General features: G+C 64.3%; 342 protein-coding genes, 6 tRNA genes and 3 pseudogenes. 174 read left to right on the top strand and 177 right to left on the bottom strand.

Annotated features, from left to right (window positions below):
- Window positions 1-69: 69 nt before the first annotated feature.
- From ACP7BY_RS10230 to ACP7BY_RS10200, 7 genes are all read left to right on the top strand, one after another.
- Window positions 70-195, top strand: a complete 126-nt coding sequence (locus ACP7BY_RS10230) for a hypothetical protein (protein WP_269430365.1) — start codon at window positions 70-72, stop codon at window positions 193-195.
- 114 nt (window positions 196-309) lie between these two features.
- Entirely contained in the window at window positions 310-603 is a 294-nt protein-coding gene (locus ACP7BY_RS10225; protein ID WP_033967432.1) for a hypothetical protein, read from the top strand.
- 32 nt (window positions 604-635) lie between these two features.
- Window positions 636-917, top strand: a complete 282-nt coding sequence (locus ACP7BY_RS10220) for a hypothetical protein (RefSeq protein WP_033967431.1) — start codon at window positions 636-638, stop codon at window positions 915-917.
- Entirely contained in the window at window positions 907-1521 is a 615-nt protein-coding gene (locus tag ACP7BY_RS10215; RefSeq protein ID WP_137902318.1) for a glycoside hydrolase family 108 protein, read from the top strand. The genes ACP7BY_RS10220 and ACP7BY_RS10215 overlap by 11 nt, the downstream gene beginning before the upstream one ends.
- On the top strand, window positions 1518-2000 hold the full coding sequence (locus tag ACP7BY_RS10210; RefSeq protein ID WP_137902319.1) for a hypothetical protein: 483 nt from the start codon (window positions 1518-1520) through the stop codon (window positions 1998-2000). The genes ACP7BY_RS10215 and ACP7BY_RS10210 overlap by 4 nt, the downstream gene beginning before the upstream one ends.
- Window positions 1930-2163, top strand: a complete 234-nt coding sequence (locus tag ACP7BY_RS10205; protein ID WP_010402983.1) for a hypothetical protein — start codon at window positions 1930-1932, stop codon at window positions 2161-2163. Before ACP7BY_RS10210 ends, ACP7BY_RS10205 begins: the two co-directional genes overlap by 71 nt.
- A 335-nt stretch (window positions 2164-2498) precedes the next feature.
- Window positions 2499-3287: a DNA adenine methylase gene (locus ACP7BY_RS10200; RefSeq protein ID WP_137902320.1), complete on the top strand. Its 789-nt coding sequence runs from the start codon at window positions 2499-2501 to the stop codon at window positions 3285-3287.
- A 166-nt stretch (window positions 3288-3453) separates the two neighbouring features.
- Here the strand turns inward: ACP7BY_RS10200 and ACP7BY_RS10195 are convergent, their stop codons facing one another.
- Both ACP7BY_RS10195 and ACP7BY_RS10190 read right to left on the bottom strand, forming a co-directional pair.
- Window positions 3454-3762: a hypothetical protein gene (locus tag ACP7BY_RS10195; RefSeq protein ID WP_033965704.1), complete on the bottom strand. Its 309-nt coding sequence runs from the start codon at window positions 3760-3762 to the stop codon at window positions 3454-3456.
- Window positions 3759-4145: a hypothetical protein gene (locus ACP7BY_RS10190; protein WP_249340785.1), complete on the bottom strand. Its 387-nt coding sequence runs from the start codon at window positions 4143-4145 to the stop codon at window positions 3759-3761. Before ACP7BY_RS10190 ends, ACP7BY_RS10195 begins: the two co-directional genes overlap by 4 nt.
- Before the next feature lie 62 nt (window positions 4146-4207).
- Here ACP7BY_RS10190 and ACP7BY_RS10185 point away from each other — a divergent pair, with 62 nt between their 5' ends.
- Entirely contained in the window at window positions 4208-5395 is a 1188-nt protein-coding gene (locus ACP7BY_RS10185) for a tyrosine-type recombinase/integrase (RefSeq protein WP_137902321.1), read from the top strand.
- A 249-nt stretch (window positions 5396-5644) separates the two neighbouring features.
- Here the strand turns inward: ACP7BY_RS10185 and ACP7BY_RS10180 are convergent, their stop codons facing one another.
- The 3 genes from ACP7BY_RS10180 to ACP7BY_RS10170 form a co-directional block, all read right to left on the bottom strand.
- Entirely contained in the window at window positions 5645-6406 is a 762-nt protein-coding gene (locus ACP7BY_RS10180; RefSeq protein WP_033967230.1) for a hypothetical protein, read from the bottom strand.
- A 13-nt stretch (window positions 6407-6419) separates the two neighbouring features.
- Window positions 6420-7679 (bottom strand): tyrosine-type recombinase/integrase, encoded by a 1260-nt coding sequence (locus tag ACP7BY_RS10175; RefSeq protein WP_033967228.1) that lies wholly within the window; start codon window positions 7677-7679, stop codon window positions 6420-6422.
- Between the two features lie 159 nt (window positions 7680-7838).
- Window positions 7839-7928, bottom strand: a tRNA-Ser gene (locus ACP7BY_RS10170).
- Between the two features lie 222 nt (window positions 7929-8150).
- On the opposite strand from ACP7BY_RS10170, the gene ACP7BY_RS10165 reads away from it, so the two are divergent.
- From ACP7BY_RS10165 to mazG, 10 genes are all read left to right on the top strand, one after another.
- Window positions 8151-9128: a lytic murein transglycosylase gene (locus ACP7BY_RS10165; RefSeq protein ID WP_249340786.1), complete on the top strand. Its 978-nt coding sequence runs from the start codon at window positions 8151-8153 to the stop codon at window positions 9126-9128.
- A 1-nt stretch (window position 9129) separates the two neighbouring features.
- On the top strand, window positions 9130-9996 hold the full coding sequence (locus ACP7BY_RS10160; RefSeq protein ID WP_137902410.1) for an SPOR domain-containing protein: 867 nt from the start codon (window positions 9130-9132) through the stop codon (window positions 9994-9996).
- An 18-nt stretch (window positions 9997-10014) separates the two neighbouring features.
- Complete coding sequence (locus tag ACP7BY_RS10155; RefSeq protein WP_033967226.1) at window positions 10015-11187, top strand: D-alanyl-D-alanine carboxypeptidase family protein; 1173 nt, start codon at window positions 10015-10017, stop codon at window positions 11185-11187.
- 4 nt (window positions 11188-11191) lie between these two features.
- Window positions 11192-11824, top strand: a complete 633-nt coding sequence (gene tmk / locus ACP7BY_RS10150) for a dTMP kinase (protein WP_137902323.1) — start codon at window positions 11192-11194, stop codon at window positions 11822-11824.
- Window positions 11821-12798: a DNA polymerase gene (locus ACP7BY_RS10145; protein ID WP_033967224.1), complete on the top strand. Its 978-nt coding sequence runs from the start codon at window positions 11821-11823 to the stop codon at window positions 12796-12798. Before tmk ends, ACP7BY_RS10145 begins: the two co-directional genes overlap by 4 nt.
- 50 nt (window positions 12799-12848) lie before the next feature.
- The gene (gene metG / locus ACP7BY_RS10140) at window positions 12849-14387 is read left to right on the top strand and encodes a methionine--tRNA ligase (protein ID WP_126847424.1); all 1539 of its coding nucleotides are present in this window, start codon (window positions 12849-12851) and stop codon (window positions 14385-14387) included.
- A complete protein-coding gene (locus ACP7BY_RS10135; RefSeq protein WP_137902324.1) occupies window positions 14387-15163 on the top strand; it encodes a TatD family hydrolase in 777 nt (258 codons plus the stop codon). Before metG ends, ACP7BY_RS10135 begins: the two co-directional genes overlap by 1 nt.
- Entirely contained in the window at window positions 15160-15924 is a 765-nt protein-coding gene (locus ACP7BY_RS10130; RefSeq protein WP_033967222.1) for an MBL fold metallo-hydrolase, read from the top strand. The genes ACP7BY_RS10135 and ACP7BY_RS10130 overlap by 4 nt, the downstream gene beginning before the upstream one ends.
- Window positions 15921-16124 carry a hypothetical protein gene (locus ACP7BY_RS10125; RefSeq protein ID WP_033967221.1) on the top strand — a complete coding sequence of 68 codons (204 nt, stop codon included), beginning with the start codon at window positions 15921-15923 and terminating at the stop codon, window positions 16122-16124. Before ACP7BY_RS10130 ends, ACP7BY_RS10125 begins: the two co-directional genes overlap by 4 nt.
- Before the next feature lie 91 nt (window positions 16125-16215).
- Complete coding sequence (gene mazG, locus ACP7BY_RS10120; RefSeq protein WP_033967219.1) at window positions 16216-16974, top strand: nucleoside triphosphate pyrophosphohydrolase; 759 nt, start codon at window positions 16216-16218, stop codon at window positions 16972-16974.
- Here the strand turns inward: mazG and ACP7BY_RS10115 are convergent.
- The 8 genes and pseudogenes from ACP7BY_RS10115 to dusB form a co-directional block, all read right to left on the bottom strand.
- Window positions 16952-17611: a GNAT family N-acetyltransferase gene (locus tag ACP7BY_RS10115; RefSeq protein ID WP_033967218.1), complete on the bottom strand. Its 660-nt coding sequence runs from the start codon at window positions 17609-17611 to the stop codon at window positions 16952-16954. The genes mazG and ACP7BY_RS10115 overlap by 23 nt on opposite strands.
- Entirely contained in the window at window positions 17589-18875 is a 1287-nt protein-coding gene (gene hflX, locus ACP7BY_RS10110) for a GTPase HflX (protein ID WP_033967216.1), read from the bottom strand. The genes ACP7BY_RS10115 and hflX overlap by 23 nt, the downstream gene beginning before the upstream one ends.
- A pseudogene (gene hfq / locus ACP7BY_RS10105) lies at window positions 18872-19387 on the bottom strand (RNA chaperone Hfq); the annotation flags it as partial. The pseudogene hfq and the gene hflX, both read right to left, overlap by 4 nt.
- 98 nt (window positions 19388-19485) lie before the next feature.
- Window positions 19486-20859, bottom strand: a complete 1374-nt coding sequence (locus ACP7BY_RS10100; RefSeq protein WP_137902325.1) for a sigma-54-dependent transcriptional regulator — start codon at window positions 20857-20859, stop codon at window positions 19486-19488.
- A 4-nt stretch (window positions 20860-20863) separates the two neighbouring features.
- The gene (locus ACP7BY_RS10095; RefSeq protein ID WP_249340787.1) at window positions 20864-23083 is read right to left on the bottom strand and encodes a sensor histidine kinase; all 2220 of its coding nucleotides are present in this window, start codon (window positions 23081-23083) and stop codon (window positions 20864-20866) included.
- A gap of 95 nt (window positions 23084-23178) precedes the next feature.
- Window positions 23179-24597: a nitrogen regulation protein NR(I) gene (ntrC, locus tag ACP7BY_RS10090; protein ID WP_126847402.1), complete on the bottom strand. Its 1419-nt coding sequence runs from the start codon at window positions 24595-24597 to the stop codon at window positions 23179-23181.
- Window positions 24594-25676 carry a two-component system sensor histidine kinase NtrB gene (locus tag ACP7BY_RS10085; protein WP_052192547.1) on the bottom strand — a complete coding sequence of 361 codons (1083 nt, stop codon included), beginning with the start codon at window positions 25674-25676 and terminating at the stop codon, window positions 24594-24596. Before ACP7BY_RS10085 ends, ntrC begins: the two co-directional genes overlap by 4 nt.
- On the bottom strand, window positions 25652-26656 hold the full coding sequence (gene dusB, locus ACP7BY_RS10080; RefSeq protein ID WP_137902326.1) for a tRNA dihydrouridine synthase DusB: 1005 nt from the start codon (window positions 26654-26656) through the stop codon (window positions 25652-25654). Before dusB ends, ACP7BY_RS10085 begins: the two co-directional genes overlap by 25 nt.
- A 100-nt stretch (window positions 26657-26756) precedes the next feature.
- Here dusB and ACP7BY_RS10075 point away from each other — a divergent pair, with 100 nt between their 5' ends.
- Both ACP7BY_RS10075 and ACP7BY_RS10070 read left to right on the top strand, forming a co-directional pair.
- The gene (locus ACP7BY_RS10075; RefSeq protein WP_033967210.1) at window positions 26757-27908 is read left to right on the top strand and encodes a bifunctional 2-C-methyl-D-erythritol 4-phosphate cytidylyltransferase/2-C-methyl-D-erythritol 2,4-cyclodiphosphate synthase; all 1152 of its coding nucleotides are present in this window, start codon (window positions 26757-26759) and stop codon (window positions 27906-27908) included.
- A gap of 2 nt (window positions 27909-27910) precedes the next feature.
- Entirely contained in the window at window positions 27911-28450 is a 540-nt protein-coding gene (locus ACP7BY_RS10070; protein ID WP_033967209.1) for a CinA family protein, read from the top strand.
- On the opposite strand, the gene ACP7BY_RS10065 is transcribed toward ACP7BY_RS10070, so the two are convergent.
- Window positions 28372-28869 (bottom strand): type II toxin-antitoxin system RatA family toxin, encoded by a 498-nt coding sequence (locus ACP7BY_RS10065; protein ID WP_033967207.1) that lies wholly within the window; start codon window positions 28867-28869, stop codon window positions 28372-28374. The two genes, ACP7BY_RS10070 and ACP7BY_RS10065, sit on opposite strands and share 79 nt — an antisense overlap.
- Window positions 28869-29786: a lipoyl synthase gene (gene lipA / locus ACP7BY_RS10060; protein ID WP_033967205.1), complete on the bottom strand. Its 918-nt coding sequence runs from the start codon at window positions 29784-29786 to the stop codon at window positions 28869-28871. The genes ACP7BY_RS10065 and lipA overlap by 1 nt, the downstream gene beginning before the upstream one ends.
- A 66-nt stretch (window positions 29787-29852) precedes the next feature.
- Here lipA and ACP7BY_RS10055 point away from each other — a divergent pair, with 66 nt between their 5' ends.
- Together ACP7BY_RS10055 and ACP7BY_RS10050 are read left to right on the top strand one after the other, a co-directional pair.
- Complete coding sequence (locus ACP7BY_RS10055; protein ID WP_033967204.1) at window positions 29853-30482, top strand: carbonic anhydrase; 630 nt, start codon at window positions 29853-29855, stop codon at window positions 30480-30482.
- Between the two features lie 89 nt (window positions 30483-30571).
- A complete protein-coding gene (locus ACP7BY_RS10050; RefSeq protein ID WP_052192544.1) occupies window positions 30572-31027 on the top strand; it encodes a hypothetical protein in 456 nt (151 codons plus the stop codon).
- A 17-nt stretch (window positions 31028-31044) separates the two neighbouring features.
- Here the strand turns inward: ACP7BY_RS10050 and ACP7BY_RS10045 are convergent, their stop codons facing one another.
- From ACP7BY_RS10045 to aspS, 3 genes are read right to left on the bottom strand one after another with little or no spacing between them, the layout of a single operon-like run.
- Window positions 31045-31836: a polyphosphate kinase 2 family protein gene (locus ACP7BY_RS10045; protein ID WP_033967202.1), complete on the bottom strand. Its 792-nt coding sequence runs from the start codon at window positions 31834-31836 to the stop codon at window positions 31045-31047.
- Window positions 31833-32876 carry an SMP-30/gluconolactonase/LRE family protein gene (locus ACP7BY_RS10040; protein WP_033967201.1) on the bottom strand — a complete coding sequence of 348 codons (1044 nt, stop codon included), beginning with the start codon at window positions 32874-32876 and terminating at the stop codon, window positions 31833-31835. Before ACP7BY_RS10040 ends, ACP7BY_RS10045 begins: the two co-directional genes overlap by 4 nt.
- 2 nt (window positions 32877-32878) lie before the next feature.
- Window positions 32879-34810 (bottom strand): aspartate--tRNA ligase, encoded by a 1932-nt coding sequence (gene aspS, locus ACP7BY_RS10035; protein ID WP_137902411.1) that lies wholly within the window; start codon window positions 34808-34810, stop codon window positions 32879-32881.
- 174 nt (window positions 34811-34984) lie between these two features.
- Between aspS and rnd the strand changes: the two genes are divergently transcribed.
- From rnd to ACP7BY_RS10005, 6 genes are all read left to right on the top strand, one after another.
- Window positions 34985-36172, top strand: a complete 1188-nt coding sequence (gene rnd / locus ACP7BY_RS10030; RefSeq protein WP_126847386.1) for a ribonuclease D — start codon at window positions 34985-34987, stop codon at window positions 36170-36172.
- A gap of 107 nt (window positions 36173-36279) precedes the next feature.
- Window positions 36280-36567, top strand: a complete 288-nt coding sequence (locus tag ACP7BY_RS10025; RefSeq protein ID WP_033967199.1) for a RebB family R body protein — start codon at window positions 36280-36282, stop codon at window positions 36565-36567.
- 45 nt (window positions 36568-36612) lie between these two features.
- Window positions 36613-36921, top strand: coding sequence for a RebB family R body protein (locus tag ACP7BY_RS10020; protein WP_137902327.1), 309 nt, complete (start codon window positions 36613-36615; stop codon window positions 36919-36921).
- A gap of 13 nt (window positions 36922-36934) precedes the next feature.
- Complete coding sequence (locus tag ACP7BY_RS10015; RefSeq protein ID WP_033967198.1) at window positions 36935-37402, top strand: RebB family R body protein; 468 nt, start codon at window positions 36935-36937, stop codon at window positions 37400-37402.
- The gene (locus tag ACP7BY_RS10010; RefSeq protein WP_033967197.1) at window positions 37399-37698 is read left to right on the top strand and encodes a hypothetical protein; all 300 of its coding nucleotides are present in this window, start codon (window positions 37399-37401) and stop codon (window positions 37696-37698) included. The genes ACP7BY_RS10015 and ACP7BY_RS10010 overlap by 4 nt, the downstream gene beginning before the upstream one ends.
- A gap of 73 nt (window positions 37699-37771) precedes the next feature.
- Window positions 37772-38005 carry a hypothetical protein gene (locus ACP7BY_RS10005; protein ID WP_137902329.1) on the top strand — a complete coding sequence of 78 codons (234 nt, stop codon included), beginning with the start codon at window positions 37772-37774 and terminating at the stop codon, window positions 38003-38005.
- 14 nt (window positions 38006-38019) lie between these two features.
- Here the strand turns inward: ACP7BY_RS10005 and ACP7BY_RS10000 are convergent, their stop codons facing one another.
- From ACP7BY_RS10000 to ACP7BY_RS09985, 4 genes are read right to left on the bottom strand one after another with little or no spacing between them, the layout of a single operon-like run.
- A complete protein-coding gene (locus ACP7BY_RS10000) occupies window positions 38020-39519 on the bottom strand; it encodes a Ppx/GppA family phosphatase (protein WP_126847376.1) in 1500 nt (499 codons plus the stop codon).
- Window positions 39520-39526: 7 nt separating this feature from the next.
- Window positions 39527-41704 carry an RNA degradosome polyphosphate kinase gene (locus tag ACP7BY_RS09995; protein ID WP_033967194.1) on the bottom strand — a complete coding sequence of 726 codons (2178 nt, stop codon included), beginning with the start codon at window positions 41702-41704 and terminating at the stop codon, window positions 39527-39529.
- The gene (locus ACP7BY_RS09990; RefSeq protein ID WP_033967193.1) at window positions 41701-42324 is read right to left on the bottom strand and encodes an HdaA/DnaA family protein; all 624 of its coding nucleotides are present in this window, start codon (window positions 42322-42324) and stop codon (window positions 41701-41703) included. The genes ACP7BY_RS09995 and ACP7BY_RS09990 overlap by 4 nt, the downstream gene beginning before the upstream one ends.
- A 19-nt stretch (window positions 42325-42343) precedes the next feature.
- On the bottom strand, window positions 42344-43606 hold the full coding sequence (locus ACP7BY_RS09985) for a hypothetical protein (RefSeq protein ID WP_033967192.1): 1263 nt from the start codon (window positions 43604-43606) through the stop codon (window positions 42344-42346).
- Window positions 43607-43668: 62 nt separating this feature from the next.
- Between ACP7BY_RS09985 and purM the strand changes: the two genes are divergently transcribed.
- The 4 genes from purM (at window position 43669) to ACP7BY_RS09965 (ending at window position 46486) form a co-directional block, all read left to right on the top strand.
- On the top strand, window positions 43669-44778 hold the full coding sequence (gene purM / locus ACP7BY_RS09980) for a phosphoribosylformylglycinamidine cyclo-ligase (RefSeq protein WP_033967191.1): 1110 nt from the start codon (window positions 43669-43671) through the stop codon (window positions 44776-44778).
- A gap of 165 nt (window positions 44779-44943) precedes the next feature.
- Complete coding sequence (gene purN / locus ACP7BY_RS09975; protein WP_052192546.1) at window positions 44944-45453, top strand: phosphoribosylglycinamide formyltransferase; 510 nt, start codon at window positions 44944-44946, stop codon at window positions 45451-45453.
- Window positions 45450-45827, top strand: a complete 378-nt coding sequence (locus ACP7BY_RS09970) for an MmcQ/YjbR family DNA-binding protein (protein WP_033967188.1) — start codon at window positions 45450-45452, stop codon at window positions 45825-45827. The genes purN and ACP7BY_RS09970 overlap by 4 nt, the downstream gene beginning before the upstream one ends.
- Window positions 45824-46486, top strand: coding sequence for a hypothetical protein (locus tag ACP7BY_RS09965; RefSeq protein WP_052192543.1), 663 nt, complete (start codon window positions 45824-45826; stop codon window positions 46484-46486). The genes ACP7BY_RS09970 and ACP7BY_RS09965 overlap by 4 nt, the downstream gene beginning before the upstream one ends.
- Here ACP7BY_RS09965 and ACP7BY_RS09960 read toward each other — a convergent pair.
- The 4 genes from ACP7BY_RS09960 to ACP7BY_RS09945 form a co-directional block, all read right to left on the bottom strand.
- On the bottom strand, window positions 46464-46994 hold the full coding sequence (locus ACP7BY_RS09960) for a GNAT family N-acetyltransferase (protein ID WP_310066437.1): 531 nt from the start codon (window positions 46992-46994) through the stop codon (window positions 46464-46466). The two genes, ACP7BY_RS09965 and ACP7BY_RS09960, sit on opposite strands and share 23 nt — an antisense overlap.
- Before the next feature lie 20 nt (window positions 46995-47014).
- On the bottom strand, window positions 47015-47437 hold the full coding sequence (gene ndk / locus ACP7BY_RS09955; RefSeq protein WP_033967186.1) for a nucleoside-diphosphate kinase: 423 nt from the start codon (window positions 47435-47437) through the stop codon (window positions 47015-47017).
- A 117-nt stretch (window positions 47438-47554) separates the two neighbouring features.
- Window positions 47555-47995: a DNA polymerase III subunit chi gene (locus tag ACP7BY_RS09950; protein WP_126847362.1), complete on the bottom strand. Its 441-nt coding sequence runs from the start codon at window positions 47993-47995 to the stop codon at window positions 47555-47557.
- A 178-nt stretch (window positions 47996-48173) separates the two neighbouring features.
- Entirely contained in the window at window positions 48174-49649 is a 1476-nt protein-coding gene (locus ACP7BY_RS09945; RefSeq protein ID WP_033963773.1) for a leucyl aminopeptidase, read from the bottom strand.
- A 199-nt stretch (window positions 49650-49848) separates the two neighbouring features.
- Between ACP7BY_RS09945 and ACP7BY_RS09940 the strand changes: the two genes are divergently transcribed.
- The 4 genes from ACP7BY_RS09940 (at window position 49849) to rsmA (ending at window position 55433) form a co-directional block, all read left to right on the top strand.
- Window positions 49849-52086, top strand: a complete 2238-nt coding sequence (locus tag ACP7BY_RS09940) for an LPS-assembly protein LptD (protein WP_137902330.1) — start codon at window positions 49849-49851, stop codon at window positions 52084-52086.
- 92 nt (window positions 52087-52178) lie between these two features.
- Entirely contained in the window at window positions 52179-53582 is a 1404-nt protein-coding gene (locus tag ACP7BY_RS09935; protein WP_033963771.1) for a peptidylprolyl isomerase, read from the top strand.
- Between the two features lie 16 nt (window positions 53583-53598).
- Entirely contained in the window at window positions 53599-54594 is a 996-nt protein-coding gene (gene pdxA, locus ACP7BY_RS09930) for a 4-hydroxythreonine-4-phosphate dehydrogenase PdxA (protein WP_126847353.1), read from the top strand.
- Complete coding sequence (rsmA, locus tag ACP7BY_RS09925; protein ID WP_137902331.1) at window positions 54591-55433, top strand: 16S rRNA (adenine(1518)-N(6)/adenine(1519)-N(6))-dimethyltransferase RsmA; 843 nt, start codon at window positions 54591-54593, stop codon at window positions 55431-55433. The genes pdxA and rsmA overlap by 4 nt, the downstream gene beginning before the upstream one ends.
- Before the next feature lie 22 nt (window positions 55434-55455).
- Here rsmA and ACP7BY_RS09920 read toward each other — a convergent pair whose 3' ends face one another.
- From ACP7BY_RS09920 to guaB, 3 genes are all read right to left on the bottom strand, one after another.
- Window positions 55456-55962, bottom strand: a complete 507-nt coding sequence (locus ACP7BY_RS09920) for a tetratricopeptide repeat protein (protein ID WP_081988865.1) — start codon at window positions 55960-55962, stop codon at window positions 55456-55458.
- 34 nt (window positions 55963-55996) lie between these two features.
- Window positions 55997-57169 (bottom strand): RsmB/NOP family class I SAM-dependent RNA methyltransferase, encoded by a 1173-nt coding sequence (locus ACP7BY_RS09915; protein WP_137902332.1) that lies wholly within the window; start codon window positions 57167-57169, stop codon window positions 55997-55999.
- 123 nt (window positions 57170-57292) lie between these two features.
- Complete coding sequence (gene guaB, locus ACP7BY_RS09910) at window positions 57293-58750, bottom strand: IMP dehydrogenase (RefSeq protein WP_033963199.1); 1458 nt, start codon at window positions 58748-58750, stop codon at window positions 57293-57295.
- Window positions 58751-59100: 350 nt separating this feature from the next.
- Between guaB and ACP7BY_RS09905 the strand changes: the two genes are divergently transcribed.
- Window positions 59101-60084: a zinc-dependent alcohol dehydrogenase family protein gene (locus ACP7BY_RS09905; protein ID WP_033963201.1), complete on the top strand. Its 984-nt coding sequence runs from the start codon at window positions 59101-59103 to the stop codon at window positions 60082-60084.
- Window positions 60085-60110: 26 nt separating this feature from the next.
- Here ACP7BY_RS09905 and ACP7BY_RS09900 read toward each other — a convergent pair.
- A tRNA-Ala gene (locus ACP7BY_RS09900) sits at window positions 60111-60186 on the bottom strand.
- A gap of 127 nt (window positions 60187-60313) precedes the next feature.
- Entirely contained in the window at window positions 60314-60631 is a 318-nt protein-coding gene (locus tag ACP7BY_RS09895) for a TIGR02300 family protein (RefSeq protein ID WP_126847345.1), read from the bottom strand.
- A 108-nt stretch (window positions 60632-60739) separates the two neighbouring features.
- Here ACP7BY_RS09895 and aroA point away from each other — a divergent pair, with 108 nt between their 5' ends.
- Genes aroA through ACP7BY_RS09880 form a run of 3 tightly spaced genes read left to right on the top strand, consistent with a single transcriptional unit; the run spans window position 60740 to window position 62975 of the window.
- The gene (aroA, locus tag ACP7BY_RS09890) at window positions 60740-62089 is read left to right on the top strand and encodes a 3-phosphoshikimate 1-carboxyvinyltransferase (RefSeq protein ID WP_137902333.1); all 1350 of its coding nucleotides are present in this window, start codon (window positions 60740-60742) and stop codon (window positions 62087-62089) included.
- Complete coding sequence (locus ACP7BY_RS09885) at window positions 62086-62334, top strand: CBU_0592 family membrane protein (RefSeq protein ID WP_171010435.1); 249 nt, start codon at window positions 62086-62088, stop codon at window positions 62332-62334. The genes aroA and ACP7BY_RS09885 overlap by 4 nt, the downstream gene beginning before the upstream one ends.
- Entirely contained in the window at window positions 62331-62975 is a 645-nt protein-coding gene (locus ACP7BY_RS09880) for a (d)CMP kinase (protein ID WP_033963202.1), read from the top strand. Before ACP7BY_RS09885 ends, ACP7BY_RS09880 begins: the two co-directional genes overlap by 4 nt.
- Before the next feature lie 10 nt (window positions 62976-62985).
- On the opposite strand, the gene bla is transcribed toward ACP7BY_RS09880, so the two are convergent.
- Window positions 62986-63909: a subclass B3 metallo-beta-lactamase gene (gene bla / locus ACP7BY_RS09875; protein WP_033963203.1), complete on the bottom strand. Its 924-nt coding sequence runs from the start codon at window positions 63907-63909 to the stop codon at window positions 62986-62988.
- Window positions 63910-64205: 296 nt separating this feature from the next.
- Between bla and rpsA the strand changes: the two genes are divergently transcribed.
- The 3 genes from rpsA to ACP7BY_RS09860 all read left to right on the top strand — a co-directional run bounded on the left by rpsA (window position 64206) and on the right by ACP7BY_RS09860 (window position 66501).
- Entirely contained in the window at window positions 64206-65933 is a 1728-nt protein-coding gene (gene rpsA, locus ACP7BY_RS09870) for a 30S ribosomal protein S1 (RefSeq protein ID WP_010402708.1), read from the top strand.
- 158 nt (window positions 65934-66091) lie between these two features.
- Window positions 66092-66370, top strand: coding sequence for an integration host factor subunit beta (locus ACP7BY_RS09865; RefSeq protein ID WP_033963205.1), 279 nt, complete (start codon window positions 66092-66094; stop codon window positions 66368-66370).
- A 45-nt stretch (window positions 66371-66415) separates the two neighbouring features.
- Window positions 66416-66501 (top strand) — tRNA-Leu (locus ACP7BY_RS09860).
- Between the two features lie 144 nt (window positions 66502-66645).
- On the opposite strand, the gene ACP7BY_RS09855 is transcribed toward ACP7BY_RS09860, so the two are convergent.
- From ACP7BY_RS09855 to araD1, 3 genes are all read right to left on the bottom strand, one after another.
- Complete coding sequence (locus tag ACP7BY_RS09855) at window positions 66646-67947, bottom strand: sugar MFS transporter (RefSeq protein WP_405053010.1); 1302 nt, start codon at window positions 67945-67947, stop codon at window positions 66646-66648.
- Between the two features lie 118 nt (window positions 67948-68065).
- A complete protein-coding gene (locus tag ACP7BY_RS09850) occupies window positions 68066-68992 on the bottom strand; it encodes a Gfo/Idh/MocA family protein (protein ID WP_033963206.1) in 927 nt (308 codons plus the stop codon).
- Window positions 68989-69969 carry an AraD1 family protein gene (gene araD1, locus ACP7BY_RS09845; RefSeq protein WP_033963207.1) on the bottom strand — a complete coding sequence of 327 codons (981 nt, stop codon included), beginning with the start codon at window positions 69967-69969 and terminating at the stop codon, window positions 68989-68991. Before araD1 ends, ACP7BY_RS09850 begins: the two co-directional genes overlap by 4 nt.
- Window positions 69970-70086: 117 nt before the next feature.
- Here araD1 and ACP7BY_RS09840 point away from each other — a divergent pair, with 117 nt between their 5' ends.
- On the top strand, window positions 70087-71238 hold the full coding sequence (locus tag ACP7BY_RS09840) for an aldose epimerase family protein (protein ID WP_137902334.1): 1152 nt from the start codon (window positions 70087-70089) through the stop codon (window positions 71236-71238).
- A 40-nt stretch (window positions 71239-71278) separates the two neighbouring features.
- Here the strand turns inward: ACP7BY_RS09840 and ACP7BY_RS09835 are convergent, their stop codons facing one another.
- Window positions 71279-71911, bottom strand: coding sequence for a 2-dehydro-3-deoxy-6-phosphogalactonate aldolase (locus ACP7BY_RS09835; protein WP_033963208.1), 633 nt, complete (start codon window positions 71909-71911; stop codon window positions 71279-71281).
- Window positions 71908-72792 (bottom strand): 2-dehydro-3-deoxygalactonokinase, encoded by an 885-nt coding sequence (locus tag ACP7BY_RS09830; protein WP_052191979.1) that lies wholly within the window; start codon window positions 72790-72792, stop codon window positions 71908-71910. The genes ACP7BY_RS09835 and ACP7BY_RS09830 overlap by 4 nt, the downstream gene beginning before the upstream one ends.
- A gap of 236 nt (window positions 72793-73028) precedes the next feature.
- On the opposite strand from ACP7BY_RS09830, the gene ACP7BY_RS09825 reads away from it, so the two are divergent.
- From ACP7BY_RS09825 to ACP7BY_RS09805, 5 genes are all read left to right on the top strand, one after another.
- Window positions 73029-75314 carry an FdhF/YdeP family oxidoreductase gene (locus ACP7BY_RS09825; protein WP_126847332.1) on the top strand — a complete coding sequence of 762 codons (2286 nt, stop codon included), beginning with the start codon at window positions 73029-73031 and terminating at the stop codon, window positions 75312-75314.
- Between the two features lie 54 nt (window positions 75315-75368).
- Window positions 75369-76178, top strand: coding sequence for a formate/nitrite transporter family protein (locus ACP7BY_RS09820; protein ID WP_033963213.1), 810 nt, complete (start codon window positions 75369-75371; stop codon window positions 76176-76178).
- Window positions 76179-76185: 7 nt separating this feature from the next.
- Window positions 76186-77499 carry a formate dehydrogenase accessory sulfurtransferase FdhD gene (fdhD, locus tag ACP7BY_RS09815; RefSeq protein WP_310066452.1) on the top strand — a complete coding sequence of 438 codons (1314 nt, stop codon included), beginning with the start codon at window positions 76186-76188 and terminating at the stop codon, window positions 77497-77499.
- A 67-nt stretch (window positions 77500-77566) separates the two neighbouring features.
- The gene (locus ACP7BY_RS09810) at window positions 77567-79045 is read left to right on the top strand and encodes an ABC transporter substrate-binding protein (RefSeq protein ID WP_249340788.1); all 1479 of its coding nucleotides are present in this window, start codon (window positions 77567-77569) and stop codon (window positions 79043-79045) included.
- Between the two features lie 27 nt (window positions 79046-79072).
- Complete coding sequence (locus ACP7BY_RS09805) at window positions 79073-79483, top strand: DUF4112 domain-containing protein (protein ID WP_033963280.1); 411 nt, start codon at window positions 79073-79075, stop codon at window positions 79481-79483.
- A 22-nt stretch (window positions 79484-79505) separates the two neighbouring features.
- On the opposite strand, the gene ACP7BY_RS09800 is transcribed toward ACP7BY_RS09805, so the two are convergent.
- The 8 genes from ACP7BY_RS09800 to ACP7BY_RS09765 all read right to left on the bottom strand — a co-directional run bounded on the left by ACP7BY_RS09800 (window position 79506) and on the right by ACP7BY_RS09765 (window position 86489).
- Window positions 79506-80219 (bottom strand): ribonuclease T2 family protein, encoded by a 714-nt coding sequence (locus ACP7BY_RS09800; RefSeq protein WP_126847326.1) that lies wholly within the window; start codon window positions 80217-80219, stop codon window positions 79506-79508.
- 11 nt (window positions 80220-80230) lie between these two features.
- On the bottom strand, window positions 80231-81076 hold the full coding sequence (nadC, locus tag ACP7BY_RS09795) for a carboxylating nicotinate-nucleotide diphosphorylase (protein ID WP_033963221.1): 846 nt from the start codon (window positions 81074-81076) through the stop codon (window positions 80231-80233).
- Window positions 81073-82074, bottom strand: a complete 1002-nt coding sequence (nadA, locus tag ACP7BY_RS09790; RefSeq protein WP_126847324.1) for a quinolinate synthase NadA — start codon at window positions 82072-82074, stop codon at window positions 81073-81075. The genes nadC and nadA overlap by 4 nt, the downstream gene beginning before the upstream one ends.
- A 51-nt stretch (window positions 82075-82125) precedes the next feature.
- The gene (locus tag ACP7BY_RS09785; RefSeq protein ID WP_033963223.1) at window positions 82126-82899 is read right to left on the bottom strand and encodes a hypothetical protein; all 774 of its coding nucleotides are present in this window, start codon (window positions 82897-82899) and stop codon (window positions 82126-82128) included.
- A 74-nt stretch (window positions 82900-82973) separates the two neighbouring features.
- Entirely contained in the window at window positions 82974-83657 is a 684-nt protein-coding gene (locus ACP7BY_RS09780) for a DUF4230 domain-containing protein (RefSeq protein WP_052191980.1), read from the bottom strand.
- Complete coding sequence (locus ACP7BY_RS09775; protein WP_137902413.1) at window positions 83654-84511, bottom strand: MBL fold metallo-hydrolase; 858 nt, start codon at window positions 84509-84511, stop codon at window positions 83654-83656. The genes ACP7BY_RS09780 and ACP7BY_RS09775 overlap by 4 nt, the downstream gene beginning before the upstream one ends.
- 56 nt (window positions 84512-84567) lie before the next feature.
- Window positions 84568-86124: a M56 family metallopeptidase gene (locus tag ACP7BY_RS09770; RefSeq protein WP_137902336.1), complete on the bottom strand. Its 1557-nt coding sequence runs from the start codon at window positions 86122-86124 to the stop codon at window positions 84568-84570.
- On the bottom strand, window positions 86121-86489 hold the full coding sequence (locus ACP7BY_RS09765) for a BlaI/MecI/CopY family transcriptional regulator (RefSeq protein WP_033963229.1): 369 nt from the start codon (window positions 86487-86489) through the stop codon (window positions 86121-86123). Before ACP7BY_RS09765 ends, ACP7BY_RS09770 begins: the two co-directional genes overlap by 4 nt.
- 113 nt (window positions 86490-86602) lie before the next feature.
- Here ACP7BY_RS09765 and ACP7BY_RS09760 point away from each other — a divergent pair, with 113 nt between their 5' ends.
- The 8 genes from ACP7BY_RS09760 to ACP7BY_RS09725 all read left to right on the top strand — a co-directional run bounded on the left by ACP7BY_RS09760 (window position 86603) and on the right by ACP7BY_RS09725 (window position 94007).
- On the top strand, window positions 86603-87517 hold the full coding sequence (locus ACP7BY_RS09760; RefSeq protein WP_126847319.1) for an SMP-30/gluconolactonase/LRE family protein: 915 nt from the start codon (window positions 86603-86605) through the stop codon (window positions 87515-87517).
- Window positions 87518-87541: 24 nt separating this feature from the next.
- Window positions 87542-88234 (top strand): VIT1/CCC1 transporter family protein, encoded by a 693-nt coding sequence (locus ACP7BY_RS09755; protein WP_033963230.1) that lies wholly within the window; start codon window positions 87542-87544, stop codon window positions 88232-88234.
- 83 nt (window positions 88235-88317) lie between these two features.
- Window positions 88318-89019 carry a CoA transferase subunit A gene (locus ACP7BY_RS09750; RefSeq protein WP_033963235.1) on the top strand — a complete coding sequence of 234 codons (702 nt, stop codon included), beginning with the start codon at window positions 88318-88320 and terminating at the stop codon, window positions 89017-89019.
- A gap of 167 nt (window positions 89020-89186) precedes the next feature.
- A complete protein-coding gene (locus tag ACP7BY_RS09745; protein WP_137902414.1) occupies window positions 89187-89999 on the top strand; it encodes an HAD family acid phosphatase in 813 nt (270 codons plus the stop codon).
- On the top strand, window positions 89999-90634 hold the full coding sequence (locus tag ACP7BY_RS09740; protein ID WP_033963239.1) for a CoA transferase subunit B: 636 nt from the start codon (window positions 89999-90001) through the stop codon (window positions 90632-90634). The genes ACP7BY_RS09745 and ACP7BY_RS09740 overlap by 1 nt, the downstream gene beginning before the upstream one ends.
- 98 nt (window positions 90635-90732) lie before the next feature.
- Window positions 90733-92187, top strand: coding sequence for a 3-isopropylmalate dehydratase large subunit (leuC, locus tag ACP7BY_RS09735; protein WP_033963240.1), 1455 nt, complete (start codon window positions 90733-90735; stop codon window positions 92185-92187).
- 226 nt (window positions 92188-92413) lie between these two features.
- Window positions 92414-93043 carry a 3-isopropylmalate dehydratase small subunit gene (gene leuD, locus ACP7BY_RS09730; RefSeq protein WP_137902337.1) on the top strand — a complete coding sequence of 210 codons (630 nt, stop codon included), beginning with the start codon at window positions 92414-92416 and terminating at the stop codon, window positions 93041-93043.
- Window positions 93006-94007, top strand: coding sequence for an NADPH:quinone oxidoreductase family protein (locus ACP7BY_RS09725; RefSeq protein WP_171010436.1), 1002 nt, complete (start codon window positions 93006-93008; stop codon window positions 94005-94007). The genes leuD and ACP7BY_RS09725 overlap by 38 nt, the downstream gene beginning before the upstream one ends.
- Before the next feature lie 416 nt (window positions 94008-94423).
- Here the strand turns inward: ACP7BY_RS09725 and ACP7BY_RS09720 are convergent, their stop codons facing one another.
- Window positions 94424-95869, bottom strand: a complete 1446-nt coding sequence (locus tag ACP7BY_RS09720) for an Nramp family divalent metal transporter (RefSeq protein WP_052191985.1) — start codon at window positions 95867-95869, stop codon at window positions 94424-94426.
- Window positions 95870-96062: 193 nt separating this feature from the next.
- Between ACP7BY_RS09720 and ACP7BY_RS09715 the strand changes: the two genes are divergently transcribed.
- The 4 genes from ACP7BY_RS09715 to ACP7BY_RS09700 all read left to right on the top strand — a co-directional run bounded on the left by ACP7BY_RS09715 (window position 96063) and on the right by ACP7BY_RS09700 (window position 98886).
- Window positions 96063-96386, top strand: a complete 324-nt coding sequence (locus ACP7BY_RS09715) for a DUF1476 domain-containing protein (protein WP_033963241.1) — start codon at window positions 96063-96065, stop codon at window positions 96384-96386.
- A complete protein-coding gene (locus tag ACP7BY_RS09710; RefSeq protein WP_033963242.1) occupies window positions 96386-96625 on the top strand; it encodes a BolA/IbaG family iron-sulfur metabolism protein in 240 nt (79 codons plus the stop codon). Before ACP7BY_RS09715 ends, ACP7BY_RS09710 begins: the two co-directional genes overlap by 1 nt.
- Window positions 96626-96629: 4 nt before the next feature.
- Window positions 96630-96965: a Grx4 family monothiol glutaredoxin gene (gene grxD / locus ACP7BY_RS09705; protein ID WP_010402645.1), complete on the top strand. Its 336-nt coding sequence runs from the start codon at window positions 96630-96632 to the stop codon at window positions 96963-96965.
- 253 nt (window positions 96966-97218) lie between these two features.
- Entirely contained in the window at window positions 97219-98886 is a 1668-nt protein-coding gene (locus tag ACP7BY_RS09700; protein WP_137902338.1) for a thiamine pyrophosphate-binding protein, read from the top strand.
- Window positions 98887-98919: 33 nt separating this feature from the next.
- On the opposite strand, the gene ACP7BY_RS09695 is transcribed toward ACP7BY_RS09700, so the two are convergent.
- Window positions 98920-99090 (bottom strand): CsbD family protein, encoded by a 171-nt coding sequence (locus ACP7BY_RS09695; RefSeq protein ID WP_033963244.1) that lies wholly within the window; start codon window positions 99088-99090, stop codon window positions 98920-98922.
- 160 nt (window positions 99091-99250) lie between these two features.
- On the opposite strand from ACP7BY_RS09695, the gene ACP7BY_RS09690 reads away from it, so the two are divergent.
- Window positions 99251-99748 carry a class I SAM-dependent methyltransferase gene (locus ACP7BY_RS09690; protein ID WP_052191986.1) on the top strand — a complete coding sequence of 166 codons (498 nt, stop codon included), beginning with the start codon at window positions 99251-99253 and terminating at the stop codon, window positions 99746-99748.
- Here the strand turns inward: ACP7BY_RS09690 and ACP7BY_RS09685 are convergent.
- On the bottom strand, window positions 99745-100503 hold the full coding sequence (locus tag ACP7BY_RS09685; RefSeq protein ID WP_249340789.1) for an alpha/beta hydrolase: 759 nt from the start codon (window positions 100501-100503) through the stop codon (window positions 99745-99747). The genes ACP7BY_RS09690 and ACP7BY_RS09685 overlap by 4 nt on opposite strands.
- Window positions 100504-100548: 45 nt before the next feature.
- Complete coding sequence (gene thiS, locus ACP7BY_RS09680; RefSeq protein WP_137902339.1) at window positions 100549-101556, bottom strand: sulfur carrier protein ThiS; 1008 nt, start codon at window positions 101554-101556, stop codon at window positions 100549-100551.
- Between the two features lie 169 nt (window positions 101557-101725).
- Here thiS and aroQ point away from each other — a divergent pair, with 169 nt between their 5' ends.
- The 6 genes from aroQ to bfr all read left to right on the top strand — a co-directional run bounded on the left by aroQ (window position 101726) and on the right by bfr (window position 107304).
- The gene (aroQ, locus tag ACP7BY_RS09675; RefSeq protein WP_033963245.1) at window positions 101726-102160 is read left to right on the top strand and encodes a type II 3-dehydroquinate dehydratase; all 435 of its coding nucleotides are present in this window, start codon (window positions 101726-101728) and stop codon (window positions 102158-102160) included.
- Between the two features lie 35 nt (window positions 102161-102195).
- Window positions 102196-102672, top strand: coding sequence for an acetyl-CoA carboxylase biotin carboxyl carrier protein (gene accB, locus ACP7BY_RS09670; RefSeq protein WP_137902340.1), 477 nt, complete (start codon window positions 102196-102198; stop codon window positions 102670-102672).
- 132 nt (window positions 102673-102804) lie between these two features.
- Window positions 102805-104157 carry an acetyl-CoA carboxylase biotin carboxylase subunit gene (gene accC, locus ACP7BY_RS09665; RefSeq protein ID WP_033963247.1) on the top strand — a complete coding sequence of 451 codons (1353 nt, stop codon included), beginning with the start codon at window positions 102805-102807 and terminating at the stop codon, window positions 104155-104157.
- 135 nt (window positions 104158-104292) lie between these two features.
- Window positions 104293-106533 (top strand): phosphoribosylformylglycinamidine synthase subunit PurL, encoded by a 2241-nt coding sequence (purL, locus tag ACP7BY_RS09660; protein WP_137902341.1) that lies wholly within the window; start codon window positions 104293-104295, stop codon window positions 106531-106533.
- 82 nt (window positions 106534-106615) lie between these two features.
- On the top strand, window positions 106616-106786 hold the full coding sequence (locus ACP7BY_RS09655; RefSeq protein ID WP_081988574.1) for a (2Fe-2S)-binding protein: 171 nt from the start codon (window positions 106616-106618) through the stop codon (window positions 106784-106786).
- 32 nt (window positions 106787-106818) lie between these two features.
- On the top strand, window positions 106819-107304 hold the full coding sequence (gene bfr / locus ACP7BY_RS09650; protein ID WP_010402625.1) for a bacterioferritin: 486 nt from the start codon (window positions 106819-106821) through the stop codon (window positions 107302-107304).
- Window positions 107305-107343: 39 nt separating this feature from the next.
- Here bfr and ACP7BY_RS09645 read toward each other — a convergent pair whose 3' ends face one another.
- The 25 genes from ACP7BY_RS09645 to ACP7BY_RS09525 form a co-directional block, all read right to left on the bottom strand.
- On the bottom strand, window positions 107344-107622 hold the full coding sequence (locus tag ACP7BY_RS09645) for a DUF1467 family protein (RefSeq protein WP_010402623.1): 279 nt from the start codon (window positions 107620-107622) through the stop codon (window positions 107344-107346).
- 5 nt (window positions 107623-107627) lie between these two features.
- The gene (locus ACP7BY_RS09640; protein ID WP_171010453.1) at window positions 107628-109205 is read right to left on the bottom strand and encodes a ribonuclease J; all 1578 of its coding nucleotides are present in this window, start codon (window positions 109203-109205) and stop codon (window positions 107628-107630) included.
- A 201-nt stretch (window positions 109206-109406) separates the two neighbouring features.
- A complete protein-coding gene (locus ACP7BY_RS09635) occupies window positions 109407-110189 on the bottom strand; it encodes a type III pantothenate kinase (RefSeq protein ID WP_033963250.1) in 783 nt (260 codons plus the stop codon).
- Window positions 110190-110203: 14 nt separating this feature from the next.
- Window positions 110204-110914: a biotin--[acetyl-CoA-carboxylase] ligase gene (locus ACP7BY_RS09630; protein WP_033963289.1), complete on the bottom strand. Its 711-nt coding sequence runs from the start codon at window positions 110912-110914 to the stop codon at window positions 110204-110206.
- 8 nt (window positions 110915-110922) lie between these two features.
- Window positions 110923-112362, bottom strand: coding sequence for an NADH-quinone oxidoreductase subunit NuoN (gene nuoN / locus ACP7BY_RS09625; RefSeq protein WP_033963251.1), 1440 nt, complete (start codon window positions 112360-112362; stop codon window positions 110923-110925).
- On the bottom strand, window positions 112359-113888 hold the full coding sequence (locus ACP7BY_RS09620; protein WP_033963253.1) for an NADH-quinone oxidoreductase subunit M: 1530 nt from the start codon (window positions 113886-113888) through the stop codon (window positions 112359-112361). The genes nuoN and ACP7BY_RS09620 overlap by 4 nt, the downstream gene beginning before the upstream one ends.
- Window positions 113885-115969, bottom strand: coding sequence for an NADH-quinone oxidoreductase subunit L (nuoL, locus tag ACP7BY_RS09615; protein ID WP_033963254.1), 2085 nt, complete (start codon window positions 115967-115969; stop codon window positions 113885-113887). The genes ACP7BY_RS09620 and nuoL overlap by 4 nt, the downstream gene beginning before the upstream one ends.
- Window positions 115970-115976: 7 nt before the next feature.
- Window positions 115977-116282, bottom strand: coding sequence for an NADH-quinone oxidoreductase subunit NuoK (nuoK, locus tag ACP7BY_RS09610; RefSeq protein ID WP_010402606.1), 306 nt, complete (start codon window positions 116280-116282; stop codon window positions 115977-115979).
- Window positions 116279-116890, bottom strand: coding sequence for an NADH-quinone oxidoreductase subunit J (locus tag ACP7BY_RS09605; protein WP_033963256.1), 612 nt, complete (start codon window positions 116888-116890; stop codon window positions 116279-116281). Before ACP7BY_RS09605 ends, nuoK begins: the two co-directional genes overlap by 4 nt.
- 33 nt (window positions 116891-116923) lie before the next feature.
- The gene (gene nuoI, locus ACP7BY_RS09600) at window positions 116924-117409 is read right to left on the bottom strand and encodes an NADH-quinone oxidoreductase subunit NuoI (RefSeq protein WP_010402602.1); all 486 of its coding nucleotides are present in this window, start codon (window positions 117407-117409) and stop codon (window positions 116924-116926) included.
- Window positions 117406-118461: an NADH-quinone oxidoreductase subunit NuoH gene (nuoH, locus tag ACP7BY_RS09595; protein ID WP_033963258.1), complete on the bottom strand. Its 1056-nt coding sequence runs from the start codon at window positions 118459-118461 to the stop codon at window positions 117406-117408. The genes nuoI and nuoH overlap by 4 nt, the downstream gene beginning before the upstream one ends.
- Window positions 118458-120458: an NADH-quinone oxidoreductase subunit NuoG gene (gene nuoG, locus ACP7BY_RS09590; protein ID WP_137902343.1), complete on the bottom strand. Its 2001-nt coding sequence runs from the start codon at window positions 120456-120458 to the stop codon at window positions 118458-118460. Before nuoG ends, nuoH begins: the two co-directional genes overlap by 4 nt.
- Window positions 120459-120481: 23 nt before the next feature.
- The gene (locus tag ACP7BY_RS09585; RefSeq protein WP_033963260.1) at window positions 120482-121231 is read right to left on the bottom strand and encodes a hypothetical protein; all 750 of its coding nucleotides are present in this window, start codon (window positions 121229-121231) and stop codon (window positions 120482-120484) included.
- Window positions 121228-122532, bottom strand: a complete 1305-nt coding sequence (gene nuoF, locus ACP7BY_RS09580; RefSeq protein WP_137902344.1) for an NADH-quinone oxidoreductase subunit NuoF — start codon at window positions 122530-122532, stop codon at window positions 121228-121230. The genes ACP7BY_RS09585 and nuoF overlap by 4 nt, the downstream gene beginning before the upstream one ends.
- Window position 122533: 1 nt before the next feature.
- Entirely contained in the window at window positions 122534-122704 is a 171-nt protein-coding gene (locus tag ACP7BY_RS09575; RefSeq protein ID WP_156142946.1) for a hypothetical protein, read from the bottom strand.
- Window positions 122701-123369, bottom strand: coding sequence for a complex I 24 kDa subunit family protein (locus ACP7BY_RS09570; protein WP_033963262.1), 669 nt, complete (start codon window positions 123367-123369; stop codon window positions 122701-122703). Before ACP7BY_RS09570 ends, ACP7BY_RS09575 begins: the two co-directional genes overlap by 4 nt.
- Window positions 123369-123707: a nuclear transport factor 2 family protein gene (locus tag ACP7BY_RS09565; protein ID WP_033963263.1), complete on the bottom strand. Its 339-nt coding sequence runs from the start codon at window positions 123705-123707 to the stop codon at window positions 123369-123371. The genes ACP7BY_RS09570 and ACP7BY_RS09565 overlap by 1 nt, the downstream gene beginning before the upstream one ends.
- A complete protein-coding gene (locus ACP7BY_RS09560; RefSeq protein ID WP_033963265.1) occupies window positions 123704-124939 on the bottom strand; it encodes an NADH-quinone oxidoreductase subunit D in 1236 nt (411 codons plus the stop codon). The genes ACP7BY_RS09565 and ACP7BY_RS09560 overlap by 4 nt, the downstream gene beginning before the upstream one ends.
- Complete coding sequence (locus tag ACP7BY_RS09555) at window positions 124936-125763, bottom strand: NADH-quinone oxidoreductase subunit C (RefSeq protein WP_033963270.1); 828 nt, start codon at window positions 125761-125763, stop codon at window positions 124936-124938. Before ACP7BY_RS09555 ends, ACP7BY_RS09560 begins: the two co-directional genes overlap by 4 nt.
- Window positions 125760-126302 (bottom strand): NuoB/complex I 20 kDa subunit family protein, encoded by a 543-nt coding sequence (locus ACP7BY_RS09550; RefSeq protein ID WP_010402589.1) that lies wholly within the window; start codon window positions 126300-126302, stop codon window positions 125760-125762. Before ACP7BY_RS09550 ends, ACP7BY_RS09555 begins: the two co-directional genes overlap by 4 nt.
- Window positions 126293-126667, bottom strand: coding sequence for an NADH-quinone oxidoreductase subunit A (gene ndhC, locus ACP7BY_RS09545; RefSeq protein ID WP_010402587.1), 375 nt, complete (start codon window positions 126665-126667; stop codon window positions 126293-126295). Before ndhC ends, ACP7BY_RS09550 begins: the two co-directional genes overlap by 10 nt.
- Before the next feature lie 283 nt (window positions 126668-126950).
- Window positions 126951-127763 carry an inositol monophosphatase family protein gene (locus ACP7BY_RS09540; protein WP_033963272.1) on the bottom strand — a complete coding sequence of 271 codons (813 nt, stop codon included), beginning with the start codon at window positions 127761-127763 and terminating at the stop codon, window positions 126951-126953.
- Window positions 127764-127906: 143 nt separating this feature from the next.
- Complete coding sequence (gene efp / locus ACP7BY_RS09535; RefSeq protein ID WP_126847269.1) at window positions 127907-128470, bottom strand: elongation factor P; 564 nt, start codon at window positions 128468-128470, stop codon at window positions 127907-127909.
- A 37-nt stretch (window positions 128471-128507) separates the two neighbouring features.
- Complete coding sequence (locus ACP7BY_RS09530) at window positions 128508-129098, bottom strand: M23 family metallopeptidase (RefSeq protein WP_137902345.1); 591 nt, start codon at window positions 129096-129098, stop codon at window positions 128508-128510.
- Window positions 129099-129101: 3 nt separating this feature from the next.
- Entirely contained in the window at window positions 129102-130118 is a 1017-nt protein-coding gene (locus tag ACP7BY_RS09525) for a L,D-transpeptidase family protein (RefSeq protein WP_033965768.1), read from the bottom strand.
- Window positions 130119-130197: 79 nt separating this feature from the next.
- On the opposite strand from ACP7BY_RS09525, the gene ACP7BY_RS09520 reads away from it, so the two are divergent.
- Window positions 130198-130743 carry a DUF882 domain-containing protein gene (locus tag ACP7BY_RS09520; protein ID WP_033965794.1) on the top strand — a complete coding sequence of 182 codons (546 nt, stop codon included), beginning with the start codon at window positions 130198-130200 and terminating at the stop codon, window positions 130741-130743.
- Between the two features lie 59 nt (window positions 130744-130802).
- The gene (locus ACP7BY_RS09515) at window positions 130803-131882 is read left to right on the top strand and encodes a potassium channel family protein (protein ID WP_033965767.1); all 1080 of its coding nucleotides are present in this window, start codon (window positions 130803-130805) and stop codon (window positions 131880-131882) included.
- Window positions 131883-131889: 7 nt separating this feature from the next.
- Here the strand turns inward: ACP7BY_RS09515 and thiE are convergent, their stop codons facing one another.
- From thiE to ACP7BY_RS09495, 4 genes are read right to left on the bottom strand one after another with little or no spacing between them, the layout of a single operon-like run.
- Entirely contained in the window at window positions 131890-132573 is a 684-nt protein-coding gene (thiE, locus tag ACP7BY_RS09510) for a thiamine phosphate synthase (protein WP_033965765.1), read from the bottom strand.
- Entirely contained in the window at window positions 132563-133051 is a 489-nt protein-coding gene (locus tag ACP7BY_RS09505; protein WP_231565209.1) for a hypothetical protein, read from the bottom strand. Before ACP7BY_RS09505 ends, thiE begins: the two co-directional genes overlap by 11 nt.
- Before the next feature lie 5 nt (window positions 133052-133056).
- Complete coding sequence (locus ACP7BY_RS09500; RefSeq protein ID WP_033965764.1) at window positions 133057-133728, bottom strand: O-methyltransferase; 672 nt, start codon at window positions 133726-133728, stop codon at window positions 133057-133059.
- A gap of 5 nt (window positions 133729-133733) precedes the next feature.
- Window positions 133734-134642 carry a class I fructose-bisphosphate aldolase gene (locus ACP7BY_RS09495; RefSeq protein ID WP_033965763.1) on the bottom strand — a complete coding sequence of 303 codons (909 nt, stop codon included), beginning with the start codon at window positions 134640-134642 and terminating at the stop codon, window positions 133734-133736.
- Window positions 134643-134772: 130 nt separating this feature from the next.
- On the opposite strand from ACP7BY_RS09495, the gene ACP7BY_RS09490 reads away from it, so the two are divergent.
- Complete coding sequence (locus ACP7BY_RS09490; protein WP_033965762.1) at window positions 134773-135288, top strand: TlpA family protein disulfide reductase; 516 nt, start codon at window positions 134773-134775, stop codon at window positions 135286-135288.
- Here the strand turns inward: ACP7BY_RS09490 and ACP7BY_RS09485 are convergent, their stop codons facing one another.
- The 3 genes from ACP7BY_RS09485 to gap are packed head-to-tail and all read right to left on the bottom strand — an operon-like array spanning window position 135289 to window position 137956.
- Window positions 135289-136482, bottom strand: a complete 1194-nt coding sequence (locus ACP7BY_RS09485; RefSeq protein ID WP_171010437.1) for a phosphoglycerate kinase — start codon at window positions 136480-136482, stop codon at window positions 135289-135291. It abuts the gene before it with no gap.
- Window positions 136483-136487: 5 nt separating this feature from the next.
- The gene (locus tag ACP7BY_RS09480; RefSeq protein ID WP_137902346.1) at window positions 136488-136946 is read right to left on the bottom strand and encodes an MOSC domain-containing protein; all 459 of its coding nucleotides are present in this window, start codon (window positions 136944-136946) and stop codon (window positions 136488-136490) included.
- A complete protein-coding gene (gene gap, locus ACP7BY_RS09475) occupies window positions 136946-137956 on the bottom strand; it encodes a type I glyceraldehyde-3-phosphate dehydrogenase (RefSeq protein WP_033965760.1) in 1011 nt (336 codons plus the stop codon). Before gap ends, ACP7BY_RS09480 begins: the two co-directional genes overlap by 1 nt.
- Before the next feature lie 198 nt (window positions 137957-138154).
- On the opposite strand from gap, the gene ACP7BY_RS09470 reads away from it, so the two are divergent.
- The 4 genes from ACP7BY_RS09470 (at window position 138155) to ACP7BY_RS09455 (ending at window position 139631) form a co-directional block, all read left to right on the top strand.
- Window positions 138155-138340 (top strand): hypothetical protein, encoded by a 186-nt coding sequence (locus ACP7BY_RS09470; protein WP_029622315.1) that lies wholly within the window; start codon window positions 138155-138157, stop codon window positions 138338-138340.
- Complete coding sequence (locus ACP7BY_RS09465) at window positions 138340-138627, top strand: cell division protein ZapA (protein WP_033965759.1); 288 nt, start codon at window positions 138340-138342, stop codon at window positions 138625-138627. The genes ACP7BY_RS09470 and ACP7BY_RS09465 overlap by 1 nt, the downstream gene beginning before the upstream one ends.
- A 240-nt stretch (window positions 138628-138867) precedes the next feature.
- On the top strand, window positions 138868-139422 hold the full coding sequence (locus ACP7BY_RS09460) for a 5-formyltetrahydrofolate cyclo-ligase (protein ID WP_033965791.1): 555 nt from the start codon (window positions 138868-138870) through the stop codon (window positions 139420-139422).
- The gene (locus ACP7BY_RS09455) at window positions 139419-139631 is read left to right on the top strand and encodes a DUF2842 domain-containing protein (RefSeq protein WP_033965758.1); all 213 of its coding nucleotides are present in this window, start codon (window positions 139419-139421) and stop codon (window positions 139629-139631) included. Before ACP7BY_RS09460 ends, ACP7BY_RS09455 begins: the two co-directional genes overlap by 4 nt.
- A 23-nt stretch (window positions 139632-139654) precedes the next feature.
- Here the strand turns inward: ACP7BY_RS09455 and ACP7BY_RS09450 are convergent.
- The 3 genes from ACP7BY_RS09450 to ACP7BY_RS09440 all read right to left on the bottom strand — a co-directional run bounded on the left by ACP7BY_RS09450 (window position 139655) and on the right by ACP7BY_RS09440 (window position 141239).
- Window positions 139655-139731, bottom strand: a tRNA-Asp gene (locus ACP7BY_RS09450).
- A 171-nt stretch (window positions 139732-139902) separates the two neighbouring features.
- Window positions 139903-139979 (bottom strand) — tRNA-Asp (locus ACP7BY_RS09445).
- A 45-nt stretch (window positions 139980-140024) separates the two neighbouring features.
- Entirely contained in the window at window positions 140025-141239 is a 1215-nt protein-coding gene (locus ACP7BY_RS09440) for an AI-2E family transporter (RefSeq protein WP_033965757.1), read from the bottom strand.
- 54 nt (window positions 141240-141293) lie between these two features.
- Here ACP7BY_RS09440 and ACP7BY_RS09435 point away from each other — a divergent pair, with 54 nt between their 5' ends.
- Entirely contained in the window at window positions 141294-142760 is a 1467-nt protein-coding gene (locus tag ACP7BY_RS09435) for an FGGY family carbohydrate kinase (RefSeq protein ID WP_137902347.1), read from the top strand.
- Between the two features lie 45 nt (window positions 142761-142805).
- Window positions 142806-143780, top strand: coding sequence for a CPBP family intramembrane glutamic endopeptidase (locus tag ACP7BY_RS09430; protein WP_033965756.1), 975 nt, complete (start codon window positions 142806-142808; stop codon window positions 143778-143780).
- Between the two features lie 4 nt (window positions 143781-143784).
- Here ACP7BY_RS09430 and ACP7BY_RS09425 read toward each other — a convergent pair whose 3' ends face one another.
- Complete coding sequence (locus ACP7BY_RS09425; RefSeq protein WP_137902416.1) at window positions 143785-145485, bottom strand: class I adenylate-forming enzyme family protein; 1701 nt, start codon at window positions 145483-145485, stop codon at window positions 143785-143787.
- Between the two features lie 182 nt (window positions 145486-145667).
- On the opposite strand from ACP7BY_RS09425, the gene ACP7BY_RS09420 reads away from it, so the two are divergent.
- From ACP7BY_RS09420 to ACP7BY_RS09400, 5 genes are all read left to right on the top strand, one after another.
- Window positions 145668-146900, top strand: a complete 1233-nt coding sequence (locus ACP7BY_RS09420; protein ID WP_033965755.1) for a serine hydrolase domain-containing protein — start codon at window positions 145668-145670, stop codon at window positions 146898-146900.
- A gap of 109 nt (window positions 146901-147009) precedes the next feature.
- The gene (locus tag ACP7BY_RS09415; protein ID WP_033965789.1) at window positions 147010-149040 is read left to right on the top strand and encodes a 3-hydroxyacyl-CoA dehydrogenase NAD-binding domain-containing protein; all 2031 of its coding nucleotides are present in this window, start codon (window positions 147010-147012) and stop codon (window positions 149038-149040) included.
- A gap of 54 nt (window positions 149041-149094) precedes the next feature.
- Window positions 149095-150273, top strand: coding sequence for an acyl-CoA dehydrogenase family protein (locus ACP7BY_RS09410; RefSeq protein ID WP_033965753.1), 1179 nt, complete (start codon window positions 149095-149097; stop codon window positions 150271-150273).
- A gap of 119 nt (window positions 150274-150392) precedes the next feature.
- A complete protein-coding gene (locus ACP7BY_RS09405; RefSeq protein ID WP_033965752.1) occupies window positions 150393-151520 on the top strand; it encodes an acyl-CoA dehydrogenase family protein in 1128 nt (375 codons plus the stop codon).
- Window positions 151520-152398, top strand: coding sequence for an acyl-CoA thioesterase (locus tag ACP7BY_RS09400; RefSeq protein WP_033965751.1), 879 nt, complete (start codon window positions 151520-151522; stop codon window positions 152396-152398). The genes ACP7BY_RS09405 and ACP7BY_RS09400 overlap by 1 nt, the downstream gene beginning before the upstream one ends.
- A gap of 106 nt (window positions 152399-152504) precedes the next feature.
- Here the strand turns inward: ACP7BY_RS09400 and ACP7BY_RS09395 are convergent, their stop codons facing one another.
- Genes ACP7BY_RS09395 through ACP7BY_RS09375 form a run of 5 tightly spaced genes read right to left on the bottom strand, consistent with a single transcriptional unit; the run spans window position 152505 to window position 157538 of the window.
- Window positions 152505-153305 carry an SDR family NAD(P)-dependent oxidoreductase gene (locus tag ACP7BY_RS09395; protein WP_033965749.1) on the bottom strand — a complete coding sequence of 267 codons (801 nt, stop codon included), beginning with the start codon at window positions 153303-153305 and terminating at the stop codon, window positions 152505-152507.
- 11 nt (window positions 153306-153316) lie between these two features.
- Window positions 153317-154081 (bottom strand): SDR family oxidoreductase, encoded by a 765-nt coding sequence (locus ACP7BY_RS09390; protein WP_033965748.1) that lies wholly within the window; start codon window positions 154079-154081, stop codon window positions 153317-153319.
- Window positions 154082-154105: 24 nt separating this feature from the next.
- Complete coding sequence (locus ACP7BY_RS09385; protein WP_137902417.1) at window positions 154106-155173, bottom strand: phosphotransferase family protein; 1068 nt, start codon at window positions 155171-155173, stop codon at window positions 154106-154108.
- Window positions 155173-156258, bottom strand: a complete 1086-nt coding sequence (locus ACP7BY_RS09380; protein WP_033965747.1) for a Zn-dependent alcohol dehydrogenase — start codon at window positions 156256-156258, stop codon at window positions 155173-155175. The genes ACP7BY_RS09385 and ACP7BY_RS09380 overlap by 1 nt, the downstream gene beginning before the upstream one ends.
- Window positions 156255-157538: an acyl-CoA dehydrogenase family protein gene (locus ACP7BY_RS09375; protein ID WP_033965746.1), complete on the bottom strand. Its 1284-nt coding sequence runs from the start codon at window positions 157536-157538 to the stop codon at window positions 156255-156257. The genes ACP7BY_RS09380 and ACP7BY_RS09375 overlap by 4 nt, the downstream gene beginning before the upstream one ends.
- A gap of 144 nt (window positions 157539-157682) precedes the next feature.
- Between ACP7BY_RS09375 and ACP7BY_RS09370 the strand changes: the two genes are divergently transcribed.
- From ACP7BY_RS09370 to ACP7BY_RS09360, 3 genes are all read left to right on the top strand, one after another.
- A complete protein-coding gene (locus tag ACP7BY_RS09370) occupies window positions 157683-158927 on the top strand; it encodes a TetR/AcrR family transcriptional regulator (RefSeq protein ID WP_033965745.1) in 1245 nt (414 codons plus the stop codon).
- A gap of 103 nt (window positions 158928-159030) precedes the next feature.
- A complete protein-coding gene (locus ACP7BY_RS09365) occupies window positions 159031-160215 on the top strand; it encodes an acyl-CoA dehydrogenase (RefSeq protein WP_033965744.1) in 1185 nt (394 codons plus the stop codon).
- 20 nt (window positions 160216-160235) lie between these two features.
- Window positions 160236-161354, top strand: coding sequence for a CaiB/BaiF CoA transferase family protein (locus ACP7BY_RS09360; RefSeq protein WP_033965743.1), 1119 nt, complete (start codon window positions 160236-160238; stop codon window positions 161352-161354).
- 2 nt (window positions 161355-161356) lie between these two features.
- Here ACP7BY_RS09360 and ACP7BY_RS09355 read toward each other — a convergent pair whose 3' ends face one another.
- Complete coding sequence (locus ACP7BY_RS09355; protein ID WP_137902348.1) at window positions 161357-162781, bottom strand: sugar MFS transporter; 1425 nt, start codon at window positions 162779-162781, stop codon at window positions 161357-161359.
- 153 nt (window positions 162782-162934) lie between these two features.
- Between ACP7BY_RS09355 and ACP7BY_RS09350 the strand changes: the two genes are divergently transcribed.
- Window positions 162935-163696 carry a class II aldolase/adducin family protein gene (locus tag ACP7BY_RS09350; protein WP_033965741.1) on the top strand — a complete coding sequence of 254 codons (762 nt, stop codon included), beginning with the start codon at window positions 162935-162937 and terminating at the stop codon, window positions 163694-163696.
- A gap of 4 nt (window positions 163697-163700) precedes the next feature.
- On the opposite strand, the gene ACP7BY_RS09345 is transcribed toward ACP7BY_RS09350, so the two are convergent.
- Window positions 163701-164501 carry a DODA-type extradiol aromatic ring-opening family dioxygenase gene (locus ACP7BY_RS09345; RefSeq protein WP_033965740.1) on the bottom strand — a complete coding sequence of 267 codons (801 nt, stop codon included), beginning with the start codon at window positions 164499-164501 and terminating at the stop codon, window positions 163701-163703.
- Window positions 164502-164593: 92 nt separating this feature from the next.
- Between ACP7BY_RS09345 and ACP7BY_RS09340 the strand changes: the two genes are divergently transcribed.
- The 3 genes from ACP7BY_RS09340 to ACP7BY_RS09330 all read left to right on the top strand — a co-directional run bounded on the left by ACP7BY_RS09340 (window position 164594) and on the right by ACP7BY_RS09330 (window position 166950).
- Window positions 164594-165136: a (2Fe-2S)-binding protein gene (locus tag ACP7BY_RS09340; RefSeq protein ID WP_081988767.1), complete on the top strand. Its 543-nt coding sequence runs from the start codon at window positions 164594-164596 to the stop codon at window positions 165134-165136.
- A gap of 107 nt (window positions 165137-165243) precedes the next feature.
- Window positions 165244-166182 carry an RcnB family protein gene (locus ACP7BY_RS09335; RefSeq protein WP_171010438.1) on the top strand — a complete coding sequence of 313 codons (939 nt, stop codon included), beginning with the start codon at window positions 165244-165246 and terminating at the stop codon, window positions 166180-166182.
- Between the two features lie 87 nt (window positions 166183-166269).
- Window positions 166270-166950 carry a prolyl hydroxylase family protein gene (locus ACP7BY_RS09330; protein WP_137902349.1) on the top strand — a complete coding sequence of 227 codons (681 nt, stop codon included), beginning with the start codon at window positions 166270-166272 and terminating at the stop codon, window positions 166948-166950.
- Between the two features lie 9 nt (window positions 166951-166959).
- Here the strand turns inward: ACP7BY_RS09330 and ACP7BY_RS09325 are convergent, their stop codons facing one another.
- Window positions 166960-169245 (bottom strand): penicillin acylase family protein, encoded by a 2286-nt coding sequence (locus ACP7BY_RS09325; RefSeq protein WP_137902350.1) that lies wholly within the window; start codon window positions 169243-169245, stop codon window positions 166960-166962.
- A gap of 103 nt (window positions 169246-169348) precedes the next feature.
- Here ACP7BY_RS09325 and recJ point away from each other — a divergent pair, with 103 nt between their 5' ends.
- The 4 genes from recJ to ACP7BY_RS09305 all read left to right on the top strand — a co-directional run bounded on the left by recJ (window position 169349) and on the right by ACP7BY_RS09305 (window position 175756).
- Window positions 169349-171124 carry a single-stranded-DNA-specific exonuclease RecJ gene (gene recJ / locus ACP7BY_RS09320; protein WP_137902351.1) on the top strand — a complete coding sequence of 592 codons (1776 nt, stop codon included), beginning with the start codon at window positions 169349-169351 and terminating at the stop codon, window positions 171122-171124.
- A gap of 79 nt (window positions 171125-171203) precedes the next feature.
- Window positions 171204-171278: transfer RNA gene (locus tag ACP7BY_RS09315), tRNA-Glu, on the top strand.
- 813 nt (window positions 171279-172091) lie between these two features.
- Entirely contained in the window at window positions 172092-173357 is a 1266-nt protein-coding gene (locus tag ACP7BY_RS09310; protein ID WP_033965737.1) for an MFS transporter, read from the top strand.
- Window positions 173354-175756, top strand: coding sequence for a TIM-barrel domain-containing protein (locus ACP7BY_RS09305; RefSeq protein WP_033965736.1), 2403 nt, complete (start codon window positions 173354-173356; stop codon window positions 175754-175756). The genes ACP7BY_RS09310 and ACP7BY_RS09305 overlap by 4 nt, the downstream gene beginning before the upstream one ends.
- Window positions 175757-175766: 10 nt before the next feature.
- Here ACP7BY_RS09305 and ACP7BY_RS09300 read toward each other — a convergent pair whose 3' ends face one another.
- Window positions 175767-176552, bottom strand: a complete 786-nt coding sequence (locus tag ACP7BY_RS09300; RefSeq protein WP_231565206.1) for a FadR/GntR family transcriptional regulator — start codon at window positions 176550-176552, stop codon at window positions 175767-175769.
- A 180-nt stretch (window positions 176553-176732) separates the two neighbouring features.
- On the opposite strand from ACP7BY_RS09300, the gene ACP7BY_RS09295 reads away from it, so the two are divergent.
- The 6 genes from ACP7BY_RS09295 to ACP7BY_RS09270 all read left to right on the top strand — a co-directional run bounded on the left by ACP7BY_RS09295 (window position 176733) and on the right by ACP7BY_RS09270 (window position 188194).
- Complete coding sequence (locus ACP7BY_RS09295) at window positions 176733-179048, top strand: TonB-dependent receptor (RefSeq protein ID WP_137902352.1); 2316 nt, start codon at window positions 176733-176735, stop codon at window positions 179046-179048.
- A gap of 47 nt (window positions 179049-179095) precedes the next feature.
- Window positions 179096-180412, top strand: a complete 1317-nt coding sequence (locus ACP7BY_RS09290) for an alpha/beta hydrolase family protein (RefSeq protein ID WP_137902353.1) — start codon at window positions 179096-179098, stop codon at window positions 180410-180412.
- Window positions 180409-181644, top strand: coding sequence for a mannonate dehydratase (gene uxuA, locus ACP7BY_RS09285; RefSeq protein ID WP_231565043.1), 1236 nt, complete (start codon window positions 180409-180411; stop codon window positions 181642-181644). Before ACP7BY_RS09290 ends, uxuA begins: the two co-directional genes overlap by 4 nt.
- A 12-nt stretch (window positions 181645-181656) precedes the next feature.
- A complete protein-coding gene (locus tag ACP7BY_RS09280) occupies window positions 181657-183528 on the top strand; it encodes a glycoside hydrolase family 2 protein (protein WP_033964627.1) in 1872 nt (623 codons plus the stop codon).
- 152 nt (window positions 183529-183680) lie between these two features.
- A complete protein-coding gene (locus ACP7BY_RS09275) occupies window positions 183681-185828 on the top strand; it encodes an alpha-glucuronidase family glycosyl hydrolase (protein WP_137902354.1) in 2148 nt (715 codons plus the stop codon).
- Window positions 185829-185860: 32 nt separating this feature from the next.
- Window positions 185861-188194 (top strand): TIM-barrel domain-containing protein, encoded by a 2334-nt coding sequence (locus ACP7BY_RS09270; protein WP_137902355.1) that lies wholly within the window; start codon window positions 185861-185863, stop codon window positions 188192-188194.
- Between the two features lie 46 nt (window positions 188195-188240).
- Here the strand turns inward: ACP7BY_RS09270 and ACP7BY_RS09265 are convergent, their stop codons facing one another.
- Window positions 188241-189188 (bottom strand): metallophosphoesterase, encoded by a 948-nt coding sequence (locus ACP7BY_RS09265; RefSeq protein ID WP_171010439.1) that lies wholly within the window; start codon window positions 189186-189188, stop codon window positions 188241-188243.
- 117 nt (window positions 189189-189305) lie between these two features.
- On the opposite strand from ACP7BY_RS09265, the gene ACP7BY_RS09260 reads away from it, so the two are divergent.
- The 10 genes from ACP7BY_RS09260 (at window position 189306) to ACP7BY_RS09215 (ending at window position 201747) form a co-directional block, all read left to right on the top strand.
- The gene (locus ACP7BY_RS09260; protein ID WP_033964629.1) at window positions 189306-189842 is read left to right on the top strand and encodes an RNA polymerase sigma factor; all 537 of its coding nucleotides are present in this window, start codon (window positions 189306-189308) and stop codon (window positions 189840-189842) included.
- The gene (locus ACP7BY_RS09255) at window positions 189839-190786 is read left to right on the top strand and encodes a FecR family protein (protein WP_137902358.1); all 948 of its coding nucleotides are present in this window, start codon (window positions 189839-189841) and stop codon (window positions 190784-190786) included. The genes ACP7BY_RS09260 and ACP7BY_RS09255 overlap by 4 nt, the downstream gene beginning before the upstream one ends.
- A gap of 90 nt (window positions 190787-190876) precedes the next feature.
- Window positions 190877-193864: a TonB-dependent receptor gene (locus tag ACP7BY_RS09250; RefSeq protein WP_137902359.1), complete on the top strand. Its 2988-nt coding sequence runs from the start codon at window positions 190877-190879 to the stop codon at window positions 193862-193864.
- A 172-nt stretch (window positions 193865-194036) separates the two neighbouring features.
- Window positions 194037-195572: an amidohydrolase gene (locus ACP7BY_RS09245; RefSeq protein ID WP_231565044.1), complete on the top strand. Its 1536-nt coding sequence runs from the start codon at window positions 194037-194039 to the stop codon at window positions 195570-195572.
- A gap of 9 nt (window positions 195573-195581) precedes the next feature.
- Window positions 195582-196076: an amidohydrolase family protein gene (locus tag ACP7BY_RS09240; RefSeq protein WP_231565045.1), complete on the top strand. Its 495-nt coding sequence runs from the start codon at window positions 195582-195584 to the stop codon at window positions 196074-196076.
- A 1-nt stretch (window position 196077) separates the two neighbouring features.
- Window positions 196078-197244 (top strand): serine hydrolase domain-containing protein, encoded by a 1167-nt coding sequence (locus ACP7BY_RS09235; RefSeq protein ID WP_033964630.1) that lies wholly within the window; start codon window positions 196078-196080, stop codon window positions 197242-197244.
- Entirely contained in the window at window positions 197241-198125 is an 885-nt protein-coding gene (locus ACP7BY_RS09230) for a LysR family transcriptional regulator (protein WP_033964632.1), read from the top strand. Before ACP7BY_RS09235 ends, ACP7BY_RS09230 begins: the two co-directional genes overlap by 4 nt.
- Window positions 198126-198207: 82 nt before the next feature.
- Entirely contained in the window at window positions 198208-199215 is a 1008-nt protein-coding gene (gene dgcN, locus ACP7BY_RS09225) for an N-acetyltransferase DgcN (RefSeq protein ID WP_033964637.1), read from the top strand.
- Window positions 199199-200188, top strand: a complete 990-nt coding sequence (dgcA, locus tag ACP7BY_RS09220; RefSeq protein WP_137902360.1) for an N-acetyl-D-Glu racemase DgcA — start codon at window positions 199199-199201, stop codon at window positions 200186-200188. The genes dgcN and dgcA overlap by 17 nt, the downstream gene beginning before the upstream one ends.
- Window positions 200185-201747 (top strand): N-acyl-D-amino-acid deacylase family protein, encoded by a 1563-nt coding sequence (locus ACP7BY_RS09215; protein WP_052192299.1) that lies wholly within the window; start codon window positions 200185-200187, stop codon window positions 201745-201747. The genes dgcA and ACP7BY_RS09215 overlap by 4 nt, the downstream gene beginning before the upstream one ends.
- Window positions 201748-201750: 3 nt before the next feature.
- On the opposite strand, the gene ACP7BY_RS09210 is transcribed toward ACP7BY_RS09215, so the two are convergent.
- Together ACP7BY_RS09210 and ACP7BY_RS09205 are read right to left on the bottom strand one after the other, a co-directional pair.
- Window positions 201751-203688 carry an amidohydrolase family protein gene (locus ACP7BY_RS09210; RefSeq protein WP_052192300.1) on the bottom strand — a complete coding sequence of 646 codons (1938 nt, stop codon included), beginning with the start codon at window positions 203686-203688 and terminating at the stop codon, window positions 201751-201753.
- On the bottom strand, window positions 203685-205661 hold the full coding sequence (locus ACP7BY_RS09205; protein WP_137902361.1) for a S9 family peptidase: 1977 nt from the start codon (window positions 205659-205661) through the stop codon (window positions 203685-203687). The genes ACP7BY_RS09210 and ACP7BY_RS09205 overlap by 4 nt, the downstream gene beginning before the upstream one ends.
- Before the next feature lie 196 nt (window positions 205662-205857).
- Here ACP7BY_RS09205 and dacB point away from each other — a divergent pair, with 196 nt between their 5' ends.
- The 3 genes from dacB to ACP7BY_RS09190 all read left to right on the top strand — a co-directional run bounded on the left by dacB (window position 205858) and on the right by ACP7BY_RS09190 (window position 209131).
- Window positions 205858-207312, top strand: coding sequence for a D-alanyl-D-alanine carboxypeptidase/D-alanyl-D-alanine endopeptidase (dacB, locus tag ACP7BY_RS09200; RefSeq protein WP_033964633.1), 1455 nt, complete (start codon window positions 205858-205860; stop codon window positions 207310-207312).
- Window positions 207313-207322: 10 nt separating this feature from the next.
- Window positions 207323-208147, top strand: coding sequence for a phytanoyl-CoA dioxygenase family protein (locus tag ACP7BY_RS09195; RefSeq protein WP_137902362.1), 825 nt, complete (start codon window positions 207323-207325; stop codon window positions 208145-208147).
- A 141-nt stretch (window positions 208148-208288) separates the two neighbouring features.
- On the top strand, window positions 208289-209131 hold the full coding sequence (locus ACP7BY_RS09190) for a hypothetical protein (protein WP_137902363.1): 843 nt from the start codon (window positions 208289-208291) through the stop codon (window positions 209129-209131).
- Window positions 209132-209222: 91 nt separating this feature from the next.
- Here the strand turns inward: ACP7BY_RS09190 and ACP7BY_RS09185 are convergent, their stop codons facing one another.
- A complete protein-coding gene (locus ACP7BY_RS09185; RefSeq protein WP_137902364.1) occupies window positions 209223-210227 on the bottom strand; it encodes a serine hydrolase domain-containing protein in 1005 nt (334 codons plus the stop codon).
- A complete protein-coding gene (locus ACP7BY_RS09180; RefSeq protein WP_033964496.1) occupies window positions 210224-211747 on the bottom strand; it encodes a permease in 1524 nt (507 codons plus the stop codon). Before ACP7BY_RS09180 ends, ACP7BY_RS09185 begins: the two co-directional genes overlap by 4 nt.
- A 225-nt stretch (window positions 211748-211972) precedes the next feature.
- Between ACP7BY_RS09180 and ACP7BY_RS09175 the strand changes: the two genes are divergently transcribed.
- Complete coding sequence (locus tag ACP7BY_RS09175) at window positions 211973-214873, top strand: TonB-dependent receptor domain-containing protein (protein WP_137902365.1); 2901 nt, start codon at window positions 211973-211975, stop codon at window positions 214871-214873.
- Window positions 214874-215001: 128 nt separating this feature from the next.
- Here ACP7BY_RS09175 and ACP7BY_RS09170 read toward each other — a convergent pair whose 3' ends face one another.
- On the bottom strand, window positions 215002-215274 hold the full coding sequence (locus ACP7BY_RS09170; RefSeq protein WP_033964489.1) for a helix-turn-helix domain-containing protein: 273 nt from the start codon (window positions 215272-215274) through the stop codon (window positions 215002-215004).
- A gap of 319 nt (window positions 215275-215593) precedes the next feature.
- On the opposite strand from ACP7BY_RS09170, the gene ACP7BY_RS09165 reads away from it, so the two are divergent.
- Window positions 215594-216940, top strand: coding sequence for a GntP family permease (locus ACP7BY_RS09165; protein WP_033964488.1), 1347 nt, complete (start codon window positions 215594-215596; stop codon window positions 216938-216940).
- Window positions 216941-216976: 36 nt separating this feature from the next.
- The gene (locus ACP7BY_RS09160; RefSeq protein ID WP_033964495.1) at window positions 216977-217654 is read left to right on the top strand and encodes a FadR/GntR family transcriptional regulator; all 678 of its coding nucleotides are present in this window, start codon (window positions 216977-216979) and stop codon (window positions 217652-217654) included.
- On the opposite strand, the gene ACP7BY_RS09155 is transcribed toward ACP7BY_RS09160, so the two are convergent.
- Window positions 217651-218571: an alpha/beta hydrolase gene (locus ACP7BY_RS09155; protein ID WP_137902366.1), complete on the bottom strand. Its 921-nt coding sequence runs from the start codon at window positions 218569-218571 to the stop codon at window positions 217651-217653. The genes ACP7BY_RS09160 and ACP7BY_RS09155 overlap by 4 nt on opposite strands.
- Window positions 218568-219095, bottom strand: coding sequence for a gluconokinase (locus ACP7BY_RS09150; RefSeq protein WP_231565030.1), 528 nt, complete (start codon window positions 219093-219095; stop codon window positions 218568-218570). Before ACP7BY_RS09150 ends, ACP7BY_RS09155 begins: the two co-directional genes overlap by 4 nt.
- A gap of 245 nt (window positions 219096-219340) precedes the next feature.
- Between ACP7BY_RS09150 and ACP7BY_RS09145 the strand changes: the two genes are divergently transcribed.
- The 3 genes from ACP7BY_RS09145 to ACP7BY_RS09135 all read left to right on the top strand — a co-directional run bounded on the left by ACP7BY_RS09145 (window position 219341) and on the right by ACP7BY_RS09135 (window position 228594).
- The gene (locus tag ACP7BY_RS09145) at window positions 219341-222379 is read left to right on the top strand and encodes a glycosyl hydrolase family 28-related protein (protein WP_137902420.1); all 3039 of its coding nucleotides are present in this window, start codon (window positions 219341-219343) and stop codon (window positions 222377-222379) included.
- Between the two features lie 49 nt (window positions 222380-222428).
- Window positions 222429-225464: a TonB-dependent receptor plug domain-containing protein gene (locus ACP7BY_RS09140; protein WP_405053012.1), complete on the top strand. Its 3036-nt coding sequence runs from the start codon at window positions 222429-222431 to the stop codon at window positions 225462-225464.
- A gap of 82 nt (window positions 225465-225546) precedes the next feature.
- Window positions 225547-228594: a glycosyl hydrolase family 28-related protein gene (locus ACP7BY_RS09135; protein ID WP_033964487.1), complete on the top strand. Its 3048-nt coding sequence runs from the start codon at window positions 225547-225549 to the stop codon at window positions 228592-228594.
- A gap of 75 nt (window positions 228595-228669) precedes the next feature.
- Here the strand turns inward: ACP7BY_RS09135 and ACP7BY_RS09130 are convergent, their stop codons facing one another.
- Window positions 228670-229326, bottom strand: coding sequence for a TetR/AcrR family transcriptional regulator (locus ACP7BY_RS09130; protein ID WP_052192279.1), 657 nt, complete (start codon window positions 229324-229326; stop codon window positions 228670-228672).
- A gap of 101 nt (window positions 229327-229427) precedes the next feature.
- Here ACP7BY_RS09130 and ACP7BY_RS09125 point away from each other — a divergent pair.
- The 3 genes and pseudogenes from ACP7BY_RS09125 (at window position 229428) to ACP7BY_RS09115 (ending at window position 235198) form a co-directional block, all read left to right on the top strand.
- Window positions 229428-230580 (top strand): annotated as a pseudogene (locus ACP7BY_RS09125) (efflux RND transporter periplasmic adaptor subunit).
- Between the two features lie 5 nt (window positions 230581-230585).
- On the top strand, window positions 230586-233762 hold the full coding sequence (locus tag ACP7BY_RS09120) for an efflux RND transporter permease subunit (RefSeq protein ID WP_033964486.1): 3177 nt from the start codon (window positions 230586-230588) through the stop codon (window positions 233760-233762).
- Window positions 233763-233764: 2 nt separating this feature from the next.
- A complete protein-coding gene (locus ACP7BY_RS09115) occupies window positions 233765-235198 on the top strand; it encodes an efflux transporter outer membrane subunit (protein WP_137902367.1) in 1434 nt (477 codons plus the stop codon).
- Between the two features lie 37 nt (window positions 235199-235235).
- On the opposite strand, the gene ACP7BY_RS09110 is transcribed toward ACP7BY_RS09115, so the two are convergent.
- Entirely contained in the window at window positions 235236-236474 is a 1239-nt protein-coding gene (locus ACP7BY_RS09110; protein ID WP_052192278.1) for a carbohydrate porin, read from the bottom strand.
- The gene (gene katG / locus ACP7BY_RS09105) at window positions 236471-238678 is read right to left on the bottom strand and encodes a catalase/peroxidase HPI (RefSeq protein ID WP_033964485.1); all 2208 of its coding nucleotides are present in this window, start codon (window positions 238676-238678) and stop codon (window positions 236471-236473) included. Before katG ends, ACP7BY_RS09110 begins: the two co-directional genes overlap by 4 nt.
- Window positions 238679-238883: 205 nt before the next feature.
- On the opposite strand from katG, the gene budA reads away from it, so the two are divergent.
- The 3 genes from budA (at window position 238884) to ACP7BY_RS09090 (ending at window position 242205) form a co-directional block, all read left to right on the top strand.
- Window positions 238884-239693, top strand: coding sequence for an acetolactate decarboxylase (budA, locus tag ACP7BY_RS09100; protein WP_052192277.1), 810 nt, complete (start codon window positions 238884-238886; stop codon window positions 239691-239693).
- Complete coding sequence (alsS, locus tag ACP7BY_RS09095) at window positions 239690-241363, top strand: acetolactate synthase AlsS (RefSeq protein ID WP_033964484.1); 1674 nt, start codon at window positions 239690-239692, stop codon at window positions 241361-241363. The genes budA and alsS overlap by 4 nt, the downstream gene beginning before the upstream one ends.
- A gap of 179 nt (window positions 241364-241542) precedes the next feature.
- Complete coding sequence (locus ACP7BY_RS09090; protein WP_137902369.1) at window positions 241543-242205, top strand: FABP family protein; 663 nt, start codon at window positions 241543-241545, stop codon at window positions 242203-242205.
- Window positions 242206-242264: 59 nt separating this feature from the next.
- Here the strand turns inward: ACP7BY_RS09090 and ACP7BY_RS09085 are convergent, their stop codons facing one another.
- Window positions 242265-242597, bottom strand: coding sequence for an HdeA/HdeB family chaperone (locus ACP7BY_RS09085; protein WP_081988666.1), 333 nt, complete (start codon window positions 242595-242597; stop codon window positions 242265-242267).
- Window positions 242598-242851: 254 nt separating this feature from the next.
- Here ACP7BY_RS09085 and ACP7BY_RS09080 point away from each other — a divergent pair, with 254 nt between their 5' ends.
- From ACP7BY_RS09080 to ACP7BY_RS09065, 4 genes are all read left to right on the top strand, one after another.
- Complete coding sequence (locus ACP7BY_RS09080) at window positions 242852-245233, top strand: FdhF/YdeP family oxidoreductase (protein WP_426288044.1); 2382 nt, start codon at window positions 242852-242854, stop codon at window positions 245231-245233.
- 556 nt (window positions 245234-245789) lie between these two features.
- Complete coding sequence (locus ACP7BY_RS09075; protein WP_033967433.1) at window positions 245790-247178, top strand: cytochrome ubiquinol oxidase subunit I; 1389 nt, start codon at window positions 245790-245792, stop codon at window positions 247176-247178.
- Window positions 247175-248188 (top strand): cytochrome d ubiquinol oxidase subunit II, encoded by a 1014-nt coding sequence (locus ACP7BY_RS09070; protein WP_033967434.1) that lies wholly within the window; start codon window positions 247175-247177, stop codon window positions 248186-248188. The genes ACP7BY_RS09075 and ACP7BY_RS09070 overlap by 4 nt, the downstream gene beginning before the upstream one ends.
- Before the next feature lie 163 nt (window positions 248189-248351).
- Entirely contained in the window at window positions 248352-248885 is a 534-nt protein-coding gene (locus ACP7BY_RS09065) for a helix-turn-helix domain-containing protein (protein WP_052192572.1), read from the top strand.
- A 127-nt stretch (window positions 248886-249012) separates the two neighbouring features.
- Here the strand turns inward: ACP7BY_RS09065 and ACP7BY_RS09060 are convergent, their stop codons facing one another.
- The 5 genes from ACP7BY_RS09060 to ACP7BY_RS09040 form a co-directional block, all read right to left on the bottom strand.
- Window positions 249013-249453 (bottom strand): hypothetical protein, encoded by a 441-nt coding sequence (locus ACP7BY_RS09060; RefSeq protein WP_212742080.1) that lies wholly within the window; start codon window positions 249451-249453, stop codon window positions 249013-249015.
- 220 nt (window positions 249454-249673) lie between these two features.
- Window positions 249674-251071, bottom strand: a complete 1398-nt coding sequence (locus ACP7BY_RS09055) for an efflux transporter outer membrane subunit (protein ID WP_249340791.1) — start codon at window positions 251069-251071, stop codon at window positions 249674-249676.
- Complete coding sequence (locus tag ACP7BY_RS09050; protein ID WP_033967435.1) at window positions 251068-252192, bottom strand: HlyD family secretion protein; 1125 nt, start codon at window positions 252190-252192, stop codon at window positions 251068-251070. The genes ACP7BY_RS09055 and ACP7BY_RS09050 overlap by 4 nt, the downstream gene beginning before the upstream one ends.
- Complete coding sequence (locus ACP7BY_RS09045) at window positions 252189-253832, bottom strand: MFS transporter (RefSeq protein WP_126848491.1); 1644 nt, start codon at window positions 253830-253832, stop codon at window positions 252189-252191. The genes ACP7BY_RS09050 and ACP7BY_RS09045 overlap by 4 nt, the downstream gene beginning before the upstream one ends.
- 153 nt (window positions 253833-253985) lie before the next feature.
- Window positions 253986-255209 (bottom strand): cupin domain-containing protein, encoded by a 1224-nt coding sequence (locus ACP7BY_RS09040; RefSeq protein ID WP_033967436.1) that lies wholly within the window; start codon window positions 255207-255209, stop codon window positions 253986-253988.
- A gap of 212 nt (window positions 255210-255421) precedes the next feature.
- On the opposite strand from ACP7BY_RS09040, the gene ACP7BY_RS09035 reads away from it, so the two are divergent.
- Entirely contained in the window at window positions 255422-255838 is a 417-nt protein-coding gene (locus tag ACP7BY_RS09035; RefSeq protein WP_137902370.1) for a hypothetical protein, read from the top strand.
- Here ACP7BY_RS09035 and ACP7BY_RS09030 read toward each other — a convergent pair.
- Entirely contained in the window at window positions 255835-256500 is a 666-nt protein-coding gene (locus tag ACP7BY_RS09030) for a YoaK family protein (protein ID WP_171010440.1), read from the bottom strand. The genes ACP7BY_RS09035 and ACP7BY_RS09030 overlap by 4 nt on opposite strands.
- A 163-nt stretch (window positions 256501-256663) precedes the next feature.
- On the opposite strand from ACP7BY_RS09030, the gene ACP7BY_RS09025 reads away from it, so the two are divergent.
- Window positions 256664-257020 (top strand): hypothetical protein, encoded by a 357-nt coding sequence (locus ACP7BY_RS09025; RefSeq protein ID WP_156143109.1) that lies wholly within the window; start codon window positions 256664-256666, stop codon window positions 257018-257020.
- On the opposite strand, the gene ACP7BY_RS09020 is transcribed toward ACP7BY_RS09025, so the two are convergent.
- Entirely contained in the window at window positions 257017-258543 is a 1527-nt protein-coding gene (locus ACP7BY_RS09020) for a sensor histidine kinase (protein ID WP_052192575.1), read from the bottom strand. The two genes, ACP7BY_RS09025 and ACP7BY_RS09020, sit on opposite strands and share 4 nt — an antisense overlap.
- Window positions 258544-258798: 255 nt before the next feature.
- Here ACP7BY_RS09020 and ACP7BY_RS09015 point away from each other — a divergent pair, with 255 nt between their 5' ends.
- On the top strand, window positions 258799-258972 hold the full coding sequence (locus tag ACP7BY_RS09015; RefSeq protein ID WP_156143110.1) for a hypothetical protein: 174 nt from the start codon (window positions 258799-258801) through the stop codon (window positions 258970-258972).
- 5 nt (window positions 258973-258977) lie between these two features.
- On the opposite strand, the gene ACP7BY_RS09010 is transcribed toward ACP7BY_RS09015, so the two are convergent.
- From ACP7BY_RS09010 to ACP7BY_RS08980, 7 genes are all read right to left on the bottom strand, one after another.
- Window positions 258978-259973 (bottom strand): FecR family protein, encoded by a 996-nt coding sequence (locus ACP7BY_RS09010; RefSeq protein ID WP_171010441.1) that lies wholly within the window; start codon window positions 259971-259973, stop codon window positions 258978-258980.
- Window positions 259970-260491, bottom strand: a complete 522-nt coding sequence (locus ACP7BY_RS09005) for an RNA polymerase sigma factor (protein ID WP_171010442.1) — start codon at window positions 260489-260491, stop codon at window positions 259970-259972. Before ACP7BY_RS09005 ends, ACP7BY_RS09010 begins: the two co-directional genes overlap by 4 nt.
- 139 nt (window positions 260492-260630) lie before the next feature.
- Window positions 260631-263699, bottom strand: coding sequence for a TonB-dependent receptor plug domain-containing protein (locus ACP7BY_RS09000; RefSeq protein WP_033967441.1), 3069 nt, complete (start codon window positions 263697-263699; stop codon window positions 260631-260633).
- Between the two features lie 89 nt (window positions 263700-263788).
- Entirely contained in the window at window positions 263789-265060 is a 1272-nt protein-coding gene (locus tag ACP7BY_RS08995) for an MFS transporter (protein WP_171010443.1), read from the bottom strand.
- Between the two features lie 103 nt (window positions 265061-265163).
- Window positions 265164-267434: a molybdopterin cofactor-binding domain-containing protein gene (locus ACP7BY_RS08990; RefSeq protein WP_033967442.1), complete on the bottom strand. Its 2271-nt coding sequence runs from the start codon at window positions 267432-267434 to the stop codon at window positions 265164-265166.
- A complete protein-coding gene (locus tag ACP7BY_RS08985) occupies window positions 267431-267907 on the bottom strand; it encodes a (2Fe-2S)-binding protein (protein WP_033967443.1) in 477 nt (158 codons plus the stop codon). The genes ACP7BY_RS08990 and ACP7BY_RS08985 overlap by 4 nt, the downstream gene beginning before the upstream one ends.
- Complete coding sequence (locus tag ACP7BY_RS08980; RefSeq protein ID WP_249340792.1) at window positions 267904-269208, bottom strand: c-type cytochrome; 1305 nt, start codon at window positions 269206-269208, stop codon at window positions 267904-267906. Before ACP7BY_RS08980 ends, ACP7BY_RS08985 begins: the two co-directional genes overlap by 4 nt.
- A gap of 411 nt (window positions 269209-269619) precedes the next feature.
- On the opposite strand from ACP7BY_RS08980, the gene ACP7BY_RS08975 reads away from it, so the two are divergent.
- From ACP7BY_RS08975 to ACP7BY_RS08955, 5 genes are all read left to right on the top strand, one after another.
- The gene (locus ACP7BY_RS08975; RefSeq protein WP_052192585.1) at window positions 269620-270216 is read left to right on the top strand and encodes a response regulator transcription factor; all 597 of its coding nucleotides are present in this window, start codon (window positions 269620-269622) and stop codon (window positions 270214-270216) included.
- Between the two features lie 83 nt (window positions 270217-270299).
- A complete protein-coding gene (locus ACP7BY_RS08970; protein ID WP_033967444.1) occupies window positions 270300-270674 on the top strand; it encodes a response regulator transcription factor in 375 nt (124 codons plus the stop codon).
- Window positions 270675-270798: 124 nt separating this feature from the next.
- Window positions 270799-272409, top strand: coding sequence for a sensor histidine kinase (locus ACP7BY_RS08965; RefSeq protein ID WP_126848465.1), 1611 nt, complete (start codon window positions 270799-270801; stop codon window positions 272407-272409).
- 270 nt (window positions 272410-272679) lie between these two features.
- Entirely contained in the window at window positions 272680-273342 is a 663-nt protein-coding gene (locus tag ACP7BY_RS08960; protein WP_126848535.1) for a response regulator transcription factor, read from the top strand.
- Window positions 273343-273455: 113 nt separating this feature from the next.
- Window positions 273456-274085, top strand: a complete 630-nt coding sequence (locus ACP7BY_RS08955; protein ID WP_033967447.1) for a response regulator transcription factor — start codon at window positions 273456-273458, stop codon at window positions 274083-274085.
- 56 nt (window positions 274086-274141) lie between these two features.
- Here the strand turns inward: ACP7BY_RS08955 and ACP7BY_RS08950 are convergent, their stop codons facing one another.
- Genes ACP7BY_RS08950 through ACP7BY_RS08935 form a run of 4 tightly spaced genes read right to left on the bottom strand, consistent with a single transcriptional unit; the run spans window position 274142 to window position 278842 of the window.
- Entirely contained in the window at window positions 274142-275683 is a 1542-nt protein-coding gene (locus ACP7BY_RS08950) for a DHA2 family efflux MFS transporter permease subunit (RefSeq protein ID WP_033967448.1), read from the bottom strand.
- Window positions 275680-276936 (bottom strand): efflux RND transporter periplasmic adaptor subunit, encoded by a 1257-nt coding sequence (locus ACP7BY_RS08945; protein ID WP_137902377.1) that lies wholly within the window; start codon window positions 276934-276936, stop codon window positions 275680-275682. The genes ACP7BY_RS08950 and ACP7BY_RS08945 overlap by 4 nt, the downstream gene beginning before the upstream one ends.
- Entirely contained in the window at window positions 276933-278363 is a 1431-nt protein-coding gene (locus tag ACP7BY_RS08940) for an efflux transporter outer membrane subunit (RefSeq protein WP_137902378.1), read from the bottom strand. The genes ACP7BY_RS08945 and ACP7BY_RS08940 overlap by 4 nt, the downstream gene beginning before the upstream one ends.
- Window positions 278360-278842: a MarR family winged helix-turn-helix transcriptional regulator gene (locus ACP7BY_RS08935; RefSeq protein WP_033967449.1), complete on the bottom strand. Its 483-nt coding sequence runs from the start codon at window positions 278840-278842 to the stop codon at window positions 278360-278362. Before ACP7BY_RS08935 ends, ACP7BY_RS08940 begins: the two co-directional genes overlap by 4 nt.
- Before the next feature lie 432 nt (window positions 278843-279274).
- Here ACP7BY_RS08935 and ACP7BY_RS08930 point away from each other — a divergent pair, with 432 nt between their 5' ends.
- The 4 genes from ACP7BY_RS08930 to ACP7BY_RS08915 all read left to right on the top strand — a co-directional run bounded on the left by ACP7BY_RS08930 (window position 279275) and on the right by ACP7BY_RS08915 (window position 283625).
- Entirely contained in the window at window positions 279275-280468 is a 1194-nt protein-coding gene (locus ACP7BY_RS08930; RefSeq protein ID WP_033967450.1) for an MFS transporter, read from the top strand.
- A 227-nt stretch (window positions 280469-280695) separates the two neighbouring features.
- The gene (locus ACP7BY_RS08925; protein WP_052192579.1) at window positions 280696-281604 is read left to right on the top strand and encodes a fatty acid desaturase; all 909 of its coding nucleotides are present in this window, start codon (window positions 280696-280698) and stop codon (window positions 281602-281604) included.
- The gene (locus ACP7BY_RS08920; RefSeq protein WP_052192580.1) at window positions 281601-282410 is read left to right on the top strand and encodes a phosphate/phosphite/phosphonate ABC transporter substrate-binding protein; all 810 of its coding nucleotides are present in this window, start codon (window positions 281601-281603) and stop codon (window positions 282408-282410) included. Before ACP7BY_RS08925 ends, ACP7BY_RS08920 begins: the two co-directional genes overlap by 4 nt.
- Before the next feature lie 15 nt (window positions 282411-282425).
- On the top strand, window positions 282426-283625 hold the full coding sequence (locus tag ACP7BY_RS08915; protein ID WP_137902379.1) for a dipeptidase: 1200 nt from the start codon (window positions 282426-282428) through the stop codon (window positions 283623-283625).
- Between the two features lie 132 nt (window positions 283626-283757).
- On the opposite strand, the gene ACP7BY_RS08910 is transcribed toward ACP7BY_RS08915, so the two are convergent.
- Entirely contained in the window at window positions 283758-284771 is a 1014-nt protein-coding gene (locus tag ACP7BY_RS08910; RefSeq protein WP_033967451.1) for an LLM class flavin-dependent oxidoreductase, read from the bottom strand.
- On the bottom strand, window positions 284771-285679 hold the full coding sequence (locus ACP7BY_RS08905; RefSeq protein WP_033967452.1) for an ATP-grasp domain-containing protein: 909 nt from the start codon (window positions 285677-285679) through the stop codon (window positions 284771-284773). Before ACP7BY_RS08905 ends, ACP7BY_RS08910 begins: the two co-directional genes overlap by 1 nt.
- Here ACP7BY_RS08905 and ACP7BY_RS08900 point away from each other — a divergent pair.
- Window positions 285678-285881 (top strand): hypothetical protein, encoded by a 204-nt coding sequence (locus tag ACP7BY_RS08900; protein WP_126848451.1) that lies wholly within the window; start codon window positions 285678-285680, stop codon window positions 285879-285881. The genes ACP7BY_RS08905 and ACP7BY_RS08900 overlap by 2 nt on opposite strands.
- A 223-nt stretch (window positions 285882-286104) precedes the next feature.
- Complete coding sequence (gene ssuD / locus ACP7BY_RS08895) at window positions 286105-287274, top strand: FMNH2-dependent alkanesulfonate monooxygenase (RefSeq protein ID WP_137902380.1); 1170 nt, start codon at window positions 286105-286107, stop codon at window positions 287272-287274.
- Window positions 287275-287295: 21 nt separating this feature from the next.
- Here ssuD and ACP7BY_RS08890 read toward each other — a convergent pair whose 3' ends face one another.
- The 6 genes from ACP7BY_RS08890 to ACP7BY_RS08865 are packed head-to-tail and all read right to left on the bottom strand — an operon-like array spanning window position 287296 to window position 294496.
- Window positions 287296-288051, bottom strand: a complete 756-nt coding sequence (locus ACP7BY_RS08890) for an ABC transporter ATP-binding protein (RefSeq protein ID WP_033963441.1) — start codon at window positions 288049-288051, stop codon at window positions 287296-287298.
- Between the two features lie 3 nt (window positions 288052-288054).
- Window positions 288055-288840 carry an ABC transporter permease subunit gene (locus ACP7BY_RS08885; RefSeq protein ID WP_052192045.1) on the bottom strand — a complete coding sequence of 262 codons (786 nt, stop codon included), beginning with the start codon at window positions 288838-288840 and terminating at the stop codon, window positions 288055-288057.
- Window positions 288837-289814: an aliphatic sulfonate ABC transporter substrate-binding protein gene (locus tag ACP7BY_RS08880; protein ID WP_052192036.1), complete on the bottom strand. Its 978-nt coding sequence runs from the start codon at window positions 289812-289814 to the stop codon at window positions 288837-288839. Before ACP7BY_RS08880 ends, ACP7BY_RS08885 begins: the two co-directional genes overlap by 4 nt.
- On the bottom strand, window positions 289811-290749 hold the full coding sequence (locus ACP7BY_RS08875) for a TauD/TfdA dioxygenase family protein (RefSeq protein WP_033963439.1): 939 nt from the start codon (window positions 290747-290749) through the stop codon (window positions 289811-289813). The genes ACP7BY_RS08880 and ACP7BY_RS08875 overlap by 4 nt, the downstream gene beginning before the upstream one ends.
- 25 nt (window positions 290750-290774) lie before the next feature.
- Window positions 290775-292097: an LLM class flavin-dependent oxidoreductase gene (locus ACP7BY_RS08870; RefSeq protein ID WP_231564888.1), complete on the bottom strand. Its 1323-nt coding sequence runs from the start codon at window positions 292095-292097 to the stop codon at window positions 290775-290777.
- Between the two features lie 2 nt (window positions 292098-292099).
- Window positions 292100-294496, bottom strand: coding sequence for a TonB-dependent receptor (locus ACP7BY_RS08865; protein ID WP_137902381.1), 2397 nt, complete (start codon window positions 294494-294496; stop codon window positions 292100-292102).
- 35 nt (window positions 294497-294531) lie between these two features.
- On the opposite strand from ACP7BY_RS08865, the gene ACP7BY_RS08860 reads away from it, so the two are divergent.
- The 3 genes from ACP7BY_RS08860 to ACP7BY_RS08850 all read left to right on the top strand — a co-directional run bounded on the left by ACP7BY_RS08860 (window position 294532) and on the right by ACP7BY_RS08850 (window position 296439).
- Window positions 294532-294720, top strand: coding sequence for a hypothetical protein (locus ACP7BY_RS08860; protein WP_033963430.1), 189 nt, complete (start codon window positions 294532-294534; stop codon window positions 294718-294720).
- 208 nt (window positions 294721-294928) lie between these two features.
- Window positions 294929-295873, top strand: coding sequence for a serine O-acetyltransferase EpsC (epsC, locus tag ACP7BY_RS08855; RefSeq protein ID WP_249340794.1), 945 nt, complete (start codon window positions 294929-294931; stop codon window positions 295871-295873).
- Between the two features lie 56 nt (window positions 295874-295929).
- Window positions 295930-296439 (top strand): thioredoxin family protein, encoded by a 510-nt coding sequence (locus ACP7BY_RS08850; protein ID WP_033963487.1) that lies wholly within the window; start codon window positions 295930-295932, stop codon window positions 296437-296439.
- 64 nt (window positions 296440-296503) lie between these two features.
- On the opposite strand, the gene ACP7BY_RS08845 is transcribed toward ACP7BY_RS08850, so the two are convergent.
- From ACP7BY_RS08845 to ACP7BY_RS08750, 20 genes and pseudogenes are all read right to left on the bottom strand, one after another.
- A complete protein-coding gene (locus tag ACP7BY_RS08845) occupies window positions 296504-297763 on the bottom strand; it encodes a dipeptidase (protein ID WP_126848434.1) in 1260 nt (419 codons plus the stop codon).
- A gap of 68 nt (window positions 297764-297831) precedes the next feature.
- The gene (locus ACP7BY_RS08840; protein WP_033963428.1) at window positions 297832-298734 is read right to left on the bottom strand and encodes a hypothetical protein; all 903 of its coding nucleotides are present in this window, start codon (window positions 298732-298734) and stop codon (window positions 297832-297834) included.
- Window positions 298735-298771: 37 nt separating this feature from the next.
- Entirely contained in the window at window positions 298772-299236 is a 465-nt protein-coding gene (locus ACP7BY_RS08835) for a DUF6644 family protein (protein ID WP_137902382.1), read from the bottom strand.
- Between the two features lie 16 nt (window positions 299237-299252).
- Complete coding sequence (locus ACP7BY_RS08830) at window positions 299253-299747, bottom strand: DUF6644 family protein (RefSeq protein ID WP_033963485.1); 495 nt, start codon at window positions 299745-299747, stop codon at window positions 299253-299255.
- A gap of 4 nt (window positions 299748-299751) precedes the next feature.
- Complete coding sequence (locus ACP7BY_RS08825; RefSeq protein ID WP_052192029.1) at window positions 299752-300174, bottom strand: DUF6152 family protein; 423 nt, start codon at window positions 300172-300174, stop codon at window positions 299752-299754.
- A gap of 37 nt (window positions 300175-300211) precedes the next feature.
- The gene (locus ACP7BY_RS08820; RefSeq protein ID WP_137902383.1) at window positions 300212-300853 is read right to left on the bottom strand and encodes a hypothetical protein; all 642 of its coding nucleotides are present in this window, start codon (window positions 300851-300853) and stop codon (window positions 300212-300214) included.
- Between the two features lie 359 nt (window positions 300854-301212).
- Window positions 301213-303675, bottom strand: a complete 2463-nt coding sequence (locus ACP7BY_RS08815) for a TonB-dependent receptor plug domain-containing protein (RefSeq protein ID WP_137902384.1) — start codon at window positions 303673-303675, stop codon at window positions 301213-301215.
- A 570-nt stretch (window positions 303676-304245) separates the two neighbouring features.
- Window positions 304246-304719 carry a c-type cytochrome gene (locus tag ACP7BY_RS08810; protein ID WP_052192027.1) on the bottom strand — a complete coding sequence of 158 codons (474 nt, stop codon included), beginning with the start codon at window positions 304717-304719 and terminating at the stop codon, window positions 304246-304248.
- 73 nt (window positions 304720-304792) lie between these two features.
- Entirely contained in the window at window positions 304793-305476 is a 684-nt protein-coding gene (locus tag ACP7BY_RS08805; protein ID WP_052192024.1) for a cytochrome b/b6 domain-containing protein, read from the bottom strand.
- Window positions 305477-305519: 43 nt separating this feature from the next.
- The gene (locus ACP7BY_RS08800; RefSeq protein WP_033963478.1) at window positions 305520-305900 is read right to left on the bottom strand and encodes a c-type cytochrome; all 381 of its coding nucleotides are present in this window, start codon (window positions 305898-305900) and stop codon (window positions 305520-305522) included.
- Window positions 305901-306026: 126 nt separating this feature from the next.
- Entirely contained in the window at window positions 306027-307385 is a 1359-nt protein-coding gene (locus ACP7BY_RS08795) for a peroxiredoxin family protein (RefSeq protein ID WP_081988588.1), read from the bottom strand.
- Window positions 307386-307417: 32 nt separating this feature from the next.
- Window positions 307418-308797: a peroxiredoxin family protein gene (locus ACP7BY_RS08790; protein WP_033963422.1), complete on the bottom strand. Its 1380-nt coding sequence runs from the start codon at window positions 308795-308797 to the stop codon at window positions 307418-307420.
- A gap of 41 nt (window positions 308798-308838) precedes the next feature.
- On the bottom strand, window positions 308839-310254 hold the full coding sequence (locus tag ACP7BY_RS08785) for a hypothetical protein (RefSeq protein WP_137902385.1): 1416 nt from the start codon (window positions 310252-310254) through the stop codon (window positions 308839-308841).
- A 62-nt stretch (window positions 310255-310316) separates the two neighbouring features.
- Window positions 310317-310901, bottom strand: a complete 585-nt coding sequence (locus ACP7BY_RS08780) for a protein-disulfide reductase DsbD domain-containing protein (protein WP_371425121.1) — start codon at window positions 310899-310901, stop codon at window positions 310317-310319.
- A 436-nt stretch (window positions 310902-311337) separates the two neighbouring features.
- Window positions 311338-313545 (bottom strand): annotated as a pseudogene (locus ACP7BY_RS08775) (glycosyl hydrolase 115 family protein).
- A 481-nt stretch (window positions 313546-314026) separates the two neighbouring features.
- Window positions 314027-314362, bottom strand: coding sequence for a hypothetical protein (locus ACP7BY_RS08770; RefSeq protein ID WP_033963419.1), 336 nt, complete (start codon window positions 314360-314362; stop codon window positions 314027-314029).
- A 67-nt stretch (window positions 314363-314429) separates the two neighbouring features.
- Window positions 314430-315650, bottom strand: coding sequence for an SGNH/GDSL hydrolase family protein (locus ACP7BY_RS08765; RefSeq protein ID WP_033963418.1), 1221 nt, complete (start codon window positions 315648-315650; stop codon window positions 314430-314432).
- A gap of 35 nt (window positions 315651-315685) precedes the next feature.
- On the bottom strand, window positions 315686-316957 hold the full coding sequence (locus ACP7BY_RS08760; protein ID WP_171010445.1) for an MFS transporter: 1272 nt from the start codon (window positions 316955-316957) through the stop codon (window positions 315686-315688).
- Complete coding sequence (manD, locus tag ACP7BY_RS08755; protein WP_033963416.1) at window positions 316954-318165, bottom strand: D-mannonate dehydratase ManD; 1212 nt, start codon at window positions 318163-318165, stop codon at window positions 316954-316956. The genes ACP7BY_RS08760 and manD overlap by 4 nt, the downstream gene beginning before the upstream one ends.
- A gap of 283 nt (window positions 318166-318448) precedes the next feature.
- Window positions 318449-319195 carry a FadR/GntR family transcriptional regulator gene (locus tag ACP7BY_RS08750; protein WP_231564885.1) on the bottom strand — a complete coding sequence of 249 codons (747 nt, stop codon included), beginning with the start codon at window positions 319193-319195 and terminating at the stop codon, window positions 318449-318451.
- Window positions 319196-319417: 222 nt separating this feature from the next.
- Here ACP7BY_RS08750 and ACP7BY_RS08745 point away from each other — a divergent pair, with 222 nt between their 5' ends.
- Window positions 319418-322567, top strand: a complete 3150-nt coding sequence (locus tag ACP7BY_RS08745) for a TonB-dependent receptor (protein WP_033963414.1) — start codon at window positions 319418-319420, stop codon at window positions 322565-322567.
- Between the two features lie 239 nt (window positions 322568-322806).
- On the opposite strand, the gene ACP7BY_RS08740 is transcribed toward ACP7BY_RS08745, so the two are convergent.
- The 5 genes from ACP7BY_RS08740 to ACP7BY_RS08720 are packed head-to-tail and all read right to left on the bottom strand — an operon-like array spanning window position 322807 to window position 328420.
- A complete protein-coding gene (locus tag ACP7BY_RS08740; RefSeq protein ID WP_231564895.1) occupies window positions 322807-324372 on the bottom strand; it encodes a glycoside hydrolase family 27 protein in 1566 nt (521 codons plus the stop codon).
- Between the two features lie 2 nt (window positions 324373-324374).
- Complete coding sequence (locus ACP7BY_RS08735; protein ID WP_033963411.1) at window positions 324375-325787, bottom strand: amino acid permease; 1413 nt, start codon at window positions 325785-325787, stop codon at window positions 324375-324377.
- Window positions 325788-325808: 21 nt separating this feature from the next.
- Window positions 325809-326465: a GntR family transcriptional regulator gene (locus ACP7BY_RS08730; RefSeq protein ID WP_033963409.1), complete on the bottom strand. Its 657-nt coding sequence runs from the start codon at window positions 326463-326465 to the stop codon at window positions 325809-325811.
- Between the two features lie 32 nt (window positions 326466-326497).
- A complete protein-coding gene (locus tag ACP7BY_RS08725; RefSeq protein ID WP_033963408.1) occupies window positions 326498-327496 on the bottom strand; it encodes a 4-hydroxyproline epimerase in 999 nt (332 codons plus the stop codon).
- Window positions 327497-327505: 9 nt separating this feature from the next.
- The gene (locus ACP7BY_RS08720; RefSeq protein WP_033963407.1) at window positions 327506-328420 is read right to left on the bottom strand and encodes a dihydrodipicolinate synthase family protein; all 915 of its coding nucleotides are present in this window, start codon (window positions 328418-328420) and stop codon (window positions 327506-327508) included.
- An 81-nt stretch (window positions 328421-328501) separates the two neighbouring features.
- Between ACP7BY_RS08720 and ACP7BY_RS08715 the strand changes: the two genes are divergently transcribed.
- Window positions 328502-329737: an NAD(P)/FAD-dependent oxidoreductase gene (locus ACP7BY_RS08715; RefSeq protein ID WP_033963472.1), complete on the top strand. Its 1236-nt coding sequence runs from the start codon at window positions 328502-328504 to the stop codon at window positions 329735-329737.
- Window positions 329734-330915, top strand: coding sequence for a M24 family metallopeptidase (locus ACP7BY_RS08710; RefSeq protein WP_033963400.1), 1182 nt, complete (start codon window positions 329734-329736; stop codon window positions 330913-330915). Before ACP7BY_RS08715 ends, ACP7BY_RS08710 begins: the two co-directional genes overlap by 4 nt.
- Window positions 330916-330951: 36 nt before the next feature.
- Here ACP7BY_RS08710 and ACP7BY_RS08705 read toward each other — a convergent pair whose 3' ends face one another.
- From ACP7BY_RS08705 to ACP7BY_RS08685, 5 genes are read right to left on the bottom strand one after another with little or no spacing between them, the layout of a single operon-like run.
- Window positions 330952-333660 carry a DUF5695 domain-containing protein gene (locus ACP7BY_RS08705; protein ID WP_137902387.1) on the bottom strand — a complete coding sequence of 903 codons (2709 nt, stop codon included), beginning with the start codon at window positions 333658-333660 and terminating at the stop codon, window positions 330952-330954.
- The gene (locus ACP7BY_RS08700) at window positions 333657-335204 is read right to left on the bottom strand and encodes a family 43 glycosylhydrolase (protein WP_231564884.1); all 1548 of its coding nucleotides are present in this window, start codon (window positions 335202-335204) and stop codon (window positions 333657-333659) included. The genes ACP7BY_RS08705 and ACP7BY_RS08700 overlap by 4 nt, the downstream gene beginning before the upstream one ends.
- A 2-nt stretch (window positions 335205-335206) precedes the next feature.
- Window positions 335207-336979, bottom strand: coding sequence for a DUF885 domain-containing protein (locus ACP7BY_RS08695; RefSeq protein WP_033963468.1), 1773 nt, complete (start codon window positions 336977-336979; stop codon window positions 335207-335209).
- Window positions 336980-336981: 2 nt separating this feature from the next.
- The gene (locus ACP7BY_RS08690) at window positions 336982-338016 is read right to left on the bottom strand and encodes an Ldh family oxidoreductase (protein WP_033963396.1); all 1035 of its coding nucleotides are present in this window, start codon (window positions 338014-338016) and stop codon (window positions 336982-336984) included.
- The gene (locus tag ACP7BY_RS08685; protein WP_033963466.1) at window positions 338013-340382 is read right to left on the bottom strand and encodes a glycoside hydrolase family 127 protein; all 2370 of its coding nucleotides are present in this window, start codon (window positions 340380-340382) and stop codon (window positions 338013-338015) included. The genes ACP7BY_RS08690 and ACP7BY_RS08685 overlap by 4 nt, the downstream gene beginning before the upstream one ends.
- 234 nt (window positions 340383-340616) lie before the next feature.
- Here ACP7BY_RS08685 and ACP7BY_RS08680 point away from each other — a divergent pair, with 234 nt between their 5' ends.
- Window positions 340617-342941 carry a S9 family peptidase gene (locus tag ACP7BY_RS08680; RefSeq protein WP_137902388.1) on the top strand — a complete coding sequence of 775 codons (2325 nt, stop codon included), beginning with the start codon at window positions 340617-340619 and terminating at the stop codon, window positions 342939-342941.
- A gap of 8 nt (window positions 342942-342949) precedes the next feature.
- Window positions 342950-345688: a DUF5695 domain-containing protein gene (locus ACP7BY_RS08675; RefSeq protein ID WP_137902389.1), complete on the top strand. Its 2739-nt coding sequence runs from the start codon at window positions 342950-342952 to the stop codon at window positions 345686-345688.
- A gap of 208 nt (window positions 345689-345896) precedes the next feature.
- On the opposite strand, the gene ACP7BY_RS08670 is transcribed toward ACP7BY_RS08675, so the two are convergent.
- On the bottom strand, window positions 345897-348815 hold the full coding sequence (locus ACP7BY_RS08670; protein WP_171010446.1) for a TonB-dependent receptor: 2919 nt from the start codon (window positions 348813-348815) through the stop codon (window positions 345897-345899).
- Between the two features lie 141 nt (window positions 348816-348956).
- A complete protein-coding gene (locus tag ACP7BY_RS08665; protein ID WP_249340795.1) occupies window positions 348957-350528 on the bottom strand; it encodes a peptide MFS transporter in 1572 nt (523 codons plus the stop codon).
- Window positions 350529-350801: 273 nt separating this feature from the next.
- Here ACP7BY_RS08665 and ACP7BY_RS08660 point away from each other — a divergent pair, with 273 nt between their 5' ends.
- From ACP7BY_RS08660 to ACP7BY_RS08615, 10 genes are all read left to right on the top strand, one after another.
- On the top strand, window positions 350802-353744 hold the full coding sequence (locus tag ACP7BY_RS08660; RefSeq protein WP_052192016.1) for a TonB-dependent receptor domain-containing protein: 2943 nt from the start codon (window positions 350802-350804) through the stop codon (window positions 353742-353744).
- A 61-nt stretch (window positions 353745-353805) separates the two neighbouring features.
- Entirely contained in the window at window positions 353806-356265 is a 2460-nt protein-coding gene (galA, locus tag ACP7BY_RS08655; protein ID WP_137902391.1) for a beta-galactosidase GalA, read from the top strand.
- 49 nt (window positions 356266-356314) lie between these two features.
- A complete protein-coding gene (locus ACP7BY_RS08650) occupies window positions 356315-358621 on the top strand; it encodes a DPP IV N-terminal domain-containing protein (RefSeq protein ID WP_137902392.1) in 2307 nt (768 codons plus the stop codon).
- A 475-nt stretch (window positions 358622-359096) separates the two neighbouring features.
- Window positions 359097-359483: a response regulator gene (locus tag ACP7BY_RS08645; RefSeq protein WP_033963385.1), complete on the top strand. Its 387-nt coding sequence runs from the start codon at window positions 359097-359099 to the stop codon at window positions 359481-359483.
- A complete protein-coding gene (locus ACP7BY_RS08640) occupies window positions 359480-360574 on the top strand; it encodes a sensor histidine kinase (protein WP_137902394.1) in 1095 nt (364 codons plus the stop codon). Before ACP7BY_RS08645 ends, ACP7BY_RS08640 begins: the two co-directional genes overlap by 4 nt.
- A gap of 210 nt (window positions 360575-360784) precedes the next feature.
- Window positions 360785-361462, top strand: a complete 678-nt coding sequence (locus ACP7BY_RS08635; protein WP_033963384.1) for a response regulator transcription factor — start codon at window positions 360785-360787, stop codon at window positions 361460-361462.
- Window positions 361452-362810: a sensor histidine kinase gene (locus ACP7BY_RS08630; protein WP_137902395.1), complete on the top strand. Its 1359-nt coding sequence runs from the start codon at window positions 361452-361454 to the stop codon at window positions 362808-362810. Before ACP7BY_RS08635 ends, ACP7BY_RS08630 begins: the two co-directional genes overlap by 11 nt.
- Before the next feature lie 81 nt (window positions 362811-362891).
- Window positions 362892-366110 carry an efflux RND transporter permease subunit gene (locus tag ACP7BY_RS08625; RefSeq protein ID WP_137902396.1) on the top strand — a complete coding sequence of 1073 codons (3219 nt, stop codon included), beginning with the start codon at window positions 362892-362894 and terminating at the stop codon, window positions 366108-366110.
- Window positions 366103-367257, top strand: a complete 1155-nt coding sequence (locus ACP7BY_RS08620) for an efflux RND transporter periplasmic adaptor subunit (RefSeq protein WP_033963383.1) — start codon at window positions 366103-366105, stop codon at window positions 367255-367257. Before ACP7BY_RS08625 ends, ACP7BY_RS08620 begins: the two co-directional genes overlap by 8 nt.
- On the top strand, window positions 367250-368686 hold the full coding sequence (locus ACP7BY_RS08615) for an efflux transporter outer membrane subunit (RefSeq protein ID WP_033963382.1): 1437 nt from the start codon (window positions 367250-367252) through the stop codon (window positions 368684-368686). The genes ACP7BY_RS08620 and ACP7BY_RS08615 overlap by 8 nt, the downstream gene beginning before the upstream one ends.
- A 216-nt stretch (window positions 368687-368902) precedes the next feature.
- Here the strand turns inward: ACP7BY_RS08615 and ACP7BY_RS08610 are convergent, their stop codons facing one another.
- Genes ACP7BY_RS08610 through ACP7BY_RS08600 form a run of 3 tightly spaced genes read right to left on the bottom strand, consistent with a single transcriptional unit; the run spans window position 368903 to window position 373498 of the window.
- Window positions 368903-369922, bottom strand: coding sequence for a LacI family DNA-binding transcriptional regulator (locus tag ACP7BY_RS08610; RefSeq protein WP_137902397.1), 1020 nt, complete (start codon window positions 369920-369922; stop codon window positions 368903-368905).
- Between the two features lie 43 nt (window positions 369923-369965).
- A complete protein-coding gene (locus ACP7BY_RS08605) occupies window positions 369966-371078 on the bottom strand; it encodes an esterase-like activity of phytase family protein (RefSeq protein ID WP_126849158.1) in 1113 nt (370 codons plus the stop codon).
- A 26-nt stretch (window positions 371079-371104) separates the two neighbouring features.
- Complete coding sequence (locus ACP7BY_RS08600; protein ID WP_249340796.1) at window positions 371105-373498, bottom strand: TonB-dependent receptor; 2394 nt, start codon at window positions 373496-373498, stop codon at window positions 371105-371107.
- A gap of 602 nt (window positions 373499-374100) precedes the next feature.
- On the opposite strand from ACP7BY_RS08600, the gene ACP7BY_RS08595 reads away from it, so the two are divergent.
- Window positions 374101-374286 carry a MerR family transcriptional regulator gene (locus ACP7BY_RS08595; protein ID WP_081988593.1) on the top strand — a complete coding sequence of 62 codons (186 nt, stop codon included), beginning with the start codon at window positions 374101-374103 and terminating at the stop codon, window positions 374284-374286.
- 176 nt (window positions 374287-374462) lie between these two features.
- On the opposite strand, the gene ACP7BY_RS08590 is transcribed toward ACP7BY_RS08595, so the two are convergent.
- The 4 genes from ACP7BY_RS08590 to ACP7BY_RS08575 are packed head-to-tail and all read right to left on the bottom strand — an operon-like array spanning window position 374463 to window position 377190.
- On the bottom strand, window positions 374463-375233 hold the full coding sequence (locus ACP7BY_RS08590) for an anti-sigma factor family protein (RefSeq protein WP_033963379.1): 771 nt from the start codon (window positions 375231-375233) through the stop codon (window positions 374463-374465).
- Window positions 375230-375859: a sigma-70 family RNA polymerase sigma factor gene (locus ACP7BY_RS08585; protein WP_212742081.1), complete on the bottom strand. Its 630-nt coding sequence runs from the start codon at window positions 375857-375859 to the stop codon at window positions 375230-375232. Before ACP7BY_RS08585 ends, ACP7BY_RS08590 begins: the two co-directional genes overlap by 4 nt.
- Before the next feature lie 33 nt (window positions 375860-375892).
- A complete protein-coding gene (locus ACP7BY_RS08580; RefSeq protein ID WP_033963377.1) occupies window positions 375893-376237 on the bottom strand; it encodes a cupredoxin domain-containing protein in 345 nt (114 codons plus the stop codon).
- Window positions 376238-376254: 17 nt separating this feature from the next.
- Window positions 376255-377190, bottom strand: a complete 936-nt coding sequence (locus ACP7BY_RS08575; RefSeq protein ID WP_033963376.1) for a metallophosphoesterase family protein — start codon at window positions 377188-377190, stop codon at window positions 376255-376257.
- A 597-nt stretch (window positions 377191-377787) separates the two neighbouring features.
- On the opposite strand from ACP7BY_RS08575, the gene ACP7BY_RS08570 reads away from it, so the two are divergent.
- The 10 genes from ACP7BY_RS08570 (at window position 377788) to ACP7BY_RS08525 (ending at window position 384759) form a co-directional block, all read left to right on the top strand.
- Window positions 377788-378333 (top strand): carboxymuconolactone decarboxylase family protein, encoded by a 546-nt coding sequence (locus tag ACP7BY_RS08570; RefSeq protein WP_033963375.1) that lies wholly within the window; start codon window positions 377788-377790, stop codon window positions 378331-378333.
- Window positions 378334-378424: 91 nt separating this feature from the next.
- Window positions 378425-378673 carry a DUF1348 family protein gene (locus tag ACP7BY_RS08565; RefSeq protein WP_033963455.1) on the top strand — a complete coding sequence of 83 codons (249 nt, stop codon included), beginning with the start codon at window positions 378425-378427 and terminating at the stop codon, window positions 378671-378673.
- Window positions 378673-379197 carry an NADPH-dependent FMN reductase gene (locus tag ACP7BY_RS08560; RefSeq protein ID WP_171010447.1) on the top strand — a complete coding sequence of 175 codons (525 nt, stop codon included), beginning with the start codon at window positions 378673-378675 and terminating at the stop codon, window positions 379195-379197. The genes ACP7BY_RS08565 and ACP7BY_RS08560 overlap by 1 nt, the downstream gene beginning before the upstream one ends.
- Window positions 379198-379259: 62 nt before the next feature.
- Window positions 379260-379811, top strand: coding sequence for a cytochrome P460 family protein (locus ACP7BY_RS08555; RefSeq protein ID WP_033963503.1), 552 nt, complete (start codon window positions 379260-379262; stop codon window positions 379809-379811).
- A 334-nt stretch (window positions 379812-380145) separates the two neighbouring features.
- Complete coding sequence (locus tag ACP7BY_RS08550; RefSeq protein ID WP_052192042.1) at window positions 380146-380679, top strand: hypothetical protein; 534 nt, start codon at window positions 380146-380148, stop codon at window positions 380677-380679.
- Complete coding sequence (locus ACP7BY_RS08545; RefSeq protein WP_033963453.1) at window positions 380676-381734, top strand: 3-oxoacyl-ACP synthase III family protein; 1059 nt, start codon at window positions 380676-380678, stop codon at window positions 381732-381734. Before ACP7BY_RS08550 ends, ACP7BY_RS08545 begins: the two co-directional genes overlap by 4 nt.
- Window positions 381721-382455 carry an ABC transporter ATP-binding protein gene (locus tag ACP7BY_RS08540; RefSeq protein WP_137902399.1) on the top strand — a complete coding sequence of 245 codons (735 nt, stop codon included), beginning with the start codon at window positions 381721-381723 and terminating at the stop codon, window positions 382453-382455. The genes ACP7BY_RS08545 and ACP7BY_RS08540 overlap by 14 nt, the downstream gene beginning before the upstream one ends.
- On the top strand, window positions 382452-383555 hold the full coding sequence (locus ACP7BY_RS08535; protein WP_249340797.1) for an ABC transporter permease: 1104 nt from the start codon (window positions 382452-382454) through the stop codon (window positions 383553-383555). Before ACP7BY_RS08540 ends, ACP7BY_RS08535 begins: the two co-directional genes overlap by 4 nt.
- Window positions 383556-383631: 76 nt before the next feature.
- The gene (locus tag ACP7BY_RS08530; protein ID WP_033963451.1) at window positions 383632-384030 is read left to right on the top strand and encodes a thioredoxin family protein; all 399 of its coding nucleotides are present in this window, start codon (window positions 383632-383634) and stop codon (window positions 384028-384030) included.
- A 3-nt stretch (window positions 384031-384033) separates the two neighbouring features.
- A complete protein-coding gene (locus tag ACP7BY_RS08525) occupies window positions 384034-384759 on the top strand; it encodes a cytochrome c biogenesis CcdA family protein (RefSeq protein WP_033963449.1) in 726 nt (241 codons plus the stop codon).
- Between the two features lie 285 nt (window positions 384760-385044).
- Here the strand turns inward: ACP7BY_RS08525 and ACP7BY_RS08520 are convergent, their stop codons facing one another.
- The 4 genes from ACP7BY_RS08520 to ACP7BY_RS08505 form a co-directional block, all read right to left on the bottom strand.
- Window positions 385045-385821, bottom strand: a complete 777-nt coding sequence (locus ACP7BY_RS08520; protein ID WP_033963497.1) for a haloacid dehalogenase type II — start codon at window positions 385819-385821, stop codon at window positions 385045-385047.
- Window positions 385822-385838: 17 nt separating this feature from the next.
- Window positions 385839-386612, bottom strand: coding sequence for an SDR family oxidoreductase (locus ACP7BY_RS08515; protein WP_033963447.1), 774 nt, complete (start codon window positions 386610-386612; stop codon window positions 385839-385841).
- The gene (locus ACP7BY_RS08510) at window positions 386612-387001 is read right to left on the bottom strand and encodes a nuclear transport factor 2 family protein (protein WP_033963446.1); all 390 of its coding nucleotides are present in this window, start codon (window positions 386999-387001) and stop codon (window positions 386612-386614) included. The genes ACP7BY_RS08515 and ACP7BY_RS08510 overlap by 1 nt, the downstream gene beginning before the upstream one ends.
- Before the next feature lie 147 nt (window positions 387002-387148).
- On the bottom strand, window positions 387149-388117 hold the full coding sequence (locus ACP7BY_RS08505; RefSeq protein WP_033963445.1) for an alpha/beta fold hydrolase: 969 nt from the start codon (window positions 388115-388117) through the stop codon (window positions 387149-387151).
- Window positions 388118-388285: 168 nt separating this feature from the next.
- Here ACP7BY_RS08505 and ACP7BY_RS08500 point away from each other — a divergent pair, with 168 nt between their 5' ends.
- Window positions 388286-388843 carry a CGNR zinc finger domain-containing protein gene (locus tag ACP7BY_RS08500; protein ID WP_052192039.1) on the top strand — a complete coding sequence of 186 codons (558 nt, stop codon included), beginning with the start codon at window positions 388286-388288 and terminating at the stop codon, window positions 388841-388843.
- 6 nt (window positions 388844-388849) lie between these two features.
- On the opposite strand, the gene ACP7BY_RS08495 is transcribed toward ACP7BY_RS08500, so the two are convergent.
- Window positions 388850-389746 carry a LysR family transcriptional regulator gene (locus tag ACP7BY_RS08495; RefSeq protein ID WP_033963494.1) on the bottom strand — a complete coding sequence of 299 codons (897 nt, stop codon included), beginning with the start codon at window positions 389744-389746 and terminating at the stop codon, window positions 388850-388852.
- Between the two features lie 163 nt (window positions 389747-389909).
- Between ACP7BY_RS08495 and ACP7BY_RS08490 the strand changes: the two genes are divergently transcribed.
- A complete protein-coding gene (locus tag ACP7BY_RS08490) occupies window positions 389910-390857 on the top strand; it encodes an alpha/beta fold hydrolase (RefSeq protein WP_249340798.1) in 948 nt (315 codons plus the stop codon).
- 111 nt (window positions 390858-390968) lie between these two features.
- On the top strand, window positions 390969-391202 hold the full coding sequence (locus ACP7BY_RS08485) for a hypothetical protein (protein WP_212742083.1): 234 nt from the start codon (window positions 390969-390971) through the stop codon (window positions 391200-391202).
- Between the two features lie 64 nt (window positions 391203-391266).
- Here the strand turns inward: ACP7BY_RS08485 and ACP7BY_RS08480 are convergent.
- The coding region (locus tag ACP7BY_RS08480; RefSeq protein WP_426288010.1) for an IS3 family transposase at window positions 391267-391453 on the bottom strand (187 nt) is incomplete at its 5' end.

The following is a 391453-nucleotide window of genomic DNA, read 5'->3' as shown; positions in this document are numbered from 1 at the left end:
CCCGGTTCATCCGCAGCTATGGGACGATACGACGGTACCGCCGACCGAGCGGTTTGAGATAGTGCCCGCGTGAGCGCACAAGTGCCGCGTGCTCCGACATGGAAAGACTGGTGGGCACCAGCCGCAATCGTGATCACGCTGATCGGCGCGACGATGGCGGGTGGCGGCTACATCGACGAGCTCCAGCTGACGTGAGGGCTCCACCCGGGTAAATCGCTGGCCACTGTATAGCCGGGCATCCGTCAGCCTGCCCACCCCATGGCGGCGATCCACCCGTACTGCCCGCTCACCAATCTTTCGGAGCCAGACATGCACGATATCGATTACACCGGCCCGCAGGGCGGGGCGCTGGCGCTTGCCTTTGGCGCGGGGGCGACGTTTGCCACTGCGGCCCTGATGACGGTCGGCACGTTTATCTGGCGCGTCTTCGGCGATGCGAGGATCAAGCAGCTCGAAAAAGAGCGTGACGAGACCGAGGAAAAGCACCGGCTCGAGATCGCGGGCCTCAACAACCGCATCGTCCAGCTTGAGACAATCCTGCTGACCTATGGACCGCCTCTGCTGCGGCGCGAATTGCAGGCGGCGATGGCCAGCACGCCCTAACCCTCACGCCCCGACCTTCGAAAGGAAATCCGATGACGCTGCTCGCAAAGTGGCGCGCCTGGCTGTGCGCGCGTCTCATCGATGACTGGCATCGTGCCTATACCTTCACCTCGATCCGCCTGGCCGCGATCGGCGCGCTGATCGAGGCGTTCGTGCAGGCCTTTCCCGGCACCGCCACAGAGATTTGGAACGCGATGCCACAGGATCTGCGCGCGCTGCTCCCGTCGTGGGTGACCGGATCGTTCCCGATCCTGCTGCTGGTCGCGATCGCCGTCGCGCGCATCACGCGCAAGGTGCCGACCGATGGCAAATGATGCCGCCTCCCGGCAGCCGGTCGGCAAAGCGAAGTTTGCGGCGGTCATCGTCGCGATGATCTCCGGCGTCATCGCGATCGAGGGCGGCTATGTCGATCACCCGGCCGATCCCGGCGGCGAAACCAATATGGGCATCACGCGACGGACGGCGACGCAGAGCGGCTATACTGGCCCGATGCGCACGCTGCCACGCGCCGTCGCCGAGAGCATCTATTACGATCGCTATCTCGTGCAGCCGGGCTATGCCGCGTTGGTGCCAGTCGACGCGGCCGTCACCGAGGAATTGTTCGATACCACGGTCAATATGGGGCCAGCGCGCCCGTCGACCTGGTTTCAGCAATCGATCAACGCGCTTTGCGGCACGCGGCTGACCGTTGATGGTCGCGTTGGGCCCGGGACGATCGCCGCCTATCGCGCCTGCCAGGTGCGGCGCGGTGCCGGTGCGCTCTGCATCGCCACGCTCGACGCGCTCGATCGCCAGCAGAGCGCCGAATATGTCCGCCTTGTTCGCGCCAATCCGAAGCTGGGCGTGTTCCTCAAAGGCTGGCTTGCGCAGCGCATCGGCAACGTCGATCGCCGCAAATGTCGGGGAGCGCGCGCATGACGATCGTGACGCAAGTCGAGCAACTGGCCGAGGACGCTTTGCCGCAGGTGCGTTCCGCCAACTGGGTTTTCCGCGTAATATTTGGGCTCGCTGTCGCCGCGGCGATCGGCGCGGCGTTCTGGTGGATTGTGATCCGCCCGGGCCAAATGGCGGCGAAGGTTGGCCAGGCCAAGGTCGATGCCTCGCTGGGCCAGGCCACCGGCGACATCGCGACCGCCGCGATCCCACAAATCAACGATGCCGCCCGGCAAAAGGTCGAGGTGGATGTGCAGGTCCAGAAAGGACAGATCGATGTTCGACAAGCACCCGATGCAGGCGTGGCGGTGCATGGCGTCGCTGATGCTCTGCGCCGCAACCTCTGCCTGTATGACGACCTCTACCGTGCTGACCCAGGCTGCCAGCCCGTGCATGAAGATCCTGCTGGCGTCGGGCCTGCTGGATCCGACGCCGGGGGCGCAACTGGCGCTGATCGACGGTAGCGCGGGTGGCGACGGTGCGTTCGGCCTGGCGCAGACTGGCCAGCTGGTGAAGGCCAATATCGACAAGCGCACCGCGAAGGCGATCGGGACGTCGTGCGACGCCCAGTGGTCCGCTGCCCTCAAGGCTGCGCGACCGCGCAAGCGCTTCCTAGGGTTGTTCTGACCGGTCGACGCGTGGCATAGTGGGCCTGCCGCTCTGAGCTTAGCCGTTAGGAGTGGCCCGCGCGCGCGGTTGAACGCAGGCACCGGTTCGCCGGGTGGCCTGCAAAATAAAAGACCCTTCGGGGGAATATGCAGGGCGTGGTTCCCTGTGTTCCTGCGCGGCTAACCACCCGGTTCGGGTCGGTTGGCCGCGCAGCGATCCTCCAAAACTTGCGGCCGACGCCGCTGCACCAATCCTGCTGCCGACACCATCGGCCAGGCCTTCGGCGATCGCCCGATCGTCTACCATCAGCGCGCGTAGCCGACGTGCTTCTTTCCCCAAAGGACGAAGCCTGAATGAATGCGTCAATCGCTGTTCGCCCACCCGCGCCCTATCTTGGAGGCAAGCGCAACCTCGCCAAGCGTCTCACCGCCATCATTGATGCGATCCCGCACAGAACCTATGTTGAACCCTTCGTCGGGATTGGCGGGGTCTTTCTCCGTCGGCCGAAGGCGGCACCGGTCGAGGTGATCAATGACTTGTCGGGTGATGTGGCGAACCTTTTCCGGGTGATCAGGCGTCATTATGAGCCGTTTGTTGCCGAGCTGCGCTGGCTGATCGCCAGCCGCGCTGAGTTTCAGCGGCAAAGCAGCCTGGATCCACGGCTGCTGACCGATATCGAGCGAGCGGTCCGCTTTCTCTACCTCCAGCGCCTGGCGTTCGGCGGCTGCGTCGTCGGCCGCTCCTTCGGCGTCGATCATCGTAGCAGCTCAAGATTTAACCAGGCCAAGCTCCACACCGAGCTCAAACTACTGCGCGATCGCCTCGCACCGGTGACGGTCGAGCAGCTTGATTATGCCGAAGTCATCCGGCGCTACGATAGTGAGGCGACGCTGTTCTTTCTCGATCCTCCCTATGATGGGACAACGGGATACGGGCTCGAGTTCGGCCACGACCATTATCTCGCGATGGCAGATCAGCTTGCCGGTATTCGTGGTCGCTTCGTTCTATCGATCAACGACACGCCCTTCATCCGCGCTACCTTCGCCCGCTTTGCGATCGCCGAAGTCGAGACAAGTTGGTCGGTTTCGACCGCGTCGACCGGTGGTGCGAAACGGATGACCGAATTGATCGTCCAAAACTGAAAACGTGGGTATCGCACGAGCGAGAGTGGGTATTATGCCCATTCTCGCTCTCGAAATCCGCAGATTTCTGTGCCTTTTTTTGACCGGGGCGGAGGGTGCCTCCGCCATTTTATAGGGGTAGCCCGGCGATTCTTTGCCGGCCGGGCGAGGCGGCGAGAAATTCGTATTACCGGGCGTCGGTTTCAGAGCGATTAAGGTACGCCCACGCCGGATCATCGCGCCAACCGATGCGATTGTACCGGTCGAATGCCTCCGCCTCCGTCCCAGGCTTCGGGATGACGGTCTTAGCGGAAACGTCCACATCGTGCTCGGCGAGAAAGTCGGCCTCAATCCATGAGGCGCTCTCCACGCGGCTGAGGCGATGCCAGACTTTCGCGCGGCAGTGGGGGCAGTCCTCTGGCATGTAGGCCGGGCTCTTGTCCGGCATAGACAGGGCCAGGTCGCCACCGCAGCATGGATATTCACCGAAGATCATCTCCGATGCTCATATTCGAAGAAGCGCCAGGCCATGTCGTTCTCGCTCGCCGGGGGCTGAGGCTTGGTCGACATCGCGTCCTCGATGCCGTTGAGCTCGTCCCGGATCGCTTGGATTTTCCGCGTCCACCACGCCTCGATCCAGGTGTGATCGAATAGGGTTGCGCCCTCCCGGTTCGTCCCACCGCGTTCCATCGGGTTTCGGTCAGGCGTCATTACCACGACCTTGATGTCGGCCTTCCCCATTTCTTTCAACTTACGCTCGAGCCGCATCCTTTCGCGCGGGGCGATGACGACAATGACGTCGCCAGCGCGCGCGCGCTGCAGCAACCCTTCAGTTTGGCCGGACCGCCGGCTCGACTGCTCAAACACGATCCGCGCCATCGTCATTGCCGCGCCGAGCCCGTGATCTTCCATCGCAAAACTCCAGTCCCCAGGAGCATCATATGCTGACCAACGCCGTGGTGAAAGCCGCGAAGACGCAGGCGCGCGCCTATAAGATGGCGGACGGGCAGGGGCTGTATCTGCATGTAGCCCCCACCGGCACCAAATCTTTCCGGCTGCGCTATCGCGACCAGGACGGGCGCGAGCAGACGTTGACCTTTGGCGCGATCTCGCTTGCCGAAGCTCGCGCCAGGCGCGACGTGGCGCGCGCGGCGATTGCGCGCGGCGAGGATCCTCGGCCGGACGCGTCCGCCGTCACCAGCTTTGAGGGCGCGGCGCGGGCGTGGCACGCGCATCGCGCGTCGGGCTGGTCGCCGGTGCACGCGGTCGACGTGATCGAAAGCCTCGAGCGCGATGTGTTCGCCGCGATCGGCGCGATCGCGCTGGAATCGATCACGCGGCCGATGGTGCTCGACGTGCTCGAGCGCGTCGAGGCGCGCGGCGCGATCGAGACGGCACGACGGTTGCGGCAGCGCATCGAGGCGGTGTTCGAGTTCGCGCGGGCCAAGGGCTGGACGTCGATCGACAACCCGGCCGACGTCCGCGAAGCGCTCGCGGCCGCGCCAGCAAGCGGCCGCCAGGCCGCGCTGGTCGAGGTTGCCGAGCTGCGCGCGCTCGTCGCCAACGTCGATACGCTCGATGCCGCGCCGATCCTACGACAGGCATCGCGTTTCCTCGCGCTGACCGCAGTGCGCATGGCGGCGCTCCGCGGGATGGAATGGTGCGAAGTCGAGGACCTCGATGGCGACGCGCCGATCTGGCGCGTGCCGGCGGCGCGGATGAAACTCGGTGCGGCAAATAAGCGCGACCCCGCCAATGATCATATCGTGCCGCTTTCCGCGCCCGCCGCTGCAATTTTGCGCGCGATCCGCGCGAGAATGGCGGTGCCGGGCGAACCATCGAGCTTCGTCTTTCCCGGGCGGGCTGGCGCTCAACCAATTGGTGCCGGCGCGATCGGCGAGCTCTATTTCCGCGCGGGCTTCGGTGGCCGCCACGTCCCACATGGCTGGCGCGCCAGTTTCTCCACCGTCATGAACGAGCGGCGGCCGGAATGTCGCGCCGATATCGACCGCACGCTGGGCCACATGCCAAAGGACATGAAAAAGGTGGAGCTCGCCTATAACCGCGCCAAACACATCATCGCGCGGCGCGCGCTGCTCGAGGAATGGGCCGAGATCCTGATCGGATAACCATCGGCCGATATTGAGGATCGCGCCCGTTCTGACCGTGCACAACGCGCCATACCCGAGGGCAGGGTGGCACGCTTCATGCTCTCGCCCCCCGATAGCCAAAAGCCCGACCGCCAAGCTGGGCGATCGGGTTGCCGTCCAGGTCGGACGTCTGCACCGGGGGAAGGGGCGATCAATAGCGCACGCCGAAGGCGTTCCTTTTATTTATCTCCTGAGGTGGTGGACTCTCTGATCACTAGAATCGCGAAGCTACGATAAAGCGGGGGCGGCGCGGCGGGCGTGCATGCCCTCGACGGCACTATTTGCGTAATGCTCGTGGCGCGAGGCGGCTGTGCGGTCGCTTCCGGCCGACTTGGCACGCGCTGTGGCCTGGGCGGCAAGCTCGTGCTCTGTGGGCTGCCTGGGAGGCTGTACGGGCGGCAACACGATGGACGAGACCTTCTCGAGCGCATCGCGCACGCGTTTGGCGACCTCGCCCGGGAGTTTGAGGAAATAGGCGTTGTTGATCTGGGTGTTGCGCGCGCTCCCGAGCTCGCCGCCGACGATCGGCACCATGCGCCGCCATTTCTCGACCAGGTGCAGTCGCTCGAATTTCTTGATCGCGGCGCTCAGCGTCTGCGTGCAGCACTTCGCCATGGCGCAGATCTGCGAATAGGCGAAGTCGAGCCGCCCCGTCAGATAGTCGCGCGCGTCGTGCAGCACTTTCAAGATGACCTTCTCCTTGGGAGACAGCAGCCCCCAGGGCCGGCCCTTGGCCTTATGCTCGTCGGCCCAGGCGAAGATCTGCTGCAGGCGTTCCTCTTTCTCGACGCGTGGGAAGACATTGTGGTGCCGCCAGTTGCGGAGCTCGGCCTCGCCAGCGAGCCGACTGGTCGCAAGCACGGCGCAGCTGCCGCGCCGCTTGCCTTCGAAGCTGAAGCCGACGCCCTTGATCAGGCTGCGAACGGTGTGGCGTTCCGCGCGCGCCTGGTTGGCGGCGGCGAGGCCAGCCGGTTTTGTCGGCGCGCTCACCGCGCACCGCCGATCAGCTGCGTCGCGGACCGTCCAGCAAAGAAGAGGCCGGCGGAAGCTCGCCGACCAGCATCGTCGCCCATTCCTGCGCCAGATCGCGACGGCGGGGCATATAAGCGGCGCGATTGTACGTCGCCTCCACGCCCGACGGAACGTGCGCCAGCATCAGATCGATGATCGCGCGATCGCCAACGCGATTCCGTTCCTCCGCCAGCTCGTTCATGATCGTCGAAAAGGTCGATCGCCAGCCGTGCGGAACATGCACGCCCGAATAGCCCGCGTCGCGATAGGCCTTGCTGATCGTGCTGTCGCTGATCGGCCGCCGCGTGCTGCGGACGCTGTGGAAGATCAGCGGGGCACCGCGCGAGAACGCGATCGCGACCTTCACCGTCTCGACCGCCTCGGGCGACAATGGCACCAGAAATTCGAAGGCTACGTCGCGCTTGCGCTCGACGACCAGCTTCATCTTGGCCGCAGGAATGCGCCAGAGCGGCATTTCCCCGTCGAGATCCTCGAACTCGTGCGGCTCGGCTGCGCGCAAGACGCCGGACCGCACTGCGGTGAGCGCGAGCAATCGCGAAGCGAGCTTGGTCAGCGGATGGCCGGGCTGCGCTTCTGTCGCCGCCAGCACCTTCCGCGCGTCCGCGATCGTCCGCACCGCGGGCGACTTGCCCTTGATCAGTTTCTTCATGGCAGGCGCGAGGCCCGCTGCCGGGTCCGACTCGGCAATCCCGCTCGCGATCGCCAAGACGAACACGTCCGAGATCCGCTGGCGCGCGCGCCGTGCCGTCTCGATTGCACCGCGCGTTTCGATTGCGCGCAGCGCTTCCAGCACCAAGGGCGGGGTGATGTCCGCGATCGGCAGCTTGCCGATCTTCGGGAAGACGTCGCGCTCCATCTGGCTCAGCACGTCGGCCGCGTGTTTCGCCGACCACAGGTGTTTCTGATTCTCGTGCCACTCCCGCGCCAGGGGCGCGAAGGTGATTCCGGCCTTGCTGGCCTGGGCGGCACTCCGCTGGCGCTTGTCGATCGACGGATCCACACCTGTGCGCAGCAGGCGGGCACCTGCCTGTTGCAGTTCGCGCGCCTCGATCAGCGAAATCTCCGGATATGGCCCGAACACCATCCGCTTTTCTTTGCCCGCGAACCGAAACTTCCAACGCCACGAGCGGTAGCCCGAGGGCAGCACGTACAAATAAAGCCCGCGAGCGTCCGCGAGCTTGTATGGCTTCTCCTTGGGCGTCGCGCGGCGACAGGCTAGGTCGGTCAACATGCGGTGCCCCCACAAGCAGCAACCGGTGCCCCAGAAGTGCCCCCGAATCGATTGCGCTGTGCTGTCGCTCAATGATGTCGAATGAGACAACCCGCAAGGCATTTACCGAGGGCGGGCGAGTCGCTTTGGAGCTAAATGAGACAACCCGGCACAAAGCCTTGGCGGAAGAGGTGGGATTCGAACCCACGGAGAGCTTGCACCCTCGCCGGTTTTCAAGACCGGTTCCTTAAACCACTCGGACACTCTTCCCGTCGGTCTGCGACAACGGCCAGCCGACTCTCATAGGCCAACCTTGCAGCGGATGCCCCGCTTAGCGGCGACGGGACGAGATGTGCAAGGTTTGTGGTCGGTATCGGGCCTTTAGGGGTTCATGTGGGCAGGCCGGTGTGCCAAGGTCGGAGGATGCGAGGAACCAGTATTTTTGGGCGTCGAATTGGCATCGCGCTGGCCGTTGTGGGCGCGTGCTTCACCATGATCGGGCAGGCAGCGGCGCAGGATGAAGCGGGGTTTCAGGCCTATCTCCAGACCCTGCGCGCGCAGGCGCTGGCGCGGGGGGTGAGCAGGGCAACGCTTGACGCGGTCCTTCCTACGCTGACGCTCAACCAGCGCGTCATCGATCTGGATCGTGCGCAGCCGGGGGCCAATCCCAATGCCGGGGTTCCCAATTTCGCGCCGTATCAGGCGCAGCACCTCACGACCGCGCTCATCGCCAACGGTCGCAATGCCTATCAGGCCGAACGGTCGCGCCTGCAACGGATCGAGCAGCAGATCGGCGTGCCCGAATCGATCATGGTCGCGATCTGGGGGCATGAGACGAGCTATGGCCGGGTTATGGGCGGGTTCGATCTGCCGCGTGCGCTGGCGACGCTCGCTTATGAGGGGCGGCGGCGCGATCTGTTTGCGGAGGAGTTCATCGCCGCGCTGCAAATGATGGATCGCGGCGTATCGCGCGCGCAACTCGTCGGCAGTTGGGCAGGGGCGACGGGTGGGCCGCAGTTTCTGCCGTCGGTCTATTTGCGCCTCGCGCGCGACGGCGACGGCGACGGCCGGGTCGACATTTGGGCGAGCCGGGCCGACACGCTCGCCTCCATCGGTAATTATTTCGCGAATGCGGGGTGGAGACCGGGCCAACCGTGGGGCCTCGCAGTCTCCGTACCCGCGACGTTCGACCGCAGCCAAGTGACCAATCGCTTGCTGTCGCCGCGCTGTCTAAAAGTGTTCGCGCGCCACAGCGCGTGGAAAACGATGGCCGAATGGCGCAGGCTGGGGCTTGTCCCGCTGACGCGCGACTGGCCGGGCGATTCGGTGCTGGCGACGTTGCTCGAACCCGATGGCCCCGGGCGCACGGCCTACTTGCTGACGGGCAATTACCGGGTGATCCTCGATTATAATTGCTCCAATTTCTATGCCTTGTCGGTCGGCCTGCTGGCCGATGCCGTGGAGCGCTGAGATGGGCGTGCTGGTGGCGCTGGCGCTGGTAAGCGGGGGCGGGCAGGCGATGCCGCCCCCTCAGCACCGCGGCGCACCCAAAATTCACGACGTCTCCTCGCCCCCCGCGATCGCCGCCGCCAGCGATTTGCCGCCGGGCGATGGGCCGCGCGGCACCTCGGGCGAAGTGCGGGACGATAGCGTCGGTTTCGCGGCCGTGTCATCGCTGCCGGTCGATCCGCAGTGGAGCGCGGTGACGATGGCGGTCGCGCATCCGAATGTCCCGCCGGGCACACCGGTCGAGATCACCGCGCTCGATACGGGGCGGACGATCCTGGCGCTGGTGGTCGCGCGCGACACCAGCAGGGCGGTGGTCTCGCTGTCGCCAGCGACCGCGCAGGCATTGGGGGTTGGCGACCGGGCTCCGGTGCGGGTGCGGGCGGTGGTGGCCAGCCCGCAAGATCAGACGGCATTGCGCGCGGGACAGGCGGCATCGGCGCGGCTGGATGCGCCGCCAGCTTTGCTCACGGCGCTGCGTCGCAAAGTGCCGATGCCGCAGGGAACACCGGCGGTGCCGCGTGCGGTCCCCGCCAAAGCGCCGATGCCCAAAGCGCCAGCGCCCAAGCCGCTCGCCAAGCCAAAGCCGGCACCGGTTCCATCGATACCGGTTCCCTCTACGGCTGGCGGATTTGTCGTGCAGGTCGCCGCTTTGTCATCGGCGGAGCGAGCCGCTGCGATGGCGCACGCCCTGGGCGGCCATGTTGTTCCGCTCGGACGCCTTTTTCGCGTGCAATTGGGCCCCTTTGGCGACAAAGCCAGCGCACAGCGCGCGCGTGACGGGGCCGCCCGGCACGGTTATGGTGACGCGCAAATCCTCCACACCGACTAAAAAACGAGACCGGACCTGATGCTTTCCCGCCAAAAACTGATCGCCGCCGCTGCCCTCATCGCCGTCGCCGCGACCTGTCCGGCCGTGGCCGCACCCGAGTTCCAGACGCCGGCACCGGTCGCCTATCTGCAGGACCTGTCCTCCGGCGCGATCCTGTATTCGAAGGATGCCGACCGCCGGATGCCGCCCGCGTCGATGGCCAAGATGATGACGGTCTATGTGGCCTTCCAGATGATCAAGTCGGGCGAATTGAAGCTCGATACCAAATTCCCGGTGCGCCCCGAAACGTGGCGCGCATGGCATTCGCAAGGCTCGACCATGTTCCTGTCCTCGGGCGAGAATGTCAGCGTCGAGGATTTGCTCAAGGGCATCGTCACGCTGTCGGGCAATGATGCCTGCGTCGTGCTGGCGGAAGGGATTTCGGGCACCGAATCGGCCTTTACCGAACGGATGAACCGCGCGGCGGCCAAGCTGGGCCTCAGCAACAGCCATTTCGGCACCGCCAATGGCTGGCCCGACAATGGCGTCACCTATGTGACCGCGCGTGATCTCGCCAAGCTGGCGAGCGCGACGATCCAGGATTATCCCGATCTCTACAAGCGCTTCTATTCGCTGCGCAGCTTCACCTGGGGCAAGACGCTGGGCGGCGAGAAGCCGATCGACCAGGCCAATCGCGATCCATTGCTCGGTCGGGTGAGCGGTGCCGACGGGCTCAAGACCGGGCACACCGATGAAGCCGGTTTCGGCTTTACCGGCTCGGCGCAGCAGAATGGCCGTCGGCTGGTGATGGTGCTGGCGGGGCTGGGCACGTCGGGCCAGCGCGCCGAGGAATCGGTCAAGTTCATGGAATGGGGTTTTCGCGCGTGGCAGGCCAAGCCGATCCTCGCCAAGGGCAAGCAGATCGAAACCGCCGAGGTGCAGCTCGGCACCTCCAACAAGGTTGGGCTCGTCGCGCCGAGCGATCTCTCCGCGACGGTGCCTGCCGGCACGGCGGGCGAAATGCGGCTGACGGTCAGCTATGACGGGCCGATCAAGGCACCGATTAAGGCCGGGCAGCACATCGCCGATCTGGTGGTGGTAACACCGGGGATGCCCGCCGAGCGGCTTCCGCTGGTGGCCGCCAACGACGTGCCGCAGGCGGGCTTTTTCGGGCGGGCCTGGGCCGGGTTGATGAGCCTGTTCGGCGCTTGAGCCGATGACGGGCATCGGGCGTTTTATCTCGCTGGAAGGCGGCGAGGGAGCGGGCAAATCGACCCAGGCGCGCTTGCTCGCCGATGCGCTGGCGATGCGCGGGATCGAAACGCTGGTGACGCGCGAACCCGGGGGCAGCGAGGGGGCCGAGGCGATCCGCGCCTTGCTGATGCAAGGCGACGTCGCGCGGTGGAGCCCGCATAGCGAAGCGTTGCTGTTCGCCGCTGCCCGCGCTGACCACGTCGAAAAGACGATCCGCCCGGCACTGGGGGCCGGACGCTGGGTGATTTGCGACCGGTTCCTCGATAGCAGTCGCGCCTATCAAGGGGTGGCTGGCGGCATTGACGACGCTGCCGTGCTGGCGCTCCATGCCTTCGGTTCACGCGGGCTGCTGCCCGACCGGACGCTCGTGCTGGAACTATCGCCCGAGCTTGGACGAAGACGCGCGGCGGTCCGCGATGGCGCTGCAGCGGATCGGTTCGCGGCGCGCGGCGATACCTTCCACGCCGACGTCGCCGCCGCCTTTCGCCGGTTTGCCAAGCAGGAACCCGAGCGCTTCCGCCTGGTCGGCGCGACCGCAGCGATTGACGATGTCGCAGACGCGGTGTTTGCCGCCGTGGCCGACCTGCTGCCATGACGCTGCCGCTCGGCAACGATGCCGCGCACCAGGCCTTCGCCGCCGCAATGGCGAGCGGAGCCTTGCACCATGCGTGGCTGTTCGCGGGGCCGGAAGGCATTGGCAAGGCGACGTTCGCGCGCGCGGCTGCGTTGCGGTTGCTGGCCGAAGGGGCGGGGGCAGAGCTGCCGCCGGGTTTCGACGTGCCCGAGAACAACCCGCAACGCAAATTGATCGCGGCGGGATCGCACCCCGATTACCGCGTGCTCGCGCGGCAGCCCAAGGAAGGCGACAAGACCGGGCTCGACCTCGCGCGCAGCATCCCGATCGCGCAGGTCCGCGCGCTCGGCCCGATGTTCGCGACGCGCCCCTCCATGTCGAGCAGGCGAGTCGTCATCATCGATGCGGTCGATGATCTGGAACGGCCGGGGGCCTCCAACGCCCTGCTCAAAAATCTCGAAGAGCCGCCCGAGGGCACGATCTTCCTGCTCGTCAGCCACGCGCCGGGGCGTTTGTTGCCGACGATCCGCTCGCGTTGCCGCCAGTTGCGCTTCGATCCGCTGGATGACGGCACCATGACGGCTGTGCTGAACCAACAGCTTCCTGCTGCCGATCCGGCGGAAGTGGCGGCGTTGATCCGCATGGCGCATGGATCGCCGGGCCGCGCCCTTGGCTTTGCCGGGCTGGATCTGGCCGCCATCGATCAAGCGCTGGCGGCAATCGCGCGCGATGGCGACCCGAGCAACGGCCGTCGCGTCCGCCTCGCCAAATCGCTGGCGCTGAAGGCCGCACAGGCGCGCTATGAGGCGTTCCTCGACCGCGCCCCCGCCTTTATCGCGGGCCTGGCCCCGGAACGGCACGGCGAACGGCTGCGCATTGCGCTCGACGGCTATGACGCCGCCCGCACGCTTGCCGCCACCGCGCGCGCGCTGACGCTCGATGCGCAGGCGACCGTCTATGAAATGTCGGGGATCGTCGCACGGCTTGCACGCTGAAAGCGGCGCCAAGGCTTCAATTGCGGCGACCGATGCTCTAGGAGGCCGCCATGGCCGACCCTTATTATATCACCACCGCAATCAGCTATCCCAACGGACGCCCGCATATCGGGCATGCCTATGAGGCGATCGCGACCGACGCGATCGCGCGCTATCAACGCCAATTGGGCCGTGAAGTCCGCTTCCAGACCGGGACCGACGAACATGGCCTGAAAATGGTCCAGGAAGCGCGCAAGCGTGACCTGACCCCGCGCGCGCTGGCTGACGAAATGAGCGGCTATTTCAAGGCAATGGCCGAGAAACTGGAGATTTCGTGCGATCGCTTCATCCGCACCAGCGACGCCGACCATTACCGCGCCAGCCAGGCGATCTGGCAAGCGATGGAAGCCGCGGGCGACCTGTATCTCGACCGCTATGAAGGCTGGTATTCGGTTCGCGACGAAGCCTTTTACGACGAGAAGGAACTGGTCGAAGGCGAGGGCGGTGCCAAATTGTCGCCGCAGGGCACGCCGGTCGAATGGACGGCGGAGGAAACCTGGTTCTTCCGGCTTTCCAAATATCAGCAGCCTTTGCTCGACCTATATGCCGCGCAGCCCGATTTCATTTTGCCCGAGGCGCGCCGCAACGAGATTTTGCGCTTCGTTGAGGGCGGCCTGTCCGATCTCTCGGTATCGCGCACCAGCTTCGACTGGGGCGTTCCGGTGCCGGGCAGCCCGGGCCATGTGATGTATGTGTGGGTCGATGCGCTCACCAATTATCTGACCGGGGTCGGCTATCCCGACGATGTCGAACTGTACGAAACCTTCTGGCCCGCGCATCTGCACGTGATTGGAAAGGATATCGTGCGTTTTCATGCAGTTTACTGGCCAGCTTTCCTGATGAGTGCCAACATTCCGCTGCCGCGTGCGGTGTTCGGCCATGGCTTTTTGCTCAACCGCGGTGAGAAGATGTCCAAGTCGGTCGGCAACGTGACCGATCCGATGGAACTGGCCGATCGCTTCGGTGTCGATGCGCTGCGCTATTTCCTGCTGCGCGAAGTGAGCTTCGGCCAGGATGGGAGTTATTCCGAAGAAGCGATCGTAACCCGTTGTAATGCTGACCTTGCCAACAATCTTGGCAATCTCGCGCAACGCTGCCTGTCGATCATTGCCAAGGCGTGCGGTGGCGTGGTGCCGGCGGCGGGCGAACGCACCGAGGCCGAGGACGCGCTGCTCGCCAGCGTCGCTGCGGCGGAGGCCGGGATGCACGATGCGATGGGCGATCTGGCCTTGCACAACGCGCTCGACGCGATCTGGTCGGCAGCGCGCGATGCCAACCAATATTTCGCCGATCAGGCACCGTGGAGCGTGCGCAAGACCGATCCGGCCCGCGCCGACACCATCCTCTATCATGCAGCGGATGCGGTGCGGCGGATCGCGATTCTGGCGCGCTGGGCGATCCCCAATGGGGCGGACAAATTGCTCGATCTGCTGGGGCAGCACGGCGATGCGCGCCACTTCGAAGCACTCGGCCACCCGCTGGCGCCGGGCCTGACGCTGCCGGCCCCGGTCGGCGTGTTCCCACGGCTCGAAGCGCCGGTCGAAGGCTGATGTTCGCCGACAGCCATTGCCACCTCAATTATAAGGGGTTGGGCGAGCAGCAGGATGAGATCCTGGCGCGCGCGCGGGCGCGCGGCGTGCATGCCATGCTCAACATTGCGACGCGCGAAAGCGAGTGGGATGCGGTGCTGGCCACCGCCGAGCGCGAGCCCGATGTTTGGGCGACGGTTGGCATCCATCCCAATGAAGCCGATGAGCATCCCGATATCGGCACCGCTCGGCTGGTCGAACGCGCGCAGCATCCGCGCGTCGTCGGCATTGGCGAGAGCGGGCTCGATTATTACTATGAACATAGCGACCGCGACCGCCAGCGCGCGAGCTTTCGTGCGCACATTGCCGCCGCGCGCGAAACGCAACTACCGATCGTGGTGCACACGCGCGATGCCGAGGACGATACCGCCGCGATCCTGCGCGAGGAAATGGGGAAGGGGGCCTATCCCGGCGTCATCCATTGCTTCACCGCGAGCGGGGCATTTGCCGATATCGCGCTGGAGCTTGGCTTCTATATCTCGATCTCGGGCATCGTGACCTTCAAGAACGCCAAGGATCTGCAGGACACCGCCGCGCGGCTGCCGCTCGACCGGCTGCTGATCGAAACCGATGCGCCGTTCCTGGCACCGGTGCCGCATCGCGGGAAAACGGGCGAGCCGGCCTTCGTGGCCGATACCGCCGCATTCCTGGCAAAATTGCGCGGCGAGCCGCTGGAAACGCTGGCAGCGGCGACGGCGGAGAACTTTCACGCACTGTTTACCAAGACGCGCGCATGAAGGTGCGGATCCTGGGATCGGGCACCTCGTCCGGCGTGCCGCGGATCGGCAATGACTGGGGCGCGTGCGACCCGACCAATCCGCGCAATCGGCGGATGCGCGCGTCGATCCTGGTCGAGACGCAGACGACGCGCATTCTGGTCGATACCGGACCCGACATGCGCGAACAGTTGCTGGCGGCGGATGTGTCGACGCTGGATGCGGTGATCTGGACGCATGATCATGCCGATCACACGCACGGCATAGATGATCTGCGCCAGGTGTTCCATGCGATGGGGCGGCCGGTGCGCGGGCTGGCGCGGCCCGATCTGATGGACACGTTGAAGCGGCGTTTCGGCTATGTTTTCCACGGTTGGGATGATTATCCGCCGACCGTCGCGATCGAGGCGCTGCCCGACAGTGTCGTCATCGGGGACATTACGGTTGGCGTGGTCGATCAGCCGCACGGGCCGTTCCAATCGGCCGGCTTGCGCTTTGACAGCATCGCGGGATCGATTGGATATGCGACCGATCTCAGTGCGATGACGCCGGATATGGCGAGGCTGTATGAAGGTCTTGACCTGTGGATCGTCGATGCACTGCGCCGCAAGCCGCATCCGTCGCACCCGACGTTGAACATGGCGCTGGGCTGGATCGAGATGCTGAAGCCGCGTCATGCGGTGCTGGCGCATATGGACCAGTCGATGGATTATGCGAGCCTGCTGGCAGAACTGCCACCGGGCATCGAGCCAGCCTATGACGGGCTGGAACTGCAGGTATGACCGACACCAGCATGGATCTGGTCTTTTACGCGCTGGTCCTGATCCTGCCGGTCAGCGCGCTAGCGGCGCGCCGTTTGCCGCTCGGCGATACGATCAGGATGGCGCTGGCCTGGGTGGCGATCTTCGGCGTGCTGTTCGTGCTGGTGGTGCTGTGGCAGGGCGCTTTCGGGGCTGGATCGGTATTGGGAGGCTTGCTCTGATGAAACGGCCTCAATTTAACATAATGTATATTATCGGATTGATGGAGGTCGCCAGCGGGAGCCGGTTCCTCACCCGAAATGGAGCGTGTCGATGATCGAACGGCTGGTCACGATCATGGCGCGGTTGCGCGATCCGGTGTCGGGCTGCGAATGGGATGTCGCGCAGGATTTCGCCAGCATCGCGCCCTATACGATCGAGGAAGCCTATGAAGTCGCCGATGCGATCGCGCGCGGCGACATGGCCGAGCTGAAGGACGAGCTTGGCGACCTGCTGCTCCAGGTCGTTTTCCATGCGCGCATGGCCGAGGAAGCCGGGCATTTCGCGCTGCCCGACATCGTGGCGGCGATCAGCGACAAGATGGAGCGCCGTCACCCGCATATCTTTGGCGATGTCGATGAGGGCGGCCATCATCTGTGGGAACAGATCAAGGCCGCCGAACGCGCCGCCAAGGGCCTGGCCGACGTCCCGCCGGGCGCGCTGGACGGCGTAGCCTTGGGCCTTCCCGCTTTGCTGCGCGCCGAAAAGCTGCAGAATCGTGCGGCGCGCGTGGGGTTCGACTGGCCGGACGCGGAAGGCCCGCGTGCCAAGATCGACGAGGAAATCGCCGAGATCGAAGCGGCCACCACCCCGGCCGAGACCGAGGATGAGGTCGGCGATCTGCTCTTCTCGGTGGTCAATTGGGCGCGCAAATTGGGCGTCGACCCCGAGGCGGCGCTACGCGGTGCCAATGCCAAGTTCGAACGCCGTTTCAAGGCGATGGAAGCGGAAGCTGGAGATGCCTTTCCCGGCCTGCCGCTCGCCGACAAGGAAGCCTTGTGGCAAGCGATCAAGGCACCGCGTCAGGAATGACCGCGGTCGCATAAGGGCAATGCACCGACCAGCCGAGGCTCGTATAAAGCGCGCGGCCTTGCGCGGTTGCGACCAGCACTTCGCGCGACGCGCTTGAGCGGCGCTGCGCTTGCAACAGGCTCATCACCGCCCGGCCCAGGCCGCGCCGCTGATGATCCGGGTTGGTGACGATGCGATCATAGACCAATACGCCCGACGCTTCGGCAGCATAGCCGCTGGCCGCGAGCGCGCCGTCTGCGCCGGTGATCGCGACCCGAACGACACCGTTGATGGTTTCGACCGTCGGGAGATAGCCGTCGGGCAGCCCCGTTTCTGCAAGGGGTGTGGCCCCCGCTGTCATCATCCAGGAAGGCGCACAGATTTGCCAATGTGACGGCAAAAGCGCTCTTAAAACAGCGTCATCCTGGCAAAGCTTCACATAGACTCTTGGCTGAGTGATGCACTGCGCCAGCTCGGCAATCGCGGGTGCCGGATCGGTGAAGACATAGCGGCACCATTCCTGCTCCGACCGCGTGTCCACCCGCCAGCCGCCGTGATCGGCCACTGGCATCGGCAGAGCCCGCGCGATCGAGCGGGCATGGAGCCAGCCTGCGATCAGGTCGCGATCGACGACGTCAGCGCTGGCAGAACCGTTCATAATCACGCTCGGCCATGCGGACTTCATAGATCGCCTGTTCGCCCTCGACCGATTGCTCCAGCACCTCGCCATGCGCGTGAAGCCAGGCCGCGCCGGCACCATCGCCCGCATCGAGCAGGATGGTGTAGCGGCGATGGCTCGACGTCAGCAGCGCGGCGACGGTGTCGAGCAAGGCCGACACCCCTTCCCCACTCAGCGCCGAAATCGCCGCAACATCGTCGCGCCGCGCGGCTTCGCCCAGCAATTCGGCGCGATCGTCGCCATCGAGCATGTCGAGCTTGTTCCACGCCTCGATCCGCGGAACCGAGAGATCCACACCGATATCGCGCAGCACCGCCTCGACATCATCCTTCTGCGCAATCGTATCCGGGTGCGCGATGTCGCGGACGTGGATCAGCAAATCGGCCGACACCACTTCCTCGAGCGTCGCCTTGAAGGCCGCGACGAGCTGGGTCGGGAGTTCGGAGACGAACCCAACGGTGTCCGACAGGATCGCCTTGTCGATGCCCGGCAGCGCGATCTGCCGCAGCGTCGGGTCGAGGGTGGCGAACAGCAGATCCTCCGCCATGACGTCAGCACCGGTCATGCGGTTGAAAAGCGTGGATTTTCCGGCGTTGGTATAGCCGACCAGCGCGATCACCGGCCAGGGCGCGCGCTGGCGCCGGTCGCGGTGCAGCCCGCGCGTGCGACTGACTTGCTCCAATTCCTTCTTCAACCGCGCCATGCGATCGCGGATCAAGCGCCGATCGGCCTCGATCTGCGTTTCACCCGGGCCGCCGAGGAAGCCGAAGCCGCCGCGCTGGCGTTCCAGATGGGTCCAGCTGCGAACGAGCCGCCCCGCCTGATAATCGAGATGCGCGAGTTCGACTTGCAAGCGCCCCTCGGCGGTTGCCGCACGTTCGCCGAAGATTTCGAGGATCAGCCCGGTACGGTCGATCACCTTGGCCGACAGCGCCTTTTCGAGGTTGCGCTGCTGTACCGGCGTCAGGCTGGCGTCGAACACGACCAGTTCGGCTTCCGCCATCCGCACCGTGGCACCCAGCGCTTCGAGTTGCCCCTTGCCGATCAGGGTCGAAGGCTGGAGCGCGCGCACCTTGATCGCAACGCGATCGACCACTTCGACATGGATCGCCATGGCCAGCCCGGCGGTTTCGGCCAGCCGGGCATCGGCATCCCGCGACGAAATACCGGTGTCGGGATACACGACAACGGCCTTGGCACCGCGCGCGACATCGCCGCGGTCCCGTTCAAAACCTGTGGTCAATCGTCGTCCGAACCTGCTGTTTCATCAGCCAAATTAAGGGGATGGGCGGGCTGAATGGTGGAGACCGCATGCTTGTAGACGAGCTGCGCCATGCCATCGCGCTGGAGCAGCATGCAGAACAGGTCGAACGCCGCGATCTGCCCCTGCAACATTACGCCATTCACCAGGAACATGGTGACATTGTCTTCGGACTTGCGCACCGCGTTGAGGAAGATTTCCTGCAGCAGCGGCTGCTTCTTCTGCGCCTCGCCGATCGCGTTGACGATCGCATCGATGTCGACCGTGTTGGCCGGCATGATCGTCGAAATGGCATGCTTATAGATCAGCTGCGACTGCCCATCCCGGCGCAGCAGCACCGAGAAATTGTCGAACCAGGTGACGATGCCCTGCAGCTTGACGCCCTTCACGAGGAACATCGTGATCGGGGTTTTGGTGCGGCGCAGGGCGTTGAGGAACAGGTCTTGCAGAGAGGTGTGCTTGTCGGCCATCGGTCGATCCTTTGTTCTTGGCGGGGGATTCCCGCAGCGCGCCGGTTCCGGCGTCGAGTTAGGTGGTGTACCCGTCCTCTAATCTAGGGATGCACGATCGTTTCGTCCACCGATCCAGTCGATTAATCCTCGCGCACCTCGGTAATGCCGAGCAGCTTCAGCTTCCGGTGCAGTGCCGACCGCTCCATCCCGATGAAATTGGCGGTGCGGGAGATGTTGCCGGAGAAGCGGCGGATCTGCACGCGCAGATATTCCCGCTCAAAGGTCTCGCGCGCTTCGCGGAGCGGCGCACCCATAATCGCGGTCGCCCCGCCGCCCAGTTCGCCCGGATCGCCGAGAATATCGGGGGGTAGCATATCGAGATCGATCTGCCCGATCCGGTCGCCCGGTGCCATGATGATCGTGCGCTCCACAATGTTGCGGAGCTGGCGCACATTGCCGGGCCATTCATAGGATTGCAGCGCCACCATGGCGTCAGGCGCGACGGCTGGCGTGGGAACGCGCCGTTCGGACGCGTAATGCGCCATGAAATGATCGACCAGCGCAGGGATATCCTCGCGCCGCTCCGCCAGCCCCGGAATGGTGACGGGCACGACGTTGAGCCGGTAATAGAGATCTTCGCGGAAGCGGCCTTCGGCAATTTCATGCGTCAAATCGCGTGCGGTGGCAGACACCACGCGCACATCGACCTTGACCACGCGCTGCCCGCCGACGCGGCTGAAACTCTGGTCGGTGAGCACCCGCAGGATGCGGCCTTGCGTTGCCAGCGGCATGTCGGCGATTTCATCGAGGAACAGCGTGCCCCCGTGCGCCTGTTCGAGCAGGCCGGAGCGGACGAGCTGCCCCCCCTCCTCGATGCCGAACAGCTCCTCCTCGACTCGCTCGGGCGTCATCCGCGCCGCACTGACGACGACGAACGGCGCATCGGCGCGCTGGCTCCAGCCGTGCAGCAGCCGAGCAGCCACTTCCTTGCCGACGCCCGCCGCGCCCATGATCAGCACGCGGCTGCCCGTCGCGGCCACGCGCTTCAGCGTTGCGCGCACGCCGTTGATCGCACCGGAATTGCCGGTCAAATCGGTATCGCGGCCCACCACCGCGCGCAGGCTGGCGATCTCGCGGCGCAAGCTCTCGGTCTCGGTCGCGCGTGCCACCATCAGCAGCAGCCGCTCGGCCTCGAACGGTTTTTCGATGAAATCGGCCGCACCACGCCGGATCGCAGCAACGGCGGTATCGAGATTGCCATGCCCCGAAATCATCAGCACCGGGATCGACGGGTCGCGCCGCTTGATCTCATCAAGCAACTCGAGGCCGTCGAGCCGCGAGCCCTGTAGCCACACGTCGAGCAGCACGAGCGACGGCCGCCGCACCGAAATGGCTTCCAGGGCCGAATCGCTGTCGGCCGCGACGCGCGCGCCATAGCCTTCGTCTTCGAGCACACCGGCGACCAGATCGCGAATATCGCGTTCGTCATCAACGACAAGGATGTCCAGGGGCATGGGTTCAGGTCCGGTTCTGCGAGAGTTGCTGGGGTGGCGCTTCGGCGATGCCCCCATCGCCTCCGTCGCCGGTGTCGAGATTGGAGAGCATCGCCGTGTCGAAGCTGACGGTGACGATCGTGCCGCCGCCGGGGCGGTCGGCAAAGGTCATCGTGCCGAAATGCTCCTCCACGATCTTCTTGACGATCGCCAGGCCAAGGCCGGTGCCGCGCGCCCGCGTCGTGACATAGGGCTCGACGATACGGTCGCGCGCGGCGGGCAAGCCGATGCCGGTATCGGCGACGGTGATGGTGGTGCGGCCGTCCCGCTCCTCCAGCGTCATCGTGATGCTCGCCTCGGCTGCGCCCGGATTGGCTTCAACCGCCTCGACCGCATTCTTGACGATGTTGGTGAGAGCCTGGCTAATCTGGCGGCGGTCGCACACCAGCATGATGCTCGGCTCTTCATGCGCCAGGCTGAACACGACGCCGGGGTGCGCGACTTCGTGCAGGAACAGTGTCTGGCGAGCGAGATCGACCAGCGACTCCTCCCGGAACACCGGTTTGGGCATCCGCGCAAAGGAGGAGAATTCATCGACCATGCGTCGCAAGTCGCCGACCTGGCGAATGATCGTATCGGTCAGGCGCGCAAAGGTGGTGTCGTCCGGGTCGATCTGCTTGCCATAGCGCCGCTGGAGCCGTTCCGCGGCGAGCTGGATCGGGGTCAGCGGGTTCTTGATTTCATGCGCGATGCGGCGTGCGACGTCGGACCAGGCGGCACGGCGCTGGTCGAGCAGTTGCCCGGTGATGTCGTCGAAGGTCAGGATCGGCCCTTCGTGTGCCCGCGTGACCTTGACCGCCAGCGTGCGCGCGTCATTACCGGTGCCGATCTCGATGATCGCTTCGCGATCCTGTCCGTCGAGCAGCGCCGCCAATTCGGGCGCGATCAGCTTCAGCGGTTTGCCGACCGGCATATCGTCAGGACCATCCAGCAGCGTGATGGCCGAACGATTGATCAGGCGGACGGTCCCGTCGGGCGCGACCGAGATGACGCCGGCAGTGACCCCCGACATCACCGCCTCGATCAAGGCGCGACGGCTTTCCAGCGCACCGGTCTGCGCTTGCAGGCGCTCGGTCATTTGGTTGAAGGCGCTGGTCAACGTGCCGATCTCGTCGTCGGTTTTGGGCGTCGGCACGCGCGCGGTAAAATCGCCTGTAGAAACCAGATCCGCCGCTGCCACCAGCGCGCCGAGTGGACGCACGATGCGATCGGCAACTTCCAGCGCGATCCATACGGCGATGGCGATGATCAGTAGCGAAATTCCGAGCAACGCAGCGTTGAACTTCAGCTGCAGCGATCGCGAACGCGCGAGAAAGTCGCGATAGCTGGACAGCACTGCCGCGCTGCGCTTCGACTGCGCTTCCATCACGCGGACGTCCGAAATCGCGACGGTCAGCAAATAGACATTGGTCGTCCCCGGGATCGGCACCAGCGTTTTGATGCGGTTGCCGTTCACCGTGGTAATGCTGGGCACCTTCTGTTGGACATCCAGAATGTCTCCACGCGTCACCTCCCGCGCCAGATCGAGCTTGTCCGGGTTCAGGTTGACGATTTCATGAAATTTGCCGTCCGGGGAATATATAAAAAGAAAACCATCCGAAAAGCTTCTGTAAAAAATCTGGTATTTTCCAAAATATTCGGGAAAATCTGGAGATCTTACCTTTTCTGAAAAATTCTCGGAAATATCCTGCGCGGCGGTAACCGTAGCAACCTGCCAACGTTGGAGCATTTGCTGATACGAGGTCGTTGCAACGCCAGTAGCATTTTCGATCATGCTGCGCGCCTGATCGGAATACCAGAATTGCACGCCATATTGAAACAGCAGCGAGGCGAAGATGACCACGAACAGTGTTGGCACCGCCGCAATGATCGAGAAAAGCGCAACCAGCCGTACGTGCAACCGACCACGCCCGCCGATCGGCAAACGCGAGGCACGCCGCATCGCGATGCGGCGCCCGATCAGCACCAGCAATGCAATGCCGGGCAGCAAATTGGCGAGCAACAGTGAAGCCACCAGAGCCGGGCTTAACAGCGCATCCGCGCTACTCCCGCGCGCGATGAACAGATAGCTGGCTGCCGCGATTACAATCGCGATGGCGAGCACCGCCAGCTCCAGAAAGCGCGTGACATGGAACCGGGGCGGCACGCCGCCCCTTAACGGAACCGAAAGCACAGACTCACTCATCGTGACATTCCTACAACGCCCGCGTTGCAAGGAAAACACACAAATGACGCCGCCGATCTCAAGTTCGAACCGGGTGAGCCCGGCTCGTCGCCCGTTCAGGGGGCAATACCGAGCATATCCAAACGTTTGCGCAGCGTGTTGCGATTGATTCCCAAGGCGCGCGCAGCTCGCAATTGGTTCTGGCCGTGACGCGCCAGCAGCGCCTCGATCAGCGGCCGCTCCACTTCGGCGATGATTCGGTCATAAAGCGTTCCATCGTCAAGCGCGGCGGGTTCCTCTATCGCCAGCCGCTCGATCCGAGCGCGAATGGCCGCTTCGATTCCCGCATCGCCAATCATCGGTACCAACGGCAGTGCGCCACCCAACATGGCGCGCATCTCATCGGCATCGATCCGCTCGTCGCGCGCCAGTACGGCAATGCGCCGCATCATATTTTCCAGCTCGCGGACATTGCCCGGCCAGTCATAGGCCTCGATCACGGCGATCGCGTCGGGATCGAGCTGCTTGCGCGGCAAGCCGTCCTCGGCTGCGCGGTCGAGGAAATGGCGCGCGAGCAGCGCGATATCCTGCCGCCGCGCGCGCAAGGCAGGCAGCAGCACCGGCACGACGTTGAGGCGATAGAACAGATCCTCGCGAAACTGGCCGATCGTCACCAACTGCGCGAGATCGCGATTGGTGGCCGCAACGATGCGCACGTCGGCGCGGATCGTGCGGGCACCGCCGACGGTGGTGAACTCGCCCGATTGCAGCACGCGCAACAGCCGCGTTTGCGCCTCCATCGGCATGTCGCCGATTTCGTCGAGGAACAACGTGCCGCCCGCCGCCTGCTCGAACCGCCCGGCCGATCGCGCCTGCGCGCCGGTAAAGGCACCGCGCTCATGGCCAAACAGCTCCGCTTCGATCAGTTCGCGCGGGATCGCGGCCATGTTGAGCGCAATGAAGGGCGAACGGCGGCGCGGCCCCAAATCATGGATCGCGCGCGCAACCAGTTCCTTGCCGGTGCCCGATTCGCCCGAGATCAGCACGGTGAGGTCATTAGAAACGACGCGCGCGATGATGCGATACACGTCCTGCATCGCCGGCGACCGCCCAATCAGCGGCAGCGCGCGATCTTCGGCCTCGATCGGATCGGCCACTGCCCCCGCCCCCCGGGCGAGCGCGCTCTGGACGGTGCGGGACAGCACGTCGAGGTCGAATGGTTTGGGCAGATAATCGAACGCGCCGACTTCGGTCGAGCGCACCGCCGTCGTCAACGTGTTCTGCGCCGACAGCACGATCACCGGCAAGCCCGGATGCGCCTGAACAACGCGCTCGACCAGATCGAGGCCGTTACCGTCCGGTAGGACCACGTCGGTGACCAATACGTCGGGCGCTGTCGCGGCAAGGTGCACTTCGGCCTCGGCGACCGTCGCCACGACGATCACGCGGTGGCCGTCGCGTTTCAGCGCTTGCCCAACCACTGTGCGGATGGCGGCATCGTCATCGACGACGAGGATCCGTCCGGTGCGGGTCATGCACCCCCACGCGGCAGCATGATGCGAAACACGGTCATCGGCGGGGTTCCTTCGCGCGCAAATTGGATGATCCCGCCCATATCGCGCACCAGTTTGTCGACAAGCGCAAGGCCAAGCCCCTGCCCTTCGGGTTTGCCCGAAATGAACGGGTCGAACAGATGTTCGGCAATATCGGCGGGTGGTCCAGGGCCATTGTCGATCACGCAAATTTCGATCGGGAGTGGTCGGCGGGGTTTGCCGGGGGCGGGCGCAATTGCCATGCCGTGGCGATAGGCGGTGGCCAGCGTAATCCGCGCATCGGCCTGGTCGCGCACGGCCTCGCTCGCATTCTTGAGCAAATTGAGCACCACTTGCAGCGTCGCGTCGCGGTCGATCTGGACCGGCGGCAGCGACGGATCGAAGCGTTCCTCGATCACCACATGCCGCCCGAAACCGGCGAGCGCGACGCGCCGGGCATGATCCAGCAGGGGATAGATATTCTCGGGCACAAGCTGCAACGGGCGCGTATCGGTGAAATCCTGCATCCGGTCGATCAGCGCCGCGATCCGGTCGACTTCGGTGGTAATGAGCGTGGTCAGTTCCGCCGCACCCTTGCCCTTGGACAGCAATTGCGCCGCGCCGCGAATGCCCGAGAGCGGGTTTTTGATTTCATGCGCCAGCATCGCTGCCGCGCCAATTGCGGCGCGCGCAGCCGACGCGCGATCGGCATTGTGCCCCATCCGGCGCGAGGTGGCGGCATGATGCAGCGTGATCGTCTGCCAGCCGGGATAATCGGCGATCCGCGACTCGATATAATCGACGCGCACCTTGCCGCCGCGCTTGAGCGCGATCTCGACATCGAACGCCGCGAAACCGTGATTGTCGCGCGGATTTTCGTCCTCCGGTGCCTTCAGGATCGACGCCAATGGCTGTCCCAGCATCGCGCGCTCGGACAGATTGAGCAGCGCTTCGCACTCGGCATTGGCATGGGCAACTCGTGACTCGGGGTCGACCACCAGCACCGCCACCGGCAGCGCGGCAAACAAGTCTGCGAAATCGGGACCGGCGGCCGTGTTCACGCGGCGGCGCGACTGCACCAGGGCGCGTAAAATTCGGCGAGCATCGCCTGAACGACCTTCGGATCGGCGATCTGGTTCACGCGATTGCGGAATTCGGCAGAGCCATGCAGGCCGCGCGTGTACCAACCGATATGCTTGCGCGCCATATTGACGCCGGTCTCGTTCCCGTAATGACTGAGCATCGCTTCGTAATGCTCTGCAATCACGGTATATTGTTCCTCGATTGAGGGATCGGCCACGCGGCGGCCGCTGGCGAACCACTCCATCACCTGGCCCAGCAGCCATGGCCGCCCATAAGAACCGCGCCCGATCATCACGCCGTCCGCGCCCGACTGGTCGAGCGCCGCCTCGGCATCCTCGATCGAGCAGATGTCGCCATTGGCGATCACCGGGATCGTCACCGCATCCTTCACCGAGCGGATGAACGCCCAGTCGGCATTGCCTTTGTACATCTGGTTGCGCGTGCGCCCGTGGACGGTGACGAGCTTTACCCCCAGATCCTGCGCGATCTTCGCCAGTTGCGGCGCGTTGAGGCTGCTGTGATCCCAGCCCATCCGCATTTTCAGCGTGACGGGCACGCTGACCGCCTCGACCACGCCCTTGATGATCGCACCGGCATTGTCGAGATCGCGCATCAGCGCGGAGCCCGCATCGCCATTGGTGACCTTGCGCACCGGACAGCCCATGTTGATGTCGATGATCGCGGCACCGCGATCCTCGCTCAGCTTCGCCGCTTCGCCCATTTCATAGGGCGTGCAGCCGACGAGCTGCATCGATACCGGATCCTCGATCGGATGCCATGCCGCCTTTTGCAGCGACTGGCGCGTTTCGCGAATCGCCGCCTGGCTCGCCACCATCTCGGTGACGTTGAGGCCCGAGCCATAGCGCCGCACCAGCGTACGGAACGGCATGTCGGTCACGCCGGTCATAGGCGCGAGGATCACGGGACTCGCGATCGTCACGGGGCCGACGTTCAGAGGGGCAAGGGTACGCGAAGTCACGGGATGGGATCTGCCTGAAAAACGGGCAGCCTATAGGCGAAAGCCCGTCTTGCAGCAAGGCGGGCTGGCGGGCGGCCACGGCTTGGGCTAGGCGCGCCGCATGACCTCGACCAAGACCGCCGCCATCATCGTCGCCGCCGGTACCGGCGTCCGCTCGGGCAGCGCCGTTCCAAAGCAATATGCCCGCCTGGGCGGCAAGGCGGTGCTGGCATACAGCTATGCCGCCTTGCGCAACCATCCCGCGATCGACCGCGTCATCGTGGTGATCGGGGCGGACCAGGAGGCACTCCTGCACGATGCGATCGGCGGGTCCGAAAATGTCACGGGTGGCGCGACGCGCCGCCTGTCGGTGCTGGCAGGGCTGGAAGCGCTGGCGAACGAGCCCCCTGCCCATGTGCTCATTCATGACGCCGCCCGCCCTTTCCTGAGCGCGGCGGTGATCGACCGGCTGATCGCGGCGCTCGACACGCATGACGGCGCTGTTCCCGCTCTACCGGTGCCAGACACGCTTGCGCGCGGCGAGAGCGAGCTGGGCGAAACCGTTGCCCGCGATGCCTTGCACCGCATCCAGACCCCGCAAGCCTTTCACTTTGCCACAGCCCTCGCCGCGCATCGCGGCTGGACCGGCGACGAACCGACCGACGACGCGCAAATGCTGCGGGCCGTCGGTGGCCGGGTCGCGCTGGTCGAAGGAGACCCCATGCTCGAAAAGATCACACATCCCGCCGATTTCGCCGCCGCCGAGTCGCGCCTTGCCACCACGATGCGCTCTCGCACCGCCACCGGCTTCGACGTCCACCGCTTGGAGGCAGGCGAGGAATTGTGGCTGGGCGGCGTGCTGATCCCGCATGACAAGGGTCTGTCGGGGCATAGCGATGCAGATGTCGCACTCCACGCCATCACAGATGCGCTGCTCGGCACGATCGCGGCGGGTGATATCGGCACGCATTTTCCGCCCAGCGACCCGCAATGGCGCGGTGCCGATTCGGCGCAGTTCCTGCAGCACGCCGCCTCACTGATCGCGGCGCGCGGCGGGATCATCGATTTCATCGACCTGACGTTGATCTGCGAGGCCCCCAAGATCGGCCCGCACCGCGTCGCGATGCGCGACCGCATCGCAGAGCTCTTGCGGCTTGACGCCGATCAGGTCAGCATCAAGGCGACGACGACCGAACGTTTGGGCTTTACCGGACGTGGCGAGGGGATTGCGGCGCAGGCCGCCGCCACCGTCCGGGTTCCAGGGGAGCGATAACGATGGACACCATCCTGCCCGCCGAACTGGTGGAGGCCGCTCGCAAGGTGGTTGCCGCCAATCTCGCCGCCGGCCGCCGCGTGGCGCTCGCCGAAAGCTGCACCGGCGGCCTCGTCGCCGCCGCAATCACCGAAATCGCGGGTTCGTCCGAAATGTTCGAGAGCGGTTTCGTCACCTATTCCAACGACGCCAAGCTGGAGATGCTGGGCGTCAGCGCAGACGTACTCGAAACCTTTGGCGCAGTATCGGTGGCAACCGCGTGGAGCATGGCGCAGGGCGCGCTGGAGGCGAGCGGTGCCGATGTCGCGGTCGCGATCACCGGCGTAGCGGGCCCCGGTGGCGGCACCGAAAAGAAGCCGGTCGGCACGGTCGTGTTCGCGCGTGCGGAGCGCGGTGCCGATCCCGGCCATGTCGTGGCCGATCGCAAGGATTTCGGCGATTTGGGGCGCGGCGGCGTGCGCCTTCAGGCGGCGTTGTGCGCGCTCGAACTGCTGCTGCCATCCGAGGACGATACCGCGCCTGAGGCCGAGGAAGCCCCGTAAAGCACGGCGGCGCGGTCCTCGAACGCGCCGATCATCTTGCGCAGGGCGGTGCCAAACACCTGGCCCGCCAACATTTCGAACACGCGATTCTTGAACGCGAAATCGACCGTGAAATCGACCGCGCAGCCGCTCCCGTCGGGCCGGAACGCCCATTCATTGCGCAGATATTTGAGCGGCCCGTCGAGATATTCGACCTCGATCCGCTCAGGCCGGTGTTTCTCGACCTTCGACGTGAAGGTTTCGCGCAAGCCTTTGAAGCCGACGATCATGTCGGCAACCATCTGCGTTTCGCTGTTCGAGCGCACCCGGATCGCCGATACCCACGGCAGGAACTCGGCATAGCGCGCGACATCGGCGACCAGATCGAACATTTGTTCGGGCGTGTAGGGCAGCCGCCGCGTTTCGGAATGGCGTGGCATCAGCGCTGGGCGAGCTTTGCCTCCCGCGCGGCGCGCAGGCGGGCGAAATCGTCACCGGCATGATAGCTCGACCGCGTCAGCGGCGAACTCGCGACCAGCAGGAACCCCTTGGCGCGCGCGATCGCGGCATAGGCGTCGAACACGGCGGGGGTGACGAAGTCCATCACCTTGGCATGGCGTGGGGTCGGCTGCAGATATTGCCCCATCGTCAGGAAATCGATCTCTGCCGAGCGCATGTCGTCCATCACCTGATGCACTTCGAGCCGTTCCTCGCCCAGACCCAGCATTACGCCGGATTTGGTGAAGATCGAGGGATCGTGACGCTTCACACTCTCCAGCAGGCGCAGCGACGCATAATAACGCGCGCCGGGGCGAATCGTCGGGTAGAGACGCGGCACGGTTTCGAGGTTGTGGTTGTAGACATCCGGACGCGCGGCCACGATCGACTCGACCGCCGCTTGCGTCTTGTTGCGGAAATCGGGGGTCAGGATCTCGATCGTCGTATTGGGCGTGGTGCGGCGCAGCGCCTCGATTACCTTGACGAATTGCGAGGCCCCGCCATCAGGCAGATCGTCACGATCGACCGAGGTGATGACGATATGTTCGAGCCCCAGCTCGGCGGCGGCATCGGCGGTGTGCTGTGGTTCGAGCGGGTCGACCGCACGCGGCATACCGGTCTTCACGTTGCAGAAGGCGCAGGCGCGCGTGCAGGTGTCGCCCAGGATCATCACCGTGGCGTGCTTCTTGGTCCAGCACTCGCCGATATTGGGGCAAGCCGCTTCCTCGCACACAGTGTTGAGGTTCAGGCGGCGCATCATCGCCTTGGTCTCGCCAAAGGCGGTGCCGCCTGGCGCCTTCACGCGGATCCAGTCGGGCTTGCGTTGACGCGGGCGGGCGAGTGGGGACATCTCGTTCATGGCGGAGCAGATAGCGACTGCCGCGCGCCCTTGCCACCCCCCCCTGAGGGCGGATACACGGCCCCCATGACCGATTTTTCAGATCTGATCGGCGGATATCGCCGCTTTCGCGACAGTGAATGGACCCGCCAGCGCGACCGCTGGGCCAAATTGTCCAAGGGTCAAAGCCCCAAGGTGATGGTGATCGCCTGTTCCGACAGCCGAGTCGATCCCGCGCAGGTGTTCGACACATCGCCGGGCGAGATCTTCGTCGTGCGCAACGTCGCCAATCTGGTGCCGCCGTTCGAACTGGATGGACGACGCCACGGCGTTTCGGCCGCGCTCGAATTCGCAGTGACACAATTGGAAGTGTCTGAAGTTGTGGTCATGGGCCACGGCCAATGCGGCGGCGTGCACGCCGCGATGACCCAGGCCTTCGCCGGCAAGGCCCCGGGCGAAGGCGGTTTCATCGATCACTGGGTCGACATGCTCGACGACGCGCGCAATCGGATCGTGGCGGAACACGGTTCCGGGCCCGAGGCGATCCATGAACTGGAACTGGAAACGGTGCGGGTGAGCATCGCCAACCTGCGAACCTTCCCCTGTATTCCCGAGCGCGAGGCCGCAGGCACGCTGAAGCTTCGCGGGGCTTATTTTGCCATAGCCGACGGCGTGTTGCACGTGATGGACGACGACGGCGTCTTCGCGGCCGCGTAACCCTTTCGTTGGGAAAACATATAGGTCGATACGGCGTAGGTGTCGCGGTTGCGGTTGCTCCCGCGGCACCGGTCGGCTAGCCGTTCGGCATGAGACCCAACACGCTTCGGCTGCTGCGCCGCTATCACCATTATCTCGGGCTGTTCTTCGCTCCGATGATCCTGCTGTTCGCGATCAGCGGCGCGCTGCAGACCTTCCGGTTGCAGGAAGCCAAGGGCTATGGCGGCACGCCGCCCAACTGGATCGTGTGGCTCGCCAGCGTGCACAAGGATCAGGGCCCGCCGCGTGAACGCAAGGCGGAGAAGCCCAAGCCCGCACCCGGTGCCGCTGAAGCGCAGAAGCCGCGTGCGGAAGCGAGCGCCGGCGCGGCCAAACGCCCCTCGCCCCTGCCGCTCAAGATCTTCGTCGTTCTGCTGTCGATCGCGCTCAGCCTGTCGACGATTACGGGCATCGTGATCGCGCTCGCCAGCCGCGCGATGCGGCGGATTTCGATCATCTTGCTGGTGCTTGGCACCGTAGTGCCGATCGTCCTGCTCTGGGTCTAGCCGCGCCGCCCTCCGCCTCAGGCGGCGGGCGTCGGTGGCAGCCCCAGTGCGGTGCGCGCGACCTTCTCGATTTCGGGATCGAGCACGGGCGGAGTCATGTCGACCTGCGCTTCGAGCTGCTCGGCAATCGTGGTCAGCGCCGTGATCCGCGCTGCTTTCTTGTCGTTGCCGTCGATGATCGTCCACCGACCCCAGCGCGTATCGGTGCGCTTGAACATGTCGTGCATCGCATCGAGATAGTCGGCGCGCTTGGCCCGGTTGCGATAATCCTCGAGCCCGGTTTTCCAGCGTTTCCAAGGATGGTCGAGCCGGTCTTTTAGGCGCTTGTCCTGCTCATCCTGCGTCACATGGACGAACAGCTTGACGATCGTCGTGCCCGAATCGGCCTGTTGCGCTTCGAACTCGTTGATTTCGTCATAGCCGCGCTTCCATTCGGCTTCGGTCGCGTAGCCCTCGACCCGCTCGACCAGCACGCGCCCGTACCAGCTACGATCGAACACTGCGATGTCGCCCTTGGCGGGAAGTTTCTGCCAGAAGCGCCACAGGAAATGCCGATCGAGCTCGTCCTCGGTCGGTGCCTTGATCGGCCACACCTCGAAATTGCGCGGGTCCCAATTGGCGCAAAGACGCTGGATGATCCCGCCCTTCCCCGCCGCGTCCCAACCCTCAAGCAAAACGATCGCGCGCTTGCGGTGGACGATATGCGCGACCTGGATATGCGCGAGCCGGGTTTGCAGCGCGATCAGATCCGCTTCGTAATCGCCCGCATAGGGCTTGCCCGACTCATAATCGGACAGGGAGATCGTCATAGCGCAGAAACCTTCAACCGCAGGCGCAGGATGCGGTCATTCGCCGTCAGAAACAGCGTGCGACCGTCTTCACCAAACGCACAATTGGGGATCGGCGCGCCGGTGGCGATCAGTCCGAGTGGCTCGGCGTCCGGCGTGAGGATCATCATCCCGCCGGGCACGCTGTTGAAATGCGTACCGTCGCGCGCGATCTTCATGCCATCGGGCAGGCCCGGCGCGGCGTTGGCGAGCATCGGCTTGGCGTCGAGCCAGAGCCTGCGCGACGTCGGCATCCCGCGCGCATCAAGCGCATAGGCCATAATCCGCGGTTCCTGCTCATCGGAAACCGACACGAACAACGTCTTGCCGTCGGGTGACAAAGCAATGCCATTGGGCCGCGTGAGCGTCCCATCGACCAGCACCGCCGCGCCGCCGGGTGCCCAGCGATAAACGCCGTTATGCGGCTGTTCCTTCAGCGGCGATTGGTCGCCCCCGACCAGTCCATAAGGCGGATCGGTGAAATAGATCGCGCCGTCCGCCGCGACGCACAGATCGTTGACGCTGTTGAAGCGCTTGCCCTGATAGCGATCGACCAACACCGTCCGGCGTTTGGTCTTGAGATCGAGCAGCACCACCGCGCGCGATCCACTGCCAGCGATCAGCAGGTTTCCGGCGTGATCGAGCGTCAGGCCATTCGAGCCGCCTTCGCGCACGGTCGCTGGATCGGGCGCGAAAGCATCAGAAGGCGAAAGGAATACCGATGTCCCGGTGCTGCGCGACCAACGCCGCATGATATTTGCCGGAGGGTCGGAAAACAGCAGATAGTTTCCACGCGGCACCCATACCGGCCCTTCGGCCCAGCGGATTCCCGTTGCGATCGTCTCGATCGGCGCATTTGGATCGAGAATGCGGTCGAGCCCCGGTGCCAGCCGCAGAATATGCGGCGTGACTGCGGTGCCGGAAGCGATCTCAGCACCGAGCACCGGTGCCGCCAGCAAGCCGAGCCCCGCGCCGATGACGCCACGGCGGCTCCACTGCGCTGCTGTAGCGCTTCCGGGCATTCTCAACCCTCTTGTGCCCGCGCGGCGTCGCCGGTCACGCGGATGTTGAGTTCCTTCAACTGCTTTGGCGTCGCGAAATTGGGCGCGCCCATCATCAGATCCTCGGCCTTCTGCGTCATCGGGAAGGTGATCACCTCGCGGATGTTGGGTTCATCCGCCAGCAGCATGACGATTCGGTCGACCCCCGGTGCCGAGCCACCATGCGGCGGCGCGCCGAACTTGAAGGCGTTGATCATGCCCGCGAAATTGGTATCGACATCGGCCTGCGTGTACCCGGCAATCTCGAACGCCTTGTACATGATTTCCGGGCGATGGTTCCGGATCGCGCCCGACGACAATTCGATGCCGTTGCAGACGATGTCATATTGGTACGCGAGAATGTCGAGCGGGTCCTTTGTCTCCAGCGCTTCCATCTCGCCCTGCGGCATCGAGAAGGGGTTGTGGCTGAAATCGACCTTCTTCGCATCCTCATCATATTCGAACATCGGGAAATCGACGATCCAGCAGAACTCGAAGCGCTTGTCGTCGATCAAACCGAGCTGCTCCGCAACGCGCGTGCGCGCGAGGCCCGCCAGCTTGGCTGCCTGCGCTTCCTTGCCCGCAGCAAAGAACACGCCATCGCCATCCTGCAGTTCCAAATCTAGGATTAGCTGAACTTTTCGGCCAGGTGTCAGCCACTTCGCAATCGGTCCAGATAGCCCTTCAAAGTCCGCTGGGCTTTCAGCTCTGATGTACGAGCTTACCAATTCTTGCTCGACGACGTTCCGTTCCGGATCCAACTCCATTCGATCTGCGGCGTTGATGCGATCAATGAGCGATATCTGGGAGTCACGTGCGACGCACGTTGCCCAACCTAAGCCACCGAAACCTTCGGATTGAGCCCAGCTATTCATTTCGTCGAAAAACTTGCGAGACCGAGAAGCTGCGCCTGGTGCACGAATTGCTCGAACCACTCCGCCGTCGGCAACAATATCTGCAAATCGGCCAAAGCCTGATCCTGCGAATGCAGACGACACGTCGCTGATCACGATCGGGTTGCGCAGATCGGGCTTGTCATTGCCGTATTTCAGCATCGATTCGCGGTACGGAATGCGCTTGAACGGCAGCGGGGAGACGGTGCGGCCCTTGCCCTGCCAGTTGGCGAATTCCTCGAACACGCCGTGCAGCACCGGCTCGATCGCGGCGAACACGTCGTCCTGCGTGACATAGCTCATCTCGAAATCGAGCTGGTAGAATTCGCCCGGCGAACGATCGGCGCGCGCATCTTCGTCGCGGAAGCACGGTGCGATCTGGAAATAGCGGTCGAAGCCCGCGACCATCAGCAACTGCTTGAACATCTGCGGGGCCTGCGGCAGCGCGTAGAACTTGCCCGGATGCACACGGCTCGGCACCAGATAATCGCGCGCGCCTTCGGGCGACGAGGCGGTCAGGATCGGCGTCTGGAATTCGGTGAAGCCCTGGCCGATCATGCGCTGGCGCAGCGAGGAAATGACGTTGGAGCGCAGCAGCACGTTGGCGTGCAGCCGCTCGCGCCGCAAATCGAGATAGCGATATTTGAGGCGGATTTCCTCGGGATATTCGTTCTCGCCGAACACCGGCATCGGCAATTCCTGCGCCGCCGACTGCACCACGACATCGCGGGCGCGCAGTTCGATCTCGCCCGAGGGGAGCGCCGCGTTCACCGTCTCCGCCGAACGGGCGACCACGTCGCCAGTGATGGTGACCACCGACTCGGGCCGCAATTTGTCGAGCACCGCATGCGTCGGGCTGTCGCTGTCGGTGACGATCTGGGTGATGCCATAATGGTCGCGCAGATCGACGAACAACAGGTTTCCGTGGTCGCGCTTGCGGTGGATCCAGCCGGAAAGCTTGACCGAGGCCCCGACATCGGTGGCGCGAAGCTGGGCGCAGGTATGAGTGCGATAGGCGTGCATAAATCTTCTCATGTTCGTCGCCCCGGCGAAGGCCGGGGCCGCTGTGTATCGAAGCGCAACGCCTGACAACGCAGCGGCCCCGGCCTCCGCCGGGGTGACGGCGAATATAGCCGCTGCGCTTCCCTCCCTCACCCACCTTTGTCAACCCGCCCGGCGCTCGCTATGGGGGGCTGTATGCATATCCATCCGCTCATCACCGACAGTGCCACCCTCGCCAATCTCTGCACCCGATTGGCCGAAGCCGACTTCGTCTGCGTCGATACAGAGTTCATGCGCGAGAACACCTTCTGGCCCGAACTCTGCCTGATCCAGATTGCCGACGTGAACGAAGCCGCCGCGATCGATCCGCTCGCCCCCGGCCTCGACATGACGCCGCTGCTGCAACTGCTGGTCAACAATGAGGATGTGCTGAAGGTCTTCCACGCCGGCGGGCAGGACCTCGAAATCGTCTACAACCTTACCGGTACCACCCCGCACCCGCTGTTCGACACGCAGGTCGCCGCGATGGCGCTGGGGCAAGGCGAGCAGGTCGGCTATTCCAATCTGGTCGACGCCTATCTCGGCATCACTGTCGACAAGGGCGCGCGCTTCACCGACTGGAGCCGTCGTCCGCTCGATGCACGGCAGATCGAATATGCGATTGGCGACGTGACGCATCTCGCCAAGATTTTCCCCAAGATGCTCGAACGGCTTCGCCGCACCGGGCGTGGGGCCTGGCTCGACCAGGAAATGGAGCGCCTCGGCGACCCCAAAAATTACGCCAATGATCCCGAGGAAGCCTGGCGCCGGATCAAGGTGCCAAGCCGCAAGCCCGAAGTGCTCGGCCGCCTGAAGGCGCTGGCACGCTGGCGCGAAATCGAGGCCCGCAGCAAAGATCTGCCGCGCGGCCGCATCGTCAAGGACGAGACGATCGCCGATCTTGCTGGACACGCCCCGCGCAAACAGGCCGATCTCGCCAAGGTGCGCGGTCTTTCCGCGACCTGGGCGCAGAACGATATCGGCGCGCGGCTGATGGCGGCGCTCGAACATGCCCAACCGATGTCCCCCGAGGAACTGCCCTCGCGCGACGACCGCAAGCCCGGCATGGGCAAGGATGGCGCGCTGGTTGCCGATTTGCTCAAGCTGCTGCTCAAGATCCGCTCCAAGGAAATCGACGTGGCGGCGCGCTTGCTTGCGCGCACCGATGATCTCGACGCGTTGGCCGCGGGTCAACGCAGCGGTTTGTCGATCCTGGAGGGCTGGCGCTTCGACCAATTCGGCCGCGATGCGCTCGACCTGGTCGAGGGGCGGCTGGCCTTTGCAGTGGTGAACGGCAAGTTGAAGATGACGCGCACCGAGGACGCCCCGGTCTATCCGCAATAATTTTGACGATCAGCCAGCCCCGTTTCTTTCGTTCCGGGTTTCATTGACCGGTAACGTTCGCCATGCAAAGTTTCGATATCGAAACTTTTTGTAGCGGGAGAACGTTCATGGCCTTTCCGACCTCTGTCAACGATCAAGTCACCGACTCGGTTACACAAGCCAACGTCAAGGTTCTGGGTGAGAGCCCGGCGATTGCGATGGGAAATCTGTATCAGGCCACCGCGCAGGCGCTGGCCAATGCCGCGCACAATGCGACCGCGGCGCAGCAGCAAAGCTACGTAACAGCGCAAGCGGCCACGACGATGGGGGTTGCCACCCTATATTCGATCGATACCGCGAGCACGGGAGCCTCCACGGAAGATATTTTGCAGTCGGGTCGTGTGAGGGGGCTTTAACGCCCCACACATTCGTCTCGAACGACCAAATCCGGAGCACGACCCATGGCTTATCCTACCGCCGTCAACAGCCAGATCACCGATTCTGTTTCGCAAGCTGGCGTGGTCACGCTTGGTTCCGCCCCCGCCGTGGCGTTGGCCTCGCTTTATCAGGCAGTCGCCCAGACGATCGCGATGGCTGCGCACAACGCTACCTTCGCGCAGCAACAGGCCTATATCACAGCCCAGGCCGCCACGGCGCAGGGCGTCGCCCTGATCTACGCCCAGGCCAACACGTTGCACAGTCCCGCCGCGATGGCCCCGGTCGCCGAAAGCCAACCGGCGGCTGGTCCCGTCGCTTCTGGCGTAGCCTGAAAGGCGGACGATAGTGCAAGACCACACCGACCCAAATCCAGCGGCCGAGGCTGCCGCGGAACCGTTCGCTACGGTCAACGCGCAGGTGTTGGACAGCCTAGCGGCAATCCAGGCGCTGACCAAAGGCGCAGCCGACAATCCCGCCGCGGCGATGGTCGAACTGGCGAGCGCCCAGGCCATTGCGCTGGGGCAGCTTCAGGCCGTGATCCGCCAGCAAGCTGATGCGACGATCGCATCCGCGACGACGGCGGCGGCTTGTGCCCAAATCCTGGGCGCACCGCTCCCGCCCGGTCCCGGCGCGCACTCGCCAAACTCGGCAATCGTCGCGGTTTACGAGCAGCAGGCGCGGTTGGCCGTCGATGTCTTGAAGGCGCGCGTTGTGCAAGCCGGTCAGGATGCGGAGGCGGCGACCGCAGCGCTCGCCCGCATCGCGGCGGCAGTGGCGGCTCCCTCGCCCAAGCCAGCAGCGGCTGAGCAATGATGCAGAATGCCGACCCGCAAATCAGGCTGGCGCTTAGTATCGCGGTGCAGGATGCCACCGATGCACTGCGCAATTCCACGATGATTGCCACAGCGGCATCCGCAGCCGGGCTGGCGCGCTTTTTTGCAACCAACGATCGCATCTATCTGGAGGCTGCTAAGGAAGGGCAGCATCTGATTACGAAGGCGATCGAAACGCTGCGGATGGTTGTCGCGATCTCCCAGGACTATGTGCGCGAAGATCACCCCTCGGGTTCAGACGCCGCCGCGCCCAAAGCGAGTACCACTTATGATTGAGCAGGATCCATCGCAACCGCACGCCGGGCAAGGCGACTCGCAGCGACCGGCGCAAGATGCGGTAGAAGGAGGGATGGCCGCCGCCCAGCAACAGCACCAGGCCGCGATGGCCGCAGTGCAAGCTGCAATGGAGGCCGCACAACAACAGCAACACATCGCGACGGGCGCTGTGCAATCGGCGATCGAGGTTGCCATGAAGCAGCAACGGGACGCGATCGCGGCTGCGCAAGCACAGGTTGAGGCCGCCATGACCGCTGCGATGAAAGCAATGACGACCGCTTCATCGGAGCCCAGCACCGACCATTGACGCGACCGCAGGCGCTACCGCGCCAGGATCAGTGCCTTGCGCCCGAGCGCGGTAGCAAGCGCCGAGTGCCGACGTTCCACCGTTTCGCTGTAAAGTGCCAGATCCCCCGACGCGACGCTGAGCGTGAGCGTGTTGCCATCATCGGCGAGCGACGAGCGTTGCAGCGGCCCGGCCAATCCACCGCTCATTCGCTGGCCCAGCCGCATCGCCAGCCCCCACAACACCGCGTGGCGCAAGTCCGCCGGTGTCGCGAGAACGCCCAGCGGCGCGGGCGTTTCGGTGCCGCCGCCAAGGCTGGTGTAGAGCGCCTGCGCCACCAGCGCGCGGCCGCGCGCATCGATTGCGACCCAATTGCCATGCAGCGCGATTTCGACCCCGCGTTCGGCGCGAAATTCCGGGTTGGCACGCCAGCCGACATCGGCAAGCAAACATGCTGCAAGCCGTAGTCGCGCCATGTCCGGCGCATCGCGCGTGAACAGCGGCGCGATCCAGCCATCGAGCAAATCGCCATGTTCGGCAAAGCGGCCATGCCGCCGCCCTTCATCACGCGTTGCGACGATCAGCGGGTCCTGCGCGCGCACGCTTTCGTCGAGCGCGCCGTACAGCAGCCCCTCGCGTAAGCCGAAGGCCGAGACGATCGTCGTCTCGATCTGCAAATGCTTGAGCAACACCACCAGCAAGGCGGTCGCATCGCCCAGCGTCGCGGCGCGCCCCGCCGACAGGCCCGGGATCGCGCGGAGCCAGGCCTTGTTCACATGGCTGATCGTGCGCCCCATCCGCGCGACCGCTTCGGCCGACATCGCATATTCGTGGATGACGGGCAGCGGATAGCTGCCCAGATGCATATCCAGTCGTGCCAGTGCGCGCCACGATCCGCCGACCAGATACAGCGGCAGCCCTGCGCCCTTGCCGGTCCACCCGGCGGCGTCGAGCAAGCGCGCGACCTGGCGCTGGAGAGCGCCCTGCCCTTTGTCCCGCAACGCGCCGAGCCGCAGCACGCCAAGCGGGAAAGAGACGCGCTCGCCCACCTTGCCGCCGCTGATGCGGATCAGCTCGAGGCTGCCGCCGCCAAGGTCGCCGACGATCCCATCGGCCGCGGGGATCGCCGACAAGACACCGTGTCCGGCCGCCGTTGCTTCCTGTTCGCCGGACAGGAGCTCGACCTCGAGCCCGAGATCGCGCGCCGTGTCGAGCAGGACCTTGCCGTTGGTCGCATCGCGCACAGCAGCGGTTGCAACGGTGCGCAGCCGCGTCACCTCCATCTCGCGCGCGACGGCGGCGAAGCGTGCCAGGGCGTCACTGGCAACCGCAAGCCCCGATTCGGCGATCGTCCCGGTCTCGGCTAGGCCGCGACCGAGTCCTGCCATCACCTTTTCGTTGAACAGGATCGCGGGCAAGCGCTCCGGGCCTTGATAGACGACCAGACGGATCGAGTTGGACCCGATGTCGATGATGCCGGTGCGTGGTTCTCCCGTGATTTCGGGTTTCGCCTTGCGGAACAGAAGCGTCGCCATCGGGCGACTAACGCCGGTTTCGCAGCGACAGCTTCGGCACCGACCCGCTTGCGGCGAGCGAGGCACCGCGACCGGACAGCGACGGATTGGTCATGAAATAGCGGTGCAGGTTGAATGGTCGCTCGCCCGGCTGAACGCGCACATAGCTGCCATCGGCCTGCAATTCCCAGCTTTGCTCATTGTCGATCAGATTGGCGACCATCACCTGGTCGAGAATCTGTTTGTGAACAGTCCGATTCTCGATCGGCAGCATATATTCGATCCGCCGGTCGAAATTGCGCTGCATCCAGTCGGCGGAGGAAATGAACAACTTGGCACCGTCATTGGGCAAGGCCTTGCCATTGCCGAACGCCCAGATGCGGCTGTGTTCGAGGAAGCGGCCGATCACCGATTTGACGCGGATATTCTCGGACATGCCGGGGACGCCGGGCTTCAGACAGCAAATTCCGCGTACGATCAGGTCGATCTCGACCCCTGCGTTTGAGGCTTCGTACAATTTCTCGATCACGGCGGGATCGACCACCGAATTCATCTTGGCCCAGATTGCGGCGGGTTTGCCCTCGCGCGCATTGGCGATCTCGGCGTCGATCAGCCGCATCAGGCGCGGACGCAAGTCGCGGGGCGACAAGCTGATCAGCGTCATATTCTCGGGTTCGACATAGCCGGTGATGTAGTTGAACATCTGCGCGGCATCGCGCCCGAGCCGCGGGTCGGCGGTGAAGAAGCTGAGGTCGGTATACACCTTCGCTGTGATCGGGTGATAGTTGCCCGTACCGAAATGGCAGTAGGTGCGGTATTGCCCGTTCTCGCGGCGGACGACCATCGAGACCTTGGCATGGGTCTTCCAGTCGATGAAGCCATAGACGACCTGCACCCCGGCCCGCTCCAACGCCGACGCCCAGAGCAGATTCTGCTCCTCATCGAAGCGCGCCTTCAGCTCGACCACCGCAGTCACCGATTTGCCGGCCTCGGCGGCGGCGATCAGCGCGTTGATGACGGCGGGCTGCTTGCCGGCGCGATAGAGCGTCTGCTTGATCGCGACCACGTCGGGGTCCGCTGCGGCCTGTTTGAGGAAGGCCAGCACCACGTCGAAGGTTTCATACGGGTGGTGGACGACAATGTCCTTGGCGCTGATCGCGGCAAAACAGTCGCCGCCATATTCGCGGATGCGCTCGGGGAAGCGCGGCGAAAAGGGCGTGAATTTCAGGTCCGGACGATCCTCATCGACGATCGCCTCCAAGTCACCGACGCCCAGGAACGCTCCGCTTTCAGTGACGAAGGCATCCGATCCGCCAAGCTCGTCGCGCAGTACCGCGCCCAGCCCCTCGGGCATCCCGCTTTCCAGCTCGAGCCGGATGACCCGGCCGCGACGGCGGCGCTTGATGGCATTGGCGAAATAGCGGACGAGATCCTCCGCCTCTTCCTCGATCTCGATGTCGCTGTCGCGCAGCACGCGGAACTCGGCACCGCCGATGACGCGGTAGCCGGGGAACACCAACGGCGCGAAGCGCTTCACCAGCGATTCGACCGCGACATAGCGGGCCTTCTCCCCCGGCAAGCGGATGAAGCGCGGCATCGGTGCCGGGATCATCACCAGTTCGCGGATCGGCTGCTCGTCCGAAATCCGCACCAGATCGAACATCACCGCCAGCCCCTTATTGGGCATGAACGGAAAGGGATGTGCCGGATCGAGCGCTTGCGGCGTGAGGATCGGGAAGAGCTGTTCGCGAAATTGCGTTTCCAGCCAGTGCAGGTCTTCGGGTGACAGCGCTTCGTCGATCGTGCGCGAACTGAGCACGGCGATGCCGGTCTCGGCCAACTGGCGACGCAGGTCGCGCCACACGTCGCGTTGGCTCGTCACCAGAGCGTCGGCTTCGGCGACGATCGCGGCGAGTTGCTGTCCCGAGGTGAGCCCGTCGCTCGACAAGCGGGCGACATCTTGAAGCTGCTGCCCCTTCAGGCCAGCCACTCGGACCATGAAAAACTCATCGAGGTTCGAGCCCGAAATCGACAAAAACCGCAGCCGTTCCAGCAGCGGGTGCGCCGTATTGCACGCTTCCTCCAGCACACGCCGGTTGAAGGCGAGCCACGACAGCTCGCGATTGAAATACCGGTCGCTGCCCTCGCTCCCCGCAAAGGGGTCGTCGTCGTGGTCCAGGCTCGCAATATGGGCGGGTCGGGTCATGGGTTTTCCATCGATTCGGGTGCGCGACCGGGGATCAACCCCGCTTCCTCCAATGTGGCCCGTGCGAGCGGAATCGACAAGCGTTTGTGGCTTTCCAGCACGACTTGATCGAGCACATCGACCGCGCGTAGCAGCGCAACATGCGTGCGCTCGACCCGGACCACGAGCCATTGAATCAACTCCGGCCGGGCATCGAGCCCGCGCCGCAGGAACTGCCGCTCGAACAGCGCGCGCATCAGGCTCTCGTCCGGATCGCCGATCCGGATCGTCGGGCTTGCGCTCAGCCGCGAGCGTAAATCGGGGAGCTTGATCGACCATTCCGGCGGCGGCGCATCGGCGACGATCACGACCGGGCGGCGATCCTCTTGTGCGCGGTTCCAGGCATGGAAAATCGCCGTCTCGTTCTGCCGTTCGGCATCGTCGATCAAACCGCCACCGGTCTTGGCGGCGAAGATCCGGGCGAGCAGACTCCGGCCTGATTTGCGTGGGCCTGTGACCACCACGGCCATCACCGGCCAGGTGCTCCAGCGCTCGAGCTGCTGCACCGCGCGGGCGTTCGATGGACCAATCAGAAATTCGTCGTCACGCGGATCGGCAGGCCAGTCGAGCGGCAATGCCATTTGGGCCGGAAGCATCCCGTCAACCCGTCGTGTTATCAGCCGGCGGGGCTGCTTGCCCGCCTGCGGATGGCTGCCCCGAGCGCCGGATGCGCAGCGTCGAGCCACTGGCAACCACCGTCCAGCCGCGCGCCTCCAGCGCAGCGCGCAACACAGCGGGATCGGCATCGAAGCCGACTCGCATCACCGACACGCCACCGATGGCAAGGCTGGTGGTGACGGCCGAGCGCACCCCCGGCACCACTTGCAATGCCGATTCGGTCGCGGTGACCGAGCCCGCGCTGGGCGTATCGACTTGAATCGTGATCACACTGCCGCTCGCACCCGGTTGAGTGCCAGCCGCGACGTCGCCGGTACCGACATCGCTTGGCGTATCGGTCGGTGTCGCGGCAACGACCGGCGCAACAAAAGCGAGGCCGGGATCGGTCCCCAGCAGCCCCGCGTGCAGCGCCGCCTGATAGGTATCGTCGATCCGCTTGACCCCGGCGTCGAGCAGCACGGGCAACGCATCGGCCCGGTCGACGCGGAGCGAAAATTGCGTGAGCAACCGGTTATCCGGGCCGTGCCGTGCCTCGAACATGCCGATGATCGGCCCGCCCGGCCATTCCCGACGCAGTGTGACCTTGGGGATGAGCACGTCGTTCGCGCCATATTGATCGAGCACCACGCGCCACCAGCCGCGACCGGGCCGCTCGACCTGCCCCAGCGTCAGCAACAGCGCGTCACCGCCGGTGCCGCTCGGCCGAACATAATCCACCGTGCTGTTGCCGGTGCGATAGCGCCGCCACGCGTCCTGCCACGCCGTCTTTTGCTCGAAGCCCGTGGCGACGCCGCCGCTGATCTCGATCGGAATCGTCAGCATTGGGGCCGATCGTGCCGCCTCGGGCGCAATCCCCAGGATTGCACCGGCCTTCGCACGGCTGAACAGCACGCCGAGCCGTGCGACGTAGCGGTTGGGGCCGATCTGCTCGTCCTCGACGACGATCCCCGACACCATTCCGTCAAGCGCACCGTCGGAGAGTGCCGTGGCGCTTTGGCCCATGCGCTGCGCGAGCATTGCCCAGCCCTTGCGCTGTGCGATCCGCCAGCCGGCATAGCGCGCGGCATCGGCGGTTTTGCCGACAACATCCACGGCGATGCCGCTGACCTCATAGCTGCCCGAGCTGTCGGCAGCCGCCAGCCCCTGATCGGGATCGTCGACTTGCGCGAGCACAAGCCCACCGGTCGCCGCAAGGGCAAGCGCTGCGGCAAATTGCAGGGGGCGGGAAAAGCAGCGGATCGACATGTCGGCGCCCTTTTGGCGAAGGAGGCGTGGAAATCCAAGCAGGATATGGCTAGGCGGGCATCATGAGCGATACGAACCCGGACGCGACGTCCTACACCTATGCCCAAGCGGGCGTCTCGATTGCAGCGGGCAACGCCCTGGTCCGGGCGATTGCGCCGCTCGCCAAGTCGACCCGACGATCGGGCGCGGATGCCGAACTCGGCGGTTTTGGTGGCTTTTTCGATCTCAAGGCGGCGGGTTTCGTCGATCCGTTGCTGGTCGCCGCGAACGATGGCGTCGGCACCAAGCTGAAACTGGCGATCGACCACAATGCGCATGATGGAGTCGGAATCGATCTGGTCGCGATGTGCGCCAACGACCTGATCGTGCAGGGTGCCGAGCCGCTGTTCTTCCTCGATTATTATGCGACGGCCAAGATCGATCCGGCGGTGGCGGAGCGCGTGATCGCTTCGATTGCCGAAGGCTGTCGCCAGGCGGGCTGCGCGCTGATCGGCGGCGAGACTGCGGAAATGCCCGGCATGTATGCCGCGGATGACTATGACCTCGCTGGCTTCTGCGTCGGCGCGGTCGAGCGGGACCGCGTGCTGACCGGGCAGGACATTGCGCCGGGAGACGTGCTGCTGGGTCTTGCCTCGTCGGGCGTGCATTCGAACGGCTTCTCACTGGTCCGTCGCCTCGCTGCCGACAAGGGCTGGAAGCTGGCACGCCCGGCGCTGTTCGATGCCGACGTGCTGCTGATCGACGCGCTGATGGCACCCACGCGCATTTACGTGAAGTCACTGCTGCCCTTGCTGGCCGAGCGCCGGATCAAGGGCCTTGCCCATATCACCGGCGGCGGTTTGCTCGAGAATGTGCCGCGCGTGCTGCCCGCAGGCGTCCACGCGCGGATCGATGCCGATGCCTGGCCGCAGCCACGGCTGATGGCGTTCCTGCAAGCGCAGGGCAATATCGAGCCCGAGGAAATGGCGCGCACCTTCAATTGCGGCATCGGCATGGTCGCCGCCGTCGCGCCCGATCAGGTCGAGGCGGTGACGGCAGCGTTGACTGCGGCGGGCGAAACCGTGTTCACCATCGGCGCGGTCCAAGCGGGCGTGCGCGGTTGCACCGTGACGGGCTCGCTGGAAACCTGGGGCGGTCGTAGCGCCTGGACCGCGACGCACAATCATGGGTGACGCGCGCCTGCTCCCCTCCCGCACGCGGGAGGGGCTGGGGGAGGGCCTGACCTCCAACAGCATCGCATCGCGTGAAGACACGCCCCTCCCCCAACCCATCCCGCAGGCGGGAGGGGAGTCTTGAACCGGAAGGTCGGCATCCTGCTCTCGGGCCGCGGCTCCAACATGATGGCGCTGGTCGAGCACGCACGCAGCTATGACGTCGCTTTGGTCGCCTCGGACAAGCCCGATGCCGCCGGCATCGCCTGGGCGCGCGACCGGGGCCTTGCCACCTTCACCCAATCGCCCAAGGGCATTCCCAAGGCCGACTATGAAGCCGCGATCGACGCTGCGCTCCGCGCCGCCGGGGTCGAGGTGATCGCGCTCGCTGGCTATATGCGCTTGCTGTCCGATGATTTCGTCGCGCGCTGGCGTGGGCGGATCATCAACATCCACCCCTCGCTGCTGCCCAAATATAAGGGCCTCGACACCCATGCCCGCGCGATCGCGGCGGGCGATGCGGTGGCGGGCTGCTCGGTCCATGTCGTCACCGAGGAGCTCGATGGCGGCGAAGTGCTCGGCCAGGCCGAAGTGCCGATCCTCCCCGGCGACACCGCCGACACCCTCGCCGCGCGCGTGCTTGCGGCCGAGCATGGCCTTTACCCCTCGGTTCTGGCAGACTTCGTCACGCGATGAGCCCCGATCCCGACATCCCGCTCGCCAAGGTCCGCGCGCTCGCCCTGGCGCTGCCGGAAACGGTCGAGCGAGCATCGCACGGGTCGCCGGGCTTCCTGATCGAAAAGGGCAAGTTCTTCGCCTATTTCTGGCATAACCATCATGGCGACGGCGAAACCGTGGTGATCGTCAAGACCACTGGCCGCGACGAGCAAGCGATACTGATCGAGCTGGACCCGGAGTGTTATTATAGCCCGCCCTATCTCGGGCCATCTGGCTGGATTGCGATGCGGCTCGATCGCGAAGAGGTCGACTGGGACCGCATTGGCGACCGGATCGCGATCAGTTGGGAATTGGTGGCGCCGCGGCGCTTGCTGGAAGCGGGTGGACGATGAGCGACGACATCACGAAAACCCCGCCCCAGCACGACCCCGCAATCCAGGTCGCGGCGACCGAAGCCGTCGCCAAGGCGGAAGCCGCAGCAACGCGGCGGCGCTGGATCAACCTCGGCGAATTCATCGCCGTCGCAGGCCTGCTGATCGCGGGCGGTAGCCTGTATCTCAATTGGTCGGATCACCGCGCCGACCAGGCCGACAAGCGGGTCGCCGCGGTCAAGGCGCAGCGCGACTCCTCGCGCTTCGACGTGCGCGCGGTGCCCGCGGCCAACGGCACGGCTTTGCTGCTCCAGCATGACGACCGCCACCCGATCCGCGATGCCACCGTTACCTTCCCGAGCGAGCTCGGCATCGGCAGCAAGGATACCGTCGGCGATACGATCGAGCGCGGCTGGTTCGAGCATGAAGTGCTGAAGGCAACCGATGGGGCCATGGAAAAGAAAACCGGCCGCCTGCCCGTCCTCATCGCGCTCACCTATTGGGACGGCGACACCCCGCGCACCACGCGCGGCATCTATGATATTGGCTGGAAGGCAGAGGGCGGCTTCCCGTTCGGCCGTTCGCTCAAGCTGGAAAGTCTGCGGCTGCACGAACTGGGCGGCACGCAAGCCCGGCTCGATGCGGTGTGGGCCAGCGTCAAGCCGAAGCCGAAATCCTGACCGAAAGGTCCAGCGCGTAAATCGGGTCGATGTGCACTTCGCTGCCGACCTGGAATTCGCGCGTGCCGATCACGCGGAAGCCGTGCCGTTCATAGAAAGCACGCGCCCGCGCATTGTGCTCCCACACGCCAAGCAACAGCCGACGCGCGCCCATCCGGGCGGCATCCTCGATGGCACGCGCCATCAGCGCGGCGCCGATGCCGGTCCCATGCGCCTGGCGCAGCGAATAGATGCGGCGCAGCTCGACATCGGTCGGCTCCAGCGCGATCGGAAAATTGGGGGTGGTTAAAACCGCGTACCCGAGCGGCGCATGGCCCGGTTCGATCTCGGCAACGGTCACGATGGTTGCCGGGTCGGCGAGCCAGATCGCAAAGGCCTCGGCGCGATTGTTCTTGAGACAATGCGCGAGCAAATCTGCGCCCTCCAAAGACGGCGCATAGGTATCAAGAAATGTCGCATTGGCGACGAGCGACAGCAGGTCGGCATCCGCCACACCTGCCTGTCGCACGCGCCATTGCATCGGCTGGATCAGCCGACGATTTCTTCGGGCTTGAAGAAATAGGCGATTTCGATCGCCGCATTTTCGTCCGAGTCCGAACCGTGAACGGTGTTGGCTTCGATCGATTCGGCCAGTTCCTTGCGGATCGTGCCCGGCTCGGCATTGGCGGGGTTGGTCGCGCCCATGATGTCGCGGTTGCGCTGCATCGCGTTCTCGCCTTCGAGAACCTGCACGACGACCGGGCCCGAGATCATGAACTCGACCAGCTCACCGAAGAACGGGCGTTCCTTGTGGACGGCGTAGAAGCCTTCGGCCTGCTCGCGCGTCATCTGGATGCGCTTGGAGGCGACGACGCGCAGGCCGGCTTCCTCGAGCATCTTGGTGACGGCACCCGTCAGGTTGCGGCGCGTGGCGTCGGGCTTGATGATCGAAAACGTGCGGTTCGCGGCCATGACCGTGAAGCTCCTGTGTTGATAGGTGGGGGATTTGGAAAGTCGCGTGTCCCTAGTCGCGGGGGCGCGGCAAAGCAAGTCTCTGGGCAAGTCTCTGGGCAAGCCTCTGGGCAACCCTCAGGCCGCTTGCTCCCAACGGCCATTGTCATTTTGCTTCCAATACCGCCGTTCGATCCCGGGACGATCGGTCAGTGCTTTCCACGCCACCCGCGCCGCGCCGATGCGGTCTTCGTCGAAGAAATGGAAAGCGCGGTCGAAGCCCAGCGCTTCCTCGCGCCACAGGCCATCGGCAATCGCGATGTTGCGTGCGGTGTTCGCCGCGACCGGCTGCTCGGCAATCAGGATCGGTTGCGCCGCATCGCCCTCCCCGTCGGCCTGCGCATGCGGCAGGAAACTGTCGGCGGCATAGGTCCACAACAAGCGGTCGAGCGCGGCGCGCTGGTCGACGCTCTCCGCCACCACCAGCAACCGCCCGCCCCCCTCGACCACGCGCTCGGCAATGCGCGGCAGCACGCGGTCGAGCGGCTGGAGCGTCAAATGGTAGAAATCGACTTGCACCTACTCCCCTCCCGCTTGCGAGCTCGGGGTCGACAGCGCCCCGCGCTGTCGAGGATGTGCTGGGGGCACATCCGACCCCGAACTGGGCTGGGGGAGGGAAATCCATCGCTGGCACCCGTTCGACCCGAAACACCGCCCTCCCCTAACCCCTCCCGCACAGCGGGAGGGGAATTGGCGCTCAGCCCTCGAAATTGTCCGCAACGAACCGGTCGAGCAAACGCACGCCATAGCCCGTCGCGCCCTTGTCATAGGTCGCACCCGGCTTGTCCGCCCAAACCATACCGGCAATGTCGAGATGCGCCCATTTCACGCCCGGCTCGACGAAGCGCTGGATGAACTGCGCCGCGGTGATCGACCCCGCCCCGCGCGGGCCGACATTCTTCATGTCGGCGATCGGGCTGTCGATCAGCTTGTTATAGGCATCCGACAACGGGAAGCGCCACAACAGGTCGCCCGAGGCCTTGCCCGCTGCCAGCAACTGGTCTGCCAGCGCATCGTCATTCGCGAAGCAGCCGGCATGTTCGTGGCCGAGGCTTACGATCATCGCGCCGGTCAGCGTGGCGAGATCGACGATCGTCTTGGGGCGGTGCGTGCGCTGCACCCAGGTGATCACGTCGCACAAGACCAGCCGCCCCTCGGCATCGGTGTTGAGCACTTCGATCGTCTGGCCGGACATGGAGGTGAGCACGTCGCCGGGGCGGATCGCGTCGCCATCGGGCATGTTCTCGACCAGGCCGCACACGCCGATGACGTTGGCCTTGGCCTTGCGCCCGGCAATCGCCTTCATCGCGCCAACGACGGCACCCGCGCCGCCCATGTCCCACTTCATGTCTTCCATGCCGGGCCCGGGCTTCAGCGAAATGCCGCCAGTGTCGAAGGTCACGCCCTTGCCGACCAGCGCCAGCGCCGGATCGCCCGCGCCCGCGCCATTCCACTTGAGCGCGAGCAACTGCGCCTGCTTGGCCGAACCCTGCGACACGCCGAGCAAGGAGCCCATGCCCAGTTCGCGCATCTCGGCTTCGCCCAGCACGGTAATCTCAAGGCCCAGCCCCTCGACCTCGGCGCGCACCTTGGCGACGAAGGTTTCGGGATAGATCACGTTTGGCGGCTCGGCCACCAGCGTGCGGGTCAGTTCCAGGCCCTCGGTCAGCGCCTTCTGCTTGCTCCACGCCGCATCGGTGCCCTCAGGCGCGCCGTGCAGCACGATCGTGGCCAGAGTCGGCTTGGATTTTTCGGGCAGCTTGGTGCGATAGATGTCATGCCGCCAGCCGCGCTGTGCGGCAGCCGCCGCGAAACGCGCCGCCGCCTTTGGCGTGGCCCCGGCGCTACCGAAATCGACGCTGACCGTCCGCACGCCGGAAGTCAGCAAGCGCGCGGTCAATGCACCACCGGCCCGCTCATACTCGGCCTCTCCTGCCGCCCCGGTGCCCAGCAACAGGACACGCCGCACGCCACCGGTGCCATCGGCAATAAAAGTTTCGACCACAGCGGCCGCTTCCCCGTCAAACCGGCTCGCCTGCGCTGCCGCCTTCACCAGATCGAGCGCAGTCGCGTCGATCAGCGTTGTCGCGAGACGCGCGAGCCCCTCTTTCTCGACAAGAAGGGCGATGGCGGCACCCGACGCGGGGGCGGCGCTGGAAAAATCGATCTGCATTATGGGGAGGCCTCGGTTACGAAAAAAAATGCGATGAGTCGCGCGTTCTTAGGACAGCGACGCGTCGCTGGCAAAGCGGGGGCACCGAATTCGCCGCAGCACGATTGCAGCAAAGCGGTGTCGATGCGATAGGGCGGGATCGACCAGCGGCAACCGGGGTTCAACCGGGGCCTTCTCGCAACAGGGTGCTTGTTCCGACGTGAAGCGTGCCGTTCTCCTTGCCACTTGTGTGTTTCCCGCTGTGCTGCTCGCCAATCCGGCGTGTGCGCAGGATTTGCAAACGCGTCCGGTAACGCCCCCGCCCCCATCGAGCACGCCGAGCGCGAGCGACGATCAGGTCCAGTTCACCGCGACCAACCTGGAATATGACAGCAAGGAGGACATCGTCACCGCAACGGGCGATGTCCGTATGTACCGCTCCGGCGACCGCCTGCGCGCCGACAAGGTGGTGTGGAACCGAAAGACCGGGAAGGTCCACGCGAGCGGCAACATCGCGGTCGTCAATCCGGGTGGCGATACGGCCTATGGCGATTCGATCGAACTGACCGATGCGCTGAAGGACGGCGTCGTCGACAATATGCTGCTGGTGCTGGAAAAGGGCGGACGCCTGGCGGCACGCAAGGGCACGCGCTCGCTCGATGAAGTCGTCGTGCTGGAGGATGCGGCGTACACGCCGTGCGCGGTGACCGATTCCAGCAACTGCCCGAAAGAGCCGACATGGAAGATCACGGCGGTTCGCGTACTCTATCGCCCCGATCGCGGCCGGATCTATTATACGGGCGCGCGCATCAACCTGTTCGGCTTGCCGACGCTGCCGCTGCCCGCCTTTTCCAATCCTGTCGGCGAAGGCAACAATAGCGGCCTGCTCTCACCCGATTTCCGCTATGGCCGCGTCAATGGCTTTGAATTTGCGCAGCCGTATCACTTCGCGCTGGCCCCCAATAAGGGGCTGACGATCACCCCGCGCTTTTTCAGCGCGGTGCTGCCGATGCTCAAGGCGGAGTATCAGGAACTCAACACGCTCGGTTCCTATTCGATCAAGGCGTACGCCACCGCCAGCCCGCGCAGTGCCGATCTGCTCACCCCGACCGCGCCCGGCACGCCCGATTCGTTTCGCGGCTATCTGGATGGGGTGGCCCGCTTCCAGCTCGATGAGAATTGGAGCGTCAGCGGATCGCTGCGCTTGACCACCGATCGCACCTTCCTGCGTCGCTATGACATTTCGCAGGACGATCGCCTGCGCACCACCGCGAATGTCGAGCGCATCGATACCGACAGCTATTTCTCGATCGCCGGCTGGTACGTCCAGACGATGCGCGTCGGCGATCGCCAGGGCCTGCAACCGATCGCGCTGCCCGAAATCGATTACCGCCACCGTTTTACCGACAGCTTGCTGGGCGGCACGTTCGAACTGCAAGCCAACAGCCTCGCGATTTCGCGTCCGGCGGGCCAGGATACGCAACGCGCCTTTGCCAGCGCGCAGTGGGATCTGCGCAAATTGACGCCCTGGGGCCAGGAGGTGACATTCACAGCGTTCGGTCGCGGCGATGTGTACAATGCCAACGACACGCTGGCCACGACGGTGGCGAGCTATCGCGGCAATGAAGGGATCAGCGCGCGCGCGATCGGCGCATTCGCAATCGACGTGAAGTGGCCGTTCATCGGCACCTTCCTGGGCGGCACGCAGCGCCTGACCCCGCGGTTTCAAGTGGTCGCTTCGCCGCAGACGACCAATCTTGCCGTGCCGAACGAAGATTCCCGGGCAGTCGATCTCGAGGATTCCAACCTGTTCGCCCTGAACCGCTTCCCGGGATACGACCGGTTCGAGGATTCGACTCGCTTCACTTATGGGGTCGATTGGTCGGCCGATCTTCCCGGTTTTTCGATTTCGACCAATATCGGTCAGAGCTATCGCCTGAACAATCGCGAAACGCTGTTTCCCGATGGGACGGGGCTTTCGGGCCGGGTCTCCGACATCGTCGGGCGCACGGAAATTCGCTATCGTGATTTCGTCTCGATCACGCATCGCTATCGCCTCGACAAGGGCAATCTGGCGATTCGCCGGAACGAAGTGGACGCAAGGGTCGGCTCGCGCAGCACCTATGTTCTCATCGGCTACCTCCGGCTCAATCGCAACATCGACCCGACGCTGGAGGATCTGCGCGACCGCGAGGAAGTGCGCTTGGGCGCACGCGTGCAGGTCACCAAATTCTGGTCGGTCTTCGGATCGACCGTGATCGACCTCACCGACCGCAACGAAGATCCGCTGTCGCTGGCCAACGGTTTCGATCCGGTCCGGCACCGCTTGGGTTTCCAATATGAGGACGATTGCCTCCGCCTGGGGGTGACGTGGAAGCGCGATTATCAGGACACCGGCGACGCGCGTGCCGGCAACAGCTTCCTGTTGACGCTGGCATTCAAAAATCTTGGCCGCTAAGCACTGGTTCAGGCGGCCTGTTGCACGGCCTTTTCCAAGGGCTCGTTGGGCTGAGCAGAAACGCAGACCGCGCGGGATGGGATTTTAACTACGTGAAGACTGATATCACCAAGAAGACCGGCGCAACCACCACCGGCCTCGGTTCGCTCGGCCGCCGTTTGGCGCTCGGTGCGGCACTCGTCGCGCTTGTTTCGAGCAGCGGCGGTTCGATCGCTCAGACCGTACCCGATGATGCGACGCCCGCCGTGGGGCTCGACATTCCGAAGAACCTGCAGATTTTCGGCAAGGTCGATCCAAACGTTCGCAAGCCGACTGCGATCGTCAACGGGGCGGTCATCACCGGCACCGATATCGACCAGCGCGTCGCCTTGCTGGTGGCGGCGCGCGACCTGAAGCTGTCGCCCGAGGAAATGGCGCAGTACAAATTGCTGACCGCGCGCCAGTTGATCGACGAAACGTTGCAGATCCAGCAGGCCAAGACCGCCGAGGTCAAGATCGCGCCCGATGAGGTCAACAAGAGCTATGAGACCGTCGCGCGCAACTTCGGCAAATCCGTCGCCGAAATGCGGGCCTATCTGCGCGGTATCGGTTCCTCGGAGCGGTCACTCAAGCGCCAGATCGAAGCCGAGCTTTCGTGGAACCGCTATTTGCGGCGCAAGGTCGACATCAATGTCGGCGACGAAGAGGTCAACGCCATCATCGAGAAGCTGAAGAAGCAGCAGGGCACGACCGAATATCACGTGCGTGAAATCTACCTGAAGGCAGATCCGGATCGCGCGCAGGAAGTGTTCAACCAGGCGCAACAGATTATCGGTTCGATCCAGAAGCGCGAAAAGGGCGAGGACACGTTCGGCTATTATGCGCGCCTGTCCGACGCCACCACGCGTGCGACCGACGGCGATCTCGACTGGTTGAGCGAAACGCAGTTGGCGCAATTGCCGCCGACGCTGGTCGAGGCGATCAAGTCGATGACGCCCGAGCATCTGGCTGGCCCGATCGAGGTGCCGGGCGGTTTCTCGATCATCTACCTGGTCGACACGCGCAAGGTCGGCGTCGCCGATCCGATGGACGCCAAGCTGACGCTCAAGCAGCTCAGCGTGCGCTTTGCCGAAGGCACGACGCAGGCCCAGGCCGATGCGCGCGTTACCGAGTTCGCCAAGCTGAGCCAGACGATTCACGGTTGCGGTGAAGTCGCCAAGGTTGCGACCGCGCTCGGTGCCGACGTGGTCGACAATGATTCGGTGCGGATCAAGGATCTGCCGGGACCGCTGCGCGAGATCATGCTGAAACTGCAGGTCGGCGAATCGACCCCGCCCTTCGGGTCGGCGAAGGACGGCATCCGTTCGCTGGTGCTGTGCGGGCGCGACGAAGCGACTGGGCCGCGCATTCCCGGCGTCGAGCAGGTCCGAACTTCGATGGAAAATTCACGCGTGAACCTGCGCGCGAACCAGTTGCTCCGCGATTTGCGACGCGACGCGATCATCGAATATCGCTGACCGGGGAGAAAACGCCATGCTCGCGCCGCTCGCCATATCGATGGGGGATCCGGCCGGGATCGGCCCCGAAATCATCGCCAAAGCCTGGGCGCAGCGCGTTGCGGAGGGATTGCCGCCGTTCTTTGCCACGGGCGATGCCAGGGCGATCGCGGCGGTGTGGGATGGACCGGTAGAGCCGATCTCGCACCCGGAAGATACCAACCGCGTGTTCGAGACTGCGTTGCCGGTGCTGACGGTCGAGGATGGCGGCGAGATCATGCCCGGCATTCCCGATGTCGAGGGTGCACGCTGTGCGCTGCGCGCGCTGGAGCTCGCGGCGGGCCTGGTGCGTTCCGGTGCCGCGCGCGCATTGGTGACAGGGCCGGTGTCGAAGGCGCAACTCTATAAAATCGGGTTCAATCATCCCGGTCAGACCGAGTTCGTGGCCGAACGTTGCGGCATAGCGGGCGAGAATGCGGTGATGATGCTGGCTGGCCCTGACTTGCGCGTCGTTCCGATCACCACCCACGTTCCGCTTGCTGCAGTGAGCGGATTGTTGTCGATCGAACTGCTCGTATCGAAAGCGCGCGCGACAGCGCGCGGGCTGATGCGCAATTTCGGGATCCTCAAGCCTCGCATCGTCTTTGCCGGCTTCAACCCCCATGCCGGGGAAAGCGGTGCGATCGGTCGCGAGGAGATCGACCTGATCGCCCCCGCGATCGAGATCCTGCAAAGCGAAGGGATCGACGCGACCGGGCCCTTTGCTGCCGACACGATGTTCCACGCCCGCGCCCGCGCAACCTATGACGCGGCGATGTGCTGCTATCACGATCAGGCGCTGATCCCGATCAAGACGCTGTATTTCGACTCGGGCGTGAACATCACGCTCGGCTTGCCGATCGTGCGCACATCGCCCGATCACGGGACTGCGTTCAACATTGCCGGCAAGAACATTGCCGAGCCCGGCGCGACGATCGCCGCGATCCGGCTGGCGGGCGAGGCAGCCGAGCGCCGCGCTGCCGCCGACGCGTGAGCCAGCCCGCTTCGGTGCCCCCGCGCCCCGACCTTCCACCACTGCGCGACGTTATTGCACGCTACGGTCTGAATGCGAGCAAGGCGCTTGGGCAGAATTTCCTGCTCGATGCGCAATTGCTGGCGCGGATCGCACGGATTCCCGGCGACTTGAACGACGCCGAAGTGCTGGAGATTGGCCCCGGCCCCGGCGGCTTGACCCGCGCCTTGCTGGCGGCGGGTGCTCGCGTCACGGCGATCGAACGCGATCATCGCTGTATCCCCGCGCTGGCTGAACTGGGCGAGGCGTTTCCCGGCAAGCTGCGCGTGATCGAGGGCGATGCGCTGGAGATCGACGCCGCATCGCTGTTCGAGGGCAAGCCGCACATCGCCTCCAACCTGCCTTATAATATCGGCACGGCGTTGCTGGTACGCTGGCTGTCGGCGGAGTGGGCTCCGTGGTGGCAAAGCCTGACCTTGATGTTCCAGCGCGAGGTGGCCGACCGCATCGTCGCGCCAACCGACGGCGAGGCGTATGGGCGGCTTGCGGTGCTCGCGCAGTGGCGGTCGCGTGCCACGCTGGCGATGCCGGTTCACCGCTCGGCTTTCACCCCACCGCCCAAGGTGATGTCGGCGGTGGTGCATATCGTGCCCGCAGACGCGCCTGAGGGCGTGCGCTTCGCGACGCTGGAGCGGCTGACGGCCGCTGCGTTCGGGCAGCGTCGCAAGATGCTCCGGCAAAGCCTCAAAGGCGTTACTGGTGCGCTTGAGGCGCTGGAGCGGGTTGGCATCGACCCAACGCGGCGCGCCGAGACCGTCAGCGTCACCGAGTTCGTCGCCTTGGCGCGCGCGCTGGGCTAGTCGCTCCTCCCCGTTCCGGGGTTCAGTCTTTCTTGGGAGCTGCCGCCGGTGCCGCTGCTGCGGCCGTTACGATGGGTGGCCCCTTCGCGATCGATGCCGTCAGCGCGGCTACCTCGGGACAAGGCCGCTTGCCACACACCGTCTTGATCCGCGCGAGATTTTCGCGCGCGCGCGCGACTGCGCCTTTGGCGACCAGCGCCTCGCCCTGTCCGCTCAAGGCAACGACGTCATTGGGATCAAGCGATAACGCCTCGCGATACAAGCGGATCGCCTTGCCCGGCAGGCCGCGTGTCTTGGCCACTTCCGCGAGCGTCACGAACGCACCGCGATTGCGCGGATCGACCGCAAGCGCGCTTTCCAGCGTGTCGGTCGCGGCGTCGAGATTGCCCGCCGCCTGCAGCGCCCGACCGCGCGCGAGCAGCGCCATCGACCGCCCGTCGATCGTATCCTCACCGCGTTGTCCCTGCACCGCAGTCGCAACGGTGAGCAGCGTCAGCGCAGCGGCGACGGCGACAGACGTATAACGCATGAGATACTCCAGCTTTGGCACGACGACAGAGCTATCACGCGTGTTGCAATCGCGCGACAAAAAACCCGTCGGTCGCATCGTGTGCCGGAGTCAGCCGCGTGCCCGCGCCATGCGCGCGTCCTGCTCCCAGATCGAGCGACTGCGCGCGCCACCCCGGATTGGCCGCGAGGAATGCCGCGACTTGCCCAGCCCCTTCTTCGTCGAGCAGCGAACAGACGATGTAGACGAGGGTGCCGCCCGGCTTGACCAGCGTCGCGCCGACTTCGAGGACATGGCGCTGCGTTTCGACCAGCCGCTCGATCCTGTCCGGGGTCAGCCGCCAGCGCGCCTCGGGATTGCGCCGCCACGTGCCGGTGCCCGAACAGGGGGCATCGATCAGCACGCAATCGGCGCTGCCGAGCCAATCGTCGAGCATCTCGACTTCGCGTCCGGGATTGAGCCGCCGCGTTTCGATGATCCCGGCGCGCGCGCGTTCCGCCCGCGGGGCAAGGCGGGAGAGGCGGGCGCGATCAGTATCGGTGGCGAGCAGGGCCCCCTGCCCGCCCATCGCCGCCGCAAGCGCCAGCGTCTTGCCGCCTGCGCCTGCACACAGATCGACGATACGCTGGCCCGGCTGGGCCCGCGCAGCGAGCGTGACGAACTGGCTGCCTGCATCCTGCACTTCGATCGCACCATGATTGTAGGCCGGGAGTTGTTCGACCTGCGTGCCAGAGGGCAGACGCAACCCGTTTGGCAACCCGGCAATCGGCTCGGCTCCCTCAATCTCGATCACTTCGTCGATCACGCGGTTGATCCGCGCATCGAGCGGCGCGCGGTCGATCAGGGCCGGAAATTCGGAATCATCCAGCCCCGATTGGCGCAAGCGATCGAGGATCCAGTTGGGCGCGATGCCGGTCTTGGCCGGGGTTTCGCTCGGTCCGATCACTGCCGGGCCGTGGCCGACGCCGTCAAAGGTCGCGGCAAGTTCCGGGTCCGCCTTGGCCAGCGCCAGCAACGCCGCGCGGCCCGAGGCCGGACGTTCGCCGAGTGCCCGGATCGCGGCATAGACCAATTCGCGCACCGCGCGCCGGTCCTTCGATCCAGCATAACGCCGCGTCGCAAAGTAGCGCGCGACGATCGTATCCGCCGCCGCCCCCGAATCGCGTGCGCCCGCGATGATCTGGTCGAGCAGTTCGATCGCGGCTTGGGTGCGGGCAGATGGGGTCATGGCATCTTTCTCCCTCTCCCCTTCAGGGGAGAGGGTCGGGGAGAGGGGGACGCAACGGGAAGGCGGCGCAACATTGCCCCTCTCCCCAGCCCTCTCCCCGCAAGCGGGGAGAGGGAGATGCAGTTAGCGCGTCGGGTAATTCGGTGCTTCGCGCGTAATATCGACGTCGTGGACGTGGCTTTCCTTCAACCCCGCACCCGTAATCTGCACGAAGCGCGCGCGCTCCTGCAGGTCCTTGAGCGTGGCCGAGCCGGTATAGCCCATCGCCGCGCGAATCCCGCCGACGAGCTGATGGATCACGTCCTTGGCCGGGCCCTTGAACGCCACCTGGCCCTCAATGCCCTCGGGCACCAGCTTCATCTGGTCCTTGATGTCGCCCTGGAAATAGCGATCAGCCGATCCGCGACCCATCGCGCCGACCGAACCCATGCCGCGATACGATTTGTACGCGCGCCCCTGATACAGGAAGGTCTCTCCCGGCGCTTCCTCGGTGCCCGCCAGCAGCGACCCGATCATGCACGCCGAAGCACCCGCCGCCAGCGCCTTGGCGAGGTCGCCCGAGGTCCGCAGGCCCCCGTCGGCGATCACCGGCACGCCCGCCTTCAGGCCGATTTCGGCGCAATCCATCACTGCCGTCAATTGCGGCACGCCGACGCCTGCGACCACGCGCGTGGTGCAGATCGAGCCCGGCCCGATGCCGACCTTGATGCCATCCGCGCCCGCATCGATCAGCGCGCGCGTTGCCTCGGCGGTGGCGACGTTGCCCGCAATCACCTGCACCGAATTGCTGAGCTTCTTCACCCGCTCGACCGCGCGCGCAACGTCGCGATTATGGCCATGCGCGGTGTCGATCACCACCAGATCGAGTTCGGCATCGACCAGCGCCTCGGTGCGGGCAAACCCCTTGTCGCCCACCGTCGTTGCGGCGGCGACGCGCAAGCGCCCGGCAGCATCCTTGGTAGCGTTGGGATAGGTGACAGCTTTCTCGATATCCTTGACGGTGATCAGGCCAACGCAGCGATATTGCTCGTCCACCACCAACAGCTTCTCGATCCGGCGCTGATGGAGCAGACGGCGCGCCTCTTCCTTGCCGACGCCGGTCGAGACGGTCGCGAGATTCTCGTGGGTCATCAGCTCCGACACCGGCTGATGCGGGTTTTCGGCAAAGCGCACGTCGCGATTGGTAAGGATGCCGACGAGTTTGCCATCGGCCTCGACCACCGGGATACCGCTGATGCGGTTGCGCACCATCAAAGCCTGCGCCTCGGCGAGCGTCGCACCGGGCGCGATCGTGATCGGGTTGACGACCATGCCGCTTTCGAAGCGCTTGACCGCTCGCACTGCGGCGACTTGTTCGTCAATCTCGAGATTGCGATGCAGCACACCGATGCCGCCCAATTGCGCCATCACAATCGCCATGTCCGCCTCGGTCACGGTGTCCATTGCAGACGACAGGATCGGGATATCGAGCGCGATACCCTTGGTCACGTGCGTCGCGGTGTTGGTCTGGCTCGGTACGATGTCGGATTCCGCCGGCACCAGCAGGACATCGTCGAAGGTTAAGCCGAGTCGAATGTCCATGGGATGCCGTGTCCTGCGCGTAGTGGGGAGCGAGTCGTGGCGGTCCATGTAAACGCCGACCCGCCGATACGCTAGGGGTGTGGAAGAACGTCTTGCGACTGACCTGGCCTGCGTACCCCATCCCGGTCGAGCGGCGGCCGCGTATCGCTGACCGGCACCGGCGCCGTCCCGCGCAGCCAACGGCACCGGGCTGAATGATCGCCGAACGGCCCTTACAGGTGGAAACCTGCGTAATATCCGAACCTCCCGACGGTCGCGTAGCCCGCTATCATCGGAGTTCCCTGCTCAACGATCGTGAACCTGCGTCTGTCAGGGCAGAACCAAGGCACCCGTGCGAGGAGTTTCGGACCATGAAGGCGATGGTATTGAACCGCGCGGGAACGCCGCTTGAGTGGACCGAGCTGCCCGATCGTGCACCCGGCCCCGGCGAAGTCGGGGTGAAGGTGCTTGCCTGCGGGGTTTGCCGCACCGACTTGCACGTTGTCGATGGCGAATTGCCCGACCCGAAATCGCCGATCATTCCCGGTCATGAGATCGTCGGTCGCGTCGACGCGATCGGTGCGGGCGTCGCAGACTTAGAAATAGGGGATCGGGTCGGCATCCCCTGGCTCGGCCACACTTGCGGCGTGTGCCTATATTGCCGGGAGCAGCGGGAAAATCTGTGCGATGCGCCACAATTCACGGGGTATACCCGGGATGGTGGGTTTGCGACCTCGGTGATCGCCGACGCACGCTTTGCTTTCCCGCTTGGAGAATCCGGTAGCGACGTGTCGCTGGCACCGCTTCTTTGCGCCGGGTTGATCGGCTGGCGGTCGCTTAAGATCGCGGGCGACGGCAAGCGGTTGGGAATTTACGGTTTTGGTGCGGCAGGCCATATCGTCGCGCAAGTCGCAAAATGGCAGGGACGTGCGGTCTTCGCCTTCACGCGACCGGGCGACACACGAACGCAGGACTTTGCGCGAAGCCTGGGCGTGATTTGGGCGGGCGGGTCCGACGAAAGTCCGCCCGAACAGCTGGACGCCGCGATCATCTACGCGACGGCAGGTGATCTCGTTCCGATGGCGCTAAAGGCGGTCCGCAAGGGCGGGCGCGTGGTGTGCGCCGGGATTCATATGAGCGATATCCCGAGCTTCCCCTACGAAGCTCTCTGGGAAGAACGCCAACTCGTGTCGGTCGCCAATCTCACGCGGCAGGATGGAATCGATTTCCTCGGCCTTGTCCCCAAAATCGGGATCGCCGTAAAGACCACGGTCTACTCGCTCCAAAACGCCAATACGGCGTTGGACGATTTGCGGCATGGCCGGTTCGATGGTGCCGCGGTTTTGGTCCCGTGACACATCATCCGGATTTACAGGAAAAATGGTGGAGCCGAGGGGGATCGAACCCCTGACCTCTGCAATGCCATTGCAGCGCTCTCCCAGCTGAGCTACGGCCCCATCGCGTTTTCGAAGGTCCGTAAAACCGGACCTTCAGCGGGAAGGCGTCGCCCCTACCGAGGCGGCGCGCCCTTGGCAAGCGGCCAATGTGCCGCTTGCCAAAAAAATCATCGATTACGCCTGGAAATCAATGATCGTCGTCACTGGTCGGCGCTTCCACGCCGAGATCGTCATCACCGCCGAGATCGACCTCGTCGTCGGGCGAGGGCTCCTCGTCTTCACCGGTGTCCAGATCCTCGTCGTCACCGGCGAGATCGTCGTCCTTCTTGATCAGCTCCGGCTTGGCCTGCTCGAACGGCAGCGGCTGCTTCGACTTCAGGATCGGCTCGGGCTCCCAATGTGCGCCGCAGTTGATGCACGTGACGGGATCGTCCTTGCCCAGGTCATAAAAACGGGTGGCGCATTTCGGGCACGTACGCTTCGTGCCCCATTCCGGCTGGATCATATGCCGAGTTGACCTTCTTCAAGATGATAATGAGATCTTGCGACCGCGACGCCGCAAAGTGGGGCGCGCCTTGCCATAGCGCAAGCGCACTGTCAAAGCGCGGGGCCGATGGCACATCCTACTCCCGCTCCGCTTGAAGTCCAACCCTCTGGTCCGCTCACCGGTCGCGTTCGCGTTCCGGGCGACAAGTCGATCAGTCACCGCTCGCTGATGTTTTCGGCGCTCGCGGTCGGCACCAGCCGGGTGACCGGCTTGCTGGAAGGCGAGGACGTCCTCGCCACCGCCGCCGCCTTGCGCGCAATGGGCGCGAGCATCGTCCGGGGTGATGACGGCGTGTGGACGATCGACGGCGTCGGCGTCGGCGGCTTGCTGCAACCGGCGAACGCGCTCGACATGGGCAATTCCGGAACCTCGACGCGGCTGCTGATGGGGCTGGTCGCCAGCCATCCAATCATCGCCACCTTTATTGGCGATGCCTCCTTGTCCAAGCGTCCGATGGGCCGCGTGATCACGCCGCTGTCGCAAATGGGCGCGGAGTTCACGTCGAGCCCCGGCGGACGGCTGCCGCTGATGCTGCGCGGGATCTGCCCCGCCATTCCAATCACCTACACCCTGCCCGTCGCCTCGGCGCAAGTGAAGTCGGCGGTGTTGCTGGCCGGGCTCAACACGCCGGGGATCACCCGCGTGATCGAACCGGTGGCGACCCGCGACCATAGCGAGCGGATGCTGCGCGGCTTCGGCGCGAAGGTGACGGTCGAGCCATCACCGCAAGGTCGGATTATCGCGATCACGGGGGAGGCTGAACTGCTTCCTCAGGAGATCGTCGTGCCCGGCGACCCCTCCTCCGCCGCCTTCCTGGTCGTCGCGGCGACGATCGTGCCAGGGTCGGACATCGTCGTCGAAAATGTCGGCCTCAACCCCACCCGCGCGGGCCTCTTCACGGCGCTCCGCATGATGGGTGCCAGCATCGAGGAACTCGACCGGCGCGAGGTTGGTGGCGAACCCGTCGCCGATTTGCGCGTGCGCCATGCCGCACTCACCGGCATCGAAATCCCGCCCGATCTCGCCCCGAGCATGATCGATGAATATCCTGTGCTGTTCGTCGCCGCCGCCTTCGCTTCCGGGCGGACGATCGCGCGCGGGGCCGACGAACTCCGCGTCAAGGAATCGGACCGCATCGCCGCAATGGCCGCAGCGCTCGGCGTGATCGGCGCGCGCGTCGAAGAGGTCGAGGATGGCATGATCATCGACGGCAGCGGCGGCGATCCCCTCCCCGGCGGGGGCACGGTGGCGACCTTGCTTGATCACCGTATCGCGATGAGCATGGCGGTGGCAGCGCTCCATTGCCGCAAAACCAACGCCGGTGCCGCGCTGACGCTCGACGATGCCAGCCCGGTCGCGACCAGTTACCCCGCGTTCTTCTCGCAGATCCGGCAATTGCAGGGCGACGCCCGGTGATCGATTCGCATGCGGCCGATATCATCGGCTTTGTCGGTGCCCTGACCATTCTCGCCGGGTTCGCGTATCAAACGCTGCGAAATGCCGCGCCCAACCTTCTGTCGAATGGTCTGAACTTTCTCGGCGCATCGCTGCTGGCGATATCGTTGATGGTCAACTACAACCTCCCCGCGCTCGCCCTCGAATTGGCCTGGGCGGTGATCGCGCTCCTTGGATTGGTTCGCATTTTGAGTTTTCGCCGATGATTATTGCTGTCGATGGACCCGCCGCGTCCGGCAAGGGCACGATCGCGCGCGCGCTCGCCCAGCATTATGGCCTGCCGCATCTCGACACCGGGCTGCTCTATCGTGCGGTCGCGGCGAATGTAGAGCGGTTGGAACTGGACGGTTCGATCGAGGCCGACGCTGTCGCCGCGTGCGATTTTGACGATGCCCTGCTCGACGATCCGATCCTGCGCACCGACGCGATCGGTTCGCTCGCCTCGATCGTGTCGGCGCATCCGCTGGTGCGCGCGGCATTGTTTCACCGGCAAAAGCGTTCCGCCTATCAACCCGGCGGCGCAGTGCTCGACGGGCGCGACATCGGCACGGTGATCGCCCCCGATGCCGACGCCAAGCTCTTCATCCGCGCGACGCCCAATATCCGCGCCAAGCGCCGCCATGCCGAGCTGCGCGCGCACGGTTCGACGATCAGCCTCGACAAGGTGCTGGCCGACATTCGCGCGCGCGACCTGCGCGATTCGACACGGTCCAACGCCCCGCTGGTTCCCGCCAACGACGCGGCCTTGCTCGACACCAGCTTCCTCTCGATCGAAGCCAGCGTGCAGCGCGCGATCGCGATCGTTGACGCCAGGCTTCAGGCGAAATCTGCTCAGGCTGAAGGATAGTCCCTCGCGCTCACTGCGGGTCGGCGGGCTTCGCTTCCCTGGCCAGCCGGGCGTCGAGGATGCTCGTGTAGCTGGCACTCAGTTTTCGGCAGGCGGCGGGATCTATGAACGGATTGGGCGTCGGGTGTCGCTCGAACTGCGCAAACGTCACATCCCCGCCGGAATTGTCCGGATGCGCGGTGAACAGAATATCGCACGGCAATGCGCCGACCCGGGCAATCGTCTGCCGGAACGTGGCGACGATGGCGCGGTGCGCCGGATCCGAGAAACGGTAGCCGTCCACCGATACCGGGTTGATGCTGGAGGCGAACACTATGTTCAGGCAGCGCCCAGCCTCGCAGGACCGCCACCGCCAACTCGTGCTTCCGGCGGCATGGCCGGGCGTGGCCACTGCGGTGACGTCGACTTTCCCCAGCCGGACTGCCTCGCCATCCTTCACCACTCGCAACGGGCCGGTAACGGCAGGAAGATTGGGTAATTGCCCGAATTGCGGGTCATCGGCATCGCTATGCCCCTGCCGAAGCGTTTTGGCGGCCGGCGCGCTGGCTATTATTGTCGCGCCGCTATCACGCGCAAGCGCGGCCAGCCCGCCGGCATGGTCATAATGCGGCTCGGTGCTGAGGATGAATTTCACGTCGCGCAGCTTGAAACCGAGCGTGCGAATATTGGCTTCGACCGCCGCGACCGATTGCGGGAGCGCCGCATCGATCAGGATCAGCCCCGCCCCGGTATCGATCAGCGCGACGTTCATCTTGCGGAAGCCGACCAGATAGGTGTTGCCGTAGATGCGCGTGGGTGGTTGTAGTGCCAGCCAGCGCGCGGCGTAGTCGGCGGCGATCGGCCGGGTCAGCGGATCGTCGACGGCCTGCGCCACGGCGCTGCCGCCGATCATCAATAACGTGCCTATTGCAATCGCCGATCGATAATGCCGCATATCGCTCCCCTGTCTCTCCCGCATTGGTATAGCCAACGGCACCGTGCCTCAACGCCCCCCTACGGCTTGCCCGCAGTGGCATCTCACGCTATAGAGCGGTCGTCCGGTGAGCGGTGTTCACGGAGGCTGGCGCGACAGGCATGTCCTCTCGCGCCCTTTTCGCATTCGCGCGACTTGGCCCTCCCTGCCCCCAATCAACGGATGTCGGGCTGCGCATACGGCCACCCCGACACCATTGGCCAAGACCGCCGGAGACAACCGGCTGGCCGGAACATGATTTAGGAATACAAGACTTTATGGCCACTCAGGCAAACCCAACCCGCGACGATTTCGCCGCCCTTCTCGAAATGACGCTCGGCGGTGCCGACAGCTTCGAAGGCCGCGTCGTCAAGGGCACCGTCACCGCGATTGAAAACGACCTCGCCGTCATCGACGTCGGCCTGAAGTCGGAAGGCCGCGTTCCGCTGCGCGAATTCGCGATGCCGGGCCAGAAAGCCGATCTCAAGGTCGGTGACGAAGTCGAAGTGTTCGTCGACCGCGTCGAGAACGTGCACGGCGAAGCGATGCTGTCGCGCGACCGCGCCCGTCGCGAAGCCGCCTGGGACACGCTCGAAACCGAATTCGCCAAGACCGCCCGCGTCGAGGGCGTCATCTTCGGCCGCGTCAAGGGCGGCTTCACGGTCGACCTCAACGGTGCCGTGGCCTTCCTGCCGGGTTCGCAGGTCGACATCCGCCCCGTGCGCGACGTCACCCCGCTGATGGACATCCCGCAGCCGTTCCAGATCCTCAAGATGGACCGCAAACGCGGCAACATCGTCGTGTCGCGTCGCGCGATCCTCGAAGAAACCCGCGCCGAGCAGCGTTCGGGCCTGATCCTCAGCCTCGCTGAAGGCCAGATCATCGACGGCGTCGTCAAGAACATCACCGATTACGGTGCGTTCGTTGACTTGGGCGGCATTGACGGCCTGCTGCACGTCACCGACCTCAGCTACAAGCGCGTCGGCCATCCGTCGGAAGTCCTGAACATCGGCGATACCGTCCGCGTTCAGATCATCCGCATCAACAAGGACACGCAGCGCATCTCGCTCGGCATGAAGCAGCTCGAGAGCGATCCGTGGGAAGGCGCTGCCGCCAAGTATCCGGTCGGCGCGAAGCTGTCGGGCCGCGTCACGAACATCACCGAATATGGTGCGTTCGTCGAACTCGAGCCGGGCATCGAAGGCCTGGTCCACGTGTCCGAAATGTCCTGGACCAAGAAGAACGTCCATCCGGGCAAGATCGTTTCGACCTCGCAGGAAGTCGATGTCGTGGTCATCGAGGTCGACCCCGACAAGCGCCGCATCTCGCTCGGCCTCAAGCAGGCGATCAGCAACCCGTGGGAGGCCTTCGCCGAAGCGCATCCGATCGGTTCGACCGTTGAAGGCGAAGTCAAGAACGCGACCGAATTCGGTCTGTTCATCGGCCTCGACAACGACGTCGACGGCATGGTCCACATGTCGGACATCGCCTGGGGCGTGTCGGGCGAAGACGCCCTCAACCTGCATCGCAAGGGCGAGGTCGTTCAGGCGATCGTGCTCGACATCGACGCCGAGAAGGAGCGTATCTCGCTTGGCATGAAGCAGCTTGAGCGTGGTGCTCCGGCAGCCGGTGCGGCAGCGGCAGGCGGCAACGCTTCGTCGGGCCTCAACAAGAATGCCATCGTCACGGTCACCGTGCTCGAAGTCCGCGATGCGGGTCTCGAAGTGCAGGTCGGCGACGACGGCGCGACCGGCTTCATCAAGCGCACCGATCTCGGCCGCGATCGCGACGAGCAGCGTCCGGAGCGGTTCCAGACCGGCCAGAAGTTCGATGCGATGGTGACCGGTTTCGACCGTTCGAAGAAGCCGACCTTCTCGATCAAGGCGATGCAGATCTCCGAAGAGAAGCAGGCCGTGGCGCAATACGGCTCGTCCGACTCGGGTGCGTCGCTGGGCGACATCCTCGGTGCCGCGCTCAAGGCGCAAGGGGCCGACAGCAAGAAGTAAGGCCAAAGGACGGGGTTATTCATCCAAATGGAGTAGCCCCGTCCTGTCCTTTCACGTCGTTTCGTGGCTATCGTTCATGATGGACTTACGATAAATAAAGTCCGAAGCGGCCACTTCATTCCATTGGAGCAAGGCCGCGGCGGCAAGGAAACGACGCGATGATCCGATCTGAACTGGTGCAAACATTGGCAGCTGAAAACCCCGATCTGTCGCTGCGCGACATCGAGGCGCTGGTCACCACCTTTTTCGACGAGATCACAAAGCGACTGGCACTGGGCGGGCGTGTTGAACTCCGCGGCTTCGGTGCCTTTTCGACCCGCGCCCGCGATGCGCGCACCGGACGCAACCCCCGCACCGGCGAATTGGTCGATGTCGGCGCGAAGCGCGTCCCCTATTTCAAGCCTGGCAAGGAAATGCGCGCGCGCCTCAACGTCTAAGCGACTTGACGCAACCCGCGCGGTACGCTTGGAATTTCCGCACATGCGGACGTGGCGAAATTGGTAGACGCACGGGACTTAAAATCCCTCGCCCTCAGGGTGTGCGGGTTCGAGTCCCGCCGTCCGCACCATATACATCTCTGAAACGATGCACCCTGCCTTCGCAGGGTCAGCCGGTGCATGTCGGTCGGCTTGAGCGCGGACCGGGACAAACCCCATAACGGGCGCACGGTCCAACCCGACATAGCAGGTTCGCCGTGCACCCATCGGTGCGGCTATGCCGTCTTGCTGCCCCATAGCGCGTAGAACAGCACATAGACCTCGCACGCGGCGGTCAGCAGGAACGAGGTTTGCAGGCCATAGCTATCGGCCAGCCAGCCCTGCACCACGACCAGAGCACCGCCTGCGATCGCCATGATCAGCAGGCCCGATCCCTCCTCGGTCAGCGGCCCGAGGCCCTTGATGCCGAGCGTGAAGATCGTCGGGAACATGATCGAGTGGAACAGCCCGACCGAAATCAGCGCCCACATCGCGACATGGCCGGTGGTGAAGGCGGCGATCAACATAACGACCGTCGCACCGATACTGGCGACCGCCAGCGCGTGTCCGGCCTCGATGCGCTGCATCGCGAACGCCCCGACCAAACGGCCCACCATCATCCCGCCCCACAACAGGAACAGATAATTGGAGGCCTGCTGGTGCGTCAGGTTGCCGATCTCGGGCTGCGACACGAAGTTGATGAACAGGTTGCCGACGCCGATCTCGGCGATCAGGTAAATGAAGATCGCCGGAATGCCGAGCACGAGATTGCGGTGCTGCCACAGGGGATGATGCGCGATGCGATAGCCGAGCGACTTGCCCGAGGGGGGTGCTTTGGCGGCGCGCTGCGTCGCGACGCCCATCGGCGGCAGCGGATAGCGCGCGATGATGACGGCCAGCACCGCAAGAACAACGGCGACGATGACATAAGGCAGCACGACCGATTGCGCGTCGGCCAGCCGCTCGGCCGGGGTCAAGGCGGCAGCTCCTGCCGCAGCCGTTCCCGACGTCGTGCGGCCAAGGATCAGATAGCCGCCGAACAACGGCGCGAGCGTCGCCCCTGCCGAATTGAATGCCTGCACCAGGTTCAACCGCGATGACGCGGTCTCGGGCTTGCCCAGCACCGAAACATAGGGGTTGGCAGCGACCTGTAGCAGCGTGATCCCACTGGCGATTACGAACAGGGCGAACAGCGTCACTTCATAGGAAGGAAGCTTCGCCGCGGGCACCATGATCAGCGCGCCCACCGCCATCATCCCCAAACCAATCACCATCGAGCGCTGATAGCCGACCCGTTCGATCACCATCGCCGACGGGATCGAGGCGAAGAAATAGGCGATGAACCAGACCGATTCGATCAAGGTGGTCTGGGTGTAGCTCAGCGCGAACACGCTGCGCAGGTGCGGCAACAGCGTACCGTTGATGACGGTGATGAAGCCCCACATGAAGAACAGGCTGGCAAGCAGTGCCAGCGCCCGCCCTGCTTTTGGTCCGCTCGCGCTTTCCGATATCCGCGCCGTTGGGGCCACCATCGCCATTACCTGTCTCTCCTGAATCAATCCTCTATTGTCTGAGTATATGTGGCCAGCGAGCGCGTCAAACGCCGATCGCGCGACGGATGGCGCACCATCTCAGCGCGCGCCCGCTATGGTCGATTCAATCGTCGAAGGGGTCCGTATCGCGGCGGCGGCAGCGCAGGAATGCGTCGGCGACCAGTCGCAGCGGAGTGCGATCGACATCGCTCTCGCCTTTTGCGATCAGCGCGGCAAAATGATGATAGAGCGCGGCATATTCGGCTTCGGGGGCACTTTCCCGCGCCATGCCGTTGATCGTCAAGCGACTGCCGCCATGCGTCAGCATCAGTGTGCCGTCATCGGTATCGACGACGATATCCCATGTCTGTGGGCCGGTCTGCCGCCAATCGAACACGGCGTGGACCGGTGCACCGCTCATCCCGATCATGTTGAGCTCGGCGGCGATCGGCGCGGCACGGTTTGCGGGGAAGTCGAGCGTGCCGTCGTGCAAATAGAAATGGCGCGGCAGGATCCGCGTCGCGATCGACAGCGCGTTGATGCCCGGATCGAACACACCGAGCCCGCCCGGCTCCCAGATCCATTGCTGCCCGGGATGCCAGCGCCGGACATCTTCTTTCCAGGTGATCTCGACATGGTTGATGCGCCGCTCGGTGAGCCACGCGCGGGCGTCGTGCACCGCAGGCGCAAAGCGCGAATGCCATGCCGCGAACAGCGTCGTGCCGGCAGCGTCAGACAAGCGCGTCAGCGCTTCGACTTCGGACAGGGTCGCGCCAGGGGGCTTTTCCAGCAGCACATGCTTGCCCGCGCGGATCGCCTGCACGGCGGCATCGAACCGCACCTGCGGCGGCTGGCACATCGCGATCGCGTCGATCGCGATGTCGGCATTGAGCATGGCCTCTACCGACGCGAACACCGGCACATCGGCGAGCGTCCCGGCCAGCGTTGCCGCCGCGACCAATTCGAACTCGGGCGACCCGGCGATCGCGGGCAAATGCTGGTCATGGGCAATCTTGCCGAGCCCAACGATGGCGACGCGGATCGGGCTCACAGCGTTTTTACCGACACGGGCGTGGCGGGTTCCGCGCCGATCGGGTTGCGCACGGGATAGTGGAATGGGGCCGCAGCGATCTCGAAGATGTCGCCCGGTTGGGTGTGAACCGCGTCGCTGAACGACAGCGTCGCCGTGCCGAAGAAATGGACGTGTACGTCGCCCGGACGCCGAAACAGTGCATATTTGAAATGGTGATGCTCAAGGTTGGCGATGCTGTGCGACATGTTCGCTTCGCCCGATACGAACGGCTTTTCCCATAGGACAGTGCCATCGCGAAGTATCTTGCTGGTGCCCTCGACATGTGACGGCAACGGCGTGATCAGCAATTCCGGGCCGAGCGCCGCGGGCCGCAATTTGGAATGGGCGAGCCACAGATAATTGCCGCGCTCCGTGACATGATCGGAAAATTCATTGGCGAGCGCAAACCCGAGCCGCACCGGGGTGCCATCCTCATCGATCAGGTAGATGCCGGCAATTTCCGGCTCCTCCCCCGCATCGAGCGCGAACGCCGGGGACGGTAGCGGCGCGTCGGGCGCGATCAACGCGCTGCCATCGCCCTTGAAGAACCACTCGGGCTGGGCACCGACCGCGTCTCCCTCGGGCTTGCCGCCCGCCACCCCCATCAGGAACATCTTCATCGAATCGGTTTGCTGCGCGGCATCATCGATCGCACGGTGCATCTTGTCGCGCCCTTCGGCCGAGCCGAGGTGTGTCAGGCCCGTGCCGGTCATCAGCAAATGCGCGGTATCGGGGTGGTCGATCGGTGCGAGCACGGTGACGCGCGACAGATCGACCGGTTCGCCCTCGCCCAACGCGCCGATCATCTCGATCAGGCTGTGTCGCTCGGCAAGCGCGCGGCGCGCCAATTCCACCACAGTAGTCACCCCCGGAACCGTTCGCAGCATGTCGCCCTGCGCGACGACCACCGCACGGGCACCATCTGGCTGGCGGATCTGAATCAGCGAAACCGTCACTCTATCTCTCCGTCGTTCGGGCCGGTCGGGCAGTCGGCATAATCGCGCAAGGTGCCCTTTGCATCTATTTTGTCTGAGTATATAGCAAGTTCAAACTGGTCAACGATGGGAGAGTTTATGCGGCGCCACGGTCTGGGTTGGACGAAGACAACGCTACTCGCAGCGCTCGTAACGTGCGTCGCGACACCGGCCTTCGCCGCGACGGCGGAACGACGCCCCTTCGGCACACTGGCCGACGGGACCGCAGTCGAAGCCGTGACGCTGAAGGGCGCAAACGGCGTCAGCGCGACGATCATTTCTTTCGGCGCGACCCTGCAAGCGTTGAAAGCGCCCGACCGAGACGGCAAGATCGCCGATGTCGAACTCGGCTATGACGATCTGCAAAGCTATGTCGATCGTCCCAATTTCTGGGGTGCGAGCGTGGGCCGCTATGCCAACCGCATCGCGGGCGGACGCTTCATCCTGGACGGGAAGACCATTCAGCTTGCGCAGAACGATAAGGGCAACTCGCTGCACGGCGGCACCAAGGGCTTCGACAAACAGCCGTGGCGCGTGGTCTCGGTAACCTCCGGTCCTACCGCGCGCGTGACGTTTGCGCTGACAAGCGCGGCGGGTGACCAGGGGTATCCCGGCACGCTCGCGGTCACCGCCAGCTATGCACTCGACGATGCGGGCAACCTGACGATCGACTATGATGCGACCAGCGACGCGCCGACGATCGTCAACCTCACCAACCACGCGATCTTCAATCTCGCCGGGGAAGGCGCGCCGCAGGGTGCCCTGCAACACCGGCTGACCATCCCCGCCGCCCGTTACACCCCGGTGAATGCGCAACTGATCCCGACCGGCGTGCTGAAGCCCGTCGCGGGCAGCGTGTTTGATTTCACGCACGGGCGCGTGCTTCAGGATGGCATACGCGACGGCACCGACCCGCAAATCGTGTTCGGCCGCGGCTATGATCACAATTTCGTGCTCGATGCCGGGCGGACCAAGGAGCCCAAGCTTGCCGCGCGGCTGGAAGATCCGGCCTCGGGTCGCGTGCTTGAGGTGTTGACGACCGAACCCGGCGTTCAACTCTACACCGGCAATTTCCTGGATGGCACGCTGATCGGCAAAAGCGGGCACCTGTACCGCATGGGCGACGGCATCGCGCTTGAGCCGCAACTCTTCCCCGACACGCCCAACCAACCGGCGTTCGGATCGGCGCGCGTCGATCCCGCCAATCCCTATCACCACCGGATGGTCTTCCGGCTGTCGACCACGCGCTGAGGCGTAGCGACGGGGCCTGTTCGATCGGGCGATGTGCGATCTACGCCGTCGCTCGCGCCGCCCGGAAGGCGCTAACCAACGCACGCCCGCGCGCGCCGGTGTCTTCCGCCGAACGACCCGGCGCATAAAGCGAGGAGCCGATGCCGAAGCCGGCCGCCCCGGCCGCACAATACGCGGCCATCGTCTCGGCATCGACGCCGCCGACCGGAAACACCGGCATCGCCTTCGGCAACACCGCCCGCATCGCCTTCAAGCCTTGCGGACCGGCGACTTCGGCAGGAAACAGCTTCAAGCCATCGGCCCCCGCGTCGATCGCGGCAAAGGCTTCGGTCGGCGTGAAGAAGGCGGGCAGCGACACCAGCCCCAGCGCCTTGGTCGCGCGGATCACCTCGATATTGCAATTGGGCGAGATCACGATCTGCCCCCCGGCATCCTGGACGCGTTGCACATCGTCCGGGTGCAGCACCGTCCCCGCCCCGACCAGCGCGGTATCCCCCAGCGTATCGACGATGGCGCGGATGCTCACAAACGGCTCGGGCGAATTGAGCGGCACTTCCAGGCACCGGAAGCCGCACGCGAACAAGGCGCGCGCCACCGGTCCCGCCTCGGCGGGCGTGAGCCCCCGCAGGATCGCGATGAGCGGAAGCTCGCCCAGCAAGTCGTCGAAGGTCATCGGATTTCCTTTCCAATCGTCCACAGTCCGGCGGCGGTGGCCGCATCGCCATCGACGAGGTCGATGTCTGTTCGCCCGGCAAGGGCGAAGGCGGTGCGATAGCGCGCACTGAGCGCTGGATCGCCGATCATCGTGATCGTGCCAGGCGCTGCCCCCATCATCGCGCCGATCTCGGCCCCGATCAGCAGGCCCGACAGATACGCCGCAACCTCCCGCGTAGAAAGCTTCCCCAGCAGCACCTCCGCACGCGCCGAGAATAGCAGCATCGACACCGCCGGATCTGCCAGCGCGCGGTTCACGCCACGGGCAAAGGCACCCGCGGTGTCATGCTCGCCCGGATCCTCTGCCAAACGACCCAGCAACGAATGTCGCAGCAATACGGCGTAAAGCTCGCCGGTCATCGCCGTACGAAAGCCCGTTACGCGCCCGGCGTCCAGCATCGCCCATTTGCTGTGCGTTCCGGGCAGCACGACCACCCCGTCACGCACGCCCGCACCCAGAATCTGCGTTTCCTCTCCGCGCATCACGTCGCCCAGTCGAACCGGCTGATCGACCGAGAGCCCGGGCACGATGTGGCACTGGCCAAGCGCGGTATCGAAGCCCTGCGTCGCCGCTGCGAGCGCGACCGGATCGGCCGGGCATGGCAGATAGGCGGCCTCGTGCCAGCCATTGCGGCTTCCGATCATGCCGGCCAATACGATCACCGGCCGATCGCCGATCCACCCGTCGATCAACGTGCCCAAGACCGCCTCGAACGCGCCATCCTCGATCGTCGCGATGCCACGCGATGAGACGCGCCGTTCGATCACCTTCCCCGTTGCGTCGAAGCGAAAACCTCGCAGGTTGGACGTGCCCCAGTCGATGCCGATCAATCCCGTCATCGCGGCAGCACTTCCCGCGCCACACGATCCATGATTGCAACGTCCGCCATGACACCTCCGGGTTTTCGGGGAACACGCCCACTTGAGCAAAAACCGCTGTGCGGCGTCATGTTCGACTCCCCACCGGCTGACAAGTCCGCCGCGCAACCTCGTGCAGCATTCGGCGTTGAGCCGGGGGACAGTTGCAGCGTACGTATTCATCCCCTCCCCTAATTCTATCGACAAGGCGCGCAGACATGGCCGAGCACAAGGACCTTCCCCACGCTTCCGGTCCCGCTGGCGGCTGGGGTTCGCTGCGGGGAATCGCGCACGCCTATGGCGACGCCTTGCCCAGCCCCGCCGCCTTGCGCAGCCTCGGGCGAATCAACAAGCCCAAGGGCGTGATGTGCGTGTCCTGCGCCTGGCCCAAGCCCGCCAATTATTCGGCGTTCGAATTTTGCGAAAACGGCGCGAAGGCGACGCTGTGGGAGCTCACCAGCGCACGCTGCACCCCCGCCTTTTGGGAAGAAGACAGCCATACCGTCACCGCACTGCGCGACTGGAAGGATCATGATCTCGAAAAGACCGGCCGCCTGACACACCCGCTGCGCTACAATGCCGCGACCGACCGCTATGAGGAAGTGTCGTGGAACGAAGCCTTCGCCGCGATTGGCGCGACGCTGAACGCGCTCCCCAAAAATAGCGCGGTGTTCTACGCTTCGGGCCATGCCGGGCTCGAAGCCTCCTATCTCTACGCGCTGCTCGCGCGCGTTCACGGCACCAACAACCTGCCGCAAAGCTCCAACATGTGTCACGAGACCACCTCGGTCGGGCTGACCAAGGTGATCGGCTCGCCCGTTGGCACGATCGTGTGGGAGGATCTCGCCGAAACCGACGCCTTCTTCGTGTTCGGCCAGAACCCCGGCACCAATAGCCCGCGCTTCCTCCACCCGATGAAGGAATTGAAGGATCGCGGCGGCAAGATCGTCACCTTCAACCCCGTCATCGAACAAGGCCTCGTCTCCTTCGTCGATCCGCAAAGCCCGGCCGCGATGCTCACCGGCAAGGAGACCAAGATCTCCGACCAATATCATCAGGTGAAGGCCGGCGGCGACATCGCCGCGATCCTTGGCCTGTGCAAATGCGTGGTCGAGGCCGACGATGCCGCCAGGGCGGCGGGCACGGCGGAAGTGATCGACCACGCCTTCGTTGAACAGCACACCACCGGCTTCGACAGCTTCATCCAGTCCTGCCGCGACGCCGACTGGGCCGAGATCGAGCGCGAATCCGGCCTGAGCGAAGCCGCGCTGCGCGAGGCCGCCGAAGTCTATATCGCCGCCGAAAAGGTGATCGGCGTGTATGGCATGGGCCTGACGCAGCACGCGCACGGCGCGCTGAACATCGCGATGCTGGTCAATTTGCTGCTGCTGCGCGGCAATATCGGTCGCCCCGGCGCCGGCTGCTGCCCGGTGCGCGGACACAGCAATGTGCAGGGCCAGCGTACCGTCGGCATTGCCGAAAAGGCACATCTCGTCCCGCTCGACAAATTGAAGGAGCTGTTCGGCTTCGATCCGCCGACCGAGGACGGCATGAATATCGTCCACGCCGCCGAGGCGTTGTTCGAGGGCGAGGTGAAGGCGTTCATCTCGCTCGGCGGCAATCTGGTGCGCGCCGTGCCCGATCAGCAACGGATGGAGGCCGCCTGGGCGGCGCAGGACCTCACCGTGATGGTTTCGACCAAGCTCAACCGCAGCCACCTGTTCCCCGCCAAACAGGCCTATATCCTGCCCTGTCTCGGCCGCTTCGAAACCGACGCGCAAGCGACCGGGCCGCAGACCATCACCAGCGAGGACAGCTTTTCGATGATCAGCGCCTCGATCGGCTATCGCCCGCCCGTGTCGGAGAGCGTGAGGAGCGAGTTGGCGATCGTCGCGGGTATCGCCAAGGCGACGCTACCGCCGCTGCCCGCGCTGCAATGGGACGCCTGGACCGGCGATTACGCGCTGGTACGCGATTTGATCGAGCGTACCTATCCCGACGATTTCCGCGATTATAACAAGCGCATGTATCAGGCCGGCGGCTTCTATCGCGGCAATGGCGCGCATGAGCGGGTGTGGAAGACGCCCGAGGGCAAAGCGGTGTTCACCACGCCCGGCGCGCTCAATTCGGTCGGCTTCCAGGATGCACCCGGCCGCTACCGCCTCATCACGATGCGCTCCAACGATCAGTTCAACACCACGATTTACGGCTATTCGGATCGGCTGCGCGGGCTCGAAGGCTCGCGCGATATCGTGCTGATGTGCCCGGAGGACATGGCCGAAGCCGGGCTCACCGACGGCCAGACGATTACGCTGGTGACCGACGTCGCCGACGGCCACGACCGCCGCCTGACAGGCCTTACACTGACCGCCTACCAGCTCCCGCGCGGCACGATCGCGGGTTATTACCCCGAGTGTAACGTGCTGGTACCGATGCAGCACCATGACGAACTGTCGGGCACGCCCGCTTCGAAATCGGTGCCGGTGCGAGTGGAGGCGAGGTGATGGCCGCTTCGCGTTCGCTGGCCAAGCCGCGCTTTTGCGCATAGCAACAGACCGATGGTTTCCAGCAAAGATACTTCAAAAAGCGACGACGATCTCGGTGCGGCCGACGCGACCGACCTTCATCGCACGGTGCGCGAAGAGGGCGAGACGGCGGTCAACCGTCCGGCCGCCGCCTTGTTGTGGTCGGGCCTTGCAGCGGGCATCGCGATCAACGCTTCGCTGTTGTTCGAGGGTGCGCTGTACGCGCATTTGCCCGATGCGCCGTGGCGGCCGACGGTGGTGTCGCTCGGCTACCCGATCGGATTTTTGATCGTCGTGCTCGGACGGATGCAGTTGTTCACCGAAAGCACAATCACCGCAATGCTGCCGCTCGCGACCAAGCCGTCGCTCGCGGCACTGGGGCGGACGCTTCGGCTGTGGGCGCTAGTCATCCTCGCCAACCTTGCAGGCACCGCATTGGTCGCGTCGGCAATGGCGAGCGGGCTGATAGGGGACGATGCATTACGCGCCGCGATGATCGCGGTTTCGGCCAAGGTGATGACGCTTGGCGCGGGCGCGACCTTCCTCAACGCCATCCCGGCTGGCTTCTTCATCGCGATCCTCGCCTGGACCCTGCCCGGGGCCCGCGCCCAGTCCTTTCTGATCATCAGCGCGATCACCTATCTCGTCGCGCTCGCGGGATTCAGCCATTCGATCGTCGGCTCGTCCGAGGTGTTCCTGCTGATCTTCAGCGGCAAGGCATCGGCGCTCGCGCTGATCGCGGCGTCGTTGATCCCGGCCATCCTCGGCAATCTGCTCGGCGGAGCCGGCATCTTCGCCCTGCTTGCGCACGCGCAGGTGCGCAGCGATGCGGAGGCGAAATGAGGCTGCCATGCGTTTGCTAGGCGCGATCCTTGCCGGGGGGCGGTCACGCCGCTTCGGCACCGACAAAGCGGTGGCGCAGTGGAACGGCGCGCCGTTGCTCGCGCACTGCGTCGCCGCGCTGTCGCCACAGGTCGATCATGTGGTGCTGTGCGGACGGGAGTGGGAGGGCCTGGAGCGCGTGGCCGACCGGCCGGAACCCGGCCTCGGGCCATTAGGGGCGCTCAACGCTGCGCTGCATTATGGTGCCCGTCACGGATATGACGCGGTGCTGACCGTGCCCGTCGATGTCCATCCCTTGCCGACCACGCTACGGCGCTTGCTGGAGGGGGAGGACGCAGCCGTGCTGAACCGGCAGACGGCGATCGGCTGGTGGCCAACCGCGCTAGCCGCCCAGCTCGACGCGCACATCGCCGCAGGCGGGCGCTCGCTCGAATCCTGGATCGCACTTGCGGGAAGCCGCCGGGTGGATGATTCGAACCTGGATCTGGTCAATATCAACCGCCCCGACGATCTCAGCCAATTGACTATGGCGGTTCGCGATGTCCCGGTGCTGCGCGTCGCCTACGATGACACACCGGGTGACTGGATCGATCGCGCGGTCCCGGTCGAAGCGCCGATCGCGCTCGAATATAACGGGATCGGCTATGCCGTGATGATGGGCACGCCCACCGATCTGGCCGACTTTGTCGCGGGCTTCACGATCAGCGAAGGCCTGGCGACGCTCGACGAACTCACCGAACCAAGCATCGTTGCGGTCGATGGCGGCTGGATCGTGCGCGCCGAACTTCCGCAACGCTCCACCCCTCGCGTCCTCGCGCGCGCGCGCACCCGCGTGTCGGAAAGCGGCTGCGGCATTTGCGGTATCGACAGCATCGCCGCCGCGCTCGCCCCGCTTTCCCCCGTCACGGCCAGAATATCGCTGGAGCGTACAGCCATAGCGCGGGCGCTCGGCCAGTTGCGCAACCATCAACGGCTCGGCCGTGCGACCGGCGCGACTCATGCTGCGGCCTTTTGCAGCCCGTTCGGCGATATCGTGCTCGCGCGCGAAGACGTGGGCCGCCACAATGCGCTCGACAAATTGATCGGAGCGCTTGCGCGCCATGGCATTTCGAGCGCCACGGGCTTCGTGTTGCTATCGGCGCGGTGCAGCCAGGAGCTGGTGGAAAAGACGGTCCGCGCGGGTTTCCCGATGCTGATCACCATCAGCGCCCCCACCAGCCTTGCGATCGATCGCGCGCGCGAGGCAGGGCTGGCGCTCGCCGTCATCGCACGGGACGACACGATGTTGATCGCGCACGATCCGCACGGGTCGTTCGGTTAAACCAGGCACACAACCGATCTAAACGACCGGGTGGCGCGGGCCGCGACCGGGTGGCACAAGGATGGCCATGACCCGCCTACGCCTGCCCCTTTTGATGGTTCGCCCTATCGCCCTGGTCTCGCTCGCCGCGCTCGCCGGGTGCGGCCCGCGTGGTGACGACGGCCCGGTGACGGTCAGCGCTATCGGCAGCAATCCCGTACTGGCCGACCCGGCGCGCGGTGCGCTGGACACCCCTGCCAGGCTCCTGCTCGACGCGACCGCACAGGGCCTCGTCCGCTTCGACGCAAGCGGCCAGATCGAACCGGGTATTGCCGAGCGCTGGAGCGTGATCGACCAAGGCAGAAGCTACATCTTCCGCTTGCGCGACAGCGAGTGGAATGACGGGGAAAGGGTCACCGCTGCCGAAGTGGTCAAGGTGCTGCGCCGTCAGCTCGCGCCCGGGTCGCATAACGTTTTGCGCCCTTATCTGACCGCAATCGACGAAATCGTCGAGATGACGCCCGAGGTGATCGAGATCCGCCTGAAGCGGCCGCGTCCGGACCTTCTGAAACTGTTCGCGCAGCCCGAACTTGCGATTTTTCGCATTCGGCCACCCGGCGGAAGTGGCCCGTTTCGGGCGACCGCGCAGCGCGGTCGCAGTGTCTTGCTGCGCCCCGCCTTCGACCCCGCGCGCAGCCCGGACGACGACGTGGTCGAACCCTCTGCCGCCGCCAGTATCCATTTGATTGGCGAACGCGCGGCACGCGCCATCGTTCGCTTCGAGCGGCGCGAGGCGCAACTTGTCACCGGCGGTACTTTCACCGATTGGCCGCTTGTCGAGCTTACCCAGATCGCGCCCATCAACCGACGGCTCGATCCAGCGGCTGGCGTGTTCGGCCTGGCGATTGTCAGCCGGGAAGGCGTGCTCGCCGATCCCGCCAATCGCGCGGCCATCGCTCAGGCATTTGACCGCGCGGCCTTCGCCGCCGCCATTGCCCCCGATTGGGCACCGGTATCGCAATTGCTGCCCGAGCAACTCGATTCGGCGGCCCCCCCGGCAAGCCCCGCATGGGCGCAAGCCGAAAGCGGCCCGCCCCAAGAGGCCGTGACTCGCATCGCCCAATGGAAGGCCGCGCATCCGGGCGAAATCGCGCTGCGCGTCGCGCTCCCCGACGGCCCGGGCGCAACCTTGCTCTACGGCTATATCGGCGCGGCGTTGGTATCGCTGGGAATCGCGCCCGAGCGGGTTGCCGCCGATGCACCGGCCGACCTCCGCCTGATCGACGCGGTCGCGCCCTATGACAGCGCCCGCTGGTACGTGGCAACCGCGTGCCAATTGTGCAGCGAGGCGACCCAAACTGCGATCGACGCCGCCCGCGATGCGGATTCGCCGCGGATGCGCGCGCAGCAAATTGCCATTGCCGATGCAGCGCTCGCCAATGAGGTGGCCTTCATTCCGATCGCGCGTCCGCTACGTTGGTCGCTGGTGAGTATCCGATTGAAAGCCTGGACCGGGAACTCCCGCGCGTGGCACCCGTTGAATCATCTCCGCAGCGACACCAATTGAGATGACATGGCCGACACCACAACTCGCATGAGCCCCCCGCCCCTCGGTGCGTTCGCTTCCAGCTATGCCGGGCGCGATCCGGCGGCGGTGCGCAAGCGGATCGAGGCGATGGAGCATTTGCTCGAAGGGCTGTTCACGGTGCCGTTGCTCAATCGCAAAATTGGCCTCGACGTGATCCTGGACCTGATCCCGATCGGTGGCGACGCGATCGGGGCAGCGATGGGCGCGTGGATGGTGTGGGAAGCGCGTAACCTCGGCATGTCGAAGCTCCAGATGGCGCGGATGTTCGGCAATGTCGGGATCGATTTTCTGCTGGGCATCATTCCGGTGGTGGGTGCCGTTCCCGATTTCCTGTTCCGCTCGAATACGCGCAACCTGAAGATCATCAAACGCCATCTCGACAAGCATCACCCATCGACCGCCACCATCGTCGGCTGACCGCGCGGTGGCGGGAAGGCAATTAGCGCTTCCCGCGCCAGACCTTCACCGTCGCGGTGTCGGCAACACCGCCCGAACCCGCCTCGCAGCGCGTATAGGCAAAGCGCTTGTCGAGGCACAGCCATAGCTCGTCGAGCCACCCGCGTTCGTTGACGGTGACACGCACGGCGTTGGCCGGTAGCCCCGGATTGGCCGCCGCGATCGCTTCCGCCAAGTGTCCGGCGTTCAGCGGCTTGCGCGACAGGGCGTCCATGTCGGGATAGTGGAGCTTGGCGTAAAGGTCGGTCGATTTGCTGAAATAGGCGTCAGCTGTGGTGCCCATGCACGTGCCGTGCTTGGCCCATTCGTGTTGGAGCAATTGTGGCGAGGGCGTCGAGCAGACGTGCTGCTTGATCAGCGCCGCGGGCAACAACGCCGTGGACGTGCAATATTGCGGCCACTCCTTCCCCACGCCGTCGGGCCACAAACCATGCAACGTGAAGCCGAACCGGTTGCCGCTCTGGCATTGGAATTTGGCAGAGGGATCGCGGAAATTGTTGTGGCAATATTCCGGTGCCCAGGTCAGCGCGAGCGTATAGCCGGTGATCGGGCGCAGTCGCTGCGGCTGGCTCGCCGAGGCGACGTCGGGGTGCGGGCGCGGCAGCGTGGTGGGGACAGTGCATTGATAGCTTTGCGCCTGCACTGCCACCGGCAGCATCGCCAGCACGCCACATCCGATCGCCAGAGAAATCCGCATCGTCCGCACCCTCATGCTGCCGTGAAATCGAGCCCGATATCAGCCGCCGGAGCCGACTGCGTCAAGCGCCCGACGCTGACATAGGTAACCCCGGTCGCGGCGATCGCGCCGATCGTATCGAGCCGCACCCCGCCCGACGCTTCGGTCGGCACGCGCCCGGCAACCTGCGCCACCGCCGTGCGCAGTGTGGCCACGTCCATATTATCGAGCAGCAGATGCGTTGCCCCCGCCGCAAGCGCCGGTTCGATCTGGTCCAGCGCATCCACCTCGACGATGATCCGCGCGATCCCTGCGGCCTTCGCCCGCGCAATCGCCGGACCTACGCCGCCTGCGACCGCGACATGATTGTCCTTGATCATAGCGGCGTCCCACAGGCCCATGCGGTGGTTGGTCGCCCCGCCCATCCGCGTCGCATATTTCTCCAGCGCGCGCAGGCCAGGTATGGTCTTGCGTGTATCGAGCAAAGTCGCGCCGGTGCCCGCAATCGCCTCGACATAGGTGCGTGTCATCGTCGCGATGCCCGACAGATGCTGCACCGTGTTGAGCGCCGAGCGCTCCGCCGTCAGCATCGCCCGCGCGCGTCCCTGGAGGCGCAACAGATCGGTGCCCGCCGCCACCGCTTGCCCGTCCTCGACCAGCCGCTCGATCTCCACATCCGGGTCCAACGCGCGGAAAAACGCCTCGGCGATCGGCAACCCCGCGACGACGATCGCATCGCGGCTGTCCATCACCCCGGTAAACCGCGCATCCGCCGGGATCACCGCAGCAGAGGTAATGTCCCCGCCCGGCCCCAAATCCTCGGCCAGCGTCGCCTGCACGAAGCTTGCGAGGTCGAAACGGTCGAGCTGAAAGGTCATGCCTTTACAGGACCCAGGTCGCCCTGCCCCACCGTGCCGCTGGCCATGGCGAGCATCGCGTCGAGGCTCTTCTTGGCTTGTAGCCGCAGCCCTTCCTCAATTTCCACGCGCGGGGTCAGGTCGCGCAGGGCGAGGTAGAGTTTCTCCAGCGTGTTCAGCGCCATGTACGGGCAGACATTGCAGTTGCAATTGCCGTCCGCGCCGGGCGCGCCAATGAAGTTCTTGAGCGGCGCGGCCTTTTCCATCTGGTGGATGATGTGCGGCTCGGTCGCGACGATCAGCGTGTCGCCCGCCATGGCATCGGCATAGGCCAAAATGCCGCTGGTCGAGCCGACATAATCGGCATGGTCGAGGATATAAGGCGGGCATTCGGGGTGCGCCGCGACCGGCGCGCCGGGGTGCTGCAATTGCAGCTTGAGCAATTCGGTTTCGCTGAACGCCTCGTGCACGATGCACACGCCCGGCCACAGCAGCATCTCGCGCCCGGTCTTGCGCGCCAGATAACCGCCCAGATTCTTGTCCGGCCCGAAGATGATTTTCTGGTCGAGCGGGATCTGGCTGAGGATCTTTTCCGCCGAAGACGATGTGACGATCACGTCGGAGAGCGCCTTCACCTCGGTCGAGCAGTTGATATAGGTCAGCGCGATATGATCCGGGTGCGCGGCGCGGAACGCGGCGAACTGGTCGGGCGGGCAACTGTCCTCCAGGCTGCACCCGGCATCCATGTCGGGCAGCACCACGATCTTGTCGGGGCTCAGGATCTTGGCGGTCTCGGCCATGAAGCGCACGCCGCAAAAGGCGATGACATCGGCATCGGTCGCCGCTGCCTTGCGCGACAGATCGAGGCTGTCGCCGACGAAATCGGCCAGATCCTGGATTTCGGGCTTCTGGTAATAATGCGCCAGGATCACGGCGTTGCGTTCCTTGCGCAGCCGGTCGATCTCAGCCCTCAAATCGAGCCCGGTCAGGCTTCCGCCGATACCACCACGTGCGTCCATCACCATGCTCCCGCGTTTGTGGGCTGCACATGGACGCGCGGGGCCGCGCGATCAAGAGAGTGGCGGGAATGGCGGATAGGCCAGCGGCGCAACCGATGCGCCCGGCGATCCTGCCGTCGCCGCGCGATAGAGCGCGGTTCCGAGCGGACTGTAGGTGATCGCTTCGGACAGCACGGTCGATCCGATGATCGCTGCAAGGCCCCACCACCAGGCCGGATGCACTTTACCGGTACGACGCAGATCGAACACCATGCCAACGATGGGGAGGATCAGGACTGCCAGAACATCAACCTCATAAGCGTAAGGGATCAGAAACGGCATCGGCAGCAATCGCCCGTATGCCGGGCCCAGCAGCAACGCCATTCCGGAAAAATGCAGCCGTCGATGCCATTCCGTCTGCCGCCGCCGCACGATCGCTGCGGTCGTCAACGCCGCGAACGTCAGGATCGTCACCGGATTCAGCACCAGAAACAAAGCAGGCGGGAAGAAGAAAGGCGCATGGCCGAGCCGTACGAGGCGCACCGTCACGATCGTGCCAAGCACAACCATCGCGACGATCCAGCCCGCCCCGATCCAGCCAAGCCGACGATGCAGCGCGATCGAGCCCCGCGCGACCAGCGCATTCTGCGTCACATACAACACCACCCAGCCCATGAAGACCACGGCATGGGCATGGACAATCGGCGGCGAGGCGAAGCTGGAGCGCCCCGTGACGATCATCAACGAGAAGCCCGCGACGACGATCGCCGCCATAATCAGCGAAGTGATGAAAAAGAAACGATCGTCTTTCGCGACCGCGGAATGTGGTTCTGCTAAAGATGCCATATTCGCCCCCCGACGAAACCGAATCGCTGGGGCTCTATACCATTGGATTGGCGCTGGAGGAACCGCGTCACGCCTTATTGGCGGTTTGCCAGAACTTCGGCGATCGACTTGGTCGTATCCCACACTTCGCTGCCGTCGCGCCCCTCATCCGCGAAGCGCACCTTGACGGTCGCGTCGAAACCGGCCGCTTTGAGTGGCAGCGCAAAGCTCCGCTCGACCGCACGGCGCGTGGCGTCGCGGGCGAGGCGAATGGGCACCGCTTCGTGCGCCTGGCGTACGAGTTCCTTTTGACCGGCAGCGCGGTTTGCCGCCTCGAGTTTCGCATCGGCGTCGGTAATTTTGGACAGGATTCCGCCTTCGCCATATTCACGGATCTGCGTCATGTCGATCTGCGGTGCCGATGCTTCGACCGGCGGCAGTACTACGCCGAGCGTGCGGGTCTTGGCGTCCCACGTTACGTCGCGCGCGTTCAGTTTCGCCATATCGACGTGATATTCCACGGTCCCCGGCATGATGAGCGTCTTCTTCGCCTGCAAGCCGAATTGCGTCTGTGTCGAGGTCGACACCGCGACGAACCGTGCCGCGAAGGCCGACAGGCGGTTCTGCTCGCGCAGTCCCTGCAGCGACCCACTGGCGATGGTCACAGGATCGGGCCCGGCGAGCTTGTGCTCGACCATCGCGCCGATGCCCCACACCAGCGCGAGGATGAACACGGTGATCAGGGCCAGCGCCGCCGCAAACTTTCCGACGAAAGTCATTCCTTTACGCTCCACACATCACCGTCTGCACAGACTTCGCCACGCTGCGCCAGATCGATCAAATGCGCCAAAACCGATCGCTCGGCCGCTGGAAACAAGCGCGGGTCGATGCCGACGTACATCCGCTCGACCATCACGGCGATGGTCGCCGACTGGGTGCGGAGCAGCCGCAGGATCTGCCCCTCGCGCTGCTTGCGATGGCCGAGCATCCCGCGCACCAGCCGCTGCGGATTGGTAACCGGATCGCCATGCGCGGGATAATAGATACGGTCGTCGCGCGGCAGCAGCTTTTCCAGGCTTGCCATATACGCCGCCATATCTCCGTCGGGCGGCGAGACGATGCTGGTCGACCAGCCCATTACATGATCGCCGGTGAACAACGCCCGGCTCTCGGGCAGCGAAAAGGCGAGATGGTTGGAGGTGTGGCCCGGCGTCGCGAGCGCGGTCAGTGTCCAGCCGTCGCCCGCAACCGAGTCGCCTTCCGTCAGAATCCGATCGGGCGCGTACTCCCGATCGAAAGATGCATCGCTCCGGACACGATCGTCATCGAGCGCGAGCGGCGCGCATCCAACGATCGGCGCGCCCGTTGCCGCCGCCAGCGGGCGCGAGCCCGGGCTGTGATCGCGGTGAGTGTGGGTGATCACGATCGCCCGGACCGGACGCCCGGCGATGGCGTGGACGATCGCCGCGATATGGTCTGGCGTGTCCGGGCCGGGATCGATCACCGCGAGGTCGCTGGTGCCGACCAAATGTACTTGCGTGCCTGTCGAGGTGAACGGCGACGGATTGGGGGCAAGCAATCGCACGACGAGGGGCTCGAGTTGCTCGGGCACACCGGGAAATTGCTCGCTCATATCGGCCGAGATGGCGGGTCGTGCGGGCAGACGCAAGCCCGTACGACCCTGCCCGGTCATTCCACCTTGGCAATGTCTGCCTGGATTTCGGCGATAGCGGTGTCGATCCCTGCCAAGGCCTGCGCGCGGGCCTCCGCCCCCATCTCGGGGGACCGCAACATTTTCTCGCGCGCCGCACGCAAGCCCGCCAAAGCACCGGCGTAAGCCTTGCGTTCGATATCCTTGCTGTTCGCGGCTATCGCAGCGCCCTCCGCCGCCACTTTTTCGATACGGTTCGAACAGATGACGATGAGCTTCTTGCCGTCCTTTTCACGATGAAGAACCATCTGGCGCGGGTCGCCCTCGGAGCTGCAGCGCGCCGACCTGACCTCGGGAATGGTCTCTATCCCCGACATATTCTCCATCCCGGAGAGATTTTCCAAGGTCACCTTGCCGTCCTTGTCGCGGCGGATGACGCGCACGACTTTGCGATGGTCTTTTCCATCCTCCGCGATGGTGGTGGTCGTGTCGGTAATGGTGGTGGTTGTCGTGGCGCGCGGCGGGGCCGGAGGCACGGGCGGCTCCGAAACATCAGCGGGTGCGGGTGCCGCCGCTTCAGCAACGGGCGGCGGCGGCACGGACGCTTGGTCGAGGCGCGCGATATCAACCCCGGTCGCCGTCTCCACCGACTTCCGCACTTTGGCGACGGCGGCCGTTCCCGAGGCGGTCAGGCCCAGCCCGGCGACGATGAGCAGCGACAGCGCCCCTGCCCCGGTTACCAGACGTACCGGCGATATCTTGGTGGTCGTCAGCATCCTCAATCTCCCTTTCAAGTCATTGATGGTGTGAAGGTGGCAGGTCGCCGACACCGCGCCGCCCAGGAAGGTCGGGTGCGCCGCCTTCAGGATCGCGCAGGCATAGGTGTGCCGTCGCATCGGGTTCATGCCCGCGAGCACCCGGGCGTCGTTGGCGATTTCCTGGTCGGCCCGAAAGGCACGGAACGCACGCCAGGCAATCGGATTGAACCAGTGCAGGGCGAGCACGACCAGCGCGACCCAGTTCGCGATAAGGTCGCCGCGCGCATGATGACCAAGCTCGTGCGCCAGCGCGAGATCGCGCTCTTCGGGTTCGTAGCGCTCGGCGAAATCGCGCGGAAAGGCAACGTAACGCCGCAACACGCCAAAGGCGAGCGGGCCGGTGGCCGCGTCGGTTTCGATCACCTGAACACCGTCCAGATCGTCGGTAGCCGCCCCCTGGTCCAGCATGCGGCGACAAAACCGCACATGCCGTCGCCAATGCCACCCGAAAAACGCCACCGCCCCAGCGATCCACAATATCGCAAGTACCGGGGCAAGCATCGCCCCAAAGGGCTGCACCGCCGGACCGACGGACCCTTCGCCAATCGGATCGACGAAGAGAACGGTAACTTGTTGGCTCGCGCGCAAAACCGGGGCGACCGCCGCCGCGTGCCAAGCGCTCGGCAATGGCGGCAGCAGCAAGCGCAGCACCGGCAGCAGCCACAGGGCGTAAGCGATATCGGCCCCGAATGCCTTGCGCACCGGAGCACGCAGTGCCAGCACCGCCACCATCAGCACGGTCGACGCGATCAAACCCTCGATGAGCCAGCCGATCATGCCTTGAGCTCCTTCAGCAATGCCTCGATTTCGGCGATATCCTGTGCCGTCAGCGCATCCCGCTCGGCGAGGTGCGCGACCAGCGGGCTCAATTTGCCGCCGAACAGGCGATCCATCAGCTTGCGCGATTCGCCCGCAACGTAATCTTCCCGCTGCACCAATGGACGATAGCGATAGCGTCTGCCGTCCTCCTCATGGGCGATGATGTTCTTCGCGAGCAACCGCCCCAATAGCGTCTTGACGGTGTTGGAGGTCCATTCGCGCGTCGCCGGGATCCGTTCCGCCACGTCCTGTGCGGTCAGCGGGCTTTCATCCCACAGCACCTCCATCACCGCATGTTCGGCATCACTGATTCGCTCGGCCATTCGACTCTCCTCCGTACTGACTACGGATGTAATCATATTGTTTACATGCGTAGTCAAGAGGCCCCTTGCAGTCCCCCGACCCAGCGATAGAACAAAAAAAAAGGAGAGTTCGGGTGACCCTAGCCACGATCGCGGACGGCCTGCGTTTCCCGGAAGGCCCCGTCGCCCTTCCCGATGGCAGCGTCGTGCTGGTCGAGATTGCAGCGGGCAGGATCAGCCGCGTTCGCGCCGACGGAACGATTGAGACGGTGGCAGAGCCGGGCGGCGGCCCCAACGGCCTGGCGCTCGGTCCCGACGGGATGCTCTATTGCTGCAACAATGGAGGATTCGAATATTTTGAGCACCCCGCCGGGCTGCTGATCCCGCACGGGCAAGCGCACGATTATTCCGGCGGCCGCATCGAACGGATCGATCCCGCGACCGGGGCCGTCGAAATCCTATACCGCGACGGAGACTTTGGCTGCGTACTGCGCGGCCCGAACGACATCGTGTTCGATTCCCACGGCGGCTTCTGGTTTACCGACCACGGCAAGACCCGGCACCGGGAGCGTGACGTCACCGGCATCTTCTATGCGAAGGCAGATGGAACTCATCTCGAAGAGGTCATTTTCCCCAGCGAAAACCCCAACGGCATCGGCCTCTCCCCGGACGGCAGGCGGTTGTACGTCGCGGAAACCTACACATGTCGGCTGATGGCCTTCGATATCACCGCACCCGGCAAGGTGGACCCGACCGTCGGGATCGGCGGAGCCGGCATCCCGTTGTACCGCCCGGCTGGCTATACGTTCTTCGATTCGCTGGGGATCGAGGAATGCGGTAACATTTGTGTCGCGACGATCGGCGAAAGCGGCATTTCGGTGATTTCCCCGGCGGGGGCGCTGGTCGAATTCGTCCCGACTCCGGACCCTTTCACAACCAACATCTGCTGGGGTGGGGTCGATCGGCAGACCGCCTATATCACCCTGTCCGGTACGGGACGGCTGGTGCGCATGCCATGGCCGAGACCCGGCCTTGCGCTGGCGCATTGAGACCAACATGGCTAGGGCGGTAGCGTGATTCGGCACGGTGAAAGACATGTGGTCCAGCGTATCGGCTGGTTGCGGGCCGCCGTGCTCGGCGCAAATGACGGCTTGCTGTCGACAGCCAGTCTGATCGTGGGCGTGGCTGCCGCCGCGCAGAGCCAGAGCGCTATTCTTACGACCGGGATCGCCGGCCTGGTCGCCGGCGCGATGTCGATGGCGGCCGGCGAGTATGTTTCAGTCAGTTCACAAGCCGACACAGAAGGTGCGGAGCGCGCGCGCGAAGCAGCCGAACTCGCCGAAGACCCCATGGCCGAGGCCAAGGAACTTGCCGCGATCTATCGCCAACGTGGGCTCGACGCGGCGCTGGCTGCGCAAGTCGCCGAGCAGTTGATGACGCATGACGCGCTGGGTGCCCACATGCGCGATGAGCTGGGCATCCACGAAGCGATGGAGGCAAAACCGGTGCAAGCCGCCATCGCATCGGCCGCCAGCTTTGCCGTTGGCGCGATCTTCCCGGTGCTGATGGCGTTTCTTTTCCGGGGCACCGCGCTGGTCGAAGCGGTCGCGGTGGCGACACTGGTGCTACTGGCCGTCTTGGGCGCAACGGGGGCCTATGTCGGCGGCGCGAACCTGTGGAAAGGGGCATTGCGCGTGCTGTTCTGGGGCGCGCTGGCAATGGCGGTGACGGCCGGGATCGGGCATGTGTTCGGCACCAGGGTTTAAGCTGTACCACCCGCCAGAATCAGCGGCTTGACCGTCTGCCCTTCCCCGCCGTACTCGACGCCCAAAATCGAAAGGCACCGCCGATGCGCAAGCTTTATCCCAATGCCGCCGCCGCTCTTGAAGGAGTGCTTCATGACGGCATGACGATTTGCGCGGGCGGCTTCGGTCTGTGCGGCATCCCCGAGCGGTTGATCGACGCGATCCGCGACGCGGGCACCAAGGATCTGACGATCGCCAGCAACAATGCCGGTATCGACGGTGAGGGCCTTGGAAAACTGCTGCGCACGCGCCAGGTCAAGAAGATGATCTCGTCCTATGTCGGCGAGAACAAGGAATTCGAGCGGCAGTATCTGTCGGGCGAGCTTGAGGTCGAATTTTGCCCGCAAGGCACGCTGGCCGAGCGCTGTCGTGCTGGCGGGGCCGGTATTCCGGGCTTCTACACCAAGACCGGCGTCGGAACGCTGGTTGCAGAAGGCAAGGAAGTGAAGACCTTCGACGGCGAGGAGTATATCCTCGAGCGCGGCATTCGCGCCGACCTTGCGATTATCAAGGGCTGGAAGGCGGATGAAAGCGGCAATTTGATCTTCCGCAAGACCGCGCGCAACTTCAACCAGCCGATGGCGACCGCGGGCAAGATCTGCGTGGCCGAGGTCGAGGAGATCGTTCCCGTCGGCGCGCTCGATCCCGACTGCATTCATTTGCCTGGCGTCTATGTCCAGCGGCTGATCGTCGGCGCGCCCTATGACAAGAAGATCGAGTTCCGCACTGTTCGCGAGGCGGCGTGATGCGACGGTCGCACTTGCGCTCCTGCGCAGGCAGGAGCCCAGGCGTGCGAGCGCTGCGCCTGTGGCTCTGGGCTCCTGCCTGCGCGGGAGCGCTGGCGCTGCAGGGATGCACCTCCACGGGTAACGTCGTGTCCCTCGTCGCGCACCGTTCCTACACCGGCTATCCTATGGTCACGGACGCCGAGGTGGCGCCCGGCATGCAATTCCTCTACGGCTCGGGCGAAGCCGCCGCGCTCGATCATCAGGCGTATAACACGCTGGTCGATGCCGTGCGCCGCCGCCTGGCGAGCGAAAAGGCCGACCCCAAGGCGCTGAGCGACCGCACCTCGGCAGTGCTCACCCCCGATGCGACGCTCGACCAGCCGGCCACCTTGCCGTGCGGAGACCGCCCTCGCGCGGTCGTGTTCGACGTGGACGAAACGCTGCTGCTCAATCTCGGCTTCGAATATGACGATGCGACGCATCCGGGTGCGCCCTATGACGAGGCGCACTGGCTGCAATGGGAGCAGGCCGGGGTCGACCGGGTCGCAGCCGTGCCCGGCGCTGTCGCTGCGGTCAACGAACTGCGCAACATGGGCGTAACCGTGGTGTTCAACACCAACCGCAGTGCCGCCAACGCCGCCTTCACCGAGGCCGCCATCGCCCATGCCGGTCTGGGCTCTGCCAAACACGGCGAAACGCTGTGGCTGAAGGGCGACCTCGGCAGCGGCTCGGGCAAGGATTCGCGGCGTCGGGCGATTGCCGCGCGCTATTGCGTGGTGGCGATGGGCGGAGATCAACTCGGCGATTTCTCCGACCTGTTCACCGGCACCCCGCAACAGCGCCGAGCGGCGGTCTCCTCGCCCGCCATCCACGGCATGTGGGGCCGCTTCTGGTTTGTGCTCCCCAACCCGGTTTACGGGACCGCGCTCAAGGGCGGGCTCGACGATGTTTTTCCCGCCGACAAGCGCTGGTCGCCCCCCGCATCTGGAGAGAAGTAATGGCCTGGACTCGTGACGAAATGGCCGCGCGCGCCGCACGCGAGCTGCAGGACGGCTTCTACGTCAATCTCGGCATCGGCATCCCCACTCTGGTGGCCAACCATATTCCCGAAGGCGTCGAAGTGACGCTCCAGTCCGAAAACGGCATGCTCGGCATCGGCCCCTTCCCGCTCGCCGGCGAAGAAGATGCCGATCTGATCAATGCCGGCAAGCAGACGATCAGCGAACTGCCCCAATCGGCCTATTTCAGCTCGTCCGACAGTTTCGCGATGATCCGTGGCGGCCATATCGATTTGACCGTGCTCGGCGCGATGGAAGTCGCTGAAAATGGCGACATCGCCAACTGGATGATCCCGGGCAAGATGATCAAGGGCATGGGCGGGGCGATGGATCTCGTCGCGGGCGTCAAGAAGATCATCGTGGTGATGGAACATACGTCCAAGAACGGGGACCCGAAGTTCATTCCCGCCTGCACGCTGCCGTTAACCGGCAAGAACGTCGTCGACATGATCGTTACCGACCTGGCGGTGTTCCAGCGCCCCGATCATCAATCGCCGTTCAAACTGATCGAAACGGCTCCCGGAGTTACCCCCGAAGAGATCGCTGCCAAAACCACAGCCCATTATATCCGCTAGCGGTGTCGCGGAGGGACTGTCCGCGCACGCGCTGACGGTGACGTAACATTCTGTTACCTAATCCTTGAAACGGCGCATCTTTCGGTTAAAGACCTCCAATGGCTAGCCGTCCCCTCACATTGTACGAAAAGATCTGGGCCGATCACGTCGTGGAACGCCGCGACGATGGCACCTGCCTGATCTACATCGATCGTCACCTCGTCCATGAGGTTACCAGCCCGCAGGCCTTTTCGGGCCTTCGCGCCAACGGGCGCACGGTGCGACGCCCCGATCTGACGCTGGCGGTGCCCGATCACAATTTGCCCACGACGGCACGACGCGACGCGGCGGGTGCCCCGTTGCCGATCGCCGATCCGGAAAGTGCGGCGCAGCTTGACGCGCTCGAACGCAATACCCGCGATTTCGGCATCGATTATATCGATGCACTCGCCCCGGAACAGGGCATCGTCCACGTTGTCGGCCCCGAGCAGGGCTTCACGCTACCTGGAACGACCCTGGTCTGTGGCGATAGCCATACCTCGGCGCACGGCGCGCTCGGCGCGCTCGCTTTTGGCATTGGCACGAGCGAGGTCGAGCATGTGCTCGCCACACAGACCCTGCTGCTCGGCCAGTCGAAGACGATGGAAGTGCGCGTCGATGGCACGCTCGGCTTCGGAATCAGCCCCAAGGACGTAACGCTTGCCATCATCGGCAAGATCGGCGCGGCAGGCGGCACGGGCTATGTGCTCGAATATACCGGGTCGATCATTCGCGAGATGTCGATCGAGGGGCGACTGACCGTTTCGAACATGTCGATCGAGGGCGGTGCCCGATCGGGCTTGATCGCGCCCGACGCGACGACCTTTGCCTATCTCAAGGGCCGTCCGATGGCACCGCGCGGAGCCGCCTGGGATACGGCGGTCGCTTATTGGCAGACGCTGCCGAGTGACCCCGGTGCGATCTATGATCGCGTCGTGACGCTCGACGCGACCGACATCGCGCCCCAATTGACCTGGGGCACCTCGCCCGAGGACGTTATCGCCATTACCGGCACCGTGCCCGATCCGGAGAGCTTCGCCGATCCGGCCAAGCGCGATGCCGCGCGCAAGTCGCTTGCATATATGGGGCTCACCCCCGGCACCGCGATGCAGGATATCGGCGTCGACTATGTCTTCATCGGCAGTTGCACCAACAGCCGGATCGAGGATCTGCGGGCCGCCGCCGCGGTCGCCAACGGACGCCGCGTGTCCGATGGCGTGCACGCGCTGATCGTGCCGGGATCCGGCCTGGTCAAGCGCCAGGCCGAAGCCGAGGGGCTCGACCGCATTTTCCTCGCCGCCGGGTTCGAATGGCGCGAGCCGGGCTGTTCGATGTGTCTTGCCATGAACCCCGACAAAGTACCACCGGGGTTGCGCTGCGCTTCCACTTCGAACCGTAATTTCGTAGGACGGCAGGGCCCAGGCGCGCGGACGCATCTGGTGTCGCCGGCGATGGCCGCAGCCGCTGCGGTGACGGGTAAATTGTGTGACGTGCGAGATCTGGTAACACATCCCGCGGAAGGGGATCGAGTATGAAGCGTGTTCTGGTTGTGCTTATCATGGGCACCGTGTTGAGCGGTCTCGCCGCTTATGCCGCCACCGCCAAGACCAGCGCGATCGGCATTTCGACCGGCAAATAACCGGCTGCTGGTGCTGCAGACCCGCCCGTCGTGCCGGTCGGGTCGGAAACCTGAGGAAAATATTCCGTGATGAAGATATTTCGCATGGGCTCCGGCGGCTATCCGCCGGCGGGAGCGCGGTGATGCAGGCGGTAACGCGCGTTTCCGGTATTGCCTATCCGTGGGGGCAGAAGAACGTCGATACCGACGTCATCATCCCGGCGCATTGGCTGAAGACCGTTACGCGGGAGGGGCTTGGCAAGGGCGCGTTTGAAACCGTGCGCGCGCAACCGGGCAACGTCTTCGACGATCCCCGCTATGCCGGAGCCCAGATCCTGATCGCGGGCGACAATTTCGGTTGTGGATCGAGCCGGGAACATGCCGCGTGGGCGCTTGCCGACATGGGCATCACCGCCGTGATCGCGCCCAGTTTCTCCGACATTTTTTCCGGAAACGCCTTCAAGAACGGGATCGTCGCGGTCGTGCTGCCACAAGATGCGATCGACCGGCTGCTCGCGGTCGCGCAGGACCAGCCAATTACCGTCGACCTCGAAACGATGACCGTCACCACTCCCTATCAGGACCGTTTTCCGTTCGAACTGGATGCCTTCCGCCGCCAATGCCTGATGGAGGGGCTGGACGAAGTCGGCCTCACGCTGGCAAGAGATACCCAGATTTCGAAATACGAAGCCGGGGTAGCTGAACACCGGCCGTGGATGAGCGGAGAACGGGCACATGCGGGCATTGTTGTCGAAGGCACCGGGCGGACCTGAAACACTAGTCATCGATACCTTGCCGGACCCGGTGGCGGGGCCCGGCCAGGTGGTGGTCGCGGTCAAGGCCTGCTCGATCAACTATCCCGACGTCCTGATCATCGAGGACAAATATCAGTTCAAGCCGCCGCGCCCCTTCGCGCCGGGCAGCGAAATTGCGGGTGTGATCGACAGCGTCGGCGCAGGCGTGACCGACTGGAAGCCCGGCGATCGCGTGATCGCAACAACGGGGTCGGGTGGATTGGTCGAAAAGATCGCCCTGCCCGTCACCAGCCTGTATCGCTTGCCGGAAGGCCGCAGCTTCGCCGAAGGCGCGTCGCTGTTGCTGACCTATGGCACCACGATCCACGCCCTGCTCGACCGTGGCCATCTTGCCGAGGGGCAAACCCTGCTGGTCCTCGGTGCCGCAGGCGGAGTGGGCCTCGCCGCAGTGGAGCTTGGTAAAGCCTTCGGCGCGCGCGTCGTCGCGGCGGTTTCGTCCGAGGAAAAGGCCGAGGCCGCCCGCCAGGCCGGGGCGGACGACACCATCGTCTATGCCCGCGCGCCGTTCGACAAGGATCAGTCCAAGGCGCTCGCCGAGCAGTTCAAGGCGGCCGGTGGCAAGAGCGGGTATGACGTGATCTATGATCCGGTCGGTGGCGATTATGCCGAGCCCGCGCTGCGCTCGATCGGCTGGGAGGGGCGCTATCTGGTGGTCGGCTTTCCCGCAGGCATTCCGAAATTGCCGCTCAACCTCACCTTGCTCAAAAGCTGCGACGTGTGCGGTGTATTCTGGGGCGCGTTTGCGGCGCGCGACCCCGAAGCGAACCGCGCGCATATCGAGCGGCTGTTTTTGCTATGGAAAGACGGTCAGATCGCACCGCGCGTGACGGAGACCTTCGCGTTCGAAGATGGCGGCAAGGCCATCGCCAAGATGGCGGCACGCGGCGCGATCGGAAAATTGGTGGTCAACGTCGCCGACTGACGGAAGCTCTTACTGCAACGTCGATGGGTCCATCGACAAAGACACTTTACTTAGCCAAGGCGACAATTCCTGATCGGAATTGGCTAGACACGATTTTGTTACGCATCCTTGAACTAAAATTGTATATAGGTATGCTCTGCAGGTCCGACGAGACGGACATGGAGAAAGGCAATGCGTAAGGTTAAATTCTTTGCGATGTCGGTGATTTTTTTACTAGGGACTAGTCCCGCCGCGCAAGCCCAGTCTTTAGGTGTATGCTGGGCAAATTATAATAGCCAAGTGCAGGCCTGTCGCGGCAACACCGTATGTGAGGGCTTTGCGTCGATGACGCTTAGCACGTGCCTACAAGCGCTGGTGCAAGTCGATCAGTAAACGGACATCGGACAGACGGGGCGTCTGTCCGATGCTCTGAATATCTATCGATTGGAATGGCTCGGGACTACTCGCCATCGCAAATGCACCCAAAGCGCAAACGCCACCCCCGCCGCCGCCAGCGCCCCTAACCACACCGCCCCGATCGTCGCCCACAGCAAATACACGTTCAGCACCGCGATCACCGTGCAAATCGCATAGCCCAGCGCTTTCACCCACACGCCATTGGCATGTGCCCCCATCCGCTCGTGCGAACTCGTCACCATCATCAGCGGGAAGATCGCGAAGGGCAGTTGCATCGACAGCACCACCTGGCTGACCACCAGCAGCTCCACCGTGTCGCGCCCGCCCGTCGCCGAGATCACCACCACCGCTGGCACGATCGCCAGCCCACGCGTCACCAGCCGTCGAATCCACGGCCGCACGCGAATGTGCAGGAACCCCTCCATCACGATCTGCCCGGCGAGCGTCCCCGTAATCGTGCTCGATTGCCCTGATGCCAACAGCGCCACCGCAAAGGCGGTCGCCGCAGCACCACCCAGCGCGGGGCGCAGCAATTGGTGCGCATCCTGCAATTCGGTCACCACCACGCCGCTGCGCCAGAACACCGCCGCCGCCAGCACCAGGATCGCGGCATTGACGAAGAACGCAGCCCCCAGCGCCAGCACCGTGTCGAGCGTGTTGAACGCCAGCGCCGCCCTGATGTCACGCGCACTCTTGCCGAAAGCGCGCGTCTGCACGATCGCCGAATGCAGATACAGATTATGCGGCATCACCGTCGCACCCAATATGCCGAGCGCGATCACCAAAGCCGCCTGATTGGGAATGGAGGGCGTCACCGCCCCCAGCGCGACCGCCGTCCAATCGGGCTTGGCGAGGAAGATGGTATAGGCAAAGCACAAAGCGATCGTCGTCACCAGAGCCAGCACCACCGCCTCGATCTTGCGGAACCCCAAATTGATCAGCAGCAGCAGCAGCAACACATCGAGCCCAGTGACCAGCACGCCCCATATCAGCGGCAAACCGAGCAACAGGTTCAGCGCCACGGCCGACCCAACCACCTCTGCCAGATCACACGCGATGATGGCGATTTCGCACAGCAGCCACAGGCCGATCACCACGGGCCTGGGGTAATAATCGCGGCACGATTGCGCGAGGTCGCGCCCGGTTACGATGCCGAGCCGCGCGCACAGCACTTGCAGGAAGATCGCCATCAGGTTCGAGGCGAGGATCACCCACAACAGCGCATAGCCAAACTGGCTGCCGCCGGCGAGATCGGTCCCCCAATTGCCAGGGTCCATATAGCCCACCGACACCATGAAGCCAGGACCGGCGAAACCAAGCCATTGCCGCCAGCGCGGCCGACGGACATCTCCCGTTTCCCATACCTTCAGCGTGCGATGCGCCTCGGGCAGCGACGGGAGGAAATGATGCGTGCCGGGCGGCCGAAGCGTGCCGTTCGAAGAAGGTCGGTCGGGAAGAGGCGGCATTGGCGGTTTGCGGTTCCCGATTGAACATAGGCGATCGGCTGCGCTTATACCGCCCTGCGGCAATTGGGCTACCGCCAACCGCTACAACTATACGCAAGGATACATTTGTACTGCTTTCACCACGGGCGTTGCGCACGCCCCCCGTCACGCTTATCTCCCTTGCGTTATTCGTCAGGCCCAAGGGACCATCCACATGACCACTTTCGACGATCGCGAGCGCGCCTTCGAGACCAAATATGCCCGCGATGAAGAAGTCGCCTTCCGCATCGTGGCGCGACGCAACCGTTTGCTCGGCCAATGGGCCGCTACACTGATGGGCCTGACGAAAGAGGAATCCGACGCTTACGCAACGGCCGTGGTCCAGGCCGATTTTGAAGAGGCCGGCGACGAAGACGTCATCCGCAAGCTCGTCAGCGATCTGACCGCAGCCAATGTCGCGATCGACGAAGCGGCGATCCGGCGCGCGATCGAGGAAAAGACGGTCGAAGCACGCCGTCAGTTGATGGGGTCCGAATAATGCCGATGGCGGCGGACGAAATCGAGGCGCTGATCGTCGCGGGCATCCCCGACGCGCGCGTCGAAATGACCGATCTCGCCGGTGATGGCGATCATTGGGCGGCGTGCGTCACCGCCGAGAGTTTTCGCGGGCTGCCGCGACTGAAACAACAACGCGCGGTCTATGCCGCGCTCGGCGACCGCATGGGCGGGGTGTTGCACGCCCTGCAACTCACCACCGCCGTGCCTGTACAGGAGTAAAACGATGAGCACCGACCCAGACCAGATCCGTATCGCCGAACTCGTCGGCAAAAGTGACGTCCTGCTGTTCATGAAGGGTAGTCCGCTGTTCCCACAGTGCGGTTTTTCCAGCCGCGCCGTCGCGATCCTCAATCATCTCGGTGCCGAATTCGACAGCGTCGATGTGCTGCAGGATCAAGGCGTGCGGCAGGGCATCAAGCAATTCTCGGATTGGCCGACGATTCCCCAGCTTTACGTGAAGGGCGAGTTCATTGGCGGGTCCGACATCATGATGGAAATGTATGAAAGCGGTGAGCTTGCGACGCTGCTTGAAGAGCAAGGTGTCGTGAAAGCGGGCTGATTGCCGGGTCGGGCGGGCCGCGCTGGTGCGCTGGCCCGCCCTGCTGAAGCGATTACCGCTCGGCATGTCCTAGGTATAGCACCCTACGTGCCAGATTTCGCAAAGCTCTGATTTTCTAAGGCTTTGGTGGTTAACGTAGGTGCTGCACCACGCGACACTGTCAAAATTCCCGACACTCGCGGCCACGCGCCTCGCGCGCGCTCGGCTCGAGAGCGCCCTACCCAAGCCGCAGCTTCGTCGCTAAAAACCGACGATGAACTTAGCCCCTCCCCCCCGCACTGGCGGCCGTATCCTGGTCGACCAACTCGTCGCGCAAGGCTGCGACCGCATTTTCACCGTCCCCGGCGAAAGCTTCCTCGCGGTGCTCGATGCGCTGCACGACACGCCCGAAATCGATCTGGTGGTGTGCCGACAGGAAGGTGGCGTCGCCTTCATGGCCTGTGCCGATGGCGCGCTCACCGGGCGGCCGGGCGTCGCCTTCGTCACGCGCGGCCCGGGTGCGACCAATGCCTCCATCGGGGTGCATGTCGCGATGCAGGACTCGCAGCCGATGGTGTTGTTCATCGGCGATGTCGATCGCGGAACCAAGGACCGCGAGGCGTTTCAGGAAATCGACTTTCCCGCGATGTTTGGCCCCATCGCCAAATGGGCCGCCAAGATCGACGACGCCCGCCGCATTCCCGAATATGTCGCGCGGGCCTGGAACGTCGCGATCTCGGGACGGCCCGGCCCGGTCGTGCTGGCGTTGCCCGAGGATATGCTGCTCGATCAGGTGGTGGCGGTGGATCGCCCGAGGGTGGAACGGGTGGATTCGATGCCCAATCCCGATCTGGTCGCGCGTGCGCTCGATGCTATCGGCCAGGCCAAGGCCCCGATGGCGATTGTCGGCGGTGCCGGTTGGGATTTGGCCACTGGTGCCGCGTTCAGCCACTTTGCCCAGCTATGGGGCATTCCCGTCGCCGCAGCTTTCCGGCGGCAGGATGCCATCCACAATACCCATAAGGTGTGGGCCGGCAACCTCGGTTATGGCCCGAACCCCAAACTGGTCGCGCGGATCAAGCAAGCCGACGTCCTTTTGGTGGTCGGTCCCCGCCTGGGAGAAGCGACTACCGACGGCTATACGCTCCTCACGCCCGATCATCCCAGCCAGACGCTCATTCACGTCCACCCCGATCCCAACGAATTGAACCGCACCTATCGCGCCGACATCGCGATCTGTGCGGGCATGTGGCCGATCGCCGACGCTCTGGTCAGCGCAAAGGAGCCGCCCGAGCCGCGCGCCGATGCACGAGAAGCCCATGCCGACTATCTCGCCTGGTCCACCCCCGCCCCGCGCGCGGGCGTGAAACTTGATCTCGGTCCGTGCGTCGCGGCGATGCGCGATCAACTTCCGGCGGACAGCATTATCTGCAACGGCGCGGGCAATTATTCCGGCTGGTGGCACCGCTACTGGCGGTACGAGCGCAACAGCCAACTCGCCCCCACCGCTGGTGCAATGGGCTACGGCGTCCCCGCCGCCACCGCCGCCGCTTTGCGCCACCCGGATCGCACCGTCGTCGCGCTTGCGGGCGATGGCTGCTTCCTGATGAACGGCCAGGAACTCGCCACCGCAGTGGCGCACGGCGCGAATATGCTCGTCCTCGTCATCGACAATGGCGCTTACGGTACGATCCGAATGCACCAGGAGCGCGAATTTCCCGGTCGCGTGAGCGGCACCGTGCTCGCCAACCCCGACTTTGCCGCGCTTGGCCGCGCTTATGGGTGTTGGGCGGAAACGGTCGAAACGACCGCAGAGTTCGCCCCGGCACTTGCCCGCGCGATGGCCCAGGACGGAGTGCGCTTGCTCCACCTCAAAACCGACGTCGAAACCATCACGGCAGGCACGACGCTGACCGCAATGAAAAAGGCCGCCTCGCGCTAGCGAAGCGGCCTCCTTTCACCAAGTCAGGCTTGCTCAGATATCGTCGCCGAGCGCGCCCTTGACCTTGCCTGCGGTCTGCTGGGCCTTGCCCTTCAGCTCCTGCGCGACACCTTCGGCCTGCGTATCAGGATTGTCGCTGTGCTGCTTGGCCTTGCCAATGGCTTCATTGACGTTGCCTTTGATCTTGTCGATGAGTTCGCCCATGAGAGCATCCTTTCCGTCTTGCGCCAAGAAGTGGCGATGTCGGTGGCACGACATCAGCGGCTTCTGATTGTAAAACAGCTTAAAATCGAACAGGTTCCCAAATACCTTGGCTAAACCCATCCGCCCTGGTGCCTTCGAGGCGCACGACTGGATCGAACGCATGATCGAGCCGCTGCCGCGCGGGGGCAGGATCCTCGATCTTGGCTGTGGTGCCGGTGAGCCAATCGGCCGGTTTCTGATCGCACGCGGCCACTCTGTGGTTGGGGTCGATCACGCACAATCGATGATCAACCTGGCGCAAACGCGGTTCCCGCGGGAACGCTGGATCAAGGCGGATATGCGCACCGTCCAGTTCGATGAGCAGTTCGATGGTGTGATCGCCTGGAATTCGCTGACCTGGTTTACCCACGCCGATCAAGCGCTGATGGCGCGCCGTGCGGCCGACTGGCTGAAATGCGGTGGCCGGCTCTTGTTCAACGCGCCGCCCGACCGCGACCCGACGCGCGACGACTATCGGAGTGGAACGCCGTACCGGGCCGACCTGGAGGCGGCCAATTACAGCGCGGCGATCCAGGCTGGCGGCCTGGTCGAAATGGCATATGTCGCCGAAGACGCCAGTTGCGGGGGCGCGGGCGTATGGCTCGCGCGCAAGCCTTAAGGTGCCACTTTCCGAAGGAAAGCCAGAACCGGCAGCCAATTGTCTTCCGCGCCTTGGGGGTCCTTCACCGCAATCAACGTCGAGGCACCATGCACTCCGTGCTTGGGGACGTAGCGCGTAACAAGGCGCGATGACATTGCATCGGCGATGCTTTTTGCGGCGGTCGTTTCATCGCTATTGGCGGCACCGGTAATATATGCCGGGACAGACAGCTGCGCGGCGGCGCGCTTTACCAACTGTTTGTCGTCGAAATATTCACCTGGAGAGAAGGACAAAATCGCGGCTATTTTCCCCGCATTTCGTACGCCAAGGGGAAACACCAAGGCGGCGGAATAGCTGCTCCCCCACAAGATCACGGGGACATGCTGCTGCGTCGCCCAGTCAATTGCCGCTTGCAGATCGGGAACCGCCTCCAGATAGCCTGCCGGGCGCGGATATTGCGCGCTTGACTCATTCGGGCCGAAGAGCGTGCCACCGGCGCGCTGATCGATTGCCAAAGCGCTATATCCGGCTGCGACCAGCCGCGGCGCGATCGTCCTATATTCGTCCTTGCTCGATCCCGCCTGATGAAACAGCAGGATCGTCGCCTTGGGATGCTCTGCGCGATACAACCGCCCAAAGACGGTCTTTCCATCCGCCGCCGTCAGCGTCATCGCTTGGGCTGGTGCCTCGAACGTCGAGGCGGCGGTGTTTGCATCATGCGGCGCGCTGCACCCGGTAAGGAGCAGTGCGACAGGAAGAAGGCGGTGCATCATAGGCGCGAAGCTAGGTCGTTCCGCACCGAAATGACAGCGTTCCGGTTAAATGAGCCCCGCTAAAGGACTGGAGGGATCGGCATAGCGCCGCTTGCCCATCCGCCCCGCCAGATACGCCATCCGTCCGGCCTCGACCCCAGCCTTCATCGCCGCCGCCATCAGAATGGGGTCCTTCGCCTCGGCGATCGCGGTGTTCATCAGCACGCCGTCGCAGCCCAGTTCCATGGCCAGCGCGGCGTCCGACGCGGTGCCGACCCCGGCGTCGACGATCACCGGTACAGTCGCCCCCTCGACGATCAGGCGAATCGTCACCTGATTTTGGATGCCTAGACCCGATCCGATTGGCGCGCCGAGCGGCATCACCGCCACTGCTCCCGCATTTTCCAGCCGCTTCGCCGCAATCGGATCATCGACGCAGTAAACCATCGGCAGGAAGCCTTCCTTGGCCAGCACTTCGGTGGCGCGGAGTGTCTCGACCATGTCGGGATAGAGCGTCTTGGCCTCGCCCAGCACTTCCAGCTTCACCAGATCCCAACCGCCCGCCTCGCGCGCCAGGCGGAGCGTGCGAATCGCCGATTCGGCATCGAAGCAGCCCGCCGTGTTCGGCAGATAGGTCACCTTCTTGGGGTCGATGAAATCGGTGAGCATCGGCGCGTTGCGGTCGGATACATTAACACGTCGTACCGCAACCGTAACGATCTCGGCACCGGAGGCCTCGAGCGCCGCTGCATTTTGCGCGAAGTCCTTATATTTGCCGGTACCGACGATCAGCCGCGACCGAAACGTACGCCCTGCGACGGTCCAGGTATCGGCCTTCACTGCAGGTGGGTGGTCGCCGCCACCGACGAAATGGACGATCTCGAGTTCATCGCCATCCTCAACCATCACCTGCGCCAGCGTCGAGCGCGGCACCACCGCCAGATTGCGTTCGACCGCGACCTTTTCCGGCAGCAGGCCAAGATCGGCGGCAAGATCGGCAAGGCTGAGCCCCGCGCGCACGCGGCGATGCTCGCCATTGAGCTGGATGGTCAGGGTTCCGTCGGTATGGGGCATGTTTGACCGGGGATAATCCCCGCCTCCGTTCGGGCTTAGCGTGTCGAAACCCTGTCCTTCCTCACCCGTGGGAGGACGAACAGCCCTTCGACAAGCTCAGGGCGAACGGGCTATGGATGCCCATCACCTAGGCGTCTGCCCAGCGTCATTCAACCGGAAGACTCACCCGATGCGCGAAACCATCTTCGTTCTCAACGGCCCGAACTTGAACCTGCTCGGCACGCGCGAGCCCGAAATCTACGGCCACGACACGCTCGACGACATCGCCGGCCAGTTGGAGGATCGCGCGCGAGAACTCGGGTTCGACATCGATCTACGCCAGTCCAACCATGAAGGGCATTTGATCGATTGGTTGCACGAGGCGCAGGCGCTGCCTGCCAAGGCGGTGCTGCTCAACGCCGCGGCTTTCACCCACACCTCGATCGCGCTGTACGATGCGATCAAAGCGATCCGCACGCCGGTGATCGAAGTCCATCTTTCCAACCCGCACGCGCGCGAAGCTTTTCGCCATATCAGCCGTATCTCCCCCGTGGCGAAGGGCACGATCTGCGGCTTTGGGACGCTTTCGTATCTGCTGGCGCTTGAAGCGGCGGCGCGTCTCTGACAGGACGCGTCCCCAATAAGGGAGATTAGGGTCGCATGGCCGAAGACAAACACAATGACGCAATGCGGATCGATGTCGATCTGGTGCGTCAGCTCGCGCAGCTGCTGGATGACACGCAGCTGACGGAAATCGAAGTCGAGGATGGCGGTCGCAAGATTCGCATCGCGCGCAAGGCGGCTGCCGTAGCGGCAGCGGTGCAATATGCCCCCGCCCCCGCAGCCGCCCCGGCGGCCTCGACCACCGCACCGGCGGAAATCGTCACCGCGCCGCAAGCCGCGTTCAATGCGGTCAAATCGCCGATGGTCGGCACCGCCTATCTGGCCCCCAATCCCGAGGCGAAGCCCTTTGTCAGCGTTGGTGACAAGGTTGCCGCAGGCGATACGCTGCTGATCGTCGAGGCGATGAAGGTGATGAATCCCATTCTCGCGCCAAGCGCGGGCACCGTGAAGGCCGTGCTGGTCGAGAGCGGCCAGCCGGTCGAGTTCGACCAACCCCTCGTCGTGGTGGAATGATCGCCACCGCCCCGTTCGGGCTGCGCTTGTCGAAGCCCTGCCCTCCTCTCGCGCCCGCTCGCCTGAGCCGGGCAGCTTTTCGACAGGCTCAGGGCGAACGGTGCCTCGGGTCTGCGGATTGGACAGTTACGAATGCCTGAAATCAAGAAGCTGCTGATCGCGAATCGCGGCGAGATCGCGCTGCGCATCCACCGCGCGTGCCATGAGATGGGTATCCAGACCGTCGCGGTGCATTCGACCGCCGACAGCGATGCGATGCACGTGCGACTCGCCGATCAGGCGATCTGCATCGGACCGCCGAGTGCTGCCGAAAGCTATCTCAACATCCCCAACATCATTTCCGCCGCCGAGATTTCGGGCGCGGACGCGATCCATCCGGGCTACGGTTTCTTAAGCGAAAACGCCAAGTTCGCCGAGATCGTCGAGGCGCACGACATCATCTTCGTCGGCCCCAAGCCCGAACATATCCGCACCATGGGCGACAAGATCGAGGCCAAGCGCACCGCAGGCGCGCTCGGCCTGCCGCTGGTGCCGGGCTCGGCCGGGCCGATCAGCGATCTGGCCGAGGCCAAGGAAATCGCAGCGGCCGCTGGCTATCCCGTCATCATCAAGGCGGCGTCGGGCGGCGGCGGGCGCGGCATGAAGGTCTGCACCTCCGAGGATCAGCTCGAAACGCTGATGCAGCAGGCCGGCAGCGAGGCGAAGGCCGCGTTCGGCGATGCGACCGTCTATCTCGAAAAATATCTCGGCAACCCGCGCCACATCGAATTCCAGGTGTTCGGCGACGGCAATGGCAACGCCATCCATCTGGGTGAGCGCGACTGCTCGCTCCAGCGCCGCCACCAGAAGGTGCTCGAAGAAGCCCCATCGCCCGTGCTGGGCGAAGAAGACCGCGCGCGCATGGGCGGCATTTGCGCCAAGGCGATGGCCGATATGGGCTATCGCGGTGCTGGCACGATCGAGTTCCTGTGGGAAAATGGCGAGTTCTATTTCATCGAAATGAACACGCGCCTACAGGTCGAACATCCCGTGACCGAGGCGATCACCGGGCTCGATCTGGTGCGCGAGCAGATCCGCATTGCCGAAGGCCATGGCCTGACGCTGCGCCAGGAAGACGTGCAATTCCGTGGCCATGCCATCGAATGCCGCATCAATGCCGAGGATCCGCGCACCTTCGCGCCGTCGCCCGGCCTGGTGAAGGCGTATCACGCGCCCGGCGGCATGAACGTCCGCGTCGATAGCGGGCTGTATGCCGGTTACCGCGTGCCGCCTTATTACGATTCGATGATCGCCAAACTGATCGTCTACGGCACCACCCGCGCCGGCGCGATCCGCCGCCTGCGCCGCGCGCTCGAGGAGTTCGTGATCGAAGGCCCGACGACGACCATCCCGCTACACCAGGCCTTGATCGAGGATCCCGACTTCCAGGACGGAAACTATACGATCAAGTGGCTCGAAGAATGGCTGGCGCGTAACGAGAGCTAAAAACGGGCCTGCACGAGCGCGGGGGCGGCGAATCGAGGCCGCCCCCGCCACTGCGCAACCGGTGCAGCGGCGCAAAAATGTCGGTTTGATGCTGGATGGGGTGACGCCGCCGCCCACGCTCGCTAAAGCCGCGCCATGACCGACATCACCCCAGAGATCGTCGCCCAGCACGGGCTGTCCCCTGAAGAATATGAGCGTGTCCTGCACGCGATGGGCCGCGAGCCCAATCTGACCGAGCTTGGCATTTTCTCGGTCATGTGGTCCGAGCATTGCTCGTATAAATCCAGCCGCATCCATTTGAAAAAGCTGCCGACCACCGGCCCGCAAGTGATTTGCGGCCCCGGCGAGAATGCCGGCGTGGTCGACATTGGCGATGGCCAGGCGGCGATCTTCAAGATGGAGAGCCACAACCACCCGTCCTATATCGAGCCTTATCAGGGCGCAGCGACCGGCGTTGGTGGCATTTTGCGCGACGTCTTTACGATGGGCGCGCGGCCCGTCGCCAACCTCAACGCGCTGCGCTTCGGTCGGCCCGATCATCCCAAGATGCGCCACCTCATTTCGGGCGTTGTGCATGGCATTGGCGGCTACGGCAATTGCGTTGGCGTGCCGACGGTTGGCGGCGAAGTGAACTTTCACTCCTCCTATGACGGCAACATCCTCGTCAACGCGATGACGGTCGGCGTCGCGGAGACCGACAAGATCTTCTATTCGGCGGCGTCGGGCATCGGAAATTCGATCGTCTATGTCGGCTCCAAGACCGGTCGCGACGGCATCCACGGTGCAACGATGGCGTCGGCCGATTTCTCCGAGGAGACCGGCGACAAGCGTCCGACCGTGCAGGTCGGTGATCCCTTTACCGAGAAGCTGTTGATCGAAGCCTGTCTTGAACTGATGGCCTCGGACGCGATCGTCGCGATCCAGGACATGGGTGCCGCCGGTCTCACTTCTTCCTCGGTCGAAATGGCGTCCAAGGGCGGCGTCGGCATCGAACTCAACATGAATGCGGTGCCGCAGCGCGAAACCGGCATGACGCCCTATGAGATGATGCTGAGCGAGAGCCAGGAGCGGATGCTCATGGTGCTGAAGCCCGGCCGTGAGGATTTCGCCGAAGCCATCTTCCGCAAATGGGAGCTGGATTTCGCGGTCATCGGCCACGTCACCGATACCGGCCACATGGTGCTGACCTTCAATGGCGAGACGGTTGCCGACATCCCGCTCGCCCCGCTCGCCGACGAGGCACCGCTCTACGATCGCCCCGCGGCTTCGAAGGAAGAGTATCAGGCCTGGGCCAAGGTCAGGCCGCTGGGCGAGATCCCCGACTCGACCGACGTCGCTGCGGATCTGCTGACGCTGATGGGCTCGCCCGACATCGCGTCGCGCCGGTGGATTTACGAGCAATATGATACGCAAGTTGGCGCGGACACGGTCCAGCGCCCGGGCGGCGACGCCGCCGTCGTGCGCGTCCACGGCACGCAAAAGGGGCTGGCGATGAGCACCGATTGCACGCCGCGCTATTGCTATGCCGATCCTTATGAAGGCGGCAAGCAGGCGATCGCCGAATGCTATCGCAATCTGTCGGCGGTCGGCGCGACGCCGCTTGCCGTCACCAATTGCCTCAACTTCGCCAACCCGCAGCGCCCCGAAATCATGGCGCAGTTCGTCGGTTGTCTCGATGGCATGGGCGACGCCTGCCGTGCGCTCGACTTTCCGATCGTGTCGGGCAACGTCTCGCTGTACAATGAGAGCAAGGCGACCGGCGGCGGCTCGGCGATCCTGCCGACCCCCGCGATCGGCGCGATCGGGCTGCTGGCCGACTGGTCGAAATCCGCGACCATCGCATTCAAGGGCACCGGCGACGTCATCGTGCTGATCGGCGAACGCTCGGGCCATCTCGGGCAGTCGCTATGGCTGCGCGAAGTCCATGGTCGCGAGGAAGGTGCGCCACCCACGGTCGACCTCGAAGCCGAGCGCCGCAACAGCGAGTTCGTCCGTGCGCATATCGCCACGGGCGCGCTCACCGCAGTGCACGACGTGTCCGACGGCGGCATTGCCGTGACGGTCGCCGAGATGGCACTGGCGGGCAATATCGGTGCGATGCTGCACGCTCCGCTGCCATGCGGGGTCGCTTGTGCGCTGTTCGGCGAGGACCAGGGCCTGTATGTCGCCACCGTCGCCGACCATCTGCTGCTCGAGACGCTGACCGCAGCGGATGCGGCGGGCGTCGAGATCGAACGAATCGGGCGCACCATCGCCAATCGCCTGATCTTCGAACTGCCCGACGATGACTATGTCGTCACGCTCGCCGATCTGCGCGCAGCGCACGAGGGCTTCTTCCCGAAATTGATGGGCGACGTCGCTCCGGTCGAGAGCTGAAACTTCTTGTGAGAATGGATCGCAACAGTGCTTGCGATCCATTCTCATTAGCGATACAACATGGGTTCCGAAGGGAGAATCCATGGTCGTCTGCATCTGCAATGCCATCCGTGAACGCGATGTCCGCGCTGCCGCACGCAGCGGGTCACGGACTGCGTGCCAAGCGTATCGGGCGATGGGCTGTCAGGCGAAATGTGGCCAATGCGTGCCCGTTGCCCGCGCCATTATCGACGAAGAGCGCGCCGTCGCCTAAGATCGTCCGCGAACCGCAAAAAGGACGTATAAATGCAGGGCGATATCAAGGTCATCGAGTATCTTAACGAGGCACTCAAAAACGAACTGACCGCGATCAACCAATATTGGCTGCATTATCGGCTGTTCGATCATTGGGGCGTACGCAAGCTCGCGGCATTCGAGCGCCACGAATCGATCGACGAGATGAAGCATGCCGACTGGCTGTCGGAGCGCATCCTTTTCCTCGATGGCCTGCCCAATTTCCAGATGCTCGGTCGCCTGCGCATCGGCGAGACCGTTGAGGAAGTCCTCAAGGCCGATCTCGCGCTCGAGATGGACGCGCTTCCGCTTCTGCGCGACGCGATCGAGCATTGCGAGAAGGTCCGTGACTATGTCAGCCGCGACCTGTTCCGCCGCATCCTCGACAGCGAGGAAGAGCATGTCGACACGCTCGAACGCCAGTTCGAGATGATCGCGCGCATGGGCATCGAAAATTACGTCCAGCTGCAGAGCAAGCCTGCCGACGACGAGGGGTAAACCCTCGTCCGCATTACCCCCTCCCGCTCGGGAGGGGGCTTACTCCACCCCGTTCCACGCGCCGAACACGTCGATCATTTGCGGCGTCAACCAGCCGAAATGGTAGTTCAGCATATAGAGCGACCACAGGATCGTCGCGACGATGGTTACGCGGATCGCGACCTTGCGCGGATGGAACTCGTGCGGGGCGCTCTCGGCCTGGCCGGGGACGCGTTCGACCCCGGCCTCGTCGCTGGTCTTGACCCCGAAGGGCAAGACGAAGAACACCGAGAACGCCCAGAACAGGAAATAAATCGCCAGCGCCGAGGTCCACCGCATGTCGGTTAGGCCTCGATCAGCAGCACGTCGACATTGGGCTTCTTGCCGGTCCAGCGCGTCGCGACCTTGCGCGCGGCCAGCCGGATGTTCTCCCGCAGTTTCTCGCGGTCGCGCCCATTCTGCTTGGCGGCGGCGATGACGGCATCGACCGTCTCCTCCAGGAACGGATCGCGGTCTTCCTCGACCGGGATACCCTGAATGCGCACTTGCGGCGTCCCGATCAGCCCGCGCGACCCAATCGCCACCGCGACCGAAATCTGCCCGTTGATCGCCAGCTTGCGACGTTCGTTGATCGTCTGGCCGTCACCCGGCAGGATTACGTCGCCATCGAGCACGAGCCGTCCGACCGGTGCATTGCCGATCTTGGTCGGCGCGCCAGGAGCCAGCCGTACGATGTCGCCATTGGTCTGCACCAACGCACGCGGCACGCCTTCGGACAGGCCGAAGCGCGCTTGCTCCATCAGGTGCCGCATTTCGCCGTGCACCGGCATCAGCAATTCCGGCTTCATCCAGCGGTACATTTGCAGCAGCTCGGGCCGACCCGGATGGCCCGACACGTGCACATGCGCCTGGCGGTCGGTGATCATGATCACGCCCTTGGCGGCGAGCTGATTCTGGATGCGGCCGATCGCGACTTCATTGCCCGGGATCTGCTTGGACGAGAACACGACTGTGTCCCCGCTATCGAGCGAAATCGGGTGCTGGCCATTGGCGACGCGCGCCAAGGCGGCGCGGTCTTCGCCCTGCCCGCCGGTCGCTACCACCAGCACCTTGTCACGCGGCAACCGCATCGCCGCCTCGGCATCGATCGTGTCGGGGAAATCCTTGAGATACCCCGTAGCGCGCGCAACCTTCAGGATGCGATCGAGCGAGCGCCCCTGTACGCTGAGCTGGCGTCCCGTCTCGCGTGCGACCACGCCAAGCGTGTGCAACCGTGCCGCGTTCGACGCGAACGAGGTTACCATTACGCGGCCCTTGGCCTGGCTGATAACGCCCATCAGGCCCGACAGCACATCGCTCTCCGACCCCGAAGCCTCGGCATTGAACACGTTCGTGGAATCGCAGACGAGCGCCAGAATGCCGCCACTACCGATCGCCTCGAGCGCCTCCGGCGAGGTGGGATGGCCGATCACCGGAGCCGCATCGAGCTTCCAGTCGCCGGTGTGGAACACCCGGCCATATGGGGTATCGATCAGCAGCGCGCTCGCCTCGGGAATCGAGTGAGACAACGGCACGAAGGTCACGCCGAACGGCCCGAGGTCGACCTTGGTATCGGGCTTGATGACCTTCAGCTTGACCCGGTTGGCATTACCTTCTTCCTCGAGCTTGCCGCGGATCAGCCCGGCGGTGAACGCCGTTGCATAAAGCGGCACGCCCAGATCTTCGGCCAGATACGGCAACGCGCCGATATGGTCTTCATGGCCGTGCGTCAGCACGATGCCGACCAGATCGTCGAGACGCTCCTCGATGAATTGCAGGTCGGGCAGGATCACGTCGATGCCGGGATATTGCGGATCGGCAAAGGTGATGCCGCAATCGACCATCAACCACTTGCCGTTGCAGCCATAGAGATTGACGTTCATGCCGATTTCGCCCGACCCGCCCAGGGCCAGGAACAGGAGTTCTTTCTTGGGTGTTGTCACGGAGGTGTCTGTTCTTTCAAAGATGGTCGCGCGAACGCGAACCGGGGGATGTGCGCGGTCAGGCGCGGAATTTCGTAGAGATCGGGGAAGCGGGGCACCGCACAACCACAGGGTTCTGGCGGAGGCGCACGCACGCTGACTCTAGGACGCTATATGGGCGCGATCCCACAAAATCGCCAGCCCCTGAATTGTAAGGTCGGGTTCGACCATGTCGAACATAGTGGTATGCTGCTCGAACAGGATCGCGAGGCCTCCCGTCGCGATGACGCGCACGGGACGCCCAACCTCCGCCTTCATCCGCGCAACCAGCCCCTCGATCATGGCGACATAGCCCCAGAAGATGCCGATCTGCATCTGGCTGACGGTGTCCCGACCGATCACGCTTGTCGACGCAGGCGCTTCGATCCCGATGCGCGGAAGCTTGGCTGCAGCGGTAACCAGCGCATCGAGCGACAGGTTGATGCCCGGCGCGATGATGCCGCCTTTATAGGCACCGCTATAGTCGACTAGGTCGAGCGTCGTCGCGGTGCCGAAATCGATCACGATCAAATCGCCACTGTGCAACGCGTGCGCCGCGATCATGGTGACGGCGCGGTCGGCCCCGACGCTGCGCGGCTCGTCGACATCGAGCGCCATGCCCCATTCGACCGGCGGCTCGCCGGCAATCAGTGGCTCGCCGCCGAAATATTTGCGCGCCAGCGTTTGCAAATTGTGCAGCGCACGCGGGACTACGGTAGCGATGATGACACCGGTCACCTCGCTCCGATCATAACCTTCCAGCGTCAGCAACTGGCTCAGCCACACCGCATATTCGTCGGCGGTGCGGCGCGGGTCGGTCGCGATACGCCAGCGCGCCTTGATCGTGCGGCCCTGGACCAGGGCGAAGACGACATTGGTGTTACCGGCATCGATCGCGAGCAACATGGGCGTAGAGCCTCTCACAGCAGAAAAACGTCGCCAGCGTGAATGACACGGGCCGCGCAATCCGCCAAGCGCAGGATAAGGGCACCGTCCTCGCCCAGCCCGTCGAACAAGCCGTCCACCGCCGTGCCATCGGCGAGACGCGCGGTCAGCGCGGTACCTGGGCGGTGCGCCCGTTCGATCCAGCGCGCCCGGACGGGCGCAAGCCCCTGCCCTCGCCACAGGCCGAGCCAGCGAGCATACGACTCGGCCAGGGTTTGGGCGAAGTCGGCCGGGTCAACGCCCGCGCCCCGCGCCGCGAGGCTGGTGGCGGCGCGATCGGTATCATCCGGGTAATGGGCAAGATTGACGCCGATCCCCACCACTACCGCGTCATCGGCCCGTTCGAGCAAAATGCCCGAGAGCTTCGCACCCGCAATCAGCAAATCATTGGGCCATTTGATCAGCAGCGCCTCATCCGCCCCCGAAAGGCCAAGATAGGCCCGCACGACCTCGTCCAACGCGACCGCCGCCACCAGCGCCAGCGTTGCGGGCGGCGGATCGCTCGCGCGCACCCGCACCAGCGTCGAACCGTAGAAATTGCCAACCGGCGACACCCACGCCCGCCCTTGCCGCCCGCGCCCGCCAAGCTGTCGCTCGGCACGCAACCACAGCCCCTCGCCTACCCCGGAACGGGCAAGCTGCAGCATGTCGGCGTTGGTCGACCCCGTCTCGGCGACGGTGCGGATCGTAACCGTCAGAACAGCGCCTTGGCGGCGGTGGTGGTCCACACGCCGAGCGTACCCAAGGTCAGCCACCCGACCGGCGAGACGAACAGCGCCGCTAGCGTAACCAGCAGGCTCTCCACCGGCGTGGCGCGACCGCTATAGGCCTCGCCCGGTGCGTCAAAGTACATCACCTTGACCACGCGCAGGTAATAATAGGCACCGATCACCGACGCGACAAAACCTGCGACCGCCAGCGGATACAAACCACCGTGCACTGCGGCGTTGAACACCGCCAGCTTGGCATTGAAGCCCAGCAGCGGCGGGATGCCCGCCAGCGAGAACATGAAGGTCGCCATCGCCAAAGCCAGCGCCGGACGCGAGCGCGACAGGCCCGCCAGGCTGACGATCGTCTCGACCGGTTGCCCCTCGCTATCCTTCATCTGCAGCACCACGATGAAGCTGCCCAGCGTCATCACGACATAGACCGTAAGGTAGAACAGCACTGCCGCCACGCCGTCCTGCGTACCGGCGGCAAGACCGATCAGCACGAAGCCGACATTGTTGATCGACGAATAGGCCAGCAGGCGCTTGACGTTGGTCTGCCCGATCGCCGCAACCGCACCGAAGATGATCGAGGCAAGCGCCGCGAAGATCACGATCTGCCGCCATTGGTCCGTGGCCGGGCCCATCGCTTCCACGGCAACGCGCACTGCAAGGCCGATCGCCGCCACCTTAGGGGCCGAGGCGAAGAACGCCGTCACCGGCGTGGGCGCGCCTTCGTAGACGTCGGGGGTCCACATATGGAACGGCACCGCGCTCATCTTGAACGCCAGCCCGGCAAACACGAACACCAGCCCGAAGGTCAGCCCCAGCGAACGCCCCGCGCCATAAGCGGTCGCGATCGACGAGAACAACGTGGTCCCGCTGAACCCATAGACCAGGCTGATGCCGTAGAGCAGGATACCGCTCGCCAGCGCGCCCAGCACGAAATACTTAAGCCCCGCTTCGGCCGAGCGTACATCGCGCCGCATGAAGCTCGCCAGCACATAGGCAGCAAGGCTCTGCAGTTCGAGGCCGACATACAGCGTCAGCAAATCGCCCGCAGACACCATCATGCCCATACCCGCCGCCGACAGCAGGATCAGCACCGGATATTCCGGACGCAGGTCATCACCGCGACCGATCGCGAAGAAGCGCGGCGCGAGGATGATGGCAACCGCCGACGCACCATAGATCAGCACCTTCGCAAAGGCGGCAAAGGCATCCGCGCGGTACAAACCACCAAAGGCCGCCCCGCCCGACGAGGCCGGGCCCATCAGCGCAATGCCAGCGCCGATCAGCACCGCAACCGACGCCCACGACACCAGTCGTGTGGACGCTTGTCCACCCCACGCCGACACCAGCATCAACGCGATCGCGCCAACCGCCAGCACCAGTTCCGGCAAGGTCATCAACAGCGAAGCGTTCATGGCCGTGCCTCCGCATGTTCGGCGGGTGTCGCCAGCGCCTTGCCAGCGGTCGGCAGCGAATCGCCAGCCGGTGCTGCCCGCGCGATCCGCGCCTGCAAGGTCGCCACATCGCCGCGCATCGGGGCGAGGAAGCTCTCAGGGTATACCCCCATCCACAACACAACGGCGGCAATCGGGGCCAGCAACGCAATCTCCCGCAGGCTCAAATCCGGCATGGTGCGGACATCGTCATGGACGATCTCGCCAAACACCACGCGGCGATACAGATACAGCATATAGGCAGCCCCCAGGATGATCCCGGTGGTGCACAGCAAGGTCGCCAGTGTCGACACGCGATAGGTCCCGGCCAGCGACAGGAATTCGCCGACGAACCCGCTCGTGCCCGGCAAGCCGACCGACGCCATGGTGAACAGCATGAACAGCAAGGCGTAGCGCGGCATGTTGATCGCAAGGCCGCCGTAACGGCTGATCTCGCGCGTGTGCAGCCGGTCATAGATCACACCGACGCACAGGAACAACGCCGCCGATACCAGGCCGTGGCTGAGCATGACGATCATCGCGCCTTCCAGACCCTGGCGGTTGAAGGCGAACAGGCCGATCGTCACGATCGCCATGTGCGCGACCGAGGAATAGGCGATCAGCTTCTTCATGTCGGACTGCACGAGTGCGACCAGCGAGGTGTAGATCACCGCAATCGCCGACAGCGACAGGATCAGCCAGCCGAACTGCGCCGAGGCTTCCGGGAACATCGGCAGCGAGAAGCGCAGGAAGCCGTATCCGCCGAGCTTCAGCAACACGCCGGCCAGGATCACAGAACCTGCCGTCGGTGCCTGCACGTGCGCATCGGGCAACCAGGTGTGGAATGGCCACATCGGCATCTTCACCGCGAACGAGGCGAAGAAAGCAAGCCACAGCCACGGCTGCACGCGCACCGGGAAATCGGTGCCCAGCAGCGTCGGAATGTCGCTGGTGCCGGAATAGCTGACCATCCACAGCATCGCGACGAGCATCAGCAGCGAGCCCAGCAGCGTGTAGAGGAAGAATTTGTACGAAGCGTAGATGCGGTTCGCGCCGCCCCAGATGCCGATGATCAGGTACATCGGGATCAGACCAGCCTCGAAGAAGATGTAGAACAGGAACATGTCCTGCGCCGTGAACGTGCCGATCATCAGCATTTCGGTGATGAGGAACGCCGCCATATATTCCTGCACGCGCTCGGTGACCGCCACCCAGCTCGCGCCGATGCAGATCGGCATCAGGAACACGCTGAGCATCACCAGCATCAGCGCGAAGCCGTCGATACCGAGCTTCCAGCTGAACACGCCCAGGCTGCCGGCATTCTCGACGAACTGCCACTGCGGCCCGCCAATGTCGAAATTGGCCCACAGCCAGATCCCGAGCACGAGATCGACCAGCGTCGCGATCAACGCGATCCAGCGCGCGCCCTGCGCACTGGCAAAGAGACAGGCAATGGCTGCGATCGCCGGGATGGCGAGCATGATCGATAGCATGGGAAGGCCGCTCACTTGCTCGTCGCCCAAATGTTGATCGCCCAGGTCACGGCCCCGGTTAACCCCAGCAGCATGACGAACGCATAAGTGTATACATATCCCGATTGGACCCTGCCCGCGACGCGCGCACTCCGCTCGACCACCCACGCGGCACCATCCGGCCCCAGGCGGTTGATCGTCTTCTCGTCACCACGGTGCCAGAAGAAGCGGCCGAGCGCGAAGGCAGGCCTCACGAACAGCAGGTTGTAGAGTTCGTCGAAATACCATTTGTTCAACAGGAACAGGTAGATCGGACGGTAGGTCGCGGCCAGCCTGGCCGGTGCTTCCGGCGCGCGGATGTAGAAGATGTACGCGCCCAGCAGGCCGAGCAGCATCGCCACCGACGCCGACAGTTTCACACCCAGCGGAACCTCGTGCATCGCATGCATCAGATGCTCGTTGAACGCGATCGCGCCGTGCCAATAGGCCTCGCCTGCGCTCGGCTCGATGAAATAGCCGTGGAACACGAAGCCAGCGAACACCGCACCAATCGACAGCAGGATCAGCGGGATCAGCATCGGGAACGGGCTCTCATGCGGATGATAGCCACCCGTCCCGTCGCTATGCGCCGCATGGCCATGGCCGTGATCGGCATGGGCGTGCGCATGGTCGTGACCATGATCGTCATGGCCGTGGCCATGCGCATCGTGCAGCGCGTGCTGGATATGCTCGGACTGCTCCCAGCGCGGCTTGCCCCAGAAGGTGAGGAACATCAGGCGCCACGAATAGAAGCTGGTCAGCAACGCAACGATGATGCCGACGATCGACGCGCCATGCTGGCCAGCGGCCCAGGCGCCCTCGATGATCGCGTCCTTCGAATGGAAGCCCGCAAAGCCAAAGGCGATCGGATTGCCGAACACCGCCGGAATGCCAACGCCGGTAATCGCCAGCGTGCCCATCATCATCCCCCAGAAGGTCAGCGGGATGTGTTTCCGCAGGCCGCCATAATAGCGCATGTCCTGCTCGTGATGCATTGCATGGATCACCGAACCGGCACCCAGGAACAGCAGCGCCTTGAAGAAAGCGTGCGTGAACAGGTGGAACATCGCCGCGCCATAAGCGCCACACCCGGCCGCGAAGAACATGTAGCCGAGCTGCGAACAGGTCGAATAGGCGATCACGCGCTTGATGTCAGTCTGCACCAGCCCGACCGTCGCCGCGAACAGGCAGGTCGCCGCACCGATCGTCATCACGACATGCAGCGCGAAGGGCGACGTTTCGAACATCGGCGACAGGCGGCACACCATGAACACACCGGCGGTGACCATCGTCGCCGCGTGGATCAGCGCCGACACCGGGGTCGGGCCTTCCATCGCGTCCGGCAACCAGGTGTGCAGGCCGAGCTGCGCCGACTTGCCCATCGCACCGACGAACAGCAGCAGGCACAGCAGCGTCATCGTATCGATGCGATAGCCGACGAACCCGATCGTCGACCCCGCCATCCCCGGCGCGAGCCGCAGGATTTCGGGGATCGAGATGGTGTGGAACACCAGATAGGTGCCGAAGATGCCGAGCATGAAACCAAGGTCGCCGACACGGTTGACGACGAACGCCTTGATCGCGGCGGCATTGGCGCTGGGCTTGCGGAACCAGAAGCCGATCAGCAGGTAGGACGCGAGACCCACGCCTTCCCAGCCGAAGAACATCTGGACCAGATTATCGGCGGTCACCAGCATCAGCATGGCGAAGGTGAACAGCGACAGATAGGCGAAGAAGCGCGGCTGGTCCGGGTCTTCATCCATATAGCCCCAGCTATACAGATGGACGAGCGCCGAGACGCTGGTGATCACCACCAGCATCACGGCCGTCAGCGCATCAACGCGGAGCGCCCAGTCGATGCGCATGTCGCCCGAGTGGATCCAGTCGAGCACCGGCGTCACCGTGGCTTCGCCACCGCTCAGATATGGGATGAAGACTGTCCAGCTCAGGAACGCCGAGATAAACAGCGCGCCCGTCGTCACGATCTTCGGCAGGACCGCCCCGAACGTCTTGTTCGAGAAGCCCGCGACGATCGCCGCCAGCAGCGGCAGGAAAACGATGAAAAGGATAGACGTCACGTCGCGATCACCCCTTCATCCGGTTGACATCGTCAACCGAGATCGTCCCGCGGCTGCGGAAATAGATAACGAGAATGGCCAAGCCGATCGCGGCCTCGCCAGCCGCCACCGTCAGCACGAACATCGCGAAAACCTGGCCCACCAGGTCATGCAGATAGCCCGAAAAGGCCACGAAATTGAGGTTCACCGCCAGCAGGATCAACTCGATCGCCATCAGCATGACGATCAGGTTCTTGCGATTGGCGATGATGCCGAACACGCCGAGCGCGAACAGGATCGCCCCGACGACGAGATAATGGCCGAGCCCAATCACAGGTCTATCCCTCCGCCGACAGTCGGCTGCGTGTTGCGCGTCGCATCCTGCGGACGCCGCGCATTCTGGCGTGCGATGTTCTGCTTGCGCGAACCCGTGCGGTCGCGGTGTGTCAGCACGATTGCGCCGATCATGGCGACCAGCAGTACCAGCCCTGCCCCTTCAAACACGAACAGATAGCGCGTGTAGAGCAGCATCCCGAGCGCTTCGATATTGGGCACCGTTTCCGGCGTCGGCGCGGCGCGGCGGGCGAGCTCGATCTTGCCCGCGCTCCAGGCCCCGAAAGCGACCATGATCTCCGCCGCCAGCCCGATCGCGAGCACCGCGCCGAGTGCCGCGTAGCGCACGAACCCCGCGCGCAGCTCCGCAAAATCGATGTTGAGCATCATCACCACGAATAGGAACAGCACGGCGACTGCGCCCACGTAGACGATGACGAGCAGCATCGCGATAAACTCCGCCCCCACCAGCACCATCAGGCCGGCGGCGTTGAAGAAAGCGAGGATCAGCCACAGCACGGCATGGACCGGGTTGCGGGCGGTAATCGTCAACGCGGCCGACACGATAACGATCGTCGCGAAGAGATAAAAGGCGAGTGCCTGTATCACGGAATCAGTGGGCCCCTTACAGTCGGCTGGCGATTAACGGTACGGCGCATCGGCGGCAAGGTTCGCCGCGATGGCGCTTTCCCAGCGATCCCCGTTGGCGAGCAATTTCGCCTTGTCGTAAATCAGTTCCTCGCGCGTTTCGGTCGCATATTCGAAATTCGGTCCCTCGACCACGGCATCGACCGGGCACGCTTCCTGGCACAGGCCGCAGAAGATGCACTTGGTCATGTCGATGTCGTAGCGCGTCGTGCGGCGGCTGCCGTCGTCGCGCGGTTCGGCCTCGATCGTGATCGCCTGTGCCGGGCACACCGCCTCGCACAGCTTGCACGCGATGCAGCGTTCCTCGCCATTCGGGTAGCGCCGCAGCACATGCTCGCCACGGAAGCGCGGGCTGAGCGGGTTCTTCTCGAACGGATAGTTGATCGTCGCCTTCGCCTTGAAGAAATACTTCAGGGTGAGAGTGTGCGCCTTGAGGAACTCCCAAAGCGTGTAGGATTTGATGATCTGAGCAAGGCTCATGACGGAACTCCAACGCGGGTCAGCATGAGGAAGCCGGACACCAGGAACACCCAGAACAGCGACAGCGGCAGGAAGATCTTCCACCCCAGCCGCATCAGCTGGTCATAGCGGTAACGCGGGACGGTCGCCTTCACCCAGCTGAACACGAAGAAGAACAGCAGGATCTTGATAAACAGCCAGAGGATCCCCGGCACCGCGTACAGGATCGGAAGATCCAGCGGCGGCAGATATCCGCCCCAGAACAACGTCGCGTTCAAGGCGCACATCAGAATAACGTTGGCATATTCACCAAGCCAATAAAGCGCGAACGCCATCGACGAATATTCAGTCTGATAGCCCGCGACCAATTCGCTCTCGGCCTCGGCCAGATCGAACGGCGCGCGCTGCGTTTCGGCCAGCGACGAGATGAAGAACACCACCGCCATCGGGAACAGCAAGGGGTTCAGGAAGAAGCCATTGACCGGCGTCCCCATCACGCTCTTCTGCGCTTCGACGATTGTGGTCAGGTTGAAGCTGCCGCTCCACAGCACGATCGAAATCAGCACGAAACCGATCGCGACCTCATAGCTCACCATTTGCGCCGCCGCGCGGATCGCCGAGAAGAACGGATATTTGGAGTTGGACGCCCAACCCGCGAGAATGATGCCGTACACCCCGAGCGACGACGCGGCGAGCACATACAGCAAGCCGACATTGATATCAGCGAGCGCGGCTCGCGCATCGAATGGCACCACCGCCCACACGATCAGCGCGACCGTAAAGGTGATAATCGGCGCGATCAGGAACAGCGTCTTGTTCGCTGCCGAAGGAACAATCGTTTCCTGCAGGAACACCTTGAGGCCGTCGGCGAAGGATTGCAGCAACCCGAGCGGGCCAACCACGTTCGGACCACGGCGCAGCGCCATCGACGCCCAGATCTTGCGATCGGCATAGATGATCATCGCCACTGCCAGCATCAGCGGCAGCGCGATCAGCAGAATGTCCATCAAAGTGGCAAGGAACCACGCCCAGCCAAAGGGAAGGCCGAAACGGTAGGTGAAGAAACTGGTCATTCCGCCGCCTCCGCGAATTCCTGGCCGTGGACAAGTTCAGCCGAGCAGCGCTGCATCGTCGGCGACGCGCGACAGATCGCGTTCGTCAGATAGAAATCCTTGATCGGATAGCCGGCGATCTCGCCCGCAGCGGCCGCGTCGAGCGCAGGCGGTGCCCAGTCGAACGTCGCCAGCCCCAGCGTTCCGAGCGCAGGCGTATCGACCGCCATCGCCGCGCGCAGTTCCTCGATCGTATCGAACGGCAGCGTCTTGCCCATCACGCCCGACAGAGCGCGCAGGATCGTCCAATCCTCGCGGGCATCGCCCGGCGGGAAGACGGCGCGCTCGCCGCGCTGCACCCGGCCTTCGAGATTGACATAGGTGCCGGATTTCTCGGCATAGCTCGCCGCCGGCAGAACCACGTCCGCTGCCGCTGCCCCCTTGTCGCCATGATGGCCGATATAGACTTTGAACGTATCCGCAAACGCGCCGAAATCGACTTCGTCCGCGCCCAGGAAGAAAGCGAGCTTCGGCTTGGCCGCAACCAGGTCGGCAATGCCGCCCTTCTGCGCATAGCCCAGCATCAACCCGCCCATGCGGCTCGCCGCCATGTGCAGCACGTTGAAGCCGTTCCAGCCATCCTTGACCAGACCCAGCGACGGCACCAGCGCCAGCGCCGCGCCAAGCGCCTTCAGCCCAGCCCCGCCGACGATCACCATCGGACGCTCGGCCTTGGCGAACGCCTCGGTCACCGCCTCGGGCAGATTGCCGAGCACGCCGAGATCGGCACCCAGCCATTCGACCTTATAGGTCAGCTCGGTTTCCGGCCCGATCGCGAAGACCTTTGCGCCCTTCTTGATCGCCTTGCGGATGCGCGTGTTCACCAGCGGCGCTTCCCAGCGCACGTTGCTGCCCACGATCAGGATCACATCGGCCTTTTCGGTGCCCGCGATCGTCGTGTTGAAATTGACCGCAGCCAGGCTCGACGTGTCATAATCCATGCCGGTCTGGCGGCCTTCGAGCAGGGTCGAGCCCATGCTGCCGAGCAGTGCCTTCGTGGCATACATCGTCTCGCAATCGACCAGATCGCCCGCGACCGCAGCCACGCTCGCGCCCGCATCGACCTGCGAGATCGCCAGGAACGCCGCATCCCACGATGCTTCGGTCAGGCGACCGTCTTTACGGATATACGGCTTGTCGAGGCGGCGGCGGACAAGACCATCAACCGCGTGGCGCGTCTTGTCGCTCGCCCATTCCTCGTTCACGTCCTCGTTGATGCGCGGCAGCGCGCGCAGCACCTGGCGACCGCGTGAATCGAGCCGGATGTTGGTGCCGACCGCGTCCATCACGTCGATGGTCAGCGTCTTCTTCAGCTCCCACGGGCGCGCCTCGAACGCATAAGGCTTGGAGGTCAGCGCACCGACCGGGCACAGGTCGACGACATTGCCCGACAGTTCGCTCGTCACGGCATGTTCGAGATACGACACGATCTGCATGTTCTCGCCACGCCCGATCGCACCGATTTCCTCGACGCCAGCGACTTCCTCGGCAAAACGGATGCAGCGCGTGCACTGGATGCAGCGCGTCATCACCGTCTTGACGATCGGCCCCATATATTTCTCGGTGACCGCGCGCTTATTCTCGCTGTAGCGCGACTGGCCACGGCCATAGGCAACCGATTGGTCCTGCAGATCGCATTCACCGCCCTGATCGCAAATCGGGCAATCGAGCGGATGGTTGATGAGCAGGAACTCCATCACCCCTTCGCGCGCATTCTTCACCATCGGCGAGTTGGTGAAGATCTCCTGCTTGTCCGCCGCCGGCAGCGCGCACGATGCCTGCGGCTTGGGTGGTCCGGGCTTCACCTCGACCAGGCACATCCGGCAATTGCCGGCGATGCTCAGCCGCTCATGATAGCAGAAACGCGGGATTTCCTTGCCGGCGAGTTCGCACGCCTGGAGCACGGTGGCACCAGCGGGAACTTCGATCTCGACGCCATCGACTTTAAGTTTAGGCATGGTTCGCGCTCAAACTTTCTTATTCATGGTTTCGCCGCAGCAGCGACTTGAGCCTGCTGTGGGCGAGAAAAGCGATTCCACAATCCATCTGCGACATAGACGCGAATGCTCGCCGGACTCATCGAAAACTGGATGCCTTGTTCCAGGCATTTGCCCAATGCGGGTGCCAGTGCCCGTGCCGCCGCTCGCTCGCTCGCACTTGCGGGCATAGTACGGAGCAACGCATCCGACCCGCTCACATCGTTAAAGACTACGCAATCTGCAAATGCTCCGAGCGCCCGCGCCTTGGGCAAATTGTCGCTATTGGAGACGTAGGTCCGATCAATAACTTCCACCGACCCGGGGGCGAGCGTAGGCGCGACAGGGTGGCCCGCAAGATATGTTTCTTCAGCCAAAAATCCGCGTAACATCTCGCGCTTGAATTTGAAGCCAAGCGTGTTTTGCGTGACGCTCGCCTGCTTCCCAAGGCACTCTGACATGTCAAAGGTACTAGCTACATCGGAGATTTTTGCGGCCTTTATATCCACGCTCACGGGGTCACTATAGGTTAGTATTACGGCCGCTGCCTTCTTATTGCGATTGTAAATGCACCGAGCAAACGCCTTCTTGATTAAGCCTGCGTCCTTCGCCTCCACGGCCTGCGGCGCAACCGGAATGAGCGAGCCGGTCTGCACTTCGGGCTTCAACTGACCGAACGCAACCGCAGGCATCAAGCCGACAAACAGTACCATGACCGGTAGTGTCGACTGTCTCAAGGCGATTGCAGCGCTCATTCCGCCGCTTCCATCATCGGGCTCAACCCGCCGCCACGCTTTTCAGTGATCCGCCGCTCCATCTCGGGGCGGAAGTGCTTGATCAGGCCCTGGATCGGCCAGGCCGCCGCATCGCCGAGCGCGCAGATCGTGTGGCCCTCGACCTGCTTGGTCACCTGATACAGCGTATCGATCTCGGAAATGTCCGCGTCGCCGGTGCGCATCCGCTCCATCACGCGCCACATCCAGCCGGTGCCCTCGCGGCACGGCGTGCATTGGCCGCAGCTCTCATGCTTGTAGAAATAGGACAAGCGGCTGATCGCGCGGACGATGTCGGTCGACTTGTCCATCACGATGATCGCGGCCGTGCCCAGACCCGAACCGACCTTCTTCAGGCCGTCGAAATCCATCGGGCAGTCCATGATCTCGGCGGCCGGCACCAGAGGCACCGACGATCCGCCCGGGATCACCGCGAGCAGATTGTCCCACCCGCCGCGAATGCCGCCGCAATGCGTCTCGATCAGTTCGCGGAAGGTGATCGACATCGCTTCTTCGACCACGCACGGCGTGTTCACATGGCCGCTGATCTGGAACAGCTTGGTCCCGCGATTGTTCTCCGCGCCAAAGCTGGCGAACCATTCCGGCGAGCGTCGCAGGATCGTCGGGACGACCGCGATCGACTCCACGTTGTTCACCGTGGTCGGGCAGCCATACAGGCCCGCACCCGCCGGGAAGGGCGGCTTCAGGCGCGGCTGCCCCTTCTTGCCCTCCAGGCTTTCGAGCATCGCGGTTTCTTCACCGCAAATATAGGCACCTGCGCCGCGATGGACGAACACATCGAAATCATAGCCCGATCCGCTCGCATTCTTGCCGATCAGACCCTTGGCATACGCCTCGGCGACGGCCGCGAACAGCACTTCGGCTTCGCGGATATATTCGCCGCGAATGTAGATGTACGCCGCCCGCGCGCGCATCGCATAGCCCGCGATCAGCGCGCCTTCGATCAGCTTGTGCGGGTCATGCCGGATGATCTCGCGGTCCTTGCACGAACCCGGCTCGGATTCGTCGGCGTTGATGACCAGAAAATTCGGGCGATCCGGCTTCGGTTCCTTGGGCATGAACGACCATTTGGTGCCGGTCGGAAAACCCGCGCCGCCACGGCCGCGCAGGCCAGACGCCTTGACCGCGTCGATCAGGGCATCCTGCCCGCGCGCCATCAGGCCCTTGGTGTCATCCCAATCGCCACGCATGATCGCGGCGTCGAGCGTCCACGGCTGGAAGCCGTAGACATTGGTGAAAATGCGATCCTTGTCCGCGAGCACGTTACTTGCCCCCCCCGATCCGCTTGTTGCCGGTGAGCGCGAGATAGATCACCACGCCAAGCCCGATCACGACCAGCGGCCCGAGCAGCGACAGCGTCAGCCGCAACACCCAGCCCGCGACCACGATGCCGCCGATGATCGCCAGGATCAGTATGATGGTGTTTTTGTTCATGCCCATTCCCCGCGATAATCGTGGTTCTCGGCAACCATGTCCTTGAGCGAGGTCGGCCCGCCTGCCGGGCAGCTATCGCGGCGCCCGGTCTGCGACCCCGCCGTCACCGGCTTGCCCTCGGCCAGCGCCTCGAGCAGCGCGATGGTCTTGTCGTAATCCAGATCCTCGAAATTATCGTCGTTGATCTGCACCATTGGAGCATTGGCGCACGCGCCCAGACACTCGACCTCGGTCAGTGTGAACAGGCCGTCCGGGGTGGTATGGCCCTTGGACAGGCCCTTATTCTTGCACGCCGACAGCACGTCGTCGCTGCCGCCCAGCATGCACGGCGTCGTGCCGCACACCTGAACGTGATAGCGGCCGACCGGTGCCATGTTGAACATCGTATAGAAGGTCGCGACCTCATACACGCGCATGTACGGCACGCCGATCTGCCGAGCGACGAACTCGATCACCGGCACCGGCAGCCAGCCTTGCGTCTGCGTCTCGGCACCAACCTGGCGCTGCGCCAGATCGAGGAACGGGATCGAAGCCGATTGCTCGCGGCCCTTGGGATAGCGACCGAGGATCTCGTTCGCTTTCTTCTGGTTTTCCTCATTCCACGCAAACGCGCCCCAGCGCGCGCGGGTCTCGGCTTCGTCAGGAATTTTGGGCGCGTCGGCCATTAGCGGATGAACTCCACGCGGGCGACCTTGTCGCCCTCAAACGAATAAAGGGACATGACTTCGAACTGCTCGCCACCGGGACCGCGCGAGACGTTTTCGTGCAACACCACGGTATCGCCCAGGACATAGGACGACAGCACTTCGGCACGGTTCTCGGGATATTGCGTGAACATCGCCTTCAGCCCTGCGCGAACACCCTCCTGCCCGTCGCGTACCACGGCACCGCGGTACATTGCCTCGCACGCATCGCCGGTCATTTCCGCGACGTAGCCGTCCGCATCCTGCGCGTTGTACAGCGCGATCATGCGATGCGCGGTGGCGAGACGTGCGCTGCTCACCGGTCGCACTCCCCGAACACGATATCCATCGCGCCCAGAATGGCGGTCGTATCAGCCAGCATGTGGCCCTTCGCCATGAAGTCCATCGCCTGCAGATGCGAGAAGGCGGTCGGGCGGATCTTGCAGCGATACGGCTTGTTGGTGCCGTCCGCGACCAGATACACGCCGAACTCGCCCTTCGGGCTTTCGGTCGCGACATACACGTCGCCTGCGGGCACGTGATAGCCTTCGGTGTACAGCTTGAAGTGATGGATCAATGCTTCCATCGAGCGTTTCATCTCGGCGCGCTTGGGCGGCACTACCTTGCGGTCGAGCGACGCGATCGGCCCCTCCGGCATATCGCGCAAGCACTGCTTCATGATCCGCGCCGACTGGCGGACTTCCTCAACGCGCACCATGAACCGGTCATAGCAATCGCCGCGCGTGCCGACCGGTACGTCAAAATCCATCTTGGCGTAAACATCGTAAGGCTGCGACTTGCGCAGATCCCACGCGATACCCGAGCCACGGATCATCGGACCCGAAAAGCCCCACTTGATCGCATCGTCACGGCTGACCGTGGCGATATCGACGTTGCGCTGCTTGAAGATGCGGTTGTCCGCCACGAGCGAGATCGCGTCCTCGAACAGTCGCGGCAAACGCGTATCGAGCCAGTCGGCGATGTCGGTCAGCAGCTTCAGCGGCGCATCCTGGTGCACCCCACCCGGACGGAAATAGGCGCTGTGCATCCGCGCGCCAGAGACGCGCTCGAAGAAGTTCATGCAGTCTTCGCGGATTTCGAACAACCACAGGTTCGGCGTCATCGCGCCGACGTCCATGACGTGCGAACCGAGGTTCAACATGTGGTTCGAAATACGCGTCAGCTCGGCGAACAGCACGCGCAGATATTGCGCGCGAAGCGGCACTTCCAGATCGAGCAGCTTCTCGACCGCAAGCACATAGCTATGCTCCATGCACAGCGGCGAGCAGTAATCGAGCCGGTCGAAATAGGGCAGCGCCTGCGTGTAGGTCTTATACTCGATCAGCTTCTCGGTGCCCCGGTGCAGCAGCCCGACATGCGGATCGACGCGCTCGACGATTTCGCCGTCCAGCTCCATCACCAGACGCAAAACGCCGTGCGCGGCGGGATGCTGCGGGCCGAAGTTGATCGTGTAATTCTGAATCTCGACATCGCCGACCTCGGGATCTTCCCCGTCAAGGCGATGTTCGATTTGGTCGAGATAGTCGGTCACTGGTTCTGCCCCTTCCCGTTGGAGGGAACGACATCGGGATTGGCCGGCTTCTCGCCTGCGTCAGGGCCTGCCTTGCCTGCACCGGACTGCGCAGTGCTGTCCGTCGTTTTGGGCTGACTCGATGCCTGCTTGGGCGATGCGGCAGCATCGGCCTTGACGATTTCATCGGCCTTGAGCGGGGTCGGCGCGCCCTTTTCCTCAGGCAGCTTCGCCTTTTCGTCGCCGGGCAGCACATATTCCGCGCCTTCCCAGGGACTCATGAAATCGAAGGTACGGAAATCCTGCGCCAGCGCGACAGGCTCGTATACAACGCGCTTGGCTTCTTCCGAATAGCGCAGTTCGACATAGCCGCTGAGCGGGAAGTCCTTGCGCTGCGGATGACCACGAAAGCCGTAATCGGTCAGGATGCGACGGAGATCGGCATTGCCCGAGAACAGCACGCCGTACATGTCATACACTTCGCGCTCGAGCCAACCGGCAACCGGCCAGATGCCGGTTACCGACGGGACCGGCTTTTCGTCGTCGGTCTGCACATGCACGCGGATGCGGTGATTGCGAGTCAGCGATAGCAGGCAATAGACGACCTCGAACCGGTCGATGCCGCGATCGGGATAATCGACGCCCGCGATTTCCATCAGCTGCTGATATTCAAGACCGGGCGTGTCCCGCAGCGCGACCATTGTCTCGACCAGCGAGGCGCGATCGACATGCAGCGCGACTTCACCCACCGCCTCGACCGGCGCGAGCAATTTGGCACCGAGCGCGGTCCGCGCGGTGTCGATTACGCCATCATTGGCGACATAGGCTGGAGCGGGGGCCCTCACCGTTCGATCGTCCCGACACGGCGGATCTTCCGCTGAAGCTGCATGATGCCGTAGAGCAGCGCTTCGGCGGTCGGCGGACAACCGGGCACATAGATGTCGACCGGCACGATCCGGTCGCAGCCACGCACCACCGAATAGCTGTAATGGTAATAGCCGCCGCCATTGGCGCAGCTCCCCATCGAGATGACGTATTTCGGCTCCGACATCTGGTCATAGACCTTTCGCAGCGCCGGGGCCATCTTGTTGCACAGCGTGCCTGCGACGATCATCACGTCCGACTGGCGCGGAGACGCGCGCGGTGCCGCGCCGAAACGCTCGAGATCATAGCGCGGCATGTTGACGTGGATCATCTCGACCGCGCAGCAGGCGAGCCCGAAGGTCATCCACCACAGCGAGCCGGTACGCGCCCACTGGAACAGTTCTTCGGTCGAGGTGACGAGGAAACCCTTGTCGCCGAGTTCGCCATTGAGATCGTTGAAGAACGACGCGTCGGGCTGGACGATATCCTGACCGGACGGACGGATGAGTTCTACTCCCATTCGAGCGCTCCCTTCTTCCACGCATAGACCAGGCCGAGCGCCAGTTCGACGATGAACAGCATCATCGAGCCCCAGGCGACCCAGCCAAGTTTGAAGACCGACACGGCCCAGGGATACAGAAACGCCGCTTCCAGATCGAAGATGATGAACAGGATGGCGACGAGATAAAAGCGCACGTCGAACTGGCTGCGCGGATCTTCGAACGCGGGGAAGCCGCACTCATATTCGCTCAGCTTTTCGGGGGTCGGCTTGTGCGCGCCGGTCAGGCGGGCAACGATCATCGGCAGAAACACGAACGCGCTGGAGAGCGCGAGTGCCACGCCGAGGAACAGCAGGATCGGCAAATAGTGGGACAGGTCAACCAATGGGTTTCTCGCATGTGCGAACAGGTGTGCGTGGGCTTTAGGACGATGCACTTTGAGGGGCAAGGGTCGCGGGAGTGAGAATGAATCGCAACTAAAATCCTTCCCCCAAAGGACCGACGGTCTCGCCCATAAGCGCAGCCGGTGGCAGTCGGTTCTGCTCTTTATGGCTTTGTGTCTTCGTGCGAGCAAAAACAGCTTCTCGCACGAAGACACAAAGCCACGAAGCGATCGCGTTTGTGCTCGACTGTACCGCTCCCCTTCGCGTCGAGGGAGAGACGAAATTTTAGCGGAGTGCCCCCGCGAGCAGCTTGTGCAAACGCGATTGCAGCGCGTCGTTGGCCGCCAGGAATTCGCTGCGCTCCATCATGCGGTCGCCACCCCGGAAATCGGTGACGAAACCACCGGCCTCCTTGACCAGCAACAGCCCTGCCGCGACGTCCCACGGCTGCAGCGCCGATTCCCAATAGCCGTCATACCGGCCAGCGGCGACCCAGGCGAGATCGAGCGCGGCCGATCCCATCCGCCGGATCCCAGCGACTTCCGGCGCAATCGCACCGAAAATGCGGCTCCATTCGACGAAATTGCCGTGCCCCAGGAACGGGATACCCGTCGCGATCAGCGAATCGGCCAGGTCGCGGCGCGCCGATACGCGCAGCCGCTGCTCCTGCACCCACGCGCCGCGCCCCTTTTCGGCCCAGAACGCTTCGTCGGTGATCGGCTGATAGATCAGGCCCGAGGTGATCTCGCGCTTGCCATTGGGCATCGGCTCCTCGACCGCGATCGAAATCGCGAAATGCGGAATGCCGTGGAGAAAGTTGGTCGTGCCATCGAGCGGATCGACGATGAAGCGCGGCTTGTTGGGGTCGCCCGCGACCTCGCCGCGCTCCTCCATCAGGAAACCCCAATCGGGCCGCGCGCGCGACAATTCTTCATACAGCGTCTGCTCGGCGCGCTGATCGGCCATTGAGACGAAATCGGCCGGCCCCTTGCGGCTGACCTGCAACTGCTGAACCTCGTTGAAATCACGACGCAGGCGCGGGCCGGCCTTGCGCGCGGCGCGGTCCATGATCGTCATCAGGCCGGAATGGGATGCCATATTATTTCCTTCTATCCCTCTCCCCTTCAGGGGAGAGGGCAAGCGAGCGAAGCGAAGCGCGGGAGAGGGGCAGTGAGCGACAGCGCTCGATCCAGCCCCTCTCCCCGACCCTCTCCCCGCAAGCGGGGAGAGGGAGACATTAGTTAGTCGGCCCGCCGGACGTAGCTCTGTTCATAAACATCGACCACAATGCGCGTGCCCGCGCCAATGTGCGGCGGCACCATCACGCGCACGCCATTTTCCAGGATCGCGGGCTTGTAGCTGGACGAAGCGGTCTGCCCCTTCACCACGGCGTCGGCCTCGACGATCAGCGCCTCGATCGTGTCGGGCAGCTGCACCGAGATCGGCCGCTCTTCCCACAGCTCCATCACGACATCCATGCCATCCTGCAGGAAGGCGGCGGCATCGCCCAAAATGTCGGCGTCGAGCGAGATCTGCTCGTAATTGATCTTGTCCATGAAGGTCAGCGTGTCGCCTTCGCGGAACAGGAACTGGAAATCGACCGTATCGAGCCGGACCTTCTCGACGCTTTCCGCCGAGCGGAAGCGGACGTTGGTCTTGCGGCCGTCGATGAGGTTCTTCATCTCGACCTGCATATAGGCACCACCCTTGCCCGGCTGGGTATGCTGGATTTTCACCGTCTTCCAGATGCCGCCTTCATATTCGAGAATGTTGCCGGGACGGATTTCGACCGCGTTGATCTTCATGGGGGTGCCTGTAGTTGGAAAGAGCAAGGCGCGGCCTTTAGCCGGGCAAGGGCTGTCCGGCAAGATAGCGGTAGGGGTCGACATCCTCCCCTTCATACCAATGCTGCTCGGGCGTGGTGCGCGTCAGGCCGAAATGCAGGTGGAAATTGCCCGCACCGGCATTGCCGGTATCGCCGACATAGCCGAGCACCGTTCCAGCCGCGACACCCTGCCCCTCGTGCAGCCCCGGCGCATAGGCGGAAAGATGCGCGTAATAATACGTCCAGCGCCGGTCGGGCGAGCGGACATAGACGGTGGTGCCGCCCGCCGCGCTTGTGAACAGCTTCTCAACCGTACCGGACGCGGCTGCCAGCACTGGACTGCCCGCCGGAGCGGCAATGTCGGTGCCGTGATGCAGGCGCAGCCCATTCTCCCGCGGATCGCCCCAGGACTCGATGAGAGCGCCGCGCGCCACCCTTGCCACCGGAACGACCAGACGCGTGCCGGACGGGTTCCGTTCGGCCACAACCGGTCGCGTGGTGAGTCCCGCCGCCGTGCGCGGAGCGTCGGGCAACAATGCCAGCAAGGCGATCCACCCGGCCGCCGCGACGGCAATGACCAACAGCGCGATACGACCCAACCACCCCACGGATTATTCCTGGAACACAGCCGGCGTGCCCGGCTTGATCATCATCGCCAGCCGCGCCGCATCCCAATTGGTCAGGCGGATGCAGCCATGGCTTTCGGCCCGGCCGATCGTCTCTGGCGAAGGCGTCCCGTGGATGCCGTAATGCGGCTTGGACAGATCAAGCCACACCACGCCCACCGGCCCGTTTGGACCCGGTGGCAGCAACGCCGCCCTTGCGCCCTTCTTTGCGTCCCAGAACAGCTTGGGATTGTAGTGGAAGGGCGGATTGTAGGACGGCCCGAGGATCTTCCAGGTGCCGATCGGCAAGGGATCATGCTCGCTCCCCATCGTCGCCATGAACTGCGCGACCAGCTTGCCGTCCTTGTCCAGAACGCGCAGCACCTCCTCGGACTTGTCGACCACCACCTTGGCCCCCGTCGGCTGAGTCGAGTCGACGTTCAGGTCGCTGAGCGTCTGCCGCCATTTCTCGGGGAGCTTGGGATCATAAGCGTGGTCGGCGGCGATCGCGTTGGGCACGACGATCTTGCTGCCCGGCACCAGCCGGGTTTGCGGACTGTTCAATTCGAGCAAGACCGACGGCTTGGTGTGAAACATCTCGCCGAGCTTCTCCATCGGCGAGCGATATCCGAGCGTGGTCAGCCTCGCTTGCAGTTGCGGGTTCTTGGGTAGCGGATTGACGAACGGCCCGGCCAGCATGTCGGTGGTCAACGCGATCGTCTGGGTCGGCCGCCACTGCGCATAAGGATGCAGCGCGCGCAGCGTCGTCAGATCCATCTCGCCTGTTTGCGGCAGCCCGCACGTTTCCTGAAAGCCCTTGAGCGCCGCCACCAGTGATTTCCCGGCGCGCCCATCCAGCACGCCGGGCGAGAAGCCAAGATGATCGAGGATGACCTGCACATGTAACGTCGAAAGATCGAGCGCTGGAGTGTCCGTTGCGCTGATGGTTCCCACCGGCGCGGCCGCAACAAGGCCAAGCGATGCTATTGCCAGACAAGCCGATCCGGCCAAGGTTTTTCGCATCGCTTCAATCTCCTACATAGTAATCTAAGCAGACAAACGATTGGAATAGCGGCTTGTGTCCAGCGCGATGCCTCAAGCGATGATAGTGTCCCGACGCGCGATGCTTGGCGGCGCGCTGGTTGGCGGTGCGGCGCTTGCGCTTCCTTTTCCGGCGATGGCGGTCGGCACGGAATGGCGCCTCGCCATTCGCAACGTCCACAATAACGAAACCGTCGATGCGCTGTTCGCGCGGAACGGGACTTTCCTGCCCGAGGGGCTGGCCGAGCTGAACCATGGCCTGCGCGACTGGCGCACCGGTGAATCGACGGTGATGGACCGCCGTCTGCTCGCCTTGCTCGTACAGTTGCGCGACAAGCTGGAATTGAGCGGCGGCAGCAAGATCAATCTGATCTCGGGCTATCGCTCGCCCGCGACCAACGCCGCGCTCCGTGCCAAGGGCGGCGAACATACCGGCGTCGCCAGCCAGAGCCAGCATATGCTGGGCAAGGCGACCGACATCATGGTGCCCGGCGTGACGCTCGACCGGCTGCACGGCGCAGCTCTCGCTCTGGGCGGCGGCGGTGTCGGCTATTATCCGCGCGACGGCTTCGTCCATGTCGATACGGGGCGCGTGCGGCACTGGTAACCTTGCGCCGTTAATCGCCCACTGGACTTGCCCGTCCCGCTGGGCAACAGTCCTCCTCCGTGCGCAAGATCCTAGCCGACGCTGAAGCCGTTCTCGGCTCGCCTGCCAGAAATCTGATCACTATTCTCGGCTATGTCGGGCTGGTGATCGTCCTGGCGACACTCGGCTATATGGCGGCGGGGTGGAGCTTCGTCGACGCCTCGTACATGGTGCTGCTGACCGTCTTCTCGGTCGGGTATGATGAAGTCAGGCCGATCGACACCGGCTATTTGCACACCATCACGATCGCGACGATCGTGTTCGGATGCACCGGCATGATCCTGTTGACCGGTGCGCTCGTCCAGTTTTTCACCGTCCTGCAACTGCGCCAGATCCTGGGAGCCAACCGTATGCGCGCGCGAATCGACAAATTGTCCGGCCATGTCGTGATCTGCGGCTTTGGTCGCATCGGAACGATGCTGGCGCGCGACCTTGCCGAGGCGAACATGCCGCTGGTCGTGATCGAACGCAGCGCCGATCGCCTCGCCGAAATCGAAGCCGCCGGCCACCTGTGCATCGGAGGCGACGCGACCGAGGAAGAGATTTTGTTCGCGGCCGGGATCGACCGAGCACGTGTACTCTCGACAGTCCTGCCAGACGACGCGGCGAACGTTTTCATCACGCTCAGCGCGCGCAATCTCAACCCGACGCTCGAAATCATCGCGCGCGGCGAGGCCCCGACGACCGAACGCAAGCTGCGCCGCGCCGGGGCCGACCATGTCGTGCTGCCGACCCATATCGGTGCCGAACGCATCGCACGCATGGTGCTCTTCCCGAAAAGCGCGGATCTGGGATCGGACGCGGCGCTCAAACGCGCGCGCGGCGAACTCGGCGAAATGGGCCTGGATCTGGAAATCGTCTCGGCGCACGCCGGGTCGGCGATGTGTGTGTTGACCGTCGGCGAGGCCGAACGTCAGGCGGCCGGTGCGTTTTTCATCGTCCAGATCAAGCGCGGCGGTGCCGCCATCCTGCGGCCGTCCCCCGACGAGAAGATCCAGGTCAATGACGAGGTGATGGTGCTGGTGCGCGATGCCGGCACCACCGCCCGCAAGCTGTTCACCGCCAAGGCTGAAATCCGCGCCGGGCGGAACACCTACTGAAGCGCCATCAGGCGGCGAGCACGGCCTCGAACGCGCGTACCGCAGCCGCCTCGTCCCCGCCCCACACCGCGCCCGACACCGCGAGAAAATCTGCACCGGCGCGGATCAGCGGCGGCGCGTTGACCGGTGTGATACCGCCGATCGCGACGCACGGGATCTCGAACACCGTCGACCACCAGCTCAGCAGCACCGGATCGGCGACATGCTCGGTCGTCTTGGTGGTCGTCGGGTAGAAGGCCCCGAAGGCAACATAGTCGGCCCCCGCCTCGCCCGCTTCCATCGCGAGATGGCGGCTGTCGTGGCATGTGACGCCTATCTGCGCCGCTGGCCCAAGCTGCGCGCGCGCCTCACGCGGGTCGCCATCGCCCTGCCCCAGATGCACGCCGTCCGCGCCCAGCCGCTTGGCGAGCGCAATGCTGTCATTGACGATGAAGGCGACGTCGGCATCCGCGCAAATGCGCTGCAACGGCTCGGCGAGGGCCGCGGCGCTGTGCTGGTCGATGTCTTTCACGCGAAACTGGAACGCCGCGACCGGGCCTGCATCCAACGCGCGCTTCAGGCGATCGGGAAAGGTGCCACCGACTTCGAGCGGCGAAATAAGATAAAGCTGACAGCGCGGCCGACGGTCGTCGCGCTGGAATTGCACCGCGAAATCGGGGTCGAGCGGGCCTAGCGGGTCTTCACTGTTCATCCCTGCGCGATAGCGCGGTGATCGCGGCATGGAAAGCGGCGGGATCGTCCAGTTTGTGCGCAACCGCGTGGACCTGCCTGCCGCGCCGCGTCGGCACGGGCGGATCGAGGTCGATCACCACGCTCGGCCAACTCACCAAAGCAAGGTTCACCACGCCGCGCTGCTTCAGCGCCGCCGCATCCCAGGTCGCGCGCAAGCCCGCAATCTGGCCTACCGGAACCACGACCGACTTCAACAGGCCCGCCCGCAGCGTCAGCACGCCATCCGCAATCGTCACCGGCAGTCGCCGGAAGGAACGCAGCAACAGCGCCAGGCCGATCACCAGCGAAAGGTCGAGCACCCCCACGACCAGCGCAACCGTCCACCCGAACAGCGCGCCCACCACCAGATGCACCACGCACATCTCGACGATCGCAATACCGAGCAGTACGCCTATCATCGGCCCAAGGCTGCGATGATAGGCGAACTCTTGGGGCATCGCGTTCAGACGGCTCCCACCACGGCCAGCACGAAGCCATCCCATTTCTTCGCGCCAACGGTCTGCACCGCTGTGGCGCTCAGCCGTGGTTCGTCCGCGATCATCTTGAACAGCGCCCGCACCCCACGAACGCGCGAGTCCGCACTTGCCGGATCGAGCACCTCGCCGTCGCGCACCACATTATCGACCACGATCGTCGTGCCCGGTCGCGCAAGCGCCATAGCCGAGCGGACATAGGGGACACAATTTTCCTTGTCCGCATCGACAAACACCAGGTCGAACGGCGCTTCTCCCTGCGCGATCATCGCCTCAAGCGATAACAGTGCCGCGCCGACGCGGACTTCGACCCGTTCGCCAAGGCCAGCGCGCGCGATGTTGTCGCCCGCCACCGCCGCATGGTGCGGATCGATCTCCAGCGTCACCATTCGCCCGTCTTCGGGCAGGGCCCGCGCCAGCCAGATCGTCGAATAGCCGCCAAGCGTGCCAATCTCGAGGATGCGCCGCGCGCCGACCATCCGCGCGAACAGATGCAGCATCTTGCCCTGTGCGGGCGAGACATCGATCTGCGGCAGTCCGGCGGCGGCGTTGGCAGCGAGGGCTGCATCCAGCACCACATCGTCACCCAGCAAATGATCGACGATATAGCCGTCGACCGCCTCCCACGCCGCCCCGGACATCGGGTTTACTCCTCGCCCTTGTAGATCGCGATGATCTTGGCGAGCATCTCGAGCGCCTCGGCGCGCGGGCGCTGGAAGGTGTTGCGACCGATGATCGAGCCGTTGCCACCGCCATCGCGAATGTCGCGCGCGTCCTGATAGACCGCATCGGCACCCTTGGCCGCGCCGCCCGAGAACACCACGATCCGCCGCCCGGCAAAGCTCGCCTGCACGACATGGCGCACCCGGTCCGCCTGCTTCGACCAGTCGGTGCCCTCATAAAGGGGCTTGGCTTCCTTCTGCTCGATATGGTCGCTCGGCAGCTTCACCTTGATGATGTGCGCACCCAGCAACGCCGCCATGTGCGCGGCATAGGCACCGACATCGAGCGCCAGTTCGCCCGACTTGGGCAGGATGCCGCCGCGCGGATAGGACCAGATCACGGTGGCGATGCCGACCGACTTTGCCTCGGCCGAAAGCTCACGAATCTGCCCGATCATGTCGAACAAATCGTCCGAACCGGGATAGATGGTGAAGCCGATCGCCGCGCAACCAAGCCGCACCGCATCCTCGACGCTGCCGGTCACCGCCTGGTTCGCGCCCTGCGCCCAGCTGTTCGAGCTGTTGACCTTGAGGATCGTCGGGATCTGCCCGGCAAAGGTCTCCGCCCCCGCCTCCAGCATGCCGAGCGGTGCCGCATAAGCCGACAGGCCGGCATCGATCGCCAACTGATAGTGATAATGGGGGTCGTAGGCCGCCGGGTTGACCGCGAAGCTGCGCGCCGGGCCATGCTCGAACCCCTGGTCGACCGGCAGAATCACCAGCTTGCCGGTGCCGCCAAGCTTCCCCTGCATCAGGATGCGGGCGAGATTGGCCTTGGTTGCAGGGTTGTCCGACTCATATTTGTCGAGAATGGCCTTGACCTGTGGCGTCATCGGAAGCTCCCATTTCCTAAAGCGGTGTTGTTATGGCCGCGGGTGTTAGCGACCCCGATCCTCCGGGGCAACGCTTGACGCGCGCCTTGGGGCGCGGCACGCTCGCGGGCATCTCTGAGGGGGGAAAGCCATGCGCCGTTTTTCGAAAGTCGCACTGTCGGGCGCATTGGCGCTGGCCGCTGTCGCCTTGTTGGGCGCGGGCGGAGCGCCCAAGGTGGGTGATGTCGCGCCACCCTTCGAACTCACGCTGATCGATGGCAGCAAGGTCTCGTCAGACGCCTTGCGCGGCCAGGTCGTCGTGCTCAATTTCTGGGCCACCTGGTGCGGGCCGTGCAAGAAGGAACTGCCCACGCTCGATATGTATTACGAGCTGCAAAAAATCCACGGCCTCAAGGTGTTCACCATCGCCACCGAGGATTCGCTGCCGCTCTTCCAATTGAAGAAGCTGTTTGCGGTGATGCACATGCCCTCCGCACGCCGGATCAAGGGCAATTACCCGATCCTGAGCGGGGTTCCGACCAACTACATCATCGATCGCTCGGGCCATGTCCGCTACGCCAAGGCAGCGGCGTTCGATCTCGATTCGCTCAACGCCGAACTCGTCCCGCTGTTGCGGGAGCCGGCACCACCGACCCCGCAAAGCTGATCATCCGCGCGACAGCGCGGCGACACCGGGAAGGTCCTTGCCTTCCATCCACTCCAGGAACGCGCCACCGGCAGTCGAGACGAAGGTGAAGTCGTCCGCTGCGCCCGCCTGGTTGAGCGCGGCAACCGTGTCGCCACCGCCCGCCACCGAGACGAGCGAGCCGCTCTTGGTCAGAGCGGCGGCGGTCTTCGCCAGCGCAACCGTCGCCGTGTCGAACGGCGGCGTCTCGAACGCGCCCAGCGGCCCGTTCCACACCAGCGTCCGGCAATTCTTGAGCACATCGGCGAGTGCCTCGGTCGCAGCCGGTCCGATGTCGAGGATCATCTCGTCGGCGGCGACTTCATGCACATTGACGGTGCGGACCGGCGGGTTGGCGCGGAATTCCTTCGACACCACCACATCATAGGGCAAATGGATCGTGCAGTTTGCGCTGTCCGCTGCCTCGAAGATTTCCTCAGCCGTTCCGGTCAGTTCGTGCTCGCACAGCGACTTGCCGACATCGACGCCGCGCGCCGCAAGGAAGGTGTTGGCCATGCCGCCGCCGATGATGAGGTGGTCCACCTTGGTAACCAGATGCTTCAGCACATCGAGCTTGGTCGAAACCTTGGCCCCGCCGACCACCGCCGCCACGGGATGCTCAGGGTTGCCCAGCGCCTTGTCGAGCGCGTCGAGTTCCGCTTCCATCGCGCGGCCCGCAAAGGCCGGCAGCTTGTGCGCCAGCCCCTCGGTCGAGGCGTGCGCGCGGTGCGCGGCGGAGAAGGCGTCGTTCACATACAGGTCGCCCAGCGCCGCAAAGCGGTCGATCACCGCCGGATCGTTCTTTTCCTCGCCGCCAAAGAAGCGCGTATTCTCCAGCACGGCAATGTCGCCGGGCTGCAACGCCGCAACCGCTGCGGCATCGCCTTCCCAATCGACATAGGTCACCGGCCGACCGAGCACGACCGCATAAGGGCCAACCAGTTGCTTCAGCGACAGCTCGGCCGAGGGGACGCCCTTGGGGCGCCCGAAATGCGCGAGAATCAGCACGATCGCGCCCCTGTCGGAAAGCTCGGTCACCGTCGGTACGGTCGCGCGCAGCCGCGTATCGTCGCTCACCGCGCCGTCGTGCATCGGCACGTTGAGATCTTCGCGTACCAGCACGCGCTTGCCGCGCACATCGCCCATGTCGTCCAACGTCTTGAAGGCCCGCGTCATGTCCATCACTCCTCAAGAACCACAATTGCATCGCCGACGCGGATCGTCCCGCCGACCAGGACGCGCGAACACGCACCCCCGCGCCAATCTGGCAGCAGCGCCGCCTTCAATCCGGGGGCGAGCGCTTCCATGCGCTCGCACGGATCGGTTTCGCGCGTAATCATCAGAACTACCGTTTCGCCGATCCGCAGCCGCGTGCCCGGGGTCTGCGGTAGATCAAGCCCTTCGACCAGCAAGTTCGCACGGCGTTCGAACCAGGGCAGGCTGTGGCCGACCTCGGCCATTGCCGCGTCCCAATCAGCAAGTTCGAGCAGCGTGACTTGCCGCCGTCCCCTGCCACCGGGTTTGATCACCCCGCGAAAATCGCCGTGGAGACCGCCCTCCAGTGTCACGTCGACATGGTCGACGGTCTCCATCGGACCCTTCGGGCGGCCATGGCGGGCGATGCCCGCCAGAACCCCCATCAGAGGAACTTGCCCATTGCCCCCGCAGTGTCGACCATGCGGTTGGAGAAGCCCCATTCATTGTCATACCAGCTGACGACGCGCACCAGCTTGCCGTCCATCACGGCGGTCTCCAGGCTGTCGACCGTCGACGAGGCAGGCGTGTGAACGATGTCGGCCGAGACCAGCGGCTCGTCCGAGAAGACCAGCACGCCCTTCAGCGGGCCGTTCTCGGACGCTGCCTTCAGGATCGCGTTGACCTCTTCCTTGGTCGTGTCGCGGCTCGGCATGAAGGTCAGGTCGATGAGGCTGCCATCGGGGACCGGCACGCGGATCGCCGAACCGTCGAGCTTGCCCTTAAGTTCAGGCAGCACTTCGCTCACCGCGCGCGCGGCACCGGTCGTGGTCGGTATGATGTTCATCGCGGCAGCGCGCGCGCGGCGCAGATCGGGGTGGATCTGGTCGAGGATCTTCTGGTCGTTGGTGTAGGCGTGGACGGTGGTCATCAGACCGCGCTCGATGCCCAGCGCGTCGTTCAGCACCTTGGCAACCGGTGCCAGGCAGTTGGTGGTGCACGATGCGTTGGAAACGATCGTGTGCGCCGCTTCGAGCTTGTCGTGGTTGACGCCGTAGACGACGGTCAGATCGACGCCCTTGCCGGGTGCCGAGATCAGCACCTTCTTGGCACCGGCATCGAGATGCTTCTGGCAGCTCGCGCGATCGGTGAAGAAGCCGGTGCATTCGAGCACGATGTCGATGCCCTGCTCGGCATGCGGCAGATTGGCGGGGTCGCGCTCGGCGGTCACGCGGATGCGCTTGCCATCGACGACCAGGTCATTGCCCTCGGCTGACACTTCGCCCGGATATTTGCCATGGACCGAGTCGCGGCTGAACAGCCAGGCGTTGGACTTGGCATCGGCCAGATCGTTGATCGTCACCAGTTCGAGGCCGCTATCGCCCCGCTCGAGAATCGCGCGCGCGACCAGGCGGCCGATGCGCCCGAAACCGTTGATCGCTACCTTGATCGTCATAATGCTGGCTCCTTCAAGCGGCTGACCCTGTAGCAGCGCGCCACCGAGTCCTTCGAATGCGCGCGTCTTTGCGGGCGACAGGCGGGCACGTCAACCGCCCGCCCCGTTCCGCCCTCTTCATCGTGCAATCCGAACGGATGACACGAACTCGTCACAAATGCGCCTTGTCCCCGCCTCGCGCCATGCTATCTCGTGAGGATGGCAGACGTCCCTTATCCTGCCGCGCTCGACCGGATCGACCGTGCCCTCGCTCGTATCGACGCCGCAGCCCAAGCGCGGATAACCCACAGCCAAGTATTGGCCCGCCGCCATGAAACGCTGCGCACCCGCATGGCGGAAGCCATCGCCGCGCTCGACGCCATCCTGCAGCGCGAGGGCGAGTGATGGGCGACGTTACGCTGACAATCGGTGACCGTCGCCACACCGTGGCCTGTCCCGACGGGCAGGAAGATCAATTGCTTCGTCTCGGCGCATTGCTGGACGCGAAATGGGCCACCGCAGCGCGCGCGTCGGGCGGAATGAATGGCGAACGCACGATGCTGTTCGTCGCCCTGATGCTGGCAGACGCCCTGGATGAGGCGGAACGTCGCCCCGCCAAGATCCAGGACGAGGTCCTGCTCACGCGCATCGCCGAACGGCTCGAAGCGCTCGCCACATCCCTTGAGCAATAGCGCACAAGCGCCTATATCGGTCGGCGGCGGGCACTGCCCGGTACGAGCCTTTATTATCCCTGAGGCTATTCATCATCCAAGGGGGCTGTCCCTGCCCGGGCCCTGGCCCGACGCACATGGTCCCCACCTGACGTACCGTGCGTCAGAGGATAACCCGGCACACGGCCACGGCGGTCCCGCCACCCCGCTTTCCCGTGGCGCTCAGGCCACGCATTGGCCATCGCCGGACGAGAGACCGTGATGCAGACCACGATCGACAAGCGGGCGTTGCGCGCGCGGATTCGCGCCGAGCGCGACCGCTTTTTCGGCCAATCCCCCGCACCGATCGCGGCACCGGCGGCCTTGCTTGCGCTGCTGGAACCGGGGCGGATCGTTACCTCCTACATCCCCATCGGCAGCGAAGCCGATCCCCAACACCTCGCCGCTGCGGCACTGGCCGCAGGCTGCCGTCTGGCTTTGCCCCACATAACCACGCGGGAAGCGCCCATGCGCTTTCTGGGCTGGGATGGGTACTCGGCGCTTGTCGAGGGCCGGTACGGGCTCTCCCAGCCTCCCAGCGACGCGCCAGAGGTAGTCCCCGACATCATCCTCACGCCGTTGCTGGCGTTCGACGCGAAGCTCGATCGGCTGGGGCAAGGTGCGGGCTATTATGACCGCGCCTTTGCGACGTTTCCCGACGCTTGGCGGATCGGGGTTGCGTGGAGCGTGCAACAGGTCGAGTCCTTGCGGACCGAAGCGTGGGACATGCCGCTCCACGCCGTCATCACCGAATGTGGATGGATTCCCCGACCATGACCCCAAGTTGGCGTAAACCCGTCGGGATGCTGGCGATTCTGGTGTTGATCGGCGTGTGGTGCATCCTGGTTGCCAGCCTGTCTCGCCTGGTCGGCGGCTGGCATCCATTGTTGCAGGCCGCATTCTATCTGATCGCTGGCATCGCCTGGATCTGGATCCTGCCGATGCGGCGCATGCTGGCGTGGATGGAGACAGGGAAATTTCGCTGATTCCCCCTGGGCATGAAGGGGAATGGCGCGAGTGACGGGGCTCGAACCCGCGACCTCCGGCGTGACAGGCCGGCGCTCTAACCAACTGAGCTACACCCGCTTGAGAAGCGAGAGGCGCGGCTCCTAAGCGACGCCCCCTACCCTGTCAATGACCTCAGGAGAACACGATACGATTGTTCGTCGAACGTTCAACACTAATGCCTGAACCCAGGCTGCAGGACGTCAAAAAATTGAGGGGATATCGCGGCCTTCCCAAGCAATTTGCGGGGAATGGCGCGAGTGACGGGGCTCGAACCCGCGACCTCCGGCGTGACAGGCCGGCGCTCTAACCAACTGAGCTACACCCGCTTGAAAAGCGTGAGGCGCGGCTCCTAAGCGACGCCCCCTAGCCTGTCAACGCTCCGTTTCACTTTCTTCGAAAGAAGCATCGACGCGGCCGCGACGCGGTCGGGTCAAGGTGCCGTGTTCAAACAGAAAACCTGCAATATCCGGCTTGCCTGCTGCCCCCAGCACGGTCTGGATGATGATCAGCAAGGGCACCGCCAGCAGCGTGCCCGCCGTGCCCCACACCCAGCTCCAGAAACTGATCGACACCAAAATCATGATCGGGTTGATGGTCAAGCGATGCCCGACAATCAACGGCGTGACCGCATTCGCCTCGATCAAATGGCACCCGATCATCACAAAGGCGGGCACAAGCGCGACCCAGATGTCGTGGAAGGTCATCAATCCCCCCAGCGCGAGTAGCAACGCCGCCGTGATCGGGCCGAAATACGGGACGTAGTTGAGCAAGGCGACGATCCCCCCCCACATCAACGGATAGGGCATTCCCATCACCCACAACACGCCGGCGATGATCAGGCCGAAGGACAGGTTGATGATCGTAATCGTACCAAGATAGGCCGACGTATCGTCCACGACATCCTGAATGACCCGCGCCGTCGCCATTGCCCCGCCGAAGCTGGCGCGGCTGGTGATCGTCTTCTTGCGTAGCCCGGTCCAGCCCGAGAGGAAGAAGAACACCACCAGGATCCCGAAGAACACCTGCACGATCACCGATGGCGCAAAACTCGCGGCGAGCTCCAAGATCGAACTCGGCGGTGCGACTGCAGTGGTGGCCGGTGCCCGGACCGGCCCCGATGCAGCCAGATGTTGCACCGTGCGATTGAGATAACGCTCGAAACTCGAATAGAAATCGATCAGGGGCGCGATGTTCATCTGGATCCGGTCGATCCGTTCAGGCAAGCGACGAAAAAATTCCGTCGCGGGAACTACGATCGCCGCCAGCGCAACGTTTGCCGCGACCAGAAACAACAACACACAAATCAACGCAGCGAGCGCAGACGGCACGCGCCGTCGCTCAAACCATTCCAGAACAGGAACCAAGGCGATCGCGATCACCAAAGCGGCGGTGGTTGGCAGAAAGAACTCGGCCCCTGCCTTCAACGCAAAGGGCAGCGCCAATGCCAGGCCCACGCCGGCGATCAGCGTCAGTGCGGCCAACAGGCGATCGCGCCGCAATCCAATGCGACGTTCCTCCTCAGTGTCATGCGCACGCGTCGCGGTCAGGCCGAACGCGTCGCTCTTGCTTTCATCCCGATCTGCCATGTCCCGTTCCTAGCGGCATTCCCTCGCCGCGCAAACCGCGCTAGCCCTTGTCCCATGTCAGACCTCATTCTCGTTATAGACGAAGGCACGACCTCGACGCGTGCCATGGCTTTTCGCCTCGACGGCAGCTGTGTGGCGACGGCGGGCGCAGAACTGACCCAGCATTATCCCGAACCCGGGCGAGTCGAGCACGACGCGTCCGAGATCTGGACAAAAACCCTCGCGGTCGCCCGCACGGCGATAGAAAAAGTGGGGGGTGCCGAAAAGATTGCCGCGATCGGCATTACCAACCAGCGCGAGACGATCGTGTTCTGGGACCGCGAAACGGGCGAACCGCTTGCCCCCGCGATCGTCTGGCAAGACCGGCGTACCGCAGCGACCTGCCGCTCGCTGAAAGAGGCGGGCAATGAGCCGATGGTGCAGGCCAAGACCGGCCTTTTGCTCGACCCGTATTTTTCGGGGAGCAAGATCGGCTGGGCGATGGCGCATTGGGATGCCGTAAAAACCGCCGGATCGCGACTCGCTGTCGGCACGGTCGAAAGCTGGCTGATCTGGAAGCTGACGGGCGGCCTGCACATCACCGACGCCACCAACGCCAGCCGCACCGCGCTGATGGCGATCGGCAGCGGCCATTGGGATGACGGACTGATCGAGCTGTTCGGTGCCCCCCGCTCGGCCTTGCCCGAAATCGTCGATTGCGCCGGGCATTTCGGTGAAACCCGGTTGTTCGGCGCGCCCATCCCGATCTGCGGCATCGCCGGGGATCAACAAGCGGCAACCATCGGCCAATCCTGCCTCGAGATCGGCGAGACCAAGGCGACCTTCGGCACCGGCGCATTTGTCCTGAGCCAGGCCGGGCCGATCCCGCCGACCTCGCGCAACCGGTTGCTCTCCACGATCGTGTGGCAGATTGACGGGCGACGCGCTTATGCGCTGGAGGGCTCGGTATTCGTCGCGGGCAGCTTGATCAAATGGTTGCGCGACGCGGTCGGCCTGATCGGCACCGCTGCGGAAACCGAGATACTGGCGCGCAGCGTTCCCGACAATGGCGGAACCTTCCTCGTACCGGCCCTCTCCGGCCTGGGTGCGCCGTGGTGGGAACCCGAAGCGCGCGCCGCCATCTCGGGCTTAAGCTTTTCGACCGGCAAGGCGCATATCGTGCGCGCCGCGCTGGAGGCGATGGCGCATCAGGCGCACGACCTGAAAACCGCCTTTGCTGCGGACGGCGTCGACTGGGCGTGTGTGCGGATTGATGGCGGGATGGTCGCCAATAACTGGATGGCGCAGGACATGTCCGACATTCTCGGGGTCAATGTCGAGCGCCCCAAATTTGCCGAGACAACCGCACTGGGCGCGGCGATGCTGGCGGGAGTCGGCTGTGGCCTTTTCGCCAATCTGGCAGAGGCCAGCGCGATGCGTGGACACGTTGAAACCTTCACCCCGCAAATCGCCGAGCAGACCCGCGTCGACCGACTCGACGGGTGGTGCCGCGCGGTCCAGCGGGTTATCGCGCCGAACTGATCGACCGCCTACCACGACACGCCCAAAATCGCCGGGGGGACCTTGATGACCGACGCCGACACCGCTCAGCCCCGTGACCGGGGACTCCGCCGCATTTTCATCGGTAACGACGGGCTACGTGCGGGGTGGAGTCTGCTGCTGTTTTGCCTGATCCTGACCGTGCTCACGATCGGCGCGGTGGCTGCGGCAACCTTTATCAACGGAAAGCCTCCCCACCCCCCTTCAGGTGCGCCGCAAGGCGTCATCCCATCGATCAAGGGCGAAGCGCTCACCTTCGCGGTGCTGCTCGTCACCTCTTGGCTGATGTCGCGGATCGAGCGTCGCCCCTTCGCTGCTTATGGCCTGCGCCGGGAGCGCGCTGTGCCCGATCTGCTCACCGGCATGGCCTGGGGCATTGCCATGCTGTCGCTGCTGGTGGGAATGCTGACGCTGTCCGGCGCGCTGGTGTTCGACGGCTTCGCGATCGGCGGCAGTGCGGCGCTGGGGTATGGCGCGGCGTGGTTCTTCGCCTTCTGCCTGGTCGGCCTGTTCGAGGAATTTCTGACCCGCGGTTTCCTGCAATACACGCTTGCGCGGGGTGTCGCGGGAATTGTGCGCGCCGTGGCTCCCGCCAGCAAAAACGCCCGCACGATCGGGTTCTGGGTGGCGGCACTGGTCTTCTCGGTCGGGGTTTTTGCGGGCGGGCATCTCGCCAATAAGGGCGAAACGGCGATGGGGCTGGTCAGCGTCGCCCTCGCCGGGCTCACCTTCGTCTATGTGCTGTATCGCACCGGGTCGCTGTGGTGGGCGATCGGCTTCCACGCAACGTGGGACTGGGCGCAATCCTTCCTGTATGGCGTGCGCGATTCCGGGCTGGCGATGGAGGGGCACCTGCTTGCCTCGCACCCGGCCGGGGCCGCGTTGCTTTCGGGCGGCGAAACCGGGCCGGAGGGGAGCATCCTGGTGGTTCCCACGCTGCTGCTGACGGTGTTTATCATTCACCGCACGCTGCCGCGTCGCGCGGCCGCGTTCGACGCCTGATCGCTCAGGCGGCGGCGCGATCCTCAAACAGGCCCTTAAGGTCCTTCTTCAAGATCTTGCCGTTGGCATTGCGCGGCAGCGTTTCGGGAACGAAGCGGATCGCCACCGGCGTCTTGAACACCGCCAGCCGCTCGCGCACCCACGCCTGCAATTCCGCCTCGGTTGCGGTCGTACCTGGGGCAAGGTGGACCACCGCCGCCGGTTCCTCGCCCAGCGTGCGGTGCGGGATGCCGATCAGCGCGCAATCGGTCACCGCCGGATGCGCATAGAGCACGTTCTCGACCTCCGATGAGTAGATGTTCTCGCCGCCGCGGATGATCATGTCCTTGGCGCGATCGACGATATAGACGAAGCCTTCCTCGTCGAGCCGTGCGAGATCGCCGGTGCGCACCCAGCCGTCGACGAAAGTGGCGGCGGTCGCCTCCGGCTTGTTCCAATAGCCTTTGACCACCATTGGCCCACGCGCCCACAATTCGCCGACCTCGCCGATCGGCAGCTCGGTGATACCGTCTTCGTCCATGATCTTGAGGTCGGCAACGGGCACCGGCGGCCCGGCGCTGGTCGGCCGCGCAAGATAATCCTCGGCACCGTGTCCGGTCACCGTCGCCATCGTTTCGGTCATGCCCCAGCCGTTCGACGGCAGCGCGCCAAATTCGGTGTAGATCCGCCGCACGAGCTCGGGGGCCGATGGCGCACCGCCATAAGCGATCATCTCCAGCGAGGAGAGGTCATATCGGGCGCGCTCAGGATGCTCCAATATCTGCCAGGCGATCGTCGGCACGCCGCCGGTGGCGTGAACCTTCTCCGTCTGAATGATCTCCATCGCGCGTACCGGATCCCATTTGCGCATGAACACCAACGTGTTGCCTGCCGCTATCGAACCCATCATCGTTGCGCTGCATGCCGTCACATGGAACATTGGGATGACGGTCAGATAGGTCCTTGGTTGCGGGTCGGGTACAGCTTCGCCACGCCGCACAAAGGCGCGTGCGCCGCCAAAAGCCGAACTGAGGATATTGGTCATCAAATTGCGATGCGTGCCGAGCGCCCCCTTCGGATTGCCGGTGGTGCCGCTTGTGTAGAAAATCGTCGCGTCGTCGTCGGTCGCAATCTCGATCGGGGGCAGTTCCGTGTCGGGCAATTGCGCATAGTCGTGCGGCGTGCCGATCAGATCCTCGAGCCGCTGTGCGCCGTCGCCGACCAGGCCCGGCGCGCGCGCCACGATCATTGTCTCCAATGCGGGCAAAGGCGGGGCGTGCGCCACCAACCGCTGATAGCGTTCGTTATCGACAAACAGCACACGGCACCCCGAATCATCGATGCCATATTCGAGCTCGCCTGCGGTCCACCACGCATTGAGCGGCACCACGATCGCACCGATGCTGGCGGCGGCGAAGAAGATTACCGGCCATTCGGGCAAATTGCGCATCGCCAGCCCGACACGGTCGCCCCTGCCGATTCCCATCGCGACCAGCGCATGCGCCAGCGCAGCCACCGCGCGAAAATTCGCCGCATAGCTGACGCGTTCATCCTCATAGACGGTGAACAGTCGCTCGCCATGCATCCGCGACGCGGCGATCAGCCACGCGAGCGACGGCGGCGCATGTTTCCACACCCGCGTCGGAATACCACCGATCGTCACCGTCTCGATCTCGAACTTGGTGCCAGCCGCCGTCAGCGCGGCGGTCGCCTGCGCCAGTGTCATTTTCGGCCATGCCGGATCGAGCACGACAAGCGGTTCTGTATCCACGATGCATCCTCTTCCCTAGCCGGTCGGCACGCCCGAGTTGAAACTCGGGTTTGCCAAAACCAGCGCTGATCGCAAGGTTAGTGTTGATTCATGCGTGACTCAAGGCAATAGGGGAATAGGACTTTCGAAGTGAGGGTATGGAAATCGCTATGGGCAGAACGATGCCGGAGATCGGACGATTCGACGCTGCACGGCTGGAGCGGATCGATACTTTCCTGAAGGAGCGCTATCTCGATTCCGGGCGGCTGGCCAATGCGCAGATCCTGATCGCACGCGGCGGCGACATCGCGCACTTCTCCTCGCAAGGGCCGGCGCGCGAGGGCGGCAAAAGCATCGACGAAGGGTCGTTGTTCCGCATCGCCTCGATGACCAAGCCGATCACCTCGATCGCCTTCATGATGCTGCTGGAGCAGGGCAAGGTCGCGCTCGACACGCCCGTCCATCACGTCCTGCCCGCGTTCAAGGGAGTCGGCGTGTACAATGGCGGCGGGGGTGGCGTGCCATTCCAGACCCGCCCGACCAGCGAGCCGATGCGGATGCTCGACTTGCTCCGCCACACATCGGGGCTGACCTACAGTTTCCAGAACCGGTCCTATGTCGACGCCGCCTATCGCGAGGGCAAAATCGAGAACTGGCACGGCAACCTCGATCTGGACGGTTTCATCGAAGCGGTCGCGAAAGTGCCGCTCGAATTTTCGCCCGGCGAGGCATGGAATTATTCGGTCTCGACCGATGTGCTGGGCGCGGTGGTCGAGAAGGTTTCGGGTCAGTCGCTCGCCGACTTCTTCCGCACGCAGATCTTTGCTCCGCTCAAGATGGACGACACCTTTTTCGCGGTGCCCGAAGACAAAATCGACCGGCTCACCGATTGCTACACCTTCACCCCCGAAAAGGGCCGCTTCCTGTATGACCGCGGCGAAGCGAGCGCGTGGAGCCGCCCGCCCAAGCTGGTGTCGGGCGGCGGCGGCCTGGTTTCGACCGCGCTCGATTATCATCGGTTTTGTACGATGCTGCTGAACGGCGGCGAGCTCGACGGCGCGCACATCGTCGGGCGCAAGACGATCGAACTGATGACGATGAACCACCTGCCAGGCGGCTCGGATCTGTCGAAAATGTCTAAGTCGCTGTTCAGCGAAACCGCCAATGCCGGCACCGGTTTTGGTCTGGGCTTCGCGGTCAACATCGATGTCGCGCGCTCGATGATTCCGGGTTCGGTCGGCGAATATTATTGGGGCGGGATGTTCTCGACCGCCTTTTTCGTCGATCCGGTCGAGCAGTTGTCGATGGTGTTCATGACGCAAATGAGCCCGAGCAATGTCTACCCGATCCGCCGCGAGCTGAAGACGTTGATCTACAGTGCGCTGACCTGATTTTCCGTCACCCCGGCCTTGTGCCGGGGTCCACTCATCCACCAGCGCTTTTCTAGAGAGGCGCGGTGGACCCCGGCACAAGGCCGGGGTGACGCTTAGGAGAATGCCGATGACTAGCCCGATCACCACCGAACTCCACGACGACGTCCTCGTCATCATCTCGAACAACCCGCCCGTAAACGCACTTGGCGCGGCGGTGCGGCAGGGGCTGGAGGCCGGGATCAAGGAAGGCCTCGCCAACCCGCAGGTAAAGGCGATGGTGATCCGCTGCGATGGCCGCACCTTCTTCGCAGGGGCCGACATCACCGAATTCGGCCGCCCGATGCAGGAGCCGGGCCTGCCGACCGTGGTCGACATGATCGAAGCCGCAGACAAGCCGGTGGTCGCCGCAATCCACGGCACCGCGCTCGGCGGCGGGTGCGAGGTGACGCTCGGCTGCCATTATCGCATCGCTGTCCCCAGCGCGAAAATCGGCACACCCGAGGTCAAGCTTGGCCTGTTGCCCGGCGCGGGTGGCACGCAGCGCCTGCCACGCATCGCGGGCGTGAAGCTTGCGCTCGAACTGACCGCCAAGGGTGATCCGATTCCGGCAAAGCTCGCTTTGTCCGCCGGGCTGATCGACCGGATTGCGGGCGAGGACAGCTTGGTTGCCGACGCGATCGCCTTCGCGCGCGACGTCGCCGATGCGCGCCCCTTGCCCCGCGCGCGCGACAAGACGGCCCAAGCCGATCCCGAGGCGGTTGCGGCGTTCAAAAAAGACAACGCCAAGCGCTTCCGCGGCTTCGACGCGCCCGCTGCCAATATCGCCTGCGTCGAAAAGGCAACCGACGGCTCCAGCTTCGACGAAGGCATCGCCTTCGAGCGGCAGGAATTCATGAAGCTCATGATGGGCGTGCAGTCCGCCGCGCAACGCCACATCTTCTTCGCCGAGCGCCAGGCCGCCAAGATCGACGGCATCGATCCCAAAATCCCGCTCCGCGAGATCAAGCGCGTCGGCGTCATCGGCGCGGGCACGATGGGCGGCGGCATCTCGATGAACTTCCTGTCCGCCGGCATCCCCGTCACGATCGTCGAAATGGCGCAGGACGCGCTCGACCGAGGCACCGGCGTGATCCGCAAGAATTACGAAGCCTCCGCCGCCAAGGGCCGCTTGAAGCCCGAACAGGTCGAGGCCGCAATGGGCGCGCTGACCCCCACGCTCGACTTTAGTGCCCTCGCCGAGTGCGACCTCATCATCGAGGCCGTGTATGAGAATATGGACGTGAAGAAGGAGATCTTCACCAAGCTCGACGCCATCGCCAAGCCCAAGGCGATCCTCGCGTCGAACACCTCCTATCTCAACATCGACGAGATCGCCTCGGTGACCAAGCGCCCCGGCGACGTGCTCGGGATGCACTTCTTCTCGCCCGCCAACGTGATGAAACTGCTCGAGGTCGTGCGCGGCGCACAGACCGATGACGATGTGCTCGCGACCGTCATGGCGCTGTCCAAGACGATCCGGAAGGTCGCGGTGGTCGCCGGGGTGTGCGACGGCTTCATCGGCAACCGAATGCTGAAACCCCGCCAGGTCGAAGCGATGAAGCTGCTGCTGGAAGGGGCGACGCCCGAGCAGATCGACCGCGTCCACGTCGCCTTCGGCATGCCGATGGGGCCGTTCCAGATGAGCGATCTCGCCGGCGTCGACATTGGCTGGCATCGCGACCCGACGCGCATCGAAAACATCCGCGACGCGCTCGCCGCCGAAGGCCGTTGGGGGCAAAAGACCGGCAAGGGCTTTTACGATTATGACGAGAAGCGCAACCCGACGCCCTCGCCCCGCGTCGCTGAAATCATTGAGGATTTCCGCTCGAAATCGAACCTGCAAAAGCGCGAGATCAGCGACGAGGAGATCGTCGAGAAGACGCTCTACACCATGGTCAATGAAGGCGCGTTGATCCTCGAGGAGAAGATGGCGCAGCGCGCGTCCGACATCGATGTGGTGTGGATCTATGGCTATGGTTGGCCGGTCTATCGCGGCGGGCCCATGTTCTGGGCGGATACCGAAGGGCTCAAGAAGATCGTGGCCGGGCTCGAAAAACACGGCTTCGCGGTGGCGGAGCTGCTGAAGAGCAAGGCCGAAAGCAACGGTCGCTTCAATTGAGCGCCGCGCTCGCGGCGAACGGCGCGAGCGCACGAGACGAATGGAGGAGACGATATGACGGACCTCGACACCTTCCGCGCCGAGACGCGCGCCTGGCTCGAAGCGCATTGCCCGCCCGAAATGCGCGAGCCGATCCGGTCGGAAAAGGATGCCTGCTGGGGCGGCCGTAATCCCGATTTCCAACCGGGCCAGAAGGCGTGGATGGATGCCATGGCCTCGCGCGGCTGGACCGTGCCCGATTGGCCGACGGCTTATGGCGGCGGCGGCCTGTCGCCTGCCGAAACCAAGATTTTGCGCGAAGAAATGGCAGCAATAAAGGCGCGTAATCCGCTCAATTCCTTCGGTATTTCCATGCTCGGACCGGCGCTGCTCAAATATGGCACCGAGGAGCAGAAGCTCGATTATCTCCCCAAGATCGCACGCGGCGAAATCCGTTGGTGCCAGGGCTATAGCGAACCCAATGCCGGCTCCGATCTCGCCAGCCTCGCCACCTCGGCCGAGGACGCGGGCGACCATTATATCGTCAACGGCCAGAAGGTTTGGACGTCCTATGCCGACAAGGCTGACTGGATTTTCTGCCTGGTTCGCACCTCTAAGGAGTCAAAGCAGGGCGGCATCAGCTTCGTGCTGTTCGACATGGCCTCGCCCGGTGTTTCGACCAAGCCGATCCTGCTGATCTCGGGCTATTCGCCCTTCTGCGAAACCTTCTTCGACAATGTGAAGGTGCCCAAATCGCAGCGTGTGCATGAGGAGAATAAGGGCTGGGATGTCGCCAAATATCTGCTCGGCCATGAACGCGAAATGATTTCCGGTATGGGCCTGGCAGGAAACGGTGGTAACCCGTTGATCGAAGGTGCGATCGCGACGGTTGGGCTCGACCATGACGGGCGCTTGGCCGATCCGCTGCTGCGCGCGGCGATCGCGACGTTCGAGGTCCGCTCCCAGGCGTTCGGGGCGATGTCCGAACGCTTTATCGACGAGTTGAAAGCAGGCCGCGCGCACCCCGCGCAACCCTCGATGATGAAATATTACGGCACCGAGCTGAACAAGGCCCGCCATGAACTGCAAATGGCGGCAGGCGGATCGAACGCGCTCGAATGGGAAAGCGACGCGTCGGGCGGCGGGCGTGAGGCGCGCGCATGGTTGCGAACCAAGGCAAATTCGATCGAGGGCGGGACGAGCGAGGTACAGCTCAACATCATCGCCAAGCGGATCCTGGAATTGCCGTCGTAAAATCGAGGGAGCCGTCACCCCGGCCTTGTGCCGGGGTCCACTTCTCCCACCAGCGGCTCGGCCCGAGGCGCGGTGGACCCCGGCACAAGGCCGGGGTGACGCATTGTTAGGACTGACACATGCCACTCTATCTCAACGACGATCAGACAGCGCTTCAGGACACGATCCGCGACTTCGTCGCCGACCATGCGCCGGTGACGCACATGCGCGCGCTACGCGACAGCAAGGACGCCGCCGGATTCAGCCGCGACCTGTGGAAGAGCTTCGCCGAAATGGGCTTTACCGGCATTTTGATCGACGAAGCCGAGGGCGGCCTTGGGCTCGGCCATGTCGAGGCGGGCGTGGTGCTGGAGGAAATCGGCCGCAACCTGTCGCCTTCGCCCTTCCTCGCCACCGCCGTCGCCGCGGTCGAAGCGCTCAAGGGCACCGCCCATGCCGCGCGCTGGTTCCCCGGCATCCTCGCGGGTGAAACCGTCGCCGCTCTTGCGATCGACGAAGCTGCCAAGCATCGCGACACGATCGGATTGCAGGCCGAACGCTCGGGTAACGGCTTCAAGCTCACCGGCAAGAAGCAATTCGTCACCCACGGGCATGTCGCCGATCTGCTGATCGTTGCCGCGCGCACCACAGGCAATGCCGACGATGCCGAAGGCATTACGCTCTTCGCCATCCCCAAGGGTGCCGCCAACCTGACCGCGACGCCCGAGCGCCTCGCCGATGCCAGCTTCGCCGCGCGGCTCGAATTCGACGGCGTCGAGGTCGATGCCGACGCGGTGATTGGCGAGGTCGATCATGGCCGCTCGCCACTCGACCGCTTGCTCCGCGCCGGACGCACGGGGGCCGCCGCCGAGCTACTCGGCGTCGGTGGCGGCGCGATGGACATGACGGTTGGCTATCTCAAGGAACGCAAGCAGTTTGGCGCGTTGATCGGCAGCTTTCAGGCGCTGCAGCACCGCGCCGCGCATCTCTATTCCGAGATGGAGGTCGCGCGGGCGGCGGTACTGAAGGCGCAACAGTTGCTGGACGCCGGGAGCGATGCCGCCGACACCGCCGTGTCGGTTGCCAAAGCGATGACGGGCATGGCGACGACGCTGTCGGTGCAGGAAGGCGTCCAGATGCACGGCGGGATCGGCATGACCGATGAATATGACATTGGCTTCTACATGAAGCGCGCGCGCGTGCTGGCCGAGATGTTCGGCGACGCCAATTTCCATGCGGACCGGATCGCGCGGGCGGCGGGCTATTGATGGACGACCTGCCCACGCCCGCCGAGCTTGCGCAAAACCTCGTCGATTTGCTCGATGTCGAGGAGATCGACACCGATCTGTATCGCGGCATCCGCGGCAATGACGGGTTCGGGCGCGTGTTCGGCGGACAGGTCATCGCGCAGGCGTTGCAGGCAGCGCAACGCTCGACCGATGCGCCACGCGCCGCGCATTCGCTTCACGCCTATTTCATGCGACCGGGGGCGGAGGACCACCCGATCCTGTACCGGGTGGTGCGCGATTTCGACGGCAAGAGTTTCTCCACCCGTCGCGTGATCGCGACACAGCGCGGCGTGCCGATCCTCAACCTTGCTTGCTCGCTACAGATGCCTGAGGGCGGCCTCACCCATCAGGACGCGATGCCCGACGTCCCCCCACCCGAGGGCCTCACCAACGATCGCGATATCCGGCTCGCAATGATCGACCGCATTCCCGATCGCTTCCGTGCCAATTTCCTGCGCCCGCGTATGGTGGAAATTCGCCCGGTCTCGCCGCGCAGTTGGTTGGATCCGGTCAAACAGGCACCGTTCCAGAACAGCTGGTTTCGCGTCGTTGCGCCGATTCCCGATGATCCCGCCCTGCACCGCGCGGTGCTCGCTTATGCCTCGGACATGTCGCTGCTCGGCACGGCAACGCTGCCGCACGGTGTCAACTGGCTCACCCACAAATTGCAGAGCGCCAGCCTGGATCACTCGGTGTGGCTGCACGAGGATTTCCGCGCCGACGACTGGTTGCTCTATGCCTGCGACAGCCCCTGGGCGGGGCATGCGCGCGGGTTCAATCGCGGCAAGATTTTCACGCGTGACGGTCGTCTGGTCGCCAGCGTCGCGCAGGAAGGGCTGATCCGCCTGCGCGAATGAGCTGATCTTCCGTGCACCCCGAGCCCGTCAAAGGGCCATCCCCTATGCGATGGCGGTGCCTGGGCGAGGAGGGCTTCGACAGGCTCAGCCCGAACGGATTTGGGCGTTACACGGCGGTCTTGCCATAGTCCTGCCGGGTAACCGGGTGGCTGCTGGATAGCCCGCCATCAACCGCAATCGCCTGCCCGTTGACATAGCTTGCCGCATCCGATGCCAGGAAGGCAGCGACTTCCGCCAGTTCCTCGGGCTGCGCGCCGCGTCGCAGCGGGTTCAGCCGACCGAGCCGATCCATCTTCCCCGCGTCGCGCGCATAATCGAAGGTGGGCCTGGTCATGCCCGTCTCGGTCAAGCCGGGGCAGATCGCGTTGACGCGGACATTCGATCCCGAAAGCTGCTGCGCCGACACCATCGCCAGGTTGATAACGCCAGCCTTGGATGCGGAATAGGCCGGCGACCCCGCGCCCGAGCGGATGCCCGCGACGCTCGCGGTCAGCACGATCGCGCCACCGCCACGCTCGGCGATCTTGGGTGCGGCGTGTTTGATCGCGAGGAACGGACCAATCAAATTGACGCGCAGCACTTCGGTGATCAGCGCGACATCGGTATCGAAGATATTCGCCATCCCACCGGAAATCCCGGCATTGGCGAACATGACGTCAAGACCCCCATAATATTCGCACGCGACATTCACCGCGCGCACCACGTCCTCCTCATTTCCGGCATCGATCCGGATCGCATGGGCGGTGCCGCCAGCGCGATCGATCAAATCCGCGGTTTCTTCGACCGTCTCGGCCTGGTCTGCAACGATCACCGATCCGCCCTCGCGCGCAAACAAGAGCGCCGTCGCCCGCCCGATGCCCGATCCTGCGCCCGTTACGATGATCGATTTGCCGGTAAAGCGCGCCATATCTGCCTCTCCTAAATCGTCACGCCGCCATCGAGCACGATCGTCTGGCCGGTCATGAAGCTGCTCGCTTGCGCGGCGAGGAACACCACCGCCCCGGCGATTTCCTCGGGCTCGCCGATCCGGCGCAGGGGCACCGTCTTGTTGGCGGCCTCGATCCGCTCGGGATCTTCCCACAAGGCGCGCGCGAAATCGGTCTTGATCAGGCCGGGCGCGATGCAGTTGACCCGGACGTTATCGGGCCCGAACTCATGCGCGAGATTGCGCGCCAATTGCATGTCAGCGGCCTTGGAAATGCAATAGGCCCCGATCAGCGTCGAGCCGCGCAACCCGCCGATCGACGAAATGATGATGATGCTCCCCGCTTTGCGCGCGCGCATTTCTGGCACGACCATCGCGATCAGCCAGTGGTTCGACACGATGTTGTTGTCGAGAATCTTGCGGAATTGCTCGTCGGCAATCCCCGCCTGCGGGCCATAATAAGGGTTGGATGCGGCATTGCACACCAGCACGTCGATCTGCCCAAAGGCGGCACGCGTGGCATCGACCAGATGTTGCAGCCCGGCCTTGTCGGAGATGTTGGCGGCAACCGCGATCGCGCGGCCTTCCCCATAACGCGCGTTGATCTCGGCGGCCACGGCATCGCACGCCTCCTGCTTGCGGCTGGAGATTACCACATTCGCGCCATGCTCCGCCAATTCGAACGCGCTCGCTTTGCCGATCCCGCGCGAGGAGCCGGTGATGATGGCGACTTTGCCGCTCAGGTCGAATTGGCTCATGCTTTTCCCTCTTTCGGCCCGCGCTTACGCGCCTGCCTTCTTGGCGAAATCCCACGCCGCTTCGGCCAGCGGGCCGACCCGCTCGGCCGTCCGCGCCGCTTGCGCGCTGGAGGCAGTGCCATCGACGATGCGTTTCTTGATGCCCTGGACAATGCCGGTCAGGCGGAACAGGCTGTAGGCGAAGTACCAGTTGAGGTTGGGCAGACCGTCCCGCCCTGTTGCCGCGCAATAGCGCGCCACCACCTCGTCCACGGTCGGTATGCCGCTCTCGGGACCATCCAGTCCCTTCACGCCCGATCGCCCCTCTGGCTCGGTCACCCAGTTCATCAGGAAATAGGCGATGTCGGCCAGCGGATCGCCCAGTGTCGACAATTCCCAGTCGAGCACCGCCGCGACGCGCGGCGCGTCGGCCGCAAAGATCATATTGTCGATGCGAAAATCGCCGTGGACGATCGACGTGCGGGTCTGATCTGGCAGGGTGGCGGGCAGCCATTCGATCAACGCCTCGACCGCTGGCATATGCTCGGTTTCGGACGCGCGATATTGCTTGGTCCAGCGCGCCACCTGGCGTTCGAAATAATTGCCCGGGCGGCCATAATCGCCCAGCCCCGCCGCGACATAATCGGTGTTGTGCAAGGCGGCGAGCGTATCGACCATCGCCTCGTAATGCGCGCGCCGGTCGGCCGGGGTCATGCCCGGAAGCGCGCCGTCCCACAGGCTGCGCCCCTCGACCAGTTCCATTACATAGAACATCGATCCGATAACCGCTGGATCTTCGCATAGCCCGAACGGCGTCGGCACCGGAAAGCCGGTTGGATGCAGCCCTGCAATCAGCCGATATTCACGGTCCACGGCATGCGCAGAGGGCAACAGCTTGCCGAACGGCTGACGCCGCAAAACATAGCTTTTCCCTGATACATCAACGCGATATGTCGGGTTCGACTGACCGCCTTTGAACTTCGATAGCGTGACAGGACCGTCGATTGCGGGCATATGGCCCTTCATCCACGCCGCCACCGCGCCTGCGTCGATCGTGTCATCGGCGGGCACCGGGATCGTCCCGACCATCGTGACGTCCGCGCTGTCGGCCATCATGCGAACTCGATCACAGACCGCACCGTGTCCCCGGTGCGCAAATTGGCGAGCGCATGGTTGACGCCTTCAAGCGCGATCCGCTCCGCCACCATCGTGTCGAGATCGAGTTTGCCGTCGAGATACAATTGCACCAGTCGCGGCATGTCGATCGGGAAGCGGGTCGATCCCAGCAACGACCCTTGCAACTTCTTGCCGGTCAGGAAGGTCGGCCCGGCGATCTTCACCTCCCCACCCGGCGCGATCATGCCGAGGATCGTCGCGGTGCCGCCGCGCCGCAGGATCGTCCAGGCAAGTTCGGCGGTGTTGGGCCGCCCGACCGCCTCGATCGCATAATGCACCCCGCCCCCGGTCATCCCGGCAACCGTCTTCGCCAGATCGGGATCGTTCGAATCGAGCGTGTGCGTGGCACCCAGCTTCTCCGCCAGCGCGCGCTTGTCGGCGACGGGGTCGATCGCGATGATCTGTCCCGCGCCCGCAATCTTGGCGGCGTTGATCGCCGCGAGCCCGATCCCGCCGCAGCCGATTACGGCAACGCTTTCGCCCGGGCGCAATTGGCTGTCGTTGAAGATTGCCCCCGCGCCCGTAATCACCGCGCAGCCAAGCAACGCCGCCCGGTCCAGCGGCATCTCCTTGCTGATCGCGACGCAGGCATTTTCGTGCACCAACATCATCTCGGCAAAGGCCGAAAGGTTGAGGAACGGGGCGAGCGGCGTGCCGTCCTTCAGGCTCAGTCGCGGCGGCGCGCCCTTCGCCCGCCGCGTCGAGGGATCGATGCACAGCGACGGTCGCCCGCTCACGCAAAATTCGCACGCGCCGCAGAACACCGTGAAGAAGGTGATGACATGATCGCCCACCTTCAAATGCGCGACGTCCGAGCCAACCGCCTCCACAATCCCAGCCGCTTCATGACCCGGCACCGTCGGCATCGGGTGCGGAAACGCCCCGTCGACGAAATGCAGGTCGGACCGGCATACCCCGCACGCGACGGTGCGGATCAGCACTTCGCGGGGCCCCGGATCGGAGATCGCGATGTCCTCGATCACCAACTCGGTTTTTGGCGCATAAAGGACGGCCGCTTTCACCGCGACACCGCCAGATCGCCGCTCGACGGACGATCCACCTTGAACTCGGCATATTTGCCAAACTCGTTGCGGGCGATCGCGCGGTTGTGGACTTCATCCGGGCCGTCCGCGAAGCGCAGGGTGCGCATCGCCGCCCAATCGTGCGCCAGATGGAAATCGCTGGAGACACCCGCGCCACCATGTGCCTGAATGGCGTCGTCGAGGATCTTCAGTGCCATATTGGGGGCCTGCACCTTGATCATCGCGATTTCGAGCTGGGCCGATTTGTTGCCGGCCTTGTCCATCATGTCGGCGGCCTTCAGGCACAGCAGCCGCGTCATCTCGATGTCGATCCGCGCGCGCGCGATCCGTTCTTCCCACACGCTATGGTCAGCGATGCGCTTGCCGAAGGCGACGCGCGACAACAGCCGCTTCGCCATCGCCTCGATCGCCGTTTCGGCCGTCCCGATCGTGCGCATACAATGGTGGATGCGCCCCGGCCCGAGCCGCCCTTGCGCAATCTCGAACCCGCGCCCTTCGCCCAACAGGACGTTCTCGACCGGAACGCGCACATCCTTCAACACCACTTCGCCGTGGCCATGCGGTGCGTGGTCATAGCCATAGACCGACAGCATACGCTTGATCGTCACGCCGGGGGCATCCATCGGCACCAGCACCTGGCTCTGCTGGCTGTGGCGCGATGCATCGGGGTTGGTCTTGCCCATGGTGATAGCGATCTTGCAGCGTGGATCGCCCACGCCCGACGACCACCATTTCGTCCCGTTGATGACATATTCGTCGCCATCGCGCACGATCGAGGTTTCGATGTTGGTCGCGTCGGAGGATGCCACCGCAGGCTCGGTCATCAGGAAGGCGGATCGAATCTCGCCGTTCATCAATGGCCGCAGCCACCGCTCCTTCTGCTCGCGCGTACCATAACGGTGGAGCACCTCCATATTGCCGGTATCGGGTGCCGAACAATTGAAACATTCGCTGGCCCAGCCGACCTTGCCCATCTCCTCGGCGCATAACGCATATTCGAGATTGGTCAGTTGGGTGCCTTCGAACACGAAGCTGTCATCGACATGGCTTTGCCCCGAATGCGGCGGCATGAAGAAATTCCACAGCCCGGCCGCCTTCGCCTTTTCCTTCATCTCCTCGATGACGGGAATGACCTTCCAGCGCTCGCCCGCGTCGTGTTGTGCGTCGAATTCGGCCTGGCGCGGACGGATCTGCTGGTCGATGAACCCCTTCACGCGGTCCCGAAAATAGGTTTCGCGTTCGCTGAAGCTGAAGTCCATCTGCGCTCTCCGATCTTGCTGTCGGATCGCTGGTTAGACCGTACCGCGTATTCGGTAAAGCGTCTTTGCCGCTCAAAATGCGCGGAATGCCGCAGCCAACAAAAATGACTGTTTCTTCTAAAAGATGATGTTACAGTTTCCGGCATGGAGGCCCCCGACACCATTCCGCCCGAGGAAGACACCAGCACCAAGCGCTTTCGCGCCAAGCGCGACGCCATCTTGGCTGCCGCAGCCGAAGCGATCAACGAACAGAGCGCGAAGGGCATGACCTTCGCCGACGTCGCGCGCCGGGTCGGCCTCAACACCACCAGCGTGACATATTATTTCAAGCGCAAGGAAGATCTGGCGGCGGCATGCTTCGAGCATACGCTGGAGCGGCTGCTGGGCATGCTCGAGGAATCGCTCGCCGAGCCGACGCCCCGCGCCCGAGTCGCCAAATATCTGTCGCTCAACATGGCCCGGTTGGCGCGGATCCAGCGTGGAGAGGAAACGTCCTTCGCCATCCTGTCCGATCTGCGCGCAATGGAAGAGCCCGTGCTCGGCCGCCTGATGGCCGGCTGGCGCGAAGTCTTCCGCAAAACGCGGAGCCTGTGGGGCCCGACCGCCAATCGCGCACAAACCGATTTGCACGGCGGGCGGGCGCATGTGTTGCTGGAAAACACCTTCTGGCTGCCGGTGTGGCTCAACCGCTACGATCTCGACCAATATCCGCGCGTCGAAGAGCGCTTGATGGACGTGTTCGCACACGGCATCGCCGGGCCGAACGCGCGTTGGGCACCCGAGTTGATCGATCTCGCGCATGACGAGCCCGAGCCGGGCCGCGAGGCATTCCTGCTCGCCGCAACGCGGTTGATCAACCAGCTCGGCTATCGCGGTGCCTCGGTGCAGAAGATCGCTTCCGAACTCAACGTCACCAAGGGCAGTTTCTACCACCATCTCGATGCCAAGGACGATCTGGTGCTCGCCTGCTACAAACGCAGCCTTGATACCGTCGCCGATGCGCAACGCCTTGCCGATGATCGGGGCGGCAGCCATTGGGAGCGTCTTTCGGGGACGATTGCCACACTGCTCGACGTCCAGTTTTCCGAACGTGGGCCGCTGTTGCGCACCACCGCGCTTTCCGGCCTGCCGTCACAGGCGCGGCTCGCAATGGTCGATCGTTCGAACCGGATCGCGCGCCGTTTCGCCGGCACGATGAGCGACGGCATCGCCGAAGGCTCGATCCGCCCGGTCGACCCGCTGATCGCCGCGCAAGCGCTGATGGCGATGCAAAATGCCGCGTTCGACATGCGCAAATGGGCGCACACCATGACACGCGAGCGCGCGATCGGCTATTACGCCTCGACGCTGGCATTCGGCTTGTTCGACGACCGGATTTTAGACCAATAACCGTCGCCCCGGCGCAGGCCGGGGCCGCTGCGGTCGTGGCAGGGTGTTCGCGACATTCCAGCGGCCCCGGCCTTCGCCGGGGCGACGTGAGAAGGAAAGCAAGATGGCCGACATGGCGCGTTTCGATTGGGCCGATCCCTTTTTCCTCGACGATCAGCTCGAGGATGACGAACGGATGATCCGCGATTCGGCGCGGGCGTATGCGCAGGACAAGCTCGCCCCGCGCATTATCGACGCCTTTCAGAACGAAATCACCGATCCCGACATCTTCCGCGAAATGGGTGCGCTTGGCTTGCTCGGGCCGACGGTGCCCGAGGAATATGGCGGCGTGGGTGCCTCCTATGTCGCTTACGGCTTGGTCGCGCGGGAGGTCGAGCGGATCGATTCTGGCTACCGCTCGATGATGTCGGTGCAGTCGAGCCTCGTGATGTACCCGATCTACGCTTATGGCTCCGAGGAGCAGAAGCGCACATATCTGCCCAAGCTCGCGAGCGGCGAATGGATTGGCTGCTTCGGCCTGACCGAACCCGATGCCGGCTCCGACCCCGGCAGCATGACGACGCGCGCGAAGAAGGTCGATGGCGGCTATTTGCTGTCGGGTGCGAAAACGTGGATCTCCAATTCGCCGATCGCCGACGTGTTCGTCATCTGGGCCAAGTCCGAAGCGCATGGCGACGGCATTCGCGGCTTCGTCGTCGAAAAGGGCGCGAAGGGCCTCGCCACGCCCAAGATCGAGGGCAAACTCAGCTTGCGCGCCTCGATCACCGGCATGATCCTGATGGACGAGGTCGAACTCAGCGAAGACGCGTTGCTGCCCAATGTGCAGGGCTTGAAGGGACCGTTTGGCTGCCTCAACCGCGCGCGCTACGGCATCAGCTGGGGCGCGCTCGGTGCCGCCGAATTCTGCTTCCATGCGGCGCGCCAATATGGGCTCGACCGCAACCAGTTCGGCACCCCGCTCGCCGGGCGGCAACTGTTCCAGAAGAAGCTGGCCGACATGGAGACCGAAATCGCGCTCGGCCTCCAGGCTTCGCTGCGCGTCGGGCGTCTGATGGATGCGGGCAAATTCGCGCCCGAGATGATCTCGATCGTCAAGCGCAACAATGTCGGCAAGGCGCTCGATATTGCCCGCAATGCCCGCGACATGCACGGCGGCAACGGCATTTCCGGCGAATATCAAGTGATGCGCCATTTGATGAACCTGGAAACGGTCAACACCTATGAGGGCGCGCACGACGTGCACGCGCTCATCCTCGGCCGCGCCATCACCGGGATCGCCGCGTTTTAAGGTTAAGCAGGAGAGACAGCATGGCATCCCCGCCCCTCGCCGGACTTCGCATCCTCGAAATGGCGGGGATCGGGCCGGGGCCATTTTGCGGCATGATGCTCGCCGATCACGGCGCGGAGGTGATCCGCGTCGAACGGCCCGGTGCCAGTGGTTTGACCGAGGCCGCACGCGACCCATTGTTACGCTCGCGCCGGACGATCATGCTCGATCTGAAAAAGCCCGAGGCAATCGCCGCCGTCCGGCGCATCGCAGCCACATGCGATGGATTGATCGAGGGCTTTCGACCAGGCGTCATGGAGCGGCTTGGCCTCGGGCCAGAGGCGCTACTCGCCGATAATCCCAAGCTCGTTTATGGCCGCATGACCGGCTGGGGCCAGACCGGGCCGCTGGCCAGCGAGCCGGGCCACGACATCGACTACATCGCCATCTCCGGCACGCTCCACGCTCTGGGCGAAGCCGGGCGTAAACCGGTCGCGCCGATGAATCTGGTCGGCGATTTCGGCGGCGGCGGCATGATGCTGGCCTTCGGCATGCTCGCCGCGATTCTGAGCGCGCAAGCGACGGGCCAAGGACAAGTCGTCGATTGCGCGATGACCGATGGCTCGGCGGTGCTCGCCAGCATGATCTGGGGCTTTCGCGGCATGGGCCGCTGGAGCGCAGCGCGCGGCACCAACCTGCTCGATGGTGGTGCGCATTTCTACGACACCTATGAAACCGCCGATGGCAAATGGATTGCGGTCGGGGCGATCGAACCGCAATTTTACGCGGCTTTGCGACAGGTTATGGGGCTGGACGGGGCCGAGTGGGAGGCGCAGTTCGCGCCCGCTTCGTGGCCGCGCCTGAAGGCAGACCTCGCCGATCGCTTCAAACTGCGCACGCGCGACGCTTGGGTTTCGGCCTTTGAGGGGCACGAAGCCTGCATCGCCCCCGTCCTCGGCTTCGATGAAGCCATCGCGCACCCGCACAACGTCGCGCGCGCGACCTTCGTTACGGCGGGCGGGGTTACCCAGCCCGCTCCAGCGCCGCGTTATTCGGTCAGCGCGACAGTGCCCCCGCGCATGGCGGACGCACCCGACGGGGCCGCGATCCTGGCCGAGGCAGGCTTTACCCCAGCCGAGATCGCAGCGCTGCGCTTTTGAATTCAGGCGTCGGCGTATTGGGGTGCCGGCCGCGCTGCGTAAACGCCGAACGCGCAGATCACCACATAGCACGCCACCGGAATAAGCAGCGCGAGCGTCAGGCTTCCGCTCGCATCCGCCAACGTTCCGGTCGCCAGGGGCAGCACGGCACCGCCGAAGATCGCAACGTTGATGATTCCCGATCCATCTGCCGCACGTGCGCCGAGCCCTTCACAGGCAAGACTGAAGATCGTGGGGAACATGATGGCGTTCATCAGCCCGACCGCCAGCAGGCTGTAACCCGCGACCGAGCCCGTTGTGTAGCTCGAGATCAGGATCAGCGCGACCGCACCGACGGCGACGCCCGCCAGGACCTTGCCCGGGTTGACGACACGCAACACCGCAGAGCCGACAAACCGGCCGATCATCGCCCCGCCCCAGTAAAATGGGATCATCTTGCCAGCGCTGGTGATGTCGAGGTTCATGACGCCAGGCTGTTTGAGGTAGTTGACGATCAGCGAGCCGATCGACACTTCCGCACCGACATAGAGGAAGATGCAAAGCGCGCCGAGCGCGAAGCGCGGACGTTGCATCAGGTCGTTACCGTACAACCAGATTACCGGCGCCAGCAAAATGAGCACCAACCCGATCCACGCCTGCACCTCCACGGCGACGACCGCGCCGAGCGCGGCCAGAGCCAGGCCCGCGACGTAGCGCGTGGCACCGACAAGCGGCTTGTCTTTCGCGGCATTGGCATCATGCGGCAGCCGATTGCGAAACAGCCAGACGGCGGTCGCGACGACAGCCAGCGCAACCGCCAGACCGAGATAGCCACGAACGATCGCGCCGCTTTCCGCCGTGCGATACGCATCCAGCGCCGCGCCGGTCAGGTCCGACGCCGAAATCTTGGAAAGGCTGCCCAAAATGATGATGGCGCCGGCATATGGAAAGATCGTCGTGCCGAGCGAATTGAACGCCTGGGCGAAGGTCAGACGGCTGGATGCGGTTTCGGCTTTGCCAAGCAAGCTGATCAGCGGATTGGCCACGATCTGAACCAGCACCACGCCCGCCGCCAGGATGAACAGCGCGAACAGGAAAAGCGCGTACGTCGCTGTGCTAGACGCGGGAATGAACAGCAGGCAGCCAACCAACATCGTCACCAGCCCGGCGACCGCGCCGCGCATATAGCCGATCCGCTTGACCAGCGCCGCCCCCGGAATGCCGATCAAAAGATAGGCGGTGAAGAAGCAGAACTGAACGAGCATCGCCTGCGTGTAGGTGAGCGTGAACAGCTCCTTCAGCTTGGGAATGATGACATCGTTCAGACTGGTGATGCCGCCGAAGATGAAGAACAATGCGAACACGAACACCTGCAGATCGGGCGCATTCACGCCCTTGGTGGCGATGTCGTCGGCATCCTGCGGTGTTTTGGCGGCGTCGATGTGCATGCGATCCTCTCCCGGCCGCTAACGCGCCGTTTCCTACTCGCCGCCCCCATGCCCGGACCAAGCCGGGTCTGGCAATCCCCCGCTCTGGCAATCCGGCAAATCTCATGCGATACCGAGTCCAGAAAAAAACGACCCGGATGAGGAGAGTCCGCTATGGCCACCGCAATCCTTCGCGCTGCGAAGATGTCCGAAGCCGAATGGGCGACGCGACAGGAACTCGCCGCCTGCTACCGCGTGTTCGCGATGCTCGGCTGGTCGGAAATGATCTACAATCACATCACGCTGAAAGTGCCCGAGGAAGAGGGTGCCTTCCTAATCAATCCGTTCGGCCTGCATTTCAGCGAGGTCACCGCCTCCAGCCTGGTCAAGATCGATATTGACGGCAACAAGCTCGACGACAGCCCCTACCCCGTCAATCGCGCCGGGTTCGTGCAGCACGCGCTGTTCCACCGCCATTTGCCCGACGCGCATTGCATCATGCACACCCATACCACGGCGGGCATGGCGGTGAGTTCGCTTGAGGGCGGCTTGCGCGCCACCAATTTCTACGCCTGCAATTTTGCCGGGCAGATCGCCTATCACGATTTCGAAGGGGTCACCGTCCGCGACGAGGAAGGCACCCGGCTGCTCGAACATCTTGGCGACAAGCGTGTGATGCTGCTCAAGAACCACGGCATCCTCGTCATGGGCAGGACACTGCCCGAGGCGTTCATCAAGCATTGGTCGCTACAGCGCGCTTGCGAAATCCAGATCGCGACGATGTCGATGGGCACGCCGATCGAGGTGTCGCCCGAGGTGATCGCGGTGCATCAGCGCGACTTGCACATGGCGCAGGTGCCGGGTGGCCCGGGCAAGGCCGATTTCGACGCGATGGTGCGCCTGGTCGACAAGATCGATACCGGCTGGCGCGCCTGAGGCGTCAGCCGAAGCGATAGCCCGAGATCGCCCAGCCGAGCACATGATCGGCATAATCGCGCACGGCCGGGCCATCGCCGCCCGCGCCGAGCGCAACCATCAGCGGCAGCAGATGCTCGGCCTGCGGATGGGCGAAGCGAGCGTGGGGAAGTCTCTCCCACGCGGCCACGCGCGCCGCACGCGAGGCCGGATCGGAATCGGTAACGGCTGCGGTCAGCGCGGCGTCCCATTCGTCCGCTACCGCCGTCACTTGCGCGCCGCGAGCACGCAAATTGTGGAAACTCATGCCGGAGCCGACGATCAGCACCCCTTCGTCGCGTAGCGGTGCCAGCGCCCGACCGATCGCGATGTGCGCGGCGGGATCGAGATCGGCGCGCAGCGAAAGCTGCGCCAGCGGGATGTCGGCGTCCGGAACTGCCACCATCATCGGGATGAAAACGCCGTGATCCCAGCCGCGTGCCGAATCTTCCGTCGTGGGGAACCCGGCGGCCTCCAGCAGTGCAGACGCACGCCGCGCGACATCCGGGCTGCCGTGCGACGGCCAGTCGAGCCGATAAGTATGCTCCGGGAAGCCGTAATAATCGAACAGCATGGGATGCCCGTCACCGCCATTGACGGTCAATTCCGGCTCTTCCCAATGCCCCGATACCATCAGGATGGCGCGCGGTCGCTCGGGTAGTGCTGCGATCACCCCGGACAGATAGGCCTGCATCGGCCGCCACATCGGGTCGGGTGGCCCGCCCGCGGGATCCATGAAGAAACAGGGCCCGCCGCCATGCGGGATGAACAGGGTGGGAAGCGTCATGAGGGTTATATCGCCTGCCTCTCCCCGCCCGACAATCGCAGGACGGGAAACGACCCGTTTCGTACCGACACATCTTGGCCTATCGTGCCGACATGACCCGCTTCACCGTCAACAATCAGCCCGTTCAATATAAGATGGACCCGAACACGCCGCTCTTGTGGGCGCTGCGCGATGCCTCCAACCTCACCGGCACGAAATATGGCTGCGGCAATGGCGAATGCGGGGCGTGCACCGTCGAAATCGATGGCGAAGCCGTGCGCTCGTGCCAGCGTACGATCGGCGCGATCGAGGGCAGTTTTGTCACCACGATCGAGGGGCTGTCGCGCGATCGCACGCATCCGGCGCAAATGGCGTTCCTTGCCAAGAACGTGCCACAATGCGGCTTCTGCATCCCTGGCATGATCATGGCGGCAGCGGTGCTGCTCAAGAAGAACCGCAACCCAAGCGAGGATGACATCCGCGCGAGCATCACCAACCTGTGCCGCTGCGGCATCTATCCGCGCCTGGTCGAAGCGGTGTTGCTGGCGGCAAGCGTACAACGCGGCGACGAAACGATCGACGCTCCGCCATCGCCCGGCGTTTCTCCAACCGACGCAGCACGCGAAGTTCCCGCGCTGATCCCGCGAAGTAAATAATACCTTTCGCAAAGCTGTCAGCCCAATTCAGCGACGGCTCATCGACACGGGACCATATAGGGTTCAACGACCGGACATGGCGTCTGGACGAAGAGAAGGAAGTTTTGATGCGCAAGTCTTTGCTCGCCGCAATCATGGCGGCCTCTGCGTTGATCCCGGCGGCCGCAATGGCGCAGGAGGGCAACGACCGGCCGCATCGTGAAGAGGGCCAGGGCCAACGAGAAGGGCGCCCGCAGCGCCCGGCGATGGTCGGAGATGCGGGCCGTCCGCAATGGCGGCGTCCGGAGGGTCAACCGGCCGGGCAAGCGCCCGCTGCCCGTCCACCAGCACCACAATCGCAAGCCCAGCCCCAGGCGCAACCGCAGCCGCAACAGCCCCAGGCACCAAGGTGGTCAGGGCGGGATGATCGCGGTGGACGCCCGAATGGCCAGGGTGGCCGACCGGGTTTTCGTCCCGACTTCGGCAACGATCGTGGCGACCGCCCGCAGGGACAGCCCCCGCAGCAGCCGGGCGGCCGTCCGTTCGATGGTCGCCCCGGGTTCAACGGTGGTCCGAATGGCGGTCGGCCGGCGTTTGACGGAGCCCAGCCGGGCCGCGATCCCCGCTATGGCGGCGGTGCACAACCCGGCCGCGGGGATCCGCGCGGCAATGACGGGCGCGGCGGCGATTGGCGCGGTGACCGGCACGACGGTCGTCCCGGCTACAATAACGGCTGGAATAACAACGGTAACCGCGGCTGGAATCGCGACTGGCGGCGGGACAACCGGTATAATTACAACTATTACCGCAACCAGAACCGCAACCTTTACCACCTGCCCCGTTATTATGCTCCAGCGGGTTGGGGCTATGGCTATCGCCGTTTCTCGATCGGCTTTACGTTAAATTCGTTCCTGTACGACCAGGATTATTGGATCGACGACGCTGACTATTATCGGCTGCCGCCAGCCTACGGGCCTTATCGCTGGGTGCGCTATTACAATGACGCGCTGCTCGTGGATATCCGCACCGGCTATGTCGTCGATACGGTGTACGACATTTTCTGGTAACCACCCGATCAGGGGCCGCAAACTTGGGTTTGCGGCCCCTGTTTTTTCGAGTTGTTTTTTCGAGCGCGCACGGCAAAGTCCCGCGCCATGGCTCTGTTTGCAAAGAAATCCGGCGGCCCTTCGCCTGTGCGCCGCCTGGTCGGCGAATCCGTTTCCCGTCGACTCGATTCCAACCCGGCCGTGAAGCGCGCCAAGGTCGACGAGGCGCAGATTTTCTACCATCCCGATTTCCTCGATGCCGCGACCTGCGACCGGCTGGTGGCGCTGATCGACACAAATCGCCGCCGCTCGACCGTTCTGGCAGAGGAATCGGTGCAGGACTTTCGCACCAGCGACAGTTGCGACATGGATCGCTGGTCGCCCGACGTCCGCCCAACCGACGAGGCGATTGCCGATCTCCTCGGTATCGATCCCGTCCACGGGGAAACGATGCAGGGCCAGCGCTATGCGGTCGGCCAGCATTTCCGCGCGCATTTCGACTATTTCAACGAAGCCCAGCCGTATTGGCCCAAAATGGTCGAAACCGGCGGACAGCGGACCTGGACCGCGATGATCTACCTCAACGATGTCGAGGAAGGGGGCGCGACATGGTTCCCGACCATCGGCATCCGCGTCGCCCCGAAAAAGGGGTTGCTGCTTACCTGGAACAACATGAAGCCCGATGGCGACCGCAACACCGCCACGCTGCACGAAGGCATGCCGGTGGTTCAGGGGACGAAGTACATCGTCACCAAATGGTTCCGCGAGGGCAATTGGATGAAGGCGTGATCCAGCCGCTTATTCGCTGATCCGCACGCTCTTGCGCCCTCCGTCTGCCAAAATTTGCGCCTCGCTAAACGGCAAATGGTGGAAACGCTTCGCCGAAAACTCGCGCGTCTGGTCTCCGAAATAAGGCGATGCCGGATCGGTCGACTGCGAATAGCTGAGCAACGCGTCCGCCACCGGCCCGACCGTGTCGAAGGTGACAATCTGGACATAGCTTGACCCATGCTTCGGCACGATCCCGCCCGGAACGGCGTCGGATTGCTGGACGTTGAGCACCCCCAATTGCCCGGACGCGCCGTGGATCGGGATATGGTCCTGACCGCGCACCGCGAACTGGACGTCGCCCCAGCGCGCGTCGAGCGCGATGCCCTGCTTTGCCAGCGTCGCCGCTGCTGCCTTTAGCGCGGCGAGCAGTTTCGCCCCTTGCGCGCCGCTCGTCACCAAATCGCGCGGCGTGTGGACGGGATCGGCCTTGTCGAATGGCACCGCCCACAAGCCCGGCAATGACCGCACGCCCTCCCAGAAGGTTGCGAACAAATACGCGCCGCGGCTGTCGAGATTGAAGCGCCGGTCCCAACCGCCAAGCGCCGCGCACGCCGCCGCTACATCCTCCTGCCCGCGACACAAAGCCAGTAATGGATCAATCGCGAGTTCGGCCGCCAGGCTCTTATTGGCAAAGGCCATCGCTTCAGCGGCGGCGGGGTCGACCTTGGTGCCCGGCAATCCATCGGTGCCGCTCAGCCGTCGGTCGATCTCGATCAGACCGGAGCGCGTCCGCAGCGTGCGTTCGCTCTCGGCTGCCCCCAGGATAGGCGAGCGGACCACGGCAGGCACCTTGGGGTTGCTCAACCAATAGCTGTCATTGCTGTTGGCGACATAATCCCGCCGCTCCAGCACCGCCTGATCCCCCGCCGGCATCAAGCCGGCGACCGGCGTGCCCGCAGCCCGATCCCAATCGCAGACCGAGCGGCTACCGTCGAGCAGAATGAGTTTGCCTTTCAGCGCGCCGGACAGCGGCATCCCGCACGTACGCACCTTCTCCGCCGATACGTTGGGCACGGCCGTTACATCGGCGTGCAGCGCATTCCCCGCGCGATCGGCGGCGATGGTGTTGACCCACGGAATACCCAGCGTCCGCTCCACCGCCGCGCGCACCTCGCCGACGCTGCGCGCTTGCCCGATCGCGACCCAGGTTTCCAGCGCCCGCTGGTTATTGTGGTTGGCATCGCGCAGCGCATAGGCCTGCGTCTTGGTCCAGCCGAAGCCCGCCAGCGGATTGTAGACGATCGGCCCATAGCGCGTCGCATAGGTGGTCCGCTGTACCGGCGGAGCGCCATCCGGCATCGGCACCGAAATCACCTGCCGCCGCATCGGCTCGCTCTTGCCATCGACCAGATATTTGGTCGGGTCGGCCGGATCGAGCTTGAGCTGGAACACCGTGAAATGCTGGGCCGCCGTCACCGTATGCGTCCAGGCGACATTCTTGTTAAAGCCAAGCGTGACGACCGGCGCGCCGGCGATCCCCACCCCCATCGCATCATACTGGCCGGGCAAGGTCAGGTGCATTTCATAGAAGCGCGACGGCCCGTTCCACGGAAAATGCGGGTTTCCGACAACAAGGCCACGACCATTGGCGGTGACGTCTTTGCCGAAAGCCCAGCCATTGCTGCCAAACCCAATATCGCGCGGCCGCAGCGGGTCTTCACCGGGAACCAGCGCAGCCTGTGTCGCGCCGGGCGGCACCGCGTGCACGACCAGCGGTGCCAACGCAAGCGAGCTCGCCAGCAACATCTGCTTCTCGTTCAGCCGCAGCATATCGTCGAGCGCGATCGGGCGGACCCAGCCCTTGCCGCGACACTCGCCGGGGACGCCCGCCGGGCCGATATCGCGCAGCAGCTTGTTATACCCGGCGACATAGCCGCGCACGAGCGCGCGCGTGGTGGGATTGCCGCGCGCCATACCCGCCCGCAAGGTCGGCACATCGATCACCGAGCGGAAGAAGACATCCGACGAGAGATTGTCGATCTTGTCGAAGCCGAGCACCGCGCTTTCCTTCGGCCCGAACCAGCGCGATCGCTCGCCCGCCACGGTCGCGAACTCTTCGGCCAACATACACAGATTATCCTGCGCATAGGCATAAGCGACGCCGTAGCCGAGGCCGCCCCATGTGGTCGCGCGGATATGCGGAATGCCGAAGGTCGTGCGGGTGATCGTCGCGGAAAAATGCGCCGGAGCGGCCCCCACCGGCGTCGCCGCCATCAATGCCAATCCCAACGCCGCGCTCGTCACGTACCGCATCGCCCCACCCTCTCTTGTTTTTTGGCATCGTCGCACAGCGCGGGGATACGGTCCAGCCGCGCCGTGATTTGCGCGAAGGCGACATCGGCGTAGGAGGGCGGCAATGAACACCGTGCTCAACATCACCCATTCGATTCTCGGCCAGCCGTGGCGCTGGCGTATGCTGGAGACCGACGCGCGTGACCCCGGCTTCGCGCCCGACGATCTGGTCACGCAATTGTTGCTCGCGCGGGGCTGTCCACGCGATGCGCTGGCGGCGCACAAGGCCCCCAGCATCCGCGCCTTCATGCCCGATCCCTCGATTTTCCGGGATATGGACCGCGCCGCCGATCGCCTTGCCAACGCAGTGCAGGCAGGTGAGCAAATCGCGGTGTTCGGCGATTATGACGTCGATGGCGCGACCTCGGCGGCGCTGATGATCCTGTTGTTGCGCGACCTTGGCCTGGAGGCGCGGTCCTATATTCCGGACCGGCTGATGGAGGGTTACGGCCCGTCAGGCCCGGCACTGGTGCGCCTGAAGGACGAAGGTGCCAGCCTCATCATCACCGTCGATTGCGGCGCGCAGGCGTTCGAGGCGCTGGAAATGGCGCGCGTCGCGGGCGTGGACGTTGTCGTGGTCGACCATCACAAATGCGCGAGCGCCCTGCCCCATGCACTCGCCCTGGTGAACCCCAACCGGCTCGACGAGACCGAGGGGGCCGCGCATGGCCATCTCGCCGCCGTCGGCGTCGCCTTTCTGCTCGGGGCCGCGCTGATTCGTGCACTGCGCACGCGCGGATTCTTCGCCGATCGTCCCGAACCGAAATTGCTCGATTTGCTCGATCTGGTGGCGCTCGGCACCGTGGCCGATGTCGCCTCGCTCAAAGGCCTCAACCGCGCCTTCGTCGCGCAGGGGCTCAAGGTGATGGCCAAGCGCGGCAATATCGGGATCGACGCGCTGCTCACCGCCTCGCGGCTGACTCGCGCGCCGACCAGCACCGATCTCGGCTTCGCGCTCGGCCCCCGCATCAATGCCGGTGGGCGCGTCGGCAAGTCCGATCTCGGTGTCCGCTTGCTGACAACGCGCGACCCGGGCGAAGCCGAACGAATCGCAACCGAGCTCGACCGGCTCAACGAGGAACGCCGGGCGATCGAGGGGATCGTGCAGGAAGCCGCCGAAATGCTCGCCGCACACAAGAGCAACCGCGCGGTGATCGTCGTCGCCGGGCACGGCTGGCACCCCGGCGTGATCGGGATCGTCGCCGGACGCCTGAAGGAGAAGTTCGGCCGCCCGGCACTGGTCATCGCGCTCGACGATGCGGGCATCGGCAAGGGTTCGGGGCGATCGATCCCCGGCGTCGATTTGGGAGCCGCCGTGCTCGCCGCGAAAGAGGCCGATCTGCTGGTGGCGGGCGGCGGCCATGCGATGGCGGCTGGCCTGACGATTGCCGAGGACCGCATCGAAGCTTTTGGCGACTTTCTGAGCGAACGTCTCGACGCCGCCGTCACCCGCGCGATGGGCGACCGCGCCTTGTTGCTCGACGCGGTGCTGAGCGCGCGCGGCGTGACGCCCGATCTGGTCACGACGATGGAGGCCGGCGGCCCTTATGGCATGGGCTGGCCGCAACCGCGCGTGGTCGCGGGGCCAGTGCGCGTGCTCAAAGCCGATGTGGTCGGCAACGGCCATGTCCGCGCGATCGTTAGCGGGGATTGCCCTGGCGGCGGCGGTGGCACGCTGAAGGCGGTCGCCTTCCGCCAGGCCGACACCGCGCTGGGCCAGGCCTTGCTGGGTGCGGCACCGCATCGCCGCCTGTGGCTTGCGGGTCGCGCACGCATCGACGATTGGGGCACCCGCCCCGCCGCCGAATTGCACATCGACGACGCCGCCTGGGCCGATTGATTCAACAAATGCGACACAATGGGTTGACCAACCCGTCCGCTTTGCCTAACCGGCCCTTCGCTCCCGAGCATTCGGGCACGGCCCCTTCGTCTAGCGGTTAGGACGCGGCCCTTTCACGGCTGAAGCACGGGTTCGATTCCCGTAGGGGTCACCATCTTTCGGAATTTCGGCAGAAATCCAGCGTTCACCGCATCTTCACCCTCCGCAGGCATAGCGAACGGGCATAGCGAGACGCGAGATGGTCCACATGGCGACCCCCTGGAAACACCCCAAGACCGGGATCTACTACCTCAACCGGCAGATTTCGCTGCCGCTCCGGACGGAGTTCGGGGGCCGCGTCCATTGGAAGGAGTCGCTACCTTTTCAAAGGTCGGCGCGGCCTTACGCGCCATGAGGCAGGCCCGTCGCCCGCGCGAACGGCCTTGCGCAAATTCGCGGTCGGAATGCGCGTCGACGAGAGGAACGTCCTGGCCAATCGCGGCACTCGCGTGTTGCCGGAGGATCGCGCTCCGCTGTCGCTAACGAGGGGGGTAGAGGCCAAACATATCGGCCTGCCTGCCGGGGCCTGCATGTTGGACCTCGAGGGTCGTCAACGCCATCGGAACCTCCGCAATGCAGTCCCAGATCGAGTCCCACACTTTGATCCGGATTTAGCGGAAAATTGTGGGATGCACTGGCTCAACAGTTTTCCAATATTTTCAACAAGCTCAAAAAGCTGAGACGTAATGATGGTGCCTGAAACTTCACAACGGTACCCGTAGGGCCACCAAAATTTCGGACGATTGCCGAGACGGGCAGGAAACCAAGCGTCGTGGCTGCAACAAGGACCGTGCCACCCTCCCTTCCCGCGCGGACAGCCATGCGCAACCCACAACCGTGCAAATTGGCCCGACCAATATGGACAGACCAACTGTGGGTCCCTAGGATGGCGGGCAGACGCTGCATACGGCGCAGGAGGGGAACGGGCATGCGGATACGAAATCTGCGCTGGTGGATCGTCGCGCTGATCTGCGCGGGCACCGTGGCCAATTACCTTGCGCGTAATTCGCTCGGTGTCCTTGCACCTGAGCTGAAGAGCGCACTGCACATGACGACCAAGCAATACAGCTACGTCGTCGGCGCGTTCCAGCTTGCCTATACCGTAATGCAGCCCGTGGCGGGTGCGATTATCGACCGGTTCGGGCTGCGCGCGGGCTTTGCTGTGTTCGGCATCGCGTGGTCGCTCGCCAACATGCTGCATGCCTTTGCCTTTGGCTGGATCAGCCTTGCATTGTTCCGCGGCTTGCTGGGGCTCGCCGAATCCGCCGCGATTCCGTCGGGAATCAAGGCGGTTGCCGAATGGTTTCCGGCGCGCGAGCGTTCGGTTGCGGTGGGCTGGTTCAACGCAGGAACCTCGCTCGGGGCGCTGATCGCGCCGCCCGTCGTGGTCGCGGTAGCGCTGTGGGCCGACTGGCGCTGGGCGTTCATCGTTACCGGTGCCGTGGGGATCGTCTGGGCGGCGGCGTGGTATGCGTTCTACCGGACGCCGGAGACGCACCCTGCGATCACGCCCGAGGAACGGAGGATGATCGCCACCGACCGCCCGCCCGCCACCACCAAGCGCGTGAAGCCGCGCGAAATCCTTGGCTCGGCCCGCTTCTGGGTGATCGCGATCCCGCGCTTCCTCGCCGAGCCCGCCTGGCAAACCTTCAGCTTCTGGATCCCGCTCTACCTTGCCACCGAACGCGGCATGGATCTGAAGCAGATCGCGCTGTTCGCATTTCTGCCGTTTCTCGCAGCGGACCTTGGCGGCATCCTCGGCGGCTATTTGTCGCCGTGGCTGATGAAGCGCGGCGTTGCGCTGATTCCATCGCGCATCGTCGGCATTTCGCTGGGCGCGGTGCTGATGATCGCGCCGGGCTGTATCGGCCTTGCCGCCAGCCCCTATACCGCGATCGCCTTGTTCTGCGTGGGCGGCTTCGCGCATCAGATGATCTCGGGGCTGATCAACACGCTGTCCGCCGACGTGTTCGCGCCGAGCGAGGTCGGCACCGCCAACGGCTTTATCGGGCAGGCCGGGTGGATCGGCGGCCTGCTCTTTTCGCTGATGATCGGCCAGTTGGCCGATACCGTCGGCTATGCGCCGCTGTTCGCGGTGCTGGGGGTGTTGGATCTGATCGGCGCTGCCGTCCTGATCCTCTTCATCCGCAAGCTGACCCTGCCCCCCGTCCCTGCCACGGAACCGACACTATGAGACACGCCACCTTGTCCAACCCGCCCCGCTTCGTGCTGACCGCGCGCGTGCCGGGCCGCATCACGCTCACCGCCGACACTGGTGCCGTCGCGCATGTGTTCGTGCTGGAGGATGATATCGTGCGCCTGTTGCTGCTCGCCACCGGCACGGTGACGAGCCCGCCGAGCTGGGCGATCGCCCCCGGTGCCGCCGACATCGCCGAACCCGGCCGCGACCGCATGGATGTCGGCGGTTTTACGTGCCCTGCCTTCGACTGCGTGGCGACGGAAGATAGGCTGACGCTTACGACCACCCGCCTTCGCCTCACCATCCGCCTGCACGGCCTCCATTGCAGCTGGGAGCAGCGCGACGGCGACACGTGGCGGCCAATGGCGGCCGATCGCCCGACGCAAGCCTATGATTTCGGCTGGTGGGACGGCCGCGCGCACCATTATCTCGCGCGCCGGCCCGACGAACGCTTTTACGGCCTGGGCGATCGCACCGGCGACACCAACCGCGCGGGTCGCCGCTTCCGCCTGACCAACGTCGATCCGATGGGGTTCGATGCCGAGCATAGCGACCCACTCTACAAGTCCATTCCCTATCTCCTGGTCGCCGACGGGGATGGCCGCTGCCACGGTACGTTTTACGACAGCGTCGCCGATGTAACGGTCGATCTCGGCCGGGAACTCGACAATTATCACGGTCTCTACCGCCATGTCGTGGCGGACGCAGGCGATGTCGATCTGTGGATGATCGCCGGGCCGGACCCGCTGGCGGTGACGCGCCGCTTCACCTGGCTGACCGGCCGCCCCGCGCTGATGCCGCGCTGGTCGCTGGGCTATTCGGGCTCGACGATGAGCTATACCGACGCGCCCGATGCCGCAGTGCAGATGGCGAGCTTCCTCGACCAATGCGCCAGGCACGATCTCGGCTGCACCTCGTTCCACCTCTCCTCGGGCTACACCTCGATCGGCGACAAGCGCTATGTGTTCCACTGGAACCGCGACAAATTTCCCGATCCCGCCGCCTTTATTGGCTCCTATGCCGATGCGGGTGTGCGGCTGGTGCCCAACATCAAGCCCGCCCTTCTGCGCAGCCACCCGCGCTATGACGAAGCAGCGGCGGCCGGCCTGTTCGTGGCCGATGCCGAGGGCCAGCCGGTCGAGGCACAATTTTGGGACGAAGTCGGCAGCTATATCGATTTCACCCGGCCCGAAGCCGCGCAGTGGTGGCGCGCACAGGTGACGACCAGCCTGCTCGACCAGGGCATGGAAGCGACCTGGAACGACAATAACGAATATGAAGTGTGGGATCGGCGCGCGCGCTTCCACGGTTTCGGCAGCCCCGTCGCAGCAGCGGCGATGCGTCCGGTGCAGCCCTTGTTGATGACGCGCGCGTCGCGGCAGGCGCAAATCGAGGCACGCCCCGGCCAGCGCCCCTATGTCGTGACGCGATCCGGGATGGCGGGACTGCAGCGCTATGCGCAGACCTGGACCGGCGACAACCGCACCGAGTGGAAGACGATCCGCTACAATATGCGCCAGGCGATCGGCCTTGCTCTATCGGGCGTGTCCAACAGCGGGCACGATGTCGGCGGCTTTTCGGGCCCCGCCCCCTCGCCCGAACTGCTGGTACGCTGGGTGCAGGCGGGGGTGCTGATGCCGCGCTTCAGCATCCATAGCTGGAATGACGACCGCACCGTCAACGAGCCGTGGATGTACCCGCAAGCGCTGCCCGCGATCCGGCGATTGATGGCGTTGCGGCAGACGCTGCTGCCGTTTCTCTACGACCTTTTGCATCGCTATCACGCGGCGTATGACCCGATGGTGCGCCCGCTCTGGCTCGACTTTCCGGGTGACCCGGCGGCCTGGGCCGAGGGGGACGATCATCTGCTCGGGCCCGATTTGCTGGTCGCAGCGGTGGCCGAACCGGGGGCGACAACGCGCACGGTGCGTACGCCCGCTGGCGCGGACTGGATCGATGTCTGGACCGGCAACCGCGTTGCGGGCGGCGTGATCGTCGAGCTCGATGCGGCATTGGATGGCCCGCCGCCGCTGCTCGCACGTGCCGGATCGGCGATGCTGGTAGACCTCGCCACCGGCGGATGGCGGCCCGAGCCCTATAAGCGCGGCATTTGGCTGTTCCCGCCCGGCAAGGGCCCCTTCGCCTGGTCGGCTGTCGAGGATGGCGGCGACGGCGACGGGCCGATCGACCGCTGGCGGATGAAGGGCCAGGCCGATGCCCAACGGATCGATCTCACGCTGAGCCGCGATGGCCCCGGCACCTGGGGCGACGACCGCGTGACACTGTTGCTCCCGCCGGGCGAAAAACGGACGCTCATCGTCAATGGCGGCGCGGGCGAAGCGGTGATGATTGCAGGGCGCAGCGGTATTTCGCTGACTGTCGGGGACGCGTAACGGCGGCGGGTCAGACCGCGCCGCGCTTGGCCAGTGCGGTGCGCTTGACCTCGAGCTCGGCGCGGGTACGCTCCATCGTGTCGATTTCGGTGGCCTGGAGCAGCCCCTCGATCACGCGGGCGAGATGGTCGCGCATCGCCGCGCGCGCGGCAACGGGATCGCGCTCCCGCAATGCCTGCAGGATATCGAGATGTTCGTCGATCCGCGGCTGTACGCCGACACTGCGGGCGCGTTCGAGCATGTGCGCGCAGAGCGGCGAGCTGTAGCGCGCGTCCCATAGCGATTCGACGACGCCGACGATCGCCGAATTTTGCGTCGCGCGCGCGATCACGACGTGAAACTCGCGATCGGCGTGCTCACCGCTGACATGTTCCTGATTTTCGCGTTCCATGTCGGCCACCAGCGTTTCCAGCCGTGCGATATCCTCGTCGGAGATCGAGACCGCCGCCAGCGCCGCAGTTTCCCCTTCGAACAGCCGCCGCGCCTCGGTCAGCTCGAACGCGCCGATATCGAGACTCAGCATAAGCGTGTCGTTGGGCGGATTGTCGACGACGAAGATACCCGAGCCATGGCGCGAACGCACCAGCCCCGTCACCTCAAGCGCAATCAGCGCCTCGCGAATCGTCGGGCGGCTGACCTTATGTTCTTCGGCCAGTTCGCGCTCGGACGGGATGCGCTGGCCGGGCCGATAGTCGCCGCGTTGGATCGCCGCCGCGATCGTGGCCGCCGCCTGCTGATACAGCTTTCGCCCCCCGGGGTGCAGGGTCGACGGAGTGGGACGAAGTGGCCTGATCACTTGATGTTCGCCTGTAGAACGGAGCGCTTCGGTTTACTCAACATGCCGGGCTCGCGCAATCGCGATAGGCCCGATCCTCCTGCAGGTCATTCCATCATTTGCAATTGGTAAGACCATTTGGTATGAGAGTCGCGACGACGGTCGACACGCAACGGCCGCGCACTTTTTGGGAGGGGAAATATGCAGACTCTACGCACGTCGGTTGCCAGCGCAGCCCTGGCGGTTTCGCTCATTGCCACGGCGGCTCCCGCCATCGCCGAAACCGGCGCGGCGGCACCAACCCCGGCCGACCCGGCCTTGGCGCAAGCCGCCGGAGCGGCGCAGACCGCGCCCGCCAGCCCCGCCGACGAAGCCGCCACTGCAGGCGACATCATCGTCACTGCCAACAAGCGCGCGGAAAATATTCAGCGGGTTCCACTCGCCGTATCGGTGCTCACCCCGGCCGCGCTCGCCAGCGCGGGGGTCCGCAACTTTCAGGATGTCGCAAAACTCTCGCCTTCGCTGGTCGTGCGCCCGGCCGAGCAGCCGCAGAATTCAAACGTATCGCTGCGCGGCGTCGGCACCTTCGCCTTCGGCATTGGCGTGGAATCGAGCGTGGCGGTGCTGGTCGACGAAGTCCCGCTGGCGTTCCAGGCACGCGCCTTCACCGATTTGCCCGATGTCGAGCGGATCGAAGTTCTGCGCGGGCCGCAGAGCACGCTGTACGGCAAATCGGCCTCGGCCGGTCTGATCAACATCATTACGCGCGCACCGACCGATACGCTGCACGTGCGCGCCAATGCGGTGGTGACAACCGACAATGAGCGCGGCGGCAATGTCAGCATTTCGGGGCCGATCTCGGACTCGGTCGGCTATGTCGTGTCTGCAGCGTACAATTATTGGGATGGCAACGTCCGCAACGTTTATGACGGCAAGCGGGTCAATGGTCGTGAATCGATCAACCTGCGCGGCAAACTGCGCTGGACCCCGACCGACACCTCGTCGGTCACGCTCTCAGCCAATTATGTCAACGGCAACACCGATGTCGGCCGTCCGTTCATCCGCGTCGCGTCCAATGCTTTGTTCCGCGGACAGGCTGGTCTTACCCCCGCAGTGGTATTTCCGGGCGTGACGATCAGCGAGAAAAACCAGGACGTCAGCAACAATTTCGACGCGCGTACAAAATATTCGGGCGGCGGCGGATATTTGCGGACCGAGGTTGCCGTGTTCGGCGATTCCAACCTGATCACCGTCACCTCCTATGACCGCTTCCACCTCGACGACTATCTCGATCAGGACGACACATCGGCGCCGGGGGCGTTCGGTAACAACAATCAGATCGGCGCGTTCAATTCCGAGCAGATCACCAACGAGATCCGCTTGCAGTCGGCCAGCACCAAGCCGTTTCGCTATACGGTCGGCACCTATTTCGCCAATTTGAGTTTCGGTCGTCCGTTCTCGCGCGGCCCCGTCTTCTCGCTCGCCAATTGGTCCGCGACCTCCAAGTCGCGCCAGATCGCCGGCTTCGCACAGATCGACTGGCAATTCCTGCCCAAGGCAACGCTGACGGCGGGCGGTCGCGTCCAGAATGAAGCGGTTAGCTACACCTTCCTTGATCGGCAGGCGAACAACGCGTTCTATAGCGGGCGCGCCGAAGACACCGCGGGCACCTACAAGGTCAATCTGCGCTACGAATTCACGCCCGACCTGATGCTGTTCGGGACCTATGCGACAGGGTACAAGGGCCAGACCTACGATCTGACCACCGGCTTCAACCTGAACCGCGCACTGGCTGGGCCGATCAAGCCCGAACGCTCGCGCGATCGCGAGATCGGCGCACGCACGCAATTCTTCGATCGGCGGCTGACGCTCAACCTCACGCTGTTCGATACCGATTACACCAACCTCCAGGCGCAATCGATCGAGACGCTGGCCGACGGCACGCAGAATTACCGCCTTACCAATGTCGGCGGCCTGAAAACGCGCGGCATCGAGCTGGAAGGCTCGGCGCGCCTTGGTGGCGATGTGACCTTTGGCGGTGCCGTGACCTATCTTGACGCGCATTATACCGACTATGCGATCGCACAATGCTATCCCATGCAGACGCTCGCCCAGGGGTGCTCGGGATCGCCCGCGCGGCAGAATTTGACCGGTGGCCGCGCGATTCAGGCCCCCGAGTGGAAATTTACGATCAGCGGCGATTATTCGCCCGCGCTGACCGACAAACTTCGCGGAATCGCGCAGTTCAACTGGCAATATCAAAGCAGCCTGAACTTCGGCCTGCGTGACCCGGAGACCTTCCAGTCGGCCTACCATATCGTCAATGTCGGACTTGGCGTGCGCGATGCCGATCATCGTTGGGAAGTGGTCGGCTTCGTCAACAACCTGTTCGACCAGCAATATTTTGCCTCGTTGGTCAACACGGCCGGTAACTTCGGCAACCAGCAAGCCACGCAGGCCCTCCTACCGCGCGACTTCCGTCGCTATGGCGGCGTGCGGTTGTCGGTCAATTTCTGACGGCGCAGCCTAGGGCGTTTTAGGGTCCTGAAATTACGGAGACGACGATGCGGTTCAGGACCCGGTTGACCACGCTGGCCAGTGTCATACTGGCGGCGACAACGGCGGGCGCTTTCGCTCAGGAAGCCCCAAAGCCCGCCGCTCGCCCGGGCATCGACTCGCCCGAATTGTCAAAACTCGGAGCCTATCCGGTTGGTGTCGCCGACGTCGAATTCGTGCAGCCCGGTCAGGCGGACCTGCGGGTCGATGCCCCCAACGCCAGCCGGATCGATCGGCGCGTGCCGCTCAAGATCTGGTATCCCGCCGCAACCACCGGGCACGGCATCTCCTACCGTACCGCGCTGTCGGGTGAAACGGGGGTCGATGTTCCGTTCGAAGTGCCCGGCATCGCCACTGCCGGGTCGACCGCCGCCAAGGGGCGCTTCCCGCTTGTCGTCCTCGCGCATGGCTATGGAAACACGCCCGAGGTGCTGTCCTGGCTGGGCGAAAATCTGGCGAGCAAGGGCTATGTGGTGGTGACCCCGGCCTTCCGCGATCCGCCGATCAGCCTGCGCACGGCGGCCGCACGCGCCGGACCGATTGCGCGGCGTCCGCTCGACATCGCCTTCGTGACGGGGGAAGCGCAACGGCGCGCGCGCGCAGGCGAAGGCATTTTCGCCAGCGCCGATGCCGCGCGCACTGCGCTGATCGGGTATTCGATGGGCGGTTACGGCGTATTGACGGCGGCGGGCGCGCCGCTCAACCCCGCGCTCGCGGACATGACGCGTGGCGTGTTGGCACCTTATGCCGCAGGTGGCCCCAAGGCGGCGGAGCTCAAGGTCACCGGCTTGAAAGCGGTGGTCGCGCTTTCGCCCGCCAACCGCTTCGGCGACGCACCGATCTGGTCGGGCGACGGCCTGGCGGCGATAACGACGCCGACCTTGTACATCGTCGGCGGGCAAGATCATGTCGTCGGCTATCCGGCGGTGCGGGCGCTGTTTGACCAGGAAAGCAACGCGCAACGCTACCTGCTGACCTTCAAGGAAGCAGGCCATAGCATTGGCCTGATCGGCGCGCCGCCCGCGATGCGGCACAGCTTCTGGGACCTCGACTGGTTCGAGGACGCGGTGTGGCGCAAGGACCGGCTGTTGCCAATCGAGACGCATTTCATCACCGCCTTTCTCGACCGCTATGTGAAGGACGATATGGCCAAGGGTGCCTATCTCGACGGGCTCGTCGTCGACTCCGATACGGGCACCTGGCCCGGCGCGCCAGCCGGACGCTATACCGGCTACAGCCCCGGTGCGCCTGCGGCGACCGTGTGGAAAGGATTCCAGCCGAGCCGTGCCACTGGCATGCTATTCGAGGCCAAGCCTGCGCAATGATCGAGACGCTTCCTTCCAATCACGCTGCCCTTGCGACGCGGCCCACGATGCTGACGCAAACCATGCGCTGGTTCGGGCCGACCGACCCCGTGACGCTGCGCGACATCCGGCAGGCCGGGGCCAGTGAAGTCGTTACCGCGCTGCACGAAGTGCATAACGGCGCTGTGTGGGAACAGGCGGCGATCGCCGAGCGCAAAGCCATGATCGAAGCCGCCGGGCTCGGCTGGAGCGTCGTCGAAAGTCTGCCCGTGCATGAAGAGATCAAGCGGCGCGGCCCCGACTGGGATGCGATGATCGCCGCCTATTGCGCCAGCCTGCGCAACCTGGCCGCTTGCGACATTCGTGTTGTCACCTACAATTTCATGCCGTTGCTCGACTGGACGCGGACCGATCTGGCTTGGCCGCTGCCCGACGGCGCGCTCGCGCTGCGCTTCGAGCTGGAAGCGGTCGCTGCGTTCGACCTTCATCTGCTGCAACGTCCCGGGGCGGAACAGGATTACAGCGCTGGCATGGTCGAGGCTGCTGCCCGACGCTTCGCTGCCATGGACGACGACGCTCGCCGCACGCTCGAACGCACCATCATCGCTGGCCTGCCCGGCAGCGAGGAGAGCTTTACCGTCGACGCCTTTCGCCAGGCGATCGCAACGTATGACACGATCGATGCCGATCAGTTGCGCGCCAACCATGTAGCGTTTCTGGAGGCAGTCTGCCCGGTGGCCGATGCGCTGGGCCTGCAGCTTGTCGTTCATCCCGACGATCCGCCCTTCCCGATCTTCGGCCTTCCGCGTGTCGTCAGCACCGAGGCCGACGTCACCGCCCTGTTCGAGCGCGTCCCGAATGCGTCGAACGGTCTGTGCCTGTGCACCGGGTCGTTCGGCGTGCGCGCCGATAACGATTTGCCGGGGATGGTCGAGCGGCTCGGGGATCGGATCGGTTTCCTGCATTTGCGATCGGTCCAGCGCGAGCCGAACCAGGCATTCCACGAGGCCGCGCATCTCGAAGGCGATGCGCAAATGGCATCGGTCATGGTCGCGGTGCACCGATTGCAGCAGCGCACCGGCCGATCGATTCCGATGCGGCCCGACCACGGCCATCAAATGCTCGACGATCTCGGGAAGCAGACCAATCCCGGCTATTCGCTGCTCGGCCGCATGCGCGGCCTGGCCGAATTGCGCGGGCTTGAGCGCGGTGTTGCGCAATTGTTCGAGCGTAGGGATCGCCCCGCTCGCTAAGGGAGAGAGACGATGCACCGGCCGTTCTGGACACGTGGCGTTATCGGAGCCTTGGCGCTGTGGGGCGCGCCCTTAGCCGCGCAAGACGCCCCGCCCTCGCCAACCCCGCTGCTGGTAGCGGGGGATTTGCGCGACGGCACCGATCTGTCGGGGCCATGGCATTATTCGATCGATCCATTCCGCTCAGGGATTTCCGGCTTCCACGGCGGGATGCCCGATATCGGGCAGCAGCGCTGGCGCGACGTCGACGTACGCAAAGCGATGGCGAGCGACAGCCGCGTCCTCTACGAATTCGACCTCGCGCGTTCGCCGTTGACGACTCTGCCCTCTTCCTGGCTGACCGAGGCACCCGAGCTGCGCCATTATCAGGGGCTGATGTGGTATCAGCGCAGCTTCCCCGCGCCGACCCAGCGCCACGGTCGCTATTTCCTGCGTTTTGGCGCAGCCAATTATGCGACGGTGGTCTATCTGAATGGGCAACAGGTCGGGCGGCATGAGGGCGGCTTCACCCCCTTCGCTTTCGACGTCACCAAGCTGCTGCGCGACGGCGACAACCAGATTACCGTCGGCGTCGATTCGCAGGCGACCGAAGCAACCGTGCCGCCTCCGGTCACCGATTGGGAGAATTACGGCGGCATCACGCGACCGGTCCGGCTGGTCGCGACGCCCGATACCTATGTCGACGATGCCTGGGTGCGGCTCACGCGAGACGGCAAGTTGGCGGTCGACCTCCATCTCGACGGGCCTGCGGCGGCCAATCAGGCGGTGCAGCTTCGCATTCCCGAACTCGGCCTCGATCGCAGCGGCACGACCGATGCGCAGGGCAATTGGCGCGCGACGATGGCCGCGCCCCGCGCCCTCATCCGCTGGTCGCCCGAGCGCCCGCGCTTGTACGACGTCGCAATCAATGCGGGCGAGGATCGCTGGCGCGACCGCATCGGCTTCCGCACGATCACCGTGCGCGGAGCCGATATCTTGCTCAACGGCAAACCCATCTTCCTGCGCGGCATATCGATGCACGAGGAAGAGCTCGGTACCGACCCAACCCGCGCGATGACCCCGGCCGCCGCACGCGCGTTGCTGAGCGAGATCAAGGAAGGTCTGCACGGCAATTACGTCCGTCTTGCCCATTATCCGCACAGCGACAGCACACTCCGCCTGGCGGATGAGCTGGGGCTGCTCGTGTGGAGCGAAGTGCCGGTCTATTGGCAAGTCGCCTGGTCGAACCCGGATACGCTGGCGCGCGCCCGCACCATGGTGGCGGAGAACGTCCTGCGCGATCGCAACCGCGCCGCCATCGCGATCTGGAGCGTCGCCAACGAAACCCCGGTGACCGACGCACGCAACGCCTTCCTGCGTACGCTGGTCGGCGATGTGCGGCGGCTCGACGATACGCGGCTGGTCAGCGCGGCGCTGCTGGTCGAGCGATCCAAAACCGCCGACCATCCGGTGATGACGCTCGCCGATCCGCTCGCCAAGGATCTCGATGTGCTGGCGATCAACACCTATAACGGCTGGTATACGACCGATCGCCTGGCCGACCTGCAGACCAGCGAGTGGCGGGTCCCGCTCGACAAGCCGCTGGTGTTTTCGGAGTTCGGTGCCGACGCGCGCGCGGGCTTTCACGATCCCGTCAACGGGCAGAAATTCTCCGAGGAGTTCCAGGCAGATTATTATCGCTACACTCTGAAAATGGCAGATACGCTGCCCAGCCTGCGCGGTATGTCGCCATGGATCCTCAAGGACTTCCGCTCGCCCCGGCGGCAGAATCCCGATTTCCAGCAGGGCTGGAACCGCAAGGGCCTGATTTCCGAGACGGGACAGCGCAAGGCAGCCTTCGATGTGCTCGCCGGCTATTATCAGCGAAAGGCGGCCGGCCAGTGAACCGGCGCGGTTTCAACCCGCAAAACTTGGATATTGCGGGCGTTGTTGGAAACGCACATTGCCCTGCCCGCCCCTTTTGCGTTAGCGCTATCACTCGTCATCCGCAAAGGCGGAAAAAAGCCGGGAGAGCCGGCTGAACAGGAGACGGGGATATGATCGGTGCAATCGGGCGATTCGCGGGCGCGCTGACTATCCTTGCTTGCGCAGCCTATGCGCGGCCGGCGCAGGCTGAGGACGGATACGATCTCTGGCTACGCTATCGGCCACTGCCCCAATTGCAACGCCAGGCCGCAACCGTCTCCGCGATCACGGTGCTGCGGGAATCGCCAACGCTTCGCGTAGCGGCGGAGGAACTTGAGCGGGGGTTTTCGGGGCTGTCCGGACATGAGGTGGGACGGCAGGACACCATCCCCGCCGATTCGGTCGTCCTGGCCACCGCCCGAACACCCGAGGTAGCGGCGCTTGCCCTCCCGGTCGCAGCGTTGAACGAGGAAGGATATCTGGTCCGCCCGGTGACCCTTGGCGGGCGGCGGGTGACGCTCGTTACCGGCAAAACCGATCGCGGCGTGCTATACGGCGCGTTCGCGCTGCTACGCTGGGCCCAGACGGGCCATGCCGTGCGTACCGCCACATTCTCGTCGAGCCCTGCGACCAAGCTGCGCTTGCTCGACCATTGGGACAATCTCGATGGTACGGTCGAACGCGGCTATGCCGGGCAGTCGTTATGGGATTGGTGGACGCTCCCCGATTTTCGCGACCCACGCTACACCGATTACGCCCGCGCCAATGCCTCAATCGGCATCAACGGGACTGTGCTCAACAACGTCAACGCCAAGGCCGACAGCCTCACCGCGCCGTACATCGCCAAGGCAGCGGCGTTGGCCGACGTCTTTCGCCCATACGGCATCAAGGTGTACCTCTCCGCCCGGTTTTCCGCACCGATCGAACTGGGCGGTCTGAAGACCGCAGACCCGCTCGATCCGCAAGTCGCGGCGTGGTGGCGCGCGAAAGCCGATGAACTCTATCGCGCCATTCCGGATTTTGGCGGCTTTCTGGTGAAGGCCAATTCCGAAGGCCAGCCCGGCCCGCAGGATTACAAGCGGAGCCATGCCGACGGTGCCAACATGTTGGCGGCTGCCCTCGCCCCGCATGGTGGCGTCGTGATGTGGCGTGCCTTTGTCTATGCGCAGGAAAATGCCGAGGATCGCGCCAAACAAGCATATGATGACTTCAAGCCGCTCGACGGCAAATTCGCGCCCAATGTGATCGTTCAGGTCAAAAACGGCGCGATCGATTTCCAGCCACGCGAGCCTTTTCATCCGCTGTTCGGCGCAATGCCCCGGACTCCGCTGATGCTCGAATTCCAGATTACCAAGGAGTATCTCGGCCAGGCGACCCACCTCGCCTATCTCGGGCCGCTGTTCGAAGAAACCCTGCGGTCAGATACGCTGGCCGATGGCCCCGGCTCCACCGTCGCGCGCGTCGTCGCGGGAACGGGCGACGCGCTGACGGGCATGGCCGGAGTCGCCAATATTGGTCGATCGCGCGACTGGTCGGGATCGACCTTCAACCAGAGCAATTGGTACGCCTTCGGGCGTTTCGCCTGGGACCCGCAGGCGTCGTCGGCTGACGTTGCACGCGAATGGGCGGCGATGACCTTCGGCCCCGACCCCGCGATCGTCGCGCCGATAACAAAGATGATGGCCGGGTCGCGCGAGGCCGTGGTCGATTATATGACCCCGCTGGGTCTCGCCCATCTCATGGCGACCGCCCACCATTATGGCCCCGGGCCGTGGATCTCCGATTTGAAGCGGCCCGAGTGGAATCCCTATTATTACCACCGTGCCGACAAGGATGGCATTGGCGTCGAGCGCGGGCCCGGCGGCACCAACGCGACCAGCCAATACGCCCCGGCCCTTGCGCGCGTGCTGGCCGATCCTGCGACCACGCCGGATGCCATGCTGCTGTGGTTTCACCGGGTGCCGTGGACCTATCGCCTGAAGTCCGGAAAGCCGCTTTGGCAGGCGATGGTCGCCGATTACGATCGCGGAGTCGCCTATGTCGACGACATGCGCCGGACTTGGGCGACCTTACGCCCTGCTATCGATGCCGAGCGCTTCGCCAAGACCGCAGCCTTCCTCGACATCCAGCAGCGCGAGGCGCGGTGGTGGCGCGATGCCAGCCTGGCCTATTGGATGTCGGTCAACGGCCTGTCGCTCCCGCCGGGTGCCGCGCCACCCGCACACGATCTCGCTTGGTATAAGGCGCAAACCTTCCCTTATGCGCCGGGCAATCCGTGATGCCCTCCCGCCCCGCGAAGAGGATCCCCCCAATGAAGAATCGTACACAGACGCTTGCCCGCTGGATGGGCATGGCAGCCGTCTCCATCATCACCATTTCAGTCGCGCAAGCAGATCCGCTCGCGACCGTCGAGCGCAATGGCAGCTTCGTCGCGATTGAACCCTATGCGCCCAATATCGTTCGGGTGACGATCGCGCTTGATCCCAACCTTGCCAGCGGCGCGCCGGGCCCCGGCCCCAATGCCCCGGTGGATGCCACGGGGTGGACGCATCGCGTCGCTGCCACGGGAGACATCTTTTCCTCCTCCGCACTATCCCTGACAGTCGCAGCGCAGCCTTGGCCAAAAGCACCGACGCAGATGGAGCGCTACTTTGCCCCATCGCTTCCGCCGGTTGAGATCACCATCAACGGTGCCGACGGCCATGTCATCACCCACATGACCGGCTGGGAAATGGCACCGCATATGGTTGCGGGCGAGAAGACCTTCAAAGTCGGCGCAAGTTTTTCGGCACCGCTCGATGAGCATTATTACGGGCTCGGGCAGAACCAGGAAGGCAGACTGGACTTGCGCGGCCGCACGATCGATTGCCGCCACAATTACGATGCGCCAGCGGGCGAAACGGTCTGCGTCCCCTTCCTTGTCACCAATAAGGGCTATGGCATCGTTTGGGACAATCCGTCGCAGACGACCGTATCGCCGGGATTGTACAACAGCACGCATTGGCAATCGGAGGTCGGTGAGCGGGTCTCCTTTTTCGTCATTACGGGTAACACCACGGACGCACTCTACGCGGGGTACGCGACGCTGACCGGCCAGACGCCGCTGCCCCCGAAGGCAGCGTTCGGTCTTATCCAGAGCAAGGCGCGCTACGAGACGCAGGCCGAGCTGCTCGGCATCGCCGAGGGGTATCGCCGTCGCGGCTATCCGCTCGACGTGATGGTGCTCGACTGGTTCTACTGGACCCGGATGGGGCAGCTCGACATCGACCGAAGCTATTTCCCCGATCCCAAGGCGATGAACGCCACGCTCAAGCGCATGGGCCTCCGCAGCATCGTCAGCGTCTGGCCACGCTTCGAACGCGAGTCGCGCTATTACAATATGCTCGCCGCCAAGGGCTGGCTGCTGCATGACGTCGATGGCAGCGTGGTGGACGGCCTGCCCATTCGCTCCGATCGCGCCGGAGCCTTGCTCGACAGCACCAATCCGGAGGCGCGGCGCTGGTATTGGGACAAAATCCGCGACAATATCGCTTCGCAGGGGTTTGACTGGTTCTGGCTCGACGAGACCGAGCCGGACCTTGTGCCGGATGGGCATCTCTATTCGATCGGGTCCGGCGACCGGTTCCACAATGTCTTCCCCTTGCTGCATACCGCCAGCGTCGCCGAGGGATCGGCGAAGGATCGTCCCGATCTGCGCAACCTGATCCTGTGCCGCGCCGCGTATCTGGGCACGCAGCGCAACGGCTGCCTGTTCTGGTCGTCGGACGTTCAGGCCACGTGGGAAGCGCTCAAGCGCCAGGTGCCGACGGGCCTCAACATGACGGCATCGGGCATCGCCTATTGGAGCAGCGATACCGGCGGATGGCAGTGGCCCAATGGGCCAAAGGCGGAACGTCCCGTCCTGCTCGATCCGGCAGGTGCCACCGCCATGGCACCCGGCTATACCGATTATCCCGAACTGTTCGTCCGCTGGTTTGAGTATAATAGCTTCACGCCGACGCTGCGTATCCATGGGCAGCGCCCGGCCACCGCCATCTGGGAATATGGCAAGGCGGTCGAACCCGTCCTCGCCCAGTACCTCAAGCTCCGCTACGCGCTGATGCCGTATCTTTACGCACTCGGCCGTCACACTTATGAAAGCGGCGCGCCCTTCATGCGCGCTTTGTTCATGGATTTTCCGGACGATCCCAAGGTCGTGGACCTGGGCGACGAATATATGTTCGGCCCCGCCTTCCTCGTCGCCCCCGTGACCGAGCAGGGCGCGACCAGCCGCCCGGTCTATCTTCCCGCGGGTGCGGACTGGTATGATTACTGGACCAACCAGCTGTATCACGGCGGCCAGACGATCACCGCCGCCGCGCCGATCGACCGGATCCCGTTATTCGTTCGTGCGGGCTCGATCGTGCCGATGGGCGCGCCAATCCCCAGCACCGCGACGCGGCAACCGCTGGAAAGCATCCGCGTCTATCCCGGCCGCTCGACCAGCTTCACACTGTATGACGACGATGGCGTCAGCAATCGCTATCGCACCGGAAGCGGTGGCACCGCGCTGCACTGGGACGAGGCGACGCAGCGTCTGTCGAGTTCGGGCAAATTGCCGACCGGGCAAGATGTCGCTCCGCTGGTCAAGGTCGTCGACCACTGACCCGATGGCGACCTCCGCACAACGATCGCGCAGCACCCAGGCAAGGCTAGGGGCGGAGCGGCAGAACATAATCCGGCTGTCGGCCGAAGCCCCGTACCACCACCCGGTCCGCGAAGAAGTCGAGCCGGGCATAGGCCGTCTCCGGCGTATCCAGCATCGCCTTGAGGTTCAGGTAATGAACTCCGGCATGCTCGCCGTAATTGCCGTCATGGTTGTGCCCGTCGAGCCATACCTTGGCCGAACGGTGGCGTTCGATCACCGCCATCACCGCTGCGGCATTCCACAGATTGTGCGGATTTTCGGGAAAGAGCGGAAAATGGCTGAACAGCATCGCTTTCATCCCGCGACGGTCGGCCTCGGCGAGTTGTGCGTCGATCCAGCGCAGTTGTTCGTCGTCGATGCCGCCGTCCCATAGCGGCTTTTCTGCATACAGCGCCGCATGTGCGGCCATGCTGCGCGTATATTCGGGGCTGCCCGCTGGCCAGCCAAAGCTGCTCAGCCCGGTCCCGTCGGTGACGATGAACAGCCAATTATGGCTGGTGAAACTGTAATAGCGCGCTGGCATGCCCAGCTTACCCGCGACCAGCGGCTTGTGCGCATCGTCGATCGCGAACTCGTGATTGCCGAGCACATAATGCCAGGGATGCCGCAATTTCGCCGCCACCGGCAGGAACGCGTCATAGCTCTCCCAGTCTCGGTCGATGAAATCCCCGAGATGGACGACAAACGCCAGCTTCTGCCGGTTGAAATCAGCCACGGCCGCCGCAAGTTTGGCTGGAGCCGTGTGATAGAGCCGCTGACCACTATCGGGTTCAGCGGCATATTGCGCATCGGCGATCGCGCCGATGCTGAAGTCGGGACGTTCATTCGCCACGGCGGCGGGCGTCGCGCTGGCAAGCCCCGCCAAAGCCGCCAGGTGCATCACGAAGCGCATCGTCCGGTCCGATCCGATAGAGGTCGCCGGCCCCTTTAGCGCCGCCCGCGCGATTGTCACGCGCGCTTCATGCTTCTGTCCTAACGCGGCCAAGACTCGGAAAGACATCCGGGCAGGGAGGCACGAAGTGACAGCGCCACGACGCGCGTGTCCGCGTCTCCGCAGGGGCGCGGCGCGGTGAATGAGATTTCGGCCATCCTGATTCGGCGACGCGCCGATCAGGAGGAAGCAGATCTGCGCCAGGCGCTCCGGCGCTTTGTCGGGGGCCGATTGAACCATCATGCCGATGGCGAAGACATCGTCCAGGAAACCTATTTGCGGCTCTACGACTATCGCCGCACCCGTCCGGTGGCGGACGCCGCCGCATTTTGCTTCACGGTCGCGCGTAATCTGGTGCACGATCATTTTCGCCAGCGTAGCGCCTTGCCGCCGACAAGCGACCTCAGCGAGGAGATCGTCTGCGCCAGACCGCACGCCGAGGAGGTGCTGGACTATCGCCAGCGGGTGGAGATTTTGGTGCGTGCCTTGAAAGTGATGCCGCCGCTGCGCCGCGAAGTCTTTCTGCGCCGCCGCCTCGATGGCACGGCGAGCGCAACCATCGCCGCGGATTTGCAGCTGAGCGTCGCGGCCGTCGACAAGCATTGTACGCGCGCGGTGGCCGACTTGCGCTTGGCGCTGGAACGCCGCGGCCTGCCGCCCGGTGCCGCGCGATGAGCCGTCGTGCAACCTTGCAGGAAGCCGCGGGTCTCGCGCTTTCGGGCGAGACCGGCCAGGGGCCGCAGGCCGCGACCGCCGAATGCGTCCGCGCAACGCTTGACGACCCGGCGCTGGAGGAGGCGCTTGGGGCAGCGGCGGCGTTCGGTCGCCTGTCCGACGCCGATATTCTGGCGATGCGCGAGAGGCGGCAGCGGACGCTGGCAACGGGGGTGACCGCCGCTTTGCTGATCGCGGTTGGCGGCGGCGTTTGGCAAGCGACGCGCATCGGCACCGCCCCTGCCCTTGCCACCCACTATGAAACGAAGCGCGGGGAAGAGCGCAGTATTGCGCTCGCGGACGGATCGCGGCTCGAACTGAATGGCGCGACCGCGCTCGACGTGACGATCGACGCACAGCAGCGCACCGTCGTGCTGCGGCGCGGCGAAGCCTTTTTCGACGTGGCACATGAACCCGACCGGCCCTTCGTCGTCACTGCGCGCGGATCGAGCACGCGTGTGCTTGGCACCGCATTCGACATCGATCTGGCTCGTAACGAAGTGAAGCTGGCCGTGTTTCGCGGGCGCGTGCGGTTCGGGGCGAGCGACGCCGACACCGGCGTGCTGGTTCCCGCAGGCTGGCGCTCCCGCTTCGACGGCACCACCGCCAGCGCGCCAAGCCGGTTCGATCCAACGCAGCAGGATTGGCGGCACAATTGGCTCGATACCGATGAAATGCGGCTGGGCGATTTGGTCGAGGCGCTCAATCGCCACGGCGGACCGGTGATCCTGCCGCCCCCTCCCCGACTGGAAAAACTGGTGTTGTCGGGACGCTTCAAGCTCGACAACCCCGAACAATTGCTGGGCGCGATCGGTGCCGCCTATGGCTTCACGGTGGTGCGTCAGGGCGCACACTTGCGGCTGATGCCGACCGGGCCAAGCGACACCAAAATGTCATCACAATGACGCTGCACTGCAACAAAATTCTTTTGTCCTGATCCGGCGGGGAACCCGTCTTCCGTTCGAGGCGCAGGGGCGTCCGAGCGGAGGAACGTTATGAAACATATTCGGGGAATTTCAGGCATGGCACTGGCGATCGCGATTGCGACACCTGCTGTGGCACAGGCACGACCGGCGGAGACGACCGTCCTTCGCCAGGAGCAGCGCTTCGACATCGCGCCGTCGGATTTGCGCACCGCCATCTCGCGCTTTTCACAAGCGACCGGCGTGCAAGTGGTGGTGGCACCCGACGCGGTCAGCGGCCGTCGCACGGCTGGCGTGCGTGGTAGCTATACTGTGCGAACGGCACTCGACCATTTGCTGCGCGGGACCAATCTGGGCGTGACCTTCCAGGGCGGCGTCGCCATCCTGAAGCCGATGGCCGCCGCCCCGGTCCATCCGGCATTGGTCAAGGTCGCCGCACAGGACTCTGCACTTTCGGGCGCGGCCATGCCGGACCGGTCGGTCGGCGAGGGAACCGACATCATCGTGACCGGCTATCGTCACAGCCTTACCGAAGCGCAGAACCTCAAGCGCCGCGCGGTCGGCAATGAGGATGACATCGTCGCCACCGATATCGCCGCCTTTCCCGACCTGAACCTTGCGGAATCGCTGCAGCGCATTCCCGGCATCACCATCACCCGCGACAGCGGCGAAGGCCGCCAGATCGCGCTGCGCGGGCTTGGGGCCGATTTTACGCGCACGCAGTTGAACGGCATGGAAGTGCTCGGCAACACCGCTTCGGGAATGGACAATCGCGGCGGCGTCACCCGCTCGCGCTCGTTCGATTACAGCCTGTTCGCATCGGAATTGTTCAACCGCGTGTCGGTCCAGAAATCCTATTCGGCAGAACAGGATGAAGGCGGCATTGCCGGGACGGTGCAACTGACCAGCGCCAAGCCCTTCGACACGGGCAATAAATTGGTCGTTTCCGCCAAGGGCCAGACCAATGACAACACCAGCGGCGTCACGCCGCGCGTGGTTGGCCTCGTCTCGCATCGCTGGGGCGATCTCGCCGCGCTTGTCTCGGTTGCCTACAGCCAGATCAAGAATAACGAGTTTGGCTATCGCAACTGGGGTTGGGGCCTCACCAAATATGGTGCCGCCAATATCGGCCCGAACATCGATGCGGCGACGCGCGCCAACCTTCTTTCGGGCGTCTACCAGCCGACCGCGCAATCGCCCTCGTCCTGGTATACCGACCGCAAGCGGCTCGGCATCACTTCGTCGGTGCAATATCATCCGGGCGACGCATTCAAACTCGACGTCGATTTTCTCTATGGTCGGCTGTGGGACCATCGCGACGATTATGCGCTGGCAACGGCTGGAAGCAACGCGCTGACCGGGACCTCGATCACCGGAGCCCAGGTGATCCAGAGCGCCGTGATCGACAGCACCAATACGCTGCGCGCGGCAAGCTTCACCGGCATCGATCTGCGCTCCGAGCATCATATCGTCCAGAACCGGACCGACTTTTACCAGGGCGTTGCCAATGCCAGCTGGAAGCTGACCGACCGGCTGACGCTGAGTGCGCTTGGCGGCTATGAGGAATCGGATTTCGGCCAGCCCGTGTTCGACAAGGTGTTCATGGAGCTCAAGAACACTCCGTTCAGCTATGACGATCGCCCGACCATCCCGGTCAACACCTACGGTAAGGATATCACTGATCCGAACAACTGGGCGGTGCAGCGGCTCGACGTTCAGGAAAACAAGATCACCAACCAATATGCCAATGGGAAGCTGCAAGCAGCCTACACGCTGAATGAAGCGCTCACCTTCAAGGCAGGCGGCGAGTATAAGCACTTCATCAACAGCGGCTATACGTGGGTGAACAAGGTGTTCCACAACGTGCCCGCCGACATCGCCATCCCCAACACTCTAAAACAGACCGTCACGCCCGATACCTTGATTCAATACATCGTCGGCAACGTCGATGGGGTTTACAGCTATATCGGGGACAATCGGAACCTGACCGCTGCCAATCTCCAGGCGGGCAGCGATTACCGCGTCGATGAAAAGACAGGCGCAGGCTTCGCCCAGTTCGATCTCGACACGATCGTGGCCGGGATGCGGCTGCGGGCCAATGCTGGCGTGCGGTATTACTCGACCGACCTTTTGTCGTCGGGGCATTTGGCCACTGGCGCGGGCTTCACGCCGGTTGCGATCCGCACCAACAGCCACGGCTTCCTGCCTGCGGCCAATCTGGCGCTCGACGTTGCCAAAGCGGTGGTCGTTCGGCTTAGCGCCAGCCGCAACGTCAATCGCCCCGCCCTGGGCGATCTGGCGGCGGCCGGGTCGATCACCACGCGCCCCAATGGCGGCAGCCTGAGCCTCGGCAATCCGTTTCTGAAACCGTTCAAGGCAACCTCGGTCGAGGGGTCAGTCGAATATTATATGGGTCGCAGCGGCTTTGCCTCGGTCGGCTTCTTCTACAAGAGCATGGACAGCTTCATCAGTTCGTCCACCAAGCAAATCCCCTATGGCCAGACCGGCTTGCCGCTTTCCCTGCTGGTGCAAGGCGAGGACGCGAACACCTTGTTCGACGTCAGCCAGCCGGTGAACGGCGCTGGTGCCGACATCAAGGGTATCGAGGTAGCAGTCCAGCACGACTTCACCTTTCTGCCCGGCGCGCTCAAAAATCTTGGCGCTGTGGTCAACGGAACGTGGTTCGACGGGCATCAGACCGCCTATTACAACAACGTGCCGAAGGTCATACCGCTCTATAATCTCTCGAAATGGGCGGCAAACGCCACCTTATATTACGAGAACAAGCTGTGGGGCGTGCGCGTTTCCGATGCCTATCGCAGCAGCTATTTGACCGGTGCCGGCAACGCCATCGACAATAGCGGCGATGGCATTCGCGGGACCAACAATGTCGATTTCCAGGCCCATATCAACCTGCGCCCAGGCGTCCGGTTGATCGCCGAGGGCATCAACATCACCAACGAACCGATCGTGCAGTCGCTGGATGCAGTCGCCCAGCGTACCGAGGTCTATACGACCAGCGGCCGCACCTTCACCTTCGGCATCAGCGCCGAATTCTAAGCCCGGCTTCAGCCGCCACAGCCCGTCCTTGCGATCGCGGGGACGGGCTGTGGATCTGGCCGGTGGCCGCCTCCAAGGCCGCGATGACGACCGCCGCCCACTTTGTGCATGGGCGAGCATTGCGCTGACTGCGTCGAGTTGGCACTCTCCCCGCTTCTTGGGGGGAACCTGTATGCGCCGACTGATCCTTGCGACATTGCTCGCGGCGACCGCTTCGATCGCCGGAGCGGCACCGACGCCAAAGGAACAATTGCTGGTTCCGCCCCCCGGCGCGCGGCACTTTACCATCAGCTCGATCGCCGGAAAGCATGGCGACATCTGGTCGTGGACGATGCCCGACGGGCGCATCGCCTATCGCATGTCGATGTCGCTGCGCGGTTGGGTCACCGAGACCGACGAAATGGTCACGCTGGATCCCACCAGACGCCCCACCACGATCGCCATTCGCGGCTTTACCGATTCCGGGGATGCCACGGAAACCTTCACGGTTGCTCCGAACGGTGTGGCGGACTGGAAGACGGTGATCGATTCCGGCTCCGCGCCGTTCGCCAACAAGCATTATAATACTTATGGCGGCCCGCCGCTCGCCGGGGAGTTCGATATCGATGCGCTTGTCGCGGCGGGTGCCAAGGGCATCGACTTGCTCCCGACGGGCCATGCCAGCATCGCGATCGGGCAGACGGCGCAGGTCGAGGGGCCGCAAGGGCCACGGACGATCAAGCTCGCCTTTCTAACGGGATATGGCTTCGCGCCCTCCCCCGTGTGGCTCGACAGCGACAATCGCCTGTTCGGCAATGCCGGCGTCATTTCGATGTTGCCGGAAGGCTATGAGAAGAACGGCCCCAAGCTGAAGGACATTCAGGACAAGGCGACCGCCGCGATGGTGCGCGAGGTCGCACATCGCTTTCTGAGCAAGGCCAATCGCACCGCAACGCTGATCGACCATGTGCTGATGTTCGATTCGGTCGCCGGGCGCTACATTGCGGATCGCGCGGTGCTGATCGCGGATGGCAAGGTCGCGGCGATCGGCGCTGCGGGATCGATCGCCGCTCCCACTGGCGCAACCGTAATCGACGGACGCGGCAAGACGCTGACCCCGGGCCTGTGGGATTCGCATCAGCACGTCGGCGATGACTGGAACCTGCTGCAGAACGTCGCCACCGGCATGACCAATTACCGCAGCCCCGGATCGATGATCGACGAGGCGCTCAGCATCTACAAACGGCGGGCAGCTGGCGATTTGCTGGCCCCGGACGGCAAGGTCTCGGTCATCATCGATCGCAAGGATCCCCTCGCCGCGCAGGGTGCGCTGACGGTGTCGTCAGCGGCAGAGGCGGTCGCTGCCGTCGACAAGATCAAGGCCGCAGGGCTCTGGGGTGCCAAATTCTACACCTCGATGAATCCTGCCTGGATCGCGCCCGCAGCGGCCGAAGCGCATCGCCTGGGGTTGCACGTCCACGGTCACGTACCTGCCGGTATGCGCCCGCTCGACGCGGTGCGCGCCGGATATGACGAAGTGACCCACATCAACTTCATCCTGATGCAGGCGATGCCGCAAGACGTGGTCGACAAGGCCAATACCGCCGCACGCCTTGAGGGTCCGGCCAAATACGGAAAGGACGTCGATCTCGATTCCCCGGCGATGACGGCGTTTTATGCTGAACTTGCGAAACGCCATACGATCATCGATCCGACGCTGACGGTATAGGAACCGTTGATGACGTCGGATGGCAGCGCGATCTCGCCCGAATATGCGCCCTTCGCCGACGTTGCGCCGCCGAGCGTCGTCCGCGGCTGGAAAATCGGCGGCTATCCGTTGTTCGGTGGCCTGACGCGCGACGACTTTCGCAAGAGCTTCACCAAGATGGTCGATCTGGTCGGCAAACTCCACCAGGCGGGCGTGCCGATCGTCGCCGGGACCGATGGCTATGGGCTGGAGCTGGTGCGCGAACTGGAACTGTATCAGCAAGCGGGCCTGAGCAATGCCGAAGCGCTGCAGACCGCAACCATCATTCCCGCACGGATGACCGGCATGGACGACCGGACGGGATCGATCGCGGTGGGCAAGACCGCCGATATCGTGCTGGTCGATGGCGATGTGTCGGCGGCGCTCGGCAACCTGCGCCATGTCCACACCGTCTTTCTGGACGGGTATCGGCTCGACGGCGCGGCACTGCGCCAGGCGAGTGGCCTGAACGGGATGCCCAAATGATATGATCTCTGCGTTGATTTTGCTCGCCGCGAGCCTCCATCAGCCGGTCGCGGCGGCGCGGGTAACCTTTGATCGACGCGGGGAGCGGACGGTACAAGTTTCGGGTCTGGCCGATGTCGCTGGAGCCAGAACACTGCGCGCGGACGACCCGGTTCGGATTGCGTCGATCTCCAAACTGGTCACAGCGATTGCCGTCCTGCGCCTGGTCGAGCAGCACCGACTCAATCTCGATGCCGATGTGTCGGAACTGCTCGGCTATCCGCTGCACAACCCGGCCTTTGCCGACCGACCGATCACCCTGCGCCTGTTGCTGTCCCACCGCTCGAGCCTGACCGACGGCGTCGACTATGTCCTGCCGCTCGACGCCGATCTCGGCAGCGTGTTGGCCGACCCGAAAGTGTGGGATACCGCGCACGCGCCCGGTGCTTATTTTCGCTATACCAATTTGAATTTTCCAGTGATCGCGGCGGTGATGGAACGGGCCACTGGCGAACGCTTCGACCGGTTGATGCAGCGGCTCGTGTTCGCACCGATGAAACTGGATGCCTGCTACAATCTCGTCACCTGTTCGGACCGCACGGTGGCGCGCGTCGTCGTTCAATATCGTTCGGGGTCGGTAACGCGCGACGACAATCACGGTGCGCGCCCGCCCTGCCCGGTCACGCCAGCCCGCGACGGCAGTTGTGATCTATCCCTTTGGCGCGCGGGCCGAAACGGCGCGACCTTTGCGCCGCAAAGCGGGCTTTATATCTCCGCGCGCGGTCTTGCCCGGATCGGACGGATGCTGCTCGACCAAGGGCGGGTCGACGGAGTGCGCATCCTCACCCAGCGCTCGGTCCATTTGCTGGAGACCCCGCAATGGACATGGAACGGCGATAGCGGTGCGGGAAGCAATGGCGACACCTGGCACGGGCAGATGTGCCGCTATGGCCTGGCCGTCGCATTCCTGGCGACGCCGGTCGCGGGCTGCCGTGACGATCCGTTTGGCGACGGGCAGCCGCGCTGGGGGCATTTGGGGGATGCCTATGGGCTGAAATCGGGGCTGTGGATCGATCCACAGCACGGCAACGGTGTCGCCTATTTCGCGACCGACGTACCCGTCGATCCCGGCGCGCGCTCCGCCTATAGCCGAAGCGAAGAAGCGCTCGCACAAGGTGTTGCGCCATGAACCTGCGTCACATCGAAATCTTTCACGCCGTCTATATCAATGGCTCGGTCAGTGCTGCGGCGCGGGCGCTCAACATCTCACAGCCGTCGGTTTCCAAGACGCTGCGTCATGCCGAGTCGCTGCTCGGTTTTCCGCTGTTCGAGCGCGGCACTGGGCGTCTCGTGCCGACCGAAGACGCGCACACCCTGTTCGCCGAGGTCAGCGAAATTCAGGACCGCGTTTATGCGCTGCGCGAGGCCAGCCGCAATCTAAAGCGCGGCACCGGCGGAGTTTTGCGGGTGTCGGCACTGCCGTCGCTCGCGCTCGACGCGCTGCCCGTTGCGGTGGCGAGTTTTCTGCGCAGCCATCCGACGGTCCAATTCGACCTGCAGACGGTTCATCACGACGATTTGCTGCGCAAACTCTACGAACGCGAAACCGACATCGCGATCGCCTATGCGGTGCCCCCGGCTGCCCCGATCGGGCATCGCTGGCTCGGCGAGGGCGAACTCGTCGTGCTGTATCGCGAGCAGGACATGCCCGATGCGCCACCACGGCTCGAACTCGAGTGCCTGCGCGACAAACGCTTCATCAGCCTGGCCGCGAGCGGTCCGATCGGGCAGTTGTTCACGCAGGAATTGCAGCGGCTCGACCTCGAGCTTGACGAAGTGGTGTCGGCGCGGACCTTCTATATCGCCACCGCGCTGGTGCGACAGGGCGTGGGGATGACGGTGGTCGATAGCTTCACCGCGCAGGCTTCGCTCAGCCCCGGTCTGTCGGTGCGGCCGCTGAAGCCGCAACTGGCGTTTGATGTCCATGCGATGTTCCTGCTCAACCGCCCGCCGACCGCGCTCGCCACCGATTTTCTGAAGACGCTGGCGCGGGTTATCGACGCCGCCTGAAGCGGACGACATAACGACAGGCTATGCCGGGTGATCCACTCGCTATGCTGTGGCGGTAGCCGCTGCCGATACGGTGGCCCGCATGATACCCGGACCCTATCTGCTCTATCTCGGCCATAGCGCCGACCCGATCGGCATCAAGACGTCGCGCGGCCTCGCCACTTTCCGCCCGGACGACTGCGTCGGAGAGTTTCGGTATGACGATTGCCCGCTGACGCTCGGGATCAAGCGCCTGACGATTGCCGAAGGCGCAAGCGCTGGCGCACGCACGCTGGTGCTTGGCATCGCCAATTCGGGCGGGACGATGGGAGCGGATCTGATCGCGGATGCGGTTGCCGCGCTGGAAGCCGGGATGAACGTCGCCGCCGGACTGCACCAGCGCTTGCGCGACGTGCCACGGCTTGCCGCGCTCGCTCGCGAGCGCGGCCTCACTCTGTTCGACGTGCGCGATCCGCCTGCGGATCTGGTGGTTGGGACAGGGTATCCACGCGCCGGTCGCCGGTTGCTGACGGTCGGCACCGATTGTTCGGTCGGCAAGATGTACGCGACGCTCGCTTTGACCACAGCGCTGCGCGCGCGCGGCATCGCCGCCGATTTCCGGGCGACGGGCCAGACCGGGATCCTGATCGCAGGCGGCGGCATACCGGTCGATGCCGTGGTCGCCGATTTCATCTCGGGGGCGATCGAACAGCTCTCACCCGCGCGCGACGATGACGGTTGGGATGTGATCGAAGGGCAAGGGTCGCTCTTCCATCCCTCCTTCGCGGGTGTCTCGACCGGCCTGCTGCACGGCGCGCAGGCCGAGGCGATCGTGCTCTGCCACGAACCGGGGCGTGCGCACATGCGCGGTCTGCCCGGACGCGCCCTGCCCGAGCTGACGGAATGCCTGGCGATGAATCTGCAGGTTGCGCGCCTGACCAGCCCGGGCGTGCGGGCGATCGGCGTGTGTCTCAACACCTCTGCGCTGGATGCAGCGGCGGCGCGGGCGCTGTGCGAACGGACCGAGGATATGCTCGGCCTGCCCTGTACCGACCCGATCGCCTTCGGCGTCGAGTCCATCATCGATGCGCTCTATGCCCCGCACGCTTGAGGCGCGGCACGACCGCTTTGCGTTGCACACGCCGTTTCGCATCGCGCGCGGGGTGAAAACCGCGGCGGACGTGATCACCGTATCGATCATGCAGGACGGACATGTCGGTCACGGCGAGGGCGTCCCCTACCCGCGCTATGGCGAGAGCGTCGCGAGTGCGCTCGACGAGATCGCGCACGTACGCGATGCGATCGAGGGCGGCGCGGATCGCGAGGATCTGCTCGGCCTGCTGCAGCCGGGCGCGGGGCGCAATGCGATCGACTGCGCCTTATGGGATTTGGAAGCAAAGCGCTCGGGCCGCGCGGTCGCGACGATGATCGATGGCCCCGACCTCACATCAATGCCAAACGCGTTGACGGTCGTCATCGACACCCCTGCGGCGATGGCACGGGCGGCAGCGCTGATCGCCGCCGCGCCGCTGATCAAGGTCAAAGTGAACCACGAAAATCCCGCTGAGCAACTTCGCGCGGTTCGCTCCGTGGCCCACAATGCCACGCTGATCGTAGACCCGAATGAAAGTTGGGACCGCACCCTGCTCGAAGCGATGCAGCCGCTGCTGGTCGAACTCCGCGTCGCGCTGCTCGAGCAACCGGTGCCGGCCAGCGTGGATGCGTGGCTCGCCGATTTTTCCCCGGCAGTGCCAATTTGCGCCGATGAATCGGTCCACACCGCCGACGACCTCGATCGCGTTGCCGCGCGCTATCAATGCGTCAACGTGAAGCTCGACAAAGCGGGCGGACTGACCGCCGCGCTCGCCCTCGCCCACGGAGCCCGCGCCCGCGGGCTCGGGGTGATGACCGGTTGCATGGTCAGTTCCTCGCTCTCGATCGCGCCCGCCTTGCACGTGGCGATGCTGTCCGATTTTGTCGATCTTGACGGGCCGTTATGGCTGGCGGAGGATCGCGTCGGTGGGGTGACGGATGTAGGGGGCATATTGTCGCCACCGCCCCCCGGCTTTTGGGGTACGCCATGAACATCGGCCGGATCGGGTTATTGGTCGGCGTGGCGCTCGCTGCAATCAGCGCTTCGGCCCCGCCTTCCGCAGACCTGATCCTGCGCGGCGGCACTATCTATACCGGGTCCGACGCGCCGTTCGTTGGCGACGTGGCGATTGAGGGGGACCATATCGTCGAGGTCGCGCCGCATGTGGCGCGCGCCGCCACGCGCGTGATCGACGCGCATGGCATGATCGTCTCGCCCGGCTTCATCGATCCGCATACGCATATGGGGGACGATCTGGCGTCGGACGATCCCGCCAAGCGGCTGATCCCGATGTTCCTGATGCAGGGCGTGACAACCGCGTTCATCGGCAATGACGGCGGCGGCGAAATTGACGTTGGACGCGTGCTGGACAGCGCGCGGACGCGCCCGGTCGGGATCAATTATGCCACCTATACCGGCTTCGGCACGATCCGCCAGCGCGTGATCGGCGAGGCCAAGCGCGCGCCAACTCCGCAGGAACTGGGCCAGATGCAGGCGCTGGTCGCAAGCGCAATGTGCCAGGGCGCGATCGGGCTTTCGACCGGGCTGTTCTATGCCCCGCAAAGCTTTTCCAAGACCGATGAGGTCGTCGCGCTCGCCACTGAAGCGGGCAAGCGGGGCGGCTTTTACGATAGCCATATCCGGGATGAGTCGAGCTACACCGTCGGACTGTTGGCGGCGATCGACGAAGAGATCGAGATAGCGCGCGCCGCGCATATTCCGGCGCATGTCTCGCACATCAAGGCGCTCGGCGTCGATGTGCAGGGCCAGGCTCCCGCCGTCATCGCGCGGATCGCGGCGGCGCGCGCGGCGGGGCTGAACATCACGGCGAGCCAATATCCGTGGTCGGCCAGCGGCTCGAGCATGGTCGCCTCGCTCGTTCCGTTATGGGCGCAGGACGGTGGCCGTACGGCGATGCTCGCGCGCTTCGACGACCCCGCCCAGGCCACCCGGTTGCACGCGGACATAGCCGAAAACATGCGCAAACGCGGCGGGCCGACCAAGCTGTTGATCACGGAAGGTGCCGAACGCAATCGGACCCTTGCAGAGGTCGCGGTGGCGACCAAGACCGACCCCATCACGGCCGCGATCGCGGTGATCCGCGTCGGCGACCCCGGCGTCATCTCGTTCAATCAAAGCGAGGCCGACATCGCCGCCTTCATGCGGCAACCCTGGGTGATGACCGATTCCGACGCATCGCCCGGCCACCCGCGCGTTTATGGCAGCTTCGCGCGCAAATACGCCAAATATGTCGTGGCCGATCACGTCCTGACATTGCGCGAAATGATCGAGCGCAGTTCGTCGCTGACCGCCGATACCTTCGGCCTTACCGGACGTGGGCACCTGAAAGCCGGTGCGTTCGCCGACGTGGTGGTGTTCGATCCCCGCCGCTATGCGCCGCGCGCAACCTACCAACAGCCGACCGAGCTTGCGGTCGGGGTGCAGACGGTGGTGGTCAACGGCATCCTCGCGGTCGATGGCGGCAAGCTGACGGGCCGTGCCGCCGGGCGCGCGCTGCCGCATCGCCCGCCCGCCGGAAGCTGTCCCTGAGCGTCAGTTCGTTTCGCTATAATGCTGCGGATTGCGAGCTCCTGGCGCGGGCAGCGGCGCGGCCCGGTCTTCGCTCGCGCGTTCCCGATAGAAGCGGATATTGTCGAGTTGCAGCCACGCCTTGCCGCCGGGTTTGCCCTCAAGCCGCACGATCAGCGCACGCAATTTCGCCAGATCTAGCTGAGCCTTCGCGTCGCGGCTGGCAAAGGCGCTGAACGGGATGTGGAAGGTACGGCGGACCTCCCCTGCTTCGAAGCCGGTGCGGAACCATTCATCATCATTGATCGCATAACTGTCGAACACCAGATCGTAGCGCCCGCTGCCGCGCGCATCGAACGCGACGCCGGTGAAACCCCGCGCATCGGCGAGCTGTACCGCGCCTTGCGTCAATGGCAGCACGAGTTGCGCGAACGGACGCGGCTTGGCCCCCATATGCGCGATCAGGAAAACCGGTCGCTCCGGTGCTTTCGGATCGTCGCTGCCCGGCCGGACGAAATCGAGGTGGCTGTGGTCGACGCCGGAATCGGTGCTCTCAACCGGCAGCGTATCGAGGTCGGTGCGGCCGTCACCCCGCCCGCCCGTGTCAATTGGCCCCGGCATGTTGTGCACCGGCAGCGGAGTCGGGGCCGCCCCGTTTACCAGCGCGCGCAGCGGCGCGAGCGCGACCTCGCGTCCCGACACGAACACCCGCGCGACCTTCCACAAATCGGTGATGCGCTCGTCGGGCCGCCCCGCGATCAGCACCAGATCGGCGCGCTGGCCCGGCGCAATCCGTCCGTTGTCCGCCGACTGCCCCAGGATATCCGCGCTGGTCGCGGTCGCAGCGACCAACGCCTCGGCGGGGGTGAAGCCCAGCTTGGTCAGCCACCAGATCTCGCGGAGCGTGCCGGGCCCGTGATACACACCCTCGATCCCGGCATCGGTGCCGACGCCGATACGCACCCCTGCCGCTTTCAGCCGCCGGACATTGTCCTGCATGATCGCCCAGCGCTTCGCATCATAAGCCGCGACCGGCTTGGACGATTGCGCCGCATGGCTTGCTTCGAACGCCGCCTCGGGCGGCGTCAGCGCGCGTTGCTCGTCGGGTTCGAACCGGCGAGTCTGCTGCGGCTCATACACCACCAATGTCGGGATATAGGCGGTGTGGTTGGCCTTCATCAGCGCGATCAGATCATCGTCGATCAGCGCATCCCCGGCCCCGTGCCCCACGGCATCGACTCCGGCCATCGCGGCGACGCGGTCGCCCTGCACGGTTACCGTATGCGTGATGACCGGCAGACCGGCCTTGTGCGCATCCGCCACGACTGCAGCCAGCGTCGGCACGTTCATACTGTTGAGATCGCTGTCGCGCCCATAGCGCCAGCCATCGGCAAAGACCTTGATGAGATTGGGCTGGTACGGCAGCGCGGTCGCCGTCGCGACATGCGCGGCGGCGGGGGTTGCGGCCTGCAGCGTGAAGAAGGCTCCCCAGCCATATTCGGTGCCATGCCCACCCGGCACGCCGACGCGCACCGCCAGTTCGAGGTGCGGGGCCGCGACTGCCCCGGACGCGACCATCTGGCGGATCGGCGCAATCATTTCGCCCGACACCGAATAGTCGTTCACCGACGTTACGCCCGCGAGCAAATAACCGGCATAGGCCTTGCCCAGATCATCGGGTGCATCGTAGCCGGGCGAGCGCAAATGCGTGTGGAGATCGTGCAGGCCGGGGATCAGCGTAAGCCCCCGCGCATCAATGCTGCGCGCGCCTCGAGGCTTGCGCAGATGCGGGCCGACCGCGACGATGCGGTCCCCCCGCAGCAGCACGTCGCCAATCGTCGCAGGCGCGCCGGTGCCATCGAACACCCGCGCGCCACGGATGATAACCGCGTCGTCTGGGCCCGCAGCAGCGCACACTGGGGACATCGACGACAAGGCCAAAAACGCGGCAACCCACTTCATCGCGTGATCTTGTGCATGAGCGTGCGATCCAGAAAATCATCGGTTGCCCGATAGCTCGCCAGCCAATCGGCATAGCGAAAGAAGTCATGCCGCTCATCGGGAAAGACCAATTGTTCGAACGGCACCTGCCGCGCGGTGAGTTCGCGCGCGAGCAGCAAGGATTGGTAGAAGTCCACGCTCTTGTCGTCATCGCCGTGAATCAGCAACACGGGCGACCGCCACGTTGCGATCGCGCCAAGCGGCGAGGATTGCCATTGCAACTGATGCGCCGCGGCCTCGGCATCGGGCGACAGCGTCTTCTCGACTGGGCGAACCATTGCGTGGACGCCGTGGAAATCCACCCCGGCGGCGAACAGATCGCTGTTGCGGGCGAGCGCCAATGCGGTGAGATACCCGCCCCAGCTTCCGCCCCAAATCCCGATCCGCGCCGGATCGACATCGCTGCGCGCCGCCAGCCATTTGCCTGCGGCCAGCACGTCGCGATATTCCGAGGCACCGCCGCGCGCCTGGCCGGGTGCCTCGCGAAAATCGTGGCCGTACCCGGTGCCGCTGCGATAATTGACCGACAGCACGTCATAGCCCTTGGCCGCGAAATGCTGGTTCAGAATGTAGGCGTTCGAATAATAATAAGAGGTGTTGAAGCCGGGCAGCATCTGCCGACGCGGGCCGCCATGCACATAGACCAATGCGGGATGCCTGCCGGGGCCGCGCGCGTGGAACAATTGCGCGTGGACCAGCACGCCGTCCTCCGCCGTGAAGGTTACCGTTTCCGGTGCTGCAAACCCGGCAACCGAGGGCGCATCATGCAGCGGTGCGAGCGCGTCGCCGACCAGAGCGGGGTGCGCGAGTTGCGTGGCGCTGGTCGCCAGGACCGCCAGCGTCGTTCCGGCGAAGGTCGGGATCGATTCGCTGCCCGCGCCTTGCGTCATCCGCGCCGCCGCGCCTCCGGTAAGGGGCACCGTCCAGATGTGACGCCGTTCGAGGTCCCCGGCATTGGCGGCATAGATCAGCGCCTTGCCATCGGACGAGAGCAGGAAACTCTCCAGCTCGAATGCGCCCGGCGTGAGATCGCGCGTGCTGCCGCGCGCCGGATCGAGCGCATAAGCGTGCAGCCAGCCGCTCCGCTCCCACGGAAAGACGATCGTGCCGTCCTTCGCCCAGAACAGATTGCGGGCGCGGGTTCCGGCATAGGTTCCGCCAGCACCCGCCGGAGCCGCCCACAAGGTGCGCGCGGTGCCAGTCGCAAGCTCGACGCTGCGGATCGACCAATAGCGACCGCCATCCCCGATAGCGGTGGCGGGCGGATCGACGAAGCGGATATAGGCGATGCTCTTGCCATCGGGCGCAAAGCACGGCTCGACTGCGAAGCCCAAACCGGGATCGAGATAGCGCAGCCGCGCCTCCCCGCGCGCGGCAACGTCGAGCAAGGCGATGAAGCTGTGGTCGCCGCGCTCGTCCACGAACAGAAGCTGGCGACCGTCCGGTGACCATTCCAACCGCGAGGCGTCTCCCGCAACCGTCGCGACCCGCTGCGCCCCTGCGGCCTTGCTCCACAGCCAGATTTCGCCCTTGCGGGTAAAGGCCAGCCGCTCGCCATCCGGCGCGAAGACGGGGGCGTGGCCCTCGCCCACCAGTTCCGCCGCGCCGCCTGTGGTGGATGCTACAAAAATTTGTTGCTTGGGCGGCGTCGCGCTGGCGGCGGTATTGGGGATGCTGCCGTCGGGAAATTCGGGGTCGCCACCGCGCACAAAGGCGACCCTTGCGCCATCCCGCGTCAGCGCGAGATCGGACAGTTGCTGCCCGTCATCGTCGGTGAACGCCGTGATCGCGCGCGCAGGCCTACCCCCCGCCGACACCCAAATATTGCGCACGCCGCCCGCATTTTCGACCCAGGCGAAACGCGGCGTGTCCGCCGCGCCGACCAGCCCGCTCGCAATCGGCAAAGCCAAGGTCGCGGCCAGATCATCGGCCATTGCCGGTTGTGCCAATAGCAGGGCGCAAAGCCCCAACCCCAATGCGATATGCCGTGTCATGGCGGCATAGTGGAGCCGCGCACGAGTGCCGACAACCGGCGATCGGTACGATCATGCGCGACGGTTATACCGGGGGCAACGCTCTGTATGTGCCGCACTGCATTGTTTGTCGCGCAATTGGTCCTAGGCTGCGGGAATGCACCGCGCCCTTGTCCCGCCCTTCTCCCTGCTGCTTGTCGCCGCCTTGCCGACCGCCCTCCATGCCCAATCCGCGTTGCAAAGCCGGGTAGAAGACGTTTTGCGCAGCGCCAGCCCCGGCACGCGCTTTGGCCTGGTCGTGGTGGATGAGACCGGCACCGAAATCGTCGCGATCAACCCCGATCAGCGTTTCATCCCGGCCTCCAATACCAAGATGTTCACCACTGCCGCCGCTTTCTGGTCGCTGGGCGCGCTCGACCAGCCCGATGAAGCGGGCGGTGCAGCGGTGCGGATCGACCAGACCGGCAACCAGCGCGACGTGATCCTGGAAGGCCATGGCGATGCGCGCCTGTCGAGCGCCCCCGCCTGCACGGTCGATTGTCTTGCGACGCTCGCCGATGCGGTTGCCGCAAAGACGCGGGTGGTGCACGACGTCGTCGGCGATGACAGCCTGTATCCCGACCAGCGCTGGAGCCCGGGGATGAGCTGGAACAACATCCCGACCAAATCGGGCACGGCAAGTTCCGCCCTGACGCTCGACGACAACGAACTGCCCGTGACCGTGACCCCGACCACGCCGGGTCGCCCGCCGACCGTGACGCTGCCGCCTTATTACACGCTCGAAAATGGCGCGCTGACAACGGCGACGGGCACGACCACGATAACCTTCGATCGCGCGCCGAACGGCACGGCTGTGCGGCTCGGCGGGACGATCGCGGTCGGCGACAAACCCGAGCAATTGCGCCTCGGCATCGACGATCCGGCGCATTATGCTGCGTGGATGCTGCGCAATATGCTGGTTGCGCGTGGTGTCCGCGTCACGGGCAACGTCAGCGTGCGCCATCGCCCGCTCACGCCCGCCGATGATCCGGCAATCCGTGGCGGTGCCCCAGCAGCGCGGGCTCCAACCACCACGCCGCTCGCGCGACTGACGCCCTCGCCGTTGATCGAGGATCTGACGCTCATCAACAAGGTCAGCCAGAACCTCCATGCCGAGCTGATGCTGCGTCGTATCGCACTGAAGAACGGCAGCGGATCGATCGCAGATGGCCAGGTCGCCGTGCGCGCGATGCTCGCCCAGGCGGGTGTGCCGCGCGTGGCGTTCGACTTTGCGGATGGCTCGGGCATGTCGAGCTATAACCGGGTGACGCCGCGCGGCGTGGTCACCTTCCTACGCTGGGTGAGCGCGCAACCGTGGGGCACCGCTTGGCGTGCAACGCTGCCGGTTGGCGGCGAAGGCATGCTGGCGCGCCGCTTTGCCGGCAGCGCGCTTGACCACAAAGTGTTCGCCAAGACGGGCACGCTCAACGCCACCAACGCGCTGTCCGGCTATATGGTCGCCAAGAGCGGGCGCACGCTGACGATGGCGCTTTATGCCAACGACGTTCCCGATGGGACGAGCGCGATTAAGGCGATGGATGCAGCGTTGCTCCTGATCGCTTCGCAAAACTGAGAGACGGGTAATGACCGATTATGTCGCCGACTTTCGTGCCCATGGCTACGCCATCGTGCGCGGATTCTTTTCCCCCGCCGAGGTCGCCGCGATCGGCGCGGCCATGGATCAGGTCTATGCCGAAGGCGTCGCGCACGGCCAAAGCTTTCGCCACGGCAATTTGTTGTACTCCGTCCGCCCCGGGCCCGACGGTTCGCCGCATGTGCCGATGGTGCAGTGGCCATCCTACCATGTCGCGCTGCTCAACCAGACGCGGCTCGATCCGCGCTGGGCGACGCTGCTGGAGCCGCTAATCGGGCAGGACATCAAACAGATCATCAACCAACTGCATTGGAAACTGCCCGATCGCAGCGGCGATTTCGCCTGGCATCAGGACGCGAAATCGCGGCGGCCGGCAGAGGCGTATCGCAATCTCGGCAGCTCTTATGTCCAGACCGGGCTCGCGATCGATCCGCACAATCCGGGCAGCGGCGGAATGCGCTTCATCCCCGGCAGCCACACACGCGGAGCCTTGCCGCTCGACCCCGCCGCCTCGCTCGGCCGCTCGCCCGAGGACAGCGCGCTCGACGCGGCGGGCCTGTCGCCCGCGGACCAGGTCGACCTGATCCTCGAACCCGGCGACATCGCCTTGTGGAGCCCGTATCTGGTCCATGCCTCGGGCACCAACACCGCCACCCACCTGCGCCGCTTCTACATCAACGGTTATGTCCGCGCCGAGGATTGCGACCGCGGCGAATGGACCTTCCGCGACGGCCAGTCGGTCGCTTTAGGCGCGGAACAGGCGTTGGTGCATTACGAGCAATTGCGCGAACGGCCCGAGCCGCATTTCGTTTAGGGGGCAACGCTAAGCGACTGGGATTGGTGGGGAGCGGGCGTTACCGGGATGGTGAGCAACGTTGTGCACTGGTGCCCCGAGCACTGGAGAATGTCACCGCAAGCTGCCAGCATTCCGCCACGACGACTCAAGGGAGATTTTATGGGTAAAATCTGGCTCGAAGGATTGGCGCTGCTGACAGTTGTCTTTTCCTACAACCAAACGGCTGCCGCTGCTGTAACTGACGGAACATCAAAGCTGCCTTGGCAGATCGATGGTACACCGGGGGTCTGCCTGCTCACGCGAACCATTCCGGGTACAAGCCCCGCCCTCTTCGCGATTCGCACAGTGCCGGGTAGCGATCGATACAGATTTATCTTTGCCGGGGAGCAGATACTTAAGACCTCACTGGCGTCGAACAAGCGCGCTGAAATTGTATTTGACGACGGCAAGCCCAGCATCGACGCTTGGTCGTCCGGAATTCGCCTGTCGCCTTATCCCTACGCAGTTCAAGCAGAGTTTGAAGATGGGACAGTTATAAGGAGACTTGGGCAGGCCGCCTCGGTTGGAATAAAAATTGAAAAAAATAATGTCGGTCTCGCAGTATTGGAAGGCGCAGGCAAAGCGGCTGAGGCTCTCAACTCCTGCATCACCGAGCAACTTGTTCAGTGGGGTGCCGACCCTGCGCAATTTGCGCCAAATGGTATGCCGCCAGCCCCACTTCGAAGGAGGGACGATTGGCTTTCGGCCGAGCAACTCGCCAAGATGGAAATAAAACACGATCGTAGCGCGATGCACGCCAAGTATTATTTGTCGATTAGCGTCGATGGTAAGGTGGACGGCTGCACACGGATCAACCCGGACTCCGGAAAAGATGATGCCGATCGCTGGATTTGCCCCGCGCTCGTGTCGCAGCACCTGTTCGAGCCAGCACATGATTCAGCCGGCAAAGCTGTACGCGGCGTGGTCTCCTTCATGTTCGACATTGTCACTGCAGCACGATGAATAGTGGAACGGCCCCCAATCACTAGCAGCGAAGAGGCCCGTCAACGTCCGCAACTGGGCGGAAGTTGCCGAACGGCACCATCAATCCCCCCTAACCCACCGTCCCCGCCACCGCATCGCCAGTCGCCGGTCGCAGCACGAAGATCCCGCTGTCGAAATGCCGCGTCGGGTGGACGCGGTTGGTCAGCAGCGTCCACGCATATCCGCGCTCGAAATCGATCCACAGGCCGGTGCCGGTGAAGCCGGTATGGCCGATCGTCTCGGCCGAACAGGCCGCCCCGCCCGACCAACCGCCGAATTTGCGCTCCCATCCGCACGTGCGATGCTCGTAGAACGGGGTGCGGATCGCAGCGCGCATGGCGGGCGATGCGCCGCTCCCGTCGAGCACCCCGGCGGCGAAATCGAGCACGCCGCCGACCGTGCCGAACAGCCCGGCATGGCCGGTCTCGCCGCCCAGTGCTGCGGCATTCTCGTCATGCACCTCGCCCTTCAGCACGCGGCCGCGCCACGCGCAGCGTTCGGTCGCCACCGCCGGGCCGGGCGGCGGGCCATAAGCGAGCCCCGCGCCGAGCGGCCAGGCCGATAGCGGCGCGCCGGTCAGCCGCTCGACCGCGATGCCGAGCAGGATGAAGTTGATGTCGGAATAGACCGGGGGACCGTGCCGCCACTCGCGCTGCAGCACGAAAGCGCGCAGCCGCTGCGGGTCATCGCCATAGGTGTAGATCGGCTCGACGGCGGGGAAAAAGGTGCGGTGCGCCAGGCAATCGCGGAAGGTCAGGCGGCGCTCGGGCGCGCCGGCAATGTCATATTGCCGCAAGTCCGGGATCGCCTCGGTCAGTGGCGCATCGAGATCGATCCGGCCCTGATCGGCGAGGTGCAGGATCATCGTTGTCGTTGCGATTACCTTTGAGACCGAAGCGAGATCGAACCAATGCGCTTCGGTGAGCACCTCCGGTTCGGGCAGCAGCGCGGCATGGCCCGCGACCTGCACCGCGCGCTTGCCGTCGGCGGTGACGATGCCGAGCGTTGCGCCCGGAATACGCCCCTCGGCGACCGCCGCCGCCGCTGGCGCGAACGCGCGTTCGATGTCGATCATGCCCCCTCCTCCCGCGCCCGCACCCGCGCGATCAACGGCAGGAACAGCACCGCCGCCAGGCTGAGCCCGCCCGACAGCCAGAAAAATCCGTCAAAGCCGATATGCCGCGCGATATTGCCCCCCGCCCCCGCAAGCAGGCGCGGCAGCAGGAAGGCAAAGCCCGACAGAAACGCATATTGCGCGCCGGGATAGCGCGGGTTCACCAGCATCGACAGGAACACGACGAACACAGCCCCTTCCATGCCATGCGCGAACTGGTCGAGCGCGGTGGCGATATAGATGACATGCGGGCTAGGCGGCTGGAACCACAGCCACACAAAGATCCAATTGCCCAGCGCCGAGCCGATCGCCCCCAGTGCCAGCGCGCGCGTCAGCCGCAAGCGCACCGCCAGCAATGCCCCCACCGCAACACCCGCCATGCTGCTCGGCAACGCGACGAAACCGTCGGCAATTCCCATGGTGGTAAGGTCGTAATGCGCCGCGATTTCCAGTGGCTTGGACAAAGCCAGCGTGAGCACGTCGCCCATGCGGTAAAAGCTGACAAAGGCCAGCAGCGGCAGCACCGGATAGCCAAAGCGCCAGAAGATATCGACATAGGGCCCGGCCATCGTCGATCGCCGTGCCCATGCTCCCGCCGGAAGGCGGACGATGCGCGGCAGCAGCGCCGCCATGATGACGAAGGGCAGCAGGCACAGCACCAGGACGGCAGTGGTGGCATCGGTTTTGGCGCTGATCCCGATCGCCGCCGCCGCGCGCAACACCAGCGCCCCCACCCCCGCCGCGAGGAACAGCGACAGGCCCAGGATCACGGCGCTGGCTCCGAGCCCGGTTGTCAGGGCAACGCTGCGCGCGGGTGGCGCAGCGCGCCCCGTGCCAACCTGTGGACGCATCATCGCCAGGATCGGCAGCGGCGCGAACGCACCGGCGGCGATCACCAGATAGGCCCAGGTCCAGTTGGCGTGATCGGCGACGATCAGTGCGCCGCTGCCCGCCGCGACCATCGCGCTGCGATAGCCCCACAAATTGGCGGCAGTGAGCGGGCCCTGCGTTTCGGGGGTCGGAGCCAGCTCGATCCGCCATGCGTCGGCCGAGACTTCCAGCGTCGTCGTCCAGAACGCCAGCAGTAAGGCGAACAGCGCGGTCAGCGGCAGGCTGGCATCGCTCGAGGTGAACGCCATTGCCACCATCGCGGCGAAAATGCCCAGTTGCGAAAGCATGATCCACCCAAGCCGCTGCCCGAAAAAGCGGGCGAAACCCGGCACCGAGAAGCGGTCCAGCAAGGGTGCCCAGAGAAATTTCAGCGTCGGCAGCAACTGCACCCAGCCGAAAAAGCCGATCAGCACCAGATCGACGCCGTGCTTCGCCAGCCGGGCCGACAGGATCGTCGAAAACATGTAATATGGCAGCCCGGCGGAAAAGCCGAGCAGCAAGTATAACGCGAAACGACTGCGCGCGGATTCCAGCCCGCTGGCAACGGTCGGCATTTCCGGCAGTGACGCGCCGGATACCACCGTCGACATCGCATTCCCCCACGTGCGGCCGCAATGCTGCGCCGCAGTCATGCTCCTCTGCGGTTGGCCCAGCGTCAATCCCGCACTGGTGCGCGCGCGCAACACTTTTGGTCAAATCCGTCGCAAGAGATGCCCATAGGCTATGGCACTCGCAAGAGAAACTATGGCGCGTTGCAACATTCCTGTTACCTAATGTCCAGGGTTGCGCGGGGGCGCAAAAAGGGGGTTCAGACTATGACGTCGCTCAAGACTTTGCTCGTTTCCGGCACGGCGTTCACCGCCTTGACGTGTCTTTTCGCCGGGACCGGGTTCGCCCAGACGACGCAGGAAGCGGCGACGCCGACCGGGGCAGCCACGCCCCTGATCGGTGCGGGAGAAACGTCGAGCAAGGCGGACTCGGCCGACATTCTCGTCACCGGCTCGCGCATCAAGCAGAACCCGAATGACAGCGCGCTCCCCTTGCAGGTCATCACGGTCAAGGAACTGCAACGCAACAGCATCAGCAGCCCCGAACAGCTGATTGCGTTCCTCACCGACAATGGCAGCTCCGCCGACAACCTCGCCAGCAACTCCGACGTCGTAACCTCGGAACGGCGCGGCAATAACGGTGCGTCCTTCGCCAATCTCCGCGGCCAGGGCTCGGCAGCGACCTTGGTGCTGCTCAACGGGCGCCGGGTCGCTGCGCAAGGCACCACCGGGTCCGCCGTCGACGTCAACCAGATCCCGTTCGCGGCGCTCGACCGCGTCGAAGTGCTGAAGGACGGCGCATCGGCGATCTACGGCACCGACGCGGTCGGCGGCGTCATCAACTTCATCACCAAGAAGAATTATCGTGGCCTCGGCGCAACCGCTTTCACCGACGTAACCGAGAAGGGCGACGCGCCGATCTACCGCGTGTCGGGAATCGCCGGTTTTGGCGATCTCGACAAGCAGGGCTTCAACGTGATGGGGACGGTCAGCTATAGCTGGATTTCTCCGCTCGAGGCGCATTCGCGCAGCTTCGTCAACACCTTCCAGCATGACCGCGGCCTTGGCGTCGATACGCGCGGCACGCCGTTTGCGACGATCGTCAACCTGGCTGGCACCAGCTTCGCTACATCGTCAGCGTTTCCGCTGATCCCGGGCACCAACGTGCGCGCGACCGGCGGCATCAACGCCTTGCGCTTGCCCGGACAGGCCGGCTGCAACGCCGTGCCGGACCAAGACATTTACGATACCGACGTGTGGGGGGCACCGGGCAATGGCCTCGCTTGCTCCTATGATACCGGCAAGAACGTGTATCTCCAGCAACAGCTCAACACGCTGACCTATCTCGGTCGCGCGGTGAAGCGGTTCGGCGAGCACGAAATAGCGCTCGAAATCACGGGATCGAGCGCGGACTCGGTCAAGCGCTTCTCGCCGGTGCAGATCACGCCCAACACCACCACGCAAAACTACAAATATTCGAGGGTCGCGGGCGTCAACGATGTCGCGTTCGACAACCTCGTCAGCCGCATCAACAGCGTGTTCCCGGGGCTGCTGAACGCCAATTCGACCTTCTCCTATCGCTGGCGCTGCGTCGAATGCGGGGAGCGCGAGATCTCGACCACCACCACCACTTTCCGCGCGGCGCTGAATGCGACGGGCCCGCTGTTCAAAGGGTGGGATTATAGCGCTGGCATTTCCTATGCCGACAGCATCTCTTCTTCGACGCTCGGCAGCGGTTATTATTATCAGGACGCGCTGGTCGCGGCGCTCAACAGCGGCGCGGTCAATCCGTTCCTGTTCCCCGGCCAGACGCAAAGCGCCGCCGGGATGGCAGCCATCCAGTCGGCCTCGGCGAACGGCGTCGTGCTGTATGGCGGCAAATATTCGGTCAAGCAGGGCGATGCGTCGGTCTCGGGATCGTTGTTCAACATGTGGGGCGGCATGGTGAAGCTCGCAGCCGGGGTCGACTTCCGGCGCGAGGAATATAAGTTCAACGGTGACCAGCGCGCCGTACAGCGCACGATCATTTCGGCACCATTCGACAATGGCAATGCGCTCAACGGCGTCCACCGCGACATCAAGGCGGTCTATGGCGAATTGCTCGTGCCCATATTCAAGGGCTTCGAACTAACGCTCGCCGGTCGCCTTGACGATTATTCGGGCTTCGGAACGACGACCAATCCCAAGATCTCGCTCAAATATCGGCCGTTCAAGCCGATCATGTTCCGCGGCTCCTACAATACCGCCTTCCGCGTCCCGTCGTTCAACCAGATCTTCAATCCGGACACGGATTCGGTCTATACCGGGTCTGATTTCGCAGACCCCAAAAACTGCCCGAACGGCACCGTCAATGCGGCGAACGGCTGTCCGTCGCTCAACAACAACGTCAACATCCGCAACGGCGGGAACCTGGCGCTGGGACCGGAGACCGCGACGATGTTTAGCGGCGGCGTAGTGTTTGAGCCATCGCGCCACTTCAGCGCGACCGCAGACTTCTGGTCGATCAACCGCAACAACACCATCCAGGTGCTGCCGCTGCAATATCTGTTTGCCAATTATTCGATCTTCCAGGACCGCTTCATCCGCGATTCCACGGGCAAGCTGACCGTCATCGACCAGACCTATGCCAATGCGGGCAACACTAAGACCCAGGCCATCGACTTCACCGTGCGCGGCAGCATCGACGCGCTCGGCGGCAGCTTCGGCGCGGGGTTGGACGGCACGTTGCTGCTGAAGAAGGAAGAGAAGGTCAACGCCAGCGCCGCTACCATCCAGCAGCTTGGCGTATACTCGCTCGCGTCCGATCTTGGCCTGCGCTGGAAGCACAATGCGTTCGTGAGCTATTCGAACGATGATTTCAGCCTGTCGCTGACGCAGATCTTCCGCTCGGGCTATAAGAACCAGGTGCTGCCAGGCGTGCTGGCCGGCACCTTCAACCCGTCAAACGACATCACCGACGTCGCGGACTATATCTACTACAACCTCTCCGCGTCTTATAACGGGATCAAAGGGTTCAAGCTGACCTTCGGTGTGCGCAACCTGTTCGACACCAACCCGCCCTTCGCGATTTCCTATGACAGCAACAACGGCAGCGGCAGCTCATGGGAGCCGCGCGTCGCGGATCCGCGTGGTCGCTCCTTCACCATGCAGGCCGAGGTGAAGTTCTAAACCGACGGCCACAAGCCGTCCTCAAACCAATGAAGCGCGCCCGGTTGCAATAGGGGCATCGACTGCAACCGGGCGCGCCGCGTCACAAAGGCAGCATCGCGTATTGTGTTAACGCGAAGGTCGCGCCCTCAATGCGCCAGGGCGCTCTTGCTCCAACCAAGCGCCTGCGCGGTAACCGCCAATTGCGTGCGGTTGTGTACCTTGAGTTTGCGCATCAGCGCGGTCATGTGGGCTTTGACGGTCGCCTCGGCTATGCCGAGGTCATAGGCAATCTGCTTGTTGAGCTGGCCGCAATAGACGCCGTCGAGGACCTTGCGCTGTGTCGGGGTCAGGCGAGCGAAGGGAGCCGAGGCGTCTCGGTCCAGCGTGGCCTCGCTCACCGCTATTTGCTGCCTCGTCATCTAAGCCCTCCCCCTTTCGCGGCGTGATGGCACACGTCGCGTCCGACTGTCGGCTTCTGCCGATCAAACGAAACTCGATGCGAGTCTCGATGGCTGATCCTATTCAAATTGGTTGGACAGATTCAAGCGCATATTACAATTTCGACCGATTTTGCGCGAATAATCTTGGAATATTGCGCATTGCTGTCGTACAGATACTTCCACGCAGCCCGCACATTGCGAGAGACTGCGGCGGAGAAGGGGGTCCAATGGTCCATTCGCAATCGCTGGCGCATGGCCGCACCGTACCCGCCACCGCGCTGATCGCGGCGCACGCGCGATGAGGCCCGAGGATTACCGCCTGATCGTGGCGGCCATGCTCGGCATCGGCTTGTCGATCGTCCTGATCGTTCGCGGGCGCTTGCATCCGTTTGTCGCGTTGCTGTCGGGCGCGTTCGTCGTCGGTATCATCGCCGGCCTGCCGATTGCTGATACGGCAAAGGCCATTCAGAAGGGCGCGGGCGATATTCTGGGCGGCACCGGGCTGGTGGTCGCGCTCGGTCTGGCACTTGGCGCGATGCTGCAATTGTCGGATGCCGCCGCAGGCCTCGCGCGGACCGCCTTGCGATGGGCCGGGGTACGCGGCGCGCCCTGGGCGAGCGTGGCGACGGGGCTCCTCATCGGCTTGCCGCTGTTCTTCGAAACCGGGCTGGTGCTGTTGCTGCCGATCGTCGCGGCGGCGGCGGCGGCGCTCCCGGCGGGTGCGAACCAGGATTCGGCCAAGCTGCGGCTGATGCTGTCCGCCCTGGCCGGGCTGTCGGTGGTGCACGCGCTGGTGCCGCCGCATCCGGGCCCGTTGCTCGCGGTCGAGGCGCTGCACGCCGATTTGCTGCGCACGCTCGGTTATGGCTTGCTCATCGGCATCCCGACCGCGATCGTCGCGGGGCCCGTGCTCGCGAAATTCACCGCGCGCGGCGTAAAACTGGCCCCGCCCCTGCTCGCCCCGACAGTGCTGAACATGCCGGCACCCGCGAACTGGCGCGCGCTGCTGGTCGTGCTGATGCCCGTGGTCCTCATCGCAGCGGGCCAGGCGGTCGCGCTGCTGCCGCCGCCGGTCGCAGCGCGCTTTGGCGTGCTTGCGGTGGCCAGCAATCCGGTCCTCGCATTGTTGATCGCGTGTTTGGCGGCGCTGCCGCTGCTGTTCGGTCGGCGCATCGGCGATGCCAAGGTGCAGGAAGCGATCTGGGCCGAGACGATGCAGCCGGCGGGCGCGATCCTGCTGGCGATCGGTGCGGGCGGCGCGTTGAAGCAAGTACTCGTCACGGCTGGCCTGTCCGATTTGCTGGCGCGGGTCGCGACCGGCGGGCCGTTGTCGCCGATCGTGCTGGCGTGGCTGGTCGCGGTCTGTATCCGCCTCGCCACCGGTTCGGCCACGGTCGCGACGATCACGACTGCGGGCATCATGCCCGCATTCGTCGCCGCCTCGGGCGCGTCGCCCGAATGGATCGTGCTGGCGATCGGTGCCGGATCGCTCTTCTTCAGCCATGTCAACGATCCTGGATTCTGGCTGGTGAAAAGCTATCTCGGCATCGACACACCCGCGACGTTTCGCACCTGGTCGGTGATGGAGACCGTCGTGTCGGTGCTCGGACTGGCGTTGATCCTTGTTGCCAGCCACCTATTCTGACGGCACGCGACCGGCGCGGTGACCAAGGAACGACCGATGAATGAAGGGCGCTTAGCCGACCGGGCCTATGCCGGGATCGTCGAGATCATCAATGGCGACGGGCTGGCGGTGGGCGATCGCCTGCCGTCCGAAGCGCGGCTGGCGGAAATGTTCGGCATGTCGCGCACGATCGTGCGCGAGGCGCTCGTCCGCCTCGCCGCCGACGGCATTACCGAGGCGCGCCGCGGTGCGGGCTCATTCGTCAAGGGTCGCCCTTCGGACCGGCTGATCGCCTTTCTGCCGATGGACCATATGTCGGCGACCTTTGGCACTTATGAGGTGCGCTTCGTGCTCGAAGCCGAGGCGGCACGCCTCGCGGCCACGCGCCGCTCGAGCGAGGAAATGGCGGCGATCGAGGCCGCGATGCACGCGCTCCGCACCGCCTTGCTGTCGAGCGCACCAGCGCATGACGAGGACATGGCGTTGCACCGGCAAATCGTGCTGGCGACCGCCAACCCCGCCTTTCTGGTCGCGTTCGACGCGCTGTTCGGCGATGTCGACCGGATTATGCGCGCCGGTGTCGATATTTCGCGCTCGCGCCCGCCCGAGGTGATCGGCGCGATGCTGCGAGAGCATGAGATGCTGGTCGACGCGATCCGGGTGCAGGATGCCGACGGCGCGGCGCTCGCAATGCGCTGGCATTTGTCGGAAGGCCGCAAGCGGCTGCTGCCCTAATTGCGCAACAGCGCGGTCGTGCTGCTGGGCGTCGCGCGCTTGCCACCGCCTGGCACAAGCCAGCCACCATCGCTCAACCAGTCGGCGAGCCGGTCAGGCCAATGTTGCAGCGAGACGCGCTCGGCATGCATCGCGACGTTGAAGCCATGGTCGGTATCGGCGAACAGGTGCAGTTCCGCCGAGACATGCGCGCCGCGCAATTGCTGGTAGAGCGTGAGGGTCGGCTCGGCGCAACAGGTGTCCAGGGTCCCGGCGGCCAGGAACGCTGGCGGCGCTTCTGCAACCGCTCGCGCGGGCACGCCGAGCGGCCCCGGATAGATCAAAACCTGAAAGTCGGGTCGCGCGTCGATCCGATCGATGGCATCGCCCGAAGGCTCGGGCGGTGCCGGGTTGTCTGCAACCAGCGACACGAGTTCGCCGCCTGCCGAAAATCCCATAAGGCCGATGCGACGGGGATCGACGCCATATTCGGCAGCATGCGCCCGCACGAAGCGCACGGCCCGCCGTGCATCGGCCGCCGCGTCGCGCTCGATGCGATAGTTTGAGCCTGTTTCCCGGGCGAGACGATATTTCAGTACAAACACCGTCACGCCAAAGCGGTTGAGCGCACGGGCGGGCATCAACCCCTCATTCACCCACACCAACATACGGTGGCCACCGCCGGGCGCGATGATGATCGCCGCGCCATTGGCATGTGCCGGGTCGGCGCGCAGCAGCGTGAGCGACGGGCGATGCACGCTGCGGATATACGTGTTTTCGACGATCTCGGGCGTATCGCGCAGCGGATCGACGCCCGGGGGACCATCTGGCCAAAGCGGAAGCTCGATCGGCGCGACAACAGGCACGAGCGCCGGGGTCTGCGCCATAACGGGCCCAGCCACCAAGCAGAGCACGGCAAAACCGGCACGCCATTTCATCGTTTCTGCTCCACGGAAGGGTGACCACCGCCGTCCAACCACGCAATCGCTTCTGCGCAGAGCCGATCGGGTGCGGCAGCTGCGTCGAGCGTGGTCGCCGCCTCGTCCGGGGCAACCCGCTCGAGCGTGCAGAGCTGGCTCGTCAGCAGGCTGCTCGGCATATAGTGCCCTGCGCGATTGGCGAGCCGTTGGCGCAGTTCCTCCGGGCTACCGTCCAGCAGGATGAACCGCGTCGGCGCGCTGATCGCCGCCACCAGTCGGTCGCGATAGCTGCGCCGCAGCGCCGAGCACGCCGCCACCACCAGCCCGTTGACGCGCACCTCGGCATCGATCGCGGCCCCCAAACGGTCGAGCCACGGCCAGCGATCGGCGTCGTTCAGCGGCTGGCCGCTGCGCATCTTGGCCACCGCCGCCGCGTCGTGAAACGAATCGCCCTCCAGGAACGTTGCACCAAGCCTGGTCGCGAGCAGCCCACCCAGCGTGGACTTGCCACTGCCGCTGACGCCCATCACGATTACCGCCATCGGCGCGACCACGCTGTGACTGACTGCCCGTTGCAAAATGCTGTCCCCAAAACCGGACTGGGCCCCGACGCGCCGCGTCGGCCCCGGGCCTTTCATAAGCCCTGATACTGCAGGGCGCATCGGCCTGGGAACTACGACCATCGTCGCGGATGGCACGCGCATGATGGTCGCTTATGCACAGCATCGGCCAGACGCGCAGGCGTCGGTTGGGGGAGAGGCAAAGCACCGTGAAGAGACGAGCTGCCATGCTGGCGACGACTGCGGTGGCGCTGCTGGCCCCGGTCACGACGTGCGCGGCCCAGGCCCGGTCGGTGCTTGCAACGGCTCCGAATGAGCCGCGCGCGGTAACGGTTAGCGGCGCGAAGGACGGCCATGTTGACGCGACCGCAGCGATCCAGCGCGCGATCGACGCCGCGCGCATCACCGACGGCAATGGCATCGTCTTCCTGCCCTCCGGCCGTTATCGCCTGTCACACAGTATCCTGGTGCCGCCCGGCGTGCGGATCCTGGGCGTGGGGCCGACGCGCCCGGTGCTGGTGCTGGCAGATCTCACACCGGGCTTTCAAAGCGGTGTCGCGACGATGGTGGTGTTCACCGGCGGTGACCAATATGCCGTGGGCAAGGTTCCCGTGCCCGTGCCGACCGTGGTGCCGCCCAGTGGCAAGGGCGGCAGCGAGGTGCGCGACGCCAATTCGGCGACCTTCTATTCGGCGATGAGCAATATCGATGTCGAGATCGGCGCGGGCAATCCGGCCGCCGCGGCGGTGCGCTTCCGCGTCGCGCAGCACGCCTTTCTCAGCCATATGGACTTCCGCTTGGGCTCAGCCTTTGCCGGCGTCTATCAGGCCGGCAACGTCATGGAGGACGTCCACTTCCATGGCGGGCGCTATGGCATCCTCACCGAAAAGACCTCGCCCGCCTGGCAATTCACGCTGATCGATTCGAGCTTCGACCATCAGCGCGACGCCGCGATCCGCGAGCATGAAGTCGACCTCACGCTCGTCAACGTGGCCATTCGCGATACGCCGATCGGGATCGATATCGACCCCGGCTATAGCGACTCGCTGTGGGGCAAGGACGTGCGGTTCGAGCGCGTCTCGCATGCCGGGGTGATCATCAGCCGCGAGAGCAGCGCCTTTACCCAGATCGGCTTCGACAACGCGCTCGCCACCGATACGCCGGTGTTCGCACGTTTCCGCGAGAGCGGGAAAACCGTCGCCGCCCCCGCGCGCGCATACCGCGTGGCGCGCTTTTCGCACGGCCTCGCGGTGCCGACGCTCGGCGCGACCGGCCGGATCGCGACCGACGTGCAGAGTACGCCGATCGCAACCCTGCCCCCGCCCCACCCCAACGCCATTCGCGCGCTGCCTGCGGTGGCGGAGTGGAGCAACGTCCGCGATCTCGGCGCGCGCGGCGACGGCACGACCGACGACACCGCCGCGCTGCAGCGTGCGATCGATACGCAGCGCGTGCTCTATTTCCCGGTCGGTTTCTACCGCGTCACCAATACGCTCAAGCTACGGCCCGATACGGTGCTGCTCGGCCTGCACCCGGCGCTGACCCAGCTCGTCTTGCCCGACAATAACCCCGCTCATGCAGGCGTCGGCGGCGTGGTTCCGATCCTCGAAAGCCCGAAGGGCGGCAGCAACATTCTGTCGGGCCTCGGCCTGTTCACTGGCCGCATCAATCCGCGCGCCTCGGCGTTGCTGTGGAAATCGGGGGCGGATTCGCTGGTCGACGACGTCAAGATCATGGGCGGCGGCGGCACCCCGACGGCGGACGGCCTGCCGCTCGGCGCGCGGAACGCGCATAGCGGCGATCCGGTCGCGGACAATCGCTGGGACGCGCAATATCCGAGCATCTGGGTGACCGATGGCGGGGGCGGCACCTTCGCCGATGTGTGGACGCCCAACACCTTCGCCCAGGCCGGTTTCACTGTGTCGGACACCAAGACACCGGGGCACGTCTATCAGCTCTCGGCCGAGCATCACGTTCGCAACGAGATCGTGCTCGATGGCGTGGAGAATTGGGAATTTCTCGCGCCGCAGACCGAACAGGAAGTCGGCGAAGGGATGGACTCGACCTCGCTCGATATCCGCAACTCGCGCAACCTGCTGTTCGCCAATGATCACAGCTACCGTGTGACGCGGACCTTTCACCCGGCAGTGTCGGCGGTGAAGCTGACCAATGCCTCGGACATTCGTTTCCGGAATGTCCATATCAACGCCGAGAGTGGCTTTGCGACCTGCCAGGCAGATGGCTGCGGCACCTATTTGCGGGTCAGCAAATTCCCGTTCGAAAATGCGATTCAGGACAGGACCCAGCACCTTGAGGTGCGCGAGCGCGAGTTCGCCAGCCTCGACATTCCCGCCACCCCCGTGCTGGCCGAGGCCCCCGCTGCGGTGCCGGGTGCCGGGCCGGTCCGCAAACTCGAAAGCGGCTTCTTCTCAATCTCGGGCGCGGCGGTCGATGCTACGGGCGCGCTCTATTTCGTTGAGCATCGCTTCCAGCGGATCTATCGCTGGAGCGCGGCCACCGGCCTCGAGATCGTCCGCGACGCCGCGCTCGATCCGGTCAATCTCGCGGTCGAGCGCTCGGGCAAAGTGCTGGTGCTGTCCTCGCTCGGCGCGGAAGGCAGCGTCTATGCGATCGATCCTGCCGCATCGAAGACCGACGTCACGGTCATCGCCCCGTCGCCAGTTGCCGAGCACCGCGATGCGGACACGCTCCTCCCCGGCAATTGGTGGAACAATGGCGAATTCCGCGATCAATACGATGCCCGGACCGATCATTTCACCACGCTCGGCGAAATGTTCGCGCGCGACGCCGCCACGCCGAAACCCCGCGAATATGTCTCGCCCGACGGTAGCCTCGTACTCCCGGCGTTTCGCGTGTGGCAACAGGGCACACCCGACCATGTCGGCTGGCGCTTCTCCGACACGCTCGACGCCTATAGCCTGGTCCACGGGCGCATCGGCGCGCGCGTCTATGCCAGCAACGAATCCGAAGGCCGCACATACAGCGCGCTGGTCGGCGCGGGCGGCACGCTTTCCGACCTGAAGCCCTTTGTCGAGCGCGCCGGAGAGAGCGTCGCGGTCGACGCCCAGGGCCGCGTGTTCATCGCGAACGGGCAGGTCTTCGTCTACGCACCCGACGGCAGCGAGATCGGCCGGATCGACGTGCCCGAACGCCCCCTCCAGTTGATCTTCGGGGGCACCGATCACGCAACGCTCTTCATCCTTACGCATCACGCGCTTTACGCCGTCGCGATGCGCGGCGGATGACCCCGATGAAAACGACAACAAAAAACAGGTGAGGATCCCAATGACCGACATGATCACAGAACGCACCCCCGGTTCCAGCGGCAGGCGCACCGCGTTCCTGACCGCCAGCCTCGCGTCGCTGATGGCGATCGCGATCGCGGCACCGGCCGAGGCGCAAACCACGCCTGCGGCCCCGCCGCCGCCCGCGACGCTGCCCGCAGACACGGCCGACACCGCCGACAATACCGCCAAGGACATCGTCGTCACCGGCTCGCGCATCACCACCGGCGGCTTCACCGCACCGACCCCGACCCAGACGATCGGCGCGGTTGATATAGCGCGTAACGCCGAGCCCAACGTCTTCACGACGATCGCGCAATTGCCCTCACTGCAGGGGTCGAGCGGCGTCACCACCGGCACCAACAGCACCTCCAGCGGACAGCAGGGCCTGAGCTCCTTCTCGCTGCGCGGACTCGGCACGATCCGCACGCTGACGCTGCTCGACGGCCAGCGCGTCGTAGGCGCGAACGTGACCGGCGTGCCCGATATCAGCCTGTTTCCGCAATTGCTGATCAAGCGCGTCGATGTGGTGACGGGCGGTGCATCCGCTTCTTATGGTTCGGATGCGGTCGGCGGCGTCGTCAACTTCATCACCGAAAAGCACTTCGTCGGGTTCAAGGCGAACGTACAGGGCGGCATCACCACTTACGGCGACAACAAGCAGTATCTGTTCCAGGCGGCGGCCGGAAAATCCTTCTTCAACGATCGCCTGCATGTCGAAGTCAGTGGCGAATATGACCATGAAGATGGCGTGCCGGCCGGCGGCTTTGGCGAGCAACTTGCCAACGGGCGCACGTGGTATCGCACCTCGACCTTCATCAATCGCAACGTGACCAATGACGGGTCGCCGCAATATCTCGTGCGCGACCATGCGCAGGCCTATCAATATACCAAATACGGGCTGATCACGGGCGGGCCGCTGCAAGGCACCGCGTTCGACGTGAACGGCGTTCCGTTCCAGTTCCAATATGGCTCGAACGGCGTTCCGTCCAAGGCCCTTCCGGGCACGCCGCAGTTCGGCCTCGTCTCGGGTTGCTACCCGCAAGGCGGCTTCTGCCTGGGCGGCGATCTGTCGGGCAATGTCGGCATCGGCACCACGCTGCAGTCACGGCTCGATCGCTACAACGGCTATGGCCGCGTCGGCTTCGACCTCGACGCGAACAACGAGATCTATGCGACGGTCAACATCGCGCAGGTCGACACGATGAACCAGCCAAACCCCGGCGCGACCAAGTCGGGCCTGACGCTGCAATGCTCCAACCCATTCGTCCCCGCCTCGATCCAGGCGGCCTGCGCCACTGCAGGCATCACCAGCTTCCAGTTCGGCAGCAGCAATGGCGAGCTGCCCGCGAACATCACGGTCTATCCGACGCGCAAGCAATATCGCTTCGTCGGCGGCGCGACGGGCAAGGTGCCGGTGTTCGGCACGACGTGGAATTACGACTTCTCCTATGAGCATGGCGAGAACATTACCGACATCCACGTCAAGAACATCACGCTGACCTCGCGCTATAACGCCGCGATCCAGGCGATCAGTCTGGGCGGGCAGATCGTTTGCGCCGATCCGGTCGCGCGCGCCAATGGCTGCGTGCCGATCAACATCATCGGCGGCACCCCGCCAAGCGCGGCGGCGCTCGCTTATATCGAACCGACCAACGGCCCATTCCAGCATACCCGCCAGACGCAGGATGCGCTTGCCTTCAGCTTCAGCGGATCACCGCTCAGCCTGTGGGCCGGGCCGGTGTCGTTTGCCGCAGGTGCCGAATATCGCAATGAATTCTATCACGTGGTCGGCGATCCATACGGCAACGGCGTCTCGGCCGAGACGCCCTATACCAGCACCTATCCCGCCGATCCGGTGCTCAATACCGCAGGCAACAACTGGTACGCCGGCAATTATCACGCCGGTCGCGGCAGCTACCACGTCGCCGAAGGTTTCCTCGAGCTCAACCTGCCCTTCCTCAAATCGGACTCGCTCGGCAGCGCGAACCTGAACGTCGCCGGACGCGTCACCAATTACAGTACCTCTGGCACGATCTACACCTGGAAGGTGGGCGGCACGTGGGACACGCCGATCGACGGCGTGCGGCTACGCGCGGTTACCTCGCGCGACGTGCGTGCACCGAACCTGTCGGAGCTGTTCGCCGCCCCGATCACCACGACCGTGCCGAACTTCAGCAACCCCAATCCCAACCGCGCGCCGGGCGACCCGGCGACCTTGACTATCCTGCAAAATGCGATCGGCAACACCGCGCTCAAGCCCGAAATCGCGCGCAACACCACGGCCGGCATCGTGCTGTCGCGCCCGCACTGGCTGCCCGGCTTCAGCGCGTCGTTCGATTATTACCGGATCAAGATCAACGGGGTGATCTCGACGCTCAATTCGCAGCAGGAAGTCAATCTGTGCTACCTCAATAACATCACCTCGCTATGCGGCGCGTTCAACCTCACGCCACCGGCGGGGACAGCACCCTATGTCAACCTCCAGGCGTTCAACCTCGCCTCGATCTTCACCGACGGGTTCGACATTGAGGCGAGCTATCAATTCGACGTCGCCAAGCTCGGCCTGCCCGGGCGCGTCGTGCTGCGCGGACTCGCCACCAATGTGAAGAACTTCATCACCGATCCGGGCGTCCCCGGCACGATCCCGACACAGGGCGCGGGGGTCAATGCTGGCAACACCCCGTCGTGGAAATTGCTGACGACCGAAAGCTGGACCACCGATCGGTTCAGCCTCAGCGTTCAGCAGCGCTGGTTCAGCGATGGCGTGTACAGCAACGAATATGTCGTTTGCAGCAGTGGCTGCCCGGTCTCGACCACGCAGCACCCGACGATCGACAACAACACGATGCCCGGTGCCTTCTATCTCGACGTGGGCGGATCGTTCAACATCACCAAGAAATTGAACGCTTATTTCAAGATCGACAATCTGCTCGATCATGATCCGGCACCGTCGCCCCAAACCAATACCGGCATCGACGTCAATCAGTCGCTTTACGATACGCTCGGGCGTTTGTTCCGGGTTGGCGTACGCTACAATTTCTAGCACCACGGTCCCCTACCCCGACCCGGTGGGTCGGGCTCCTCGTCCCGGCCGGTGGCCGGGACGTTTCTTTTGAGGATGTAAGATGCCCGGATGGTCGCTTCCGTTTCGTGTCACATTTCTGGCCGCGCTTATGGCAACAGCAATGCCCGTTGCCGCATCCACGTCTTATTACGCGACCGCCCCGGAAGATCCCCGCGCCATCACCGTTGCAGGGAAGCGCGACGGTCGCGCCGACGACACGACCGCCCTGCAAACCGCGATCGATGCCGCCGCGGCGAAGGGCGGCGGCGGAATCGTTTTTGTCCCCTCGGGCCGCTATCGCATCAGCCGCACCCTGTTCGTGTGGCCAGGTGTCCGGGTGTTCGGCGTCGGCAAGACCCGGCCGGTCATCGTGCTCGGCGATGCGACCTCGGGCTTTCAGCAGGGCCTCGCCACCATGGTGATGTTCGCCGGGGCCAAGCCCGGTGCCACCGATACCGCCAAGGCCTATCGCACCCCGTTTCCGCCACCGGGCAGCGTGCCGTTCAACCCCGATATTGCCGATGCCAATCCCGGCACCTTCTATCCTGCACTGTCCAACATCGATTTCGTGATCGGCAAGGGCAACGCCGCCGCCACCGCGATCCGCTTTCACGCCGCGCAGCACGCCTATCTGGCTCATATCGATTTCCAGATCGGCTCGGGCCTTGCCGGTCTCTACCAAGTCGCCAATCAGGCGCAGGATCTGCATTTTCATGGCGGGCGCTATGGCATTCTGACAGAGAAACCATCCCCCGCCTGGCAATTCACGCTGCTCGATTCGACCTTCGACGGACAACGCGAATCCGCGATCCGCGAGCATGAGGCGAGCCTCACCCTGGTCAACGTCGCCTTCCGCAACGTGCCAACCGCAATTGACATCGATCGCGGCTATGGCGACTGGCTGTGGGGCAAGGATGTCCGGTTCGAAAACATCCGCAACGCCGCCGTCGTGATCAGCAATGAGAACAACGTCTATACGCAGATCGGCTTTCAGAATGCGGTTGCCAGCGCCACGCCGACCTTCGCCCGCTTTCGCGACAGCGGCAGGACGGTTGCAGGTGCAGGCCGCTCCTACCGCGTGGCATCCTTCGGCTATGGCCTGATGGTCCCCGGGCTGGGCCGGACCGGAAGCTATAGGACCGTGATCGACGCCACGCCGATCCCACGGCTGCCTGCCCCGCCCCCGCTCGCGATCCGGCCGCTGCCTGCGACCGATTCCTGGGCCAATGTCCAGCAGCTGGGCGCGCGCGGGGATGACAAGACCGATGACACCGCCGCCATCCAGCGCGCGATCGATGCGCACCGTACTGTCTATTTTCCCGCCGGTCGCTATCTCGTCACCGACACGCTGCGGCTAAGGCCGGACAGCGTGCTGGTCGCCTTGCACCCGAGCCTGACGCAGCTCATCCTGCCGGACGGCACGCCTGCCTTCCAAGGGGTGGGCTCGGCCAAGGCGCTGATCGAGAGTGCGCACGGTGGAGACGCCATCGTCTCCGGTCTTGGCCTGTTCACCGGCGGCATCAATCCACGCGCAACCGCGCTGCTCTGGCACGCCGGCGCGCAATCTCTGGTCGAAGACGTCAAGTTTCAGGGCGGCCACGGCACCGATCTCGCCGATGGCAGTCGCTTCGACCCGTATAACGCCAACCACACCGGCGACCCCGACCCGGCCAAGCGCTGGGACGCGCAATATCCGAGCCTATGGGTGCGCGGCGGCGGCGGCACTTTCGCCAATCTCTGGAGCCCCGATACCTATGCTCAAGCGGGCATGTTGGTGTCCGAAACCGACACCCCGGGCCATGTCTATCAGATGTCGAGCGAGCACCATGTCCGCGCGGAATTCGTGCTCGACCATGTCGCCCATTGGGAGTTCCTAGCGCCGCAGACCGAGGAGGAAGCGGGCGAGAGCCAGGACGCGGTCTCGTTCGACATTCGCCACAGCCACGATCTTCTGATCGCCAATTATCACGCCTATCGCGTGACACGATCGCTCAAACCCGCGCCGACCGCCGTGCGGCTGACCGACACCCGCGACCTCCATTTCCGCAATGTCCACGTCAATGCCGAAAGCGGCTTTGGCACGTGCGACGAAAATGGCTGCGCAACCTATTTGCGTGCCAGCAAATTTCCCTACGAGAACGCCATTCAGGATGTCACGCGCAGTCTCGAAGTCCGCGAGCGGGAATTTGCAGCCCTCGACCTGACTTCGGACACCGTGGCTCCGGCGACGCAGGGCGCTTTCGCGGACGCCAAGGTGGAAAAGCTGGCGAGCGGATTCTATGCCGCCGCAGGAGCGGCCCTCGCTCCTGACGGAACGCTGTATTTCGTCGATCATCGCCAGCAGCGCATCTATGCGTGGTCGCGCGCCGATGGCCTGCGCGTGATCAACGACGCACCGCTGGATCCCGTCAACCTCGCGGTCGACCGCTCGGGCAACCTGCTCGTGCTGTCGTCGGAAGGCCGGAACGGCACGGTCTATAGCCTCACGCCCAACAGCGGCGCGGACGTTCGGGTGATCCCGTCGACGCCCGCCATCGATCATCCGGGCGCAAGAACCGTGCTGCCCGTAAATTATTGGGTGAATGGCGAGTTCAAGGACCAGCTCGACACCAAAACCTACGCCTATCCGACGCTGGCCGACATGTTCGACCGCGACATGCGCCTCTCCAAGGCGCGCGAATATGTGTCGCCCGACGGCAGCCTTGTCCTGCCCGCCTATCGGACCTTCCAGCAGGGGCCTTTGAACTTTCTCGGCTGGCGGTTCTCCGACGCGCTCGACAGTTATGGCTTTACCACTGCCGAGGTTGGCGGAACGGTGTTCGTCACTAACGCATCAGAAAACAAAACCTATCGCGCACGCCTGGCGGCGCACGGCGCACTGACCAACCTCGTCCCCTTCGCCAATCGCGGCGGAGAGAGCGTGGCGAGCGATGCGCAGGGGCGCGTGTATGTCGCCAACGGTCAGGTGTTCGTTTTCGCCGCAGACGGTGCCGAGATCGGTCGGATTGATATCCCCGAGCGCCCGCTCCAACTGCTTGTTGACGACCGCGCACGCAAAACGCTCTTCGTGGTGACGCATCACGCCATTTACGGCGTCGGCATTCCCTGACGCCCAGCGCGCTTGCCGAGCAGACCTAGCGGGCCGTGCGCCACAACGGATCCTCTCAAACCCAACGCACCGCGCTCAGCGCGTCGGGTTCACTGGGGGATCCTGCATAATTTTGGCCAGTTCGCTGTCGATCAGCTGCCCGATATAGCGGGAAAGCTCCGCGTGATGGACGTCTGGATCCGAAATTCGGCGAAACAACACGCCGTGGCCGACCGCGAGGATGAAATCCGCCAACTCGCTGCGCCGTGCGGCCCGCTCCTCGCCCGGTGCCAAAGCGTCGAGCGCGCTGAGGATATTGCCGCGGACGAGGGCGTCGACCTCGCGCATGATGTCCCCGACACGATCGTTCCGCGTTGCTTCGGCAAACATCTCCGCGAACAGCGCGTACGAGCCCGGATCGTTCGGATCCTCTTCCAGGAACCGCGCGATCCACGCACGGACCAGCGCGAAATCGCGCGCCTCGACCGCCGCACGAAGCGCCGGCTCATCCAAAAACTCGACGACATCGGCCCGCACCAGCTCGGCGACAATATCCTCCTTGCAGGCAAAATCGCGATAAAGCTGCCCGACCTTAACCCCCGAGTCGGCGGCGATACGCGCCACGCCGGAGGCGTGGAAGCCATATTGAGTGAAGAGCTGACGCGCCGCTGACAAGATTCGCGCTCGCCGATCTTCCGCGCGAGAATCCCGCTTTTTCATAACTTTATCGGCAGATTTTCGGGTGGTCGGCATAATCCTCCTATGATTAGGCTTGTCATTTCAAATTCGCAAAGCTACCGGCTCGGCGGAAATGTGAGTGATCGATCGCTCACACTTATACATTGGAAGAAAGCGTGCGCAAACCTTGCTCCGTCGCGGTCCTCACCGTAGCCCTCCTGGCCGGCTGCTCCAACGGCCAGCCCCAAGCGCCAGCCGCCGGCCCGCCGCAAGTCGGCTTTGTCACGGTGGAACCGCAGTCAGTCACGCTGAGCACCGAGCTCGCCGGGCGCACTGCCGCTTATGAAACCTCGGACGTCCGTCCGCAGGTCAACGGGTTGATTACCGCGCGCTTGTTTACCGAGGGCGACGAGGTCCGCGCGGGCCAGCCGCTCTATCGGATCGATGCGCAACCCTATCAGGCAACCGTCGCAAGCGCGCGCGCCGCGCTGGCAAAGGCACGCGCAGCGATCGCCTCGAACGACGCGCTGGCGCGCCGCTATGGCGAGCTGGTCAAGATCAATGCCATTGCCAAGCAAGATTACGACAATGCCGTCACCAGCGCGCAACAGGCGCGCGCCGATGTCGCCGCGCAGGAGGCCGCACTCCGTACTGCCGAAATCGACCTTGCGCGGACGACGGTACGGGCTCCGATCAGAGGTCGCATCGGCCGCTCGGCGGTCACGACGGGGGGGGCTGGTCACCGCGTCGCAGGCGACCGCGCTCAGCACGATCCAGCGGCTAGACCCAATCTATGTCGACATCACGCAATCGAGCGCCGATCAACTCCGGCTGCGCCAGAAACTGCTGGCGGGCAGTCTTACGCGAGGTACTGCACGGCTTCGGCTGAAGCTTGAGGACGGCACGATCTATCCCATCGAGGGCGTCGTGAAGTTCGCCGATGTCACGGTCGATCCCGCGACGGGCAGCCAGACGATCCGCGCGGAATTCGCCAATCCCAACCGACTGCTGCTGCCGGGCATGTACGTCACCGCCCAGTTCGTCGAAGGGACGCAAGCCAACGCGCTGCTCGTCCCGCAGCGGGCGGTCAGCCGCGACGAAAAGGGTAACGCCGTGGTGATGGTCGTCGGAGCCGGGGACAAGATCCAGCCCCGCACGCTGACCGCCCCACGCACGATCGGCGAGAATTGGCTGGTGACCGCGGGGCTTGCGCGCGGGGATCGGGTGATCGTCGAAGGGGCGCAGAACCTGCAGCCAGGCATGCCGGTCAAACCGGTTCGCTGGACCCCGAAGGCCCCCGCAGCCGCCGCTGCTGGCAAGGGACAGTAACCCCCATGTCGCGTTTCTTTATCGATCGGCCCATTTTTGCCTGGGTCATCGCGATCATCTTGATGGTCGCCGGCTTGATCGGCATCCGTAGCTTGCCGATCGCGCAGTTTCCCTCGATCGCACCGCCTTCGGTCAGCATCACCGCGACCTATCCCGGTGCCGATGCGCAAACGCTTGAAAACACGACGACCCAGATCATCGAACAGCAGATGAAGGGGATCGATCACCTTCGCTATTTCTCGTCATCGTCGAGTTCAGCCGGCACGGTGTCGATCACGCTGACGTTCGAGCAAGGCACCGACCCCGACATCGCGCAGGTGCAGGTGCAGAACAAGCTGCAGGCAGCGACCCCGCTCTTGCCGCAGGAAGTCCAGCAGCAAGGCATTCAGGTCGCCAAGGCGACCTCCAACTTCCTGCTCATCCTCGGCGTTTATTCGGAGGGCGGCCGTCACAGCGCGTCGGACCTTGCCGATATTCTTGCCTCGCACGTCCAGGATCCGCTCAGCCGCGTTAACGGCGTCGGCGATACAGAATTGTTCGGCGCGCAATATGCAATGCGGGTCTGGATCGATCCGCTCAAGCTCAACGGCTATCAACTCACCGTCGCCGACGTGACCGCCGCGTTGCAGGCGCAGAACGCACAGGTTTCTGCGGGTCAATTGGGTGCGCAACCTGCACCCGCCAATCAGATGCTCAACGCCACCGTTTCGATCCAGTCGCGATTGCAGACGCCCGAGCAGTTCGGCGATATCCGCTTGAAAACCGATACGGCAGGCGCGGTCGTGCGCTTGCGCGATGTGGCACGGGTTGAACTCGGTGCTGCTGATTACGGCTTCAACACACGGTATAACGGCCAACCCGCATCAGGCATCGGCATCAAGCTGGCACCGGGTGCGAATGCGCTGGCGACCGTCGAAGCCGTCAAGTCCCGCGTCGCGGAGCTTTCCAAGACCTTTCCGTCCGATGTGAAGGTCATCTATCCCTACGACTCCACGCCCTTCGTCCGGCTGTCGATCGAACAGGTCATCCACACGCTGATCGAGGCGGTCGTCCTCGTCTTCTTCGTCATGTTCCTGTTCCTGCAAAACTGGCGCGCAACGCTGATCCCGACGATCGCGGTGCCGGTGGTTTTGCTGGGTACCTTCGGGGTGCTGGCGGTCGCAGGCTATTCGATCAACACGCTGACGCTCTTTGGCATGGTGCTCGCGATCGGCCTGCTGGTCGACGACGCGATCGTCGTGGTCGAGAATGTCGAGCGACTCATCACGACCGAACATCTGTCGCCGAAGGAAGCCGCGCGCAAATCGATGGACGAAATCAGCAGCGCGCTGGTCGGCATCGCGCTGGTCCTGTCCGCTGTGTTCCTGCCAATGGCGTTCTTCGGGGGCTCCACCGGCGTCATTTACCGTCAGTTCTCGATTACCATCGTGTCGGCCATGGTCTTGTCCGTCCTGGTCGCCTTGATCCTGACACCGGCTTTGTGCGCGACCATCCTGAAGCCGCACGATCCAAGCAAATTGGAAGGCAACGGCCCCCTTTCGCGCTTTTTCCGCTGGTTCAACACGATGTTCGACCGCGGCGCAGCGAAATACGAAAGCGGCACTCGCAGCACCGCGCGCCGGTGGGGACGGTCATTGACCGTTTTCGCGCTGATCGCGATCGGGATGGCACTGTTGTTCGTGCGCTTGCCAACCGGCTTCCTCCCCGATGAGGATCAGGGCTCGGTCATCGCGCTGGTGCAGGGCCCGTCGGGCGCAACCACCGCGCGCACCAACGAAGCGCTGGAGCAGGTGCGCGACTATTTCCTCACCAAGGAAAAAGCCGATGTCGAGGGCGTCTTCACGATCAGCGGCTTCAGCTTTGCCGGACAGGGCCAGAATGCCGGTCTCGCCTTCGTCAAATTGAAGGACTGGGACGCGCGCTCAGGTGCAGCCAACAAGGCGCAGGCGATCGCCGGGCGCGCGATGGGGGCGTTCTCGCAATTCCACGACGCAATGATCTTCGCGATCGTGCCGCCCGCCGTGCAGGAACTCGGAAACGCGACCGGGTTCGATCTCCAACTGGTCGACCAGGTCGGCATGGGTCATGAGAAACTGGTCCAAATGCGCAACATGCTGCTCGGCATGGCGATGCAGGACAAGCGCCTGGCCCAGGTTCGGCCGATGTCGCTGGAGGACGCGCCGCAACTCAAGATCAATGTCGATCAGGACAAGGCGCGTGCGCTGGGGCTTGATCTGTCGCAAGTCAATTCCACGATCTCGACCGCGTGGGGCAGCGCCTATGTCAACGATTTCATCGATCGCGGGCGCGTAAAGCGTGTCTTTGTCCAGGCCGATGCGCCCTTCCGACTGAAGCCCGAAGACCTCGACAAATATTATATCCGTGGCGGCAATGGCGACATGGTACCCTACAGCGCCTTTACCACGCTGTCCTGGACCCAGGCCCCCGTTCAGTTGACCCGCTATAACGGCCAGCCAGCGATGGAATTGCAGGGTGGCTCGGCCCCGGGACTCAGCACGGGTGCCGCGCTGGCCGCGATGCAGGAGCTTCACGCCAAGCTGCCGCCGGGGACGGCGCTCGAATGGACGGGCTTGTCCTATGAGGAAAAGCTCTCGGGCGGTCAGGCTCCGGCGCTCTATGGATTGTCGCTACTGATCGTGTTCCTGTGCCTTGCCGCGCTGTACGAAAGCTGGTCGGTGCCGATTTCGGTGCTGTTGGTCGTGCCGCTGGGCGTGGTCGGCGCGTTGCTGGCCGCGATGCTGACCGGGCTGAACAACGACATCTATCTGCAAGTCGGCTTGATCACCACGATCGGCGTGTCGGCAAAGAATGCGATCCTGATCGTGGAATTTGCCGAAGAACGGATGCGGGAGGGCATGACGGCCTTCGATGCCGCCATCGTCGCGGCGAGGATGCGGTTGCGTCCGATCCTCATGACCAGCCTCGCCTTCATCTTCGGGGTGATGCCGCTCGCCATCTCGACTGGTGCCGGCGCAGGCGGGCAAAATGCCATCGGCCGTGCGGTCGTCGGCGGTATGTTGAGCGCCACCGTTCTCGGCATCTTCTTCATCCCGATGTTCTTCGTGGTCGTGCGCAGCCTGTTTGCGCGAGGCAAGACACAGGAGGCCGCCACCACGCCCACCGATCCATCCGCCTCCAATTCCGCGCCGCAAGGAGCCTGACCATGACCAGCACGATCCGCATTGCAGCCGCGCTGCTGGCCAGTGCCGCGCTCGCCGGATGCAATCTCGCACCGGGTTATGTCCGGCCGCAGGGCGCGGTGCCCGCCGCTTTGCCGACGGGAGGGGCGTATCCCGCCGCGTCCAGCGATGCCGCAGATATTTCAAAAATCGGATGGCAAACCTTCTTCACCGACGCCAAACTGCGCGAGGTCATCGCGCTGGGCCTCGCCAACAACCGCGATTTGCGGCTGGCAGCAGCAAACGTCCTGCAAGCGCGGGCACAATATCGGGTGCAGCGCGCCGACCTGTTGCCGACGGTCAACCTGGGTGCCTCGGCGACGATCTCCAACGGTACGGCAGCAGCGGCCTCCAGCGGTGGATCGGGCTCAAGTGCGGCCTCCAATTCGACCGTTGAAGTCTATTCCGGCAATGTCGGCATTTCGTCGTTCGAGCTCGATCTGTGGGGTCGCCTGCGCAATCTCAGCGAAAGCGCGCTGCAAAGCTATTTCGCGACCGAAGAAGCGCAGCGCGCCACCCGGATCAGCCTCATCTCGGAGATCGCGTCGGCCTATCTGACGCTGGCGGCGGATCAGGATTTGCTCGCGGTCGCGCAGGAGACGCTGGCGAGCTACGATCAGTCGCTGCAACTCACGCGGGCGCAATTCCGGATCGGCACGCAGTCCGAACTGGCCGCACGCCAGGCCGAGACCAATTACGAATCCGCCGCGAATGACATCGCGACGCTGCGGGCGCAAATCGCGCAGGATCACAACGCGCTGGATCTGCTGGTCGGGGCCCCGACGCCCGAGACGCTGCTGCCGCAAGGGCTGGGAGACACCGACCGGACCTTGAACGCGCTGCCGGGCGACCTCCAGTCCTCGGTATTGCTGCGCCGTCCCGACGTGCTGCAGGCCGAACATCAACTGATTGCGCAAAATGCCAATATCGGCGCGGCGCGCGCTGCCATGTTCCCGACAATCTCGCTGACCACCAGCTTTGGCACGGTGAGCTCCGCGCTCAGCGGGCTGTTCGGGGCCAACAGCCAGAGCTGGTCGGTGGCACCCGGCGCGACCCTGCCGATCTTCGATTTCGGTCGCCGCAAGGGCAATCTGGATCTGGCACGGGCCCAGCAACAGGGCGCAGTCGCCACCTATGAAAAGACCCTGCAGACCGCGTTCCGCGAGGTCGCCGACGCGTTGGCGACGCGCGGCACGATCGACGCCCAGATCGGCGCCCGGACGCGACGGGCATCGGCGGCTGAGATATCGGCGCGGCTGTCCGACGCACGATATCGCGCAGGGGTCGATTCCTTCCTGACATCGCTCGACGCACAGCGCACCGCCTACAGCGCCCGGCGGGATCTGGTGACGACGCGGCTCGCGCGCGCCACCAATCTCGTCACCCTGTACCGCGTTCTGGGCGGCGGGTTGAGTTGAAGCGAATCCGCTTGGCGCGATTGCCGAGACACGTCGCTCAGAGACGGAAGGCCGTGCGCAGGCCGATCACGATAGCGCGCCGCTGTGACGTGGCCGTGTTCGCGTTATAGGGGTTGAGGATCAACTGGGCATTGGGCTGCAAAGAGAACCCCTTGCCGAAATTTGCCTGATAACTTGCCTCGATCGCCATTTCCGGAGGCGGCGAGGCAATGGGCCCGGGAATCGCGGGCGTCATCGGCGATAGGCCGGCGACTGCGATCGCCAGCCCCATGACGTCTTTTGGGCGTGCGGCAATTAGGCCGGTCAGCGATGCGCCGACGTCTCCATACACGCCAATCAGGTTCCGGTTTGCGGGCGATGCGCTGAAGCGGGCGAAGCCGCGGAGGCTGCGCCCGGCCCGTCGCCAGAGCCGCGCGTCGCCGATGACATATACAGCCTGATCCCCGCGCAGTAGCCGCCCGGTCGGGGATCGCAGATCGGCGAAGCGATCGAAGCTTGCCCAGCCGCCCAGCACAAAGGTCCAGGCCGGATCATCCCCGCCCGCCGACCGCGCCACCTCCGCGATCGCGAGCGGCGGCTGGTCGAAGCGCCAGCCAGCAAAACCGTGCACATCCCGCCCCGGCGGGTTGCCCGTGAACACCGCGATACGCGCGGTGGTCTTGCCTCCATCGAAGGTGGTCGCCAGCCGCGCACCGGGCACCGATATGGGATAAGCGGGGCCGCCACCGGGCAAGTCGGTCGCGAAACTGCCTGGCCAGCCAAAGGTCGAATTGACGAACAGATTTGCCGTGGGGCTGATCGAGAATTCCTGCCCGGCGGAAAATTGGCCGACGCGGACCGACGTCGCGCTGCCCACCTTTTGTTCTACCCACACATTGAACAGGCGAAGCGCCGGGGGGGCCTCGATGCCGCTCACCGTCAGCAAATTGCCGACCCGGCTGGCCGACAGCCCGGTTCCGACGATAGATTGGAAACTGATATGCGCGGTGGCACCGTTCCAGCCGATCGCGTGCGCCAAGTCCGCGTCGCCGATCAGACCGATCCGCTGGAGATACGCGCTTCCCGTTCGCGCGCCACCCGAGACATCGGCGTTGGCATCGCTGGTATAGGTCAGCGTCACGGTCAATGCCCGCTCGGAGCGGCGCGCCGCCTCGCCATTCTCGCCGCCGTTCTGGGCGGCCGAGGGGAGGGTCTGGGCGCATCCCGGATCGGCGGCCCCGGCCAGACCGAGCCCGGCAAAGGCAAGGACCGCCAAGCCTGCGCGGCTGGCCCTCATGCGAGATCGAAGCGATCGAGGTCCATCACCTTGCTCCACGCCGCGACAAAAGCATGGACAAAGAGCAGACCCGAATCGTCGGTTGCATAGGCCTCGGCAATCGCGCGCAATTGCGCGTTCGATCCAAAGATCAAATCGACGCGCGTCGCGGTCCATGTCACTGCGCCCGTCGCGCGGTCATGCGCCTGAAACACGTCGGCTTCGGTCGCGGGCGTCCACGTCATGCGCAAGCTCGACGCCAGCAGATTGACGAAGAAGTCGTTGGTCAACACGCCGGGACGGTCGGTGAACACGCCGTGGGTCGACTGATCGACATTCGCGCCGAGCACGCGCAGTCCGCCCACCAGCGCGGTCATTTCCGGCGCGGTGAGTTTCAGCAAATCCGCGCGATCGACCAGCATTTCTTCCTGCGACCACGGCAGCGTGGCTCCGACATAATTGCGGAAACCATCGACCTTGGGCTCGAGATAGGCAAAGGACTGGACGTCGGTGTCGTCCTGCGCGGCATCCATCCGGCCCGGCGTAAACGGCACTTCCAGCGTATAGCCGGCTCGACGGGCAGCATCCTCGATCGCAGCCGCGCCGCCCAGCACAATCAGATCGGCGAGCGATACCCGCTTGCCGCCAGGTGCCGATGCGTTGAAGGCCTGCTGGACGTGTTCAAGCGCGGCCAGCGCCATGGCGAGGTGTTCGGGCTCATTGACCGGCCAATCCTTTTGCGGCGCAAGCCGGATTCGAGCCCCGTTCGCGCCGCCACGCTTGTCGGAATTGCGATAGGTCGAGGCCGACGCCCAAGCGGTCGCCACCAGCCGGGCCGTGGTCAACCCCGAGGCCAGGATTTCGATCTTGAGCGCCGCGATATCGGCCGCATCGATCAGCGGGTGGTCGCAAACCGGAACCGGGTCCTGCCATAGCCGCGGCTCCGCCGGAACGTCGGGGCCAAGCAAGCGCGGATGCGGCCCCATGTCGCGATGGGTGAGCTTGTACCAGGCTTCGGCAAAGGCGTGACCGAATTCGGCGGGATTTTCGTAATAATGCCGCGCGATCTTTGCATAGGAGGGGTCGTGCAGGAGCGCGATATCGGTCGTCTGCATGATCGGCGCATGGCGTTTGGACGGATCGTGTGCGTCGGGCACGGTACCCTGCGCCTCCGGGTTGATCGGCGTCCATTGATGCGCGCCGGCCGGACTGGCGGTTAGCTCCCATTCATAGCCGAACAGGTTGGAAAAATAACCATTGTCCCAGCGGATGGGATCGCTCGTCCACGCCCCTTCCAGCCCGCCGGTGATCGTCGCCGCGCCGTTGCCCGTTCCAAAACTGTTCTTCCAGCCCAGCCCCAATTGCTCGATCGGCGCTCCCTCGGGTTCGGGCCCGACATACTCCTTGGGCGGCGCGGCACCGTGATTCTTGCCGAAGGTGTGGCCGCCCGCGATCAGAGCCACGGTTTCCGCATCGTTCATCGCCATGCGGGTGAAGGTCTCGCGAATGTCGCGGATGGCGGCGACGGGGTCGGGAATGCCATCGGGCCCTTCGGGGTTCACGTAGATCAGCCCCATCTGGCTCGACGCCAGCGGCTCCTGAAGCTCGCGATCGCCGCTGTAGCGCTTGTCGCCGCCAAGCCAGACCCGCTCCGGCCCCCAATAGGTGTCGTTCTGCGGCTCCCAGATATCGATGCGACCGCCGCCAAAGCCGACGGTCTTCAGCCCCATAGCTTCAATGGCGCAGGTTCCGGTCAACACCAAAAGGTCCGCCCAACTGAGTTTTCGTCCGTATTTCTGCTTGATCGTCCACACCAGCAGCCGCGCCTTGTCGAGATTGGCGTTGTCGGGCCAGCTGTTGAGCGGCGCGAAGCGTTGCGCGCCCTGCCCCGCCCCGCCGCGCCCGTCGCCGATGCGATAGGTGCCGGCCCCGTGCCACGACATGCGGATGAACAGCGGACCGTAATGGCCATAATCGGCAGGCCACCAGCTCTGCGATTCGGTCATTAGCGCGACGATGTCGCGCTTGACCGCCGCGAGGTCGAGCGTTGCAAACTCGCTCGCATAATCGAACGCATCCCCCAGCGGCGTCGGCTGCGGCGCATTCTGGTTGAGCACGGCCAAGTCGAGACGGTTCGGCCACCAGAGCCGGTCGGTCATGTCGAACAGCACGGCGTTGCCGGACACCGCACCGCCGCTCATGGGGCATTTGCTTTCGACGGACATGCTCTTTCCCTCGGCAGAAGATCAGGCGAGTGGTCTAGCAGCGCCCTGCCGCCGCTGAATCATACGATGGTGTCGGTTGCCGACGCCCCGGCGGGAGGGCGCAACCTTTGTATGAGTGCCTGGAAAGGCGCGACTTTGTAGCAAGCCGCTCGATCGGCACGGTTTTCCAAAGCCTTGAAACCGAACGCCGCAAGGAGATGCAGTGATGACGGACTCAGCGCTGGGGATGATCGGGGCGGCTGCGATCGCCGGCGGACGCGCGGCGGATGCGAAATCCGGCGAATTGTACCAGACATCGCTGATGTCGGCGCTGGTCGAGGGTGTCTACGAAGGGCTGACGACCTATGGCGAACTGCATCGGCATGGGGACTTCGGCCTTGGCACGTTCAACGATCTCGACGGCGAGATGGTGGGCTTCGACGGCGTGTTCTACCAGCTCCGTTCGGACGGTTCGGCGCGGCCCGTTACGGACGATCAGAAGACACCGTTCGCGGTTGTCACCTTCTTCAAACCCGAGCGCAGCCTGCCCGTGGCCGATATCGCAAAGGCCGACCTGCTCGACCGCCTGACGGCGCTGACCGAAGCCAATCTGTTTACGGCGATCCGTGTCGACGGGCAGTTTGCAAGCGTGACGACCAGGACCGTGCGCGAACAACACCGGCCCTTCCCGCCCCTGCAGGATGCGACAAAGGGGCAAGCCGAAACCGTTCTCACCAATGTTGCGGGCACGCTGGCGGGCTTTCGCACGCCGACCTTTGCGGGAACCCTCGGCGTGCCGGGCTTTCACCTGCATTTTCTGACCGCCGATCGTAGGTCGGGCGGCCATGTGCTGGATTTCCAGATCAGCGACGCGACCGCGCAAACTTGCACAATGCACGGTCTCCACATCGAGTTGCCCGAAACCGACGCCTTTCTCGGCTCCAATCTCGACGACAGCGACCTGCCGCAGAAGATTGCCGCTGCGGAGGGCGAGCCGACCAAATCACCCTCCAAACCGAATGGGACATTGTCATGACGCAGACAAGCACACGGCCGCGTACCGGCGCCGACATCGTCGTTGAAACGCTCGAACAGCGTGGCACCACGCATGTGTTTGGCGTGCCCGGTGCCAAGATCGACAAGGTGTTCGACCGGCTGGTCGATTCGTCGATTCAGACGGTGGTGTGCCGCCACGAGCAGAATGCCGCGTTCATCGCCGGCGGGATCGGACGGATGACCGGCAAGGCGGGCGTCGCGATCGCGACGTCGGGCCCTGGCGTGGCAAACCTCACCACCGGCCTCGCCACCGCCAATTCCGAGGGCGACCCGATCGTTGCGCTGGGGGGCTCCGTCGCCGTGGCGGACCGGCTCAAGGCATTGCACCAGACGCTGGATTCGGTCGATGTGCTCAAACCCGTCACCAAATATGCAGCCGAGGTCGACTCCCCCGCCGCCACCGCCGAAATCCTGTCTGCAGCCTTCCGCGCCGCGGAGACCGGGCGTCCGGGCGCGGCGTTCGTCGGATTGCCGCTCGACATCATGACCGGCGAGGCGGCGTGCCGCCCAATCGCATTGAACGGCATGCCAGGCTACGGCGCAGGATCCGAGGGCGCGCTGGCGGAAGCGGCGCGCCTGATCAACGCAGCAAACAATCCCGTCGTGCTGCTCGGCCTGATGGCGAGCAAGCCCAGAGCGGCAAAGGCGATCCGCGCGCTGCTCGACCTGGCGGCGCTGCCCGTCGTCGGCACGTTCCAGGCGGCGGGTGCGGTTTCGGAACGCGAGTTCGCCGTATTCGGTGGGCGTGTCGGGCAAATCGCCAATCAGGCCGCCGACACCTTGCTTGAGTCCGCCGACCTGGTCGTCACGATCGGCTACGATGCGGTCGAATATTGGCCATCGATCTGGAACCAGGGATCGGATCGGCCGATCGTCCATATCGACGTCGTCCCGGCGCAGATCGAGAACGCCTATAACCCCTCCGTCGAGGTCATCGGCGATATCGAGGCCAGCCTGACCCGGCTGACCCCGCAGCTTACGCGCAAGGCACCTTCCGCAAAAGCCGCGACGTTGCTCGAGGTGATCGCCGCAGACCGCGTCCAACTGCTCACCGAAGCTGCCGCGCAAGGCGGGACGCCCGTCCATCCACTGCGCATTATCGCCGAACTCCAGAAGATGCTCACGCCCGACGTTACGCTCTGCTCGGACATGGGGTCGTTCAGCCTGTATCTGTCGCGTTATCTCACCAGCTTTCGCGCACGTCAGGTGTTGATCTCCAATGGTCAGCAAACCCTGGGCGTGGCACTGCCGTGGGGTATCGCCGCCAGCATCGTTCGTCCGAGCGAGAAAGTGCTGTCGGTCTCGGGAGACGGCGGATTTCTGTTTTCCGGCATGGAATTGGAAACCGCGGTGCGACTGAAATCGAACCTTGTCCACATGATCTGGATCGACGGCAGCTACAACATGGTCGCCGCGCAGGAGGAGCTGAAATACGGTCGCCATTCGGGCACGGACCTTGGGCCGATCGATGTCGTGAAATATGCCGAGGCGTTTGGCGCGAAGGGCATACAGGTCGCCGGCCCTGACGCGATCGCGCCTGCACTTCACCAGGCCTTCGACACCCCGGGGCCCGTGCTGATCGGCGTCAATGTCGATTACAGCAAGAATGCGCAGCTGTTCGAAATGGTGCACGAGGGCAGCATTCTGTAGGATCCGCTTCGCGAACGTTAAGGGGACTGCCCGGGGGGCCGCACGCGCGGTATTCCGGGCGGTCGCTCCCTGGCGAAGGAAGATGCTGCGCACCCTCGATTGCGGTGGCAAATCGCCGCGACCAGCCTAAAAAGCGTTGCGATCGAGCGCCCTCTTCCCCCTTTGTAGGAGACCCTTGCGTGAATCCGTTTCCCCGCGACATCTTCACCGAGCCGAGCGATGTCGATCCGGACACCCTGGCAAACCTGGGTCCGCTCCGTCCCCTTGCGGGCACATGGCGGGCGACCAAGGGATCCGATACCGCGCCGAAACCGGCGGGTCCCGAACAGCGTACGTTTATCGAGCACATCGTGTTCGAGCCGATCGACCCGCAGGCCAATGGACCGCAATTGTTCTACGGCTTGCGCTATCACATCCACATCACGACCGTGGAAGAGGACATCACCTTTCACGATCAGGTGGGGTACTGGCTGTGGGAACCGGCAACCGGCCTGATCCTGCAAACGCTCGCCATCCCGCGCGGCCAAACCGCGCTGGCATCCGGGCACGGCAAACCGGGCGACAAGACCATCACACTGACGGCAACGCGCGGACCAACCAACTACGGCATTTGCTCGACCGATTTCCTTGAGGATGCGTTCCGCACCGATGCCTATCGGATCGACATCACCTTCAATCCCGATGATTCATGGTCTTACGATATTCAGACCACGTTGGCGGTGCGCGGGCAGGACCAGCCCTTCCTGCATCACGACCGCAACACGCTACATCGGATCGGCGCTGCAAAGCCAAATCCGTGGTCGCAGATTCTGGCGAAAAGAACCGCAGCGGCGCAATCCTGATCAGCGCCCCGGCAGGCGGCGTCCAGGCCTGCCGGACGCCGCACATCGTTCAAGCGCGGTTACAGCCGGTGGAAAAACGCACTGATTCTTTGCAACAGCGTTTCGGTCGGCCGGGCACGGCAGGATTGGACCAGCACGGGCACGAGCCGCGCAACACCCCCCACATCAACCGCATCGAGCTGCGGCTGCTTGGCGTGCGTGTAGCCGAGCGCGTAAGAGACAACCGTCGGCTTGAACTCCTCGCGCATCTGCACGAAATCCCGGCACGTAATTGTCTCGGTCAGCTTGGGCTTGGCCGGCGCAGTCGCAGCATCCGCTACCGTAACCGCTGACAGCACCGATAGCGCGGCAAGCGCGACACGAACCGAGGAATGAAAGCGCAATTCGACCATGAGAAGCTCCTAAAGGCTATTTTGGGCATTGGGTCACGGCCCGGTGTAGCGACCCCGCGCTCGTGACACGACCGACACGACGCCAAGCCGCATCGATCGCCGGACTGTTGCCGTAACGAACCCGGGTCGGCCAATAATACGAGAGTTTCGGGTCCTCGGCGGTGCCGCCAACCTTGCCCAAATTTGGCTGCCATCGGTCCAATTTCGGCGCATGCGATCCAAGACGCTGCTTCGCCAGGCGGTAATTTGCGGGCATGACTGACAAACGGCCCGATGGCATCCGCGACTATAACGAACCGGCTGGCGGCTGGGGCGCTCTCAAGGCAGTGGCCGAGACGCTCAAGCGCCAGCAAGTGCTTGTTCAGGGCGTGGAGACGCTGCTCGAGAACAACCAGCCCAACGGCTTCGATTGCCCAGGCTGCGCGTGGCCCGATCCCAAACACACCTCCGCCTTCGAGTTTTGCGAAAATGGTGCAAAGGCGGTGACCTGGGAGTCGACCGCAAAGCGGGTCGATCCGACGTTCTTCGCCGAACACAGCGTATCGGACCTCTGGCAGCAACCCGACCACTGGCTCGAAAATCAGGGGCGCATCACGCACCCGCTGCGGTATAATCCCGCCACCGATCATTATGAGGTGGTCAGTTGGGACGATGCCCTCGCGGATATCGGTGCGCGAATGCGGGCGCTCGACCATCCCGATCAGGCGGAATTCTACACCTCGGGTCGGGCGTCAAACGAAGCGGCATTCGTCTTCCAGCTGTTCGCGCGCGCGTTCGGGACCAACAATTTCCCGGACTGTTCGAACATGTGTCACGAGCCGACCTCGGTCGGTCTGCCGCGTGCCATCGGCGTGGGCAAAGCGACCGTTACACTCGAGGATTTCGAGCACTGCGACTTCATCTTCTCGATTGGCCATAACCCCGGCACCAATCATCCGCGGATGATGACATCGCTGCACAATGCGGCAAAGCGCGGTGCGACGATCATCGTCATGAACCCGTTTAAGGAACGGGCGCTGCAACGCTTCCAGGCTCCGCAAGAGCCGCTCGAAATGGCGACGATGACGTCGGTTCCGATTGCGACCACCTATTTCCAGGTCCGGATCGGCGGCGATGCCGCCGCCCTGAAGGGCATCTGCAAGGCCTTGGTCGACATGGACCGCGCCGCCCGGGCCGCCGATCTCGCGCCGGTGCTGGATCATGATTTCATCGCGGGTCACACTTCGGGCTTCGCCGAATTCGTGGCCAATCTCGATCAAGCGCAGTGGGCGGACATCGAACGTTCGAGCGGGCTGACGCACGAGAATCTGCAGGACATTGCGCGGGCTTATGCCAGCGCGAAAGCCGCGATCGTCAGCTACGGCATGGGCATCACGCAGCATCGTACCGGCACCGCCAATGTACAACAGATCGTCAACCTTCTGCTGCTCAAGGGCAATATCGGCCGGATCCGGGCCGGTATCAGCCCGCTGCGCGGCCATTCCAACGTACAGGGCAACCGTACCGTCGGCATTACCGAACGCCCGTCAAAGGAAATGCTCGACCGGTTTCGCGATACCTTCGGCTTCGAGCCACCCCGCAAGTTTGGCCACTCGGTCGTCGAATCGATCGCGGCGATGCGCGATGGGACCTCAAAGGCGATTATTTGCCTCGGCGGCAATCTGGCGATCGCCGCGCCCGATCCGACCGCCTGCTTCGAGGGTTTCCGTCGGCTCGATCTTGCGGTGTCGCTGGCGACCAAGCTCAACCGCACGCACCTGCTGACCGGAAAGGCGACCTATATCCTGCCGGTGATCGGCCGGACCGAACGCGACGAACAGGCGACCGGACCGCAATCGATCACGGTCGAGGATTCGATGTCGATGGTCCACGCATCGCGCGGTTTTCTCAAACCGCCAAGCGGCGAAGCCCGTTCCGAACCCTGGATTCTCGCCAGCCTTGCGCGGGCGACGCTTGGCTCGACGGTCGATGTCGATTGGGAGGGGCTGGTCGCGGATTATGCCGTGATCCGCGACAAGATCGAGTCGGTTTATCCCGAATTTGCCGGTTTCAACGATCGGATACGCCAGCCCGGCGGCTTCCAACTGCCAAACGCGGCGCAGCAACGCATTTGGAACACCGCTTCCGGGAAGGCCAACTTCCTGATCTTCGACCACCTTGAAGAAGACCTGCACACTGACGATCCCGACATCTTGCGGCTCGCCACGATGCGATCGCACGACCAGTACAACACCACGATCTACGGCCTGGACGATCGCTATCGCGGCGTTTTCGGGCGTCGCGATGTGCTGATGATGAACGAAGCCGACATGACGCGGCTGGGCCTGGCGGAGGGCGATCTTGTCGATGTCGAGACGGCCCTGGCGCACGCCCATCCCGACCGGGTCGTGCGTGGGCTCACCGTAATCCGCTATGATCTGCCGCCGCAATGTTGCGGTGCCTATTATCCCGAGAGCCAGGCGCTCGTCGCGCTCGGCCACATCGACAAACAGTGTCTGACGCCGTCCTACAAATCGATTCCGGTTCGCGTGCGACCGGCGGTCGCAGGCAGCACGGGCGCAACCGCAGTCCAACGCGCCGGGCTCACGGGCGTGGCCCCCCGCCCTGCCACGGTGCCGCCCACATCCGGCGAGTAACCACAACCATCGTATGATTTTTTCGCGGTACGCAAAACCTTACTTAGGCCGTGCAGAGAGTTACCCGCCCCCCTCCCAACTTTCTGCACGAGAGCCTTTAAAAAGCTCTCCCCTCCCGATCCCCCGGATCGGAAGCGCCGGATAGACCACCGCCCCCAACCGGTGTCTGTCCGGCGCTACTTTTATGCATCATGCGCCTCCCGCTCATCGCCGCGCACCAGTCACGGTGGCGGGAGAAGGTGTCAGCTTGGCATCGGCGGATCGCAAACGAGCGGGGGCAGAAATTGTCGGTCACAACACCCGGACGGTTGCGCGCCGGTCAATGGGCCGGATGGTCCGTTTCATGCCCGGTTTTGCCGGGCGATGCGGTGGACGCTGTGCCCCATTCGCGTCGGAAACGGGATGTGTTGCGATCGTTCAAGTAAAGCAACACCGTGCAATACGCCCCCACAGGGGTCGTGCACTCCTCCGGCCATGACACAGCCACCGCCAGAACGTCCCCGTTCATCGCCACGCCGGGTTTCTCGGCCAGCGCTCACTTGCGCGGAGTAGCATTATGGACACGCTAATCCTGTCGCGGCTCCAGTTCGCGTTCACCATGGGATATCACATTCTGTGGCCGGCCTTCACGATCGGCCTTGCCTGGTTCATCGTGTTCCTCGGTGCAGCGTGGCTGCGCACCCGCAATCCCGTATGGCAGGAACTACAACGCTTCTGGATCAAGGTCTTTTCGCTGGCTTTCGGCATGGGCGTCGTCACCGGGGTCGTGATTTCATACCAGCTCGGGCTCAACTGGTCCGCCTATGCCCGCGCAACCGCCAACGTGATCGGGCCGTTGTTCGTGCTGGAGGTGCTGACGGCCTTCTTTCTTGAAGCCGGTTTTGTCGGAATCATGCTCTTCGGCCGGGAAAGGGTGGGCGACAAAATCCATTTTGCCGCGTGCCTGATCGTCGCGACGGGAACCGTGATTTCCGCCTTCTGGATCATTTCCGCCAATAGCTGGATGCAGACCCCCCAGGCCTTCACCACCACCGCCGACGGACGCTTCATCGCCACCGACTTCTGGGGCGTCATCTTCACCCCATCGATGCCCTATCGCTTTGCGCATATGGTGACGGCAAGCTTCGTCACTGGCGCGTTCGTCGTGGCGGGGGTCTCGGCGTTCTGGCTGTGGCGCGGACGCCCGGGCGACCAGAGCGCTGCGCGCGCGGCGTTTTCGGCATCGCTCTGGCTCGCCGCGATCCTGGTGCCGCTGCAACTGGAAATTGGCGACCAGCATGGCCAGAATACCCGCCAATATCAGCCTATCAAATTGGCGGCGATCGAGGCTCGCTGGGACACGGCGTCCCGCGTCCCGCTCACGCTTATCGCCTGGCCGAACGAGAAGCAGGAGCGTAACGACTATGCGCTGGATATCCCTGTGCTCGGCAGCATCGTCCTGACGCATTCGCTCGACGGCCAGGTCCAGGGCCTCAAGAGCGTGCCCGCGATCGACCGCCCGCCGGTGGTGCCGGTATTCTTTGCCTTCCGGATCATGGTCGGGTGCGGCATCCTGTTGCTCGCCATCGCCATGACGGGGCTTTTCCTGCGCTGGCGTCGACGCCTGTACGACACACGCTGGTATCAGTTTGCCTGCATGGCGAGTGTGCCGCTGGGCTTCGTCGCGACGCTCGCGGGATGGACGATCACCGAGGTCGGTCGCCAGCCGTGGGTTGTGTATGGCCACCTCCGCACCGCGCACGCCGTATCGCCGCTTGCCGGTGGGGCAGTCGCCAGTTCGCTCGGGGTCGCCTTGATCCTCTACAACCTGCTGTTGCTGGGCTTCTTCTTTTATGCCGGGCAAATGGTCTTCCGCGGCCCGTCGAACCTCGCACCAACGCCGCCGGTCGGCCGCCCCGCAGGAGCCCAAGGCCTGCCAGACGCGACGTCAAGGACCAAGCCATGATCGATTATCCCGTCCTGTTCGCCCTGTTCGCTGCGCTCGCGATCGGTTTGTACGTCACGCTGGATGGTTTCGATCTGGGCGTGGGGATCCTGTTCCCCTTCGCCCCAGCGACCGCCACGCGCGACGCCATGATGCGCTCGCTTGCGCCGATGTGGGACGGCAATGAAACCTGGCTGGTGCTCGGGGGCATGGTGCTCCTCGCCGGCTTCCCCGGTGCCTTTGCCATTCTTCTACCCGCCTTCTACGTCCCGCTCGCGCTCATGCTGCTGGGGCTGGTCCTCCGCGGCGTCGCGTTCGAGTTCCGATCACAGGGCGGCCCGCTCGAGCTCGGCTGGACGATGGCTTTCTCGGGTGGATCGGCACTGGCCGGATTTTGCCAAGGTGCCATTCTGGGCGCGTTCATCACCGGCGACATTGCCGTGGCAAACGGTCAATTTGCGGGGAGTCCGTTCGACTGGCTGCAACTGTTCTCGGTCGCCACCGGTCTGGGCATGGTCGCGTTCTACGCCCTGCTTGGGGCAGGATGGCTGATCTGGCGAACCGATGGCAACACCCAGATCTTCGCGCGCGAGATTGCGCGGGTCGGCCTGCTGGCGACCGGCGCGGCGATTGCCTTGGTCAGTCTTTGGACGCCGCTTGCATTGCCTTCTGTCTGGGCGCGCTGGTTCACGCTCCCCGGGACAGTGTATCTCGCGCCGCTTCCGATCCTTGCGGCGCTTGCCTGGCTTACGGCGTGGAGGTCCTTGTGGAGCAAACGCGAATGGCTGCCGTTCGCGGCCACGATCGTGCTGCTTCTGACCGCGCTCGCCGGTCTTGGGATCAGCATCTGGCCTGCAGCCATTCCCGGCGTCATGACGATCTGGCAGGCCGCTTCGGTGCATCGCACGCAGGTCATCGTCGCAGGTGCCATTGTGGTGATCCTGCCGGTCATTCTCGCTTATGTCGGATTCAGCTACTGGGTGTTTCGCGGCAAAATCGGGGCGTCGACGGCTGGTCAGCCGCGCTATTGAGCGCGGTCGGTCGGCGAAGCGCGTTGCCCAGCCACGGCGGCATGGCCGGGCTACTTCATACCTCCGTATAAAAGTTCCCTATCTCTCCGCATGCTAGCCAAGTCCAGAGGTTGCGCGGCACCGCCCGCGACCCGGACGATAAACCAGACCGGAGACTGGCGACATGCTGCTGAATTCTGTCGAGCAATCCAAGCCTGTATCTGCGGCTGCCCTCATTCGCGGCGCGCAGGTTGCCCTGGAGACCGATCTCGACGCCGCGCGAGAATGCCTTCGCCTGCTGGACGAGATGCTGCATACCGCACCGGACGGCGGCGTTTCGCGCCCGCCCGAAACGCCGCCGGCTGCAGGCACCATTCGCGGCGGCCTGGCGGCCTGGCAAATCCGGGTGGTGACCAACCATATCGATCGCAATCTCGACCGGACGATCGGTATCGGCGAACTGGCGGCGCTCGCCAGGCTGAGCAAGGGGCATTTCTGCCGTGCGTTCAAAGTCAGCCTGGGAGAGACCGCGCGGACCTACATCACGCGTCGTCGGATCGCCCAAGCGCAAATGCTGATGGTAACGACGTCGGAAACGCTGAGCGCGATCGCAAATGCCTGCGGGCTGGCCGACCAGGCCCATCTCACGCGACTGTTCCGGCGATTTGTGGATCAGACGCCGCTCGTCTGGCGTCGCAAGTGGCAGCGGGCAAGCTAGAAGGCCCGACTGGCGCGTCGGCAAAACCGCCGATCCACTTAAACATCGATCGAGCTGGGACGGGCGCCTGACCAGCTCGACAATTGGCGGCGGGGCTCGATGGTATCGAGCCCCGCCGTCTTAGGAATTACCAGCCGTAGCCACGACCGAAGCCCCAACCGAACCCGCCCCAGGGACCCCAGGCACCCCAGTTCCACGCCGGATCGCTATATTCCTCAGCAGTCATCTGCTGCTCGTCGGCGAGATTCTTCGCCTGCATCGTCTTCACATACGCGCCATAAGCCTGCTGCGTGCCGACATAGAGGCAGTTGCAGGACTTGGGATCGGCATAGACATACTTGACGGTGTCGCCCTTGACGTTGCGAACGAACTTGTTCGCGGGCAAGCGAGCCAGCATCGCCTGACGTTCGGGCGTGTTCGCCGGCTTATCGATGAAGCCCGCTGCGGAAAGATCGTTTTCCTTGTGCGCGATCGCCTCCTTGGTGGTCACGCACCCCGACAGCGTAGCGACGAGGACTGCCGCCAGGACGGGTGCGGCGGCCACACTGGAAAACCGAGACGTGATCATAACGATAATCTCCTTAGAGCGGAAACGCCGCATGGCGCTTCGCGAGGACCCGAGCCGACTGGTTCGAGAAAGCTGTTCAGCTTCCGCTCAGGGATGCCGCAAAACCCTTGGCCGCTGAATTATACGTTGGGTTTAGCCGCGGCTTAATGCTGCGAAAACAAACGCTTCCCCTACCGCCTCGCTGTGATCGGCGGGTTGTCGATCCGGGCCTTTCAGGGTCTCAAGGCGCGACCGCAGAGCCTCCCACCGGGGCCGACCATCCGCCACCCAGACTGCGGTACAGGACGACGATCGCCCGCAACCGTGCGGCCCGCAGATCAACCACCGACAGACGCGCGCTCAACAAACTCCGTTCGGCGTCGAGCTGATCGAGATAGGGCGCGTATCCGGCACGGTAGCGGTTGACCGCCAACGCCCTTGCGGTCGCGAGCGCGGCGCGTTGCTGCTCGGCTGCGGCCAGTTGCTGTGCGAGACGCTGGTTGCTTTCCATCGCGTTTTCAACCTCCGCAAACGCCGTCAGCGCCGCCTTGCGATAAGCGAAGGCGGCCTGATCCCGCGTTGCGGCTGCGATGGATTGTCGTGCGCGCAAGGCACCGCCTTCGAACAGCGGCGCAAGGATCGATCCGCCAAGCGAAAACAGACTGACCGGGTTGGGAAGAATATTCGATGCCACCGCGCCGCCCGAGGCCGATAGCTGGATGCGGGGCAAAAATGATGCGCGGGCGACATCGAGCTGACGATCGGCCGCTACCACGCGGTCTTCCGCCTCAGCGATATCGGGACGCTGCCGCAAGACCTGTGCGGGAAGCGAGACGGGCACCCGCACCGCGACCAAACCGTCAATGGCGGCACCCGGCGCAATCGCGCCCGGCGCTTTGCCCAACAGCAGGCTAAGACCGTTCTCCTGCCGGGTGATCGCCGATCGCGTGGCCGGCACGAGTTGCGCCGCGACCTGATACTCCGCCTCGGCCTGAGCGAGATCGAGCGCAGGCGAATAACCGGCGGCGGCACGATGACGAATCAGCTCAAGTTCCTGGGCACGGGTTGCGAGCGTGTCTTGCGCAATCGCGAGCTGCGCCTCTAGCGCGCGCAACCCGATATAGCCTTCGACCACCTGCGCCGCGACCGCCAGCCGGACCGTGTCGCGCGCGGCCTGGCTCGCCAGCAGGTCCGCCCGCGCGGCCCCGCGAGCCTCCGCCAACCTTCCAAAAAGGTCGAGCTCATATGATCCAGTCACCGACGCCGTGCCATCGACCTGGTCCAAGCCGACCCCGAAAGCGTTGAGGCTGCGACCATAGCCACCTTGACCGCCAACGCCGATCGCGGGCCTTGCCGCACTCGCGACAAGGCGGAACTGTGCCCGCGCCTGCGCAACCCGCGATGCAGCGACCATGACGTCGACGTTGTTGCGCAGCGCTTCACCCACCAATGCGTTTAGCGCGGGGTCTCCGAAACTTTCCCACCAGTCGTTTTGGATCGCCTGGATCGCCCCCGCGCCTCCATCGACCCGCCACGCCGTGGGCGCGACGACCGCTGCCGATTGGGGGATGGACGGTCGAGGCCCGGCGCACCCCGCAAGCAGCAGCACCGCGCCCGCCGCGCTGGCTCGACGCATCATCGCCGCTCGTCCGTTTCGACGCGCGTTTCGACCGACATGCCCGGACGAAGCCGATCGAGCAGCGCCTGGCCCGGATCGGCCATGATCATCACGCCGATCCGCTGCGGAATCTTGACGAAATTCCCGGTGGCATTGTCCGGCTTCAAAACGGCAAATTCCCAGCCGCTCGCGGGGGCAATGCGCACGACGCGGCCAAGCATTCGATGGCCGCCCAGCGCATCGACGGTAAAGCTGGCGCGCTGGCCGACCGCCATGTGATAGGTCTGCGCCTCTTTATATTGCGCGATCACCCAACGATCGGGCGGGACGAGCTGCATCAACTCTGTTCCATTGGTGACAAACTGGCCGAGCCGAACGTGCACTTCGCCGATTTGCCCCGGCTCGGGCGCGCGGATCACGGTGTGCAGCAAATCGATCTCGGCAAGGTGCAATTGCGCCCGCGCCGCCTCGACCTGTGCCGACAGCCCGCGTTTGCCGACATCGACCGTGCGCAAATCCTGCCGCGCAATATCTTCACTGGCGATTGCTTCGCGCAGATGCGCTTCCGCCTGTGTCAGGGCGGCCGAGGCGCTGTCGCGCTCGCGCACGGAAATCGACCCGTCGCCGACAAGCTCGGTCGCGCGAGCCATATCGGCCTTGGCCTTGCGCAATTGCGCCTCTGCACCGGCGATCGTTGCCGACTGGCCGACCACCCCCGCCGCACGGGCCGCGCGCGCCTGTTGACTGTTCGCAAGGGCCGCGATTTGGGCATCGAGGTTGGCGCGCGCCTGCTCGAAGCGCGCGCGGTAGATACCGTCGTCGATCAGGACCAGAATCTGGCCGCGCTCGACGCGCTCATAGTCTCGCACCAGCACCCGTGCGACATAGCCGCTGACTTGCGGCGCGATCACGCTTGTGCGGCCGCGGACCAGGGCATTGTCGGTCCGCTGATCGGCACCCGCAAACGGACCTATGCCCCAAAGCTGGAGAATCCCCGAGATGGCGATCAGCAGCATTGCCACCAGTGCGGCCATGACGAGAAAGGATCTTTTGGGCGGCTCCCAAACGGTTGGTGCCGCCGATGCCGCTTCAGGGGCAGCCGCCCCGGACGACACTGCGGGGGAAGTCTCACGGTCGCTCATTCGTTACCCCTCAGGTGGCGTGCGCCTGCAAAAAGTCGAAAACGGCTGTTGACGAGGGTGCTCAGCAACAGCAGCGTGGTGGCCAAGGCGATCCAGGTGACAGCCCAGCATGAATCGTTGAACGCCAGCACATTGGCCTGATCCTGCAAAGCGGAGCCAAGCAGCGCGTTCGCTTCGCCCTGCCGATGCGCCGGATCGATCACGACGCGGGCGATACCCTCGGCATTTTGCGCCAGGCGCGATATGACACCGGGGTCACCCAGCGAAACGCTTTCTGCGATCGCTTCGGCGTGGAGGCGCGCGCGCGCGGTCTGCAACGTACCAAGAAACGCCACCCCGATCAGCCCACCCACATTCTGCGTGGTGCTGAACAGCACGACGAAGCTGACCAGATGCGTGGGCCCTTTGAGGGTCACACGCCGCAACCCATCCAGCAAGGCCGGCCCCAGAAACAGCGCAGCGCCGAAGCCCAGCAATGACTGGCTGAGCAGTAGCTGCGTTGGCCTGGTTTCGCTGGTGGATGCGGTGTCGAGCCATGCCCCGAGCGCGATCACCAGCGCCGCCACCAGCATAAGCTCGGTGAAGCGTTCGGGCTTTGCGAGGACGGCGGCCGCGATCGTGCCGGCGACCATCGCGAAGAGAACGAACAGAAACAGCGTGTGCAGTTGGTCACTGGTCAGCCCGCCAAGCGTCAGCAGGCCGATCGCGCTGTACGTCTGTTCGGCCAGCGCGACGCGAAAGACGAGCGCGATCAGCGCAAACCGGAGGATATCGACGGTGGCGAACCACCGCACCCAAAGAAGGGGCCGCGCCCGGCGTGCCTCTATCAACAGCGCAAGACCCAGCAACGGGAGGGCAATGGCCAGCGCCCAACCGAGCCACGGGGCGTCGGTCCACCACAGAAACCGCCCTTCCGCCAGCACGGTGCAGATCAGGAGCATTGCCGGAATCGTCAGCCCGACCGTCGCTGCGTCGAGCGGCTCGAACACCTTTGCCCGCTCCGTCGGGGGCAACGGCATGAGCACCAGCATCGTCAACGCGGCCAACCCCATCGTCGCGACGATGACGTGCAGGCCGTACCAATCGTTCAGCGCGATGATGTCGATCGGGAAGAGCCGCGCGATCGGAATGGCAAGCGGTGGCAAGCCGAACCCAATGACAAGCGCCATCGGTCGATAGCGCAGCGGAAACACTTGAAACAGATTGTAGAGGGTGAGCGAGGTCAGCCCGCCCGCGGCTATCCCGCTGACCGCTTGCGCCACCACCTCCATGCCGAAGCTGGGCCATAGCATTTGCAGGCACTGACCGCCGATCAGCACCACCAGCACCGTATGCATGGTCGCCGGGATGCCGAATTGCGTCCGCGCCTTTACGAGCAGCAGGTTCGCGGTGGCGTTGAAAGCGACATATACGGCGAGCAGGAGGCTGCCCTCGCTTGCATAGAGCCCGACATTCCCGGAAATCCACAACAGGTTGACGCTGACCAGGCCGTTGGACAGGCCGGCGGTCATCGCCATGACGAGCGCGGAAAGCGCATAGAGGCAGCGATTCAACGTCGTTTGGCGCGGGGCGTACGGCGCTCCGGGGAAAACCGGCCGCTCCTCGGGCTGGAAGCGATACGGTAGGACGCTGCCGCTCATCGCCGCGTAACGATGCGGCACTGCATAACGGGGTGTTCGACGGTCATGAACGGGCACCTCCGTGGGATCGAAGCCACGCGGACGTTTGCCCGCCTCGCTCCGATCCCGGCAATTCATACCTTGGTTGGTCCGGGCTTACCGGTCAGGCGATGCTCACCCGTTTGACAGCGGCACGATGCCGCGCGTGCCTTGCGGGAATTTCGCCAGGACCGATGGGTCGATGTTCAAATGCTGGCTCACCAGCGCCGGGGGCAAGTGGCTCAGCCAATTCGCCAACGACACTTCCTCATAATGGTCGGAGCGGAACACCTCGACGAACTGGAGCACATCGTCGCCGGTATTTTCGACATAGTGACCAAGATTGCGCCGCACGACCCCGACGTCACCCGCACGGAAATCGTTGGTCGTAGCCTTGGGGCCGGTGTTGAACACCGTCATCCGCGCACTGCCGCGCAGATAATATTGCCATTCGTCGGCATTGGGGTGCCAGTGCATTTCGCGCATCCCGCCGGGCTCGACCGTGACCAGTGCCGTTGCGACGTTGGTCGCGATTTTGAAGTTGCTGCTGTCGGCGATCTGGATCGACCCACCGCTGTTATTGAGGATCTTCGGCGATTTTCCGAGGCGGAAGATCACCGGCTCGGTTCCCTCGACGACCTTTGCCGCCGCCTTGTCCGCGGCAAGATCACCCGGTTCGTCGGCCTGGAAGATCCACAAATTGTGCAAGGGGATATTTGCGAAAGTTTCCACCGGCATGCCGAAATTCTTGGCCAGAATGTCGGGCGGAGTGTGCGCGAACCAGTCGGTAATCAGCAGCGTATTGCTTTCGGACTGGGCACCATCGTCGAACGCGATGACGAACTCGGCACCATCGGGCCCGAGACCCTGCAAAGAGTGGGGCAGGCCCGGCGGGAAATACCACAGGTCGCCAGCCTCGACATCCTCGACGCTCGGCCGGCCGTGGCGATCGAGCGTCGTCACGCGGCAACGTCCGCGCGTCATGATCGCCCATTCTGCGGTCTGATGCCAATGCAGCTCGCGCACGCCGCCCGGCGCAAGGTACATGTTGACGCCCGAAATCTCGTCGGAAATCGAGAAATCGGCCTGGGTCAGTTCGCGCGCCCACCCGCCCTTTTGCTGGCGTCGCGGCGAGATGTTGAACGATGACCAGAAAAACGGCTGGGTGCTGATATCGGTCGCCGGAGCGTCCATCTGCGATGGAAACTGGCTTTCGATCACCGGGTTACGCGGTCCGCCCATCGTGTTGCTACGCGGATCGTCCCGCGTGTTGATGGTGCCTTCGGCCGGCTCATCGGGGTTGCCGAAGGTTGGCACTTCGTGGTGCGGAGCGGAACTTGCACTGTGGGTGTCGGTCATGACTCATCCTTGCAAAGGGGGATTGGGCGGCCGGTGCATTGGGGCCGCCCGTCGCCAAGATGCGCCACCCAGCGCGCCGTGCCAGTCATACGAAGGTTGGGTCAGACATCCGGAGCTGCCGCCCCACACCAAGGTCTGGGCTAGACCAACGTATGATTCAGGGACAGCGGCCCGGCGCGGCATCTCATGCGGACACAAGTGGGAGAAGTACCATGACTCTGTTCGTTCGACTGATCACTGCCGCAGCCGTCTCGGTTGGAATGCTTGGTGCCAGTGGTGCCATGGCGCAAAAAATGACCAATGAGGGCCTGCCCCCCTCGGATCCGATCATGCAGGAAGCGGAATGGGACGCGCCGCGCAACACCTTCTTCCTGAACGGCGAACGCGATGTGGAATTGATCCGTTTCAAACGCGTCCACGACATCGAGATTTGCGCCGGAAAGCCCGACCCCAACGCAATTGGAGCCGCCCGCCACGGCTACCCGATCCAGGTTTCTTGGGATGCCGAGGTCGGTGTGATTGCGCCCGGCAACTGCCTGACCTTCGACGCCATGCGGGTGAAGGTGAAACCGGCCAGCGCAATACCGCAAAATGTTGATCTTGTCGGCACCGTGAAGGTCCTTCGCTAACCGGCGCGCCGTCGCCGGATCAAGCCGATGCTGGCGGTCGTCGACACAAGTGGCAGGAGCGGTGTTGCCGCCGGCCAGTACAGTGCGATCCCGACCGCCAGCAAGGCACCCGCAGGCAAGGCCAGCAACACCAGCCAGCGCGGGCTGCTCCATGGTGCCTTGCCATCGACGATGTCTCCGACAAGGTCCGTCAGCGTCCCCGTAGCGTAGGTCGTCGTCGCACCGTGCGGCACGCCGTCGCGCTTCGCCGCGACCGTCTGCAGCGCCATCGCCGCCGCCGACAGCGTGATCAGCCCGAACACCGCCAATCCCGTATGCGGCCCGAACCACCACCATAACGCCACCGCGGCAAGGCACAGGGCGGAGGCAATAAGCGCGACCAGCGACGCATCGTTGCCGCGCGCGCGGGTCATGCGGAAACCCGCGGCCAGCGCCAGCGCAAACGCCCCGATTGCGGTCAGCGCCCCGGCCAACACCGTCTCATATCCCGGTCGCGTGAACACCGTGGCCAACACCGCGTTTCCGGTCATGTTGGCGGTGAAGATTCCCCCCAGCGCCAGATAGGCGAAGCCGTCGGCCGCGCCCGTGCTGAACGACAGAAGGGGAAGCACAAGCGCTTGATCGCGGATTGGCTGGATCGGGGGTTGCGGGATGACGGACATGTGGCTGGCTCCTTGCAATGGAGCGCAGGCTACGAAGCGCGCGGAAACGCCGCCATCATACCTAGGCGTGCAAACCTTCGTATAGATTGGAGCGCGGACCCCGGGGACATAATTGCCAACCCGACCAGGCGAAGCCGGTATCGGCGTATCCGGGAGACATCGCATGAGATACCTCGCCATGACGGCATCCTTGGGCATGGTGCTTGGCGGCTGCGCGCCACCGTCCAAGCCCGTGGGTTGCCCAGATCCGGCGGCCGTGGCACCAGCCTCCATTGGCGGTGCGAGCTACGTCGCGGGACTGACCGGCCGACTTTCCGGCCCCGACCGCGAGAATGTCATCGCAGAGGCAATCGCGGAGATTCATCGCGCCGACCCCGGCATGAGCGCGGACGCCATCACCAACGTCCTGATCGCCGCCGACTGTCCGGTGGCCGCCGCCAAGCCTGACCACACCGAATCCGCCGACCGCCAGCGCATCGGGCAATTCCGCGCGCAGGTGGACCAGTTGCTGGGAAGCTAACCCGCGCGCGCGCTATCGTGGTCCGAGGGTGTTTCCTGAGTGACGGGCAGCCGCACGGTGAAGGTCGCGCCGCCATCGGCATTGTTCGCCGCCACCAGCGTGCCACCATGCTGCTCGATGATCGAACGGCAAATGGACAACCCCATGCCGAGCCCGGTCACTTTGGTCGTGAAAAAGGGTGCGAACAGTGCTTCGGGGTTCCCAGCAATGCCAACGCCGCGATCCCGTATCGCAAGGACGATCGTTTCGGCGTCATGCCACACCTCGAGCGACAGAATGCGCTGGTCGGCGGGGGTGGCGATCATGGCTTGATCTGCGTTGAGCAGCAGGTTCATCAGCACTTGCTGGATCTGGACGCGATCCCCGTATATCGGTGGCAGCCCGTCCAGGCCACTCAGGTGCAGGGCGACGCCATGTGCCTGCAATTCGCGGCGCAACAGGTCCAGCGTCGCGTCGACCAACGGGCCGAGGATCACCCGTTCGCGCTTGGGATCGGCGCGGCGGGCGAGGTCGCGGATTCGCGTAATCACGTCGGCGGCGCGGGTGGCGGTGGTGGCAATGTTGCCTAGACAATCCGCGACCTCGGCCGCGTCCGGTGCCTCGCGCGCGAGCCAGCGCTTGCCCGAATTGGCAAAGGTGAGGATCGCTGCCAGCGGTTGATTGACCTCATGCGCGATCGAAGCCGCCAGTTGCCCGAGCGTCGTGATCCGCGACACATGCGTAAGTTCGGCCTGCGACTGGGCCAGTTTCGCCTGGGCGCGGTTGCGTTCGGTCATGTCCAGCGCCATCACCAGAACACGGCTCCACCCGTCGCCGCCGGGCGGAAGTGTCACCCGCAAGACGACGTCGACCGTCGTTCCGGCTGCTGTACGAAAGCGTGTTTCCTCGTCGATCACCGGATCTCCCCGCAGGAGCGCAGAAACGATGCGGCCAAGTGTGGCTTCGGCAGCGGGCGTGTAATAGGCCACGAGGGTCCCGCCGATAAGCGCCGCGCGGTCGGTCAGTCCAAAGAGGCGTGCCGCGGCGTCGTTGGCATCGCGTAGGACGGCGGTTTGCCCGACGCGGGAAATCATCGCCGCATCAGGTTCTTGCCCCCGGCGCAGCACGCTATGCGCGGCCGACCAGTCGGTCTCCCAGATGGCAATGCCCGCAGCGCTGAAGATCGTCCGATAGCGCGCTTCCGAGCGCAGTCTGTCCTGCACCGCCGCCTGGTTGCGCAGACACAACCAGGCCGTCACCGCGATCGCGACCAGACTGACCGCGAGGCGCATCGCAGGCGAGCCAAAAGGCTCACCGCCGTGGCTGACGACATACGCACCCGCAGCGAGCAGGGCCCCAAGACCGCTGGTCGCAAGGACGAGTTGGCGATCGTGGTTGCGCGCCACCATCAGGACGACGAGTGTGTAAAGAACCGCTACAGCGCCTTGCAGGGGGCTGAGCGCGTCCAACGCGAATATCGCCAGCGCAACTGCAAGCGCGGCCGCGCCATTGAGCCGTCGCCTGAGCGCTCTCCCTTCCAGCATCGCGGCCCCCTCGCCCCCCTTGATCTGCCCAGCCGCGGGCGCGCGGGGCCGGATATAGCTGGCCGATCAAACCGTGCGGCGCAACCGGCATAAGCAAGCGGCCGATTTCCCGCGACGAAATTTCCCATGTGGATTGTTGGTGCGCGTGCGTCTGACAGGTGATGTTTCCATCCGAACACGCGGAGATCGATTTTGTATCTTAGCCAGACCATCCAACGCGCTATCGAGAGTGGCGCGATCCGTGAAGGAGCTACGGTGGAGGCAACCCCACTTATCCGCATTTACGAGACGTTGGTCGGGATCGGCACTGTCGCGCGGACCTGCGACCACCTGCTGCGGCAACCGGAGCCGGATCTGGCCGAACTGCGCCTGCTGGTGGCGAATCTCATCGCCGCATCGAACGACGCGATCACAATCATCCGGGACTGAGGATTTTAACGGCGGTAGCGCAACTCGATCCGCGCGGGATCGATCCGTACCACGCGCACTGGCAGGATTTCAGCCACCGTCGTGGCGAAGCGCAGCGGATCGTGAAGTCGGAAGCGTCCCGATACGCGCAGCGCAGCCACCCGCGGATCGACGATCACCAACTTGACCTCACTGCCCGCGTTTAACTGTTCGATCGCTTCGGCGAGCGTCGCATTGTCGAATTCCGCCAAGCCCTGACGCCACAGTGCTTCCGCGCCCGGTGCCAATAAGGACACCCGATCCGGCTTGCCGGCATTTGCGACGAACGCCTGACCGGGACGCAGCACCGTCGCGCTGCCACCGCCCTCGATGCGGACACCGCCCTCGAACAAGGCAACTCTCAGCGAACTGGGCGCGACACCGACCTCGAAGCGTGTCCCGACATCGATGATCGTCCGTCCGCGCGCCGCCACGCTAAACGGATGCGCGCTATCGTGCCGTACGTCGAACAAGGCACGCCCCCGGTCGAGAGAAACCCGACGCCCGTTGCCGAACGCCACGCGCGCGCGACTGTCGACGTCAAGCGTCATGCGCGACCCATCGGGCAGCACAATTGCCTTCACCGCTCCACCACTCGCGACCAAAATGTCCCCCGCGTCACGCATGTCGGCGACGACAGGAGGCTTGGCCGGTCGGGGAAGCAGCAGCGCAGCACCGCCAATCACCGCGACCGCTGCCGCCGCCCCGGCCACCCAACGCCACGGCGGTGTGGTGGCGTTCCACGGCCCTGCGGCCAGCGCTGCGGCGCGCAAATCTTCGAACACCGCATCATCTGCTGCATCGAACGCTGACCATGCGTCTTCCAGCTTCCCCCAGGCGGCGGCATTGGCATCGTCCTCGAGCCAGCTTGCGAACAGTCCGGCCTCAACCGGTGCCCCGCTATCCTGTTGGACCTTCCACAATGCGGCCGCATCCGTCGGCGACAGTCCGCGCAGGAGCGCACGAGTAACACGCACCGTCACTGCGCCTCTCCCAATCGCGCAAGGCGCTCGGTCGCGCGCAGCATATGCTTTTCGACCGCGCTGACCGACACGCCCAGTTGCGCGGCGATGTCGCGATAGGCCATTCCCTCCAGGCGGCGCAAAATGAAGACGGTTCGCGTACGATCCGGCATCTGCGCCACGGCGGCCATCACCGCCTTGAGCGCCTCGCGGCCCGCGACGATCCGATCCGGGCCAAGTTCCGCGCCACCTCCTCGATCGGGATCGAACTCGATATGCGCATCATGCTTGCGAACGGTGCGTCGACGTCCGCGATCGGCCAGAACGCTGGCCGCGACCTGAAAAACATAACCCCGCAAATTCTCGATGCCGTCCTCGCCGCCGCGGGTGGACAGACGCAGAAAGACCTCCTGAACCAGATCCTGAACATCATCCTGTTCGGCCACACGGCGACGAAAATAGCCGATCAGCGGGTCGCGCAAGGCCTCAAGCGCAAGGCCACGCGCGTCATTCGCCGGAGAGTTTTTGCGATCGGGCACGCCATACCTGTGCGGCATCAGGGCGCAAAGTACCACCCCCCGCAATGGCACCGGATCGCGCCGGAGAGATAGGGCAAACGCAGTCATTGGACAAAAGACGCGCATTCCCCGAAAAGCCACACCGCTTTTTTTTCGGCGTTCAGATTGCCAGTGCGAGCGTGAACTCGAAACGCCGCCGCCGGGGGTCGCCATAGCCGCTATAACCGCCTTCCTGACTGACCACGGTGGCGGGGCGATGATCCAGCAGGTCCTCAATACCAAAGCGGAGATCGAGCGTCCGCCCGCGCGCCGCGCCCGGATCGAAAGGAATGCGATACGCGACCGCCAAGTCGAGGGTCACGCTCGCCGGAATGCGCGAGCTGCCCTGCCGGGCGGTGAGCCGTGGGTTCAGGGTGGTGGTAAGGGCCGATCCCTGCTCAACGCTGTAAGCGCCGTAATATTGTGCGGCCAGACCCAGCTCCAGCCGCCCCTTAGTCCAGTTTAGCCCGGCATTTCCGCGGAGGGCCAGCGCGCCGTCGATCCGATTGGTCAAATTTTGGAGGGGATAGCCGTTGGCCAGATAATGCCGGTAAAGCGGCTGCCAGGTCCCGGCGAGGAAGACGCCGATATCGCCATGACGGGCACTCCGAAAGGGCAGGTCGATCCGCGCATCGACCGCATCGATCGTGGTCCATCCCACCGTGGTGTAGCTCGTATCGATCTGCGTCACTGCCCCGGCGGTATAGCCCTTCGCCGCGTCCTCCGCGGTTAACGGCAGCCGTGTCACACGGCCGGGATAGCGATCCTCGTAGTACAAGATGACGAGCGCACTCCCAACGGGCCCACCGGCCTCACGGCTGCGGCGAATGTGCGAATAGTCGACCGAAAGCTTGGTCCCGCTCTCGCCAAACGGGTTGGCGACGAACCCGGCCGAAAGCGTCGCGGCGCGCTCGGGCACCAACGGATCCTTGAACACGATCAGTGTGTAGGCCGGTGGGGCGATGATTTGATTGCCGCGTTTCGGATCGATCGCGGCTCCCTGTGCAGAACCCCCGGCAAGTTGCTGCAGCGGTGGAGACGTTTCGCCGGTCGCGAGGCTGGCGCGTAGCAACAGCCTGGACAGCGGGCGCACCTTAACGCCAGCGGTAAAGACCATCACCGGCCGTTCGCTGCCGCGATAGCGCTCATACAGGATTTGGGGGTCGTCTTTCGGGTCGGGCGAGGCATTGACGCGCGTGGCGTCGATGCGGGCTGCGACTTGCACTTCAAGCCCCCGCAACGGTGCAAAACGCGCTTGGTCCGAGACCAGGGGAGCGCGCACTTCGACATAAGCGGAGCGCACACGCTCGGAATATCCCCGGAGCGTGTTGGACAGCGGTAGCCCGAACACCTGGTTCACATAGGTGGTCGGTGCCACGCGCTCGTATCGCTGCTCCGCCAATATCGTCGCGAACAGCGCCCCACCCGGCAAAGCCATGACAGGCCCGCTCAACCGCACCGACAGGTCGCTCATCCGGTTGGTTTGAACCGAGGATACAAAGACGGGAACGGCATTGCTCGCCAGTGCGGCCTGCAATGCTGTGCTGTCGCCAAGCGGATTGATCGCGTCGGGGCTTGGCGATGCAAAGCCGGCCAATTGCAACAAGGCCGTCAGGTTCATCGTCTCCCCGCTCTGCCGCAATTCCTGTCGCGCCGAACCGAGGCTGAGATCGAGATTTGCTTTCCACCCGGCCGGCAGGCCCACGACAGCGCCGACGCTTCCCCGGGTCGTGACGATCCGCTGGCGCGTGGCGCTGTAATACGCGTAGAACGGCAAGCTGAGATCGATGTCCTGCTGGAACGGATTGTTCGGATCCGTCGCGCTCATCTGCACAAAGGCACCATAGGTTGTGCCGCTGACGGCCCCCTTGTCGACCAGCCGAATGAAATCGCCGTAAATTTCAATACCGCCGAACTGATGGCGGATAGTGGCGAGGATGGAACTTGTCTCCTGCGCGACGGTCAGGCTGCGTAGCCTGCCCTCTTCGCTGCTCGACGGCGTGGTGTCGAGCCGACCGGCATTGGCGAGCAGCAGCGCCGCAGTCTGCGCGGCAGAACGGCCGTTCCCGGGCGGCAGGGTGGTGATGAAGCTGCCCAGCGCACCGCCGCCATATTCGGGCTTGAAGGTCAACGGCACGCGCCCGGAACCCGCGATGTTGACCGAATCGGAAACGGGCAGATCGCCATATTCATAGGCTGCGCCAGCGGTGGCGAGGATGCGATCATTCGCTCTCTGCGCGAAGTCCCGGTCCCCAATGTGCAGGGCGCTGCTGCTTGCGCGGCTGAAGGAGACCATAACATCGGTTGCCCCGTGATCGGGGGTGAAGCCGATCCGCGCATCGACCCGGCCTTGCGGGGCGTCCCCACGCTGCGTCACACCACTGGTCACGGTCAACGCGGCTCCGCGATAATCGCGGCGCAGCACCAGGTTGATCACCCCGGCGATCGCACCTGGACCGTAGATACCGCCCGCAGTCGACGTCGCAATTTCTGCACGCTCGATGCTTTCCGGCGACACCGCGTTGACGTCGGACTGGACGAATGTCAGCGTTCGGCCCGGCAATCGCGGCATCGCGCGTCCATCTACCAGGACCAGCGTCTCGTCCGCGCCCAACCCGCGCAAATTGACCGTGGACTGCGGCGACGCCTGCCCCGAGATCGGCGAGTGCATGAACGAGACGCCTCGCGCATCCGCCGACATGCGCTTTCCGATCAGTTCCTCCACCGTCGACGCGTGGGCGCTGCGGATATCGGCGCGCGTCAAGACCTGATACGGCTGGACATCGTTGGTGAAGCGCCGGATGTCGGCATTCTGCGTACGCCTGCCAACCACCACGATCTCCGGAACGGGTGCCGTCGCCGCTTCGGTCTCGCTCTCGGTCGCCTTGACGACGATGTACCCGCCGCCGTTCGTACGCCGCTCGACGAAACCGGTTCCATCGAGCACCGCTTTCAGCGCGTCGTCGATACGATATTTGCCCGACACCGCAGGCGCGCCGGTCGTGCCGATTGCGGCATCGGAAAAAAGCAGCTCAACTTGGTACAGGCGCGCCAGCGTCTGCAGCGCGGCGCGCAACGGCTGGGCCGGCAGGCGGACCTCTTTCACGGGCCGGGGCGACGCGCACGTCATCCCCGGCGTCGCAACAGCGGCGCAAAGGGCAACGATGCCGAAGAGATTCAGATGCCCCATTTTACCCCATTGCCGAACCCGGCTTCACCTTTCTCCCACAAAAGGGAAACACGCTCGACCCGCCACGCCAAGAGAATCGTCGCCGCACACTATTGGTGTGCGCGCGCCGCCGCTCTCCCCACAAGCACGGCGACCAGGCATGCGATCCCACCGACCCCCAGCCCCCAGCGCGGATCGATCGAGTCGATCAGCCCGATGATCGACGCCCCGATCGGGGTCGATCCGACGAACGCGGTCGACCACAAGGCGGTCACCCGCCCGCGATATTGTGGCGCGGCTGCCAACTGAATCGTCGCATTGCCCGTCGTGATGAAGGTAATGCTCGCCAGTCCGACGACAAACAGCAGAACGACCGCAATCGTTTGCGTGGGTGCGCACGCTGTCGCAAGCATCGCCGCCCCGTAAAGGGATGCCGCCCGAACCAGCCGCGGCAGACCAAGCTCCGGTCGCAGCATGCAATAGATGCCGCCCACCACCGAGCCCGCGCCGAAGGCACCGAGCAGCCAGCTATAGCTTGCCGCGCCGCCCGCAAGCGACACCTTTGCGAACAGCGGTAGACTAACCTCGAATTCGTAGGTGAACGTACCGATCAATGCCATCATCGCGACCGGCCCGAGAATTTCGGGGACGGTCAGGGCATAGCGAAAACCTTCGAGCAGTTGCCCGGGGGCCGGCGTCACGCGCTGAACCGGATGCAGCGCGGACCGTTGCATCGCCAGCAACGCGGCGAGCACGGCAGCGAAGCTGATCGCGTTGACCAGAAAGCACCAACCGATCCCGACGGTGGTGATCAACAGCGCGGCAACGAGCGGTCCGACCGCGCGACCGACATTGACCATCGTGCTGTTGATGGTGACCGCGTTGCGGATCAGCGGCTTGCCGACCATTTCCGGGATAAAGGCCTGGCGCGCCGGATTGTCGAGCGCGGACAGGCATCCAAACAGAAGCGCGACCACGAACACGACGGTCATGTCGATCCGGTGCGTCAGCACCAAACCCGCCTGAAGCAGCGACAGCGACGCAAGCAGCGACGCGGTCGCCACCAGCAAGCGGCGCTTGCTCATCCGGTCGACCAGCAAGCCCGCATAGGGCGTCAGCAGCAGCACCGGGAGATACCGCGCGGCCGTAGCAAATCCCACTGCGGTCGCCGAGTTGGTCAGTTGCAGCACAAGGATCGCCTGGGCCACGGTCTCGGTCCAGGAGCCGATCAGGCTGATGCCCTGGCCAATGGCGAAATGTCGAAAATTGCGCACCGACAGGGCGGCGAGCGGACCAATCGGGCGGTCCTCCTCCGACGGTGGCGAATTCCGTGGCGCGACCCTACCGTCCGCGCCGACCACGACCAGGCTTGCGTCGCTCACGCCGACCAGGCGTCCAGCGGTCGCCCATATTGGACGATCGCGCAGTCGACCGGCAGTCGGCCGTGCCGATGCCGTTCCCGTGCGGGGGTGCGGGCCATTGCCATTACCCCTCGGGCCCGAGTGCAGTCAGGATCGTCGCAGGATCGAGCGGCATGTCGCGCAGGCGCAGCCCCGTTGCATCCGCCAGCGCATTGGCGAGCGCCGCCGATGTCGGCCCCTGTGCCGTTTCGCCGGCACCGAGGAACGGCTGACCGGGTCGATCGAGCACGACCACATCGATCGAGCCGGGTACGTCTTCGAAACGCAGGATCGGATAGGTGCCCCAGTCGAAACTGGTGCGGCGCGATTGGTCATAGGTCACGGCCTCGCGCGTTGCCCAGCTGATCGACTGGATGATCCCGCCTTCGACCTGGTTGGCAATACCGTCGGGACTGCCCGGCTGACCGGCATCGACGGCGGCGACGACGCGGTGGACGATGATGCGGCCGCTCTCCCGCACCAATTCGATTTCCATCGCAATCGCGCAATAGGCACCGATATTCTTGTAGCGCGCAAACGCCATTCCACACCCGCGACGTCCATCGCCCTTGCGCCGAGACCGCCAGCCAAAACGTTCGGCAGCCGCAGCGATGACCGCGCGCGCGCGCGGATCTTCCATATGCGCCAAGCGGAAATCGAGCGGGTCGACGTGCGCGACAAGCGCAAGTTCGTCGAGCATGCTCTCGATCGAAAAGACGTTGAGATGCGCACCCAACGACCGCAGCGCCGAAACGCGCAGCGGCATTTGCGGCACGAAATGATAGATTACGTGCATGTTGCGGAAGCGGTAAAGCGGGTTGGCATTGCGATCGCCATCGCCCTCCGGCATCGGAATTGGCGCGGGAACCTGCGGCGCGAAAGGCGGCACGATTTGTTGCGCGACGGCATAGCCGCCGGGCTGGACCGGCCGATTGTTGTGCGCATTGCTCCACACGTCATACTGCCACGAACTGATCTTGCGGTCGGCACCGAGCGATGCCCGTACCTTGGTGATCATCCCGCAGCCATTCGGCTCCCAGCCAAACTCCTGCTCGCGCATCCACTGCAACCGGATCGGCCGCCCCGGCAGGGCCATCGCGATCAGGGCAGCTTCGGCGGCGACGTCGTCGGCACCATTCTGGCCGTAACACCCGGCCGAAGGGCTGTGAATGCAGCGAACCTGCTCGGGCTTGAGGCCGACCAGCCCGGCAACCGCGCGATGGACGTCGAACACACCCTGGCTGTGCGACCAGATCGTCAGCGCTTTCTCGCCCTTGTCCTCGCGGAGCCACGCGACCGCGCATGACGGCCCGATCGAGCCGTGGCTGATCCACGGGCGGCTATACGATGCGGTGATCATGTGTTCCGTCGGCGATGTGGCGTCATGCGTATCGAGGACGACGATCTCGCGTGACGGCAGGCCGAGCAAGGTCTGCACCCCGTCGACCACGGGTAGCGGTGGCATCGTCCGGACGTAATTGGCCCGCTGCGCCACCCGCATAGCGGTGATTGCTTGCCACTCGCTGGTCGCGACGACCGCGAGAAAGGTGCCATTCTCGACCACGGCGACAACGCCCGGCATCCGGCGCACCGCCGCCAGATCGGGCGTGACGAGGTTGGTGCCATAGCTTGGGCCGCGCATCACCCTTGCATGCAACATGCCGGGCAGCCGCAAATCCTGGACGTAAGCGGCACCGCCGGTCAGCTTGGCGGGGATATCGACGCGTGGATAATTTTTCCCGAGCGTCCGATAGCTCGCGGGGTTGCGCAAGGGCGCGTTCGGGATCGCCTCGACATGTAGCGACACTTTCGCCGCGATCGCCCCATAGGCCAACCGCCGCCCATCGGGAGCGACGACATGGCCGTCTCCCGACGTCGTAAGCTGGTCGACCGGCAAGCTCCAAAGCTGCGCCGCTTGACGAGTCAAAATCATGCGGACGTTCGCGCCTGCATTCAGCAGCGCAGTGCCCCCGTCCATCATCGAATGGCTGCCGGCGGTGAGCCCTTCATCGGGGGTGCGGGCCGTGTCCGCAGTGATGAAGTCGATTTGCGCGGGCCGCAGATCGAGTTCCTCGGCGACGACTTGAAGCAACGCTGTCCGGATGCCCTGCCCCAACTCGGCCTTGCCCGAAAACACCGTGGTCCTCCCGTCAGACGCGATATGGATCCAGCTGTCGAGCTCGGGCGCGATCTTCAGGTCGCCCGGAAGGTCGGGCCGGAGCACCTGGGGGCCGCCGCCGCCTTCACCGCCCCCCGCCAGCGCGAGGCTGCGCGATGCGAAACTGAAGGCGACCAGCAACCCGCCGCCTGCAAGCACGTCGCGACGCGAAGGACGCAAAGGAAGAATTGTACTCATGCCGTATGTCCATCGCGCGGAAGCCCCGCGACGCGGCGAATAGCGCGCAAGATGCGCATGTGCGTTCCGCAGCGACAGAGGTTGGTCTGCATGTGACGGCGGATCTCCGCCTCGTCAGGATGAGGATTGGCATCGAGCAGCGCCTGCGCGCGCATGATCATGCCAGCGATGCAATAGCCGCACTGCGCCGCCTGTTCCTCGGCAAACGCGCGTTGCAACGGACCGGGATGGTCGATCGTGCCCAGCCCCTCCACCGTCCGCACCGCCCGCCCGGCCGCGACTGCGACGGGGGTCACGCAGGAGAAGATCGCCTTGCCATCGAGCTGGACCGTGCACGCACCGCACTGGCCAAGTCCGCAGCCATATTTCGCGCCATCGAGCGCCAATTCGCCCCGCAATACATAAAGCAATGGCGTCGCCGGATCGACCTCCACCTTATGGGTGACGCCGTTGACGGTAAGCGAAATCGTCATTGCGCGGTGCCTTCCTTGCGGGCGCTCTTCACGCGTTTCTCGAGGTCGGCCCACGCCGGCTCGTCCGTATAGCGGGCGCGGGCATAGGCCAGCGTCTGCGCCACTTCGGCATTGCTCAGACTGTCGGCAAAGCTCGGCATTTTGGGGCCGCGGTCGGCGACAGGCGGGGCGATCCCCTGCAACACAGCCTGGATCGCACTGGTCGGATCGGCGTCGCGCAGGCTGGTTGCCAGCGCGAGCGACGGCCGCCCCTGCCCCATCATCGGTGCACCGGGTCCATGACAGCCGGCACAAGCCCCCGCAAAAAGGACGGCACCGGCCGGATTGGTGCCCGCCGCACGGTCGGGCGCGTCGATCGATCGCGCAACGGCGGCGTTGTCCCGTCGTCCCCCGGCCATTTTCGAGGCGATATAGGTGGCGATGGCGCGGACATCGCCCTCGGGCACCTGCGCCAGATCGGCCACGACCGGCCCCATCGGCCCGGCCGCCGCGCTATGTTGCGGCGAGATACCGGTACGAAGATAGGTGAACAGCGCGTCCTTCGTCCATACGATGGCAGCAGGGTTACGCGCATCGAGCGCGGGCGCGCGCCAGCCCTCCGCAACGCCGCCGGCATAGGCCCGCGAACGCTCCTCGGCCCCGGCGAGGTTACGTGGCGTATGGCAAGCCCCGCAATGGCCGAGGCTTTCGGCCAGATAGGCACCGCGATTCCATTCGGCCGATTGCGTGGGATCACCCTTTACCGGCCCCTTGTGCAGAAAAAGCAGCTTCCATCCCGCCAGCAACGGGCGGAATCCGAGCGGCGGGATCAGCTTGTTCGGCGGTGCCGGGGCCACCACCGGGTCGCGCGTCATCAGATACGCATAAAGCGCATCAAGGTCGCGATCGGTGGTGTGGGTGAAATGCTCATAGGGCAAGGCCGGGTAGAGATGGCTCCCGTCACGCGCCACGCCGTCTTTCAACGCCCGACGAAAGGCCGCCGCCGACCAATTGCCAATGCCAGTGGCGGGATCGGGCGTAAGATTGTCGGAATACAGCGTGCCGAACGGGGTCGGCAGTGCACGGCCACCGGCGAACGGCCGTCCGCCATCCGCGGTGTGACACACCGCGCAATCCCCGATTCTGGCCAGAATTGCGCCGCGCGCGATCTCGGTCTGCGCGAAACTTGCGCGTGGAGGAACGGCAATCGGCGCGATTGCTGGCCGCCAACTCGCGGCCAGCGCGCCCAGAACGCCAATCAATCCCAAGACCGCGACGATCAGGAGATTGCGTCGGGTGATCAGACGCCGAGCATTAGCCACGGGACGACACCGCATTCAATCTGGTGGTCACTGCCTCAATCCGCAGGCGCTTGTGTCGCAGCGACATAACGGTCTCCCAGCGGTGTTATGCGACGTCCAGCCTAAGTGCGTCGCGCCCTGCTTGGGCGATATCAGGCCGCCCGGTCGATCATCCTTTCGTATGGGATTGCCAGACTTGGGTTTGCTGGCAGAATCGCACGCGCCTGCATAAGCAGGTGTACCGCGCGGTAGCGCGGGGACAGCCGCGCAAGCCCAAAGGGCGATACGGCCGCGCTTCGAGCGATATTACGGCGACACTCGCGCCGGGTCTGACTTCGGGCGCGCGCACGACGCGACATCTTGGAAGGGGGGCGAGTGTCACAAGGCGAGCAGGCAGGCGGCGAAGCGCCAGGCTATCTGGCACCGACCGTGATGATTGTCGACGATGACACAATGGTGCGGGGAGCAATGGATTCCCTGTTTCGCTCGATCGGTCTGCAAACCCTGCTGTTCGATTCCGCGCAAGCGTTGCTCGATCATCCCCTCCCCGCAGGTCCTTCATGTCTGGTGGTGGATGTCCGTTTGCCCCGGATGAGCGGCATGGAAATCCAGGCCAAGCTCGCCGAACGCGGCGACCGCGCGCCCATCATTTTTATGAGTGGCCATGGTGATATCGCGATGAGCGTCCGCGCGATGAAGGCCGGTGCCGTCGATTTTCTCGCCAAGCCGTTCCGTGATCAGGACATCATAGACGCCGTGCTCGCCGCACTCGACCGTGATCGCGATCGCTTGGCAACCGAGGGCGCGCTGGAGGCCGCAAGCAGGCGGCACGCTGCACTGACGCGCCGCGAGACAGAAGTGATGGCGCTGGTGGTCGCGGGCCTGATGAACAAACAGATCGCGTCCGAACTGGGCATCAGTGAAATCACAGTAAAGATGCATCGTGGCACCATGATGAAAAAGATGGGCGTTCGCACCGTCGCCGATCTCGTGCGGATCGCAGCGATTGTGAATCGCCGCCCCCCGTGATTCCCAGACCTCTGTATGATGTTCTGATGCGATTTTACGGTGTAGAGAGCGAACGACGCACAGGGCTGCGATCAGGAGCGTCAATGGACCCGGAAGCACGGACTGTGGCAATCGTCGAGGACGACGATTTAGTCCGCTCCGCAACCGTTAGCCTGGTGCGCTCGCTTGGGCTTCAAGTCGCGCCTTACAGGTCGGCGCTCGAGTTCCTCGACGCTCCACCCGAATCGCTTGGCTGCATCCTTTCGGATTTTCATATGCCTGGCATGTCCGGCCTTGAATTTCACGAGACCCTTCGCGCGCGCGGAGACCGCATTCCCTTCATCCTGATCACCGCCTATCCGACCGAGCAAATCCGGGAGCGTGCAAACGAGGGGGGCATCCTTTGCCTCCTCGAAAAGCCTGGAACGACGGAAAGTCTAGTCGCATGCCTGAGCCAGATTTTCGGCCCCCTTGGCTGACCGCGCGCGGGACACGCATCCGCTGCAAACAAAAGTTCCTGCGCGCCCACCCTTTCGAGGGTATCGGGCGACGCCCACGGACCACTAATGTAGCCAGATTGGGGACACTATAAGGACGTCGACCGTGACAAAGTACCGTCCGGCAAGCGCGCTTGAGGGTCGCATCGCTTCAGGCTGGAGCTTGGTAATCAGTGCAGCGCTGACCGCTGCCATTTTCGCAGCCGATACGATTTTCATCATATCACCTGCTTTGTCCGTCCTTTACATTCTGCCGCTGCTCATCCTTGGCAATAGCGGAGCGCGGGCGCTGGTTGCGCACTTTGCGGCGATCTGCATCGGTCTCGCCATAACCGCCTTTGTCCTGGGCCTGCCGCTCAGCTTCGGGCCGATGGCCTTGCCGAACCTCGCAATCGGGATCATCGCGATTTCGGTAACAGCCCGACAACTCATTCGGTCCGAACGCCTGCAACGGCAGTTGGCGGCCGACGAGCGACGCTATCGCGGTGTCTTTAACAGCATGGCGGTCGCCATTTGGGAGTGCGACTTGCGGCCAATTGAAACGGCCGTTTCCGATTTGCAGGCGCGCGGTGTGCGCAATATACGCCAGCACCTCGCCCATCACTCCGACCTTGTCGGCGACCTGCGCCGGAGGGTCTTGATCACCGACGTCAACGATACCGCGCTGCGAATGATCGGCGTGCCGGACAAGCAAGCGTTTCTGCGGCAACTCGACGACTTCCTCGTCGACAGCGACGAGGCGTTCATTTCCTGCATCACCGCGATCTCCGAGCAGCAGCCGTTGTTTCAAACCCAAACCCGCGTGCGAACCGCCAAGGGGGAGGAACTGGATGTCTTGATGGCCTTTGGTCTCGAGGGCAGTTCACCGCTCGAGCGCGTGGTCGTCAGCCTGTTCAACATGACCGAGCAGAACCGCCTCGCTCGCCTCATCGCCGAAAATAAGGAGCAGCTTGCCCGCGCCCAGCAGAGCGCGGCACTTGGCCAGATGTCCGCCTCGATCGCACACGAGATTGAGCAACCGCTTACCGCGATTCAAACAAGCCTCGACGCCGCAACGCGGTGGCTCCGGCGCGACCCGATCGCGGTCGGCGAAGTCAACGCCTCGATCCAGACCGGGCTGCACGCAACACAGCGCGCGATGGACGTCATCCGCCGCATCCGCGCCTTGATCATTGGTAATACCGAAACCGAATCCAGTGCCCTGGAAATCGATGCGCTTGTCGAAGAGGCAACGACGCTGATCGAGACCGATATCATCAACAGCGGAACGCGGGTGGTGCATGTGTTGAATGCCCGCACGGTGCTCCACGCCGATCGTATCCTGTTGCAGCAGGTGGTGGTCAATCTCGTTCGAAACGCAGTGCAGGCCATGGCCCAAACGCCCCCGGACGAGCGCCGAATTTTGATCGAAACGATGGTCGTTGAGGACGTTGTCCGCCTGAAAATTACCGATTGCGGCCCCGGCTGGCCCCCGGAAATTCTGGCCGAGGCTTTTGCGGCATTCCGCTCGACCAAACCCGGCGGGATGGGCATTGGCCTTTCTGTCTGTCGTACGATCATCGAGGCCCATGGTGGATCGATCAGCTTGCGCGACGCCGAAACGGGCGGCGCTACGGTCGAAATTATGTTGCCTGCGAGCCAGCCTGCGGCGAACGCGGCATCGCTCAGCAGCGATTTGCGGATGCAGATCCGCAAGAACGTAGCAAGCGCGCGCTGAAGGACAAAGGACACGCGACCCTGGCATCATTTGCGCCTTTGCGCGGTCGCCAACGAAAGGATGGTGCCGATCGACGGGGCAGGTTCGCCCTGGCCAGCGTCACGCGGTGCGCCACCCCGGATGACCTCCGGCGGCCCCCTTGCGCGCGCTCATCATACAAAGGTCTGGCACCCGCACCTGCATGGATAGCTGGCGAGCAAGCTTTTTCGGACTAGGCCATGGACTGCGGGCATTTCCCGCTCGGCTAACGGTCCATTGGTGGGAAAAATCATGATAGACGCAACCGCTACACAGGCCGTCGGACCGATCTGCGTCCTTGATGACGACAGCGACGTGCGCGCGGCCATGGATAGCCTGCTGCGGTCAGTCGGATTTACGGTGCTCACCTTCGAAACGCCCGACCAATATCTGACATGCAGCCGCGCGGACGAGGCGGCCTGTCTGCTGCTGGACGTCCGCCTTAACGGTTTGAACGGGCTCGATTTCCAGCAAGAGCTTCTCGACCGTCATATCCATGTCCCGATCATTCTGATGACCGGGCACGGCGACATTCAGATGACAGTGCGCGGGATGAAAGCCGGGGCGGTCAATTTCCTGACGAAGCCATGCAATGACGACGACATACTCGCCGCCATCGCCGAGGCCGTCGCCCTCAACCAGGCCCGTCGGGCGGCTCATGGCAGGGACGACCACACCCGCCGATTGTATAATGGTCTGACCCCGCGCGAACGGGAGGTCATGAGCCTGGTAACTGCGGGCCTTTTGAACAAGCAGGTCGCGGGACGACTGAACGTCAGCGAAATTACGGTTAAGATCCACCGGGGCAACATGATGCGCAAGATGCATGCCCAATCGCTGGCCGACCTGGTACGGATGGCGGAAACGCTGGGCGTGCGCGAAGTGACTGCAGCGCGGTTTGCCGCATATGGTTGACGAACACGGCACCTCCGCTTGTACCCGCTCAGGCCATCGGTGGGCGAGCGCGTGGCGAAGTTGTGCGCGAGTTCCGCCTAGTGTCTGCAATTTCGACAGGGCATAGCACGGTTGTGACGGATATATCGCCCATCAGAGTTCTGGTCGCGGACGACCATTCGTTTCTCCGCGAGGGCATTCGCGCGGTTATCGAGACCCAGCCCGGCCTCGTTGTCGTGGCGGAAGCGTCGAACGGATATGAGGCGATCAACCAATATCGCGAGCATCTTCCCGACGTCGTTCTCATGGATCTACAGATGCCCAAGTTGAACGGCGTCGATGCCATTGCCGGAATTCGCCAGGAATGGCCGGACGCACGGATTGTGGTTCTCACCACCAGTGCGGGCGACGCCCAGGCGCTTCGCGCGTTGCGCGCAGGCGCGGCTGGCTACCTGCTCAAAAACAGCCTTCGCAACGAACTGATCGATACGATCAAGTCCGTTCGGCGCGGTGGAAAACATCTGGACCCGCAGGTTGCGGCGGGGATGTCGCTCCAAGTCGCTGGAGACGCTCTGAGTGAAAGGGAGACCACCGTGCTGTCGCTGGCCGCGAACGGCAACTCCAATCGCCAGATCGCCAACCGGCTAGGGCTCACCGAAGTGACGGTAAAAAGCTATATGAAAACGATCTTTTTGAAGCTCTCCGCTTCGGACAGGACCCACGCCGTCACGATCGCGGCAAAACGCGGCATTATCGAACTTTAAATCGGCGGAGCCGAACGGGAGCGCATATCCGGTTCGCGCGCCCGGTCGGTGCCGTATTAATCCGCCGCCACGACATGCGTGCTCGGTGCCGGACGTCGCGTCATCCAGATCACGCCGATCATAACCAGCGCCATCCAGCCACAGATCCAGAACAATTCCAGCGAGGAGAGCAGGTAGGACTGGTTGACGATTTGGCGCATCACCGAGCCAGCCGCCTGCTGCTGGGTCATGCCGGCGGCTTGCAACTGATCGGTGATGTGCCGGTACGTCGGCGAATAGTCGGTACCGACCTCGGTCAGCCGAGTCTGATGGAGCGCTTCGCGGCGATCCCAATAGGTGGTGATGATCGACGCCGCGAAACTGCCCGCAGTGATACGCGCAAAGTTGGAAATTCCGCTCGCCGACGGCACGCGCTCGCCCGGCAATCCGTCGAACGACAGCGTGACCAACGGCACGAAGAACATGCTCATCGCCAGCCCCTGCAATAGCAGCGGGAACATAAGCGTCCAGAAGCTCGCATCGGGGGTATATTGCGAACGCAGGAAATAGGATCCCGCAAAAGCGAGGAACGCCATCGTCGCGAGCCAGCGCGTATCGATCTTGAGCCGCCCGACGAACGGCGTCGCGATGACCGCGACGATGCCGCTCGGTGCCGCGACAAACCCAGCCCAGGTCGCAGTGTAGCCCATCTGCTCCTGCAGCCAGAGCGGCAGCAGCAGGTTGTTGGCGAAGAACAGCGCATAGCCGAGGCACAGCGCCAGCGTTCCGAACGCGAAATTGCGCCGTCGGAACAAGCTGAGATCGACCGCCGGATTGCCATCCGTGATCTCCCAAATGACCCAGGCCACAAAGCCGACCAGCGCGCATACCGTCAGCACGACGATCAGCGGGTTGTTGAACCAGTCGCGATCCTTGCCGAGATCGAGCATCGTTTGCAGGCTGAACACCCAGAAGGCGAGCAGCATCAGCCCGACCGTGTCGATCGGCAGCTTGCGCGTCGGCGTCTCGCGGGTCGAGAGCGAGCGCCACGAGATCAGCGCGCAAACGATCCCGACGGGGACGTTGATCAAGAAGATCCAGCCCCAATGGTAATTGTCCGAAATGTACCCGCCCAGCACCGGCCCCAGCACGGGCGCGGTCAGCGTCGTCATTGACCAGATGCTGAGCGCGGTACCGCGCTTATGGGCGGGGAAGATCGCGATCAGCAGCGCCTGGCTGCCCGGGATCATCGGCCCAGACACGGCTCCCTGCAGGATGCGAAAGCCGATCAGCGAAGGCAGATCCCACGCCAGACCGCACAGGAGCGAGGCGATCGTGAACAACACGACCGAGGCGGTGAACGTGCGTACCACGCCAAAGCGCTGCATCAGCCAGCCGGTAAGGGGCACCGTGACGCCATTGGCGACCGCGAAGGAGGTGATCACCCACGTCCCGTTATCGGTCGACACGCCAAGATTGCCCGCAATCGTCGGCAGCGACACGTTGGCGATCGTGCCGTCGAGCACCTGCATGAACGTGCCGAGCGCCAGCGCCAGCGACGTGATCGCCAGCGTCGCGCCGCGCAGCGGGACCGCCCCCGCGCCGGCGGTTGCGCTCACCGGTCGCGTCCGAGATTCTGCGCGATGATCCGGCGAATCTGCGCATCGACCTCTGGACCACCGTCAAGGCTTTGCTGCACGCCCCCCGCCGGCGCCGCGCTGCCAGCGACCATCGGCCCGGACAGGTTGCTCGTCGCAACCACGGCATTGACCGAGAGCCCGATCCTGAGCGGATGCGCACGCAATTCGGCGGGATCCAGCGCGATGCGCACCGGCACACGCTGCACGATCTTGATCCAGTTGCCGGAGGCATTTTGCGGCGGCAGCAGCGAGAAAGCGTTGCCGCTGCCCGCACCGAGGCCAAGCACCTTGCCGTGGAAGATCACACCCTTGCCATACACATCGGCGGTGACCGTAACGGGCTGCCCGACCCGGAGATGCTGGAGCTGCGTCTCGCGGAAATTGGCGTCCACCCACACGCTGTCGAGCGGCACCACCGCCATCAGCGGGGTGCCCGCCGCTACGCGCTGGCCGAGCTGGACGGTGCGCTGTGCCACGATCCCCGTGACGGGCGCGACGATCTTCATATGGCTGGCGTCGATCGCCGCACGCCGCATGTCGGCGATCGCTGCCAGCACTTGTGGGTTGTTGGCGATATCGGTGCCGGCGATCGTGCTGGCGGCCTGCGCTTGCTTGGCGCGGGCCAGGGCAAGCGCCGCGCGAGCGGTCGTCACCGCATCCGCCGCATGCGCCAGTTCTTCCCCGGAGACCGCCCCATCGCGCGCGGCACCCTGGCGGCGCGTATAGTCATTCTGCGCGCGCGACAGATCGGCCTCGGCTTGCCCGATTTCGGCACCGGCTTCGTCGACTTGCGCGTAGCCCGCCCGCACCGCGCGGACGGCACGCCCGAGCGCCGCCTCGGCAGCGTCCATCTGGACAGCGGTGGTTGCAGGATCGAGATCGATCAACGGCTGACCGCGCTTGACCGACTGGGTATTGTCGGCGTGCAGCGCCAGCACCGTGCCACCGTCGCGCGCAGTGACCGCAACGACATTGCCCGCGACATAGGCATCATCGGTTGCCTCGGTCGCCGGCGCGGTGAAGACGCTGAGCGCGTATAGCGCGAGCCCGACCAGCACGATCAGCGCGAGTACGGCAAAACCGATCCGCCGCGTGCGCGAACGGCGGGCAATCGCGGGGTCGACAGGCGCGGGCGCAGGTTCGGCGGCGATCGGTTCAGGGCCAACGATCGGATCGACAGATTCGGCCGTTTCGGCCTGGCGCTTCCAGTCGGCGGGGGTCTGGTCGTTCATGAGGGCATGTCCGCATGGGCCGCAGCAAGCGGCGGGGAGGATTGAAACCCACCGCCGAGTGCGGCGATGAGCTGGATGCGATGCGTGAGGGCGTCGGACTGGAGCGAGACCAAGGCTTGCTCGGCTTCGAGCAAGCGGAAACCCGCATCGATCGTGTCGAGTTGCGACCCGAGTCCGGTGGAGACGCGGACCTGGTTGAGCCGGACCGTCTCGCGCAAGCCCGCCACAACGCGCCGCTGTTCAGCGGTGTCCTGGTCGGACGCGCGGACATGCGTCAACGCATCGGCCGAATCGCGCACCGCGCCGAGCACGGCGTCGTCATAAGCGGCAACCGCTTCGTCGAGTGCCGCCGTCGCGCCGCGATACTGCGCCTTTAGCTTGCCGCCCTCAAAGATGGGCACGTGGATCGCCGGGCCCGCGCCATAGGTGCGCGCGCCCAGATCGAAGAAGCTGCCAAGGCCAAGTGCAGCAAAACCCGCCAGCGCCTGGATGCTGACATTGGGCAGGAAGTCCGCGCGCGCCACCCGCCGTCCAGCCGCGGCGGAGTCGATCCGCGCTTGTCCGGCGAGAAGATCAGGACGCCGCCCGAGCAGATCGGCGGGGAGCGTCTCGGGCACGACCGGTGGGGTGTCGAAGGCGAGCTTGGGGCTGGCGATCTGCGGGTAGAAATCGGCCCCCCGCCCGACCAGCGCAGCGATCGCATGGACCAGCAACTCCCGCTGCGAAACCGCCCGCGTGCGCGCTTGCTCGGCCTCGGCGAGCAGCGTTTCCGCTTGCCGCAATTCGAACTGGCTGGCGAGCTTGTTGTGGATCCGCGAATTGACGAAGCCCAACGCCTGCCGCCGTGTCGCGACGAAACTGTCGGCGACGCCGATCAACCGCTCGGCCCGCGCCAGGCCGATATAGGCCTGCGCAATCGAGGTCGACACCATCAGCCGGGCTGCGGCGGCATCGAGCGCTGCGGCAGCGACATCGGCACGCGCACCGACCACCAACGCACGCTGACGCCCAAACAGATCGAGGTTCCAGTTGAGGTTCGCCTGCACCGTCGACATCGGATAGGCATTGCCCGCGTAAGGCGGCGGATACAGCGAACGTTCGGGAAAACGTTGGTAGAGCGACTGGCCGTCAACGGTGACCTGCGGCAACTGGTCGGCGCGCCGCACTCCCAGCGTCGCCTCCGCGCTTCGCGCCCGCGCCAGCGCGCGGTCGAGCGTCGGATTGGCGGCAAGCCCCATCGCGACCAGCGAGTCGAGCTGCGGGTCCTGGAACACGGTCCACCAATCGGGCGCAATCGTCGCACCTTGCGCCGAAAGACCGAGGGTAGCGGCCTGAAGCTGCGCGACCTGCGGCGCATCGTGGGGGACCGCAGCGCACGACGCAAGCAGCAGCGCGCCGAGCGACGCCAGGCCAGTTGCGCGCTTCATGCTTCGCGCTCCACCGGCGGCAGATCGCCCGCAACACGTTCGGCTGCGGCAAGCAGCTTGACCAACATCGCGACCATGTCCGCAGCTTCCTGCTGCGAATAATCGGCGACCACTTCGTTCCACGCATTGACGATAAGCGGCTGCAACGCGAACACCTTCTCGCGGCCGGCAGGCGTTACCATCAGCCGGACGACGCGGCGGTCGGCATCGCCACGATCGCGCTCGAGCAGGCTGCGTGCCTCCAGCACATCGATCAGCCGCGTCGCCGCGCCGGTCGTGATGCCCAATTCGCGCGCCAATTGCCCGGGATTGCCGACAATGCCTTCGGCCACCGTCCGCAACGCGATCCACTGCTGATAGCTCAGATCATGGTCACCAAGCTTGGATTCGACGAACGCCGACATGACCTTGTCAAGGCGACGCAGCATCCGGCCCGGTGCCCGGCTTGCGGCGCAATCGTCCACACTGAAAACGGCCATTGCTTCACCTTCATTATCTGCCCGTGCAGATATATAGCAGGAAGGGGATTACAAGGAATAAGTTGTCGCGCTGGCACAAATGCCCGCATCCCGGCTGCGGCGTGACGACGGGCGCGAGGGGAAAAACGCCTCACGGGATGGACGGTCGCGAACACCTCCAGCGCCTGGGCGCGGTCCGCCCCCATCCCGCCTTTACAACGCTATCCAAAATCTTTCGCGCCGGGCGCGCGGAATAAGTCAATGCCAGACAATCCATTTGTGCCCCGACATAGCAAGTAGAGATGTGGATATGGATGTTCGCCAACCTGGAGTATCGCGGCCGCGCGTCACCGTGCCTGGCTTCGGCCCCGTATCGCCCCCTCCGCACACCCCCCATCGCCAGCAGGGCGGCTTCGCTCGCCTGATCCCCGCACGCGTTCGAGGACTCGATCGATGAAGCTCAATCCCGGCCTCCTTGCCCTTGCCGTCGGCGCTTTCGGAATCGGCGTCACCGAATTTGCCCCCATGGGGCTTTTGCCCGTCATCGCGAATGATCTTCGCGTGTCGATACCGACCGCCGGGTTATTGATCAGCGCTTATGCATTGGGCGTGGTAATCGGCGCGCCGCTGATGACGTTGACGACGGGCCGTGTGCCACGGCGGACATTGCTGATCGCACTGGCCGGTATCTTCACCCTTGGCAATTTGCTGGCGGCAGTATCGACCGGGTACGCCATGCTGATGGCCGCACGGGTGCTGACCTCATTCAATCACGGCGCATTCTTCGGTGTCGGCTCGGTCGTCGCCGCAAGTCTCGTGCCGGCCGAGCGCCGCGCCGGAGCGGTCGCGGCGATGTTCATGGGGCTCACGATCGCCAACATCGTCGGCGTGCCGCTCGCGACCTGGGCGGGCGATCATCTCGGGTGGCGCACATCCTTCTGGGGGATTACCGCGCTGGGTGTCACGACAATGGCCGCATTGCGGCTCACCCTGCCGGTATTGCCTGCCCCCAAGGACGCCAATGCCATGGCCGAGCTACGCGTCTTGACGCGCGGACCGGTGCTTGCCGCACTTGCCCTGACCGTGGTCGGGGCGAGCGCGATGTTCACCGTCTTCACCTACATCACGCCGATCCTGCGCCAAATGACGCACGCGTCGCTCGGCTTCGTTACCGCGATGCTGGTGACGTACGGCGTGGGGCTGACCATCGGTAACTGGCTCGGCGGCCGCTTTGCCGATCGCTCGGTCGATCGGACGCTGATCGTAACGCTGGCGTCGCTGACGGTGATCCTGGTCGCTTTTGCGATGCTGATGTCGTTTGCGGTGCCGACTGCAATTCTCGTCTTTCTATGGGGCATTGCGAGCTTCGCTCTGATCCCGCCCCTGCAGATCCGGGTGATGCATGCCGCCTCGGACGCTCCCAACCTCGCCTCGGCGATGAACATCGGCGCGTTCAACCTGGGCAACGCGATCGGCGCAGCGGCGGGCGGCGGGGTCATTGCGGCCGGTATCGGCTATCCCGCCGTGGCGCTTACCGGTGCCGTTGCCTCTGCACTTGGCTTGGTCGCCGTGATCGTCAGCGTCCGGCGGGCGACGGCAACCCGTGCGCCTTTAGTGCAGACGATATCCGAGGCGGTATCGTCCTGACAATCTAGCGCGTTAACACAACCATCCGCGTAGCCCGCGCAGGCGTTGCCAATATTGCTGCGCCCGGGGTCGGTCGGAGCTTGCCGTCCACCCCTCCCCCGGCCCGACACCGGAGGGGCAGATGACAAAAGCAAAACTTGGCAAAGGCCAAGATCGGCAGCGTTGTATATCCTACTACTTTGATAGAGTTTTAGGATATACGTTCTGGAGCGGGATTTTACATCTCCATGCCAATGCCCCTTACCCCCGGAACCGTGGAGGCGCGCCACGGCTTCGACTGGCCTACCGCGTTGGTGGCGGGGACGATCTATGGTGCCTGGAGCGCCCTCACTCTCTGGCATGACGCGTTGCCATTGCCCGTTCTGTTGCTGTTGGGCGGCTGGATCGTGGCATGGCACGGCTCGCTCCAGCACGAAACGATTCACGGGCATCCGACCTCTATCCCCGCGATCAATCAGGCAATCGGCTTCGTGCCATTGAGCCTGTGGCTCCCCTATGCATGCTATCGGCGAAGCCACATCGCGCATCACGCCAGCCCCGCAATCACCGACCCGCTCGCAGACCCTGAATCGCGCTATGTCGATCGACATCGGGGCGTTGCCTGGTTGGCGGCACGGCTGCAGTCGACCTTGTTCGGACACATGCTGATCGGGCCGCCGATTGCGATCGTGCGGTTCCTGATCGACGAGGGACGCCGAGCCGCGTTGGATCCGGGCGCAGTGTTGCGCGACTGGGTGCCACATCTGGGGGCGGTCATGCTCTTGCTGGCGTGGCTCGACTGGGTCGGTCTCGGTCTTGCGAGCTATTGTGCGTGTTTCGTCTATCCCGGCATGGCGCTCACCGCGTTGCGCAGCCACGCCGAGCACCGCGCGGACCTGACCACACCCAGCCGGGCGGCAACTGTCGAGCGTGGCGGTCTTTTGGCGTTGCTTTTCCTAAACAACAATCTGCACGCAGCGCATCACGCGCGGCCCGGCCTCGCCTGGTATCGCCTGCCCGCCTATCACCGCCGGAACCGCAGCCAGCTGATCCCGCCGGGCGCGGTCGTCTATGATGGTTATGGCCAGATCCTGCGCCGCTTCGCGCTCCGTTCGCACGACGCGCCGCTCCACCCCACCCATCGCACGTCCGTATGAAGCAGCGCGTCGCCTCGCTCGGCATGTACGATCATGGGCCGCAGCAAGCCACAAACGATCGCCTGTGGAACGAGATTGCCCGCATTCTGGGCGCGCGCGGGATCAAAGGGGTACCGCGCCACCTCGATCGCAGCCGCACCGTCCAAACGCTATGGCATGATCCTGATCTGTTATTCGGCCAGATTTGCGGATTTCCGCTGATTTCCGATCCGTCGCTGAAGCTGCGCGTCCTTGCGACCCCGGTCTATGATACCCCGGCCTCCGGCCTCGGTTTGCACCGCAGCTTCCTGGTCGCCCGCCACGACGACGCGCCGACGCTCCCGGCCTATCGTGGTCGCGCCGCCGCGATCAACGGCACGGACTCCAACACCGGCATGAATCTGTTTCGCGCGATCGTCGCGCCGCTGGCCGATGGCGGCCGCTTCTTCGGCACCGTTCTCCAGACCGGATCGCATCGGGAGAGTGTCGCAGCGATCGTGCGCGGCGATGCCGACATCGCCGCCATCGACAGCGTCACCTTTGCTGCGGTGAAACGCGATAGCCCGGAGCAAATCGACGCGTTGCGTATCCTCGCCACCACTGCGGAAAGCGCCACGCCGCCCTTCGTCACGTCGCGCACCACCCCGATCGAAGCGGTCGCCGCGCTGCGCCTTGCACTCGCGCAGGTCGTCGCCGATCCCGGCCTCGCCGCTGCGCGCGACGCACTCTTCCTGCGCGATATCATCACCGGCGGCACCGAACGCTATGCGCCACTGCGCTCGCTTGAGATCGAAGCGGTGGTGGCCGGCTATCCCGAATTGCTCTGATCAAAGGATCTCTCGATGCGACACACCGTCCCGTTCCTGGCCGCCCTGCTTGCCGCCACCCCCATCGCCGCGCAGACCATCGTGTTCGATCCGCATCTCGACCTGCCCAAGACGGCCGCGACGCCGGGCTGGAACGGCCTGAACGACCCGAGTTCCCAGTTCGACCTCGCACGCGCGCAAAGCGGCGGGTTGACCGCTGCCGCAATTGCCCTGTTCGTGGCACAGGGGCCGCGCGACCCCGCGTCGCTGGCAACCGCGCAGCGCGACGCGATCGCACGCGACGCGGCAATCCACGCCATCGCCGATGGCAACCCGACGCGCGCCGCGCTGGCCCGCTCGCCCGCCGACGTTCGACGCATCGTCGCCGGGCACCGCTTCGCCGTGGTCGAGAGCCTGCTCAATGCGTGGCCGGCGGGCGACGACCTCGACGCATTCGATCGCTGGTATGCGCGCGGCGTGCGGATCGTCGGTTTCGTCCACGCCGGGCACAATCAGTTTGCGGATTCCTCGCGCCCTGCCTTGCAGTTGGGCGACAGAACGGCTGAGCATGGCGGGCTGTCGCCGCTCGGGCGGCAGGCGGTGCAGCGGCTCAACGATCTGGGCGTTCTGATCGACGTCTCGCAATTGTCGGACGCGGCGTTCGATCAGGTGCTGGCACTAAGCCGCGCACCGGTGATCGCCAGCCATTCGGACGTGCGTGCGCTTGTCGATACATCGCGCAACTTGAGCGATGCGCAGCTCGATGCGTTGAAAGCCAAGGGTGGCGTAATCGCGATCAATGCGTTCAGCGCCTATCTACATGCGCGCAGCCCGCAAACGACGGAAGCCGTCGCCAAGCTGCGCGCCGGATATGGGCTTTCCGAAAGCGGGAGCACGGTGCTCTCGCCCGAGCAGCAGGCGGACTATGACCGCCGCTACCACGAGATCGTCGGTGCCGAGCCCAGAGCGACGTTGCGCGAGTTGATCGACGCAGTGGATTATGCGGTCAAGCGCATCGGCATCGACCATGTCGCCTTGTCGTCGGACTTCAATCACGGCGGCGGCGTAACCGGATGGTCCGATGTCGGAGAGACGGCAAACGTCACTGCCGCGCTGAGACAGCGTGGCTACACCCCGGCGCAGATCGACCAGCTCTGGGGCGGCAATGTGCTGCGCGTCTGGCAAGCTGCGATCGATGCACGCAATCCTCGCTATCGGCTCGCGGCGAGCGGCTGATCCGCCGGGTCAGGGGCGATTTGCCTGCACCCGAACGTCCGATCACGCCGAAAATCTCACCGCGTTCGATCTACGGCGAGACGCCGTCCAACGCGGTGCCGGCGTTGCCGGGAAAGACGTCCATCAGTTCGATCACGGCGCCATCACCTGTGCCGCAAAGCGCTCCATTTCCTCGGCCTGCGGGCTCATCTGCAACAACAGCAAATCGAGGCCTGCCGCCTCATATTCAGCGATGCGTTCGCGCAATTGTTCGGGCGTGCCGACCAAATTGGGGCGCAGGCCGCGATTGGACACCGAATATTCCTGAATCTTCAATTCGCGCTCAAGCTGCGTGCCCGACAGCCACTGATCGAAATTGGCATAGCCGGCGGGCAGATCGGTCACCGTGGTGATCCGCTCCAACTCGCGTTTCGCCTCGGCCTCGCTATCTCGGACGATCGCATAGGCGGCCATGCCGTAGCGCATCGGTGCGCCACCGACCGCTTCGCGCCGCGCGGCCATGTCGGCGATCTTGGGCGCAATCGCAGTGACCGGATCGCCATGCATCACATAGGCATCGCACTGACGCGCGATCATCGCCTTGGCTTTCTCGCTTTCCCCACCGGCATAGACCGTTGGCCGCTTGGCGGGCTTGGGCGCGCAGATCGCGTCCCGGGTGCGGTAGAATTGCCCGTCGAAGCTGAACCGGTCCTGCGTCCACAGCCCTTCGACCACGTCGAGCCACTCGGAGGTGCGCGCATACCGATCGTCATGCTCGTCAAACTGCAGGCCATATTGCCGCGCTTCATCCGCCCACCAGGAGGAAACGACGTTCAGCGCCAGACGCCCGCCAGCAATTTGGTCAATATTTGCGGCGGCTTTGGCGAATAGCGCGGGATGGTGAAAGTTGGGACGCACCGCGACCATCAGCTCGATGCTCTGGGTAACTGCGGCGAGCGCCGCTGCGGTTGACCAGGCATCGAGCGCGGGCTGATCGATACCTTTGATATCGTTCAGATTGAGCTCGGCGATCAGCGTGAGGTCATAGCCGAGGAGTTCGGCCCGCTGGGTCAGGCGTCGGGTATAATCCCAACTCGCGTCCATGCCCTCGTCGGCGACGTTGCGCAGCCAGCCGCCGAACACCGGCGTCCAATATCCATAACGCATCAGCCTTTCGTCCCTTCGATGACCTGCACCAGATAGTCGACCAAGCGGTCGTGCGGATCCCAACCGAGGATGTCGAGCGGCTTCGCGACGAAATTGGACAGCGCATTAATATCATAAAAGCGCGGCGTGCCGTCGCGATCGTCGATCATCACCTCAATCCCGCCGACGTCGAGATCGACCGCGCGCGCGATCCGCTCCGCCGCGTCGCGCAAACCGGGGGCCGGGTCGGCCGAAACCATCGGGATCGGCGCGCCCGGAATTTGGCATGCGTCGGCCGGGCACAAATCGAACACTCCGCCCCCCGCGATATCAAGGGCATAGAGATAGCGGCGGTCCAGCGTTTCGATCCGCGTGACCGTACCATCCCGCGCGGGCACGAAATCCTGGACGAGCAGAACCCCGTCGATGCTCGTCGGCAACAATCCATCCACGATCGCCGCGCGCAATTGATCGAGCGTATCGTACCGCGCAATCCCCGCGCCCGAGCCCCCGATATTGGCCTTTACGACGAGCGGGAAAGCGAGCGAAGCGGCCGCCGCCTCGACGTCGCTGACGCGGTGAACAATGCGCGTTTCGGGAATGGCGAGCCCCAGCCCGGCGATCAGCGAAAGCTGGCGTGCCTTGGACGAATCGATTGCCAGCACATCCGGCCCGTTAACGATCCGCGCACCGGCGCGGTGCCAGTGGTCAAGCAGCGCCGCCGCATAAAAGATGGGATGTTCGTCGCTGCGCAAAAAGCTGGACATTGCGATACGGTTGAACACCACATGCCCCGGAACGCGGCGATCGCCGGGGTCGAAATGCCCATCGGGCTTGAGGGTGACATAGTCGATTCCGCGCCGATCAAGCGCGTCGAACAGCGGCGTGAACCAGGCGGGGTGTTCGTACAGCAGGGCAAGGTCTGTCATGGCAACTCTGACGGTCTCGGTTCTGAAGGCGTGGAAAAGCCGCGCCTGCCACGACCGCGACGGTACCGCCACCGATGATCGCTATCGCCCGGCCAAGCGGCGGTTTACGGTCTCACCACCTCACTCACCACGAAAGAAGCTGTTCTTGGCTGCGCTAAGGGTTTCGCTGCGTTGCAATCCCTATCCTTTTGAAGGACATTAAGCGCAAGCCTTTTCACCGGCCGCACGGAACAACGCATCCGCATGAATCGAACGTCCCTCGCGCTCCTTCCCCAGCATCAGGCGCTCTTTCGAAAGTCCGGCAATGGATTTTGCGTCTGCCGCGATGCCCGCCCCTTCCCCCCGATCCGGACCGAACCTGCACCCGAACCTAAGGGTCGGACAGTCCGCAAGCGTCCACCCTTAGTGTCGCAAGGGAGAGTTACATGATCCAAGTCGTATCGCAGCCACGCACTCCGCTTGATTTCCTGTGGTTCATCCCCTCGGGCGGCGACGCGCGCTATCTCGCCTCGCCGATCGGCGAACGCGCGCCGACGCCTGCTTATCTGCGCGAAGTGGCGGTGACCGCAGATCGGCTTGGCTTCTACGGCGTATTGATGCCGACCGGCGCGGGCTGTGCCGACGCCTGGATCACCGCCGCGTCGATCGCGCCGTTCACCGAGCGCCTGAAACTGCTGGTGGCGCTGCGCCCCGGTCTCACCGCCCCCGCCGAAGCGGTCCGCCAGGCCGCCGCGCTCGACCGACTGAGCAACGGGCGCGCCCTGCTCAACGTCGTGACCGGCGGCAGCCCGCGAATGCTGGCACAGGACGGCATCTATCTCGATCATACCGAACGCTATGAACAGACCGCCGAATTCCTCGACATCTGGCGCAAGCTGGCGCGCGGCGACACGGTCACGCAGCAAGGCAAATATCTGTCAATCACCGGCGGACAGCTCAATTTCCCGTTCGTGCAAACCCCGCACGCACCGGTGTGGTTCGGTGGATCCTCCGAGATCGCGCGGGAAATCGCCGCCGAGCATGTCGACGTCTATCTCGCCTGGGGCGAACCGCCGCAGCAACTGAAAGAAGTGATCGACGACGTCCGCGCCCGCGCCGCCAAGCGCGGGCGCACGATCCGCTTTGGCTTGCGGATCCACTTCATCGTCCGCGAAACCGATGATGCCGCCTGGGCCGCCGCGCACGATCTGATCCAGCACGTCTCCGATGCGCAGATCGAGCAGTTCCAGGCAATGCTGAGCAAGGGCTCGGACTCGGTCGGCCAGGCGCGGATGCAGGCGTTGCACAAGGGCAGCCGCGACAATCTCGAACTCGCCCCCAATTTGTGGGCCGGCATCGGGCTGGTCCGCACGGGTGCGGGCACCGCGTTGGTCGGCAGCCCCGACAGCATCGCCGAGCGCTTGCAGGAATATGCCGATATCGGGATCGATACGGTGATCGGCTCGGGCTACCCGCATATCGAGGAGGCGTACCGCGTCGCCGAGTTGCTCTTCCCCAAGCTGAACCTACCCAACCGCTCGGTTGAGGCATTGCCGCCCGTCCGCCCGCTGCTCCCCCCAATTGCGGGGCAGAGTGCCGCTGGGCGCGTTACGTGAGGGTGTAAAGCAGGGCTCCTTCTAACGCCCGAGCAAGCGATCGAGGATAAGCCCTTCAACCCGCGCGAGTTCGGCATCGCCGTGCCGACGCGGCCGCGGCACGTCGATGCGGATGTCGAGCGAGATGCGACCGCCCTCCAGCACGATCACGCGGTCGCCAAGCGCCACCGCTTCGGCGACGTCGTGCGTCACCAGCAGCGCCGAAAAGCTCTCGCTCGCCCAGACGCGTTCCAACAACCCCTGCATCTCGATCCGGGTAAGCGCATCGAGCGCGCCAAGCGGCTCGTCGAGCACCAGCAGGCGCGGTCGGCTGATGAGCGCGCGCGCCAGCGACACGCGCTGGCGCTGGCCACCCGACAGGTTGGCGGGCCAGGCATTCGCCTTGTCGGCCAGCCCGACCTCCGCCAGCCGCGCATCGATCAGGCGATCCCGCTCGGCACGGTCGGCAATGCCACGCGCACCGACGGCGACATTCTCGCGCACGCTTGCCCAGGGCAGCAGGCGCGGTTCCTGAAAGACGACGCGGGCGGCGGCGACATCGGTGTCGATCCGCCCCGCACTCGGCTTCAGCAGTCCGAGGATCGCGCGCAACAAGGTGCTTTTGCCGCACCCCGAGCGCCCGACAATCGAGATGAACTCGCCCGCCGCCAGATCGAGATCCAGCCGGTCGAGCACCCTGGTCTCGCCGAATTCGACCGTCAGGCCCCGCACCGCAACCGGCGCGCCAGTGCGCGGCCTGACGCTCGGGGCGACGACGCGGAGCTGAGGCGCACTCATCGATCAAGCCGAGGCATAAGCGGGGTTCCAGCGCAGGAGGCGACGTTCGAGCAAGCGGGTCAGGCTGTCGGCCAGCTTGCCAAGCGCGGCATAGACGAAGATTGACAGCACGATGATGTCGGTCTGGCTGAACTCGCGCGCCTGCATCGCCATATAACCGATGCCCGAATTGGCGGCGATCGTCTCGGCGACGATCAGCGTCAGCCACATGATGCCCAGCCCGAAGCGCAAGCCGACCAGGATCGAGGGCAGGGCACCGGGAAAGATCACGCGGCGGAACAATTCCCAGCGCGACATGCCGTAGATCCGCCCCATCTCGATCAACTGCGGGTCGGTCGAAACGACGCCGTGATAGGTGTTGAGGTAGATCGGAAAGAAGATGCCCCAGGCGACGAGCAGCACCTTGGCCTGCTCGCCAATGCCGAACCACAAAATGACGAGCGGCAGCAACGCCAGATGCGGAATGGTCCGCACCATCTGCAAGGTCGGGTCGAGCAACCGCCGCGCGGTTGGCGACACACCGCACAACAGCCCGAGCAGGAAACTGATCGCGCCGCCCGCCACCAGCCCGGTCAGCGCGCGCGCGGTGCTGACCGCGAGATTGGCGACGAGTTGCCCGTTGGCGATCAATTCCCCCGCCGCGACCACAACCGCCGTCGGTGCGGGCAGGATATTGGACGGCAGCACGCCAAGGCTTGAAGCCAGCTGCCAGGCAAGCAGCAATCCCACCGGCACGATCACCGGGGTGAGCGCGCTGTTCGCCAGAGTCCAGCGCCGTTCCCGGCTCATTTTGCGGGTGTCCAGCCGGTCCACGCCGCTTCCGCAGCATCGATCTTCCTCGGGATGACCTTCGCCGCCAACAGATAATCCGCCACGCGTTGCTGGGTGGCGATATCGGCGGGGGTGATCGGATCTACCGCAAACAGGAAGTCCTTGTAGCGGGCGAGCATCCCGTCGAGCACCGGCAGCGGCAGGCGCGTCGCCTTGGCGACAGCATCGCGATAGAAGGTGCGATGCGCGTTGCCCCAGGCTGCTTCGGTGCGCAGTTCGTCAAGCGTCGCCTTCAACACCTCGGCCCGATCCCGCGTGAAGGTGCCGGAGGCAACGTAGAGCGCAACAGTCCGTAGGTCGCTTGGCGGAAGGGCGATCTCACGGGCATTGCTGCGGGCGAGTGCCAGCGTGAAATACGGGTCCCAGGTCAACCACGCGTCGATCGAGCCATTGGCCAGTGCCGTCTGCGCATCGCCGGGGGCGAGGTTGACCGACACGATGTCCGCCAGCGTCAGCCCGACGCGACCGAGCGCCGAAGCGATCGCATATTCGGAAGCCGACCCCTTGGTATAGGCGACCTTCTTGCCCTTCAGATCGGCGAAGCTTTTGACCGTCGATCCCTTGGGTACCACCAGCCCGCTGCCGACCAGCCCGGGCACGCTCTGCGCCGCGACATAATAGAGATCGGTCCCCGCCGCTTGGGCGTAGACCACCGGCGTATCCCCGACCAGGCCGATGTCGACCGCCCCCGCGCGGATCGCCTCGATCAGCGGCGGGCCCGAGGGAAACTCGACCCATTTGACCGGGCCGATCCCGCGCGCCTTCAGCCTTTTTTCGAATTCCCCGCGGGCCTGTGCAAGAAACGGAACGCCGTTCTTCTGCGTGGCGAAGACGACGCCCGTGTCCGATGCATCGTGCTTCGCCCCACAGCCAACCAGCGCCAGCGCCGCGACACCGCCGCCGATCAAGCCCAGGATCTGACGACGGATCATTCTGCCGCTTCCAGCAAGGCGGCGGGTTCGGGCAGGATCTGGCGGCTTTCGCGGCCATCGACCCCGCGCGGAATTTCACCGTCGAGCGTCACGCGGCGCACCACGCGGTGCTGGTCGCCATAATCGTCGATCGCATAATGCTGTGTCGCGCGATTGTCCCAGATCACCACGTCGCCCTCGCTCCAGCGCCAGCGCACGGTGTTTTCCAGCCGCGTCACATAGCTTTGCAGGATCTCGTAGATCCGCTGCGACTCGCTCGCCGACACGCCGAGGATGCGCTTGACGAAACCGCCGAGCAGCAAGCTACGCTCGCCGCTTTCGGGATGGACGCGGACCACCGGATGCTCGACCTCGTAAACGGTCGAGGCGAAAATGTGCTTGTGCAGGTTGATTTCGCGCTCGCTCGCCTCAGGCCGCTGGGCGGCATAATCATAGGCGTTGGTGTGGATCGCGCGCAGCCGGTCGGCGAGCAGGCGCAATTCCTCGGGCAGGTTCTGATAGGCGGCCGCCGTGTTCGCCCACACGGTGTCGCCGCCCGCTGCCGGGATCGTCACCGCGCGCAGGATCGAGGCGAAGGGATAGCCGTCGACGAAGGTCACGTCGGTATGCCAATGGTTGGCGCGGCCGCCGATGTGAGAATCGAGTTCGAACAGGAAATCGCCGCCACGGCTCGGCACCGTCGGATGCGCAACCGGCTTGCCAAAGCGCTTGCCGAACGCTTCGTGGCCGGCATCGTCGAGATGCCCCTGCCCGCGAAAGAACAGCACCTTGTGCCGGACCAGCGCCGCACGCACCGCGGCGAGTGTGGTGTCGTCAAGCGCTGCGCTCAACCGCACCCCGCGAACCTCCGCGCCAATCCGGCCGCCGACTGGAAGGACGTCAAGGATACCGTCCGGGTCGGGTGCGTTGAGATAGGCATTGGCAGACGTCGTCATGGCAAGTCTCCTCCGTCGAAAGGGGTCATGCGGCCAGCCGCGCGAACGGCCGCTGCAGTCCAAGATGGTCGCGCAGCGTGCTGCCCTCATATTCGGTGCGGAACAGCCCGCGCCGCTGCAGTTCGGGGATGACCCGCCGCGCAAAGTCATCGAGCCCGGCGGGCAAGGTCGGCGGCAGAATGTTGAAGCCGTCGGCTGCCCCGGCCACGAACCACGCTTCGAGCTCGTCGGCGATGTGCGCGGGCGTGCCGATCACCACCTTGTGCCCGCGCGCGCTGGCGACGCGCGCGACAAGCTGGCGGATGCTGAGCCCTTCCGCGCGGGCGGTATCGACGAACAGCTTCTGGCGGCTCTGCCAGCCGTTGGTGGTAGGGGCTTCCGGCACCGGCCCATCGACCGGATAGCCTGACAGGTCCCACCCCATCAGCGTCGAGACAAGGCCGAGGCCAATGCGCGGATCGACCAGATCCTGCAGTTCGTCGTGCAGGGCCTGTGCCTGGTCCGTCGTCTCGGCCACGAACGGCATGATACCGGGCAGGATCACCACCGCATCGCGCGATCGGCCCGCCGCTACCGCTGCCGTGCGCACGGCATCGGCAAAGGTCAGCGCGTCGGCGAGCGATTGCTGCGCGGTGAACACGATTTCCGCCGTGGCCCCCGCCAGTTTGATCCCGTCCGCCGATGAGCCTGCCTGCGCGATGACCGGATGCCCCTGCACCGGACGCCCGGTCTGCGATGGCCCGGCGACGCGGAAATGCGCGCCGACATGGTCGATCGGGCGGACCTTTGCCGCATCGAAGAAGCGCCGTCCGCTTTGGTCGAACAGCAAGGCATCGTCGTCCCAGCTATCCCACAGCGCGCGCACGACATCGAGATATTCGTGCGCCCGCGCGTAGCGATCGGCATGGCCGAGCTGCGCGTCGAGCCCGAAATTGCGCGCCTCGCCATCGGACGCCGAGGTCACGCAATTCCATCCCGCGCGCCCGCCGCTGATCTGGTCGAGCGACGCGAATTTGCGCGCCAGATGATAGGGCGGGAAATAGGTCGCCGACACCGTCGCGACCAGGCCGATCTGCTGCGTTACCGGCGCGAGCGCCGCCAGCAGGGTCAGCGGGTCGAGATAATAAACCGGCGCGATCTGCTCAGCGAGCGGGCCGCCGCCGAAAGCCGCGACATTGTCGGCAAAGAAAAGCGCATCGAACTTCGCCGCCTCGGCGGCTTGCGCCAGTCGGGTATAATGCGCCAGCTCGGTCAAATCCTGCGGGCGTACCGACGGATGCAGCCACGCGGCGAGATGGTGCCCCACCCCCATCAGAAAGGCGCCCAATTTCATCTGCCGCTTGGCCACGCTCAGAACTTGCCCTTGAGCGTCGCGCCGAAGGTGCGCGGATCGCCGAGCACCTTGACGAAGGGGCTGACCGAATTTGCCGCCCCGATCCCGACCGCATAGCGCTTGTCGAAGATGTTGCGCGCCCAGAACAGCAGCGAGTAGCGCCCGTCCGTGCCGTGCAGGCCGATCCCCCCATTGGTCAGGCCATAGGCCCCCTGATAGCCATAAGCCGAAATCGGGTTGAGCAGGTTGGTCGCGCTGCGATAGGTCTGATTGAGATACGCAGTGAGCGCGACGCGACGGCTGATCGGTGCATCATAATTGAGGCTCGCCTGCCCCGACCATTTCGACGAGCCGATGACGCGCTTGCCCGACAGATCGACCGTGGAAACGACGTTGCTAAACTCGATCGGTGCCGGCGCATTGGTGTACGATCGATAGGTCGCGTCGTTGAACGATCCGTTGAGCGACGCGCTGAACCCACCGCCCAGCTTCGCTTCGCCTTCAATCTCGACACCGCGCAGCCGGACCCTGGCGGCATTGCCGAGGAAGTTGCCAAGCGTCGGCCGCGACAGATCGATCTGCGCGGCCTGATAATCCCGAATATCGTTCCAATAAAGGTTGCCGTTCAGCGTTGCGCGGCCACCGAACAGCTTGGTTTTCACCCCGATCTCATAATCGGTCGATTTTTCGGGGTTGATGATGAGGGGTTTGCCCGGCCCCGGCGTCGCGCTCAAATTGGGCGTCGCGCTCAGATTGGCTGCCCCCGACTTCTCGCCATAACTGACCGAGGCATAGAGCAACACAGCATCGCTGATCTTGTACGACGGGTTGACCAGCCACGACCAGCTGTCGGTCGTGCGGCTATCGGCATAGGTCGGAAAGATGCCGCCAAAGGCCGACAGGATCGCGGCGCGCGCCGGCGCGAGCGCGCCCGGCAGCGTCGCGCCGCCGAAGGTCAGGCCCGTATTGGACGCCCGCTTGGTCTCGCGCGTGAAGCGCACGCCGCCGGTAAGGCTGAGCCGGTCAGCAAGATGCCATGTTGCCTGCCCAAAGCCTGCACCGCTGGTGACGTGCAGTGTGCCATATTGATCGTACTCGACCCCGTTGAGGATCGCGGGCGACAACGCCGCCGTCGGCAGCGCGCCGGTCAGGAACCATTTGGTCGAGTCCGCCTGGAAGATCGAGCGGTTGTTGCTGACCAGATCCTCGCGCAGGAAATAGCCACCGACCTGATAGTCGAGCGCGCCGCCGGTCGGCGACGCCAACCGCACTTCCTGCGAATATTGGTCGACATCGACGTCATAGCCCGCCCGCAGAATCGAAAAGGGCGATCCGTCGCTGTCGTTGCGCGGACGAAAGCGCAGTTGCCGCCACGCCGACACCGCCGTCAGCGTATGCGCACCGAGCTTAACGGTCAGTTCGTTGGAAACGCCGGTGACACGGCTGTCGATGCGGTCCTGCGTGTTGAGATCGGCATTGCGCCCGACATCGTAGCTCGGCGTATAGCCGAACAGCCCGCGAACTTTCGTGTCCCAACTGGCAGCGCGCACTGCGCCGTTGGCAAACGTCTTGGCATCGGCGAAATTGGGATAGTAATTGTTATATTCGCTGGTCTCATAATGCTCGGCGATCAGACGGCTGGTGACCGGCCCGCTTTCGAACAGCAATTGCCCGCGCACCGCCCAGCGATTGACGTCGAGATATTTCTGCCCGTCATAGGCATTGCGCGCCCAGCCATTCGACGCGTCGCGATAATAGGTCAGGCGATAGGCCAGCGTGTCGCCAATCACCGGACCCGTCGCATTCGCCCGGATCTGGTAGCGCCCGTAATTGGCATAGCCCGCCTCGAGGTTAAGCTCGGGGGTAAAACTCGGTCGCTTGGTGGTGACGATCAGCGCGCCGATCGTGGTGTTCTTGCCGAGCAGCGTGCCCTGCGGTCCGCGCACCAGTTCGATATGGTCGAGATCGACGAAATCGAGCCAACTGAACCCGACATGGGTGAAAAACACGTTGTCGACGATCAGGCCGACGCCGCCCTCCGCGCCGTCATTGTTGGCGTTGCCGCCAAGGCCGCGCACATAAAGGCCGGATACGCGTGTATTCTGCTGGACCGCCGCGAAATTCGGCAGCTTGGCCGCATAATCGGCGACCCGGTCGAGATGCTGCGCCTGCAGCGTGTCGCCCGAAACCGCAGTAATCGCCGCCGGCACGTCCTGCAGGCGCTCACTCCGCCGCCTGGCGGTGATCAAAATGTCCGCGGAGCCTTGATCGGCCTGGACGTCTTCGCTCGGCTCGGACCGATCGGCAGGTGCCACTCCCGCCACCCGCGTTTGCGCATCGGCGTGTGGACTGCCTGCAAGCAGCGCCCCGATCGCGACACCAGAGTAAAATCCTGATCGTACCCAAGTCTTCATTATCGCCCCCAATTTCCCATTAGAATGATAGGAAAATGGAACGTCACAACCGCCTCCCGCCTTTCAACGGTGAAAATTTTTCTTCGCGAGCAGCGAGCCCGCTCCGCTTCGTTCAGAAAATCATCGGGTTAGCCGCAGAAGACCGGCCAAACGTCGGGCCTCGCGCCCCGATGCCTGCAAAGATCGACAAGCCGGATTTTCTCCGGGCACAGCATTTCTTCTGAATTCCCATCGCCGCGATGGTCTATTGAACGGGTGGTAAAAAATGGGACCGGCATGCGGACGTTTGCGCCACCCGGCACCTTGAACCGGGCTCGGCGCTGACCCCGACTCCCGTGCAAATGTCGAGCAGGCCGTCCCCGCTGTTCGGTCGCCGGCTCCCTTTGTTCGGGACCACCGGGGATTGTCGGCTCTCAACCAACAGGAACCACGATGACGGAAACAACCGCATTCCCGACCTCGATCGCCTTTCCGCGCGAATTGGGCATTGTCGTGGAGGGCCTGCAGCACGCCCGGCGCGACTGGCGGGCAAGCCAGGCGCGTCATGCCGAACGTGGCATCCAGTTCCCTTCGCGATTGGCGCTTCGACGGATCCTGCACGAGCTTGGCACCGCGTTGTTCCCGTTGCGGCTAGGGCCGCCCGAACTCACGATCGGCAACGAAAACGCATGGGTCGAGGCCACGCTTGAATCGCCCCTTTCACAACTCGGTGCGCAAATTGCGATTGAGCTGCGCGTTGCGCGGCCCGAGATCGACCGGGTGGCCGAAGGCCTGGAGGTCGAGCGCATTCTCGGCGCATTTACAGCAGGCCTGCCCGACATCCGGCGCGCGCTCGATGACGATGTCGACGCAGGCTACGCCAATGATCCTGCGGCGCGCAGCGTCGATGAGGTCCTGTTGTCCTATCCGTCGCTGGCGGCGATCATCCACTATCGGCTCGCCCACCGCCTGCATCGGCTGGGCGCTCCGCTGGTCGCGCGGGTCATCGCCGAGATCGCGCATGCCGAAACCGGCATCGATATCCATCCCGGCGCGCAGATCGGCCGCAGCTTTTTTATCGACCACGGCACCGGGATCGTGATCGGCGAAACCGCAACGATCGGCAACCGTGTGCGGCTGTATCAAGGTGTCACGCTGGGGGGAGAGCCGTTGCCGGCCGGCGGGGCTGCGGCAGCCGTAGAGGGCGGCACGACGCGACGCCACCCCGCGATCGCCGACGATGTCGTCATTTTCGCCGGTGCCGTGTTGCTCGGCCCGATCACGATCGGCGCACGCACACGCATTGCTGGAAATGTGTGGCTGCGCGGCGATGTGCCGCCCGACAGCGTGGTCGAGGCGTCCGTTCCGGTCATCCGCCCAAAGCGGCCCGGCGAATGATGCGCGCAGCCGAGCGGCAATCGCATCGCATGGTTTTGTCAAAGGTGGAGACTTGCATGAAAACCCTGGCCGTCCTTGCTTTCGCATCCGTTTTGGTCACCGGGGCCAGCGCGGCAACGCCAGCCCCCGCTCCGCATGTAGCGGCCGCGACGATCGACGATTTGGCCAAGCCACTGCCCTTGCCCTATGACGAGAAAGCCGATGCGCATGCCGATCTCGCCGCCGCAATCAAACGCGCCAAACGCGAACGCAAACGCCTGTTGATCGACATGGGGGGCAATTGGTGCCCAGATTGTCGGGTACTGGCGGGGATCTTTGCGCTGCCTGAGGTAAGGCCTTTCCTCGATCGTCATTTCGTCATCGTCGAAGTCGATATCGGCCGCTACGACAAGAATCTCGACATCGCCGATCGCTATGGCGCGCACTATGATCGCGGCGCGCCGGCCGTTCTGATCGTCGATCCCAAAACCAACCGCCTGGTCAATGACGGGCATACGCTGGCACTGCGCGATGCCCGGCACATGACGCCGCAGGCGCTTGCGGACTGGCTCGCGCAGTGGACCTGATAGCGCGGCAGCGCGTGCTTGGGCGCTTCGACCACGCCCTCTGCGGCGCGGCGGCATCGAGGCCCTATCCCGTTACCGGCACCTTGGGGACAGCGGCGGGATCGGCCAAAGCCTGGGCCTCCCGCAGCACGCGCAGCGCATTTCCACCCCACACCTTGCCGATATCGGCCGGGCTATAGCCCGCCTTCAGCAACGCTGCGGTGACCTTTGGATAAGCGGTGACGTCGTCGAGGCCATCGACACCGCCACCCCCGTCAAAATCGCCACTGATCCCGACATGATCGATTCCGACCAGCTTTATCGCGTGCAACAGATGCGCCATGAACATGTCGAAATCGGCGCGCGGCGCGGGGAATTTCGCTTCGATCGCCTTGCGCCGGGCGACCAGCGCGCGCTTCTCGGCCACGCTCAGCGTGTCCATCCGCATGTACCCGGCCATCAGTTCCTTGGTCGCGGCGTCACGCCCGGGATTGGGGGCGGGAGGAGAAATCATATAACCGCTATAGGCGTTGACTTGGATCACTCCGCCCTTGGACGCGACGAGCAGCGCGTCCGCGTCCGACACATTGCGCGGATGATCGTGGATCGCGCGCAGGCCCGAATGCGACAGGATGATCGGTGCCCTGGACAAGGCGACGGTCTGCCGCAGCACCTCGTCCGAGGCATGCGAGACATCGATCACCACGCCGAGCCGGTTGGCCTCCGCCACCGCTTCGCGCCCCAATGGGGAAAGGCCGTGCCATTGCGGCGTGTCCGTGGCGCTGTCGCCGAGCGCGTTGTTCTTGAAATGGGTAATCCCCATCATCGTAACGCCAAGCCCGCGAAAGGTCTTCATCAGCGAGAGATCACCCTCGAACGGATATCCATTCTCCATGCTCAGGAAAACAAACCGCTTGCCGCGCGCGGCCGCCCGGATCGCATCGTCAGCGGTCAGCGCGAGCGCGAACACGTCGGAATGTTTGGCGATCATTTCGCGAATTTGCACGGCCCGCCTGATGCCGAAGTCGCGCGCCGCCCGGTCGCCTTCGGGCGTGGCCGGTCCCGACGGGGTATAGATCGCGAAAAAACCGCCATCCACGCCGCCTTCGACCATGCGGGGATAATCCACCTGATCGCCATCGACGCCGACGCTGTGGCGATCCGTTATGCTCCATCCCGGCCGTCCGAGATTGGCAGGCGTGTCGAAATGAGTGTCGAGCACGATCAGTTTCTCATGGATCGCGCGCGCGGGGTCCGCCTTGGGTACGGCCCGTTGGCGAGCGGCGGTGAGCGTGCTGCTCGCCAGCAGGGTCAGCAACAGGCCGCCAATTGCCGCATGGCGCATTCCCGCCCCCGCTCGCGACCGTCCCTTGTCCCCGCGAGCTCGCCCTAACGCCGCTCCCCTTCGCTCCTTCATTTCTTGTGATCCTCATAAAATTCCGGCGGCGGCGGATTGTCCGGCAGCTTCTTGGGGATATCTGCACCACGATTGCCATCCGCGCCAATAGCACCCGGCCCCGGCCCGATATGCGCCGCGTCGACATTGTTCTCGGCGCAGGAATATTCGGTCAGCCCTTCACCCGGCTTGCCCAACACCCAGGTTCGACCGAAGGTGAACGGCCGCGTGTAGAATTTCTTGTCATCCACCAGCAGGTCCAGATGGATGTGATGCAAATCGGGCCGTGTCCAACGCTCGACCGCGTGCATCTCCCCGCTCGCCGGATTGGCGTTTTCGTCGATCCAGATCTTGTCATCCTTGAAGCCGATCGAATCGATGACAAGCGTGTCCCCTTCCCAGGTGCCGACTGGATTGCCGAAGAAGCGTGGCTCGGGGTCAACCTCATGCTGGCGACCGTCCGTGGGAATGAAGCGATGCGTCGAATAGAGATAGAGAAACGCCAGCCGCTTGGGCGTTTGCAGAATCTCGAAGGGCAAACCACTGGCGTCGTGCCGCGGAATACCGCCGAGGATACACAGAGCCTCGGGGTCGATCGTCTTGGTCAGATTGTGCTGCAGCGCCGCCTCGCCCGCCGCTGTCAGCGGTAGTTTGAAGCCGGGCAAATCCTTGCCGATATTGCCACCCGGCTTACCCTTTTCGGGCACCGGCTTCCAATAGCCGGTCAAATCGGGGTGCCCGGCCGCATCCCGCGGGGCCGGCTGCGGTGCGCCGGTCGGCTCCTCGCCGCGGAGCGACGCACCGTCTCCTTCGACCTCGGGCGAGGGCGCGCTGTGGCGGGGCGAATCCTGCGCCATCACGGGCGACGCCAGGCTGGCGAGCAACGCCAGATAGGGCAAGCGGCGGACAATGCGTTTCATGGAAATCCCCTCAAAAGAGCAGGCGGACGAACGGGTTTCAGAGGAAGCCAATGATGCGCCCGCACACGCCCACCCCCAGCCACAGCAACAACGAAATCGGGGCGAGCAACCGGATCAGCGCGGGCGAATGACCGGCCCGGAACGCGAGGCGCTGGACAACGAAGGACGACAGGACCGCGAGCAGCAGCAACACCATCTTCGTGCGGAACGTGTCGTCGAGATAATAGCGGTTGGGCTTGGAGGCGACGAGCAACACGCCCGACACAAGCATGCCCGCCAACGCGGCCAGAAACACCGGTCGAACGGCAGCGACGATCGCCGCGCCATCGCTGCGGCGGAACAGCACCCGGCCTGACGTCAGATTCCCCACCAGCACCGCCCCGCCAAGCACGGCGAGCCCCAGCAAATGGATCGTCTCGACGATCGCAAACCCCCAGGTGGATTCGCGCATAAACGTCCCCAGCCCGGTCTGGCCGAGCCACAGGAAAAGCGAATGGATCATGACCCGGCCACCCCGATCAATGGAAGTAGGCGATCATGCGACCGCAGACGACGATTCCGGACCACAGCAGGAGCGAGACGGCGGCAGAGATCCTCGCGCCGCGCGGCGTGGCGGTTCCCCGGTCCCACGTCGCCACATGCCGATATGCGGTAAAATGGAAGACCACCAGGTTGGCCCCGGCCAGCAGCAACAGCACCAGCTTCAACTGGAACGCCACACTGCCGGCCAGGCGCACCGCTTCCGACGCGAACAAGGCCGCCCCGCTGAGCGCCATCACGGCAAAGCCGATCCACATCAGCGGTAACAATTGCCCCGCCACCACCGAAACCTGCTCCCGCCGCAAGGCAATGCCCAGCAATCGCAGATCGACGAGGGCGACCGTCCCCACCATCAGCGTCAATGCCAGCACATGCACGCTTTCGACGATGGGAAACGCCCAATCCGACTCGCTCAGCGCGCGCGAAATCGGCAGGTCATGCAACCACTGGCAAAAGGCGAGGACAGACGACATCGCCTCAGCCGTTGCGCGGATCGCCGTCGCCCGGACCGCCATCGCCGGGCGTCCCGCCGTAGATCGAGCGGCCGCTCGGCAGCAGCACGCGCCGCGCGTCGATCGTATGGGATCCGTCCTTGGCCAGATAGCCATCGACCACCAAAGTGTCGCCGATCTTCACGTCGCCCTTTTTCCAGCCGCGCCGCGACAACGCACCGGGGCCGCCGCCCTCGCACGCCCAGGTCGAAACGACGCCGTTGCGCCCCTTTACCTCAAGGTAAAAATAGGAGTGCGGATTGGTCCATTCGATCTTCGTGATCTTGCCGGTCAGGCGAACGGGCTTGGATCCGTCAAATTCGGCGGAAAAGGAATGGTGCGCGGTGGCGGGCACCGCGGCAAGCCCTAGGGCCGCCGCCAATACGAAGCGTGTCTTCGATAGGGTCATGATAAGCCTCCTGCAAAACGAGAAAAAGGAAGGACGATCACGGACGACCAGCGACCGCATCGAAGCGATCGACGGGGGGCAAGGACAGCGGCTTCCCGCGCGGATACCAATAGGCGGCATGGCAGGCCTCGCACGCCGCATCGATAGCCGCACCGGCAGCGATCAGGCGCTCGGGGTTGCGTGCGGTGATCGCGGCCAAGGCCTGCCGACCGCCCGCCTCCAGCCGTTGGGCGGCACGGACAAACCGCGCCGGGTCGCGATCGATGTCGGCACGAATCTGGACCGCCGTGCGTGTACCCGGGACCGACGCGTCTGCGAGCGGACTATGCCCATCGCCCCCCACAGCCAGGCCCGGACGCTGAAGCTGGCGCGCGCCCGCAATCAACGTCTGCGCATGCCCCAGAAGCCTGCCCCATTCGGCGGTCGATTGGGGCGCGCGCTGCGCCGTGCCACGCTGCGTCTCGACGGTACCGACCGACGCCCACAACGCATCGGCAGATGGGTCGATCGCCGAATCCATCGTAGACTGAATGGTGATGGGTGCCGCGTTACCCGCCGACGCGCCCTCGACGGCGAGCACGCCAACCAGGAAGGCAGCGCCCGAGAGCCACACGCCAAGGGCCAGCAGGCCCAACCGCTGCCCATAGCCGGAGTGCGCTTCTTGATACTCGATCAGCACAGAATGCGCCCTCCCCTTGCACCCGCCGCCTCCTCGATTACGAATTTCAATTCCTATCTGTCGAGTATGAATTATCTTTTCCAATGCAAATGAATCCCATCCACCGATAGGAAAGGATCGCGAATGCCCGATGAGCACTCGCGTGCCGAAGCTGCGCAACATGACGGGTTGGTTGGTCGCGCTGCCCAGGGGGGACGTCGTCCAGCGGACGGTCAGCGACCTTTTGGTGGAACCTCGACCGCGTCGCCCCACGTGCGACGCGTAGATGGTGCATTGCCGATTCCATCGACAACGCACCGCAGCCGCCAGCATGCAGGGCCATTCGCCTTCTCGTCAAAGGCCCCGGCCACATCGCGGCTCTAGAGCTTGATCGTAAGCCTGCTGTAATAATACCCGCCGTTGATGCCATATGGTGACCAGCTATCGGTCGTCGCGACACCGTTGCCGCCTGCAGCCAATCCCGCCGCATAAGTTATCGGATTGATCTTCTCGGGATAGGTATTGAGCAGATTGGTCCCGCCGACCGACACCCCGATACGGTGGGTGATATCGTAGTGAATATCGAGATCGACGATACCCCGCGTGCCGAACACGTTGTTGACAAAGGCACCGGTGCTTCCACCATCGACATAGACCGATGAGCGGCCGAACAGCGTCCCGCGCAAATCGATCGTCCACTTTTCCTTGCGGAACAGCGTATCAAGCGAGAGCTTCAGCTTGGGCGACACCGTCTCGAGATAGGAAATCGCCCCCTGATCAAGATATTTCTGGCCCGATGCGGCGATCTGCGCTGAGGACGTTGCGATCTTCGTCAGCTTCGTATCGTTGTAATTACCGGTGAGCGTCCAATCGATCGTTGCGTCGCCTGCGAGCGGCGCGCCGTAGTTCACGACCAGTTCGACCCCGCGTGTGCGACTGTTGGCACCGTTGACATAGGTCGAGATCGACGTCGAGGTGACGGTGGGGTCGATTGTGTTGCCGTTCGCCGTAATCGCATCCGTCACGGCTTGCGAGCGGACAATGCGAACGCCACCGATCGTCTGTAGTCCAAAGATGCTGCCGGTGCTGACGATCCGATCCCTGATCGAAATCTGGTAGACGTCCAGCGTCGCGCTGAGCTTGCGCGCCGGATGCAACGCTATACCAGCGCTGAAGTTCGTCGATTTCTCGGGCTTGAGACCAGTGAAGCCGAGCAGGCGCGCGGCCGCGCTGTTCGCGGGCAAGCGAACGCTCGCCGTCGTCGGCGAAACGCTGGTCGCGGAATAATATTGTTCGGCCAGCGTGGGCGCGCGAAACCCGGTCGACACCGTCCCGCGCAGCGCGAACACCGGGGAGACGTCATAGCGTCCGGTCAGCTTGCCGACCAGAGTATTGCCGAAATCGTTGAAATGTTCGAAGCGACCGGCGGCGTCGAGCTGGAGTTTCTCGACCGGCTTGACGGCCAGATCGATATAGCCCGCAACGTTGTTGCGCGAATGCTTTCCGGCATCGGTCAGCGCGAATCCGGGATAGGCGGCGACGCCAACCTTGTAACGGGATGCGGGATCCCCTTCGTGAATTTCATAGGTTTCGCGCCGGAATTCCCCACCGAAAGCAATATTAAGCGGGCTGGCGAGGCCGATGTCGAAACCGCGCGCAAGGTCGAGCGTGTTGGTCCACTGGCTCCCGACGAAATCCCCAACGTGGAAATTGGTCGGGCTGGTGCCGGTATCGGCGACCAGCGAGGTGTTCACCGAATTGTTGTTGTGGATGCGGTTGATGTCCCGTCCATAGGTGGACGACAGATCCCAATGCCAATCGGACAGATCCCCCTTGATCCCGCCCGTCACCGCGTAATCGTCTTCCTCGTCGGTCAGCACGGGGGTGAACCCCTGCGGCCAGATCGTCGGCGCGATGCTCGGGAAGCGGTAGTTCTGGCGCGACTGGCCGTAGCGATGACCATAGCTGCCCGATGAATAAACCTCGACAGCGCCCAGCTTCACGCCCGCATTGTAGAAGACGGTGGTCAATTTGTATTTGGCGTCGCCGTAAATCAAATTGAGATGGGGGTAGCCGGGCAGGAGCGGCAAGGCCGGATTGGCGCGATTGGTCGCCGAGAACACGCGCTGATCGGGGCCGCCGCGATCGCTATAGTCGTGATAACGGTGTTCCGCCGAAACGTTCAGATAAGAGTCCTTCGACCCGATTCCGTAATTGCCGGCCACCGCAACCGTGGCCCCGTCCCCTTCGCCGTACGCGCCGCCGGATGCGACGAGTTGCCCGCCCTTATAGTTGCTCTTGAGGATGATGTTGATGACACCGGCGATCGCATCGGTGCCATATTGCGCAGCAGCCCCGTCGGTCAGGACCTCGACATGATCGATCGCTGCGGTGGGGATGAAGGCCAGATCGGCGGATGCAGCCCCGCCGAAACCACCGGTACTCCCGACCGTCAGGTTCGACGAGCCATGACGCCGCTTGCCATTGACGAGGATCAGCGCGTGATTGGGGCTTAGCCCACGCAAACGCGCCGACAGCTTCAGATTGCCCGCGTCCCCGCCGAAGGATTGCGCGGTGTAGGACGGCACCGTCGTGTTCAACGCCTGGTTGAGATCGGGTTTGCCGGTGCGCGCAAGACTGTTGGCGTCGATCACCTCGATCGGGGCGGCGCTGTCGACAGCGCGGACCCCCGTCAGGCGCGTGCCCGTGACGATGACATCCTGATCGGAATCGGTGGACTGCACGGGTGGCGGCACGGCGCTGGCCGGGTCTGCGGCATGAGCGGTAAAGGGAGAGAATGCCGACACCAAAAGAGCGGCACGCAACGCTTTGACGGATTTCATATCTGTTCCCCTTTTACTGTCTCCCAAGCTCATTCTGGCGAGCGCCTTCTGTTCGACCGTCCGTCGACAGTGGCATTCGGGATGCGACCCGTTCTTGGGAGTGCGGCACCTTCGGTCCGCAGAAGCGATAATACCCTACTACTTTGATAGGATATAAGGGAGCAAATCTTGCTTGTTCAAAATCAAAAGTTTTCAATCATTTTTTGACACAAGTTATCTATTCGACAAAATGGCGAATACATATGATCGACTTTAGGTCGATATCATTTAATTATTTAGGCAAAAAAACCATAGCTTTGCATTATCTACAAATATATATTTAGTGATTTATATTTGAAAATATCGTCAGTTTTTGACTCGTTATTACGATAGATAAGATGAATTATTATTTACAGTACCGCACCGCCTTCATCGCGACGGTCGCGTGAGTCACGCTGCTCGCTTCTCAATCGCGGAGGTCGTCGTAGCGAGCGTGCGATGGGGCGCATCAGGCGGGTGGGCTCAGAGGCCCGCCCGCCCGCGTCCGCCTTTTGTCCTTCGGCCAAGGGGTGGCCTGATCGTCTTGAACGGTCAGCTCTTGTCCTGATCGCGATACGTCTCGTGACAGCCCTTGCAGGTCTTCCCCACATTTGCCGTCGCGGTCCTGATCGCCTCTAAGTCACCCTTCGCCGCAATCGCAGCGTAGGTCGCCGATGCTTTCGCGAAATCGGCACGCTTGGCGGTGAAATCCGCCGGGTTCTGCCAGATCGCCGGTTTCGCGGCGGTCTGCAGGCCCTGACCAGATTGCGTGCCTGCCGGGAACCAGTTCTCCTTGTTCTGTTGCTGCCCGAGGCGGGTCACGATCGCAGCATTGGCCTGGATCACGGCGAGATCGGGGGTCGCAGTTTTGAGTTGGTCATTGATCGTCTTGAAGGCGCGTCCGATATCCTTGTAATGCGCCTGGCGCGCCGCGATCACATCGCTGGCGGTGGCCGCGATCGCGGCGGTCCCGACGAGCACTGTGGCAAGAGCCGGCAAGATTTGTGTGAGGCGTTTGTATCGCATTTTCTATCTCCCAAGGGCATTCAGAAACAATGTGACAAGTATTGCGGCGTTGGAGGAATAGTTTCGACCGCGTTCAGCCATTGCGCACCACTAACCAAACCAACAACGCAATGACGACCAGCGCGGAGGCGGCGTGCCACCATTTTCCGATCGGGAGCGGTGCCACCGTCTCGACGAACCGCTTCCAGCCTGTCACCATCGGCCCGATCAGATTTTCGCGCTTTGCGAACAGGTAGAACAGCACCGCGACAACATGGATTCCCACGAGGATTTGCAGCGCGGTAAACAAGCGTCCATGCCATTCGGCGAGTGTCCGGCTGGTATCGAAGCTGACCAGCCCCGAAAGCGGCCCCGATTCCAGTCCATCGACATCGGTGACGAACAGACCGAGCAGGCATTGCGCCAGCAGCAGCCCGAGCAGGAGCACAACCGAGATCGCGCCGAGCGGATTGTGGCCGACCGGCGTCGATTGCCCGCGGCCCAAAACCGTACGCCCGTAGCGGAAGATCGCAGCAGGCCCCTTGACGAAATGGGCGAAGCGCGCGGTCGTACTGCCCACAAACCCCCAATAGATGCGGAAAAGGACAAGTGTCAGGAGCGCATATCCGGCGTAGCGATGCCATTCCAGATTGGCGCGATGCGTGTACCATGACACCGCAAAGAGGACGGCGATCAGCCAGTGGACGCCGCGTACCCAGCCGTCCCATATCACCACAGTGTCCGACGAAGGACGAACCTCGTCATCGGCGGTCGCCACCTGTCTTGATTTCCATCTCACCGGAAAATTCATCGCAGACCTGCTATTTCAACGTCTTGAGATGTTCGATGATGGCGGACCGCTCCGCCGGATCGGGCGACGGAGCATCCATGTCGGCACCGGGTGCAAAGGCCTGCGGATCGGCAAGATACTGGTCCAGCACAGCCGACGTCCAGACGCCGCCCTTCGCCTTCAGCGCAGACGAATAGGGAAAGTCCGGTCGGCTTGCCGCCGGCTTGCCGACGACCCCGATCAACGACGGACCGAGTCCGCCGTCGCCATCGCCGTTCACACCATGGCAGCGCGCACAGCGATTTTCGAACAAGACCGCGCCGTGCAGGCGTGTATCGACCGGTTCCGAACCGGCCGCAGCGATCAGGAAGAGCGTCGAAGCACCAGCAAGAACGAAAACACTCCAACGCACAAACACACTCCGAATTCGACCGCCGCGCTTGCAAACGCCCACCGACGCGCCTCTTGCACCGATCTGCTCCAGCGCATGGATCGGGCGATGCGGGGGCGAAGCGCGAGGCTCCGCCCCAGGCCAGGGTTACCGGAGTGCTACCTGGCGAGCCGAAGTGCTTGCGGTCTGCGCAACGGCCGCCGGTTTCTCCGCGAGGAGCTGCTCGATCCTGCTGGTGAAATCCTGCTGCAACTGCGTGTTATATGCACCGCTCGCGGGCGATGCGAAGCCCGAATGAACCGCCTTTACCTTGCCGTCGCGGCCGATGAAGACGGTCGCAGGCCAGGTGTCGAGATGCGCGAGCTGCGGCACCTTCTCCCACATCTGTGCGGGGGAACCGGCCTCGAGATAGGTATATTTCACGCCATATTGCTTCACGAAGGCTTTTTGTCGCTTGAGCGAGTCCTGCTGCTCAGGCTCCTCGAAATTAAGCGCGACGATCGCGAGGCCCTTGTCGCGATATTTCTTGTCGAGCTGGACGAGATATTGCGCCTCGTCATGGCAATTCGGGCACCAGGTGCCGGTGACGACCGCGACGACGACCTTGTTCTTGAAGCGCGGATCGTCCTGCGTGACGATCTTGCCGTCATTGTCCGGGAAGGCGAATTTGAAGGTCTCGTTCGCATTGGCAACGGTCGTGTGCGTGTTGAAGTCGTCGGGCTGGGGAAGGCCCTTTGCGACGGCGACATCCGACCGATAGGCGGTGTAGCGCGGCGTGGCGTCATAGCCACCTTCCGAATAGCCGCTTTCATTGCCACGCAGCGCTTTCGCCAGCGCCTCATAATGCGCAACGACGTTGAGCGTACCATCGGGATTGGCGGACACTTCGATCACACCGGGCCGGTGACCATCGAAATGGCTGAGCAGCCATTTGCCGTTGGCGAAGCGGCCGCTAAACGCGCCGGTATCGCCGTCGATGCGCAGAATCGACGCGGCAAGTTCGGCACCGCGCTGCTCGACGATGAAACGAAACGCCTTTTCGCCCTTCGACGACGGCGTATCGAGCGGGATCACCCAATTGCCCGCGACCGCAGGCACATTCGTGGCGGCAGCCACGGGCGCATCGACATGCCGCACCGCACGGAAGCCGTATTTGATGCCATAGCCCGGCCCCTGCAGCGTCGTCTCTCCAACGAGCTTCCCGCCATTGAGCGTCGCGCTGATCGTGGTGAGGTAATGCTCCGATTCGAGCACAAGCTTTCCGTCACGGAAGCTCGCGCTGGTCGTGGTCTCGTACGGCCGGAAGCCGTCGTAGAAGGTCCCACGCAGCGTCGGACCTGCACCCGATATATCCAACCGGAACGGGACCTCGGGTCCGTTGTCGGTCAGCACGGCATCCCACTGGCCTGCAATGGGGGCCGTATCGGCAGCATAGGCCCCCGACGCGACGACCGCTCCACTTGCGGCCGCCAGCGCGAGTACGATTTTCCTAAGAGACGTAGTCATACGGCACCCCTTTCTTGAAGCAGTGACTCAGATTACTTGGCGGCGAGCACCGTCGGTGCCCGTGTTTCGGCGGATGCGACGGTTGCGGGGGCCTCGGCCAGCAACTGCTCGATCCGGGTGGTGAATTCCTCGTTCAACTGGGTGTGATATTCGCCGCTTGCGGGCGACGCGAAGCCCGAATGGACCGCCCGCACTTTGCCGTCACGTCCGATGAAGACGGTCGCGGGCCAGGTGTCGAGATGCGCGAGCTGCGGCACCTTTTCCCACATCTGCGCCGGCGAACCGGCTTCGAGATAGGTATATTTGACGCCATATTGCTTCACGAACGCCTTTTGACGCTTCAGCGTTTCGAGCTGTTCAGGCTCCTCGAAGTTGAGCGCGACGATCGCCAGTCCCTTGTCGCGATACTTCTTGTCGAGCTTCACCAGATATTGTGCCTCGTCATGGCAGTTCGGGCACCAGGTGCCGGTGACGACCGCGACGATGACCTTGTTCTTGAAGCGCGGATCGTCCTGCGTGACGATCTTGCCGTCATTGTCCGGGAAGGCGAACTTGAAGGTCTCGTTCGGATTGGTGACGGTCGTGTGCGTAAGGAAGCTGTCGGGCTGCGCAAAGCCCTTCGCGCGCGCTACGTCCGGGCGATAGGCGACGAGCGTCTTGGCATAGCGGCCGTCGGGCGCGGTTTCGGCGGCATAGTCGTTGCCGGCGGGCTTCGCCACGGCGGTTGCCACGGCCTTGGCCCGGGCGATCTGCTGCTGGACGTCAAGCGTCCCATCGGCCTTCGGTGTCACGACGATCACGCCGGGACGGCTGCCGTCAAAGTGGCTGAGCACCCACTTTCCGTCCTTGAATGCGCCGGTATAGGCACCGGTGTCGCCGTCGATACGAAGGATCGAGGCGGCGAGTTCGTCACCGCGCTGCTGCACGACGAAGCGGAACGCCTTTTCCCCCTTGGACGACGGCGAAGCGAGCGGAATCTCCCAAATGCCCGCAACTTGCGGCACCGACGACACTGTGGTCGTCGGCGCGTCGACGTGGCGAACCGCGTGGAAGCTGTAGTCACTGCTGGTTTCGCGATTCTGGGCAACGACCGTTCCGTTGAGCTGTCCGCCCTCGAGCTTGGCGTTGATGGTGGTGAGATAGTGATCGACGTTCAAAACGAGATTGCCATTCTGGAATGTGGCGCTGGTCGTCCCGTCATAGGGTTTGAACCCGTCATAGAAGACGCCCTTGATCGCCGATCCGTCAGCCGCAATGTCGAGGCGGAACGGGATCTCGACGCCGTCGCGCGAAAGCGTGGCGTCCCAACGACCGACGACCGCGCCGTTGCCGGTATCGGCAGCTACGGCTGTCGCCGCGACGCTGGCAAGAAAGGTGGCCGCAAATGCTGTAGCCTTAAAAGTCTTCTTCATGGCACACTCCGATCGTTGGGCTGGAAATTGAATACGCTAGGTCAGGTCGCAGGTTTTCGTCCGGGCATCGCCCTCTGCGCCACGCGCAGACGGTTGGAGCTTGCGTAGGTCCGCCACTCGGTCGGCAAGCCTGGCTTGGTTTCAAGAAGAATGGAGAGAATTTCCCGGCGATCCTGCAGGGACAGGCGCGCGAAATCTTCGCCCTGCTCCTGCCCGGTCAGGACCTCGAACAGGCGATGATAGACATACCCCTTCGCCGGCTCCGGGATCGAGTCGAAGGCCGACGAATAGATCAGGTAGCTGCACGGGTAGCGGAAGATCCGATCGTGAAGATCGAAATCTCGCAGCGACCGGCCTTTGGAATCGCGCGCGCCCTGTGCCGCGAACTCGCGCGCGAAGGCCGACGACGCGATCACCTTGCGACGGTCGAGTCCGCCGAGCGGCGTTTCACCAGCGAAGAGCAGATACCGCACCAATTGTTCGGCGGGCCGCCGAATCTTGTCCTGGGTGGCAGCGGGTAAGCCATCGAGCGATGCAGCGGTGGCCGCTCCACCGTTCTGGGCGAGCGCATAGAGCGCGATCCGCGTCTGGTAGTTGGTCAGTGTGATCAGATTGTGCATTTGCGTCTGATGCGCGAGCACCAGCAGCGCGACCTGATCGCTGGTCCGGGTGAGATAGGCGGACGCATCGAACGGTTTTTCGAGTGGAGCGAGCCTGGGCAGCGGCTTGTCAGCGCCCGGGCTGACATCGGCAGGCCCCGCAACGGTTGCGGCATTGGCCATCGTTGCCGGAGCCAGCGCGCCGGTGACGTACCAGCCGCCCCATCGCTCTTTGAGCGGGCTCTTCTGATCGGTGATATATTGCGGCGCGCGCGGAGTGAGATTGCCGGTCTGCGAGGGATAGACCGAGCGTAGCAACACGCCAGGCACGCCGCGCGTGCCGGCCGCGATATGGCATTGCGTGCAATCGAGTTCGGCGCGTTTGAAAGTCGGCTTGTCCGATTTAACGTCGTCGAGCAGATAGAAAATCGCACCCTGCATCGGATCGAACGAGACCAACTCGATGGTCTTTCCCTGATGGACCGACCCGACATAGACGTCATCGTTATAGTAAAGCGCGCGAGGATGGTCGGCCGAGATCTTCGTGAATTGAAAACTTGTCTTCGAGAAGACCAGGGTTTGCGAGCTTACTGGTATCTTGAGCAACTTCAGAACCGATGGGAGGTAGCCGCGATCCTTGTCGTAGGAGAGTTTTGCGCTGCCCTGGTCCAACGCGCGTTGCGCCGCTGCGACAGGATCGTTGACCGGGTCGCGATACCGGATCGGAGCGTCGCTATAGGGAACATATCCTTGGTTCTGGACAGCGATTTGCGCGTTGGCCGGATCGACGAAAGACCGCGTCGCAATCGTGCCGCCCAAGGCCAGCACACTGAGGCCGAGCCCCCAGGAACCCACCACATTCAACGCCGGGCCCCGCGCCGAGCGCTTGCCGGACCGATCTGGGATCGACCGAGGCATGGTCAGGACTTCGCCGCGATGGTGATCGGCACCGTCACATGGACCGTTTTGGGCGGCAGGCAAATCCGGCCATCACAGGATTGGTAGCGGATACTGACCGGAACGACCTGTCGCCCGGGCGTCAGGCGCGAACGCAACCGCACCGGAACCGTCACGCTGAAACTGCGCGCATAGTATGGCGTCACGAAGCCGAAAGCTGGATCAAGCGCGACGATGGGCGCGCTGCCGCCGACTGGCCCCGCCGCTGTCGCGACCGCGTTTTGCTCGACGGATACCACGAGCGGCGTTGGACCAGTGGCTGACTGCTTCAACCCGTAAACGTGCCAGCCCTCCCGGATCGAGCCCCGAACGGTAAGAATTGCGCGGCTGGCAGCGCTGGGCGCTACGACGGGATCAAGGCTCCATGACACAGTCTCGCTTGCCGCGTTCGGTGGCACGCCCTCGGCCTGGGCGATCGCTGCCGCAGACAGTGCCAGCGAAACCAACCCCACCCGAGGCGACCACGCCCGCACCCGGCCAGAGCCTTGGCTCGCCTTTGAAAGAACCCGTTCCACTCCCTTCACGCAAACCGCCTCCAGCCAGATCAACAGCTGCTTCGGTGTCGCCGATATCCCGGGCCCGACCGATGCTGATCTGAGCAGGCTAGAAGACGCCTTCTCGCAATGCCTGATAGAAAAACTACTAACTCCTATTATTTTGATGGGATTTGAAATCGGGACCGGTGGATCTGGTCCATCCCGGACAATCCGGCCCTTCCCGACGCCAAGCTGCTATGCGGGCGCACGGTAGTCGGCTCGGAACAGCTGTTCGTTCAGGCACCCGTCGCGCGCGCGACCGTTAAAGCTTTAGACGAAGCCGTTCTGCAGCGGCTTGCGCCACGGGTCAGCCGACCTCAGTTGCGAACGATCGCAAAGCGTCCACCTCGTCGAAATTCTCTCGGTGAAAACTTTCCGCAAGCGGGCTGCAACTTCGAGCCCACTAAGCCGCTCTAACAGGCGACAGCCACTCCCGACGCCACGAATATCATGACACAGGCCCGAGATACGAAAGTGGTTCAGTTACCGTCGCCAGGACCAGCTTCTGAACGACCATGTTATCATCGAACCGCCAGACTTTGATTGTGTGACGACCGACTCCGAGTTCCCCGAGACCAGTGGAAAGCCGCACGACATTATTGCACACTGCGTCGGCCTAACGTTTCTTCGCCTCAGAATTTTGATCGCCGCCCGTTGCTTCGAGCGATGCACGCAAAATCTGGACCGGCCGATTGTCGATCGACACCCCGATCCGCGCGCCGTGATGCCCGGCGACGTCAAGGGTCGGCACCAGATACAGCGCTAAGGTCGCGGGCCCGGCCTGTTGCACCACGATATCATATTCCAGAAAGACGCTGTCCTCCGCGTCGGTAGCGGGGTGCCCCTGCGGGAGAGCAACCATCGCACCGTCGGTACGGCCGAGATGCGCGACCGGTGTCCAACGCAAGCCCTTTCCGTCGCGCACGCGGCTGAACGCCGTGGCTTCGATCGCAACGATTCCAGGCGGCGCGGGCGCGCGCGCGATGAATTTGGGGACCGGCTGTCGACGATCTTTCGGCGTATCGGCACCGACGCGGACGATGCTTGGCATGGTCTGCTGTGTCGGGTCGTTCCAGATGACGTAGTTCATGTGAACCTGCGCCATCATGCCGTTCCACTTGCCGCCGTTGATGCTGTGGTACCGCTGCACCAGTTCGCCGTCGCGATGGAACGCGGCTTCGACTTGATCGGCGAAGTGGTTGGCGCGCGAATCATTTTTAGATCCGAGCAGACGATTCCAAGCGGTGCCGTAATACATGCGGTAGAGGTTCGCCATTGCGGCGATCGGATATTCGATAAGCTGGTAATATGCGTCGCGTTGATCGGACTGCAACCGGTCTCGCACCGCCAGCATGCGCGCTTCCAGCGCGTCCCATTCTGCAACCATCGCGCCGAATTCGCCACCGTCGAGCCCCGCCGGGGTTGCCCCGCCCAACGGAAAGCTGGTCTGGTCGATCAGTTCGGGTTTGCGGCGGGCAGTATACTGGCTGTATGCTGTTATCATCTCGCCGATCGCGCCGGCCTGCTCCGGCCCGAACGTTGCGGTGGCCCATGCGCGCGGATAGGCGGCGAGCGCCTCGGGCGTCATCGCCTCCGGGTTCCACGCCTGCGCCAGAAAGAAAGCGAGCGGGTATTCCATCGGCTTGATATCGCCGACATTGGCGATCCAGATCGTGCGGACATCGTGCCGGTAGGCAAGGTCCATCTGCTGCCAGACCTTTTCGATCTGATTGGTGTTGATCCATTTGTAATTGCGCGGGCCGCCGACATAATCGAAGTGATAATAGATGCCATAGCCGCCCGACCGCGGCGGCGCGGCTGGATCGGGCAGTCGACGGAGCTGGCCCCAATTGTCGTCGGAGAACAGCAGCGTCACGTCGTCCGGCACCTTCATGCCGTGGTCGTAATAGTCCTGCACTTCCTTGTAGAGCGCCCAGACCTGCGGTGTCGCGCTGGCTGGTTTGCCGGTAACCTCGGCGATGATCCGGCGCTGGTCGGCGACGACCTGTTCCAACAGCCCGGTCGCGGTGCCCTCGGCCATCGCCTCGTCGCCATCGCCGCGCATGCCGACGGTGACCACGGACTCATAGGCCTTGCCGCCCCCTTTCGACGTCATGCGTTCGATACCACCGCGCCAGAAGGCGCGCAGATGATCGCCGTTCTTGGTATAATCCCAGGGTCCGCCGGTGATGCCCTGGTCCTGGTGGCGGTGCCACTCCGCTTGCGCCCGCAGCATCGGCTCATGGTGCGAATTGCCCATGACCACGCCCATCGCATCGGCCAGGACCATGCTCGCGGGGTCGTCGTCCGCGAACGCCTTGCCCCACATTGCGGGCCACAGATAATTGCCCTTCATGCGCAACAGCAACTCGAACACGTGCGCATACATGGCCGCGTTCACGCCACCGAATGTCCTGATCGCCCAGCCGGACAGGCACGGGTCCTCGTCATTGATGAAGAAGCCGCGATATTTGACCTTGGGCTGATCGCGGCGACTGCCCGCGGGGATAAGGATCTCGCGCTGGCGGCGCACCGGTACATCGGCGAACCAATGCCATGGCGACACGCCGATCCGCGCGGAGAGATCGTAGGTGCCGAACACCGCGCCACGCCGGTCCGCGCCGACGATCACCAGCGCGCGCGCCACGCCGGGCATCGGGTCATCGACGACGATCTGGCGGAAGGCTTCCCACTCGCCGCGTAGATCGGCCGCTTCGATGCGGCCGGCGCGAATGAGTTGGTCGATCACTGGGCTCTGGCCGATAACGCCGATGATCACGACAGGCCCGCGAACATCCACGATCCGACCTTCGATCAGCGCCGCGCGGCTCCCGCTCACGCGCCCGAGATCGTCCGCAAAGCTGGCGGCGACACGCCGGACCGCGCTGTCGGCATCAGCATCCACGTAGACCGTCGCAGGCTTTGAATCGGCAATCAGGCGGAATGCAGTAAGCGGGTCCGGGGCCGCATCCGCCATGGGCGCTGCGAACGATGGCACCGCAAGCGCACCGAGTGCCGCCCCCCACCCTGCGCTAGCCAGCAATGTGCGGCGGGACAGCGCCGGAAGTGAATAGCCGCTCATCTTGCTCTCCGAATTTCGTCCGACGCCGCCGAGAGGCATGCCCCGCCGCTCCGCCTCATTGCACCTGTCCAACCACGATCGATCTCGCCGACAGATCGAAGGCGAGCCGCCCGCCATCCTGCGCGCCACTGAAGCGCACCGGATGCACGGCATCGGAGGCATCGAAACTGTTGTCGCCGTCCACGCCGCGCGCGGCCGAGGCGTCGACCATTGCCATGTGGTACGGCCCGCGCCGATGCCAGGCGTCTTCCCCGAACTCCGGCACCTGCCCCTTGGCCCCGTCGCGCATCGCATGATCGCAGGGCCGCGCCCGCGATCCGCATGGCACCGCGATGTCGAAGCAGGGCCTGCGGCGGTCGATCTGGAGCGCAGCAGCGAGCGGAGAGCCCATCAGGCTGCCCGCAAGCGCACTGGGGCCAGGTGGGACAGAGATTGGCCCAGCCCGCGCCCATATGGGCTCATCGGAAAAGCGCGATCGGGACCGCCTGCCCCATCCGCGCATAGCCTGCCGGGGATGGGTGCAGACCATCGCCCGAATCGAACGCCGGCGCGAGACGCTCGGGACGCGACGGATCGCGCATGACCGCATCGAAATCGACCACCGCGTCGAACACCCCGGCGCTGCGGATCCAGCGGTTGATCGCGACGCGGTCTGCCTCGCCGGGTGCGCCGGGATGATAATAAGCCGATCCGCCGAACGGCAGGATCGTCGCGCCGATCACCTTGATCCCGCGATCGTGCGCGCGTGCGACGATTTGGCGATAGCCTTGCTCGAGATCGGCGACGAGTGCTGCATGCTCGGCCTCCGGGACGGGATGGTCGCGCGTCAGCACGCCGAGATCGTTGACCCCCTCGAGTACGATCAGATAGCGCACGCCCGGCTGCGCCAGAACATCGCGGTCGAGCCGCGCGAGCGCGTTGGGCCCGAGCCCGTCGCGCAACACGCGATTGCCGCCGATGCCCTGATTTACGATCGACAGGCCCGCGCCCACTGGCAGGCGCGCGGCGAGCACGTCGGTCCAGCGATCGTCACCGTCAGTCGTGGCACCACGCCCGTCGGTGATCGAATCGCCGAGCGCGACGATCGTGCCACCACATCCGGCGACATCGACGCCCGATATGAAATACCAATGCTCGACACGTTCGCCGGTGAGCTCCGCATCCGCGGCGTGGTTGCCGGCGGCGACGTAGCTGCTCGTGCGCGAACCGGGGTGGCCGGTCACGCCGCTCGGTGCCTGCGGCAGATGGAGGCTGATCGAAAGCGTCGTGCGATCTGGCACCGGGAACGGGATCGGATCCGACACATATTCGGCACCGGCGGGGATCGTCACCTGCGCAAGCCCGCCAAACGACAGCGTGTGATCGCTGCCGGCACGGACACGCGCCGAACCGCTCGCCTCGGCCAGGGCGAGATGCACCGAGTCGATCGTCAGCGGGGCCGTGCCGACAAGGTTGGAGAGGTGGATCCGCAGCCGCGCGCCGCCGCCCGACAGGCGCACCGTCTGGCGCAGCGTCGCGTCGCGCAATTTCGTGGCAATCCCGGTATCTGCCTGATCCGGGTCCTTTTGCGACGACGCCCAACTCGCGCTCCATTGTGTCGCACAGCGCGGGCCAGGCGCTGCGCTGGCCAGCGCAGGGGTGGAGAGAGCGAGCATCGCGGCCACAGAACGGACGATCATTGGCTAGTCTCCCGATGGAATAACGGCGCGACGCATCACGCGATCTGCTCGGGCGACACCGGCGCGTAGCGCGGAACGAGCACATGGATCACGCCGAGCGCGACCAGATAGGCGCAGGATGCGACGAGGAAAATCGGCTGGTAGCTGCCGAGCGTAGCGAGAATCGTCCCCGCGAACTTCGCCATGATCATCCCGCCAAATGCACCCGTCAGCCCGCCGAGCCCGATCACCGATCCAGCACGCCCGCGCGGGAACAGGTCGCCCGGCAGCGCATAGACATTGGCCGAAAAGCCCTGATGCGCCGCGCAGGCGAGACCGATCAGCAGTACTGCGGTCCACAGATTGGGCGCGTGCGCGGCAAAGGCGATCGGCAGCGCGAACAGGGCACAGGCGAACATCGCGGTCTTGCGCGCGCGGCCCGTGGCCCAGCCGCGCGACAGCAGCCGCGACGACAGCCAGCCGCCGCCAATCGAACCGACATCCGCAAGCAGATACACCGCGACCAATGGCGGCCCGAAGTCGAGCATCTTCACATGGTATTGCCGGTTGAAGAAATCGGGCAGCCAGAACAGGAAAGTCCACCACACGGGATCGATCAGGAAGCGCCCGAGCATATAGGCCCAGGTCTGGCGCAGCCCGAGCAGCTTGCGCCACGCGATCGGCCGCGCCCGCTCGGCCGGCTCGCGTTCGATCCAGGCGAGTTCCTCCGCCGAGACGGAGGCATGGTCGCGCGGACGGCGATAGAAGCCAAGCCAGGCGATCAGCCACAGGATCGTCAGCGCGCCCGTGGCAATGAACGCCATCCGCCAGCCAAAGGTCACCGCGATCACCGGCACGACCAGCGGGGTAACGATCGCACCGACGTTCGACCCGGCGTTGAAGATGCCGATCGCCAGTGCGCGCTCGGATTTGGGGAACCATTCGCCCGTCGCGGCGAGGGCTGCGGGAAACGCGCCCGCCTCGCCGATCGCGAGCGGCACCCGCGCGAATGCCATGCCGAGCGTACTGGTGAACAGCACGTGCGCGACGTGGCCGATCGTCCATAAGGTCACCGCCAGCGCATAGCCGATCCGCGCGCCGACGCGGTCGACCAGGCGACCGAACAGCACATAAGCGAGGCCGTAAGCGCCCTGGAACCAGATTGCGAGATTGGCATACCCTTGCTCGCTCCAGCCATATTGTGCCTGCAAGCTAGGTTTCAGCACCGGCAGGACGAGACGATCGACGTAGCTGAGCACGACCGCGGCGAACAGCAGGCCGCAAATTACCCAGCGGACGTTACCGCGCGGTCGTGCGAGGCCGCTCACCAATTGTACATCGTGCCGTCTTCGAGACGGTTCACCGGGAGATAGGCGCGCTTATACGGGTATTGCGCGGCGAGCACTTCGTCGAGCTCGACGCCAAGGCCGGGTTTCTCGCCCGGATGCATCATCCCGCGCTCGAAGCTATAGGCATGCGGGAACACCGCATCGGTCTCGGCGGTGTGTCGCATATATTCCTGTACGCCGAAATTGGGCACCGACAGATCGAAATGGAGCGCCGCCGCCATGCACACTGGCGACAGATCGGTCGCGCCGTGGCAGCCGGTGCGGATCTGGTAAAGATCTGCCAGCGCCGCGATCCGACGCAGATGCGTGATGCCGCCGGCATGGACGACGGTCGCGCGGATATAGTCGATCAGCTGGTTCTCGATCAGATGCTTGGCGTCCCAGATCGAGTTGAAGATCTCCCCCACTGCAAGCGGCGTAGTGGTGTGCTGGCGGATCAGGCGGAACGCGTCCTGATTCTCGGCAGGCGTCGCATCCTCGAGCCAGAACGGGCGATACGGCTCGAGATCTTTGCCCAGCCGCCCCGCCTCGATCGGCGTCAGCCGGTGGTGGATGTCGTGCAGCAGATGCACGTCCCAGCCGAGCGCCGCGCGCGCCGCCTTGAACAGCTCGGGCACGACGCGCAGATATTTCTCGGTCGACCACAGATTCTCGGTCGGCAGATCGGCATCGGCAGGTTCGTAGAACATCTTGTCCTTCGACACGCCGTAAGTGGAGGGCAGCCCCGGCACGCCGCATTGCAGCCGGATCGCCTTATACCCCTGCCGCTGATAATCGCGTGCGACCTCGACTGTCTCATCGATCGAGACGCCATTGGCATGGCCATAGACCATCACGCCATCCCGGCTCGCACCACCGAGCAATTGGTAGAGCGGGAGCCCGGCGATCTTGCCCTTGATGTCCCACAAGGCGGTGTCGACCGCCGCGATCGCGCTCATCGTCACCGGGCCGCGCCGCCAATAGGCACCCTTGTAGAGATATTGCCAAATGTCCTCGATCCGATGCGCATCGCGCCCGATCAGCAAGGGAATGACATGGTCGGTCAAATAGCTCGCGACCGAAAGCTCGCGCCCGTTGAGCGTGGCGTCGCCAAGACCGTAAACGCCGTTCTCGGTCTCGATCTTGAGCGTCACAAAATTGCGGCCAGGGCAAGTGACGATCACCTTGGCATCGATAATCTGGGGCATGGGGTCTTTCCGAGCGGGTGGGGAGGAATAAGGTATGGCAGCGATCAGGTCGGCATGACCTTCGCCGCGCCGATCATGCGATCGCAGCAGGGGCGTGTCGCGCGAGGACTGGCGTGTCCGGTCATGGCATCCTTCCTGTCGGTCGCTTCGACGAAGCGATGGACGCTCTGCGGCGGCCTCTTTACGATAGCGCTACCATGATAGCCTAAGCGCCACCTTGTCAATGATGTCTGTCAGGCAGGTTTAGCGGAACCCCACACCCCCGCGCCGCCCGGACGAGAGACTATGCCAGGCCGAATCTCTGCCGCCGCGCCGTGAGACTCGCGTCCAACTCGGCAATCTCTTGGACCTCGGTCGCCTGGATCAGAGCGGCGAGCACCTTGTCGAGATGCGCCCGCATCGCCCCGCGCGCCAAATCCGGGTCGCGTGCCGCGAGCGCCTCAAAGATTGCAAAATGTTCGTCGATTCGCGGCCCGACCCCGGCGCGATGCGCCTTTTGAGACATCGCTTTCTCCTGCGGCGAACGCAGCCGGGCCTGCCACAGCGCCTCGACCGCGCCGGAAATCGCACTGTTGCGAGTGGCTCTGGCGATGCTGATGTGAAACTGGTGATCGAACGTCTCGGCTTTTTCAACATCTTCGCCCGCAGCCACCAGATTATCGAAAAGCGTTTTGAGTTCCTTGATGTCATGCGCATCGACGCGCGTGGCGGCGATCGCGCAGGCCTCGCCCTCGATAGCGCGGCGCGCCTCCAGAAGCTCGAACGGCCCCACCCCGATCGCCGAGAATTTGCCGCCGCGCGGGGTCTTCGCAGAAACGTACACCCCCGACCCCATCCGGATGTCGACGAGCCCATCCACCTCCAGCGCGATCAACGCTTCGCGAATCGTCGGCCGCGATACGTTGAACGCCTCCGAGAGCTCGCGCTCCGAGGGAAGACGTGTGCCCATCGGATAATGGTCAGCAAGAATTTGCCCGCCAATCTGCCGAGCGATGTCCGCGTAGAGACGTACGGTCTTCAATTTCCCCATCGTCCTTCCGGTTGCCCTGCGGCGCATCATATCCCCGCAACACGAGCGGTGAGCACCCTCCGCGCAGCATGCCGCAGCAATGCCCGCAGCGCAATTATCTGATCGATTGGCCTTACAGCTTGTCTTTTTTGTGTTTGACAGACACTGCCTGTCAGGCCAAATGGTAGCGCAATCATAGCGCTGGAAAACGTGGCGCGTGCATAATTAGGAAGGGGATCTGACATGAGCTTTCTCACCGGTGCCGCACGCCTGACACGGGGCGCGCTTCTTGGGGCAACCATTCTTTCAGGCCTTTGCGCCCAGGACGCGTTCGCGCAGTCCACAGCTGTTCCGCCACGCTCTGGCGAGCAGGCTTCCCCGCCTGCAGCCGTGCAATCGAGCGCTTCGCCGCAAGAAACCTTGCCCGATACAGCACCCACCGACGACATCGTAGTGACCGGCTATCGCAACAGCCTGGCGCTCTCGACGAATGCCAAGCGTGCGTCGACCGGCTTTACCGATGCGATCTTCGCCGAGGACATTGGCAAGTTCCCCGACACCAACATCGCCGAATCGTTCAATCGCATTTCCGGCGTGACGATCACGCGCGACATTACGGGCGAAGGCACCAATGTCGCCATCCGCGGGCTTGGTTCCAATTTCACCAACGTGACGTTGAACGGCGCGCCGATCGCGGTTGCGTCCTCGGGTGCGACCGACGCTCAGGGTACCGATCGCTCGGTCGACCTCAGCTTTTTCCCAACCGATCTCTTCACCAAGCTGACGGTCAACAAAAGCTATACCGCCGATCTGCTCGAAGGCGGTGCCGCAGGCAATGTCGATCTGCGTTCCGCCCGGCCGTTCGACCGCGCCAAAAATTACCTGGCGTACAATGTGCAAGGGTCGCAGCAAGGCGATGCCAACCGGATCGGCGTGCGCGGCTCGCTGATCAGCAGCTGGCACAACGACACGATCGGCATCCTCGCCGGTTTGTCCGGCCAGCGCTCATTCACCGATACACGCGGCTTTGAGACGATCGGCTATACCAATCCGGCGCTGACCGCCGCGCAGTGCGGCGCAGCGACCGGTTGCAACAGCACCGGCGGCGGCAACTGGACGATTCCCTCGGTCGTGCCGACAGGCGCGGGCGGCGGTCTGGTGGCGGGGACTGTCATCGACCAGGCCTTCCTCCTGGCGCACAATCCCGGTGCCACCATCCAGCAGATCGATAACGCGTTGCTACCGCGATTGGGGCGGACTTCCGACGAGCGCGGAACGCGCGACCGTGTCAACGCGATCGTCAGCGTGGAATGGCGCCCGAGCGACACGCTCCATTTCTATGTCGATAGCCTGTATGGCTATAAGCATAACAATCTGATCCGCGAGGATATGGCGTGGATCGTGCGCAATAGCGCCATCATTCCGCTCAACATGACGTTCGACAAGGCCGATTGCAGCGCAGGCTGCTCGGTCACCGGCGGCACCTTTGCCAACGCCCAGTTCTTCGACGAATTCCGCCCCTATATCGAGACGACCAAGCTGTTCAGCGTCAATCCGGGCGGCGAATGGGAAATCTCGGACACGCTCAAGCTGACGGCGCAGGGCAATTACTCGCGTTCGACCTTCCACCGCGAAAGCCCGACGGTCGGCGCGACCACCCCGCTTGGCGTGGGCACGACGGTCACCTACGCCAACACCGATAACGGCCCGGTGATCACGCCGAACATCGATCTCAACAATCCGGCGAACTTCGGCTGGAACGCCGGCTCCCGCGTCAACATCCAGGACGAGCGGCGCATCAACAAGACCAAGGGCGCGCGCGCCGATCTGACCTGGGGCGGCCCCAAGCTGAACCTCAAGGTCGGCGGTGATTATGACGACGTCTCCCGCCTGATCCAGGGCTTCGACAACAGCCAGGCGTGGCAGAATGCGGTCTGCGGCAACAATCCCAGCATCTTTGTGGGGTCGCCCAACAGCCAGCCGCCATGCGCAGGGATCAATTCGCCCGGCGCGGCTCCTGCAGGCTACCCGACCTATCCCGGCTACGGCACCGGCGCGACCGCCGGGCAGACCGGCACCGTCAGCTATGGCGGCTCGCTCGTCCCCAACAGCGCGTTTCCAAGCTATCTGATCCCGGGGCCGGCCGGCTTCGTCACGGTCGACTTCCCGAAATTCGCCAATGCGACCAATTATCAGCAGTTCCACGATAACGAGCCCGCCTCGGGCGGGGCGAACACCGGCGCAAGCGGCGGCTATATTCGCGAGGTCGTCAAGTCGGCCTTCGCCACGCTGAACGGATCGCAGGAGCTTGGCGGCAACACGCTGCGCTTCAATGCAGGCCTGCGCTTCGTCGACACGATCCAGACGATCACGGGGACGGTGTCGCTGCCGGATCCGCGCAACACGCTCGCCGGCGGTGCCTCGCTGCCCGATGGCAGCCGGTATCCGAACATCTCGACGAGCGTGACTACGCGCAACGAATATCGCAACTGGCTGCCCGCCGCGACCTTCGCTTACGACATTGGCGCGCATGCCGTCGTCCGTGTCGCCGGGTCGCGCACCATGACCCGGCCCGATCCCTCGGCGCAGCTGCCCGGCGTCAACTTCGGCGCACCCTCGGCCGACCAGGCAACGATCGGCAATCCCGCGCTCAAACCCTATCTGTCGACCAATCTCGACCTCGGCTTCGAATATTATACCGGTCGTGAAGGGGTGATCAGCGTCAACGCCTTCCGCAAGTCGATCACCGGCTTCACCACCACCAATATCACGACGGTGCCGTTCAGCTTCCTGGCGCAATATGGCATCACCTACGACACGCTGAACCCGACGCAGCAAATCGCGCTCAATTCGCGCGGCGGCCCGACCCAGGCGCAGGTCCAACTTACGTCGCAGACCAACGTGCCCGACAAATTGACGATCAACGGCCTCGAATTCCAGTGGGTCCAGCCGCTCGACTTCCTGACCAAGCACATCGGCGTGACCGGCTTCGGCTTCAACGCCAACGCGACGATCGTCGACCAGACGAGCAAGGGCGCCGCGATCGCTTATGGCGTCGCTCCCTTCACCTACAATATCACCGGCTATTACGAGAAGCATGGCGTGATGTTGCGCGTCTCGACGACGTCCCGCCGTGGTTCGCAAAGCAGCGGTGCCGCGCAGAACGGCATTCCGGCTGCGGCGTTGTTCAACAATGACTATACGTCGTACGATTTCTCGTCGGCATTCGATCTCGACAAGATCTTCGGCATCAAAAATCTGCCGCAACTAACGGTAAACGTCGCGAACTTCACCGATGCGACGTTGAAATCCTATTTCCAGTTCAGCAACGACACCTTCACCCAGTATAAGCCGGGTCGACAGGTTCTGGTCGGGTTGCGCGGTACTTTCTAATCCCCCCTCGGGACCCTTAGCGGGAGCGGCGCGGCCGCTCCCGCCATTTTTTCGCAGGCGGGCTGGCGCTTTTAGTCGATCTGCGCCTCGATACCCGCCAGCCTGGACAACCGGGCAAAGCGGTTGGGGCAACCAGCGGATGTGAAACGGCTAGGTATGGGTGCGTTTTGTTGGCAGCACCCGCACCGGACGGTGTCACACTTTACCCGTGATCGACCTGATGACGCCGTTTGCCAACTTTACCTTGTTGCCATCGCATCCCCGCGAACTTGCAGCAGTACCACATCGTTGGCAGGAACCGTGAAGGTCGAGACCTGCGGGTCGAGCGCAACCCCCGTCCAGACGTCGCGCATCGCCGTGAACGACCCCAACCCGATATCGGCCGGGCGTAGCGTCAGGGTAACGGGCGCATCGGCACGATTGAACAATGCAATCGCATATGCCCCACCTGCCAGCGGCTTGAGCCAGATTTCCGAGCCGCCATCCTTGCGCACCGCCTTGCCCTGCACACCCCTGACATCCTGATCGATGGCGATCACACCGCGGTTTTCAAGCAGGCGTTTCGCCGCCTCGCTCGTCGTACGGACATCGTGGCCCATCATCAGTGGGGCGGCCGACATCGCCCATAGGGTCATATGCGTGCGATAGGCGCTTTCGGACATGCCGCCATTGCCGATTTCGAGCATGTCGGGGTCGTTCCACCCGCCCGGACCGGCGTCGCCTGGATCGCCATTCTTCTCGAATCCAATCCGCGCCATCGTCGCATAATCGTCGGTGATGTCACCCGTCGTGCGCCACAGATGACCGCCCACCGCCCTGCCCCAACTGCCGACGTGGAACCGGCCATATTCGCACAAGGAATAGACGATCGGCCGCCCGGTCGCGCGGAGCGCAACGCCCATTTCGTAATAGCTGCGCTGAACGGTGTCGGCATCGGCGTAGAAATATTCGCCGGAGCACAGATCGTATTTGAGATAGTCGACGCCCCAGCCTGCGAAGGTGTTCGCGTCCTGCCGGACATGACCGTAGCTCCCTTCATAGCCGGCGCAGGTGCGTGGCCCGGGCGAGGAATAGAGGCCAAGCTTCAGCCCGCGCGCGTGAACATAGTCGGCGAGCGCCTTCATGTCAGGAAATTTGGCGTTGGGCCGGATCTGCCCGTCGGGCCCGCGCCCGCCTTGCCAGCCATCGTCGATATTGACGTAGGTGTAGCCCGCATCGCGCAATCCGGTCGAGACCATCGCATCGGCGATCGCGCGGATCGTGGTGTCGTCGATCTTGTCGGCGAACTTGTTCCAGCTGCTCCACCCCATTGGCGGGGTCAAAGCGAGGCCGTCGGGCGCAAGCGTACCGAGCGCCGGCAGCGTGGTTTCGTGGAACGTCAGCGCGGTGCGTTCGGCAGCGGTGGCGCGGTGCCCGGTCAGAGCGACCGTCGACTCCCAGATGCCACCGTCGAGCAGCACGCTCTGCCCGCGAACGCGCGCGCGCCAATGACGGATGGGCACACCCGGCGTGTTGAGATTGCGCATGTCGAAACTGAGCAGCGTCGGCGTCACGACGATCTGCTGCATCGTCATTCGGCCATACCAGTCCGACGTCACCCAGCCCGACACGCTCCCGTCGGCGGCGCGGTGCAGCTCGAGCATGCGGATGCCGGGGTTGGCCGGTGCGCCGGGGAACACGAACGCGATGTCATAGGCCCCCTGCGCCGGGGTGAAGCTGAGCGGGTGCGCGACGGCTGGCGATCCGGCGAGCAGCATTCCCAGCCACGCTACCGCACCCGCGACCATGTGCCGCCATGGTCGCACGCTCAAAGCGCCGCGACCGATGCCGCGCGCGCCGTCACGTCGCTATGCTGTCGGCTGTAGGCGAAGTAGATGACCAGGCCGATCACGTTCCAGCCCGCGAAACGCACCAACGTCATCGGTGGCAGGCTGACCATCAGATACAGGCAGCCGATGATCGTCAGCGTGCCGACCACATAGGGGGCGGGTGCGCGGAACAACCGCTTGGCATCGGGCGCGGTGCGGCGCAGCACCATCAGGCACGCGCCAACGGAAATAAAGGCGAGCAAGGTCCCAGCATTGGCGAGTTCGGCGATCTCGTCGAGCCGGAATATCCCCGCGACCAGCGCGATCGTCACGCCGGTCAACACGGTGATCAGCGTCGGCGCGCCGGTACGCTGCGAGACTTTCGCGAGGCGACGCGGCAGCAAGCCATCGCGCGCCATCACGAAGAAGACGCGGCTTTGACCGTACATCATCACCAAGATAACCGAGGGCAACGCGATGATCGCGGCCAATGCGATGAGATGCGCCGCGAGCGGCTGCCCGAGATTGCGCAGCACCAAAGCGAGCGGCTCGGGCGAATTGGCGAGCGCGGTGAACGGCAGCGCACCGACCGCAGCGATCGCCACCGCCATATAGATGATCGTGCACAATACCATCGACCCGATGATGCCGATCTTGAGATCGCGCGCGGGGTTCTTGGTCTCCTCGGCCGAGGTCGCGACCGCATCGAAGCCGTAGAACGCGAAGAATACGATCGCCGCCGCCGCCATCACGCCATGCTTGCCGTCGCTGCCGAAGCCATAGGGCATGAACGGATGCAAGTTGGCGGTGTGGAAATTGGGCGCGGCAAAGGCGACGAAGACGCCGAGCGCCACTAGCTTGATTACCACCAGGATGATGTTGAGCGTCGCGCTTTCGCGCGTTCCCGCGATCAACATGCCCATCACGGCGAGTGCCACCGCGACCGCTGGCAAATTGACGATGCCGCCGCCATGCAGCCCGACCAGCAGCGCGTGCGGCAGATGCACGCCTGCGGACTCGATCCAACCGACCAGATAGCCCGACCAGCCCACCGCCACGGTCGAGCAGGCGAGCGAATATTCGAGGATCAAGCTCCAGCCGACGATCCAGGCGATGCCTTCGCCGAGCGCGGCGTAACTGAACGTATAGGCGCTGCCCGCCGCAGGGATCATCGTTGCGAGCTCGGCATAGGCCAAGGCGGCACATCCGCATACGAGCCCGCAGATGACGAAGGCGAGGATCACCGCCGGGCCGGCGCGTTCGGCCCCGACGCCGACCAGAGTGTAGATACCCGTGCCAACGATCGCGCCGACCCCCAGCGCGATCAGATGCGGCCAACTTAACGTTTTGGCGAGGCGCGCGTTCTTGGGGTGACTCGTAACGCTGTCGAGCGGCTTACGTGGTCCGAACATGACCTCTCCTGGAATGATGAATCAGGTCGCGGCGGCTGCCGCAAACTCAATGCGCAGATCGTCGAGCGTGGCGGCGATATGCTCGCTCAGCATCGACTCGATAGTGGTTTCGTCGCGCGCCAGCCAGGCATCAAGCAGCCCGCGATGCTCGACATGTGCGCGTTCGTCGCGGCCGGCCGGTGCCAGATGCGCGATGACATACCGCTCGGCGAGGATCGTGAGACGTTCGACCACCTGGGTGGTCAGGATACGATCCCCCGGGCGGACGAGGGCTGTGTGGAAGTCGCGATTGCGGATCGCCACCTCGGCGAGATTTCCTTCCGCAGCTTGATCGAGCCGCTCGAAGCTTTCGATCGCCGCCCGGCGGTCGGCTTCGGTGGCGACGCGCGCGGCACGCGCCGCCGCAACCGGCTCGACCGCAAGCCGCAGCTCGAAGATTTCCTCGGCTTGGGCGCTCGACATCGGCTGGACGAAATAGCCGCGATTGGCCTGGCTGGTCAGCAGCCCTTCCTGCTCGAGCCGCGCCAGCGCCTCGCGCAGCGGGATCTTGCTGACCCCCAACTCGGCCGCCAGCGCATCCTGGCGGATCGGCAAATCGTGCGGCAACTGCCCAGTGACGATTTGCTCGCGGACGATCTCGAATACGCGTTCCGATAAAGTGCGAACGACGATGCTCATGCGGGCGTGCTCCGGAGAAACGGCGGGTTTGCTCATTTAACCTGGAAACCTTCCCAGAAGTGATCGGCACGATCAATCCAGATCGTATTAAATCCGGTGGCGATCGCCGATCCTTCGATCGACGGGATAATCGCCGGCAGATCGCCAAGCATGGTATCCGCTTCAACGCGACCGATGAAGCGGCTGCCGATATAGCTTTCGTGTACGAAGCGGTCCCCCACCTTCAGCCGCCCTGTCGCAGCCAGGTGTGCCAGCCGCGCCGAGGTGCCCGTGCCGCACGGCGATCGATCGATCGCCTTGTCCCCATAGAAGACCGCGTTGCGACCGTCGGCGTCGTTGGCGAGCGGCGCGTCGGCCCACAAGATGTGGCTGACGCCGCGGATCGTCGGGTCGAGCGGATGGACGGGCTCGTATTGCGCGCGCACCGCTTCGCGAATGCGCCCGCTCAGCTCGACCAGCCGCGCCGCGCCGAGCGCATCAAGCCCGGTATAGGCCCCCTGCGGCTCGATGATCGCGTAGAAATTGCCGCCATAAGCGACGTCGATCGTCAGTGGGCCGATCCCCTCGACATCGACCGCGATGCCGCGCTGCGCGACATAGGCAGGGACGTTGGTGATGGTCACCGCCGTCACCTTATCGCCGTCGGTCGTGTAGCGCACGTCGATCACCCCGGCCGGCACCTCGATCCGCAATTCGCCAGGGGTCGCGGGCTGGATCAGCCCATGTTCGAGCCCGAACGTGACCATGCCGATGGTGCCATGCCCACACATCGGCAAGCACCCCGATGTCTCGATGAACAGGATCCCGATATCGGCATCGGCCGTGGTCGGCGGATAGAGGAAACCGCCCGACATCATGTCGTGCCCGCGCGGCTCGAAGCACAGCCCCGTGCGGATCCAGTCGAACCGCGACAGGAAATCCTGCCGCCGCGCCGACATGCTGTCGCCTTTCAGGAGCGGCGCGCCACCCGCCACCAGACGAACCGGGTTTCCGGCGGTGTGGCCGTCTATGCAGAAGAAAGTGTGGCGCACGCTCTACCTTCAGGCCGCCTTGGCCACTTCGATCGTCGGACGCGTCGCCGCAGCCTTTTCGACCATCGCAATCACCTTTGCGCGGCGTTCGCCGATCAGCGGCAAGCGCGGCGGGAGCACGCGTTCCGACCCGCGCCCCATCACTTCTTCGGCCAGCTTGATCGATTGCACAAGATCATGCTCGGCATCGAGATGCAGCAGCGGCATGAACCAGCGATAGATTTCGAGCGCCTTGGCGTGATCGCCGCGCTCGAACGCGCGCACCAGTTCGACCGATTCCTGCGGGAACGCGTTGGTGAGGCCGGACACCCAGCCCTGCGCGCCGAGATAGAGCCCTTCCAGGGCGACGTCGTCCAGCCCGGCGAACAAGACATAGCGGTCGCCGAAATGGTTGCGGAAATCGGTGAAGCGGCGGGTGTCGGGCGCCGATTCCTTTACGCAGACGATGTTGGGCGTATCGACCAGCTCGGTCAGCACCGCCTTGTCGATCACGGTGCGATAGGCCGGCGGGTTGTTGTAGAGCATGATCGGCAGCGCGGTGTTGTTCGCGACGCCCTTGAAGTGCGCGACGAGCTCATGTGGTTGCGGCACATAGACCATCGGCGGCAGCAGCATGAGGCCGTCGGCACCGATCTTCTCCGCCGCCTGCGCATAACGCACCGCGCGGCGCGTATCATATTCGGAAACGCCAGTGAGCACGGGCACGCGGCCGGCCACGACTTCGACGATCGCCGAGAGCACCGAGACCTTCTCATCATATTCGAGCGAGTTGTTTTCACCGACCGTGCCAAGCGCGATCACACCGGTGACGCCGTCGCGGATCAGGTCGTCGACAACGCGCTGCGTGTCGGCCAGGTCGATTGACAGATCCGCGCGCAACTGCGTCGTTACAGCGGGGAAAACACCCCTCCAACCGATTGCCATTTTCCGTGATCCGTCCTTTTGTTTGATCTGGAATACGGTATACGAAGTGAAATGCTGCAGGGCAACAGGAGAAAGTCAAAAGTGAAAATCGCGGTGATCGGCGGCGGCGTGGTCGGCCTCAGCTGCGCGCTACGGCTCGCGCGGGCGGGGCATGCAGTGGTTGTGGTCGAACGCTCGACACGCCGTGATGCCGCATCCTGGGGCAATGCCGGGCATATCGCAACCGAGCAAACTGCCCCGCTTGCCTCGATCGCGACGTTGCGCTCGGCGGGGGACCGTCTGTTCGCACGCGGTGGAGCACTCGATCTGCCGCTCGCCGCGATCGGGGAGTGGCTCCCGTTCGCTTTGCGCATGGTCGCCGCCGCCCGACCGACACGCTTCGCCGCGGGCAAACGTGCGCTCGCGGGATTGCTCGCGGACGCCCTGCCCGCCTGGCGACGCCTGGTGACGGCGATCGAGGCACCCGATCTGCTGCGCGAAGCCGGTCACCTGGTCGTTTGGGAAAGCGCCGCGACCGCAGCTTCAGGACGCGCGGCGTGGGCGCAAGCGGATACCGGCACCGCGCGCTTTGCCGCGGCAACACCTGCGCAAATCGCGGCGTTCGAAAGCGCGACGACGGCGTCGCTTGCCGGTGCCATCCAGTTCTGCGGTACCGGCCAGATCACCGATCTCGCCAGGCTCGCCGCCATGCTGAGCGAAGCGTTTTGCGCGGCGGGTGGCACGATCGTCGAGCAGGAGGCGACGTTGGTGCGCGAGGGCGGACACGCGACGATCCCCGGCCTGGACGCCGACTGCGTGCTCGTTACCGCAGGCGTGCGCTCGGCACCGCTCGTCGCGGCGATCGGGCATCGCGCGCCGATCATCGCCGAGCGCGGCTATCACATTCGCGGAACCGCTGCCGGCTGGCCACAGGACCTCCCGCCGGTCGTGTTCGAGGATCGCTCGATGATCGTCACGCGCTTTGGCGAGCAAGTGCAGGCGGCAAGCTTTGTCGAGCTCGGCACTGTCGACGGCCCGCCCGACCCGCGCAAATGGGAGCGGCTCGAACAGCATGTTGGCGACCTCGGCCTTGCCATTGGCGGACCCTTCACGCGCTGGATGGGCAGCCGTCCGACCCTGCCCGATTATCTCCCGGCGATCGGCCGGTCGCGCCGCGCCGACAATCTTTTCTACGCGTTCGGGCACCAGCATCTCGGGCTCACGCTTGCCCCGGTGACGGCGGAAATCGTCGCCGGGATGATCACCGGGCACCCGGATCCTATCGACATGGCCCCGTTCGACCTCGAACGGTTTGGCGGCAAGGGAGGCAGACGATGATCGGCGGATCCACGGCGGACGAACAACTGGCGAACCTCGGTCGATGGCAGATACCCGCCACGCCGATCGCACCGGCGGAGCGACGCGACCGGCTCGACCGCGCCCGCGCCCTGACCGAAGCCTCCGGCGCGACCGCGTTGCTGGTCAATGCCGGGGCGAGCCTGCGCTATTTCACGGGCCTGCCATGGTCCCCGACCGAGCGGCTGGTCGCATTGCTCTTACCGCTGACCGGTACACCGCGATTGATCTGTCCGGCGTTCGAACTGGGCTCGCTCGAAGCGGGCCTGGCCGTCGCTGCCGAGCCTTTGCTGTGGGAGGAAGACGAAGACCCTAGCGCGCTAGTCGCAGACGCGCTGCCGCGCGGTACGACGCTTGCGGTCGATCCGCTGTTGCCGTTCCATTATGGCGAGCGTCTGCGCCAGCATGGTCTAACGCTGATCGACGGTGCCGCCGCGATCGACGGCTGTCGCATGATCAAGTCCGCCGCCGAACTCGCGCTGATGCAGCAAGCCAAAGCGATGACGCTCGAAGTCCAGCGGCGCGCCGCGCGCATCCTCAGGCCCGGCATCGCAGCAAGCGAGGTGATCCGCTTCATCGACGCCGCACACCGCGCGCTTGGCGCGGCAGGCTCGACCTTCTGCGCCGTCCAGTTCGGGCGTGCGACCGCGTTCCCGCACGGTCTGCCTGGCGATCAGCAACTCGAAGACGACAGTCTCGTCTTGATCGACACCGGCTGCACAGTCGATGGCTATCACAGCGACATCACCCGAACCTACGCCTTCGGGCAGGTCGAAGACGATGTACGCGCACTCTGGTCGCTGGAGCAGGAAGCACAGGCCGCTGCCTTCGCCGCGGTCGAGCCCGGCGTGCCGTGCGAAGCGATCGACGCCGCAGCACGCGCGGTGCTGGAACGCGCGGGGCTCGGGCCCGACTATCGCTTGCCCGGCCTCCCGCACCGCACCGGGCACGGCATCGGCCTGTCGATTCATGAGCCCGCCTATCTGGTCCGCGGCGACCGTACCCCGCTGGCACCGGGCATGTGTTTTTCGAACGAGCCGATGATCGTCGTGCCCGATCGCTTCGGCATTCGGCTCGAGGATCATTTCCATGTGACCGCGACCGGCGCGCAGTGGTTCACCCAACCCCAACCATCGCTCGACCGTCCCTTCGTCGATTGAACGCGCCGATGGGATAGCCCGAATGGGCGCATGGGTTCAGGCCAGACGGGTCAGCGTAACCGCAACGGGCGAAGGACCGCGCAAGGCAAGCGGGATGGTGCCGCCAGCCTCCGTGACGATCGCCCCCTCGATCGCGACCCGCCACCGTCCTGCGCCGAGATCGAGCGTGACCGATGCCGCGCCGTGTTCGACAAGAAATCCGACGCTGCGCCCGTCATGCGAAAGCGTGATCTCACGATCGGCGGCAAAGCGCCCGGCGTGCAAGGTGAGATCGACCGTCCCGCCGGCCCAGCGCGCGTGGAACCGTCGCCGCACGCCATCGCGCGGCACGACCGCGATCGTGTGGTCGCCCTCGCGCAGTGTGCCGCCAAAAACGATCCGCCCGAAGATCGGATCATCCGCGACGATCGTCGCCGCGCTGCGTAGCGCACCGCAAAAGCCCAGATCGATTTCGCAGGCATAATACCATGCGCCGCGGTGATGCGGCTGATCGAGCCAGGTCAGCCCGTTAGGGGCCGGCTCAAATCCGCCTGCTGCCGCACCGTCATTGGCCTTGCCCGGATACCAATAGCCGTAATCGGTTTCCGCAGTCCCGCTGTTGAGCAGGGCCCAACTGCTGAGAAACGACGCATAGCCAAGCCGAAGCAGAGTATGCGGATCCACGGGATCGCGAAGCGCGTGGTCGAGCACCGCCCAGCCGCCCATCTGCGCCATGTAGCTGAGCGTATAGGCATTGCCACCCGACCCGCGATAATCGCTGCCGAGCAGATAATAAGCCGGTTCGAGCCAGCCACGGCAAAACAGATTGGCCGCCATTTGCCGAGCGCTGAACGCCTTGACCGCGTCGCGCGAAACGCCCGCGACCGGATGGTCGAGCGCGTACCGCACGATCGCCTGGGTCGATTCGAATCCCGTCGAATCGAAGGCATATTCGGAGCCGAACAGATCCGGCTCGCCGGTGACGAAGAAGCGCACCTTCGTTTCCCAGAACTCGCGCAATTCCTGCGCCTGCGCGGATCGACCGGCAGCGTCCAGCGCGACGATCAGCTCCGGGAGGACGCATTCATTGTAGAAGCCCGTCTCATAGGCCGACCAGTTCGCCAGCGCTTTCGGGATGGTGAACATCGCCCGCGCCGTGCCGAACGCGCGCTCGAGATAGGCCTTCGCGTCCAGCCGCGTCGCGACGCCGGGGTGGTCGGTCGCGATGCGATACAGCGAAAGGTAAAGCAGGATGATATGCGGGTAATCGTAGACCCGCCAGATGTGCAGCTTCCCCTTGGTGCCAGCATCGGCACTGTCGCGATTCTGTTTCCAGTCGGGGATGCCATAGATCGCATAGGGATAGGTCTCGGCGGTGCTGCGCTGCAGCCCGCCCCATACGAAGTGCTCGATATAGTCGTCGAGCGCGGTGACTTCGGCCTGGACCGGGTGCTCGGCATTCTTGGCAGCGAGGAAAGCGGGTTTGCTGAGCCCCGGATCGTCGCAGGTCACTTCGTAGATACGCCAGCCCTTGATCTGATCATAAGTGTCGGGCCCGAGCAGCGTCTGGCTCTGCATGTTCCACTCGCCGAGCAAACCCCGATACCATTTCGTCGGATCGCGGTGCTGGTGCGCGGCGATGAAGGCACCGCGCTTGGCGATCAGTGTCTCGAGCGGCTCGGTCGCGAAAAATTCGAGATGCGTGAGGCGCGCGTCACCGTGGCGGATCGTCAGGCGATTCTCGCCGAGACGGCCAAAGCGTACGCGGTATAGCTGCCGCCCCGCCCGTTCTCCGAGGGGCTCGATCTGCGTTGCAGCGGGATGCTCGGCATCGATCCCGTGGATCGGGTCGGACGAACGCAATGCCAGCGTCACGAACAAATCGCTCGGGACGGTCATGCCGGGCACGACTTCAACATCGATCCCGCCCGCAGCGGCGATCGCGTCTCGCGCGGCGGCATAGTCCGCGACCAGGCTGAAGCGCAGCGCGTAGCTGCGCCGCTCGCCCGGCGCGAGCATCAGATTCGTGACCGGAATACGCCAGCGTGTCCCCTTGGCCGCACTTTCGGCCGCCGCGGCGGCGGCATGGATGTAGACGCAATAGCCGTCGTCATGGTTCTCGGCGGCGGCCATATCCCAATATTCAAGCTGGGTATCGCGCTCGGGCATCAACAGGAGGTACGGCCCCACGCTGTTGCGCCGCATCCAGAACAGATGCGAGCCGTGACCCGAGACGAAGCTGTGCTTCAGCACGGCGTTGCCGTCGTCCTTTGCCGCGCCGGCGATGTTGTTCATCGGCAACGGCAGCATCAGATCGCCGATCTCGACCGGGACGGCCGACACATTGTGCAGCGTGATGCGCCACACCAGATCCGCTCCTTCGAGCCCCTGTTCGAGCTGCAGTTCGAGCGTGTCGGCGATCGCGTAGCTGGCCTTCCTGCCAGCATCGGTCTCCACCGTGCGTACTGCCACGGCGCGGGCGCTGTCAAAGCGCTCCCAGTCCCCTACGCCGTGCCGCCACACGATGCGCGCGGTGCCGAGCGCTACGCCAGGATAGACATAATCGGTCGGGAATGGATCATCGCGGACGGACAGGCTGGTTATACCGGTCGCGTCGGTCCCGACGACGAAGCGCGACGCGCGCGCCTGAAGGGTGCGCGCCACCCGCCGTTGCGGTGTCTCCATCGCCCACGCCGCCGGAGCTAGGCGGAGCGCGCCCACCGCGACCGCCGAACAGAGCAAAGCGCGACGGCTAAGCGCTGTCATGAGCCGCAAGGCTCCGACGCGGCGACAGGTGCGGCGGTCGGCCGTTGCTGCGTAGGCGCGATCACCTCCCATTCGGTTACCGCAACTCCGGCGGTGGCACCGCCCGCCTGCGAAGCGTCGAACGTCGCGCGCAGGCAGCGCGTGGTGATTGTGGCAAAGCGCGTCTCCTGCGCCGCATCGACCGCGACGCCATAACCGCTCGGTTGCGGCACCGGTTTCCAGCGTCCGTCCCAATAGTCGATCCGCCAGCGCGCAGGCGGCGCAACGCCTTCGCCCGCCCCGGCCGGATGATCCGCCCAGAACCAGATGCGCGAGCCATTGAGCGTCACCGGCTTGGCCCAGCGATATTCGATCCACGGATGCGCCGGATTGTCGGCACCGCGCCAGGTGCCCCACATGTCGGGCGGCAGCGGAGCCTCGCGCCGAATACCGTCGTTGAGCGCCTTGATCCAATATTGCACCGGCACCGGGGTGTTCGAAGCGAACGCCGTGGCCGAACCGGCGACGTTCCGCGTCGGTGCTGGCGTTGGCTGGGGCGACCGCGTCGGCACGACCGGGCGAATTCGCGCCGGGGTCACGCTATCGTCCCATTCGATTCGGTCGAGCGCCACGCTGCGCCGGAAATGCCCGCCGCCGACCGCGTCGGCGGTGTGGTAGGCAAGATACCATTGGCCCTTGAACTCGACCGCCCCGGAATGCGAGGTGGTCGAGGAAACCGGCTTCAGGATCACGCCGCGATAGGTCCACGGCCCGAGCGGCGAGCTCGCGGTGCCATACGCGATGCAGGCATGATACACCGCTGGCGTGCAGTCGCTCGTCGGCCCGGCGTTATTGCCAGCGTAGAGCATGTAATAGACGCCCTTGCGCTTCATCAGCCACGGCGCTTCGAAGAAGCCCTTCAGCCCGTCGACCCGGATTTCGCGGCCGGTCGGCGTAATCATGTCGCGGGCGAGCGCCATCCCGCGCAACTGCCCGAACGTGCCCCAATAGATGTACGGCGTGCCATCATCGTCGATCATCACGGTCGGATCGATATTCTGGATCGTGGTGCGCTCGGGCACGCGCTGCGAGAGGATCGGTCCCGATGGATGCGCATCGCGCCATGGGCCGACCGGAGTGTCGGCCACCGCGACGCCAATCGCGAAGCGGTCGGGGGCGTCGCTCTTCGCCTCCGACACGGGCGCATACATGTAGAATTTGCCATCGGGCCCAGGCACGATCTGGCCGGCATAAGCGTGCCCGGGCTCGGCCCATTTGAACACGCTTTCGGGCCGCGCGATCGCCGGATAGTGCGTCCAGTCGCCTTTGGCCGGGTCTTTGGTGGCAAGCAGCTGCCACTCGTTCATGATGAAATCATTGACGCCCGGCGGAGCCTCGTCGCGCCCCGCAAGGATCCACAAGGTATCGCCGATCACGACCGGCGCAGGGTCGGTCGAATAATAGCGGCCGTCCGCGAGGATCGGATTGCCGTTGCTGTGGACCGTCTCCTGTGCCGCGAGCGGGGTCGTTGTCAGCAAGGCGAGGGCGAGGATGGAGCGTCGCATCGTCATTCCGTTTGGGGATAGGGGCCTTTGCCGCCATCCTTGATCAGTTGATCGGTCCGCGCATCGAGCACCGGGAGCGGCACCGAACCCAGCTCAAGCATCGCGTCGTGCCACGCGCGCACATTGAACTTGGGCCCGAGCGCCTGCTCGGCGTGTGCGCGCGCTTTGCGAAACGCCAGCTCCCCCATGTAATAGCTCAGCGCTTGCCCCGGCCAGGCGATGTAGCGATCGACCTCGGTTTCGATTTCGTGATCGGACAGTGCGGTATTGTCGTGCAGGAACTGCTGCGCACGCTCGCGCGACCAGCCTTGCGTATGGATCCCCGTATCGACGACCAACCGCGCCGCGCGCCACATCTGGTAGCTGAGCATGCCGAAGCGATCATAGGGATCGTCATACATCCCCATATCGTCGCCGAGCTGCTCGCAATACAGCGCCCAGCCCTCGCCATACGCCGAGAGATAGGCGTCGCGACGGAATTGCGGCAACCCGGTATTTTCGGCGGCAAGCGGCATCTGCATGGCGTGGCCCGGTGCCGATTCATGGAGCGTGAGCGCGACCATCTGGTAATAAGGCCGCGAGGGCAGGTTCCAGGTGTTGACCAGATAGATCCCGGGGCCGCCGCGCCCGCCGGTGTAGAAGGGCGCGAGGTCGGCTGGCACCGGCTTGATCGCGAAACGGCTGCGCGGCAAATGCCCGAACCAGTCGCTTGCCTTGCCGTCGAAGGTCTTGGCGATCCAGGCGGCGCGGTTGAGCAGATCCTGCGCGGTCTTGGGGTAGAAGCGCGGATCGGTGCGCAGGTAATGCAGGAAGGCGGGCAGGTCGCCATCGAACTTCACCTGGCGCAGCACGTCGAGCATCTGCGCGTGGATCTTGGCGACCTCGGACACCCCAATCGCGTGAATCGCGTCGGGGCTGATGTCGAGCGTGACGAACTCGCGGATCTTCGACTGATAATAGGCCTTGCCGTCGGGCAGATCGTATGCCGCCAGCGTCTTGCGCGCACCCGGAATATAGTCTGTTCGCAGGAAAGCGAGCAGCTTGGCGTGCGCCGGCACCGCTGCCTCTGTGATCGCCGCCGCGCCGTCTTTGCGCAGCGCGGCCTGGGTCGCTGCCGGGATCGCCGCCGGGAAGCTCGCGAAGGGCGCATAGAGCGGGTTGTCGGCCAGCGTCTTGGCTTCGGCGACTTGCGCCACGCCGATGTCGCGGCCCTGCAGCGTCACTTGGGGCGGCGTGAACCCGCGTTTGAGACCGGCGCGCATATTGGCGATCTGCGCGTCGAAATAGCCCGGCAGCTCGCGCAGGGTCGCGATATAGGCGCGGTAGTCGGCCTCGGTGTGAAAGCTGCGGCGTGCTCCTTCAGCGACGTCGCCCCAGAAGCTGGTGTCGGAATTGAGCGGCTTTTCGTAATCGCGATAGGTCTGTTCGGCGAGCAGCGCGTCGATCTGTCCCTTATAGACCGCGTAATCGACCTTTGCCTTTGTCGATAACTGCGCGAACGGGATCGCGGCGAGCAGGCGCTCGGTCTCGGTCCAGCGCGCGAGTTTTGCCGCCTGAGCCTTCGGGCCCACATCGGGCAAATGGGCCTGGGTTTCGGGCGGGCTGTTCTCATCGGGTCCCTGCATCTTCTGCCGCCAGGCATATTCAGCGGTATAGATCGCCTTCAGCCGATCGTCGGCGGAAACGGCGCGGCCCGCCGTCTTGCGTGGTGCCGCGTCGGCCACCATCGGCATCGCTGTGCCAAGCAGCACGAGGAGTAACCAGCCATGCCGCATCTTCATTCTCCTGCCACCAGGGCATCGATGTCGGCGAGCAACGCCGCCGGAATATCGACGCCGTGCACCATGCTCTGCGCGCGCGCTGCGTAGCGGCGTTGCGAGGGCAAGCGCGCGCCCTGCTCCTCGATCGCCGCAAACATACCTTCGGCCCGCGCAAGGTGCGCCTCGACCTGATCGCCGAGAAAACCCGCCGGGTCGATCGCCACGATCAACTCACCCCCGAGCGGCGATCCGCCCGCGCCGCCGTCGGCGGCGAGCGATTCCGCGCTGGTCATGTCGCCGATCAGCGGCCCGGCGATCAACTCGACCATCGCCGCCAGCGCCGACCCCTTGTGCCCGCCGAAGGTGCGCATCGCCCCCGCGAGCACGGCCTCGGCGTCGGTCGTCGCCTGGCCTGCGGCGTCATACCCCCAATCGTCGGGCACCGGCTTACCGGCACGACGATGCAGCTCGATTTCGCCGCGCGCCACCGCGCTGGTCGCCAGATCAAAGACGAACGGCAGCCGACCGGGGCGGGGCCAGCCGAAGGCGATCGGATTGGTGCCGAACACCGGCTGCGTACCGCCGGCAGGCGCGACCCAGGCATGGCTCGGCGTGCAGGCCAGCGCGACGAGACCTTTCTCTGCCAGCCATTCGATTTCGGGCCAGAGCGCGGCGAAATGCACGACATTATTGAGCGCCAGAGCGGCAATGCCGTAACGCTGCGCCTTTTCGACAAGCATTGCGCGGCCCGTTTCGAAGGCCAATTGGGCGAAGCCGCCGCCGCCATCGACCCGCACGAGCGCGCGGGCCGGCTCCGACAGAAGCGGAATCGCCTCGGGCGCAACTGTCCCGGCACGAACGCTTTTGGCGGCGACGAGCAGACGGTACAGACCGTGCGAGGTGCAGCCGTCGCGTTCACCCGCCACCATCGTTTCCGCGACAGCGTGCGCGTGATCGCCCGACAGCCCGACCTGAAGCAGCACGCGCCGGGCGAGCGCACGGACCTCCGCCAGCGTCATGCGCACCGAGACCGGCGCGGTCGCGATGGTCATTTGACGGTGCCGGGCTTGGCCGTGAACAGCACCACGCCAAACACCGGCCCCGCCGAACTGCGGTCGTGCGGTACGAAGCGCACCTTCAGCGCACTTTTCTTGTCGGTCAGCGCCTGTGGCAGCGGATATTCGATATCGATGAACTTGCCCGGCACGTCGCCGCCAAGATGCTGGGTCGCGATCTTCACATTATCGACCAGAATGTCGAAATCGCGCCCTCGCTCCTCGCCCCAATAGGTCGCCTGCAGCACGAGCGGCCCGGGCTTTGCCTTCATCGTGAATTCGAAGAAGCCGCCCGATCGCGCATCACGCCCGTTGCGGTTGCGATAGCTTGTCGGGAAGGACAGCTCCGAGATCAGGCCGTGATCATGCTCGGGCTGCATCTCGCCGAGATGGACGACGTCGACCGACCGCGCGGCGATGTCCTTGAGCCGCGCTTGCTCGGCGACGAACGCGGCTTGCTCGGTCTTCCATTCGCCTTCGGAGAAGCGTTTGAAATACACCGCGCTGCGCCGTTCATATTGCTTGTAGAACGGCACGAAACTCAGGTCGCCCGGCCGCACGACGCCGCTGGTGGTGTAGCTCGCCGGTGTGGCGCTCGGTCGGAAGCTGGCAAGCAGATCGGTGCCGACCAGCGCCGGATCGGGGGACGTCCAGTCCCCCTCGGTCGTGCCGAGATCGGCGGCGAGAACCATCGGCCCGCGCAGGATCGCGACCGTCCGGTCGTCGCCCGGCGCCGCCTCGATCCGCAGCTCGAGCGGCAGCGTGATCGCGACCGTATCCCCCGCTTTCCAGCGTCGCTCGACGATCGCATAGCCGCTGGCGAAGCTCGGGGTGACCGGCTGGCCATTCACGCGCACCGCGGCTTTGCCCGCAGCCCAGCCGGGCACGCGCAGCGCGATCGCGAAGCGACCCGGGCGGGCGAGCTTGGCGAGCGTCAACGTCGAGGTCGGCTCGAACGGATAGCGCGTGTCGAGCGTCAGCGCCGCGCCGCGCGCGCGCCACGTCGCGTCGGCGGGGATGTAGAGGTTCACCAGCAAGGCACCCTCCCCTTCCCAGAAGATCGACTCGCCATGCTTGGCATGGCTTTCCATGCCCGTGCCGACACAGCACCAGAACGCGTCGTCGGCGGAGGTCGAGTATCCGCGCACCGCCCCCGTCAGCAGCGGCGTCATATAGGTGAACCCCGCGGTCTTGGGATCCTGCGCCGCCATAACGTGGTTGAGATGCGCGCGCTCGTAATAATCGAACAGCGCGCCATCGGGCTGCCAGCTATACAATTGTCGCGTCAGCTTGAGCATGTTGTAGGTGTTGCAATGCTCGCAGGTCTGTTCGGTAATGTGGCGGCTGATGCTGTCGGGTTCGGAGAAATATTCGCGATCGGCATTGCCGCCGATCACATAGCTGTGATGCTGCGTCACCGCCTGCCAGAAGAAGCGCGGCGCAGCGGCCTTTGCCGGTTCGCCGGTCAATTCGTGGATCCGCGCAAGCCCGATCAGCTTGGGCACTTGGGTGTTGGCATGAAAATTGGCGAGCTTGTCCTGTCCGGCGGTCAGCGGATCGAGTACCTTGCGGTCGTACAGCCGCTCGGCGATCGCCAGCCACTTGCGATCCTTGGTCCGCGCGAACAGTTCGGCAAAACTCTCGTTAAGCCCGCCATATTCTGTGCCGAGCATGGTTTGCATCTGCGCGTCGTCGAGTGCCGCGAACACCGGCTCGAAATAACCGGCGAAAGCGGTCGCGACCGAGAGCGCCTTGGCATTGCCCCAGCTCGCATGCACGTCGAGCAGCCCTGCGAACAGCTTGTGCACCGTATAGAAAGGTGACCAAGCACCGTTGAGATCGAATCCGCCCGAGCGGATATCGCCCTTGATGATCTCCGGGAAGATCTCGATCGCATCGACGACCGTGCCGTCCTTCCGCTTGCGCTGCATCGCGCCAATATAGCCGTTGCCGCGCGCCGCCTGCGCCTCCGCCAGCTCATCGACGATATAGTCGGCGCGCACCTTCGCCTGCGCATCGCCGGTCTGTTCGTGCAGCAGCACCAGCGCCGACATGTAATGGCCAAGCGTATGACCGGCGATGGTATCGCTCTCCCAGCCGCCATAGACCTCACCCTTGGGCTTGAGCCCGGCATAGGCACGGAAATTGTGCAGTAACCGATCCGCGCTGAGGCGCAGCAAATAGGCGCGGTTGACCTCGACGGCAGTCGCGTAATCGGATGGGCGCAAGCGCACCGCCGACAAAGGAAACGGCGTGGCCCGGCGCGGCAAACCTGCGGCGAGGGCGGCAAACCCTGCGGTTGGCCCAGCCAGCAGCGCCAAGGCGCTTGCTCCGGCCATCACTTCGCGACGCGTGCCCTGCATGATCACTCCCTTGTAATACGGTATACGATTAGGGCGGTTGGAAAGAGAGGTCAATCGCAGAACGCCCCTTCCCATGCTGTTGATCGGCCCGACGATTCCAACACCGCCCTTCACGATCATATACCGTATAATATTATTGACGAGTGGTGACATGCCTGCTGTATCGTGCCGCAAAAGGGGATCGCCGTGCCTGCTCCAAGCCTATCGTCACCACGTACTCATCGGCGTCTCATTGTGCACCTAGCGCTGCTGACCGGCGTAGCGCTGGCACCGATCGCGGCTCGCGCAAATCCCGCGCCTTTGCCGACGATCGAACAGCGCTACCAATTGGCCGACCGCTACCTTGGTGATGCCATGCGCAAGCTGATCGTCGATCAGAATCTCGACGCGCACTTCATCAATAACGGCAATGGCGTGCTGTTCCGTCGCGGCCCGACCGACGCCCGCGATATCCTGTTCCTCGATCTCGCAACGCGCGAGGCACGTCCGGTTATCAACGAGGCCGTACTGGCGCGGCTTGTTTCCAACGCGACCGGCAAATCGGGCCCACCGAGCGGCCTATATCTGGACGCTCCGGACTATGACCCGGCAACAGGCGTGCTCGGTTTCGGCGCGTTCGACAAGCGCTGGACGTTCAAGGATGGCGCTCTGACCGAGGCCGTCAAGGCCTCGCCCAAGGGCGACGATGCGGTTTCGCCCGACGGCCGCTTCCGCATCGTTGCCGAGGATCACAATTTGGTCGCGGTCGATCTCAGGACCAAGCGCCGCGTCGCGCTCACCACCGATGGCACGCGCGACAAACCTTACGGTCGCGGCATCGCCGAACTATCGGAAATCCTGAAGCAAGGCACCGAAGACCCCGTGCTGCCGGTGTCGGTACGGTGGTCGCCCGACAGCAAGCGCATCCTCACCTGGCGGCTCGATACGACCGACGTGCAGCGCTTGACGATGACGCAGGAAACGCCGCCCGGGGCCTTCTATCCGCGCAGTTTCTCCTACATTTATCCGCTCGCGGGCGCGGCGAAATTGCCGCAAGCCAGCCGCCTGGTGATCGACGTCGAAGATGCGGTGAAGCATCGCAAGGCAAAGATCGTGCCCCTCCAAGTCCCGAGCGAATCGCTGCTCTATCCGGCCGATCCCGATCTGAGCTGGTCGGCGGGCAAGGTCCGCTCGCAATGGGTCGAGCGCGGCTACGGCCAGATTGTCGTCTACCTGTCCGACCCGGTCACCGGCGCATCGACGATCACCGCGCGCGAAGCCATGAAGCCGCTGGTCACGGTGACGTCGAGCTTTCTGCAACCAGCCCCCGAACTGGGCGGCGAACTCGACGTGTCCGAGCGTACTGGGTGGGCACAGCTTTACCTGGTGCGTCCCGACGATCCCAATGGCGGCATACCGCTGACCAAGGGCAATTGGGAGGTCACGTCGGTCAATTATGTCGATGGCGAGAAGCGCTCGATCCTGCTCACCGGCGTCGGCCGCGAAGCCGACCGCAACCCCTATTATCACGCGCTGTACCGCGTGACGCTCGACGGCAGCCAGCCAGTCCTGCTCACACCCGAACCCCTTGAGCATGAGTTGCACGTCTCCGACGATGGCCGGTTCGTAATCGACGCGATGTCGAGCCCGACCGTACCGACGCGCACCGTCGTGCGCGACACCAGCGACGGACACATCCTCTACGAGCTCGGCCATGCCGACGCGTCAGCGCTGGTCGCGACCGGCTTCACTATGCCCGAGCCGTTTCGCGGGCTTGCCGCCGACGGCAAGACGCCGCTTTATGCGATGATCTATCGCCCGGCGCATTTCGATCCGACGCGGCATTATCCGATCATCGACAATGTCTATACCGGTCCGACCATGCACGTCGTGCCGAGTGCGTTCGGCGACACGCTGCTGAACGGGCCTGGCAGCGTCGCGCAACTTGGGGCGATCGTCGTGGTGATCGATGCGACCGGCACGTCGCAACGCGGTCAGGCGTTCCGCTTGCCGGCGTACCAGAATCTCGGCGAGGTCGGGCTCGACGATCACATCGCGATGATCCGCCAGATGGCGGCGCGCTACCCCTATATCGATACAACGCGCGTGGGCGTCTATGGCGGCTCGGCCGGAGGCTATGACGCGGCGCGCTTCATCCTCCGGCGCCCCGATTTCTTCAAGGTCGCGGTCTCATCGTCGGGCAATCACGATCTGCGGCTCGACAAAGCCTGGTGGCCCGAGGTGACGATGGGCAATCCAGACCCGGCGGTGTGGGATCGCAACTCCAACATGTCGGTCGCGGGCAACCTAAAGGGCAAATTGTTGCTGATCCACGGCGATATCGACGACAATGTGCCGATTACCGAGAGTTTCCGGCTCGGCAACGCGCTGATCCAGGCGCATCGCAGCTTCGACATGGTGGTGCTGCCCAACACCACGCACCGCGTCGCCCAGCCATTCTTCTGGCGCAAGTTCCGCGATTATTTCGTCCGCAACCTCCTCGACGAGGCACCACCTGCCGACGCCGCGTTTGAAGACCAGAGCCCCCATCCAGCAGCGCCCGCCGCCGCCAAACAGTGAGAAACTCGATGCTCCCTCCCCGCATGCTGCGTGTCTCGCTCCTGGCGTTGGCGATCGCGACTCCGCTCGGCGTCATGGCGCAGGACGCCCAACCACCCAAGCCGGTCTACCAGCCGATCGCCACCACGGCGGTGCGTGTCGCCAATCTGCAACTGCTTCTGCGCAACGACACGCAGACCCTTGCCGGCCTGTCACCGCTCGCCGATCCGACCTTTGATTTCGTCCCCGGCAAGCGCGAGCCGGAACGGCAAGGCGACGGCTACAATCATGTCGGCGACATAAACCTGCGGCTACGCACCCCTGGCGGGGAATGGCGCGACTATGCCTCGGCGCATCGGCGCAAGGCGATCACGCTATTGCCGACCAACCCCACGACGCTCGCCGCAGCCGACATCACCGCCTCGCTTGGCGATGGCCTGCCGCTGCGGGTCGAACGCCGCTGGCTCAACGTCGGCGGGTCACCCGTGCTGCGCTTCACGCTGGTCAACACGTCGCCGACCCCGGTCGAAATCGGCGTGCTTGGTATGCCGATGGTGTTCGACAACATCATCGATGACCGCACGCTCGAACAGGCGCATGCCGAGGCGAGCTTCGTCGATCCCTATATCGGGCGCGATGCAGGCTATCTCCAGGTGACCCGGCTGAGCGGAAAGGGCTCCGCTTTGCTTGTCCTGCCCGAGGGGCACAGCCCGCTCGAAGCCTATGTCCCGCTCCCGCAGGACCGCGCCGCCCCCAAGGGCACGACCTTCACCGAGAAAAGCCAGCGTAGCCAGACCTCGGAAGGGTTTTACGACTGGACGATCGCGTCAAAGGGCTATGCCGACAAGGAATGGAGCAAGGCCGGGCCGCAATGGAACGCGCCCACCAGCATCACGCTCGCCCCCGGCGAACGCCGCGATGTCGGCGTGCGCTTCGTGCAGTCGCCCGATATTCGCGGCATCGAGACCACGCTCGCCGCGCAGCACCGCCCGGTCGCGGTCGGCATTCCCGGCTATGTCGTGCCGACCGATCTCACCGCCGCGCTCTTCCTGAAATATGGCAGCAAGGTCGCCAGGATCGAATCCTTCCCGGCAGGTGCGCTGATCGCCACGCCGACTGCGGCTGCCAAAGGCTGGGCGCGCTATGACGTGCAGGCGCGTGGCTGGGGCCCGGCGCGGCTCAGCATCACCTATGCGGATGGCACGGTGCAGACGGTCAGCTACGACATCACCAAGCCGCTCGACCAGGTGATGGCCGATATCGGCCGCTTCACCACCACCAGGCAATGGTATGACGACAAGACCGACCCGTTCCACCGCGCCCCCGCGATCCTGTCCTACGACAAGGAAGCGGGCAAGATCCTGACGCAGGAACCACGCGTGTGGATTTCGGGGATGAGCGACGAAGGCGGCGCGGGCAGCTGGGTCGCGGCGATGATGAAGCAGCTCGACAATCCCGATGCGACCGAGGTCGCCAAGCTTGAGGCGCTGGTCGACGAAACCGTTGTCGGCACGCTGCAAATTGCCAGCGGCGACCATGCCGGTGCGGTCAAGAAGAGCATCTTCTATTATGACCCCAAGGAACATCCCGGCTATTACGATCCGACCGAGAATTGGCGGAACTGGACGTCGTGGTCGCACAAGGATGCCGACGATCTCGGCCGCGCCTACAATTACCCGCACGTCGCGATCGGGCACTGGGTGCTCTATCGGCTCGCGCGCAACCATCCCGGGCTCGTGACAGCGCACGACTGGAAATGGTATCTCGACCATGCCTATGGCACCGTCACCGCGATGATGCGCGATGCGCCTTATTACACGCAGTTCGGCCTGATGGAGGGCGACGTGTTCGTCGACATCCTGAAAGACCTGAAGCGCGAGGGGATGACCGCCGAAGCGACCAATATGGAAGCGCTGATGAAAGGCCGCGCCGACCATTGGAAGACGTTACAATATCCCTTCGGCAGCGAAATGGCGTGGGATTCGACCGGCCAGCCCGAAGTCTACGCCTGGATGCGCTATTTCGGCTATCAGCCGCAGGCGGACACCACGCGCGACGCGATCCTCGGTTATGATCCGACGATCCCGAGCTGGGGCTATAACGGCAATGCCCGGCGCTATTGGGATTTCCTCTACGGCGGCAAATATCCGCGGATCGAGCGGCAAATCCACCATTATGGTTCGGCGCTCAACGCCGTCCCGCTGTTCGATGCCTATCGCGCCAACCCAGCCGACACGCACCTGCTGCGCGTCGCCTATGGCGGCATGATGGGCGGAATCACCAATATCGATCGCGACGGCTTCGGGTCCGCGGCCTTCCACAGCTGGCCCGACCGGATGGGGTGGGACCCCTATACCGGCGATTATGGCATGGGCTTTTTCGGCCATGCTTATGCCGCCGCGACCTATCTGGTCGAGGACCCGACCTTCGGCTGGCTGGCTTATGGCGGCAATCTTACCAAGGCGGCGGACTCGGTCAGCGTCATGCCGAAGGACGGCGCGCGCGCACGCCTGTTCGTCGCGCCTGCGGGGACATGGATCACGCTCGAGGCTGGCAAGATCGCCACCGCGCGCTATACGCCCAAGACCGGCACGATCACGCTGACGCTCGACCCCGCCACCACCGCCACCCCCGCAGCACGCCTGTTCGTCGAAACGACCACAAAGGGCGGCCGCGCTTATACCACCGACGCGGGCACCGATACACGCGGCGGCCGGACCATTCCCCTCTCTGCCGGTCAGACGACCGTAACGCTCACGCCGCACTGAGTCCGGACAAGAGGAACGCAAATGCCGGCGGGGCCCCTGCCCCGCCGGCATTTTGCCGCGCGCACTCAGACCCCGTCAACGTGCATTGGCCGCGATTTCGCTCCGCCGATACATGGTCTGTTTCCACGCCGGTCGCGCATGCGCCGCCCATACGAAAAGGACCGCGACTTGCGTCGCGGTCCTTCCCAGCAACCATAGAAGCCAATGATCAGAAGCGGAACCGGGCACCCGCCTGAATCACGCGTGCCTGCTGGCGCGCGCCGACTGGCAATGCATTATACGCACCGAAATAGGTCCTGACATTGTTGTGCAGAAGGTTCGTTCCTTCGACGCTCAAGGTCATGAACTTGACCGGCGTAACGTTGATCGCGGCATCGAGGCGCGACGTATCTGCCGAATAGACCGAATAGCCTGGATTAACATAATCGGCATAGGTCTTGTAGGACGAACGATAGTTATACGCGAGGCGTCCGCTCAGTACCGGCGTGTCATACAATAACGCGATGTTCCCGGAATATTTGGAGGTGAACGGCGCGTCGCGGCCATGCGGCACATCCGGAATGTCTCCCGCCAAATCCAGCGTCGCCACGGGCAGATAGGTAAAGTTCGCGTTCACGCCGAAGTGCTTGGCGAAGCCGGGCAGGAAATCGAAGAACGTATTCACCTGCGCTTCAAGACCGAAGGTCTTGCCCGGCCCGGCATTGCGCGGTTGCTCGACCGGATGGATCGCGTTGACCTCGGGCACGTACTCCGATGCTCGAACGGTATAGATAAACCCGGTCTGATTCTTCAGGAAGGTGCCCAGTGACACCAGGCCGCCTTTGCCGAAATAATATTCGAGCGAGGCGTCATAGTTGTTTTCCTGGACCGGCTTGAGCGCGGGATTTCCGGCATAGACCGTCCCGGTCGGGCTCGCGATCGCATCGCGCAATTCCCTGAAGTTGCGGAGCGAGTAAAAATCCGGCCGCTGCACGTTGTGGGTGTATGACAGGCGCAATTGCAGCGTCGGCGTGAAGTGCAAAACGCCGGTGGCGCTTGGCAGCAAGTCCACATAATTGCCCTTGCTGCCAACGCTCGTCACGACCGTATTGTAAACGGCCTGACCATTCGCATTCTTCAGGATCTTGCCGTCAGCACCCAATTGATAGGCATTCTGCGCGCTGGCCGCTGTGCCCCAGGTGTTGACGAAACGAAGGCCGAACGTGCCGTCGATCGGGATGCCCGCCGCCTTGAACGCATAATTGCCCTGGCTGTACGCTGCAAACGTCCGCTCGGTTTCGGCAAAGCCCGAACCGAGATCGGTCGCGCCGGGCTCCGCCTTGGTCCAGTCCGCTCCAGCCAGGTCCGCGCCGTTGGCGATGATGTAATTTCGCACGGCGGTGAAGTTGTTGTAATACTGGGCGTCATTGAGATGATACCAGGTCGGGATTTGGCCCGCACCGCTGATATCGGGCGTCGTCGCGACTGTTCCGATGCCGGTTTGGCTTCCCACCGTCGTAAGCGATGGCCCTGTCGTCACATTGCTGAAGAACGCATCGCGATACCCATAGACGTATCCCGATGTCCGTTTCGTGAAGCGCGTGCCGAACTGGACCGATCGCAGCAGGCCTTCGTCGCTCGTCTTGACTGTGAAATCGAGGTTGGTTGCGAACATCGTGTCGCTGTTGGTACCGTTCTGATCATGTACCTGGAACAGCTTGTAATTGGCGGGATTGCTCAAGTCGGTTCCAAGGAAGGTCACATAGGGACCGCCGCCAGGAACATTTGCGGAGTTGAAGTCGGTATGCACCGACGTCCCGACCGGGAAGTGGTACTGCTGCTGCACAAAATAGACCGAGGTCTTCGACCAATTATACTGTGCGCCGAAATTGATCTGGACCTTGTCGCTGTGCCAGTGGGTCTCGAAGTTGGTGGTGTAGCCGTCGGTCTTGCGCTTCTGGTAAAGGCTCAATGGACCGCCCGGAAGCCCGCCGGTGGACGGCGTCGAATAGGTCACCGAGCGGATCGTGCCGTCCGGATTGGTCACGATATCCGAATAGACGCCGGTATCGACGTTCGTCTGCACCTTCAGATAATCGCTGTAATTGGTTTCGCGTGCGCCGAAATATGATCCTTCGAGCACGAAATCGAGATGGTCGTTCGCTTTCCATTGCCACGAAGCATTGAGCGATGGGCGCTCAACCGAACCGGACTCGACGCCATAAGTGACGGCGTAGGGAATGATGGTGTTCTTCAGGCTCGCCGACTGCGCGTTATAGACCGGGCTGCCGACATAGATGCCGATCGGCAACGGCGATTCCGCCGCGACATAATTCTCATTGTAATTGTTCTTGGTATAGGAGCCGTTGAGCAGGAAGCCCATCTCGCCGATCGGCGTGTCGAAGCGGTCGGCCAACAGCAAGCTGGCATAGGGGCTCTTGGTGTTGCCGATGTCGGAGAAGGTCTCGCGAAAGCTCCCCGCGACGGTCAGCCCCTTCTTTAGATCGAGCGGCCGACGGAGTTCGACGTTCACCGTTCCGGCGATGCCGCCTTCGATCTGATCGGCGCTGCGGGTCTTGTAGACCTGCACCGACTTCAGCAATTCGGCCGGAATGTCCGCGAGATTGAGCGCACGCGACCCGGCGCTTGCCGCCTCGAAGCCATTGATCGTCGTCTGCACATCGCCCAAGCCGCGGATCGTGACGTTCTGGCCTTCGCCGTGTGCGCGGTCGATCTGCACGCCCGAAACACGTGCAAGCGCTTCCGGTACGTTATTGTCGGGCAGCTTGCCGGCGTCCTCGGCATCGACCGAATCGACGATCTGCTTGGAGTTGCGCTTGCGGTCGCGCGCCGACTTCAGGCTGGCGCGCAGGCCGACGACGACGATGTCGTTGCCGCCTTCGCCTTTATAGGTTGCCGAATCGGCACCGGCCGCAACGGCTTGCTGCACCGCTTTGCCGCGGCGGCGCGCGGCCTCGCGTTCTGCGCGCGCTTTGCGCCGAGCGGCGATCCGCTCGGCTTTGCTAAGCGGCGCGGCTGAAGCGGCGTCTTGCGTGATAGCCGAAGGTGCGATGGCTGCGGCAGCAGCCACGGGACACGTGGCCGATAGTGCCGCCATGCAGCAGGTGAGCGTTAGAACAACTTTCATTCGCATGCCGATTTTCCCCTCAAGGTCCTTCGCCTGGCCCTTTCGCCACACGTCCCATGACAGAGTTATGACATACGATATAAAGTATACAAGTCGCAATTTGCGCCTTGTGATTCAAGGCTGCGGCGATGCCTTTTCCGCTTAAACCGCTACGGTATCGGCCACGTTCGACGTGTCCGCGATCGTATCGAGGTGCATCAGACGCACGACCAATGGGCTGAGCGCCGCGACCCCCAGACCGACTACGATCGAAAATCCACCGATCCTCGTATAGACATTCAGGATGGTATCCGGGCCCGCGCTTGCGGCACCAGTCGTTTGGGCGATCAAGGCGGCGATGAAATTCCCCGCCGCTGTCGACAGGAACCAGGTTCCCATCATCAAGCCCGTCATTCGCGTAACGGACAATCGAGTCATCGACGACAGGCCGATCGGCGAGAAGCACAATTCGCCCATCGCGTGGAACAGATAGACCAGCACGATGAACAGCGCGGGGGTCAGCGCACCGCGCGGTGCCGCGCCGGCAACCAACACCAGGAAACCGAGCCCGACCAGGATCAGCCCGATCCCAAATTTGAGCGGCACGTTGGGCTCCAGCCGCCGACGCGCCAACATGGCCCACCCCCATCCAAACAGCGGCGCAAGCACGATGATGAAAGCCGAGTTGATCGACTGAAAGACCGCCGCCGGGATCTGATAGCCGAACAGCATCCGATCGACGCGTTCGTCGGTGAAAACGTTGAGCGAGGATCCGGCCTGTTCGAACAACGCCCAGAAGAGCGGGCTCAGCGCGACGAGAAACAGCGCAGCAAAAACGCGATCGCGCTCGACCCGTGGCAAGGTGTACACCGACCGCCAGACGATATAGCCAACCGTCAGCACCGCAAAGCCAATCAGCAGAATCCCGACCGCGCCTTGCGATCGGATCAACCACCACACGACGCCGACCGCACCGATACCCCCGAGATAGATTAGCGGTTCGAGCGAAAGCCCGGCAAACACGGGCGCGCCGCGCAACGCGCCGGGCGGCCGACCCGCGCCGCGCAGATCCTTTTGAAACACCACAAACGCGACGAGCCCGATCAGCATACCGATGCCCGCCGCACCGAAACCATAACTCCAGCCGACCGTCTCCCCGAGGATACCGATCAGGATCGGCCCAACCCACGCGCCGAGGTTGATCCCCATATAGAAGATCGAGAAAGCGCCGTCGCGCCGCCGATCTCCACGCGCATACAGCTCGCCAACCAGGACCGACACGTTCGCCTTGAGAAAGCCCGTTCCGACCACGATCGCGGCAAGACCGAGATAGAAACCGTTCAAATACAAGCCCTGTGCTCCGGCCGGCCCTTCGAGCAGCGCGATCAGCAAATGGCCGGTGACGATGAAGACACCCCCCGCGAGCACCGCCTTGCGCGCACCGAGAAAGCGATCGGCCAGATAACCTCCGATCACTGGGGTTATGTAGACCAGTGAGGTGTAGGTGCCATAAACGGCGTACGAATGATCCTTCGCGAACAGAAAGTGCTTGGTCAGGTAAAAGATCAGGATCGCGCGCATGCCGTAATAGGAAAAGCGTTCCCACATTTCGGCGAAAAACAGGACAAAGAGGCCGCGCGGATGGCCGAGCACGGTCCTGGCGTCGGTAGGCGTCTCCGACACTCCAAACCGGCTGGTGTCATCGGTCGCGGGGCGATTGCCGACAGACGTCATGCTGGACAACCGCCATCGAATGTCGGGCAGCGTTCGGGCGCTCGCTCGGCGCATCGCTCACTCTTTCGCGCATCCTCAACCATCGCACCCTCCGCAACATCCTAACCTTCACCCTAGGGTATACGGTATTTTATATGCAATCTTTTAACGTGTAACGTCAGACCCTTGCGAAACGCAGAGACTTTTGAATACCGAATATCGTATATTATATTTGACATACCCCCGCGAGCGTGGTGCATTCGCCTGAAGGCAAAGGGCCAATCAGGGGTATTTATGACCATTCGCAACTCCCGCCGGGGAGCAGCTCTCGCTGCATCGGTATCCGCATTGCTGTCGACCAGCGCTTATGCGCAAATCGCCGCTGCGCCGACGACGGCAGAGCAGACCGTGGCCACGCCCGAAAGCAGCGACATCGTGGTCACCGGCACCCGCATCAAACGCCGCGATTTGACCAGCAACAGCCCGCTTACGATGGTCGGTGAAGCCGAGATCCGCTATCAGGGCGCGACGAGCGTCGAGAGCGTGCTCAACAAGCTTCCGCAATTCACCGCCGATGCGAACGAGAACGTCTCGAACGGGTCTGACGGCACGTCGAACATCAATTTGCGCAACCTCGGGGCCGGCCGCGTGCTGATCCTGCTGAACGGCCAGAGAATGTTGCCGCAGCAGGCGATCGATGTGAATTTCGTGCCGTCGTCTCTGGTCCAGCGCATCGACGTCGTCACCGGGGGTGCCTCCGCAGTATACGGGTCGGACGCTTTGTCGGGCGTCGTCAATTTCGTCTTGCGCGACAATCTCGACGGCGTTCGGATCGACGCGCAAAGCAGCTTCAACCAACATGACAACGGCAACGGTTATCTTCATGGCCTGGTCAACACCAAGGGCTATCCGCAAGCGCCGGGCACCGTGTTCGACGGCGGCAAGACCGACGTCAATGCGAGCTTCGGCAAGAATTTCGCGGACGGGCGCGGCAACATCACCGTTTATGGCGGCTATCGCACGGCGCAGCCGGTAACCCAGGATTCACGTGACGTTTCGGCATGCGCGCTCGACCCCGTGGATGATGCGGGGACCAACCTGAAATGCGGCGGTTCCAGCAACAACGCCTACGGCCTGTTCACATTGCTGACCGGCCCGAACAAGGGCAAGACGCTCGACAATACCAAGGACGGCAAGCACACTTGGGTACCCTACGATTCGAGCTTCGCGTACAATTACTCGCCGACCAATTATTTCCAGCGCTCCGACACGCGCTACACGGCAGGCGCTTTCGCCAAGTTCAAGCTGAGCTCGCTTGCCGAGATCTACGGCAGCTTCATGTATATGAACGACCGTACCTTTTCACAGGCGGCACCGTCCGCGCTGTTCCAGGGCACGACCTTTACGATCCCTTGCAACAATCCGTTTCTGTCGGCGAGCCAGGCCACCACCTTGTGCGGCGCAGCCGCTGGCACCGCGCAGACCGAAGACACGTTTATCGGTCTGCGCCTGACCACCCCGCGCCGCGACGATCTACGGCATGAGGATTTCCGCTACACGGCCGGCGTGCGCGGCAGTTTCGCGAAGGGCTTCAGCTACGACGTCAACTATCTGCGGTCGCTGGTGCGGTACAACGAGACCTATATGAACAATGTCGACAACGTGAAGGCGCAGCGCGCGCTCAACGTCGTCAACGTCAACGGCACCCCCACCTGCCAGTCGGTGATCGACGGAACGGACAAGACCTGCCTGCCGATCGACGTGTTCGCCGCCGGCGCGATCAGCGCCACCGCCCTGCCCTATCTCTTTTCGAACAGCTCGACGCAAAGTCGCAATACACAGACGGTGGTTTCGGGCACGATCAACGGGGACCTCGGGCAATATGGCATTCAGATCCCCTGGGCCGATCGCGGCATCGGCATCGCACTGGGTGCCGAGCATCGCCGCGAGACGCTGAGCGCCAGCGGCGACGCGATTGCGATCCAGAACGGCTATGTCGGCTCCGACGGCACGATCACCGTGAACGAAGGCTATGGCGAGCTCGAGATACCGATCCTGTCGAACCTGCCCTTCGCCAAGGCGCTGACGATCAACGGCGGCGCACGCTATTCGACCTACCATAACCAACAGGATTCGACCGGCTTCAAATCCGATTTCCACGCGCTGACGTACAAAGGCGAACTGTCCTGGGCACCGAGCAGCGACCTGCGATTGCGCGCGAGCTACAATCATGCCTTCCGCGCGCCCAACATCAGCGAACTGTTCGGCGCGGTCAGCCTTGGCAACGTGACCGCGACCGATCCGTGCGCCGGCTCCAGCCCGGCGGCATCGCTCACGGTCTGCCAGCGCACCGGCGTGACGGCGGCACAATATGGCAACATTCCCGAATGCCCGGCGGGGGTCTGCGTGCAGCAATATGGCGGCAATCGCGATGTGAAACCCGAACAGGCCGACACCTACACGATCGGTCTGGTGCTGACCCCGCGGATGCTGCGCACCTTCACGCTGTCGCTCGATTATTTCAACATCAAGGTGACCGATTACATCAGCACGATTTCGCCTTCGCTGACGATCAGCCAATGCGCCTCGACCGGCGACCCTTATTATTGCGGGCTGTTCCACCGCGATCCGCGCAGCGGCGTGCTGTTCGGCAATAACGGTTACGTCGTCGGCACCACGATCAATACCGGCTCGCTCCAGACGTCGGGCCTCGACATCACGAGCAGCTACACGCTCGACCTCAACCGTTTCGGCAAGGTCAACCTCGACCTTGTCGGCACCTTCCTGCTCGACCTTTCGACCGAGCCGCTGCCAGGGCTCGGGACGTACAATTGCAAGGGCCTGTACGGCTATACCTGCGGCGAGCCGTCGCCGACGTGGCGCCATCAGTTGCGCACCACCTGGATGATCCCGGGGAAGGAGAAGGCCACGCTGTCGCTCGCATGGCGCTATCTCGACAGCGTCACGCTTTCGAGCTTGTCGGACAATGCGTTCCTGAATGGCCAAGGCAGCATCATCAACAGCAAGATCCCCGCGTACAGCTATTTCGATCTCGCGACGACGGTCAACTTCACCAAGGGGCTGACGCTCCGCGCGGGCGTGAACAATCTGCTCGACAAGGACCCGCCCGCCATCGCGCAGGGGATTCTGGCGAGCTTCGGCAATGGCAATACCTATCCCGGTGTCTATGATCCGCTCGGGCGGACGATCTTCGTCGGGGCGACCGTCGCCTTCTGAAAGTCCAAGTCCGCGGCACCTCCCATGAAGGGACGTTGCCGACACTGTTAAAGGATTCTCCATGCCCCGCCCGTCGCGCCGCGATCTCCTCAAGACCGCCGGCGCGGCGGGCGGACTTGTGCTTGCGCCACCGCTTCGCGCGGCAGGGGGGCCGACTGCCATCGATAATCCGCGTGCGATCGTGCCACTCGCCCGCGGCTGGCGCTTCGCGCTCGGGCATGCGGCGGATCCAGCGAAGGATTTCGGTTTCGGTACCGGCCACGACACCTATGGGAAATCCGGCGATGTCGGGACACCGGTTGCCGAGGCCAAGTTCGACGACAGCGGCTGGCAAGCGGTCGATCTGCCGCATGATTGGGCGGTCGATCTCCCCTTCGAGCGGTTCGGCGCACCCGGTGCGGAGGCCGACCATATCGGTGCATTCCAGGGTTTCAAACCGCTCGGCCGGATGTGGCCCGCAACGAGCGTAGGCTGGTATCGCCGCGCGATCCCGATCACTGCGGAGGATGCGGGCAAACGCCTGTCGCTCGAATTCGACGGCGTCGCGCGCAACTGCCTCGTCATCCTCAACGGCTTCGTCGTCGGATCGAACGAAAGTGCCTATGCGCCCTTCCGTATCGACATCACCGATTTCGCCAAGCCCGGCGAGGAGAATATTCTCGTCCTCCGCTGCGACGTCAGCCTTGGCGAAGCGTGGTCGTACGAAGGTGCCGGACTCTATCGCCACGTCCGACTGGTCAAAACCGCGCCGACACATATCCGCCAATGGGGTGCCACGGTCCGCTGCGAGGTGCGCACCGACGGCGCGATCGTCCGGATCGAGACCGAAATCGACAATGATGGGCCCGCCGCCACCGCGCGGCTGCGCTCGCGCGTCACGGGGCCCGATGGGCGGATCGTGGCCGAATTGCTGTCCGATCCGCTCGCGCTGCCGCTCTGGGGCCGGACCAGCGTCGCGCAGGAGGCGCGGCTGTCCGATCCGGCCTTATGGTCGCTCGACACGCCGCAGCTCTACGGTCTTGCGAGCGAGATCATCATCGCCGACGTCGCCGTCGATCGCACGGTCAGCCGCTTCGGCATCCGTACGATCCGCTTCGATCCCGACCACGGCTTTTTCCTCAACGGCGCACCGGTGAAGATTAAGGGTACATGCAACCACCAGGATCATGCCGGCGTCGGCTTCGCGGTGCCCGACAGCCTCCACGTCTGGCGGCTTGAGCGGTTGAAGGCGATGGGTGCCAACGCTTATCGCTCGACGCACCATTCGCCCTCCCCCGCGATCCTCGAGGCGTGCGACGCGATGGGGATTCTCGTGATGGACGAGACCCGCCAGATGTCGAGCAACACCGAAGCGATGAGCCAGCTCGACCGGATCGTCCGCCAAGGGCGCAACCATCCGAGCATCATCCTGTGGAGCCTCGGCAACGAGGAAATCCACCGCGGCACACCGACGGGGGCGCGAATCGCGGCGACGATGAAGCGCCGGGTCTACGAACTCGACGGCACACGCCCCGTCACCGAAGCGTTCAACGGCAAGTTCGGCGAGGGCGCGTCGCCCGTGCTCGACGTGATGGGCTGCAATTACTATCTCGACGCGATCGATCCCTATCACGTTGCGCACCCGACGATGCCGATGATCGGCACCGAAACGGGCAGCACCGTCATGACCCGCGGCGAATATAAACGTGACGATGCCGCCGGGATCGTGCCCGCTTACGATACGGACTTCCCGAAATGGGCGACCACCGCCGAGACATGGTGGAGCTTCTACGATGCTCGCCCGTTCCTCGCTGGCGGGTTCGTGTGGACCGGGTTCGATTATCGCGGGGAACCGACGCCGTTCGAGCGCTGGCCCGAAAACGCCTCGAATTTCGGACAGATGGACAGCTGCGGCTTCCCCAAGGACAATTATCATTATTACCGCGCCTGGTGGGGGGCCAAGCCCGCGCTCCACCTCTTCCCCCACTGGAACTGGGCGGGGCGCGAGGGCCAGGAGATCGCGGTCTGGGTCCATAGCAATTGCGACACGGTCGAATTGTTTCTCAACGGCCACAGCCTCGGGCACCAGAGCGTGACGCGCAATCGCCACCTCGAATGGCAGGTGCCCTATGCCCCCGGCAGGATCGAGGCACACGCCTTCGCACGCGGTCGCCATATCCTCACCGAAGTGCGCGAGACGACCGGCACGCCGCACCGGATCGGGCTGACCAGCGACCGGCGCAGCTTGGCACCCGGCGAGGTCGCGGTGGTGCGCGCCGCCATCCTCGATGCGAAGCGGCGTGAGGTGCCGACCGCCAGCAACCGCGTGACCTTCACGCTCGACGGTGACGCCACCTTGCTCGGCGTCGGCAATGGCGACCCGCGCTGCCTCGAACCCGACCATGCCAGCGCTCGCTCGGCGTTCAATGGCCTGTGCATGGCGATCGTCCAGGCGGGCGAGCGCGGCGGCGCGATCCGCCTCACCGCGACGGGCGATGGCCTCCATGCCGCGATGCTGCCGCTCCTCGCGACACGCGCTTGACGCGTTGCGCTCCTACCGCACGCTCCTTTCCATCGACCGAGACCCTCCGATGATCCCTCTCCGCGCCAAGGCCCTCGTCCTCGCCATCGCCGCCCTGTGCTTTCCGGCCAAGGTGCTCGCCGCGCCCGACGCGGCGGCGTTCACCCGCTCGATCGGTCTGCGCGAGCAATGGCAATATCTCACGCGCGACGTGGCGTGGCCGGCGCGCTGGACCGCGGATGGCGGTCACTTCTTCTACCGCAAAACGGTCGAGGGCGGCTTCGCCTTCGAGACGGTCGATCGCCGAACTCTCGCCAAATCGGCGGCGTTCGATCAGGTGAAAATCGCCCACGCGCTCGCCGCCGCGCTCGGGCATCCCGTCGCGCCACTGCGGTTGCCATTTGCGGCGTTCGACTATGATGCGGACGGCACGGCCATCCTGTTCGAGCTGGACGGCGCAGCCTGGTCCTGCGCGCTCGACGGACACGCATGTGCCGTCGTAGCCGACCATCGCCGCCCGCGCGGCTTCGGTGTCGTCCGGGATCTGTCCATACCCGCCGACAATCGGCCAGCGCCCTCCCCCGACGGCAAATGGGAAGCCCTGGTCGAGGACAACCAACTCGTGCTGCGGAGGCCGGGCGGCAAGGACGCGATCCGCCTGAGCAGCGACGGATCGGCCGGCGACTTCTATGATCCAGAAACGCTCGCCTGGTCGCCCGACAGCCGCCACATCCTGCTCTACCGTGTCCGCCCGGGCTATGCACGCCAGGTGCTGCGCGTCGAGGCGGCACCGGCGGGACGGCTGCAGCCGGCGCTGCGCACGCAGCTTTACCCCAAGCCCGGCGACGCGATCGACCAGGAGCAGCCCGTGCTCTTCGACGTCGCAACGCGGCGGGAGACGGTGATCGACGCCGAGCTGTTCCCCAACCCCTATCAACTCTCGCAACCGCGTTGGCGCAGCGACGGGCACAGCGTCGAGTTCGATTATATCCGCCGCGGCTTCCAACAAGCGCGCGTGATCGCGGTCGATGCCGACACGGGCAAGGCGCACGCCGCAGTCACGGAAAACGCCGCAACGTTCGTCTATGCCGATCGTCGGTTCGCGCATACCGTGCACGGGCTCGGCGACGAGATCGTCTGGGCCTCGGAGCGCGATGGCTGGAACCAGCTCTATCTCATCGACGGCCATACCGGCCGTGTGAAAAATCGCATCACCCATGGCAATTGGGTCGTGCGCGAGGTCGTCAAAGTTGACGATGACAAGCGCGTGATCTGGTTCGCCGCGAGCGGCATGAACCCGGGCGAGGACCCCTATTTCAAACATTATTACCGCATCGATTTCGACGGCCGCCACCTGACGCCGCTGACGCCCGCCAACGCGGATCATGACGTTGCTTTCTCGCCCGACATGACGCTGTTCGTCGACACCTATTCGCGCGTCGACTTGCCCACGATCAGCGAATTGCACCGCGCGGACGACGCCACCCTGGTGGCGAGGATCACCACAGGCGACGACACGCGCCTGGTTGCCACCGGGTTTCGCCCGCCCGAAGTCATCACCGCCAAGGGCCGCGACGGCAAGACCGATATCTGGGGGATCGTGGTGCGGCCGCGCGATTACGATCCGCGCAAGAAATATCCGGTGATCGAGAACATCTATGCCGGTCCGCACGACAGCTTCGTGCCCAAGGGTTTCTGGCCGTTCGGCTATCACGCCGGTGGCGACAAGGTGATCGGGATGCAGGCGCTGGCCGATCTCGGCTTTATCGTCGTCCAGATTGACGGCATGGGCACCGCCAATCGCTCCAAGGCGTTTCAGGACGTCGCCTGGAAGAATCTCGGGGATTCGGGTTTCCCCGATCGCATCGCGTGGCACCGCGCGCTGGCCGCGCGCGACGCATCCTACGACATCACCCGCGTCGGTATCTACGGTGCCTCCGCCGGCGGCCAGAGTACCCTCAACGCCTTGCTGTTCCACGGCGACTTCTACAAGGTCGGTGTGGCCTATGCCGGTTGCTACGACAATCGCATGGACAAGATCAGTTGGAACGAACAGTGGCTCGGCTGGCCAGTCGACAAGAGCTATGCCGCCGCCTCGGGCATCGACAATGCCTGGCGGCTGACAGGCAAGCTGCTGATGATCGTCGGCGAGCAGGACAGCAATGTCGACCCCGCGTCGACGATGCAGGTGGTCGATGCACTGATCAAGGCGAACAAGGATTTCGATCTATTGTCGGTACCGGGCGGCGAACACAGCGTCGGCCGCTCAACCGGCCCGATCGACTATGTCACGCGTCGGCAATTTGGCTTCTTCGTACGCAACTTGCTGGGCGACACCACGCCCGACTGGAACGCTGCGCCGACGCGCATCGGTTAACGGACAGGCTGCCTTAATCGGCACCGATATCCGGCGTTCCACGCGCTCGTGCGTGCCACGCTCCGTCCTGCGCGATAACGTAGCGGGCGTCATGGGCAGTGTCCGGCTATCCTCGGCGCCTTCATGGCGGCGCACCCCCATCTTAGCCTCGGTCCCATCATCACGGAACTCGTCATCAACGCACCGAAGCACGCACTCCCCGGTCGCTACCGAACCGGAGCGATTATCGCCGAGTATGCAGCGACGCGCCGATGGTCGGCGACGACGGCGCAGGTATGCCCAGCGACCACGCAGAAGTGAAACCCGGCCGTGGAAATGGGATCGTGGGTACGATCGCCAAAACAGTTGGAGGCCACGATCGAAATCAAGGCAGCCGATCCGGGCACGAACGTCTCGATTGTGCGTTCTCAGCGACACAATAGCCGCGCCACGCACATCGCCCGACCGGGCAATCGACGTTCCTGAAAGCTCCACCATGCCCGATGTAGAAAAGCCGCTTATACTTTACGTCGAGGATGAAATTTTTACGCAGCATCTTGTTGAAACGGCGCTCAGCGATGCCGGCTATGATGTCTGGACCGCGAGCGACGGCAACGAGGCTTTGGAAAAACTCGCGTCCGCTGGTTCGGCTTTGCGCGGACTTGTAACCGATGTCGATCTTGGTGCCTGCCCCAATGGATGGGAGGTTGCCAACGAGGCGCGGGCAGCGATGCCAGGGGTACCCGTCGTCTATGTTAGCGGCGCGAGTGCTCATGAATGGAGCGCAAAGAGCGTTCCAGGCAGCCAAATCGTACCCAAGCCATTTGCGCCTGATCAAATTGTTGCAGTGATTGCGCTTTTGCTCGGTAAGGCGGACTTATGAACATATCCGATCCGGCGAGTCCCAATGATCGCCCCGCTGGTGTCGAGCAGCTGCTCGCCACAACCGACCTCGCCAATGCCCTGGAAAGCGACCGCTTCAAGCAGTTCCTGGACCATATCCCGATCGCCATTGCCGTCGCCGAACTCACGCCTGAGGAGCGCATCGTATATGCCAATATCGAATTCGAGCGGCTGACGAGCAGAAGCGCGCCCGACCTGTTCGGCAAGGACTGGAGCATGTTCCCCTCCAGCGCGGTCGCGACGGACGGTGGCGAAGGCTTGAGCGAAGCCATTGCATTGGGGGAGGATTTCGTCGGCACCTTCGAACTCGACTGGGGCGAAAAACCGGTGGCGGTTGATGTCTGGTCGAACCTCATTCAGGACGATGGTGGCGAGCCGGTGTTCCGGCTTGTCGCGCTCGCAGAAGCCGGCCGCCGCGCCGATGACGATGAAACCGAGCTCCAGGCCGCCGTTCGCGAAAAGGACACGCTGCTGCGTGAGTTGCAGCACCGCGTGACCAACAACCTCCAGATGATCACGGCGCTGATCCGGCTCGAATCCCGCACGATACCCGATGATACGACGACCGCCCGCTTCGACCGACTGGCGGGCCGGATCGAGGCGCTCGGGCTGCTGTACCGCTCGCTGTCGGAGACCTCGGATCGCGTCACGATCGATCTTGGCGTCTATCTGAGCGAGATCGCATCGGCGGTAATGCGTGCTCACGCCGTGGAGGGCATTCACCTTGACCTTCAGGTCGACACCTGGCCGGTGTCCGTTAACGTCGCGATGCCGGCCGGGCTCGTCGTTAACGAGCTTTTGACGAACGCGCTCAAACACGCGTTCACGGGACGAAGCGGGGGGACAATTTCGTTGCACAGTCTCGTTGATCCCGCCGGGTGTCGCGTTACCATCGCGGACGATGGGATTGGGCTGGCTGTCGGCACCCACTGGCCGAAACCGGGTAAGCTGAGCGCAATGATCGTTCAGTCGCTTCGTCAAAACGCAAAAGCAACGCTCGACGTTGAGTCCACGCCGGGGAACGGAATGCGCGTGACGATCTTTTTTGCGCGGGCAGACGCAAACGAATAGCGGCGCTTCCTGATCGGTCTGCGAGGGCCCGGAATCGGACGTTCAAAATTTCCTCACGGTTCCCCAGCTTCTGCGATGTGTTCAGCTTCACGGTCGTGGCCGCTAGACCACCCCTCTGTCGCGCCACTCACAAGCGGTGCCGCATCGAAACACCAGGGAGGCGCGCGGGGCTGCCCTATTACCGCCGCGATGACGCATAAAGGAACCGTCATGGCCCGCATCCTTGTCATCGAAGACGATCCTGCCACGGCAGACCACATCGTGGCGTCGCTGCAGGCGCATGGCCATGTGACGACCCACGTCGCCGACGGTGACCTTGGGTTGGAGCGCGCAACGCGGGAGCCGTTCGATGCGGCGACGCTCGATCGCATGCTGCCGGGTCGTGATGGTTTGTCGGTCGTCGCCGCATTACGGGCGCGGCGCATCGCGCTTCCTGTCTTGATGATCAGCGCGCTCGGTGACGTGGACGAGCGGATCGCGGGCTTGCGCGCGGGTGGCGACGACTATCTGGTGAAACCGTTCGCGCCCGAGGAAATGGCGATGCGGATCGAGGTGCTGCTGCGTCGGCGCGAGGACCCGGCCAATGCCGCGACATTGCAGGTCGGCGACCTCGTTGTTGATCTCATCCGGCGTGAGGTTACCGTGGCGGGGCAGCCGGTGCGCCTGCTGCACATGGAGTTCCGCTTGCTCGAGTTCCTCGTGCGCCATGCGGGCGACACGCTAAGCCGCCGGATCATCTTCGAGCAGGTATGGGGGTATTATTTCGACCCAGGTGCCAATCTCATCAACGTGCATATCGCCAGGCTGCGCAAGAAGCTCGACCGGCCCGGTCGGCCGTCGGCGATCGTCACCGTGAAGGGCGAAGGTTATCGCTTCGATGCCGATTGAACGGCTGCATCTCGGGCAAATCCGCCGGACCAGCACCTTTCGGCTGACAGCCTTGCTCGGGCTGGTGTTTGCGGTGGGCGTTATCGCGCTGCTCGGGTTGATCTACGGGCTGTCGGCGCGCGAACTAACGTTACGCTCCGACCGCGTTCTGCGAATCGAAGCGAGCAGGCTGCGCGCGAGTTCGCCCGATGCGCTGCCCGAACGGATCGCCAGCGCGCTTGCCCATAGCACCAGCGGCCTCAACTATTTCGCACTGCAATCGCGGAGCGGCCAACCGATCGTGGGCAATCTCAACATCGTTCGAAACTTCCGCTTCGATCATCCCGTCAACATCGCCGCGAAGCCCGGCGCGCACGGACCGCTGCGGGTGCTGGCGATCGAGGCCCCGACCGGGGAGACAATCCTGATCGCGCGCGACATCGCCCCCATCGTCGATCTGCGCCGCCGCATTCTCGAAATCCTCATTGGCAGCGGCATAGCGATCGTGGTCCTCGTGCTCGGTGCCGGCGTGTTGCTGAGCCTCGCGCCGCTGCGCCGCGTGCGCGATCTCCAGGCGGTCAGCCGCGCGATCGCTGCGGGACGGTTCGACCTGCGGATGCCGGTCACCACGCGCGGCGACGAACTCGATCTGTTCGCAGGCACGGTCAACACGATGATCGAAGAGGTCGAGCGCGTGGTCGCGCAGGTCAAGGGCGTGACCGACGCCGTCGCGCACGATCTGCGCACGCCGCTGGCGCATGTCCGCGGACAGCTCGAACGCGCGATCGCGCTGCCCGACGCGGATCCGCGTGCGGTCGCGCTCAGCCATGCCGCGATGGTCGATCTCGATCTCGTGCTCGAACGGTTCGGCGCTTTGCTGCGCATCTCGCAGCTTGAAGCGAGCGGCCGCCAGGCGGGCTTTACCACCGTCCCGCTCGCACCGTTGCTGGACAGCCTGTGCGAGCTCTACGAGCCGCTAGCCGAGGATGCTGGCGTCACGTTGCGGCTCGCGCCGATTCCCGACGCGACGATCCGCTGCGATCCGCAATTGTTGTTTGAGGCGATCAGCAACCTGCTCGACAATGCGATCAAGTTCAGTCCCGTGGGTGGCGAGGTGGTGCTTGGGGCAACGCTCGATCCCGGGGGGCTGAGCCTGACCGTCCGCGACACTGGGCGCGGTCTTGCTCCGCACGAGCGCGACGCGGCGCTCCGGCGCTTCTATCGCGGTGTCGATGCGGCGGGGATCCCCGGCAGCGGGCTGGGGCTCAGCATCGTCGCGGCGATCGCCCATCTTCACGGCTTTACACTTGAGCTCGGCGACGCCGCCCCTGGCCTGATCGTGCGGATCCAAGCGCCGGCCGCCTCCTGAGGTGAAATTCATTTAATTAGCGCTGCACCGCAACACGCATAAATGGAGCCCCGTCTTTCCTCTGGAAACATCGGGTCCACCGTGCTGCAGCTCGTCAAACTTGCCCTCAGCAAGCCCTACACCTTCGTCGTCCTGGCGATCCTGATCGTCCTGGGGGGATCGATCGCCTGGCTCGAAACCGCCACCGATATCTTCCCCGACATCAAGATTCCGGTGATCGCCGCAGTGTGGACCTATCGCGGCCTGCCGCCCAAGGACATGTCGGGCCGCGTCGTCTATTATTACGAGCGCTCGCTCTCGACCACGGTCAACGATATCGACCATATCGAGAGCCAGTCGCTCAACGGCGTCGGCATCGTGAAGATCTTCTTCCAGCCCGGCGTCGACATCCGCACTGCCTCGGCACAGGTCACCGCAGCCTCGCAGACGGTCCTGAAGCAGATGCCGCCGGGCATCACCCCCCCGCAGATCCTCAATTACAACGCCTCGACCGTCCCGATCCTCCAGCTCGCGCTGTCGTCGAAGGACTTGAGCGAGCAGAAGATCTACGATCTCGGCCAGAACTTCATCCGGCCCGCGCTCGCCTCGGTGCAGGGTGCCGCAATCCCCTCGCCTTACGGCGGCAAGGAACGCCAGATCCAGATCGATCTCGATCCGGCAGCGCTGCAGGCGCGGCACCTCTCGGCGGGCGACGTCGGTGCAGCACTTGCCGCGCAGAACCAGATCGTGCCCGCAGGCACCGCCAAGATCGGCCAGTTCGAATATAACGTTCGGCTCAACAATTCGCCCGAACTGGTCGATCAGCTCAACGACCTGCCGATCAAGACCGTCGACGGGACGACGGTGTTCATGCGCGACGTGGCGCATGTCCGCGATGGCTCGCCGCCGCAGCGCAACGTCGTGCGCGTCGATGGCGGCCGCGCGGTGCTGATGACGATCCTGAAATCGGGCGCGGCCTCGACGATCGCGATCGTCGATCAGGCGAAGGCGCTGCTCCCGGGGCTCAAGGCCACGCTGCCGCCCTCGCTCAAGGTCCAGCCGCTCTCGGACCAGTCGCTGTTCGTCAAGGCGGCGGTATCGGGCGTGATCAAGGAAGGGGCGATCGCGGCGGCGCTGACCAGCATGATGATCCTGCTGTTCCTCGGCTCGTGGCGCTCGACCGTAATCATCGCCGCCTCGATCCCGCTCGCCATTCTCGCCGCGGTCGCCGGGCTGGCGGTGGTCGGGCAGACGCTCAACATCATGACGCTCGGCGGGCTCGCGCTCGCGGTCGGCATCCTGGTCGACGATGCGACGGTGACGATCGAGAATATCAACTGGCACCTCGAACAGGGCAAGTCGGTGCGCGACGCGATCCTCGATGGCGCGCAGCAGATCGTCCAGCCGGCCTTCGTATCGCTGCTGTGCATCTGCATCGCGTTCCTGCCGATGTTCTTCCTGCCAGGCATCGCTGGCTTCCTGTTCGCGCCGATGGCGATGGCGGTGGTGTTCGCGATGATCGCGTCGTTCATCCTGTCGCGCACGCTGGTGCCGACGATGGGCAATTTCCTGCTGCGCGAACATGCGACCCAGCACACGGCCGAGATCATGGTGTCGCACGATGCCCGGACCGGTCGACCGGAGACGCGCAACGTCTTCATCCGCTTCCAGAGCGGGTTCGAGCATCGTTTCGAAGCAGTACGCGCTTATTATGTCGCGGTCCTTGCCTTCGCCCTGGCGCGGCGGCGTGTGTTCATTCCTGCCTTTATGGCAGTCGTCCTGCTGTCGTTCGCGCTCGTGCCCATGCTCGGCCGCAATTTCTTCCCGACGATCGACGCCGGGCAAATCAACCTCCACGTCCGCGCGCCGATCGGCACGCGGATCGAGGAGACGGCAGCGCTGTTCGACCATGTCGAGGACCGCATCCGCGCGACCATTCCCGCCGACGAGCTGGTGTCGATCGTCGACAATATCGGCATGCCCGTATCGGGCATCAACCGCGCTTATTCGAACACCGGCGGCGTCGGCTCACAGGACGGCGATATCCTGGTGACACTCGCCGAAAACCACAAACCGACCGCCGACTATGTCCGGACGTTGCGCAAAGCCTTGCCCGATGCCTTCCCCGGCTCGGTCTTCTCGTTTCTGCCCGCCGACATCATCAGCCAGATCCTCAACTTCGGCGCACCCGCCCCGATCGACGTGATGGTGACCGGTAGCGATGCCAAGCATAGCGAGGCCTATGCCCATCTGCTCGCCGAGCGGATGCGCCACATTCCCGGTATCGCCGACGTCCGCGTCCAGCAAACAGAGGCCGCGCCCGAACTCGGCTTCGACGTCGATCGCGCGCAGGCGGACCGCGTCGGAATCACCGAGAATGACGTGACGCGCAGCCTCGCCGTCAACCTCGCGGGCAGCTCGCAGATCGCGCCCGCCTTCTGGCTCAACCCCAAAAACGGCGTGTCCTACCCGATCGTCGTGCAGACGCCGCAATACCGCACCGGCTCGCTGTCGGACCTCCAGAACCTCCCCATCACCGGATCGGGCTCTGGTGCCTATCAGATCCTCGGCGGGCTCGGCACGCTCCACCGCGAGCCATCGCCTGCGGTCGTCACGCACTATGCGCTGCAACAATCGTTCGACGTCTATGCAACGACCCAAGGGCGTGACCTCGGCGCGGTGGCGGGCGATATCCAGAAGGTGATCGACGGCACCAAGGCGGCGCTGCCGTCTGGGTCGGCAGTGACCTTGCGCGGCCAGGTGCGGACGATGAACGCAGCTTTCTCGGGGCTCATCTTCGGCCTGATCGGGGCAATCGCGCTGATCTACCTGCTGATCGTCGTGAATTTCCAAAGCTGGGTCGATCCCGCCGTCATCGTCTCGGCGCTGCCCGCAGCACTCGCCGGGATCGTATGGATGCTGTTCGCCACGCACACCCCGCTTTCGGTGCCCGCGCTGACCGGTGCGATCATGTGCATGGGCGTCGCCACCGCCAATTCGGTGCTGGTGGTCAGTTTCGCGCGCGAACGACTGGCCGAGACCGGCGACGCGCTGCGCGCCGCCGCCGAAGCGGGCGCGACGCGCTTTCGCCCGGTGCTGATGACCGCGCTCGCGATGATCATCGGCATGGCCCCGATGGCCCTCGGTCTCGGCGAAGGCGGCGAGCAGAATGCGCCGCTTGGCCGCGCCGTCATCGGCGGACTGATCTGCGCGACGCTTGCCACCTTGGTGTTCGTGCCCGTCGTCTTCGCGATCGCGCATCGCCGCGAACGCCGCCCCTCCCCCACCCCTTCGACAATCGGACAGCTCGCTCATGGATGAAGCCCTCGCCGCCGCCCCGCCCAGGGGTCTCAAAACCGCCGGGATCGCCGCGCTCGTCGTCGCAGCAGGCGTGGTCGCCGCCGGTACGTTTGTTCGCTTTCACGACACCAGCGAAGCGCAGACCTGGTCCGACGCGCGATCGGTGCCGACGGTCCATCTCGTCGCCATCACATCCTCGACGGCGGGCGACACGCTCGCTTTGCCCGGCACGATGCAGGCGTGGAACATGGCCAAGCTCTATGCGCGCGTCGGCGGCTATGTCAGCGGCTGGTACAAGGATATCGGCGCGCCGGTTGCGGCGGGCATGCCGCTCGGCCGGATCGACACGCCCGAGCTCGACCAGCAGATCATCGCCGCGCGCGCCGCTTTGGTCAGCGCGCAGGCACATGCCGGTCTTGCGCGCAGCACAGCGGCGCGCTGGAACGACTTGCTCACCGACAATTCGGTTTCCAAACAGGAAGTCGATGAGAAGAATGGCGATCTCGCCGTGCGCAACGCCGCAGTGCTGTCCGCCCGCGCCGATCTTGGGCGGCTGCTCGCGCTGAAAACCTTTGCGACGGTGCGCGCGCCCTTTGGCGGGACGGTGACGCTGCGCTCTGCCGATATCGGCGATCTGGTCGGGCCGGGGGCTTCGGTGCAGCAACCCATGTTCGTCGTCGCCGACACACGGCGAATCCGCATCTATGTCAGCGTGCCGCAAAGCTATTCGGCGACGATGACGCCGGGACTCACCGCCACGCTGAGCGTGCCCGATTATCCAGGCCGCAGCTTTACCGCACACGTCGTCGGCAATTCGGGCGCGATCGCGCCGCAAAGTGGCACCTTCCAGGTCCAGCTCGTCGCCGACAATCCCGACGGTGCGCTGCGCCCCGGCGGCTTTGCGCAAGTCAGCTTCGATGTGCGCGGGCAAGCGAGCACGGTGCAGATCCCCTCGACTACGCTGCTGTTCCGCGCGCAGGGCACGCAAGTCGCGACGGTCGATGCCGCGCACCACATCCACCTCCAGCGCGTCACGCTCGGGCGCGATCTCGGCCAGACGGTCGAAGTGCTGTCGGGGCTCTCGCCGACGCAGAAGATCGTCGACAATCCACCCGATTCTCTCACCGACGGACAATTGGTGCGCGTGGAAGGAGGCGCGCGTGGCTGACCGATTGCGCGCGGCGATCGCGGCGATCACGCTGGCGAGCCTCGCTGGCTGCTCGTTCGCCCCACCCTACCATCCGGCGATCACGCCAACGCCGCCCGCTTTCAAGGAAGCCGGGGCCTGGCAGCCCGCAGTCGCGCCCGGCGCGATCGTGCCCGACGCGTGGTGGAGCGTGTTCGCCGATCCACAGCTCGACGGTCTCGAACAGAAAGTCGCGAGCGACAATCCGACGCTCGCCGGCGCGCTGGCCCGCTACGACACTGCTCGCGCCTATCTTGGCCAGGCCCGCGCCGGGCTGCTCCCGCAACTTAGTGCCGATGCCAGCATCACGCGCAACCGCCAGTCCGACCATCGCCCGCTGCGCGGCAGCAACCAGCCCGACGTGTACGGTGCCAACACGATCGAGGCGGGCTTCGGCTATGAGGTCGACCTGTGGGGCCGCGTGCGCAACAGCGTTACCGCAGGCAAGGCCGAAATGCAGGCCTCGGGCGACGACCTCGCCGCAATCCGGCTCAGCCTGCAGGCCGAGCTTGCCTCCGACTATATGGCGCTGCGCGGGCTTGACCGGCAATCCGAGCTGCTTGCGCAGACCGTCGACGCCTTTGCCAAGGCCGACCATCTGATCGCGCGGCGCTTCCAGGCCGGGATCGTCAGCGGGATCGAGACCAGCCGTTCGGGCGCACAGCTCGCCGAGGCCCGCGCGCAGCTCGCCGACGTTGCCGCCGCCCGCGCGTTGACCGAACATGCGATCGCGAGTCTGGTCGGAACACCCGCCTCGGCCTTCACCATCGCCCCCGCAACGACGCCTTTCGCGATCCCCGTCGTGCCGCTCGGCCTGCCGGCAACCTTGGTCGAGCGACGTCCTGACATCGCCGCCGCCGAACGCCGCGTCGCTGCGGCCAATGCCGGAATCGGGATCGCCAAGGCCGCCTTCTTCCCAGCGATCCGGCTCGGCGGAAGCGCCGGTTTCCAGGATACCGGCCTGCCAGGTCTCCTGTCCGCGTCGAACACGATCTGGTCGATCGGCCCTGGCGCAGTGTTGAACCTGTTCGACGGGGGCCGCCGACGAGCCGAGCTTGCGGTCGCGCGGGCACGATGGGCGAGCGCCGGTGCCGAGTATCGCGCGACCGTGCTGAGCGCATTCCAGCAGGTCGAGGACAATCTCGCGCAGCTCCACCATCTTGGCGACGAGGCTGCGGCCGAGAATGAGGCGGTGCGCCAGGCGGCCGCGACCGAGCGCCTCTCGCTCAACCGCTACGACAAGGGCGCGGTCACCTATCTCGAGGTATTCACTGCGCAGACCACGGCGCTGCGCACTCGTCGCGCCGCGCTCGACCTCGAGACCCGCCGACTACAGGCGAGCATCCGCCTGATCCGGGCACTGGGGGGCGGATGGTCTGCGCAACACGATGGGGTTGCCGCGCCGGGTTGACGCCCATCACGGCGGCGCTGGTTCGACCGCGTGACGCGGTGACCAGCACCGTCGTCTTCGTGACCGCACGCTGCGAGGTTGCGATGTGAACATCGAAAATACCGTCCGCCACCTCGGCGTGGATGTCGCAGATTAAACCACTCCAGGCTTCCGAAGGCGTTGGATTGCAAGTTACTCTGCCGCATCGATGATGTCCGCGGCGGCATAATGTTGTTGTTAAGCTTCGACGGAAAGCAACGGCAGCAGGCGAGCAACGGACTCTCGCTCGATTACGCGGGATTCCACCAGCAACGACTGGATGGCATCGTCCCGACCCTTGATTCGAGCAACGAGCGTTTGCAAGGCGCGTCCGGCGAGGTGTTCGATCGGGATTTCGCAAGTTGATAGCTGGGGCTGTGTCAGGCTGGCGAGATCGATATCATCGAACCCCAGCACAGACAGATCGGCAGGCACCGACAGACCCAGGGTCTGTGCGAACCGAATGACGCCGATCGCGATAATGTCCGCCCCCGCGAAGATAGCCGTCGGGCGGTCCTCGATCAGTCGCGATTTGACGATCGGTTCGAGGTCGAGCGAAAAGCTGTTCTCCAGGTTGAAGACGATCTCCCCGCCCTTTTGAAAGGCCTCGACCACACCCGCGCAGCGGTCCCGCATGCTGGCGATATCGAGAGGGCCGGACACAATCCCGATCCGGCGATGGCCGCGTTCCAGAAGATACTGCCCGGCAAGACGCCCCGCCTCCAGATAGTCCACACTCACGGTGTCATATCCAGGGACCGAGCGATCGAGCACGACCGTCGGCGTATTGGACAGGATGCCGTCCGACGTGTCCTTGTCTCGTATCGAAAACCATATGAGGCCGTCGACGCGCAACCCGACCGCCATCGCCAGCGCTTCCGCCTCGATCTCTTCAGATCCTTCGGTGTTGGTCATATAGATTTGATACCCCGCCGCGCGGGCCTCGCGAAAAACCGCCTGGACCAGCGCCGCGAAGAACGGATTGCCGAGATCCGGAATGACCAGCGCCAACATGCCGGAGCGGCCCGACTTCATCGATTTCGCGCTCAGGTTGAGGCGAAAGCCGATGCGTTTTGCGACATCGAGAATATGCGCGCGGGTCTTCGGACCTACGGAGCCGGTTCCATTAATGGCATAAGACGCGCTGGTGAGCGAGACACCGGCTTCGCGCGCGAGATCCTTCAGCGTCGGTGGTCTTGCCCGCTTCGCGTCCCCCATTGCGGTTATTATTCCCTCCAACCTGGCACAGCCTTGGGTACGTTTATCGAAATCGATCCACAAGTCGCCGAGGATCGCGCGCAAGCAGGTGAGCGGGCAGATCGATGAGGACGAAGCGGGTCACGACGCGATCGTCGAAATTGTTATCGGTGACCAGGACGAGCTTGCGGTTGTGCCTGGACGAAGTGGTACCTGGCCACCATGCCATCCCCTCGAGATTGCCCGACGCCTCCGGCGAAAGCGCGTCAAAGTCCACGAGCAGCCGTTTTGGCGAGGTCGGCTGTGCCGTATCGAGAAATGCCACGTCAGCAACGTCGGGCGCGCCACCGAAATCCGCGAGATAGAGGCGGCAATGAAAACGAAACGTTCCATCATCCTGCTGCTCGCCGGATCGCTCCAGAATGAGCAGGCGCTCAGCGTCCAAGGCGAGAATTTCGCTCACGCCATTGTCGGACAGTCGATGCGCGACCGCGCGAACGACCGGGTCGACCCGATACGCGAATTGCTGAGGCGGTCGCCCCGCGCGAAGCCGCGTGAACCTGACGACCGCCGCATGATCAGCATCGGCTACCGGCCCGTCTCCGCGCAATGGGGCCTCCATCGCGACCCAAAGCGCGCCGTCAGGAGCAAAGCTCAAACCTTCGACGGTTCGGTTGGGACGCCCTCGGTTTTGCAGATTGCCAGGCAAGGTGACAAGAGCGCGGACGCGGCCATCGCGTCCGCTTGTCTTAACGCTGGCACCGAAGCCATCGGCGGCGTCGCCCTCGCTTGACCAAAGGAAGTCTTTGCCATCCGGCGTGAATCGGATGGCCTCCGGGTCGACCGCTTCGCTCCCATGGCCCGGCTGAGGGTAAGCGCGCGCAGCTTCACTCCGAAGGGTCACCGGCGTAATATGGTCGACTGCCAGTTGCCGATCCCCTGCGAGCCGCAGACGCAGGCGGTAAGCACGCGCCGGCGCATGTTCTGACTTGTCATCGCTGATCATCAGCCACGCGCGCTGCCTCTGGTCATAGTCCAGACCCGAAATGCCCCCGACATGCCCGTCGCCCGCACCTGACGGTACATCGGCGGTCGCAACAATCCGCGCGGCCGCTGCCGACCGAGCGTGACACATGTCAGCCCCGGTCGACATGAGATTCATCGCGAAAAGCGCCATCGCTGCTGAGCGCCCGCTCGGCACCCTTAGAACCTCACTCTGAAGGAGGCCGTCACGGTGCGCGGCGCACCGATGAAGTAGCGGCCAAGCGACCGTCCGGGCAAACCGGTTTCGGTCGCCGTCGCGGTCGCGCTGGTGACCGAGGCGATATAGCCGACGTCGAACACGTTATCGACGTTGAGTTGGATCGAGGCATTCTTCAGCGCGCCGATCTGCGGCAGGTCATAGCGGGCCATTGCGCCGACCAGCGTGTAACCCGGGATGCGGTCGATCGCGACTTCCTGAAAGGTGGTCGGCGCGATGATGTCGCCCCCCACCCGGCTGCTGATATATTTGATATTGGCCTGCAGCCGCACCCTCGCAAAGGGCTTCAGCGTCAGTTCACCATAGGCGCTGTTGCGCGGGATATCGCGGACATCGCTCCCCGCGATGATCCCGACCGAGGCAAGATTGAGCCGGTCGCGCGACCCGATTGCGGCGTCATCATATTTTGCCTGCTGGTAAGAATAGGTCGCATAGGCGTCGATCCACGGGAAAGTCGCAAGTGCCGCGACCTCGACGCCGTTGGTGGTCTGCCCCAGGATGCTCGCGGCGCGCGTGGCGAGGTTTCCGCGCTGAATGTCGATCGGGTCGGTGACGGTGGGATCGTTGGGCACGATTCCCACGCCGTTTTTCAGATGGACATGAAACGCCTGTACGGACAGCGCCACGTGCCTAGCGGTATAGCGCACGCCACCGTCGATGTTGCTCGACTGCAGCGGCTTGAGGTCGCCGGGCTGGATGACGGCGGTCGAGCCGAGAAAAGCATCCTCCGGAATGCCCGAGAAATTGCGAGCGAAACCGCCGAAGATTTCGAGGTGGGCAAGCGGTGTGAGGCTGAACGCGACCTTTGGCTGAACTGGTGAATTCTGCGAAAAATCGAGCTTCGCCGAATATTCCAGCGGCGACTGCGCTTTATATCGGACATGGTACCACGTTACGCCGGCATCGAGGCGAAGCACGCCCGGTACAAGCTGGAAGGAATCCTGACCGTAAAATTCGAGCGTCGTGATCGACGTCGACCGATTGTAGAGCACATAGGATGGCAAACCGCCCTTCCACGCGAGCTGCGTGGTGGAGGGGATGATCGGATAGAAGTCGCGTTCCTCCGACGACGTGCCGCCATCGAACCAGCCGCCAATGCGGACGCTATTGCGCGGCACCAGGTCAGCGATCGTGAGCTCCGCTGTGCTGCCGTAGCGTTCGCGCTTGCGCGGCGTGACGCGCATGTCGGCCGGGCCACCGACCACGTTCGGATTGGACGTCGTTGCCAGCGCCGGGCGCACAGCGCCGCCGCTCGCGGTATACCCCAGCACCGCATACGGGTCCGCGCCGACAAGCTGACGATGACGGTTCTGATAGCTTAGCGAATAGCCGTCGAGCGTCTGGTAATAGGGGTTGATGGCAAGGGTCACATGTTCGGCAAGGACGAACTTGCCGTTGAGATAGGCGAGGAAATCGCGGCGCGCCCCGCCGAAGGTGCCGCCATAGTTCAAATCCTGATTGGGAATGCCGGTCAGCGTATCGTTGAGGAAATCGCTCTTCGGATTCGCGTTGAACTGCGCCAGCGTCACGATGTTGAAGTCGTTGTCGAACTGGCTGTTATATGACACCCGAGCCTTCAGGAACGAACCGTTGTCGAACGTCTTGACCGCTTTGAACTCGCCATGGTCGCGATTGGAATGTCGCGCATTCGGCCCCGCCCACACAGCATTCCGCTGGTGCGAGAAGCTGCCATACATGGCGACACCGCCTGGAAGATTGCCGGTGTCGATCCGCAGCGAGGCGCGATTATAGTCGAAACTGCCGACGCCCCCTTCCGCCGTCACGCCGAAGTCGCGGGCCGGCTCCTCGGTACGAAAATCGATGAAACCGCCGAGCGCGAAGCGTGATGGCGCGCCGATGTCCCCCGCGCTCTGCGACACGACGATGCTGCCGATGTTGCTCGAATCGATGAAGCGTTGTGGCGGCGACCCGCCGTTGAACCGCGCATCGCCAGTCGGAATACCGTCCAGCGTCAGGCCGATCTGTTCCTTGTTAAGACCGCGCAAGAACAGTTCGAACGAGAACGAGCCGCCTCGGGCGTCGCCGGTCGAAACCTTGACGCCCGGCACTTTGGCCAGGCTTTGGGTGATGTCCGCGCCCAACGGACGGTCGGCGATGTCGGTACGGTCAAGCTCAAACGTCGCGCGCGCCTTGCCCGCGCCGAGCTTTTGCCCGGTCACGACGATGTCGCTCCCATCTGCTGCGGCGACCTCGGCTGGTGTGGTGCCCGGGGGCTCCGTGCGCTGCGCATGCGCCTCTTGCGCGCACAGGATGGCAACGAGCGCGCCGCTGGCCACCCGGGCCCCTACGGCTCCGGATATTTTCTTGAAAGCCATGTTTGTCCCCCTTTTTTCCGATTCGGTACCGCGCTGTCGCATCGCAGTATGACGCCTTTGTGAAACGTTTCACTTTTTGCGCATCTTTTGTTCGACGTTAGGTCTCATGGGACAGTTTCAGGGTTCAGAGACCGGAGGATTTTGGTCTCGACGCTGGGATGATTTCACTGAGGTTGATGCGATCGAGGTGATGCGCTGCCGCGCTGCCGGTGCGCGATACGGCTGGTCTGACCGATTAGGCTGCGGGGAAAATTCGACACCAAACCATAGGAAGTCGCCCCGCGGGACTCCGCTTGAAGAACTGACCTAGCGGGATTTAAGCAAGTTGAGTTCCGCCAGACTGGTAGCAGTCGCGATGATCGCCTCTTCAGGGGGGCGAGGGTTCCAACCGAGCAGGTGCTGTGCCTTAGCAGCGGTCGCATCTTTTCTTTTTCCAAGCTCGGGCAACAAGCTCCTCACTTCGGGATCGAAGAGGGCGACCGCTCTCAATAGCCAATTGGGCAATTGGCGTGTCGATACGGCGTGGGCCGCGTGGCCAAGGTGGTCCCTCAAGATCTGTGCCATCTGGGCGACGCTCATGAAATGACCAGCAGTCGCGAGGAATCTCTCTCCGGCGGCGCGGGCTGATCCCCCTCGCGGTAAGAGGCGAAAATGGCTACCGGAACTACAGCTCAGACATCCTGGAAACACTCACCTTCATACACCAGGCGCAGGATCTTGGCTTTACCCTCGACGAGGTAGTGCGCCGCAAGCAGCGCATCACCGCACTTATCGAAAAGTATACGTAATCGGTTCAGCTCCCGCGATGCGCTTACAGATAGGTCTAATTCCGCGCAGCACGAGCTTTGGACGAACGCCATCGCGGTTCACGGTGGACCTTTGGGGCATTTCCGGTCATTCGCGAGCAGCACCGCCCTGCACGCGACGTCACGATACTGACCGCCAACTGGCACCGGACCTCCGATCATGATGCCGCACGCGCAAAGGCGTGGTGGAACAGTTCGAGGTCGCCCGGATCGATGTCCGACACCGCCCAGAATTCGAGTCCGCCGCTCGTCCAGCGCACCAGACTATAGCCCTCGCGCCGCGTCGCAATCCCGACCGGCGACGAGAAGGTGCCTGCGGGAATCACGAACAGATTGATGGTGTGCAACCGCCGACGATAGACGATCGCCGGGACGACCCGGCCATCGAGATAGTCCAGTCGCCCGCCGACCAGCGGGAAGCCCTGCGCTGCCAGTTCGGGCACCGGCGGTGCGAAATCGATCCGCCCGTTGAACCAGGGTTTCACGACATGACGGTTCGAGGTCGCGACATCGGTCAGGTGGTTCGCCAGCAAGGAGCGCACATGACTCGCGACCAGCTGGTCCTGGATCGTTCCCGTCGTAAGCTGCGGCACCGCGACCAACAGTGCCAGGCTTGCCGCCATCGCGCTGAATGCACCGCCGGCCAGCCACGGACCGGCTGAGCGGCTGCGGCGCGGCATGCTACCCAGCACACGCCCGGGACGCTCGGCGGCGATGTCGGCCTCGATCCGCGCGCGCAGCGACGCGGGGGCCTGGAGCTGCAATGCGGGGTCGCTGATTTGGGCGTGCACCGCTTCCAGTCGGGCGAAGGCCTCGGCACAGCCGACGCAACTCTTCAAATGCGCCTCGATCGCGACGCTGTTCACCGCATCCAGTTCACCGTCGAGCAGCGCGTGAAGCTGGAGCAGCCGATCCTCGCACCCGGTCATGCGCGTTCCTCCCGCTGCGCGTCCGGCTGGGGCAGCAGCAACGTCGCCAGCATGTCGCGCGCCCGCGCCAGGCGGGACATTACGGTCCCGATCGGAACCTCGGTCACTGTGGCAATCTCCCGGTACGACATCTGCTCCATTTCACGCAGCACGAGCGCCTCCCGGAACGGCTCCGGGATGGCGGCGATAACGGTACGGACATTCTCGACCTCCTCCTGACGGAGCACAGCAGCTTCAGGCGATTCCCCGTCATCGGGATAATTGTCGAGTGCCGCCGCTTGGCCCTCGGTCAAGCCGGCATGGTCCACCAGCACCCGGCTGCGGCCGAGTTCGGCGCTCGCCCGGTCGCGCCAGCAATTGCGGACGATCGCGAACAGCCATGCCTTGGCCGATCCGCCCTGATAGGTTCCGAACGCCCGAAAAGCGTTGAGAAAGGCTTCCTGGACGATGTCCTCGGCCGCCGTCGCGTCGGCGGCAAGGTAGCGCGCGAGGCTATAGGCCGCATCGAGATGCGGCAGCATGACCTCGCGAAAACGCCGGGCATCTTCGGGCGCGGCGGCACCCTCCGCCCGCGCCCGTCCGCCTGGGACGAGCCGGGGCCGAAAAATGCTGCCGCGCCCGCCCATCACGCCACGCCACCGCGCATCCGCGCGCCTCCCTCAAGCCGAGACAAGAACCTTGCCCGTCATATGCGGATGGAGCGAGCAGAAATAGCCATAGGCACCCGCCCTGGTGAAGGTGAAGCTGAACCTGTCACCCGTGTCGAGGACCTTGGACTTGAACAGGTTCGTGCCCGACACGACGGTGTGCGGGATGTCGTCGTCATTCACCCAGGTGACGGTCTGACCGACCTTCACCTTCAGCACCTGGGGCCCGAAGGTGAAGTTCGAGATATGAACCATCGGCGCGGCTGCGGCTGCCTGGGCCGCCACGGGGCGGCTGGCAACAGGCGTGGCGACGGCACCGGCGAGCGCGGCAAGCAGGACGATAGAATAACGGACCATAAGGATAATCTCCGGGATCAGGCAGAAAGCGTAGTGTCGACGAGCGCGATCGGATGCTCGCCGCGCTTGAACGTCGCCTCGGTAATGCCGAGCAGACCGCGCAGCTGCCCCGCCGGCACGACTTGCGGGCCGGGCGATGGCGCAGTCGCCGGCATCGGTTGCGGAAAGGCAGTCGAGCGCGCGGTATGGAAGATCATCGTGCCTTCCACCTTCTGGGCGATCTGGTGGATATGGCCGTTGAGGATCGTGACCGAGCCGAAGCGGCGCAAATGGGTCAGCGCCTGGGCGGCGTCATCGGTGCCCCAGCCCCATTCGGCATAGAGCATCCATAGCGGAATATGCGCGAAGATCACGATTGGGGTCGAGGACGCATGACCGGCCAGGTCTTTGGCCAGCCACGCAATCTGCTCGGCACCGAGCCGCCCTGCCCCGCCCGGCTTCAGGTCGGCAACATTGACCAGCCCGACAAAATGGACACCCTTATGGTCGAAGCTGAACCAGCCCGCCCCTTTGCTACCCTTACCATAGCGGGCGAGGAACGCCTTGCCATTGCCTTCGTCGAGCATGTCGTGCTCGCCAGGCACATGAAAGGTCTGGATGCCGGCTTCCTTCAGGATCTGGTCGGCATCGTCGAACTCCTGGTCGCGCGACAATTGGGTGATGTCACCGGTATGGATGATGAAGTCGGGCTTTTCCGGCATCGCGATCACCTTGGAGACGGCCTCGCGGTAGGTCGCGCGCGCATCGGGATTGGCGGGCTTGGCGAACCCGACATGGCTGTCGCTAAGCTGCAGGAAGGTGAAGCTCGGAACAACGTCGGCGCGCGTCCCCTTGCCGACGAGCATCGTGCTCGAGGCGACACCGCCGGACATCGCCCAGAGCGCGCCGGTCCCTGCCCATGCCATGCACCTGAGGGCATCACGGCGATCGGCCGGCGTGTCGAAGAGGTCCATGTGCAGCACTCCAATTGGGGGGTCGGAGAGCAAGACGGGAGATCGCCTTCGTTTATTCCCTGAAATCGACCAAAAAGTGCGATTCTGCCCACGACGCCTGCTTCCAGGGCAGCATCGACTGCAGCACATCGTCGCGACCACATGGTGAAAGATCGCAGCGAGCCCATGAAGCGTGATCCGCCCCAGCGGCAGCCAGGCCGCCTGCTCATGCACCTCGCGAAAGAGGTGCGTCAGGCCCTTGTCCCGTTGCAGGAGCGCCGGAAGTTCGCAGCCGAACCCGGTCGATCAGCGTCAGCGAAACGCGCACGTCGGGATGACGGGCGGTTCACCAACGGCAGGATGTGCCGCCGCCCGAAGGTGAAAGGTGACCCGCCACCGCCCGGCTCGCCGCAGTCGGCGATACCGTATGTGGTGCGCAGCCTTGGCGAAGCTCGCCAGTCGGCGACCGCGACGAAGGTGCGCAGCTCTTCCAGCCGCCCCGCGATTATCCCGATATCCGCATGAGTGAATTGTATAATGAACAGATTATCACAATCACTCAGGAATGACATCTTCAATGGGCAAGCGGCATCCAGCCGCCAGCCCGGAGAAGTTTCGATGTCCCGCCTCGCCATCCCCGCCCGTGAAGATGCCCCCGCCGCAGCGCAACCGCTGCTCGACGCCGTCGAGAAGCAACTCGGCGTCGTCCCCAACCTGTTCCGCCTCGTCGCCACCAGCCCCGCCACACTCGAAGGCTATCTTGGCCTCAACGCCGCACTGGGCCGCACGCTCGATGCCAAGACGCGCGAACGGATCGCCATCGCCGTCGCCCAGGCCAATGGTTGCGACTATTGCCTGTCGGCGCACACCTATCTCGGGCTGAACCTCGCCAAGATCGACGAAGCCGAGATCGCGCTCAACCGCGCCGGCCATTCGGGTGACGCGAAGGCCGATGCCGCGATCGTGTTCGCCCGTCAGGTCCTCGCCGCGCGCGGCAAGGTCAGCGAAGCCGACATCGCTGCTGTCCGCCTTGTCGGCTTTAGTGAGGCGCAAGTGATCGAGATCGTCGCGTCGGTCGCGCTCAATGTGCTGACCAACTATATCAACAACGTGGCTGAGACCGACATCGACTTCCCCGTCGTCCTCGCCGCGCAAGCCGCCTGATCCCCTTGCCGTCGGCGGGCTTCCCCAACGCCCCTGCCCGCCGACGGCATCCGGTGCTGCGCGACGCGCCCGCTGCCCGTGGAGATTCTCTATGACCGTCGAGCTTCCCCGCGCGCCGCTGCCACCCTTCACCCGAGAGCCCGCGCGGCTCAAGGTTCGCGCGACGGAATATCGCCTGGTCAAGGACCGCTGGACCTTCACCGGCAAATATGATGGCCTGATGCGCCGCCGCGAGACATCTGTGAACGACATGCCGATCGCAGCGAGCGACCGCCGCTTCCTGTGGATCGCCCCGCTCCCACGGCCAGAGGGACATCCCCGCCTGGTCGGCGCGGGCTGATGGTCCGGCCAATACGCATTGTCGCCTTGTCGGGCAGCCTTCGCAGGCAGTCGGTCAACGCAGCGCTCCTTCGAGAGATCGCGGCACGCGCGCCCGTCGGCGTCGCCGTCGAAATCGTGTCGCTGGAAACACTGCCGCTGTTCAATCCCGATCTGGAGTCGCCCCCACCACAGGCAGTCACGGCGTTCCGGGGCCGGGTCGCGGCAGCCGATGCGCTGATCATCGCCAGCCCCGAATATGCCCATGGGGTCAGCGGCGTCATGAAAAATGCGCTCGACTGGCTGGTTTCGTGCGAGGCTTTCGCGGCTATGCCAGTCGCGGTGTTGAACGCCGCACCGCGCGCGCACCATGCCGATGCCGCACTGCGCGAAATCCTGTCGACCATGTCGGCGCAGGTCGTCGAGAAGGCGTCGGTCACGATCCCGCTGCCGAACGCAGCGCCATGCCGCCCGACCATCAAGGAAATGCTGACAGATGCCTTGGCGGCGCTCATTGCGGCCACACGCCGGACGAACTCTCCATGACAACGCAACCGAACAGGAATCCCGCCAACCGCTCCAGCCAACGATAGAACAGGACCATGACCATGATACGCGCACTCAAGCTGCTGACACCACTGCTGCTCATTGGTGCCGCGAACGCAAGCGACGTGCCCCGCTATAACGGTGCTGGCGAGCTTGTGGTCCCGGCCGACTATCGCGACTGGATCTTCCTGACATCGGGGTTGAACATGAACTATGGTGACGAGCCGATCGCCGGGCACGATACGTTCGACAATGTCTTTGTCGACCCGGCCTCCTGGCGTGTGTTCAAGGCGACCGGACACTGGCCGCAGGGCACCATCTTCGTGAAGGAAGGCCGCCGCGGCGCGACCAACGGCTCGATCAACCGGACGGGGCAGTTCCAGACCGAACAGCGCGCCTATCTCGAGTTTCACATCCGCGACGCGAAACGTTTTCCAACCGGTTGGGGGTTCTTCGAAGCGGAGGGCGACAAGCCCGCGAAAGTGCTCCCCACCTCGGCGAGCTGCTATGTCTGTCACCAGCAGCACGCCGCAGTCGAGACGACGTTCGTCCAGTTCTACCCGACGGCCAAACCTATCGCGGTAAAAGCGGGCACCTTCGATGCCAGCAAATAGCCCTCCGCCAGTCTGACCGTCCCTGACGTCGCGCCAAGCCCGATCCCCCCGGACGGACCGCCGAGCTACCGTGACGCGGCCCTTTTCGGTTCCTGTAACCGATCAGCCGCAACGGGCGAACTAGACGGCGAGACCCAAGGTAGGTCGGGCGAAGGACCGCGATGTGAACGATACTCCGGGGAGTGGCGGCGCAAGCCGGCCGCGCTGCTTCAACGTCGCGCGTCGTCTCGAGCAACCCGCTTCTCCATCTCTGCGGGTCGCGCTCGACGCCCGCTCGGCCGCAGCCCTCGCGGCACTGCTTCCACTCCTTGGATGCGGCGAAGAAGCGGCCGGTATGGCCTTTGACGGCCTTGCCACATGCCACGCCGGGGATGATCGCGCCGCGCCCGCCCTTCGTGCCATCGCCGAGGAGGAACGCCTGCATGACATGCTGATCCGACACCTGGAGCGCGGCCTGCCCGAGGCAAGGCAGGATGCGTTCCAGATCGAAGCGGCTCGTCGATTTCATATCGGGCTGGTCCGCGGCGGCACCGCACTGCATCTCGCCCGGATCGCGGCGCTCGACGCCGCCGTCTGTACGATGTTCGGCCGACTGCTGCGAACCGGCGGGCCGATCGCTGCCGACCCCCAGGTCGCTTCGGTCCTGCGGCGCATCCACCGCGACGAAGCGCGCCATGTGCGCGTGGCGCGCAGGCTCGCGCTCGAAACGGGATCGGCTCGGGCGCTGCGAAACGCCGCCGCGGCGGCGCGCGACGGGCTGGCCGATATCCTGCTGCTCGCCCGCGACGCCTTTGCGGATATGCAAGTCGATCCCGTGTCGCTCGACCGCGACATCAGACGGCTGCCGGATGGCCTGCTCGTGGCATGACCGCGCCGACACCCCAGGATCGAACTTGGCTGTCGCGCGGAAGAGTCGCGGTGCTTGGCACAGGCCATGCCTTGCCCGACCAGGCGGTATCGACCGATCAGCTGCTCGACCGGATCGCAGCGCGGTTCGACCTTCCGCGCCGCCGCGAGGCGCTGGCGGTAGCGCGGCGCATGGGCATCAACACTCGTCATGTCTGCCGCGATTTCACTGCCGCGACCGAGGCCGCCCGCCCCGGCCAGGCCAATCCCGACCTCGCGGCTGCTGCGATCGCCCGGGCGCTGTCGGAGGCAAACCTAGCGATCGATGATATCGGGTATCTGATCGGTCATACCGCGACCCCCGTCCAGCCGCTGCCGGGCAACATCGCCTTTGTCGCGGATCGGCTGAACTATCGCGGTCCGCATCTCGAATTGCGCCAGGCCTGTACGGGCTTTGCCAACGCCCTGATGATCGCATTCGGTCTGCTGGCGGCACCAGAGGCCCGGCCGGTGGCGATCGTCGGATCGGAGACCGGCTCGCTGTTCTTCGACCCCGGCCGGGTCGCGAAAGATTCGGGGCAATTGGTCAACATGGTGCAGATGGGCGACGGTGCCGGCGCGATCATCCTTGGGCCGGCGACGAGCACCGGCGACAGCGTCGCGGCCGCATGGTTCGGCGCGCTTGGGCTCGGCCGTGCGCCGGGCCTGCAGATGCGCAGCGCGGGCGGCCGCGAGTTCGATCATGATTTCGCCGCGATCCTTTCGTCGGGCGCGCTGCTGTTCGATGCTGGCCGGGACGCTGCGGCCGCGCACGGCGTCGCGCTCGACGCCGTCGACACGATCATTCCACATCAGGTGAGCGGCCGGATTGGCGCACACAGCGCCACGCATTTCGGACTGCCCGTCGAGCGCTTCTTCGTGAACGCCGACCGGCTGGGCAATACCGGTTCGGCGGCGATCTGGCTTGCGCTCGCCGAGCTTCGCGAGGCTCGCCCTGCCAGCGGCACGCGCGCGCTGATCCTTGGGGCCGAGGCGACCAAATATATGCATGGCGGCTTTGTCTATGAGCATGGCTGAACCGCTGATCCACGTCGCCGGCCTCGCAAAAAGCTACGGGTCACGCACGGTGGTGCGCGATGTGACGCTGCGCCTGATGCCGGGCGCGATCGTCGGTCTGGTCGGTGCCAATGGCGGCGGCAAGACGACGACGCTGCGGATGTTCGCCGGACTGCTCCGGCCGGACCTTGGCAGCGGCACCATCGTCGGCGACGACATCCGGCACCCTGGCACCGCGCGCCGCGCGCGGATCGGCTATATGCCGCAACGGCTTTCGCTCTACCCCGAGCTGTCCGTCGCCGAGAACCTGCGGTTTCGGGCCGATGTCCATGGGCTGCTCGATGCGAAAGGGCACGTCGAAACGGCGGCGGCGCGCTGGGGCCTCGCCCCTGTCCTCGCAACGCGGTTCGAGCGCCTTTCCGGCGGCTGGGGCCGGCGCGTGCAATTCGCCGCGACGATGCTTCACGCACCACCGCTGTTGCTGCTCGACGAGCCAACCGCCGGTCTCGATGTCGTCACCCGCACCGATATCTGGCGCTGGCTGATCGAACTGGCCGGACGCGGCCACGGCGTCGTCATCGCGACGCACGACCTGGCCGAGGCCGAGCGCTGCCCCATGATCCTGCACTACCGGGACGGCCAGGTGGAGGGCCCGATCGCGCCGTCGGAGTTGATCGAAAAAAGTGGAGCCGCAACGCTGGAGGCAGCGGTCGCCGCGCTCGCCCCCGGAGACGATCAGTGATCGCGCTCGGACGGATCGCGGCGGTCGCCCGTGTCGAGGTGTTGCGGCTGGTGCGCTCGCGTACGACCTTCACCTTGCTGGTCCTGGTGCCGGCGCTGCAGGTGCTGCTGTTCGGCTATGCGATCCGCCCGACCGCGACGAGCGTCAGCGTCGCGATCGCTGCGCCAACGCCCGCCAATGCCGCTGACGCGGCCCGCGCGCTGCACCGCCTGCCGGGGCTGACCGTCATCACCGGGTCGTCCAGTCCCGGCTCCGCCGAAGCGGCAGTGCGCGCCGGACGGGCGCTGATCGGCATCGAAGTGCCCGCGCTCCGCTCGTTCGCCAACCCCACCCAGATCCAGCGGCCGTTGCGCATTGTCGTCGACGGAACGAATGCCGCGTTGACCAATGCTGCGGTCGCGCGGATCGAGGGCGGCTATTGGCGCGGGCTGGCCGAGCGCGCTGAGGCCGCCGATAGCGGCCCCGGTATCGCCGTCGAGCGGCTCTACAACCCCGGCGGGCGCGCCGACTGGACCTTCCTGCCCGCGCTGATTGGCGTGACGGTGATGATCGCGATGGTCATGCTCGGCAGCCTGAGCCTCGCACGCGACCGCGAATCCGGCAGCTGGGAGGGGCTGCTCGGCCTGCCGATAGGCCCCGCCCAGACCTTTCTCGGCAAGCTCCTGCCCTATGCAGCAATCGGCACGGTACAGGGCCTGCTGGTCCTGGCAGCGGGTGTCATGTTGTTCGACCTGCCGACGCGCGGCAGCGTCGCGGCGCTGGTCGTGTTGCTGCCGCTGTTCGCAGCGGCGCACGTCGCGCTCGGCTATGCGATCTCGGTCAGGGCGAGAACCCAGCTCGCGGCATTACAGGGTGCCGTCGCCTTCTATTTGCCCGCAATGCTCCTGTCGGGCTTTCTCTATCCATTCGAGACCTTGCCGCCCTGGGCACGCTGGATCGGCAATGCCTTCCCGCTCACCCATTTCATTTGCGCCGCGCGCGCGGCGTTGCTGCGCGGAGCGGGAGCGGCCGAGGTGCTGGCGCAGGGCGGGCCCATGATCCTGTTCCTGCTCGCCGCGACCGTCACCGCACTGCTCGCGCAGGCACGCCAGCTCGACTGACCTGCGCTGTAACCGGGCCGCCAGTCAAACCGAATGGGAGGTGAAGACCCTGCTGGGTCGATCCGGGAGATTCACTATGTCGTTCCTTCGCACTGCCACCATTGCCCTCGCCGCACCCGTTGCACTTTTCGCTGCCATGCCGGTCCAGGCCGCCGAGTTCGCGGATTTCGACCGTGCGGCCTTTGAAGCGGCGCAGGCGCAGGGCCGCCCAATCCTGCTGGACGTCCATGCCTGGTGGTGCCCGGTTTGCGGATCGCAGGCGCGCACGATCAAGCGCCTCGCGACGCCGGAAGCCTATCCCAAGCTGATCGTCTTTCGCATCAACTATGACACGCAGAAGGACGTCTGGCGCAGTTTCGGGGTCACCAAACAGGCGACGCTGATCGCGTTCCACGGCCGCCGCGAAACCGGTCGAATCGCCTTCATGACCGACAAGGCAAAGATCGCCGACCTCCTCGCTGCGACCGGCCGCTGACCCATGGCAAATGGCCTCAGCCCCCTGCTCGCCTTCGCAGCCGGAACACTTACGATCCTGTCACCCTGCGTGCTGCCGCTGGTGCCGATCGTGATCGGCAGCGCCGCGCAGCGCCATAAATGGGGCCCGTTCGCGCTCGCGCTCGGGCTGGTTGCCTCGTTCACGCTGGTCGGCTTCACGGTCGCGGTGCTTGGTGCCTCCTCCGGTTTCGACGGTGAGATCGTGCGCCAGGCAGGCGCTATCCTCCTGCTCCTGATCGGTGTCCTGTTGCTGGTGCCGCAGGCGCAGGACCTGCTTGCGCGTGTCGCGGCACCGCTCGCCGATTGGGCGGGGCGGCGGCAGTCAGGGCTCGAGCGCTTCGGCCTGGCCGGACAGGCCGGTATCGGCGTCTTGCTCGGGCTGGTGTGGAGCCCCTGCGTCGGGCCAACCCTGGGTGCCGCGACGGTGCTCGCCGCGCAAGGCCAGAATCTGACGGAGGTCGCGCTGGTAATGGCCGCCTTCGGGTCCGGGATTGCGACAATGCTGCTGCTGATCGCGACCGCAACGCGCGGTTTCCTGTCGCGCTGGCGCGGCCGGTTGATGAGCACCGGACAAGGCGGCAAGCGCGTGCTCGGCGGCCTGCTCGTCCTGGTCGGCCTGCTGATTTTGACTGGTGGCGACCGGATGTTCGAAGGGCTGGTGGTCAGCATCTCTCCGGATTGGCTGACCGATCTGACGACCTCCGTCTAGCCACCGGTCCAGACCTCCCTCCTCCGAACGCTTCGGAGCATGCCGATCACCTATCGCGGCACGATGGCGAGAACGCATTTCAGCAAGCGGGACTGCGCCATATCGAGCGGCGTCACCCGCCCAAGATCTGGACAGTCGGCCGCTACGATCACGACTTCGCCGCGTCCCTTTCGACGCCTTATCGCGGCGATCGCGAAGGCGCGACGCTGGCCGGGTCGGCCCGGTATGAGCCAACAGGATCGGAACCCGCAGCCAAGCTCTTTCAGCTCGATCGCGCGATTGTGGTCAGGCAATACCGGCAAGGGCCAGCACCGCTTCCATCCCGGGCGCGACGATCGCCGGGCCCGGCTCGATCGGTTCGCGCGGGACGCCGAGCCGGTTGACCCAGGCGGTCCGATAGCCGAACCAGGCGGCACCGGCAGCATCCCAGCCGCCAAAGGCAGCAAAGCCGATCCGCGACTTGGGCAGGCCGAACGCGTCAAGCGCCATGGCGTAGGCCGCCCTGGCGGGCTTGAACTGGCGGACACGGTCGGTGCTCAGCACCTGTTCGAACAGCGCGGATATGCCACCGCGCGCCATGTTGGCGCGCAGCGTCTCCTCGCTGAGGTTCGACAGAAACGCGAGCCGAACACCGGCAGCGCGCAGCTTCATCAGAGCCGGACGAACATCCGGCCAGAGATCGAGCTCGGCATAAGCGGCGACCAGTGCGCTGCGATCACGGTCGCTGAGCGTGAGGTGCAGCGCCTCCGCAGTATAGCGCAGGGACGCATCCGCGAGCGCATCGAACCCGGCATATTGCCCGGCGGAGGTGTAGAGCCAGGCATAACCGAACAGCTTGGCGTTCCATTGCTGTGCAAGCGCCTCGCCGCGATCGGGAAACAGCCGTTTCGCCAGCGCCCCCACCGGGCGCGGGTCGAAGATCGGGAAGCCATCGAAGGCGATCGCATCGACGAACGTCGTCGGTGCGGCCCGCGCGGCGGAGGGCAGAATCGCCGCGCCTAACGCCAGCGCGCCGATAGCGTCGCGGCGCGAGAGCGAAGGTGACGTCGGGCGGTCGGGCATGATTGGCTTTCTGCTGGTCACAGGGATTTGGTTTCGCCGCCGTCCATCCGCAGGCTCGATCCGGTCATCCAGCGGGCCGGCGGCGACAGCGCAAAGGCGATGAGCGCGGCAATGTCCTCGGGCTGGCCGAACCGCGATATGTTGGCTTCGCGGGCATAGACCTGCAGCGCGTCCTTGAACGCTAGGTTACGGCTTGCGGCAAAATGCTCGATCATCGCCAGGCGCCGACCGGTCATGACCGCTCCGGGCAGGATGGTGTTGACCTGCACATCGTCTGCGATGCCGCGGTCGGCAAAGGCCTTGGCCAGGCCGGAGATCGCCGCATTGATCGCGGAGACCCCGGCGAGCAGCGCTTTGGGTGCCTCGGCGGTGGCCCCCGACATGAAGATCAGCGAACCGCGCGAGGCCGCGAGATGCGGCCAGCCCGCGGTGGCAAGACGGCGCGCGCCATGGAATTTGAGCGCAAGCCCCTCCTCCCACTGCGCGTCGGTCATCGCCAGCAACTCGGCCTGCGGCACGGCACCGGCGATGTTGACGATCGCGTCGATTGTTGCCGATTGCGCGAGTGTGCCAGCGATCACGTTCGAGGCAGCATTCGGGTCCCGCAGGTCCTGCACGATCGGCAGCGCCTTTGCCCCCGCCGCGCGGATGTGCGCGGCGCTATCCTCGAGATCGGCTTCGGTGCGGGCCACCGCGACGACGAGGTCGAAATCCTGCGCCAGACGGATCGCGGTCGCACGGCCGATGCCGCGGCTCGCGCCGGTGACGATGACAGTGCGAGACGCAACCATCACCGCATCGCCCGATCGACGAGCAGCGTGTCGGTGAACTGGCGAAAGCCTGCCAGCTTGCCATCGTTAACCTCCCATAGATGGGCGAACGCGACATCGAGCGTCTTTCCGGTGCTGCGGTGAACGCCGCCATAGCGACCGGTGGCGACAACAACGTCGCCCGCGTCGAGGATGCTCGCGGGCGTCACCGTCAGATGCTCCCAGTCGGCCATCATCGGCGCGAGGATGCCTTCGGCAACCGCCTCCGGACCGCGGCCGGTCGCGCGATAGGGCCAGCCGTCCATGCCGACCCAGTTGATGTCTTCCGCCATCGTGCCCAGCGCGGCTCCGGCATCGCCGGCGGCCAGTGCCGCATAAAAGGACGCGACGGTGTCGCGATTGATGCTCATGTCTTTTTCGATCCGTCTGACGGTCCACCCGCGCCGAACGTGTGTCCGGACAATAGCTGGCGAACCGGAACAAGGGGTGCGTTGCCGGCGGGTTCCAACGGGGAGACAGAACCGCACCGGCAACGCTTTGCCGGACAGCGTTGGGTGTCAGTGCCCGGCAAAGGCGATCTTGATCTCCCTGGCGACGAGCGGCACGTTTTCCTCAAGCGCGAAATGGCCACCGTCGAGCCAGACGAGCTTGGCCTTGGGGAGGTCCTTGGTGAACGCCTCGGCACCGGCCGGGATAAAGAACGGGTCGTTCTTGCCCCACACGATCAGGGTTTTGGGCTGGTACTTCCGGAATGCGGCGTGCCAGCTGTCGTAGCGCGCGACATTGGTCTTGTAGTCGGAAAGCAGATCAAGCTGATAGGCATCGGTGCCCGGCCGATCGAGCAATGCCTGGTCATGCACCCAATTGTCCGGACTGATCGCTTCGGGGTCCTTCGCGCCGAAGCTGTACTGGAACTGTGTCGTCTCGGGCTTGAGGAAGGTCCGCGCCGCCGCCTCGGTCGTTGCGTCGCGCTTGGCCCAAAGCGGCAGGAACACCTGCTTGGGCATGTCGCCGACGCCTTCGAGATAGCCGTTGGCGTTCTGGATCACGAAACCCTTCACCCGATCAGGGTGCGCGGCGAAAATGCGGAAGCCGATCGGCCCGCCATAATCCTGCATGTAAAGCACATAGGAGGTCAGGTGCAGCTGATCGAGCAGCCCCGTGACGTGAGAGGTCAGGCTGTCGAAGCTATAGGTGAACTCGGTGTTCGACGGCGCGGCAGACTGACCGAAGCCGATATAGTCAGGCGCGATGACGTGGAACGTGTCGGCCAGCGCCGGGATCAGCTCGCGATACATGTGCGACGAGGTCGGAAAGCCGTGCAACAGCACGATGGTCGGCGCGTCGACGCGCCCCGCTTCGCGATAGAAGACCTTCAGGCCATCGACCGTCGCGGTGCGGTAGAAGGTCTGCGTCGATGCGGGTGCGGCGGGTGCCGCTTCTGCAGGAAGTGGGGTCGCGGCAAGCAGGGCGGCGGCCGAAGTTGCCAGCAGCGCGCCGGCGGTGGAACTGAGTGGCTTGGTCATGGGGGCTTTCCTTGTAACCGTTGTAATTACCATTTAACGGTGTCTCTTTAAAAGGCACCTGTCAAGAACGATTTTATCGGTTACAAGGATTGCGTCGCCGCATGGCGGCGGACACAGGATACCGAGCCGATGCACCAGAAACCGTTTTCGGGAGAATTTCGCGAAGGAATGCCCTTTCTGGGCGGCAGCCTGTGGATCGACTTCGTCAACACCACGCCCGTCATCAAGGGCACCGCGCTAGACCTGATCGGCGACGCGTCGGCGTTGGAACGCTGGGCCAGGCAGGCCAATATCGAAACTGCCCTCGCAAACGCGCCCGATGATCCGGCCGCCCTGCAGGACCTGCGCGCACAACTGGCGGACGCGTTCGACCGGCTCGCGGCGTCCAAGCCGCTTCCGGGGGACCTGATTGCGACGATAAATCACCTGATCCAGCACTCCGCGATCAGGCGTCGAATCGTTGATACCGGTGACACCATCGCGCTGAACGAGCATGTCGAGTTCGCCGGGCCGCCGGTCGCGAGCGCAGTCGCCTGGCATTTCGCGCAGTTCCTGGGCAATTACGAACATCAGCGACTGCGCCACTGCGACAACCCGGCCTGCACCATGCAGTTCTACGATGTTGGCAAGAACAACCGCAGACGCTGGTGCACCATGGCGCTGTGCGGCAATCGCGACAAGGTGGCCCAGTATCGCGGCAGGAAGGCGGTCGCTCGTGCGGACTAAGGCAAGCTAGTCCGCCAGGCGCTGCTTCAGGCGCGGCCCCGCAAAGTCGAGAAACGCCCGCAGCTTGAGCGGCACGAGCCGAGCGCTCGAATGGATCAGGCTGAGCGGCGTCGGGTCGGGTTCGAACCTGCCGAGCACGGTCACCAACCGCCCCTCTTTCTCCGCCTCGGCGACCTGATAGTGGAGCGCGCGTGCCAGGCCGGCCCCGGCAATAGCCGCCTCGATCGCCGCTTCGGCCGTTGTCGCGGCGAGGCGACGTCGGATCGGGAACGGCCTGATGACCTTGCCGATGCGAAACGACCAGCCATCGGGTGTCGACAGGAGTTTGCCGGACACGCAATCATGGCTGGCCAGATCCGCCGGATGCAGCGGAGTGCCGCGCTCGGCGAGATAGGCGGGGCTCGCGCATACGACATGCCGAATGTCCGCGATCGTGGTCGCGACCATGCTGCTGTCGGGGAGCCGGTTGATCCTGACCGCGAGATCTACCTGCTCGTCACCGAGATGTACGATCTCGTCGGTCAGCCTGAGGCTGATGGTGACCTCGGGATAAGCGCGCAGAAAGTCCACCACGATCGGCACGAGATGCATGCGCCCGAACACGATCGGCGCGGTGATGACCAGTTCGCCGCGCGGTGTGCGATACTCGCCCGACGCCGCGCGCTCGGCCTCGGCCAGCTCGTCCAGTAGGCGGCGGCATTCGGAATAATAGGACTGGCCGCTTTCGGTCAGCGATATCCCCCGCGCCGACCGGTTGACCAGGCGGACACCGAGCAGATTTTCCAAGTCGGAGACCTTTCGACTGATCGTAGCGAGCGGCATGCGGGTCCGTCGAGCGGCAGCAGAAAATCCTCCATCTTCCACCGTCGCGACGAACGCCGCCATCGACTCGAATCGGTCCATGATCTCTTCCATATTTCGGGAGGCCAGTTCTCATAAATAGTGGATAGATGGTGATATCGAAAGACCGCACATTGCGGGGATCGGCGAGATGGTGGGTGCGGTGCGACGCGCCCTGCCCCTTTGGCCTTCCCAGTCAGTGAGATCGATGATGAAGAATTTTGCTATGGCCGCAGTCGCCGCCGCCCTTCTGCCGACCGCAGGCTTCGCCAACACGCCGGGCGTGGCCGCCGCCGCTACGGTCGCGACGGCACCCGGTGTCACGTATCATACTGCCAAGGTGCGCGGGCTGGACATCTTCTACCGCGAGGCCGGCCCCGTCACGGCACCAACCGTGCTGCTGCTCCATGGTTTTCCGAGTTCCTCCCATATGTTCCGCGATCTGATCCCGCTTTTGGCTACAAAATATCATGTGATCGCGCCGGATTATCCCGGTTTCGGCCATTCAAGCGCGCCATCCGCCGCGGCCTTCCGCTACGACTTCCCGACCCTTGCCAATGTCGTCGACGAGCTCACGGCGACGATCGGGCTGACGCGCTATGTCCTCTACATGCAGGATTATGGCGGCCCGGTCGGCATTCGCCTCGCCATCCTGCACCCCGAACGTGTGCGCGGCCTGGTCGTGCAGAATGCGGTCGCCAATGTGGAAGGCTGGAACCCGCAGATCGTCGGTGGCTTCGCGGCGGCCTGGAAGAACCGCACACCCGAAACCGAAAAGGTCTTTCGCGGTGCCTTCACGCCCGAGGCGACCAAGTTCCAATATGTCGAGGGCGTAACGCGTACCAACCGGATCAACCCGGACGCCTGGGTGTTCGACCAGACGTTAATCGACCGTCCCGGCAACGACCGGATCCAGGTCGAATTGCTCTACCAGTACCAGCACAATGTCGAACTCTACCCCGCGTGGCAGGCGTTCCTGAAAGCCAGGCAGTTGCCGACGCTGGTCGTGTGGGGCGATAATGATCCGATCTTCACAACCAAAGGACGTGACCTTTTCCGAACGTTGGTCCCATCGACCGAGGTTCATTCCTACCCGGCTGGCCATTTCGCGCTGGAGACCCATGCCCCCGAAATTGCAGCAGCGATGCTCGGCTTTCTCGACCGCCTGCCGTAGGCATCTCCGTGCTGACCGCCGTTCACCGTGGTCGATCGGCGCTGCTCTTCGCCGATTGGAAGCAAGGCTGCGGTAAAACGGTTCAATTTTGAGCCGTCTGACACCGAGTAGATGATCGCTTTCCAGCAGAATTTGGAAATCCCCGCAGACGAACGTCTGATCCCGATCGAGGATACACCCGAGCTGCGCTTTAACCATTCCAATGCCATCGGTCTGCTTGCGTCGCGCGGTGCGCTTGGCGAAGCCCGGGTGAGTACCGACGACCTGCTCGGCGCTTCGCCGTACAGGGCGACTTCGCGGGTATTCTGTGGGTTGCAACAAACGCAAAAAGCCCTGCCGCTCTAGCGACAGGGTGATTGCAAGTATCGTTGGTTGCGGGTGAGCTGCTGCCGGTCCCATGGACACCAAGTTAGGCTACATGAGCCTGCTTCTCGAAGTCCATGGGGCTGAGATAGCCCAAGGTCGAGTGCCTGCGCGTGGGATTGTAGAAGCGTTCGATGTAATCGAACACGTCCTGCCTTGCCTGATTGCGCGTGCGGTAGGTTTTGCGCGCGATCCGTTCGGTCTTCAGCGAGGAGAAGAAGCTCTCCATCGCC

It is taken from the genome of Sphingomonas sp. PSPC2-2, assembly GCF_049897725.1.
GTDB lineage: Bacteria > Pseudomonadota > Alphaproteobacteria > Sphingomonadales > Sphingomonadaceae > Sphingomonas.
Note: the sequence above shows the minus strand (reverse complement) of the source record. Positions and strands in the feature narration are given on the sequence as shown.

What these genes read in the sequence shown, in the direction of transcription:
- ACP7BY_RS10225 (WP_033967432.1), top strand. Translation starts at nt 310, where the DNA reads ATGCACGATATCGATTACACCGGCCCGCAGGGCGGGGCGCTGGCGCTT.
- ACP7BY_RS10220 (WP_033967431.1), top strand. Translation starts at nt 636, where the DNA reads ATGACGCTGCTCGCAAAGTGGCGCGCCTGGCTGTGCGCGCGTCTCATC.
- ACP7BY_RS10215 (WP_137902318.1), top strand. Translation starts at nt 907, where the DNA reads ATGGCAAATGATGCCGCCTCCCGGCAGCCGGTCGGCAAAGCGAAGTTT.
- ACP7BY_RS10210 (WP_137902319.1), top strand. Translation starts at nt 1,518, where the DNA reads ATGACGATCGTGACGCAAGTCGAGCAACTGGCCGAGGACGCTTTGCCG.
- ACP7BY_RS10205 (WP_010402983.1), top strand. Translation starts at nt 1,930, where the DNA reads ATGAAGATCCTGCTGGCGTCGGGCCTGCTGGATCCGACGCCGGGGGCG.
- ACP7BY_RS10200 (WP_137902320.1), top strand. Translation starts at nt 2,499, where the DNA reads ATGAATGCGTCAATCGCTGTTCGCCCACCCGCGCCCTATCTTGGAGGC.
- ACP7BY_RS10195 (WP_033965704.1), bottom strand. Translation starts at nt 3,762, where the DNA reads ATGATCTTCGGTGAATATCCATGCTGCGGTGGCGACCTGGCCCTGTCT.
- ACP7BY_RS10190 (WP_249340785.1), bottom strand. Translation starts at nt 4,145, where the DNA reads ATGGCGCGGATCGTGTTTGAGCAGTCGAGCCGGCGGTCCGGCCAAACT.
- ACP7BY_RS10185 (WP_137902321.1), top strand. Translation starts at nt 4,208, where the DNA reads ATGCTGACCAACGCCGTGGTGAAAGCCGCGAAGACGCAGGCGCGCGCC.
- ACP7BY_RS10175 (WP_033967228.1), bottom strand. Translation starts at nt 7,679, where the DNA reads ATGTTGACCGACCTAGCCTGTCGCCGCGCGACGCCCAAGGAGAAGCCA.
- ACP7BY_RS10165 (WP_249340786.1), top strand. Translation starts at nt 8,151, where the DNA reads ATGATCGGGCAGGCAGCGGCGCAGGATGAAGCGGGGTTTCAGGCCTAT.
- ACP7BY_RS10160 (WP_137902410.1), top strand. Translation starts at nt 9,130, where the DNA reads ATGGGCGTGCTGGTGGCGCTGGCGCTGGTAAGCGGGGGCGGGCAGGCG.
- ACP7BY_RS10155 (WP_033967226.1), top strand. Translation starts at nt 10,015, where the DNA reads ATGCTTTCCCGCCAAAAACTGATCGCCGCCGCTGCCCTCATCGCCGTC.
- tmk (WP_137902323.1), top strand. Translation starts at nt 11,192, where the DNA reads ATGACGGGCATCGGGCGTTTTATCTCGCTGGAAGGCGGCGAGGGAGCG.
- ACP7BY_RS10145 (WP_033967224.1), top strand. Translation starts at nt 11,821, where the DNA reads ATGACGCTGCCGCTCGGCAACGATGCCGCGCACCAGGCCTTCGCCGCC.
- metG (WP_126847424.1), top strand. Translation starts at nt 12,849, where the DNA reads ATGGCCGACCCTTATTATATCACCACCGCAATCAGCTATCCCAACGGA.
- ACP7BY_RS10135 (WP_137902324.1), top strand. Translation starts at nt 14,387, where the DNA reads ATGTTCGCCGACAGCCATTGCCACCTCAATTATAAGGGGTTGGGCGAG.
- ACP7BY_RS10130 (WP_033967222.1), top strand. Translation starts at nt 15,160, where the DNA reads ATGAAGGTGCGGATCCTGGGATCGGGCACCTCGTCCGGCGTGCCGCGG.
- ACP7BY_RS10125 (WP_033967221.1), top strand. Translation starts at nt 15,921, where the DNA reads ATGACCGACACCAGCATGGATCTGGTCTTTTACGCGCTGGTCCTGATC.
- mazG (WP_033967219.1), top strand. Translation starts at nt 16,216, where the DNA reads ATGATCGAACGGCTGGTCACGATCATGGCGCGGTTGCGCGATCCGGTG.
- ACP7BY_RS10115 (WP_033967218.1), bottom strand. Translation starts at nt 17,611, where the DNA reads ATGAACGGTTCTGCCAGCGCTGACGTCGTCGATCGCGACCTGATCGCA.
- ACP7BY_RS10100 (WP_137902325.1), bottom strand. Translation starts at nt 20,859, where the DNA reads ATGCCCCTGGACATCCTTGTCGTTGATGACGAACGCGATATTCGCGAT.
- ACP7BY_RS10095 (WP_249340787.1), bottom strand. Translation starts at nt 23,083, where the DNA reads ATGAGTGAGTCTGTGCTTTCGGTTCCGTTAAGGGGCGGCGTGCCGCCC.
- ntrC (WP_126847402.1), bottom strand. Translation starts at nt 24,597, where the DNA reads ATGACCCGCACCGGACGGATCCTCGTCGTCGATGACGATGCCGCCATC.
- ACP7BY_RS10075 (WP_033967210.1), top strand. Translation starts at nt 26,757, where the DNA reads ATGACCTCGACCAAGACCGCCGCCATCATCGTCGCCGCCGGTACCGGC.
- ACP7BY_RS10070 (WP_033967209.1), top strand. Translation starts at nt 27,911, where the DNA reads ATGGACACCATCCTGCCCGCCGAACTGGTGGAGGCCGCTCGCAAGGTG.
- ACP7BY_RS10065 (WP_033967207.1), bottom strand. Translation starts at nt 28,869, where the DNA reads ATGCCACGCCATTCCGAAACGCGGCGGCTGCCCTACACGCCCGAACAA.
- lipA (WP_033967205.1), bottom strand. Translation starts at nt 29,786, where the DNA reads ATGAACGAGATGTCCCCACTCGCCCGCCCGCGTCAACGCAAGCCCGAC.
- ACP7BY_RS10055 (WP_033967204.1), top strand. Translation starts at nt 29,853, where the DNA reads ATGACCGATTTTTCAGATCTGATCGGCGGATATCGCCGCTTTCGCGAC.
- ACP7BY_RS10050 (WP_052192544.1), top strand. Translation starts at nt 30,572, where the DNA reads ATGAGACCCAACACGCTTCGGCTGCTGCGCCGCTATCACCATTATCTC.
- ACP7BY_RS10045 (WP_033967202.1), bottom strand. Translation starts at nt 31,836, where the DNA reads ATGACGATCTCCCTGTCCGATTATGAGTCGGGCAAGCCCTATGCGGGC.
- ACP7BY_RS10040 (WP_033967201.1), bottom strand. Translation starts at nt 32,876, where the DNA reads ATGCCCGGAAGCGCTACAGCAGCGCAGTGGAGCCGCCGTGGCGTCATC.
- aspS (WP_137902411.1), bottom strand. Translation starts at nt 34,810, where the DNA reads ATGCACGCCTATCGCACTCATACCTGCGCCCAGCTTCGCGCCACCGAT.
- rnd (WP_126847386.1), top strand. Translation starts at nt 34,985, where the DNA reads ATGCATATCCATCCGCTCATCACCGACAGTGCCACCCTCGCCAATCTC.
- ACP7BY_RS10025 (WP_033967199.1), top strand. Translation starts at nt 36,280, where the DNA reads ATGGCCTTTCCGACCTCTGTCAACGATCAAGTCACCGACTCGGTTACA.
- ACP7BY_RS10020 (WP_137902327.1), top strand. Translation starts at nt 36,613, where the DNA reads ATGGCTTATCCTACCGCCGTCAACAGCCAGATCACCGATTCTGTTTCG.
- ACP7BY_RS10010 (WP_033967197.1), top strand. Translation starts at nt 37,399, where the DNA reads ATGATGCAGAATGCCGACCCGCAAATCAGGCTGGCGCTTAGTATCGCG.
- ACP7BY_RS10005 (WP_137902329.1), top strand. Translation starts at nt 37,772, where the DNA reads ATGGCCGCCGCCCAGCAACAGCACCAGGCCGCGATGGCCGCAGTGCAA.
- ACP7BY_RS10000 (WP_126847376.1), bottom strand. Translation starts at nt 39,519, where the DNA reads ATGGCGACGCTTCTGTTCCGCAAGGCGAAACCCGAAATCACGGGAGAA.
- ACP7BY_RS09995 (WP_033967194.1), bottom strand. Translation starts at nt 41,704, where the DNA reads ATGACCCGACCCGCCCATATTGCGAGCCTGGACCACGACGACGACCCC.
- ACP7BY_RS09990 (WP_033967193.1), bottom strand. Translation starts at nt 42,324, where the DNA reads ATGGCATTGCCGCTCGACTGGCCTGCCGATCCGCGTGACGACGAATTT.
- ACP7BY_RS09985 (WP_033967192.1), bottom strand. Translation starts at nt 43,606, where the DNA reads ATGTCGATCCGCTGCTTTTCCCGCCCCCTGCAATTTGCCGCAGCGCTT.
- purM (WP_033967191.1), top strand. Translation starts at nt 43,669, where the DNA reads ATGAGCGATACGAACCCGGACGCGACGTCCTACACCTATGCCCAAGCG.
- purN (WP_052192546.1), top strand. Translation starts at nt 44,944, where the DNA reads ATGATGGCGCTGGTCGAGCACGCACGCAGCTATGACGTCGCTTTGGTC.
- ACP7BY_RS09970 (WP_033967188.1), top strand. Translation starts at nt 45,450, where the DNA reads ATGAGCCCCGATCCCGACATCCCGCTCGCCAAGGTCCGCGCGCTCGCC.
- ACP7BY_RS09965 (WP_052192543.1), top strand. Translation starts at nt 45,824, where the DNA reads ATGAGCGACGACATCACGAAAACCCCGCCCCAGCACGACCCCGCAATC.
- ndk (WP_033967186.1), bottom strand. Translation starts at nt 47,437, where the DNA reads ATGGCCGCGAACCGCACGTTTTCGATCATCAAGCCCGACGCCACGCGC.
- ACP7BY_RS09945 (WP_033963773.1), bottom strand. Translation starts at nt 49,649, where the DNA reads ATGCAGATCGATTTTTCCAGCGCCGCCCCCGCGTCGGGTGCCGCCATC.
- pdxA (WP_126847353.1), top strand. Translation starts at nt 53,599, where the DNA reads ATGCTCGCGCCGCTCGCCATATCGATGGGGGATCCGGCCGGGATCGGC.
- ACP7BY_RS09920 (WP_081988865.1), bottom strand. Translation starts at nt 55,962, where the DNA reads ATGCGTTATACGTCTGTCGCCGTCGCCGCTGCGCTGACGCTGCTCACC.
- ACP7BY_RS09915 (WP_137902332.1), bottom strand. Translation starts at nt 57,169, where the DNA reads ATGACCCCATCTGCCCGCACCCAAGCCGCGATCGAACTGCTCGACCAG.
- guaB (WP_033963199.1), bottom strand. Translation starts at nt 58,750, where the DNA reads ATGGACATTCGACTCGGCTTAACCTTCGACGATGTCCTGCTGGTGCCG.
- ACP7BY_RS09905 (WP_033963201.1), top strand. Translation starts at nt 59,101, where the DNA reads ATGAAGGCGATGGTATTGAACCGCGCGGGAACGCCGCTTGAGTGGACC.
- ACP7BY_RS09895 (WP_126847345.1), bottom strand. Translation starts at nt 60,631, where the DNA reads ATGATCCAGCCGGAATGGGGCACGAAGCGTACGTGCCCGAAATGCGCC.
- aroA (WP_137902333.1), top strand. Translation starts at nt 60,740, where the DNA reads ATGGCACATCCTACTCCCGCTCCGCTTGAAGTCCAACCCTCTGGTCCG.
- ACP7BY_RS09880 (WP_033963202.1), top strand. Translation starts at nt 62,331, where the DNA reads ATGATTATTGCTGTCGATGGACCCGCCGCGTCCGGCAAGGGCACGATC.
- bla (WP_033963203.1), bottom strand. Translation starts at nt 63,909, where the DNA reads ATGCGGCATTATCGATCGGCGATTGCAATAGGCACGTTATTGATGATC.
- rpsA (WP_010402708.1), top strand. Translation starts at nt 64,206, where the DNA reads ATGGCCACTCAGGCAAACCCAACCCGCGACGATTTCGCCGCCCTTCTC.
- ACP7BY_RS09865 (WP_033963205.1), top strand. Translation starts at nt 66,092, where the DNA reads ATGATCCGATCTGAACTGGTGCAAACATTGGCAGCTGAAAACCCCGAT.
- ACP7BY_RS09855 (WP_405053010.1), bottom strand. Translation starts at nt 67,947, where the DNA reads ATGGCGATGGTGGCCCCAACGGCGCGGATATCGGAAAGCGCGAGCGGA.
- ACP7BY_RS09840 (WP_137902334.1), top strand. Translation starts at nt 70,087, where the DNA reads ATGCGGCGCCACGGTCTGGGTTGGACGAAGACAACGCTACTCGCAGCG.
- ACP7BY_RS09835 (WP_033963208.1), bottom strand. Translation starts at nt 71,911, where the DNA reads ATGACCTTCGACGACTTGCTGGGCGAGCTTCCGCTCATCGCGATCCTG.
- ACP7BY_RS09830 (WP_052191979.1), bottom strand. Translation starts at nt 72,792, where the DNA reads ATGACGGGATTGATCGGCATCGACTGGGGCACGTCCAACCTGCGAGGT.
- ACP7BY_RS09825 (WP_126847332.1), top strand. Translation starts at nt 73,029, where the DNA reads ATGGCCGAGCACAAGGACCTTCCCCACGCTTCCGGTCCCGCTGGCGGC.
- ACP7BY_RS09820 (WP_033963213.1), top strand. Translation starts at nt 75,369, where the DNA reads ATGGTTTCCAGCAAAGATACTTCAAAAAGCGACGACGATCTCGGTGCG.
- fdhD (WP_310066452.1), top strand. Translation starts at nt 76,186, where the DNA reads ATGCGTTTGCTAGGCGCGATCCTTGCCGGGGGGCGGTCACGCCGCTTC.
- ACP7BY_RS09810 (WP_249340788.1), top strand. Translation starts at nt 77,567, where the DNA reads ATGACCCGCCTACGCCTGCCCCTTTTGATGGTTCGCCCTATCGCCCTG.
- ACP7BY_RS09805 (WP_033963280.1), top strand. Translation starts at nt 79,073, where the DNA reads ATGAGCCCCCCGCCCCTCGGTGCGTTCGCTTCCAGCTATGCCGGGCGC.
- ACP7BY_RS09800 (WP_126847326.1), bottom strand. Translation starts at nt 80,219, where the DNA reads ATGCGGATTTCTCTGGCGATCGGATGTGGCGTGCTGGCGATGCTGCCG.
- nadC (WP_033963221.1), bottom strand. Translation starts at nt 81,076, where the DNA reads ATGACCTTTCAGCTCGACCGTTTCGACCTCGCAAGCTTCGTGCAGGCG.
- nadA (WP_126847324.1), bottom strand. Translation starts at nt 82,074, where the DNA reads ATGGACGCACGTGGTGGTATCGGCGGAAGCCTGACCGGGCTCGATTTG.
- ACP7BY_RS09785 (WP_033963223.1), bottom strand. Translation starts at nt 82,899, where the DNA reads ATGGCATCTTTAGCAGAACCACATTCCGCGGTCGCGAAAGACGATCGT.
- ACP7BY_RS09780 (WP_052191980.1), bottom strand. Translation starts at nt 83,657, where the DNA reads ATGACTTTCGTCGGAAAGTTTGCGGCGGCGCTGGCCCTGATCACCGTG.
- ACP7BY_RS09775 (WP_137902413.1), bottom strand. Translation starts at nt 84,511, where the DNA reads ATGAGCGAGCAATTTCCCGGTGTGCCCGAGCAACTCGAGCCCCTCGTC.
- ACP7BY_RS09770 (WP_137902336.1), bottom strand. Translation starts at nt 86,124, where the DNA reads ATGATCGGCTGGCTCATCGAGGGTTTGATCGCGTCGACCGTGCTGATG.
- ACP7BY_RS09765 (WP_033963229.1), bottom strand. Translation starts at nt 86,489, where the DNA reads ATGGCCGAGCGAATCAGTGATGCCGAACATGCGGTGATGGAGGTGCTG.
- ACP7BY_RS09750 (WP_033963235.1), top strand. Translation starts at nt 88,318, where the DNA reads ATGCGCAAGCTTTATCCCAATGCCGCCGCCGCTCTTGAAGGAGTGCTT.
- ACP7BY_RS09745 (WP_137902414.1), top strand. Translation starts at nt 89,187, where the DNA reads ATGGTCACGGACGCCGAGGTGGCGCCCGGCATGCAATTCCTCTACGGC.
- ACP7BY_RS09740 (WP_033963239.1), top strand. Translation starts at nt 89,999, where the DNA reads ATGGCCTGGACTCGTGACGAAATGGCCGCGCGCGCCGCACGCGAGCTG.
- leuC (WP_033963240.1), top strand. Translation starts at nt 90,733, where the DNA reads ATGGCTAGCCGTCCCCTCACATTGTACGAAAAGATCTGGGCCGATCAC.
- leuD (WP_137902337.1), top strand. Translation starts at nt 92,414, where the DNA reads ATGCAGGCGGTAACGCGCGTTTCCGGTATTGCCTATCCGTGGGGGCAG.
- ACP7BY_RS09725 (WP_171010436.1), top strand. Translation starts at nt 93,006, where the DNA reads ATGCGGGCATTGTTGTCGAAGGCACCGGGCGGACCTGAAACACTAGTC.
- ACP7BY_RS09720 (WP_052191985.1), bottom strand. Translation starts at nt 95,869, where the DNA reads ATGCCGCCTCTTCCCGACCGACCTTCTTCGAACGGCACGCTTCGGCCG.
- ACP7BY_RS09715 (WP_033963241.1), top strand. Translation starts at nt 96,063, where the DNA reads ATGACCACTTTCGACGATCGCGAGCGCGCCTTCGAGACCAAATATGCC.
- ACP7BY_RS09710 (WP_033963242.1), top strand. Translation starts at nt 96,386, where the DNA reads ATGCCGATGGCGGCGGACGAAATCGAGGCGCTGATCGTCGCGGGCATC.
- grxD (WP_010402645.1), top strand. Translation starts at nt 96,630, where the DNA reads ATGAGCACCGACCCAGACCAGATCCGTATCGCCGAACTCGTCGGCAAA.
- ACP7BY_RS09700 (WP_137902338.1), top strand. Translation starts at nt 97,219, where the DNA reads ATGAACTTAGCCCCTCCCCCCCGCACTGGCGGCCGTATCCTGGTCGAC.
- ACP7BY_RS09695 (WP_033963244.1), bottom strand. Translation starts at nt 99,090, where the DNA reads ATGGGCGAACTCATCGACAAGATCAAAGGCAACGTCAATGAAGCCATT.
- ACP7BY_RS09690 (WP_052191986.1), top strand. Translation starts at nt 99,251, where the DNA reads ATGATCGAGCCGCTGCCGCGCGGGGGCAGGATCCTCGATCTTGGCTGT.
- ACP7BY_RS09685 (WP_249340789.1), bottom strand. Translation starts at nt 100,503, where the DNA reads ATGATGCACCGCCTTCTTCCTGTCGCACTGCTCCTTACCGGGTGCAGC.
- thiS (WP_137902339.1), bottom strand. Translation starts at nt 101,556, where the DNA reads ATGCCCCATACCGACGGAACCCTGACCATCCAGCTCAATGGCGAGCAT.
- aroQ (WP_033963245.1), top strand. Translation starts at nt 101,726, where the DNA reads ATGCGCGAAACCATCTTCGTTCTCAACGGCCCGAACTTGAACCTGCTC.
- accB (WP_137902340.1), top strand. Translation starts at nt 102,196, where the DNA reads ATGGCCGAAGACAAACACAATGACGCAATGCGGATCGATGTCGATCTG.
- accC (WP_033963247.1), top strand. Translation starts at nt 102,805, where the DNA reads ATGCCTGAAATCAAGAAGCTGCTGATCGCGAATCGCGGCGAGATCGCG.
- purL (WP_137902341.1), top strand. Translation starts at nt 104,293, where the DNA reads ATGACCGACATCACCCCAGAGATCGTCGCCCAGCACGGGCTGTCCCCT.
- ACP7BY_RS09655 (WP_081988574.1), top strand. Translation starts at nt 106,616, where the DNA reads ATGGTCGTCTGCATCTGCAATGCCATCCGTGAACGCGATGTCCGCGCT.
- bfr (WP_010402625.1), top strand. Translation starts at nt 106,819, where the DNA reads ATGCAGGGCGATATCAAGGTCATCGAGTATCTTAACGAGGCACTCAAA.
- ACP7BY_RS09645 (WP_010402623.1), bottom strand. Translation starts at nt 107,622, where the DNA reads ATGCGGTGGACCTCGGCGCTGGCGATTTATTTCCTGTTCTGGGCGTTC.
- ACP7BY_RS09640 (WP_171010453.1), bottom strand. Translation starts at nt 109,205, where the DNA reads ATGAACGTCAATCTCTATGGCTGCAACGGCAAGTGGTTGATGGTCGAT.
- ACP7BY_RS09635 (WP_033963250.1), bottom strand. Translation starts at nt 110,189, where the DNA reads ATGTTGCTCGCGATCGATGCCGGTAACACCAATGTCGTCTTCGCCCTG.
- nuoN (WP_033963251.1), bottom strand. Translation starts at nt 112,362, where the DNA reads ATGAACGCTTCGCTGTTGATGACCTTGCCGGAACTGGTGCTGGCGGTT.
- nuoI (WP_010402602.1), bottom strand. Translation starts at nt 117,409, where the DNA reads ATGAGCCTTGCTCAGATCATCAAATCCTACACGCTTTGGGAGTTCCTC.
- nuoH (WP_033963258.1), bottom strand. Translation starts at nt 118,461, where the DNA reads ATGACCAGTTTCTTCACCTACCGTTTCGGCCTTCCCTTTGGCTGGGCG.
- nuoG (WP_137902343.1), bottom strand. Translation starts at nt 120,458, where the DNA reads ATGCCTAAACTTAAAGTCGATGGCGTCGAGATCGAAGTTCCCGCTGGT.
- ACP7BY_RS09585 (WP_033963260.1), bottom strand. Translation starts at nt 121,231, where the DNA reads ATGAGCGCTGCAATCGCCTTGAGACAGTCGACACTACCGGTCATGGTA.
- ACP7BY_RS09575 (WP_156142946.1), bottom strand. Translation starts at nt 122,704, where the DNA reads ATGAACAAAAACACCATCATACTGATCCTGGCGATCATCGGCGGCATC.
- ACP7BY_RS09570 (WP_033963262.1), bottom strand. Translation starts at nt 123,369, where the DNA reads ATGGCCGACGCGCCCAAAATTCCTGACGAAGCCGAGACCCGCGCGCGC.
- ACP7BY_RS09550 (WP_010402589.1), bottom strand. Translation starts at nt 126,302, where the DNA reads ATGGGAGTAGAACTCATCCGTCCGTCCGGTCAGGATATCGTCCAGCCC.
- ACP7BY_RS09540 (WP_033963272.1), bottom strand. Translation starts at nt 127,763, where the DNA reads ATGGCATCCCATTCCGGCCTGATGACGATCATGGACCGCGCCGCGCGC.
- efp (WP_126847269.1), bottom strand. Translation starts at nt 128,470, where the DNA reads ATGAAGATCAACGCGGTCGAAATCCGTCCCGGCAACATTCTCGAATAT.
- ACP7BY_RS09525 (WP_033965768.1), bottom strand. Translation starts at nt 130,118, where the DNA reads ATGCGAAAAACCTTGGCCGGATCGGCTTGTCTGGCAATAGCATCGCTT.
- ACP7BY_RS09520 (WP_033965794.1), top strand. Translation starts at nt 130,198, where the DNA reads ATGATAGTGTCCCGACGCGCGATGCTTGGCGGCGCGCTGGTTGGCGGT.
- thiE (WP_033965765.1), bottom strand. Translation starts at nt 132,573, where the DNA reads ATGAACAGTGAAGACCCGCTAGGCCCGCTCGACCCCGATTTCGCGGTG.
- ACP7BY_RS09505 (WP_231565209.1), bottom strand. Translation starts at nt 133,051, where the DNA reads ATGCCCCAAGAGTTCGCCTATCATCGCAGCCTTGGGCCGATGATAGGC.
- ACP7BY_RS09500 (WP_033965764.1), bottom strand. Translation starts at nt 133,728, where the DNA reads ATGTCCGGGGCGGCGTGGGAGGCGGTCGACGGCTATATCGTCGATCAT.
- ACP7BY_RS09495 (WP_033965763.1), bottom strand. Translation starts at nt 134,642, where the DNA reads ATGACGCCACAGGTCAAGGCCATTCTCGACAAATATGAGTCGGACAAC.
- ACP7BY_RS09490 (WP_033965762.1), top strand. Translation starts at nt 134,773, where the DNA reads ATGCGCCGTTTTTCGAAAGTCGCACTGTCGGGCGCATTGGCGCTGGCC.
- ACP7BY_RS09485 (WP_171010437.1), bottom strand. Translation starts at nt 136,482, where the DNA reads ATGACGCGGGCCTTCAAGACGTTGGACGACATGGGCGATGTGCGCGGC.
- ACP7BY_RS09480 (WP_137902346.1), bottom strand. Translation starts at nt 136,946, where the DNA reads ATGGGGGTTCTGGCGGGCATCGCCCGCCATGGCCGCCCGAAGGGTCCG.
- gap (WP_033965760.1), bottom strand. Translation starts at nt 137,956, where the DNA reads ATGACGATCAAGGTAGCGATCAACGGTTTCGGGCGCATCGGCCGCCTG.
- ACP7BY_RS09470 (WP_029622315.1), top strand. Translation starts at nt 138,155, where the DNA reads ATGGCAGACGTCCCTTATCCTGCCGCGCTCGACCGGATCGACCGTGCC.
- ACP7BY_RS09465 (WP_033965759.1), top strand. Translation starts at nt 138,340, where the DNA reads ATGGGCGACGTTACGCTGACAATCGGTGACCGTCGCCACACCGTGGCC.
- ACP7BY_RS09460 (WP_033965791.1), top strand. Translation starts at nt 138,868, where the DNA reads ATGCAGACCACGATCGACAAGCGGGCGTTGCGCGCGCGGATTCGCGCC.
- ACP7BY_RS09455 (WP_033965758.1), top strand. Translation starts at nt 139,419, where the DNA reads ATGACCCCAAGTTGGCGTAAACCCGTCGGGATGCTGGCGATTCTGGTG.
- ACP7BY_RS09440 (WP_033965757.1), bottom strand. Translation starts at nt 141,239, where the DNA reads ATGGCAGATCGGGATGAAAGCAAGAGCGACGCGTTCGGCCTGACCGCG.
- ACP7BY_RS09435 (WP_137902347.1), top strand. Translation starts at nt 141,294, where the DNA reads ATGTCAGACCTCATTCTCGTTATAGACGAAGGCACGACCTCGACGCGT.
- ACP7BY_RS09430 (WP_033965756.1), top strand. Translation starts at nt 142,806, where the DNA reads ATGACCGACGCCGACACCGCTCAGCCCCGTGACCGGGGACTCCGCCGC.
- ACP7BY_RS09425 (WP_137902416.1), bottom strand. Translation starts at nt 145,485, where the DNA reads ATGACACTGGCGCAGGCGACCGCCGCGCTGACGGCGGCTGGCACCAAG.
- ACP7BY_RS09420 (WP_033965755.1), top strand. Translation starts at nt 145,668, where the DNA reads ATGGAAATCGCTATGGGCAGAACGATGCCGGAGATCGGACGATTCGAC.
- ACP7BY_RS09415 (WP_033965789.1), top strand. Translation starts at nt 147,010, where the DNA reads ATGACTAGCCCGATCACCACCGAACTCCACGACGACGTCCTCGTCATC.
- ACP7BY_RS09410 (WP_033965753.1), top strand. Translation starts at nt 149,095, where the DNA reads ATGACGGACCTCGACACCTTCCGCGCCGAGACGCGCGCCTGGCTCGAA.
- ACP7BY_RS09405 (WP_033965752.1), top strand. Translation starts at nt 150,393, where the DNA reads ATGCCACTCTATCTCAACGACGATCAGACAGCGCTTCAGGACACGATC.
- ACP7BY_RS09400 (WP_033965751.1), top strand. Translation starts at nt 151,520, where the DNA reads ATGGACGACCTGCCCACGCCCGCCGAGCTTGCGCAAAACCTCGTCGAT.
- ACP7BY_RS09395 (WP_033965749.1), bottom strand. Translation starts at nt 153,305, where the DNA reads ATGGCGCGCTTTACCGGCAAATCGATCATCGTAACGGGCGCAGGATCG.
- ACP7BY_RS09390 (WP_033965748.1), bottom strand. Translation starts at nt 154,081, where the DNA reads ATGAGCCAATTCGACCTGAGCGGCAAAGTCGCCATCATCACCGGCTCC.
- ACP7BY_RS09385 (WP_137902417.1), bottom strand. Translation starts at nt 155,173, where the DNA reads ATGGCCGACAGCGCGGACGTCACGATGGTCGGGACGATCCCGGTGCCC.
- ACP7BY_RS09375 (WP_033965746.1), bottom strand. Translation starts at nt 157,538, where the DNA reads ATGGACTTCAGCTTCAGCGAACGCGAAACCTATTTTCGGGACCGCGTG.
- ACP7BY_RS09370 (WP_033965745.1), top strand. Translation starts at nt 157,683, where the DNA reads ATGGAGGCCCCCGACACCATTCCGCCCGAGGAAGACACCAGCACCAAG.
- ACP7BY_RS09365 (WP_033965744.1), top strand. Translation starts at nt 159,031, where the DNA reads ATGGCCGACATGGCGCGTTTCGATTGGGCCGATCCCTTTTTCCTCGAC.
- ACP7BY_RS09360 (WP_033965743.1), top strand. Translation starts at nt 160,236, where the DNA reads ATGGCATCCCCGCCCCTCGCCGGACTTCGCATCCTCGAAATGGCGGGG.
- ACP7BY_RS09355 (WP_137902348.1), bottom strand. Translation starts at nt 162,781, where the DNA reads ATGCACATCGACGCCGCCAAAACACCGCAGGATGCCGACGACATCGCC.
- ACP7BY_RS09350 (WP_033965741.1), top strand. Translation starts at nt 162,935, where the DNA reads ATGGCCACCGCAATCCTTCGCGCTGCGAAGATGTCCGAAGCCGAATGG.
- ACP7BY_RS09345 (WP_033965740.1), bottom strand. Translation starts at nt 164,501, where the DNA reads ATGACGCTTCCCACCCTGTTCATCCCGCATGGCGGCGGGCCCTGTTTC.
- ACP7BY_RS09340 (WP_081988767.1), top strand. Translation starts at nt 164,594, where the DNA reads ATGACCCGCTTCACCGTCAACAATCAGCCCGTTCAATATAAGATGGAC.
- ACP7BY_RS09335 (WP_171010438.1), top strand. Translation starts at nt 165,244, where the DNA reads ATGCGCAAGTCTTTGCTCGCCGCAATCATGGCGGCCTCTGCGTTGATC.
- ACP7BY_RS09330 (WP_137902349.1), top strand. Translation starts at nt 166,270, where the DNA reads ATGGCTCTGTTTGCAAAGAAATCCGGCGGCCCTTCGCCTGTGCGCCGC.
- ACP7BY_RS09325 (WP_137902350.1), bottom strand. Translation starts at nt 169,245, where the DNA reads ATGCGGTACGTGACGAGCGCGGCGTTGGGATTGGCATTGATGGCGGCG.
- recJ (WP_137902351.1), top strand. Translation starts at nt 169,349, where the DNA reads ATGAACACCGTGCTCAACATCACCCATTCGATTCTCGGCCAGCCGTGG.
- ACP7BY_RS09310 (WP_033965737.1), top strand. Translation starts at nt 172,092, where the DNA reads ATGCGGATACGAAATCTGCGCTGGTGGATCGTCGCGCTGATCTGCGCG.
- ACP7BY_RS09305 (WP_033965736.1), top strand. Translation starts at nt 173,354, where the DNA reads ATGAGACACGCCACCTTGTCCAACCCGCCCCGCTTCGTGCTGACCGCG.
- ACP7BY_RS09295 (WP_137902352.1), top strand. Translation starts at nt 176,733, where the DNA reads ATGCAGACTCTACGCACGTCGGTTGCCAGCGCAGCCCTGGCGGTTTCG.
- ACP7BY_RS09290 (WP_137902353.1), top strand. Translation starts at nt 179,096, where the DNA reads ATGCGGTTCAGGACCCGGTTGACCACGCTGGCCAGTGTCATACTGGCG.
- uxuA (WP_231565043.1), top strand. Translation starts at nt 180,409, where the DNA reads ATGATCGAGACGCTTCCTTCCAATCACGCTGCCCTTGCGACGCGGCCC.
- ACP7BY_RS09280 (WP_033964627.1), top strand. Translation starts at nt 181,657, where the DNA reads ATGCACCGGCCGTTCTGGACACGTGGCGTTATCGGAGCCTTGGCGCTG.
- ACP7BY_RS09275 (WP_137902354.1), top strand. Translation starts at nt 183,681, where the DNA reads ATGATCGGTGCAATCGGGCGATTCGCGGGCGCGCTGACTATCCTTGCT.
- ACP7BY_RS09270 (WP_137902355.1), top strand. Translation starts at nt 185,861, where the DNA reads ATGAAGAATCGTACACAGACGCTTGCCCGCTGGATGGGCATGGCAGCC.
- ACP7BY_RS09255 (WP_137902358.1), top strand. Translation starts at nt 189,839, where the DNA reads ATGAGCCGTCGTGCAACCTTGCAGGAAGCCGCGGGTCTCGCGCTTTCG.
- ACP7BY_RS09250 (WP_137902359.1), top strand. Translation starts at nt 190,877, where the DNA reads ATGAAACATATTCGGGGAATTTCAGGCATGGCACTGGCGATCGCGATT.
- ACP7BY_RS09245 (WP_231565044.1), top strand. Translation starts at nt 194,037, where the DNA reads ATGCGCCGACTGATCCTTGCGACATTGCTCGCGGCGACCGCTTCGATC.
- ACP7BY_RS09240 (WP_231565045.1), top strand. Translation starts at nt 195,582, where the DNA reads ATGACGTCGGATGGCAGCGCGATCTCGCCCGAATATGCGCCCTTCGCC.
- ACP7BY_RS09235 (WP_033964630.1), top strand. Translation starts at nt 196,078, where the DNA reads ATGATCTCTGCGTTGATTTTGCTCGCCGCGAGCCTCCATCAGCCGGTC.
- ACP7BY_RS09230 (WP_033964632.1), top strand. Translation starts at nt 197,241, where the DNA reads ATGAACCTGCGTCACATCGAAATCTTTCACGCCGTCTATATCAATGGC.
- dgcN (WP_033964637.1), top strand. Translation starts at nt 198,208, where the DNA reads ATGATACCCGGACCCTATCTGCTCTATCTCGGCCATAGCGCCGACCCG.
- dgcA (WP_137902360.1), top strand. Translation starts at nt 199,199, where the DNA reads ATGCCCCGCACGCTTGAGGCGCGGCACGACCGCTTTGCGTTGCACACG.
- ACP7BY_RS09215 (WP_052192299.1), top strand. Translation starts at nt 200,185, where the DNA reads ATGAACATCGGCCGGATCGGGTTATTGGTCGGCGTGGCGCTCGCTGCA.
- ACP7BY_RS09210 (WP_052192300.1), bottom strand. Translation starts at nt 203,688, where the DNA reads ATGAAGTGGGTTGCCGCGTTTTTGGCCTTGTCGTCGATGTCCCCAGTG.
- ACP7BY_RS09205 (WP_137902361.1), bottom strand. Translation starts at nt 205,661, where the DNA reads ATGGCCGATGATCTGGCCGCGACCTTGGCTTTGCCGATTGCGAGCGGG.
- dacB (WP_033964633.1), top strand. Translation starts at nt 205,858, where the DNA reads ATGCACCGCGCCCTTGTCCCGCCCTTCTCCCTGCTGCTTGTCGCCGCC.
- ACP7BY_RS09195 (WP_137902362.1), top strand. Translation starts at nt 207,323, where the DNA reads ATGACCGATTATGTCGCCGACTTTCGTGCCCATGGCTACGCCATCGTG.
- ACP7BY_RS09190 (WP_137902363.1), top strand. Translation starts at nt 208,289, where the DNA reads ATGGGTAAAATCTGGCTCGAAGGATTGGCGCTGCTGACAGTTGTCTTT.
- ACP7BY_RS09185 (WP_137902364.1), bottom strand. Translation starts at nt 210,227, where the DNA reads ATGATCGACATCGAACGCGCGTTCGCGCCAGCGGCGGCGGCGGTCGCC.
- ACP7BY_RS09180 (WP_033964496.1), bottom strand. Translation starts at nt 211,747, where the DNA reads ATGTCGACGGTGGTATCCGGCGCGTCACTGCCGGAAATGCCGACCGTT.
- ACP7BY_RS09175 (WP_137902365.1), top strand. Translation starts at nt 211,973, where the DNA reads ATGACGTCGCTCAAGACTTTGCTCGTTTCCGGCACGGCGTTCACCGCC.
- ACP7BY_RS09170 (WP_033964489.1), bottom strand. Translation starts at nt 215,274, where the DNA reads ATGACGAGGCAGCAAATAGCGGTGAGCGAGGCCACGCTGGACCGAGAC.
- ACP7BY_RS09165 (WP_033964488.1), top strand. Translation starts at nt 215,594, where the DNA reads ATGAGGCCCGAGGATTACCGCCTGATCGTGGCGGCCATGCTCGGCATC.
- ACP7BY_RS09160 (WP_033964495.1), top strand. Translation starts at nt 216,977, where the DNA reads ATGAATGAAGGGCGCTTAGCCGACCGGGCCTATGCCGGGATCGTCGAG.
- ACP7BY_RS09155 (WP_137902366.1), bottom strand. Translation starts at nt 218,571, where the DNA reads ATGAAATGGCGTGCCGGTTTTGCCGTGCTCTGCTTGGTGGCTGGGCCC.
- ACP7BY_RS09150 (WP_231565030.1), bottom strand. Translation starts at nt 219,095, where the DNA reads ATGGCGGTAATCGTGATGGGCGTCAGCGGCAGTGGCAAGTCCACGCTG.
- ACP7BY_RS09145 (WP_137902420.1), top strand. Translation starts at nt 219,341, where the DNA reads ATGCTGGCGACGACTGCGGTGGCGCTGCTGGCCCCGGTCACGACGTGC.
- ACP7BY_RS09140 (WP_405053012.1), top strand. Translation starts at nt 222,429, where the DNA reads ATGATCACAGAACGCACCCCCGGTTCCAGCGGCAGGCGCACCGCGTTC.
- ACP7BY_RS09135 (WP_033964487.1), top strand. Translation starts at nt 225,547, where the DNA reads ATGCCCGGATGGTCGCTTCCGTTTCGTGTCACATTTCTGGCCGCGCTT.
- ACP7BY_RS09130 (WP_052192279.1), bottom strand. Translation starts at nt 229,326, where the DNA reads ATGCCGACCACCCGAAAATCTGCCGATAAAGTTATGAAAAAGCGGGAT.
- ACP7BY_RS09120 (WP_033964486.1), top strand. Translation starts at nt 230,586, where the DNA reads ATGTCGCGTTTCTTTATCGATCGGCCCATTTTTGCCTGGGTCATCGCG.
- ACP7BY_RS09115 (WP_137902367.1), top strand. Translation starts at nt 233,765, where the DNA reads ATGACCAGCACGATCCGCATTGCAGCCGCGCTGCTGGCCAGTGCCGCG.
- ACP7BY_RS09110 (WP_052192278.1), bottom strand. Translation starts at nt 236,474, where the DNA reads ATGAGGGCCAGCCGCGCAGGCTTGGCGGTCCTTGCCTTTGCCGGGCTC.
- katG (WP_033964485.1), bottom strand. Translation starts at nt 238,678, where the DNA reads ATGTCCGTCGAAAGCAAATGCCCCATGAGCGGCGGTGCGGTGTCCGGC.
- budA (WP_052192277.1), top strand. Translation starts at nt 238,884, where the DNA reads ATGACGGACTCAGCGCTGGGGATGATCGGGGCGGCTGCGATCGCCGGC.
- alsS (WP_033964484.1), top strand. Translation starts at nt 239,690, where the DNA reads ATGACGCAGACAAGCACACGGCCGCGTACCGGCGCCGACATCGTCGTT.
- ACP7BY_RS09085 (WP_081988666.1), bottom strand. Translation starts at nt 242,597, where the DNA reads ATGGTCGAATTGCGCTTTCATTCCTCGGTTCGTGTCGCGCTTGCCGCG.
- ACP7BY_RS09080 (WP_426288044.1), top strand. Translation starts at nt 242,852, where the DNA reads ATGACTGACAAACGGCCCGATGGCATCCGCGACTATAACGAACCGGCT.
- ACP7BY_RS09075 (WP_033967433.1), top strand. Translation starts at nt 245,790, where the DNA reads ATGGACACGCTAATCCTGTCGCGGCTCCAGTTCGCGTTCACCATGGGA.
- ACP7BY_RS09070 (WP_033967434.1), top strand. Translation starts at nt 247,175, where the DNA reads ATGATCGATTATCCCGTCCTGTTCGCCCTGTTCGCTGCGCTCGCGATC.
- ACP7BY_RS09065 (WP_052192572.1), top strand. Translation starts at nt 248,352, where the DNA reads ATGCTGCTGAATTCTGTCGAGCAATCCAAGCCTGTATCTGCGGCTGCC.
- ACP7BY_RS09060 (WP_212742080.1), bottom strand. Translation starts at nt 249,453, where the DNA reads ATGATCACGTCTCGGTTTTCCAGTGTGGCCGCCGCACCCGTCCTGGCG.
- ACP7BY_RS09055 (WP_249340791.1), bottom strand. Translation starts at nt 251,071, where the DNA reads ATGATGCGTCGAGCCAGCGCGGCGGGCGCGGTGCTGCTGCTTGCGGGG.
- ACP7BY_RS09050 (WP_033967435.1), bottom strand. Translation starts at nt 252,192, where the DNA reads ATGAGCGACCGTGAGACTTCCCCCGCAGTGTCGTCCGGGGCGGCTGCC.
- ACP7BY_RS09045 (WP_126848491.1), bottom strand. Translation starts at nt 253,832, where the DNA reads ATGAGCGGCAGCGTCCTACCGTATCGCTTCCAGCCCGAGGAGCGGCCG.
- ACP7BY_RS09040 (WP_033967436.1), bottom strand. Translation starts at nt 255,209, where the DNA reads ATGACCGACACCCACAGTGCAAGTTCCGCTCCGCACCACGAAGTGCCA.
- ACP7BY_RS09035 (WP_137902370.1), top strand. Translation starts at nt 255,422, where the DNA reads ATGACTCTGTTCGTTCGACTGATCACTGCCGCAGCCGTCTCGGTTGGA.
- ACP7BY_RS09030 (WP_171010440.1), bottom strand. Translation starts at nt 256,500, where the DNA reads ATGTCCGTCATCCCGCAACCCCCGATCCAGCCAATCCGCGATCAAGCG.
- ACP7BY_RS09025 (WP_156143109.1), top strand. Translation starts at nt 256,664, where the DNA reads ATGAGATACCTCGCCATGACGGCATCCTTGGGCATGGTGCTTGGCGGC.
- ACP7BY_RS09020 (WP_052192575.1), bottom strand. Translation starts at nt 258,543, where the DNA reads ATGCTGGAAGGGAGAGCGCTCAGGCGACGGCTCAATGGCGCGGCCGCG.
- ACP7BY_RS09000 (WP_033967441.1), bottom strand. Translation starts at nt 263,699, where the DNA reads ATGGGGCATCTGAATCTCTTCGGCATCGTTGCCCTTTGCGCCGCTGTT.
- ACP7BY_RS08990 (WP_033967442.1), bottom strand. Translation starts at nt 267,434, where the DNA reads ATGAGTACAATTCTTCCTTTGCGTCCTTCGCGTCGCGACGTGCTTGCA.
- ACP7BY_RS08985 (WP_033967443.1), bottom strand. Translation starts at nt 267,907, where the DNA reads ATGACGATTTCGCTTACCGTCAACGGCGTCACCCATAAGGTGGAGGTC.
- ACP7BY_RS08975 (WP_052192585.1), top strand. Translation starts at nt 269,620, where the DNA reads ATGATTGTCGACGATGACACAATGGTGCGGGGAGCAATGGATTCCCTG.
- ACP7BY_RS08970 (WP_033967444.1), top strand. Translation starts at nt 270,300, where the DNA reads ATGGACCCGGAAGCACGGACTGTGGCAATCGTCGAGGACGACGATTTA.
- ACP7BY_RS08960 (WP_126848535.1), top strand. Translation starts at nt 272,680, where the DNA reads ATGATAGACGCAACCGCTACACAGGCCGTCGGACCGATCTGCGTCCTT.
- ACP7BY_RS08945 (WP_137902377.1), bottom strand. Translation starts at nt 276,936, where the DNA reads ATGAACGACCAGACCCCCGCCGACTGGAAGCGCCAGGCCGAAACGGCC.
- ACP7BY_RS08940 (WP_137902378.1), bottom strand. Translation starts at nt 278,363, where the DNA reads ATGAAGCGCGCAACTGGCCTGGCGTCGCTCGGCGCGCTGCTGCTTGCG.
- ACP7BY_RS08935 (WP_033967449.1), bottom strand. Translation starts at nt 278,842, where the DNA reads ATGGCCGTTTTCAGTGTGGACGATTGCGCCGCAAGCCGGGCACCGGGC.
- ACP7BY_RS08930 (WP_033967450.1), top strand. Translation starts at nt 279,275, where the DNA reads ATGAAGCTCAATCCCGGCCTCCTTGCCCTTGCCGTCGGCGCTTTCGGA.
- ACP7BY_RS08925 (WP_052192579.1), top strand. Translation starts at nt 280,696, where the DNA reads ATGCCAATGCCCCTTACCCCCGGAACCGTGGAGGCGCGCCACGGCTTC.
- ACP7BY_RS08920 (WP_052192580.1), top strand. Translation starts at nt 281,601, where the DNA reads ATGAAGCAGCGCGTCGCCTCGCTCGGCATGTACGATCATGGGCCGCAG.
- ACP7BY_RS08915 (WP_137902379.1), top strand. Translation starts at nt 282,426, where the DNA reads ATGCGACACACCGTCCCGTTCCTGGCCGCCCTGCTTGCCGCCACCCCC.
- ACP7BY_RS08910 (WP_033967451.1), bottom strand. Translation starts at nt 284,771, where the DNA reads ATGCGTTATGGATATTGGACGCCGGTGTTCGGCGGCTGGCTGCGCAAC.
- ACP7BY_RS08900 (WP_126848451.1), top strand. Translation starts at nt 285,678, where the DNA reads ATGGCAACTCTGACGGTCTCGGTTCTGAAGGCGTGGAAAAGCCGCGCC.
- ACP7BY_RS08905 (WP_033967452.1), bottom strand. Translation starts at nt 285,679, where the DNA reads ATGACAGACCTTGCCCTGCTGTACGAACACCCCGCCTGGTTCACGCCG.
- ssuD (WP_137902380.1), top strand. Translation starts at nt 286,105, where the DNA reads ATGATCCAAGTCGTATCGCAGCCACGCACTCCGCTTGATTTCCTGTGG.
- ACP7BY_RS08890 (WP_033963441.1), bottom strand. Translation starts at nt 288,051, where the DNA reads ATGAGTGCGCCTCAGCTCCGCGTCGTCGCCCCGAGCGTCAGGCCGCGC.
- ACP7BY_RS08885 (WP_052192045.1), bottom strand. Translation starts at nt 288,840, where the DNA reads ATGAGCCGGGAACGGCGCTGGACTCTGGCGAACAGCGCGCTCACCCCG.
- ACP7BY_RS08880 (WP_052192036.1), bottom strand. Translation starts at nt 289,814, where the DNA reads ATGATCCGTCGTCAGATCCTGGGCTTGATCGGCGGCGGTGTCGCGGCG.
- ACP7BY_RS08875 (WP_033963439.1), bottom strand. Translation starts at nt 290,749, where the DNA reads ATGACGACGTCTGCCAATGCCTATCTCAACGCACCCGACCCGGACGGT.
- ACP7BY_RS08865 (WP_137902381.1), bottom strand. Translation starts at nt 294,496, where the DNA reads ATGAAGACTTGGGTACGATCAGGATTTTACTCTGGTGTCGCGATCGGG.
- ACP7BY_RS08860 (WP_033963430.1), top strand. Translation starts at nt 294,532, where the DNA reads ATGGAACGTCACAACCGCCTCCCGCCTTTCAACGGTGAAAATTTTTCT.
- epsC (WP_249340794.1), top strand. Translation starts at nt 294,929, where the DNA reads ATGACGGAAACAACCGCATTCCCGACCTCGATCGCCTTTCCGCGCGAA.
- ACP7BY_RS08850 (WP_033963487.1), top strand. Translation starts at nt 295,930, where the DNA reads ATGAAAACCCTGGCCGTCCTTGCTTTCGCATCCGTTTTGGTCACCGGG.
- ACP7BY_RS08845 (WP_126848434.1), bottom strand. Translation starts at nt 297,763, where the DNA reads ATGCGCCATGCGGCAATTGGCGGCCTGTTGCTGACCCTGCTGGCGAGC.
- ACP7BY_RS08840 (WP_033963428.1), bottom strand. Translation starts at nt 298,734, where the DNA reads ATGAAACGCATTGTCCGCCGCTTGCCCTATCTGGCGTTGCTCGCCAGC.
- ACP7BY_RS08835 (WP_137902382.1), bottom strand. Translation starts at nt 299,236, where the DNA reads ATGATCCATTCGCTTTTCCTGTGGCTCGGCCAGACCGGGCTGGGGACG.
- ACP7BY_RS08830 (WP_033963485.1), bottom strand. Translation starts at nt 299,747, where the DNA reads ATGTCGTCTGTCCTCGCCTTTTGCCAGTGGTTGCATGACCTGCCGATT.
- ACP7BY_RS08825 (WP_052192029.1), bottom strand. Translation starts at nt 300,174, where the DNA reads ATGACCCTATCGAAGACACGCTTCGTATTGGCGGCGGCCCTAGGGCTT.
- ACP7BY_RS08815 (WP_137902384.1), bottom strand. Translation starts at nt 303,675, where the DNA reads ATGAAATCCGTCAAAGCGTTGCGTGCCGCTCTTTTGGTGTCGGCATTC.
- ACP7BY_RS08810 (WP_052192027.1), bottom strand. Translation starts at nt 304,719, where the DNA reads ATGCGATACAAACGCCTCACACAAATCTTGCCGGCTCTTGCCACAGTG.
- ACP7BY_RS08795 (WP_081988588.1), bottom strand. Translation starts at nt 307,385, where the DNA reads ATGACTACGTCTCTTAGGAAAATCGTACTCGCGCTGGCGGCCGCAAGT.
- ACP7BY_RS08790 (WP_033963422.1), bottom strand. Translation starts at nt 308,797, where the DNA reads ATGAAGAAGACTTTTAAGGCTACAGCATTTGCGGCCACCTTTCTTGCC.
- ACP7BY_RS08770 (WP_033963419.1), bottom strand. Translation starts at nt 314,362, where the DNA reads ATGGGCTCTCCGCTCGCTGCTGCGCTCCAGATCGACCGCCGCAGGCCC.
- ACP7BY_RS08765 (WP_033963418.1), bottom strand. Translation starts at nt 315,650, where the DNA reads ATGATCGTCCGTTCTGTGGCCGCGATGCTCGCTCTCTCCACCCCTGCG.
- manD (WP_033963416.1), bottom strand. Translation starts at nt 318,165, where the DNA reads ATGCCCCAGATTATCGATGCCAAGGTGATCGTCACTTGCCCTGGCCGC.
- ACP7BY_RS08750 (WP_231564885.1), bottom strand. Translation starts at nt 319,195, where the DNA reads ATGGGGAAATTGAAGACCGTACGTCTCTACGCGGACATCGCTCGGCAG.
- ACP7BY_RS08745 (WP_033963414.1), top strand. Translation starts at nt 319,418, where the DNA reads ATGAGCTTTCTCACCGGTGCCGCACGCCTGACACGGGGCGCGCTTCTT.
- ACP7BY_RS08735 (WP_033963411.1), bottom strand. Translation starts at nt 325,787, where the DNA reads ATGTTCGGACCACGTAAGCCGCTCGACAGCGTTACGAGTCACCCCAAG.
- ACP7BY_RS08730 (WP_033963409.1), bottom strand. Translation starts at nt 326,465, where the DNA reads ATGAGCATCGTCGTTCGCACTTTATCGGAACGCGTATTCGAGATCGTC.
- ACP7BY_RS08720 (WP_033963407.1), bottom strand. Translation starts at nt 328,420, where the DNA reads ATGGCAATCGGTTGGAGGGGTGTTTTCCCCGCTGTAACGACGCAGTTG.
- ACP7BY_RS08710 (WP_033963400.1), top strand. Translation starts at nt 329,734, where the DNA reads ATGATCGGCGGATCCACGGCGGACGAACAACTGGCGAACCTCGGTCGA.
- ACP7BY_RS08705 (WP_137902387.1), bottom strand. Translation starts at nt 333,660, where the DNA reads ATGACAGCGCTTAGCCGTCGCGCTTTGCTCTGTTCGGCGGTCGCGGTG.
- ACP7BY_RS08700 (WP_231564884.1), bottom strand. Translation starts at nt 335,204, where the DNA reads ATGCGACGCTCCATCCTCGCCCTCGCCTTGCTGACAACGACCCCGCTC.
- ACP7BY_RS08695 (WP_033963468.1), bottom strand. Translation starts at nt 336,979, where the DNA reads ATGCGGCATGGCTGGTTACTCCTCGTGCTGCTTGGCACAGCGATGCCG.
- ACP7BY_RS08690 (WP_033963396.1), bottom strand. Translation starts at nt 338,016, where the DNA reads ATGACCATCGCGACCGCGCCGGTCTCGGTGCGCATGACGCTGGCGGAG.
- ACP7BY_RS08685 (WP_033963466.1), bottom strand. Translation starts at nt 340,382, where the DNA reads ATGCAGGGCACGCGTCGCGAAGTGATGGCCGGAGCAAGCGCCTTGGCG.
- ACP7BY_RS08675 (WP_137902389.1), top strand. Translation starts at nt 342,950, where the DNA reads ATGCTCCCTCCCCGCATGCTGCGTGTCTCGCTCCTGGCGTTGGCGATC.
- ACP7BY_RS08670 (WP_171010446.1), bottom strand. Translation starts at nt 348,815, where the DNA reads ATGAAAGTTGTTCTAACGCTCACCTGCTGCATGGCGGCACTATCGGCC.
- ACP7BY_RS08665 (WP_249340795.1), bottom strand. Translation starts at nt 350,528, where the DNA reads ATGACGTCTGTCGGCAATCGCCCCGCGACCGATGACACCAGCCGGTTT.
- ACP7BY_RS08660 (WP_052192016.1), top strand. Translation starts at nt 350,802, where the DNA reads ATGACCATTCGCAACTCCCGCCGGGGAGCAGCTCTCGCTGCATCGGTA.
- galA (WP_137902391.1), top strand. Translation starts at nt 353,806, where the DNA reads ATGCCCCGCCCGTCGCGCCGCGATCTCCTCAAGACCGCCGGCGCGGCG.
- ACP7BY_RS08650 (WP_137902392.1), top strand. Translation starts at nt 356,315, where the DNA reads ATGATCCCTCTCCGCGCCAAGGCCCTCGTCCTCGCCATCGCCGCCCTG.
- ACP7BY_RS08645 (WP_033963385.1), top strand. Translation starts at nt 359,097, where the DNA reads ATGCCCGATGTAGAAAAGCCGCTTATACTTTACGTCGAGGATGAAATT.
- ACP7BY_RS08640 (WP_137902394.1), top strand. Translation starts at nt 359,480, where the DNA reads ATGAACATATCCGATCCGGCGAGTCCCAATGATCGCCCCGCTGGTGTC.
- ACP7BY_RS08635 (WP_033963384.1), top strand. Translation starts at nt 360,785, where the DNA reads ATGGCCCGCATCCTTGTCATCGAAGACGATCCTGCCACGGCAGACCAC.
- ACP7BY_RS08630 (WP_137902395.1), top strand. Translation starts at nt 361,452, where the DNA reads ATGCCGATTGAACGGCTGCATCTCGGGCAAATCCGCCGGACCAGCACC.
- ACP7BY_RS08620 (WP_033963383.1), top strand. Translation starts at nt 366,103, where the DNA reads ATGGATGAAGCCCTCGCCGCCGCCCCGCCCAGGGGTCTCAAAACCGCC.
- ACP7BY_RS08610 (WP_137902397.1), bottom strand. Translation starts at nt 369,922, where the DNA reads ATGGGGGACGCGAAGCGGGCAAGACCACCGACGCTGAAGGATCTCGCG.
- ACP7BY_RS08605 (WP_126849158.1), bottom strand. Translation starts at nt 371,078, where the DNA reads ATGGCGCTTTTCGCGATGAATCTCATGTCGACCGGGGCTGACATGTGT.
- ACP7BY_RS08600 (WP_249340796.1), bottom strand. Translation starts at nt 373,498, where the DNA reads ATGGCTTTCAAGAAAATATCCGGAGCCGTAGGGGCCCGGGTGGCCAGC.
- ACP7BY_RS08590 (WP_033963379.1), bottom strand. Translation starts at nt 375,233, where the DNA reads ATGACCGGGTGCGAGGATCGGCTGCTCCAGCTTCACGCGCTGCTCGAC.
- ACP7BY_RS08585 (WP_212742081.1), bottom strand. Translation starts at nt 375,859, where the DNA reads ATGGGCGGGCGCGGCAGCATTTTTCGGCCCCGGCTCGTCCCAGGCGGA.
- ACP7BY_RS08580 (WP_033963377.1), bottom strand. Translation starts at nt 376,237, where the DNA reads ATGGTCCGTTATTCTATCGTCCTGCTTGCCGCGCTCGCCGGTGCCGTC.
- ACP7BY_RS08575 (WP_033963376.1), bottom strand. Translation starts at nt 377,190, where the DNA reads ATGGACCTCTTCGACACGCCGGCCGATCGCCGTGATGCCCTCAGGTGC.
- ACP7BY_RS08570 (WP_033963375.1), top strand. Translation starts at nt 377,788, where the DNA reads ATGTCCCGCCTCGCCATCCCCGCCCGTGAAGATGCCCCCGCCGCAGCG.
- ACP7BY_RS08565 (WP_033963455.1), top strand. Translation starts at nt 378,425, where the DNA reads ATGACCGTCGAGCTTCCCCGCGCGCCGCTGCCACCCTTCACCCGAGAG.
- ACP7BY_RS08560 (WP_171010447.1), top strand. Translation starts at nt 378,673, where the DNA reads ATGGTCCGGCCAATACGCATTGTCGCCTTGTCGGGCAGCCTTCGCAGG.
- ACP7BY_RS08555 (WP_033963503.1), top strand. Translation starts at nt 379,260, where the DNA reads ATGATACGCGCACTCAAGCTGCTGACACCACTGCTGCTCATTGGTGCC.
- ACP7BY_RS08550 (WP_052192042.1), top strand. Translation starts at nt 380,146, where the DNA reads ATGGCCTTTGACGGCCTTGCCACATGCCACGCCGGGGATGATCGCGCC.
- ACP7BY_RS08545 (WP_033963453.1), top strand. Translation starts at nt 380,676, where the DNA reads ATGACCGCGCCGACACCCCAGGATCGAACTTGGCTGTCGCGCGGAAGA.
- ACP7BY_RS08540 (WP_137902399.1), top strand. Translation starts at nt 381,721, where the DNA reads ATGAGCATGGCTGAACCGCTGATCCACGTCGCCGGCCTCGCAAAAAGC.
- ACP7BY_RS08530 (WP_033963451.1), top strand. Translation starts at nt 383,632, where the DNA reads ATGTCGTTCCTTCGCACTGCCACCATTGCCCTCGCCGCACCCGTTGCA.
- ACP7BY_RS08525 (WP_033963449.1), top strand. Translation starts at nt 384,034, where the DNA reads ATGGCAAATGGCCTCAGCCCCCTGCTCGCCTTCGCAGCCGGAACACTT.
- ACP7BY_RS08520 (WP_033963497.1), bottom strand. Translation starts at nt 385,821, where the DNA reads ATGCCCGACCGCCCGACGTCACCTTCGCTCTCGCGCCGCGACGCTATC.
- ACP7BY_RS08515 (WP_033963447.1), bottom strand. Translation starts at nt 386,612, where the DNA reads ATGGTTGCGTCTCGCACTGTCATCGTCACCGGCGCGAGCCGCGGCATC.
- ACP7BY_RS08510 (WP_033963446.1), bottom strand. Translation starts at nt 387,001, where the DNA reads ATGAGCATCAATCGCGACACCGTCGCGTCCTTTTATGCGGCACTGGCC.
- ACP7BY_RS08505 (WP_033963445.1), bottom strand. Translation starts at nt 388,117, where the DNA reads ATGACCAAGCCACTCAGTTCCACCGCCGGCGCGCTGCTGGCAACTTCG.
- ACP7BY_RS08500 (WP_052192039.1), top strand. Translation starts at nt 388,286, where the DNA reads ATGCCCTTTCTGGGCGGCAGCCTGTGGATCGACTTCGTCAACACCACG.
- ACP7BY_RS08495 (WP_033963494.1), bottom strand. Translation starts at nt 389,746, where the DNA reads ATGGACCGATTCGAGTCGATGGCGGCGTTCGTCGCGACGGTGGAAGAT.
- ACP7BY_RS08490 (WP_249340798.1), top strand. Translation starts at nt 389,910, where the DNA reads ATGGCCGCAGTCGCCGCCGCCCTTCTGCCGACCGCAGGCTTCGCCAAC.
- ACP7BY_RS08485 (WP_212742083.1), top strand. Translation starts at nt 390,969, where the DNA reads ATGATCGCTTTCCAGCAGAATTTGGAAATCCCCGCAGACGAACGTCTG.